Below are 461373 nucleotides of genomic sequence, written 5' to 3' on the forward strand. Positions count from 1 at the left end.
GGACATAACGCCACCAACAGCTTTAGCCAGGGCAGCGGACGGCGCAGACGGACCACGAGGTCCTCCGTCCAGACGTTGCGCAGCGTGCGCGCGCTCCAGCTGTGATGGTCATCTCGCCTGGCCCAGCGATTGACAAGCTGGCGGCGTGCTCGCCGCCAGGTCATGCGATAGAACCAGAAGCGTTCAATGGCCATGCCAAATACCAGCAGCGCCACCACGGCCAGCACGACCAGCACCACGCCGCCCGCATTCATCAGCCGCTCGACGGGCTCAAGCCAAAGGGGAACGGTCAACATATCAGCTCACCGACGCGTCTTGGGAAGGCTGCTGGGCTTCCAGATGGTCGGCCAGCGCGGCACTTGCCTGCCCTTCAATAACATGAGTGAGGTGGCGACTGCGGCTTGACAGGGCCGTCTGCGCAAACAGCAGCGGTACAGCGGTAATCAGGCCAAGAACGGTCGTCACCAGCGCCTGGCTGATACCACCCGCCATTAGCTGCGGGTCGCCGGTGCCAAACACCGTGATCGCCTGGAAGGTCACGATCATGCCGGTGACCGTCCCCAACAGCCCCAGCAGGGGCGCGATGGCCGCCAGCAGTTTGACAATCGGCTGCCCGCGTTCCAGACGGGGCAGCTCGGCGAGCACCGCCTCATCCAGGCGTGCTTCCAATGCTTCCGGCGTCTGATGCTTGTCCATGCCTTCAAAGCGCAGCAGGACGCGCCCAAGGGGATTATGACCCTTGAGCTGGTCGGGGCTTTTCAGCTGACGATTCACTCGCTGACTGGTAACCAGCAGATACAGGTATTGCAGCAAGGCAACCAACAAGCCAATGCCCCCCAGAGCAACGACCACATAGCCGACGTATCCGCCCTGATGGAAACGCTCCATCAGGGTGGGACGCTGCGCCAGGGCATCGAGCACGCTACCTCGGGTTGGATCCATCACCATCACGCGCGTCTCGCCCTGGTGATAAGCGGCCAGATAATCGGCTATTTCCGCTGGTGTCCGGGGCAGCACCGTCAAATGCCCTTCCTCGTCCTGGCGCAGTAAATCGGTGTTGGTAAATGCGGCGAAATCCCCCAGCCGCACGACGTTCTGAAGAGAAATTTCGCCACTGGCATCGGCCACCGGGCGTTCAAGCCACTCTGCATTGCCGGTGTTCCGCGTCAGCGTCGCCAGCCTGTCGACCACGTTTTCCAGCACTTCCCGCTCGAGCACGTTGACGTCACTCAGCCTTGGCGGCAACACGTTTTCATTCAAGGTCAGCCAGCTATCTTCACCCAGTGCGTTACGCACCTCGTTACTATGCTGGTTGAGGGCATCCAGCAGATTGCTTAGCGCTTCGCCCTGCTCTGACTGAAGCGCCGCCAGGCGCTCCGCCTCGATCGACTGCGCGGCATCCTGTGCCTGCAAGGCATCGTGACGCGTCTGGGCAGTTTGCTGGCGATCCCGCGCCTGCTCCAGTGCCTCTTCAAGCGCCGCCTGGTCGTCCAGCAGCTCGATCAGGCGCTGCTGGTCACGAATTTCAGCGGCTTCGCGGGCCTCACGCAGCGTGGTTATCTCCTGCGATTGCGCGTTCGCCAACGGGCTCAAGCTTGTCAGCCCCATCAGCAGCGCTACCATCACATAACGATGGCATTTTTTGAGATCGCGCATCATGGCTGCTCTCCCTGGTCGGCCGATACGGTAATGGATAGCGGCAGCGTCAGGATATCCGGCGCCCGCTGATCTTCCGCCATCCGCAGCCCGTCACGCACCGCCTGAACGTGCGCGGAATTCAGTGACTGCCATTCGCCGTCCTCGGCATTCCAAACGCCGCCCTGGCGCCCATCGGGCGTCAGGTAGTAGAAGCCGATACGCCCGATGCGCAGGAAGTCCACTTCCAACCGCTGATCATCGGCCAAGCTCAAACGCCCCCGCCAGGTATCCATTTCTCGGCCGTAATCCAGCTCCGTGCGCCAGATATCCAGCATGCTTTCAATCTGCTCGGCGGGCTCCGCGCCCTCGTCGTTTTGCAAGGTTTCGATCCGGGCCAGCCGCTGCTCTTTAAGAAACGGCAGATCGCGTTCGATCCATTGGGTAAGCTGAGCTTGCATGCTCTGCTCGATGTCCGGCAGCGCGGCGCGGGTGTCGGCCAGGGTGTCCAGCGCGGCGGTCAGTCGCGCCTGCCGCTCGGCTTCCTCGGCCAAACGGCCCGTCAGCGAAGCATTTTGCGATTCAAGCTGGCGCGTATCGCGCTCAAGCTCGCGCAGCTCTTGAAGCGCCGCCCGAGTCTGTTCATCGGCGCTATCTATCTGCTCTTGAAGTTCGGCTTGAAGCTGCTGGGCATCAATACCTTGACTGGCCTGCTCGAGCGTCTCGTCACTTGCCATTAGCGAACCGCTGGCCAGCATGCACGCCAACCAGCAGCTCCGCAGGGCAAAGAAAGGCTTGTTCAGCACATCGACTCTCCGTCACTGATCACTGGCAGTCACCCTGCCGCTATAGAGAACACATCAAATATAAGAACGAGTTGCGTTTCATATCGAGTGCCCATAGCCTACCATCTAAAAAATAAATGACAATATTTATCATTAGCGTTCAGTTAATTTTAGCCTGCTACACAACAAAACGGGAGCCGCCAGGGCTCCCGTATCACCGCCTACCTTGTTAATAGCCGGCGCGATATCAAACACGCCTGGTTAACTGATCACGACATACTCTTTTGTCAGCGGTGCTAATGGAAGCTGCCAGGCCTCTTCCCGAGTCACCCACCTCGCTTCGGCTATTTCAGCCGCCGCCTCGACCGGTACGTCAATCACTAAACTGAACAAATGCGCCTCCAGCATCACACCCGCCTCGTTAGCCGCAGGCGCGCTGTAAACACCCATCGGGATCAGTTGATCCTCATTGACGTGTAATCCCAGCTCTTCTTCCAGCTCACGGGATAGCGCCTCAAGCGCGGTCTCACCCGCATCGACCTTGCCGCCGGGCTGCATGAAGAAAGACGTATTGTGCTTTCGCACCAATAGCAAGCGACCCTCCGGGTCGCTCACCACGGCAGCGGCTATTTCCAATACGTTAGCTGGGTTGGCTGGCATGCGCCGCTCCTCTCGTCCTTACCCTTGATCAGCACCATCCGCGAATAGCGGTATTAAAACGCCCAATCATCGTCTTCGGTGGCCACTGCCTTGCCGATCACATAGGACGACCCTGAGCCGGAGAAGAAGTCGTGGTTCTCATCGGCATTGGGTGATAGCGCCGCCATGATCGTGGGGTCCACATCCGTTTCGCTGCTGGGGAAAAGCGGCTCGAAGCCGAGGTTCATCAGCGCCTTGTTGGCATTGTAGTGGAGGAATTTCTTGACGTCCTCGGTCAGGCCAACCTCGTCGTACAGCGACTCGGTATAGCGGACTTCGTTGTCGTAAAGCTCCAGCAGCAGCTCGTAGGCGTAGTCCTTGACCTCCTGCTGACGCTCCGGCGTTGCCTCGGCTAGGTCCTGCTGGAACTTGTAGCCGATGTAATAGCCGTGCACCGCCTCGTCGCGGATGATCAGGCGGATCAGGTCCGCCGTGTTGGTCAGTTTGGCGTGGCTTGACCAGTACATCGGCAGGTAGAAGCCGGAGTAGAACAGGAACGACTCCAGAAAGACGCTGGCGACCTTGCGCATCAGCGGGTCGTCTGAGCGATAGCGGCCCAGGATCAGCTCGGATTTGGCCTGCAGGGTGGGGTTTTCCTCGCTCCAGCGAAAGGCATCGTCGACATCGCGGGTGGTGCACAGCGTCGAGAAAATCGAGCTGTAGGAGCGCGCATGAACCGACTCCATAAAGGCGATATTGGTATACACCGCCTCTTCGTGGGGCGTGCGCGCGTCTTCCATGAGCACAGGCGCGCCGACGCTGCTCTGGATGGTATCCAGCAGCGTCAGGCCGGTGAACACGCGGATGGTCAGCTGTTTCTCTTTATCCGTCAGCGTATTCCACGACTGGATATCGTTGGACAGCGGGACTTTTTCCGGCAGCCAGAAGTTGCTGGTCAAACGGTTCCACACTTCGAGGTCTTTATCGTCTTGCAGACGGTTCCAGTTAATCGCATCGACCCGCGATAAACGTTGCATCATGTTCATATCGTCACTCTCTTGAAAGTCGTCGGGCGCTTAAAGCGTGCAGGATACGCAGCCTTCAACCTCTGTACCTTCCAGCGCGCTCTGGCGCAGACGGATGTAATAGAGGGTCTTGATGCCCTTCCGCCAGGCGTAAATCTGCGCCTTGTTGATATCCCGCGTGGTGGCGGTGTCCGGGAAGAACAGCGTCAGCGACAAGCCCTGATCGACGTGCTTGGATGCCTCGGCGTAGGTGTCGATAATCTTTTCAGGACCAATTTCATAGGCGTCCTGGAAGTAATCGAAATTGGCTTCGTTGAGGAACGGTGCCGGGTAGTAAACCCGCCCCAGCTTGCCTTCCTTGCGGATCTCGATCTTGGCCGCGACCGGGTGAATACTGGACGTCGAGTGATTGATGTAGGAAATCGACCCCGTCGGAGGAACGGCCTGCAGGTTGCGGTTATATAGCCCGTGCGCCATGACGCTGGCTTTCAGTTCCTGCCAGTCCTGCTGGGTGGGCAAGGCAATACCGCTGCGCTCAAACAGTCCACGCACTTTTTCGGTACGCGGTTCCCAGGCCTGGTCGGTGTACTGGTCGAAGAATTCACCCGACGCGTAGGTAGAGTCGGCAAAGCCCGCAAAGGTGTCACCGTGCTCGATAGCCAGCCGGTTTGACGCCCGCAGCGCGTGATAGGCGATGCAATAGAAATACAGATTGGTAAAGTCCAGGCCTTCATCGGAACCGTAATAGATATGCTCACGGGCCAGGAAACCGTGCAGGTTCATCTGCCCAAGACCGATCGCCCGGGACTTGGCATTACCTTCCGCAATGGAGGGCACGCTGCTCAGGTTGCTCATTTCCGATACCGCGGTCAGCCCGCGAATGGCCACGTCGACGCTGGTGCCAATGTCGCCCGAGTCCATCACCTTGGCGATGTTCATGGACCCCAGGTTGCAGGAGATATCCTGGCCGATATGCCGATAGCCCAGGTCTTCGTCGTAATCCGTCGGCGTGTTCACCTGAAGGATTTCCGAGCACAGGTTGCTCATGTTGATCCGGCCCGCGATGGGGTTGGCGCGGTTCACCGTATCTTCGAACATGATGTACGGATAGCCGGACTCGAACTGCAGCTCGGCCAGGGTCTGGAAGAAGGCACGCGCGTTGATTTTCTGCTTGCGGATACGCGCGTCTGCCACCATCTCATGGTACTTCTCGGTTACGCTGATATCGCCAAACGGTACGCCGTAGACCCGCTCGACGTCATAGGGCGAGAACAGGTACATGTCCTCGTTGCGCTTGGCGAGCTCGAAGGTGATATCGGGAATCGTCACCCCCAACGAGAGCGTTTTAATGCGGATTTTTTCATCGGCATTTTCGCGCTTGGTATCCAGGAAGCGCAGGATATCCGGATGGTGAGCGTTCAGGTAAACGGCACCGGCACCCTGGCGCGCGCCGAGCTGGTTAGCGTAGGAAAACGCATCCTCGAGCAGCTTCATGATCGGGATGATGCCCGACGACTGGTTCTCTATGCGCTTGATGGGCGCGCCCGACTCGCGAATATTGCTGAGCAGGAAGGCAACGCCGCCGCCCCGCTTGGACAGCTGGAGCGCTGAGTTGATCGAGCGGCCGATCGATTCCATGTTGTCTTCGATACGCAACAAAAAGCACGACACCAGTTCACCGCGCTGCTGCTTGCCGCAGTTCAGGAAGGTGGGGGTGGCCGGCTGGAAACGGCCGCTGATGATTTCATCGACCAGCGACTTGGCCAGGGTTTCATCGCCACGTGCCAGGGCAAGCGCCACCATGCAAACGCGGTCTTCGTAGCGTTCGAGGTAACGCTTGCCATCAAAGGTCTTGAGCGTGTAGCTGGTGTAATACTTGAAGGCGCCAAGAAAGCTCGGGAAGCGGAATTTGTAGGCATACGCCTGCTCGAACAGCGCCTTCACGAAAGAAAAGTCATACTGGGCCAGCGTGTCCGCTTCGTAGTACTGCTCCTCGACCAGGTAATCGAGCTTCTCTTCGAGGGAGTGGAAAAACACGGTGTTCTGATTGACGTGCTGCAGGAAGTACTGACGTGCGGCTTCGCGGTCTTTATCCAGCTGCAGCTCACCGTTGGCACCGTAAAGATTCAGCATGGCGTTCAGCGCATGGTAATCCATGGTGCGACCGTCGCTTGCCGCCGCAGGCCGTTGCGTTTCAGTGACATTTCTCGAGGCTAGGGTTGTCGTTTCCAAAACTCTTCTACTCCTTCACGGACCTTGGCGACGTCTTCGTCAGTGCCAAACAGTTCGAATCGATAAAGCAACGGCACCTGACATTTTTCCGCAATGATGCGGCCCGCCAGGCCATACGCGTCGCCAAAGTTGGTATTACCCGCGGCAATCACCCCACGTATCAGGTGGCGATTATGTTCGTCATTCAGAAACCGGATCACTTGGCCCGGCACCGCCCCCTTGGCCTGACCGCCACCGTAGGTGGGCGTTACCAGAATGTAAGGCTGATCCACCTGGGGGACCGGCGCTTGCCGACTGAGCGGCAAGCGCTGGGCAGCCAAACCTGTCTTTTCAATAAAACGGTGGGTATTGCCCGATTTGGTGGAAAAATACACCAGATTGCCGACCATGGAGGGCGTGCGTCCATCTGTCAGCATGGGTAACTTACGCCAGGGCTTGGATGCGGTCTGGACGGAAGCCTGACCAGTGGTCTTCACCGGCAACGACGACCGGCAACTGACGATAACCCAGCGCTTCGACTTCTTCCTGGGCACCCGATTCGGCGGTGATATCGATCACGGTATAAGGAAGCCCCTGCTTGTCCAGCGCGCGATAGGTAGCGGTGCATTGCACACAGGCTGGCTTGCTATAAATTTGAATTTCCATGGTCATTTCCCTTTTCATAGCGGCATTTTTCGGGTAGGGCATATCTTGTGCCCGCCCTCTCTAGAAGCTACAACGCATACTATATATAGACCATCTGAAAATCAATTCAAGCATATGTGGTATTTTTCATCCACAGGATATTGACAGCTATTGCCCAATACTATTCACGACAGCAAAAAAAACCGCCCCCGATTAAGGAGGCGGTTTTCAAGTAGACGCCATCAGATGGCGTCATACGTAGCGCGACTAGGTGTTAAGCGATGGCCGCTTGGTAACGACGCTCTACGTCTTCCCAGTTCACTACGTTGAAGAAAGCGGCGACATAGTCAGGACGCTTGTTCTGGTACTTGAGGTAGTACGCATGCTCCCAGACATCCAGACCCAGCACCGGCGTATTGCCGTGCATTAGAGGGCTACCCTGGTTCAGCGTGTTTTCAACGACCAGTTTTTTCTCGGGCGTCACGGATAGCCAGGCCCAGCCACTACCAAAGCGACCAAGTGCTGCTTTCTTGAACGCTTCCTGGAAGGCTTCAAAACCGCCCAGCTCAGCATCAATCGCCTTGGCTACGCTGCCTTGCGGCTGGCCACCACCATTGGGCGACATCATTTGCCAGAACATGGAGTGGTTGGCATGGCCGCCGCCGTTATTGATCACGGGCTGACGCTTGTCTTCCGGAACACGGTCCAAATTGGAGATCAGTTCTTCAACCGGCACGTCTTCGAGACCTGTGCCTTCCAGCGCGGCATTCAGGTTGGTGACATAGGTGTTGTGGTGACGAGAATGGTGGATCTCCATGGTCATCGCATCAATGTGCGGTTCTAGCGCATCGTACGCGTAGGGTAACTCTGGAAGTGTATGTGCCATATTGATCATCTCCTTTCAGTGGCTTTCTTTGCGTTCAGCAATATCCGGTTTCAATAACTAGGTGCGGTCACCTCATTGCTTTTTCAACCGCAAGGGGCTGATTTCGCTTTTGCCCCAGTATTTTAGTCAACTAACGGCAGTTTATCTAACCCAGCTCATATAAAAAAGCCGACTTCACACGAAGTCGGCTTTTAATCTCACGATTTCAACTGGTTACAGCTTACTTTCCAGCTCCGGGAGGATCTCGAACAGATCGCCCACAAGGCCATAATCGGCAACCTGAAAGATCGGCGCTTCGTCGTCCTTGTTGATCGCGACGATCACCTTGGAGTCCTTCATGCCGGCCAGGTGCTGTATGGCGCCGGAAATCCCCACCGCGATATACAGCTCCGGGGCCACGATCTTGCCGGTCTGGCCGACCTGCATATCGTTGGGCACGAAGCCTGCGTCTACCGCGGCGCGGGAAGCCCCAATCGCCGCCCCCAGCTTGTCGGCAATGCCGTCGAGCAGCTTGAAGTTTTCGCCGTTGCCCATGCCGCGGCCGCCGGAAATCACCACCTTGGCGCCGCCAAGCTCCGGGCGGTCCGACTCGGCAAGCTCCTGCTTGACGAAACTGGACTGGGCATTGTCGACCACGGTATCAACGGCTTCGATGGTGGCGCTGCCGCCATCACCCACGGCATCAAAGCCGGTGGTACGCACGGTGATGACTTTCAGCGCGTCGTCGCTCTTGACGGTCGCGATGGCGTTACCCGCGTAAATCGGGCGTTTGAAGGTGTCAGCGCTATCCACGGCAAGCACATCGGAAAGCTGGCTGACGTCTTTCAAGGCCGCCAGACGCGGTAGCACGTTTTTGCCGGTGGTGGAGGCGCTGGCCAGTACGTGGGTATAGCCATCGGCCAGTTCGACCAGCAGTGCGCCCATGGGCTCGGCGAGCTGGTGGGCGTAAACGGCGTTATCCGCAACGCGCACTTTACTCACGCCGTCAAGCTTGGCCGCCGCCTCGGCCGCGGCCTGAACGCCTTCACCGGCGACAAGAACGTCGATATCGCCACCAATGGCTTTAGCCGCCGCCACGACGTGGGCCGTGGCGCCCGCCAGCTGGCCTTCATGAAGGTCGGCAAGTACCAAAATGCTCATAAAATCAGCTCCTTTCAAAGCGCTTGTCTCGAAGAACTCGTCTCAAAGTACGGGTTGTAAAGAACCGACCTTAAAGAACCTTGGCTTCGTTTTTCAGTTTGTCGATCAGCTCGTCTACCGAGGCCACTTTGATACCGCCCTTGCGCTCCGCCGGGGATTCGACTTTCAAAAGGCTAACCTTGGACGCCACCTCGACACCCAGATCGGCGGGGGTCTTCACGTCCATGGGCTTTTTCTTGGCTTTCATGATATCCGGCAGCTTGGCGTAGCGCGGCTCGTTGAGGCGCAGGTCGGTGGTGACGATCGCCGGCAGCGTCAAGGCAACCGTCTGCAGGCCGCCATCGATTTCCCGGGTCACGTGAACCTTGTCGCCATCGACGGTCACCTCTGACGCAAAGGTGCCCTGGGGCAGGTTGGTCAAGGCGGCAAGCATCTGGCCGGTCTGGTTATTGTCGGTGTCGATGGCCTGCTTGCCGAGAATCACCATGCCCGGTTGCTCTTCATCGACCACCTTGGCCAGCAGCTTGGCCACAGCCAGTGATTCGGCGCGCTCGTCAGTTTCGATATGAATGGCGCGATCCGCCCCCAGCGCCAGCGCGGTGCGCAGCTGTTCCTGGGCGGCCTTGGGGCCCACCGTCACGGCGACCACTTCCGTCGCAACGCCCTTCTCTTTCAGACGCACGGCCTCTTCCACGGCAATTTCGCAGAAGGGGTTCATGGCCATTTTGACGTTGGTAAGGTCGACGTCAGAATGGTCCGCTTTGACACGAATTTTGACGTTGTAGTCGATGACGCGTTTCACCGCGACAAGTACTTTCATAGGTTCCTCGCTTGGCTTGTGGTGAAGCCGTTAACCCTGGATGGCACCCACCTGGCAGGCACCTTGAGAAGCTTCGGATATCACATTGCGGCCCGGAAAGGCTGGCCGCATCAAATTCATTCGAGCGTTTGATAGGCGTGCAAATAAAAAACCTTTTTAATTTGCCATAGCCTACCTGCCTGCAACAATAGGCGTTGCTTACGGCCTTGGTCGAATCCCCATCACTGAATGGGCCGCCCTTCATCGTCGCTAAATGTGAAATCGCCATTTAGCATCGTAGGCGTGACCTTACACAGGTATTATGCCTATTATGAAGGATAACCAGAAGCAAACGACCGTTTAAAATTAAGGCCATGTTTTTATAAGCTAGTTCCCAATCGCTAGTCATTGTAAACAATGGCCCTTATGAGAGTAAGGAGACACCAGGTGGATAACGTTGAACGCGATGTGATGGACTTTGACGTGGTCATCGTCGGGGCTGGCCCATCAGGACTGGCGGCGGCTTGCCGCCTGATGCAGCAGGCCAGCGACGCGGAGCAGGAACTGACCGTCTGCGTGGTTGAAAAAGGCTCGGAAGTCGGCGCGCATATTCTGTCCGGTGCCGTGTTTGAACCCCGCGCCCTCAATGAGCTGTTTCCCGACTGGCAAGAGCGCGGCGCGCCCCTCAACACGCCCGCCATCCGCGATGATGTTTACCTGCTGAAAGATGCTGACAAGGCGCAGAAACTGCCCAACGCGCTGGTGCCCAAGAGCATGCATAATACCGGCGGCGACCTTACCCGCTACGTGATCAGCGCGGGCAACCTGTGCCGCTGGCTGGCGGAACAGGCAGAGGCCCTGGGCGTGGAGATATTCCCGGGCTTTGCCGCCCAGGAAGCCATCGTTGAAGACGGTGCGGTACGCGGCATCCTCATCGGTGACATGGGCGTGGCCGCCGACGGCTCGCCAAAAGATAGCCACATGCCCGGCATGGAACTGCGGGCAAAATACACCCTGTTTGCCGAAGGCGCCCGCGGCCATATTGGCAAACGCTTGATCGAGGACTTTTCCCTCGACGCCGGACGCGACCCACAGCACTACGGTATCGGCCTGAAGGAGCTTTGGGACGTGCCTGCCGACAAGCATGAACCGGGCGTCGTCCTGCACGGCTCCGGCTGGCCGCTGGGCAACAATGCGCATGGTGGCTGGTTCCTCTACCACGCTGAAAATCAGCAGGTAGTGGTCGGGCTGATCATGGACCTGAGCTACCAGAACCCCTGGCTGTCACCGTTCGACGAATTCCAGCGCATGAAGCACCACCCGGTACTCAGCCAATACCTGGAAGGCGGCAAACGCGTTGCCTACGGCGCCCGGGCGATCACCAAAGGCGGCTTCAACTGTCTGCCTAAAATGACCTTCCCAGGTGGCCTGCTCATCGGCTGCGATGCGGGCACGCTCAACTTTGCCAAGATCAAGGGCCTGCACACCGCCATGAAATCGGGCATGGTGGCAGCCGAAAGCGTGTTTGAAGCGATCAAGAACGGCGACGAAGGCGCCCAGGAACTGACGAGCTTCACCGACAAATGGGAAGCCAGCTGGGCCTATCAAGAGCTGAAAGAAAGCGCCAGCTTTGGCCCGGCCATTCATAAATACGGCACTGTCGGCGGCGGCGCGTATAATTTTGCCAATCAACTACTGGGCAACAAGCTCCCCAACCTTCACGACACGACCACCGATCACGGGGCTCTGAAACCCGCCGACGAGTGCGAGAAGATCGACTACCCCAAGCCCGATGGCAAGCTATCCTTCGACAAGCCATCGTCGGTGTTCCTGTCCAACACCAACCACGAAGAAAACCAGCCTTGCCACCTGCGCCTGGACGATCCAGACCTACCGATTCGCGACAACCTGCCCAAGTATGCCGAACCCGCCCAGCGCTACTGCCCGGTAGGTGTCTATGAAGTCGTCGAGGATGACGAAGGGAAGCCACGCTTCCAGATCAACTTCCAGAACTGCATCCACTGCAAGACCTGCGACATCAAGGATCCGGCTCAGAATATTACCTGGGTAGCGCCAGAAGGCGGCGGCGGCCCCAACTACCCGAACATGTAGCGACTTCGCTGGCACACTACGCATGTCAATGAAGCTAAATGCCCCATCACTGGGGCATTTTCTTTATCAGGCCAGCCGTTCGATGGGAGCCCGGCTGGCGATCAGCCGTCGCCGACCCGCCTGATCGAAGCGCACATCGATCACCGGGTCGCTTGGATTACCCTCTACGGTGGCGACTTCGCCTTCGCCGAACACCGCATGGTGCAACCGCTGGCCAGGATAGAACGCGCTTGCGGTGTAGGCCGCCTGCGGGGCTTGAACCTCGGGCGCTGCCAACTCGATGTCATCACGCCCTAGCTGGCTCAGGTAACGCCCCACGAGCGATGGCGACGTGACCCTCAGCGTCTGCGACGGCGTGTTGTCGCCAGCCAGCCAGGCGGCGACCTGCATGCTGTCCTGCCAGGCGCTTTCGGTAATAAAACGACTGGGCCGATGCGCCCCGCCATCGTGAAGCACAAGCAGCCGTTCTTTCGAGCGCGTGATCGCGACATAAAACAGCCGCCGCTCCTCCTCCAGCCGGTCGTCAGTAAGCGGGTTGTCACGGCTGTAATAAGGAAAGTCTTCCTCGTTGACGCCTGCCACGGCGACGAAGGGCCACTCAAGCCCCTTGGCGCCGTGAACGGTGCTGATCAAAACCCCCGCTGCTTGATTCTCCACCGGGCGCTCCAACAGCTCGATAAACGCATCCGGGTCCGAAGCGCTTTGCGCCTGCTCGATCAAAACGTCCAGCAAGCGCACGTCTTCTTCGCCTTTATCGCGCCGGGCGGCAGCGCGTTTCAGGGTTTTCTCGGCCTCGATGGTATCCACGACGTGCTGCAGGAGCTTGGCGGGCGGCCATGCACTGAGCTGCGGCAGTTCGCACAGCAAGGTCCAGCGTTTTTTCAGCGTGCGCCGCTGGATGGGCTTTAAATCACTGATCACCGGGTCGTGATTTTCCGGCCATGCTTGACGGCTGGCGAGATTCTGAGCCAGCCGCTGCAGGCGCTCGCGGGCCACGAATGGCGTGGGCTGGGCCAGCAGCAAGGTGAGTTGTTCGGGGTCTTGCAGCAATGTCGGGCGACGGGAAAGTTTTAAATACCCGGCCAGCGCCTGAACCAGCGGCAGGCGAAACACAAAGCGGTCTTCGCGGGCCAGCCGAAAGGGGATGCCGGCCTGCAGAAGCGCCAGTTGAAACGGCACCGAAAGCGCCCAGCTGCGCACCAGGAGACTCACGTCGCTCAACACGCGGCCCTGCGCCTGCCAGTCGATCAACGCATCCAGCAGCTGCCGACCGCCCTGCCCCACGGACAAGCGGGTATCCGGATTGTGGGGCGCGGCCAAACATAGCTGGTCCGGCCGACGCTGGTTGGCGGCAATCGCATGGTTGGCCGCCAGCGCCAGGGCATGGCCGTGGCGAAACGTGGTCGAGAGAGGGTAATCGGTCGCTTCGCCAAAGGTGGCGGTAAAGTTTTCCAGCATGGTATCCGGCCGCGCGCCGCGCCATTCGTAGATACACTGATTGGCGTCGCCGACCGCCATCACGGATGCCCGCTTCCCCGCCAGAACCGCCAGCAGGCGCTGCTGGGCCGCATTGATATCCTGATACTCATCGATGATCACGTGATCGAGAAAGCCCTCTACCCGGCTGCGTAAGGCGCCATCGGCTTCGAGGGCTTGCAGCGGACGATAAAGCAGATCCGCATAGGTCATCACGCCTTCACTACGCAACAGGCGCTCGGCCTCGTTAAAGGCGGCGGGGAAATAGTCCGTATCGGGGTCGTAATTGAGACGTTCAAAGAGGGCTTCGGGGGGCAGCATTTCGGCTTTGACCAGACCGCAAAAATGGGCCAGCGTCTCGAGTCGATCGCCTTCCAGCGCCGCATCGCGGCGCTCAACGGCATCGCTGAGCACATTCAGGCTGGCCTGGCGAAGCAAACGCTCGAGCTGCCATTCCGCCGACAACAGGCGACGCGGCGCCAGGACGCCCCAGCGGCACAGACTTTGCGTCAGCCGGTGACCCAGCGAGTGGAAAGTACGAACGTCAGGTAGCGCCTGGCCGGATGGCGCCATACTGGCCAGGCGACGCTGAAAATCTTCCCGGGCGGAGCGGTTAAACATCAGCACCAGAATGCGCTTGGGCGGTACACCGCGACTGAGCAAGTAATGAACCCGCGCGGCCATGGTGGTGGTTTTACCGGCACCGGCCACCGCAGCAACACGGGCATGGCCCTCATCGTGGTGAATGACGGCTTGCTGTTCAGCGGTTAGCTTCACGACCCCTCGCTGGGTGATAACCCATCAAGCTCATGCCCTTCCAGGTAGCCGATGGGGTGCCAGTGGCCGGCGCTGTAGACACTCAGCGCCTGACGACCGGCCCCTTCATCGCGTAATTCGGCGGCCTCAGCAAGCTGATAGTAGACATGGCGATGCAACCTGGCTGCCAGCCCGAAACGTACGGCAATTTCCGGCACCTGATCTCCCTGGGGCGTCTCGCTCAACGTCAAGGGGTGCTCGGCATCAAGGCGCACGACGTCGTCAAACTGCGTGGTCAACCACCACGCATCGTCATGAAAATCGGCTTCCACGGCGACCAGCGGCCGATCATCCACCTTGATACGCCAGCGCTCGATAGGTGTTACCAGGCAATAGCCCTCGGCATCATGACGCAGCAAGGTCGACAGCAACCGCGCGACGCTGGCACGGGCAAAAGGCGCTCCTTCATGCCACCAGCCGCCCTGGGCATCGATGCGTATGTCCATATCGCCTGACAGGGCGGGCTGCCAGTCATCGAGTGGCGGTATGCTGGAAGCGCCCTGACGATAATCGAGCAATCGGTCTATATTCATCGTGTTACCTCGCCCTGGCTTGCCTGTTTAGCTCATCATTCAACCACTAGTCTTAGCCAATAGCCCCGCTTCTGCCAACGCTTGCCGAACCTGTTCGGGCGCGTCGGGGACGGCATCACGAAAGAGCTGATAGAAATTGGCCGTGGTCTGCATGGCGACTTCATCCACGCTGATACCCCGCGCTTCGGCAATGCACTCGGCCACTTCCACCACCCAGGCTGGCTCGTTGGGTTTACCGCGATACGGCACCGGCGCCAAGTAGGGGCTGTCGGTTTCAATCAGCAGTCGGTCAAGGGGCAACTGGACTGCCAGTTCGCGCAGCGACTCGGCACTGTTGAAGGTGACGATACCCGACAATGAAATATAGAACCCCAGGCGCACAGCTTCACGCGCCATCTCGATATCCTCGGTAAAGCAGTGGAGCACGCCGCCGACTCGCGGGTCGCTGTGCTCACGCAGCAAGGCCAGGGTATCTTCCTTGGCATCGCGGGTATGCACCACCACGGGCAGTTCGAGTTCACGCGCGGCGATCAGGTGGCGCTTGAAACGTTCGTGCTGCACCGCCACCGGCACGCGGTCCGCATAATGGTAGTCAAGGCCCGTCTCGCCGATGGCCACCGCACCGAACTGTTCGGCCGCTTCCTGGATGTCACTGACGCTGGGTTCGACCGGTGCGTCATGCAGGGGATGCTGCCCCGCCGATATGACGACATCCTCGTGCTCTCTGGCAATGTCGGCAAGCTTGGGCATGTCCTCAAGGGTCACGGCGATGGCAAGAAACTGATTGACGCCAACGCCGCGGGCGGCCTCGAGCGTTGCCGCAAGGCTACCGTTGTGCGTGGTGTCGGATAGGCGGTCCAGATGACAGTGGGAATCAACAAACATGTCGCTCTCGTGGTGGGCGTTAAAGAGTAAATGAGGGCGCCGCTTTGTCCAGCTGCCCCGCCAGAAGCGTTTCAATACGGTCTCGTACTCGGTAGTCCTGTGCGTTGAAGTGAATACCGATACCCGGCATGCGCCGACCGGTGACACCGTCGGGAGACACCCAGATCACCTCGCCGCTTAGCGAAAGGCGCTCGCTCTCCCCCGGCAGTGTCAGCAGTAAATAGACGGTCTGGCCCAGGTCATAGTAGCCGCGCGTGGGGATGAACATGCCACCGCGATCGAGAAACGGCATATAGGCCGATAATAACGTGGGCACATCGGGCACCGTGAGGGAGAGCGCTTTTTGCGTTGCCATAACACCTCGTCAGTCGGTCTAGGAGCGGAGCAATGCCGACCAGCGTACCAGCCACGCTTCCAGCACAAGCTGCGGATTGGGATTGGCACCAACAGCGAGCAGGCGGCGCTGTTCGCGGGCATAGTCCAGCAGTTTAAACCAGTCCCGTACCCGGGCATTTTTCACCGCTTGACGGTAAAGCGGAAGTAAATCGGGATTGCGCAGGGAGGAGGTGGAGCCGGACAGCCCCAGCCTGATCAGGTCTTCTAGCCAGGCGATACCGTACCATAAAATCGCATCTATCGCCTGACGGTCTAGCCGCGCGGCTTCAGACACCGGCTCCCCGCCCCGCACCAGCTGCTCGAAACAGTCATGCAACTGCTGTCGCAAGGCGCGGGCCTCGGGAGCGGCAAGCTCGACCGCGCGCAACGGTAGTCCACCTGACACCTGCCACCAGAAGCGCGCTTCGTCCTCACCTGCCAACTGTTCGGTCAACCAGCCCAGGCAATCGGCTAATGCAACGCTGGGTAGCGGCCACTGCTGGCAGCGCGAGCGAATGGTGGGCAGCACTCTGGAGGGCACGTCCGCCAAGAGGATAAACAATGTTTGATCGCCCGGCTCTTCCAGGCTTTTCAACAGCGCGTTTGACGCCGCCACGTTCATGGCTTCAGCCGGGGAGATAACGATGACCCTGTAGCCACCCTGCTGCGCCGTTTGCGAGACGAAGCGATTGACGTCACGAATGGTATCGATGCGAATCTGGCGCTTGCCTTCTTCCGGCGCAATGCGCAGCAAATCGGGATGGTAGCCAGAGGCCAGAAGTTGACAGCTGCGGCACTGGCCACAGGCCTGCTCGCCCGGGGCGGCACACATCGTCCGGGCAATCAGTGCCTCCGCCAGGCGCTGCTTGCCGACGCCATGCTCGCCGCTGAACAGCAACGCATGGGGCATTCGCCCGGTGTCCGCAAGACGGCATAGCTGGCGCCAGGTGGGTTCATGCCAGGGCAGTACACCGCTCAGTCCCATAACGCGACTCGCCGGGCCAGGGTGTCACAGATATCGGACTGGACCTCCGTCAGGGACTGGTGGGCGTTGATCACGGCAAACCGCTCCGGCGCTTGTTCGGCCCTCGCCAGGTAGGCATTACGGACGGCCTGAAAGAAGTCTGCCTGCTCCTTTTCAAACCGGTCTCGCTGGGTATGCTGGTCGCGCAGGCGTGATTCCAGGCGTTGCTTGGCAGCGTCGTGTGGCATATCCAGCAATAGCGTCAGATCAGGCGCCAGCCCCCTCTGCACAAACGCCTCAAGCGCTGCGATACGCTCTACCGGAATCCCACGGCCGCCACCCTGATAGGCATATGTCGCGTCGGTGAAGCGATCACAGACCACCCAGGCACCCCGCGCCAGCGCAGGCAGAATCTTTTCGGCCAGATGCTGGGCGCGGGCGGCAAACATGAGCAGCAGCTCAGCGTCAGTATGCAGCCATTCCTCGGGGGCAGGGTCCAACAGCAGTTGGCGAATCGCTTCCGCCCGAGGCGTTCCACCAGGCTCCCGCGTGGCCACCACTTCGATTCCCTGAGCTTCCAGCCAGGCCACCACGAACTGCATATTGGTGGACTTCCCTACACCTTCACCGCCTTCTAGGGTGATAAAGCGACCGTGCTTCGTCATCATGGCCTCTGGGTAATATTAGTCACGGTTGCGGATGTACCGGTTCACGGCGTTGTTATGCTCGCGCAGGGTGCGCGAAAACTTATGGGTGCCGTCGCCCCGCGAGACAAAATACAGCGTATCGCCCGGCAGAGGATTCACGGCGGCTTCCAGCGAGGCCCGCCCCGGCATCGCAATAGGCGTGGGCGGCAGCCCATCAATCACGTAGGTGTTGTAGGGCGTGGCCTCGCGCAAGTCGGCATGGGTAATCCGGCCCTCATAGCGCTCCCTCATGCCATAGATAACCGTCGGGTCCGTTTGCAGCCGCATGCCACTCTCCATTCGCCGCTTGAAAACACCCGCGATTTCACGCCGCTCTTCAGGCGCCCCGGTTTCGCGTTCGATCAACGATGCCATGATCAGCGCTTCATAGGGCGAGTCGATGGTCAGTTCGTCGGCACGTTCCGCCCATACTTCTTCCAGTATGCGCTCCATACGCTCAAGCGACTGACGCAGGATATCGACGTCGCTCATCCCCAGGTGATAACGATAGGTATCGGGGAAGAACCAGCCTTCCGGATAGGTACCCTCGCGACCAAGCAGCGCCATGACCTCCTCATCGCTCATATCCGCCGCGCGCTGTTCAAGTTTGGGAGCTGCTGCCAGTTGCTCACGCATCTGGGCAAAGGTCCATCCTTCGGGGAAGGTCAGCGGATAGGTCACGACATCGTGACTGTCGAACAGCGCCAGAAGCTCCATGCCGGTCATGCCAGGCTCGAGAAGATATTCCCCGGTGCGCAAATCCGGCAAATCCTGCGGCTGCAGTTTCGTCATCAGTTGGAAAGCCCAGGCATCTTCAATAATGCCTTGCGCCTCCAACTCACCGACAACGCGGTTAAGACCGGCACCCGAGGGCACTTGATACAGCGTGGGTTTATCAATCGTCAGCGGCGCATCAAGCCGCTGCTGCCAATAAGCATAACCACCGACGACACCGGCAACGCCCACCATTACCACCATGGCCAGTGCCACCACCAAGCGTTTCACTATAAGACCTCAATATTCAATACGTTAAGGCGTCGCTGGGTAACCGAGCAACGGGTGGGCCACCGCTTGCAGGGGATCATGCCTGGACACCCCCCAGTGACGCAGGAGTGCGCCTTGCGCCGTCCACAATGCATTGACCGGCCATACGCCCTGCACTGAGTTGGCCAGCCACAGCCGGTCAACCGACGCGACCTCATCAATCGGCAATTGGGCGAGGGTCACGAGCTGTGCGTCAATCAACGCGGCGCGCAGTGTACCTTCAACACCGCACTGATCCAGCGTCGGCGTCATGATGCGCCCGCCCTTTTCCCAAAACAGGTTCATGCTGGTCGCTTCCACGGCCAGGCCGTGATCATCGGCCAGCAAGCCTTCACGGTAGTCCGTTGTCTGCCATTCCTGGCGAGCCAGCACATTTTCAAGACGGTTGAGATGCTTGATACCCGCCAAGCGGGGTTGCCGGGCAAGGCGTAACGAACAGATACGCACGCTGACACCCTGTGCCCAGGCCGACGGATCTGGCTGAAAAGGCACACGACGGCTCACGAGACGGGGCACCGCCACGTCAGGCGTCGCGTAGCCGCGACCACCACTCCCCCGGGTGACGATAATCTTGAGCACTTCCCACCCGGCAGCGGGTGTTGCTTGCCAGGTACCCACCAAATCGGCTGGCGATGGCGGGTCGATTTTCAGGCGCTCACAGCCCGACTGAAGCCGCTCCAGATGCTGCTGCCAAAGCACCGGCTGACCATCGCGCAGCAGAACGGTTTCAAAGACGCCGTCGCCGTAGGCCAGCCCGCGGTCGTCAAAAGGTACCCAGGGCTGGCTCATACCGGCTTACACCTTTTTGAACAGCAATGACCCGTTGGTACCGCCAAAGCCAAAGGAGTTCGACAGCACAGCATCGATGCGCATGTCACGAGCCGTGTGCGGGACGTAATCCAGTCGGCAGCCTTCCTGCGGATTGTCGAGGTTAATCGTGGGCGGTGCGATCTGGTCACGGATAGCCAGCACGCTAAACACCGCCTCCACGGCCCCAGCCGCTCCCAACAGGTGGCCAATCATCGACTTGGTCGAACTGACGGCCACTTTTTCAGCCGCCTGGCCCATGACTTTCTCGACGGCCCGGCTTTCAGCCAGATCGCCTGATGCTGTCGAGGTACCATGAGCGTTGATATAGTCCACCTCGGCAGGATCGATCTGCGCGTCCTTGATGGCGTTACTCATCGACAACGCAGCACCACTGCCATCTTCGGGTGGCGATGTCATGTGGTAAGCGTCATCGCTCATGCCAAACCCGGCCAGTTCCGCATAGATGGCTGCGCCGCGGGCCTTGGCGTGTTCGAACTCTTCAAGCACCAGCACACCGGCCCCGTCAGACAACACAAAGCCGTCACGATCGGTATCCCAGGGACGGCTGGCCGCCTGGGGGTCATCATTACGAGTCGACAGCGCGCGGGCGGCTGCAAACCCACCCAGGCCAAGCGGTGTCGTGGCCATTTCCGCGCCACCGCAGACCATTACGTCGGCATCGCCATAGGCGATGGTGCGCGCACTATAGCCAATATTGTGCGTCCCCGTGGTACAGGCCGTGGTAATCGCAATATTGGGCCCTTTGAAGCCGTGCTGAATCGCCATATTGCCCGAGATCATGTTGATGATGGACCCTGGGACAAAAAAGGGCGAAATCCTGCGCGCTCCGCCTTTATTCAGCGCATCGTGATTGTGCTCGATCATGGGCAATCCGCCAATGCCGGACCCAATCGCCACACCGATGCGGTCAGCGTTGGCTTCGGTGCACTCAAGACCTGAATCCTGAATCGCCTGAGCGCCCGCGGCCATGCCGTACTGGATGAACAAATCCATCTTGCGGGCATCTTTGGGGTTCAGATACGGGCTGATGTCAAAATTTTTGACCGACCCGCCAAACCGCGTGTTGAAGCCGCTGGTATCGAAATGCTCAATCGGCGCGATACCGCTCTGCCCGGCCACAATATTGGCCCACGATTCCTGGACCGTATTTCCAACTGGGGTTACCAGACCTAGCCCGGTTACCACTACCCTTCTTCGCGCCATCAACCTTCCTCCAGGCATCCATGGTGACTCGACCCTTGTGAGTCATTATCAGTCGTCAAAGTTGCCGCTAGTATAACGGAGATTGAACGTTATATTCAGTGCGACCGCAAAGCAAAAAAGCCGTCCCCTGGAAGGACGGCTTTTTAATGCGGGTAGACATCAAGCCACCTACCCGGGTTCGATGCATCAACTAAGCCTTACTGATGGGCGTTAACGTAGTCGATGGCTTCTTGAACCGTGGTGATTTTCTCGGCTTCTTCGTCCGGAATCTCCGTATCGAACTCTTCTTCCAACGCCATGACGAGCTCAACTGTGTCAAGCGAGTCAGCCCCCAGGTCTTCAGTAAAAGAAGAGCTATTCTGGATATCTTCTTCTTTAACGTTCAGGCGCTCAGCCACTACTTTCTTTACGCGCTCTTCAATAGTACTCATCAACGTACTCCAGTCATTCACATTAGCCGTTTTGGATAACCAGCTATTTGGGAACCGCAAGCCAAAAGCTGCGGGGTAGTTTATAGACGCCCTTGAGCTGACGCAACCGCCAAACTCAAGGCCATCAACGCATATTCATGCCGCCGTTAACATGCAGCGTCTCGCCGGTGATGTATCCTGCCGCATCACTGGCCAGAAACCCCACAGCAGCGGCAATTTCATCCGACGAACCCAGGCGCGCCAACGGAATCTGCTTGAGCAGCATTTCGTGCTGCGCTTCAGGTAGCGCTTCGGTCATGTCAGTGGCGATAAACCCCGGGGCCACCGAGTTGACCGTAATGGCCCGCGAAGCGACCTCACGGGCCAACGCTCGGCTAAAGCCTTCCATGCCCGCCTTGGCCGCCGCGTAGTTAGTCTGGCCCAGGTTGCCCATGGTCGCCACCACCGAGCTGATCGACACAATACGCCCAAAACGCGCCTTGGTCATCCCTCGCAAACACGCTTTGCTGACGCGGTAAACGGATTTGAGATTGGTGTCCATCACCGAGTCCCACTCGTCTTCCTTCATGCGCATCAATAAATTGTCGCGGGTGATGCCGGCATTGTTGACCAGAATAGTCGGCGCAGCAAATCGCTCCGCAATGGTTTTCAACACGTCATCGATGCTCGCCTGATCGGTGACATCGAGGCATAAGCCAGCCCCTTCAATGCCCTGATCTGCGAAGTCGGCATCAATCTTGGCCGCCCCCGCATCGCTCGTCGCTGTACCAACGACAATACGTCCCTGGCGGCTCAGTTCGTAAGCGACCGCCCGGCCGATGCCACGACTGGCACCCGTAACAAGCGCTACTCTACGTTCTTGGGTCATAAGGTACTGCCTTTCACCATGTAAATAAGCAAGGATAGCGGAAAATCACCACTTATCATGCATCATCCGCCAACGCGTCGCGGGCCAACTCGAGTGCAGCATCCAAGCTATCGGGATCGTTGACCGCCAGGCTTTTACTGCCACGCACAATACGCTTATTCAAGCCGGTCAGCACTTTACCCGGGCCACACTCGATAAACACGTTAGCCCCCTGGGCAGCCATCGCCTCGACACAGTCGCTCCAGCGCACGGGTTGATAGAGCTGTTCGATCAGCCGTGTGCGCAGCGTGTCAACGTCAGCATGCGCCTCGGCGTCTACGTTTTGAATGACCGTGTAGCGCGGCGGACGCAGCTCGATTTCCTGCATCGCCGCCGCCAGGCGGTCCGCTGCCGGGCGCATGAGGCTGCAGTGGGAAGGCACGGAAACCGGTAGCGGCATCGCCCGCTTGGCGCCCGCTTCCTGACACGCCACAATCGCCCGCTCAACGGCTGCCTTGTCGCCCGCAATCACCACCTGGCCCGGGGCATTGTAGTTGACGGCTGACACGACGTCCCCTTGCGCTGCGCTGGCACAGGCGGCCTCCACAGACGCGTTATCGAGCCCCAGAATGGCGGCCATACCGCCTTCTCCCGCTGGCACTGCGTGCTGCATGGCCTCACCGCGAAGGCGAACCAGTTTAACGCCCTCGGCAAACCCCAGCACACCGGCACAGACCATGGCGCTGTATTCACCCAGGCTGTGCCCTGCCATGACCGTCGGGCGCGGCCCTTCCAGCTCTTGCCAGACACGCCATATCGCTATGCTGGCGGACAGCAACGCTGGCTGAGTGCATGCGGTAGCATTTAGCGAGGCTTCTGGCCCCTCTTGAACGACTTTCCATAAGTCGTAGCGTAACGCATCCGACGCTTCCTCAAAGGTCGTTCCCACCACGCTGTAACGCTCGGCAAGCTCGCGCAGCATTCCAAGCTGCTGAGAGCCCTGCCCGGGAAAAATGAGGGCAAGGGGTTGAGACATGTCGTTCACCTTTGCTCTTGTAGGCATTTGCTCAGTTGAGCGATAGACGCGGTCATGGGCACATCCTGCTGCTCACCATGACCCGCTAACCTGCGATGCAATGACACCATCACTGCACCATTAAAACAGTCGCTACTCATTGAAGGACCAGCGCTTGGCAAGCCGCTCGGGCAGGTTGTGCTCAACTTCCTGCATCGCGCGGCGAATGGCATAGTAAAAGCCATCTGCACGGGTACCTCCGTGGCTTTTCACCACGATACCCTGCAAGCCTAGTAAACTGGCACCGTTGTAGCGTACCGGATCCAGTTCTTGCTTTAAGTGCTTTAGCACGGGCTTGGCAATCCAGCTTGCCAGGCGCCCTCTCGGGCGCGACGCAAACGCCAGTTGCACCCGCTCGACCAGCATTCCGGCCAAACCCTCGCTGGCCTTGAGAACGGCATTGCCTGCAAAACCATCACAGACAATCACATCCAGTTCGCCCTGAAAGATATCGCCGCCCTCGGCATAACCCAGGTAGGCAAATGGCAAGCTGTCCGCCGATTCGCGAAGCAATCTGTCGGCTTCGCGCACGCTGGCACTGCCTTTGGTTGACTCGGCACCAACGTTGAGTAATGCCACGCCCGGGCGCGCGATACCGTCCACCTGCTCTGCCATTGCCGCACCAATCAGGGCAAACTCGACCAGACGGCTCGCCGGCGAGTCAACATTGGCGCCCAGATCCAGCAAATAACAGCGCCGCCCACCGCGCGCAGGAATGGCCGTACTGATAGCCGGTCGTGACATACCCGCCAGCATGCCCAGCTCGCGCCGGGCCAGCGCCACCAGGGCTGCCGTATTGCCAACGCTGACACCCGCCAGGGCATCGCCCTGGGCCAGGCAACGCAGCATTTGCGCCATACTGGTCGACTGCCCGCGGCGCAACGCCCAGGCAGCCGTCGCCGTCGCCGCCACGCTATGAGCCACATCACGGACCAATAAACGTGACGTTGCCGCAGCCAAAGGCCGCGGCAAACGCGAAAGCTCAGCACTGATCTGCTGATGCGGACCAAACAGAATAAGCTCGAGACCAGGGGTTTCGATAACGGCCCTGGCCGCCCCTTCAATCAGCGCGTGAGGACCTTGGTCGCCCCCCATCACATCAATTGCTAGGCGCACAAAGCACCCATTCGTTTAGTCTTATCGATCGGCAGAGACGCTTTACGCGTCAACCACCTTGCGACCGCGGTAGAAACCATCCGGCGAAACGTGGTGACGCAGGTGGGTGGTGCCGGTTTCTTTGTCTTGAGACAGCGTCGGGGCGGTCAGCGCATCGTGGCTACGACGCATACCGCGCTTGGAACGAGTTTTACGATTCTTTTGAACTGCCATGGGAGTACTCCAGGGTCTGTCGGATTATGGGTGCTTACTTCTTGCCTTTCAGCGTGCTAAGCACCGCGAAAGGATTGACGGGGGTTGTTTCCCGCTCCCCGCCTTCCGTCTTGCTGACCAGTTGCTCTGCCGAAACGTGGCACTCTGCTTCCTCGTGGTAAACCACTTGGGGCAGACTGAGGATCAGTTCATCTTCAACGACCGTCAGCAAGTCCAGCTGTTCATGTTCCACCAGCACCGGCTCATGACTGGCTGGCAGCTCTCCGGCCAAGCTTTCATCAGCGACCATCCCTAACAGGAAATCGCTGGTAACGTGCTGGCTGAGCGGCTCCAGACAACGGCGGCAAGGCAGCGCCAGTGTCGCTTGCATATGACCACGAATTTCACGTCGCCCCTGAGCATCGACACCAAATTCGAGCACGACGTGACAGTCGCCCGATTGGAGTCCGGCTTCTTCGGCGAGGCGTGGCAGCCTATCGAGCGCTACCAGGCCTTCGAGTCGTTCGCGGCGGGCTGCAAGCTTATAAGGCTCAACCCGGCTGGGGAGTTGTGAGGTCAACATAGGCGCGCAATGATAGGCACTCCCCATGCTGGTGTCAAAGCCAAGGACGCAATTCTTTGTGGTCGCGCGGTAGGATAAGCCCCAAGTTTGGGTAAACTGGGCAACCATCATACCGATTGACCGCAAACGACACTTACCTCTCGAAGGAAAACTGCATGCCTCATACAACGCCTGCGCTTGTCCTGGCCTCAAGTTCGCGTTCGCGCCGCACGCTGCTCGACCGCCTGCAGATACCCTATGAATGCTGCTCGCCCGATATCGATGAAACGCCCAGAGAGGCAGAAACACCGCACCAGCTGGTTCATCGACTGGCGTTAAGCAAAGCCAACGCCGTGGCCGAACGGTTTAACGACCATTTGATTATCGGCTCTGATCAGGTTGCCGTCTTCGAGGGCGACATCCTGGGCAAGCCCCACACCAGCGAGCGCGCCGAACATAATCTCAACCGCTTTTCCGGCCAACGGGTGACCTTCCTGACAGGTCTGGCACTACTCGATACCCGCCATCAGTCGCACCGCGTTCACGTAGAGCCCTTCGAGGTGGTCTTCCGGCAGCTAAGCCGAGAGGAAATAAGCGTTTACGTCGCTAAAGAACAGCCGCTCGATAGCGCAGGCAGCTTTCGCATGGAGGGCCTGGGCATCGCGCTGTTCGAACGCCTGGAGGGGCACGACCCCAACGCCCTGGTGGGCCTACCCTTGATCGCCCTTTGCAACATGCTGCGCCAAGCGGGCCTCGACCCGCTTGGCAGCAACCTTCTTCAGGGTGATTGAAAGCGCAGCGGCGAAGGGGATGTGTCGACCCCCAGAAGCTGGGCGGCCGTTCGAGTGAAGCGCCGGGTCAGCCGATCGAACGGGTCCAGGCTCGGCGTGTAGTTTTGCCACTCGACCTCATCGCCGTACTCACGGGCAACATCATCGATACTACCCAACTGGTCGATCAGCCCCAGCGCCTGGGCCTGCTCGCCGCTCCATACCAGGCCGCTGAACAAGGATTCATCATCACTCAAACGATCACCGCGCCCCGCTTTTACATCATCGATAAACTGCTGGTGAGTACTGTTCAACACGCTCTGCCAGAATTCTTCGTCTTCGTCGTCAAACGGCTGAAAGGGATCGAGAAAGGCCTTGTTGTCCCCGGCGGTCAACACGCGCCGCTCGACGCCCACCCGATCGATGGCTTCCTGCAGCCCGAAGCCGGAATAAATCACCCCGATGGAACCCACCAGACTCACCGGTGAGGCCACGATGTCGTCAGCAGCGGCGGCAATGTAGTAAGCGCCGCTGGCACCGATGTCTTCAATGACGGCCACGATGGGTTTATCCCCCGATTCGCGCAGCCGCATGATTTCCGCATAAACCCGCTGTGACTGCACAGGGCTGCCGCCCGGGCTGTTGATATGAAGCACCACGGCCTTGGCGCTATCGGCCTCCCAGGCGTTGCGCAGCCCTTCAATGATCCGCTCGGCATTGGCTGGTGCGTCCTCGGCGATCACGCCGTTAACGTCCACTCTGGCGAGGTGTGCAGCAGCGGGCGTCGCTTCCGACGGGGCATAGAACCGGTATATGCCCAGCCCCAGCGCCACCGCGAACAGGCTCAGCATCAACAGGCGAAAAAACAGCTTCCAACGACGCGAACGCCGCTGCTCTGCCAACACACCGCCAATCCAGTGATCCATCATCTCAATCTGCGCCAACCGCTGGCGCTCACGTAGCGTATCGGCGTCGTCATCGGGATACCCCGCTTCCTCATGCCGCTTTTTATTAGGCGGCACTTCGGGGCCCTGGGTCCAACGATCTTCCGTCTTCTGCTGCTCGGCCGATGGCGATGTATCGTTTTCCATGTCGCTGCGCGAATCATCGTCCTTCATCATTTATCCCTGTAACCATGTAAAAAGTTCATCAACACTGTGCACGATCTCGTGCGGCTGGCTGGCCGCCAGGCGCTCAGGGGAATGAACGCCATAACTGACGCCGACACGGGGCATGCCGAGTGAGCGCGCCATTTCCAGGTCATACTCGGTATCCCCTACCATGACCGCCCGTTCGGCAGGAATCGAGAGTTCGCCGAGCAATTCCTGCAGCATTTGCGGGTGAGGCTTGGAACGTGTCTCGTCGGCGGTGCGGCTGGCGTGAAACCAGTCAAGGCTCCCTGTCTCCTGGAAAATCCGGTCCAGCCCACGGCGGCTTTTACCCGTCGCGACCGCCAGTTTCTGCGCCCCATTTAACCGAAGCCGCGCCAGGTGATCTTCCACACCAGCGAAAAATCGCATGGGCGTGGTATCCACATGCACAAATTGATGCGCGTAGGCTTGGCGAAGGCGCTCGGCCTGCTCTGGCGATATACCCGGGCAAAGCGTTTCAATGGCTTCAGGCAACCCCAGCCCGATGATGTTCTCGATATCCGCCCTGGGAAGCGTCCCCAAACCCGCTTCGAGCCCCGCCGCCTGCATGCACGACACGATACGCGGCACCGAGTCCATCAGCGTACCGTCCCAATCAAAGATAACCAGTTCATAGCGCATGGGAGCTCCTTATCGACGCACGCGATCAAGCGCGTTTTCCAGCGCCTCGGGCAGCGGCGCCTTGACCGTGACGGGGCGTCCATTGGAAGGCTCGGGGAACGTCAGCGAGCGGGCATGCAAGAAAAGCCGGGCAAGCCCGAGCTGCTTGGTAAGCAGGCCGCTCTCTCGATTGGCATACTTGTCATCCCCGAGCAGCGCATGACCGGCATGCGCGGCATGCACACGGATCTGATGCGTCCGCCCGGTCACCGGCTCGGCTTCGATAAGGGTGGCTTTTGCAAACGTCTCGACAACCGCAAAATGGGTGCGTGACACCTTACCATTGGGGTCCACCCTGACACGCCGCTCGCCGTTGCCCGCATCATAGCGATCCAGACGGGCGCTTTCGTAGGTCTTGCGTGCTGGCCAGCGGCCTGCCACCAGTGCCAGATAGCGCTTGTCCATGCCGTGCTTTTTCAGCGACTCGTTCAGGGTGACAAGGGCATCCCGGGATTTGGCCAGCAGCAGGCAGCCCGAGGTATCGCGGTCCAGACGGTGAACCAGTTCCAAGAACGTCAGGTCGTCGCGCACCTGACGAAGCGCTTCGATCAGGCCGATTTTAACCCCGCTACCGCCATGAACCGCGAGCCCTGACGGTTTATTGAGCACCATCCAGTCCGGCCCCTCCATGATAACGCTGCCGACCAGCAGATCACGCAGATTGTCGCTGACTTCCTTGACTGCCTCACGGGGTGCCAAACGTAGCGGTGGAATGCGCACCAGATCGCCGGACTGGAGCCGGTAATCGACCTTGATGCGCTTTTTATTCACGCGCACCTCGCCCTTGCGCACGATCCGGTAAATCAACGCACGCGGCGCGCCTTTAAGGCGGGTCATCAAAAAATTATCAATTCGCTGGCCAGATTGTTCCTGGGCAATTTCCACCCACTGTACTTCACGCCCTTCGGCCATTGCCGCGCACTCCTGCTGATAGGCTAAAACGGCATTCTACCGTAGACCAAACACCAATGCGTCAATTGCTGGTCGTTTGCTTTACTGTTATATTCCAAAGCGCTTACCGGCCGATAGAGATCATTGATAGCATCGCGTTGTCATTAGCTAATTGATGGTATCCACATGATAATCGGCCAGCGCCTGCCCGACTAACACGCAGGCCGAAGCAAGAGGCGTGGCTCAGTGTACGCATTACCCACCCCTCGCCGTAAAAAAATGCAGTAACTCTGCCGCCCGTTTTCAATACGGCAGAGAAGATTGTGCCCAACCCTGAACGGTGGGCAATCGCTTAAAACGCCACGTCCTAAGTAGCCAGGCTGAAACGTCACAACGCGCTGCCTGCTTAAGACGACAAAGTTCAACACCGTGCCGATGACGGTGTTGGTGAATCGATGAATGCCAGGTGTTGGCGGTGTCAGCAGGGCCGGATGGACGTGACAGCCACCGAAACATGTCTTGCCTCCGCCACGTACTCAACGCCTAATTAGCCAGGTCGGCGGTCATGCCTTCCTGGTAAAATGCGTCAGCATCGCTATGCGCCGAGCACAAGCACGCAGCACCCAGCGGTTCGCCACATCACCCCAAGGTGGTTCGTCGGCACGCTACGCTATGCGAGACATTATGAAAAGAATGCTGATCAATGCGACCCAGCCTGAAGAGCTGCGCGTCGCTCTGGTTGATGGACAACGGTTGTATGACCTTGATATCGAGTCCGGCGCACGAGAACAGAAAAAAGCCAATATTTATCGCGGCAAGATCACCCGCGTTGAACCTTCACTGGAAGCAGCCTTCGTTGACTTCGGTGCCGAACGTCATGGGTTTCTGCCGCTAAAGGAAATCTCGCGGGAATATTTCGTCAAGGATGTTTCCGGCCGCCCGAGTATTAAAGAGGTGCTCAAAGAAGGCCAGGAAGTCATTGTCCAGGTCGACAAGGAGGAACGTGGCAACAAAGGCGCGGCGTTAACCACCTTTATAAGCCTGGCCGGACGCTTTCTGGTGCTGATGCCCAACAATCCCCGCGCCGGCGGTATCTCACGCCGCATTGAGGGCGATGAACGCAGCGACTTGAAAGAGGCCATGAGCCATCTTACCGTGCCCGACAAGATGGGCCTGATCGTGCGCACCGCCGGCATCGGCCGAAGCCCTGAAGAACTGCAGTGGGACCTGGACTACCTTGTTCAGGTATGGGAGTCGATCACGACCGAAGCGGGCAAACGCGCCGCGCCCTTCCTCATCTATCGCGAATCCAACGTGATCATCCGCGCGATGCGGGATTACCTGCGCCAGGATATTGGCGAAGTCTTGATCGACAGCCCCGAGATACACGCGGAAGCGCTCGCCTTCATTCGTCAGGTGATGCCGTCTTACCAGCAGAAGATCAAGCTGTACGCCGATGAAGTACCGCTGTTCTCGCGCTTTCAGATCGAATCGCAAATCGAAACGGCCTACCAGCGCGAAGTCAAGCTGCCTTCGGGCGGCTCGATCGTTATCGACCATACCGAAGCCCTGGTCTCCATCGATATCAACTCGGCTCGCGCCACCCGCGGCAGCGATATCGAAGAAACCGCGCTGCAGACCAACTCGGAAGCCGCCGATGAAATCGCCCGTCAGCTGCGTCTGCGCGACATTGGCGGCCTGGTGGTCATCGACTTTATCGACATGGGCCCCGCCCGCAACCAGCGTGAAGTCGAAAATCGCATGCGCGATGCCCTCAAGCTGGATCGGGCCCGGGTGCAAATCGGCCGCATCTCGCGCTTTGGCCTCATGGAAATGTCACGCCAGCGCCTGCGCCCTTCGCTGGGTGAAACCAGCGGCGTGGTCTGCCCGCGCTGCAACGGCCAGGGCACCATTCGCGATGTCCGCTCGCTCTCGCTATCCATCATGCGCCTGATCGAAGAAGAGGCCATGAAAGAGCGCAGCGCGCAGATCCGGGCCATCTTGCCTGTCCCTGTGGCGACGTACCTGCTCAACGAAAAACGTAGCGTGCTGGCCGATATCGAATCCCGCCAGGGCGTTCGCGTCGTTCTGCTGCCCAACCCGGACATGGATACCCCCCATTACGATGTGCAGCGTCTGCGCGATGATCACCTTGACGAAGACGACAGCCAGACGCTCTCAAGCTTTGAGCTATCCACGGATAGCGACATCGGCAAAGAACCGGCGCCAAGCTTTGTGCCTCCTGCCCAGCGCGCTGAAGCGGCGGTTAAAAGCGTTGCCCACAACGCGCCCGCGCCTGCCTCGTTGCAGCATGAGCCAAGCCCGGAAAGCCCGGCCCCCGCAAGCAACACCGACGGTGCCAGCATGCTGGGTCGCTTCATGCGCGGATTTGCCAAACTGCTCGGCAACGATGAGCAGCGCCCCGCGTCCACCGAGCAGACCAAGACCCCGTCAGAACCGGCTGCGCCGCGCAAAACCGAGCGTGGCTCTTCCTCTCGTCGTGAAGAGTCGCAATCCAACCGGCAGCGCAGCGATAGTGCAGCCAAGAGCAATACGGGCAATGCCCAGCGCAGCAGCAACGCCAGCAACGAAACCGACGAAAAGCGTAACGGCCCCAGCCGGACCCGCAACCGTCGCCGCCATCCCCAGCAGGATGAGGGCAACGTCACCCAGGGCAATGACAAAAAGCCAAACCGTCAGAAAGACACGGCACAGGCAAGTTCTGCCAAGGGCAGCGACAGCGAGACGGCAGGCAAAAGCGCCCCCCCCAAAGCCCGTCGCGAGCCGAACCGTGACACCTCGCGCAATGCCGGTGAGGCGAATGCCAGTGACGCTAAAAACGCTGCCAAGGCCAACACCGATACGCCGGCGGCCAAGCAGGATGACGGCAAGCCCAAGCGCACGCGCAATAACCCACGTCAGCGCACGCGTCAGCAGGCCATCAACCCGAAGGCCGAAGCCGAGCAGCTAAAGCTTCAGGAAGAAGCCGCCAAGGCGCCCAGCGAGTCGGATAATGCGTCAAACGACGCGGTGACAGGCAACGGCAACGAGCGCCAAGCAGATAACCACTCGACCGCCGAGACTGCATCCCAGGCAACTCAGCCAACGGACGCCGCGCCAGCGGAAACGGCCAAGCAATCGCCCGCTGAACAGGAAGCAACCTCTTCTTCAGCAGATAGCACCGCTGATTCCGTCGACGAGACGTCGACCACAACGGCTGAAAGCCCTGCCGATAATGCGGCCAAACCCCGCAAGTCGACGCAGCAACGGCGTCAGCCGAAGCGCGATTCGCGCTCGAAAGGCGGCGATACGGCATCGAATGAAGACACCGACGTGGTGCAGTCGCAGGACCAAGCGACTGTATCAGAGGAGGCTTCTACACATGCCGAGGCCGTTGAAGCGCCAACCACCCAGGCGCCAACAACGGAAGACTCGCCCAAGGCTGAACCCACTGCTGGTCAAGCGGACGCTAACACGTCCTCGACGACAGCAACGGAGCAGGCTGCCGCACCAGCGGCCGATGCAGACGCGCCTGAAGAGAACACCTCAGAAGCCGTCTCCAAGCCAGCCGCCAGCGATGAAACGGCTGACGTAAGCAAGCAGCAGGCAGCGCAGACGCCGCAGGATAGCGATGGCGAGCAAGCCGCGTCAGCGCCTGAGGCATCGGAGAAGGCACCTGAAGTAAGTGCTGAAGCCCCTGCTGAAGCGCAAGCCAAAGATGACACTGCTGAATCAGGCACTTCAGAGAAGGCCTCGCCTGAGCAGGCACCAGCCACTGAACCAGCGGCCGAAACGTCATCGCAGCCGGAGGCAACACCTGCCCAGCAGGCGGCGCCCAATAGCGAAGCAGGCGCTGAAGAAACCGCAAAACCGCGTCGTCGTCGCAGCCGGGCACATAACGACCCGCGCGAGAAACGCAAGCAGCGGGCAAACGACACGAACGCTGACTAACGACTGAGTCAGCCAAGTGGCATAAAACGAACGCCCCGCCGTTGTTAACGGCGGGGCGTTTTTTGTGTGCAACGGAAACGGATCAAGCGCTGATCAGGCGCGGCTCGGGCGTTAGCCTGACGGCAAAGCGTTCAGCGACTCGCTCAGCGACCGTATTGGCCAACGCCAGCAGGCCTTTGCGATTACCGCCGCCGAAATGAACCAGTACCAGCGCCTGGCGTTCATGGACCGCAAACGCCCCCTGACGAAATCCCTTTAAGCCACACTGGTCGATTAACCAGCCTGCTGCCAACTTCGTCTGCCCGTTACCCTGAGGAAAACACGGCATGTCAGGATAGCGCTGGCGTAGCGCCGCGGCCCGCTGATCGGTCACGAACGGATTTTTGAAAAAGCTGCCCGCATTGGCCAATTCTTCGGGGTCCGGTAGCTTTTCACGGCGGATAGCGCATACCGCCTTGGCCACTTCCAGGGGCGAAGGCGATTCAGGCACCCGGGTTGCCAGGTCCCCATAGCCAAGCGTCACCAAGGGCTCACGGGACAGTCGCAGCACCAGCCGGGTAATAATGACCGTTTCCGCCAGAGCGCCTTTGAAGATGCTATCGCGATAGCCAAACTGGCAGGCATCGCGGCTCAACCAGCGCACTTCGCCGGTCGCCCGGTCAAGCACCTGTACCGCGTGCAGCCTATCCGCCAGCTCAACGCCGTAGGCACCGATATTCTGCACCGGGGCTGCACCGCAATCGCCAGGGATCAGGGCGAGGTTTTCGGTACCCCATAACCCGGACGCTGCCAGCGACATGACCAGCCGGTGCCAGTTCACGCCCGCCCCCACATGCGCAAGCAGTTGATCGCCCTGCGTCTGTAGCCACCACTGATCAAGCAATGGTCGAATGACGATACCGCTGAGCCGTGCGGGCAAAAGCACATTACTGCCGCCGCCCAGCACGGTTGCCGACCACCCTTCTCGCCTGGATTGGTCAAGCACCTGCTGCAATTGAACCAGCGTTCGGGGCGCCGCGTACCGTTCGGCCACACACGGCAGACGCAGCGTGTTGGCACCTCTCAGATCGACTTCGCGCTGGACTGCCAGTGCGCTCATTGCTTGCCACGCTGGATATGAGCAACCAGACCTTCGGCAGCGGCCTCCAGGAGATTGAATACCCGCTCGAAGCCTTCATCACCCCCGTAATAAGGGTCCGGCACCTCGCTTTCCGCCAGGTCGGCAAAGTCCAGAAACAGCCCCACATGGGCATTGGCGTGAGCAGGCTTCATGGCCAACATGGCGCTAAGATTGTCGCGATCCATCCCCAGTACATAGTCGAATTCAGTGAAATCCTGCGCTTGCAATTGGCGAGCCCTTAAACCACTGATGTCGATACCTCGCTGTTCGGCCGCTGCCTGGGCGCGCGGGTCAGGTGCATTACCCAGGTGCCAACGCCCCACGCCACAGGAGTCGACGACCACGCGATCCTGCCACCCGGCGCGTTCCAGCGCGCGGCGAAATACCCCTTCTGCAGTGGGCGACCGACAGATATTACCTAAGCAGACAAGCAGCACTTTCACGGTTCACTCCTTCTGCTGTGTTGGCGCCAAAAGCGCGCGTACACGGGCTAAATCCTCAGCGGTATCGACCCCGGCCGGGTTCACGTCACAGGCCAGCGCGACCTGGATCGTATTGCCATACTGCAGTGCGCGCAGCTGTTCGAGCTGTTCGAGCTGCTCGAGGCTCGACGCGGGCCAGTCGCAGTAGGCATGCAGAAAGCTGACCCGATAGGCATAAAGGCCAATATGGCGTAGCCACGCATCCGTGCCGAGTACCGCGGGGGGCTGCGAAAATTGTTCACGGTCCCAGGGAATCGGTGCCCGGGAAAAGTACAGCGCCCGCCCCTGAAACGAACGCACCACCTTGACGACATTGGGGTTGAACAACGAATCGATATCCGTAATCGGTTCCGCCAGCGTCGCAATGGAAGCCTGATCGTCGTCCGCCAGGCGTTCGGCCACCTGGTTGATCAGCGCCGGGGGAATCAAGGGTTCGTCGCCCTGGACATTGACCACCAGCGCCGACTCGTCCAACGCCAACTGATCGGCCACCTCGGCCAGCCGGTCGGTCCCGGAAGCATGGTCCTCGCGCGTCATGACGACCTCGGCACCGTAAGGCGCCATGGCCGCCTTGATACGCGCATCGTCGGTGGCCACCACGACACGGCTGGCGCGACTCTGGCAGGCGCGTCGCCAGACATGGGCGATCATCGGCTCTCCCGCAATATCTAGCAGTGGCTTGCCCGGCAACCGGCTTGAGCCATAGCGGGCGGGAATCACCACGGTAAACGACAACGCCATTCACCCCTCTCCTGTGCGGCCTGGTGACGGCGTCAGTTTTTCATCGACATCCAGCGCACGGGCCGTCTCTGGCAACATCACCGGAATGCCGTCTTCGATCGGATAGGCGAGGCCATCGTAAACACAGTGTAGCTCCAGGGCCTCGCGGTCGAACTTCAACTTGCCTTGACACAGCGGGCAGACCAGCATGGCCAGCAGTTCCTTATCCATGAGCGTTTCTCCTGTCTCAGGTAAGCGCTGACAGTTTGTCTGTCAGCCAATGCTCAAAATCAGGTGGAAGCACGGCTTCCACATCGAGAACCCAACTATCCGGCGGGGCGAACGCCTGACATTTCACGGCATCCTTGGCGGTCATCACCAGTGGACGACCTCTCCACCGGTTCAGCAGCGCCTGGTTCAGCGGCTGGTGATCCGCCAGCGGATGCCACTCGCCCGTCACCCCCAGTGATATCAAGGTTGCAAAAAAGCGCTGGGGATTGCCGATGGCAGCCAGGCCGTTGACCGGGGCCTTGAACGGTAAAGGCGCCAGTGGAAACCGTTGGCCATCGCAAAGCCTGCGCCAGCCGCATGGCCTCAGGTGCATGGTGACGCCCTCTACCGGCAGCTCACAAGCGTTATCGCCATTCACGATCACCGCATCGACGCCCTTCAACCGATCTGGCGATTCACGCAGCGGCCCTGCTGGTAGGCAATGGCCATTCCCCAGTCCGCGTGCGCCATCGATCACTACCAGTTCAATATCGCGCGCAAGCGGAAGGTGCTGCAAACCATCATCGCTGATAATCAGGTCACAACCAGCCCGGACAAGGGCCTCCGCCGCCCGGGCACGCTGCGGGTCGACCATGACCGGAAGTCCTGTCTGCTGGGCCAGCATCAGCGGCTCATCGCCGCTCTCGTTTACCGGCGTCGTCGGCGTCACTCGCAGCGGGTAGCGTTCGGCACTGCCGCCGTAGCCGCGTGACACGATACCCGGCGACCAGCCCTGTGCTGCCAGCCGGTTTCCCAGCCATGCCACCAGCGGTGATTTACCCGTACCGCCGAGGGTGATATTACCCACAACGATGACCGGCACCGGTGCCCGCCATGCGCGTCGCCTGCCGGTATGAAACTGGCGCGCCCGACGCTGCATCAGCCTTTCATACAGCTTGCCCAAGGGCTGTAAAGGCCTCAGCCAGCGGCTGCCCTGGTAGGCACCCGCAAGCCAGCGGTCGGCAAGCTTCACTGGGGCTCCTGAAACTGCAGCTGGTGCAGCGCCGCGTAAGCACCGCCTGCCGCCAGCAGGGTTTGATGACTGCCCTGTTCAATAATGCGCCCCTGATCCATGACGATAATCCGATCGGCACGCTCAATGGTGGACAAACGGTGGGCAATCACCAGAGTAGTGCGCCCCTGGCAGACATCCTCGAGCGCCTTTTGGATATAACGCTCTGATTCGGTATCCAGGGCAGAGGTGGCCTCATCCAGAATCAGCAACGGGGCATCCTTGAAAATCGCCCGCGCAATGGCCAAACGCTGGCGTTGACCGCCTGACAGCATCACGCCGTTTTCCCCCACCACCGTATCGTAGCCCTGGGGAAGCTGGTCGATAAACTCATCGGCATAGGCGGCTTCAGCCGCCGCCTTGACCGCCGCAGGGTCCGGATTATTCACGCCGTAAGCGATGTTATCGGCAATCGAGGCATTAAACAGCGTGACCTGCTGGGAGACCAGCGCCATTTGCTGACGCAGGGGGCGTAGCGCATAGTCGTCCAGCGGCACATCATCAATGGTGATACGCCCTTCACTGACGTGATAAAAGCGCGGCAGCAAGCTCACCAGGGTCGACTTGCCGCTGCCGGAGCGTCCCACGATCGCGACCATCTCGCCGGCTGCCACCTCAAGATTGATGTCTTGAAGGACATAGGGCTGATCCTCGGCATAGCGGAAGCTGACGTTTTCAAGCTTGACGCGCCCCGTTAACCGTTCGACACGGTACGAACCGCTATCGCTTTCGGGGGCCACATCCAGCAAGCCGAAGAGTTCGGCGGCAGCGGCAATCCCTTTCTGGATTTCGCTGTTGATTTCCGTCAGCTGACGAACCGGCTTGATCATCAGGGCGGCAGCCGTAATAAAGGCGACAAACTCACCCGGCGTCATACTGGCCATCAATGCCGGCGCCATGGCCAGCCAGACCAGAATGGCCATCGAGATCGCCACCAGAATCAGGATGACCGGTGAGCTGATGGCGCGCGTCATCGCTTCCTTCATGCTTTGGCGGCGGTTTTCTTCACTGACGCGCTCGAAACGCTGCTTTTCATACATTTCTGCGCCGTGGGTGCGAACCACCCGATGACCGGAAAGCGCTTCAGAGGCCACATGGGTCACGTCGCCCATGGAGTGCTGAATGCGTTTGGAAAGCTTGCGAAAGCGCTTGCTGGCGTAGCTCACCACGCCTGCGATAATCGGTGTGACGCCTAAAAACAGCAACGTCAGCATCCAGTTGGTCCAGAACAGATAGCCCAGCAGACCAAGCACGAACAGCCCTTCACGTAGCAAGATGGTCAACGCTTTAGTCGCGGCCCCCGCGACCTGCTCCACATGGTAGGTGACCCGAGACACCAGATGACCGCTGGAATGGTGATCAAAAAACATGCCCGGCAGATGAAGCATATGGGCAAAGACATCGCAACGCAGCGTGTGGATTACGTAGCGCCCGACGTAAGCCATGAAGTAGGTACTTAGAAAGGTCCCGATACCCCGCGAAGAAAACATGATAATGACGAATAATGGAAGAAAGAGCCGGAAGGAGGCATCGGGATTCTGGATGCCGTCAATCAGGCGTTTCATCATTTCCGCCAGCGCCGTACTTGACGCGGCATAAATCACAAAGCCCAACAACGCCAGGCTAAAGGCACGCCAATGCGGTTTTACATAGGTTAATAAACGTTTATAGAGGACCCAGCCTGATTCAGTCACACGAGCTCCTAAGCAATAGCGTGCAGTGGAAGAATTCTACCTGATGGCGCTGCGCATCAACACCGCTGTCGAGGCGTCGACCCGCGCAGGGAATTTATTTCCAGCGGGGCATCAGGAGAGAGGCGTAACTGGACGGCGCCATCTTGGGCAGTATTCCATAAACAGCTCCCCTGCTCGCGAAAGCGCCGCACGACGTCATCATGGGGGTGACCAAAGGGATTATCGCGCCCGGCGCTAAAAATGACATGCCGGGCCTTGGCCGCCCTCACGAACTGCAGCCCCGAACTCGAGGCGCTACCATGGTGCCCCGCGACCAGGGCCGTGACGGGCGAACGGAGGTCGCCGATCAACCGCCGCTCGACCTGACGACCGGCATCACCAGTGATTAACACCTGCTGCTGGCCCATCTGAACCGACAGCACGCACGACCGGTCATTGGAGGAGGCGTCGCCGAGGCCCGCAATGGGCCACAATACGCGATAATGGACACCATCACGCAGCCACTCATCGCCCCTTTGACAGTCAAGACGTTGCACCGCAATGGGTTCCTGGGCAGGTGCACGCCATTCATCCACCTGGTGCTGGTCGCGGAGCGCCTGCACACCCCCTGCATGGTCACTATCGCTATGGCTGACCAACACTTGGTCGAAATGCTGCCCCGGCGGCCATAGGGTTTCAAGCGGCATGAATCCCGAACGATAGCGTGGCCCGGTGTCCACCAACATCCGCTGATGGGCACTACGCAGTTCTATCAATTGCCCCTGCCCCACATCATAAACGGTGATAAGCAAGTCATCGCCTGCGGGGCGTGACGATGCTGGCCCAAACGGCACCCACATGACAATGATAAGCGCTACTGGCTTCAGCCACCTTGCCGTGCCGGGCAGCCCCCAACATAACGCCACCACAAGAAGCCCCAATGCCCACGGCAGTTGCAGGTAGCGCGGCGGTTCCCATAACGGCCAATGCACCACCGCTACCTCCAGGGCACTGTAAAAGCCCCCCAACCCCTGCTCGAATAACCACCAGGCCGCCGTCGACGCGTAAGGCACTGGCGTCAGCAACCAGCCCAACAGCGCAAGCGGCACCATGAAAAGGCTCATGAAGGGAACGGCGACCAGATTAATCAGGGGAGCCGCTGGCGCTACCCGGCCAAACGCGATGAGTACCACCGCCGCCATTAGCGGGGCCAGCAGACATTGGGACCGCAGCACGGCCCAGCACCATCCTCGCAGGCCCTGCGGGCGTGGCCTGCCTTGCCAGATGATGATCAGCCAGGCAACGGCCACAAACGACAGCCATAACCCGGGTTGCCAAAGGGCAACGGGATCGCTCACCAGTACAGCGGCTAGCGCCAGCCACCAGCCTTGCCAGGGGCCCGGTGCGTGGCGACCACTCAACACCCAGAGACCCACAACGCTCATGATCATGGCGCGCATGGCCGGTGGCTCCATGCCCGCCAGTACCGCATAACCGAAGGCCGCCGAGCCCGCCAGCCACCAGGGCCACGCCCGCAGGCGCCAGCTGCCAGGCGTCAGCCAGCGCGCGGCTCCGCGGGCTAACAGCAAGACAAAAGAAGCGACCAGCCCCACATGCAAGCCGGAGATCACGACCAGGTGGGTCGTACCACTGGCGTTGAGCAGCTTCCAGTCATCCTGGGTAAGCTGGTCTCCCAGGCCGAGCGTCAGCGCCGCGAGCCAACGTCGGGTGCGCGGCGAAAGCGGTTGCTCTTCCAGCATGGCATGTGCGTGGTGGCGAAGCGAGAAAGGGGCAGCGGTTAAGCGCTGAGCAGAAGGCTCCTGGCGGACATAGCCTGTCGCACCGATACCCTCGCGCCATAGCCAGTGGGCATAGTCGAAAGCATCGGGGTTCATAAAGCCGTTGGGCGGACGCAGGCGAAGCGTCATCGCCCAGCGCTCGCCTGGTTTAGGCAATGGCGGCTCCGGGTCGTATGCGCTGACCCGCACCCTTTGCAGGCGCTCGCAGCTTGGCCGAAGGTCCGGGGCCTCACAGCGCTCCACTTCCACTAACAGGCGCAGGCCACTACTGGTCGGCTGGGTATGAGTAATACGCCCTTCAACCCGAACATCCACGCCGGAAAGGCCGGGTGGCAGTTGACGCGCCCACTGGGATTGGATGGCCACCACCCCCCAGCAGACGATCGCCAGCCAAAGACAATAGCGCAAACGTACTGTTGCCAGGACAAGCAGCAAGCTAGCCAGCGCAGCGGTCACTGGCAGCGTATTACCGGCTGGCCCCAGCCAACAGCCTAGAACAGCTCCCGCCAACACGGCCACTGCAACCGGTATCGCAACCCCGATGCGCATACTGCCCTCCCTGGCACCCTTATCAACGCCTTGGCGTAGCCGAGACCCTGTCCCTTATGGATAATGGGCGGCATTCATTGGCAAGAGTGTCCGACATGCCTCGCCGTTTCTTCCAACGCTATATGCCCAAGCCCGATACGCTGAGGCGTCAGCGGTCGCTGCGCTTCATGGCACCGCTGATTGGCGACCCGCGCTTGTGGCAACTGACGCGACGCAGCGTCGCCAATGCGTTCAGTGTGGGGCTTTTCTGCGCTATGCTGCCGATTCCTTGCCAAATGGTGATAGCGGCCATAGGTGCCCGTTTCAGCCGCTGCAACCTTGCCCTAGCGGTCGGCCTGGTGTGGATTACCAACCCACTGACCATGCCGCTATTTTTTTACGGTAACTACTGGATTGGTACCTTTTTTCTGGATACACCGGTGCGCGAAGCTCCCTCCCGCCTTTCGACACAATGGCTGGCCGAGCAAATGCACAACATCATGCCCGCTTTGCTGCTTGGCTCTCTGGTATCGGCCGTGGTCCTGGCCGTAATGGCCAATATTACCGTGCGTCTGATCTGGCGCTGGCACGTTTCCCACCACTGGAAGCGCCGCCGTCAAAAAAGACGGCAGCGGCGAGCCCGGATCGAAGCCGAATTCGACGATTAAGGCTGCTGAACGAGCTTTCCGCCATCCAGTTTCATCATCCGATCCTGATGCCCCGCCAGGCCAGTGTCGTGGGTGACAATCACGAAGGCACAGGCGCTTTCGCGCGCCAGCTCATCCATGAGCGCCAGAATTGTAGCGGCGGTGGTCTGGTCCAGATTGCCCGTAGGCTCATCCATTAATACCAGGCTGGGATCCGTGACCAGCGCGCGGGCAATGGCCACCCGCTGACGCTCCCCACCGGATAATTCACCTGGCTTGTGATCCGCCCTGTCCTGCATACCCACCCGCGACAAGATCTGCATGGCACGCTGCTCGGCCATTTTTTTCGCTTGCCCGCGAATGATCAAGGGCAGCGCGGCGTTTTCTACTGCCGTAAACTCGGCGAGCAGGTGGTGAAACTGGTAGACAAAGCCGATATAACGGTTGCGAAAACGCCCCAGCGCCGACTCGCTCAGCCCCCCCAGGGGCTGGTCCGCGATTACTACACTGCCTTCGGTGGGCCGGTCCAAACCGCCTAGCAAATTAAGCAGTGTCGTCTTGCCCGACCCTGAGCTACCCACAATGGCAACCCGCTCGCCTGCATGCACCTGAAGGTCAAGCGTATCGAGAACGGTTAAATCCTGCGGCCCTTCGCTGTAGGTGCGGGTCAAGCCTTCACATTTCAGCATTACAGGGGCTTTGTTCGATGTCGTCTCAGACATGTTGGCTTCCTTATTCATAGCGCAGCACATCGGCAGGCTGGACACGCGCAGCCCGCCAAGCCGGGTAAAGCGTGGATAGGAACGTCAACCCGAAGGCGGCCAGCACAATGTTTCGGACATCTTCAAAGTGTAAACGCGACGGCAGGTCACTGATGAAGTAGACCCCTGCGTCGAGGAATTTGATGTTCATGAAGCCCTCGACCCAGCCGATCAGATCGGAAATCGTCAGGGCAAGTAACACACCAACGGCGACGCCTACGGCAATCCCGATCAAGCCGATAGCCAACCCCTGCACGATAAAAATACCCATGATCGAGCGCGGCGTGGCACCAATGGTCCGCAATATGGCGATGTCAGCCCGCTTGTCGGTGACGACCATGACCAGAGTGGACACAATATTGAAAGCGGCGACGGCGATGATCACCGTCAACAAGAGTGCGATCATGCGTTTTTCCATCTGGATTGCCTGAAAAAGGTTGCCCTGTGAGTAGGTCCAGTCACTGCCTCGATAGCCGGGGCCCAGTTCATTGAGGATCTCTTGCGTTTCGCTACCGGCGACAAACAGATCGTCCAGCTCAAGACGCAGCCCGCCGATCGCATCACCAAGGCGGCCAAGCGTCTGCATGTCCTCAATATTCGCGTAGGCTAAGTTAGCATCAAGTTCGGCGCCAACGCTAAAGATACCGCTGACGGTGAAACGCTTGAGACGCGGAAATACGCCCGCCGGGGTAATCGAGGCTTCAGGCACCAGCAAGGTCACACGATCGCCCACGTCGACACCCAGGCGCCGGGCCAACATCGACCCCAGCACCACGTTCCACTCGCCCGGCACCAGGTCGCTCAGCTCACCGCGCTGCATGTGCTCGCCAATAATCGATACCTTATCTTCCCAGTCGGGGTGGATACCGTTGACCATGGCGCCTTCGTTACGTCCGCCAACCGAGAACATGCCCTGTTGTTCCACATAGGGGGCCACTCCCTCGACGCGGTCACGCTGCATAATCTTTTCGGCCAGCGACTGCCACTCCACCATGCCCTCACGGGCTTCAATCTTGGCATGCGGCACCATCCCCAACACACGGGTACGCAACTCGTGATCAAACCCGTTCATCACTGAAAGAACGAGAATCAGTACCGCCACGCCCAGCATCAATCCCAGCATGGAGGTCAGCGATATAAACGAAATAAAATGGTTTCGGCGTTTAGCGCGCACGTAGCGCAGCCCCACCAGAAAAGGCAAACGATCAAGCATGGCGTCATTCCTTATAAGTCAGCGCTCATGGTACGGTTTTTTTAGCATCGCTGCATATGTATAAGCGGGCTTTAGAGGCACATCCGCCGCCAGCGTTCCCTCACGATTCTCTATACTTGCAACTTTTCGCGCGAGCCCCTACATTGCGCCGATTCGACTGGCGCCCGACGCGCCCTCTTTTATCTTCGCTGCGAGCGGCTTTACGTTGACCACTTCGACCTATCGTTTATTACCTGAGTGGCATCCTCAGGATGGCATTCAACTCACCTGGCCACGCCCGGATGGCGACTGGCAGGCACTCCTGGGTGGCATTGAAGGCACACTCGAGCGTATTGCCGTCGCCGTGACCCGCCATCAGCGAGTGCTCATCAGCGTGCCTGACAACGCCACGCGCACACGTCTGGCAGCGACATTCGACGCCTATGGGGTACCCGAAGGTCAGTTACGGCTGTGTGTCGTGTCCAGCGACGACACCTGGGCACGGGATCATGGGCCGATTACCGTCGCCGATGAAACGGGGGCATTGCAACTGCTGGATTACACCTTCACCGGCTGGGGCGGTAAATTTCCTGCCGCTCGCGATAACCGGCTGACCCAGCGGCTTGCCGAGGCAGGCGTGTGGAACTGCCCGGTCAGCCCCCGGGAGCTCGTGCTGGAAGGCGGCGCGATTGAGACGGACGGCGACGGCACCTTGCTCACCACCGAGGCCTGTCTGCTCAATCCCAACCGCAATCCGCACATGACCCGGCGCCAGCTGGAACAACAGCTTGAGAAAGACCTGGGCGTCGATCGCGTGCTGTGGTTGGCCCATGGCCATCTGGAAGGCGACGACACCGATAGCCACATTGATACCCTGGCGCGTTTTTGCAACCCGACGACCATCGCCTATGTGCGCTGTGACGACCCGACGGACCCTCACTACCCAGCCCTGCAAGCGATGGAGCAGGAGCTCCAGGCGTTTCGGCAGCGTAATGGCGAGCCCTACCGGCTAATTCCGCTGCCCTGGCCTCAGGCCTGCTATGCACCCGACGATGGTCGCCGCTTGCCTGCCACTTACGCCAATTTTTTGATCATCAATGGGGCTGTACTGGTACCCACCTACGGGGACCCCGCCGACGTTATCGCGCTGAACGCTCTGGCGGTCGCCTTTCCCGAACATACGCTCATTCCCATCGAGTGCAGTCACGTCATTCGCCAACACGGCAGCCTGCATTGTTTAACCATGCAGCTCCCCCGAGGCACGCTCGCCACTGCTCATCAGACCGCGGAGGAATCATCATGAAAAGCCCTGTCACCGTCGGCATCGTGCAACAGCAAGCCTGGCCCGATAAGCCCCAAAGTCTGGCCGCCAGTGAAGCGGGCATTCGCGACGCCGTGCAGCAGGGTGCTCAGCTGGTATTGCTCCAGGAACTGCATGCCACGCACTATTTCTGCCAGTACGAAGACCCCGCGGTGTTCGACCTGGCCGAGCCGCTGGATGGGCCCACTGGCCAACGGCTCGCCGAGTTGGCCCGGGAGCTTGACATCGTACTCGTCGGCTCGCTGTTCGAGCGCCGCGCACCCGGGCTCTATCACAATACCGCGGTGGTATATGACCGTGCCGAGGGCCGCGTGGGCCAGTATCGCAAGATGCATATCCCCGACGACCCCGGCTTTTACGAGAAATTCTACTTCACCCCCGGCGATCACGACGCCGCCCGCGACGAGGGGTTTACCCCCATAGACACCTCTCTTGGACGTCTGGGCGTGCTGGTTTGCTGGGATCAGTGGTATCCCGAAGCCGCGCGCCTGATGGCCCTTGCCGGCGCCGAGCTGCTCCTCTACCCCACCGCCATCGGCTGGGACCCCAACGACGACGCTGCCGAGAAGGCCCGTCAGCAGGACGCCTGGACGCTCATCCAGCGCGCTCACGGCGTCGCCAATGGGTTACCCGTGGTCGTCGCCAACCGGGTTGGGTTTGAGGCCGACCCGTCTAGCGTGGGTGCAGGCATCCAGTTTTGGGGAGGCAGTTTTATCTGCGGGCCGCAGGGTGAACTGCTGGCAAGAGCCGGAGAGACGTCTGAGCAGTTGGTCGTGGAGGTCGATATGGCCCGCAGTGAGAACACGCGGCGTATTTGGCCCTACCTGCGCGACCGTCGCATCGATGCCTATGGCGAGCTGACCCGCCGCTTCAGGGACTAGCCGCCTGACGCTCTTCTGTTGTTAGGCAAAACGCCTGTCTGGTTAATCCCAGACAGGCGTTTTTGATGCCCTGCTTATTTCCAGAAATCGCGGATGGAGGCAATCCCCTGGGCGCCCACGGCGCGGGCGTGATTGGCATCAAAACGCGTCATGCCGCCCAACGCAAAGACCGGCATGCCCGCGCGCTCCACCCACTGCTGAAAATCGTGCCAGCCGATGGGAGCTACATCGGGGTGCGACGGCGTGGTGCGCAATGGCGACAGCGAGACGAAGTCACAGCCTAGCGCAGCCGCCTGCTCCAACTGCCTGGGGTCATGGGTCGACGCCGACAGCCATTTGTTTTCCGCAATCGGCCGACGCTCAAGCTGCATAAGCCGCTCGCTGGTCAGATGTATGCCGTCGGCATCCACCTGATCGAGCAGCGAGGGATCGCCATTGAGTAGCAACCGCGCCCCCACCTCGCGACACAGCGTCAGCGCGCGCTGCGCCCTTGCCACGTAAGCCTCGTGCGTTAGCTGCTTGGCGCGCAGTTGAACCAGCCGGATGTTATCCTCGTTTAGCGCCCGGGTCAGCAGTGCATCAAAACGGGCTTCATCGGCTTCTTCACCGGTGATCAGGTATTCGGTGGGTAGCATGACAGCCCGCAGGATGGGCAAATTTGCTGCCGGGAACGGATAGTTGACCAGTTCCTCCATGGGGACCCAGCGAACAGCCTGGCCTTCGCGGCCAAAGGGTTCACCTGCAAAGGCATGCACCTGCCAGACATCCAGCAGTATATGTTTGTCAGAATACTCATGATGCACCCGGATCAATGGTTGCGCATTGATAATTTCGACGCCCAGCTCTTCGTGCAATTCGCGTTTCAAGCCTTCTAACCCGGTTTCGTAGGGGGCCAGCTTGCCGCCGGGAAACTCCCATAGTCCGCCGTGATCAACGTTCGAAGGCCGCCTGGCAATCAACACCTGCTGCTTGTCAGCACTGATAATGGCAGCGGCTGCCACATGAACCCGTCGTTTAACCATGATATTCATTACGTCTCTATCCACTGTGTGCACACCCGCTGAGCGATAGCGGTATTATATCGCTGTTAAGATCTGTTGAGGTCGAAGCGGCGACGAGCGTTTGCCGCTTAGCTACGATAATCAGCGTTGATCGATACATAGTCATGGGAGAGATCCGACGTCCACACGGTGGCATTCTCGTCTCCCCGCCCCAGACAAATGCGGATGGTAATCTCATCGTTGGCCATCACCTGGCTACCGGCTTCTTCTGTATACCCCGCCGCACGACCGCCGTTTTCCACCAGGCGCACATCGCCAAGCTCGATGATGACCTTTTCAACGTCGAACGCATCGACTGGCGCCCGACCAACGGCGGCAAGAATACGCCCCCAGTTGGCATCAGACGCATAGAGTGCCGTCTTGACCAAGGGGGAGTGGGCAACGGTAAAGGCCACATCAAGCGCTTCCTGGCGGCTACGAGCCTGGTCGACCTGCAAGGTGACAAACTTGGTCGCACCTTCACCATCGCGAATTATGGCCTGCGCCAACTCCGTCATTACCCGCTGCAAACCGTTGCGAAAGATGTCGATATGCGCATCGTTTTCAATGCGCAACCCCGTGCCGGTGGCCGCCAACATGCAGGCGTCATTGGTCGAAGTATCGCTGTCAACGGTAATGCAGTTGAACGAGCGATCGACCGTTTCGCGCAGCAGGCGGTCCAGCAATGCCTGATCGATTCCCGCATCCGTCACTACAAAGCCCAGCATGGTGGCCATGTTGGGCTTGATCATGCCCGAGCCTTTGGCGATCCCGTTGATCACAACCTCGCGGTCACCGATCGCCAAGGTCACACTCGCCCCCTTGGGACGTGTATCGGTGGTCAAAATACCTTCAGCCGCGTGCTGCCAGGCCTGGCCATCACCTGCCAAATCGCCAAGCGCCACAGGAATGCCGTCAAGAAGACGCGCCATGGGCATTGGCTCGCCGATCACGCCCGTGGAAAACGGCAGCACGGCATAGGGGTTGGCACCCACCTGCTCGGCAACCGAGGTGCAGCTGTCCTGAGCGTCCTTAAGGCCTGCGTCACCGGTGCCTGCATTGGCATTGCCCGTATTGATCAACCAGTAGCGAGGAACTTGACCGTTTTCAGCGCTACGCTGAAGGTGCTCCCTTGCCACTTTCACCGGAGCGGCGCAGAAGGCATTACGGGTGAATACCCCTGACACCGTCGACGTTTCGGGCAACTCAATGACCACGACATCACGACGGTCTGGCTTTTTTATCCCGGCCATGGCCGAACCTAAGCGCACCCCGTCTAGAGTCGGCATCGGGGGGAAGGGTATTGATCCTACCGCCATGTAATTCTCCTTAAGCGTGGCGTTTGCACTTTAATCGAGCTTACCGCAACACTGCTTATACTTTTTGCCCGATCCGCACGGACAGGGGTCATTGCGCCCAACCTTGGGGCCTTCGCGACGAACGGGACGGCCATCGGCGCCAGGTGCCTCTTTTGGCGCGTCGGTTTCGTCGGCCGCGGCAGCGTCCGGGTCGTCATGGCGGCTGGCGGCAGTGGCTTTTTCACGCTCCAGCGCTTCACGACGCTTCTGCTCCAGGGCTTCCACTTCTTCCGGCTGGCGGACCTGTACATGGCTGAGAATCCGTGTCACGTCTGCCTTGATGTTCGTCAGCAACTGCTGAAAAAGCTCAAACGCTTCACGCTTGTATTCCTGCTTGGGGTTTTTCTGCGCATAGCCACGCAGGTGAATACCGCGACGCAGATGGTCCATGGATTGCAGGTGCTCTTTCCAGCGGGTATCGAGAACCTGCAGCATCACCTGCTTTTCAAACCGGCGAATAAGCGCTTCACCGGCGGCGTCGATTTTCGCGGCGTAGGCTTCCCGGTGCATGGTGTGCAGGCGTTCGCGCAGCTTCTCTTCGTTGAAGCGCTGATCCGCTTCTGCCCATTCGACCACCGGCGCATCCAGGTTGAATTCGGTTTTCAGGTGCGCTTCCAGGCCCGGCAGGTCCCACTGCTCGGCCAGGCTTTGCGGCGGAACAAAGTCGCTGATGGCCTCTTCCATGACTTCTTCATGGATGCCCGCAACAGCGTCTGCCACGTTATCAGCGGCCAGGATGTCGTTACGCTGCTGATAAATGACCCGGCGCTGGTCGTTGGCCACATCATCGTATTCAAGGAGCTGTTTACGAATGTCGAAGTTGCGCCCCTCGACTTTCTTCTGCGCTCGCTCCACGGCATTGGAGACCATCTTGTGCTCGATGGCTTCGCCACGCTCCAGGCCCATCGCCTGCATCAGACGCTTGACGCGGTCAGACCCGAACAGTCGCATCAGACTGTCTTCGAGGGACAGGAAGAAGCGGGTGGAGCCAGGGTCACCCTGGCGCCCGGCACGGCCGCGCAGCTGATTATCGATCCGCCGCGACTCGTGGCGCTCGGAGCCGATCACGTGCAAACCGCCGGCTTCCAGAACGGCGTCGTGACGCTCCTGCCATTCTGCTTTCAGGGCATCAATCTGCGCCTGGCTGGGCTGCTGGAGTTTGGCCACTTCAGCTTCCCAGTTACCCCCCAGCACGATATCGGTACCCCGGCCCGCCATGTTGGTGGCGATCGTTACCGCTCCAGGACGCCCCGCCTGGGCAATGATCTCGGCTTCACTTTGGTGTTGCTTGGCATTGAGAACGTTGAACGCGAGATTGGCCTCGCGCATCAGGTGCGCAATGTATTCGGAGGTTTCGATGGAGGCCGTACCCACCAGCACAGGGCGACCCGCTTCCGTCTGTACTTTGACGTCCTGGATAATGGCTTCGTATTTCTCTTCCGCGCTCAGGTAGACCAAATCATTGAGGTCTTTCCGCTTCAACGGCCGATTGGTGGGAATCACCACCACATCAAGCCCATAAATCTGGCGGAATTCGAAAGCCTCGGTATCGGCCGTCCCGGTCATACCGGCGAGCTTGTCGTAGAGGCGGAAGTAGTTCTGGAAGGTGGTCGAGGCCAGGGTCTGGCTCTCGCGCTGAACGGTGACGCCCTCTTTAGCTTCGACAGCCTGGTGCAGGCCCTCCGACCAGCGCCGCCCCGGCATGGAACGCCCGGTGTGTTCGTCGACGATCACTACCTGATCGTCGGAGACCATATAGTCCACATCGCGGTGGTAAAGATGACGGGCGCGCAACGCCGAGTGCATGTGTTGAAGCAGGTTGAGGTTCTGAGCCGCATACAAGGAGTCGTCTTCCCCCAGCAACCCCTCCTCACGCATGAGGGCTTCGACCTTGTTGTGGCCCTGCTCGGTCAGTTCAACCTGTTTTTGCTTTTCCTCTAGGACGAAATCCCCTGTGACTGGCGTCTCGTCATCCTCGGATTTCTCGCCTTTTTCCAACTGCTGCGACAGACGGTCAACCACCTTGTACAGATCGGTATTCTCGTCCACAGCACCTGAAATGATCAACGGCGTACGCGCTTCATCGATCAGGATCGAATCCACCTCATCGACAATCGCGTAGTGCAGCTCACGCTGGACTTTATCTTCAAGCGAAAAGGCCATGTTATCGCGCAGATAATCGAAGCCAAATTCGTTGTTAGTGCCGTAGGTAATATCGCAGTGATACGCATGACGCTTTTCGGCGCTGGTCTGACCGCTGAAGATGACCCCGACGGTGAGCCCCAAAAACTCATAAAGGGGACGCATCCATTCAGCGTCACGGCGGGCCAGGTAGTCGTTCACCGTCACCACGTGAACGCCTTTCGCCGGTAACGCATTCAAGTAAACGGCAAGTGTCGCCACCAGGGTCTTACCCTCACCGGTTTTCATTTCAGCAATACGGCCACGATGCAGGGTGATCCCGCCAACCATTTGCACATCAAAGTGCCGCATGCCCATGACGCGTTTACTGGCTTCACGGACCATCGCAAAGGCGTGCGGCATTAAGCTATCCAGCGACTCACCATCCTCCAGTCGCTGACGCAATGTTGCCGTGGTGGCCTGCAGTTCGGCATCGCTTAGTGCCTCGAACTCACTTTCCAGCGCATTAACGTGCTGCACGCTTTTGTGCATGCGTTTTACATCACGGTCATTTTTTGAACCGACGACCTTACGTAATAAATTATTGATCATGTAGTTTCCAACTAGCCACGAGTGCCCTTGCCAGGGTCACCCCGTTCTATAAATGAAGAAGGTTGACTGACTATCAGCCGTAAAACGGGGAAATCTGAGGGGGGCCACGACGACTGAACACATCATGTGCGGCCACTAGCACACTAACAAAACGCTTGAATGCGAAGGGTTTAGGCGACGCTAGGGGCTTCACCACGACCCAGAAGCGCCGCAGAGCACGACGCCGGGTTGCCATCAAGCGCGTCCGCGCACGCAATACAGCGGGCACCCAAATACACGCCACCACGCTGCGCTCACCACCCCGTAGCGCTTCTGCATAAGTCAGGTTAGTCGGCAATAAACAGCCGACCAACAGGCCTGCCAGCCACCACCGCGCCAGGCTATGGCGACGCTGACGCCGAGGCAATACCGAGGCAATGTTCAACGCTTGCGACATGCTGTGGACAAACTCCCGAGCGTGTTAGGCTTTAAGGGTCGGGCAACCTGACGTGAGCCCGGAACCACCTTTGCCAGAAAGCATCTACATAAGGCACCGATGTACAGGTAAAGTACCTATGCATGGGGCAATAAGCGATACCTTAGGAATCAAGCGTATGAGTATAAAGGTTAAGCGATCTCAGGCCCAGCCCATCAGCCGCCTGATGGGCAAGTCGGGCGATATCGGCAAGCTTATGCGCCTCTCAGCGCTTATTGATCAGGCACAACGTCATTTGCAGGCCCACCTGCCCGAGGCAATGCGTGAACATATTTATGTTGGCGGGTTTCGCGACGGTCGTTTGACGCTGATCAGCGGCCAGGCCCAATGGTTAACCTGGCTGCGCTACGAGCAAAATCGCTTGCTAGAGCTCATTCATCAGCTCCCGGGGTTCGAGGGTGTCACTGGGTTTACCTTCAAGGTGCGTCCTGTAAGGACCATCCAGCCACCTTTACGCAACACCCGCTCTCTGTCGAGTTCAGCGGGCAAAACACTCAACCAGTGTGCCGAAGACACCGACCACCCCGCGCTCAAGCGAGCTCTGGAAAGGTTAGCCTCACATGCGGCGCAGGACCATGAGAGCGGCAATGAGAACAACCATAAGTACTGAACCGGATAGCTCAACTCGACAGTTGAGAAAAGACACTCGGGTTCTTTATTCAGCCAAGTCATTTCGACCCTCGCCTTTTCGTTGGTTGCGATGTCGCTGGCGATAACCGTAAGTAGCATTTCTGACGGTTTCCTCGTCTTCCAACCCCACCCCTAGCGCGCCGACAAAAGTGGCCACCGAAGTCGTGAGCCAGGCGAGCACAATGTAATCCAAAAGCTCTATCGTGTGGCCAAGCTTGGTTTCCAGCATGTCGAACGGAACAAAGACAAGCGCTACGATGCAGAACAAAATCAGCAGAATCGCATAATAAAAGGCCACGCCAGCGCTCAATGTCAGCACGGTAACGGCATTATAGAGGCGCGCAAGATATGGCGACGAGGCCTTTCGGGGCGGTTCCCAAAGATTATGGGCAAGAATGATCCAGGCGATCATGGCCAGCATGGCAACCACCATCAGCAAGACGAGGCGGGGCCAACCATAGTGATCGCTGAGCTGCCAAAGGTTGGGAAATACAAGGCCATAGGTACCGGTTGCGAACGCGGCGGCAATAACCCCTTTGAAAGCGGGGAAGATGGTCCAGGGCCGATTGGCGCGCACCATGCCCGCCAGGATGCGCAAGTTTCCGTTGATCCAGGTCTCGGCAATGAAGCGCACGTCGATGGTATGCTCTTCGCTGGTCAGAGTGAGCCGACGTATCGGAAACAACTTCTCGTAAAGATGCGTTCCCAGCAGTTGCCAGGCTCCCTGCCCACGCAGACTCTCATGTACCTTTCGGGATCGCGACGTATGTCGCGACTGGCGAGTGCGGTCCTCGACCGAGCTTCCATGATGCATTTCGTTGGCCAGTTGCAGTATCGCCTCGCAAAGACGACGGCGTATGGTGGTAGCGCCAAAGGTTGGCAGTGAAATTAGCGCAACGCTATTTGCCTTGCTGGCCTCAGCGACCACGAAACGATTCCGCTTGCGGATAGGCAAATCGGTAATGCAGATGACATAGTCCCACTGCCGCTGCTGTTTATAATTGATCAGGTTCCCGACAATATACGTAGAATCCTCTGCAGCACCGATCAAAGGGTCAACGATCAGTTCCACTTCCCAGCTCAGCCGATCGTCGACATAGTCGGCCAAAAGCGGAGGTAGCCGGTCGATTATCCGTCGGGAAACTTCGGCGGGCATTTCTGGAGCAGGCACCAGACCAATTACCTTTCGATGTGCGTCCCCCTCCTGACTCCCACTTGGCTGTTGCCCCTGAGTTTGGCCAATACCCCAGGACATAAACACTCCTTAATCCCATGGTGAATGCATCAGAAAACGCTTTAAAAGGCGCAAGACCCGCGGCCGCGGGACAACATCAAAGCGAAGGTGCGTCCAATGCCGTTGAACGTAACGCCTGTATACCTCTCAATATCTGGGTCAGGCCATTGTATGCTGACAAAAAAGCGGGAAGCCTGGGCTTCCCGCTAAGTGAGTTACGGTGCCAGCTTAGCCTTGCACCTCGATGCGGCGCTGCCCGCCCTGCTCCTTCTTCTTGATGCGTAATTTCAGTACGCCTTTGTCGGCGCGGGCCTCCACATCTTCGTCACTGGCGGCTTCCGGCAAGGTGAATCGACGAACGAAAGCGCCATATGAGCGCTCCACATGACGGAAGCCGTTGCGTTCACTCTCATTCTCTTCCTGGCGTTGTCCACGAAGAGTCAACACGCCATTTTCAAGCGTTACTTCCAGATCCTTGGGATCGATACCCGGCACTTCGGCCTCGATCACATATTCCTCGGGCTCCTCACGGATATCCACTGCCGGACTCCACTGCCCTGAGAGAGAGGGAATGCCGGGTCGATCCTGATCGAAGAGCCGTTCTATCTCGCTGCTGAACTGACGCAGCAAGCTGCTTGGTTCATGATCACGAATGGAAGGTAAACGTGCCATTGAGCTTCACCTCCTTTGGCTTTCACTCTATCTGTACACCTACTCAGATAGAGGCGACAACGCCATTTTCAACCCCCTACGCGCCCTTGAATTCAAGCTTTTTTTAACCTATTTAATAAGGAGTTAAGTCTCGTCTTTCCAGGAAAACACTTGGAGGACACCATGAGTGATGGCAAGAATATCGCCGTGATCGGGCTCGACGATTTCCATCGCCAGCTTCTGGAAGACGTACGTGGTGCCGACAACTATTGTTTTCACGGCCTGATCCCCTACCACCATATCGTCAACCCCGATCGTTATCCCATTGAGGAGTTTCTGCACAGTGCCCAGCGGGAACTGTCGGAGATTGAAGGCGGCGTGGACGCGATAATTGGCCACTGGGATTTTCCCACCACCAGCCTGCTCCCCTTGCTACAGGCGCAATTGGGGCTGAACGGCCCATCGCTGGAATCGGTACTGCTATGCGAAAACAAATATGCCACTCGCCTGGTCGGGGAAGAAATCATTCCCGAACTGTTGCCGCCGTTTGCGCTGGTCGACCCCCGTGATGATGCCGTAGCAGACGATCCACCGTTACCCTATCCCTTCTGGCTGAAACCGGTTGTGGCATTCTCCAGCACCCTTGGGTTCCGGGTGGATGGACGCGAAGATCTCAAACACGCCTTGCAGCAGATTCGCGCCGGTATCGACAAGTTCGCAGCCCCCTTCAACACGCTGATGCAACGCGCCCATTTGGGCCAGCGCCGCGCCTTGCTGAACGGCAAGTTCTGCATCGCCGAAGGCATCATAAGCGGACGCGGCACGACGGTGGAAGGCTATGTGCTAGACGGTGAGCCGCAAACCTACGCGATTATCGACTCCCTGCGCGGGCCCAATCAGGTGAGCTTCGTCGGTTATCACTATCCGTCGGACCTGCCCGAAGAAGTAGGCCAGCGCATGGAAGAGGCCAGTTGCCGCATAGTAAGGCACCTGGGACTTCGTCATACACCCTTCAATATCGAGTTTTTATGGGACGAGGAACTCGACAAGCTACGTATTCTGGAGATCAACCCGCGCATTTCCAAGTCCCACTCCCCCCTGTTCGCGCTGGTAGATGGCGCCTCTCACCACGAAGTGGCCATCGATGTGGCACTGGGTCGTGAACCTCGCTTCCGGCGCGGCGCAGGCCGCTGGCGCTATGCTGCCAAGTTCATGCCCCGGGTCTATGCCCCAGCTAGGGTTACCCGGGCCCCCACCGACGATGACTTGGCAAGATTGCGTCAACGTTTCCCCGATGCGCTGTTTTTCAGCCATGTCCATGAAGGCATGGAGCTGTCCGACCTGCCCAACCAGGACAGTTACAGCTTCGAACTCGGCGACCTCTTCCTTGGAGGTAACAGCCGCGAGGAGTTGACCCGCCACTTTCATGAAGCCATGCAGATACTGGGCTTCAGGTTCTCACAACGCGTGGCTACCAACTATGAATGAGGTGATGATGGAAGCCAAACATCGTGTACGTCAGCTCGAGCATGTCTCGATTCCCATGAGAGACGGAGTGGAACTGGCCGCCCGTATTTGGTTACCAGCAGACGCCGAACAGCATCCCGTACCAGCGATCCTTGAGTACATCCCCTACCGCAAGCGTGATTTCACCCGAACACGGGATGCGACCATGCACCCCTGGTTTGCCGCCAACGGCTACGTCAGCGTACGGGTAGATCTTCGTGGCAGCGGCGATTCGAGCGGCGTGCTGAGTGACGAATACCTGCCACAAGAGCTTGACGACGGCGAGGCGGTGATCGACTGGCTAGCCTCACAACCCTGGTGCAATGGCCGTGTCGGCATGCTGGGCATCTCATGGGGCGGCTTCAATGGCCTGCAGATTGCTGCACGCCGTCCAAAGGCGCTTCAGGCGGTAGTGGCAGTGTCCGCCACCGACGACCGCTATGCGGACGATGTGCATTACATGGGCGGCTGCCTACTCGGCGACAATCTTTCCTGGGCATCGGTGATGTTCGCTTTCAACAGCCTGCCGCCGGATCCGCAGCTGGTCGGTTCTCAATGGCGAGACCTGTGGCATCAGCGCCTGGAAGGTAGCGGCCTATGGCTGGAGAAATGGTTGTCCCATCAGCAGCGCGACGCCTATTGGCAACACGGCTCCGTCTGCGAGAACTATGATGCTATCCGCTGTCCGGTCATGGCGGTCAGCGGGTGGGCGGACGGATATACCAACGCCGTCTTCCGGCTACTCGAGCATCTGAAGGTTCCCCGGCTCGGCCTGATCGGCCCCTGGAGCCACAAATATCCTCACCAGGGCGTGCCTGGTCCGGCCATCGCCTTTCAACAAGAACTACTACGCTGGTGGGATCGCTGGCTCAAGGATCGCGACACTGGCATCGACCGCGAACCCAAACTGCGCGCCTGGGTACAGGACAGCATGCAACCCAGCGCCCATTACCGGCATCGTCCTGGTCGCTGGGTGGCTGAGCACCACTGGCCGTCTAGCAATGTGGTAACCTGGTCTTTTCGACTGGCCCCCGGGCGGCTGATCCAAAAGCAGGAGGAACCTGAAGAAACCGCTGCGCTTACCGTGCAGTCACCTCTTAGCGTAGGTTTCTTTGCTGGCAAATGGTGCTCCTATGCCGCAGGCCCAGACTTACCCCATGACCAGCGCGAGGAAGACGGTGGTTCGCTGGTGTTCGACAGCCAGCCTTTGGAACAGGATCTAACGCTGCTGGGCGCCCCGGAGGTAGACCTTGTGCTTGCCTGCGATAAGCCGGTCGGCATGGTTGCAGTGCGACTTTCGGACGTAGCGCCTGATGGCAAGGCTACCCGCTGTACCTATGGTCTGTATAACCTCAACCACTGGGCCGGCCATGATCGCGCCCAGCCCCTGGTACCAGGCCAGCTCTACCGCATCCGGGTAAAACTCAACGATCTAGGTCAGGTATTCCCCGCCGGTCACAGCCTACGCTTGGCGGTATCCAGTTCCTATTGGCCCCTGGCTTGGCCATCACCAGAACCAAGCCAGTTAACCTTGCATACTCAGGAGTGTCGCCTGTGGCTGCCGACTCGCCAGCCGCAGCCAGAGGATGACGAAGTAGCCTTTGAAGCGCCGACCGCACCGACACCGCCGCCAGTAACCCAACTGGAACCTGGCGAACACCGCTGGCTGATTCACCGGGATCTACAAACCAATCACTCTACCCTTGAAGTCATCAAGGACGAGGGGCGCTATCACCTTGAGGATATCGATCTGGTGATTACTGATCGTACTCGGGAACTCTACTCACATGAAGGCGACGACTTCCAGTCGATACGCGGCGAGGTGGTGGCTGAGCGTCAACTACAGCGACAAGATTGGGATGTACGCACCCGGACGCGCACTTTGCTCACGTCGGACAGCGAACGTTTCCTGATAGATGCTGAGCTGGATGCTTACGAGAACAACCGGCGAGTGTTTTCACGCAACTTTTCAAAATCCATCCCAAGACGCTTTCTTTAAATCATTGCGGTCCATGAACGAAAAACGCACCGCCTGGGCGGTGCGTTTTTGGGAGATCCATCCAGCAAGGCTAGCACTACGCCATGGCAGGTGCCGAGTAGGAAATCGGTGCAACCGCTTTTTCTTCTTCAAAGGTGACAATTTCATAGGCATCGGGCTGAGCAAGTAACTCGCGACACAGTTGATTGTTCAATGCGTGGCCCGACTTAACACCACGGAACTCGCCAATCAGGCTATGCCCCAACTGGTACAGGTCACCAATGGCATCCAGCACCTTGTGCTTGACAAACTCGTCTTCGTAGCGCAACCCGCCCTCGTTGACGATTCGATAGTCATCGACAACGATCGCATTATCCAGGCTTCCGCCTAATGCCAGGTTGTTAGAGCGCAAGAATTCAAGGTCGCGCATAAACCCGAAGGTACGCGCCCGGGAGACTTCTTTAACGAAGGAGGTCGTCGAAAAGTCGATCAGTGCCGTTTGCTTTTGCTGGTCGAACACCGGGTGATCAAAGTCGATGGCAAAGGAAACCTTGAACCCCTGATGGGGCAGGAAAGTCGCCTCTTTATCGTCTTCTGTCACGCTGACCGGACGCTTGATGCGAATAAATTTCTTGGCTGCTTCCTGCTCCAGAATACCCGCCGATTGAATCAGGAAGACGAACGGGCTTGCACTGCCGTCCATGATAGGTACTTCTGGGGCGCTAACATCGACATACGCATTGTCGATGCCCAATCCAGCAAACGCCGACATCAAATGTTCGACAGTCGCCACTTTGACACCCTGATAGCTGAGTGCAGTACACAGCTTGGTATCTTCAACCAACGCTGCGCGGGCAGGCACCTGGGCCATTGGCTCCAGGTCCGTTCTGACAAACACAATCCCCGTATTAGCGGGCGCCGGACGCAAAGCCATATGAACTTTCTTACCCGAGTGTAAACCCACTCCGGTGGCACGAATGATATTTTGTAAGGTGCGTTGTCTGATCATGGGCAGTGGTCGAACTCTAATAACGGGGATAACCGCAAGGGATGAAAGTTATCAAACAGTGTTCACTTTAACAGCAAACGAGAATTTTGACCAATAAAACTCTCGTTTGTCGGTAGCATGAACCTGATAGCTTGTATCAATCCGCCTGGCGGCGCAGGAACGCGGGAATGTCAAGATAATCGTCAGCATCCGCAGCGCGACGCTTTTCAGGGCGTGCAGGCGTGCTTTCCGCAGCTTCGGCACGGCTGCTTGCCTGCTGGCGCATTACCGTGGGCTGCTGCAGCTTGCGGTAATCTGCCGAGGTTTCAGCCGCACGGCGAGCCGGTTCACGGGTTGCCGCTTTCGGCTGACCACCGTCCAAGCCTGCCGCCACGACTGTGACACGCAGCTCGTCGGACATTTCCATGTCGATGGAAGTTCCCACGACGATCGTCGCTTCCTGGGAGGCAAATTCCTGTACCGTGGCACCCACGTCGTTGAACTCACCAATCGAGAGGTCTGGACCGGCTGTGATGTTGACCAGGATGCCGCGCGCACCGTGCAGATCGATATCTTCCAGCAGCGGGCTGCGAATGGCCTTTTCGGCGGCTTCACGAGCACGGTTCTCACCAGTCGCACCGCCGGTGCCCATCATCGCCATGCCCATCTCGGACATCACCGTGCGCACGTCGGCAAAGTCGACGTTGATAATGCCCGGGCTGGTAATCAGCTCGGCAATGCCCTGGACAGCGCCCAGCAGCACATCGTTGGCTGCGCTGAAGGCGGTCAACAAGGTGGCGTTTTTGCCCAGCACAGAAAGCAGTTTCTCGTTGGGAATGGTGATCAGCGAATCCACATGCTCCGAGAGCTCTTTCATGCCCTCTTCTGCCGCGCGCATACGCTTGGGCCCTTCAAACGGGAAGGGGCGCGTCACGACCGCCACCGTCAGAATGCCCAATTCCTTGGCCACCTGCGCGACCACGGGTGCACCACCAGTGCCTGTACCACCGCCCATGCCAGCGGTGATGAAGACCATGTCAGCGCCGTTGAGAAGCTCAGCGATACGCTCACGATCTTCCATCGCTGCCTGACGGCCGACATCCGGGTTAGCGCCTGCTCCCAGGCCCTTGGTGATTTCCCCGCCAAGCTGCAGAACCGTCTTGGCGGATACCCGCTTTAACGCCTGAGCATCGGTATTGGCGCAGATGAACTCGACGCCTTCGATGTTGCTTTCGACCATGTGGTTGACAGCGTTGCCACCACCGCCGCCAACGCCAACCACTTTGATGACCGCACTGCTCGAGGGTGCGCTATCTACCAATTCGAACATAAGCCCCGTCTCCTGAACCGCGCTTGCGGCCCTGTCAGAAATTTCCTTTGAACCAGCCTTTGATTCTTGCCAGCGCTGCACTGCCATCCTTGACGTCACGCCGGGAGACGTCAGTACGCCCCTTGTGTACAGGGATGACTCCCCGTTGACTTTCTCGACCATGCCCATGGCGGGATTCCTGCAATGCATAATGCAGTAAACCCACACCCGTTGCATAGATAGGGTTGCGTACGACGTCTGACAACCCTTTGACATTTTGCGGGCACGCAATACGAACGGGCATATGAAAAATCTCTTCTGCCAGCTCGCCCACGCCTTCCATACGTGACGTACCGCCGGTCAGCACAATACCGGCAGCGACCATGTCCTCATAGCCGCTGCGACGCAGCTCGTCTCTGACCAGCGTAAAAAGCTCCTCATAGCGTGGCTCAACCACTTCGGCCAGGGCCTGCCGGGAAAGATCCCGAGCTGGCCTGTCACCAACGCTAGGTACCTTGATCATTTCATCGCTTGCCGCCAGTTGCGTCAGGGCGCAAGCATATTTCACCTTGATCTCTTCGGCGTGCTGTGTAGGCGTCCGCAACGCCATGGCAATATCGTTGGTGACCTGATCGCCCGCGATCGGAATCACCGCCGTATGACGAATGGCGCCTTCGGTGAATATCGCCATATCGGTCGTTCCACCGCCAATATCGACCATGCAAACACCCAGCTCGCGCTCGTCCTCGGTCAATACTGCCATGCTGGACGCCAACTGCTCGAGGATAATGGCATCCACATCCAAACCACAGCGACGCACACACTTTTCAATGTTCTGCACCGCATTGAGCGCCGCGGTTACCAGATGGACCTGGGCCTCAAGGCGGACTCCCGACATTCCCAGGGGTTCACGAATGCCGCCCTGAGCGTCGATCGAGAACTCCTGCGGCAGTACATGCAGAACCCGCTGCCCTTCTGAAACAGCCCGGGCACGGGCCGAGTCAATCACTCGCTCGATATCCGAGGGCGTCACTTCGCGTTCTTTGATGGCCACCACGCCATCGGAATTCATTGACTTGATATGGCTGCCAGCAACGCCGACATAGACAGAATGAATGTCGCAGCCCGCCATCAACTCGGCTTCTTCAACGGCGCGCTGAATCGACTGTACGGTCGATTCGATATTAATGACCACACCGCGTTTCATGCCCCGGGACGGGTGAGAGCCAATACCCGCAATTTCAATTCCACCATCGTCGGTTGGTTGACCGACGATCGCGACGACCTTGGACGTTCCAATGTCCAGCCCGACCACCATGTTGGATGCGTTGGGTGAGCCTGCCATGAGTCGGGAAATCTCCTTGTCGGCTTAAATAAAAAAACAATTAACGTTCAATTCTACATGGGCACTAGTTAATAAGAGTGCCAACTTGTGTCTTTGCAATGCTGATCAATGAGCCAACTTAACCGGCAATATTAACATTTATAATTGACGATTGGCTCATAGTATAGAAACAATTAGCGCATTACGACTAGTCAATCATCACAATAGTCGCCTTCAAAGCGAAATAAAACCCCATTCGCGCGGTTTTCATCGACAGCGACTGCTTACTTTACACCGCTAAACGCCCTTTCATCGACGTGTTACTCTTTTTGCACATCAAATTCACTTTCTCCATGCCAGGCCACCGCCACCCCATTGGGGTAGCGTAAATCGATATAACGGATGCGCTCGCTTAAACGGCTCAATTCCCGCTGCCAGGAAGCATTTAAACGCGCCAACCGAACTTGATGTTGACGACGCCCCAACATAACCCAGGTGCTATCATTTAACTGTAACCGCCAGGCGCCACGCGGCTCTAGGCGCAACTGCGTTAACCGTAAATCCAGCCCTGCGAAATGCGGAGTTAATTGGTGATAATAATCCAGCACTTCTTTACTGCTACCGGAGGGGCCAGCCATATCGGGCAACCCCTTGGGCGCTTCCATTGGGGCGAATGCAAAGGCCTCACCTTCTGCGTTAAGCAAAAAGTCGTCATTCCAGCGGGCCACCGGGGTTTGCTCAACCAACTCAAACACCAGCGCATTGGGCCATTCACGCGTTATGCGTACTTCATTCAACCAGCCAATGCGCAATGCCCGTTGCCTCAACGCCCCCAGATCAGCAGATAACCACTGACTGTCTTCAACGACAGGTGCCAACTGGGTCCGTAGATAATCCGCATCGACATAGTCCCAGTCGCCCCGGATGGAGACACGTTCAATGGGACGATCAAGCCACAGCCAGAGCGCCTGACCACCCGCCACCAACAGCAGACCCAACATCAAACCACCCAACCAGGCCTGGCGTCTTTTCATGAGGCGCTCTTTTGACCGGCCGTTTGCAGAATACGCATCACCAATTGATCAAAATCGATACCGGCATGGGCAGCCGACTGGGGTACAAGGCTGTGGTCGGTCATACCCGGCACGGTGTTGACTTCGAGTAACCAGAAGCGCCCCTCCCTGTCACGCATCACGTCAACGCGTCCCCACCCCTGCCCGCCCACGGCGGCAAATGCCTGTTGGCAGAGGGCCGCCAGCGCCGCCTCATCCTCTTGGGACAGGCCACACGGCAGGTGGTATTGCGTTGTATCGGTCAAGTATTTGGCTTCATAGTCGTAAAAACCACCCGGTACTTCAACGCGAATAGCGGGGAGCACTTGATCGTCTAACAGGCTCACCGTGTATTCATCGCCCTGGATGAATCGCTCCGCCATGACCCGCGCGTCGAAACGGGCGGCATCATGATAGGCGGCTTCCAGGGCCGCCTGATCGTCGACAATGCTGATGCCAAGGGTCGATCCCTCATGGACGGGTTTGACAATCAGCGGCAGACCAAGCTGCGCGACCACCCCGGGCCAGTCAGCATCCGCATGGAGCATGATGCTTTCCGGCGTTGGCAACGCCAGGGCATGCCATACCTGCTTGGTGCGCTGCTTATCCATCCCCAGTGCCGACGCCAGGACACCACTGCCCGTATAGGGAATGCCCAATAGCTCAAGCGCCCCCTGTAGGGTACCGTCTTCGCCGCCGCGACCATGCAGCGCAACAAAAACCGCTGTGGGGGCCAGTCTTTCCAGGCCGACCAAACCACCCTCGCGGGGGTCATAGCCCTGGACATTCACGCCCTGGCGTTCCAGCGCCGCGATAATCGCCGCACCGCTCTTCAAGGACACTTCACGCTCGGCAGACTGACCGCCGTAGATGACGACAACACGCTCAAGGAATAGGGGTTCAGAGTTGCGTCCGCTCACAGGTCTACCTCATTTAATGCCAACTGGGCTTGCGCCAGGCGCAGTGAGATACCGCCGACATCACCGGCGCCCTGGGTAATCAAAATATCGCCGGGGCGCAGCACGTGGCTTAACAGATTGGGCAATTCATGCTTGTGCTCGACAAACAGCGGATCAACCTCGCCTCGCTGACGAATCGAACCCGCCAGCGTGCGGCCTTCTGCCCCGGGAATCACCGCCTCGCCGGCGCTGTAAACGTCCAACAGCACAAGCGTATCCACCTGGGAAAGCACCCGGACAAAATCCTCGTATAAATCACGCGTGCGGCTGTAACGATGCGGCTGATAAAGCATCACCAGGCGCCGCTCAGGCCAACCTGCCCGAACCGCCTGGATGACCATATCCACTTCCCGGGGGTGGTGTCCATAATCATCCACCAGCATGACATCCCCCCCCGCCGGGCTGGGATAATGGCCATGCACCTGGAAGCGACGCCCCACGCCCGCAAAGTTCGCCAGGGCACGAGTGATCGCCGCATCACTGACACCGGCATCGGTGGCCACCACAATCGCCGCCATGGCGTTCAATGCATTGTGCCGTCCAGGCATGGCCAGCCGGATGGGTAGCGGGTCGGCATCACCGGGACGCAACGCGGTAAACGACACCTCGCCCCCTTGCTGCTCAAAATCGATGATTCGGTAGTCGGCATCCTCGTCGAACCCGTAGGTGACAAACTGGCGTTTCACCTGATCACAGAGCTCGCGCACATTGGCATCATCGATGCAGAGCACTGCAAGCCCGTAAAAGGGCAGATTATGAAGAAATTCGACAAACGTGCTTTTAAGGCGCGAGAAATCACCACCGTAGGTTGCCATGTGGTCAGCATCGATATTGGTGACGATGGACACCATCGGCTGCAGGTGCAGGAATGACGCGTCGGACTCATCGGCCTCGGCCACCAGATAATCACCCTCACCCAGCCTTGCATTGACACCCGCGCTGGTCAGCTTGCCGCCGATCACGAAGGTTGGGTCAAGGCCGCCCTCGCCCAGTATCGTTGCCGTCAAGCTGGTGGTTGTGGTCTTGCCATGGGTACCAGCCACCGCAATGCCATGGCGAAAGCGCATCAGCTCGGCGAGCATTTCAGCGCGGCGCACCACCGGTACGCGGTGATCGTGGGCCCAGCGAATTTCTGGATTCGTCGGATCAATGGCGCTCGATACAACCACGACATCCGCCCCAAACACGTTTGCCTCGGCGTGACCAATCGATATGCTGACACCGCACTGGCTCAAACGCTCGGTAACAGGCGAAGGTTTTAAATCACTGCCGCTGACAGCGTATCCCTGGTTGGCTAGCACCTCCGCGATGCCGCACATCCCGGCACCGCCGATGCCGACGAAATGAATGCGCCGGATGCGACGCATGCCGCGACCATTGGGGGGGGGCGTTGCTGATGCTGCCTTGGTTTCAGAATGGGTCACACAGTCTCTCCTTGCGGTATGACAGCCAGACACCCCTCGACCAAGTGCTGGGTTGCCTCCAGGTAGGCGGCCTGGCGGGCATTAGCGGCCATCGCCGCCAGGGTGTCAGGCGTTAATAAGTTTGCCAATTCATGGCTAAGGCGCTCGGCGGTCAATTCGGACTGAACGATGCAAAGCGCCGCTTTTGCCTCGACAAGCACCTGGGCATTGACGCGTTGGTGATCATCCACCGCGAATGGAAAAGGCACCAGCAAGGCTGGCTTGGCCGCGGCTGCCAGCTCTGCAACGGTCAATGCCCCGGCACGGCAAACCACCAGGTCGGCCCAGTCATAAGCCGCCGCCATATCATCAATAAAAGGTTCAACCCGAGCCTCGACGTCCTGCTCGGCATACCGAGCCGCGGTATCGGCATCCCGCGCCTTGCCGGCCTGATGCCATATGGCCGGCCGCTGTGCAGCCTCCAGGCTGGCGATGGCTTGGGGCAGTCGCTCATTGAGGGCCACAGCACCCAGTGAACCACCGACGACCAGCAGGCGCAGAGGACGGGCTGCCATGGTCGCCGAATCGCGCGGGTGATTGCCCAAGGTGGCAATATCGTCGCGGACCGGATTACCAATCACTTCCGCCCGTTGGCCAAAGGCCTGGGGAAAAGCCGCATAGGTGCGGGTCGCCAGGCGAGACAGGACCCTGTTGGTCAACCCCGCCACGGCGTTCTGCTCATGGATCACCAGTGGAATGCCCAATGTCCTAGCGGCCAGGCCACCAGGGCCACTGGCAAAGCCACCCAACCCCACCACAACCTGAGGGTTGAATTCTGCCATGACACGACGGGACTGACGCACCGCGCGGCCCAGGTTCAAGGGTGCCTTCAGCCAGCCTGCCAGGCCGTTACCGCGCAGACCTGAAATGGCAATGGTATGCAGGGTGATTCCCGCGTCGGGCACCAGCCGGTTTTCAATGCCTTTCGGACTACCCAGCCACTCAACTCCGACACCCTGAGCCATCAGGGCCCGCGCCAACGATAAAGCAGGCATCACGTGGCCCCCGGTTCCTCCTGCCATGATGAGCACTCGGCGCGCTGGCTGTGTCACAGGCAACTCCTTAAGCTTGATTATGAGAGGCGTGGTTCACGCCGCGGGCGATAGGGCGTCGAGGCACGCTTGGGCTGTTGGCGCGTTTCCACATCGGTGCGCAACAACAAACCTATCATGACGCCGGTCACCAGCAAGCTGGAACCGCCATAGCTCATCAGTGGTAGCGTCAACCCTTTGGTCGGCAGCAGCCCAGAGCTTACCGCCATGTTGATAAACGCCTGAGCCGCAATAATGAAACCAATACCATAGCTGACATAAGCGCCGAACAGATGCCCTGACAGCTCAGCTCGACGCCCCACCAACATGGCCCGGGCAATCAACAGCGTAAATAACACCACCACGGTGATGGCGCCCAACATCCCCAACTCTTCGGCGACCACTGCAAAAATGAAATCGGTATGCGCCTCGGGGAGGTAATGCAACTTCTGCACGCTGTTGCCAAGCCCGGTACCGGTGACATGACCACGACCAAAGGCAATCAGTGCCTGGGTCAACTGATACCCCGTCGCAAACTGATCGGCCCAAGGGTCCAGAAAACTGGTCCAGCGAGCCAGCCGATAGGGTTCCAGCGCCACCATCATCACCGCCCCCGTCGCCAACAGGCTGCCACTACCGATCAATAGGGTTAGCGACGCCCCCGCCATCATCAGCATGCCAATCACGCAGGCTGTAAACACCACCATGCCGCCAAAATCAGGCGCCAGAAACAATAGCCCGGCCGGCACGGTCAATACGGCCAGTGGCCGCCACATACTGAACGGCTTGCGCCTGAGGTCGTAAGTAAAGCGCGACATAAACGCCGCCATGTAGAGAATCAAGCCAATCTTGGCGAGCTCGGACACCTGCAGGCTCGGTAATGGACCGGGCAGCGCAATCCAGCGTTTGCTGCCGTTGATTTCCTGACCGATGAACAACACCAGTGTGAGAAGGAAAATATTGACAAGCAGAATCAAGCTGGCGTTTTGACGCCATACTTCCAATGGAAGACACAGCATCACCAGGCACGCGGCTATGCCAAGCAGCAAAAACACACCATGTTGCTGTGCATAGTGATAACTGTTGTCAACCAACCCGATAGAGGCAGAACTCACCATCACCCAACCCAACCCGGCCAGCGTCACTGCCACCACGACCAACCAGACATCACAGGGCGCCCCCTGAGTCGACAATTTTTGGCGCAGACCTTGTAGTCGCTTCATGAACTTGCCTCGCTGGCGAATTGTGCCTTTTGCTGTACCCAGTGACGAAAGGCATCGCCTCTTGCCTGGTAATTCACGAATTGGTCCAGACTCGCACAGGCCGGTGACAGCAGCACGCAGTCCCCGGGTTTCGCAAGTGCATACGCTTCTTGCATCGCATGCGCCAGATCCGCCACCAGACGTGTCTCGACGTGACCTGACAACGCCTCATCCAGACGTGAGGCATCCTGGCCGAACAGGATAACGCAGCGCGCGTTGGCGCTTAATGGCACCGTCAGGGGAGAAAAATCGGCCCCTTTGCCGACACCGCCTGCCAGCAATATCAACCGACCGTTCAAGTCGGCACCAATGCCCTCAATGGCCGCAAGGGTCGCTCCCACGTTGGTCCCCTTGCTGTCGTTCACCCATTTCACGCCGTCGAGTTCGGCGATCAGCTCGCTGCGGTGGGGCAGTCCTTTGAATGCCTTTAATGCCTCGCACATGGCCGCTCGATCAAACTCCAGTGCATCCCCCATGGCCAGAGCGGCCAACCCGTTAAGGTAATGATGCTGGCCTACCATCGCCAACTGATCGGCGGCAAGCCAAGACGCTTTACCCTTCATCAGGGTTAACCGCCCCTGCTCTAACGCTAACCCCAGATCACGACCGCTTGGCGGCTGACTGCCAAAGCGAGTCAGCTCGGCCACCGGCTCGTCGGGAAACGTCATCGGCTCCTCGGCATTGACGACAGCATGCTGCGCACCGCGGAAAATGGCTTGCTTGGCACGACGATAGCCTTGCATGTCGCCGTGTCGATCCAGGTGATCTTCCGATAAGTTTAAAAAGGCGGCCACCGCCGCTCCAAGGCGAGGGGTGGTTTCGAGCTGGAAACTGGAAAGTTCGAGGATGAACAGCTCAGCGTCAGGCTGTTGCTCCAATAGATCCAGTGCCGGGGTGCCGAGATTTCCGCCCACAGCGGCCTTGACCCCCGATGCCTGGGCCATCTGCCCGAGCAGGGTCGTCACGCTTGATTTGGCATTCGAGCCGGTAATCGCGGCAATGGGTGCGGACGCCGCACGCACAAACAGGGCCATTTCGCCGACCAGCCGGGGGTCGCCAGTACGAGGGTTCATCTGCGCCGCCAGCGGCGCTAACGTTGGATGATGGGGGTCGACACCCGGGCTCACCACGACCTCTTCCACCGCTTCAATATCCAGGGCCTCGAGGGGGCCGCAATGAACACTGACGTCAGGATGGGCATTGAAGAACGCAGCCATTTCGGGCGGTTCATCACGAGTATCCGCCACCATGAACGGCACGCCCTGTCGCGCCAGATGACGGCATATCGCTCGCCCCGAGAGTCCCAGCCCCACGACGAGCGTTATTCCTGGTGGAACGTGAACCATCCCGGCTCCCTCATACCGACCCATGTCGGGCCCGGCCACATTGAAAATGAAAAAACTTAACGAACTTTAAGCGTGGCCAGCCCCAGCAGCACCAGCACCACGGTAATGATCCAGAAGCGCACGATCACCCGAGGCTCTGGCCAGCCTTTCAGTTCATAGTGGTGATGCAACGGCGCCATACGAAAGATGCGCCGCCCTGTCAGCTTGTAAGAACCCACCTGCAAAATGACTGAGACGGTCTCCAGCACGAAAATACCGCCCATGATGAACAACACGATTTCCTGGCGGACAATAACAGCCACCACCCCAAGCGCAGCGCCCAGTGCAAGCGCTCCCACATCGCCCATAAAGACTTGCGCAGGGTAGGTGTTGAACCACAGGAAGCCCAGCCCGGCGCCCGCAATCGTGGCGCAGAAAACGGCCAGCTCACCGGTACCCAGGATAAACGGAATATGCAGATAGTCGGCGAAAAGCGCGTTGCCGCTGGCATAGGCAAAGACCGCAAGCCCCATCGCCACCAGCACCGTCGGCATGATGGCCAAGCCATCCAGGCCATCGGTCAGGTTGACGGCATTGGAGCTACCGACAATCACCAGATAGGTTAACAGGATATAAAAAATACCCAGAGGAATCGCGACGTCTTTCAGCGTCGGTATCAGCAAGCTGGTTTCCACTGCCGAGGCCGCTGTAAAGTAAAGAATCAGTGCCGCACTCAAGCCCACCACCGATTGCCAGAAATACTTCCAGCGGGCCGGCAGTCCCCGGGGGTTTTTCTCGACCACCTTGCGGTAATCATCTATCCAGCCAATCGCGCCAAAACCCAGTGTCACGCCCAGCACGACCCATACGTAGTGATTGGTCAGGTCCCCCCACATCAAGGTGCTGATCGCCATGGCCATCAGAATCATCGCCCCCCCCATGGTCGGCGTACCGGCCTTTGAAAGGTGTGATTGTGGACCGTCATCACGCACGGCCTGGCCAATTTGCCCTTCGACCAGTCGCCTTATCACCCAGGGCCCCAGCCACAGACACAGAAACAGCGCTGTCAGGGCGGCGAGGATCACCCGCAAGGTTAAGTAGTTGAAAACCTGGAAGGCAGATTGATACTGCGACAGAAAATTCGCCAAATGAAGTAACATGGACGGCGTTTACCTTATCTCATCCGTGCGCAGGGCGGTGACAATTTGTTCCATGCCTGCGCTGCGCGACCCTTTTACCAACAAGCTGGCATTGGGCGGCAACGTATTGTGAAGATGACGCACAAGCGTCGCGTGATCATTAAAATGCAACCCACCATCAAAGGCATCGCTGGCCGGCTTGGCGGCTTCCCCCAGGGTTAACAGCAGATCGACCCCCAACTGCGCCGCATATCGGCCGATATCCGCGTGCAAAGCGCTGGAATCACTACCCAGCTCCCCCATTGCCCCCAAGGCACACCAGCGCGGCCCCGGCAGGCTCATCAACGTCTCCAGCGCGGCTTTCACCGCGCCGGGGTTGGCGTTGTAGCTATCATCAAGCAGGCTTACACCGCGCAGCCCGGGTAGCACACCAAGCCGGTTGGGGAGTGCAGACAGGCGCGCCAGGCGCTCGATCACCTGCGCTGGCGACACCCCCAGAGAGAGCGCCGCCGCCGCTGCCGCGAGCGCATTACTCACATTATGCTTGCCCAGCAGCGGTAACTGTACCCGCCCAAGGGATCGCCCTTGATAGTTAAGCGTGAAAGCATAACGCCCTTGGGAGTCACAGGAAAGCGCTTCGGCCCAGATATCCGCCGGTGCCTTGATGCTGAAGCTGATCACATGACGCGGCGCAGCACAGGCTGCCCAGTAGGCAAAATAATGATCGTCGCGATTTAAAACCGCCACGCCATCGTCCGCCAAACCGCTCAGCACTTCCCCCTTGGCCTGGGCAATTTGCCCCATCCCGCCAAACTCGCCGACATGAGCACCGGTCACATTGGTAATCACGGCGACCTGGGGCCGAGCCAGACGTGTCGTCCAGGCAATTTCCCCCAGGTGATTGGCCCCCAACTCAACCACCGCCGCCTGATGGTCCGGCGTCAACGCCAGCAAGGTCATTGGCGCCCCAATGTCATTATTGAGGTTTCCCTGGGTGGAATGAACCGCGCCCAGCGGTGCCAGCAAGGCGGCCGTCATGTCTTTCACCGTGGTTTTGCCACTGTTGCCGGTCACCGCGACCAGCGGGCCCTGCCAGTCTTCGCGCACGGCGGCAGACATCAACCCCAATCCCAGACGGGTATCAGGACACACCACCTGTGGCAGCGGGCTATTCACAGGTGCCTCCACCAGCGCTGCCACCGCGCCCGCCTGCTGCGCCTCGGCCAATAGATCATGACCGTCAAACCGCGGCCCCTTGAGGGCGACAAACAGCCCTCCCGCCACCATCTTGCGCGTGTCGGTGACGACAGTGCTGATGGGCATGTCCGCCAAGGATGACGGCGCTTCAACGGCGAGCGCCGCCGCCACGCGACCGAGCGTCCAGTTCATCTAGAGCGCCTCCCGAGCGGCCAGCGCGGACTGCACGGCCTCACCATCATGGTAGGGGTGGCGCACCCCCTTGATTTCCTGATAGGGCTCGTGGCCCTTGCCCGCCACCAGAATGACATCGTCAGGGTTGGCGTGGCGGACCGCGTAGGCAATCGCCTCGCTTCGCTCGGCAATTTCAAGCGGCTGAGCCTTCTGACTGAAGCCTGCCAGAATATCGGCGCGTATGCTGTCGGCCGACTCCCCCCGGGGGTTATCGTCCGTCACGATCACGCCATCCGCATGCGCTTCTGCTACACGCGCCATTTCGGCGCGCTTGCCGGTATCACGTTCACCGCCACAGCCGAACACGCACCATAGTTTGCCCGCATGCCCATCAAGGGCGCGCAGTGCGTTATCGAGCGCATCCGGCGTATGAGCATAATCGATCACCACGCTGGGGGCGCCCGCCTGACGGTAGCATTCCATGCGCCCCGGCACCGGGTGAAGCGATTCTGCCGCTTTGAACAGCGAATCCAATGGTTCACCCAAGCCATATAGCGTTGCCATGGCCAGCAAGACGTTATCCAGGTTAAAGCGCCCCATCAGCGACAGCGACAGCGTTTTTTCACCATCGGGCGTAGCGATTAGTGCCTGCTGGCCTTCACTATGAGGATTCCAGCCAACCACGCGTAGCGTGACGGCCTCTTCGGTGCCTGTCGCCAGGACGCGCACATGGCTATCGCAGCCCGCCAACATCAGACGCACGAGCGGGTCATCACCGTTCATCACGGCAAGGGCAAGCTCAGTACGCCGGAATAACTTGGCCTTGGCGGCCGCATAGGCAGCCATGCTGCCATGATAATCCAGATGATCACGGCTCAAGTTGGTAAACACGGCGGTCGTGATATCAACGCTATCCAGCCGGGATTGATCAAGGGCATGGGATGACACTTCCAGCGCCACACGCTTGACACCCTGACGAGCCAGCCTACCCAGCGCGGCATGCATGGCAAGGGCGCCCGGCGTCGTAAGCCCGGTATCGCTCAGCGCGCCCAGGCGGCCTACGCCCAGGGTGCCGATGACCCCCGCCGGCGTCCCGAGTGCATCACTCAACGCGGCAATGTAGTGCGTCACCGAGCTTTTGCCATTGGTTCCCGTGACACCGATGACCTCGGGGCCTTCAGGCAGTTGAAACAGCACGCGCCCCAGCTCCCCGAGCCGTCGTGTCAGATAAGGTAGCTGCAGGACACGGCCATCGAGGGTGATATCACCATGGCTGGCATGGGCAAGCACCAGGCCCGCACCTGCCTCAAGGGCACTATCAATAAAGTCACGACCGTCTAGCTGGCCGCCTGGAATAGCCACAAAAATATCGCCAGGGGCGATCTGGCGAGAATCGCTGGTGATGTTGATATTGTCGGACAACGATGGCAACGTTTCAGGCAACCCACCGGCCGGCCACACTTTTGTGAGCGCTTGTACCACCTCATTCGGGCTAAGCGTCATGCAATCTCCTTCCCACTAGTCCACCTCTCGATCAGGAGGCACGTCCAATAACCTTAGCGCATTACCTGTCACACTTGAGAATACCGGTGCCGCCACGGCGCCTCCGTAGAACTCGCCTGCCTTGGGATGGTCGATCATGACCACCGTCACGATACGCGGATCCGAAATCGGGGCAATGCCAGCAAAGACACTGCGATAAGCATCTGTTGCATAACCACCACTCTGCCCCGACTTGCGCACTGTGCCGGTCTTGCCGCCCACGCGATAACCTTCTACCCGGGCACGGCGCCCTCCTGAGTAGGCACCCACCGAGGTTTCGAGAATATCCAGCAGATCATTGGCGACGCTGGGCGTCATGGCAGGAATTCCCTCGGGATTTGAGGACAAGCGTAATAATGATGGCGGTATACGAGTGCCGTTATTGGCAATGGCCGTGTAGGCACTGGCCAGCTGTACCGCCGAGACCGACAAGCCATAGCCATACGACAGTGCTGCACGCTCGCTGCGCGACCAACGTATCGGAGCGGGTAAGTGCCCGGTAGTTTCTCCTGGAAAACCTGTTTCGGCACTCTGACCAAAGCCTAGTCGATGGTATTTTTCCCAGATTGCATTGTCGTTAAGCTCTAAAGCGAGACGCGACATACCAATATTGGACGACTTCTCAAGGATCCCCGCTAGATCCAGCTCACCGTAATTGCGAAAATCACGTATCGTGTATTCATCGATTCGCATCCAGCCGGGAGAGGTGTCAACGACCGTATCACGATCAAATCCTTCGCTCTCCAGCACCGCCGACATCGCCAACGGCTTCATCACCGACCCTGGTTCGAAGACATCGACCAAGGCTTGATTACGCAACCCACGAGGGTCGAGTCCTGCGCGATTATTCGGGTTGTAGGAAGGTAGATTGGCCATGGCCAGCACTTCACCGCTACGGGCGTCCATCATGACCAGGACACCACCATCCGCCTCGTTTTCAACGACCGCTGACCGGAGCTCCCGGTAGGCCATGTACTGCAAACGCTGATCAATCGAGAGGGTCAAGTCGCCACCTGGCTGCGCTTCACGAATTACATCCAGCTCCCTGACCAGCCGGCCTCGACGATCCTTGATAATACGTCGCTGCCCGGGACGACCGGCCAGGTGAGGCTGGTAGGCAAGCTCGAGCCCTTCCTGTCCGACATCATCAACATTAGTCACGCCAAGCAGTTGTGCGGCGACTTCACCCGCAGGGTAATAACGCTTGTATTCCCGCTGGGGATAGACCCCGGGCGTGCGTAAATCGAGGATACGCTGGGCGGCTTCGGGCGTCATTTGGCGACGCAAGTACATGAACTCGTGTTCACTATAGCGCGCCACTCGGGCTTCAAACGACTCCAGCGACATACCCAGCGCCTGCGCCAGGACGATACGCTGAATCGCGTCGTCGGGTAGTTCCTGGGGGTTCGCCCAAAGTGTTACCACCGGCGTAGAGATCGCCAGCGGCTCGCCATTGCGGTCAGTAATCATCCCTCGGTGGGCGGGAATGACCTCATTGCGCAACGTACGCGCATCCCCCTGGCTTTGCAGAAAAGGACGGTCGATCACCTGCAGCAAGGTAATCCGCCCAATCAGGATCGCGGACACCAGGACAATAAGGAGCATGACAAAGAAAAACCGCCCCCCCGGTAGCGGGGGGGCGACAGGCGCTTGGCGTGAACTGACACCCCGGCGCTGAGTGCTCATGGCCGAATTACCTCAACGTCGTCAACATCGGGAATGCGCATTCCCAGGCGCTGTGTGGCAATTTGCTCAATACGCGCAGGGGTGGACCACGCGCCTTCTTCCAGCAGTAGCTGCCCCCACTCGGTGTTCAACTGACTCCGCTCTTGCTCTAGTTGCTGCAGCTCGGCGTACTGCCCCCGCGTCGCATGAGTGGTCGCGACGACGCCAAAAGCGGTTGCCAGGCAGGCTAAAAAAAGCAGGCTCAATGCCACCGGCCAGGGCCGCAGACGCAAAGAAAACGGCCATCCAGCCTGCAAAGAAGACCACCACCGATCAAGTTGCTCCAAGCTCATGCTGACATCCGTGATCACTATCGTTTACGTGCGGCACGCATGACCGCACTACGGGCTCGCGGGTTCTCGGCCACCTCGTCATCGCTTGGCCGTTTTCCTTTGCCCAGCGCCTCGAGACGACGGTTCAGCTGGTCATCACGAATCGGCACACCTTTGGGCAGATGCGTATCGCCCCGCACATGGTGACGGATAAACCGCTTGACCCGGCGATCCTCGAGGGAATGGAAGCTGATGACCACCAGATGGCCACCCGGCGCCAAGGCCTCGAGGGCAGCTTCCAGCGCCGCATCCAGTTGCTCCAACTCACCGTTTAAGTAGATTCGCAGACCCTGAAATGCCTTGGTAGCCGGATGACGGCCTTTTTCCCAGGCAGGATGGGCGGCTTTCAGCACGTCGGCCAAGTCCACCGTATGCGTAAAGGGGGCCTCGCCTCGTCGATTGACAACCGCTCGCGCAAGTCGTTTCCCAAAGCGTTCTTCGCCATAGGCTTTGAAGACGTGCGCGATGGTTGCTTCACTGGCGTGAGCAAGAAATTCTGCGGCGCTTTCCCCCTGGCTGGGATCCATGCGCATATCCAGCGGGCCATTGCGCATAAAGCTGAACCCCCGCTCAGGGTCATCAAGCTGTGGCGATGACACGCCAACATCGAGCAGGATCCCGGCAAGCTTGCCATGCACGCCCTGCTCACGGGCAACATCGGCCAGCCGGGCAAAGTCGCGCTGCACCATGGTGAATCGTGAATCGGCAATATCCGACGCCGCCGCCACGGCCTGTGGATCCCGGTCGAGGGCGATCAGGCGACCTGCCTCGTTCAAGCGCGACAGGATGACCCGGGAATGGCCGCCACGACCGAAGGTACCGTCAAGGTATACGCCATCAGGTTGATGCACGAGGACATCGACGGCGCCGTCCAGTAGTACACTGGTATGTTCGTATTGAGCGCTAGCCTGGTCAGGTGACGGCATGGTAAAGCTCGCAGATAGTACCGTTCAGAAACAGCACTCTCACAGACTGTACATTCACAGACAGTACACTCACAGACAGTACACTCACAGGATAACGGGGGGCATGCCTGGGCATACCCCGATGAATGGGGAGTCGGCCGATAAGCCGGGTTCTGTCGTGGACAGTCATTCCTCTAGGCGCTGCGTTACCACAGCGCTCAAGCAACCTACCCGGACCCAGCGCGGGCCACGCCATTGGGTCCCTATTTGGTCTTGCTCCGAGTGGGGTTTACCTTGCCACGCACTGTTGCCAGGCGCGCGGTGCGCTCTTACCGCACCCTTTCACCCTTACCGGCCCCGAAGGGCTTAGGCGGTCTACTCTCTGCTGCACTTTCCGTCGGCTCACGCCGCCCAGGCGTTACCTGGCACTCTGCCCTATGGAGCCCGGACTTTCCTCCCCCAATACCTTTTGAGGGGTATCAGCGGCGACTGTCTGACCAACTCCGGCGGCAAGCATACCAGCGCCCAACGTTCGCCTCAATGCTCACCTTTCATGCCTTGCAAGCGGGCATACCAGGTTTGCTTACGACCGCCGAACAGACGGGCGGCCACACTTGCCGCCTGCTTGACACCAACCCCTTCTCCAAGCAACGTCTCAAGCAGGGTGTCAGCGTCAATCGCCTGCTGCTCACTTTGCGCTACCGGCGGCGCACCTGCGACGATCACCACAAACTCACCACGCGCCTGATTGGGGTCACTGGACAACTGCGCCAGTAACGACGCTGGTGTTCCATGAAGAAAGGTCTCGAAGGTTTTGGTCAACTCGCGAGCCAGGACGACCTCGCGGCCCTCCAGCTGTTCATGCAAGGCTTCCAGGGTATGCACGATACGATGCGGGGATTCGTAAAATACCAGCGTCTCCTCGCGCACCTTCCAGGCCTCCAGTGCTTGCCGTCTCGCGCCGGGTTTGGCCGGTAGAAACCCACCAAATACAAACCGATCCGTCGGCAAGCCAGCCGCAGACAAGGCGGCAATCAGTGCGCAGGGGCCAGGTATCGGCACGACATGACGATTGCGAGCGCGCAGCTCGCGTACCAACAAGAACCCCGGGTCGCTGATCAACGGCGTTCCGGCATCGCTGATCAAGGCAATATCCTCCCCCGCTTCAAGATAGCGATCCAGGCTATCGATCCGTCCCGCTTCGTTGTGTTCGTGCAACGATATCATTGGCTTATTCAAGCCCAGATGCGACAGCAGGCGGGCACTGTGGCGGGTATCCTCAGCGGCAACGCGCGCCACTTCACCCAGCAGGCGCACGGCACGGGCAGAAAGATCATCCAAATTCCCAATCGGCGTGGCGACCACGTACAATGTACCCGGCGGTGTATGTGTCATCGTGACTCCCAATTCGTCAATGGCTTGCCCCTCGGTACGCTATGCTTGTGCAATAGTCGCCAAATCGTTGACAAGCAGCGACGGCGCAAATGGAAACTAAGGAAGGATACATGAAACAGTCATTACGTGGCTTTCTTGCCGCTACGCTCATGGCGCTTTTGGTTGCGGGTTGCGCGACGCAGCCCCCCGGCGTCGTTGATCGAGTACCCGACGAGGATCCCGGCCGCCTGCTTAGCCAGGCGCAAGAACAGGCCCCGGGAGAAGCCGCCAGAACGCGCCTCGAGGCGGCCAACATCTTTGCCCGCCAGGGCCAACGCGAAGACGCCTTTGAAGCGGCTGGCGCCATTGACGAGCAAGCGCTATCTGAATCGGACCGGGTGCGCTGGGCACTGCTCTTTTCCGAACTGGCCCGCGCAGTCAATGAACCTGACAGCGTTTTGCGCGCCGCCCAGGTGCTTGATGAAGAGCTGCCGATGCAGGCCGACCAGCAGCGTACCCTTGAAGACCGACAGCGCTGGGCTCGCGAAGCGCTCGACAGACCCGACCCCGAACGCTTTACACTGCCTGAACTGGAAGGCGAAACGATCAATCGTATCCTCGTGGCGCTTCCCGAATCCGGCGCGCTCAGCAGCGTCGCCGAGACCATCGCCTCCGCCATGCGTCGCCATCACGATATCAAGGGCGACAACGTGCAGCTGAGCTTCCTGGATGCTTCTCGGTACTCGCTCAACGAGCTTTATGACCGCGCCCAGCAGATGAACACACAGGTGATGATTGGACCGTTGGACAAGGAACAGGTCTCTCAGCTTGAACAGCGCGACAGCGTCCCCGTGCCGACATTGGCGCTCAACTACGGTAGCGGCGAGCGCAATCAAGCCAGGCGGCTTTTCCAATACGGTCTCTCGGCTGAAGACGAAGCGCGTCAAGCCGCACGCCGCGCCTGGCAGGATGGCCATCGCCAGATGGCGCTTATGGTACCCGATAACAACTGGGGGCAGCGTGTCGGTGAAGCCTTCTGGAACGAGTGGCATCGTCAGGGAGGCGAGATCAGCAACGCCGTGCGCTATAACCCAGACAACCCGGTGTCTGATGCGGTAAAGACGGCTTTGAACGTTCGCGGTGAGCGCGCCCAACTGAATGAAATTGATGCCCTTTTCCTGCTCGCGCTACCTGACTATGCGCGCCAGGTGCCGCCCACCATGGATTACTATTACGCGCCCGACCTTCCCCTCTATGCGACTTCCCACCTTCACGAAGGGCGGGGCCAGACGCGCCTAGATCAGGACCTCAATGACGTCATGTTCATGGACATCCCCTGGCAAATTCCCGATGCCGCCGTGGGTGGTGAAGAAGTGCTGCCTTTCTACGACAGCTACCAACGGCTAAGAGAAGAGCCCGACGCCTCGATGTTCCGCCTAATGGCCATGGGTGTCGATGCCTATGAGATTGCCACACGACTTTCTGATTTTTCTGCACTGGAGGGTTTCGATGGCAGCACAGGCAAGCTGTTTCTCACCGCCGACGGCAGGATTTATCGTGAGCTGCCCTGGGCCAAGTTCCAGAACGGAATCCCAGCGCCGATTTTAATTCCCGGTTTGATGAGCAGTGAAGAAGACAACAACGAACGCAATGACGACTAGCTCGAAGACGGCGCGAGCGCGCGGGCAAGCCATTGAACAGTTTGCGGCTCAATGGCTGGAGCAGCAGGGGTTGCGTTTAATCGCCAGCAATCACCATGTTAAAGGCGGCGAGCTTGACCTGATCATGCAAGATGCGGATATTCTGGTCTTCGTAGAGGTCAAACATCGCAAATCGAGCCGCTACGGGCATCCGCTCGAGTCCGTAACCGCTCAAAAGCAGCAGCGGCTTATCCGGGCCGCACGCCTTTATTTGGCCTCGAAACGCTGCCCATCAGCGTGTCGTTTTGATGTTATCGCCATGACCGGCACACCCCCTCAGATGGAAGTCGAGTGGGTAAAAGCCGCTTTTGACGCCTTTTGAATTGACAACCAGGAAGCCCTAATGGACTTTCAATCACGCATACTGGACCATTTCAACGCCAGCATTGATACCAAAACCTACGCCAGCGAAGTACTGCCGCCTTTTATCGAGGTCGCCAGTCAGATGATGGTGCAATGCCTGGTAAGCGAAGGCAAAATTCTCGCCTGCGGAAACGGCGGCAGCGCGGGGGATAGCCAGCATTTTTCGTCGGAGCTGCTTAACCGCTTTGAGCGCGAGCGGCCGAGCTTACCGGCGCTGGCGTTAACCACGGATACCTCCACGCTAACCTCGATCGCCAATGACTACACGTATAACGAGGTATTCTCCAAGCAAATCAGAGCGCTAGGCCAGCCAGGTGACATACTTCTGGCCATTTCAACCAGCGGCAACTCGGCTAATATTGTGCAGGCCATACAAGCCGCTCACGACCGGGACATGACGGTCGTGGCGTTAACCGGTCGAGATGGCGGTGACATGGCATCGCTACTGGGTCAGGACGACTGCGAAATCCGCGTACCTGCCACCTCCACGGCCCGCATTCAGGAAGTGCACTTGTTGGTCATCCACTGCCTTTGCGACTTGATCGATGAGCAACTCTTCGGCGGCTAAACCGGCCCTGTCGATAATGAAAAGGAACCTATCAATGACTCCAAAACTCTCAGCCTCGCGTTTTTCTCGCTTGCTAATGGCGGCCACCCTGGGGGCCAGCATGCTGCTGGCAGGCTGCGCGGCCAATACCGCTGTCGATGCTTCAAATTACGGCCAACGCGGCGAAGACGTGGCTGCCATTGATGAAACAATCGAACGAGAAGTCGGGCGTGCGCTGGATCGCGCTGATGGACGGCTGGGTGACGCTCGCATTCGCCCCCGTAGCTTTAATGGCGTCGTTCTGCTGGTGGGCCAAGTACCCAGCGAAGAACTCCGCGAGCTAGCCGAAAACGTCACTGCCAACCTGCGTGGCGTCAATGACGTCCACAACGAGCTGACGGTGTCAGCCCGCTTACCCAGCACCCAACGCTTGACGGACACCTGGTTAACCAGCAACGTTATCGCTCAGTTGGCGACCAATGACCGCATTGACTCTTCAAAACTCAAGGTCACGACCGAAAATGCCAGCGTTTACATCATGGGCATGGTATCGCGTGAAGAAGCGGATCGCATCGTCAACTCGGCCTCCAACGTGGCAGGTGTTCAACGGATTGTGAAGGTCTTCGAGTATATCGACTGAACCGACACCCAAAGCATTAAAAAGCCTCGCTGTTTTGAACAGCGAGGCTTTTTTTATCCAGGGACACTTCTTTATCCAGGGACACTTCTTTATTCAGGGATACTTCCGAAGAACACTACTGGGTTACTTCACCACCCGCAGCGATGGTTTTTTCTTGCTGGACTTGTCCTTTGGGTCGCTGTCTGCGTCCGATGTTTTCGTCGGCGCCTCCCCGGATGCCGAATCCGTTTCGCCGCTGGATTCCGTCGCAGCCAACGTTGGCTTGCTGGGCGAAGACGCTTCATCAGCCGCTTCTTCTTCACCCTCGAGCGGGGTTAATTCCGGCTCGTGGCCGAATACCATACCAGCGCCGTTTTCCCGGGCATAAATTGCGACGAGTGCCGGTGTTGGAATCATTACCTGCATGGGCTGCCCGCCAAAGCGCGCATTAAAACCAATGGCCTGGTTCTCCATAAACAGGTCACGAACGGCTGTAGGCGCAACATTGAGTACGATTTGGCCGTTTTGAACAAATTGACGCGGCACTTCTACACCGGGCTGCGTGGCATCCACGACCAGATGCGGCGTGAGTTCGTTGTCCAGCAACCACTCGTAAAGCGCTCGGGCAATATAAGGACGGCTCGATTTCATCTCGTCTCGCTCCTACCAGAGAGAAGGCCCCGCCAGGCGAGGCCTGAGTGGGTTCAGGCACGCATCTCTTTTTCGCGCTCATTCAACGCGGCTTTAAATGCGTCTCGCTCAAACACCCGCGACATATAGCTCAAGAGCGGCTTTACCTGTTTTTCCGGCAGCTCAATGTTCAGTGCCGGCAAACGCCATAGGATCGGCGCTAGACAGCAGTCCACCAAGGTGAACTCGTCACTCATGAAATACGGCATGTCTTCAAAAATAGGCGAAATACCGACCAGACTCTCGCGCAGTTCTTTTCGCGCTTTCTCCGCTTCTTTTTTCCCACCGCTGTTGATTTGCTCGACCAGCGGGCACCACTCGCGCTCGATGCGATGCATCCAGAGGCGGCTCTGCGCACGCGCCACAGGATAGACAGGCAAGAGTGGCGGATGCGGAAAACGCTCATCCAGATATTCCATCATGACCTTCGACTCGTAAAGCACCAGATCACGGTCCAGCAGCGTAGGCACACTGTTGTACGGATTCAAGTCGGCGAGCTCATCAGGGACATTCTCGTCGGAGACATCGACGACGTCGACAGCCACCCCCTTCTCAGCCAGTACAATGCGGACACGATGACTGAAATGATCATCATTACCTGAATAAAAAATCATCGACGACCGTTTGGCCACAACTCCCATGAAACCATCCTCGCAACGAATCAATCTTGAATAATAACACGTCCCCCCCACCCTTGGGGAAGGCAACGATGTTAAAGCTAACACGCAAAGGGCGCGCGACTCGGCCGCACGCCCTTAATTGCCCTGCATCAGCACCTTCAGTGAATATCGCGCCAGTACTCACGCTTGAGAAGATAGGCAATAACGCCAAAGACAAACAAAAAGAGGAGCACCTTCGGCGCTAACGCCTGGGCCTGAAGCTTCGAGGGCTCGCCCACATAGGCAAGAAAATTTGTGAGGTCATAAACTGCCTCTTCAAACGCCTCTGGCGAGAGCTCACCCTGGCGGGTAACTTCCAATCGATCACAGTCAGCCTCGCTGTCAGAGGCGCCCTCTGATGCCTCTGCCTCAGGGCATACCTTTTCCTGTACCCCCTGAAGCGGCTCCAGCACATTGGGCATGGCGACCAGCTCGAACACCGTATTATTGACCCCGGTGGGACGGCTGGGGTCTTGATAAAAACTGAGCAGGTAGGAGTACAGCCAATCAGTGCCGTGCAGCCTGGCTGACAGCGTCAGGTCAGGAGGCGGCGCACCAAACCAGGTCTCACCGTCTTCCTCGCTCATGGAGGTTTGCATTTGATCGTTGAACGCCATTTCGGAGGAAAAGATGACATTGTCCTCAATAATGTCCCGTGGGATATCCAAATCCTCGGCAGCGCGGGAAAAACGCTGATACTCAAGCGAGTGACAGCCCATACAATAGTTAACGTAAAGCTTCATGCCATTTTGCAACGACGCCTGATCCCGGAGATCAGGCTCCATGGAATGCGGGGCATCTGCGCCACCGGCAGCCATGGTGGTCATTGGCACCAGCATAGCGATTAGCGCGATCAGTTGTTTTTTCATTAGCCAGTCACCCTTTCCGGAACGGGTTTTGTTCTTTCCAACCGCGTATAGATCGGCATCAACAGGAAATAAGCGAAATAGATTGCCGTGCAGACCTGAGCCAATAGAGTTCGTCCCTCTGTTGAAGGCATCACACCCAGGACCCCCAGCGTCACAAAGCTAGCCGCAAACAGCGCTAACATCAGCTTGGATATCCAGCCTTTATAGCGGATCGAACGCACGGGGCTGCGATCCAGCCATGGCAGTACGAACATCACGGCAATGGCCGCCCCCATGCACATCACCCCCAGGAACTTCGCTTCCAGGCCGAAAATCGAGAAGGTAATGGCACGCAAAATCGCGTAAAACGGTGTGAAATACCATACGGGCGCAATATGATCGGGGGTTTGTAACGGATTGGCCGGCTCAAAGTTGGGCGTTTCGATAAAATACCCGCCCCCTTCCGGGAAGTAGAACACCACAATACAGAACACAAACAGGAAAACAGCTACCCCCACCAGATCCTTGACCGTGTAATAAGGATGAAAAGGGATACCGTCCCGCGGCTTACCGGCTTCATCCTTTTTCTGCTTGATATCGATACCGTCGGGATTGTTGGAGCCCACCTCGTGGAGCGCCACAATATGCAGCACCACCAACGCGAGAATCACAATCGGCAAGGCCACCACATGCAAGGCAAAAAAGCGATTCAGCGTGATGCCTGAAATCAGATAATCGCCCCGCACCCACTGCGCCAGATCCGGCCCAATAAAGGGAATGGCCGAGAACAGTGAAATAATCACCTGCGCGCCCCAGTAAGACATTTGCCCCCAGGGCAGCAGATACCCCATGAACGCCTCGGCCATCAGGGTCAAATAAATCGCCATGCCGAAAATCCAAACCAGCTCCCGGGGTGCTTTGTAAGAGCCATACAGCAATCCCCGAAACATATGCAGATAGATGACCACAAAGAAGGCTGATGCCCCTGTGGTGTGCATATAGCGGATCAGCCAGCCCCACTCCACATCGCGCATGATGTATTCAATGGAGTCAAAGGCGCCTTCCGCACTGGGGTTGAAGCTCATGGTGAGCCAGATGCCGGTCAGAATCTGATTGACGAGAACCAACAGCGCGAGGGAGCCGAAAAAATACCAGAAATTAAAATTCTTCGGCGCGTAGTAGTGCGACAGATGGTCCTGAAAGAGTTGCGTTGCCGGAAAGCGGGCATCAACCCAGCGCATCAGGCCACGGGGAGCCCTGGTTTTATTCGAGTTACCCATCAGGCCGTCTCCTCATCTTCACCGACAACAATGATGTTATCGTTCTCGAAACGATAGGGGGGCACTTCCAGATTGGTCGGCGCCGGCACATTGCTGAATACGCGTCCTGCCAAATCAAACCGTGAGCCATGGCAGGGACAGAAGAACCCGCCGGGCCAGTCGTCGACGCCAACGCCCGTTGCATCCGGCTCGGGACGGTAAACTGGCGAACACCCAAGGTGCGTGCAGATTCCGATCAGAACACCGATTTCCGGGCGGATGGAGCGCATTTGGCCGGTGCTATATGCAGGCTGAAGAGACGCTTGAGAGTCCGGATCGGCAAGACGGCCAGCAGTAAAGGATTCCGTGCGCTCGATCATCTCGGGCGTTCGGTTGATAATCCAGACGGGGCGTCCTCTCCATTCGACCGTCATACGCTGACCCGGCGCCAGCTTCGAAATATCGGCCTTGACAGGCGCCCCCGCCGCCCTGGCTCTTGCACTCGGCTGCCAAGCCGACACGAACGGGATTGCCACCCCAACCACTCCGACTGCGCCGACAACCGTCGTCGCGCCGACAAGGAAGCGCCGCCGCCCCTTGTTAACGCCGTTATTTGCCATATCCGGCCCCCACTTTTCCCTCACGCAGTGCTTACACCTCGCAAGGATGACTGTTGTTATTTAATGTCTATGTATAAAGTAGTTTACTCAGCACAGTTCGCCAGGCTCGCGTAATCAACGCGGGTGTTTGTTATAGCAAAAAAAAGCCCAGACCAATGAATGGTCTGGGCTTTTTCCACAGTGTTTGAGCGTCGGTTAACGCTTGGAGAACTGCGGACGACGACGTGCTTTACGCAGGCCGACCTTCTTACGCTCTACCTGACGTGCATCGCGCGTCACATAACCCGCGGCGCGCAGTGCAGGACGCAGGTCTTCGTTGTAATTCATCAGCGCACGGGTAATACCGTGGCGAATCGCGCCGGCTTGTGCTGAACCACCGCCGCCTTCAACCGTGACGTAGACGTCGAACTGGTTGAGGGTTTCGGTCAGTTCCAGCGGCTGGCGAACAACCATACGACCGGTTACACGACCGAAGTAGTTGTCGAGCTCACGGTTGTTGACGGTAATTTTGCCGGAACCCGGCTTCATAAAGACGCGGGCGGTGGAAGTCTTGCGGCGCCCGGTACCGTAATACTGCTGTGTCATGGCGGAGATTTCCTCAGATGTTCAGTTCAAGCGGCTGTTGGGCAGCATGCGGATGCTCGGCACCAGCGTACACTTTAAGCTTGGTGTACATGGCGCGGCCAAGCGGGCCTTTGGGCAGCATGCCTTTCACGGCAGACTCGATAACACGCTCGGGCGCATGGTCGATCATTTTATCGAACGTCATGGAGCGTAGACCGCCCGGGTAACCGGTATGGCGGTAATAGGTCTTGGCCTTTGCCTTGTTGCCGGTCACTTGGACTTTTTCAGCGTTGATCACCACGATGTAATCGCCGGTATCAACGTGAGGGGTAAATTCGGGCTTATGCTTACCGCGCAAGCGGCGCGCAATTTCGGTAGCCAGACGGCCTAGCGTCTTGTCCGTTGCGTCGACAACGTACCAATCGCGCTGGACGGACTGCGGCTTAGCACTGAACGTCTTCATGGATGAAATCACCAGTTAAAATGTGTTGGGTACGACACACCGCTATGCGGCGCTGCACCATCCCTATTTTTTTTGGTTGCAGGTTTTAAACCCACAACATGTAGCGAGGCGGCATTCTACAGCAAGCCATCCGCCAAGTTAAGCCTTTCTGAGTAATCACCGGCACTTTTCCGGATTTCTCTTTTTATGCGGTCGGGGTTTATACACCAGGCAGTATACGACCAAGTTTTATGCGGCTAGGGCTTATGCGGCAGTGCCAAATAATCATGGGACTGCATTTCCTGTAGCCGAGAGAGCGTTCGCTGGTATTCAAACGTCAGTTTGCCATCGCGATAGAGCGATTCCACCGGCACTTCTGCCGACATCAACACCTTGACGCCCCGGTCATAGAACTCATCCACCATGTTGATGAAGCGCCTTGCCTGATCGTCGTCAGCACCCCGCATGGCCGGGACATTAGAAACGATAATCGTGTGAAATTCCCGCGCCAGTTCAATATAGTCGTTTTGACTGCGCGGGCCATCGCAAAGCTCAGCAAATTCAAACCAGGCGATGTCGTCGTGAAGTCGGCGTGTCGTCAACACACGCTGATTAATCTCAAGCGGGGCACCTTCCTCTCCAGCATGCCCGGCGATTTCCCGGAAACTGCGCGCCAGCTCTCTTTCAGCGGCATCGTCCAGCGGCGAGTGAAAAATTTCTGCACGCTCCAGGGCGCGCAGACGATAATCGACACCCGAGTCGACATTCACCACCTGGCAGTGGCGATTGAGCAAATCGATAGCGGGCAGGAACCGCGCGCGCTGAAGACCATCTTTATACAGATCGTCAGGCACGATATTCGACGTTGCCACGAGGACGACACCTCTCTCGAAGAGGGCCTCGAGCAGATTCGCCAGTATCATGGCGTCGGTAATGTCCTTGACGAAGAACTCATCAAAGCAAATCACCCGCGCTTCACTGGCGAACTTGCTCGCCACCAATGTCAGCGGGTTCTTTTCCCCTTTGTAATGAGTAAGTTCGTTATGCACACGCTGCATGAAGCGATGGAAGTGGGTGCGCATTTTATCGGCAAACGGCAGCGATTCGTAGAAAGTATCTACCAGATACGTCTTGCCGCGACCCACACCTCCCCAGAAATAAAGCCCCTGGACGCTCGGCGTCACAGGCTCTTGTTGTGTAGACGATTTTTTGCCTACCAACCCCGCCATCCTGGCTTTCAGCCCCTTATTGGCCAGGACCGCTTTCGGCACCGTCGTCGGGGTTGACAGCAATGCATCGTACAAACGCTGCAGATGTGCCACTGCCGCTTCCTGGGCCGGGTCGTACTCAAACCCCTCTCGCTTAAGATCTGCACGATAACGCCCCATCGGCGTCGCCGCATTCGGCGTTGGCTCACCACCGTCCGACGTTGCCCTCATCGTTTACCTCTCCCGTTATTTCCGCCAGGGGTTACTGGAAACCACCACACAACATGAATAAAGGCAACAAGTATACGTGGTTAGGCTTACCAACGCATGAGCATTGACCCAACCATCATCAAGGCGCCTATAATAGCAATCGACTGTTTCATGCGCTGTGCCATCGGCAGCGAAGGTACCAAGGGAGATAAATGTGGAAAGCGAGCCATTAACCTATGCAGCCATAGGCCTTGTGATCGGCTTGATAATCGGCGCAGGATGCTACCGGTTACTGAGCAAAAGCCAGCGTCAGCTTGCTTCACTTCGCCAGACTCTATTGGAGCGTGAACACCAAGTTGCGTCACTCAAGAATGGCGTCAGCCATCAACTATCCAGTGTGCATGAGTCGCTTGCAACAATCCGGCAGGAAGCTGACGAACTGGAAAAGAAGCTGCAGGACGACGCTGGTCATTGGCAGCTAGACCAGCTAACCCATCGCCCTGCCGAGTTGACCGACCTTCGCCCGGTGACCGGGCCAACAGATACCTTGGGCGCCCCCGCAACGCCCCGCGACTATGCCGATGGTCAGAACGGCACGCTCTCCGAACATTTCGGCCTCAAAGATAAAGACGCTCGCGACGAAGCGGCAACACCGCCACGCTACTGAGCCTTCTTATCAGTGGAGGAGTTCGCTCTCGGCAGTATTGCCGAGGGCGAAAGGGATCAAGCAGGATTATCAATATCCACGAAGCGATGCATCACACCGTACTCATCGGCCAACCACTCCCCTAATGCCTGAACGCCGTACCGTTCGGTAGCATGATGCCCCGCCGCCAGGTAATGAATCCCCATCTCCCTGGCAAGATGCGTCGTTCGCTCTGAAATTTCTCCGGAAACAAACGCCTGCGCCCCCCCTTCAAAAGCGGCACTGATCATGTCCTGCGCCCCCCCCGTGCACCAGGCGATACGCTCTATGTCACCCACACCCGGCGCTTCAATCAGCAGTGGCTCTCGCTGCAGGGTCTGGCTTATTTGCTCGGCAAGCGCTGTCGCGCTCAATGGTTTGGCAACGCGCCCTGACCAAAGCAGCCCCTCACCCAGCTCGCCATCCAGACAACCTTCGACTTTCCATCCGAGCCGCCTGCCCAGTTCAGCGTTGTTGCCCATCTCGCTGTGCGCATCCAAGGGTAAATGATAGGCCAGCAGGTTTATCCCGTGGTTCAGCAGGGTCTTGATTCGCTTTTGCTTCATCCCCGTAATGGCAACCGGTTCGTTCTTCCAGAAATAGCCATGGTGAACAATCAGCATATCGGCTTGCCAGCGCACTGCTTCATCAAGCAGGGACTGGCAGGCCGTCACCCCGGTCATGACACGCGCTACTCGATCACGGCCTGCCACCTGAAGACCGTTAATCGTAAAGTCCTTAAACTGTGAAGCGCGAAGCTGATGGTCGCAGGCTGCTACTAAACTATCGCGTTGAATCACCGTTGCTCCTAAGTATCTGCTGGCATCAATGAGAGACACACCCATAAAATGTTATCCTATACGGGATAACGGCTAGTGTAAGACTGACGGCCCGTCAGCGCTAATATCCACTTCTCGACGATCGCCAAAGGACCCCTCGATGAAACGCTTTGTGCTGCCTTACATATGGCCCATCATTACAGGCTTCTTGCTGGCAGCTGTCATCATGTTTGCGTTTCCTGAGCGCTTCCCGCTGCCCTTTCAGGCGCCGCCATCCCAGGCCGAAGCCCCCCTTTCTCTGGTCTCCACGGCAGACCAGGAGACCGACCCGGACCGACCGGCACCTGAAGTTCGGCAAGCGCCCCCCCTGAACCGCAACCAGGGCCCTGCCAGCTACGCCAATGCAGTCAATCAGGCGGCGCCTGCTGTGGTCAACATCTACTCGTCACGCATCATCGAACGCGACGAACACCCACTGATGTCAGACCCCTTCTTCCAGCAGTTTTTTAACGGCGACGACGCCACGACCCATCAACGCATGCTGTCGAGTCTGGGCTCCGGCGTCATCGTAAGTGACGAAGGCTATGTGCTCACCAATCATCATGTCATCAACGGTGCCGACGAAATTCAGGTGGCACTGCGCGATGGCCGCGAAGTGCTCGCCGAGGTAATTGGGACTGACCCGGAAAGCGACCTCGCCGTGCTTAAGATCGGTCTGGGAAACCTGCCTGTCATTGAGCTGAGCAATTCAACGGATGTTGCCGTCGGCGATGTCGCCCTGGCTATCGGCAATCCCTTTGGCGTCGGCCAGACGGTGACGATGGGGATTATCAGCGCCACCGGTCGCAGCCACCTGGGCCTGAACGCCTACGAAGATTTCATTCAGACCGATGCGGCCATTAACCCCGGAAATTCTGGAGGGGCGTTAGTCAACCCGGAAGGCGCCCTGGTGGGCATTAATACGGCCATCTTTTCGCGTTCAGGGGGCTCTCAGGGTATCGGATTTGCCATTCCTGCCAACCTTGCCCATAGCATCCTGGACGAACTGGTGACCCAGGGCCGGGTCATCCGTGGCTGGCTGGGCATTGAGGCGCAGGCACTATCTCGCGAGCTTGCCGCCTCTTTCGGCCTGCGCACGCCTCAAGGGGTGATTGTCGCAGGCGTCGTGAACGGAGGGCCAGCAGAGAAGGCCGGCCTGTTGCCAGGCGATGTCCTGCTATCCGTCGATGGTCAACCTATCCTGGATGCGCGCGCCACCATGAGCGATATTGCCTCGATCAAGCCGGGCACTGCACTGCCGCTGACGATTGTCCGCGACGGCGAACGCATGGAAATGACGCTGGATGTGGGTGAACGCCCCATTCCCTCGACACTCCCACGGCCCGATGGAACACGCCGAAGTGGCAAAAATGGCCGTAATGAAGGCGACCCAAACCAGCCCTGATGAGCTGGCCCTGGGCCGCCGCCTTTCTTCGTCAACCTATCAGGCAGATTTGATACGATACTCAGCAGACCGTGCGTGGGCGGTCAACGATTCGCCCCGCGCCAGTACCGAGGCGACCTCTCCCAGCGCTGACGCGCCCTCGGCTGAACAGTGAATCAGCGACGAACGCTTTTGGAAATCGTAGACACCCAGCGGTGATGAGAAGCGCGCAGTGCCGGAAGTGGGAAGCACATGGTTCGGCCCTGCGCAGTAATCACCCAGCGCCTCTGCGGTATAACGCCCCATGAAGATGGCTCCCGCATGACGAATACCCGCCAGCCAGGTATCGGGCGTTGCCACTGAAAGCTCAAGGTGCTCGGGGGCCACCCGGTTGATCAGCGTGACGGCTTCCTGGGCATCGCGGCAGTGAACCAGCGCGCCGCGTCGACGCAATGACGCACGGACGATATCGGCCCGCTCCAGGGTCGGAAGCAGACGCTCTATCGCGGCTTCTACATCCGCCAGATGCTGAGCATCCCAGCTCACCAGGATAGCTTGAGCATCTTCATCGTGCTCCGCCTGGGAAAACAGGTCCATCGCCAGCCAATCAGGATCGGTCAATCCATCCGACACCACCATGATTTCAGAGGGGCCGGCAATCATGTCGATACCCACCTGACCAAACACGGCCCGCTTGGCCGTGGCCACATAGATATTGCCCGGTCCAACGATCTTATCCACCCTGGGGACGCTTTCCGTTCCATAGGCCAGGGCGCCAATGGCCTGGGCACCGCCGATGGTAAACACCTGGTTCACACCGGCCACGTGCGCTGCCGCCAGCACCAGATCGTTGAGCACGCCATCGGGAGTGGGGACCACCATGATGATCTCTTGCACCCCCGCCACATGGGCAGGAATCGCATTCATCAGCACCGATGAGGGATAGGCGGCCTTGCCGCCAGGCACGTAAATTCCCGCGCGGTCGATAGCCGTTACCTGCTGGCCAAGCACCGTGCCGTCAGGTTCTTCATATTGCCAGGAGGTCGGCTTCTGACGCTCGTGATAACACCGGATTCGCTCAGCTGCACTCGCCAGGGCATCGCGCTGCTGAGCAGGCAGCGACTCAAAGGCGTGGCGTAATTGCTCGGCCGTCAGGCGAAGCTCATCCATATGAGTAACCGAGACGCGATCAAAGCGATTGGTGGCTTCGATGACTGCCGCATCGCCATGACGCTTGACGTTGGTGAGAATCTCATTGACGCGCGTCTGAACGGCACTATCTGACACGCCTTCCCAGTCCAGCAACGCATCCAGTTGTCCGGCAAACGACTCATCGGCAGTATTGAGTCGTGCTATCGTCGCGGTAGCGTTATCGTTCATGGCAACCTCACTTAGTCGGCGGGCGATATCGTCTTACGGTCGGCAATGGCGCGCTCCAGGCGAGCCAGCAATGGCTTGATACGCGCGTGCTTCATCGTCATGGCGGCCTTGTTGGCCACTAGGCGCGTGCTGATCGGGGCAATCAGCTCACGCGGTTCCATGCCATTGGCGCGCAGGGTATTACCGGTGTCGACGATATCGACAATTTCGTCGGCCAGGTTCATCAACGGCGCCAGTTCCATGGCGCCATAAAGCTTGATCACCTCCGCCTGGATACCTTGTTCGGCGTAGTAACGCCGGGCGATATTGACGAACTTCGTTGCCACCCGGCGACGCGCCAGCTTCGGCGACTCACCGGTAACGCCAGCCGTCATCAGCTTGCAACGTGCAATATCGAGATCGAGCGGCTCATAAAGCCCTTCGGCACCGTGCTCTAAAAGAACATCCTTGCCGGCGACCCCCAGGTCGGCGGCCCCAAGCTGAACGTAAGTCGGTACGTCCACTGCTCTGATCACGACGAATTTGACGTCGGGCAGGTTAGTATCGAACAGCAGCTTACGGCTTTTATTTAAATCCTCAGTAGGCGTGATGCCCGCATCGGCTAGCAGCGGCAGCGTCTCTTCCAGAATACGGCCCTTTGAGAGGGCTAAAATCAGTTGCTTACTCATTTTGGATGCCAATGGTGTTGGAGGCCAGGCTCAGCCAGGGATACGGCGGATACGCGCACCCAGCAGCTGCAGTTTTTCCTCGATGCATTCATAGCCACGGTCGATATGATAAATGCGGTCGACCAGGGTTTCACCCTCCGCCATCATGGCGGCAATCACCAACGAGGCAGATGCGCGCAGGTCCGTCGCCATCACCGGCGCTCCCGAGAGCTTTTCAACACCGTTAATCAAGGCAGCATTGCCCTCCAGAACGATATCAGCGCCCATGCGGTTTAACTCCTGAACGTGCATGAAGCGATTTTCAAAAATCGTTTCAACCACTCTCGACGACCCTTCCGCCACAGCATTCATGGCGACAAACTGGGCTTGCATATCGGTGGGAAAGGCCGGGTACGGCGCAGTGCGGATATTGACCGCACGCGGGCGCTTACCGTGCATATCCAGGGCAATCCAGTCGTCGCCGGTAGAAATCTCGGCACCCGCCTCTTCGAGCTTGGCGAGCACTGCTTCAAGGATGTCTGCACGGGTGCGTTTGACCTTCACACGACCGCCGGTCATGGCGGCCGCCACCAGAAAGGTCCCTGTCTCGATGCGATCGGGCATGACATCGTGATGGCAGCCGCTGAGTGTCTCCACCCCTTCGATGGTAATGGTATCGCTGCCGTGACCGCTGATCCGCGCGCCCATCTTGATCAGGCATTCTGCCAGGTCGACGACTTCAGGCTCACGGGCGGCGTTTTCAAGCACGGTGACACCATCCGCCAGCGTGGCAGCCATCAACAGGTTCTCGGTACCGGTAACCGTCACGGTATCGAAATAAATCGTCGCCCCTTTCAGGCGACCCTCCACCCGCGCACGAATGTAACCCGCTTCGACGCGAATCTCGGCACCCATGGCTTCGAGCCCCCGAATGTGCAGATCCACCGGGCGCGAACCGATCGCGCACCCCCCAGGCAAGGACACATCAGCCTGGCCGAAATGTGCCAGCAAAGGCCCCAGCACCAGAACAGAGGCGCGCATTTTCTTTACCAGCTCATAGGGCGCATGGCAGTGGGTGACCTGAGAGCCGTCCAGCTGGATGGTGAGGTTATCCCCCATTACCGGCTCGACCCCCATACGGCCCAGCAGTTCCAGGGTGGTGGTGATGTCCTGCAGGTGGGGCAAATTACCGATCACCACAGGGCCTTTGGATAACAGGCTAGCGCAGAGGATGGGCAAGGCCGCGTTTTTGGCACCGCTGACCCAGACTTCGCCGTCGACCGACCCGTTACCGGTAATAATGAGCTTATCCATGCAATAACCGTTACTGCGCGTTTTCAGCGGCGGTTTGCCACTGCGCCGGGGTATAGGTTTTGATGCTGATCGCGTGCAGGGCTCCCGAAGCAATCTCGTCGCTCAAGGCGGAATACACCAACTGCTGGCGCTTCACGGGCGACAAACCTTCAAAGGCATCGCCCACTGCAATCACCTGAAAATTACAGCCTTCTCCCTGGATATGGAACTCACATCCATCGACACGCGATTCGAGCAGGGCTTTCACCTCTTGGGGTTGCATAGGTCAGAAACTCCTTAAAGGACATTGGTAAAGGGCTGGATGGACATCAAGAGGATGACATCATAAAGAAAAGCCGAGGCTTTGGCGACGCCCAGGGATCAGTCGGCAGACTGTTCGTCCGGCGCCTGGATCAGTGCGTCCAACTCGGCAAGCTCGGCAAGCCGCTGGAGCGGCGCTGAAAGGGCAATAGACGTCACCCTGATACGATATTCATGGCAGGTGCGCAGCCACTGGAGCAAGACACTCAAGGCGACGTTGCGCGGTGTTACCACCTTGCTGAAATCAAACGCGACTGTCTTGGGCTGCTGACTGGACAGCCAGCGCGAGCCCTCTGCGGCAAGCGCTGCCGCAGAGGCAATATCCACATCCCCCTGTACGCTCAGACCATCCCCCTGCTGGCGCAGCGATACATCGCGATCGGCAAAAATCACCGTCACGCATCGCCCCCTTCTTCAAGCTCATCGACGCCCACATCCGGCGACCAACCATTGATCACCGCATCGTAATCCCGGTTATTGTCACGCATTGCCTGGTCAAACTGGTTACGAAAAGTCAGCCCCAGATTGATACCGTTCACGATCACGTTGACGACCCGCCACTCACCGTCAGACAGCCGCAGACTGTAGTTGACGGGGTATACATCACCATTAGTAGCAATCACTTCCATGGCCACGCTGGCACGGTCTTCTTCACGCTGGGGGCGCTGGTCATCCAGAACGCGAATGTCATCGTAGTCAAAAGTCACCAGCCCGCGCGTATACGTATCGATAAGCGTTTGACGGAAAACGTCAACAAAACGGCTGCGCTGCTCCGGCGACGCATTGCGGAAGTAACTTCCCATCACGCTGGCACCGATGTAGCGAAAATCAGCCACTTGTTCCAGACTGTCCTCGACTTCCCGTTTCAGCTCATCGATATTTGCCTGGTAATACGCTTCCCGGCCTTCAAGCTGGGCCATGAATTCGTTGATGTTGTTGCGAATCATCTCTTCGGGCGGCTCGGGTTGAGCGCTTGCCGAGAGCGGCACCATCGCGGCAAGCAGTGCGACAGCAAAGGTGAACACCAACATTAGCGGCCATTTATTTACAGACATCCTGTTATCCTCCTGTTGACGGCGAATAGGCCTCCGTCACCTGTTTCAACGCAAGCGTTCGACGCTAGCGGGTCAAATAAAAACGGCAAACCGTACCGCATCACAATAATCAGTTGGTTGCCATATTGGATATAAATTGCTGAATAAGTTCTTCGAGCACCAGCGCCGATTGGGTATCGCGTATCGTATCGCCCTCCTCAAGCGTTTCTGGATCGCCCCCCATGCTCAGGCCAACGTACTGTTCGCCTAGCAGCCCCGAGGTCAGGATCGCGGCCGTGGCATCCCGGGAAATCTGGCCTTCCAACTCATTGGTCAGGCTCAGGGTTACCCGAGCGTCATACCATTCGGTATCCAGCTCGATCGACTCGACGCGCCCCACCGTGACCCCCGCCATGGACACCCGCGCACGAGGCTTCAGGCCGCCGATATTGGAAAAGTTAGCCTCCAGTTGATATGTATTCGACGCGCCCGAGAAGGTCAAACCACTCACTCGTAACCCCAGAAACACCAACCCCAAGATACCCACCAGGATAAACAGGCCGACGCCAAACTCCATGCTCCTGCTACGCTTCATGAAACTGCTCCAGCTAATCAGAGGCCGCCAAACATAACGGCGGTTAATACGAAATCAAGCCCCAGTACCGCAAGCGACGAATAGACGACGGTACGCGTTGTCGCACGGGAAATACCCTCGGAGGTAGGCAACAGATCATAGCCCTGAAAAACCGCAATCCAGGTGACCACCACGGCGAACACGATGCTTTTGACCATGCCGTTGCCAATGTCGTTGATAAACGCCACGCTGGCCTGCATGTTGCTCCAGTAGGAACCTTCGAAAACACCCAGCCACTCGACGCCAACCAGATAGCCGCCCCAAATGCCAACAACGCTGAACCCCACGGTGAGAATTGGCAGCGCCACGACACCTGCCCAGAAACGTGGCGCCACCACCCTCCTCAGTGGATCCACGCCAATCATCTCCATGCTGGTTAGCTGCTCGGTGGCTTTCATCAAGCCAATTTCAGCGGTCAGCGCCGAGCCAGCCCGACCGGCAAATAACAACGCCGCAACCACAGGGGCCAGTTCACGCAACAGCGAAAGCGCCACCATCTGCCCCAGGGCGTCCTCGGCGCCAAAATCAACCAGGATCGTGTAACCCTGAAGCGCCAGCACCATTCCGATGAACAGGCCGGAAACCAGCACAATGGCCAGTGACAAGACACCGACAAAATGCAACTGGCGAACCCACAGGCGAAAGCCTTCGGCTGATGGGATACCCACCGCCGACTGGGCAAGAAACACTCCGGCACGCCCCAATGATTCCACCAAGTCACAGCTGCGCCGCCCTAACCGGGTGATACGCATGGCGACCTGCCCTCCCTTCATCGACATCAGGCTCCTCCTCGGGTCGCCGTATCGCCCAGCATATCCTGGTAAAACTGAGCGGCTGGATAATGGAAAGGTACCGGGCCATCGGGCTCACCATGGATAAACTGCTTCACCCGCGCGTCCTGGTTGACGTCAAGATCTGCTGGCGTTCCATGCGCCACCACATGGCCCTCGGAAATAAAGTAAAGATAATCGGCAATCGTCAGGGTCTCCTTAATATCGTGAGAAACCACCACTGACGTCAGGTTCAGCGCCTGATTGAGGCGCTTGATCAGTTGCACAAGCACGCCCATGGAAATCGGGTCCTGCCCCACAAAAGGCTCGTCATAAAGGATCAGTTCTGGATCCAGCGCCACGGCCCGCGCCAGCGCAACGCGCCGGGCCATTCCACCGGAAAGCTCGGCTGGCGTGAGGTGCCGAGCGCCGCGCAGGCCCACTGCCTGAAGCTTGAGCAACACCAGGTCACGGATCATGGCATCGGGCAGGTCCGTATGAACCCGCAGCGGAAATGCCACGTTTTCGTAGACATCCAGATCGGAAAACAGCGCCCCGCTTTGAAACAGCATGCCCATGCGCTTGCGCAGCGTAAATAGTGCCTTGCGCGAAAGCCGATGCACGTCGTCCCCGTCAATCAGCACGCGGCCCTTATCGGGGGTCAGTTGCCCACCGATAAGCTTTAACAGGGTCGTTTTGCCTGTCCCGCTGGGCCCCATGATCGCCGTCACTTTACCGTGCGGAATGGTCATGTTCACCCCGCGAAAAATCTCGCTATCACCCCGCGAAAAATACAGGTTATCGACTTCAATAAAAGGCACATCGCTCATGGAACCATCAACTCTCGCGTTTACTTGCACATTCGCGCGTTTCACGCAGCAATCAGTAAATAGTGATAACAACTCACGTTTAAAAAACCACGTTTAAAAACCATTATCGAACAACGTATTCTAACCCTACCTGACGATGACAAGCGAGCATCGCTTATTCTTACAACAAAACGATGGGGCAAAGACCACTCGGTCAATGTTACGCTTACGCCTGATTGTCATTTTTAATGAGCCACCCATTGCCCATGCCAGCAACCACTGAAACCACCCCTTTTCGCCAAAGCGCATTGCGCACGCTAGACATTGAGCAAGCCGCCATCGCAGGCTTGGCCAGCAAGCTGGATGGGCATTTCGACCATGCCTGCGAGCTGGTCCTGGCCTGCCAGGGACGCGTGGTGGTTACCGGCATGGGCAAGTCAGGCCATATTGCCGGTAAAATCGCGGCGACACTGGCCAGTACCGGCTCGCCGGCGTTTTTCGTTCACCCTGGCGAAGCCAGTCATGGTGATCTGGGCATGATTACCCGCAGCGATGTTGTGATCGCACTGTCTAACTCAGGGGAGACCGCTGAGGTGACGGCTCTGCTGCCACTGCTGAAGCGTCTGGGTACACCACTGATCAGCATGACAGGGCGCCCGTCCTCGACACTTGCCCAGCATGCGGATGCTCACCTGGACAGCAGTGTCGATCGGGAAGCGTGCCCACTGGATCTTGCCCCGACAAGCTCCACGACAGCGGCATTAGCGCTGGGCGACGCTCTCGCGGTTGCCCTGCTTGAAGCCCGTGGCTTTACCGCCGAGGATTTCGCCCTTTCGCACCCCGGCGGCAGCCTGGGCCGACGCCTGCTGCTTCGCGTGCGCGACCTGATGCATCAGGGCGATCGCCTACCCCAGGTTGCCCTGGGCAGCCCCCTGCGCGATGCGTTACTGGAGATCACCCAGCAGGGACTGGGGTTCACCTGCGTGGTGGACCCTGATGGCCTGCTAGTCGGCGTATACACGGATGGCGATCTGCGCCGCACCCTGGATACTTTCCACGACCTGCGTGACGTCCGGGTAGATGACGTCATGACCCGACCGGGCAAACGCATACCCCCCGACCTTCTCGCGGCGGAAGCCGTTCGCATCATGGAAGACAATCGTATTACCGCGCTGGCAGTGGTGGACGAACACCAGCGCCCGATAGGCGCGCTGCATATGCATGACCTGCTTGCCAGCGGCGTTATTTAACTTCAATCGACCGGAGACCCAATGTCCCTTTCTGCTGACCTACTCGACCGACTACGTCGCATTCGCTTGTTTGCCCTTGATGTCGATGGTGTTCTCACCGACGGTCGGCTTTACTTTCAAGCCGACGGTGTCGAAATCAAAGCGTTTCACACTCAGGATGGCCATGGGCTCAAGCTGCTGAAACGCGCAGGCATCTCGGTCGCCTTGATCACCGGCCGCGACTCTCCCATGGTCAGCCAGCGCGCCGCCGCACTGGGCATTCCCCACGTCTATCAGGGCTGCGAGGACAAACTGGCTGCCCTTCGCGGCCTTTGCCAGCGCCTGGAACTTGATTTGTCTCAAGTCGCCTACTGCGGTGACGACCTGCCGGACCTTGCCAGCATCAAGCGTTCAGGGGTTGGCATCACGGTACCCAATGCCCCTGACTACATGCACACCCACGCTGACTGGGTGACTGAACGCCTGGGGGGACACGGTGCCGTCCGCGAAATATGTGATACGTTGCTCGATGCTCAGGGTCACTGGGGCGCGGTTGTCGATACTTACCTACACGGCTGAGGCACTATGCTAAAGACATGGCCCACGCGCCTGGGGCTGGCTCTCATCGTGCTGGCTCTGGGTGGCTTTCTGGTATGGCTGGACCCGGGCGGCCCGCAAACCGTCCCGACGGACCCGGACGCCCGTGCCGAGGAGCCAGGCCACGTTCTGCACAACGCCGAGCTGACGCTGTTTGATGAACAGGGGAATATTCAGCAGGGATTAATCACGCCTCGCCTGGTACATACTCCGCAATCCGCCTCGACACTCGCCGAGACGCCGCATGCCACACTTTATGACAGTGAGCGGCGCGTCTGGAACGCCACGTCGGAGGTAGGGACGCTTAATACCCGTTCTCAGGAGCTGACACTTTCGGGCAACGCAAGGTTGATCGCCCCCGAAGAGGGCTGGCAGCTTGACACGGACGTTCTGCACTATGAAGGGAAAACCGCCCGTGCGTGGAGTGACACTCATGTACTGCTCCAGCAACCGCCTCAGCGCATGACAGCACGGCGTATGGATGCATGGCTCAACGAGGAGGAAGTGCGGCTTGAAGGTGACGTTCAAGGCCACCACCCTCCAGAGACGCAACCCGGACAGGAATAAAACATGAAAGCGTTTATCTATACGGCGATGGCGGCTGCCTGCCTAGTACCTTTACACGCGACGGCGGATAACCACCAGCAGCCGGTTGAAGTCGTCGCCGACCAGCTCGACCTGGATCAGCGCGCCGGTACAGCGGTCTACACCGGCGACGTCGAAGTTCGCCAAGGCAACATGCTGATAAGAGGCGACGAGGTGCAAATCCAGCGTAACGAGGAAGGCGAGCTCTCGCGGGCCACGGCGCTGGGCGAACGGGCCTATTTGCGTCGCCAGCCCGAGGGCCAGGACGGCCCGATGGAAGGCTGGGGTCGGCGGGTGATCTATCATGTCGCCGAGCGCCGGGTCGAGTTGATTGATCAGGCGGAAATCATCCAGCAAGGCGACCGCTTCACCGGGGGGCGTCTGGAATATTTCATCGACCGCGAGGTCGTCAAGGCGCGTTCCGATGTCGACAATCAAGAGTCGCAGCGCATTCGCATGACACTCCAACCCGAAGGTTAAGGAGAGCCTGATGGCCGTTGCCGACAGCAGCGCAACACGAACGATACACGCCCGTCATTTGGCAAAAAGCTACAAACGCCGGCGCGTGGTAAAAGACATCAACCTGGATATTTCACAGGGCAGCATCGTCGGCCTGCTCGGTCCCAATGGCGCTGGCAAGACAACGTCTTTCTACATGATTGTCGGCCTGGTCAAGGCAGATGCGGGCAGCGTCGGGATTGATAGCCTCGACCTTTCCCGAGCGCCCATGCACGAGCGCGCCAAGGCAGGCATTGGCTATTTGCCTCAGGAGGCGTCGATCTTCCGCAAGCTTTCCGTCGCCGATAACATCATGGCCATTTTGCAAACCCGTAACGATCTGGACCGCGCCGGACGTGAAGCACGCCTGGAAACACTCATGGAAGAGTTTCATATCACCCATATCCGCGACAACATGGGCATGAGCCTTTCCGGGGGCGAACGGCGGCGCGTCGAGATCGCCCGCTCCCTCGCCACCGAACCTGCGTTCATACTGCTTGATGAGCCTTTCGCGGGTGTAGACCCCATTTCCGTGGGCGATATCAAGTCGATCATCCGTGCCTTGAAGGAGCGTGGCATTGGCGTCTTGATTACCGACCACAACGTGCGCGAAACGCTGGATATCTGCGATGTGGCCTATATCGTCGGCGACGGGCATATCATCGCCAGCGGTTCGCCGGACGCTATTCTCGACAACCAGAAGGTACGTGACGTCTACCTAGGTGCTGATTTCCGTCTCTAAAGCCCTTGATGGCATATTTATTGCCAATGGCATACTTATTGCACTTGCACCCGAACACAACTCGCACTAGGGTGAATGCTTTCCGATAAACGAGTGGTTCTCAGATGGTCATGAAAGCTTCTCTTCAACTGCGGATCGGCACCCAGCTCACCATGACACCTCAGTTGCAGCAGGCGATTGCCCTGCTGCAGCTATCAACGCTCGATTTACGCCAGGAAATTCAGCAAGCGCTCGATGCCAACCCTATGCTCGAGCAGGAAGACGAGTTCAGCGAAAGCGAACAAGCCGCCAGCGAGCCGGAAGAAGGCGAGTGGGCAGATAGCATTCCCAAGGAACTGTCCGTCGACAGCGACTGGTCAGATACCTATCAGGATACGGCTGGCAGCGGCAGCACAAGCAGCGAGGGGCCTGACTTCGAGCGCCAGGCGGCCGGGCAAAGCCTGCATGGCCACCTCCTCTGGCAACTTGCCATGACCGATTTGAGCCAACGCGAACAGCTGGTGGCCGAAAGCCTGATTGATGCGCTGGATGCTAACGGCTATCTCACCCAACCTCTAGCCGATATCCGCGAAGGGCTGCGAAATCAGGGCGTGGAAGGCCTCAGCCAGCGCGAGGTCGAAACCATTCTGCTGCGACTGCAACAGTTCGAGCCCACTGGCATCTTCGCCCGCGATCTTCGCGAATGCCTGATGCTTCAGCTCGCCGCCCTGCCCGACGACACCCCGCTGCTGATGCCTGCCCGGCGGCTGGTCCGCCAGTTTCTGGAAGCCCTCGGCAAGAACGACCAGCGCCTCCTCAAGCGGCGACTCGGTCTGGACGATGCGCAGCTCGATGACGTCATCCAACTGATCAGAAGCCTGGACCCGCGCCCCGGCAGCGTTTACAGCGCCACTGACGATAGCTACGTGATTCCCGACCTGGTGGTTCACCACGATAACGAAGGCTGGCACCTCGAACTCAACCCCGAGGCCTTGCCCAGACTCAGGATCCAACCCGACTACGCCAGCCTGATCAAGCGCGCCGACAAAAGCCAGGATAACCAATTTCTCAAGGATCACTTGCAGGAAGCCCGCTGGCTGATCAAAAGCCTCTCCAGCCGCAACGACACCCTGCTACGCGTTGGCCGGGAAATCATTACCCGCCAGATCGGCTTTCTCGAACACGGCGAAGAAGCCATGAAACCGCTTATCCTGGCCGATATTGCCGATGCGGTGGAGATGCACGAATCGACCATCTCTCGTGTCACCACCCAGAAGTTCATCCATACACCGCGGGGCATTTTCGAGCTTAAATACTTCTTCTCCAGCCAGATCAGTAGCCAGGACGGCGACAGCCACTCCAGCACGGCCATTCGCGCGCGTCTCAAAAAACTGATCCAGGAAGAACCCCCCGGCAAACCCTTGTCGGATAGCCGTCTGGTCACCCTGCTGGAGGAAGCCGGCATCCACGTGGCCCGACGCACGGTCGCCAAATATCGCGAAGGCATGGGGATCCCGTCTTCAAGCGAACGACGCCGTTTGCGGTAGAAAAACGGAAACTCACTACAAGGGCTTTGCTTAACGCCAAAAAGGGTTACAATCGAAGTACAGTCCGACGGATAAGGAGTACGTCAATGCAAGTCAATATCACCGGTCATCATGTAGATCTGACTGACGCCTTGCGTGACTATGTCAACGAAAAGCTGGAACGCGTTGAGCGCCATTACGACAACATCACCACCGTACAGGTCACGCTCTCGGTTGAAAAAGAACGTCAACAGGCCGCCTGCACGCTGCACGCTGCAGGCGCTGACTTGCATGCCGAAGCCCTCGATAATGACATGTACGCCGCCATCGACGCCCTGGCGGACAAGATCGATCGACAACTCGTTAAGCATAAGGAAAAAGCACAAGCCCGCGCCCAGGGCGCAGGTGTGCGTTAATTCAATGACGTTGGCCACCATTCTCCCCCCGGAACGCGTTCTCTACGATGTGCCCGGGGGCAGCAAAAAACGGGTGCTGGAATTTTTCAGCACCTTTATCGCCCAGAACATTCCCAGCCTCGACAGCCAGGAGGTGTTCAGCCGTCTGATTGGCCGTGAACGCCTCGGCAGTACGGGAATAGGCAACGGTGTGGCGATTCCTCATGCGCGAAGCCCGCATTGTGATTCGCCTATCGCCGGCTTTCTCAAACTCAATGAAGCAGTCGACTTCGACGCCATTGATGGCGAACCGGTTGATCTGGTGTTTGTTCTGCTTGTGCCTGAAGAAGCCGACGACACGCACCTGGCTCTGCTGGGCCAAGTTGCCTCCATCATGAACGATGCCGACACGCGCCAGCAGCTACGCAAGTCGGGTAGTCAACGTGAATTGCTGGACCTCATCTCCGCCAAGATACGCGAACAGGCTGCCAGCCTTTAAACCAGCCTTTAAATAGGTGTGGCGCTTAATGTTCCGTCCTAATCGCGAGTCGTTTATCCAAGTCGCTTGACCGCAAGCAAGAGAGCCATCATGCAACTCGTCATTATTAGCGGCCGATCGGGGTCAGGCAAGTCGATAGCCTTGCAGGCGCTGGAAGACCTGGGTTATTACGCTATTGATAACCTGCCCGCCATGCTGCTGGATTCACTGGTGGAGGAGTTGCGCGATCAGGGTGATCGCACCCACTTGGCTGTCAGCATTGACGCACGCAACCTGCCAGGCGCACTTGCCAAGCTTCCCGAGCTGCTCAAAGAGCTTCGGCAGCGGACCATCAAGTGCCAGATCGTGTATCTCACCACCGACGCACGCATTTTGCTGGAACGCTATTCAGCCACGCGCAGACGGCACCCGTTAACCCGCAACAGCAGCCTCACGCTGGAAGAAGCCATCGACAAGGAAGAGCAAACGCTGCACGAGATTCGCGACCTGGCCGATTTGACCATCGACACGACCCGGCTTTCGGTGCATGACCTTCGTCGCCGCATCACTGATCAGGTCGCCCATCAGCGGCGCGACCAGCTAACGCTGACTTTCGAGTCCTTCGGCTACAAGCGCGGCGTTCCGCTGGATGCGGATATTGTCTTTGATGTCCGCTGCCTGCCCAATCCCTACTGGGACCCTGCGTTACGAAGCTCTACTGGTCGGGACGCTGACATCATTGCGTTTTTGTCCAGTTACCCACTGGTCGACGACATGGCCGGCGATATTGAGACCTGGCTTGAACGCTGGCTGCCAGCCTATCAGCACAGCCAGCGCAGCTACATGACGGTGGCGATTGGCTGTACCGGCGGTCAGCATCGCTCGGTTTACATGGCTGAACAACTGGCGCAACGCATTGCCAATCTGCTGGGTGAAGTACAGTTACGCCACCGCGAGCTGGGCCTGCAATACACGGTCAACGCGCCGCTTTAGTTCGAGCCACGTTGACGACCACCATCTATCGCGAAGACCCTCATAGCCAAAAGGAACCAGGGTGCCAGAACGTAGACTTACCCTCACTAACCAACGCGGCCTTCACGCACGGGCCGCCACGAAGCTTGTGCAATGCAGTCAGCAATTTGACGCCAACGTCCGCGTTTGCAAACAGCAGCAGGAAGCCGATGCCGCCAATATCATGGCGCTGCTGATGCTCGCGGCCCCCTGTGGCACGGAGCTATGCATCAAGGCAGAAGGCGATGACGCCGAACAGGCGCTGGATGCCATTCAATCGCTGTTCGACGCCCGCTTTGACGAAGACAAGTAAAATTCAGTCTTCAGTCATCGGTTAGTTGCCGGCGATGGTCATGCCATCAATCAGCCAGCTTCCGGAATGGATACTGCCGCGGCGGTCGATATCATCCCCCACCCCCACCAGCGCACCGAACATACGCTCCAGGTTACCCGCGATGGTGAACTCTTCGATAGGGTATTGCACCACCCCGTTTTCGACCCAGAAACCGGCTGCACCGCGGGAATAGTCGCCCGTGACACCGTTAATGCCCTGCCCCATCAGCTCGGTCACCCAGACACCGGTGCCCATTTGCTCGAACAGGGCGGCCGGGTTGGATAACGGCGCGGTAATGCGCAGATTGCGTGCGCCCCCGGCGTTACCGGTCGTCTTCATGCCCAGACGCCGTGCGCTGTAGGACGACAGCATATAGCTCGCTATCTGGCCGTTTTCGATAAAGCGGTTGTTGCGCGTTTGAACCCCTTCCCCATCAAAGGGAGAGCTTGCCGTCGCACCAATCTCCATCGGTCGTTCTTCAAGGCTAAACCAATCGGGAAACAGCGGCGTATTGAGTCGGTCACACAGAAACGAAGCCTGGCGGTATAGCGCGCCGCCTGCCAGCGCGCCCATCAAATGGCCCACCAAGCCACTTGCCAGACTTGGATCGAACAGCACCGGATAAGTGCCCGTTGGCGGACGCCTGGCCCCCAGGCGGCGCAGGGTACGCCTGGCCGCCTCGCGCCCCACGGCGGCCGGGTCGGATAAATCGTCAGGGTTGCGCGCCGAGGTGTAGTCCATATCACGCTGCATGCCTTGTTCGTCTTCAGCAATCAACACGCAGGAAAGTGAATGTCGACTCCCTTTTTGGGTGCCGACGAAGCCATGGCTGTTGGCGTAAACGCGCACGCCTTCACCGCTCGATAGCGAAGCACCATCCGACTGAGTGATGCCTGTCACTTCGCGGCCCGCTTGCTCACAGCTCAGCGCCAGCTCGATGGCCCTGTCGGTGGTTAACGCCCAGGGATGATGGACTTTCAAATCCGGGATATCGGTCGCCATGAGCGCCGCATCGGCGAGACCTGCCGACGGGTCCTCACCCGTATAGCGGGCAATCGACAGAGCCTTTTCCACGGTTGCCAGAAGCGATGCCTCGCTGGCATCCGTGGACGACGCGCTACCCTTGCGCTGTCCTACATACACGGTGATGGCAATGCCCTGATCACGGGAAAGCTCGACGGTTTCCACTTCCCCCTGGCGGACACTGACGCCAATTCCCTGATCGACACTTGCCCCCACCTCAGCGGCATCTGCCCCCATCCGTTTAGCCATCGCCAGGGCACTTTCAGCACGCTGGATGAGCAGTGCCTGTTGGGCTGATGCGTCGAACGCTTGAGCCATACAATCTCCTTAACCACCGACATTGTCGGTAGATCAATATTGAGCATCGCGGCCTGATATAATAAGGCCACGAATTCTGTTGATGAGAACCTACGATGCCTAAACAACGCCCCGAGCCCCTAGACGACGACATGGCAGAGCGCCCCAGCAAGTCCCAGTTGAAGCGCGAAATGCATGCGCTTCAGGCATTGGGGGAAACACTGATTGCCATGCAGCCCGCCGAGCGGGCGCGTTTCCCGCTATCCGATGACATGCTGCGTGCCATCGACGAGACCGCTCGCATTCGCTCCCATGAAGGGCGTCGGCGGCATATGCAGTACGTCGGCAAATTAATTCGCAAGGAAGACCTTGCCGCCATTCAGGCCGTGTTCGACAACATCGAACAAGAAAAGCAGCAGCGCGACCATGCGTTTCATCGACTTGAAAAATGGCGTGACCGGCTAATCGATGAAGGCGACCCGGCCGTTGAGCAGTGGCTCAACGAGCACCCGGACACCGACCTTCAAACCCTTCGCCAGTTGATTCGCAACGCCAGGCGCGAGCGTGATCAGGACAAGCCGCCCACCAGCGCTCGCAAGCTTTTCAAGTTTTTACGCAATACCGCTGAGCTTTAATCTTTTCAAGACTGCGTGCCGCCGACGGTCAGCTCGTCGACCTTCAGGGTCGGCTGACCGACACCCACCGGCACGCCCTGGCCTTCTTTACCGCAGACGCCAATGCCGGTATCCAGCGCCATGTCATGGCCGATCATCGAGACACGGCTCATGGCGTCAGGGCCATTACCGATCAGCGTCGCACCCTTCACCGGCGCCGTCACGCGGCCATCTTCAATCAGATAGGCTTCGCTGGCGGAGAACACGAACTTGCCGGAGGTGATGTCGACCTGGCCACCGCCAAAACTCACGGCGTAAATACCCCGCTTGACGCTCTTGATGATGTCGTCTGGCTCATCCTGCCCTGCGAGCATGACGGTGTTGGTCATGCGCGGCATCGGCAAATGGGCAAACGACTCACGCCGGGCGTTGCCGGTGGGCGCCATGCCCATCAGGCGGGCATTGAGCTTGTCTTGCATATAGCCGGTCAGCACGCCGTCTTCAATCAACGAGGTGTACTGCCCTGGCGTGCCCTCATCATCGACGCTAAGCGAACCACGCCCATCGCGCAAGGTGGCATCATCCACCACGGTAACGCCTTTAGAGGCCACACGCTGACCCATCCGCCCGGCAAAGGCTGAACTTCCCTTGCGGTTGAAATCTCCCTCCAGGCCATGACCAACGGCTTCGTGAAGTAGAATACCCGGCCACCCGGCCCCCAGGACCACCGGCATTTGCCCGGCAGGGGCATCGACCGCCTCAAGATTGACCAGCGCCTGGCGCACCGCCTCTTTGGCGTAGCGCTCCGAGACCTGTTCATCGCGCAGCCGTGACATCGAATAACGCCCGCCGCCACCGGCACTGCCACGCTCGCGACGGCCGTTCTTGACGGCAATCACGCTGACATTGAAGCGCACCAAGGGGCGAATATCCGTGGCCAGCGTGCCGTCACTGGCCCGCACCAGTACCACCTCATAGGTACCGGAAAGCGACGCGCTCACCTGGGTGACGCTGGGGTCGGCCGCGCGGGCGATACGGTCAGCGTCTTTCAGCATGGCGACTTTTTCGTCGGCGCTCAGCCCGGCGAGCGGGTCGATGCCCGCATAGTAGGACGCTGCCGTCACCGGGTTGACGGCCTGTCCGGTCAGTTGCTTGCCACTGCGCACGATACCGGCTGCCGTTTTTCCGGTATCCATCAGTGCATCGGCGGTGATCTGGTTGGAGTAGGCAAAGCCGGTTTTCTCGCCGGCCAGGGCGCGTACGCCGACGCCGCCATCAATGTTGTAACTTGCCTCTTTAACCTCACCATCTTCCAGTATCCAGCCTTCTTCCCATGAGCGCTGAAAGTAAAGGTCAGCATAGTCGATACCGGCTCCCATGGCGTAACCCAGGCCGCTGTCCAGGGCGTCAAGGGTCAGCCCGCCCGGGGAGAGCAAAATCGAAACGGCGGTTTGTAAATCGTTAGTGTGTGCGGTCATCGAGAGCCTTCTAAAGTCACTTGCGGCGAGGCCCATGGCCCCTCCACACGGTAATAAATCGTGGTCACCTGATCCAAGGCATCGCCGAATAGTTGGTCGGCTAGAAACAGTGCGCCGCCCACCACGGGCGCTCCGATGGCGAGCGCTGCCATTGGCAGGCTTTGGCTTAACGGTAATGTGACGCCAAGGCGTTGATCAAGTTCGCGGTTCACCAAATCAACGTCGCCACTAAGTGATAAGGTGGCGGCGGGCGTCTGTATTTGCAATGGGCCTCGCAGCATGAGTTGGCCATTGGCGATATCGGCAGCCCCGTGGACACGATCGAATGCCGTGCCTTGACCTGTTACGTCGGAAAAATCCAGCCGCAGACGCCGCAGGATATTGTCAAAGTTTAGCAGCCCCACCAGGCGTGCCGGTGCCGATTCCAGGGTAAGAAAACGACCATCACGGATGTCGGTGGTCATCTCTCCCCCGGCCTTGGCGAGATCCAGCTGCCATGGGGCGCCGGGCCAGGCAAGCGTCGCATCCACTCGGGTAGTGCGGCTACGCATGGCCACCGGCTGGTCAAGGCGGTCAAGCGCGGTGGCGATATTGCCCCCCTTGATCGACACGTTCGCACGGGTTCGACTGGTGGCGCTCCCTCCTTCCCAATGCAACGCACCAGCGGCAGTGAGCTGCCCCAGCGTCAAGCCGACGGGGTCCAGCGAAAAGCCGTTACCATCGGCATGCCAGAACGCCGTTAAAGGGCCCATTCGCTTGCCGTCGAGCAACATCTCGGATAATCGCAAACGGCCATCGGGAATATCGACCAGCCACTCGGGCAACGCCATCGGGATCGATACGTCAGGCGTTGTTGTCTCGACTGACTCCATCCAGGAAGACGGCATAGGCGCTGTCGGCTGCTGCCGACGTTCCCCCGCCACCGCGTCCACAATGGGGTCCAGGGAGAGCTGGGTAAGCGCAATATCCAACGGCGTTGACTGTCCCGGGCGGTACTCAAGCTGCCCGCTCACCACATCGCTGTCGAGCATCAGCGACAGGCTGCTATCGCGCAGACTTCCTTCCGCGATGCCACCACCCAGGCAAGCCTCCTGGTACATCACGCAAGACGTGGTGACACTCAACGACAGCGGCGACAGTGGTGAGGCTGATGTATTACCGGCGTCTGTCGCGTCCCTGCCCTGGATAAAGGGGGATAACGCCCTCTGCCAAGCGGCGATATCCAGCCGTTCAAGTTCGGCCGCCAGCTGCCAGCCAGGCGCCTGCCGCCAGTTCGACGTAGGACGGGAAACACCGCCCAGACGTACGCTGCCGGCAAGCTCACCAGCCGCAGACTGGATATGTAAATCGGCAATATCGGCCAAGCGGCTCTGAATGCGTAACGGCTCCAGGTCAGCCGTCAGTGTCCATGGCCACGCCTGCTGGGCACTCTTGGCAAAGGGAGCGGGAAGCTTGGTGGCCATGCCTTGCCAGTTACTTTCCAACGCCAACTTGGGGGTAGGCGACAGGGTTAGCTGCCCCCGCCAGGACGACCGTCCCTCGGCAAGTGAGCTCGCCAGGTCAGGACTCAGCCCTGCCAGCCCCAGCAGCCCGCGGGCCGACGCATCACCCTGAAGCGCGACGCTGTCTTCCCGTGTATCAATCGCTGCTTGAATCGCGCCATTCAATAGCCGCCCGTTCAATTGGCCAACCAATACGCCTTGCTCGCCCTGTTGCTGCCAGGTAATCCGGCCCTGCACCGACTCGATCCGCTCAGCAAGCTCGCCATAGCCTATCTGCATGCCTCTGGGTTCGGCGTTGACTTCAAGCGTGAAGGCGTCTTCCTTGTCCAGCAAAATGGCAAGCGCCACGTCTCCATCAATATCGCCCTGGAGCGCCAATGCGTTAATCTCGGGTGTATCGATATCAGGTATCGCCGACAAGAACGCCAGCGCGTCTTGCCCGCTTGCCTGCCACTGCCCCGACAGGTTCAGCGCCTCATCCTGTAACCGAACCGCGCCATTGCTTAGCAGGATGCCTTGCGTTTGCCCGCGCTCAACCTCAGCCAGAAGACGCCCGTTCTGCCACTTCAGGCGACCGGCCAGATCCTCGACCTGAGGCCAGTCGGGCGCAATGGGCAGGTACCCATCACGCAATGTCAGCTCAAGGGTGGAGGTTAACGCATCGTCGCCAACATCATCGCCTAAAGACCGGCTGAGCTTTAACGCGCCTTGCCTAACATAACCACCCACTCCGCTACCCAGCCACTCCCGCAATGCCGGCGCTAGTGCCTTCATTGGCACCCATTGCGCGAGCGGGTACTCCAGGGCATCGACATCCTGGAAATCAATATCCAGGCCGAAGTGCCCACGCTTTGCGTCGGTGACCAACCCAAAGCCACCGGTGACGCTCGCCCCTTCCCAATCAAGCGCGATATCGCGCCCGCTGACCAGGGCACGTGGGCCATCGTAAACCCATTCCACCTGGCCCGAAGCATGCCGTAGCTGCATGGGGGCATCAAAGAGTTCTGGAAAATAAAGCGTACTTTCGCGACGGTTGGCAAATTGAACGCGTCCCCTTAGATCCCGCGCCTGCACCCAGGCATCCAATGGGCCTCCGCCGGGCGCCTGTTCCCAGGGCAGTACTTCAAGGTTGCTAATGGCCGCATCAACGCCCCACTCACCTTCCTTCTGACCGATCTGAAACCCTTCTACCTGCCCGCGTGGCGCGAGCGTTTGCAATACGCGGGTCACCGACTCAGGCATCAGCACATAGTCTCGCCATGCGGCGAGTGACGCCAGCTCAAAAGCGCTGGTGCGCAATTCCCAATTATCGGGCTGATGGGCCAGGTACCAATGCCTTGGCAACGCGGGGCCTTCAATGCCCCCCGAAGGCTGTGCCCACTCGACATTCTCCGCATCACCACTTACCCAGGCTTCTCCACCATTGCCGTCCCGCTGCCACTGGCCCAAGGCTTCTACATTTCGCAATATGGCCCGCTGTACATCGTGGCGCAGCGTCAACTGGGGTATATCGATCCCCATTCTCGCCCGGTCCAGCCGACCTTTGTACCACTGACCCCAAAGACGCGCGTCCCCTCCGGCCTGGCTAATTTGCGGTACATACTCGGGTCGAATGACGTCTCCCAGCAGCGCTAGGTGATCAAGCTGGACCTCGACGCTCAACGCCGCCGAAAAGTCTCGATAACCGTCTTCGCCCGGCGACACCTCCGCCTGCAGGAAGGCCATCGGCAACGGCCTTGAAGGCTCTACTTCCGTTTTATCGACAATATTGATGCTGCCTTCAAGCTGGGTGCGCTGTTCGTCGCCTCCCAGCAACAGGGTCGGCGCATGCAAATCAACCGTATTATCCTCACCGTGCAGCACTAGGCGAGTGTCTTCCACACTCAACCGTTGACGGAGCAAGATCCCCACCCAGCGATCGAGCGCAGTTAGGTTGATATCAGGCTGCTCTTCCACCACTGGCAGTTTGGCAGGCGCAGGCCACTCCCATCTATCACTGAAGAGACGATAAAGGTGGAATTCGGTGCCACGAATATCAGCGGCATTGAAAATAGGCGCGCGCGCTTTGAGGGACGCCCACACGTCCAGCCGAAGGGTGGCGTGGGCCAGCTTGAACAAGGGGTAGCCATTAGGCGTTTGTGCGCTGACACCACCCACCATGAGTTCGATGTCATTGCGCTGAAGGGCAAGCGTTAGCCGTTCAATGTGAACCGGCACGCCCACCCGGGATTCCAGGAATGCCTCTATGCGAGGCGTCAGCGCATCCGCCTGGCTCAACGCCAGGCGTAAAAACAGCAGCATGATCGCCAGCGCGCCGAGCCACCACGCGGCAATTCTCAATGCAGTGCGCACCACCGGGCGAATCGTCATGGATCACATCAACACAATATCGTACTGCTCTTGAGAATAGTGCTGTTCTACCTGAAAGCGTATCGTCTTGTTGATAAAGGTTTCCAGGTCTGCAACCGCAGCGGACTCTTCGTCCAATAATCGATCAACGACCGGCTGGGAAGCCAGCACCATGTATGTCTCGGCACTATAGGCCCGCTCTTCACGAAGAATCTCGCGAAAAATCTCGTAGCAGACGGTCTCGGGCGTTTTGAGGGTGCCTCTGCCGCTGCAGGTGGGACAGGCTTCGCACAGGGTTTGCTCGAGGCTTTCTCTGGTCCGCTTGCGGGTCAACTGTACCAGGCCCAGTTCAGTGACACCGGTGCATTTTGTCTTGGCATGGTCACGTTCCAGGGCCTTTTCCAGCACACGCAGTACCTGGCGCTGGTGTTCGGCATCCTCCATATCGATAAAGTCGATAATGATGATGCCGCCCAGGTTACGCAGGCGCAGTTGCCGGGCGATCGACGTTGCCGCCTCCAAGTTGGTCTTGAAGATGGTTTCTTCCAGATTGCGATGCCCCACATAGCCGCCGGTGTTGACGTCAATGGTGGTCATTGCCTCGGTGGGGTCGATCACCAGATAGCCACCCGACTTCAGTTGCACCTTGCGGCCCAGCGCTTTCTGGATCTCGTCTTCCACACTGTATAGATCAAAAATGGGCCGCTCGCCGGGATAATACTCGATACGGTCCACGGCGTCGGGCATGAACTCCTCGGCAAACTCAATCAGCCTGAGAAAGTTTTCCCGGGAGTCGATGCGGATCTTTTCGATATCGTCGCGCATGACATCCCGCAAGGTGCGCATGAACAGCGGCAGGTCATCGTATATGACCGTTGCGGGCGCCGCTGAAATTTTACGCTCACTGACCTTGCGCCATAGGCGCAGCAAAAAATGCATATCGCCGATGAGCTCTTCATCGCCCACCCCTTCAGCCGCGGTACGCACGATAAAGCCGCCGCTTACCTCCAGCGTCTGCTCGCCGATACTGTTATCCAGCAACGCCTTCAGCCGCTCACGCTCACGCTCGTCTTCAATACGCTGGGAAACGCCATGGTGAGGCGAATCGGGCATGTAGACCAGATAGCGAGAGGGAACAGAAAGATGCGTGGTCAACCGCGCACCTTTGCTACCAATCGGGTCCTTGGTGACCTGCACGACCAACGCCTGGCCTTCATGCAGCAGTTGACCAATGGTCTGCTGCTCGTCAACGGAGGTGCCGGGGGGCATCACTTCCTGGGCATGGATGAAGGCGGCACGTTCGAGGCCAATATCAACAAAGGCAGCCTGCATCCCAGGCAGTACACGTACGATCTTGCCTTTGTAGATATTGCCGACAATACCGCGCCGACGGGAACGCTCGATGAGCGCCTCTTGCAGCACGCCGTTTTCGACCAGCGCCACGCGGGTCTCCATCGGCGTCAGATTAATCAGAACCTCACCGCTCATGCAAAAATCCTTGTGGGTTTACGCGGGTAAATGTCCATTCCATAACGGTACCCCCTGACGACGCAGCAAGCACGCTGTTTCAAAAAGTGGCAGCCCCACCACTGCCGAGTGGCTGCCTTCAATGCCTGCCACGAATACCGACGCCATGCCCTGGATGGCATAACCGCCTGCCTTGTCGCATGGCTCAGCCGTTTTCCAGTAGGCCGCTATCTCTGCGTCGCTGATATCGCGCAGCGTCACGCGGGTTGTCACACAGCACGTCAGAATGCCCTTGGGCCCTGTCACCGCGACACCTGTCAATACGTCGTGCTGCCGTCCCGAGAGACGCAGCAGCATGCTCGCGGCGTGGGACTCATCGTCGGGTTTGCCTAAAATCTGCCCATCCACCACGACCGCCGTATCTGAGCCCAGTGTCGGTAGCGCGGTCAAGGGTATCGCCGCTTGGGCCTTGGCCTGAGCCAAACGGATGACATAACGCTCGGCGGATTCGCCGGGCAAGGGGCTTTCGTCAATGTCACAGGGTTCGACCTCGACTGAAACGCCAATCGATGCGAGCAACGCCTGACGGCGTGGCGAGGCAGATGCCAAACACAAGACTGGCTCTGGTTCCAACATATCGGCTCCACCTCGATGACTCAGAACGGCGCCATGCGGTGTTTAGCTACCGGCAGAGCGACGCTGCAGTGCGGCAAACATCGTCACGAACCAAGGCCACAGCACGGCGCTGACCAGCGACGAGGTCAAGAACTCCAGATGAATGGAAAAATTTCCCACCAGGCTGCGCAGCCATTGGTCGACCAGCTGTACAAGCCCAAGCAGCACTAGCACCAGCAACGCCTGCTGGAGCAGTGAGTAGGCACGAAAACGGGCATAGACAAGCGCGCACAAGAATGCCAGCAGGGAGAACATGAGGGCGTGATGACCCAGAGGGGTTCCCTCGATCAAGTCCAGCAGAATACCCAGCACAAAACCGTGGAAAACCCCCACTTGATCGGGCTCGCGCATACACCAATAGATCATCATCAATCCCAACCACTCGGGCCGGAATATCTGCCACTCATCGCCCAGCGGCATCACCTGCAGGCAGAGCGCCATCAGCAAGGTCAACCATACCACCACCAAAGGCGTTACCGGAACGCGGGGCATCAGGGCACCTCCTGGGTAGATGATTCACCGTCAGGGCTGGCCACCTGACGCGCACTGCGTAATGCATCTACCGAGACCCGCAGGGAGTCGTCCCAGTGCTGCTCATCATTCGGTTGTGGGGGCGGCGGAGAAAGCAGCAGAAAATGGCGTGAGCGTTTTAGCTGGGCCATCGGCTCCGCGGTGACCTGAGCAAACGGCTGCCCCGGATCATGCTCGACCCGGGTGACACGCGCAACAGGGTAACCAGGCGGAAACCGCCCTGCCAAGCCAGACGTTGTCAACAGATCGCCTTCGCGGATATCCGCCGTGTTCGGCACATGCAACACATTCACACGGTCGTAGCGTCCCGCCCCCTGGACGATGAAGCGTAAACCATTGCGATTGACCTGCACCGGCAGGGCATGGCTGGCATCGGCCACCAGCAGCACACGACTGGAGTAGGTCGAAACGGCCGTCACCTGACCGACCAGCCCCGTGGCATCGATTACCGGCTGCCCCACATAGGCACCGTGGCGATGCCCCCGATCCACCACCATCTGATGACTGAAGGGATCATTGTCGAGGGACAGCAGCTCCGCGGTCATAAAGGGAATATCGCGCTGCTGGGCAGCGCCAAGCAAACGCCGTAACTCAGCATTTTCCCTGGTCAGGCTCGCCATTCGCTGCCCGCGGTGTGACAGCGTCAGAATCTGTTCACGCAGGCGCTGATTCTCATCAACCAGCGCTTGCTGGTCTGAAAATGCCAACGATCCCCAATCCAGCACCCGGCTGGGAACGCCCACCACCCACTGGATGGGGGCTACCACCACTGACATCTGGGCACGCACGTTTTCCATGCGGGTGAAACGCTGGTCGACAAACATCAGCGCACTGGCAACCAGCACGCAGAAAAACAGCCGATATCCCGGTAAAGGACCATGCGAAAACAGCGGTTTAATAGGCAAATCCCCCGCAATTAACCGCTGCGATTAATCGCTCGACAGCAACTCGAAGGTGTGCTGATCGATCATTTCGAGAGCCTTGCCCCCACCTCGCGCCACACAGGTCAGCGGGTCTTCTGCCACGATCACGGGCAGCCCGGTTTCCTCAGCGATCAGCTTGTCGATATCACGCAGCAATGCGCCACCACCGGTCAGCACCAGTCCCCGTTCGGCAATATCAGACGCCAGTTCGGGAGGTGATTGCTCCAGCGCATTTTTGACCGCGGCGACAATCGAGCCCAGTGTTTCCTGAAGTGCTTCGAGAATTTCGTGGGAATTGAGCGTAAAGCTACGCGGAATCCCTTCAGCCAGGTTTCGCCCGCGAACATCGATCTCGCGCAGCTCGCCGCCAGGATAAGCACAACCAATTTCTTCCTTGATACGCTCAGCCGTAGCTTCACCAATCAGGCTGCCGTAATGACGACGCACGTAGGCGATAATCGCTTCGTCGAAGCGGTCGCCACCCACGCGAATGGATTCGGAATAGACAATACCGTTGAGCGAAATGATCGCAATTTCAGTGGTACCGCCGCCGATATCCACGACCATTGAGCCCTGGGCTTCTTCCACGGGTAGTCCGGCGCCAATCGCCGCCGCCATGGGCTCCTCGATCAGGTCCACTCGGCGTGCGCCAGCGCCTTCCGCGGACTCGCGAATCGCCCGGCGCTCCACCTGCGTCGCCATATAAGGGATGCAGACCAGCACGCGCGGGCTAGGGGTAATGAAAGTGCTTTGATGCACTTTGCGGATAAAGTGCTGAAGCATTTGCTCGGTGACGGTGAAGTCAGCGATGACGCCGTCTTTCATCGGGCGAATAGCCGTAATATTACCCGGCGTACGCCCCAGCATTCGCTTGGCGTCGGCACCAACTGCCGCGACGCTGCGCATATTACCGGATTGACGGATAGCAACGACGGATGGCTCATCAAGGACAATGCCACGACCGCGTACGTAAATCAGTGTGTTGGCCGTACCCAGGTCGATCGATAGATCGCTGGAAAACAGCCCCCTCAGACGTTTGAACATGGATGTTGATACCTAGTGCAGACTGGGAACCCTGTGCGGATGCAAACGGTATCACCGCAACCCCCTGGCAGCAAGCTCGAGTCGCGCCAGACACTGCCCGTTTGCGCCAAGATGTGGTACATTTTGCGGCTATTTTACACATCTGCGATACAAGACGTTATGACAATAACTGACTGTATACCGCGTAATGCGGGATATGTTCCATCACCTTCGCGAGGAATTTCCGATCATGGCGCTTGAAGACTCTCATGTGCGCCGGGCCGCTCATCTAGCCCGGATCGCCGTCAGCGATGACCAAGCCAGCGGTTTCGTAGAGGACCTGAGCCGGATTCTGGACATGGTCGACCAGCTGCAAGGCGTCAATACCGACGGCGTTGCGCCCCTGGCCCATCCGCTCGATGCCACCCAGCGCCTGCGCGCCGACGAAGTCACCGAAACCAACCAGCGCGACACTTTCCAGCGCTGCGCCCCAGCGGTTGAAAACGGTCTGTACCTGGTGCCCCGTGTGGTCGAATAACGCATCACCAAGGCATTAGCCGTCTTTTCATCCTTATCTTTTGCTTCGAACGGAGCTCTCAGGTCATGCACGACAAGACACTGACACAACTCGCCAAGGCGCTGGGCAGCGGTGAACTATCCAGCCGCGAGTTAACTGAACACTACCTGCAACGCATTCAGCAGAGTGGTGCCATCCTGAACAGTTTTATTACCGTCACCGCTGATCAGGCCCTGGAACGGGCCGACGCCGCCGACCAGGCGCGCGCCAAAGGCACGGCGAGTCTGTTGACGGGCGTGCCACTGGCACTGAAGGACATTTTTTGCACCCAGGGCATCAAAACCAGCTGCGGCTCCAGAATGCTGGATAATTTCGATGCGCCTTACGATGCCACCGTGGTGGAAAAGCTCAAGACAGCGGGCACGGTTACCCTAGGCAAGACCAACATGGATGAGTTTGCCATGGGCTCGTCCAACGAAAACAGCTACTACGGACCGGTCAAAAACCCCTGGGACCTCACCGCCGTGCCCGGTGGCAGCTCCGGTGGCAGCGCGGCAGCGGTGGCCGCAGGGCTCACGCCAGCAGCGCTGGGCACCGATACCGGCGGCTCGATTCGTCAGCCAGCGGCATTCTGCGGGATTACCGGCCTCAAACCGACCTACGGACGCGTTTCCCGCTATGGCATGATCGCCTACGCCTCAAGCCTCGACCAGGCGGGCCCCATGGCACGCAGTGCAGAAGACTGCGCGCACCTGTTGAACGTCATGGCGGGTCATGATGTGCGCGACTCCACCTGTGTCGCCCGCGGGGTGCCCGACTACGCGGAAACGCTGAATGCACCGCTTTCAGGACTGAAAATCGGCCTCCCTATAGAGTACTTCGGCGAAGGCCTCGACCCGGAGGTCGAAAAAGCCGTGCGTGAGGCCGTTAGCGTCTATGAATCGCTGGGCGCTACCGTGCGGGATGTCAGCCTGCCTCACACGCATTACGCCATCCCAGCGTATTACGTCATTGCACCTGCCGAAGCCTCCTCCAACCTGTCACGCTTTGACGGCGTGCGTTTCGGGTACCGCTGCGACGACCCAAGCGACCTGATCGACCTCTACAAGCGCTCGCGGGCCGAGGGCTTCGGCGACGAGGTACAGCGCCGTATCCTGATCGGTACTCACACGCTGTCTGAAGGCTTCTTTGACGCCTATTATACCAAGGCGCAGAAGGTTCGCCGCCTGATTCGCCAGGACTTCCTGGATGCCTTTGAAGATGTGGACGTCCTGATGGGGCCCGCCTCGCCGACACCGGCTTTTGATCTGGGCGCCAAGAAGGACCCGGTGTCCATGTACCTGCAGGACATTTATACGATTGCCGTCAACCTGGCGGGCATCCCGGGCATCAGTGTACCGGCCGGCTTCGCCGGTGGCCGTCCGATCGGCCTGCAGATACTGGGCACCCACTTTGCCGAAGCCCAGCTGTTGAACGTCGCCCACCAGTTCCAGCAAACGACCGATTGGCACTTGCAACGCCCTGATTTTGCCGAGGAGAGCGCCTAATGCAATGGGAAACCGTGATTGGGCTAGAAGTCCACGTTCAGCTCGCCACCCACTCAAAGATTTTCTCTGGCGCCTCGACAGCATTTGGCGCCGAGCCGAACAGCCAGGCTTGCGCGGTCGACCTCGGCCTGCCGGGTGTGCTGCCGGTACTCAACGAGCAGGCGGTGGCCATGGCGGTGCAGTTTGGCCTGGCCGTGCATGCCGATATCCCGGAAGTATCGGTGTTTGACCGTAAAAATTATTTCTACCCCGATTTGCCGAAAGGTTATCAGACCAGCCAGATGTATCACCCCATCGTGGGGCCCGGCGAGGTAGAGATTGCCCTGGATGATGACACCACCAAACGGATTCGTATTCACCACGCCCACCTGGAGGAAGACGCGGGCAAGTCCCTGCACGAAGACTTCCACGGCATGACGGGCATTGACCTGAACCGCGCCGGCACACCGCTGCTCGAGATCGTCTCCGAACCGGACATGCGCAGTGCCAAAGAGGCAGCCGCCTACCTCAAGGCGATCCACTCGATTGTTACCTATCTGGGCATTTCCGACGGCAACATGGCGGAAGGCTCGATGCGCTGCGACGTCAACGTCTCGGTGCGCCCCAAGGGGCAGGAAGCCTTCGGCACCCGGGCCGAGATCAAGAACGTCAACTCTTTCCGTTTTGTGGAAAAGGCCATTGCCTTTGAAGTCGAGCGGCAGATCGAACTGATCGAGGACGGCGGCAAGGTCGTCCAGGAGACCCGTCTGTTCGACCCTGAGCGCGACGAGACACGCAGCATGCGCACCAAGGAAGAAGCCAACGACTACCGCTACTTCCCCTGCCCCGACCTGCTGCCGGTGGTACTCGACCAGGCCTACCTGGACCATCTGCGCAGCCAGTTACCGGAGTTGCCTGCTGAAAAACGCGAGCGCTTTCAGCAGGCGCTGGGGCTGTCGGCCTACGATGCCTCCGTGCTTTCCGCCAGCCGCGACATGGCCGAATATTTCGAGGCCGTCCATCGCGTCTGTGGCGACGCCAAACAGGCCGCCAACTGGGTACAGGGTGAGCTGTCCGGCGCGCTCAACCGCGAAAACCTGAGCATCGCCAACAGCCCGGTCAGCGCCAACCAACTGGGTGAGCTGGTCCAGCGGGTACTTGACGACACCATTAACGGCAAAGCCGCCAAACAGGTTTTCCAGGCGCTGTGGCACGGCGAAGGCACAAGCGCCGATGCCATCATCGAGGCAAAGGGGTTGAAGCAGGTCACCGACACCGGCGCCATCGAAGCGATGATTGACCAGGTGATTGCCGACAGCCCCGCTCAGGTGGCGCAGTACTGCGACGCCGAACCCGAGAAACGCGGCAAGATGATTGGCTACTTTGTCGGCCAGGTCATGAAGGCCTCGCGGGGGACCGCCAATCCGCAGCAGGTCAATGGCCTGTTGAAAGAGAAGCTGGATGCGCTGCTCTAGGGCCACCCTTGCCAACTTAAAACGGCCGCGCTTGCGGCCGTTTTTTTCGCTACGTTAACTGTCCGGGATGCACAAAGCGTTGCAGCTGCGCGCAGCCTTTTGCCCATACCGGCGCGGTGAACTCGGCAAGGCCTGCGGTGGGAAATCCGACGCCGCGGGCTGAACGACCGTCGACCAGCGTCTCGGCAAGCTCCCCCACCAGCGGCATATGGCTGACAAGAATCAGTCGTTCATCGGTTTGCTCGACCAGCCAGTCGATGACCGCTTCGGGGGCGTCGTCCGGGGTGATCAGCGGCAGGGTTTCCACCGGCACCGACAGCGCCGCACTCAACCGGGAGGCCGTCTGCTGGGCGCGACGATAAGGACTTGCCAGTAGCCTCGGCGGCGACCCTGGCTGGGCGGCTATCTGCGCGGCCAGCCACGCCCCGACCTTGGCAACTTCCTGCTCGCCGTGCGGTGTCAACGTGCGCTGGTCATCGGGCCGACCGGGGCCCGCTTCGCCGTGGCGCATCAGCCAGAGTCGCTGCGCTTGATCAGTCATGCCACCCCCCTGTTTCCCGGTGAGCTTGCTGAACGTCTTCGCGGGGAAGGATGAACTCGACGTCACTGCTTTGCTCACCCATCATCAGCGTTTTTGCCATGTCCTGTGGCGGCACGCCGTCGAACAGCACGTGATAAAGCCCTTCGGCCAGCGGCATGTACACGCCAATCTCGGCCGCCTTGGTGCAGACCAGCCTGACGGTATTGACGCCTTCGGCCACCTGACCAAGGGCATCCACGGCTTCGTCCAGGGTGCGCCCCTCGCCGATGGCGTGCCCTACCCGGTAATTACGCGACAAGTTCGACGAGCAGGTGACGATTAAATCCCCCACCCCGGCAAGGCCCAAAAACGTCATGGGGTTGGCCCCCTGGGCAACGGCGAAACGGCTCATTTCGGCCAAAGCCCGGGTCATCAGCATGCTGCGGGTATTCTCACCCATGCCGAGTGCCGCGGCCATGCCCGCAGCAATGGCGTAGATATTTTTCAGCGCCCCGCCCAGTTCGACACCATGGCGGTCATTGCTGGCATAGACACGGAAGTAGCGGCAACCCAGCGCCTGCTGAACCCGGGTGCGGGTCAGGGCATCGGCGCTGGCGATCACCGTGGCGGTGAGCTGTTTATCGGCAATTTCCGAGGCGAGATTGGGACCCGCGATCACCCCGATATGGGTAAAGCCGGTTTCCTGCTCCAGCACCTGGCTCATCAATAAAAAGCCGGATTGCTCAATCCCCTTGGTGGTACTGACCAGGATCTGCTCGGGCCTTAGCCACGGCTTGGCCGCCTGAACGACGCTGCGAAAGGCCTGGGACGGAATCGCAATCAGCACCAGCTCAGCGTCGTGGAGCACCGTTTCAAGGTCGGTGGACGCCTGTACCGCGGGGTTAATGACATAATTCGGCAAATAGCGACTGTTGCGTCGCTCCCGATTGATCTGTTCCACCAGCGCTTCATCGCGCATCCATTGACGCACCTGCGCGCCGTTGTCAGCGGCAATGCTTGCCAGGGCAGTGCCAAAACTACCGCCGCCCAGTACGGCGACCTGAATCTGCTGCTCAGCCATGGGAATCCCGGATCGTTGGTAAGCGAAAGACGATAACCCTCGCTGAAGGGTACGACAAAAACAAACGGCCCGCTTGGGGTAACTCCCCAAGGGGCCGTTATACGCCGTCAAGTAAGCGTTATGCCGCCAGCACCCCGTTGAGGCGCTTCACGTAAGCGGCCGGATCATCCAGGTGGCCGCCTTCGGCGATAATCGCCTGGTCCAGCAGGATGTGGGCCAGGTCGGCAAACAGCCCGTCATCGGCGCTTTCCAGGCGTGCCACCAGTGAGTGGCTGGGATTCAGCTCCAGAATCGGCTTGACCTCGGGCAGCGGCTGCCCGGCGGCTTCCATGATGCGGCGCATCTGATAGCCCATTTCGTGCTCTGGCAGCACCACACAGGCCGGTGAGTCGGTGAGACGATGGGTGACCTTGACGTCCTGCACACCTTCGCCCAGGGCTTCCTTGACGCGCTTGACCAGAGATTCCTTGGCCTTGGCGGTTTCTTCCTGCTCTTTTTTCTCGGCTTCGTCTTCCACCTCACCAAGATCGAGTTCACCTTTACCCACGTCAGCAAAGGATTTGCCGTCAAACTCGGTTAAGTGACTCATCAGCCACTCGTCGATGCGGTCGGAAAGCAGCAGCACCTCGATGCCTTTCTTGCGGAAGATTTCCAGGTGGGGGCTGTGCTTGGCGGCATTGAAGCTGTCGGCCACCACATAGTAGATCTTCTGCTGGCCTTCTTTCATGCGCCCGACGTAGTCGGCAAGCGAATGCTCCTGGGCGGCCGTATCGGTGTGCGTCGAGGCGAAGCGCAGCAGGCCGGCGATTTTCTCGCGATTGGCGGCGTCTTCGCCCGGGCCTTCCTTGAGGACGTTACCGAAGGTGTTCCAGAAGGTTTGGTACTGCTCGCTATCCTTGGCGAGCTTCTTGAGCATATCCAGCGCGCGCTTGGTCAGGGCACCCTTGATCTTGTCGACCTTGGGATCCTGCTGCAGAAGCTCGCGGGAAACGTTCAGCGACAGGTCGCGGGTATCCAGCACGCCTTTGATGAAACGCAGGTAAAGCGGCAGGAACTGCTCGGCATCGTCCATGATGAAGACGCGTTGCACGTAGAGCTTCACACCCCGGGCACCGTCGCGGTCGAACATATCAAACGGCGCGCGACCGGGTACGTACAGCAGGCTGGTATATTCCAGCTTGCCTTCCACCTTGTTGTGGCTCCAGGTGAGCGGGTCACTGAAGTCGTGGGCCACGTGCTTGTAGAACGCCTTGTACTCGTCGTCGGAAATCTCGCTTTTGGGGCGCACCCAAAGCGCCGTGGCTTCGTTGACGGTTTCCCAGGTGGTCACCTCGCTGCCTTCGACCGGATTGCCATCATCGTCCTTGGCGGTTTCGGTCTTGGGCATGCGTACCGGCACTTCGATATGGTCCGAGTACTTGCGCACCAGGTTCTGCAGACGAAAGTCGTCAGCGAATTCCTTGGCGTCGTCTTTCAGGTGCAGGGTAATTTCGGTGCCGTGCTGTTCGAGATCGATGTCAGCGACGGTGAACTCGCCCTCGCCTTTCGAACGCCATTCCACGCCGGTGCTTGCGTCTTCGCCAGCTTTGCGTGTGCGAACCGTCACATCGTCGGCGACAATAAAGCTGGAATAGAAACCCACGCCGAACTGACCGATCAACTTGGCATCTTTCTGCTGTTCACCTGACAGCTGCTTGAGGAACTCTGACGTACCGCTGCGCGCAATGGTGCCCAGGTTGGCAATCACATCATCACGCGTCATGCCGATACCGTTGTCGCGCAGCGTTACCGTTCCGGCGTCGGCATCATGTTCGATTTCGACACGTAGCTCGCTGTCGCCTTCGTAGAGCCCGTCGTTGTCCAGGGCCGCATAGCGCAGCTTATCGCAGGCGTCGGCAGCGTTGGATATCAGCTCGCGCAGGAAAATTTCCCGATTCGAATACAGCGAGTGAATCATCAGATTCAAAAGCTGCTTAACTTCCGTTTGAAAGCCAAGAGTTTCTTCGTGGTTCGTATTGGACATTCGCTCAGCCCTCGTTGATCTCGGTACGTAAAGCGCCTCGCCAAGATGGCAAAGGCATAAAAGTCGGTGTGAACGAGATATGGGGCTGAGGGAATATTTTTCAAGCGGCCGTGTGCGGGGAATCAGTGGATTCACTCTCGGGATGTTTCCAGGCACGTTAGTAGGCTAACTGGTGGTCCATGCGATTGAATACCCAGGCACGGGGCTTGAGTCGACGCAGCCACCGGTTGGATAAATAGAGCCATCAGTATTGAATCCTCTAAGGCGCTCGGCTGTCTGACTCTTTTACGTTAGGATAGTTTAGTATCCTTGTGGCCACCCAACGCCGTGATTGAGGAAGCACCATGCCCTGCACTTCCCGCCTATTATCCATTGCATTCATTGCCTGTTTACCAAGCATGTCGTGGGGCGTCAGCGACAGTGCAATGCGCGATGCACTCGATGCCGCGCGCAACCAGCAGTGGGACCGCATTGATATGGCGGCCATTGAAGATCATCCGCTGAGCGGCTATGTCACCTATCATCGGTTGCGCAACCAGCTACCTGACCTGCCGCCGGAAACGGTCAACCGCTATATCGATACCCACAGCGACTCGCCGTTGAGCGAGTGGATGCGCGGTCAGGCCATCGACCAATACGGGGAGGCAGGCCAGTATGGCCATGTGCGGGCGGTCAGCAATGGTGAGCCCAACGGCGCTGCCCGGCAATGCCACTACCACACGGCTCATTTTGACATTGCCCCTCAACAAGCGGCGGAGGCAGGCCAGCGCCTATGGCTTGTGGGCCAATCCCAACCGAACGCCTGCGATCCGCTGTTTAACCGCTTGAGAGCTAACAGCACCATCGATGGCGAGTTGATCTGGAAGCGCCTGATGCTAGCCTGGCAGGCAGATAATCGCGGGCTCGCCGACTACCTGAGCAATCAATTAAGCGGACACTGGCAAACCGCCATTGATAACTACCAAGCGGTGGACAACGACCCGCAGCGCATACTCGATGCTCCCACCTGCCTGGGCCCTGAATGCAAGGCCACGGCCGCTTTTTATCAGGCGGCAATGCAGCACCTTACGCTGGATGACACACCGCAAGCCCTCTCCGTGTGGCGCTCCCTGGCCGAGCGTTTGAGCCTGTTGCCCAGCGATCAGCGGCTTGTCGAAGAAGAGCTGGCGTATTACGTACTGGTGCGTGAAGTGCCCAACTCGATGGCATGGGTGGACAGCGTCTTGCCACAGCTGGAGAGCGAGCGCGTCTTCGAGTTGCGGGTTCGCCGCGCTCTTCAAGCTCATCAATGGGAAGCGGTGCGCCACTGGATTACCCAGATGCCCGCCGAGCAGAAAGCGGATGCACGGTGGCAATACTGGCTCGCCCGGGCCAGCGAGCAGCTAGGCGATCAAACGGCGGCCACAACGCATTTCCAGCAAGCCGCATCACAGCGCAGCTTTTACGGCTTTGCCGCTGCTGAGCGCTTGGGGCAACCGTTGACATTGAACAATGAACGCTTCTATTTTGACGACGCATCACGTGAGCGTATCGCGCAACTCCCCATGGTGCAGCGAACCCAGGCATTGATGCGCATCGGCGAGGAGGGCTTGGCCAACAGTGAATGGTTGCATGCCGTTCAGCAGGCATCGACGGATGAGGCCCGGGCGCTGGCCGATTTCGCCGCCGAACAAGGCTGGCATGCGCGGCTGGTACAGACCACCATCGCGGCGGGCATGTGGGATGCTCTCGAGTGGCGCTTCCCGCAGGCCTATCACGACGATTTCATCCACTGGGGGCGTCTCAGCGGGGTTGATCCTTATCTGTTGATGGCCATCACCCGGCGGGAAAGCGCCTACAACCCCAACGCCCTGTCACCTGCCGGTGCCCGGGGGCTGATGCAGCTGATGCCCGGCACCGCTGCCCAGGTAAGTCGCCAACTGGGTCTCGACGATCCAGGCCCCTATGGCGTACTTGACCCGGCGCTGAACATTCGCCTGGGCAGCACTTACCTGCGCGACAAGCTGCAGCGCTACCAGGGCAATCGCTTAGCCGCGGCAGCGGCTTACAACGCGGGCCCCGGGCGGGTGGATCGCTGGCTGGGAGATTACAGCATCGAGGCCTTTGACCTCTTTGTGGAGCGCATTCCCTACCGTGAAACACGCCACTACGTACAGGCCGTGCTGAGTTATCGCGCCATTTTTGAAAGCCTCGCCAATGGCTCAAGCGACGGGGTGTCGCTGTTGAGCGACGGCGAAAAGCAGGTGCGTTACAACCGGGCGCTGGTGACTCGCGATTGATATGCGCAAGGCGGACAGCGGCCGCTTAAACCGGCCGCTGTGAAAATGCCAGCCGAATCCCTAGCATCACCAGTACAGCGCCGGTCATGGCGTTGAGCGTTTGCGCAAAACGTGCGCTGGCCAGCCATTTTCCGGCGCCGCCGACCATCAGCACCACGCTGATTTGCCACAGATTGGCAATCACGAAATGCACGCCAGCCAACCATAGCGATTTGACCAGCGCCGGATCGCTCGGGGCAATGAACTGCGGCAAAAAAGCCATGTAAAACACCACCGTCTTGGGGTTGAGCACATTGGATAAAAACCCTTCTTTCAGCGGTTGCCAAAACGGAACGGCCGTATCAGAGGTCATCACACCTTTTACCGGCAATGGCTGACCACGCCGTGCCGCCAGCAGACTGCTAATTCCCAACCAGATCAAATAGCCGGCTCCGATAAGTTTCAAAGCATGAAAGGCCCAGGCCGATTGCAGCAATATCAGCGAAATCCCCATTGCCGATATGGTGGCATGCACGAACAGTCCGCTGCAGATCGCCATGCTGGTAGCGACCCCGTCACGTAGCCCGCCCCTGGCCGTATTACGGATCACCAGCAGCGTATCAACCCCAGGGGTGACCGACAGCAACGTAATGGCAATGAGAAATGACACAAACTGCGCATCAATCAAGCTGGATGGCGTCATAAAAAGGCACCCACAGAGTAGAAGAGATTCATCGCATTGTGACTGGACGACCGGTTTTTTTGCATCTAGAGTGATTCAGGCGGGCTCGCAATAGCGCCCCGCTTGAACATCAAGCTCGTGAAGGAAATGCATAATGGCAACTGGCACTGTCAAGTGGTTCAACGATACCAAAGGCTACGGCTTCATCTCCCCGGATGACGGGGGTGACGATCTGTTTGCCCACTTCTCCGAAATTCAAGCTGAAGGCTTCAAAAGCCTGCAGGATGGTCAGAAAGTCAGCTTTGAAGTGACCCAAGGTAAAAAAGGCCTCCAGGCTTCCAACATTCGCGTTGCATAATACGCTATCGCGCCCAAGGCCCGCCTCTTGATGCGGGCCTTTTTATTTTCCCTGAAAGCCTCACCAGAGAAATCACTCCTCCAGTTCAAAACTCTCGGGGCGTTCTGCCTCGATTGATTCAAACTGTTCATTCAACCGCTGCTCGGCCTCTTCAAAACGCCGCTCGGTGTCTTCGATCAACTCATCGATATTGCTTCCGCGGGTGCGCTCTTCGTCGCGAGCCGACTCAGGCAGGCTGCTGTCAAACTCCCAGCGTTCTTCCATCTCCTCATCGCTGATAGGTTCAATAACCGGAGCCTGCTCCTCAACTTCCTGGAACTGTTCATCCAGACGCTGCTGCGCCTCCTCGAAGCGGCGTTCGGTCTCGGCAATCATCTCGTCTACATCCGACCGTGTTGCTTCACCGGGCATTGCGCCGCCCTCCTCCAGCACATCTTCGGGGTTGGCGGCCAGGGTATCTTCGCCCGCCTCGACGTCCTCGGTCTGTGGGGCAGCCTCCTCTGCTACCGTGTCACTCTCAAGCGCCTCAGCTCTCGCCAATTCCTCTTCCGCTTGGCGCGACTCGATAGTGTCGCTATCTTCCTCGCTGCCGTTGGCGTCGAGCTCAGCGGTGACCGGCTCTTCCTCTTCAGCACCAGCAGATCCTGCGGCTACATCATTTGATGATGAAGCGGGCTCTTCCTGTTGATTGGCGTCCGACGTTTCGTCGTTATCGCCACAGCCACTGACCACCAACATGACAGCTGCTAGCACGGGTAGCCAAACGCTTTTAATCATTTATGTTGTCTCCTCAATGTGTACACCTCATCGCCTCTAAAAAGTGGGCCTATGACAGGTTATCAATTTCAGGTCTCTACGACCGATGACAATAGTGGGCATTGATCGGGCAGCACCACCTGGATGGCCAACGGCACGACGTCAGCGCGAAAGCGTCGATAATGGCGTGCCTCACCATCCAGGGTTAACGGCCACGGGGGATCTTCATATAATGTCGACACGCTGAGCGCCCGCGCCGATACATAACGCACGAAGCGCCCCTGACTGGGGAAACTCTGCAATTCCCTGATCAAATCGGGCAGCGCTTTCGCGGTAAGAAAATCCTTGACCACGAGAATATCGAGATGTCCGTCGTCCAATTTTGCCCTGGGGGCCAGCACCTGCCCACCGCCTGACTGACGGCCGTTGCCAATTGCCAGCAGTAAAAGCGACGTCGACTCCTGCTGATCACCCCAATATAGGGTGCCACGATAGCTGCGATGTCGCCATGCCTTGACGGCTCCCATCAGTGAATAAGCTCCCCCACCCAGGATGCGCTTGAGCATTTTGGGGGTCGACGAGGTAATTTCAGCACCAAAGCCTGCCGTCATCATATTGACGTAATAGCTGGTGACCGACTCAGTATCGCTCTCGGCACATAGTTTAACGACGTCAATCGGGTAGTCAGAAAGCGTCAACGCCGCCGAAAGCGCCTCTGACGGCTCCAGCGGCAAGCCTACCGAGGTGGCAAAGTCATTGGCGCTACCCAAGGGGACAATCCCCAGAATCGGCCGCCGCTCTTTATCCAGGCACATCAGGCCGTTCATCACCTCGTTGACGGTACCATCCCCGCCACAGGCAATCACATGGGTCACTCCCATACCGACGGCGGACTCGGCAAAATGCTTGGCATCGCCTGCTTCCCAGGTTACCCGAACACTAATCGGCATCCCTGCCTTTCTCTGCTCAGCTACCGCTTCACGTAACGCCGCATTACCGGCTGATTTACCATTAACAATGAGTAAAAAACGCTTTGGTGTTGTCACTGAGATTCCCTTTCGTCGCCGCTCCCTCGTGATCATTACGCGAGCGCTTTTTCAACCACCTCGTATACATTGCTCGAGAGCGGTTCGCGTTGAATGCGTTCAAGCTCTGACCGCATCAGGTCCTGCCGCGTTTCATCGAACCGTTGCCAACGGGTCAGCGGCGTAATCAGACGTGCCGCTATTTCTGGGTTCAGCCTGTTGAGCTCTATCACCACATCCGCCAGCAGGGCATAACCCTGTCCATCCAGGCGGTGAAAGTTGACACGGTTCTGAGCAAAAGCACCAATTAGCGCACGCACGCGATTGGGATTTTTCAGCGAGAAGGCCGGATGGGCCATCAGGTACTTCACCCGGTCGAGCACGTCCGGCTGGGGACGCGACACCTGAACCGTGAACCACTGATCCATGACCAGCGGGTCATGGGCCCACTTTTCACCGAAGGTCTTAAGCGCTGGCGTGGCCAGGTCGTCGCGGTCACTGTGAACCAGCAGCGTCAAGGCATGGCGAACATCGGTCATGTTGTGGTTCGCCGCAAACTGACCTTCGCAAAGCGCCACGCCCTGCTCGTCTTCAATCGACATCAGGTAGCTGAGCGCCACGTTCTTCAAGCTGCGCTGGGCAATCTGCTCAGGGGTCGGCGCATAGGGTTCACTGGAACGATTGGCCTCAAAGGCCGCCATGAACTCATCACGCAGCGCCATCGCCAGTGACTGTCGGACAAACTCTCGGGCTGCATGAATGGCATCGACGTCGACAATCGGCTGTTGCTCGGCGATGTACGCTTCCGAAGGTAGCGTAAGCATTTCGGCCAACACCGCCTTGTCCGACGGTGTATTGCTCAATAGCGTTCGGAATGCCTCGACGACGCGGCTGTCCATTACCTTTTCAACACCATTGCGGTGAGCGGCAATCAAGTCATCAAGCGCCAGCATTGCCAGCCGCTGCCCGGCATCCCAGCGGTTAAATCCATCGCTGTCCTGGGTCAGCAGGAAGGCAAGATCTTCACGTGAATACGGAAAATGCAGCTTCACCGGGGCGGAGAAGTTACGTAGCAGCGAAGGCACCGGAGCCTCGGCCACGTCGGTAAATACGAAGGTCTGCTCGTCATCGCGCAGATGGATCACGGTCTCTTTGCCGAGCTTTTCGCCTTCCAGGGTAAGCGCCAGGTCCTGGCCTGACTTGGTACCCACCAGGCCCATGGCGATGGGGATATGCAACGGGTCTTTATCCACCTGGCCCGGCGTGGCGGGGGTCCGCTGACGCAGCGTCAAATGGTACTCGCCGTGGGCATAGTCATACTCGCCATGGGCATCGATTTCCGGGGTCCCCGCCTGGGAGTACCAGCGCATGAACTGACTGAGGTCGAGTCCCGAGGCCTCTGCCATGCAATCCACGAAGTCTTCGATGGTGACCGCCTGGCCGTCGAAGCGCGCAAAGTAACGATCCGCCCCTTGCCGAAAGGCGTCCCAGCCGACCAGATTGCACAACATGCGGACGATTTCAGCGCCCTTTTCATAAATGGTCAGGGTGTAGAAATTGGTGATCTCAATATAGTGATCAGGCCGTACCGGGTGGGCCGTTGGCCCCGCGTCTTCGGCAAACTGTGCCGTGCGGAAAAACGACACGTCCTGAATGCGCTTCACCGGCGCGGAGTTGGTCTCGGCCGAGAAGCACTGGTCGCGGAAGACCGTGAAGCCCTCTTTCAGGGACAGCTGAAACCAGTCGCGGCAGGTCACCCGGTTCCCCGACCAGTTGTGAAAGTATTCGTGGGCAACGATGCCCTCAACTGTCTGAAAGGCGCCATCGGTGGCCGTATCAGGATGGGCTAATACCGCCGCCGAATTAAAGATATTGAGGCCTTTGTTTTCCATGGCCCCCATGTTGAAGTCGTTGACCGCCACGATCATGAACAGATCCAGATCGTATTCGCGCCCGTAAGCCTGTTCATCCCACGCCATGGCGCGTTTGAGTGACCCCATGGCGTGATCGGTTTTCTGCAGGTTCTCCTCTTCCACCCAAAGCTGCAGCGTTACATCTCGCCCGGACTGGGTGGTGAAGTGGTCTTCCACCTTATGCAGATCCCCAGCGACCAGAGCAAACAGGTAGCAGGGCTTGGGGTGCGGATCTTCCCAGACGGCAAAGTGACGACCGTTTTCAAGATCGCCTTGCTCAATCGGGTTACCGTTGGCGAGCAGGACGGGTTCGCGCTCGCGATCGCCGATGACGGTCACTTTAAAGGTCGACATCACATCCGGACGATCAGGGTAAAAGGTGATACGGCGGAACCCCTCCGCCTCACACTGGGTGCAAAACATGCCGTTGGATTGGTAAAGGCCTTCCAGGGCGGTGTTGTCCTTGGGCGAGAGTTGCACCTCACTTTCCAGGGTAAAGCGCGCAGGCACCCGCTCGATACGGAGCCCCTTCTCGCTTAACTGATAATCGTTATCCGCCAGTGGGCTGCCATCAATCAGCAAGGCGTCAAGGGTCAGTTGCTCACCGTCAAGCTTGAGTGGTTCATCAGCATTGGCCGATGCTTGTCGCTCGATTTGCAGACGCGCTTTTACTCGGGTCGCGGCGGGGTCAAGATCAAACGTCAGCTCGGTATGGGTCACCCGATAGGCGGGAGGCTGGTAATCGCTTAAATAAACCGGCTGCGGATCAGACATGATGAGAAACTCCTTATGGTCAGTGCTGTTATTGGCGGCGTACAGAGACTATCAGGGCGCGGGGGTCAATCCCGGAAATTATCGAACTGAAGCGGTAGTTCCGGTCCTCCCTCACCGCGCAATAGCGACATGACGCTTTGCAGGTCGTCACGCTTTTTACCTGTGACACGCACCTTTTCACCCTGAATTTGTGCCTGGACTTTAAGCTTGCTGGCCTTGATACGCTTGACCACGTCTTTTGCCTCGCTTTGATCCAGCCCCTGCTTGAGCGCTACCTCCTGACGAGCTTTGACACCCGATAGCACAGGGTCTTTAATGTCCATGCAACGTGCATCGATACCCCGCGCAATCAAGCGGTTACGCAACACGTCCAGCATCTGCTTGAGCTGAAAATCGACCTCGGCTTCAAGCTGCACCGACTCCTTTTCAAGCGTAAAGGACGCATCTACCCCTTTGAAATCAAAGCGGGACTGAACTTCGCGGTTGGCCTGGTCGACGGCATTGGCCGCTTCGTGCTGATCAAACTCAGAGACAATATCAAATGAGGGCATAGACGGATTCCTGACAGGACATGACCCACTATTCTAGAGCAGCCAGCCCCCTACCGGCCAATTCTGTCGGTAGAAATCGCCGAAATACTGAATCCAGCCAACTTATCGTGGAATAAAAGGGGATACGCCTTGATGTTCAAGGCACGATGAATCGCTTAACCTAGGACGCCGCACCCCCTATTCTCGACCCTGAGGAAAGTCCATGTCTGACCGCAATACACGCCATAAAGCATCAATGGAAAAACTCAAGGCACGCGTCGATGAGAAGGTCGCGGATGCCACCGAGCAGCGTGGTCTAGTGCTCATCAACACCGGCAACGGCAAGGGCAAGACGACAGCGGCCTGGGGCACGGTGACCCGCGCCCTTGGCTACGGCTATAAAGTTGGCGTCGTTCAGTTTATCAAGGGGCTTTGGGAGTGCGGCGAGCGCAATCGACTGGAAGAAGACCCCAACCTGAGTGTTGCCATCATGGCCACCGGTTTCACCTGGGAAACGCAAAACCGTGAAGCGGATACCCAGGCATGCCAGGAGGTATGGCAAGACGCAGAGAAAATGCTGGCCGACCCCGACACCTACCTGGTGGTGCTGGACGAGATCACCTACATGCTCAAGTTTGGCTATCTGGATATTGCCACGGTCAAGGCCGCCATAGAAAAGCGGCCACGCGAACAGACCGTGATTATTACCGGTCGTAACGCCCACCGCGAACTCGTCACCATGGCCGATACGGTGACCGACATGCAGGAAGTCCGCCATGCCTTCAATAACGGCATCCAGGCGCGCCGGGGCATCGATTTTTAAGCGTTTGCATGAGACAGGCCTAAAAAAAGGGGCGAACACGTCGCCCCTTCCTATACGCCTCATCCTACAGGCTTTGCCCGCTATTCGGGAGGCTATTCATCGAACGGATTGCGCAGCACGATCGTTTCGATACGGTCCGGGCCGGTGGAAATAATATCGATACTGGTGCCGACTTTTTCTTCCAGGAAGCTGATGTAGGCCCGAGCATTGGCCGGCAGGTCTTCGACCTTTTTCACGCCCAGGGTCGACTCTTTCCAGCCAGGCAGATCCTCATAGACCGGTTCGAGAGCTTCGTAGCCTTCCGAATCCACTGGCGTATCGAGCACGTCACCGTCTTTGCTGCGGTAACCAACACAGACGCGGATATTTTCCAGCCCGTCGAGCACATCCAACTTGGTCAGACAGATACCCGACACCGAATTGATTTGCACCGCATGGCGAAGCGCGACGGCATCGAACCAGCCACAGCGCCGCGGACGGCCGGTGGTAGCGCCGAACTCATGGCCCTTCTCGGCCAGATGGCGGCCGTGGGCGTCAAACAGCTCGGTGGGAAACGGACCCGACCCGACGCGGGTGGTGTAGGCTTTGGTGATCCCCAGCACATAGTCCAGATACAGCGGACCAACGCCGGACCCCGTCGCCGTCCCGCCCGCGGTGGTATTGGAGCTGGTCACGAACGGATAGGTCCCGTGATCGATATCCAGCAGCGACCCCTGGGCACCTTCGAAGAGAATATTCTCTCCGGCTTTGCGCAGATCGTGAACCATGCTTACCGTATCACTCACCATTGGGCGCAGCTCTTCGGCCATCTGCATGGCGTTATCGAGCACCTTCTGGAAGTCCACCGCTGGCTCGCCGTGGTAATTGACCAGGACAAAGTTGTGGTAATCGAGCACTTCGCCCAGCTTGGAAGCAAAGCGTTCACGGTGAAGCATATCCCCCAGGCGCAACCCCCGGCGGGCAACCTTATCTTCATACGCGGGGCCAATACCCCGGCCTGTCGTGCCAATCTTGGCGATACCACGGGCCTTTTCCCGTGCCTGATCCAGGCATACGTGGTATGGCAGGATCAACGGGCAGGCAGGCGATAAGCGCAGCCGTTCACGCACTGGAACGCCTTTGGCTTCGAGCTCGCGAATTTCCTTGATCAGCGCTTCCGGCGAGAGCACCACGCCATTGCCGATGATGCAGGTCTTGCCAGGCCGCAGCACGCCGGAAGGGATCAGGTGAAGCACGGTTTTTTCACCGTCGATCACCAGCGTATGACCCGCGTTATGCCCCCCCTGAAACCGCACCACCGCCGACGCTGACTCGGTCAGCAAATCAACGATCTTGCCTTTGCCTTCATCGCCCCACTGGGTTCCCAGGACTACGACATTCTTACCCATTATGCACTCGTCTCTTGTGTCAGTGTCGTTGGCTGCCAACGACCATCGATAAACTCAAGACGGCGGTCACAACCGTGTTCCGCCGGTCCCGTACGCTGCCCTGGCAGCGCCTGAATCACCCGCTCGCCCTGCTCACGCAGCACGGCAATGGCAGCATCAAGCGATGCGGCCTGCTCGGCGGGCGCCCATATTGCGCCTTGCGCCGGCGAGGCCACGTCCAGTGAGGCCAGTTGCTTCAAGTCCATCGAAAAGCCGGTTGCCGGGCGCGCACGACCGAAGGCACGCCCCGTATCATCGTAGCGACCGCCTTTCGCCAGGGCATGGCCGTAGCCTGGCACATAAGCCGCAAACATCATGCCGGTGTGGTATTGATAGCCGCGCAACTCGGCAAGATCAAAATACAACGACACATCAAACTGTGCGAGCACACCTTGATAGAGGGCATCCAGCTGGTCCAGCGCCGCAACCACCGATGCGGGCGCACCCGCCAGGCGTTCGCGCGCTTGAAGCAAAATATCGGCATCCCCATGCAGTTCGCCCAGGGCTAATAGCATCTCGGCCAAGGCAGGATCTGTCACGCTGGCACTGACGTTTTCTGCCAGCAGGCCCGGTGACTTCAACGCCAGGGCGTCAAACAGCTGCGCTTCCTGCTCGGCGTTCAATTCCGCCGCCTCTACCAGGCTCCGATAGATACCGATATGCCCCAGCGCCAGGTGGACCTCCTGGGCACCTGCCGCCTGCAGACTGGACAACGCCAGGTGGATAATTTCCTTGTCGGCATCAAGCCCGGCGTGGCCAAACAGCTCGACTCCCACCTGGACGGGACTGCGTCCCCCCTGGTGCTGATCTGCCTTGGCACGCAATACGTTGGTGCAATAGCACAGGCGCACCGGCCCCTGGCGTTTAAGCGAATGGGCGTCCATTCGCGCCACCTGAGGCGTGACGTCCGCCGACGCACCCATCATCCGCCCCGTCAACTGGTCGGTCAACTTGAAGGTCTGGAGGTCCAGGTCGGTTCCCGTGCCGGTAAGCAGAGAGTCCAGAAACTCCACCGGCGGTGGCATGACTTGGTCATAGCCCCAGCCATGGTATAGATCCAGCAACGTCCGGCGTAGCTCTTCCATACGGCTTGCCTGAGGCGGCAGCACTTCGTCCATGCCGTCGGGCAATAGCCAGCGGTCAGCAATGGTCATGTGAACAATCCTGCGAGACGACAATAATGAAGGCCCAATGACATAGGGCCACAAAAAAACCGGGCAACGCCCGGTTGATAAAGTCTACCACGTTTTGTGACGCGTTGAACCCCGCCGATGTCCGACGGGGCCTGCGCCAATGGCTTAACTGCCTTCGTCAGGTATGGCGCTGCGTAGGTAGCGGAAGAAGTCGCTACTTGGCTCCAGCACCAGCAGATTGTCATCACCCGAGAAGCTCTCGCGATAGGCATTCAGACTGCGCCAGAAGGTGAAGAACTCCTGATCCTGACTATAGGCCTCAGAGAAGATGGCAGCCGCCTGGGCATCACCTTCACCACGCAGTGTTTCAGAGCGTTCATTGGCCTGAGCAAGCAGAACCTGACGGCGACGATCCGCGTTCGCACGGATGCGTTCGGCCTCTTCTTGGCCCTGAGCACGCCATTCACGGGCTTCACGCTCGCGTTCTGAACGCATCCGCTCAAATACCGCTGCCGATACGTCTTCAGGCAGGTCGATACGTTTGATACGAATGTCGCGAATCGCCACACCAAGCTCCTCGCGCATCAGCGAGTCAAGATCTTCGGTCGGGCCATCCATCAGGTCGTCACGCTGCTCGGCGATGATTTGCTGAAGGTTCAGTCGACCGAATTCGTTACGCAGACTCTCGTCGACACGCGGTTGAATCAGGCGAGTCGCCATCATCTCATCACCGGCCGTGGCCTCGTAATAGCGCGTGGGGTTGACCACTTGCCACTTAACGTAGGAATCGACAATGACCGCTTTCTGCTCGAGGGTCAGATAGCGGCTGGTATCGGTATCCAGCGTCAACAGGCGCGTATCGAAGGTGCGTACGGTCTGCGCAATCGGCATCTTGGCGTGCAGACCGGGCTGGATGTTTTCTTCGACGACTTCACCGAAGCGTAACTTTACGGCACGCTCGGTTTCATCGACGACATAAAGCGTATTACTGGCAAGCCATGCGACAGCGGCAATACCGCCAACGATTAGCAGGGATCGATTATTGATCATTTACCGGCCCTCCCTGCGGATAGAGCTGCTACTGGATGAAGGGTTACCACTCTGGCTATTACTGCTTTGCAAGCTTTCCAGCACTCGGGGGTCGACACCGTCAGTGTTGCTCTGCTGCGATGCGCCACTGGCGCGCTGGCCACGGTTCAACTGCTCAAGAGGCAGATACATCATCGGCGCGTTATCACTGACATCCAGCAGCACCTTGGGCGTTTCACCAAAGACTTCTTCAATGGCATCAAGGTACATGCGTTCACGCATGATATCCGGCGAATTCTGGTATTCAGCCAGCAAGGAGTTAAAGCGGTTGGCCTGACCCTGGGCTTCGGCAACCACGGACTCACGATAACCTTGCCCCTGCTCAACCACGCGCTGTGCCTGACCCTGGGCTTCAGGGATAATCGCGTTGGCATATGCCATGCCCTGGTTGATCAGGCGCTGGCGATCCTCGCGAGCACGGATAACATCATCGAACGCATCAATGACGGGCTGCGGTGCAGAGGTAGATTCGATGTTGATGGTTTGCAGTTGAATCCCCACCCCGTAGTTGTCCAGATAAGACTGCAGACGACTGGTGACCGAGCTGCCCAGAATCTCACGACCTGAGGTCAGGATGTCGATCATGTCAGTGCCGCCGACGACATGACGCAGGGCCGAGTCGAGAGCGTTGTCGATCGACAGTGCCGGATTGCGGACGTTGAGCACAAAGTCGCGCGGGTCGGCGACGCGGTACTGGGCAGAAATTTCCACCTCAACGATGTTTTCATCGCGGGTCAACATCGACTGAGTCTGCGTCAATGAGCGCACGCGCGTCACGTTGACCATCCGCACTTCATCGATCAACGGCGGATTCCACTGCAGGCCTGGCGTCACGATATCCTGATATTCACCAAAGCGGAGCACAACACCACGCTCAGACTGGTCTACCAGATAAAAGCCCATTGCGCCCCAGATCGCCAGTGCGACAATGATCAACAAGCCTGGTAGCGCAAAGACATTACGAGGCTTGCCGCCACCGCTGCCCTTGTTACCACCACCGCCGGATTTCTTGCCACCACCGAGCATGCTACTCAACTTGTCCTGAAACTTCTTCAGCGCTTCGTCGAGATCGGGGGGGCCTTGGTTGTTGCCTCCTTTGTTGCCGTTGTTGCCATCGTTATTGCCACCGCGGTTTCCACCGCCGTCGCTACCGCCTCGTCGGCCACCACCACTCCAAGGGTCATGCTGGTTGCCACCACCGGGCTCATTCCAGGCCATACTTCGTCTCCACTGAGGTATTCACTCACGCTTAGACCCCGACATTAACACGGGGCCACAGCGCAATTTAGTATTATGCAATCTGAAGCTTGTTCGGTCACTGACCGGGCGCTCGTACCCATCCGCTGCCAAAAGAGCTCACCATTCGCTCGTTTCGCGCAGATCGGCGGGCAAATAGGTATTGGCGCGTTCGCCAAGCTGCGCCATCAACTGGTTAAAGTCGCGGCGCGGTAAACGCACGTTCAACACCGAACGTCCCTGTTCATCGAATGCTTCCTCCTGCACGGCATTCAATTCGTGAAGACCCGCACGTAGCTTGCCCTGCTCGGGGGCTAACGTTAGCGAAAAGCCAATGACATCGCTTGCCAGGCGCTCCGTGAGCGCTTCGTGGAGTAACGCTAGCCCCTTGCCTTCCTGAGCTGAAAGCCACACGACATCCGGCCTTCCCTGCCCATCACGCTCAATGCGGGGCGCGCTGTCCAGCTTGTCAATTTTATTCATGACTTTCAGTACCGGGACATCCTCGGCACCAATTTCTTCCAGCACACGCTCGACCTGCTCGACGTTAAGGTCACGGTCAGGGTCAGCAGCATCGATGACATGCACCAGCAGGGTTGCGTCAGCCGCTTCCTGAAGCGTGGCCTGAAACGCTTCCACGAGCTTGTGGGGCAGGTGACGGATAAAACCGACGGTATCGGCCATCACGACAGGCCCTACATCTTCAATTTCCAGACGTCTCAATGTCGGGTCAAGCGTTGCAAACAACTGATCGGCAGCATACACGTGCGACTGCGTTAATGCATTGAAGAGGGTTGATTTTCCTGCGTTGGTATAGCCGACCAGCGAGACGCTGTGAATCTCAGCCCGCGCACGGGCTCGGCGGTTCTGTTCACGCTGGCTGCGTACTTTATCAAGTCGCTTGTTAATCGATTTGATACGGCCACGGAGGAGCCGCCGATCGGTTTCCAACTGTGTTTCACCCGGGCCGCGCAGACCAATACCGCCCTTCTGACGCTCCAGGTGAGTCCACCCGCGAATCAAGCGCGTGGATACGTATTCAAGCTGAGCAAGCTCAACCTGTAGCTTACCTTCATGGGTGCGTGCACGCTGTGCAAAAATATCCAGAATCAGGCCCGTCCGGTCCAGCACGCGACATTTGAGCTCACGCTCAAGGTTACGCTGCTGCGATGGGCCTAGACCATGGTTAAAGATGACCAGCTCAGCCTGGTGAGCTGCGAGCATTGCCCGCAGCTCTTCCAACTTGCCCGACCCGATAAAAGTGCGCGAATCAGGGCGGTGTCGGCTGGCCGTGAGCAACGTCGCAGCTTCTGCACCGGCAGAACGTACGAGCTCTAAAAACTCACCCGGGTCTTCGCGCGCTTGTTCATCCTGAAAATCAACGTGAACAAGCACTGCCGTTTCTCCGGCTTCAGGGCGTTCAAAAAACAATCAATACCTCATGGACTGTTTTGCGGATCCCACCGTGTTACTCATCTTCGTCCGGAGCGGCCGGATCCTGTGCAGGCAACCGCACATTTCGTGATGGTACGACGGTTGAAATCGCATGTTTATAAACCATCTGGCTGACGGTATTGCGCAGCAAGATGACAAACTGGTCAAACGATTCGATCTGGCCCTGCAGCTTGATGCCGTTGACCAGGAAAATAGAGACCGGAATGCGCTCCTTGCGCAAAATATTCAGGTACGGGTCTTGAAGGGACTGCCCTTTGGACATGTTGCTCTCCCTAAAACTGTCGTTGGGGGTTAATTATGGATGGCGTGCCCAACTGGTGCTACGCCGACATCTTATTGGCCAAAGGCCTGCTCGCTCGGCCACTCGAAATCATGACTTACGAACCTTCTATCTTACGCTAAGCACCGCTTCCGCGCACGATTTTCAGTACCTTGTCCAAGGCGTCGGGCTGCAGAGTATCGATCCAATGCAGTGACGGCCAACGCCTCAGCCAAGTAATTTGCCGCTTGGCGAGCTGTCGGGTAGCGATGATGCCGCGCTCGCGTAGCATTGCGCCATCATAACGGCCTTCCAGGTAATCCCAAACCTGTCGGTAACCAACGCTTTTAATGGCAGGCAAATTACCATGCAAGTCACTGCGTTGTTTGAGGGCGGCAACTTCATCTATCAAGCCCTCTGCCAGCATCATTTCAAACCGTTGGGCGATGCGCTGGTGCAATATCGCCCGGTCTGCGGGCAACAATCCTATCGACAACACCCGCCAGGGAAAGGTTTCCGGCTGCTGTTCCGCCCATAATGCGCTCATCGGACGACCACTGGCGTAGTACACCTCCAGAGCACGCATGAGACGCTGCGGGTCGTTGGGATGGATACGCTGCGCGGAAGGCGGATCCACTTCCGCCAATGTTCGGTGCAGGGCTGAAAGCCCTTCTGACTGCCATCTCGCCTCCAACTCTTTGCGGATGGAAGCGTCCGCCGAGGGCAGATTGGCGACACCTTCGATGAGATGCTTGTAGTAAAGCATGGTACCGCCTACCAGCAACGGCACCTGGCCCGCCGCGCTGATTTGTCGCATCTCATCGAGCGCATCACAGCGAAAATCGGCCGCCGAATACGGCTCGGCCGGGTCGCGGATATCGATCAATCGGTGAGGCGCGCGGGCAAGCTCATCGGCACTGGGCTTGGCACTACCGATATCCATACCGCGATACACCATCGCCGAATCGACACTGATCAACGGGCAACCCAAACGCTCATGCAGCGCTATGGCGGTATCGGTTTTCCCCGAGGCGGTCGGCCCCATTAAAAAAATTGCCCACGGGCGTGTATCAGCCATTCGCTGGTAAAACTCCGCTCACCATACCTAACCCCAACATAGCCGTTACTGGCCGCGCATGAATAGCCTATCCAGGGCTTTCATGTCCATTTGCGTCCAGGTCGGACGGCCATGATTGCACTGGTCGCTACGCTCGGTGCGTTCCATGTCGCGTAGCAGCGCATTCATTTCATCCAGCGTCAGTCGCCGATTGGCGCGTACGCTTCCGTGACATGCCATGGTCGATAACAGTTCGTGGATGCGCGCTTCGACCTGGTGTGTACGCCCGAAACGGGCCAGTTCTTCAAGCATTTCACGTACCAGCGCCTCGGGATCCGCCTGCGCTAGCATGGCCGGAAGCTGCCGCACCAGCAGGGTTTCGGGCCCCGCCACATCCAGTTCCACCCCCAGTTTGGCGATCGCATCGCGTTCACTTTCCACGGTGGCCACCTCGCTGCGGCTGGCGGCCAATGACACGGGCACCAGTAACGGCTGGGTGTCGATACCCTGTGACGCGGCCAACTGGTTTTTCATGCGCTCGTAGACGATGCGCTCGTGGGCGGCGTGCATATCCACCAGCACCAGGCCATGGACGTTCTGCGCCAATATATAGACCCCATGAAGCTGACCGAGGGCGAACCCCAGCGGCGGCGCACTGGTAGGATCAGCCTCCGGCATGGACAGCGGCATTTCGCGCACATCGCCCTGCGCCTTGCCGAGCGCGCCCTCATGGGCGGTCGACTGGGGCGTCAGCAACGTCTCTTCATGGTCAGGGTGCAACGCCTGATACCCTTGCATGAAACGGCGCACCCGTTCACCATCCGGGTGCCGGTCGGCTGAGGGAGACGCTGAGGGTGGCAGCGCCATGCCCTGCTGTTGCCAGCGGGCAGACTCGCCCGGCGTCTCTTCGGGGGTCGTTGCCTGCGCTGACGAAGCCGCGTTTGGGTCTTCGGCGTTGGGCCGGGCGTCTGCCAGGCTGTGGTGCAGGCTTGAATAAAGAAAATCGTGCACCATCCGCCCGTCGCGGAAACGCACCTCGTGCTTGGTAGGATGAACATTGACATCCACCACATCGGGGTCAAGCGTCAAGTAAAGGACAAAGACCGGATGGCGCCCGTTGTAGAGAACATCGCGGTACGCCTGTCGAACGGCATGGGCAACCAGCCGATCGCGCACCACACGACCGTTAACAAAAAAGTATTGTTGATCCGCCTGGGCGCGGGAGTGAGTGGGCAAGCCTACCCAACCGCTCAGGCGAAGCGCGCCGGCTTCGCGCTCGATGTAGCGTGCGTGCTCAATAAAGTTATTGCCGAGCAGCGAGGCAATACGCCGCTCACGGGCCGTTTCCGTATCGCCCGATGGCAGTTGATGGACCACTTTCTGATTATGCCGCAGGGTCCAGGCAATGTCGTAGCGCGACAGGGCCTGGCGGCGGAAAGCTTCCTCGACGTGGGCAAATTCGGTTTTTTCGGTACGTAGAAATTTACGTCGCGCGGGGGTATTAAAAAACAGGTCGCGAACCGACACGCTGGTGCCTCGAGGATGAGGCGCCGGCGTTACCCGCGTCTCCATGCCACGCCCCTCAGCCACCACTCGCCAACCCTGGCGCGGGTCGTCCAGCGCATTGGACACCAGCTCCAGGCGCGATACCGAGCTGATTGACGCCAGTGCTTCGCCGCGAAAACCCAGTGAGCTGACGCCTTCCAGGTCTTCCAGGCTATCGATTTTACTGGTGGCATGGCGGGCAAGTGCCAACGGCAGATCCTGCTCGCCAATGCCGACACCATCGTCGCGGATCTTGATGAGCCGCGCCCCGCCCGCTTCAATATCGACTTCAATGCGCTGGCTGCCTGCGTCAATGGCGTTTTCGATCAGTTCCTTGGTCACCGAGGCCGGTCGCTCGACCACTTCTCCCGCGGCAATCTGGTTCGCCAACCGCGGGTCCAGCACCTGTATACGCGGTATAGCGGACGTCGTTTCAGTCAATACAGCACCTCATGAACTGGGAATACGCAATACTTGCCCCACCCGGATAACATCCCCGTTGAGGTCGTTCGCCTGCTTTAACTGGTTTACCGGCACGCCATGGCGAACGGCGATCGCCGACAGCGTATCGCCGGACTGGATGCGATACTCATCGCCACCTGTACGGCGCTGATTGTCACGCTGCCAGGCCAGCAGACTGGCGGGCGGTGGATAGCGCTCAAAATGGCTCTGCAGGCCGCCAAAGATAGCCTCGGCAACCCCTTGCTGGTGCACAGGGTCGCGTAGGCGTCGCTCTTCTTCCGGGTTGGATATAAACCCCGTCTCAATCAGCAATGACGGTATATCGGGCGACTTGAGCACCATAAAGCCCGCCTGCTCGACCCGGGACTTATGCAACCGGTTCACCCGGCCTAGTTGGTCAAGCACCTGACTGCCAATCGACAGCGAGTCGTTGAGCGTCGCCGTCATGGTTAAATCCAGCAGCACACCCCGCAAAACCTGGTCTTTATCGCGCAGAGACAGGTTGCCATCCACTCCACCAATCAGGTCGGAGCGGTTTTCACTGTCGGCCAACCACTGCGCCGTTTCTGAGGTTGCGCCGCGCTGAGAAAGCGCGTACACAGAACTTCCCTGTGGACGCGGGCTGGTAAAGGCATCCGCATGAATCGAGACAAAAAAGTCGGCTTTCTGTTCACGGGCGAGCTGGGTTCGTTGACGCAGCCCAAGATAATAGTCGCCATCGCGAATCATTACCGCTTTGAAACCGTCGGCCGCATTGATGGTATCGGCCAGACGTTGGCTGATATCGAGTACGACGTCTTTTTCACGGGTACCCGACGGGCCGATTGCCCCTGGGTCTTCACCGCCATGACCGGCGTCCACGGCGATAATGATATCGCGCCTGGGATGCGGCTTGGCTTCTTCGGATGTCGACTGCTCACCCGGTGCCGATGAAGACGCTTGTTCACTATCGCCCACCTTGGCCTGGACGCTGGCGCGACGAGCTTGGATTTCCTGCTCGCGAATCATCGCTTCGATAGGGTCGATAGGGTTTTCCACCGCACTTTCACCAGGATACTCCAGATCGACCACAAGCCGGTGCCCGTACTGGTCGTTGGGTGCCAGTGTAAAATGGCGCGGCTCAACGTCACGATTGAGTTCGAGAACTACGCGTAACCCGTTACCTTCGCGGGTTCCGGTGCGCAGCGCGCTGATGGCGCTGTCTTCAAGCGACAGGCTATCAGGGTCGGCTTCAAGCTGGCTGTTTTCCAGGTCGATGACGAGCCGAGCGGGGTTATCCAGGGAAAATACGTCAGCCGATGTCGCGCCCGACAGGTCGAAAACCAAGCGCGCATGGTCGGGCGCCGCCCAGAGTCGCATGCCCTCAACGTTAGCCGCCTGAAGCGACGTCCAAAGACCCACCGATATGATCGCCACAACGCTCAGCGCCATCTGGCGAAATGACAACACCTTCATCACCTTTGCACTGTTCCCCATCGCGCTTATGACCATTGAAACACACCGTCCTGCCGGGGACAGCCAGACAAGCGGTCAGCTAACGTGGCCAGCACCTTTTCGCCGAAGTCGCTACCGGCACTTATCCGGGCTCTGCGTCCGGGCTCGTCCACCGTCAATTGCAGGCAGACATCCGCCGCGGGCAGCCAGCCCTCGCCCCGGCTTGCCCATTCAATCAAGCACAGCGCATCATCTGCCAATACCTCACGTCCGCCGATAAACTCGAGCTCTTCAGGGTCAGACAAGCGGTACAGGTCCAGATGGTAAAGCCGCTGGCCGGCCAGTTCATAAGGCTCCACCAGCGTATAAGTGGGGCTCTTGACCGCCCCCTGATAGCCATAGGCCCGCAATACACCGCGGGTCAGCGTCGTTTTCCCTGCCCCCAAGTCGCCTTCCAGATAAATACGCCCGCGTCCCTGCAATACGTTACCCAGGGCTTCACCGAAAGCGACCTGAGCTTGTTCATTATCCAGTTGCACCTGCATTTGGGCTGCCTTCACGGGTTAATTAATTCTCGCGCATAGAATGCCAGATCGCTCGCCAGCAAGCCACGCTCACCGAACGCTGCCGCCGCTCGATCTGCCGCCAACGCATGCACCAGGGTGCCTAGCCAGGCACTGGTTTCGATATCGCCCCGCTGGGCAATCAGCGCGCCCAGCATCCCGCTCAACGCATCCCCCATGCCGCCACTGGCCATCCCAGGGTTGCCATAGGGACATACCATCAAGCCGCCGGGGCCTGCCACCAGACTGCCCGCCCCCTTGAGTATCACCACGCCACCTCGCGCGCGCTGGAGCGCCTGAGCCGCGGCCGGTCGATCCGTCTGGATATCCTCCACCGAACAGCCCAGCAAATGGGCTGCCTCGCCTGGATGAGGCGTAAGCACCCAGTCATCACGGCGTAAATCAGGCCAGTGCCGTGCCAACAGCGTCAACCCATCGGCATCGACGACCAGCGGCACGCTCGCCTGGAGCGCACTCTGCAGCACCGCCTGCCCCCAGGCAGCCTGCCCAAGTCCCGGCCCGACTACCACCGCATCGGCCTGGTGCGGCAATTCACTGGCGTCCGCCCCGCCGCGAACCGCATGAGCCATGACTTCCGGGCAGCGCACCAGGCTGGCGGTAATGTGCTCGGCAGCGGTTGCCAGACTGACTTTGCCCGCCCCCAAGCGCGCCGCGGCCTGAGACGCCAGCAACGCCGCACCGCCGAAGCCTGGCGCGCCCCCCATGACCAGTACGTGCCCCATACGGCCCTTGTGGCTGGTCCGCGAGCGGGGTCTGAACGCCTCGCTGAGCATGTCTTCATCAAGACGCCAGGCGGTGGGCGGAATGTCAAAAAACGCCTGGGCCTTGACACTCAGCGGACGGAAGTCGATTTCGCCCGTGTAAGCGGGTGCTTCTCCGGTATGCAGACCAATCTTGTCGCCGATAAACGTCACCGTGCAGGCGGCTTCCACCGCCACGCCAAGTACCGCCCCCGTATCGGCCGCCAACCCTGACGGAATATCAATCGATAACACCGGCTGGGAAGCTGCATTGATCAGCTCAATAGCCCGCTGATATCGCCCCGACACCTCGCCATTCAGGCCGGTGCCCAGCAGTGCATCGACGATCATTTCACCCGACAACACCGTCGCGGGATGCCACTCCTCGCAGCTCACGCCAGCTTGACTGGCCAGTTGCGCGGCACGAAAAGCATCGCCCTTCAGTTCGTCCAGCGGCTTTAACGAAATACGCTGGACCTTGAGCCCCGACTGCATCGCCAGCGCCGCCAGCACATGGCCATCACCGCCGTTGTTGCCGCTGCCGCACAGCACCGTGACGCTACGCGCCTGGGGCCAGCGGGAGCGGAAACTGTGCCACGCACTCGATGCCGCGCGCTGCATCAAGGCAAAACCATCGATGCCCCCGGCAATCGTGCGCCGATCAAGCTCGCGCACTTGAGCGGCTTTATAAAGAGGGCGTAACCTAGACGTTGTTAAGCGAGACACGATCTCTCCTTCCACATGTTGTGACGGCCAGCAATGCGTTAGCATAGCGCGGCTGATGCCTAACCGTTGAGTATCAACGCCCAATTTTCTCTGGCTTTTCTTTTTTTGCGACGAAGCGGCGCGCCCCATGCTTTCAGACGACACCCTTGCAGGCCTTGCCGATCTCATTAAAACCTGGGGGCGTGAGCTTGGCTTTCAGCAGGTGGGCATTACCGACACCCAGCTGGAGGCCCATGAAGCGCACCTACACGCCTGGCTGGACAAAGGGTACCACGGTGAAATGGGCTTCATGGCCAAACACGGTACCAAGCGCACCCGCCCGGCCGAACTGGAACCCGGTACGCAGCGGGTGATCAGCGTGCGCATGGATTACCTCCCCGCCGAGGTGGAAAGCACCAAGGTGCTCGGCCAACCCAACCGCGCCTATGTGTCGCGCTATGCCCTTGGCCGGGACTATCACAAATTGATGCGCAAGCGCCTGGCACAGTTGGCGAAACAGATCGAGCACGAGGTCGGTGCGTTTGGCTACCGTGCCTTTGTCGATTCTGCACCGGTCATGGAACGGGCGCTGGCTCAGAAAGCCGGCCTTGGCTGGTTTGGCAAGAACGCCATGCTGCTCAATCCCAAGGCCGGCTCACTGTTTTTCCTGGGCGAGCTGTACACTGACCTGCCACTGCCCGTCGATGCCCCCTTTGAAGAAGAGCACTGCGGCAGTTGCAGCGCCTGCCGCACCGCCTGCCCCACCGGCGCCATCGTCGATGACAAGGTCATTGATTCACGCAAGTGCATTTCGTACCTGACGATCGAGCTGCACGGTAGCATTCCCGTTGAATATCGGCGTGCCATGGGTAACCGCATTTATGGCTGCGACGACTGCCAACTGGTATGCCCCTTCACCCGCTTTACACGCGCGACTCAGGAAGACGATTTCGCGCCGCGCCATGATCTTGACCGCGCCTCGCTGGTTCGCCTGTTTGCCTGGGGAGAAGAGGAATTCCTGGCCAAAACCGCAGGCAGCCCCATCCGCCGCATCGGCTACGAGCGCTGGCTGCGTAATATTGCTGTTGGCCTTGGCAATGCGCCCTGGAGCGAAGCCGTTGAAACGGCACTCTGGTCACGGCGCGCCTACCCCAGCGCCCTGGTACGCGAACACGTTGCCTGGGCGCTGGAAGAACAGCGCTTCAAGCGCGCAACATGCATTGCCACCGCCGCCTCCTAGCCGTCATTAGATACCTATTCCTCTTCGTCGCTCTGCATCTCGAGGCGCAAAAACGTGCTGCGATAATGGGAAAGCTCGGCAATCGACTCTTTGATATCGTCCATTGCCAAGTGGACGTTTTGCTTCTTGAACCCTGCCAGTGCGCCAGGGTTCCAGCGCTTGGCCAGTTCTTTCACGGTGGAGACATCCAGATTGCGGTAGTGAAAGAACGCCCACAACGCAGGCATTTCACGCTCCAGAAAACGCCGGTCCTGATGGATGCTGTTGCCGCACATGGGCGAGGAACCCGGCGTTACGTACTGGCGTAGAAAGTCGAGCGTCTGCTGTTCTGCTTCAGCCGTTTCCACCGCGCTGGCCTTCACTCGAGCCACCAACCCTGATTCACCGTGGGTCTTTTGATTCCAGTCATCCATCTGCGCCAGCAGGCTATCGGGCTGCTTGACCGCGATCACCGGCCCTTCCGCCACGACGTTCAAGTTCGCGTCGGTCACCAGGGTGGCCACTTCAATGATGCGCTCCTTGTCGGGGTCCAGCCCGGTCATCTCCAGGTCAATCCAGACCAGCCGGTCATCACGCGGTGCAACATGTTCGCTCATAGTGCTCTCCAACGGTAGTGGGTATATCAAGTTACCCAGCGGCAGTTAACAGGTACAATGATGCCATTGTACCGAGCATCGGGTGGTCATGAGCAAACGTAAATTAAGCCGTCAGCAACGCTGGCGGGTCGAGAAGGTCCAGGCAGAACGCGCCCAGCGCGCTGAAAAGCGCGATACACAGGATGCCGAGAAGCTTGCCGCCGGTGAATACGGTGCCGAGCAGCCGGGTCGCGTAATGGCGCATTTTGGCCGTACGCTGGAGGTACGCAATGCCGATGGCGTGCCTGTGCGCTGCCACCTGCGTGCCAACCTTGAGGGACTGGTAACCGGTGACCGGGTCATCTGGCGGGCAGGCCAGGAAGGCTCCGGGGTGGTGGTGGCCCGCGATGAACGTGCCAGCGTTCTCAAGCGCCCTGATGCGCGCGGCCTGCTCAAGCCAGTGGCCGCTAATATTGACCAGATACTCATCGTTTTTGCCGTCGAACCCGCGCCTCACCCCAATTTGATCGACCGTTACTTGGTGGCTGCCGAAGCCACTGGCATTGCACCGGTGCTGGTGCTCAATAAAACCGATCTGCTACCGGGCGATGGTGGCGAGTTGGGGCAGCTATTGGAGCGCTACCGCGATTTGGGTTATACCGTGGTGCGCACGACCACCGCGACAGATTCAGGGCTTGATGCGTTACGCCGCCAGCTCGAAGGACGCACGTCGGTATTTGTCGGCCAGAGCGGCGTGGGCAAGTCATCGCTCATCGATCTGCTGCTGCCCGATGAAAGCCTGCGCATCGGCGCGCTGTCCGAGGATTCACGCAAAGGCACCCATACAACGACAACGGCAAGGCTTTATGCCATGCGCACGGATGAGGTCGTCGACGGCGAATTGATCGATTCGCCCGGTATTCGTGAATTTGGCCTGATCCATCTTGATGAACAGGCGGTCACCGACGGTTTCATTGAGTTCCGGCCGTTTATCGGCCACTGTCGGTTCCGCGACTGCCGCCATCGCGCTGAGCCGGGTTGTGCTTTACTTGAAGCGGTCGAGGCAGGCAACATCCATCCAGAACGATTTGCCAGCTACAGGCGTATTGTTGATAGCCTGAACGCTGAACCCATAAGGAGTCGCCCATGAGCACCGAGCGCCATTCGTCTGAAACCAACGTGCTACCGCTGATTGTTGAGCCCGAGCAGCTTCAGGCGTGCCTGGGCGACCCTCAGCTACTCATCATCGATGTGCCGGTAAACGCCGACAGCTATCGCCAGGGCCATGTGCCCGGCGCGGTTTTCCTCGATTTTCGCCATTTGATGCGGGGCGAAGGGCCTGTGCCCAGCGACGTTCCCAGCGTTGAGGCGCTTTCGCGGCTGTTCAGCGCGCTGGGCCTTACCCGTGATACCCATGTCGTCGCCTACGACGACGAAGGCGGCGGCTGGGCGGCGCGGCTACTGTGGACGCTGGAACTTGTCGGCCATACCCGCTATTCCTACCTGAACGGCGGCATACACGCCTGGCGCGATGAAGGGCTTGAAGAAAGCACCGAACCCAAGGCGCCGACACCCAGCGATTATCACGCCGAAATCCTGAACCCCCAGGCGTTGATTACCTGCGACGAGATCAAACAGAAGCTCGACGATAAACAGTTTGCCATCTGGGATGCACGCTCAACCGCCGAATACGAGGGTGAGAAGGGTAACAACAAGCACCTGGGGCATATTCCGGGGGCGGTCAACATGGACTGGCTGAACGTCATGGATCGCCACCGTGCGCTGCGCATCCGCGATTATGCCGAACTGGTTACCGAGCTGGATGCGCTCGGCCTGACCCCTGAAATGGAAATCGCCACCCACTGCCAGAGCCACCACCGCAGCAGCTTTACCTGGCTGGTCGGCAAGGCACTGGGATTCAATATGCGCGGCTATGCGGGCTCCTGGGGTGAATGGGGCAACCGCGACGACACACCGATTGAGAAGTGAAAACACCACTGTGACTGTTTCCCAACACGCTTTTTCCCTGCTTCAGTACCCATTACCGCAGCATGCCCTGTCGCGGCTGACAGGGAAATTTGCCCAGTGCGACAATCCCTGGGTAAAAAACACCCTGATCAACGCCTTTATCAAGCGCTTCAACGTGGATATGAGCCAGGCCCTGGAGCCTGACCCGACGGCCTATGCCACCTTTAACGACTTTTTCACTCGCGCGCTAAAGGCCGATGCCCGTCCGATTCACGAAGGCATCATCAGCCCCGCCGACGGCACCCTTTCCCAGTATGGCCGCCTCCAGGCCGGCCAACTGGTGCAGGCCAAAGGGCATACCTACTCTGCGCAAACCCTGCTCGGCGGTGATACGGCACTGGCCGAGGAATTCCTCGGCGGCAGCTTTGCGACCGTGTATCTCTCGCCGAAGGACTACCACCGGGTACATATGCCGGTCACCGGCACCTTGCGGGAAATGGTCTATGTGCCCGGGCGGCTGTTCTCGGTCAACCAGGCCACGGCCAACTATGTGCCGGGGCTATTCGCCCGTAACGAGCGCCTGGTGTGCATCTTTGATACCGAGCAGGGTTCATTGGCCATGGTGCTGGTGGGCGCCATGATCGTCGCGGCGATCGAAACCGTCTGGTCGGGCCAGGTGACGCCTCTTTCCGGCCATCCTCAGCGCATGCAGTTTGGCCAACCGATCACCCTGGAAAAAGGCGCTGAAATGGGCCGCTTCAAGCTCGGCTCCACGGTGGTGATGTGCTTCGCCAAAGCGCTCAACTTCACAGAGTTGCCCCTCGCCTCGATGGTCAGCATGGGCGAGTCGCTCGGGAGTTATTGAGGGCTCATCCGGTGATGGCTAGCAATTAGGCGTCGAGAACGACAGCACGTCTTCCAGGCGTGCTTTGCCAAGCGCCAGTTGCACCAGACGGTCAATGCCCAGCGCCACCCCGGCCCCCTCCGGCATGCCGTGCTCTAAGGCGGCCAGTAGATGTTCGTCCATATCCACCTCGGGCAAACCCAGGCGGCGGCGCTCGGCGTTATCTTCCATAAAGCGGGCGCGCTGCTCAGCCGCATCGGTCAGTTCATCGTAACCGTTGGCCAATTCAATGCCGTTCAGATAAAGCTCAAAGCGTGAAGCGACCCACTCACCGTCAGCATCTTGATGGCGGCGTGCCAGCGCCGCCTGGCTTGCCGGGTAATCCACCACCACGCTCAGTTCATTACGCCCTAACTGCGGTTCGATCACCAGCCCCATCAGCAAATCAAGGCAGGTATCGCGGCCCTCCTCTGCCATGGCACGGGCCGGCATCTGACCGTACTCGACCGCGAGCCTCCGCAGTGTCTCCAGCGAACTGGTGAAGGGGTCGACCGCTAAATGGGTGTGGAACAGCTGTCGGTAGCGGTAGTGCGTTACCGGGCCGTGAAAGCGGGGCAGAATATTAGCGACCAGCGCCGTGGTTTCGTCGATCAGATCGGCCAAGGTAAATCCTGGGCGGTACCATTCCAGCATGGTGAATTCGAGATTGTGCCGGGCGCCCACTTCGCCATCACGAAAGCTTCTTGCCAGCTGAAAAATGGGTCCGCTACCCGCTGCCAACAGCCGCTTCATATGAAATTCGGGCGAGGTTTGCAGCCACAGCCGACGATGGCCTCTATCCGTACGTGCCATCGTTGACAGCGACACCAGGTGGACATCGGTACTTCCCCCCTGCCCCAGCACCGGCGTTTCCACCTCCAGGACATCGCGCGCAGCAAAAAAACGTCGCACGCTCGCCAGTAAACGGGCTCGCTCACGCAGCGTCTCGATGGAGGCCGTTGGTCGCCAACTTTCCGTCATTGGCCTTTCTCCCCAAAAACAAAGCCACGCCCCAGGGCGTGGCTGTCACTATATCGCGTTCCTGGCGCCTTTTTAGCAGCCTGTCGGGCTTGACCGATCGTCGCGAGAATCACGGATTTTGAGCCAAATTTATCGATCGATTGAGGCGAATAGCTCGCTATTTAACGAAATCGATCGAATAAAGTTGGCCAAAATACCGGGATTCGCAGTAGATCAGTGTTAAGTCCGACAGGCTGCTAGGCCCGCGATACGTATTCTCCGCTGCGCGTATCAATCTTCAGGACTTCCCCTTCATTGATGAACAGCGGCACACGCACCACGGCACCCGAAGACAAGGTGGCAGGCTTGGAACCGCCCTGGGCGGTATCGCCTTTCAAACCGGGGTCGGTTTCGACCACTTCCAGCTCAATGAAATTCGGCGGTGCTACGTGAATGGCGTTATCGTTCCACAAGGTAACGGTATAAGGCACCTGCTCCTTCAACCACTTTTCGGTCTCGCCGAGCGCCTTCTTTTCCACCGCATACTGCTCAAAGGAGCCGTCGGTTTTCATGAAGTACCACATTTCGCTATCGTTATAGAGGTACTCCATCTCAAGCTCCATGACGTCAGCCCCCTCTAACGAATCACCCGACTTGAAGGTCCGCTCTCCCACGCGGCCGGTCATCAGGTTACGTAGCTTGACGCGATTAAAGGCTTGCCCCTTGCCCGGCTTGACCAGCTCGTTCTCGATGATCGAGCAAGGATCGCCGTCGAGCATTACTTTCAAACCGCCCTTGAATTCGTTGGTAGAATAGTTCGCCATATTGCCTCTCAATGATGCATTTCAGTAACTGAAGCGAGGTGTCGCTTCGCCTCTGAGGATCGTTGTTGAATAAGTGCGCGCATGATAACCCGAAGGAGGTCTTTTTTGCAGGAGAACATCATTATTGCCGACGAGCGACTTATTACCCAAGCCCCTTCTTGGCAGCGGCAGCTGTCGCAAGCGATTCGCAACCCGGCGGCCCTGTGCCAGCAGCTTGCGTTGAGCGATGAATGGCTACCGGGTGCTCGCACGGGCCATCAACTGTTTGATATCTGCGTTCCCGACGCCTACTTGTCGCGCATTACCCCCGGCGACCCCCATGACCCGCTGCTGCGTCAGGTGCTGCCGCTCGACGACGAGGCCCTGACACCGCCAAACTATGTCACCGACCCCCTCGAAGAGGCGGATCATCAGCCTGCCAAAGGGTTGATTCACAAGTATGCGGGCCGCGTGCTGCTGATCGCCAGCCCTAACTGTGCCATCAACTGCCGCTACTGCTTTCGCCGCCATTTCCCCTACAGCGAGAACTCGCCCTCCAGGGCTCAGTGGCAGGAAGCCCTCGACTACCTGCGCGCCGACACCTCCATTCACGAAGCGATTCTCTCCGGGGGGGACCCGCTAGCCGCCAATGACCGCCAGCTGGCCTGGCTGGTCGAGCAGCTTGAAAGCATCCCGCATCTCAAACGGCTGCGCGTTCACACGCGTCTACCGGTGGTGATTCCCGACCGGGTTGATGACGCCCTGATCGGATGGCTATCTGCCACTCGCCTGCAAAAAGTCGTGGTGTTGCATATCAACCACGCCAATGAAATCGACCAGGCAGTGGTCGATGCCTGCGCGCGGCTTAAGCAGGCCGGAGTGACGCTACTCAACCAGAGTGTCCTGCTGCGGGGTGTTAACGATGGCGTAACAGCCCTCGCCACACTGTCGGAACGGCTATTTGAAGCAGGCATTCTGCCCTACTACCTGCACGCACTGGATCCGGTGCAGGGCGCTGCACATTTTGATGTCTCGGATGAAGAGGCCCGTGACTTGGTGGCTGCGCTGCGCGACCTGTTGCCGGGATTCTTGATGCCGCGGCTAGTGCGGGAAATTCCCGGCGAGGGCAGCAAGACACCGCTTTAATGCCCAGCCGTCCCAAATCAGTGCAGCAGCCAACACTTATGCACCATTAACGCACACACATCGAGGCGATGCTTATGGCGCTCTAGCGTCGTCTTCACTGTAATTATCTGAAAAGAAAAGATTTAGATTGGATCGGCCACGATTTTGCTGTGTATCTAGGCGTAACAAACGGGGTATTGGCGGCTAACGCTGCCCAACAATTGAGTTTCCAATAGATCGCTAGGGTTCCGACACCATCAACGTATGACCCCTGATGGCTGTGGCTGGTCCGAGAGCAATCGACCTACTGCTTGGGCAGTAGGTTACACGGCGGGACAAAAGCCCGGGAGGATAAGGTGCAGTGATGCGCCGATGCCCCCGAGTTTTCCCTTAGCCGCTGGAGGCTGCCATGACCCTTGCCAATCGTAACGCCCTAAAAAGTTTCTCCCTCGCCCCCTTGTCTGCCGCGCTACTCGCATCAACGCTTGCCATCACGCCCGCCCAGGCGCAGGAACGCGATGAATTCAGCGTCTGCTGGTCGATCTATGCCGGCTGGATGCCCTGGGCCTATGCCGACGTTGAAGGCGTGGTCGACAAATGGGCCGACGAGTACGGCATCAGCATCGATGTGGTGCAGGTGAACGACTACGTCGAGTCCATCAACCAGTATACATCGGGCAACGTCGATGGCTGCGCCATGACGAATATGGATGCCCTCACGCTTCCGGCTGCCAGCGGCGTCGACTCCACTGCGTTAATCGTCGGTGACTATTCCAATGGCAACGATGGCATTGTGCTGAAAGACAATGACGACCTCGCGGATATCGAGGGCCTCGACGTCAACCTTGTCCAGTTCAGCGTGTCGCATTACTTATTGGCTCGCGCATTGGAAAGCATCGGCTTGACAGAGCGTGACATCGAAACCGTCAACAGCTCGGATGCTGACATTGTCGGCCTATTTTCGAGCGAATCCACCGAAGCCGTCACCACCTGGAACCCTCAGCTCAGTGCAATTGCCGAGATGCCGGATGCCAACGTGGTGTACACCTCTGCCGAAATTCCCGGCGAAATTCTTGACCTCATGGTCGTGAATACGCAAACCCTTGCTGAAAACCCGGAATTAGGCCACGCGCTGGTAGGGGCCTGGTACGAAGTCATGGAGGTAATGGCCAACGGAGATGAAGACGCGCTAACACTCATGGCCGATGCAGCGGGCACTGATCTTGAAGGGTATCAGGAGCAATTAGCCGCAACATATCTCTATACCGACCCAGCCGAAGCCCTCGAATTGATTGAAAGCCCTGACCTGCTCGAGACCATGGAAAGGGTCGCCGAATTCAGCTTTGAACACGGTCTGCTCGGCGACATGGCACCCAATGCGGGCGTCGTCGGCATCGAAACCCCCAGCGGTGTGTTTGGCGATGAAAGCAATGTGCGGCTGCGCTTCGATCCAAGCTTCACTCAAGCTTATCTCGACGCTCAGTAATTCGCGCAATGGGAGCGGCGCTCGCCGCTCCCCCTGCTTGCATCTTCTGTGGACACCGCCATGAAGCGATTAATTAACTCAACGCCCTCCAGGGGCGGCCGCTGGCTCTTGGGTCTGCTGCCTTTTGTACTGCTGGGGATGCTCTATTTAAGCCTTTCTAATGCAAGGCTTGCGGAAAACCCCAACGACCCCCTACTGCCTACACCTGCCAAGATGGCGCAGTCATTTCACCACCTGGCCACCGCCGAGAATGCTCGCACCGGTGAAATTTTACTCTGGAGCGATACCCTCGCCAGCCTCGAGCGTATTGTCATTGGGGTAGGCATCAGCGCACTGATCGGCCTGATTGTGGGCATATTAAATGGCGGGCTTCCCCTCGTGCGCGCCAAGCTTTCCCCACTGGTTACCGTTGCTTCGCTGATTCCGCCCATGGCGCTATTGCCCATCCTGTTTATTGCCTTTGGCACTGGTGAAGCCGCCAAAATCGCGCTGATTGTGATTGGCGTCACGCCCTTTCTCATTCGCGACCTTCAGGGCCATGCATTACGTCTACCCGATGAACAACTGATTAAAGCCCAAACGCTGGGCGCCAGTTCTTGGCAAGTATTGCTGAGGGTGCTGCTGCCCCAGCTTACCCCTCGGCTATTAAACGCGACCCGCCTGGCAATGGGCACCGCCTGGCTGTTTTTAATCGCCGCCGAAGCGATTGCCGCCCAGGAAGGGCTTGGTTACCGCATTTTTCTAGTACGCCGCTACCTCTCCATGGACGTCATTTTACCCTATGTGGCCTGGATCACTCTGCTGGCGTTTCTGCTTGACCAGCTGCTGGCCTGGGTATCACGCCTGGCCTTCCCCTGGTACCACGCAAGTGAAGGAGACAACGCATGAGCCTGCTGGCCGCCAAACGGTTAGAAAAGCATTACGGCAACCATGTTGTCCTCGAGAATCTCAACTTCAGCGTTGAATCCGGCGAGTTTGTCACCCTTGTGGGCGCCTCGGGCTGCGGCAAAACCACCTTCCTAAAAATGCTGCTGGGGACCGAAGCCACCTCACGGGGTCGCTTGACGCTGGACGACCACCCCATTCCCAACGAGCCGGGCCCCGACCGTGGCGTGGTGTTTCAGAAATACTCGGTGTTCCCTCACCTGACGGTGCTGGGCAACGTGATGATGGCCGATGAGTTGCGCAGCTCTAAATTACTGGGCAAGAGTTTCGGTGCCGCCAGGCGTCGCGGGATTGAAAAAGCCCGCGAGCGTATTGAAGAAGTCGGCCTCGACCAGGCCCTGGATAAATACCCGCATGAACTTTCCGGCGGCATGCAGCAGCGCCTGGCCATTGCCCAGGCGCTGATGATGCGGCCACGTATTTTGCTGCTCGATGAGCCCTTCGGCGCGCTGGATCCGGGTATCCGCCAGGATATGCACGTGCTGATCAACCGCCTGTGGCAAGAGCAGCAGCTGACCATCTTCATGATCACCCACGATCTCAAAGAGGCGTTTGAGCTGGGCACCCGGCTCTGGGTCTTCGATAAAACCCGCCACGACCCCCAGGCACCGGAAGCCTATGGCGCCACGATCACCTACGACCTGCCCATCTCCCGAGACCGCCCGTCTGAAGCATTGAAGGAAACACTGCAGCAGGGCGGCCTGCAAACCCACACCCAGGAGACGTTGCTATGAAGCGCGAACCAGACTACACCACCCATTTACCCGGCGGTCATCACTGGTCGCTGCGCCTACGCCGTGGGGCCACCCTGACCCTGACCGCCCAACAAGCGGACAGCAACGTCGGGCTTTTGTGCTACAACCCGGAAAACCTGCTCGAGCGTTTAAACCTGCCCGACACGTTAAAGTGCCAGCACACCTTCAAGCTGACCCAGGGCCACTGTCTTTATTCGGACATGGGGCGAATCTTTGCCTCCATTACTCACGACGACCTGGGCTGGCACGAAAGCGTAGGCGGTAACCTGATGCCCCAGCATTTACTGACCAAGGGTTGGCAGCCGGTCAGCTATCAGCAGGGCCACAACGACTGGACGCGCACCGGCTTCGACGCCTTTCTGATCGAGCTTGCCAAATATGGCCTGGGCCGCCGGGATATGGCCGCCAACCTCAACCTGTTCGCCCGGGTCGAGAGCGACGACGAGGGCAAGTTGCGCTACGTGCCGGGCCACTGCCAGCCCGGCCAAAGCATCACGCTGCGTTTCGAGATGGACACCCTGGTACTGCTGCACACCTGCCCCCACCCGCTCGATCCCAGCGCGGACTACCCTCGCCGCGGCGTCGATATTGCCCTCGGCACCGCCGAGCCGCCCACGGAAGACGACCCCTGCTACCGCTCGCGTCCCGAAAACGCACGCGGCTTCGCCAATAACCGCCTCTACCACCTCGGCCTGTAAGGGGGAACGAATACCATGATCATTGAAAGCACCCTACGCCCCGAAAATGCCCTGAGCCGCACCACCGTTAACGCGGGCGATCATTACATCGGCACCGTAAAGCGCGGCCAAACCCTGCGTATTCTCGACTTAGAGGGCAATCAGGCCGCCGACACCCTGTTCTTCAGCGCCGACGATACCAGCGAGCGCTACAGCGCCATGGACACGGTGCGCGAACAGGGCGCTGTCTACCTCACCGCAGGCACCACGCTGATGTCCAGCGAAGGGCGCGCCATGCTGACCATCAGCGCCGACACCTGCGGCCGTCATGACACCCTGGGCGGCGCCTGCGCCAGCGAAAGCAACACCGTGCGCTACGACCTGGAAAAGCGCCATATGCATTCATGCCGCGATAACTGGATGCAGGCCATCGCCAATCATCCGGAGTTCGGCCTGACCAAGCGGGATATCACTCACAACATCAACTTCTTCATGAACGTGCCGGTCACCGCCGACGGTGGGCTGACCTTTGAAGACGGCATTTCCGCACCTGGCAAATACGTGGAAATGGTCGCCGAGATGGATGTGATCGTGCTGGTCTCCAACTGCCCCCAACTCAACAACCCCTGCAACGGCTACAACCCCACGCCCATCGAGCTGTTGGTTTGGGACAGTTGATATAGAGACTTAAGGCCTGGGGACGACCTCAAGCGACTGACTATCCAGCGGGACGACCCGCCCTTGTTTGCAGGCAGTGCCATGTCCATCAATAAAACGTTTAGCAAAGTTTTGATTGCCAATCGCGGCGCCATTGCCGCGCGCATTTTACGTACCCTGAAAATAATGGAGGTGGGCAGCGTGGTGGTTTACGCCGACGCCGACCGCGACGCCCCCTACGTCCACCAGGCCGATGAGGCTTATTCGCTCGGCGAGGGCAGCGCCAGCGAGACCTACCTTGATATCGACAAGCTCATCGCCATTGCCAAGCAAAGCGGTGCGCAAGCAGTACACCCCGGCTACGGTTTCCTGTCGGAAAACACCCGCTTTATCGACGCCTGCGACGCCGCCGGGCTGGTATTCTTGGGCCCCACCACCGAGCAGATAAAACGCTTTGGTTTAAAACACGAAGCCCGCAGTCTGGCCGAGCAAGCGGGTGTGCCGCTGGTACCGGGCTCAGCGCTCCTTGAAAACGTTGACGAAGCACTCAAAAGCGCCGAGCAGGTCGGCTACCCGGTGATGCTCAAGTCCACCGCCGGTGGCGGCGGTATTGGCATGCAGGTATGCCAAACCGCTGCCGAGCTCGAGCGCGCCTTTGACTCGGTCAAAGGCCTGGGTGAGCGCAACTTTGGCGATGGCGGCGTCTTTCTGGAAGCCTACATTGCCCGCGCCCGCCATATAGAGGTGCAGCTGTTTGGCGACGGCAATGGCAGTGTGGTGGCGCTCGGCGAACGGGACTGCTCCACCCAGCGCCGCCACCAAAAAGTGCTCGAGGAGTGCCCGGCGCCTAACCTGGCGGAACACGTTCGCCAGGCACTCCACGAAACCGCCGTTCAACTGGGCAGAGCGGTCAACTACCGCAGCGCTGGTACCGTCGAGTTTATTTACGATACCCAGCGCGAGGCGTTCTATTTCCTTGAAGTGAACACCCGGCTTCAGGTGGAGCATGGCGTCACCGAGATGGTGTACGGCATTGATATCGTCGAGTGGATGGTAAAACTCGGCGCAGGCAAACTGCCTGATCTTGAGACACTCACCAAAGACCTCGTCCCCAGCGGCCATGCGGTTCAGGCGCGCCTTTACGCAGAAGACCCTGCGCACGATTTTCGCCCCAGCGCAGGCCTGCTGACGGAGGTCGATTTCCCTCAAGGCGATGGCCTGCGTATCGACCATGCCATTGAAGCGGGGCTTGAAATCTCTGCCCTTTTCGACCCCATGCTGGCCAAGGTGATTGTCCACGCCGACGACCGTGGTACTGCTATCGAGCAGTTGGCGGACTCGCTGGATAACGCCAGCGTTTACGGCATTACCACCAACCGCACCTGGCTTGCCCATGTGCTGCGCGCCAAACGTTTTCAAGCTGCCGACCTGGATACCCACTGGCTGACAGCCCTGGATTGGGCACCGCCCGCCATGGAAGTGCTGGCCCCCGGCACCATGACAACGATTCAGGATTACCCCGGCCGCCAGGGCCACTGGGACGTTGGCGTACCGCCCTCAGGGCCGTTTGACGACTGGTCGTTTCGCCTGGGCAACCGCCTGCTCGACAACCCCAGCGATGCCGCCGGGCTGGAAATCACCCTCACCGGCCCGACGCTGCGCTTTCACCGCGCCACGCAAATCGTGCTGGCGGGTGCCGAGCTGCCTGCCACGCTGGATGGCGAAGCCGTCGCCTTCTGGCAGGTAGTGGATATACCTGCCGGTGCCACCCTGACCCTGGGCAAGGCCGACGCAGGCGCTCGCGCCTATCTATTGGTACGCGGCGGCATCGATTGCCCGCGCTATTTAGGCTCGCGCAGTACCTTTACCCTGGGCCAGTTTGGCGGGCATGGTGGCCGAGCGCTACGCAGCGGCGACATGCTCGACTTACCCGCGCTCGCGCCGACCCCGACGACGCAGCTTGATAAGGTACTGATCCCTAGCTTCGGCCATCGCGATGGCGGGAAGACCTGGCAGGTAGCCGTGCTGTACGGCCCCCACGGCGCGCCGGACTTCTTTACCGATGACGATATCGAGCAATTTTTTGCCCACGAGTGGGAGGTCCACTACAACTCCAGCCGCACCGGCGTGCGGCTGATTGGCCCCCGCCCGGCGTGGGCACGGGCCGACGGTGGCGAGGCGGGCCTGCACCCTTCCAATATCCACGATAACGCCTACGCCTTCGGCACCATCGACTTTACCGGCGATATGCCGGTCATCCTCGGCCCCGATGGCCCCTCGCTCGGCGGCTTTGTCTGCCCCGCCACCGTGGTGCGCGCCGAGCGCTGGAAGCTGGGTCAACTGGCGGCCGGTGACAGCATACGCTTTGTGCCGGTGAGTCTGGCCACCGCTCGCACCCTGGAAGTGCGCCAGCTCGAGCAGTTGAAAACCCTCACAGCGAATCCTGCTGAAGATAGTCAGCCTGAGCGCGGCACGCCCATTGTGCGCGATGTGCCCGCCGAGCAGGCCGGTGAGCGCATTGTCTACCGACGCGCCGGGGATGATTTCCTGCTCATCGAATTTGGTGCCATGGAGCTGGATATCGCGCTGCGCTTTCGAGTACACGCCTGGATGCTATGGCTGCGGGAGCATTCGCTGGCCGGCCTGGGCGAGTTAACCCCCGGCATCCGCTCGCTGCAGATTCACTACGAGCCCTTGGAACTGACCCTGGATGAACTGCTCGCCCACCTGCAAAACGCCGAGCAGGCCCTGGTCGACGTGGAGTCGCTGGAAGTCGAGTCGCGAGTAGTACACCTGCCGCTCTCCTGGGACGACCCCGCCTGCCAGGAAGCCATCGACAAATACCAGCGCAGCGTACGCCCGGATGCGCCCTGGTGCCCCAGCAACCTCGACTTTATTCGCCGTATAAACGCCCTGGAAAGCGAGCAGCAAGTGCGCGATATCGTCTTCGATGCCCGCTACCTGGTCATGGGCCTGGGGGATGTCTACCTGGGCGCCCCCGTTTCGACCCCGCTTGACCCGCGCCAGCGGCTGGTGACCACCAAGTACAACCCGGCTCGCACCTGGACCGCCGAAAACTCCGTGGGCATCGGCGGCGCCTATCTGTGCGTTTATGGCATGGAAGGCCCTGGCGGCTACCAGTTTGTCGGCCGCACGCTGCAGATGTGGAACCGTTACCGCACCACGCAGCACTTTGAAAACCCCTGGCTGCTGCGCTTTTTTGACCAGCTCCGCTTTTTCGAGGTCAGCCACGACGAGCTAACCCAGATTCGCCGCGACTTCCCCCATGGTCGGTATGACTTACCCATTGAAACGACGCGTTTTCGCCTGGCGGATTACCAGGCCGAAATCGACAGGAACGCCGAGGCGATCGAGACTTTCCGCGCCAAGCGCGAAGCCGCCTTCCAAGCGGAGATGGCCGCCTGGCGGGCCAATGGCCAGTTCACCTTCGAAGATCAGGCCCCGGAAAGCGCCGAAGTCACGGCGCTTGATGACAACGAAATTGGCATCGAAAGCCCCGTCACGGGCAGCCTGTGGAAGTTGCTGGTTGAAGAAGGTGGCCAGGTCACGGCTGGCCAGCCGGTGGCCCTGGTGGAGTCGATGAAAATGGAAGTCGAGATCACCGCCCACTGCGATGGTCGCGTTGTTCGCCTGCCGCTTGCCGAGGGAGCATCCATTGCCCCAGGGCAGCCGGTTGTGGTGCTCAAGAGTGAGGAAAAGACGTGATACTGACCCACGAACAGCGCTTTAGAGCATTCCGCCACGGTTTATAACGACAGGATTTTTCTTATGACACAGCGCCTAGCACTCGATATCCAAAACCTTCTTGCCGCTTACAAGCAGGGTGAGCTCACCCCTCCAACGTTAATCGACGCGCTGCTTGCGCAAGCCGACGCACACGGCAGCGAGCCTGCCTGGATTACTCGCTTGAGCCGTGAGCAGTTGGAACCCTATTTAAAGCGCCTGGAAGGCGAGTCACCGGAGACATTGCCGCTTTACGGCATTCCCTTTGCGATGAAGGACAACATCGACCTGGCGGGCATTCCCACCACGGCAGGCAGCCCGGCCTATGCTTACACGCCAACAGAAAACGCCTTTGTGGTGCAGCAGCTGATCGATGCGGGCGCGATCCCCATGGGTAAAACCAACCTGGACCAGTTCGCCACCGGCCTGGTGGGTGAGCGCGCCCTGAGTGACTACGGTGTACCGGCCAATGCCTTCAACCCCGACTATATTACCGGCGGTTCCAGCAGCGGCTCGGCGGTGGTCACCGCTGCGGGCATGGTGAGCTTTGCGCTGGGCACAGATACGGCGGGTTCCGGACGCGTCCCCGCCTGCTTTCATAATTTATACGGAGTTAAGCCCAGCTTAGGGCTACTCAGCACCCGCGGCGTGGTGCCTGCCTGCGCGACGCTCGACACGATCAGCCTGTTTACGCTTACCGCCGACGATGCGGCGAAAGTGCTCGACATCACCGCTGCCTATGACGACCAGTGTGCCTGGTCACGCCGCCACGACTTTGCAGTGCATGGTAAGCGCTACGGCAAGGCGCCTGCTGGGTTTCGCTTTGGGGTACCGCCGCAATCGCAGTGGCAAACCGATGGCGCTTACACCCAGGGCATGCACCAGGCGGTTGCCGAGCTTGAAGCGCTTGGCGGCGAGAAAGTCGAGCTGGACTGTTCGCCCCTTCTGGCCGCAGCGCGCCTGCTTTATGAAGGCCCTTGGGTAGCCGAGCGCTATCATGTAATTCGCGATTTGATGGAGAGCCACCCAGAGGCGGTGCATCCGGTTACTTTCCAGATTACTCAGGGTGGTGCCACGCCGCTGGCCGTGGACGCCTTTGATGCCCGTTATAAACTCGCCGAGTACAAGCGTCAGGCCGACGCATTAATCGGCCAGGTGGATGTAATGCTCTCCCCCACCACGGTGACCCACCCCACCAAGGCAGAGGTGGCGGCGGACCCCATCGGCGTGAATTCACGCCTGGGTACCTGGACCAACTTTATGAACCTCCTCGACTACAGCGCCCTGGCCGTGCCCATTGGCTTTACCGAACAAGACCTGCCGGTGGGCGTGACGCTATTCGGGCCGGTATTCGACGATTTGAAACTGCTCTCCCTGGGCCGCGCCCTCGAAGCCCGCTTAATGTTGCCGTTAGGTGCCACTGGCATTGCTCATCCGGCGCTCGCGACGCCACTGCCCCATGCCCAGGACGGTAGCATGGAGCTGGTCGTGTGCGGTGCCCACCTGCAGGGCTTGCCGCTTAACCATCAACTGACCGAACGCGGTGGTGTGCTGGTTAGCAGCACTCAGAGCGCGCCGCGCTACAAGCTGTTTGCCCTGGCAGGCGGGCCACCCAAACGCCCGGCGATGGTACGCGACGCCAACGGCCAGGCCATTGAAGTGGAAGTGTGGCGCTTGCCGGTTGAGATGCTGGGCAGCTTTTTAGCAGGCATTCCTGCTCCGCTGGGTCTAGGTCAGGTAGAGCTTGCCGACGGCAGTTGGAAATGCGGCTTTATCTGCACCGCAGGGGCACTCAATGAAGGGGGCGAAGCAGAGGATATCAGCGAATTTGGCGGCTGGCGCGAGTGGTTGAAAATCCAGACCGGCTAGACCAGCAACCTGCCTACCTGTTCTCAAAAGCCTCTAGGTCATAATGTCATTGGCAGTGATTCAAGGCCCACTAACGACGCACTTGCCGAAGTGATTGCGCCAAAAGTGGGTCTTTTAGCATCTTCAAAGTGGCCTACTAAGGTCGTAAAAGCATCGTTTTCTGCTAAAGTTATAGGGCTAATGATTTCCGACATTGACTTAGCCTCAATGTTGGCTACCTCAATCATCAGGAGGCCAACACGTTATGTCGTCACCCTTCTCTCCAAAATCGGGCGCTATTCTCCTTCTGATAGCCTCACTCGCCGGTCTTGCCGTCGCTCTGTATGCCTACTTCACCCCGCTGACCGGGGTCACGGGAACACTCGGCGCGCTGGTTGCCATCGTGGCCTGTATCGCGCTTGCAGTATTGGCCCTACTTCTTGCAACTGTAAAAGGGCGTGGCACTTCCATTGCCTTGCGGATACTCATTCTTATAGGCCTCGGCGGAACATTTTTCGCCGCCATGCTGCTCCATCAGTGGTGGATCGGCGTTGCGATGGCGGTGGGCCTGATCGGCCTGCTTCTTGACCTGTTTCGCCCGGCGCACCATTCACGCCTCACCCATTCTTAAGGAGCTGCTCATGACGACGTTTTTATCCGCCACAAGCACTCCGTTTAAATCTGCCAGGTCCAGATTAGCGGCGGTTACCACCCTGACACTTTGCCTTGCGCCTTTGACACTACTGGCCCAGGAGCAGTCAGAAGAGCAGGAGCAATCTACTGCTCAAGAGCAATCAGAAGAGCAAGCATCAGCACAGCAAGAACCTACGCCGGAAGAAGCGACTAGCACCGCCCCCACCCCCTTGGTACCTGGAGAGCCGATCTGGGACAGTTTCCACGGTCAGCTCAATGCCCAGAAATACAGCCCGCTTGATCAAATCAACGCCGACAACGTCGGCGAGCTGGAGAAGGTGTGGGAAGTCCATACCGGCGATGTCGCCGATGGTTCGGGCGATTTACCCGCGACGGTCTGGTCTGCCACGCCGGTGTTTGCCAACGACACGCTTTATATTGGCACACCGTTCTACCGGATCCTGGCGCTTGACCCAGCAAGCGGGGAAGAGAAATGGAGCTTCGATACCCAGTCCACCCTGGAAGCACTGACCCAGCCCGCCCTGAAGAACCGCGGCGTGGCTTATTGGGAAGCTGACGACCCGCAAGCAGGCGAACCCTGCCAGAAAATCGTCTATATGGGCACCATGGATGCTCAGCTCTTCGCAGTGGATGCCGATAGCGGCGAACGGTGCGCGAACTTTGCCGACAACGGCGTACTCGACGTCAATCAGTGGAATGACACCAATGACAAATGGCCGTTGTCGCTATTGCAGCCTCCGACCGTCGTAGGTGATCGCCTGATACTCGGTTGGGCCGGCATGGATTGGGCTTATGAAGAGACCCCGCCCGGCACCGTATTTGCCATCAATGCCCGCACCGGCGAGCGCGAATGGACCTTCCAGGCGCTGTCTGATGAGATGCGTGAGCAGAGCGGTACCGCCAACGTCTGGACGCACATGTCCGCCGATGAAGAGCTTGGTTTGGTGTATTTACCCGTTTCTTCGCCATCGCCGAACTACTGGGGCGGCAACCGCACCGAAGACGTACCTCTGGGCACATCGACCACCGCGGTGGATGTCGAGACTGGCGAAGTGGCCTGGTCGCGGCAGTGGGTTCACCACGACATCTGGGATTACGATATTAATGCCGCCCCAACGTTAATGGACATTACCGTCGATGGCGAGGAGATCCCGGCGCTGATTCAGGCAACCAAGATGGGCTTTCTTTTCGTCGTCAACCGCGAAACCGGCGAAGACATCTGGCCAATTGAAGAGCGCCCTGTGCCAGGCGGTGACGGCTTGGTCGAGGGCGAAGTGTACGCCCCGACACAGCCTTTCCCGACCAAACCAGCGCCACTGCTAGACCAGTCCGAGAAACCCGAGGTCTGGGCGCTGGCCGATGCGGTCAGCTTTGGAGAGTGCTCGGCGCTGTGGGACGACCTTCATTACGAAGGCATGTACACCCCGCCCACTACCCAAGGTGAAGGCACGCTTGGCTACCCCATCAGTGCAGGTGGTGTCCAGTGGGGCGGCGTCGCCTTTGACCCACAAAGCGAGACCGCCATCGTCAACACCTCGCATATTGTGCAGTACATAAAGCTTTATAATCGCGAAGACTATGAGGCAGCGAATAAAACATCCGGCAACGAGAGCGGCTTTGCCCCCCAGGAAGGCGCGCCCTACGGCATGCGCCTTGAGGTGGCGCTCAACCGGTTCGGCATGCCCTGCTGGGAGCCGCCTTTCGGTGAACTGGTCGCTCTCGATATGACGACCGGCGACGTGAAGTGGCGAACCCCGGTAGGTGCTTCACAGCAATATGGCTTCTTTATGCCCGAAAGCTGGGGCTCGCCCACCATCGGTGGCCCGGCGGTAACTGCTGGCAACGTTATCTTTATCGGCGCTTCCATGGATGCCAAGGTGCGTGCCTACTCCCTGGAAACCGGCGAGGAGCTGTGGTCGGATCAGACCGAAGCCCCCTCCGTCTCGAATCCGGCAGTCTATGAATACAACGGCCGCGAATACATTGCCTTTGTCTCAGGCGGTAACAGCATCTTGAAAGATCAGGTGGGCGATCAAATTACGGTCTACGCCCTGCCGGAATAACGCTTGCGGTTGATCAATAGAAAACCAACGGGGCGGCCTTAAGGCCGCCCCGTTGGTTATACAGTTAGACGTGGGTAAAGGAATTGGAATTAAGCCGCTATCCGTTATCACCTATACTTGTTTTATTGGCCCATCGTACTTAGCTACCAGCTCATCCGCAGTAAGCAGCAAAAATCCTTCGGCTTCGGCCTGGGCCACCAGAATCCGATCAAAAGGATCTTTGTGGATGCTTGGTAAATGAGCAACATTGAGAGTATGCAATGCACTGATGGGGAGTTCTAAATAACCATTATCAACCAGCCCTCTTCGTAACAAATGCGGGTCAACGTGAAAGTCAGGGCGCTGTAGGCCGTTCTTGATGACCACTTCCCAAATGCTGGCGGCGCTAAAATAGAGCCTGTTGTTATCATCGTTGATCAGCGATAGCGCATCAGCAGAGAGCTTCTCTGGTGACACCGCCGCCCACAGTAAAATATGCGTGTCCAGCAGCAGATTCACATCAGCCTCCAAACATCTCGGCTATTTCCTCCTGCCCCATACGATCAAAATCATCAGGTACGCTAAACTGCCCTGCCAAAAATCCCAGGCGCTTCTGCTGCCCAGAAGCGGGGCTGTCAATCGCCGTCACACGCGCCATCGGCTTACCCGCTTTGGCGATAATGAACCCCTCACCCTCTGCAGCCCGTGCGACTAGCTGCGATAAACGCGTTTTGGCTTCATGTATATTGATCGCTTCCATAATGCCCTCTACCAATACGGCTTAACCAACTAGACCTAGTTTAGTTTAGATAGAACGGTTTGCAATTAGCCTCTTTTTCATCCCGGCTCTTTTTCTGTTCTTGAGTACGCCTCGCTAACGCTTGGTTAGCTGTTCTAAAACAGAGTCGCATCAATGGCACCAGCAGCCACAGCAGCGGCGTCAACAGCCAGCGATAAGCCAGTCGCGCCACTATCAGTACTGGCAGTAGCACGACCAGCCAGACAAGAAACTGGCCCAACCATACCGGCCAGCCCAGCCAATTCGACAGGTTGGCACCCAGCGCGCTGACCAGACTTGGGTGGCGAGCCACCACATAGGCGGTACCTGCGACCGCGGTAACCTTGGCCATACGCGGCAGGGTCGCAAAACGCCCGCCTGAAGCAACAATTCCCTGGCGCAAACCCGCGCGAGCGCCCTGGGCTTCCACACTGCCCACCCGGGCAGCACGAGCGGCCCTGCCTGCCCGCAGCACCTTAGCGGTGCTGGCCATGACCAGTAGATCGACACCCGCCCAGCCTAGATCGGCGGCGCCAATGGCATCGCCCCGCCGCCACTGGCTTTCAAGCTCACGCAGCCCACTGGTAAAGAAATCGCCAACCCCCGAGACCAGCCGCTCGCCTTGCAGCCACTCAACGTTCCCCTCGTCATCTACCACAAACTGGTTAAGCAGTGCATGGCCATTGGTGTCCAGCAACGCAACCCCCATCTGGCCGCGGCGGTAAGGGGTGAACGCCGAATCCGCGTCACCCTCTTCATCGCTCCACCAATGACTAAGCTGCTGGAAGCGCTCTCCCATCCAGTGCCGAGCCCTAAGTGTCGCGACATCATGGTTACGAAAGTAGCTGATAGGCAGTACGGCGTCGGCGCCAAAGCGCACCAGCACCTGCTGAAACTGGGGCGATAAGCCGTACGCCACCAGCACATCGCTGGCCATGTCGCCGTGGCGTAAAATCGCCAAAGAAGCGCTCATCCACAGCGCCTGATCGTCAGCATAGTCAAGAAAAAGCGCGTTGAGCTCTGGCGACGCCTGCTCAAGCGATGCCTCTAGCGTGGGCAGCGCCCGCTGAGCTTCCAGGCGCACCAGCCTGGACTCGAACGGCTCATGGGAGGCTACGGTGGTTAGTATCCCCGCCACCAAAATGGCGATCGCTACCATTAACCATCCAGCCCTTATCGACCACCCAGTACGCATGTCTGTCTCCCGCTGCGGCGCTACTATCAGGCTATTTATACGCGTAAAGCTAACAATTGACAGCGGGTACTCTCGGCAATTTCCCCTCGATCCCAGGATAGGTGCCTAAATAAGCTATCGAACCTCTAACCACCCCAGCAACTCACGCTGCACCTCTGCCACCGGCAGATACTCCTGCTCCAAGCGCCCCTGGAGCTGCGTTTTAAGAAAATGGAAAAAAACCACTTCACGCTCTTTCAGGCCAGCGGTAGGCAACTCGGCGGGTACCGGCTCCGACACTGCGTTGTCTCGGCAAAATGCCGTGAAGTGGGTCTCGCTCATCATTAATGGTGTAATCGTGGGTAACGACTGCCTGGCCCTGGCCAGCATCACAAGTCCCCAGGTATCCATATCGCCCCAATAGCCGACCGCTTTGTGTTGCAGCGCCGCCCCTGCCAGCCACTGCAGATCCAGCCCTGCGCCAAGAATCGCCACAGTGTCAGGCATGGCCGGTAGCAAGTGCTCACACCGCTCATTTTCGACCACCACCACCCGCGAGCCTGGCAGGCAAGTGTCTGCCAGCTCCCTGGCTGTGATGCGCTGGCGCTGAAAAGGCAATAGACCCTTTTCCAACGGCACGACTAACAGCCAGTGGTCTTTATCGTCGGGGGCATTCAGAAAGCCGCTCAAGCCTAGCTGGCTGGCCATACCGTCGTAGCGCTCATCGAGCAGTCGTGTCAGTAACAGCGCATGGCGCTCGATAAACTTGGTGTCCACTCCGAGCCCTTTGAGCAGCCTTAATGGGCGGCCCTCGGCCATGCCAGGCTGCATTAAATCCGCTAAGCGGGCGGCGTCAATAAGTTCGTCAATCGCTTTGTTACGCCATAGACCGGGCTCGCGAACGAAAACTTCCCGGTAGCGCCGATTGACACCTGCCACCAGGGTTTCCAGGGCGGCAAACTCCTGTTGCACCTGGGCATCATCGGTAGCGGCCGCCCACTCCGAGGGCTGATGCAGCACCCATTGCACGGGGAGGGATACCGGCTCGGCGGCGGCGCGGAAACGCACCTTGTCCCACACGACCTCGCCCACCGCTACCTGCCGCCAGCGCTGCACATGAGCCTGCACTAATCCGGTCTGCTCGGCGAACTGGCGGCCGGTTGGCTTGCCGATGGTGAGCACCAGCGGCCAGCTATCAGCGGACAACAAGCGATCTACCCGCCAAAAGGGCTGCTGCCATTGCTTGGCCAGGCGGCCAGCGATATCAGAGGGGGTTTTCATCGGGTCGCTTGCGACGCTTTTCCCGCACCGCATCCAGCGCCTGCCAACTGATCGGCGTCAGGCTGGAGGCATTGCCACGCCGATGCACCACCACCGCCGAGCGGGTGTGTTTGCGCAGCAGGCGCATCTCTTTATTGGGGGTAATAAATAGCGCATGAAGGTGAAATTCATTGAGTGCGGCAATGATGCGACCAGCCACGGCATTCGAACTGCGCGCAAAGGCTTCATCCAGGACGATGGTGCCGAATAGCGGCCGCGGGCTGCCGTCTGGGCACAGCGCGTAACTGAGCGATGCGGTGAGTACATAGGAGGCAATAATCTCTTTTTCGCCGCCGCTGCCACCCTGGGAACCCGAACGGGTTTCAATCACGTGCCCATCGGCACGGTCAATCACGGCGACTTTAAATTCGAGGCGAAAACGCGGATCCAATAACGCTCTTGCTCCCAAAGTGCGCTGGCGTTCGCAGGCATCGCGCAGCAGGGCGATAATATTCTGCAGTGCTTTGTATTGGCTTTCGCCGCCATCCTCGACAAACCGCGACGAGGCGAGCGCCGTGTTGGCCCGGGTAAAGGTGCGCAGGCTTTCATGCACCACCTTGTTGGCCACCAACTGCAGGTAACGGCTGCGCTGGAAGTCCACCCGCCGTAGGGTGTTATTAAGATCTTCCAGCCGCTCTTCGATGCGCTCCACTTCCCCATCAATGGTGGCCAGCAGTTGTGAAACGCCCTGGTCGGAAGAGTCGGTCAGGTAGGCCTGAAAACGCTGCTGCTTCTCCGGCAGGGCCTCTTCGGTGAGCACCCTGAGCCGGGCCAGGTAGTCGGGCACATCCTCCAGCTCGCGCCCAACCTCGGATAGCGCCCCGCGGTCTTCTCGCTGAGCATCCGACATAGCTTTTACTAGTTCTTTTTCCACCCGGCTTTGGGTAGCCCGCAGGGTGGTCAGCTGCTGTTGCAACTCGGCGGCAGCTTGGCGCTCCAGCTCATCAACGTTAGCCAGCTGCTGTGGATTGAGAGGCGAAAAATAGGCGTCGGCAAGAGTACGCTCAGCTTCCTTCAACCCTGCTTCACTTTTGCGAAACGCTCGCTGCTGCTCTTTTTGGGCGGTCTCCAGCCGGTTGTTTAACTGGGCGCACTGCTTGATACATTGCGTTTTTTGCTGCTCCAGCGTGGCCAACTCATCGCGGGCTTGCTCCAGTTGGCGTTTGGCTGTCGCCGCATTGGAATCGGGTGCGGTCAAGGCGGCCAGTTTATCCCGTTGCTGCTGCCATTCACGCTCGGCGTGGGAAGCGTTGATATCCTCATAGTCCAACTCTGCCAGCTTTGTTAACAACACCACCTGCTGTTCAAGTGCAGCCAGTGAGGCCTTCGCCTGCTCCTCTGCCGCCTTGGCGCTCTGCAAGCGTGCTTCCGCTTCTCTGATTTGCGCGCTTAAGGCCGCCAGCCGGTCGCGGTTATCAAAGCCGGTTTGCCAGTCGTCACTGAGCCGCTTTTGATCCTGTTTGTCAAAAAAGCGCGCCTTGCCCGACATCAGCCCCTCCACCGTCATGGCATGGGGGGTCTCTCGCAACGCCTCCGGTGAGACAACGCAGTGCCTGTCCAGCCCGGCCAGCAGTTCTTTCACCGTTTCTCGGTAGGGGTGCTCCTTGTAATCGAGCTTGCGGGTAAAGCCATCCTCAAAAAAACGCGCTTGGCCTTGCGCAGGTTTCACTTCAAAGATGCGCACATGCAGGGCGTTGTGACGGCTATTGATCCAGTCTAGCGCTAGGCGGCTGGCCTCCGGCGGCACCAGAATACGCAGCCGGTGGCTGCCGATCGCCCGTTCAATCGCGCCGCGCCAGGCCTGCTCGCCCTCTTTCACCTGCACCAGCTCGGCCACAAAGGGCAGGTCATCTTCTGTAAGTTCCAAGGCGTCGGCCAGCAGAGCGCGGAATTGTTGGAAGCGACCGGGAATATTCGACCCGGGGCGTGCTTTGACCTCGGCCAGTTCATCCTGCAGCTCTTTGCCTTCGCGCTCGATCTGATAGCGTTGGCTGCCCTGCTCAAAGGCGGCCTGTCGGGCGGCTTCGAGGGCCTGCTGGGCGTGCTGTAACTGCTCGGCGGCCAGCATCTGGTTGGTCGCTACCGCCTCACGGTCTATGGCATCATCAAACGCCAGATAACGCGCCAACCGCTGGTACTCTGCCGCATGACGCTGGCAGCGCTCCAGGTTAGCTTGTTTTTCCTTAACCAGCGCCTCCAGGGTCTGAATATCCGAACCGCCCAGGCGCAGATAAGCCTCATTTAAGCGCTCACAGCTTTGCAGTTGATGATCGTACTGCTCTTCGGCTGCCGCTAACTCGACCTCGGCCTGCTGGGTTTGTTGCTGAAGTCGCTCGGCTTCGGCCTTCCACAGCCGGTGAGCCTGTTCGCCAAACCACACCGGTAGCACCCGGCTGAGCGTTTCCTGGTCATCCAACTGTGTCTGGTTGTGCTGGTACTTCTCCCAACCGGTGTTGATGGGTTCCAGGGAGCGCTGCTGGCGGCGGGCAATTTCGAGCTCTTCATGAATGGCGGTGAGATCATCGAAGCTGTCGGCGACTTCCCGGGCGCGCTGAAATTGGGCGTTATCGTCCAGCACCAGCTCGCGAAAAATCTCATCGATACTGTTGAGCTGTTTTAGCCCTGCCGCCCGGTTAAGCAGGTTGAAGGCGTTGTCGCGCACTTCAAAGAAGTCCCGCAGCCGGGCTAGAAAGCCTTTTTTGCTGGGGTACGTCCAGATCCCGGTATCGGTTTTATCCTGTTGCCGCAAGGCGCGCATACCGCCTTCCTGTTGCAGCGTCAGCCAGCGTTGCAAGGTATGCTCGGGGGCGGTACTGAACAGCCATAGCTTTTTCATATCCGACGGTGACATGCTGGTGCCGTCAAACCATAGCAGCGCACCAATACGCACCAGGCTTTCGCCGTTGCTGAGCGTTGCCACCAGGCCGGTCACGGTCTTGCCGGGTCGAGCGATATGCGACTGGCCCTCGCCACCATCCCCCGGGCCACTCACCCCGCGCACATAGGAGACCAGATCCCGGTCGCTTTCATGGCCACCGGTAGAGGCAAGATTGTATTTGGGGTTGGCCGTGAGCAACGTCATCAGCGCATCCACCAGGGTCGTCTTGCCACTGCCGGTAGGGCCAATAATCGCACTGCCCTGGGCGTCGATATCGGCTTTATGCATACCGCCAAAGCCGCCCCAGTTAAACAGCTCCAGAGTTTGCAAAATATAGGTTGGGGCCAGTTGCCAACCGCTCTCCTGGTTATCTTCGAGTAGCGAAGGTTGGGTAAGCGTGGGGGTGGTCATTACGCGCTCTCCCCTTGGTCACTGCTCTCCGCGGTTACCCGTGCCTTTAACTCATACAGCAAGGCGGTGAGGTTTTCCGGGTTGGCCAAGTGGGCGATCATCGGCCGGATAGCTACCCGTTCGTGGCTGTCCGGCGCCGATACCAGGCCGTGGCCTTTGAGTTGATCGAGCAGTTGCAGTACGCGGGTGCGCTCCCGGGCCTCGCTGCCACTTTCACCCAGGTACACCTGCATCTGTGGAATCAGCTCGTCAACCGCCACCATGGCGTCGTCAGCGCCGGTACCCGCTTCCTGTTCGTGGGCAATAAAGTACTGGCGTAAAATCGCCACCAGTAACGTCTGTTCCAGATTCAGCCGCTGCTTGCGCACCAGCGGGTGCGACCAGTCATCCTGGGGCTCATCGGCATCCCCATGGCGTACCGCCAGAAACACCAGCCCCCGAACCTCATCGGCGCGGGCGCATAAATCCAGCGGCTCAAGCGTGGCATTAAGCCGCTCCATGGCAACAAGGGCCGCACGGTAGTGATACGGCCGTTGGCGCTCTTCCAAGAGTCCCATGCGGAGCAGTTCCTGAGCCACTTCACGCAGCTTAACGTCGGTACGGGCGGAGGCATCATGGTTGACATGCTCCTCATGTTCCCACGTCGTTTCGCCAGCGGCGTCTATTGCCGAACCGGTATGTGCTTGATCAGTTGGTTCATCAAACTGATCAAGCACTTCTTTTTCGCGGGTCTCATCCGCTTCCTGCTGCCGGACAATTTGGTCAAACACGCCTGCCATGCTTAAAACTCCCACTCGATACCGTTTAGGGTCTGTTCACTCAAGGTGACCACAGGTACCCGGAACACCCAGTCGCAGTGTTCATCGTCGGTGATGACCAGTTCTTGAACGTCCTGCTCGGTTATCTCAATGCCCGCTTCCCGGGCCATACCCAGCCATAGCGCCAGGGTTTCCAGGTCGTGGCTGGGCGGCAGGCGCTCGGCCAGCTCCGCCAGGGTGAGGGGGCGCCCTTCCGCTGCCAGCAGCGCCAGCGTCTCCTGCACCAGGGCCTCGCGATCCAGACCATCCAGGGAGTCCCAGAATTCGGCCTCAATACCGCTCAAGTCATTCTCCTGCTGGGCAAGATCCAGCGCTTCATCCTGCTCGTTTTCCAGCGTTTTGAAACGCAGCCGCTCGACCACCGACAAGTTACCCAAGGCAAAGCCCAAGGGCGGCAACGACGCTACGTCTGACCGGCGCACCTTTTGACGCTGCCAGTCGAGATCCTGGGCGGTGTTGAGAATGTCATTGAGCAATTGGCCGACACGGTGGTGCTCGGCGGCCAGCCCGGTCTTGATAAACCCTTTGACATCCCTTTCGCTGCGCGCCCGGGCTTGTAATACGGACTGGCTTTCCAGTATCAGCCGCATACGCAGCAGTTTGAGATCCTGGCGCTGTAAACGGTTAAGGGCTTTTTCCGCGGCGGGATGAACGAGAATGGTGCGTAGCTGCTGGCGCATCATATCCAGCGCCGCGGTCTGGCGCAGCTGTTGGAGGAAACTATCGAACACGCGCCCTTCCGGCGTATCCAGCAGCGCTTCCTGACCATCCAGCAAACGGTCGACAATATCGCCACGGTGGTAGTGCTCGGACATAATCGACTGGCGCAACGCGCGATCAGCCTCCCGCCAGGAGTCTTCCACCCGGCGAAAATCGGCCCGCAGCCCGGTGGCGAGATTAAACACCTCGCGGATACGTTCAATGGCCTCCGCCTCGGAAAGCACCGGCACATGCCCAGCTTCCGCGTCGGCCAGCTCGCTCTCCAGCTGTTGGATCTTGCGCCGAATCGACGCTTTACGGCTCTCTGGATTGGGGTTGAGGCCCACTTCCAGGTTTTCGATTTCACGCTGCACCACCGACAGCCGCGAGGCGGTAGAGGTCATAATGCGATTATCCAGCGAGTCGATAAACTGAATCGCCGCTGACAAAGCGTCGGTGGCATACAAGCGCTGACCACGTTCGGTCACCAGTCCCCGCCGAATCCACTGGCGCAACTCACGCCCGGCCTGCAGGCGCGTATTGTCGGGGTCGATGGCGTACTCATCCTGCTCGGCATAACGCCCCAGCATCTGCGATAGCGCCTCCAACGCATCCGCCTCGGCAATACCGTCTTCGCTGAATTCAAACAGCGAGGTCAGGCAACCCAGTACCAAGGGGGCACGGGGGGATGCCAGCAACAGCCAGGCGGGGTGTTGCTTGCGGGCAGCGATATAGTGGCGCGTGCGTTGCTGGGGGTTGCTATCCATCGTCATACCTAGCCGGACTGACCGTCAGCACATCGTTCAAGCCAGTGTTTCCGCCGTCACATTCGCTGCCGGTTCCTGATTAGAGTAATGGCGATTGATGGCGCTCAATACACCTTTCATCGAGGCGCTTGTAATGCTTTCGTCATTGCCGACACCGAACACCGCCTTGCCGTCGATGCGGACTTCCACATAGGCAATGGCCTCTGCATCGGCACCCTGGCCGCGGGAGTGCTCATGGTAGTCGATGATTTCCACATCGTGCCCGGCAGCAGCCAGCGCTTTTACAAAGGCCGCGAGCGGTCCGTTACCCTCGCCGTTGAGCGTTTGACGCTCGCCATCCTGCTCGACCACGGCGTCCAGCGTTACCTTGGGGCTATCAGGCTCCGACGATAAACGGTGGTTGACCAGCGCAAAGGGCGAGCGTTGCTCCAGATATTCATCGGCAAAGGCCTGGTAAATCATCTGAGAGGTAATCTCTTTACCGGTGCGGTCGGCCACTTCCTGCACCACCTGGCTGAACTCGATGGAAAGCCGACGCGGCAGCTCGATACCGTGTTCCTGCTCCAGCAGGTACGACACCCCGCCTTTACCGGACTGACTGTTGACCCGAATCACCGCCTCGTAACTACGACCTACATCCAGCGGGTCGATAGGCAGATAGGGCACGTCCCAGAAAGCATCGGGGTTGGCGCGACGGTCCAGCATGCCTTTCTTGATCGCATCCTGGTGGGAACCGGAGAAAGCGGTAAACACCAGATCGCCCACGTAAGGATGGCGCGGGTGCACCGGCAGCTGGTTGCAGTACTCCACTTCGCGCATCACCGGGGTGATATTGGAGAAATCGAGCTGCGGATGAACCCCCTGGGTGTACATGTTCATGGCAAGGGTGACGATATCGACATTGCCGGTGCGCTCGCCATTGCCAAACAGCGTGCCTTCCACGCGATCAGCCCCCGCCATCAGCGTCAACTCGGCAGCCGCCACACCGGTACCCCGATCATTATGCGGGTGAACGCTGACAATCAAGTGGTCGCGATTTTTGACGTTGCGACAGAACCACTCGATCTGGTCGGCATAGTTATTCGGCGTGGCGACTTCTACCGTGGCCGGCAGGTTGACGATCATCCGGTTATCGGCGCTAGGCCCGAAGGTTTCCATGACCGCCTCGACGATCTCGACGGCAAAATCCATCTCTGTGGTCGTGAAAAGCTCAGGCGAGTACTGGAAGGTCCAGTTGGTTTCAGGCGCTGCCTTCATTTGGTCGCGAATTTGCGCCGTGGCCTCGGTGGCAATAGTCACGCATTCGGCTTTATCCACGTTGAACACCACGCGCCGGAACATCGGGTCGGTGGCGTTGTAAACGTGCACGATCGCGTTCTTGGCACCTTTCAAGGCTTCGAAGGTGCGCTCAATCAAGTGCGGACGCGCCTGGGTCAGCACTTGAATGGTCACATCTTCCGGGATCTTGTCTTGTTCGATCAGCGTGCGGACAAAGTCAAAATCGGTTTGCGAAGCAGAGGGAAAGCCGACTTCAATCTGTTTGAAGCCGACCTTCAGCAGCATGTCGAACAAACGCTGCTTGCGCTCATGATCCATCGGGTCAATCAATGACTGATTGCCATCCCGCAGGTCAACACTGCACCAGATCGGCGGCGTTTCAATCCGCTGGCTGGGCCATTGGCGGTCAGGCAGGTCCACCGCAACAAACTGGCGGTATTTTTTGGCGGGATCAGACAACATCATGACGGCTCTCCTGGGCAAATAGGGTGAAAATAGTCGATTGGATGGACGGCGGCGGGCGTGCCAACGAAAAACGCCCCATCGCCAATAAAGGCCATGGGGCGCAGATCATGAGAATTTGTCGGGCGCACAGTTATAACAGGGCGGCACCCTACAAATTGAATTGATTCAATAATTCCAGTGTTTGTAACCATGTCTACCTCGCCACTAATAAAACCAACGACAATGCCAACAGCACTGCCCGACCCTGAGTATTCAGAGACGGGCGCTTAGTAGTCGTAGGTCTAGCGCAAAGGTGTTCATGGATGTATTCATGCCCCCTAGAAAATCAGTCTTGACGGTGTTTGTCAACATGCGTGCGCGCATTGTCAGCCGACTGCCCTGATAGGGTCGCCTCCATACGGTCTAGCTGGCTGCGTATTTCGCTGACTTCGTAGCGTAGCTTCTGGGTTTCATCGACGTCTCCTTCGTTATTGAGTAGGTCGAGTGCAGCACTCTCTTTCTGCATGACGTCCAGCACAATACCAATCATCATATTGAGGAAAATAAACGCTGTCAGGAAAATAAACGTCAGGTAGTAAATCCAGCTCCAGGCGTAGACTTCCTGGGTGACGTAGAGAATGTCCGTCCAGTCTTCGAACGTTGCGATGCGGAACAGCGTCAGCATCGAGATGGAAATATTGCCCCACAAGAAACTGTCGATATCGGCAAACAAGAAGCTGCCAATCGCGGCGTATATGTAAAAGATGATAAACATCAACAGCACCACGTAACCCATACGCGGGATAGACTTCACCAGCGCCGACAACAGCATTTGCAGCTCAGGAATCATCGAGACCAGGCGCAACACGCGGAAGATACGCAACAGCCTTGCCAGCAGTACCATCTCGGAATCGTCCATGGGAATCAGGCTGGCGGTGACGATAACAAAGTCAAATACGTTCCAACCTCTCTTGAAAAAGCGCACCAGACTGCCTTCAGCCGCTATTCTGATGAGGATCTCTATCAGGAAGAAAACCGTGATGGCCAGATCAAGATAGAGAAGCCATTGTTCGAAACGCGAGGTCTCTTCTTCGTAGGTTTTTGCGCCGATCACCAGCGCCGAGACGACGATAATTGCGATCACAAAGGCTTCAAAGAACTTGTTCGAACGCAGGGTTTCGAAACGCTGCTGCCATGTGTCGAAAGGTTGATTCATAAGGTCAATAGGCTCGCATGGATGAACGGCGACACTTTATACTAAAAGTTCACAACGACACTACAAGTGATATCCTCCTGTTTCATTTGCGGCACCCCATGTCGGAGCCGACATCGTTGCCATGATGACAAGCGATTTTTAGTTCTTAAGTTGGATAGCTCCCATGACACTGTTTCGGATAACCATACGACTGTTATCAGGCACCTTGCTGACGGCCCTCAACGTCTTTCGCAGTCAGATGATTGGCTCATTGAAAACCACTCCGCCACCCACTTCGGTACATTTACGCACCTTCCTGGTTAATAGGCAGATGCGTCCATGGCACCTTGGGGAGATGCGACGTCCATTAAGGCTATCTGCATTATCCTTTGCATTGATAATGCTTGCGGGTTGTTCAGAACCCAGGATTGATACCAGTTCAATGCCCGCCGCTGTTGTATCCGTCGAAAAAGTGCGCGACTCACTGCCCCCTTACAAACGCGACGAATTTGACCAAGCGCTAACCATCATGGCGATGTCATCGTTCGACGGTATCGATATACTTAATCCAAGACCGATGAACGCCGCGGAAATCGCCGAATCGGCCAACGCTTACATGCATGGGCTGACGGGTGACGAAGCGATAGAGAAAGCCAATGAGCTGTTACGCAACCGCCGGGCACGGGAGCGAAGTCAGGCGCTGGGGATTCTCTACCGGCTTGAAGAAAAGCAGGCTAATGCAGAGCATGACCGCAAGCAACGGGCTCAGGTGACCCTCGACAGCGCCGATTTTTACATGAGCACAAGCCCCTACGGAGCGCTGGAGCCGATTATTGAACTGGACGTCACCAACGGCTCTGACCAGCGTATCTCGGAATTGTCACTCAGGGGCATTGTCAGCAGTCCCGGCCTCGAGACGCCCTGGGTCGATGAAACGTTTTACTATGTGATTCCCGGCGGTTTAGCCCCTGGCGAAAGCGCTCAATGGCGCCTGGCGCCCAACCGTTTTGGCCCCTGGGGTAATCGCGAGATTCCCGATGATGCCCAGTTCGATGTCACCATCGAGGGCTTGCACGACGCCGAAGGCAAGCCACTTTGGGACGCGACACCGCTAAGCGAGCGACAGCGAGAGAGGCTCGCCGAGCTGCGTGAAGAGTATGGCGACATGGCCGCTTCTTCCAGCAAGCTGTCAGGGCCCTAGCAAGGGCCCTAACAGCTATCAGTCGGTCAAATCGGCGTCTGGGTAACCGATGAGGTACAGCACCGCATCAATATCGAGGTGTGAAATGGCTTGGCGCGCCTGTGCCCGCACCATGGGTTTGGCGCGATAGGCAATACCCAAACCTGCGGTTGCGAGCATCTTGAGGTCATTGGCGCCATCGCCCACCGCAATCGTCTGCTCGAGTGTCCAGCCTTCACGCCGGGCAATGGTTTCCAGCAGCTCCGCTTTACGGTCCGCGTCGACAATCGGTTCGCGCACCTCGCCGGTGACCTTGCCGTTCTCGATGACCAGCTCGTTGGCATGAACCTCATCGAAGCCGAGCTTATGCTGCAAGTAGTCAGCGAAGTAGGTGAAACCTCCAGAGAGAATCGCGGTGCGATACCCCAGGCGTTTCAGGTTCGCCATCAGCCGCTCGACGCCTTCCATCAAGGGTAGCTCGGCGGCGATATCCGCCAACACAGACTCGTCCAAACCAGCCAGCTTGCTCATCCGCTCGCGAAAGCTTTGCTGAAAATCCAGCTCACCACGCATCGCCCGCTCGGTAACCTCGGCCACTTCATTGCCCACGCCATGACGATAGGCCAGCTCGTCAATCACTTCGGCCTTGATCAGCGTGGAATCCATATCGAAGCACACCAGCCGAGGCTGCACCTGCTTGCGCAGGTTCTGCTGAACCACAATATCCACGTTCAAGGTTTCGCTCAAAACCAGCGCTGCATGTCGCAGCGCCTCAAGATCCGCATCGGCACCACTCAGGCACAGTTCGAGGCAGTCGATGCGCGCGCCCTGCGCTGTATCCGACAACCGTCGGGCGCTCGTTTCCTGCAAGCCAAATTGCACCCTCAGGGCATCCACCTGGGACTGAATCTCCGCGGTTAGACGCGGAGCCAATACGGTTAAGATCAAATCGCCGCTTGCCATCACTCAATTCCTGCCATTGTTTAGTCCCCTGCCCCTATCCAGTCGACCTTTTGGAAACCGCGTGGCAGCTTGCTGCCCCGCCGACCCCGCTCGCCGCGATAATAGGCCAGGTCATCGGTTTTCAGCGTGAGCTTTCGCTTACCGGCATGCAGTTCCAGGGAATCGCTGTCTTTAATTACCGCGATGCTGCGCACGAATTCCTCACGGCGTGCGGCGCGTGGACCGGGAATATCCAGCATCTTGTTGCCTTTTCCCTTGGCCATTTCAGGCAATTGCTCCAGGGGAAACAGCAATAGTCGGCCTTCGTTGGAGACCGAGGCCACCCAGAGCTTGTCACCCTCGGGCACTTCAACCGGTGCCATCACACTGCAGCCTTTAGGCAGGCTAAGCACCGCCTTGCCTGCCTTGTTTTTACCGGTAAGCGCTTCCAGGCGGGCGATAAAGCCGTACCCGCCGTCGCTCGCCAATACAAAACGCCGCTCGGCAGGTGCCAGCATCAACCCGGCCATCCGCGCACCGGCCGACACATTCGCACGCCCGGTGACCGGCTCCCCCTGCCCCCGTGCACTGGGCAGGTTATGGGCACTGAGCGTATAGGCGCGTCCGGTATCATCCAGCAGCACCAAAGGCTGATTGGTTTTGCCTCGTGCAGCCAACTGGAAACGGTCGCCTGCTTTATAGGACAACCCCTCAGGGTCGATATCATGGCCCTTGGCGGAGCGAATCCAGCCCTTCTCAGACAGCACCACGGTGATCGGATCAGCCCCCAGCAGCTCGACTTCGGACAATGCCTTGGCGTCGGCCCTGGCGACCAGTGGCGAGCGGCGTTCATCGCCATGCTCTTTACCCGCCGCACGAATCTCTTTTTCGATCAGCGTGGTCAGCTTGGCTTCGCTGCCCAGCAGCCCCTGTAGATATTTGCGTTCTTTTTCCAGTTCATCCTGCTCGCCGCGGATTTTCATCTCTTCCAGCTTGGCAAGATGACGCAGGCGCAGCTCGAGGATCGCTTCCGCCTGTCGCTCTGAGAGACCAAAGGCCGCTACCAGGGCAGGCTTCGGTTCATCCTCCTCTCGAATAATGCGAATCACCTCATCGATATTCAGGTAGGCGGTGAGCAGACCTTCCAGAATATGCAGGCGATCTTCCACCTTGCCCAGACGGTGTTCCAGGCGGCGGCGCACCGTAGCACGCCGGAAGCGCAGCCATTCACCCAGCATCTCGGGCAGCGGCATCACCCGCGGGCGGCCATCCAGACCAATCACGTTCATGTTCACCCGCACGTTCTTTTCCAGATCCGTGGTGGCAAACAGGTGGTCCATCAAGGACTCAACGTCAATGCGGTTGGAGCGCGGCTCGATCACCAGACGGGTGGGCTCTTCGTGGGTGGATTCATCGCGCAGGTCGGCCACCATGGGCAGCTTTTTAGCCTGCATCTGGGCGGCGATCTGTTCCAGCACCTTGGCACCGCTGACCTGATACGGCAGCGCGGTGATCACGATATTGGCGCCTTCCCGCTCGTAGCGAGCGCGCAGCTTGACCGAACCACGACCGGATTCATAGAGCTTACGCAGGTCTTCCCGGGGGGTAATAATTTCCGCGTCGGTCGGGAAGTCCGGCGCGGGGATGAAGTCCATCAGGTCGGTCGTCGTGGCCTGCGGATTGCGTAACAGGTGACAGGTGGCGTCCACGACCTCAGACACATTGTGCGGCGGAATATCGGTGGCCATCCCCACGGCAATCCCGGTGCCGCCATTGAGCAGCACATGCGGCAAGCGTGCGGGCAGCACCAGCGGTTCCTGCATGGTGCCGTCAAAGTTGGGCACCCAGTCGACTGTCCCCTGGCCCAGCTCGCTGAGCAGCACTTCGGCAAACCTGGAGAGTTTGGCTTCGGTGTAGCGCATGGCGGCAAACGATTTGGGATCGTCAGGACTCCCCCAGTTGCCCTGACCGTCCACCAGCGGATAGCGATAGCTGAACGGCTGGGCCATCAGTACCATGGCTTCATAGCAGGCACTGTCGCCGTGGGGATGGAATTTACCCAGCACGTCGCCGACGGTGCGCGCCGACTTCTTGTACTTGGCGTTGGCATGCAGCGCCAGCTCGCGCATGGCATAGATAATCCGCCGCTGCACGGGTTTCATGCCATCGCCAATGTTGGGCAGGGCGCGGTCGAGAATCACGTACATCGAGTAGTCGAGATACGCTTTTTCAGTGTAATCGCGCAAGGACAAGCGTTCGACGTCGCCTTCCGCTACCTGAATATCCATAGGGTATTCATCCTTTCCTGACAAGCAAAGCCGCCCCAACGGGAGCGGCTATTCCTGCTACACATTGATACTCAATGCGTTAGTAGTTGCTTACGTCATGTCAATAACGTCACTGAGGCCCCGAAAGTGGTATCGCATCCGGGGAGCGTTGATTATCGCGCTGAAAATCATCAAGTAAACTCTTCAGGCGCTGGGCCTGAACAGAAAGTTCATTGGCCGCTCCTGATGCTTGGCTGACAAGCCCTGCATTCTGCTGGGTGACCGTATCCATTTGCGAAACAGCACGGTTGATTTCATCAATGCCGTGGGTCTGTTCGCCGGACGCTTGACTGATCTCCGCGATACGTTGGGCGATTTCCTCAATCGCCGACACAATTTCCTGCATGGCAGCTTCTGCATCACGTGCATAGCCGCTACCGGTTTCAATTTGTTGAGACGTGGTCTTGATCAAGTCGTTGATGTTGCGAGCCGATGTAGCACTCCGGGAAGCCAGTTCGCGAACTTCACTGGCGACGACGGCAAAACCTCGCCCGTGTTCCCCGGCTCGAGCCGCTTCGACAGATGCATTGAGTGCCAGGATATTCGTTTGAAATGCAATGTTTTCAATGACATCGACAATCGAGGAAACCTCTCCCGAGCTCTCATTGATCGCTTCCATCGACTGAGCCAGGCGTGCAACCTGCTCGCCACCCCGCCTGACCTTTTCCGTTGTTTCCGTGACGCGCTGATCGGCTTCGTTGGCATTATCAGCGTTGCGCTTAACGGTTGTCGCCATTTCTTCCATGGTGGAAGAGGTCTCCTGGAGCGATGCGGCCTGTTGTTCGGTCCGACTGGACAACTCGGCGTTTCCAGAGGCAATGTCCGTCGCTTCACTGGCAATCGCATCGGATACCTGACTGACGTCATCAAACAGGTGGCGTAGTTTTTCAGCATAACGATTCACCGCACTGCGTAACTCGCCAATTTCATCATTGCGATAAATCTTCAGTTCTCGACTTGAGCCGCCTTGGCCGAGCTGATCAATCTGCTCGGTGGTACTGTGGATTTGACGCAACAGTATACGTCCACCCCACCAGCCTAACACCAGCAACAGCGCCAACAGGGGGAGAATTACCACCATCAGATCGCGCGTCAACGTCCGCGCCAGCCCCGTCACTTCTTCCTGGGGCGTCATGAGCCCCAGTGTCCAGCCCGTATCCTGCATATCGAACAAACGAACCGAGGCAGGCTTATCCAGCACGCCAGCTGTTTCCACCTGGACATTCTGACGGCCTGATTCGACAGCCTCAACCACAGGCGAAAGCCAGGGCATCTCGCTGGTCAGATCGGCTAACCCCTGCATATTATCCGTCGCCAGATCAGCGCCAGGAAAATGGATGACCTTGCCTGCTCTATCAAGCACGAAGGCATAGCCGCCGGTTGTATCACCATTCTCGGTCAGAAATTCGGCGATTCCTTCCAATTGCATATCAATGGTCGCGACCCCGGCAAACTCGTCGTCAAGGTAGTAAGGGACGCTACAGGTCACCATCGCCACTCCGGTGGTGGCGTCGCGATACGCCGTTGACCAGATACACTGACCCGGGTCGGCATCGCGGGCATTCTGATACCAGGCCTCGTCGTGATAAGGCGCAATATCGTCAGCGTTATAATCATCCAGAAACTCGATCTCGCCGTCAGCATTTCTCGCCCAGAAGAAGCTGAACCGCTCGACCCCCTCCTCAAAGGCATCCGGCTCGGGCCAGATACCGCCCCCTGCTATGGCGGCGTTGCCACTGTCATCGACAAGCCGTGGGAAGGCTTGACGAAACAATGATTCCTCGCGGGGTAATGACTCTGCGAGCGATGCCAGACTCGCCGTATTGCCTTCCACGCGTGCCAGCTGTGCATTCATTGCGTTGACAATGGACTCACCTGCTCGATCGACAAGCGACTGGCTTGCCTCTATGACCTGCGGTTGACCACGCCAAGCCATAACGGCGTAAATGCTTGCGGCCATGAGTAGCATGAGAGCAAACGCTGCCAGCGTTAACTGCCTCGAAATGGTATTGAGCACGGACATTTTCCCCTTTAGCGATGTAAGTGATACTGACTGGCGCACTTTTTTGGGTACGCTCTTTATTCACTATCGGCTAATTTATGCCCAACCTTAGCCATTCAACACCAATGCAGCATTGACACTGTCGCTACACTTCGACGTCAGCAAGGTTGCCGTAATCTTCCAGCCATTTCTTGCGATCGCCGGCGCGCTTCTTGGCCAGCAGCATGTCCATCATTTCCAGCGTGCCGTCGCCTTCATTGAGGGTAAGCTGAACCAGACGGCGGGTTTCCACCGCCATGGTGGTTTCGCGCAGTTGCAGCGGGCTCATTTCGCCCAGGCCTTTAAAACGCTGAACGTTCGGGGTACCACGCTTTTGCGCCAGCTGCTTGAGGATCGCGGCTTTTTCGCTCTCATCCAGGGCGTAGTGAACCTCTTTGCCCAGGTCGATACGATAAAGCGGCGGCATGGCCACGTAGACATGCCCGGCGTCCACCAGGCTTGGAAAGTGCTTGACGAACAGCGCACACAGCAGCGTGGCGATATGCAGGCCGTCGGAGTCGGCGTCGGCGAGAATGCAGATCTTGTGGTAGCGCAATTTTTCCAGATCAGCGCTGCCCGGGTCGGCGCCAATCGCCACCGCGATATCGTGAACTTCCTGAGAGCCGAAGATATCGTGGGTATCGACTTCCCAGGTGTTAAGGATTTTGCCACGCAGCGGCATGATCGCCTGGGTCTCGCGGTGACGCGCCTGCTTGGCGCTGCCTCCGGCGGAGTCACCCTCGACCAGGAACAGCTCGCTTTGAGCGGGGTCCTGCCCCGAGCAGTCCGCCAGCTTGCCGGGCAGGGCCGGGCCCGAGGTCACCTTCTTGCGAGCCACCTTCTTGGCTTTTTTCTGGCGGCGCTGGGCGGCGCTGATCACCAGCTCGGCGAGGGCTTCGCCCTGGTCGACATGGTGGTTGAGCCATAGCGAAAAGGCGTCCTTGAGCACCCCCGACACAAAGCCCGCGATTGTTCGCGACGAAAGCCGTTCTTTGGTTTGCCCGGCAAACTGGGGATCCAGCATCTTCACCGATAATACGAAGGAGGCACGTTCCCACAAGTCATCGGCGGTAAGCTTGATGCCACGGGGCAGTAGACTACGGTACTCACAGAACTCGCGCAGCGCTTCCAGCAACCCGGAGCGAAACCCGTTGACGTGAGTCCCGCCCTGGGGAGTTGGGATCAGGTTGACGTAGCTTTCCAGCAACGCATCGCCGCCTTCGGGCAGCCATTGGATAGCCCAGTCCACACCGTTTTCATCGTCGTTGAAGTGACCGATAAAGGGTTCGGCTGGCACCACTTCATAACCATCGGTGGCTTCTGCCAGGTAGTCGCGCAGCCCGTCGGCGTAGGCCCACTCGGTTTTGGTGCCGTCAGGCTCGACGAGGGTGACCGAAAGCCCGGGGCAAAGCACCGCCTTGGCGCGCAACAGGTGTTTCAGTTTGGCGAGCGCGAGTTTGGGGCTATCGAAGTAGCTTTCATCCGGCCAGAAACGCACCAGGGTACCGCTGGCGCGCTTGGCCGCTTTGCCGATTTCGCGCAGCTCTTCGACCTTCTCGCCGAACTCGAACGCCATGGCATGACGCGCACCGTTGCGGGTCACTTCGACATCCAGGCGACGCGAAAGTGCGTTGACGACCGACACGCCCACACCGTGCAGACCACCGGAAAAGCGGTAGCTGTCCGACGAGAACTTGCCGCCCGAGTGCAGTTTGGTAAAGATCAGTTCGACGCCCGACACGCCGTGCTCTGGGTGCAGGTCGATGGGCATCCCGCGGCCGTTATCCTGCACCTCGATCGCGCCGTCGCTATGCAGCACGACGCTGATAGCCGAGGCGTGGCCCGCCAGCGCTTCATCGACGCTGTTATCGATGACTTCCTGGGCAAGGTGGTTGGGCCGCGAGGTGTCGGTATACATACCGGGACGCTTTCGTACCGGCTCGAGCCCCGAGAGGACTTCGATGGAACTCGCGCCGTACTGGGAGGCATCAAACTGGGTCATGTAACGTCGATTCCTGAAGGGTCATGCACGTATGAATGCTTTCAAAGGGATACAGGATAGCCGAAAAGCAAAATGCTGTATATCCAGCCATGTTTATCGATAGCGAAGCACGAAAGGGCTTCCCCGCGGATAGGTCGTAGAGGGGGCGCTGTAAACCCATCCCTGGGCGCTACATTTGCCATCCATGGCAAATAACCCCCTCTACGACCTATCCCCGGCGCCCTTTCTATGTGCCGACATATGCTAACGACACAATTGCCCACTCACTCCTGTTCAGCCGCCCAAAAGGCTTCAATCAAGCCTCGGCTGGAGGCATCCAGTCGCGCCAGGTCACCTTGATGGTCGATAATTTTCTGGGTATCGGTGGCAATCTGTTTGCCTAGCTCGACGCCCCACTGGTCAAACGGATTGATATCCCAGATGACCGCCTGGACAAACACCTTATGCTCATAGAGCGCAATCAGCGAACCCAGCGTTGCCGGGGTCAGCTTGTCCAGCAGCACCGTGGTAGACGGCTGATTGCCCCGGTAGCGTTTATGCGCCGGGCGCGGGCCATCGTCATCAATGGCATCGTCGCCGAGCATCAGCACCCGCGATTGGGCAAAGCAATTGGCCAACGCCAGCCGGTGCTGGGATTTCAGGTGGCGGCGGGTATCCGGATCCTCCACCTCATCATAACGCTTGAGCGGCGCGATAAAGTCGCAAACGACCGGCTGGGTACCCTGATGGAGCAGTTGATAGAACGCATGCTGGGCATTGGGTCCCAACTGCCCCCAAAGCACCGGGCAGGTGGAATAATTGACCGCCTGCCCCTGACCGGTCACCGACTTGCCGTTGGACTCCATTTCCAGCTGCTCAAGGTAGGCAGCAAAATACTCCAGGCGCCCGTCATAAGGCAAAATCGAGTGGGCACGAATATCCAGAAAATTGACATTCCAGATACCCGCCAGCCCAAGCAGCACCGGCAAATTTTCGGCCAAAGGCGCCTCCTGGAAGTGACGGTCCATGGCATGGGCACCGGCTAACAGCTCGCGGAAGTTCTCCATGCCCACCACCAGCGCAATCGGCAGACCAATGGTGCCCCAGAGCGAATAGCGTCCGCCGACCCATTCCCAGAACATGAGTTGGTGATCGGGCGTGATGCCCCATTCGCTCATTTTATCGGGGCTTGCCGATACCCCGATAAAGTGCTGACGAATGATCAGCTCTTCACTGACCGGGTTGGCGCTGGGTAGCTCACCGTGCTTCGACAGCCGACCTATCAGCCAATCGCGAGCGGTATTGGCGTTGGACAATGTATCGATGGTGGTGAACGACTTCGACGACAGCACAAACAGCGTGGTTTCGGGATTAAAGCGCGTCAGGTAATCGGCAAGCTGCGAGCCATCCATGGTCGAGGCAAAATGCACCTCCACTGGGTGAATATCGTCAGGACGGTAGTCAGCCAGCGCGTGAGTGACCATCTGTGGCCCAAGGTCCGACCCGCCGACCCCCAAATTCACCACATGGCGGATCGGCTTGCCGGTGGCACCGCGCCACTGGCCCGCATGCAGACGCGCTACCAAGCGCTCCATTTGCGTCAGGCTTTCATGTACCGCCGCCGCTATGTCGTCCCCTTCCACGTCCAGGCTCGCCCCCGGTGGCAGTCGCAGGGCCGTGTGCAAGGCCGGACGGTTTTCGCTGACGTTGACCCGCTTGCCACTGAGCAGCGCCTCGATCGCCCCTGGCACCCCGGCTTCATCCGCAAGCGCCAGCAGATGCTCAAGGGTGTCGTCGTCCCAGCGCTGCTTGGAGAGATCCAGGGTCAAGCCTGCCACCTGGCGGGTAAAGTGTGTCCAGCGCCCTGGGTCGTTGCCAAACAGGTTTTTCAGGTGGACATGCTTCAGCGCCTGGGCGTGCTGCTTTAGCGTTTGCCATGCGGGTAGCGAATCGGGGGGTGTGCGTGATGATGCAGCCATTTGCCCTCTCCTGTGGCATCGTTCCGTGCAGGGTCTATTCTGGTTTACCAAGGGCGCGTAAACTACGCAACCTCATTAATAATCCTGGCTTGACCATGAGTGATGCATCTTACCGCGACGCTATCTTTTCGACACCCTTGGATAAGGTGGCAAGGTTCTCCTTTGACGAACAGGTCGTCGCGTGCTTTCCCGACATGATCCGCCGTTCGGTGCCCGGCTACGGGCAGATACTCGGCATGCTGGGCCTGATCGCCCAGCGACACCTACGCCACGGCGCCCACGTCTACGACCTGGGCTGTTCGCTGGGCGCTTCAGGGCTGGCCCTTGCCGGTGCACTGCCCGCGGATGCGTTTCGCTACACGGGGGTCGATCTTTCCCCTGCCATGGTGACTCAAGCACGGCAAACCTTTGCCGACGAGTGTGCCGAATATGCCATGCAGGTGGAGGAAGCTGATATTCGTACGCTTGAGTATGCACCTTCGGGGATGATCATTCTCAACTTTACGCTGCAGTTTTTGCCGCCAGCCGACCGCGATGCCCTCTTGAAGCGCCTGTACGATGCGCTCGAGCCCGGAGGCGTGCTGATTTTATCGGAAAAAACCGTCGACGCCGACGAGCGGGACAACGCCTGGCGTGTCGAGCGCTACCATGACTTCAAGCGCGCCAATGGCTACAGCGATTTGGAAATCAGCCAAAAGCGTACCGCGCTCGAGAATGTGCTGGTGCCGGATACGCTCGAGGCCCTTCACGAACGCCTGAGGCAAGCCGGCTTTCCGCGCTCGATGACCTGGTTCCAATACCTCAACTTCGCCTCGCTGATCGCCTTCAAACCATGACTACCTGGGTGGTCCTGACCGCGGTCGCACTGGTGCTCTACGTCGCCACCCTTTGGTGGCACTCGCGCAAGCCCTTGCCATCCGGCCTTAACACCGAGGGCAAGTGGCGGGCACCTGTCGCGCCGCGGCTGCTGCTCGACGAGACCTTTGTCGGTGCCGACGGCCAACGCCACTGCCGACAGCAGATTTTCGACGAGATGTTGCGCTTGATTGGCCAGGCCGAAAAGCTGGTGGTACTGGATATGTTCCAGTTCAACGACCCCGCCGACGACCGCCACGACTGCCATCGCCAGATTTCGGTGGCACTGCGTGACGCCCTGCTGAACCGCAAGCACCAGCGCCCTGATATCGAGATAGTGGTGATCACCGATCCTATCAATGCCGTCTACGGCGGGCTCGAACTTAGCCACCACCAAGCCCTTGAAGCGGCTGGCGTCCGGGTCGCCACCACCGACCTGACGATCGGGCGTGACCCAAACCCGAGCTGGACCGCGCTTTGGCGGCTGAGCTTTCGCTGGCTGCCCCACTCGCCCCGGGGCGGCTGGCTACCCAACCCTATCGGTCCGGGCAGGGTCGGTCTTCGCAGCTATCTGACCCTGCTTAACCTCAATGCCAACCATCGTAAGACCCTGGTAGTGGACGAAGGCGATCGCTGGACCGCCGTCGTCAGCTCAGCCAACGCCGATGACGGCAGCAGCGACTACCGGGACGTGGCGCTGCGGGTCTCCGGCGATACCGCCCTCGACCTGCTCGCTTCCGAACGCGAAATTGCCGCCCACAGCGGCGTCCCCATCGCCCACGTCCAGCCGACGGCAGCCGCTGGCGACGCAAGTAGTGACACCCTGCGCCTGCGCCTGCTTAGCGAAGGCGCCATCAAAGGTGCCCTGCTGGCACTCATTGATGACGCTCGCGCCGATGAACGGCTCGATATCGAGATGCTCTACCTCTCTCACCGCGGCGTGATCGCTGCACTGGTCAGGGCCGCGGCAAAGGGCGTTGAGGTACGCGTGCTGCTCGACCCCAACCACCATGCCTTTGGCGTCTCCGGCAGCGGTATTCCCAATCGCCAGGCGGCCAACGACCTGATCAACGCCGGCATCCAGCTACGCTGGAGTGATACCCACGGCGAGCAGGCCCATAGCAAAGTAGTGCTGCGCCATGCTGGCAAGCGCCCCGCCCGCCTGCTGCTGGGCTCGGCCAACTACACCCGGCGCAGCCTTAACGACCTCAACTTCGAAGCCAATCTCGAGTGGGTCGCCGACAGTAATGATGTGATTATCCACGAGGCCCGCGCAGCCTTCGAACGCCACTGGCATAATACCGACACCGAGCATTACAGCACCGGCCCCGAGGCTTACCTGGACGCCTCTCGTTGGCGCTACTGGCAGTATCGACTGATGGAAGCCAGCGGCTGGTGCACTTTTTAAGACAGCGAGATACCCATGCCCCACCCCCACCGCGAGCTCTACCACGCCTTTATTGACCAGGGTCTGGACACCTGGCTGGCGCGCCTGCCCGAACAACTGGCGCGCGGCCTCGACCGCAACCGCCACGGCGACTTGCCCGCCTGGGAAAAAGCCGTGGCCAAACTGCCCGCGCTGCCAAGCGAGCGGCGCGTCGACCTGAACAGCGACACCGTGACGGTCGACATTGAGCTCACCGACAGCCAACAGCGCCAGTGTTTCAACCTGCTGAGAAAGCTTGCGCCCTGGCGTAAAGGCCCTTTTCAACTGGGTGGCATCCATATCGACACCGAATGGCGCTCCGACTGGAAATGGCAGCGCGTGGCCCCCCATCTGGCCCCGCTCGAGTACCGCAAAGTGCTCGATGTCGGCGGCGGCAGCGGTTACCACGCCTGGCGGATGGCCGGGGCAGGCGCTGCTTTCGTACTGGTCATTGACCCTTCACCGCGCTTTTACTGTCAGTTTCAGGCGGTACGCCATTTCGTGGGTGATGCGGACGGCGGCAGAACGCAGTTTTTACCGGTGGGCATCGAAGACGTGCCGGAGAACCTGGGCTTTTTCGATACGGTCTTTTCCATGGGCGTGCTCTACCACCGCCCCGCGCCGCTGGAACACCTTCAGCAGCTAAAGGCAGCCCTGGCGCCTGGCGGCGAGTTGGTGCTGGAGACTTTGGTAGTGGAAGGCGATGAACAGACGGTGTTTATGCCCGGCGAACGCTACGCCGCCATGCCCAACGTTTACTTCCTGCCCTCCTCCAAGGCGCTATGTCACTGGCTTGAGCGCTGCGGCTTCACCAATGTGCGCGTCGTGGATGAAGCGGTCACCACGCTCGACGAGCAGCGCTCCACCGAGTGGATGACCTACCAGTCGCTCGCGGATTTCCTGGATCCCGACGACCGCACCCGCACTATCGAAGGCTACCCTGCGCCGCGGCGGGCAGTGATATTGGCGAACAAACCGGGGTAACACCATTTACCTGCGCAAAATCACCAGCCAGCGGCCCAGGTTCATCACGCTGGCAAGCGACGCTGCCACGTAGGTGAAGGCGCAGGCCGTCAGCACATGCCGGGCGCCGTGCATATCTTTAGGGGGCACATATTCCTTCAGTAGCGGCAGGGCCCGGTTGAAGCTGGCATCAAACTCGACGGGCAAGGTGACCAGATGTACCAGTGCCGCGGTGCCGAAGCTGATCACGGCCATGACGATGACCAGTGCCAGCCCCCCAGGCAACCGGGTAAGAATGAACAAGAACGGAGCTGCCATCATCAATATCGCGCCCAGCTTTTCCGCCTTTTGGGCGACCTTGACTAACCGGCTGCGGGCCAGCAGGGGGGCGTAGCCTTCAAAGTGTTGAATGGCATGCCCCACTTCGTGGGCGGCAACGGTCACGGCGGTGAGGGAACGGCCGTCGAAGTGGTCAGGCGTAAGCCGCACGCAGCGGTCTTCAGGGTCATAGTGGTCGCCGTGTTCGGTGCGCTCTACTTTGACGCCTTTCACACCCAGACGGCGCAACAGGTGTTCGGCCAGCTCTGCTCCTGTGCCTGGGTAATCATCACGCCCCTGGGTGTGACGCTTGAGTACCCATTTGGCCCACAGGTTAGGCAGCACAAAAATCGCCAGGGCGAAGATAATCAGCACAACGAACATCATGGCTCCCAGACCTCCAAACGGATTGACAGGACCTATTAGACACCTTTTCTACAGGACGTGACGACCGGGAAGGATGAAAGTACCTATTTTATTCGCTGGCAGCCTCCTGGTAGCTTTTGTAAACGTCACGCTTGACCGCCTGAAGCCCTCGCGCCGAGATATAATCTTCCGCATGGGCGTGCTCGGCGATCAGCACGCTATCGGCGGCCAGTACCAGTTGGCAGTCGGTGTCGGCCAGTTCGTTGCGTAAATTCTGAATAGCCTCTTCTCGAGCGGGGTCTTGATCGACACGGCGAATATAAATGGCCTTGATACGCCCAGGGTAATCGCGGACCACCTCGCTATACACCTCGGGGTCATGCTGACCGCTATCGCCTATCAAAATACACGGCAAATCATCGAACAGGGCCAACATATGATCGATCAGATCCCGCTTGTGTGCCTCCGCTCGCCTCGGCCAGGGATGGCGCCACGAGATACCCCATTCCCTTAGAAACAGGATAGGGCCTACCGGAATTCGGTTGAGTTGAAAAAAGGCTTCCAGCATTTCATAGATGGCCCAGGGCCCCCGGGAAACATACAGAATGGGCCGTTCGGCTTTATCGCTGGCACCGCGATGCAGCGCCTGATAGAGGGAAGCAACGCCAGGAAATGCGGTACGGCGGTGCGGCTTACGCACAAACAGGCGGTACAGCATCTTGAGCTTTTCAGCCACGCCGGTGAACATCACGGTGTCATCAATATCGCTGATCACCACCAAGTCTGCCTCGGGTGGGGGGACGTAAATTTCTACCTGGGTATGAACCGGCCGCTGGCCTTCAGCCTGCACCCTGATGTCAGCGACATGCCACGACACATCGATGGGCAGCGGGTGACTGATCGGCAAGTGGACGTAGAAGTAGCCATCGCGGTCGGTGGAAACACACAGCTGATTGCCACCCAGAGTAAGCTCGACTGCCGCACCGGACAATCCGCGACGGAATATCCGCCGGGCGACGTCGGCTGTATCGCGAAGCATGCCGCGCCTGGGGATGGCGCGGCCCAGGGCGGCCTGACGGAACACCCTGCCCATGACGAAAATTTCGCGCTGAGACCCGTAGCCACGATAGGGGTGAACCATCATGCCGCCGCGGCCAAAATCGCGTTTCATGGGCTTGGCCATCACATGGGTAAGCCGCTTAACGAAGCTCGACCACTGGCGAAGCACCTTCATCAAGCGTATTGACCAGGGTGACACTCTTTCTGCGATTTTCCCGGATATCTGCCGTTCGGTGTTTGGCTCATCATGCTCTCCTTTTCGCGATGAGTAGACATTAACAGTATCTGATCAGTCTGGCACCTGCTGTATAATCGTCAAGCCAAATACCCAGTGCGTGCGGCGCTAGGCGTTGTACAGCACCTCCCCTATCTGACGAATATCATAGCCACCCAATGCCTCAGCACGCTGAACGAAGCGGGGTTGGCGACTAAAGGCCAACAGCGCCTGGACGCTTGGCTCGAAGTAGCTGCGGCGATGCATCATTAAATCGAACTGCTCGTCGTAAAGCGGGATAAAGTCAAGTTGCTGACGCCGCGCCGCTGCTTCAACGCCGAGCCCGACATCCGCCTCGCCTTGCAGCACGCTCAACGCCAGGTCGTCTTCGTTCAGGCTCGGGTGAGCCGCCCAATCAATCGCGGTGGGCGCGATACCCGCCTTGCCGAGCAGGTATGTTAACAACCGAGCGGCGCCAGCACCGGGTTGGCGGTGGGCAACGCGTGTCTTGGGGCGAGCCAGATCGGCAAGGCCGGTAATCCCCAAAGGATTACCAGCGGCAATCAATAACCCCTGGCGCCGGATTGCCCAGCGCAGCACGACCAAATCTTTTACGCCGCCCAACCCCAATAAATGCGGCTGGTTGTATTGACCGCTATCAGGATCGAGCAAATGCACGCCGGCAACCATGGCGCGGCCCTCCAGCAGGCGGCGAACGCCGTCGCCGCTGCCGTGAAACAAGCTGGCCAAGTCGGAGCGACTTTCGCGAATGGCCCATTCCAGTAACGGATCCTGGCTACCGGCCACCACCGCAGGCGGCGGCTGGCGTTGGGCCTGATCACCTTCAAGGTGGTTGAGTACCCATAAATCAACCTGTTGACGAGGAAAGAGCAATTTCCCCGTCACACGGCTACAAGGTATCTGACCCTGGCGCACCAGGTCGTAGACCTTGCGCTCCTTGAGCCGTAAATAGTCGGCCACCTCGCTGGTGGTTAAATAATTGACGCTCAACGACAGGCCCTCAGTGTTTTATGCTGCATATAGCTGCACTAATTTCAGCACAGGATGCATCTTTGCATATTAACGATCATGCTGCCTACCTACACCACATCACGCTGACTATTTGACCATGCCCGCTAGCGATAACCCCTTTTTAACCGCGCTGCAGCTTATTCTGCACATGGATAGCGACCTGTTCGCGATTGTGTCGTTGTCGTTGCAGGTATCGCTCGTGGCCGTTGCGCTCGCCGCGCTTGTGGGGTTACCGCTGGGTGCCGCCCTGGCGCTTTGGCGCTTTCCCGGTCGCAACGGTGTGATTATCGTGCTGAACGCCCTGATGGGCTTACCTCCCGTTGTCGCGGGGCTTTGTGTTTATCTGCTGCTCTCGCGCGCCGGGCCACTGGGCGAATGGGGGCTGCTGTTCAGCCCTACCGCCATGGTGGTGGCCCAATGGGTGTTGGTGTTGCCGATTATTGCCTCGCTGACGCGCCAGCAAGTCGAGGCATTACACGGCGAATACGCCGAACAGCTTCAATCCCTGGGCTTATCCACCGCCAGAATGATGCCCACCCTGCTTTGGGACGCGCGGGTCGGGCTAGTCACCGTCATGCTGGCGGGTTTTGGCCGTGCCAGCGCTGAAGTCGGTGCGGTGATGATTGTGGGCGGCAATATCGAGGGTGTGACGCGGGTCATGACCACCAGCATCGTGCTGGAAACCAGCAAGGGGAACCTGCCGCTGGCCCTTGGCCTGGGGATCATTTTGCTGGCGCTGGTAACCTTGATTAACGCCCTCGCTCACCTGATGGGCGAAACCGCCAAGAGGCGCCTGGGATGAATGCGCCCTTTCCTACACAGACCCCGATTGCCGACCTGCAGCTGGATAACGTCAGCTTCGAGCACCGCGGCCAGTCGCTGTTAGCCCACACTTCGCTGACGCTGTCGGGGTGCCGTCGTACGGTCATCATGGGGCCTAACGGGGCTGGCAAAAGCCTGCTGATGCGCCTTGCCCACGGCTTACTGCCCCCCACCAGCGGGCAGGTGCGCTGGCAGGGCAAAACGCCCGTACAGGCCATGGTGTTCCAGCGACCGGTACTGCTGCGCCGCTCGGCGCTCGACAACCTGACCTATGTGCTCGCCATTCACAACGTGCCCCGCGCAAGGCGCAAGGCAGACGCTCTGCAGGCGCTCGCCACCTTTGGGTTGACCAGCCTCGCCCACCGTCCGGCCCGTGTGCTGTCAGGCGGTGAACAGCAACGCCTTGCCCTGGCCCGCGCCTGGCTGCTCAACCCCGATGTGCTGTTTCTGGATGAAGCCACCTCGGCACTGGACCCGGCAGCGATCAAAGCCGTGGAAGATGCCGTCATGACCTTCCACGCAAGCGGCACCCGCATTGTGATGACCACTCATGACTTGCATCAGGCCCAACGCCTGGCCGACGACGTGGTGTTTTTACATAACGGTCAATTGAGGGAACACAGCCCCGCCGAGACATTTTTCTCCGCGCCTCGCTCGTCAGAGGGTCGCGCATTTATCCAGGGTGAGCTGGTTTGGTAACCCTGAGCATCTCGCAAAAAGAAGGAATCGTGACATGAAAAAGACCGCGATCATCACCAGCGCAAGCCTGCTAAGCCTGGCCTGGGGAGGTCTGGCGCTGGCCGATAACGACTACATAACGCTGGCCTCTACTACCTCGACGGAAAATTCGGGGTTATTTGATGCCATCATTCCAACGTTTACCGACAAAACCGACATCGATGTCAGGGTGGTTGCCGTAGGCACCGGCCAGGCGTTTGAAACCGCTCGGCGCGGCGATGCCGACAGCCTGCTGGTTCACGATACGGCAGGCGAGGAGCAGTTTGTCGCAGAGGGTTATGCCACCGAACGCCTGGATGTCATGTACAACGACTTCGTGATCGTCGGCCCCAGCGATGATCCCGCTGATATTCAAAGCAGCGAGACGGTGAGCGAGGCCATGCAACAGATCGCTGAAAGCGAGTCGGCCTTTGCCTCGCGGGGTGATGACAGCGGCACCAACCGTGCCGAGCTGCGTTTATGGGAGGACGCAGGCGTTAACCCGCAAGGCGAGTGGTACCGGGAGCTGGGCAGTGGGATGGGGCCGACGCTCAATACGGCAGCTGGCATGAACGCCTACACCCTCACCGACCGCGCCACCTGGGTGTCTTTTGAAAACCCGCAGGACTTGACCTTACTGTTTGAAGGCGATGAGGCGCTTTTCAATCAGTACGGTAGCCTGCTGATCTCGGAAGAGCGCCACCCTCACTTGAAGCATGACCTTGCCGCCCAGTGGCATGAATGGCTGGTCTCAGAAGAGGGCCAAGCCGCCATCGCTGATTACGAGGTCGATGGTCAGCAGCTGTTTTTCCCCAACGCGGAATAACCTACCGACAGGTCATCGATCAAAAAGCCCCTCAGGCATGCTGCAGGAGGGGCTTTTATCTCACCGCATTGCGAATCTTACCCAGTTGATGCCAGGTAAAAACCTACAGCAGCTGGCGAATATCCTTGGCTTCCCAATGCGGAAAGTGCTTACGCACCAGGGCGTTGAGATCGCGCTCAAACGCCGCCCAATCGGTTTTTGCCGGGCCACTCTCTGACGCATTCGCCACGCCACGGATCATGCCTGCGCCGACGGTCACATTGGTCAGCCGATCGATAATGATAAAGCTGCCGGTACCGGGGCTGCTGCGATAATTGTCAACCGGAATCGCCGCCGTTAACTCTACCTCGCAGCGGGCGATGGCATTCAAGCTCAGCGAATCCGCAGCGTGCTTCTCAAGGGTGTTCACGTCGATCTGGTAGTCAATCGCGCTGACTTGCCCTGAGAGATCCCGCGTGGCGAGCTTGAAGTCGTAAAGTTTACCCGGCGCCAGCGCATCTTCGTGCATCCAGACGATATCCGCTTCAAAGGCGTTTGACAGCGGCAATGCCTCGTCGGCGCTGACGAGCCAGTCGCCGCGGGAAATATCAATTTCATCGTCCAGCGTGACGGTGATCGCCTGCCCCGGGTACGCCGCCGTCAAGTCACCCTCAAAGGTCACGATCCGCTCGACGCGCGAGGTTTTACCCGACGGCAGAACCTTCACGGCTTGACCAGGGCGCAGTACGCCCGCCGCGAGCGTGCCGCAATAGCCACGAAAATCCAGGTTGGGCCGATTGACATACTGCACCGGCAAACGCAGATCGGTAAGGTTCTGGTCATACGTGACCTCGACGCTTTCCAGCAGCTCAATCAGCGTTTTGCCTTCGTAGCCCGCCGTGTAATACCAGGGGGTCTGCTCGCTGGGATTGACGACGTTATCGCCGTTGAGCGCCGACATCGGCACAAAGCGAATATCGGGGGCGTTCAGATTGGTTGCGAAAGCACGATACTCTTCGACGATCTCGTTAAAGCGCTGCTCGGAGAAGTCGACCAGGTCCATCTTGTTGACCGCGATAACCAGGTGCTGAATGCCCAGCAAGTCGGCGATAAAGCTGTGGCGGCGGGTTTGCGTCTGCACGCCGTAGCGCGCGTCTATCAGGATCACCGCCAGGCTGGCGGTAGACGCTCCCGTGGCCATGTTGCGGGTGTACTGCTCGTGCCCCGGGGTATCGGCGATAATGAACTTGCGCTTATCGGTGGAGAAAAAACGATACGCCACGTCGATAGTGATGCCCTGCTCGCGTTCCGACTGCAGGCCATCGACCAGCAGCGCCAGGTCAACGGTATCGCCGGTGGTACCGCTGGTTTTGGACGCCTGGGTGATCGCCGCCAATTGATCCTCAAAAATCATCTTGGAATCGTGCAGCATCCGGCCAATCAGCGTGGACTTGCCATCATCGACACTGCCGCAGGTGATAAAGCGCAGCAGGTCCTTGTTTTCGTGCTCGTGCAGGTATTGCTCGATATTGTCGGCAATCAAATTCGATTGGTGGGCCATGTCGAACTTCCTAGATAATGTTGTTTATCTTGATGTTGGGTGCCGCGGCTAGTTTTGGGTGGCAGGATCATTGCTGATCGCCCAATGAATTGGGCTCCTACAAAAACCTACATGCACCACAGTCCTTGTAGGAGCCCGACTTGTCGGGCGATCAGGCCGTCTACAAGCGATGAATGACGGCGGCTTGATCATTGCTAATCGCGCAATGAATTGCGCTCCTACAAAACCTTTTGGATGCTATTAGAAGTACCCCTCACGCTTTTTCTTTTCCATCGAGCCCGCCTGGTCGTGGTCGATGGCGCGGCCGCTGCGTTCGCTGGTCTTGGTCAGCAGCATTTCCTGGATGACTTCGGGCAAGCTGGCGGCTTTGGATTCCACCGCGCCGGTGAGTGGGTAGCAGCCCAGGGTTCTGAAACGCACCCACTTCTCTTCGGGCACTTCACCCGGTTCCAGCGGCATGCGGTCGTCGTCGACCATGATCTGCATGCCGTCGCGCTCGACCACGGGGCGCGGGGCTGACAGGTACAAGGGCACAATGGGGATCGATTCCAGATAGATGTACTGCCAGATATCCAGCTCGGTCCAGTTGGAAAGCGGGAACACGCGGATCGACTCGCCCTTGTCGACCTTGGCGTTGTAGATATTCCACAGCTCCGGGCGCTGTTTTTTCGGGTCCCAGCGGTGGTATTTATCGCGGAAGGAGTAGACACGCTCCTTGGCACGGGACGCTTCCTCGTCGCGTCGGGCACCGCCGAACGCGGCGTCAAAGCCATGTTTGTCCAGCGCCTGCTTGAGCGCCTGGGTCTTCATGATGTCGGTGTACTTGGCGCTGCCGTGATCGAACGGGTTGATATTCGCCGCCCGGCCTTCCTCGTTGGTATGAACGATAAGCTCCATGCCCGCCTCTGCCGCCATGCGGTTGCGGAATTCGATCATCTCGCGGAATTTCCAGGTGGTGTCGATATGCATCAGCGGGAACGGCGGCGTACCGGGGTAAAACGCCTTGCGCGCCAGGTGCAGCATCACCGAGGAGTCTTTACCAATGGAGTACATCATCACCGGGTTGGAAAACTCGGCGGCAACCTCGCGAATGATATGGATCGATTCCGCTTCGAGCTGCTTTAAGTGCGTCATGCGCGCAGCACTTGGCGCACCGGGCATTTCAGGCCGCGACGCGGCTGAAGGATTGGAAAACTGGGACATGGCCGACTACCTCACAAAAACAAACCTGTGGCACTGCGCAAAAGCTGAGCGCTAAGATGTGGGTAGGGTAACGTCTTGGCAATAATAACCCAAAAGAATTAATAACTATCTTTTTATTCTTTTACTGCCTATGAGTTCAACAAGCCGTCGTAGCGGCTAAACCGTGACGCGCTCGATCCAGGTTTCCCACTGCTGGTCGTGGAAATCAAGGATGCGATAACCGGGGCGCGATGCCTCATCGATCATGAAGTGCTCTGCCCCGGGCATGAATTGATCAGAAATCGCCGGGCAGCCATAAACGGCAACATCATGGGTGCTGGCTAGATGATGCTGGGCATAGGTCTGGTGGGCATGACCAAACAGAATGATCTTGACCTGGGGAAATGCGCTGATGACCTCCCAGAACGCCTCGCGGTCCTGCAACCCGATGGCATCCATCCAGGTCGCCCCCACGTCAACGGGAGGATGATGCATCGCGATCAAGGTCGGTCGGTGATCGCCCTCAAGCTTCGCCGACAGCCCCGCCAAGGCATCACGGCCCAGCTCACCGTAGGGCTCGCCCTCAACCGGGGTATGCAACAGCAGTAGGCGCCAGGGCGGCAGCGACACCTCATCGGCCAACGGATGCTCTGCTTGCATCAGCGCGGGTTGGTCGTGATTGCCCGCCATCCAGGCCCACGGACAGGGCAACTGCGACATCGTCTCAGCGGCCAGCTCATAAGAGGCTGCCGTTTCGTCCTGACTGACATCACCGGTCAACACCACAAAGTCGGGCCGCTCAGCGATAGCTGCCTGCAGCACCCGCTGCAGGTGGTGCCAGGGCACACCCGCGCGGGATCGCGCTTGTTTATCCGCGTACAGGTGGGCATCGGTGATTTGCACCAAACGCATCAGGGCAACTCCGGCACGTCAACAGTGTGTCCATGCGCCAGGGCATGGGCCAGCCATTCGCCGAGAAAGCGATTCAACTGCAGCTTTTCATCCGGCTGGTGCATGCGGGCATTAGGGTAGCGGTAGCGCCCTCTGAAATGGCGCTCGCGCTGAAAGTCGGTAACTTCCGCCATGCGAACGTCGTGGTAAAGATGCACACGCATCGTGGGACCTTCCCACAACGTATCCATGGGGCTGCTTTGGGACACTTCCAGCATGGTGGTGTAAGGGGCGTTTTGCAAAATCTTGAGTTGCAGATCACCGAAATCCTGGTCATCGCCGCGCAAGGCAATGTTGCGTTGCTGGTCGCCTTCCAGGTCACCCACCAGGCGAACCAGGCGCAAATAGTTGGCGCTGCACTCGGCTTGGAGCGTCTTCAAATCGGTGACATAAGCCATTTTCGCCATGATCACTCCTCGTCGGTTTCGCCCTGCGGGGGGATTGGGCGGGAAGCGGCGCGTAAAGACGCCCGCTGACCTGCCAGCCAATGCAGTGCTATCAAGCACATGGCGTTGTCGAGTCTTCCCTGGCCCATGAGTTCCCATACGGTGGGAAAAGACACCACATGAACGCGAATATCTTCATGCTCTTCAGCCAGGCCATGAACCCCGCCCAGCCCTTGCGTATTGATCAAGCCGCAGAACAGCGTCACGCGCTCGTTACAGGCACCCGGACTGGGATAGTAGGTATGCAGTTTGGTCAATTGGCCCACGTGACAACCAGCCTCTTCCAGGGCTTCACGGCGGGCAACCTCTTCCAGTGACTCGCCCTGCTCGACGAGACCCGCCACGAGTTCCAGCTTCCATGGGGTATGCGGGTCGTCGACGGCACCGGCACGAAACTGCTCAACCAGCACCAGGCTATCGCGCTCGGGGTCGTAAAGCAGCACCCCCACGGCATCAAAGCGATGGTGGACCTCGCGACGCATGACGTCGCTCCACCCGCCTTCAAACAGGCGATGGCGAAGCTCTAACGCTTCCAGGCGAAAAAAGCCCTGATGCAGCGTTTCGCGTTTGTGGAGTTCAACATCGTCGCGACCTAGCGGCGTATTGAGCAAAGACGTGCTGGCGCTGGATGCCATAAGGCGCTCCCGGTGATAACAATTGTCCTATTATCAATGCTTGCCACCGGGAATGCCAATTTGTGGAAGATGTTATAGCTCGCCGAGCAGCGCCTCAGCGTCACGGCGCAACGCTTCATCGGATTGTTGGCGACCCTCGCGGGCGGTGCCGTCCACGGCGCGCTGAGCATGCTCCCGAGCCGCCTGGATATTGCCTTCTTCCTGCAGGAAGGTCGCATAGTAATAGTTGACATCGATGCCGTCAGGGCGAATCTGCAAGGCACGCTGAAACATCTCGTCTGCCGTATCACTATCGCCAAAACCAATCAGCCCGCCGGGTACGCGGTCGTACAGTGCCCCCAAGGTCACATAAGCAGAGCCGTTATTGCCTTGCGGATCGATCTCGACGGCACGTTCGAGGGTATCCCGGGCGTCTTTGGCAACGCCCAACGCACCAAGGCCACCACGTTCACGGGCATAAGCGGCCAATACCACCCCTTTCCAGACCAGCACCTCGGCTTCGTCGCTATGCTGCTCGGCAAGCTGGGTCACTTCTTCAGCCAGGCCACTAAGCGCAGCCTCCCGCTCGCTTTCAGGCATCTCCGTTACCGTATACTCCCAGCGGTTCTTCAGCGAGAACAGCTCGCTTTCATAGGCCACCGCATTAAACGACGCGAGTGCCAGCGAACTGCTGAGGGCGGTCATTGCAAAATAGCGCATCAGGTTTGAGTGAGCCATTATCAACTCCTTAGCTTGTTGTTGTATCACTGTTTTGTTGTATCACTGTCATCAGGCAAAGTAAGCCACCCAGACAATGTAACGAACGTTTGAATTAATCGCCAGTCGCAAATCATTGGCGCGACTCTTCACCGTACCCCGGCAAATCGCGTTAAAGTGGGGATCGCCTAACCAGAAGGGAGTTGGCAATGAAAGGCCGCAACATGACACGTTGGCGCGACCCGGCAAAAGACCCGCGCCAGGAACCAAAAAGCAACCTGATTACCGCTGAGGGTGCAGCCCGCCTACGAGGCATCCTGGACCATCTCTCGCGGGTAAAACGCCCGCAAATTTCGGCGAAAGTGGGCGAAGCGGCCGCCCAGGGTGACCGCAGTGAAAACGCGGATTACACCTACAACAAAAAGGAACTCAATCGCGTCATCGCCCGCATTCGTTACCTCACCAAGCGCCTGGATGAGCTCCAGGTGGTGGACCGCCTGCCAGCCAACACGCAAAAAATATTCTTCGGGGCCTTTGTCAGCCTGGAAGACGAAGAAGGTGAAACGCTGTCTCTACGTATTGTTGGCCACGATGAAACCGATACGCAAAAACGCTGGATCAGTATCGATGCCCCCATGGCCAAGGCCTTGCTGGGCAAGGAAGTGGGCGAGGATATAACGGTGCTCACGCCCAACGGCGAGACGTTCTATACCGTGACGGCCATTGACTATGCCCCCAACAGTAATTAAGCGCGATAGACCCTGAACCGGCGATTATCCGCCAGGGTCTGGAACTGTTCAAACGCACTCTGGAGCAGGTCCGGATAAGGCAGGAACGCATTGGCAACCAGCATCAATTGACCCGCTGACGTCAAGTGGGCCGGCGCCTGGCGGATCAGGCGCTGACTGGGCCCATAGCTGACATCACGCTCCTGATGGAAGGGCGGATTGCTGACGATGAGATCAAAGCGTTCGCCCTGCAAAGCGCTGAATACATCACTTTGCAATACACGGCCTTCGAGCCCGTTAACCCTCAGCGTTCGCTGGGTCGACTCAACCGCAAAGGCGCTGACATCCACCGCGGTGACCTGATGCCCGCGATGGGCCAGCCAGGCGCTGATAATCCCGTCTCCGCAGCCCATATCCAGCACGCGCAGAGGGGTGCTGAGTGGTGTGCTGGGAAGTTCGCCATCCAGAACGTCCAGGAGCAGCCGGGTGCCTTCGTCGACCTTGCCATGGCCAAACACGCCGGGGTGGCTGATCAGTGTCAGACCCAGTGCGTCGAAGCGCGTCCACACATCGTCCCCGGAAGCGCGCTTTACAGTGCGAGTCGCAAATAGGGAACAGCGTCGGGCGTTATCCAGCTTGTCGCACTCCATGCCCCGTTCGGCGAGCACCTTGGGGACGCGCTTGATACCACCATTGTGTTCGCCGACGACCTCTATCGGCGTGTCGGCTGGCAAACCCTCACATAGCCACTCCAGCCACCAGATACCCAACTGATGGGCCTTGGGCCAGAACAGCACCACCTCGCCTGCCAGAGACTCAACGCTCTCCTCCTCAAACGGGCTAAACGCTGACTTATCCCGAGCGCGCCAAGCATCAAGCACGGCCAAGTCAGCACTGATAACCCCCGCTGACTGATCGATCAGCCAGGGGTCCAGCGGCGGACCGACCACCCAGAGTGGCCCATGGCGAACTGGCTGTCGTTCAAGCAATTGGCAGGCAGGCGTTTGGGCACTCATTCGCGGGTCTCCGGTTTGCTGAGGGTATAAAGCAGGTAGCGACCCAGACGCCAGTGGGGGTCCTGTCGGCAGTAGCGTTTTTCCAGCGCCAGCAACGTATCGCGCTCGTGCGGCGCTACCGCGGGCTGGCGTAAATAGTCCTGAAAGACCCGGATACCGGCCACCGACTCAACAACCAGGCCATTTTCCTCGCTCCACTGCACGACCTGGTCGTGGGCGATGGGCGAAATGGGCGTCAGTCGCTGCCCCCTGCCCTGCCCCTCTAGCTGGTCGCTTAAGGCTTTTTGCAAGTTGCCCTTGATGGCATTGGACAAGCGCAGCGCATCACGGTTAAACACCATGAGACTCAGTTGGCCGCCGGGAGCGAGCAAGTCCGCCAGCGACTGCATGGCCAAACGCGGCTCACCGAGCCACTCCAGCACCGCATGGCAGGCAATGAGTGGCCATGGGCCTGGAGCAAACTGCCCGACCGTTTGCAGAGGCGCTTGCAGGTAATCGATCGCATTGTCGGGCAGTTCATTGGCGACGCGATGCCAGTTCTTGGCATGGTCCAGCATCTCCCCAGAGGGCTCTGTCATCGTGACCCTATGCCCTCGCTTTGCGAACCACGCGGCTTGCTGGCCAAGGCCACCGCCGATATCCAATACCGTTTGCTGCTGTAAATTCAGCATCTGCGGCAATAGATAGTCGAGCATTGCCAGGCGCAACTCACCTCTCGGCGCCTGGTAAAGCGAGCGGGAGAACTTGTCGACCAGGCCGTCGAAGTAACGGTCGCCCGCTTGGGTCAATTCATAACGTGGGTGCATTCAATGGGCCGAGCGTTGTCTCAAAGCTGTGTAGTTTAACTTGCTTGAACGCGGAACGCTTGCCAGCCTTAACGGAATAGAACTCAACCCAACGGCAAACTTTAACGCTCGCTAACAAACATAAGAATAAATGCTATTGTTGCCATGGCTCGGCGATCAACAATATAAAGGAATAATTTACCATGTCTCATTCCACCTCTACCCCACCAGAAGTTCTCACCTTTGGCGAAGCCATGGCCATGTTTGTCGCGGATTCGCCGGGGGAGTTATCCGGCATTGAGGGATTCCAGCGCCGCTTGGCCGGTGCCGACAACAATGTTGCCATCGGCCTCTCAAGGTTAGGCTTTCACGTGGGCTGGCTAAGCCGGGTGGGTAGCGACAGCTTCGGCAAGTTTATTCAGGCGGCTTTAACAGCGGAAGGTATCGATGATCGCTATATACACGCCGATGCACAGCACCCTACCGGGCTGCTCTTTAAAGAGCAGGCCCAAAATGGCGCCGACCCGCGAGTCGAATATTTCAGACGTGGCAGTGCTGCCAGTCACCTGACTGTTGACGACGCCCGGAGTGTCGACTTTCAAGCACTTAACCACCTTCACGCGACGGGCATTACACCGGCGTTATCTGAAAGCGCCTGCCAGCTTAGCCATCATTTGATGGAACAGGCCCGCGCCCATGGCGCGAGCATTTCCTTCGACCCCAATTTGCGGCCGTCACTTTGGCCCAGCGAAAACGTTATGCGGTCGACCCTCAACGAACTCGCCGGCCGTGCCGACTGGGTACTCCCGGGGATTTCCGAAGGCCAGCTACTCACGGGGCAGAAGACGCCTTACGACATAGCAGGCTACTATCTGGACCAAGGCGCCTCCGCGGTGATTATCAAACTGGGCCCGGAAGGCAGCTATTACCGTGGCAACCTGGATGGGCAAGAGGAGAGCTTTACGGTAAACGGTTGCCCTGTCGCTGAAGTAGTGGATACCGTAGGCGCAGGCGATGGCTTTGCCGTTGGTGTGATTAGCGCTCTGCTTGACGGGGCTACGGCACGCCAAGCCGCCCGGCGGGGAAATCTAATCGGTGCTCAGGCCATTCAGGTGATTGGTGATATGGAGGGCCTGCCTAGTCGCGAGCGTTTACAGGCGCTTGAAGCAGAGCAGTCCTCTGATTAACTCGCCTCGCTTTTTTATAGCCGCCCAGGAGACAACAATGAAAAAACGCCTAGTGGTTCAAGGACGACTCAGCGATGCTCAGCGAGCAACGCTTGATGACTTGTTTAAAGTAGACGTGCTGCCGAAAACGACCGCCCTTGATGCCCCTGAGAACCGCACGCTGTTAGCTGACGCTCATGGCATTATCGGCTCCGGCTTGGCGATTACGCCCGAGTTGCTAGAAGCGGCACCTAAGCTGGAGGTCATATCCACCATATCGGTCGGCTACGACAACATCCCCGTCGATGAACTGACCGAACGCGGCATTATGCTGTGCAACACGCCGGATGTGCTTACCGAAACCACTGCTGATACAGGCTTTACGCTGATCATGGCCACTGCGCGCCGGGTGGTGGAACTAGCCGAGTGGGTGAAAGCGGGCCAATGGCAAGCCAGCATTGGCCCGGCGCTGTTTGGTAGCGATGTGCATGGCAAAACCCTGGGCATGGTGGGCTTTGGCCGCATTGGGCAGGCCGTCGCCCGACGCGGCGCCCTTGGCTTTGGCATGCCGGTGCTCTACTCCAACGCTTCCCCCAAACCCGCCTTGGAACATGAGTTTGGCGCCCAGCGGCGCGAGCTTACCGAACTGTTGGCCGAGGCCGACTTTGTGTGCGTCACAGTTCCCCTCAATGCAGAGACCGAACACCTGATCGGCGCCAAAGAGTTCGCGCAAATGAAGCCAACCGGCATTTTCATCAATATCGCCCGCGGCAAAGTCGTCGATGAAGCAGCCTTGATACACGCCCTGGAGAACGGTGTTATTCAAGCAGCCGGGCTGGATGTCTTCGAGCAGGAGCCGCTCGCCGCTTCATCACCGCTACCGAAGATGTCCAATGTGGTCGCTTTGCCCCATATCGGCTCCGCCACCCATGAAACCCGCGACGCCATGGCCCAGCGGGCGGTGGATAATATTCGCCTGGCGCTTCAGGGCGAGCGGCCAATTAGCCTGGTCAATCAGGAAGCCTATCAATGAATTCTTCGCCGAACACGACCACACCGCTCTGCCTGCTGTTTGACTGCGATGGCACCCTGGTGGATAGCGAGATACTGCTTGCCGAGGTGATGGGCGAGATTCTTCCCGAATTCGGCTTACCCTTTTCAGCCCGGCAGTATATGGATGAGTTTCGCGGGGTACGTTTCAAGACCATCGTTCAAACCCTGGAAAAGCGTTTTCAGGCGCTGGAAGAAGGCGCCTTCTCCCAGCTTGAAGCAGGCATGCGGGCACGCATGGAAGCCCGGATGCGTGCCGAACTGGTAGCGATCGCTGGCATACCCGCCGTGTTAGAACAGTTAAGCAACCACCCCATGGCCGTGGTCTCCAATGGCCCCGAGCGAAAAATTCGCTGCGCGTTGGAAAGCACCGCGCTCGGCCATCATTTTGAAGGCAGGCTGTTCAGCGCCTACACCCTTAATGTGTGGAAACCCGACCCCGAGCTGTATCGCAAGGCGGCGGCCGCCTTGGGCTATACTCCCCAGCAGTGTGTGGTGATCGATGATGCGGCGGTGGGTGTCGAGGCGGGTCTGGCGGCGGGCATGCACGTGATTCATCTCAACCACTTTCCTGAGGAAGAAACCACCCCCGACGGTGCGATCGGCATTCTGCATGCCAGTGAATTACCCGCCGCTATTGAAAACCTATCCACCAATGTCACTGCTGACGTTTAGTGCCTGGAAGTTGGCACTTATTGGTGTAGTGCAGCGCAAGAGGATTCTATGAGGTTATTTTCATTGCAAGACCAAGTGGCGATGGTCACCGGCTGCAACAAAGGCTTGGGCCAGGGCATGGCCGTGGCGCTGGCCGAAGCGGGTGCTGATATTGTCGGTGTCAGCCGCCGCCCTGCCGAGAAAACCCGCCAGCAGGTTGAAGCACTGGGAAAGCGCTTTTACGCTGTTGAAGCAGAGTTAGGCAATGATTCGCCTAGCGATATTGTTCATCAAGCGGTCACTCAGGCGGGCAAGCTGGATATCTTGGTCAATAATGCGGGCACGATTCGCCGGGCACCGGCTATCGAGTTCACCGAAGACGACTGGGACACGGTGATCGACATCAACCTAAAGGCAGCGTTTTTTCTCTCCCAGCAGGTGGCCAAACACCTCATTGAACGTGAAGCCCCGGGCAAGATCGTCAATATTGCCTCCCTGCTGTCGTTCCAAGGCGGTATTCGCGTTCCCTCCTACACCGCCAGCAAAAGCGGGATCCTCGGCCTGACCCGCCTGATGGCCAACGAATGGGCGGCCCATGATATAAACGTCAATGCCATCGCCCCGGGGTACATGGCGACCGATAATACCCAGGCACTGCGCGACGACCCCAAGCGCCACGATGAAATACTCGGACGCATTCCAGCGGGCCGGTGGGGCACGCCCGAAGATCTGGCGGGTGCCGTGATCTTTTTATGCTCCGACGCTGCCCGCTACGTTCATGGTCAGACGCTGGCGGTAGATGGCGGCTGGCTAGCCCGCTAAACAATATCAAGCGGTGAACTGTTGTGACTAGCCAGCCGTCGACTGCTGCACCACGAACTCCACGCCACGCAATTCAGCCAAGCCGCGCATGCGCCCGTATAGTGGGTAGCCCGGTGCCGTATGGCGCTGTTGATCATCGAGCAGTTGGTGACCGTGATCCGGGCGCATTGGTAAGCGCCCCCCGCCCTCGCGTTCACGGCGTCGCTCTTCTTTCACCAGCGCATGAATAACACCCACCATGTCCACATCACCGGCTAGGTGCGACGCCTCGTGAAAAGAGAGGTTATCCGCTTCGCGCTGGGTGGCACGCAGATGGATAAAATGAATATGTGGGGCAAAGTGGCGAGTCATGGCCACCAAATCATTATCTTCACGAACGCCGTAAGAGCCTGTGCAAAACGTCAAACCATTGGCGGGGCTGGGCACGCGGTCGATAATCCACTGAGCATCCTCGCGCGTCGATACCACCCGTGGCAGCCCCAGCAGTGACCTGGGCGGGTCATCCGGGTGGATGGCCATACGAATGCCCACCTCTTCCGCCACTGGAATAACCGCCTGCAGAAAGTAACCCAGGTTTTCTCGCAGCCGGGCTGCGTCGACATTGGCATACTCTTCCAACACAGCACGAAACTGCTCAAGGGTGTAATGCTCTTCGGCGCCGGGCAGCCCGGCGATCAGCGTATTGACTAATTTTTCACGGCCAGCGCTATCCAAGCCTTCCAGATAACGACTTGCCTGAGCTTTATCATCAGCGCTGTAGTCTTTCTCAGCCCCTGGCCGCTGCAGCAGGTATAGATCGAAGGCCGCAAAAGCCACCTGATCAAAACGCAGCGCCAAGGCACCATCAGCTAATTCATAGGTCAGATCAGTGCGTGTCCAATCGAGTACCGGCATGAAGTTATAGCAAACGGTGTCGATACCGCAGGCCGCCAGGTTACGCAGTGTCTGGCAATACGTTTCGATCAGCGCGTCACGTTCTGGCAGCCCTTTCTTGATCGACTCATGTACCGGGACGCTCTCCACCACCGACCATGTCAGGCCAGCAGCTTCGATCATCTGCTGACGCTCACGGATCGCCTCAACCGGCCATACCTGATCATTAGGCACCCCATGCAGGGCGGTAACGATACCGGTTGCGCCTGTCTGACGGATTTCTTCCAGACGGATGGCATCCTGCGGGCCAAACCAGCGCCATGTATGTTCCATCTCCCCTCCTTTATAAACTGTGCTCAAGCGATGCGAGGGCTTCATCCAGACCGCTTTGGATTAACGTCTGATACGCGGTCAGTGCGGACTGGGCAAACGGCTTATCTGATGCCAGTTCCTGATACCCCATCATCCATGGCCAAAAAGGCGGCTACTGAACAAAGCCGGCCGCTCACAAAGCCTTGACTCAACTCAAAGGCTCATATAAACGTGTAGTATACTGGCATGACAGCTATACCATCACACCAAGAATAGCCCTGAGCTCGACGGTATGCGAACTGCCTGTCGCGATTTGGAGAACACGATGGAACTTATCAATGATTACCCGATGGTGATCAGCCTGGACCCTGATGACAATGTGGGCGTTGCCACCCGTAATATCGCCGAAGGGCTTTCGCTCAGTCAGGCATTAGGGGCTGCACGAGAAAACATCATGGCTGGCCACAAGGTGGCGTTGGTCGATATCGAGGCGAACACCCCCGTCGTCAAATATGGGCAGACGATAGGCCTGGCCAGCCAGCCGATCCGTGCGGGTGACCATGTCCACACACATAATCTGGCCATGCTGGAGCGTGATACCTCGCTTGAAAACTTCACGCCCGCCGTACCGACCCCCGTCATGGAGAGTGACCTGACCTTCAATGGCTTTCACCGCCGTGATGGCCGCGTCGGTACCCGTAACTACATTGGCATCGTGGCTACAGTCAATTGCTCAGCGACCGTGGTCAAGGCCACCGCGGATCAACTTAACGCGTCGGCAGGGCTTGAGAAACTCGGCTTCGATGGTGTGGTTCCCGTCACGCATGGGTCAGGCTGCGCCATGAACACCGAGTCGGAGGGATTTGCCTTTCTGGAAAGAGTCGTCACCGGCTATGCGGTGAACCCGAATTTCGCGTTTGTGATCGTGATCGGCCTGGGCTGCGAGAGCAACCAGGTCAAGGCGCTGGTCGACAAGTACGGAATGACGGATAGCCAACGGATCGACTACTTCAACATTCAGGGAGCGGGGGGAACACGTGCCAGTATTAAACTGGCCAGCGACAAGGTACTCGCCATGGCCAATACACATGCGCATACCCCGCGCCAACCAGCGCCACTCAAACACCTTACCGTTGCCCTGCAGTGTGGCGGTTCCGATGGCTATTCGGGCATTACCGCCAACCCGGCCCTGGGTTATGCGGCCGACCTCATTGTTCAGCATGGAGGCAGTGTCATTCTGGCCGAGACCCCAGAGATCTACGGTGCCGAACACCTGCTGCTCAACCGGGCCGTCGATGTGAACGTTGCTCGCAAGCTACTTGAGCATATCGCCTGGTGGAAGCACTACACCTGGATCAATGGCGCTGAGCTGAACAACAACCCCTCGCCGGGTAATAAAGCCGGTGGCCTGTCCACGATACTCGAAAAGTCACTGGGTGCCATTTCCAAGAGCGGTTCCTCGAGCCTCAGTGATGTACTCGAGTATGCCGAACCCATCAAAAAGCCCGGTTTCAACTTCATGGACAGCCCTGGCTACGACCCGGTCTCCGTGACGGGACAGATTGCCTCCGGGTCGACGATCGTGTGCTTTACCACCGGCCGGGGCTCGGTGTCGGGCTTCAAGCCTGCCCCTTGCATCAAGCTTGCCACCAACACCGCCATGTTTGATGCCATGTCGGAGGATATGGATATCAATTGTGGCGGCATCATCGACGGTGATGACACCGTCAAGAGCTGTGGCGAAGCGATATTCCAAAAGATCATTGCCATCGCCTCCGGTGAAGAAACGGCCAGCGAAACGCTGGGCTATGGCAGTAACGAGTTCGTCCCCTGGATGGTGGGCGCCGTCACCTGATCAACAGAAGCCATCAGCGACATCTATCAGCTGCAGGAGTCCATTTGGCAAAGGCAGTTGATTGGGCCATACTCAAACGCAGATATCGTACTGTCATCCTGTCATACAGATTATTCATCATAAAACAACAACAGGCCAATAGGTCTCAACAAACACGATCACGGAACCTGCCATGCGATTGAATAACAAGACGGCCCTGATCACCGCAGCGGGCCAGGGTATCGGTCGAGCCACTGCCCTGCGATTCGCTGCTGAAGGCGCAAAGGTCATCGCCACGGATATCAATGACGCTACCCTGGCCGAGTTGGCCGCTACGCCAGGCATCGAGACTCGCCAACTGGACGTACTCGATGCAGACGCCATCAAGGCCCTGGCTGATGAACTCGGCCCTGTCGACATTCTTTTCAATTGCGCAGGCTATGTGGCCAACGGCTCGTTGCTGGAAGGTACCGACGATGATTGGGAGCTGTCGTTCTCGCTCAACGTCATGGCCATGATGCGCATGATCCGCGCCATGCTGCCCGCCATGCTCGACAACGGTGGTGGCAGCATCATCAACATGGCCTCGGTGGCCTCGAGCCTCAAGGGCGTACCCAACCGCTGCGCCTACGGTACCACCAAGGCCGCGGTTCTGGGGCTGACCAAATCGGTAGCCGCCGACTACATCGGCCAGGGCATCCGCTGCAACGCCATTTGTCCAGGCACCGTGGACTCACCGTCGCTGCGCCAGCGCATTCACGCCCAGGCCGAAAAGCAGGGCCGCGATGAGGATGACGTCTACGCCGAATTCAACGCCCGACAGCCCTTGGGCCGACTGGGGCGCGCCGACGAGATCGCGGCACTTGCCACCTATTTGGCTGCCGACGAATCCGCCTATACCACCGGCACCACTCAGATCATCGATGGCGGCTGGTTAAACTGATAATGCCATGTCAGATGATGGCTAATGCACGGCATCAATGCCCACATTCATAAGGAGCACACATGAAATTATTGCGCTTCGGCCCTCCGGGCCACGAAAAGCCCGGCCTGTTGGATACCCAAGGGGTTATTCGCGACCTGTCGGCCCATCTGCCCGATCTCGATGGCCCTCACCTTAGCCGTGACCACCTGGCGGTTTTGGCTGAGCTGGACACCGACAAACTGCCGGAAGTGCCTCAAGACACCCGCCTCGGCCCCTGCGTCAGCGGTGTTGGCAAGTTCTTGTGCATCGGCCTCAACTACTCCGACCATGCCGCCGAAACCGGTGCCCAGGTGCCCCCTGAGCCAGTGGTGTTCAACAAATGGACAAGCGCCATCTGCGGCCCCGATGACAACGTCATCATCCCACGTGATTCGCAGAAAACCGATTGGGAAGTCGAACTGGGCGTGGTGATCGGTGAAGGCGGCAAGTACATCGCCGAAGCCGATGCCATGAAACACGTGGCGGGTTATTGTGTGATCAACGATGTGTCCGAACGCGAGTTCCAGCTCGAGCGCAGCGGCACCTGGGACAAAGGCAAGGGCTGCGACACTTTCGGCCCGATGGGGCCCTGGCTGGTCACGCCCGACGAGGTGGCCGACCCGCACGAGCTGGACATGTGGCTCGAGGTGGATGGCAAGCGCTACCAGGACGGCAGCACGCGCACCATGGTGTACCAGATTCCTTTCCTGATCAGCTACCTGAGCCGTTTCATGAGCCTGCAGCCGGGGGATGTGATATCGACCGGTACCCCGCCAGGCGTCGGCATGGGTCAGAAGCCGCCAGTCTACCTTCGCCCTGGCCAGCGCATGCGCTTGGGTATCGAGGGGCTGGGCGAACAGAACCAGCAAGTGGTTGCCGATGAACCGAGCTGAAACGAAAGCATCACAACCCACCTCACCGTGAACTGGGAAAGCCCGCTATCTGAACTGCCCCCCAATCGCCTGTTCGTGCTCAGTTTGACGCTGACAGGCGTTTCTTGAGCTGCATGTAGGTACCATAGTGGCGGTCCAGGTGGCGGCGCATGGCTGCCTCGGCGGCATCGGGGTCCCGCGATTCGATGGCCTCGATGATTTCGGTATGCGCTGCTGTCGCGGCTTTGTCCTCGTCTTTTTGCTGCAGCACTTGTGCACGACGGTCATCAAGCCACTCGGAGAGCGCCACATGAATGGCATCGAAAATCGGATTACGCCCGATACTGGCCAGCACCCCATGAAATTCGTTATCTGAACGCTTGAAACGCGCCTCGTCGCCGATGGCATCGCGATTGTCCTGCAGGGCATCGCGCAGGCGCTGAAGGTCTTCTTCACTGGCATTGACGGCGGCGTAACGGGCCAGCGATATCTCGAACATGGCGCGGGCCTCCTGGAAGTACTGCTGCCCGTCAGGCTTGGATAGCAGTTGCCGGGTCACCCCTGAAAGGCGTGACATCACCGCCTCGGCCGTAGGCCGAATAACCCGCGCACGCGTCCCGCTATTGATGGCGATCAAGCCCAGCCGCTGCAGGTAGAACAACGCTTCGCGCACCGCCGGGCGACCTACCCCAAACTGCTCCATCAGTTCTCGCTCTGAAGGCAATTGCGCATTTTCGCTCAAACGTCCCTCGAGTATCTCGGCCTCCAGTTGCTCGGCTACCTGCTCGGATAGTGTCTTACGCTCTACCTGATATCGACTCATGCACGCCTTCTCCTGACTGTCCTCGATAAAGAAAACACACCTTTCTTTATCCTTATGGCCATATTTTACCGCATTTCGCCGTCATTTCGGGGCAGGAAAGGCGTCTTTTTCAGCGCACAGGCGTCAGCGGCTCAACATCGAACTGCTCGGCCAGCGCGGCATAAGCGGCCTGATTCGCCCTGTCCAGAGGAATGCCCTTAGCATCCCGCATGCCGAGGCATCGCCACTCCCGGTCCCCAGGTGCCAGGACTTCAGCCCCCTCGTTGGCGGGCTGAGCACGCAGGTCTTCGAGGTATTCGCGCAGACAGGTTTCAAAGGAGGCATTGCCATTAAAGGCATCAGGGTTCATTGCCAGAAAAAAGTGCCCTACTCCCCGTGGCGTCGCCATATCAGGACCGCCCATCGGCAAAAGACGGAAACCGTTAAGCATGCCCGAAAGCGTCGAACTCAATATTTCGACCATGCCGCCAAGCCCGGCCCCCTTGAAGCCGAAATCACTTCCGCCCAGCGGTAACAACGCTGACACCTCGGCTGGCGTGCGGGTCACGCGACCCGCGGCATCCGCCGCTACCTGATCCGGAAGTTCACGACCGATGGCACCGTACTGCTGGACGCGATTCCAGGGCACCGAACTGGTCGCCATATCCAACAGGTAAGGGGCTTGCCCATTGACCGGTGCCGCAAAGGCAATCGGATTGGTGCCATGAAACGGCGACCGCCCCTCGTGCAGCAAGACGAAAGGGTCAGAGTTGCAGAAGGCCATACCGATCAACCCGCGTTCAGCGGCCGCAAGAGCATAGCAACCTGCCGCGCCAAAGTGGGATGAGTTACCCACCGCCACCGCGCCCAGCCCCACTTTTTCGGCCATGTCAGCGGCATGCGCCATGGCCGTGTAGCCCGCCAAATGCCCTAGGCCATCATCGGCATCCAGATACCCGGTGGCTGGCAGGCGTTGGCTAAACTGCATCTTGGGCCGACCATTGATACGCCCGCCTTGCAATGCCTGGATATAGTGCGGCAGTAGCCGCAATCCGTGGCTGTCCGTCCCCATACGCGAGGCCGTGACCAGTGCGCGGGTCACAGCCTGGGCGGAGGCCGCATCTGCTCCCGCACGATGCAGGATACGCGCAATAAATCCTTCCAGGTCGGCCACGGCAACGCGAAAATCCGGCGAATCGATTGTCATCGACAGTCAGCTCCTTAAGTCAAACTCAACGGTAGACCAGGGTTGGCAGCCACAGCGAAATCGCCGGAATGAAGGTCACCAGCAGCAGCGAAATCACCAATGGAATCAGGAATGGCAGCGTGCCGCGCATGCAGCTCTCGAAGGAAATATTCGAGACGCGTGACAGAACATAAAGCACCATACCCACCGGCGGCGTCAGCAGGCCAATCATCAGGTTGAGCACCATGATCACGCCAAAGTGCACCGGGTCGACACCGGCAGAGACCGCTACCGGCAGCAGCACGGGCACCAGGATGGTGATGGCCGCGATGGTCTCCATGAAGCAGCCGACCAGGATCAGCACCAGATTGATGATGATCAGCAGCGCGATGGGATTATCGGCAAAGGGGCCCAAAAGTCCCATGACATGCTGCGTTACCTGGTTGCTGCTCATGATCCAGGCAAAGATCGAAGCACCCGCGACAATCAGCAGAATGACAGCTGTCGTCTCGATGGTTTCCATGCTGACCTTCATCAGGCGACGCCAGGTAAGGATTCGATACACCACCCCGCCCAGGAAAAGCGCATAGGCCACCGCCGCAATGGCGGCCTCGGTGGGGGTAAAGACACCGGAGATGATGCCACCGACGATGATCACCGGTGTCAAAAGGGACAGGAAAGCACGGCGGAACGTCGTCCATAGGTACGCAATCGAGAATGCCGAATCCCGGGGATAGCCGCGGCGTTTGGCCATGATCGTGATCATCACCATCAGTGCCACGCCCATCAGCAGACCTGGAATAAGCCCGGCGGCGAACAGCTGACCCACGGAGACCGACGCCATGACGCCGTAGATGACCATGGGCAAGCTGGGAGGGATAATCGGCCCGATCGTCGAGGAGGCGGCCGTGATGCCCACCGAGAACTCCTTATCGTAGCCTGCATCGCGCATGGCCTTGATCTCGATAGTGCCTAGGCCACCGGCATCAGCCACCGCCGCACCGGACATGCCGGAAAAGACGATGCTGGCGCCGACATTGACATGGCCCAAACCGCCACGCATCCACCCCATCAAGGCCTTGGCAAAATCGAAAATGCGTTTGGTGATACCTCCATTGTTCATCAGGTTACCCGCCAGGATGAAGAACGGGATCGCCAATAACGGAAAGCTGTCGATACCGTTGACCATCCGATGCACGACCACCACATCAGGCACGCGCCCGGTGAGATAGACATACAGCAGACAGGAACCCGCCAGGCTAATGGCAATCGGCACACCCAGCAGCAACATGGTGAACAGCGCGGCAAACAGGAACAGTAGATACTCGCCGAAGAAGGCCAGGGTCAGACAACCCGATACCGCAAGCGCGGCAATCAAGGGTGAAACCAACGCCCCCCGAGGGCGCACAGCCAGGAAATGGGACATGGGGAAAACTCCGGCCAAAGTGGTCGTTATGGAACGTCAGGATGCGAAGGGCTGCGGTTGCGCCAGCGAAGTACCGCCATCTGGATCGCCCGGCCCAACATCAAGAGGAAACCCAATAGCACCAGGTAGTAGAGAAAACTCTTGGGGATGTCGACAGACGCCATCAACGCCGTGGTCCGGTCGGCGAGTTTCCAGGTGATCCAGGCACCTATGGCGAAGAAGCCGATGCTGACGATATCCACCAGGGTCATGAGCAGCCGACTCATCCAGCCGGGCATATAGCGATAGAAGAATTCGACGGAAATATGCGTACCCGTGCGGACGGCCATGGAGCCTCCCATGAACCCCACGGTCACTAACAGGTAGCGAGCCATCTCTTCCGTCCAGGCAATCGAGTTTCCCAGCACATAGCGGCTGAAGAACTGCATGAACACATCCAGCGCCAGCAGCCAGAACACCACCAGGGTGGCGTAATCCTCGACCCCATAGTCGCGCCATTCAAAGGTATCGTCTTCCTCCATCTGGAAGTCGGATGTCTCGGCAGGCCATTTATCGATTGTCATTTGCAGGCTCCACAGATGACGCCACCCCCTTAAGGGGATGGCGTGTCGGCTATGAGGAGAGGCTTACTGACCGATCGCCTGAAGGCGGTCGTAGGTTTCCTGGTCCCAGGTTGCATCTTCACCGGTATGGTACGGCACGGTTGCTTCGCGGAAGGGCGTGATGTCGACTTCATTGACGGTCACCCCTTGATCCTCGAACCAGGCAACGAGGTCTTCTTCGGACTGGAGGATGTCTTCGGTGATTTTTTCACCCGCTTCCATGTAGACCTCGCGGAAAATCTCGCGGTCTTCTTCGGAAAGGCGGTTCCACAAGGGCCCACCGGCTATGGTGATCAGCGAGTCGGTGATGTGCCCGGTCAGGTTGATGTAGTCCTGCACCTCGTAGAAGGCCTTGGCGCGAATGGTCGGCAGTGGGTTCTCCTGGGCATCCACGACCCCTTGTTGAAGCGCGAGATAGACCTCAGCGAAGGCAATAGGCGTCGGATTGGCACCCACGGCCTCAGGGAACATCATGTACATTGGCGCATTAGGCGTGCGTATCTTGAGGCCTTCCATATCCGCCGGCTCGTTAATGGGTTCATTGGAAGTCACATGACGACGCCCGTAGTAGTTCATCGCCAGCGGCACGTTGCCGGTCTCATCCTGATAGCCCTGGGCGATCTCGTTGAAAAGATCGCTGTCGGCATAGGCACGCCAGTGATCGAAATCGCGGAACATGTAGGGCGCTCCCGCGATACCGATGGGTCCGTAAAAACGCCCGGCAAACTGGTTGCCGGTGTAGATCAGATCCACGGTACCCAGTTGCAGGCCCTCGTTGATATCGGCCTCTTTACCTAGCGACGAGGCGGGATGAACCTCGATTTCGTAGCGGCCGTCGGTACGCTCCTCGATCTCATCGGCTGCCCAAAGCGCCCACTCATGGTAGGGCTCGGATGTCTCGTAGACGTGGGCGAAATTGAGCGTTTCAGCGAAGGCATAGCCGCTTGCCGTCATACCCGCCAGCAGGAGGGTGCCGGAGGCGAGGCGATGGAAGGTCTTGAGTCGGAAGTTGGCGTTACCCATTTTATTGTGCTCCATAACGTGATGATTGGGGAGTTAGGATTGTTGGGTGGTTTGAAAGTGTAGGTGATGGACTTTTTGTATACGTGTCATACCATCATAATCCAATCTAGTCGCCAATTCTGGGCAATGCAACCTCTGGGTGGGCGTTCATTCCAGAGACCGGAGCAAGCGCACCAGCAACGCCTCATCGCCGAAGCCGCCTGCCTTGGTCAGCAAGGGCCACTTCCGGTTGCCCTGCGGATAGCCCAGTACCATTCCTGGTTCCCACTCGCCCACCACCTCGATATAGCGGACCGCCAGCCTTTTCATCAGCGCACTGGCACAATCACCACCGGTCATCAGGTAGAGGCGCTGTTTGGCCGCTACCATGCCCACGGCAAGAGCGTCGGCAAGCGTTGCTGCTACCTCGTTGGCATCCCGCGGCGGCGCTTCTGGATCAGGCTTCAGCAACAGGCAAGGCGACTCGACCGTCACATCAGCGATATCCGTCACCACCGGTAAATCAGGGGTGTCACGACGCAGCGCGGCCACCTGCTGCGCGGCTCGCTCGCTGCGTGACCCCACAGCCATCCAGAGCCCGCTAAAAGGCACATGAACACATGACACCGCCTCACCGAACATGACCTGAGCCAGGGCGCGACTCAGCCCCGCCGTGCCTACCAACAGCCACTTACCCGGCTCATCGCCGACCTCGCTGGCCAGGGCCTCGAGATCGGCGTCTGTCTCGGCATCCGCCACGCTGTCCGCCATCGGCAATCGCTGCCCTGGAACATGGCGTGCCATGGGTAATCCGGCGTCGGCGAACAGGGCATCCAGCCCACCACTGGGGGGTCGGGAACGTGCGTCACGGGCAAAGTCGGTCGCCCCGAGGGGGTGACCGTGCACGAGAATACGGGCATCGCAGGTCGTGCGGCCCTGAGAAGGAACGGCGGGAGCGAGCAAAAGTCGTCGACAACAAGCCCGGTGCATCGCCAGGCTCTCAGCCACTACCTGGCCGCGCAGTGTCGAGTCGATTTTTTTGAACCACACAGCAGGAGCCAGACGAGCGAGTATCCGGGTCGCCTGCGCCACACGCTCTGCCGCCGCCGATGCCGTCAGGTGGCGTGATTCGGTCGTCACCGCGATCACGTCAGGGGGCGCCCCTTGCCACTCGCCCAAGGAGACTTCCAGGTTCTCCAATGCCACGACCACGCGTGTCGTCGCACCGCGCTGGGCGAAAGGTGCCGCGGCGTCCAACGCACCTGTCAGGTCGTCAGCAACAATGGCGACTCGGCACTCACTCACGCTCATTGGCGCCAGCTCTCATTCCGGCCACCAACCGATGCGCGTACGCAATCGCCGCGCCCATGTTGGTCGCATCCGCCCTGCCCTGCCAGGCAATGTCGAAGGCGGTACCATGATCCACAGACGTACGCCGGATCGGCAAACCAAGACTGACGTTCACCGTGGTGTCGAAGGCAATCAGCTTGACCGGGATATGCCCCTGGTCGTGATACTGGGCCACCACCAGGTCGAACTCGCCCTTTGAGGCACGATAAAAGACGGTATCAGCGGAGATCGGACCACTCACGTCAAATCCACGCGCCTTGAGGGTCTCGACGGCCGGTGCAATACAGCGGGTGTCTTCGTCGCCGAAAATACCGCCCTCACCGCAGTGCGGATTAAGTCCGGCCACCGCGATGCGCGGATTGGCCATTCCCAGCGACCTGAGATGCGCGTCACCGGCCTCGACGGTGGCAATGATCCGCTCGGGCGTTACCCGATCGATGGCCTCACGTAACGATACATGGGTCGACACATGCAGGGTCGACAAGTGCTCGGAGGCCAGCAGCATGAACGACGAGGGCGCACCGGTTAGCGCCGCCAGCATGCCGGTGTGGCCATCGTAATAATGACCGGCCGCATGCAGTGCCGCCTTGTTCAATGGCGCCGTGACGATCACCCCGGCCCGACCGCTCTGCACCAGCTCCACGGCCCTGGCAATACAGCGAAAAGCCATGTCACCGGCACCGGCACTGATCTCGCCGTCGGGAATGTCGGCACCGGCGGGCGCCTCCACCACGGCGACGGCCACACAATCTGCGTGGCCGTCGGCCATATCCAAAGGCGCGAAATCCAGGTCGCTACCGATGGTTTGCGCGGCACGTCGAAAGATCGCAGGATCGCCGACCAGCAGCGTGCCCGTCCGCGCCGAAGGCGACATGTCAGCGACGGCCCGGCAGATGATCTCGGGGCCGATACCCGCCGGGTCCCCCATGGTAATGGCGATGTCGTACTGCATATTGCGGCTCATGGCATCAACTGCCCGCCGTTGACTTCAATAATCTGCCCGGTGATGTAGCCGCTGAGGGCGTCCGTCGCCAGGAACAGATAGGCGCCAACACAATCCTCGGCGCTGCCGAGACGACCTTGTGGGATCGTGGCTCGCGCGGCTTCCATCTGGGCATCGTTGGAGTGGCGCGCGTGGAAATCCGTGGTGATCACGCCAGGGGCCACGGCATTGACACGAATATTGTCGCCGGCGAGTTCCTTGGCCATGTTGCGGGTCAAGGTAGTGACGAAGCCCTTGGCCGAGGCGTAGAGACCCGCGCCAGTACCACCGCCATTGCGTGCTGCGATCGAGCCGGTATGGATGATATTGCCAGCCCCGGCTTGGCGCAGATAAGGCAGCGCCGCCCGACTGGCCATGACGACCGAGCGCGCGTTGAGGTCCATGACGCGGTCGTAATAGTCATCATCCATCTCGTCCAGGCTGACGCGTCCCTGCATATCGCCAGCATTGTTGATCAACAGGTCGAGTCCACCCAGTTGCTCCGCCGCCTGATCGACGATCGCGGTGGCTTCTTTCGTGCGGCTGATATCCCCTTGAATCAGAAAGGCCTCACCGCCCGCTTGGCGGATATCGTCGCAGACCGCCTGGGCCGGTCCTTCACTACGGTGATAATGCACCGCCACGCGCGCCCCCAGTCCGCCGAGCCGCCTGGCAACTGCCGCGCCGATCCCCCGGCTCGAACCGGTCACCAATATTCGCTTGCCTTTCATTTCATCGAACATGCTGTACTCCTGATTGGATATCGTGTGGCAATCGCCATTAGGTTGCGTTAGGGTTTATGGCATACCTTTCATACATCATGACATTGCTTGCATCATAGGTGAAAGTTGGCCAGATGCCAGTTCACCTTCTTAGCCATTCGCATTACCCACCAACGCCAACGACCATGAGGACGCCACCATGACCACCATTTCTCGCGTTGAGGTCCAGGACATACGCTTTCCGACTTCCCGTTCGCTGGACGGCTCAGACGCCATGAACGCCGCACCTGATTACTCGGCCACCTATGTGATCCTGCACACCGATGACGAAAGCGGCCCCCAGGGCCATGGCCTGACCTTTACCATCGGCCGCGGCAACGAGATCGTGGTCACCGCCGTTCGCTCACTCACTCCACTCCTTGAGGGCCGTTCGCTGGAGACGATCACCGCCGATATGGGTGCCTTCTGGCGCGAAATCACCGGCGACAGCCAACTGCGCTGGATCGGCCCCGACAAGGGCGCGATCCATCTGGCCACCGCCGCCATGGTCAACGCCGTCTGGGACCTGTGGGCCAAGCGCGAAGGCAAGCCGGTGTGGAAGCTGCTCGCCGACATGAGCCCTGAAGAGCTGGTGCGCTGCCTCGACTTCCGCTTCGTGACTGATGCCTTGACGCCGGAAGAGGCCATCGCCCTGCTGCGCAAGCAGGCACCCGGCAAGGCCGAGCGGGAAGCCGAAATGCGGCGTGACGGCTTTCCCGGCTATACCACCTCGGCAGGCTGGCTTGGCTACACCGACGACAAGGTCCGCCAACTGGCTCGCGAGGCCCTGGCCGAGGGCTGGACGCACTTCAAGCAGAAGATCGGCGGCGATCTCGACGAAGATGCCCGGCGCGCCGCCTTGTTGCGCGAGGAAATCGGCTGGGACAACGTGCTGATGATGGATGCCAACCAGGTGTGGGAAGTCGATGAGACAGTGGCCAAGATGCGCCGCCTGGCGGAGTTCGACCCGCTGTGGATCGAAGAACCCACCAGCCCGGATGACATCCTCGGCCATGCCGAGATACGTCACCGTGTCGCGCCGATTGGCGTGGCCACCGGCGAGCATTGCCATAACAAGGTGATGTTCAAGCAGTTCCTGCAAGCCGACGCCATCGACTATTGCCAGATCGATGCTGCGCGACTGGGCGGGCTCAACGAGGTCATCCTGGTGGTGCTGATGGCCGCCAAGTTCGGCGTGCCGATCTGCCCACACGCTGGCGGCGTTGGGCTGTGCGAATACGTCCAGCACATCTCGATGTTCGACTATATCGCCGTGTCGGGTAGCCTCGAAGGTCGGGTACTGGAGTACGTCGACCATCTGCACGAGCACTTCGTCGACCCCGTGGTCATTCGCCAAGGCCGCTACCAGGTGCCTACTGCCGCCGGTTATAGCATCACCATGCATGCCGACTCGCTGGCCAGGCACCGTTTCCCGGACGGCGCCGCCTGGCAGGAGGAAAGCTGAGTGGTCCGGGGCCGTTTTTGTAGATCAACCTAAAGCCCGACCAGTCTTTCACAAGGCGGGCGACAACACGCACATGTGTTTTAGGCAGGTTGTGCACACTGAATGACGCTTATCGACAACTAATTTTTACCTATCGCGACACACTGGTCAGCGAATAAACCGCTGATTAGAGAGCGCGCCATGAATCGCAATGTCATCCTCACCTGCGCCGTTACCGGCGCAGGTGATACCACCGCTAAAAACCCCAACGTACCCGTCACGCCCAAGGCTATCGCCGCCTCCTGCATTGGCGCGGCCCGCGCCGGAGCCAGCATCGCGCATATCCACGTGCGTGATCCGGAAACTGGTGGCATCAGCCATTCCACCGAGCAATTCCGTGAGGTGATGGAGCGTGTTCGCGAGGCGGACGCCGATATCGTCATGAACATCACCGCCGGCGGCGGCGGTGACTGGATACCGGACGTAAGCGACCCCACCCGCGGCGGCCCCGGCACCGATATTCAAACGCCCGCGGAACGTCACGCACCGGTGGGTGAGCTGCTCCCCGAGCTGTGCACCCTGGACTGCGGCAGCCTCAACTTTGGCGACATGGTCTACGTGAACCCCGCCGACTGGCTGCGCGAACATGCTCGCCTGGTGCAAGCGGCAGGCGTCAAGCCAGAGCTTGAGTGCTTTGATCTAGGTCATGTCTGGTTTGCCCGCCAGCTTCAGCAAGAAGGCTTGATCGACGACGACCCGCTGTATCAACTCTGCCTGGGCATCCCCTGGGGCGCCGAAGCGGATACCGAAACCATGCTCGCCATGCGCAATAAGTTGCCGGATAACGCCAATTGGGCCGCCTTCGGCATTGGTCGCCATCAAATGCCCATGGTGGCCCAGGCGGTACTGCTGGGTGGCCATGCCCGGGTTGGGTTGGAAGACAACCTGTTTTTAGAGAAAGGCGTGCTGGCTAACAACGGCCAACTGGTCGAGAAAGCCTCGACCATTATCGAGAACCTGGGCGCCCGGGTGATGACGCCTGCAGAAACCCGCGCGCACCTCAAACTACGCGACCCAATGACCGGAAATGTCATGGGCACCCCATCAGGAGGTGATGCATGAGCCGTTTAGCTGCGATTGGCACCGGCGTAATTGGCAACGGCTGGATTGCCCGTGCCCTCGCCCAGGGCTGGGACGTCGTCGCTTTTGATCCAGACCCCAAAGCTCCGGAACGTACCCGTTCATTTATCGACAACGCCTGGCCGTCGTTAACCCAGCTCGGCCTGGCACCTGATGCCAAACCTGAGCGGCTGACATTTGTGGCAACGATTGAGGAGGCCATAAGCGGCGCTGACCTGATTCAGGAGAACGTGCCCGAACGTCTACCGCTAAAGCAAGAAATTCTGGCCGCCATTGACGCTGCGGCCGCACCGGACACCATCATCGGCTCGTCCACCTCCGGCTTCAAGCCCACCGATCTGCAGCAGCAGTGCCAACAGGCACCCGGTCGCGTGATCGTCGCCCACCCCTTCAACCCGGTATATTTACTGCCGCTCGTGGAACTTGTGGGGGGTGAGGCCACCCAGCCCGAGCAGATGGCCGCCGCCCAGGAACGTTATCAGTCGCTCGCCATGCGCCCGCTGGTGGTTCGCCGAGAAATAGAAGGCCATATCGCCGACCGCTTGATGGAAGCGCTGTGGCGGGAAGCCTTGCACCTGGTCAATGATGGCGTGGCGACCACCGAAGAAATCGATGCGGCCGTGGTTTACGGCTGTGGGCTTCGCTGGCCGTTGATGGGCACCTTTTTAACCTTTCATCTTGCGGGCGGCGAATCAGGCATGCGCCATATGCTGGAACAGTTCGGCCCGGCGTTAAAACTGCCCTGGACCAAACTGGAAGCCCCGGAACTTACCGACGAATTGATTGATAAAGTGGTAGAAGGCTGTGAACATCAGGCCGCGGGGCGCTCGGTGGCGACACTGGACAAGCGTCGCGATGACTTTCTGGTCGAGCTGCTTGAGGTCGTCCACAAGTACTGGCCGGAAGCCGAGGGCTTAAAAGGACGCATTTAATGATCATCCATGAAACCCAAGTCGCCCCTGAGTGGGTCGACTACAATGGGCATATGAACGACGCGGCATACGCCCGCGTCTTCTCCCAGGCCTGTGAAGCGCTGATCGACCAGATAGGGCTCGACGAAGCGGGCCGGGCGCATTACGGCTATACGATCTACACGCTGGAAACCCACCTCTGCTATCGCCGCGAGGCACACCAAGACCAACCGTTAAGCGTCGACCTGACGCTACTGGATAGCGATGCCAAACGCCTGCACGTGTTTTTCGCCATGTTCGATGATGAAGACAACCTGCTGGCGAGCAGCGAACAGATGCTGATGGGCATGGAACAGGGATCAGGGCGACCCAGCGCGTTTCCTGAGCCGGTAGCGAGCTCCGTGGCGAAGCTTCCTCAAGCCAACAAAGACCTGTGGCCGGAGCTTGCAGGACGCACTATCGGCATACGACGCTAGGCTATACAAAACAGGTTATCCACGACAGGTGATGCGAAAAGGCAAACGCCATGCACATTGATGCCTTTATTCAACGCTTCAGTGCACAACTGGCGGAAATGGAAAAAATGCCATTCCCCCAGGCGCGGCGCGCCTATGACAGTCTTTGCCGAACCTTCGCCCCTTCTGATCCGACCGGTATGCAGATTAAAAACGGCACTATGGAAGGTGTCGATGTACGCCATTTTATCCCCGCGCAACGCCGAACGGGATGTGTGCTATTCATACACGGTGGCGGCTTTACCATCGGCTCGACCGAAAGCCACCATGGCCCCGCCGCCAGCCTGGCCCATGCGCTGGGTCGTGAAGTGGTAAGCGTCAACTACCGGCTTGCGCCCGAGGTCGCTTACCCCGATATGCTGGCAGACTGTCAAACGGTGTTGGAAGCGATACAGCCCATTGCGCTGGTAGGTGACAGCGCAGGCGGGCGGCTGGCGATCGATCTTGCCCACCCTTTGATCGAGGCACCGCCGCTCGGGTTGATCTATCCAACGGTTGGCGAGCTATCACCTGGGTGTCTCGGGGAGGATGCTCCACTGCTCTCACGCGACGATATACTGGGCGTTCGCCAACGCTGCCCAGAGATCAGCGCCGCCCAGCGCGATCTTGCGCCACCTGCGACGGGCATCGAAATACTGACGGTGGAGCACGACCCGCTTACTCGGCCCATCGAAACCGCAGTCGCTAACTGGCAGGAAGCGGGCGCCTCAGTGGGCTATCGTTGCGCGCCGCAGATGGTGCACGGTGTGCTACACGCTCATGCGCTGCTGCCTTCAATGAAAAGCGCCTGGCAGGATTTCTGCCAGGCGCTTCATAGACGGCTTATCGACCAAGTCAACAGGCCCTAAGCGAGCTAGAGTTTATTGATAGACTGCTCGCACCTGCTCAATAGCGGATTCACCATCGCGGGTCTCAACGCCTTCCAGCCACTCGGCTACAGTATCCAGATTGTTGCCGATCCACTCATGCGCGACCTCATCCGCCGGGCGCTCTTCGTAGCTGTACTCATGCACCCATTCGTTCTGGTCTTCGATATCGATCACGTACTGCGAGAGGAAACGGTGGACCTCCGGTGCTTCGTCCGCCAGGCTGGCAGGCGTAATAGTCCATACGGTGCTTTCAATAGCCGCCACACCCGCGTCGTCGCTATCTGCCAAGTAGGCCAAATCGAAGCTCACGTTCATCCAGTGAGGCTCCCAGCCAACAAAGGTCACCCACTCTTCATCGGCCATTTTTTGCTCAGCCTGGGCCAGCATGGCCGACGTCGAGCTTTCGCGGAGCTGCCAATCGCCCAACCCGGCAAGGTCGTTATCAATGGCGTTGAGAATCGCCTCGTTGATGCCAGTTCCGGCTTCAATGCCCTGGATTTCACCGTCGAACCGGTCGTGATGCTCTGCCAGCTCAGCAACCGTCGTCACGCCAGCGTCGTAAACGTACTGGGGAACCACCAGCCCGGAATTGGCACCGCTGATGTTCGAAACCACTTTCTCGACTTTGCCGTCCGCCACCAACGGCTCGACCATATCGGTCTGCACGGGGTACCAGCCGCCTAAATAGACTTCAAGATCGTTATTCGACAAGCCTTCAAGAATGACACTCACGGCTAGATCCTGCTGCCGCGTCTGGTAACCCATGGTTTCGAGCAGTTGGGCCGCCACTTCGGATTTCACGGTGACACCTGGCCACGGCGGCACCCCAAAGCGCAGCTCGTCGAGCTCTGCCATCGCTGGTGTAGCGGTCAACGCAGTAAGTAAAAAACCCGCTTTTAACGACATTGATTTGATAGTGGTCGGCATCTGGCTAAACCCTCTTGTTGATTAGGTCCTGCCAGTATGCGCGGCTTCCATTCCACTACTAACCACTAGGCGACATTTATCACCCATTAAGCGACCACCAGGATACAAATGGCTTATTCCGCTGATGTATAGCGTATCTGCCGTGGCGATACGCCGTAATAGGCGCGAAACGCACGTGCAAAGCTCGACGACGAACTAAACCCGCAGGCCACGGCCACTGCCAAGATCGCCAGATCGGTTTCGGCAAGCAGTCGCCGGGCGCGTTTAATGCGCAACTGCAAGTACCATTGACGTGGGGTGGCGTTCAATTCCTGTTCAAAAAGCCGCTGTAGCTGCCGCACCGACACCTCTACCCGGCTCGCCACTTCTTCAAGCGTGAGCGGCTCTTCAAGGTTCTGCTCCATGAGCGCCACAGCCTCGACCACACGCCGGTTGTGGGTGCCCAGGCGTTTTACCAGGGCCATGCGCTGCTGGTCGCTGCGGGTGCGGATACGATCATGGATGAGCTGCTCGGAAACATCGATGGCCAGCTTCGCGCCATGGCGCCGCGCAATCACCTCCAACGCCATATCCATCGCGGCGGCTCCTCCAGCGCAGGAAAAACGCCGCTCGCCCAACTCATAAAGTTCATCGGTGGTATCGATACCCGGAAAGCGTTCGCGAAAAGCAGGCAGACTTTCCCAGTGCAGCGCCACCCGTTCACGTTTTAACAGCCCGGTGGCGGCGAGCAGAAACGCGCCGGTATCAATGCCGCCCAAACAGCAGCCCGCCTGGTCCAACTGGTGAAGCCACGCCATTAACGGCCGAGTGAGATGCGCCTCTGGGGTAAAGCCACTGCATACTGCCAAGGATGGCAAGTGATGCACCTCCCGGGTGGCTTGATCTGCCATGAGCGTCATGCCGTTGGACGCCGTTACCGGCCCGCCATCGGCACTAATCAAGGTCCAATCAAACAACGGGCGGCTGGCAATGCGATTGGCGATACGCAGCGGCTCAACGGCCGCAAAAAAAGCCATCATGGAAAACTGCGGCAACAATAAAAACCCGACCATTTCTGGTGACGGACCCTGGTAACTAAGACGCATAAAAGTGCTCACTTTCAGTACATTTAAACGCTGGAGAAAAACAGCTTATCAGCCATTTGAAGCGTCTTCGCAGCAATTAGCAAACTATTGAGTAGCCCCGGCATACTGGCTTTCGCGCATATCCGATCATCGGCTATTGGCGTATACTTTATGTACTAAGGACAATAGCTCTTTAAAATAATCACAGGAATTTCAATTGACTCAACAGCGCCTGTACGTGCGCCTCTTGATGGCCGTAACCTTACCGTTGATTCTGGTCACAGCTACGCTATGGCCGGTACTTCATGTGCACCTGGAAACCCGCCAGGAAAGCATCCGTGCAGAAACTCGCGCCATCATGCAGGTGGGCAAAGATACCCTATTGCGCGATATCAAGGAGACGCTCAGTTACGCGCTCGCGGTGGCCGAAATGCCGATCATCAAGGCCCACATGATCGGCGAGAATGGCGAAGGCGTCGATAGCTCGACGTCGGCACAGTTGACCGGTTTTTTAGCGACGCTGATCGAACACTACCCGCGCTACACCAAGCTTATACTGATCGATAATCAGGGTAGCGAAGTCCTGCGTGCCCCGGTCGGGATTACCTCTGACCCTCGCTTTGATGATTATAGTCATGCCAGTACCGATTATTTCAAAGCCGCCAGCCAGCTGTCTGCCCGTGATCTCTACATTTCCCCACCCGGTCGCAACCTTCAATACGAGCTATTCAGTGGTGAAGTGGTCCCGGTCGTCAATGTCGCCACACCTATTTTTGAGCAAGGCGAACGCCAGGGGATGGTCCTGTTGAGCCTTAACTGGCAGCATCTGACCGAGGCCGTCCAACAGGCCATGCTCATTGACCCCGACGCAGGCGTTCTATTGGCTGATGCCCAGGGCGGTTGGCTTCTCACGGAAGGTAGCCAACGACTGCCGATGATCAGGTTTGGTGACAATTACGCCCGACTGGCTGCCGAACCATGGCAACCCGTGACCGAGCAAGATGAAGGGGCGTTCACGCTTGGCAACCATTTATTACGTTTCCAACGTTTGGATATACGCAGTGAAGCCTACGAGGGGCTAACAGGACGCATTTTCAGCCAGGACGACACCCTCCCCTGGGTATTAGGGGTTAGCCTACCCACCCCCACCTGGAAGTCGCTGCTACAAGATGAAGCCATCGTTGTCTGGTTCTTGTTGCTCACCTACTCCACGGCTGTGGCGCTGGGCATCTATTGGTCAATTAGCCGCCACCAACAGCGCAAGCTGCGTCGAGAGGCACAGCAGCAAGCCACCGAAGTCAGCAACCTGTATGAAAACGCTCCATGTGGTTACCATTCACTGAATGCCGATGGCGTGATCCTTAAAATGAACCAGACCGAACTTGACTGGCTAGGCTTAACCCGCAACGTTGTCGGAAAACGCAGTTATCGGGATTTTATTTCACCGGATTCACTGCCCGATTTTGATGCCGCCTTTCAGGACGTACAAGCAGGCCGACAGGGCGAGGCAGAATGCACACTGATAGCCACCGATGGTCACGAGCGACAGGTGGTCATTCAGGGTGTCGGATATCTGGAAAATGATCGCTTTAAGTACTCGAACGCCACCGTCTTTGACATTACCGAGCGCAAGCAACTGGAAGAAAAGCTGCGCGCCCAGGCCATGACGGATCCGTTAACCGGCGTCTACAATCGGCGCTATTTGCAATCGCAAGCCAGCGTCGAGATGTCACGTGCCTCAAGGCACCAAACGCCTATCTCTCTCATTGCTATCGACATTGATCATTTCAAGCACATCAACGATGAATACGGCCACGACGCCGGCGATGAAGTGCTTAAACGCTTTACCAGCGTGATTCAAGGGTTGCTGCGTCAGGAGGATCTTCTGTGCCGTGTCGGCGGCGAAGAGTTCGCTATCTTGCTGCCCGACACACCACTGGATAAAGCATGGCAAGTGGCAGAACGCATTCGAGTTGCCGTAGAACAGACCCAGGTGCCCATTGAACACGACGACGTACCGGTTACCATTGCCATCACCGCTTCCTTCGGGGTGACGCACATCGCCAACGGCGAAAAGACCTTAAAAGCCGCTATCAAGCGGGCCGACAGCGGTCTCTACGAAGCTAAAGACGCGGGTCGGAATCGTATTGTCCTTCAAGAGACTTAACGACTGTATCTTGAGGTTTGCCCTCCTGTCAGCGATCCATTCTTCCCAATGACGTTCTGCCGATGCTAGCAAAAGCTTAATGGCTTTCTCGATAGATCAACTTGCATGCAGGACGGGGGAATTCTTCGGTCAGCAAAGTGGTCCCAGCGTCTTGTACACTTTGTCTTACACACTTTCTGTCACCAGAAGCAGCGCATCGAGTGCTGGGCTTCTACATGGAAACCTTCGATGAATCAGCCGCTGCAAAGCCTTGAACAGCTACTAGACCGAGTTAGTCAATTGACCTATAACAACCATCAGGTCTCTGTCGGGATGGTCGTCGAGTCGATTGGCCGTCGTTCTTTTGGGCCGCTGCTGATGATGATTGGCATCACGCTGTTTTCGCCGCTAAGCGGTTTACCCGGCATGTCCGTCTTCATGGGGTCGTTCGTCTTGCTGATCGCCGTACAGATACTCATCGGCCGAAAACAGTTCTGGTTGCCACGCTATATCCTCAACCGTTCCATCGAGCGCGGCAAGCTTCAAAAGGCACTCCATTGGCTCAACAAGCCAGCAAGGAGCATCGATCGATTTCTCAAACCGAGGCTAACATTTCTTGTTCGTAACGGCGGTAGCTATGGAATTGCCTCGCTATGCATCATCATCGGATTTTGCATGCCCTTCATGGAGCTGGTGCCATTTTCATCTTCAGCGGCTGGTCTGGCGTTATTAGCGCTAGGACTGGCACTCGTCGTGCATGACGGCTTGCTGGTGCTGCTGGCACTAGGGTCATTCAGTGCGACCTTCATACTTATCGTTGCCAATTTTCTGTGACGGCTATCCGCCGGGAACAGAGTGTCACGAAAGTCAAAGCCGCCTTACTAATTCAATTGGCGTCCCAGGCAGGATTCGAACCTGCGACCTGCCGCTTAGGAGGCGGCTGCTCTATCCTGCTGAGCTACAGGGACTTATAGGGGCAGAAGTATAACGTCTCGGCCTACCCAGGCCAAGGCATGCGCTATATCCAGCCAAGCAGACGCAACGCAAAAACCCCAACGGTCACCGTCACGCTGGCCATCAGCGTGGTAATGGCAATGATATTGGCTGCCAAGGCGACATTACCACCAATCGCTTTGACCATGACGAAGCTGGCGGCCGCAGTAGGGCTGGCAAAGAACAGGAAAAGCAAACCCAGCGACTGCCCAGAAAAACCCATCAGCCTAGCAGCCCCGGTCGCCAAAACGGGGAGAATGACCATTTTCATGACGCTGGCGCTTAACGCAACCTGCTGACTATCTCGCAGACTGCTCACCGACAGGGTGGCCCCGATACAAATCAACGCCAGTGGCAACGTAAGAGAGGCAAAATAATCACCCGAAGTCATCAACCAACGGGGCAATGCAACTGACCAGGCGGTAAATGGCAATGCGGCGACTACGGCGATAATCAGCGGGTTGGTAACGATCTTCCAGAGCAGACTTCGCCAGTCGGTGGCCTGACCAGGCTGGTACATCGCCAACACTACGACCGAAAGAACGTTGTAGGTAACGATGACAACACCCAGTAATAAACTCCCTGCCGAAAGGCCATCGTTGCCGTACATGCCCGCCGCCAAGGCAAGCCCCACCACGCCACAATTACCGCGAAACGCGCCTTGCACATAGACCCCGCGTTCCTCACGCGGGATCCGGAAGCTCGCCCACACCCAACTGAGTGCACATTGGCAAAGCGTCGCCAGCGCGAAAAATACCAATAGCGGTATATCCAGTGCCACGGCCAGGTCGGCTTTAATCAAGCTCAGGAAGATCAGCGTCGGCAAGGTCGCCTTGAAGACCAGTGCAGAGGCAGTGGATACAAACGCCCTGTCAATCCAGCCAAGTCGCTTTAAGCCCAAACCAATAAATACCATGGCAAAGACCGGCAGGGTGACGTCAAGGGTCCGGGCAAAAAGTTCAAATAAGCTCACAGGCAACCATCTCTTTTCCTGAGTACAGATAGCAAGAACAGCACCTGCTTATATTCTACGGTTGGCGGAGATTTGTCGAACGATTAGGGGATGTTGGAAGACCTAGAGGCTGGGCACTACTCAAAGAGATGGACAGCGTCAGTGTCTGTTTCGTCATGCAGATTGATCACAACACCATTGCGACCGTTGTCTTTCGCCGCGTAGCTTCCGGCGTCGGCACGCGCCACTGCGTCATCAGTACTACCATCATCCTCATGGAAGGTGGTGACACCAATACTGAGCGTTACGCTATATTCCTTGCCTTCGTGAACGACCGAAATTTCTCCAACTGACTGGCACAGGGATTCAGCTATCTTTCGTGCCTGACTCAAGGTGCAACTGGGCAGCAGAACACCGAATTCATCACCACCTTGACGGGCAACATGGTCGCTGCGGCGCACCTCCCAGGCCACCACTTGGGCAATGCGCCTAAGCATTTCATCGCCCAGTGCATGACCGCCTTCATCGTTAATCGGCTTGAAATGGTCAAGGTCGAACAATAATAGCGCGGAGGGCGTGCTGGTCTTTTGAAAATCAGCAAAGGCATCATCAAGACGCCTTTCGAAACCTCGCCGATTAAGCAAGCCGGTCAGCGGATCATGTTCGGCTTCCCAGCGTTGAATGGCCTCTTGTTCGCGACGCTCAGTAATATCTTTGACCACTCCCACCAAGCCCAGCGAGTGCCCACCTTGGGAAAGCATGACCACACGAGCGTGGATATCCAGCCACAGCGTTTCTTTATCATTGCGAATAAAACGTAACTGCCGAACGAAATCGCTCCCGCTTTTCAAGCTATGTTGCCACATATCCTTGGCGCCACTCAGGTCATCGGCATGAATTTGGCGCAGCCAAGCGTTCATCGGCGTATTCGGCTGAATATCGAGCATACCCAGCAATGCGGGGTTCATGTAGGTAATCTCACCGTCAAAATTGGCGACAAACATGCCTTGGGGGGTGGCATTCAGCACGGAGTCAAGAAAGGCTTCCCGCTCTTGAAGGTTGCTCATTAATACCTGGCGTTCGTCTTCCACGCGATTGAAGGTCCCCGCCACGTGCTGTAATTCATGCATTCTGGTGCCGAGTTCCACTCGCTTACGCTCACCCCGCCCCACTTGGCCAATCTGCTTGGCTAAATGTTTTAACGGCGACAGCATACGACGCAGTATCAACCAAAGCACCGGCAACATCAGCAATGTCAGCGCTATCCCAAGCCACCATAGCCGCTGTAAAAAGCCATTGAGCGGTGCTAGAGCTTGGTCACTGGGCAAATACAGACCAACCACCCAGTTTGCAGGCCACACCTGGCCGTAGGATTGAAAACCCAGCTGGCCGTTAAGCAGAGTGCCAATGGACTCCCCTTCCCAGCCGTCCAATGCCAAATTAAGCCAAGGATTGAACGCCTCATCCGGCACATGGCTCATGATCAGGTCTCGGTTGGGGTGATAAAGAATCTTGCCCGATGCCGTCGCCACCCCGGCGTATCCCTCGTCACCAAGCCGAATTCGTGACAATCGATCAAATAGGCCGCCGGAATCCAGACTGACGACACCGCCCACGAAGCCATTAAACGCACCATGTTCATCAAAGCGCGGCACGCTGATCAGGACCATAGGCATACTGCTGGCGCGGCCCACAAAGGGCTCACTGACATAAGGCCTTTGTGTGCCACGCAGCATCTTAAAATATTCCAACTGAGAAGTGTCCAAACCTTCACGACCTTCTATGACAGGCCAGTCAGCCACCACTCGCCCTTCTTTATCGGCTATTACGACACCTTCAAACCACGCCATCAGGGCTTCATTACTTTTCAAGGTGGCGCTCATGTCGTCAGGGTTGGCATCACTTTCAACCTGACCGTCGAGAAGGCTTAGTGAATCGATGCGGGCTTCTACTTGCTCGGTCACTTCATCGGCCAGCAACGTCGATTCATAGCGCAGGTGCGCCATATTGGTGGCTTTTACCATGGTATTACCCAGCTGCCAGGCCATCCCCAGCACCAGTATCACGACCAGAAGCCAAGTAATTGCCAGTCCCACAAGCATTCGGTTCTGAAGCGAGCCGATGCAAGTTTTGCGTTTTAACCAGCGAACCAAACCCGCGCACCTCGCTTACTTTGCCGAATATTTGACGTTTCACATTGGCTTATTTTTTTACGTATCGGCCCATAGTACCGTTGTATGAGTGTCCACTACAAAATTATTGCGTTAACGTCAGCTGCTCGACTGCCTAAAGAAGCGTCATCCCGAGCATTTTCATCGGCAGCGTGTTTTCCGCCATACCTGTTGATACAAGGCAATATTGAAAACCCTATTTTGCTTGGCGCTCTTCACGGAGTTGAATGAAGTGCTCGCGCAGCCGAGCCACGTCGCTATCGCTCCAGCCTTCTGGCTCCGTGAGAGCAACCCAGGCGTCAACGTAGTGCTCTGCAGCTATCTCATGGCCATAGCCGGCTGGTGCTTGGCCAGCCGCAAGGTCAGCCAGCAATTGCAACATGGTGACCACTGGGTACCAGCGCAGATCTGACGAGACATCTGGACCACGCGGCTCACGCATCCAATCGGGTTCACGCCAGAAGGCAGCGGGATCGAAAAAGGTAATGGGGTCACTCGCGTACTGGAGAAAGGCAATCCTGAAGTCCCCCCATTCGCTTTCAGCGGCGTCCAGGCCTTGATACTGATTCATGAAACGCACCACCGAGCCGCCGCGAAAAGTCGGTAACCAGGCAGGAGTTCCAATATCTCGATCAGCGGTTACGGAGCGCCATGTTTCGCTGCGATAAGGCGGACCGCTCCATAACGCACCATGGAAGGGATCTTCAATGATATCGTAGAGATCAAAAGAAAGGTCCGAATTCAACGCACCAAGGCTCAGGCCGAAGAGATAGAGCCGAGGGCGTTCATCGTTTGGTAAGCTTGCCCAATACTCATAAACAGTGGAAAACAGCGCGCGCGCATTTTCAACCCCGTACTCACCCTCGGCAATCAAAGACAGGTGGCTGGGTAAATAGGAATATTGCGCGGCAATGGTCGCAATATCACCACGGTGAAGATACTCCACCGTATCTTGTGCGGCCGGGTCGATCCAGCCACGCCCGGTAGGGGTCGCTATTAAGAGCACTGAACGCTCAAAACCGCCGACGCGCTTAAGCTCTTCAAGTGCAAGCCGGGCACGCGCCTGGGGTGTTTCAGCCGCATTCAAGCCTATGTAGACGCGAAGTGGGTCAGGCGCTTCCTCGCCGGTAAAATCACCGATTTCCTCGCCCGCTGGCCCCTGAGTGACGAAGCGACGCCCACGACTTCCTAGAGCTTCCCAGCTCACCAGCGATTCGGCACTACCAGGCGTCATCGGGTCACTTGGAGGAGAAAGGTCGTCCTGAATCAATTCGTCCACTTGTTGATAGGAGCGGTCGGCCACTTTAAGAGCGAGCGAGAAGATAACCCCTTCGATCACCAACCAGAATAATGCAATGGCAGCCATAGTGCCGAGCAAAGAAGAAACGCGGCGGGTTAGGAAACGCGCCATTTTGCGCGATAGGAGCCGAAAGGTAAGCTTGAAAAGATGGGCGATCAACATCGCAAAGCTAAAAACAGCCAGTGCGATAAGGGCAATGGAAAATGGTCGCGTATCGTTTGCCGGCGCCATTTCCATCAAGGTGCGGATGCTATTTTGCCATTCAGAGGCTTGCCACAAGAAAAACCAGGCGACGATAAAGCAGACAGAAGCGACCACCCACTTAATGTGACGTTCTAGGCGTGGGCTGGGCTCGGGTATATGCAGATAGGCCCACAACCAATGGCTGGTCACCCCCAAGGCATAGCCAACGGTAAAACTAAGCCCTGAGACAATCCCCTGAGCTACCAGCGGGCGTGGTAACAGACTGGGCGTCAGTGAAAAGGCAAACAGCAACGTACCCAGTACAAGCCCGATGTCTGATAAGTGGCTAAAAAGGTATCTGACCCACTCCCTCGCTCTACTCATCACCATTCTTCATCCTCTTCAGAAGAGATCCACCACACGATCGACGCGGCACGCAAAAAAAAGCCGACCCCTAAGGGCCGGCTCTATTGTCGTTTCCGACGTGTCTAGCTAATCAACTGCTTAAGACGATAAATATTAGAAGTCGTAGCGAACACCAAGAGTAGTCAGGGTGTCATCATTCAACTCGTTAATTTGTTGATCGCCACTGAAGTCAGCATCGAATTCTGCAACTTCAGCAAAGACGTACATCGGCTCGCTGAAGCGATAGCTGGCGCCCACAACCCACTGGTTACGGCTATCAACCTCAGAACCGACGGTGCTGACGCGGTAATAATCACCGTAGATGTCACCCATGCCGTAATCGAAGGTAGCACCGAGGCCAGCAATGCTTTCAATGGCACTACTGTTGCTGCCTAAGTCACTGTTAACGTCTGTGACTTCTTCATACTTGGCGCGAACCAAGAATTCCGGCGTGAAGTTATAACTTGCGAAGATACCCATTAGATCTTCACCAGCGGGCAATGCGCCCTGACCATTGTCATAAGCTGCACCGCGATCTGACACGTCTTTAGCCTGGTTATAGGCAACAGAGACGTACAGATCTTGCCATGTATAATCGACAGCAGCGGACATGGTTACGGTAGAAGAGTTGTCTTGACCACGGTCAAATTCTGAGCCGTCGTTGTAAAGAGCGACGTCTACAAGGTTACCATTAACATCCCTGATCTCTTGCTCGGTTGCATTACCGCTCAGATGCTTAGCCTGAAGATGGGCGCGGAAGCCTTCCAGATTCGGTGTGGAGTAAGCAATGGAGTCACCGTGGCTGCCGATGTTACCAAAACCACCCAGTAAAGCTGCACCAGAAGCTTCCGGTACGTCGAACATTACGCCGCCAGACTGGTAGTAAACGTTGTCGAAGTTACCGACCGTGACTTTACCGAAGGAGTTGCTGTCAACACCTACGTAAGTATTGCGAACGGTATCGAAGCCATCGTTATTGCGTGCGTCACCAGCACCACGGAGTTCCATGCGAGCGAAGACGCTCAGGTCACGGGTAACTTGGTGGTCAGCGATGAAACCGAAACGAGATCCCAGGTCGTTGAATTCAGAACCGTCGTCCTTGTAGCCAGTTTCTTGAGTACCACCAGTGTTGCCAGTCTGCACGGCATAAGCAAGGCGGCCGTAAATGTTTAGGCTAGTACCGTCTTGGTCATAAACGGTTGCGGCTTGTGCTGCAGCAGAAGCACCGAGTGCGCCGATGACAGCAGTCGCTAAAAGTGTCTTTTTCATGGTGTAGGTTCCTTAACTAGCTTACTGTTTTGATCGTTTCTGTTCGACCTGAGGTCGACAGTCGGGCTGTTGGGTGTGCTCTTTTATCACTGCAGGGAGCTTTCCCAATTCAATGCGGCACTTCCTCAACAACGCCTTGTTATATTCCAATGCTCGCAAGGCAAACTCTATACCGGGAATCAGAGGAACGCAATAGAAAAAAACACTGTTTTTTTATTATTTGTGATTTTTTTTGGAACCAAGCCCACTGGAGCGGGGTCCTAGCGTCCTTGGAATTTCTGCTGCAAGCCCAAGAGCTTATCTTCCAGGCTGAGTTGTTTTTGAGGCGCATCAACGTCAGTGGGCGTCTTTTCTGCCTTTTCCCCCGCCTCTGTGGGTGCTTTTTTCTTGGGTTTGGGCGCTTTAGCGCGAGACTTATCTTCTCGGGCCGCCGGGGAACGCTCCTTCGGGGTGGCAGGTGCCTTCTGGGCACGCTTTTCTGCCGCATGACGCGCAGCTTCCGCGTCAACCACGCCTGCTTCGTTGCCTTCCAGATCAATCCGCGTAGCCCCTTCGCGCACCGACTTTATATAACGCGGCAGATTAACGTAATTTGCCAACGCACGGCGAATAAGCTTACCCGACCATGGCTCGCGCTCAGCCAGGTCGTGATGTATGCCCACTTTCAGCGGCTGGGTATGTCCCTTGAAAAACGCCTTTGGGTAGCGCGTGTACCATTGCGCCAGCAGTGCATGAGGCGATGGGGGCTCGGGGTTGGTTTCTTCTGAAGGAGGTGGCTGGGGTGCCCCCGCTGACTCACGCTCGGGCTTGGCTTGCTCTTTTGGCTCAACGAACTCAAAAGATGACTGCTGCGCATCAGATGCTTCAGCTTCCGGCGGCGTCGACCCGCGAGCCTCTGCCAACTGCTGCTTTAGCCTGGCGTTTTCTTCACGCAACTGAGTCAGCTCTGCCTGCGTGAGCATCAAATGCCGCTCCAGATCGTCCAATAACGTCATAGGGCTTGATCCAGCGCTTACCGATTTAGTGCTAACCGACATCCTGGGCTCTCCTTCGCGGTGCTTTTAGACACAGCTTGAACACAGCTAGGCGTCTGCCACGATGCGCTCGTAAGTAACAAACGCATAATCAGGCTGCTGTTCGTTAGGCTGACCGGCCACGCGTTGCGTTTCGCGCCATTCGCTGGGGTCTAACAAGGGGAAGTACGCATCACCTTCTACCTCGATGTCAACTTCTGTGACATAAAGCCGGGTCGCGTACGGCAAGGCTTGACGATATATCTCTCCACCACCCATCACCATGATCTCTTCGGCCGCTTCGATGGTGGCCTGCTGATCAGCCAGCTCAAGCGCCGCGGGCAGGTCATGACAGACCCGAACCCCCTCGTGAGTGAACGCTTCCTGACGGGTCACCACTATGTTTAACCGATTAGGTAACGGCTTGCCAATCGAGGCAAAGGTCTTGCGCCCCATTACCAGCGGCTTGGCCTGGGTCATGCGCTTGAAAAACTTCAGATCTTCGGGCAAATACCAGGGTAGCTGCCCTTCCACCCCGATGACGCGATTTTTCGCCATTGCCACAATCATGGCCACGGGCACCAGCGGTTCGAACTGGCTCATACCGCCACCTCGGCTTTGATATGAGGGTGCGGCTGATAGTCGACTATCTCAATGTCGTCGAACTGGAAATCAAAGAGATCGTTGACCTCAGGGTTCAGGTTCAGCCGCGGCGGTGCATTGGGCGTGCGCCCAAGCTGCTGCTCCGCCTGCGCCAGGTGATTACTGTAAAGGTGGGCATCGCCCAGGGTATGCACAAACTCACCAGGCTTTAACCCGGTCACCTGGGCCACCATGCTCAGCAGCAAGGCATAGCTTGCGATATTGAACGGCACGCCCAGGAAAATATCGGCGCTGCGCTGGTAGAGCTGGCAGGAAAGCCGCCCGTTCGACACGTAAAACTGGAACAGGCAGTGGCATGGCGGCAGCTGCATATCGTCCACTTGGGCCGGATTCCAAGCTGATACGATCAGGCGGCGCGACTGGGGCGACGTGCGAATCTGCTCCAATACATTGGCAATTTGATCAACGCTGCCGCCTTTGGGGTCGGGCCAGCTACGCCACTGATAACCATAAACCGGCCCCAGGTCGCCGTTTTCATCCGCCCAGTCATCCCAGATACGCACACCATTGTCTTTCAGGTAGGCGATATTGGTATCGCCTTTTAAAAACCACAGCAGCTCATGAATAATCGAGCGCAAATGCAGCTTTTTGGTGGTCAACAGCGGAAACCCACGCGACAAGTCAAAGCGCATTTGGTGGCCAAACACCGAGCGGGTACCCACTCCGGTGCGGTCATGGCGATCGGTCCCTTGATTCAATACCAGTCGCATTAAATCCAGATAGGGCTGTTCGAGAGCCTCTTTCATCGGCGTCGTTGCAGTCACGGTAATCCCAGATCAAGTCATCAATTAACGTCTATTCTATACATGTGGGCCGTCAGCGAACAGTGAACCACTGACGACTCCCTATTCACTACTCATCGCACTGCATCTACCGGCTGTTGGCGCGACCACGCTATCAACACGATGCCCAGTGCGATCATGGGTAGCGTCAGCAACATGCCCATGGTCACCCAGCCAAAGGCGATAAAACCGATGTGGGCATCGGGCATGCGGAAAAATTCGACCAGGAAGCGGAAAATACCGTAGCAAAGCAAGAACAGGCCTGAGATAAAGCCGCGTGCCTTTGGCTTGGCCGATGCAAACCACAAAATACAAAACAGCACGAGACCTTCTAGTATGGCTTCGTATAGGGCCGATGGATGACGAGGTTCAGGCCCCATGCCAGGAAATGGCATTCCCCAGGGCAGCGAGGTGACACGTCCGGGCAATTCATGATTTATAAAATTACCGACGCGACCAGCGCCAAGCCCAATGGGCACCAGCGGGGCAATAAAGTCGGTTAACGTGAACATGGCCAATTGCTTGCGCCGTGCAAAAAACCAGGCCGCCAGAAGCACCCCTATAAGCCCGCCATGGAAGCTCATGCCACCATCCCAGACTTTAAATACCCATAGCGGGTCGTCCGCCCACTGGCCCAAGCCATAGAAGAACGCGTAGCCTAAGCGCCCTCCGGCGACCACCCCGATGGCACAGTAAAACAGCAAATCGCCGATATCGTCTCGGCTCAAGCCAATTCGCACTGCTCGCCGACAACCCAACCACCAGGCGGCTACAAATCCCACGACGTACATCAGCCCATACCAATGAACTTGCAGCGGCCCTATGGCGATGGCAACCGGGTCGATTGTTGGATAATTAATCATCTAGGCTCTCTAATCAGGGGTCTATTGATGTGTCTGAATGGATGAACGCGATTGGTTCAACGACCGTCTAGTTTAACGATGCCTCTATTAGCAATACCTTGCTCAACAATACCTTATTCAACAATGGCTAGCTCAATAAAAACTTGAGCGCCACCACGGTGAGCAGGGCCGCAAACGCCCAGCGCAAGACGTGGCTAGGCAGTCGATGTGCCAATCGAACGCCCACCCGGGCGAAAGGGATACTTGTCATGACGATGATGATAAAGGCAGGCCACATGACATAACCCGTGGCCCAGGAAGGTAACTGGGAATTGCCCCAGCCCATCCATATGAAAGTGACGGTGCCCAATAGCGCGATAGGCACACCACAAGCGGCTGATGTCGCCACCGCCTGGGTCACACTCGCCCCGCAGCGTGACAGCCAGGGAACCGCCAAGGTGCCACCGCCGATGCCAAACAACGCCGACACGCCACCAATCACACTCCCAGCCAGCACCATCGCATAGCGCGGGGGTTGGGCAGCCTGGCGTGGTGAAGGCGTGAACCCCAGCGCCATTTTAACGGCAACCGACAGGACAAACAGACCAAATAGCGTGCCCAGCAGCGGCCCGTCCAATTGCCCGGCAACCAGCACTCCCAGAATGGCACCGGCCATTAACCCCGGCAGCAAGGCGAGAAACCAGGACAGATGGATACTCCCCCGTCGCCAGTGGCCCAAGGTCGATGACATGCCTGTCACCACGATGGTCGCCAGCGAGGTGCCGATGGCAAGATGCATCACCACATCAGGCGACAGTCCTTGCAGAGTGAAGGCCGCGGCTAGAGCGGGCACAATGATCAACCCGCCCCCAACGCCAAAAAGGCCCGCCATTGTGCCGGCGACAGCGCCAAGCAGCCAGTAGCCGAGTAACGTCGTCGCCAGGGTACTCATTCGCCAGACGATATCCGTTGATTATCGGGAAACCACTTGGCAATGATACCCAGCAAGGTGTCGGGCTGATAGGGTTTGGTCAGCAGGTCGTCGAGCCCTGCAGACAAGCATTCGTCCTGCCCCATATTGTCTGCGTTCGCCGTCAGGGCGACGAGAACACTTTTGCGCCCACCCTGGGTTGCCTCAACCTTCCGCCAGCGGCGGGCCGCTTCCAACCCACTGAGTGTGGGCATGAAAATATCCATGAAAACAAGATCAAAATAGCTTTGCTGTTGACGCTCGAGCGCCTGTTCTGCGCTGCTCACACCCTCGACATGCAGGCCGTGATTTTCGAGCATTTGTCGCGCCAGCATGAGATTAACGGGGCCATCATCGACCACCAGTACGCGTAACGACGTTGCCATGGGTGCTGTATCGTAAGCCTCGTTCTGGCCGTCAGTATCTTGCACCAGATTCATTAGCAAGGCCCGAATATCGGCGATTCGCTCGCGCACCTCGAGCATGTTGGCCCGACAATCTTCGCTGACTTCACTATTTAGTTGCTCACTTAAACGTGCAAACAGTGCATCAGTCTCGCGCTGTAGCAAGCCCAGGTACTCGGACTTGAGCCGGGACTCCTCTCGCGCACGGTCGCGCCCGGCAAGCAAGCGTTTTACCTGCTGCTGCTGGTCATGCAGGTCATCGCGTAGCACCTGGGCATCTTCGTCAGCGCTGGGCGATTCCTCCTGTGGCGATGACGAACAATCAGTCATTGATGTCGACAAGCTCGCCAACACACGGCTAACGTTCGCAATGCGTGCGAACGGAGGAGTCATAGGTAACTCGTCCAGCGCTGGCGCCTGTGGAGTGGACGCTGCCGACGTTTGCTGAGTAATGGCTCGCGTATGCCGCTCAAGCTCAGCCAAATGCTGCATCAGACGCGCTTCTTTGTGCTTGGCACGCGATTTCACCAGCATCAAAAACGCTGCCACGTTCAAGCTGCTGCCGATCAGAAGCGCTAACATCAACCATAGCGAAATGCTCCATGAGGCGTAGCCAGGCGAAACCCAACCCACCAACCACACCACCAGCACACAAAGCACCACCAGCGTGGCCTGCACGACCAGTAACGGCCAGAGCACTGGCCATATCAAGGTGTTCCAGAAATGCTCCTGCTGACTAGGTTGCATAAAAAAGCGCCTTCCTCTCTGGCAAAACGACACAAGCGGATACGTCATCCCGGTGACCTACACATTTGTAAAGCCATTTGCGTTAGTGTAGGAAACGACTGGCAGCAAGTGTACGTCGAGACGCATGGAGTGTCATGTACACACTGTCTGAAGCACTAATCTGACCTGACCAACACTGACCTGACAAATGGGCCCTCCATGTGTTTAATCGCTTTCCGCTGGCATCCTGGATCTGCAACGCCTTTGCAACTGATCGGCAACCGCGATGAATTCCACGCGCGCCCCACAGCCCCTCTCGCACCCTGGCAGGACGCTCCCAATCTCGTCGGCGGGCGCGACCTGGAGGCAGGTGGAAGCTGGCTTGCAGCCAACCGTCAGGGCACGGTCGCGGCGATTACCAATGTTCGTGATCCTGCCCTGATCTCAGCGGCTGGCGCGCCGAGCCGCGGGCACCTGGTCAAACAGGCCTTGGAATGCGACAGCACGATGGACTGGTTAAACAGCCTTGCTGAAGGCGGGGCAGCAGAGTATGCGGGGTTCAACTTGCTGGTTACCACCCCCACTCGGCTCTGGTGCTTGCATCGCGGCCGTGAGCAGGTGTCGCTCCAAGAGGTCTCGCCAGGCGTTCACGGCCTGTCTAACGCGGCGCTCAACAGCCCCTGGCCGAAACTGCTATCGGCCAGGACCGCGCTTGAACAGGTTGATCCCAGCCACTTCCCGGGGAAGGCGCTGACCGCCTTCCAGAACCCCCACCAAGCGCCTATATCGACGCTACCGGACACCGGCGTGGGCACCGAGCTTGAACAACAGCTATCAGCGGCGTTTATCGTCGGCGAACGCTACGGCACCCGCGCCACCAGCTGGTTGACGCTGGCCGACAATGGCGATGTAGCTCTGACCGAGCAACGCTTTGGGCCGTGGGGGGCATTTGAAGGGGAAACGACGCTCAGCGTCCCCTGCGAGCGCTGAGCAAGGTATTCAGTCACGCGGGGGAAGCAAATGCGAAAGCTGCCAGTCATCCATTCGTTTATCCAGGTGCATATGTACCTGGGCAGGTGTATCCAGCAGCATGACTTCCGACAGCAACTGCTGGGCATCCTTCAGAGAGACACGGCGGATCGCCGCGCGCACCTTGGGCAGGCTGGGGGCGTTCATGGACAGACTGGTGAATCCCATCGCCATCAGCAACAGCGCCCCCGCCGGATCACCAGCCAGCTCACCGCATAACGAAATGGGCTTTTTGAGTCGCAGTGCATCCTGCGACAACTCCTGCAGCGCCCCCAGCAATGCCGGATGCAGTGCATCATAGAGACTGGAAACGCGCGGGTTGTTACGGTCTACCGCGAGAAGGTATTGGGTCAGGTCATTACTGCCCACCGAGAAGAAATCCACCCGCTTGGCCAATGCATCCATTTGATAGATAGTGGCCGGCACCTCGATCATGACCCCTACCTTGGGGCGCTCTACGTCGATGCCCTCCTCGCCCAGCTCCAGGATGGCACGGTCCAGCAATCGCAAAGCCTCATCCACTTCTTCGACGTTGGTAATCATCGGGAAAAGCACGTAGAGGTTATCGAGCTCTTTGGACGCTTTAAGCATCGCCCGCAGCTGAACCATCAAGACTTCCGGGTGGTCCAGGGTCACGCGCATACCGCGCCAGCCCAGGAAGGGGTTGGCTTCCTCGATCGGGAAATACGGCAGGTCTTTGTCGCCGCCGATATCCAGCGTACGCATGACCACCGGTAACGGCGAGAAGCTTTCCAACTGATCACGGTAGAGTCGCGTCTGTTCTTTCTCGCCGGGAAAGCGCTCGGTAATCATGAACGGCACTTCGGTACGGTAGAGCCCTACGCCGCTGATGCGACTTTTAAGCAAGGCGGCGGCATCGACCGCAAGCCCCGTATTCACCATCAGCGGCATGTCATGGCCGTCGGGTGTTTCGCTGGGCAGGTCCTGTTCGTGCGACAACAGCTCGCTTAAGGCTTCTTCTTCGGCAATCAGGCTTTCATAGCGGGCTTTCAGCTCAGGAGCGGGCCTGACGAATAACCGCCCCCTGTGGCCGTCAAGCACGACTGGCGCTCCCGACAAGCGTGGCAGCGGTAGATCCACCATACCAAGCACCGTGGGAATGCCCATGGCGCGGGCGACGATCGCCACGTGAGAGGTGCTGGAACCGCGCACCGAAACCAGCCCTTTCAATTTATCGCGGGGCACCTCACCCAGCATCGCCACGCTGATTTCATCCCCGACCAGAATGGCATTGTCGGGATAAGTCTCGGGAGTCGAGGGGGAATCTTCCTGCAGGTGGGCCAGTACGCGACGCCCCAGGTCGCGAATATCCGCCGCCCGCTCGCGCAGGTAATTATCATCCACGCGCTCGAGATATTGCACATGGCGACGCACCACATCGGCCAGGGCACCAGGTGCCCACTGCCCTTCACGAATACGTTTCTCGACTTCCTCCGATAGCGCCGCCTCACCCAGCATTTGTTGATAAACGTCGAACAGCGCCAACTCCTGAGTCGAAATACGGTTGACCAGTCGCTCGGCCGCCGCCCGGATTTCAGCGCGCGTTTTGCCAATGGCTTCCTTCAGCCGCGCGACTTCGAAATCCTCATCACTGGGGACCAGGTCAGGCACGCTGTTGAGATCCGACGGCGGCGTGATCACCACGGCCTCTCCCATCGCCATCCCCGGCGACGCGGCCACGCCCTTGAACATGGTCTGCCCACTGGGCAAGGCACGGCGGTTCAGATTGCCCGTGGCCAACGCGTGTGCCAGCACACCCGCGAGCTGTGCCGCCATGGTCACCAGGAAGGCTTCGTCCTCATCATCGTACTGGCGCTGCTCGGCCTGTTGCACGACCAGCACGCCCAGCATGAGACGCTGGTGGATAATGGGCACACCGAGGAAGCTCGAATAACGCTCCTCGCCGGTCGCCTCAAAATAGCGAAAGTGGGGATGGGATTGGGCATCTTCCAAATTAAGCGGCTCACTGCGCTTGGCGACGAGCCCCACCAGACCTTCGCCTAAAGGAAGTACCACCTGCCCGACGGCCTGGGTGCGTAAGCCGATGGTTTCCATGAGCACCAGTGATTCAAGCTCTTTATCGTAAAGATAAAAAGAGCACACATCGGTTTGCATCGCTTTGCGAATGCGTCGCACCATGGTGGCCAATGCAGCATCCAGGTTGCGCGCGCCATTCACTTCCTGAATAACGCGGCGCAGAACCTCAAGCATGGACGTTTTACTTTTCACTGTTATTTGCCTCGCTGAGGAATTTCTTGGCCATCAACCGCTGCCCGGTTGCAGGGCGACGGTTCACCCGTCTATTAATGCCAAGCGTTGAACGCGGGGCGATAGCTCGCGGAGTGCACGTCGATACACTTCACGCTTGAACGGCACGACCTGACCAAGAGGGTACCAGTAACTTACCCATCTCCACCCGTCAAATTCAGGCTTGGGCGTCGCCGTCATGCAGATACGGCTGTCCTCGCAGCGGATCTGGAGTAAAAACCACTTCTGCTTCTGGCCAATACAAACTGGCCGCGAATGTGTGCGAATCATGCGTCGTGGCAGACGATAGCGCAGCCAGCCCCGGGTGCAGGCGACAATATCAACGTCATTGGCGGTCAGGCCAATTTCTTCGTGAAGTTCACGAAAAAGAGCTTCTTGCGGCGTCTCGCTTGATTTGATGCCTCCCTGGGGAAACTGCCACGCATTCTGTCCTACACGACGCGCCCATAGCAGCTGCCCCTGGCGGTTGGCGATAATAATGCCAACATTGGGGCGAAAGCCGTCAGCGTCGATCACGGACATCACCTTATAAATTTTGAACTGTGTCCATTTTTCCACAAGGACAACAAGCGTATCAATACAATATAGCGTCAAGTTGCCAACGCAGCCTGATGTGTCGGTGTCAAAGCGACAGCGACTCTGCGATAATCCGGCGCTTTACGTCTGGCTGTAAACGACCATCATCAAGCATAAGGGGAGCGCCGTGAGTCTGGCCATTTTCGATTTGGATAATACCTTGCTATCCATCGATAGCGATCATGCCTGGGGAGAGTTCCTGCTTGAACAGGGGGCGGTAGACCCCGTTGCCTACCGGGAAGCCAATGACCGTTTTATGGCCGACTACCAAGCGGGCACACTCGACATGGTCGACTTTCTAGCCGTCGCGCTGAAGCCGCTTGCCGACAACACGCCAGAGCAGCTGGCCGCTTGGCATCAGCAGTTCATGGCCAGCAAAATCGAGCCCCATATCCTGCCGAAAGCTGAAGAGTTGCTGGCCCGCCACCGCACCATGGGCGATACCCTGCTGATCATTACCGCCACCAACCGGTTTATTACCGGGCCGATTGCCAAGCGCCTGGGCGTAGAACATCTGATTGCCGTTGAGCCCGAATGCGTCGACGGTCACTACACCGGCCGCGTGCAGGGTGTGCCCAGCTACCGCGAAGGCAAAGTCACCCGCCTGGAGCAATGGCTGGAAGAACAGCAAATGACCATGGAAGGCGCATGGTTCTACAGCGACTCCCACAATGATCTGCCGCTACTGGAGAAAGTCGAAAACCCGGTGGCTGTCGATCCTGACGACACCCTGCGCCAGGTCGCCGAAGAGCGCCAATGGCGGATCATGAGTTTGCGGGACTGGTAACCAAAGCTGGAAGCTTGAAGAGCGGCGCTTCGCGTCTGGAAGAAGGAAGAAGGAAGAAGGAAGAAAGAAGTCAGGGTAACTAAAGATATCAAACAAGAAAACCCCGCAGGCCACACACCCTGCGGGGTTTTCTTACCTCTTACTTCTAATCCCTTGCTTTTCTCCGATCAGCCGAGCAGGTGCTCGACGGCAGCACGCTCTTCGCGCAGCTCTTTTTCGGTAGCCTTCATCTTCTCTTGGCTGAATTCGTCAATGTCGAAGCCCTGAACGATTTCATACTTGCCGCCCTGGCAACGTACCGGGTAGGAGTAGATGATGCCTTCTTCGATGCCGTAGCTGCCGTCAGAGGGAATCGCCATGCTGACGATGCCTTTGGAGCCCAGCGCCCAATCGTGCATATGGTCGATGGCCGAAGAGGCAGCAGAGGCGGCAGAAGAGGCGCCACGTGCTTTGATGATCGCCGCGCCGCGCTGCTGCACGGTGGGGATAAAGTCGTTTTCGTACCAGTCGCGGTCAACCAGATCGAACGCCGCTTTGCCGTCGACTTTGCACTGGGCCAGATCCGGGTACTGCGTCGCACTGTGGTTGCCCCAGATGATCAGGTCTTCAACATCAGTGACGTGCTTGCCGGTTTTCTGTGCCAGTTGCGTCAGGGCGCGATTGTGGTCCAGGCGCGTCATTGCGGTGAACTGACCCATGTCCAGATCCGGCGCGTTGCAGGAAGCAATCAGCGCGTTGGTGTTGGCCGGGTTACCGACGACCAGCACTTTCACATCACGGCTGGCGTGGTCGTTCAGCGCCTTGCCTTGAACGGAGAAGATCGCCGCGTTGGCTTCCAGCAGATCCTTACGCTCCATGCCCGGGCCACGCGGACGTGCGCCAACCAGCAGCGCAAAGTCTGCATCTTTGAACGCAACATTGGGATCATCGGTGGCGACAATATCTTGAACGAGCGGGAAGGCACAGTCGTTGACTTCCATCACCACGCCCGTCAGCGCGTCCATTGCCTGGGGAATTTCCAGCAGCTGGAGAATGACAGGCTGATCCGGCCCCAGCATGTCGCCAGCGGCGATGCGGAAAATAAGAGAGTAGCTAATCTGACCGGCACCGCCGGTAATCGCAATACGTACTGGATCTTTCATCATTGCTCCTTGGTTGGTTCGCCTGAGGGTGGGTCGACAGAACTCAAGACGCAAAGATGGTATGCCCAGTTGGGCAAAAACTCAATCAGACATGCGACTAGTCCCCATCTGGCATGCCGGCCATCCACCCAGCCGCCTGCGACTCGCCGAACCGGTTCAGTTGCGCTATGGTGTCAACGTTTTACTGATGCCTTTCTCGTGTTGCCAAGGACATGGACGCCCCATGCGAAGAATCCCGTTCTCTTATGCCCTCGCCAGCCTGCTTGTGCTGGCACTGGTGATATGGCTCGCCTTGGGTAACTTCCAGGGCTTTCAAAACGCGCCCCCGGATGCCCCTGACCGCCAGGAAGAAGGCCCAAGGGTCGAGGTGGTTGAGCAACACAGCATCGCCTTCATCCCCGAACAGGTTATCCAAGGCCAACTGACGGCTCAGCGCGAAACCACCCTGCGTGCCAATATAGCGGGCTTTGTGACCGACAAGCCGATGGCCCAGGGAAGCCGCGTTGCGGCTGGCGATACACTGTTAGTGCTGGATAACGACGCCTTGCCCGAGCAACTGCAGCAGGCCCGTGATGAGCTGGCCGTTGCCGAGGCGGAATATGCCGGCGCCCGCAACCTGCGTGAGCGGGAGTTGATTTCCCAGCCCGAACTATTACGTTTGCAGAGCGCGCTTAGCGCCAGCGCCGCCTCGGTGGCGCAGCTACAGAAGCAGTTGGATGACAGCCGCCCCACCGCCCCTTTTGACGGCGTGCTTAACCGCGTAGAGGTGGAACTGGGTGACTTGCTCCAACCCGGCGAAGAGTGGGGCCAACTGGTTGATGATCGCCGCTTGAAAGGCGCTGCCTGGGTCTCTCAACAGCAGGTGGGCGATTTGAGCGTGGGTCTGCCGGTCACCGCCCGGCTGCTGAACGGCGACCATCTCGAGGGCGAACTGACTTTTATCAGCCATCGCGCCGAAGAGGCCACACGCAGTTTCTATGTCGAAGCCACGCTGGATAACCCGGCCGGTAAGCGCCTGGCAGGCGCCAGCGCCGAGTTGACTATCACCCTGCCACCCCGTCAGGTGCATACCCTCTCCCCCGCGCTGTTGAGCTTGAATAGCGAAGGCCAACTGGCGGTCAAGCACCTGGATGACAACGACCAGGTACAGCAGACCACCGTGGAACTGGTCAGTGCTGACACCCGGCGCGCCTACGTGACCGGCCTGCCCGACCCGCTACGCTTGATTACGCTTGGCGCGGGCATGGTCGACGTTGGCGAAACGGTCACCCCGGTAGCAACGGAAGAAGCCACTATTTCACGACCATCCACTGGCCAGGATAGCGTTCATGCGCCAGTTGATTGATGCCGCGCTGGCCCACAGCCGTACAACGCTTCTGCTGTTAGTGAGCTTGCTACTGGCAGGTATTACGGCCTGGCAGGTGATCCCCAAGGAAGCCAACCCCGACGTCACCATTCCGATGATTTACGTCTCGCTGTCGCTGGAGGGCGTAAGCCCCGAGGACGGCGAGCGGCTGCTGATTCGCCCCATGGAGCAGGAACTGCGCGGCATCGAGGGACTGCGCAAGTTCACCGCCCAATCCAGTGAAGGCCATGGCTCGATTACGCTGGAGTTCGACCCCGGCTTTGACCCCGACACCGCGCTGACCGACGTCCGTGACCGGGTGGATATTGCCCGTAGCGAGCTGCCCGACGAGGCCGATGAGCCTCGGGTAATGGAAGTCAATGTATCGGAGTTCCCGGTATTGACCATCGGCCTCTCAGGCCAGTTGGACACCCGCGAACGCATGACCGTCGCCCGACGTTTGCAGGAAGAGATCGAGGGCATTGCCGATGTGCTGGAAGTCGATATTGCCGGTGAGCGGGAAGACCTGCTGGAGATTGTGGTCGATCCACTGGTGCTGGAGAGCTACGGGGTCGATTTTGATACGCTGTTCAATCAGGTATCGCGTAATAACCGCCTGGTAGCAGCAGGCAGCCTGGATACCGGCGCGGGGCGCCTGGCATTGAAAGTCCCGGGTATTATTCAGTCCCTTGACGATGTCATGAATATGCCGGTCAAGGTCGATGAGGACCGTGTGGTCACCTTTGGCGATGTGGCGTGGATCAACCCGACCTACAAAGACCCGGAAGGCTTTGCCCGCATTGACGGCCAACCTGCCGTGGTGCTGGAAATTTCCAAGCGCGCCGGGGCCAATATTATCGCCACCATTGGCGCGGTGCGTGACAGATTAGCCGAAGCCGATGACCTGCTCCCCGACCAGCTGCGCTTCACCACCATTCTGGATGAGTCGACCACCGTCGAAAACATGCTCTCCGAGCTTTTGAACAACGTGCTCACCGCCGTGGTGCTGGTATTGATTGTGGTGGTGGCAGCGATGGGGTGGCGTATGGCCTTGCTGGTCGGTCTTACCATACCCGGCGCTTTTTTGACCGGTATCCTGCTGGTGTGGGCATTCGGCTTTACGCTCAATATCGTGGTGCTGTTCGCGCTGATTCTGGTGGCGGGCATGCTGGTGGACGGCGCCATCGTCGTCAGCGAGCTGGCCGATCGCCACCTGCGCGATGGCCAAGCGCCCCACCAGGCATGGCTTAACGCCGCTTCGCGGATGAGCTGGCCGGTTATCGCCTCCACGGCCACCACCCTCGCGGTGTTTATTCCCCTGCTGTTTTGGCCCGGGGTGGTCGGCCAGTTTATGAAGTACCTGCCTGCCACGGTGATCTTGTGCCTTTTGGCGTCGCTGGCCATGGCGCTGGTGTTCTTGCCGACACTGGGTCGTTTGTTTACTCGTACCGCGGCAGCTTCTAGCAGGGCTCTCCCTGAAGAGGCGACGACATCCTTTGGTCGCGGCTATCGCCACCTGCTGGCCAGGCTGCTCAAGCATCCCGCCTGGGTGCTGTTGATCGCCCTGTTGTTGATGGCGCTGCTGTATACCGGCTACGCCCGCTTCAACCACGGCGTCGACTTCTTCCCCAATGTGGAGCCCGACAGTGCCCAGGTGCTGGTACGCGCCCGGGGCGATTTTTCGGCGCAGGAAACCGACGCCATCGTGCAGCGGGTAGAAGCCAGACTATCCGGCATGAGCGAAGTAAGGGCGCTTTACGCGCGCTCCTTTGCCGTGCCCAACGAGCAGATGGGTAACGACGTCATCGGCATGCTGCAGTTCCAGTTTATCGACTGGCATGAGCGCCGCCCTGCACAGACCATTTTGGACGATATGGCCGAGCGCGCAGGGGATATTCCCGGCATCACGCTGGAGTTTAGGGAGCAGGAGATGGGCCCCGGTGGCGGTAAACCGATTGTACTGGAGGTCAGCGCCAGCGATCCTGACGTCGCCGATGCCGGGGTTAACCAACTGACCCAGTTGATGCGCGAACTGGGCGGCTTTACCGATATTCAGGATAACCGCAGCCTGCCCGGTGTGGAGTGGCGGGTGAACGTGGATCGGGAAGCTGCGGCGCGCATGGGCACCGATGTGACGACCATTGGTAGCGCGGTTCAGCTGCTCACCACCGGCCTTCAGGTCGCAAGTTACCGCCCGCCCGAGGTGAACGATGAAGTGGATATCCGCGTGCGGCTGCCGCAGAACTGGCGCTCGCTGGATCAGCTCGAGCGCTTGACCATCAATACCCAGCGGGGCCAGGTACCTATCTCGCACTTCGTGACCCTGGAACCGGCCCCTAAAGTCGGCACGCTGAACCGCATCGATGGGCGCCGGGCCATCACCATCGATGCCGACCTAGCCTCCGGTTATCTCGCCGATGAACGTCTGGGCGCTCTGCTAGAAGCAGGCAGTGACAGCCTACCCGACGGGTTGATGGTGAATGTCGCCGGTGAGCAGGAGGATCAGCAGGAATCCATGCAGTTTCTGACCAGTGCCTTCCTGATTGCTATTGGTTTGATGGCGCTGATTCTGGTCACCCAGTTCAATAGTTTCTATCAGGCAGGCCTGGTGCTGTCGGCGATTGTCTTCTCCACCGCAGGGGTGTTGATGGGTTTGCTGATTACCGGGCAGGCGTTCGGCATTGTCATGGTAGGGATGGGGGTGATTGCCCTGGCAGGTATCGTGGTCAATAACAATATCGTCTTGATCGATACCTACAACGAGCTGCGTGGCCAGGGCATGACGCCGGTCGAAGCCGCCCTGGAAGCGGGCTGCTTGCGCTTGCGCCCGGTGCTGTTAACGGCGATCACCACGGTGCTGGGGCTGATGCCCATGGTACTGGGGATCAATGTGGACCTATTTACCCCGGCACTGGGCTTTAATGCCCCTTCCGCCCAGTGGTGGACGCAAATGTCCAGCGCCATTGCCGGCGGACTTACCTTCGCCACGGCGCTAACGCTGCTGCTGACGCCCTGCATGCTGGTGATTGGCGGCAGATGGCGCTGACGCCCAGCCATCAAGCTCGGCGCCTTGATGGTTCCTGATCGCGCAATGAATTGCGCTCCTACAAACCTAACACGGGCACATAGCCCCGTAGGAGCCCGACTTGTCGGGCGATCAGGCTCTAAAAGCGTTCATCTTCGGCGGCACGATCGCTGCTGATCGCGCAATGAATTGCGCTCCTACAAACCCAACACGGGCACATAGCCCCGCAGGAGCCCGACTTGTCGGGCGATCAGGCTCTAAAAGCGTTCATCTTCGGCGGCACGATCGCTGCTGATCGCGCAATGAATTGCGCTCCTACAAACCCAATACGGGCACATAGCCCCGTGGGAGCCCGACTTGTCGGGCGATCAGACTATCTACAAGCGTTAAACTGCGGTGGCACGAAACACTTACTTCAGGCGGGGGCGTTGGACGTTGCGGGGCTGTGCACGGCGTGTAGCCGGGCAATAAGCTGGTCTTCGAGGGCAAAGCGTTCGGTCAAGCCTCGGGCCAGTCGGTCAATCCAGGCTGGCAGACGGGCGATGTTCTGTTCGCAACTGGCGGTGGAAGCAAAGTCGGTGTCAAACGACAGCACCATTTCTGTCGACATTTCCAACCGCTCGAGCAATTTTTCCGCGATGTTCAGCGCGCCCTCATCATTAAAAGCCCGCGCTTCCTCGGCCAACTGTGGGTAAATCTCGAAATGCCCTGCGCTGATATAATCCATCAGCGATTCACTGAAATGATCAATGCGCGCCTTGCTGACGCTTTCGAGTTCTGTGTCGCAAGCCTCTTTCAGCTCGATAAAACTAATCAGTAGATTGCGGCGCTGCTGCAGCCAACGATCAATCAGGCTGTGCACACCGCCCCAGCGCTCCTGGGCATCTTTACAATCTTCGAGCATGAGGCTCTCCTTGCTTTTCGCCGCCGTTAACAAGGCTAGACTCGCTTTTCCACTCGGCGCTGTCAATCTTCATCGGGATGGTTTCCCTCATACCTGATTAAGCCTACTAACTGAAAAGCATGGCACGCTGACGTGCCAGTACAATCATACGCAATGGTATGAGCAACAGCACGGCAAAACCGATCAGAGTCCAGGCCGGCAGCGATAGCCCCAATAAGGTAAAATCGATTTCAGCGCATTCGCCAGAGCCCGTCAGAACCATGGCGACCACCTCCTGCATGGGCAGAATATCAATCATGTAATCAAGGCCTGGGCCACAGGTAGGCACTTCATCCGAGGGCAATGACTGAAGCCAGACGTGACGCCCGGCAATGAAGGCCCCTGCCCCCGCCGTCAACAGACCCAGGACGCCGTAGATCACCTTGCCGCCGCGGCTCGCCGGGTCGTGGATCGCGGCTATCAGCAACACCACGCCGGTTGCGATCACCGCGACGCGCTGAAACACGCATAGCGGGCAGGGCTCATACCCCCCGATATGCTCAAGCCCCAGCGCAACCGCCATCATGAAAATACAAAAAACGACGCCCAATAGCGCCGCTGAACGTATGGACGGCGTCTTCATCATTTCTTCTCCGCTGTCAGTGAAGATAGCGCGCGAGATTCCCGTGCATGGGCAAAATAGTCACGCAGAAAATCGTCGAAGCTTACCTGATCATCGGCCTCAATATCGTGCTGTTGCTGGTGAGAAGTGTCAATTAGCTGGGCCAAGAGCGCCTCACGTGAGCGCAGCATGGGTTTGGCTTTCAACTCAGCGGCCTGGGCTTTGGCAAGACTTAATAACGTATCGCTGAGCGACTCGTTGCCTGCTTGCAATTGCCCCAGAAGCTGAGCAGATGGCGTCAACGAAGGATCCTTGAGGCGCGGCGCCAGCGCCTCTAATGCCTTCGCATGCGGCGTGCTCTCTTCTACCGCATCCAATAGCCGCGCCACTTCCGCCATTTCGGCAAAGATCTGCTCTCCCCATGCTGCAACCGTGGTCGATTCGCCATCCCGAATCAGTGTCAGTGCTGGATCACGCCCACGCTCCACCACAAAACGACGATTGTCATCGAGCCTGTCGCATTCTTCGTCCGAAATCCATGGGCTGTCACTTAGCAAACACCACATCAAGAAAGTATCAATAAAGCGTATTTGCGTTTCATCAATGCCCAGCGGATCAAAGGGGTTTAAATCCAGACAGCGTACTTCGATGTACTCGACACCGCGAGCTTCAAGCGCCTGGCTGGGCGTTTCATTATGCTTGGCGACCCGCTTGGGGCGAATATCGCTGTAGTACTCGTTTTCGATCTGCAGAATGTTGGCATTGAGCTGCTGCCAGTCATCGCCCACCTTTACCCCCATTTTTTGATAATCGGGCCAGGGCGAGGAAATCGCGTGCCGCAGGGTATTGACATAATTGGACAGCGAGTTGAAGCAGATTTTCAACTGCGACTGCACCTTGTTCTGATAGCCAAGATCGGACATGCGCAGCGTGGTTGCATAAGGCGCGTAATAGGTATCGTCACCCAAGGGTTTTAACTTGTCTGGCACCTTGCCGTCGGGTAGGAAGCTTTTGTCCACGGCAGGCGAAGCGCCAAAGAGGTACAGTAGCAGCCAGCTATGGCGTCGGAAATGCCGGATCATGCTGAAATAGCGGGTTGAGCGATAATCATTGAAAGGCACATTGGTGGCTTGTTCCAGCTCACGCAGCGCCTGCCACATATCGTCAGGCAGAGACACGTTGTAATGCACCCCGGCGATCGCCTGCATGATCCGCCCATAACGTACATCGAGTCCCCTGCGATAGACGTGCTTCATGGTGCCGACATTGGAGTGGCCGTAGTCGGCGATCGGCACACTGTCATTACCCGACAGGCGCGATGGCATACTGCCTGGCCAGATCCACTCATCCGACAGATGCTGATAGGTAAAGGTATGCAGGTCGGAAAGGAACGCCAGCGCTTCTCCGGGTTCGGAATACACCGGCGTGATGTACTCGAGCAACGACTCGGAGTAGTCAGTAGTGATGTGCGGATGAGTCAGTTTCGAGCCCAATGCATAAGGATGCGGCGTTTGCGCAATGTGCCCCTGCGCATCGACCCGCAGGCCTTCTTTTTCGAGCCCGCGGCGCAGGCGACCGAGCCGACCCAGTCGGGCGCTGGGTATCAGGCGGTCAACCGTCGCCGTTAGTGAAAATGGCACATTGAGTGGTTCAGGCAAGGTGAACACTCCTTGTCAGTAAGACCCGTGCACGCACGGGCCTTTATGGAATCAGGTGGCATTGCCGACGTCTACCCATCGAGAATAGACAGCAGGATATGGCGGCAGCCGTTCAACTTTCAAGCCACGCGACTATTTGTCCTGCCTGGCTTTCAGCAAGGCCGCTCCCAAGGCGCCTACCGCTGCGGGCGTTTCGTTGGCCTTTTTCGTCGGCCGCTGGCTGCGCGATGGTTTGCGCGGCTCCTTATCCCTGGAAGGGCCAGCGTCATTTGGCTCGCGTTCTGGCTCATCGTCCAGACGCATGGAGAGCCCTACCCGCTTGCGAGGGATATCCACACTCATGACTTTGACAGTGACGATATCACCGGCCTTGACCACACTGCGCGGATCGTCGATGAAGCGGTGGGATAGCGCAGAGATATGCACCAGGCCATCCTGATGAACGCCGATATCCACAAAGGCACCGAAATGGGTCACGTTGGTGACCGTGCCTTCCAGTACCATTCCCTGGGATAAGTCGTTGAGGGTTTCGACCCCCTCGCGGAACTCGGCGGCCTTGAATTCGGGCCTGGGGTCGCGACCGGGCTTATCCAGCTCCGCAAGAATATCGCTCACTGTGGGCACGCCAAAGCGTTCGTCGGCAAAGTCGGCGGGATTTAATGACTTGAGGGTGGCGCTATCGCCAATCAGCCCTTTGACATCGCGGCCGCTTTGCTTCGCCATGCGCTCCACCACCACGTAGGCCTCCGGGTGAACGGCACTGGCATCCAGCGGGTTGTCGGCGTTACTGATACGCAAGAAACCGGCGCACTGCTCAAACGTCTTGGGGCCAAGACGACTGACCTCGAGGAGCGCCTGACGGCTTTTGAAGGCCCCCTTAACATTGCGCTGGGCAACCACATTCTCGGCGATGGCAGCGCTCAACCCGGCCACTCGCGACAGCAGCGCGCTCGATGCGGTATTCAAATCCACGCCCACCGCATTCACACAATCCTCAATGACCGCCTCCAGGCTACGGGACAGCTGCATTTGCGAGACATCGTGCTGATACTGACCAACCCCAATCGACTTGGGCTCGATCTTGACCAGCTCGGCCAGCGGGTCCTGCAAACGGCGGGCGATCGACACCGCGCCGCGCACCGTCACGTCCAGGTCCGGCAACTCTCTGGATGCGTATTCCGAGGCGGAGTAAACCGAAGCGCCCGCCTCGCTGACCATGACCTTGCTGAGCCGATGGTCAGGCGCCAGCGCCTTGAGCAGCTCTCCTGCCAGCTTGTCGGTTTCACGGCTGGCAGTGCCGTTACCCACGGCAATCAATTGAACGCCGTGCTGCTTGACCAGCTTCGCCAGCACGCCAAGCGCATCATCCCAGCGCTTCTGCGGCGCATGGGGGTAAATCGTTGCCTGGTCGACAAACTGGCCGGTGGCATCGACGACGGCTACTTTGCAGCCGGTTCGCAGGCCAGGGTCAATCGCCAGGGTGACTTTCGGCCCCGCCGGTGCGGCCAGCAGCAGGTCCTTGAGGTTGGCCGCAAAGACGTCAATCGCGGTTTGTTCTGCTGTCTCACGCAGGCGACCCAGCAGTTCGGTTTCCAGCGCCGTATAGAGTTTGACGCGCCACGTCCAGCGCACTACTTCCACCAGCCATTTATCGGCGGCACGGCCCTGGTCGCTGATGCCAAGGTGTTTGGCAATCGCCACCTGGGCAGGGTGAACCGGCGCTTCGTCTTCGCCCGGAAGGCGAATGGCGAGGCTCAACACGCCCTCGTTGCGGCCACGGAACATGGCCAGCGCGCGGTGCGATGGCACTTTGGCAAGCTTTTCGTCGTGCTCGAAATAATCGGCGAACTTGGCACCCTCCTGCTGCTTACCGTCGAGCACCCGGGCACTTAATTCACCTTCCTGCCAGAGCCGCTCGCGAAGCTGGCCGATCAGATCGGGGTCTTCGGCAAAACGTTCCATCAAAATCTGCTTGGCCCCGTCGAGGGCTGCCTTGGCGTCTTCAATCGCCGGAATATCGCCCTCTGCCGGGCGCAGATAATCGGCCGCCTCGCTTTCAGGGTCGAGCGTTGGATCGCCAAGCAGCGCATCCGCCAGCGGCTCTAAACCGGCTTCACGGGCAATTTGCGCTTTGGTACGGCGTTTTTTCTTGAACGGCAGGTATAAGTCTTCCAGACGCTGCTTGGTCTGGGCATCATCAATCGCTGCTTTGAGCGTCGCGTCCAACTTACCTTGCTCATCAATAGCCGCCAGAATCGCGCTGCGGCGCTCTTCCAACTCGCGCAGGTAACGTAGGCGTTCATCCAGTTGGCGTAATTGACTGTCGTCCAGCGCGCCGGTGACTTCCTTGCGATAACGGGCGATAAACGGCACGGTAGCGCCACCATCAATAAGCTCTACCGTGGCCGCCACTTGTTCGGGGCGAACGCTCAACTCGTCGGCCAAGCGGGCAATAATTCGCTGATTAACATCCATAAATGGCAACTAACTCATGCAGCACTTTTTAGTGCCTACAAGGTACCACAATCCCGCTCTGACTGGCATGAATCGAGACATCAACGACGCCACCCGCGGTCGTCCCAGAACGGACGACGGGATTCGCGCCTAACAGCCTCACGACTCAGTCCAATATCTTTCAGCATGTCGTCACTTAAATAACGTAACGTATTGCGCTCGTGGCGCAGCTGGCGCCAGCGGTATAGCCTTTCCCGCCAGGTTACCCTGCAAGAACGCTTCTTCCCCTGTTGGCACTGTTCAAGCGGCTTGGCTTCATCGGCCTGATGGCTCTGTACGGCTTGGCGGCATGATAGCGAGCATTCCATTTCAATCACTCCTTTCCGGTTAGATCACCCATACGCTCGGCAGGGCGATTTAAGTGTTGAAAGAAGTATTGAACGGCGCCTAAAATCAATCCAACGAATAGTGCTTATGCACAACATCAAGAAGATTGATACCCATGGCAACACTACCCACCATCGATCACGAGCTGCTGCGCACCTTTGTTGCCATTGTGGATCAGGGCGGCTTTACCCGCGCCGCCGCGGCCGTCAACCGCACGCAATCGGCCGTGAGCATGCAAATCAAGCGGCTGGAGGAAGACGTGATTCAGCGCCCGCTGTTTGTGCGCCAGAACCGCCAGCTACTGCTGACCAGCGAGGGCAACACCCTGCTCGGCTATGCACGGAAGATTTTATCGCTGCAGAGCGAGGCGCTGACGCTGCTTCGCCAACCCGATATGGTGGGGCGCGTCAGGCTGGGCGTCCCCGACGACTATGTGATGCGTTTTCTACCGGGCATTCTCAAGACGTTTTCCCAGGCGTGGCCGCTGGTGGATGTGGACGTACACTGTGCGCCCTCCTCCGTACTTTCCCAGCAGCCGCAGGGGAGCCTGGACCTGATCATCATGACCCGGGAAATAGGCGACGAGATTGGCACAATACTAAGAAGAGAGCCTACCGTATGGGTCGCGGCCGAAAGTCACAGCACCCATTTACAGACACCCGTACCGCTTGCGCTCTTTGAAGCGCCCTGCTTTTGTCGCCGCCATGCCTGCAATGCGCTGGACCGTGCAGGCCGTGCCTATCGCGTCGCCTACAGCAGCCCGAGCCTGGCGACACTGCAGGCGGTTGTGGGAGCGGGGTTGGCAGTCTCTGCCTGGATGCGCAGCCTGGTAACCGCCGAGATGCAGATACTGGGTAAAGAGGAAGGGTTTCCCGAGTTGCCAGAATCATCCATCGTTTTGCTGCACACTTCCTCCACTCAGTCACCGATTATCGATAGCCTGGCCGAGCATATTGGTGAAGGTTTCAGGCTTTAGAGGCTGCCAGCGCTACGCGGCCACGAACCTTAACGCCACGCCGTTATTGCACCAGCGTAGCCCCGTCGGGTCGGGGCCATCCTCGAACACGTGACCTTGGTGGCCACCGCAACGGGCACAGTGGTATTCAGTACGCGGCCAGACCATTTTGAAATCAAGTTCAGTCAGCAGATGGCCCTCAACATGCTCAAAGAAACTCGGCCAGCCGGTGCCGGAGTCGAACTTCATGGCGCTGGTAAACAGCAACAGATCACAGCCCGCACAGCGATACTCGCCTTCCCGCCACTCATCATCCAGCGGGCTTGAGAAGGCGGGTTCAGTGCCATGATCGCGCAGTACGTCAAAAGCTTTATCGGAAAGCCGTTCACGCCACTCCGCTTCGCTGAGTTCAAGCGGTTCGATATCCGGCGCTGCTTCGAGATCGAGCCTTGGAAAGCCAAACGAGACACCGGGGATGGCCCCGGCCAGTCCCGTAAAACCGGCAAGGCCTAAAAAGTGGCGACGTTTCATGCGTCTGCTCCCATAGCGATTTAAAGACAGGCGAACCGAAAAGGGGTAACGCCGTGGCGTTACCCCTTAAGACACTTTAGCAGCGCTTGGGTTCTAAACCCTTCAGGCTGAGCATCAAGCTCAGGTCAACTGCGGACCTGCCTGCACAATCGCCTGGTTAACGCCTTCAAATTTCTTGAAGTTATCGACAAACTTGGTAACCAACTCTTGCAGATGACGGTCATAAGCCGTGCGGTCTTCCCAGGTATCGCGCGGATCAAGCAGGCTTGAATCCACGCCCGGCACCGCGACGGGGACGTCCAGGTTCAACCCATCGATGTGCTTGGTTTGCACATCGCGCAGCACACCAGACTGGATCGCGCTGATAATGGCGCGAGTGGTTGGAATTGAAAAGCGTGCACCGCCCTCACCAAAGGCCCCGCCTGTCCAGCCGGTATTCACCAGGTACACCTGGGCGCCTTGCTTATCCACACGTTTGATCAGCAGGTCGGCGTATTCCCGCGCCGGGCGCGGGAAAAAGGGAGCGCCGAAACAGGTAGAGAACGTCGCCGCCAGCCCTTCAGAAGAGCCCATTTCCGTCGAACCCACCTTGGCGGTGTAGCCCGACAGGAAGTGATACGCCGCCGCTTCCTTGGAAAGTACCGATACTGGCGGCAGCACGCCGGACATGTCGCAGGTCAAGAACACAATGGCGTTGGGTTCACCCGCAAGGTTTTCCGGCACGCGCTTTTCAACGTGCTCCAGCGGGTAGGCGGCACGCGAGTTCTGGGTCAGGCTATCGTCGACGTAATCCGGCTCGCGACGGTCGTCCAGCACTACGTTTTCCAGCACGGTGCCGAACTTGATGGCATTCCAGATTACCGGCTCGTTCTTTTCAGACAGGTCGATGCACTTCGCGTAGCAGCCGCCTTCCATGTTGAACACGATACCGTCGCCCCAGGCATGCTCGTCGTCACCGATCAGGTAGCGCGCCGGATCGGCGGAAAGGGTGGTTTTGCCGGTACCGGAAAGGCCGAAGAACAGGCAGGTTTCACCATCTTCACCCACGTTGGCTGAGCAGTGCATGGGCAGCACATCGGCGTCAGGCAACAGGAAGTTTTGCACCGAGAACATGGCTTTCTTCATTTCACCGGCGTAGCGCATACCGGCGATAAGCACCTTTTTCTCGGCGAAGTTAATGATGACACACCCTTCGGAGGATGTGCCGTCGCGGCTGGGGTCACAGGCAAAATCGGCGGCGTTGAGAATGGTCCACTCATCTTTTACGGCCGGGTTAAACACCTGAGGCCGCACAAACATTGTACGCCCGAACAGATTTTGCCAGGCGGTTTCCGTTTGAACCCGCACCGGCAGGTAATGAACGTCGTCGCTACCTACATGCAACTCGGAAACAAAGTGCTCACGCGCGCCCAGATAATCTTCAACCCGCGACCATAGCGCCGAGAACTTGTCCGCATCAAAAGGCCGGTTGACGCTGCCCCAGTCAATGCTGTCGCGAGTAGAGGGTTCATCAACGATAAAGCGGTCTTTCGGTGAACGCCCGGTGCGAATGCCCGTGTTCACTACCAGAGCACCGTTTGCCGACAGGCGGCCTTCGCCACGCGCAACGGCGCGCTCGATCAATTCGGCGCTACAGAGGTTAACGTGGGCTTGATGAGCGGCTTGAGTCGTGGTCATGTCGATTCCTGGATTTTCTCGATTACCGGGCGCCACCGACGCCTTAAAGTTCATCCCGGCACGTGGCTGGGCGCTTAAGTCCGGCGCATTATGGCAAAAAGAAAGCCCCCGGAAAACGGGGGCTGGAAGCAAATATGTTGTAGTTAAACTACAACATTGACACTATATTTTGTGTTGCGGCGCAGTATTTTTTCAAACACCTGTTTGACCAATTCGCCCAAGTGACTGGTATGGCTCGCGCCCGTCAGTGGCGTTTTAAACATGGGCCTTGACCGGCATGACTACAAAATCAATGGATCGTGGGTGACGGCGCGTCAGGGTTGTCCAATAAACTTTCAATATCCGCGGCCGTGTAGTGATATTTCGTGTGGCAAAAGTGGCACTGGGTATTGATTTCACCCTGTTCGCGCAAAATATCCCGCAGCTCGGCACCCCCCAGTGTCAGCAATCCACTACTCATACGCTCGCGAGAGCAGGTACAGCCAAAGCGCAGCGCTTTCGGCTCGAAGACGCGCACAGTTTCCTCATGATAGAGCCGGTACAGCACTTCACGCTGCTCAAGACCCAGCAACTCTTCAGGCTTGATGGTATCGGCCAGGTGCACGCTGCGCTCCCAGGCGTCCACGTCCTGGTTCTGGGAGGCGTCCGGCAGGCGCTGCAGCAGCAAGCCTCCTGCCCGCTCACCGTCCGCGGCCAGCCATAGCCGTGTGGGCAGTTGCTCCGACTGGCTGAAATAGGCCTCCAGACAGCCACTCAAGGTATCGTGGTCAAGTGCAACCACCCCCTGATAGCGATTGCCCCCGCGGGGATCGAGGGTAATCACGATCTGCCCGTCACCGACCAGGTCACGAAAGCTGGCGTGCTCACTGGGTAAAGCGCCGCCATCGGCAATCCGGGCAATGGCCCGCAACTCGCCACCCGGGTTGGATTCCGCCATCAACAGCGACAGTTCGCCCTGACCACGAACTTCTATGCTGAGGGTCCCGTCCAGCTTCACGGTATCCGTCAACAATGCAACGGCGGCCAGTAATTCGCCCAGCAGCTGGTTGACTGCAGGTGGGTAGGCGTGACGGTCCAGCACTTCATGGTAGGCGTTGGATAGCGTCACGATTTCGCCGCGCACATTGGTTTGGTCAAACAGGAAACGTTGGATTTGGTCAGACATAAGACAACCGTTGGGGGAAGAAAAAAGGAACCGACGAGCGGGGAGCTCAGCCCCCTTGCTCGCGTTGGAAACGCTGGATATCGCGGCGCTGTTTTTTGTCAGGCCGCTTGATCGGATGCTGCATGACTTCGTTGTTCAATCGCCGTGCCTCGGCCTCACGGGCGCGGCGCTCAACGCTTTCCGGGGTTTCGGCGTACAGTTTGCGGGCGTCTGGAGCGCCCCTGCGCTGATCTGACAGTGCAGTCACTTCCACCTCATACACGTCCCAGCCCTGGGGCACCTTGATCAACGCGCCAAGCTCAACATTCTTGCTGGTCTTGGCCCGGCCACCGTCGTAGTGAACCTTGCCACCTTCGATGGCTTTTTTCGCCAGGGCGCGGGTCTTAAAAAAACGCGCAGCCCACAACCATTTATCCAGGCGAACTCCATCACTCATTAACGCTCTCCTCGCTGCTCAAGCATGCGGCAGCAGTTGGGCAAATCGGTCCAGGGCGACAAACTCCTCGAGCGCCTTTTCTGGACGCTGGCTATCCGGCTGTTTAATTCCCAGCAAGTACTGGATGCCGAAGGTACGGGCGCTGGCAAGAACCTGAGGGTTGTCGTCAATGAACAAGGTGCGCGCGGGATCAAACGGCTCAAGTCGCTGTAGCGCGGACCAAAACGCCTGCTCCTCTTTCGCCGCACCCACGTCTTCCGAGGAAATGATGGCATCCAGGTAGTTTTCCAACCCCGTGAGCGGCAGTTTGAGGGCCAGGCTGGCCCGGTCAGCATTGGTTGCCAGTATCACACGCGGGTGGGCCTGCTTGAGCCAGGTCAGAAAATCCAGGGCGTCGCCACGCAGGCCGATCAGGTGCTGCACCTCGCGCTTGAGTGCCACGATATCGACGCCCAGCTCGCGGCTCCAATAGGCTAAACTGTACCAGTTAAGCGTACCCTGCTCGCCGATAATACGGGCACGAATCGTGTCCTGGGAGGCTTCATCCAACTGATGAAGTTCCACGTACCGACGTGGTAAATGCTCTAGCCAGAAGTGGCTGTCAAAGTGCAGGTCCAGCAGCGTACCGTCCATGTCCAATAGCACGGTATCAATTTCACTCCACTCGATCATTGCCACTCCCATCGTGAAAGTTATAAGCGTGCTATTGTAGCCCAACTGCCGTTTACCAGCCATGGAGGCTCGATGTCCCAACACGACTCAACCGCCGATCACACCTCGCCCGGCTATCTGAAAAGACCGCAGATCACGGCGCGCAATACCGTGGCACAAAGTCGCTTGTTTCAGATTGAAGCGCTGGACTTGTGCTTCTCCAACGGCGAGGAGCGTCAGTTTGAGCGCTTGACCGGTGCCGATAGAGGCGCGGTAATGATCGTCGCCATGCCCGACCCGGAACACGTGTTGTTGATCCGCGAATACGCAGCGGGCTTCGAAGATTACGTGCTGACATTACCCAAAGGTTTGGTGGACCCAGGTGAAGACATCGTCACCGCGGCTAACCGGGAATTAATGGAAGAATGCGGCTTCGGTGCGCATCACCTTGAGCCACTCGCCGAACTCTCCCTGGCGCCCAACTATATGCGCCACCGGATGCAGGTATTGCTGGCGACTGACCTTTACCCCAAGCGTCTTCCGGGCGACGAGCCCGAGCCCTTGATCGTTGAAACCCACGCACTGGAGGAACTTCCCGCCTTGTTAATGCGTGAGGATTTTCATGAAGCACGGGCAATCGCTGCGCTGTACATTGCCCGGGATAAACTGCGTGAAGATAAACGCAATAGCGCGACGAATCTGCTTTGACACAGGACGACCGGCCGGTCGTCCCAGTCTTGCACCGTGCTTAGAGGTGATTTTTCAGCGAGATCCAGCGCCGTTGGCGATGGCTGTCAAGGCCGGCTTCCAGAAGTGACATGCTGCGCAGCGCATCGTCAATACTTACCGGCATTGGCGCTTCATCGAGGAGCGCACTGGCGATACCCTGATAATACGCCAGGTAATCGCCATTTTGGGTGGGGTATTCGTGGCTTACCAATGAAGCGCTTTCTCCCTCGCCTTCCCGCAGCGTCAGCGTACCGTGCTGGCTATCTTCGCCCCACTGGGAGGTAGGCGACTCACCGGCTTTCAAGCGATCTTCCTGAGGGTCCAGGCCGTACTTGACGAAACTTCCCTGAGTGCCATGAATCCGGAAGCGCGGCGTGGGTTCAGCCACCAGGGTGCCCGCCGCAAGCGTGACGCGAAACCCCTCATACTCAAGCAGGGCCAGGAAGTCATCATCGGCCTTGGCCCCATCACGCAACGCGTCCAGTTCCAGCAAAATGGCGTTGGGCATGCCAAACAGTTCGCAGGCTTGATCCAGAAGATGCGGGCCCAGGTCATACCAGATACCGCCACCGGGAGTAGCCTTTTCCCGCCAGCGATCGCGCACTTCAGGCCGGAAACGGTCAAAATGCGACTCAAACCCGGTCACTCGCCCAAGCGTACCCGCCTCAAGCAGTGCCTTGATGGTGAGGAAGTCGCTGTCCCAACGCCGGTTATGGAACACCGACACCCTCCGCTCCTTGTCCGTCGCTAATGCTTTTAGCTGCTTGGCTTCAGACAGCGTAACGGTAAAGGGTTTATCGACCACCACATGCTTGCCTGCCGTCAGTGCCGCCTTGGCAAGCGGAAAGTGGGTGTCATTGGGTGTAGGAATCACGATCAGGTCGATATCCTTGCGCTCGCATATCGCCAGCGCTTTGCTTTCAACCTCGACATCGGGCAGGTCGGCATGCACTTTTGCGGCATCGCTCGAGGAGACAGCAACCAGATCCAGACCTTCGGTCGCCTGAATCAGCGGGGCATGAAACGTTTTGCTGGCAAAACCGTAGCCGACAAGGCCTACATTAATACTCGACTTCATTGCATTCCTTACTGGTCAATACAGGCGTTAACCGATTGTGGCACGCACACACCGCGCAAACCAGATGCTTAAACGATATCATAAGGCTACGATGTCTCTTGCCCCCTGAGCGAGCCATACCGTGAGTATCAATGCGCGTGAATTTTATCGTAACGGACCGATCCACCGCCAAGCGCACGCCAGTAGCTTTGCGCTGATTCGTCGCCAGTTTGATTTTCGTTCTATCGAGATTGGCCGTTGGGTGACCAACGCCGAACGCGACCGTGCAGCGGAACTTTTCCACGATGCGCTATGCGATTTGATGTTGATTCTGCGGGGACCTGAAGCATTGATTTCGCTACGCGGCTCGCTCGCCTTGCAGTACGGTAGCGGCGGAAGGCCGGGCGTGTCCGCCCATTACGACCCCTGCCAGCGCAGCTTTTCACTGGCCAAAAACGCGGGCCCCGGAAGTATCGCTCACGAGTGGTTTCACGCGTTCGATCACTACATTGTCACCAAGTGCTTTCGCGGCGCGCCCAGCGGCCTGTTTGCCTCCACCGCCTGGCTTGCGGATGCCAAACCGGTTCCTCACCCGCTTAATGACCGATTGATGCACTGTTTTCAGGCCATTTTACTACAGCCGGAAGGCGATCGGCCGAGCGAGCTTTTCAGGCATTCTGCACGGATGGATAAACAACTTGGCCAGCTGTACTACAGCCGACCCGAAGAACTCTGCGCCCGCGCTTTCGAAGCCTTCGTACAGGACGCCACCATCACCAACCACTTTCTGGTCAAGGGCAGCAAGGCCTCGCCGGAAGCCGCAAAGGGGCTCTATCCCCAAGGCGAGCAGCGCGAACGCATCAATCGGCTATTTGACGACTATTTCTCGACATTAGGCACCGCGCTGCGCCAAGAGCATTGAGCCTCTGCCCTCTGAGGCGTTTAAAGCCCCTGCGCGCCGCGCCGTAACCAGTTATGCACAAAGGCCAGCTTGTGACGCGCGTGCTCCGAGAGCACAAACGGATAAAGATCCGATAACCCCATGGAACGATTGATGTGGTTGACACCAACGGTCAGTGAGGCGGCAATGTGAATCAACTGGCCTGCGTCAGGCTCCGAATACGGGTCCCAACCGGCGCTGGGTATTTGCGGCGACGACAGGCCTGTGGCGACAAAACTGTCGGCAATATCGGTCAGATGAAGCAGGTGCGCCGCCGTTTCGGCCCAGTCTTCGTGGGGATGCGCTGAAGCGTAGCTCGTCAGATAATGCTGCTTCCACTCCGGCGGTGGGCCATTTTCATAGTGGTAACGCAACGCGGCTGGATAATCGATCCGCTCGTCGCCGAACATGGCGCGGAAGGCATCCAGAAAATCCTCGCGCAGGCTCAACCGCCACCACAGCATGTGGGCAATTTCATGGCGCATATGGCCAATCATGGTCCGGTAAGGCTCTTCCAGGGCTTCTCGGCGCGTGGTGAGCAACACCGGGTCCATTTCCGCAACGCTGATGGTCACCACACCTTGCGCATGCCCCATGGGGACTGGGGTGGGGCCTTCAGCCAGCAGGTGAAACACAGGCCGCGCCCCCGGATCTTCGGGCCGGAACCAGTGCCAGCGTCCCAGGTTATCCAACACCCAGCGCTTGGCCGCTTCGGTCTGCGCCCAGTTCGGGATGGCATCGGGGATGGAAGGATCAGGCGCCAGTGCCGTCATGGCGCAGGACCGGCAAAACGCCCCCTCATCGGGCGCTATCCAGTTGCAGCCGATTCTTTCCCGGTTGGCGCAAAAGGGAGGCATCGGCACGAACGCCCGCGCCTGGGGATCATAGCCGACAGGGGTGCCATCTGCGGTGCTGAGATTGTCGAACCAGAGATTCCCCGTGCCGACGGGGTTGGCAAAAACACGCATAGGATGACGACTCCGAAATGAACATTGACGACCATCTTGCGCGCCCAGGCCGCTCCCCTACAAGAGGCTGAGTATAAATAGCGGTTTCTCTGCCTATGCGTCGCCAATTTATCCCCTGTCCCCGGCAAGCGTACTCGGTGAGTCTGTCAGGTCATTCCAGCCGAGTGACCGGCTGGCGGCCTGGGTCGATATACCATGGCAGGCCCAGACGAGTATTACGTTCCAGTTCGGCGATCACCTGAGCACCCAGCAATAAGATGATCGCGCCAATTTCAAGGCTGAGCAGCACAATCACCAGTGTCGCCAAGGAGCCATAGACGGCGTTGACCAAAGAAAGATGGGTAAAATAATAGACCAGCAACAGCCGTACACCTTCCCATAAAAGCGCAGCAACAAAACCGCCCACTACCGCTCGCCTCAAGGCGATACGCACAACCGGCAGCACCTTGTAGATGGCGCTGAATAACAGGAAAACGCCGACAAAGCTGATCAGATTAAGCATCGGCTCGGAAAATTGCGCCAGCGGCAGCTCACGCTCGAAAATTGCCAGCACCATCGTATTGAGCGAGCTCGCCAGGGTCACGACCAGCGTTAACGCCATCAGTCCTGCCCCAAGCACCAGCATGAAAGCATAGGGCAGCATCACGGACACCCAGGCACTGCGCCTGATATGTGGCGTCTCTGGCGCATGGAAGATAATCGCCAGCGCATCCTCGAGCATCCGAAAAGCGAACGAGCTGAAAAGCAGCATGATCGGAAAGCTGAAAATGCCGATCACATCCCGGGAATCCAGTATCCCTCTTACGGCTTCCAGCAAAACCTCGGCATTGGCAGGCGTTAAATGACGCGCCTGTAACGCCAACACATTGAGAAGATGCTGCTCGTCCACGACTTGCGCTAACAGCACAACCAGCAAAGCAAACAGCGGCACGATGGACAACAGGACGTTGTACCCCACCCCTCCCGCCAGCAGAATGCCCCGGTTCTTCAGAAAATTACACAAGACTCGCCAGGCAAAGTGCATCAATCTGGGGAGCAGAAGAACGACAGCACTGAGTAATGTGCGATTTTGAGCCATTGGTTGCCATTCTCCTTGTACGCTAAGACCATGATACGCCTATGGCGCTACCTGCGTGCAAGGAGGGCAGAAAATAGGGGGTAGCGTATTTAATGAAGACAACTGTCTGAAGATAAACTTAAGTGCAGACAACAAAAAAGCCCGCTGAAAGTAGTTCAGCGAGCTTTTTTAATAATCTTGGCGGAGGAGGAGTCCGCATACATACTCTCCAGGGAAGTCCATGGAATTACATTAATTAGCTGTTTTTATAGATAATAATACCATTCTTCGTCCAATCCTCTCCAATTAGATCCAACTTACCCCAGAACAAAAGTGTGGGTCAAAGTGTGGGTTAGATTATGGTAGAATCAGCAGCAATCAGGAGGCTCTACCAGAGAGAGGCATTGTCATGGGTAAGCTCACTAGCAAGACAGTTCAGAAGCTTGCGAAAGAGGGAAAGAAAGGATCGACGGGTGATGGGCAGGGCCTGTACCTGCAAATTACCGTTGGCGGGTCGGTTAGCTGGATATACCGCTTTAAGCTGAAAGGCAAACAGCGCTATATGGGTCTAGGGACATATCCTGGTGTCAGCCTCTCCGAAGCCCGCGAGCTCGCAGCGGATAACCGCAAAATGGTCAAGCAAGGGATTGACCCTCTGGAAGCGCGCTTGGAAGAAGAAAAAGAAGCTCAGAAGGAAGCTGTTACATTCACAAGCTGTGCAGCTCGATTTATCAAGGCCCACCGCCGTAGTTGGCGAAATGGCAAGCATGCCCGTCAGTGGGTCAGCACTCTCAAAACCTATGTGCGTCCAAAAATGGGCAAAAAGCCCATAGAAGATATTTCGACCCAGGACGTGCTTGAAGTCCTAAAACCCATCTGGGCAAATAAAAACGAAACGGCCAAACGCGTGCAGGGACGCGTTGAGAATATCTTGGATTATGCAGCTGCACACGGCTATCGCGATCCGGTCAATCCCGCCCGCTGGCGCGGTCACCTGGATAAACTACTAGCCAAACCTTCGCGTATCCAGAAGGTTAATCACCATCCTGCCATGCCCTATGATGACGTTGCTGATTTCATGGCGTCGGTTCAACAATACAGCAGCATGTCTTCTAAAGCGCTGCTGTTTTTGATTTTGACCGCAACGCGCACCTCCGAGGTGCTGAATGCCGAATGGAACGAGATTGACCTCGCTAATGCCACTTGGGCGATCCCAGCTGATCGAATGAAAACCAACCGCGAACATCGAGTACCGCTTTCCAAGCAAGCTCTATCGTTACTCTCGAATCTACCCCGCTTAAAAGGTAGTAAGTATGTATTTCCCGGCATGAAGCACGCCCGCCCGCTTTCCAACATGGCCTTACTTCAATTTATGCGCGGAATGGGATATGGTCCAAACGGCGAGAAAGGTAACTACGTTCCACACGGTTTTCGCTCTAGTTTTCGTGACTGGACAGGCGAAGTCACTAGCTATCCCCGGGATGTTGCCGAGATGGCACTGGCTCACGCAATCGAAAACAAAGTGGAGGCAGCCTATCGGCGTGGTGATCTTTTTGAAAAGCGCAGAGCAATGATGCAGGAGTGGGCAGATTACGTCATGTGAATATGAATCGCTTCATTTATAGGCGCTGTGTTAAACAGCGCCTTTGCATTCAATTAAAATGAATAAAATTGCGTCTTACATACCATTCCAGGCTCACCAACACCAGGAAGGGCTTTTGCTGATCCACGGCTAGGCAGCTCAACCTGATTTCCATCGTCAGTAACGGCAATTATACTAGTAGCTTCACGCATACGTTCCCACGCATAAAGAAAATTATCAGCGTGGACTCTTGAATTCGTAAAATGTGGGCTTTCTACCTCATAGCCATCCAGAATAAGGTTAAATTCGCCTTGCTGGTCATTTCCGTATGTAACATTATTGATAGTTAGGTTCATACTCACCGGATCGTATTCACTGCATGCAATATAAAGCTCTGCTGCCCCGTCAGCACTAACCGCCGAATATTCTGAAACACCTTGCCCCCATCCGCTAGACCACGTACCGGGCTCACCAAAATAGGCCGAGGCTGTGATTGGTAGAGCTAATAGACCTATGGTACATGGTATTGCCAAAGCAGTTGCCAGCTTCATAAATTTTCCCTTATTTAGCTTTTTTGAATCCTGCAATGATAACTATCGGCAGTAATGCAATTAAATTTAGGTATTTTGGGTAAGCGGATTAAATGGTTGATCTTACCTTTGCATGAGAGTGAGACAGACCGGCATCTCATCGGATTATCTGGTTGATGCTTCACCTACTGCTGGTGCATGTTTCCTTCGCTAATTCCAGCAAGAACCCCACACGCCTCAACTTCCCGGTCATCGTTGCAACTCGCTCTCAGTGAAACGAGTTGTTTCTCAAGCGCTTGCAGAGCGGTTATCTGCGACCGCACATGAGAGATGTGATCATCGAGCAAGGCGTTGACGGCGGTACAAGGCTGATGAGGGTCGTCCTGATAGCTCTGTAGTTCGTGAATCTCAGCCAGTGACAGGCCCAGGATTCTGCAGCGACGGATGAAGGCCAGCCCCTCACCATGCTTCTCGGTATAGACACGGTAACCGTTGTCCTGCCGATCAGGCGGCGGCAACAAGCCCTGCTGTTCATAGAAGCGGATCGTCTGTGTTTCGACCCCTACCAACTGCGCCAACTGACCAATGCGCATCAGCCTCCTCCCCAACGGATTCTTTACTCTATTGACCTTATAGTAGCTTTATAGTTTTAAATGGTACCACAACATTGTTCAAGTGGAGTCGTATCATGAGCAAATCCTGTGGTGGCGCCTGTGGCGGTGATGCAACGTCCGCAGCGGATACCGATATACAGGCCTCCTCCGAGGCGCCAGGGAGATGGGTCAGTGTTTATGCCGTGCCGAAGATGGACTGTCCATCAGAAGAACGAATGATTCGCCTAGCCCTGAACGGCTTTGAGGAGATTCGGGCGCTGTCCTTCGACTTGTCGAACCGCCGGCTGAAGGTCGTGCATGACGGCGAGGTCGAGCCCGTCACCTCGAAACTGAAGACCTTGGGGCTAGGCGCCTCGCTTCAGGAAACCGTCGCTGCAAATCCGGAGACCATCAAGGCCGCCGAGTTTTCGGCAGCTTCTGCTAAGCAAGAATCCGGGACCCTGCGCTGGTTGCTCGGCATCAATGCACTTCTGTTCGTGGTGGAAATGACTGCCGGTCTGATCGCCCAGTCCACCGGCCTGATTGGAGAATCCCTGGACAATTTTGCCGATGCGGCGGTGTACGGGCTTGCCCTTTATGCGGTTGGACATAGCGTGAAAATGCAGGTACGTGCCGCGCATCTTGCTGGTGTACTGCAACTGATCTTGGCTGTGGGCGTGCTCGTAGAGGTGGTGAGACGCTTTGTATTCGGTAGTGAGCCTGAATCGCTGGTGATGATGGCTATCGCATTCGTCGCATTGATTGCCAATACCAGTTGTCTGCTGCTCATATCCAAACATCGGGAAGGCGGGGCGCACATGAAGGCAAGCTGGATATTCTCGGCCAACGACGTGGTGATCAACCTGGGGGTCATCACCGCCGGCGCCCTGGTCGCGTGGACCGGTTCCAATTATCCGGATCTGATTATCGGCACCATCGCGGGGGGCATTGTACTTAACGGTGCCAGACGCATTTTGGCGTTGAAGGGTTAAATAATGCTCATTATTGGCAAAAAGCTCTCGCCGTATGCCCTATTGTCCATATCGGGCCTGCTGGCAGCGTCTGATCAGGCTGTAAAGTGGCTGGTGCAGCAATCAATGGCCTATGGCGAGTATGTTTCGGTGACCCCGTTCTTTAACTGGGTGCACCTATGGAACACCGGTGCCGCATTCAGTCTTTTTGCGAATGGTGGAGGCTGGCAGCGCTACTTTTTTATCGGAATCGCGGTAGTGGTCTCGATTTTTCTGATCAAGCTGATCCTTGAAAATCGTCATAAAGGAGAAGCCATCGCTTACAGTCTTATCCTCGGTGGCGCCATGGGCAACCTGATTGACCGGGTCTTTCGCGGCTATGTTGTGGATTCCTTTGATTTCTATTGGCGAGACTGGCATTGGCCGGCCTTCAACCTGGCTGATATTGCAATTGTCCTCGGTGCCTTACTTTTCGTTTCCAGCAGCTTGTTGGGTAAAAAAGCAAACACCAATGCCGAGCCGGATGGATCTGACTGACACCTACGCCTATACAACACCATGACCGAACTTCCCGACAACATCCTTCACCTGCCGCAATACCAAGTACTGGGCTGCAAATCAACCGACGACGAAATGCACTTCCAGGTGGACGTGCCCGATCCCATCGCCTGCGAGGAATGCGGCGTGCAGGGTGAGTTCGTACGGTTCGGCAAGCGTGACGTTCCCTATCGTGATCTGCCCATCCACGGCAAGCGGGTCACTCTCTGGGTGGTCCGCCGCCGATACACCTGCCGGGCCTGCAAGACAACATTCAGGCCCCAGCTACCGGAGATGGTGGACGGATTCCGTATGACACTGCGGCTGCATGAGTACGTGGAGAAGGAATCCTTCAACCACCCCTACACCTTTGTGGCGGCACAGACCGGCCTGGACGAGAAGACGGTGCGCGACATCTTCAACGCCCGCGCCGAGTTCCTGGGGCGCTGGCACCGCTTCGAGACGCCCCGCATCCTGGGCATTGACGAGCTATACCTGAACAAGCGCTACCGCTGCATTCTGACCAACATTGAGGAGCGAACCCTGCTCGACCTGCTGGCCACCCGCCGCCAGGACGTGGTGACCAACTACCTGATGAAGCTGAAAGACCGGCAGAAGGTCGAGATCGTCAGCATGGACATGTGGAACCCCTACCGGGCAGCGGTCAAGGCTGTGCTGCCCCAGGCCCGTATCGTGGTCGATAAGTTCCATGTGGTGCGCATGGCCAACGATGCCCTAGAGAGAGTGCGCAAGGGCCTCAGAAAGGAGCTGAAACCGTCCCAGAGCCGGACTCTCAAGGGAGACCGGAAAATCCTGCTGAAACGCGCTCACGAAGTCTCAGACCGGGAGCGCCTCATCATGGAGACCTGGACAGGCGCGTTCCCGCAACTGCTGGCCGCCTACGAGCACAAGGAGCGCTTCTACGGCATCTGGGACGCCACCACACGGCTCCAGGCAGAAGCCGCCCTGGACGAGTGGATAGCCACCATCCCGAAGGGCCAAAAGGAAGTCTGGAGCGATCTGGTCAGGGCAGTGGGAAACTGGCGCGAAGAGACCATGACCTACTTCGAGACGGACATGCCCGTCACCAACGCTTACACGGAGTCCATCAACCGACTGGCCAAGGACAAGAACCGTGAAGGGCGCGGTTACTCCTTCGAGGTGATGCGGGCACGAATGCTCTACACCACGAAGCACAAGAAGAAGGCACCGACTGCGAAGGTCTCTCCTTTCTACAAGAAAACCATCGGTTACGGACTGCCGGACTTCGCAGAGGAACTCAACTACGGAGTCGATCTATCAACCATCTGAGGGTGGTATCAGATTGATGGGGTGAAGGTGCCCCATCAACCATTAAATCCGTATACCCGAATTTCGGACTCCCCACTGCCTGCGCCGCCGGTAAAAAGCGGCGAGCCGTTAAGGATGATGCCAATGCGTGAGCCGCCATCCTGGCGAGTGCGCATCTTGGCGACCAGGTGCATCAAAAACAGCAGCGAGCCATCGGAGACGCGCGGCAGGCCAGGGCCAAAGCGGCCATCGTAGCCGCGATGTTTGTGCTCATCGGTGACCTGTTTCTGCACCTTCTTCCACTCGACGCCAAACGGCGGATTGGAAAGCATGTAATCAAAGCGTTCGCCTGCCAGCTGGTCGCCTGAAAGCGTGTTACCCAGTTTGATCTGCTCGACCGCCTGCCCCTTCACCAGCATATCGCCCTTACAGATGGCGTAGGACTCAGGGTTGAGCTCCTGCCCGTGCAGCGAGACGGTGACCTTCTCGCTGACCTGCTGAATATACTCGTCGCTCTCGGAAAGAAAGCCGCCGGTACCCGCTGTCGGGTCATAGACGGTAACGATGCTGTTGGGCTTTAGCTTTTCTACCTGACCGGTAAGCACCAGAGACGTCGTTAGATGGACGATATCGCGTGGCGTGAAGTGCTCCCCGGCGGTTTCGTTGGAGCTTTCGGCAAACTTGCGGATTAATTCTTCAAAGATACCGCCCATGCCGTGATTGCTCACCCGCGCGGGGCTAAGGTCTATCGCCGCGAACTGCTGCACGGCTTTATAGAGCAGGTTATTGGCGCTGAGTTGCTGAACGAAGCTCTCGAACTCGAAGTGCTCGAAAATCTCCCTAGCGCTCTGGCTGAACGACTGTACGTAGCTCATCAGGTCGTCGCTGGTTTGGGTATCGGAAAGACTACCCAAGCTTAGCGGTGAAGCATTGAAGAATGGTTGATCAGCCGCGCGCAGCAGTAGCTTTTCACGCACTGCCTCGGACTTATTCTGATGATCGTCAGCAGCTTTCAGCACGTCAGCCTTTGTAGGTGCCAATACGCACTCTAAGCGGCGCAGAAGCGTGAACGGCAGGATAATACGGCCATACTGTGACTGCTTGAAATCGCCGCGTAGAAGGTCAGCGACCGACCAGATAAACGCAGCAAGCTGAGAGTGACTTCCCGTGTTCACGGATGCTTCCCCATGTTCGATGAAAATAAGTGAACACCATCATACACATCTGTGCAGTAATCAGAGTACCTTGCAGGATAGGAAGGCATCATTTCCTAGCTCTTAACTGGCCTTGGATCCAATGTTCAATTTCTACTTCATCCCAAGCAACGGCTCTTGCTCCTAGCTTTGCTTGCTTGGGGAATGTCGAATCATAACCAGCTGATTTACAATCGATTTTGTTATATATCGTTGATCTGGATAAGCCGGTACGACTTATAACTTCCGATATTTTCAGCATCCTTGTAGGACGACCAACCTTCTGCTGATCAAAATGAGCCAGTTCCATACCTGATTCAACCGAAGATGCAATATTGTCTTGATGAGTCATACGGTAACCTCATGCCATTAGTTGACTGATATAGCCTATGTGTACATAGGCGATGACGGTTACCATTTTGTTTGTAGCCGCTACCGAAACACACCGGCTATCCTAAACCAAGAACTGATTTAGGTCTTGATATTGACAAGCCATCAAAAATAGTATCTAAAAATTTATCGAGAGGCTAAGCCATGAAACAAGATGAATCCCTTGCACAAGAATTACATGATGCAAAAGAGGACGCTCAGTATTTGGAAGACCTACTTTCTATAATCGATGTAAATGCAACAGATTTAGCTAATCAAGCCCTTCACGAACAGCCGAAGGCTGAGAAAGATGCTATTGATCATGATAAACAGTGGCATCAGGCGATTGTACAAGCCGCCGAAAATGATCCTGATTTCTCAAAGGATTGGGAAATCCCAATTTCCCTGGTGCAGCATAGGGACAAGGCGAAGCTGCAAAAGCAAATTAACGTCCATTTGGAAGTTGCTCTTCGTCAGATAGCCCTAGTCAGCTTCACCCGTAAGGAGAGAATTCCTAAAATTCGTCTTTATTTTGAGGAAGTTAACCGTCGCAAAGCAATGCTGAGGCGTGAGCAAGAAACAATTACTAAAGCATTAACCTGCGCACACCAGCATGTTACTGCTTGGCGAATGCTAAAGGATTTGCGCGATAACTCACCTGAAGCACGCCAAGAAAAAGCAAAGCAGGCAAAACAAGAACTGAAAGATGAGAAAGAGGTCATGTTAAGAGCGCTCATCAGAGGAGCCCTAAGTAAACACCGACCTTCAGGCGGTTGGGAACGTTACGAGTTGGCAGCTCCAGTCATTGCTAAGATTATACATCCTGTAATTGAAGAATACTCGCTGCCTTTGACAAATAACATCGATCTACTCAGTGAGAGTATCCAGAAACTGATTTTTACAGAGCCACGCCTTAGAAAGACTTTTAACGAGAATGGCAAGCAGCCTGTGCCCGAGCCGCATAAAAGCCGAAACATGACGATTAATTTCTATTAGCAGCAGGTCTATAATCGGGCTAAGGCTAGGGCTATGGGATAGCCCTAATAATTCACTGTAATTACCGTGTATCATACAGTAATTACGTTTATAACTTATACACGTCCACAGGTTAAAAGTCGCTTTTTTTCTAAGCTTTATCCCCTACTACCATCAAAGCAATTGACCCCTTGACCTATAGGTTTGGAATGCTCTTTGCAAAGATAGCTTGCAGCCCCAAACACCTGTTCAAAAGTGAATTGATCTTCACTGTGAAAAAACCATGTAGCCAGTTCGTTGGTAACTGGTTTTCGAGGTACTTGCACAAGACCTTCCATACACTCCTGTGGGTGATTGATAGCCCGAGCCCATGATCTGACGATACGATGGAAAAGGTTTTCATATCCGTAATCACTGCTTTGAGTTCTACCTATGTAACCTAGGCCGTTGTAGGCATCACCGTTTAGTAACAGCAAAAGGTGGTAATGAGGATTGATGCTGGTATCTTGCTCACAACACCACACACAGCGAAATTTGTGCGGATACTTGATGCCTGCTCGGTCTAGCTCACGTTGGAAAAAAGTTTTAAAGGCACTCAAAGCAGAATTTTTATAATCGAGTAGGCCTGCATACATACCGTTTGGAAAGCGTAGATCAATGCGAATAGCGAGGATCCGATTGCAGTCCTGACGAGATCTATTCATTACATCGAACAATTTCGCTAGGTAATTTTCGATCAGCGGTCCTTTCTGCGTTTGTACCCACATACTTTGGTAGTACCCTTCCCACCACAGTTTCAGGTCGGGATTGTCAGGATGGCATTTACGTAAATGTTGGCCAACGTTGTACGTAAAGGTATTCACTATATAACTCCTAATCGTACACCCACGAGAATGCCCATGGCTTGAATGCCATGCTTATGCACGTAGCTTGAACGTAGTGATGATAAGATAAGCGGATAATGTCGATTTATTGCCCGTCACTTAGCGCGACCTACCTTACTCACAAGGAGTAGCCTAACGGACAGAGCGCATGTATGGTTTAGTTTAATGGCAAAAACACGTTGTACTACTGACGCTTCTTCTACTGGTAAGGTATCAAGTTAACAGCTTTCAGGGCTCACCCAACCGATATCATTTTTATTGTTAAGTGAAAGCATACTAATATTACCGTCATTTAAATCTCGTTAGAACCAACTAGCATATGACAATGAATATCATAACCATCGCGTTTTAAAAGAAAATAAAATACATTCAACTATCAATGTCACCTGAAAAATAAACCTAATTTTTCAATAAGATCATCAAGAGCCACATGGGCTCGTCATATTCTCATATAGTTATATATAGTTAGTAATTTTTAACCGCTATTCGTAACCAGCCCTTCAGCCTTCAAATGCAATGGGTGCCGTTGCTGTCACCAAGGCACTTCTGACTGCATGGTGATGGGAAATCGCTTTATATCAGAGAGTTAGCACCATGGATTATTATTTTTTGTCCAACTAAGTACAAAGAAGTTTAATTTAAAAAATACGCTTGATTCACTCTATCATGCTGCTAATCTTGCTAGCGTTAGCAACATTAGCAGAGAAGATGGAGGTATAAAGGTGGAAAATGACAAGCTTAGCTCAGGATGCTCGTATACAAGAGACTCCGGCCTTCGGAACCATGAATGGCCAATTCTCGATGAGAATTCAGTATTTGAAGGCGCTGTTGTAGAGATATCACGGTCTCTTGAAATTTCGTATGAAATGGCTTTATTGACAGCATTATCTTCTATGTCATCCGCCTGCCAAGGTATCGCCGATGTAGAGTTGCCGACAGGATATCGTGTTCCCTTATCACTTTATATCCTGATAATTGCTTTAAGCGGTGAACGTAAAACTGCTGTCGAGAATGCATTTTTCCATGAAATTAAAAAAATTGAACGTGAGCTTTTAGATAAACATCAGAAAGACCTTGAAGACTACAAACGGCGAAATCATAACTGGACTTTGCTTGAAAGAGAGCTTGGAAAGCTTCTCGCTAGAGCGGCTAGCAAATGCGAGGAAACTGAAAGTATTGAGGCACGTCAGATTGACTTGTATGATAAGAAGCCTATATCTCCACCTACACCAAGGTTTATATATAAAGATATAACGCCCAGTGCTTTAGCACATAGCCTTTATAAAAACATTTCGTTAGCTTGCTTGGTTTCTAGTGAGTCTGGGGATATATTTAATGGCAAAGCTATGCAAGAGCTTGGCATTTACAATGAAATATGGAGCGGTTCAAGCGTAACGGTAGACCGTAAATCAAGTGATGATTTTTCGATTACCAACCCAAGATTAACATTAGCCTTAATGATTCAACCAGACATTCTGAATCGTTTCTTAAAGAAGCGCGGTAGCGAAGCTATAGAAGGTGGTTTTCTTTCAAGGTTTTTAGTTATCAACCCAAACTCATATATTGGCTTAAGAATAGGTAAAAACTCTCCGCCAAACAAAGAAATTATCAATAATTTCCACGGAAGAATACGGCAGATGATGCAACAATCAATTGACGTCGAAATAAATAATAACAACCAAAAACTGTTGCAATTCACTCCAAATGCAAAAGAGAAATGGAGAAATATAGCTCTGTCTATTGAAAAAAACATGGAACAGCATGGATTTTATCATCATGCCAATGGTCATGGATCTAAATTGATGGATAATATTAGTCGCCTTGCAGGCATTATTCATACTTTTGAAGGGCTTGAAGGTGATATCAGTTCATATACCTTGGATTATGCATATTCACTATGCATCCGTTGCTCTGAGCACTACATGAAGTTTATAGCAGGCACGCCTGAGATCGTGACCTTGACAAATCAGCTTGTAATAGATATTCGAAAAATCGTTGTGCCTTCTGCTTCTACTTATAGATTTTGTGATTCGAAAATTCAGCAACGCTGTCACAATTCACTTCGCGAAAAACAAAAAAGGTTTTCAGCATACCAACTTTTAGAACAATTAGGTCACTTAAAAAAAATAGATGCTGTGAATTTTGAGTTCAAGGAAACCATTCTGACAAGAACTGATCCTCAATTAAAAAATGGCAAGCATTACAATGTTTCGGAGCTTCCGTTATTTTCGGAACAAAGAATTGACCCCAACTACACAGCCTATGGCTTTCAGCTCATTAATAATGTTCATAGTTGACTATCTGTATACAGTGCCTTCCTTTTCTGTCCAGGCGATCTGGTGATACGACTGGACCTCCCTGAGAGAGCTTGTACGTTGTCCCACATCACGCTTATTTAACAACTAAAAGCTCATTCCACTGCGTTGTGTAACGCGGCGTGCGGCGCTCGCTTCGCAGCGCCCAGGCATTACCTTTACGGGGCAGGCCCATCTGTATGGTGCCCCGACCAAACTCCCGATTGAGCTTATCAACCGTGGTCATCAGGCGTTCGCTGCGCTCGGCGTCTGCTTCGGTCTGCGGGGTCTCTGCAAGGGTGAGCTGGCGGTTGGCCTTGGGGGAAAGGTCTAGCAACATCAGGCCGGCTTTTTGGTAGGCGTAGCCCTTACGCCACAGACGCCGCAAGCCCTGTACTGCGGCGGCCGTGATTTCTCGGTTGTCGTCGGTGGGGCGTTCCAGTGAGATGACGACGCGATTGCTGTATTGCGGTAAATCATTGCGGAAGGGATTGGTACGGATGAATACCATGACGGCACTGGTCACGCTGCCTTGCTTGCGAAGCTTCTCACCGGACCTGGCGGCATGCTGTCTCAGCGCCTCGCGTAGATCATGCGGATTACCGGTCAGTCGTCCGAACGAACGCGATACCATGATCTGTTGTTTGGGTTCGCTCATGTCGTCCAGCTGTATCACCGGTTGGCCCCTCAGCTCCCACACGATGCGTTCCTGCACCACGCTAAAATGCCGTCGTATGTGCTTGGGATCCGCTTCGCGTAGATCCCACGCCGTTTCAATGCCCATGACCCGCAGGCGCTCACCGGTGCGGCGGGCCACGCCCCATAGCTCCATGACGGGCAACTGTTTCAACAACGCCTGAGTGGCTTTGCTATCAGCCATCAACTTGCACACGCCCTGCTCCCGGTAGGCGGGATGTTTCTTGGCGGCATGGTTGGCGACCTTGGCCAGGACGCGCGATGGTGCAAAACCCACCGATACCGGAATGCCGGTCCATTGTTTAACGGTCTCTCGCAATGTTTGCCCGTACTGCTCCAGCGCGTCGGGATCAAAACCCTGGAACCCCACGAAGCTCTCGTCAATCGAGTACACCTCGACGTGGGGAGAAAACTCGCCAAGCACTTCCGTGACGCGCCGGGACATGTCGCCGTACAAGGCGTAATTACTCGACAGCAGCACGGCTTGTCGACGGATCTGGGGCGACAGCAGGTGCATCGCCGCCCCCATCTCGACACCGAGGGCTTTCAGTTCGTTGGAACGGGCCACCACGCATCCGTCGTTATTGGAGAGTACGCCCACTGGACGACCTTCCAGTGTCGGATTAAAGACCCTCTCGCAGGAAACGTAGAAATTGTTGCAGTCGATCAGGGCCATCATTGCAGCGGTGCTCCGGGCAGGCTGTGCAACACATGGGTGACGACGCCCCAGACGTGGGACTCACGACCATCAATCGGAATCGGTGGATAAGCGGGGTTGCTTGCCTTGAGGTAGGTGCGCTGGCCAACCCTTTCCAGCCGTTTCACGGTCAGTTCGCCGTCCACGCAGATCACCACAATCCGGCCTGGCACCGCATCAAGGCTTCGGTCCACCACCAGCAAGTCACCGTGATGGATGCCGTCACCCGTCATGGAATCCCCCTCGGAACGCACGAAGTAGGTCGCTGCCGGACGCTTCACTACGTACTGGTGAAGGTCCAGGTCGGTATCCAGGTGATCATCGGCGGGAGACGGAAAGCCCGCACGCACCGCACTCGAATAGAGCGGTAACGGGCACGACGGGGCATAAGCGTCTGCTCGGCCCAGCAGGGAAACGGGCAATAACATGGTAAGGTGCCTCTCAATTACTGTATATATAGCCAGTATCAAGAAAGACGCCGGTTGACGCAACACCACCACGATCAACGCCACTTATTTTGAGACCTATATCACTCCCATGAACCCACCACAGGGATCGCTTCCCTGACCATAGGAGTGCCGCTTATGCCACCACCCTGCTTTAACTGTGCTGAAACGCGCATGCTCAACCTTGATACTGCCCAGCGGATCGGCACCACGGGGAGTTGCCTGATTGGCGGGGCGATCGGTGCCTGGCGATCAGCCGCCGTCACGAGGCCTTTGTCGATAGCCACCTCGCGCTTTCCACTCGCCAAACTGCCCGTCGCGATGATGGGCGCCTTTGCCGGAGGCCAGTCGGGGGCGCGGGTAGCCGCCCTGTTCTTCTCGCAATGGCTGCCGCCCGGTGAAGGCACCCCGTGGCTCTGCCTGTCGTGCGGGCATATCTTTCGTCACCCCTTTCCGCCCCTGGCACCCGCACGCTGATACACCGCTTTACGGCGATACACCTTACTCACCACCACCCATGCGCTGGCAGCTGTGTCAGCGATTTTTTTATGTCTGGAGAATGACCCATGGCACATCTCGTTGAACAAATGGCTTACGTAGGCGCTACCCCCTGGCATGGCCTGGGACAGCAACTGACCCGTCATCAACCGCTGGAAGTCTGGCAACAACAGGCCGGTATGAACTGGCACATCGAAGAAGCGCCGGTGCGCTTTATTGCCGAAGGCGCAAGTCACCTGGGCAGCATTCATTCCTTCCCCGAACAAAAGGTGCTCTACCGTTCGGACAACAAGGCACCGCTCTCCGTGGTATCGCAGCGCTACAAGGTGGTGCAGCCGGAAGAGATCCTGGAGTTTTACCGAGACCTGACCGAGTACGCGGGGTATGAGCTGGAAACCGCCGGGGTGCTCAAGGGTGGTCGCAAGTTCTGGGCCCTGGCGCGCAGTGGCTTGAGCACATCGCTGCAAGGCCAGGATGAGGTGAACGACTATCTGCTGCTGGCCACCTCGTGTGATGGCACCTTGGCGACCATGGCGACACCCACCACGGTACGGGTGGTGTGTAACAACACATTGCAGATCGCCGTTGATGGTACATCGCAGGCGGTGAAGGTGCCCCACCGGTCGGAATTCGACCCGCGGGCCGTCAAGCGACAGCTGGGGATTTCCGTATCCCAGTGGAATGACTTCATGTACCGCATGAAGGCCCTGTCGGAACGCAAGATCGACCGCCGTGAAGCCCGGCAGTACCTGCAGTCGGTGATTTGCGGGGCCGAAAAGCCTCTGGATGATCCTTCCAAGCTGCCGAACTACCGGGCACTGAATAAAGTGCAGAAGCTTTATACCGGCGAAGGTCGGGGCTCGCACCTGGTCACCGCCAAGGACACGGCCTGGGGCCTGCTCAATGCGGTCACCGAGTATGTCGATCACGAGAAACGGGCACGTAGCAACGATACCCGCATGGACTCGGCGTGGTTCGGCCAGGGCGCGCAGTTGAAGCAGGAAGCGCTCGATGCAGCACTTGCACTGGTGGCGTAATCAGCACCGCAACGTCGCTTCATCGATTTCCCTCCTCTCCCGACTTCAAGCACTTCCCTATCCAATGACATTTACCACCTCCACGGCATAAGCGCCCGGCCCCATCAAGGCCGGGCGTTTTGCTGTGGGACTTACCTCACGAGGATCTGCCATGACATTTGTTTCCCACACCGTCGAAACCGGGCTGGCCCACCTGACCGAAGCCCTGCTGGCCAACCAAAAACATCACGCCGAGACCGTCGTCTGCGCCCAGGGGAAGTTCTACAAAGCGGAAGTTCGCCTGGAGCCCCTGGACGCCGAGGCGCTGGCCGATCACTTGGACGGCTAACCCTACTCGCCATATCGCTTCCAACCAGCCCATCAACGCTTGGGCGTTGGAATGATCCTGTATTGATTATAGAAACCCGGAGGTGCCCCATGGCACAACGCACCCATGTCATCAATTCCAATCAACCCGACACATCGTCATCAGCTATTCAGCCAGACGCTGCCTCGACAAACACACCGGCCTCCTTGGAGGCCCATCCCACCGCCGACAGCACCGCGATCATTCAGGTGATCGAGCGTGCCGCGCTGAACCCGGATGTCGACATCGACAAGATGGAGCGTTTGCTGCAGATGCAGGAGCGGGTGATGGATCGCCAGGCCATGATGGCCTATAGCGCGGCCATGGCAGCGATGCAGACCGAACTGCCTAGCATCGAGGAGCGAGGACAAACCAATAACGGCTTCTATGCCACCCTGGAGGATATCGTCGATACCGTGCGCCCGATAATGCAGAAGCATGGCTTTGCGGTGAGCTTTCGTATTCAGACGCAGGAACGTGGCATTCAGATCACCGGCGTCCTGATGCACAAGGACGGCCACCGTGAAGAAACCAGTATGCTGCTGCCCGCTGATATCAGCGGTAACAAGAATGCGGTACAGGCGTTTGGCTCCTCCACCAGCTACGGCAAGCGATACGTGCTGTGCGCGCTGCTTAATATCACCACCCGCGGCCAGGACGATAACGGCAACGCCAGCACCAAGGTGGGCATCAAGACAGTCACCGCTTTCCAGGCGGGACAGATCCAGCGGCTGATCAGCCAGTGCCCAGCGACGACCCAGGAGTGGTTCAGCGGCAAGTACGGGTCTGCCGTGCAGGTGCCCTATAGCGACTTCGACAAGCTGCGGGCGTCCCTCACCAAACGGGCCAATAAGTAACCGGCATTTCCCCCTATCTAACCCAAGGAGGCGACCATGCAGATTCTCAACATGGCGCAAGGCTCTCCCGAGTGGCTGGCGGCGCGCCTGGGGCGCGTCACCATGTCGGAGCTCAAGACCTTGCTGGTCAACGGCAAGGGCCCTGGTGGATTCGGTGCCGGGGCCATTACCTACATGCATCAATTGATGGGCGAACGGATGACCGGTGAATTGGCCGAGCCATTTCAAGGCAATGCCCATACCCGGCGTGGTCATGAACTGGAAGGGGTGGCCCGTTCACTCTACGTCAATGCATCCGGCGAGCCGAGCCCGCAGGAAGTGGGCATCATCCTCAACCATGACGTGGGCTATTCGCCCGACAGCCTGGTCGGTGCTAACGGCCTGCTGGAGATCAAAACCAAACTGCCCAAGTTCCAGATCGATGTGCTGCTTAGCGGGGAGATTCCGGCAGAGCACGTTGCACAGTGCCAGGGCGGCTTATGGGTCAGCGAGCGGGAATGGATCGACTTTGTAAGCTATTGGCCGGGCATGCCGCTGTTTATCAAGCGTGCCTACCGCGACGACATCATGATCCGCACCATTGCCGAGCGCGTCGAGGCCTTCCATGAAGAAATGGAGAAGCGTATCAGCCAAGTGATGGTGGCATGAGCCAATCTCATCATCGACGAACCATATATCACATAACGACATAGACGCCGGGGCCACCACCTCGGCGTTTTCTTTTTTGGAGACAACCATGACGAAAAGTAAACTCAAGGCCGGTGAAGTGGCAGGCACTTACCAAGTCGTAGAACCGGTTACCGAAGCTGACATCATCAACCTCGCCAAAGGCTTTGCACGTCGCAAACTTGCCAGAGGCTGCAAGATCACTCAGCCATCGCAAGCATTTGAGCACTTGCGGCTACTGCTCCAGGACTACGAGCACGAGGTATTCAGCGTTCTGTTTCTCGACACACATCACCGCGTCATACGTTTTGAAGAGATGTTTCGGGGCACCATCGATACATCCAGCGTCTATCCCCGCGAAGTGCTCAAAGCCGCCCTCACCTACAATGCCGCGGCGGTCATCCTCGTACATAACCATCCAAGCGGTGACCCCGAACCAAGCGATTCGGATAGGCGAATCACCCAGCAACTCAAGGAAGCCCTGGGGCTGATGGACATTCGGGTGATTGATCATGTGGTGGTAGGAAGCGAGGGGTGTAAGTCGTTTGCAGAAATGGGATATTTGTAGCGGAAATGGAGAGCAACTTGGATCCGCCCGCCTGGGCGGGTCCAAGTTGGGATGTTTTCTTTCTTTTTTATATCAGCTATCGGGCGAGGCTGTGTGAAAACAAAAAAACCAGTTGGGGATTACAGTATACAACCGCAATTGCGCCATTAACGGTCAGCTAGATAGGTTCACAACGTCCTCAATAATTAAACCAACATCTACGTTGATCGATATAAAAGTCTAAGAAGCCTCTACTAAAGAGCCTTACCAGATTCTACAAGCGCAGTAGCGCCAAGCTCAGCAACTCTATGGTTGCATTGCTTGGATCACCCCCCAGTACCGAGAATATTCATGAGGCGTTTCATGTTGTAAGCAAGCACCTGAAGGCTCATTTCCGTGCTGACGTTCTTAAGGCTCTTGGACATGAAGTGCGTTATTCCCATGCACGCTTTCAACTTGCCAAAGGGGTGCTCGACATTCTGACGACGGAGGCGCATCATGTTCGGCGTCCGGTCCAGTAGAGATTTTACCACCTCCAGTTTATCCTAGTGTTCCCAGCTTTTGATACGCCTATAGGTGCCCGTGGTGCATTGCGTTTTCATTGAGCAACACTGATAGGCCGAGCACCAATAGCAATGTAGCTTGTTAGGCGAGGTTCTTGGCTTAGGGAAATAAGACGTTAAACCGGCATCGTGGCAAGCAAGAATTTTCCGTCTCTTAAAGTAACCGCGATCAGCTACGCCATGGAGGTCGCTAAAGCAACTAGCATCACGTGACTACTTGGACACCCGGTAAAGTTCCCCCGATCACTGCCTACATTAGTTACTTATGTGATACCCGTTTGTGACATAGCATATGACATATCCACAGAGCTCATGGAATCTAGATTTATTGTCAACGTGTTTTGTCACATCAAGCCTCTACATTTTGTAGGTATTCCCGCCCTTTAAAATGTCAAAGGGGACTAAATAACATCCGAGACGGCTGCCCGTTTCCAGCCTCATCCAGCCATGGTCAGTACCTGGAGCGTGAAGTACTGGAGAACGCTCCTGACCTCTTCGAAGCCAAACAGAAGTCCACCAAACAGTCCGACGAGCCTAATACCGATGAGCTCTATCACGGATTGGTCAACTGATGGAGAAGCGTATTTTTATGTCGCGCAAACTTGTTCAGTAAACCGTTAGAGTAAGTTTTTAACCGATACTTTCGCCACTTTAACCAGAGATGGAAAAAACAACCGCATCAGAACTTGGCAACAATAATCAAGCCATAAAAATGACCGGACCCACCTAAAACACCAATGGTCTATTCAGCTAATACTTACCGAAGAGCACTGATTTTTCGGTGTACAACCCATAAAAGCTTGATGCCATTGCTAATTCATTTTGAATATCCAGTCGAGAGACACTGAGCGCACGAACTGCTTTAGATAACATTCTTGAGGAAGCGGTTCCTGGCAATAAAATCTTATAAGTGGTGAATTTGCCTTTTTAGATTGACGACCGATATTACGCGCTGAGGGTCACATCAATTTCCGATAGTGATTGGCAAAACACCGGGGAGACCAGGGTAAAAAAATTAACCTCATTTAATAGTTCTTTTAAGGTTCTGTTCAGGTTTATGACATATGGTTTCCTGCATCTTCAGATTAGGAAATTGTATGAAATACAAAATGTATGTTGTTAACAGCTTGGCGGTATCGTCTTTCCATCGCCCAATCCCTTACCTACCGCCGTCCCTTGGGTGTTGTCATCTCCAACGCAAGTATCAGCGGGGTTAATTTGGATGGCTATTAACGACTCACAGAAATATTACGGCTCGGTTAGCCGCCTGCTACATTGGATAACCGCGCTGCTGGTGACATTACAGCTCGCTAGTGCTTATATGAACAACTGGCAGCCGGGTAATGCATTCAGCCAATTATTTCAGCCTTGGCATGCCACTGTGGGCTTTATGATTTTAGCGCTTGTTGGGCTGCGAATTGTTTGGCTGCTTTTTCAAATACGCAATCGCCCTCCGCATCAAGGTAAGGCGGTGCTGATAGGCCATCTATCTATTTATGCCTTATTGGTTGCGGCCCCAGTGAGTGGTTTACTACAAGGTTTTGGAATTCGGTTATTTGATCATTTGGTTTCCAAGGGAATTGGCACACCCTTTGCAGAAGCCTCGCAAGCAATACATGGCCCCATTGCTTATTTGCTGACCGTACTCATTGCAGGACATGTGTTCATGGCTTTATTCCACCACTGGGTTCATCGCGATGGCACGTTGTACCGCATGGTAGGGCAGGCAAAGAGTTAATCCATGATGTTGTGCTATTAGGCCGCGAGCAGGTACCGCCTGCTCGCGTCATTAAGGCTCAAGTGTCATGAATGGCTCATCTTCCTGATCGGTAAAGCTATAAACCTCGTAGGGCTCCTGCTGTGGCCCAGGCATGCCCGGCGTACCAATCGGCATACCGGCCAAGCCAATGCCTGTCAGGCTGGTCTTCAAATAGCTTGGTGATGGCTTCCATCGGTACGTGGCCCTCAATCCAGTACTCGCCAATACCAATGGTATGACATGAACCCAGTCCGTGTGGTACCCCGGCCCGCTGCTTGATCTCGCCAAGCTCAGCATCGTCCACAATGGTGACATCTACGCCCTGCTCTTCCAGGTGGCGAGCGTATTCATTGCAGCAGCCGGATTGAGGGTTTTTGTACATCGTTGCTTCATCAGGCAGTCCTGCCTGGGCGGCTGTTGCTCCCAGCAATAGCGAGCCTGACACCAATAGTGAAGTGGTTTTTAGGTTTATAAGCGTATCCTCTATTAATGAAAGAACTAATTGGCGCGGCTGAACAGGTATTTGATGAGTGAGGCAATGCTCAATCCTACGAGTAACAGAAGCATGAAGGGCATTAACCAGGCTAACCAGCCCATTGAGGCCATTACTGCAAAACAGTCTGCGTTCATCATGGTGGCCTCCTGACAATAGCGTGATGTTTAAAACCACTGAAAGCTTACGACCTATGGGGTTACCCCCTGGGTCAAGCCATGCCACCCTGCGGAAAAAGAAAGTTTGCTACAGATCATTTTTTTCTGGGCGAGTTCAGGCTCGTTTAAGGTTGGCGACGTATAAAGAACGAGTCACACTCACCTTGGAGGCAAATGACTATGCGCAAGACCCATCTTACATCCAGCTTATTAGCTCTTTCACTGAGTATACTTGCCGGCGCTGCCTGGGCGGGACCTGGACACGGCGGCGGCGAAAGCGACCTTAGCGATGCTGATGCTGAGCGCACGATTAGCATCGACGCAGGCGATATGTGGTTCGACCCTGATGAGCTGGAAATGGCCGCCGGAGAGATCGTGAAATTTGAAATTACCAACACTGGCAGTATTGAGCATGAGTTCGTGATCGGCAGCAAGGAAGCCCAAGAAGCACATCGTAAAATGATGCAAGAAATGGCAGGTGGCGAAGGCCATAATATGTCCAACATGTCAGAAGGCGAAGGTCACGATATGTCTGATGGTAGTAGCATGGCAGCCGTTACTATTGCCGCCGGTGAAACCGAATCTCTACTATGGCGAGTTCCCGATAATGCTGACGAGTTAGAGTACGCCTGCAACATCCCCGGCCACTATGAATCCGGCATGTACGGTAATTTTTCTTTCTAAGCAGACCTTTTACCAATGAAACTGTTGCTATTAGAAGACGATGACTTGCTGGCCGAAAGCTTGGCAGAGAGTCTAAAAGACAACGGTTACCTGGTCGACGTGGCCCCCACTGTTAAGGCGGCCACGTCGTTCATGGCCACCGAAGAATACGCGCTTGCCATTCTCGATATTGGGCTGCCCGATGGCTCGGGGCTTGAGCTGCTCGCCCATTGGCGTAAGCAGAAACGTGCCACTCCTATTTTGATACTCACCGCGCGCGACACCTGGGAAGACAAGGTGGTTGGCTTGGAAACTGGCGCCGATGATTACCTGACCAAACCCTTCCACGAAGCCGAGCTGATGGCTCGCCTAAAGGCACTGCTGCGTAGGCAGTCTGGCCAGTTATCCCAAGTCATCACACTGAACGGGGTGTCTCTGGACGAAGCCGGTCAGCGCGTTTGCCGTGAAGACACCCCATGGCGTTCGCTGACTGCCACCGAGTTTCGGCTGCTGCGCTACCTGATGCACCACCCGGACCGCATTCACTCCAAGGAGCGCTTGCTGGAACAGCTTTACGCGTTGGAGCAAGACGCCCCCGCACCCAATCTGGTTGAGGTATACGTGGCTCGCCTGCGCCGGTATCTTGGCAAGCCAATCATCCAGACGCGCCGCGGCCAGGGATACGTTTTTGTTTCACGTTAATAAACGCAGCTTACAGTTTCGCCTGCTCGCCTGGCTGGGCGGTGTCGCGCTGCTGGTAGTCGGCCTGACCTGGCTACTGCACGGCGTATTCCTGCAAAATCTTGCCAAGGACTTTCTGGGCGAGCGCCTCAAGCGTGAAGCCGACCACGCGGTCGCACAGCTCGAACAAGACCGCCTGGCGGTTCCCACATCGCTAGCCTCGACAAGCGAAGCCTACCAGGTCTTTCATCACCTTTACGTGCTGCGCCTCAACGGAGAGATCAGCGCCTCAGACCCAGTCTGGCAACGACAACTTGCCCCACTACTTAACGGAAAAGGGGATGCACTGATCGAGGTAACGCGCGGCGAGCGACACTTATTGGTGTATCGCCAGCATTTCGAATGGCAAGGCGCCAACGGCGTGTTGCTGATTGGTGAGGATTTTTCCCAAGTCGAAGCAGGCCTAGCTACTTTGCACTGGTGGGTGGGCGGCATCGCTGCGGGCATGCTCGCGGTGCTGGTCACGCTCAATATGCTGGCCGTCAATCGCGGATTAAGGCCGCTTTGGCAACTGCGTTATCAATTGGAAGCATTGCAAGCGGGCGACCGCCAGCGCCTCTCGCTAAAAGCGCCCGACGAACTCGACGCGCTTGTTGCCCAGCTTAACCGCTTTATGGACGACATTGACCTGCGCCTTAAACGCTCACGTGAGTCGGTCGCTAACCTTTCCCACGCGCTGAAAACCCCGTTGGCCGCCGTTACCCAAGTACTAAGCGGCAACCGACCGATTGATGAAAACCGCCGACGGAAATTGCTGATGCGCATCGAGGACATCAACGCCCAGCTGGATGCTGAGCTGCGCCGTGCACGCATCGCAGGTCCTCATGCGGGTCGCATGACCCACCTGACCCGTGACAGTCAACGTCTGATGGAGATGTTTCGTAGCCTCTACTCTGAACAGTTGTTCGAGCTGACGCAGGCGATTGACGCGCGCGACCAAGTGCCGATCGATGCCCACGATTACGCCGAAATACTGGGCATCGTGCTGGATAACGCTGGCAAATGGGCCACCAGCGAGATTCGCTGCCACATTAGCACCTCATCAGACGCACTGACTTTAACGATTGACGATGACGGCCCCGGCGTTGCCGAAAGCGATATGGTGCGCCTCGGCGAGCGTGGCACCCGACTGGATGAGCACCACCCTGGCTATGGCCTGGGACTAGCTATTCTCTCACAGCTGGTAGCGCGTTATCACGGTCGCTGCCAGTTTGAGCACAGCCCGTTGGGTGGCCTTCGGGTCATCACCACATTGCCAATGACAGGCGTCACCTCCGCTTAACTGCTTTTTCAGCGTTGATTCAGCTTTCTCCCCCAAGATGATGTCATTCATCAGCGATGGGAGTTTTACATGACGCGTTCGGACATCATCACCCACCCACTTTCACGCCGCCAGGTGTTGAAAGGTAGCGCGGCACTTGGATTGGGTTCCGCCGCAGCGATGGGCTTAAGCCCCGCCTGGGCTAACCCTTGGGGACGCACAAATGTCTATTCAAAGGGCGTGGAAGAGGGGCCTAATGTGTCGCTGGCTATCCGACGCGAATCCATCCCGATTAATGGAAAAGAGGCTCGCCCGATTAGCCTCAACGGTACCAGTCCCGGCCCGCTGATACGCCTTAAGGAAGGTCAGGACGCTGTATTACGTGTCACCAACCTGCTCGACGAACCCACCTCAATCCACTGGCATGGCTTGATTCTACCGCCGGGCATGGACGGTGTACCGGGCGTCAGTTTTGCCGGTATTGAGCCAGGCCAAACCTTTACTTATCGTTTTCCTGTCCGTCAGAACGGCACTTATTGGTACCACAGCCATTCCGGCCTGCAGGAACAGCTTGGTCATGCCGGGCCGTTAATTATCGACGCCGCCGAGCGTGAACCCTTTCGCTACGACCGCGAGCACGTGCTGTTGCTGACCGACTGGACCTTTGAAGAGCCCATGTCGGTGTTTCGCAATCTCAAAACCATGGAAGGTTATTACAACTTTCAGGAACGCACGATTGCCGACTTCTTCGCCGACATACGCCAAAACGGCTTCGCCCAAACGGCCGAAATGCGCAGCATGTGGGCCAAGATGCGCATGAGCTCGCGGGATATCGCCGACGTAACCGGCAGCACCTACACCTACCTGCTCAACGGCCATTCTCCCGAGGAAAACTGGAACGCGCTGTTCAAGCCAGGCGAGCGTGTGCGCTTGCGGGTGATTAACGGCTCGGCAATGTCCTACTTCGATGTGCGCATCCCTGGCCTCAAGATGACCGTGGTGGCCGCCGACGGCCAGCCGGTGCAGCCCGTTCCCGTCGATGAGTTCCGCATCGGCGTTGCCGAAACCTACGATGTGGTGGTCGCACCCGAAGATGATCAGGCCTACACCATCTTCGCTGAGTCGATGGACCGCAGCGGCTACGCCCGCGCCACGCTGGCGCCGCGCGAAGGCATGCAGGCGGAGATCCCCAAGCGCCGTCAGATTGCCGACCGCGGCATGGAAGCCATGGGCGCTCACGGCATGGGGGGGATGGGCGGCATGGATCATTCCGGCATGTCGAATATGCAGGGGATGGATAACGCTAATATGGAGGAAATGGATCACTCGAGCATGTCAAACATGGGTGGGATGGATCATTCCAGCATGGAAGGCATGGACCATTCGGGCATGGGAGGTATGGCCAGCGAGCAGCGCAAAACACGCGAAAACGGCATGCTGGCGGCTGGTGAAGTACAGCCAGGCTCCCGCTACGGCCAGGCAGGTATTGGTATTGATCCCAACGAGCGCCGTGTGCTGGTTTATCGCGATCTGAAATCTTTCACTCCCTGGCCCGACCGTCGCGAACCCGGCCGTGAGCTTGAATTGCACCTTACCGGCAACATGGAGCGCTACATGTGGTCGTTCGACGGCCAGAAGTTCAGCGAGGTTTCCGGCCCTATTCACTTCGAAAAAGACGAACGCCTGCGCCTGATCCTGATCAACGACACCATGATGGAACATCCTATCCACCTCCACGGCATGTGGATGGAGCTGGAAAACGGCCAGGGTGAATTGATACCGCGCAAACACACCCTAAATGTGAAGCCCGGCGAGCGCGTGTCTGCGCTGATCACTGCGGACGCCGAGGGCAGTTGGGCGTTCCACTGCCACCTCCTCTACCACATGGATGCTGGCATGTTCCGCGTTGTTCAGGTTTCTTAAGGAGACAGTATGAAAATTAAGCGCTACGTAACCCTCGCCAGTGCCGCCCTTGGCATGACCGTCGCAACGGGCTCCCAAGCCGAAGACGGCTATGCGGCACCAGACAGTTGGCCCGCGCCCACTAAGGAACATAATATGGGCATGGCACTGTTTGACCGGCTTGAATACACCGTTCCCGACAAAGGTCAAGACGCCGTGGTATGGGACTTTCAAGGCTGGTACGGCGGTGACATTAACCGCGTTTACCTTAAATCGGAAGGCGAAAACGTTCAGGGTGACGGCGAAGATGCTGAGTTTGAGTCCCTAGAACTCCTCTATAGTCGCTTAGTGGCTGATTTTTGGGAGTTACAGGGGGGGATTGGTTACCAAGGCGGTGTCTTCTCCGATGATCACGCCGAACGTACTTATGGGGTGTTGGGCCTACAGGGAGTGATACCTTATGGCATCGAAACCGATGTTGCCATGCAAGTGAGTGAAGATGGTGATGTCGCCGCCAGTTTTGAAGGCGAATACGATCTGCGCCTAACACAGCGACTCTACCTACAGCCGCGCACCGAAATTGCCGTAGCCGCCAGCGAAGTTGAAGAATTTGGCGTGGGTGAAGGGCTTAACTCGGTGCGCGCTGGCCTGCGACTAGGCTATGAAGTGACTCGTCGTTTCGCCCCCTACATTGGTGCTTATTGGGAGAAAGAGTATGGCGATACAGCCGACCTTTCACGGGCCAGTGGCGACAATACGGAAGATACTGGGGTGGTTGCCGGTGTTAAACTGATGTTTTAGCGAACTCTGAACATAGATATTTTTTTAACGTCACCCAGTGGTGGCGTTTTTTTTATTTTTTATTTTTAAATTCAGCTTCATTTCAAAAAAGCCATCTAATATAACCATGTCATCAACCAGAGGAGTAACCACCATGAAAGTTAAATCAATTATCTTTGGGTCGCTTGTAGCCAGCATCCTTTCAACACCTGCATTGGCTAACTATGGGACAAACAACCAGGATCTACCTCTACTTGAAAGAGGCGTCTCTTCTACACAATTACTTGCCCAAGGCCAATCAAAAAGTTTCAGTATTAACATTCAAGAAGCGACTACGCTGAAGGTAGCAAGCGAGCACTTCCCAGGCGCAACCAGCGCTGGCAACCGTATCTCTGCTGTGCTTTATAATGCAGCAGGACAGCAGGTAGCAGAAGCATCCAGCCCACGTGGTCACTTTGAATTGGTCCGCCAACTGCAGCCAGGCAATTATCAACTTGAAGTGACAGGCAATGCACTAGGAGGCACTAAAGAAAGTGACAATAATCGCTATGAATTACATGTTGACTATTAATATATAGTCACTAACTTAAGATATGGGCCATTCTTTATGATGGCCCTTTTTATTTAACATATATTTCTCTCGCTGAAAAAAAAATTTTAACCATAGCTAGAATTATCAAAATAAAGGAGTAGCTATACTTGCCTGAGTGCTGCACAAAGGTTCTATGATTTTTTTAAATACCATGTTCTTAGCGAAGGAAAATCAATGCCAATATCAACACCCACTGCCTCAGCACGGGTTTACCGGATGAAAACCGCCGAGCATATGTGCCCGTTCGGTTTGAAGACAGTTGATCTTCTCAAGCGCAAGGGCTTTAAGGTTGACGACCATACCTTAACGTCTCGTGATGAAATCGATGCTTTCAAAGAACAGGAAAACGTCGATACGACGCCCCAAGTGTATATCGGTGATCAACGCATAGGTGGGTACGAAGAGCTACGCAAACATCTGGGAATGAGCGTTCCTAATGCAAAAAAAACCACTTATAGGCCAGTAATTGCTATTTTTGCTACTGCGCTGCTGATTGGCTTGGCGATTAGCTGGGCTACTCAGGGCACGCTGTTTACTGCGCGCATGCCGGAGTATGCCGTGGCCACGGCGATGGTGCTGCTCGGCCTGCAGAAGCTACAGGATGTCGAAAGTTTCAGTAGTATGTTTTTGAATTACGACCTATTGGCCCAGCGCTATGTCCCCTATAGCTATCTTTACCCCTATGCCGAGACAGTTGCAGGCATTTTAATGCTGGCCGGAACATTGGTGTGGCTGGCAGCGCCACTGGCGCTATTTGTTGGCACGGTGGGGGCAATCTCCGTCTTTAAAGCCGTCTATATCGACAAGCGTGAGCTTAAGTGTGCTTGCGTCGGCGGTAACAGCAATGTGCCGCTGGGCTTTGTATCGTTAACCGAGAATCTGGTAATGATCGCCATGGGACTGTGGATGCCATTACGTATGCTGGTAGGTTAAGCCCGCCACTTTCTTACGCCAAAGCATGCTCTGGGTCAGATAATTAACTGGCATATATTCAGGTTGTGTTCAGCTAATTCAACCAGACTTGTTTAGCACTTATCCGACGCTTGCCTGAGGCGAAAAACCTGAACGCTTTGGGCTTCATTCCTAGGAGTGTTTGTATGGCTGACCAGGATAGAAAGCCAAAGTACGAAGAAGGGAGCCTCTCTCTCATCGGTGCCGTAGCGCTAGGCACGGGGGTCATGATCGGGGCGGGTATTTTTGCCTTAACTGGACAGATGGCAGAAATGACCGGCCCTCTATTTCCCCTAGCTTTTTTAGCCGCCGCGATGATTGTTTCTTGTAGCGCTTACTCTTATGTCAAAATGTCCAATACCTACCCATCCGCCGGGGGGATTGGCATGTATCTGCAAAAAGCGTATGGGTCAACGCTCCCTACCGCTTTCCATGCGCTATTGATGTATTTTTCCATGGTCATTGCGCAGAGCTTTTTAGCGAGAACGTTCGGTTCTTACACTCTGGAGCTATTTGAGCTAGGCGATCGCACTCTGTTTGTTCCACTGCTTGGTGTGGGCTTGTTGCTAGCGGCTTTTTTGATCAATTTATCTGCCAATAAGTTGATCGAGACAGTCGCCTCAGTGCTGGGTTTCATAAAAATTGGTGGCATCATCGTGTTTGGTGTTGTCGGTGTTTTTATTGCCGATTCTATCGACATGGGGACTGGTGGGGATGCGCCCCCCCCCACTCTCTCAGGTTTCTTGGGCGCGACGGCATTGGGTATTTTGGCTTTCAAAGGTTTCACGACCATTACCAATAGCGGTTCGGAGCTGAAAAATCCAAAGCGCAACCTGGGCAAGGCCATCATGATCTCAATCGCGCTGTGCGTGGTGATATATGCGCTTGTAGGCTTTGCCGTTGCCAGTAACCTATCGCTATCCGAGATTATCGAAACTCAAGATTACTCCCTGGCGGCTGCCGCCCGCCCCGCGCTGGGTGAAGCCGCGGTTGGCTTTACCGTCATCCTCGCCATGCTGGCCACTGCGGGCGGGATTATTGCCAGCGTCTTTGCCGTTTCTCGCATGCTCGCCATGCTTACAGAAATGAAACTGGTACCGCATCGCCATTTCCACATGCCCGGTAGCCTGCAAAAACATACGTTGGTCTACACGATCGTGCTCGGCTTGGTGCTGACCGCCTTCTTTGACCTTAGCCGAATCGCGGCGCTCGGCATTATTTTTTACCTGATCATGGATATCGCCATCCATTGGGGAGTTTTGCGCCATCTCAGGAAAAGCGTGGGCGCTAACGCGATTATTCCGACCATTGCCATCCTGTTAGATGTCCTTGTACTGGGTGGTTTTGTTTGGGTAAAAGCTATTGCCGACCCACTGGTACTTATCGTTGCCGTTACAGTGATGGCCGCGCTGCTAATCGGCGAGTGGCTATTTCTTGCTAACAGCAACAGCTCAACCGACAGCCACCACACGCACTCTCATTAATCACAGCGGCACAAGGAGCAAATGAATGGAGATTAAAACGTTTGGCGATCTAATCGATTGGACACGACAATTACATGCCCATCTTGCCGAGTGTTTGGCTCACTGCGCGAATCAGCACGAGGAAGAACGCGCGCAAATGCTGCTTAACTATCTGTCTCTTCATGAGGCAGAGATGCAGCGTGTAATTGCTAGCTTTGAAGGGACCGCAAGCGTTAACGTGCTTCATACTTATGTCTACGATTACCTCTCTCATCAGCCTATTCGCAGCCACCGAACCTGCGATGCGCCCTATTCCACGCTAGGAGCTGATGCTATCTGCAAAGAAGTACTGGATTTCCATGATCAAGCCATCAGTTTATATCGCAGCCTGATCGGCAGAGCCGAAATCCGAGAAGCCAAGGAACTGCTGGAAACACTTCTCGATTTAGAGGAGCACGAGGCTATGCGTCTATCTCGGCAAACTGAAAGAATGCACGATATCTAATAGAATAGTACATCTAAAAAAATGCCCCACTGCCTAGCTGCACAGTGGGGCATTAGTTATTAACGGCTTACATCATACGTTTAAGCTCGCCGTAATCACCTTTAATACGCAGCTTAACGGTTACCTCCTGTTCATTTCGGTTACGGAAGAACCAGCCATGGTTCCCCGTAAAGGCAGCTTCCAATTCCCCCTCATCCTCAGGAACGCCACGTCCTTTTTCGTAGCTGATGGAATTACCACCGCCATCACCGTGGGTGTCAAAATTGACTGGCCCGCCTTCAGATGACCAAGCAAAGGTCGCAATAGAGCCTTCATCCATCGTCAACTTGTACTCGGTGCCCTCTCCGGGAGCAAGCGAGAAGCTTACTTCTTCACGCCACGCTGCCTCAGACGATATCTCGCCTTCGGTGAGTGTCGTATCAGATGTGACATTGGCCACATCATCACTCGCTTCGAGCTGAGCCTCGTGCGACGTCTCATCAGCGGAAGGTGCCGATGCCACCTGTTCCTCAGCCGGTTCAGGGCTTTCATTTACCTCTTCGACAATGCGTATTTCAGCGGGCTGGTTGGTTTGCTCGAGGCCTTGTGCCGAGTTGGCGTTGGCTTGGTCCTGAATTCAAGCAATAAGAGCAGCACCTGCGGTATCCAAGGCTCCTGAGTACTCCCCAGGAACACCTGTGCCGGTGTCCGATATCCTAGTCGTTTTCGGGGGCGATCATTCAGGTTCTTGACCACCCTGCGTAACTCGACATCGGTGACCTGTTGAAAGTCCGTTCCCTTGGGGAAGTACTGCCGTATCAGGCCATTGGTGTTTTCATTGGTCCCACGCTGACCGGAACAGTGGGGGGCGCAGAAGTAAATCGCTGCCGTTACCGCCTGGGCTACGGTATCGTGATCAGCGAACTCCGAGCCGTTGTCCATGGTGATGGTGCTGGACAGCACCCCGGCGAGGCTTAAGCAGCCGGATCATGGCTTTTTGCGTCAGCTCCGCTGAGAGCTTGGGCAATCGTGCTGCCAGCAGATAGCCGCTACGTCGATCGACCAGCGTCACCAGGCCAGATTGTTTGTGCCCCTGGACCACGGTGTCCCCCTCCCAGTGCCCAATAAAGCGCCTGTCATCGACCTCAGCGGGACGATGCTCGATACCCATACGGTTGGGAATCTTGCCGAGCCCTGCGCTCTTTGCCTGGGCACGGTGCTTGCTGCGTCGCTTGGGCTGGCGGAGATGCTGCCAGAGATCGCCACCACGAGCCTTATCATCCCAGATCAAGGCGTAGATCCACTGGTGACTGACGCCTACGCCATACAAGGGCACCATGAAACCGCTGATCTGCTCCGGGCTCCATTCCTCCCGCAGCCGGTCGGCGACGGCGGCGATCATGCTGGGTAAGCGCTTCGTCCACTTCCAGGCAGTGCGTCGCCGATGATCACTGCGGACTCGCCTGCTCTGGATCGTAGCCGCTGGTGGTAGCGTTGCGGCGCAGTTCACGGCTGATCGTACTGTTGTGGATACCAAGCTCTCTGGCGATCTGACGTCGGCTCATGCCCAGGTCATGACGGGCATATATTTGGTATCGTTGGGTCTGGGTTATATCCCATGCTCTGCTTCACTTTGGTCGGTGAGCCGAGAAGGGTACCGGCGCTGACCCTCCCGCCTCTACCTCGTGGTCCAAAGTGGTGCAGTTATTCTATGAATCCAGGCTGAAGGCTTTCATCAAAGAAGCTTCGCAAGGGAGGTTTTCCTTATTAGGGTTAGGGCGCTTGAACGTATGGGCCTCCCTGGATAGTGACCAGCTGATTTTTGGATGAGACATGCCCAATCATCGTGTCAATTTAAGGTTTAGAAGGACGGCATCATAGCTGAGTGAGACGGAACGCCTAATCTAAAAAGTGCACCTTATGAAAAGCACAAGTTGAAATGAGTCTCCCCATCTCATTGACAGGGGACTGCTTTTCTCAACCTACATATCAGCGCTCAATGGGCCTCTTGTGTGAATGTCACGACCGCTGAGATAAGGGCAAAACCAACTCTTTATAAATGTCTTCGATACTCCCCTCTTCTATGCCGCTACTTTGTGGTTCCTGCTCTTGCTTCGGATTGAGAGGTGTTATAAGCCCGCTGGACGATGCCAGTACGGTGCTGAGCTGCTCATAATCGATGGTTATATTATCGACATTGTATTGGTTGAGACGTGTCATGGTGTCTGACAGTGCGGCCATGCTGTGCTCTTCTTCTCCAAGCGGCGGAAATGCTTGAATCAGCGTCTGTCCGTCTTCCCAACCGATTTTAATAGGCTGATTGATGATGTTGACTTGGGTGCCGGGAGGAATGCGGTCAAATATAGATTCGATGTCTTTGGGTAACATGCGAATACAGCCTCGGCTTGCGCGCATGCCAATCCCGTCTGGCTGATTGGTACCATGAATCAAATAGCCATCGAAGCCTAGGATGATGGCATGGTCTCCTAACGGATTATCGGGGCCGGGCGGCACAACGCTTGGCGCGGTTTCGCCGCGTGCTTCCGCTTCGCGTTTTACCGACTCAGGCGGGTACCAGGCAGGATTTTTAATATTCATTGTGGTCTCGGTCACACCGAGAGGAGTATCAAAGCCTTCGCGACCAATGCCAATAGGATAGGTCTCAACGCGCGGTGTCTCACCGTTTTTGACATCTGGGTAGTAGTAAAGCCGCAGCTCGGCGATATTGATGACGATCCCAGTACGCTCGACATTCGGCAGAATGAAACGTCCTGGAATAGTTACTTCCGTGCCCACCCCTGGTACCCAGATGCTGACCTCTGGATTTGCCCGGGTCATCTCCAAATAGCCAAGGTTGTGACGCCTGGCAATATCTATCAAGGTATCGTCGTAATCCTTCACGACGAAGGTGTCAGCCTCGCCGATAATATTGCCTTCCTCAGGTAGCGGGTAGTGCCCATTGGGCCATTCCGTCTCCTGGGTAGTGGCGGGTTGTGCCGCGATGGCGACAGGGAGCCATGCCAAAGATGAAACCATCACACTCATGATGAAGCCCATCTGCATTGGCGATCGGAGGAGTCTCTTAAGTATTGCTGCGTTATTTACCGAGAGCATCGCTAGGTTCCTTTTTCATCTAATGCGTCGTTTTTTGATCGAGATAAGTTAAGTGGTAATCCGAGCAGCGTCAGCAAGGCAGCGAGTATCCAAGCGGGCCCGCTACCGGTGCGTGCGAAAGGAGTTAGGCCCTGCATCGGGGTCACCTCGCCAGTTAAACTGGCCTGTTCAAACTGTGGGGCACGGGCTGTGACGTGACCTTGTGAATCGATGATGGCCGTCACGCCATTACTGGTAGCTCGAAGTAGGTGACGACCATTTTCAAGGGCACGTAGACGCGCCATTTGAAGATGTTGGTGTGGGCCAATGGAGCGCCCAAACCACGTATCGTTGGAAACCGTTAATAGCAGCTCGGCATTACGCGCCTGTTGGGCGACATGGTCGGCAAAAATGATCTCGTAACAGATGGCAGTGCCAATGGTAGTTCCAGCCACGTGTAACGGAGCCTGTACGTCTGACCCAGGGGTCAGGCGGGGTGCTGGCAAGTCGAAAAAAGCAAGGGTGTCAGCGAGGAGGCTTTGGAATGGCAAATACTCGCCAAAGGGTACTAAGTGCGCTTTCTGGTATTCGCCTTGCACATCATTTAGCCCTATGACGCTGTTATAAGAGCGCCCTTCACCATCGCGTTGCAAAATGCCAGTTAACAAGGCGGTGTCAGGCCCCAGGTCTGACGCTACTTGCTCAAGTATTCGCTGTGCTTCCTGCTCAAGCATGGGAAGGGCTGCCTCGGGCCAAACGATGAGATCGATATCCTTTGCTTGCTCCCGTGTCATCGCCGTGTAGATACTGATCGCCTCGCGCTGCCCTTGTGCAGTCCACTTAATGCGCTGATCAAGATTCCCTTGCAGCAATGCCACCTGGATGGGCTTGCCAGCCGGGGTTGTCCATTGGGCGGGCAATAGGAATGGAACGATCCACAGGCCAGCCATTGGGACGAGAAAAACCCAGCGGCGACGCAGTACCTCTACCCCTAACGTGCCTGTCAGCGCGGTAATGAGTGACAGCAAGTACACACCACCAACGGGCGCCCATGGGGCTAATGGAGAATCTATCTGAGAGGTGCCTAACAATAACCAGGGGAAGCCGGTGAACAACCAGGTGCGTAGCCATTCGCTCATCACCCACATACCGGCAAAGCTAAGAAAGGCTAACCGTGGCCCCGCGATGCGTCGATAGAGCCCAAAGGGGATTGCAAAGAAGAGCGCCAGAGCGCTGACAAAAAGAGTGGTGAGGAGCATCGCCACCAAGGCCCCGGTGCCACCGAAATCGTGAATAGCAACGAAGACCCACGATGTGCCAGAACCGAACAGGCCTACCCCATAGCACCACCCACGCAGGGTGGCCATGGCGGGCGTTAGCGACTGTATCTTCCAATAGACCAGTGCCACGGCCACTGGGCCAAGCCACCATAGGGAAAAGGGGGCGGCACTCAAGGTGGTCAATACCCCAGCGGCGAGCGCTACAACGCAATCGACTATTGGTGAAAGTCGCCCAGCAAAAAGCGTATATTTTTTTTCTTGATCGAGCGAATCCATATCGTTACTCAGTGCGCTTAAAAGCAGGACGCTCACGCCATAACGCCACTGCGTATATCATTACACCTATCAATAACGCGATATCGGCCATGTTAAAGGCGGGCCAATGCCATTCGCCCCAGTAAACGTCCAGATAGTCGACGACGTACCCACGCGCTAAGCGATCAACGGTATTACCGAGTGCGCCGCCAAGAATCAAACTGTACGCACAGGCCTCCAAGCGCGGCAGGGGTTTGCATAGCTGCACGAGCAATACGACGATGACCACCAACGCTAAACCAAGAAAGAGGTAGCGCTGCCAACCACCTGCCTCCGCGAGAAAGCTAAAAGCGGCTCCTGTATTACCGGTGTATACCCAGTTAAAAAACGGCGTTAGCGGGATGACTTGGCCAAACGACATCTGGGCATGCACGATTTCTTTGACAAGTTGATCGGCTAGAGCCATCACGCAAGCGAGTGTGAACCATGGCCAACGACGTGAAGGACTATCGTTTGGCGCTGTTCTCATGACGTTGTTTTTCCTTGAGACAGGCCTGTCAACGCGGTATTGGGCGAAAAGCGGTAACCCAGCAGTCGCATGGCGTTCAACGTCACCAGAACGGTAGCACCGGTATCGGCCATCACCGCAATCCACATACCGGTAATACCCAGAGCCGTCGTGACTAGGAAAATGGCTTTTAAGCCAAGGGCGAGAACAACGTTGGTTTTCACATTGCGCAGCGTGGCACGAGAGAGGTCTATCAGCTCAGCGATGCCGGTAACGCGGTTCTTGAGCAAGGCTGCATCGGCGGTTTCCAACGCCACATCCGTGCCGCCCCCCATGGCGATACCGACATCGGCTGCCGCGAGCGCCGGTGCATCGTTGATGCCATCACCTACTTTACCGATGGGGCCACGGCCTGCCGCTTGCCAGTCTCGAACATAGGCTGCCTTGTCTTCAGGCATCAGTTCGCCGTACGCTTCAATGCCTAAGCGACCCCCAGTGGCAGCGACGGTGCGGGCATTATCACCGCTGAGCATGACCGCCTGTACGCCTAAACGCGATAGCGCCGCTAGGCCTTCAAGGGCATCTTCGCGTGGCTCATCGCGAACAGCGATCAAGCCCAACAAACGCTCGCCTTCGACGAGGAGAGCGAGGCTCTTGCCGGCTTCTTCTAACGCGACAATCCGAGCACTGAGACTTTCATCAAGGATGACCTGCTCGTGAAGGTGACGAGGCGTTATTAAGCTCAGCTCGCGACCCTCCACCTGGCCTGAGATACCGCGCCCCGCCAGAGCGCGGCTGCCGGTGGCGGTGGGGAGGTTTAGGCCCGACTGTCGGGCATGCTCAACGATAGCCGTGGCGATAGGGTGACTGGAATCTCGCTCTATCGCGGCGGCAAGCCGTAATACATCGTCATCGTTTCCCTCGGTGATCCAAGATTCCACATCCGTGACTCTTGGGGTACCCGCAGTCAGGGTGCCCGTCTTGTCTAATGCCACCAAACGAAGCTTACCTAACTGTTCAAGAACGGCTCCCCCTTTGATCAGTAGGCCGCGCCGAGCGCCCGCCGAGAGACCTGCGGCGATGGCGGCTGGGGTAGAAATGACCAACGCGCAGGGGCATGCGATTAACAGCAATGCTAACGCACGGTAAATCGACTCCGACCATGCCATGGTCGATACCAGCGGTGGCACTATCGCCATCAGGAGGGCGAGTAAGACGACGGCGGGCATATAGTAATACGCAAAACGATCAATGAAGCGTGCTATCGGTGCCTTGGCGGCCTGTGCTTCTTCAACTAGGCGAATAACGCGTGCGATCGTATTGTCATCAGCGCCTCGTGTTACCTCCACTTCCAGGGCGGCATCAAGATTCACTGTGCCAGCAAAAATGTCATCACCAGGCGCTCGCGAACGGGGGATGGACTCGCCGTTTACCGGCGACTCGTCAAGGTCGGACGTGCCCACCAGGATGCGTCCATCGCAAGGAACGCGATCACCGGGCCGCACCAGCACACGCTGACCGGGTTTAAGTGACTCCGCCGAGACGTCACGCAGATGGCCATTGTCCATCAGCCTCGCCGTTGAGGGTGTTAAATTTGCCAAGGCTGAGATACTGCGGCGCGCCCGTGAAGCAGCTACCCCTTCGAGTAGCTCACCTACGGCGAACAAGAACACGACCATCGCAGCTTCAGCGGCAGCATCGATGGCCAATGCGCCAAGCGCAGCGATGCACATCAGCATCTCGATGGTAAAGGGATTGCGCATCTTGAGAGCGCCCCAGGCACTCTGCGCAATGGGCATTAAGCCGACCAGCGTGGCCAAAATGAAAGGCATATTACCCAGCGCAGGCCATGCCAAACGAAGCGCGAAGGCCACTATCAGCAGATTGCCTGTGATAATGACCAAGCGCCCTTTAGCGGTTTGCCACCAAGAGGGTGAAGCACCAGATGCGCGTGTTTGGCCATCATGGGAAGCCACTTGATAGCCTAGTTCGTTCAGGATGCCATCAATGGTTTTTCGCGAGGGGGCCCCGTGATCGTGGTGGTGAATCTTCACCGATCCCGTGACCGAGCTTGCCGTGACTTCCTCAATGCCTTCCAGCCGCTCTAGCGCCGACACAACCTTGCGCTCACAACCGCCGCAGTCCATGCCTTCAACACGCAGCGTCAAGGTGGTAGGCGCTGTTGTCGGCGTTGATGTTTTCATGGTGCCTCTCCTCCCAATGGGCTATGGTTTTGAAGTGTAAACCTTGTAGCAACTACAGCTTCAAGCCCTGCATAAGGAGTTTTACCATGTCAATGATGGGGCAAAGTATCAGCATTGGTGAGTTAGCACGACGAGCCGATTGCAAACCTGAAACGGTTCGTTATTACGAGCGTATTGGGCTGCTGCGCGATGCGACACGAACCGGCGGGGGGCAACGCCGCTATGGAGAAGACGCAGTACGGCGTTTGACCTTCATTCGCCATGCCCGAGACTTTGGCTTTTCGGTGGAGTCAGTGCGAGAGCTTTTGGCCATGTCAGATCAACCTGATATGTCTTGCCAAGAAGTCGATGCCATCGCCACGCATCACCTAAAGAAAGTGGAGTCCCGCCTTCGACGTCTGTCCGCACTGCGTGAGGAGCTTCAACGGATGGTCACGCAGTGTGCCGGTGGCAAAGTGGAAAGCTGCCGAATTATTGAGGTCATCAGTGATCATCAGCTCTGTGTCACTGAAAACTCGCATGGAGGGGCTCACGACTTGGGTTAGAATCAACGTGACTCTCCCCTCCCAATGGGTTAGCCCAGCGAGACATCCAAAAACAGCATGAGTACCAATCCGATGGAAAGGCCCAGCGTGGCCTTTTTTTGGTGCCCGCTCCGATGAGTTTCGGGAATAATCTCATGACTGATCACATACAACATCGCTCCCGCCGCAAAGGCCAATCCCCAGGGAAGTAGCGCTTGTGACATGCTGACGACCCCAGCGCCTAATAAGCCACCCAGCGGTTCAACAAGCCCCGTGAGGGCGGCAATCGTCCATGACCGCCAACGTGAATAACCGACGCTTAGCAGTGATACTGCTACGGCCAGTCCTTCTGGGGCATTCTGAAGTCCAATGCCAATCGCCAGCGGCATGCCTCCTTCGCTTCCCCCTGCGCCGAAGGCCACGCCAACGGCCAGCCCTTCTGGCAGGTTGTGTATCGTAATGGCAATAATAAATAACCAGATACGACGTAATGAGGCAGCCTCCGGCCCTTCTCGTCCCTGCTCGAAGTGCTCATGAGGTAAGAGCTCGTTCAGTAGTGCGACCGTTCCAATCCCTAGCAAGATGGCTGCGCAGGCAATGGCAGCAGGCACAACGCTACCTCCATAACGCAGCTCCGAGGCTTCTAAGGAGGGTATGATCAGCGAGAAGAATGAGGCCGCTAGCATGACGCCAGCGGCGAACCCCAACGCTAAATCGCGAACACCACGATTCGGAGTTTTGGTAAACAAGACGGGAAGCGCACCGATAGCCGTCATCAAGCCCGCCGCAAGGCTTGCCAATACCCCCATGGTGACGAGAGAAACCTCTTCCATATATTACCTATGTAGTGATAGCTGAGTGATCAAATGGCTCGGGTTCCATAAAGAGGCAAGCACACGTTCACGTTGCTAACGATCTATGCAAAGCTGTTAAGCATGGGTCGTTATGGCTCGTTAAACGAGATCAAGTCATAAATGGACGCCGTGCCGATAGCATGTTCCAAGCGATCTCTTGCCTCGTAAAGTGACGCTTGATATTCACTCTGAGTCGGCTGTTCGCCCAACATGATGCGCTGACCTTGATCAAGGGGGTCAACAGGCTGGTTATTGACTCTCACTTCGTAATGCAGGTTGGGGCCCGTGGCGACCCCGGACGAACCTACCTCTCCGAGCGACTCCCCCGCGTTGACTAAATCCCCAACCACTAACTGTGGGGAAAATCGGCTAAGGTGTGTGTAGCGACTCATTGCTCCTGTGTCGTGCTCCACCTCGATCACCTGCCCATATCCCCCTTGGCGACCCATAAAGGATACGCGCCCAGGTGCGGTGGCGATTACCGGTGTTCCCGTCGGTGCAGCTAAGTCAATCCCATTATGAGGACGAACTCCTCCATACACAGGATGTCGCCGATTCCCAAAGCGAGACGTTAAGCGAGCACTAAGCACGGGCAACCGCAACGTGCCTAGAAGGGTATTGCTTTTGAAAAGAGCAACGTCACCCTTTGGAGTGACCGGCCATATAACCTCTAGGGGCTCTGCCTGATCAGGCAGAGCGGCATAACTGAGGCGTGGTGGCCCAACTCGAGTGCCGTCTTGGCGTCGATCTTCTTCCCACACTAACTGGATACGTTCACTGCCTGAAAACGCCAGCGGAGATTCGATAAATTCGCTGAGCAGTGTTTCCAATTTAGTGGCGAAACGCGTAGGGACACCTTTTGCTGCCAAGGCCTCGTAGAGGGTGGTATCAATGATGACATCACGCCCAAAGGTCAGGGTATCAACGCTTGCGAGCGGCGAGGTGCCTTCTTGCTCGCTAGCCGCCTGTAACCTGGCGGGGGTTGGTTCAGACGGCGGCAACGAAAGATGCGTTTGCCAATTGGCTTCGGCTAGCAAGGGGTAAAAGCCCACCAAGCCTAGTAACCACCAGCGCTGCATCACTGACCATCCTCTTCCTCAGAGATCTCTTCTACTTCACTCTCAACGGCATCAATCAACTCTTGCATACCAAAGGGGTCTAAAGGTTCGCCATTGACAAAAAATGTTGGTGTTTGGCGAATCTGATTGGCTCTGACATCCGCCATGTCTTGGTCAATCACCGCCTGCACCTCAGTAGAAGTCAGTTGTTCTTCGGCAAGCGCTCGATCAAGGCCCCCTTGGCTAGCGATATCGAGGATAGCGGATTCATCAAAACTGCCATGCGAGGCCCATTGATCCTGGCGAGCCAGCAGCCTCTCCAGTACCGGTTCAAAGACGCCCTGACGACGGGCGGCTTCTAATACCCGAATGGCCTTGTCAGATACGTCGCCGTGGAAAGGAGTGTAGCGCATAATGAGCCGCACTTTTTCTGGGTAGGTCTCCATAATACTTTTTGTCAGGGGGTAGAAAGCACGGCAGGCTTCGCAAGCCGGATCGAAGAATTCCACAATCGTCACCGGCGCGTCTTCTCGCCCCAAGATGGGGGAGTGTGAGCGCACCAAGGAGTCCTCTGCCTGGACACCGCTCTCCTTTGCTGCCTGAGCTTGCATGTCCAGGAGGGCAGGTTTCGATACGGCGACGATCGCAGCGGTCAGCATTAACGTACCGGCCAATATAAAAGACGCTTTTTTGAACATGTTTCTCTCTCTGTTTCAACGATGGGGTGGAAAAGTCGGGTTGAAAAATAAGCCTATCGCTATTGGAGGAAGCCCCCGCTACCAACCTGAGCCGGGAGCCGGCCTCGGTCTGTCACTCATGCCCATATAGATTGGCATTTTGATGCGCGTGGACACTGTGCTCAAACTCTAGGCTGGAATGAGCAATATTGAAGCGCGTTTTTAGCTGCTCCTTGATCTCTGTTTTGACTGATTCAAGCTGCTGCCAGCCGGTTTCTGTCAGAACCACGTGGCAGTCAAGGGCTGCCATGTTTTCCTGCATCTGCCATAGATGCACATGGTGAATATCCTGGACTCCCTCGATATCTCGTACGGTCTCAACGACTGCCTGCCCGTCGATGTCCGGGGGAGATCCCAGCATTAGCGTACGGATAGGGCCACCAATTTCAGAGAAGGCAAGGTAAAGAATATATAGCGCAATCCCTATCGTGATCGCGGGGTCTACCCAGCGCATGTCGTACAGTAAAATAAGCGAGCCACCGATAATCACGGCGATGGAGGCAAACGCATCCGATAAGTTATGCAGAAAAAGGGCGCGGATATTGACACTCTCTTTTTGCATTGACCAAGTGAGCACGGCGGTAAGGGTATCGACGACAAGCGCGACGCCACCAATAATAACGATCGTCCATCCCTCTATCTCAGGGGGATCGATCATCCGCATAGCGCCTTCGTAAATCAGGTAGACGCCGACAATAATTAGGGTGGTGTAGTTGATGAGTGCTGCCACTATCTCGATGCGGCCATAGCCAAAGGTCATGTGCGCATCGGCGGGCCGTCTGGCGATTTTACGAGCGGCAAAGGCAATGACTAACGCAGCCATGTCAGAAAAGTTATGTAACGCATCAGCGATCAGCGATAGGCTTCCCGCCATAATGCCACCGACGATTTGAGCGATGGTTAAGAGCCCATTGGCCCAAATGGAAATACTGACGCGCCGGTCGCCAGAGGCAGGATCAATGTGGGGATGATCATGATGATGTCCCATCTGTTACCTTCTCTCGAATTATCTGTTCTTGGCACTATAAAACCTCTAGCAACTAAAGCTTCAACCCTTGAGCATTGTCTATTTGCATCGCTGGATTGGGAAGAGCGTCCCTTGCTCCCAAGCAAGTCATGGCGTGCTGGGCCGAAGTGATCATGTTTTAGGTACGGAGCTCAATCCACTTCAACCGGTAACGTCCAATCCACCATGAGTAGATTCATTTATTTTGTCGAGGCGCACCTTGTCTGGTTTGTGATGGTCGTCGCGGGGGTAGGCTTACTCTTTCCAGCCAGCGGAATAATGCTTGAGTTCTCGATTGGGCCCTTACTGGCATTACTGATGTTGATCATCAGCCTCACGTTCGACGCGTATGCAGTTCGCATCGTATTCCGTAAGCCATCGCGGCAGTTGTTGGCACTGGGTCTGGTCTATGGGCCGATGTCGATTGCCGTGTGGCTAACTGGCCGCCTATTTTTTGGAAGCGGCCCGCTGGCTGCTGGCCAAACCTTACTCGGCACTCTGCCGACGGATGCGTCCTCTCCTCTTTTGGTACTGATGGCGAAAGGCAATGTGGCGCTTGCCGCTGTTTTCAACGCAGTCAACACCGCGTTATGCCAATTTATTGTGCCCTGCCTGTTTTTATGGCTCACCGGTCTCTAGCTAGACGTACCGCTTGGCTCAATTATTCTTGAATTAACACTAATCGTGCTTGTTCCTACCGTGATTGGGGTCAGCTTGCGGACAAAGTTTTCGGCTTTCTTTGCACGGCATGATTCAGCGTATGCAGGGATAGGGTCAATTCTGTATCTGCTGATCCTACTCGCCGTGGTCGGGCCGAATGCCTCCACGATCATTGGCTATGGTTGGTATGCGTTTGTGATTGCGGGGGCGGCCCTGTGCCTCAATTTGATTGGGTACCTGGTAGGTATGTCCTCACGGTTACTCACTTCCGATCGCAAAGAGGTGATTACCTATCTTTTCACGGTCAGTAAAAAGGAATTCAGCATCGCCGCAGCGTTTGTCGCTGCTTCCGGTTTGCCATCAGAAATCGCGATTCCAGCCGCTTTTTTTGCCGTGATTCAAATGATCACTTCGCCCATCGCAGCGAAGATCCTCGCCCGCCACTAAAGGGATGGCAGTATCGGCTCTCCGTCTGAAAAGGAGACTATTGATAGGCTTCTGCTTAATGATCAGAGTTCCGTCTCGGGATGTACATAAAATTCGTGAAGCCAAGATTATCGACGAGTTCGTCGGACTGCTTTCGGTGAGACCAGAGGCAAAATCGGTTGTGGACTATCTCTTGCCAGGCCGCTGCATGACAGTTCTAGACGCAATTACTTGGGCAAAATGTAGAGCGGAGGGTGCTAGCCAGCTTCTCGAGCTTGGCTCATAAGCTCTTACTATGTTCACAGTTTTCAACTGTTTGAGTAGGTCAACACTTCTCAGAACTTTATCGAATGGCTAGGCTACCCCAGTGTCGCCAGGGAAGGAAAAAGGTCGACCATGATACTGGAAAGCCGCGTCATGCTACCTGAGACAATGGCGATACCCATCAGAATCACAACCGTGCCCGCGGCGGGGCGAGCATAGGTGCTCCACCTTCCTAGGCTTTTCCGATGCAGAGCGAATCGGTTAATCAGTAAAGTGCTGGCAAGAAAAGGCAGCGCTAGGCCCGCCGAGTAGGCACTGAGATAAATCATTCCAGACTGGGCACTAGCAGCGTTAGACGTGGCCATCAGAATAGCGCCCAGTATAGGACCGATACACGGTGTCCAACCGATGGCGAAAGATACCCCGAATACCGTCGCCGACAAAGGGGAGCCACCCTGGACACTGGGAGTGAACTGAAGGGTACGCTGGAAAAGCGGCAACCGAAACACCCCGGTCATGAAGAGGCCCAGCACGATCACCGCCGAGCCGGCAACCCAGTTGAATTCTTGGCGATACCCTCGCATCAGTTGCCCGATACTACTGGCGCCGAGCCCGAGTAGGATGAACACGATGCTGAAGCCGAAGACGAAGAAGGCACTGAGGGTCAATGCCTCTAAACGCCTGTCGGCTTTACCGGCACTACCGCCTGTGACCACCGACAGGTAGGCCGGTAACAGGGGCAGCGTGCAAGGCGAAAAGAAGGAGACCAATCCGCCGATAAAGGCGCCGACCAAGCCGATGGAAGAGAGAGATTCCAATGTGTTATCGCAACTTAAGTTATGGAGACAGCCAACAAGGGTATTGATACCAATCCCATGGTACTACCTCATCTCATGTCCATTTAAGCGCCGTAAGAATTTTACGGCTTACAGTTGCTTTAAGGTCAACCTTTATTGGCAAATTATTTGTCTCCTACCGAACTGCAAATATTACACATCACGCTTGACCTTAAAGTTGACTTCAAAGTTATGGTGGCTACTCAATGAATGACATGAGGACATTTCCATGGCGCTACAACTGGGCGAGACAGCACCGAACTTCACGATCGAATCTACACAAGGTACGGTCAACTTTCACCAATGGCTTGACGACAGCTGGGCGGTGCTGTTCTCGCACCCCGCTGATTTTACGCCAGTATGCACCACTGAACTGGGCGCGTTTGCCAAGCGAAAGCTCGAATTCACCCAACGGGGAGCCAAACTGGTTGGGGTTTCGGTGGATCCACTTAGCTCTCACCACGACTGGGCGAGGGATATTGAACAGACTCAGGGCGCAGCTCTGAACTACCCCTTGCTGGCTGACGAAGATCAGGTGGTGGCGAAGCTGTATGGAATGATTCACCCGAAAGCCGACCCTAAACTGACGGTGCGTACGGTCTTCATCATCGATTCTGACAAGAAAATTCGTCTCACTTTGACGTATCCGCCCAGCACTGGACGTAATGTCGACGAGATACTGCGGGTTCTTGATTCGCTGCAGTTAACCGACAAACACAAAGTGGCCACGCCCGTTGACTGGCATAACGGTGACGATGTCATCATCTCGCCATCGCTATCAAATGATGACGCCAAGCAACACTTTCCCGAAGGTTGGAACGCTAAGACGCCCTACCTTAGGGTCGTGCGCCAACCGTAGCAATAGGAGTCTCGGCCAGTGTATGAGGCATCTCAACTGAGTCAGGTTATTGGACGTTCAGACTAGCAATGTCGTGAGGTAACGTCATGCAAACACTAAGTATCGGCGAGCTTGCCGAACGAAGTGGAGTCGCTAGCCAGGCGATTCGATTCTACGAAAAAGAGAAACTTATGCCTCCTCCGAGGAGGACCGGTGCCAACTATCGGCGTTACCCATTAGAAGCCGTGGATCGGTTGCAGTTTATCGTTCATGCCAAGCAGTGGGGCTTCACGCTACAAGAGATTCGGGAGCTGTTAATGCTTCAGGATGCTAATGGCGACCGGGCACAAGCTAAACGCATCGCCGGCGAGAAGCTGCACAAGGTTCGCGAGCAGATCAAACACCTCACGCGGATTGAAGCCGTATTATCGAAAACATTGAGTGAGTGTGCAGGCGAAGGGCCTATGCAGGAAGGCTGCCCGATTGTTGAAGCTATCGCTGAGCAGACTGAATGATTGGGCATTTTCTCGACAGCGAATACGGGAATCAAGTTTGCCTATCGGGTCGTCGATAAATTAACAGGGAGATCGTCATTATGACGCAACACGTCGACATCGAGATTCGTGGTATGTCCTGTGCTTCCTGTGTTGGGCGTGTGGAGCGTGCACTCAGCCAGCAGCCAGGCGTGATCAACGCTCAAGTAAACCTCGCCACACAGAAGGCGGCTATCCAGGTCGAAGCAGGTACCGCAACCACTAACCTACTCAATGCCATTGAAACGGCGGGCTATCAACCGGTGGTAGAAAGCCTCGACATACCCGTCACCGGCATGAGTTGCGGATCTTGTGTCTCTCGGATAGAGCGAACGCTAACGAAGTTGCCCGGCATAGTGGAGGTGAGTGTTAACCTCGCCACCCAGAAAGCCTTCGTTCGTTTCCTGCCGGGAGTCGTTTCGCTACCGCGTATTCAGCATGCCATCCGCGAGGCAGGCTATGAACCACAGGATACCGATACGCCGCCACCGACGGACAGCGAGGACCGGGAGAGAGCTGAGCTTCGCCGCCGAGTCGTGCTCGCGGCAATATTCACGATTCCGGTGGTCATCATCGCCATGGGGAAAGTGATTCCCGCTTTTGACACGCTTTTAACAAGTCTAATGCCGCATCGCGGCTGGATGGGCGTTGAGTGGTTGTTGACCACACCGGTGCAGTTCTATGCCGGGGCACGCTTCTATCGTACTGGCTTCGCCGAACTCCGGCATTTTAATCCAGGCATGAACAGCCTCGTTATGATCGGCTCGAGCGCTGCCTACTTCTATTCGGTCGCCGCCCTGCTGATGCCCGCGCTCTTCCCCGTCGGAACCGCCGTGAGCTATTTCGAAGCGGCAGCGGTCATCGTGACGCTAATTCTGCTCGGTCGCTATTTTGAACACATTGCCAAAGGTCGTACTTCCGAGGCGATCAAGAAGCTTCTGCAATTACAGGCGAAAACTGCCCGCGTCATCCGCGAGGATGAAACCGTCGAGCTGCCTATCGACGCCGTCGTCACGGGCGATCGTATTTTGGTTCGCCCAGGGGAGAGTGTTCCAGTCGATGGCATCGTTGAGGAGGGTCACGCCTATATTGATGAGTCGATGATCAGCGGTGAGCCAGTGCCGGTCGTCAAACAGCAGGATTCCGAAGTCGTCGGTGGCACTATCAACAAGAACGGTGCACTTACCTTTCGGGCCACGCGAGTTGGTGCCGACACCGTTTTGTCGCAGATCGTCAAGATGGTGGAAACGGCCCAAGCGGAGAAGCCCCCCATCCAGCAATTAGCCGACAAGGTTGCTGGTGTGTTTGTTCCTGTGGTCATCGTTATCGCCGCGATTACCTTTGTACTCTGGTTCGCTTTCGGACCGGCGCCGTCCTTGTCCTTTGCCTTCGTCACTACCGTTAGCGTACTGCTAATTGCCTGCCCCTGTGCGATGGGCCTGGCCACCCCAACGGCCATCATGGTCAGTACCGGGAAAGGGGCCGAGATGGGAGTGCTATTTCGTAAAGGGGCGGCGCTTGAGACGCTGGCCAAGATGAATACGGTGGTACTGGACAAGACCGGCACTTTGACCCAAGGGCGCCCCGAACTGACCGACTTCGAAGCTATTAACGGTCATGAAAACGACGTACTGCGACTGGTCGCGGCGGTGGAAGCTCAAAGCGAGCACCCCATCGCCGAGGCTATTGTACAGGGCGCCAAGGCCCGTGGGCTGGAATTACCCCCGGTCAGTCGCTTTAGTGCCGAGCCTGGCTACGGCATTGAAGCCGAGGTCGAGGGCCACTTGGTGCAAATAGGAGCTGATCGTTACATACGTCGGCTGGAAATCAACCTCGGCCAAGCAGAAACACGCGCCAAGGTGTTGGCCGAGAACGCCAAGAGCCCACTCTATGCCGCGGTAGACGGTCAGCTTGCTGCAGTCATCGCAGTGGCGGATCCCCTTAAAGAAGGCTCTGCCGAGGCTATCGCAGCACTCAAAGCCCAAGGGCTGGACGTGGCCATGCTCACCGGCGATAACCGTGCCACTGCCGATGCTATCGCACGGCAGGTTGGCATCCAGCAGGTTCTCGCCGAGGTGCTGCCCGACCAGAAAGCGGCAGAGATCCGGCGTCTCCAGGCGGAGGGCAAGCGTGTCGCTTTTGTGGGAGATGGAATCAATGATGCCCCCGCGTTAGCGCAGGCCGACGTAGGCATTGCGATCGGCACTGGTACCGATATCGCCATCGAGTCCGGCGATGTGGTGCTGATGAGTGGCGATTTGCGAGGCATCGTCAATGCCACGGCACTCTCCAAGCGTACCCACCGGACCATTATCGGCAATTTCGTTTGGGCCTATGGCTACAACGTAGCGCTAATCCCCGTGGCTGCGGGCCTGCTCTATCCGTTCATCGGCATATTGCTCAGCCCCATGCTGGCGGCGGCGGCCATGAGCGTTTCCAGTGTTTTTGTGCTGACTAACTCGTTGCGGCTACGCCGTTTCACGTCGGATACCGGCAATGCCATACCACGTCCAAACGATGCTGTTCAGCGGGCCTAAACCAAACACCGTTATGTTAACGAGGAATTCAAAATGATGGGAAGTGAAAGCTGCATGTGGGGTATGGCGGGAATGGGCCTAATAGCGATCTTGTTGATTATTGCGCTGGGGCTTGGTGTTGCTGCACTTATCAAGCACCTGTTTTTTAATAAAAAGCGATAAGACAAGCAAGTAAATGTGATCGACCTACTCCCTTGGAAAACAGTAATTGATAAAGAGAGCATCCATGAGGCATACCTTCAATGTCACTTATTACCTTGCAGTTGCAGGGCTGTTAGCTCTTATTACGTTGCCTGCGTTGGCGCAGGAAGCAACAACCAATACCAATGAGAGTCATCAGGCCAGCAGTGCCACGAATACTGAGTCTCCCTTGCCCAAGTCGATTACCGCATTGGTGGATCAAGGGTTCACCTTCCATGGCAGCTTCGAAGCGCCTGACGGTCTCCAAGGTTATGCCTTGTCTTATGATAATGAGCCTATGGCAGCTTATATCTCCTCCTCTTCCGACTACGCCGTCATTGGTACGTTAATCGACTCGCAGGGCAATGCCATTATGGAAAGCCAGCTTCAGGCCCTGGTGCTGGACCCCATGCTGGAAGCTACCTGGAGTGCGTTTGAAAACACTCGTTTTATCTCGGAGGGGAATGATGATGCATCGCATATTGTGTACACGCTAACAGACCCCAACTGCCCCTACTGCAACGCCCTCTGGAAAAATTCGCGCCCGCTCATTGAGCAAGGCGTGTTACAGCTTCGCCACGTGCTGGTCGGCGTGCTATCAGAGGACAGTCTTCGCAAAGCTGCTGCAATCCTTGAATCCGACAATCCGTCCAGCGCTCTCGAAACTCATGAACTGGAATTTCGCAATGGCGGCATAAGGCCGGTGGAGCCGTCGGTGGAGAGTCAAGCGCTTCTTAGAAATCACGCCCAGATCATGCGTGAGGCCGGTGCTACGGGAACGCCGACCAGCTACTACCGTGATGAAGCCGGGAAAGTGCAGCGTATCAATGGCGCAGTGTCGACCGACCAGTTTCGCGAAATATTGGGCGTTGAATGATACACCATAACGGTACAGGGCTGAGATGCGAGTCTTCCCAATCACAACCACTGAGATGCACATGGCAACCAAGCTTAGCGTAAAGCAAACGCTCTTTTTGGGACTCACTCTATTGATGTGCTTGGCGGCCCTTTATTGGATTCTGATGGAGACCGGCGCCTTGTCGGTCTTGACCGACAAGCAAGCCTTGCGTGAGTGGGTTGATAGGCTAGGCGTCTGGGGGCCATTGGCCATCATCTTTATGATGATGACGGCCATTGTCATGAGCCCGATTCCCAGTGGGCCGATTGCGATGGTGGCTGGTGCGCTTTACGGCCCAGTTTGGGGGACGGCCTATGTCGTTATCGGTGCCGAAGCCGGTGCTCTGCTCGCTTTCTGTATTGCCCGTTTGCTCGGCTATGAAGTGATGCAACGCTGGCCGCGTACGCGGCCCATCCTCAACTGGCTGGGAAAGGAGCGCTCGCAGACCGGCTTGATGCTCATCGTTTTTGCATCCCGATTGGTGCCCTTCCTTTCGTTTGATGCCGTCAGCTATGCGGCAGGTATCACCCCCCTGTCCTTCTGGCGCTTTTTGATCGCCACACTGGCCGGCGTGATCCCCACGGCGTATCTGATCGTCATGTTCGGAGAAGTGCTGATTACCGCCGACTCCCGTGGCCTCACGATCGCGCTGATTCTCATCAGTGGTATCACACTACTGCCGCTGCTGGCGAAACGCCTATGGTCTAGACGCACTTGACTGATAGCACATCAATGCTGCTCTGGGGCGGTTATTGCAGGTATTGGCAATGCGCAGCGGAAACTTACTTCCTACCACTTATGAGGGGCAGACGTGAAATCGCGAATATTGCTGTTTTTACCCCTATTGGGTTTTTTGGGCTTGAGCTTTTTCTTTTATCAGGGCTTATCAATGGATCCTAGCGCTCGTGATTCCCCCCTACTGGCTCAGCCGTTTCCGACCTTCAACCTGACGACGCTGGAAAACCCTTCGCGGCGCGTTAATGAATCCCTTTTTGAAGGTCAGGTGACATTGGTCAACGTATGGGGAGAGTGGTGCCCGACCTGCAAGCATGAAATGCCGCAGTTATTGGACCTGGTCACGCGAGGCGTCCGCTTGGTTGGCATCAATTACAAAGATACCCAGGCAAAGGGACTCGAGTTTCTTGAAGAGTTTGGGAACCCTTTTGAAGTCAATATCTTCGATCCAGAGGGTAACCTAGGTTTTGAGCTGGGTGTTTATGGCGCGCCGGAAAGCTTCGTGGTCGATACCGAAGGTACTATCCGTTACAAACACACGGGTTACATCACTCCCGAGGATGTTGAGCGAGTCATACAAGAAATCGAGAAGTGGCAACGATAAACAGCCTAGCAAGATGCATTTTTGCTGAAGACACATCAACTGTTATGACCATTTAAGGAAGACTATGCTGCAATATCCTCAAATCGATCCGATTGCCATCGCCATAGGCCCTCTTCAGATCCACTGGTATGGCTTGATGTATGTCATCGGGCTAGTTGCCGCCTGGTGGTTGGGTCGGCGTCGCGCCCACCGACTCGGCCTAAGCCATGATGATATGGGCGACCTGATCTTCTATGGGGCTATCGGCATCATCGTTGGCGGCCGCCTGGGCTATGCGCTGTTTTACGGGCTCGAACAGCTGCAGGCCAACCCCCTTTGGTTATTAAAAATCTGGGAAGGAGGCATGAGTTTTCATGGCGGCCTTACCGGTGTATTAGTGGCTGCCTGGCTGTTTGCTCGCAAACATCAACTGGCTTTTATACAACTGACCGACTTTATTGCTCCGTTAGTCCCCATCGGCCTGGGGGCGGGTCGCCTCGGAAACTTCATCAATCACGAGTTACCGGGGCGTATCAGCGACGTTCCGTGGGCCATGGTATTCCCTCCCATGATGGGGCTCGGCTCAGAGCCACGCCATCCCTCGGCGCTTTACGAGTTCGCTCTTGAAGGCATCGTGTTGTTTGCCGTGCTGTGGTGGCTATCGCGCCGGCCGCGCCATAGGGGGCTGATTTCGGGGCTTTTCCTGCTTCTGTACGGAGCCTTCCGCTTTACGGTGGAGTTCGCACGCCTCCCGGACCCACAGCTGGGGTTCATTGCCTTTGGCTGGTTGACCATGGGGCAGCTATTGACACTACCGATGCTCATCGCAGGCTTTGCCCTGGTCGCCTGGTCCAGACGCCAGCCAGTAGATAAGCCAAAGGCTGCGTTAAACTCATGAACCCAATTGTCGCTTTTCTAACGATGGCACTCTTTATCGTCACACCGGTAGCCGCACGTGAAGACATGTCTTTGGTGGGTGACAACAGCTCACCCTTTAGCAGTACGACCCAACGTGACTACCTACCGGCTAAAGAAGCCTTTCGAACCACTGCCTGGCGGGACGATGACCGGATTTATATCGGCTTCACTGTCGCCGAAAATTATTACCTTCATCGGCATCAGTTCGCGCTTGAGAGCCTTTCTCCCGGTGTCAGTTTCGGTGAGCTGGCGTTGCCTCCTGGTGTACTCATGATGCACGCCTCGCTAGGTGAAATTTATGTTTTTTACGACCAAGTAGTGGTCAGCGCGCCCATTGAGAGCAACGCCGCCGACAATGTGTTATTGGCAATTGAGATGACGTTTCAAGGCTGTTCTGATCAGGGGCTTTGCTATCCACCTGAAAGAGTTGAGCTAAACGCACAACACGGCTCGACACCCGCAATATTTGCTCCCACCTCACCAGAAACACCATAAGGGGACGCAAATGGACCCTATTGATTATAGTTAAGATATCTAATCATCAGTCCCCAGCGATTGGATCAACTCCTTCAAGCTGGGGCTTTCTGTCATTGTGTCTTGATTCATGCTGTCCAGCCATTGCGCTATTATATGGAACTCTTGAGCCCGCAAGTGAAGTCGTTGCCGCTGAGAGGTCAGTGGTACTGGCTCAATAAACTCTACAGTGTCTTGATCCGCCCAAGATAATATTTGCTTGATCTCTGGAAGGCTCACACCCAGTGAACGCAGACAGTCGATGAAACGTAAGCGACCTAGGGATTCCGTTTCGAAAAGTTGGTAGCCATTGTGCGGATTACGGCGCGGTTGTAGCAGCCCCTCTCTTGTGTAGTGACGAACTGTTTCTGCCGTTACGCCGCCAGCCCGAGCCAGCTCGATGACTCGCATAATCTTGTCCTCTCTTGATCACTTTGTTTCAGCCTACAACCGTAAGGTTGCCCATAGGTCAAGAAAGCAATTTCGCCGCTGAATGGGGCATATCAGCTTCAGATGCGCTGAAATTTAAAATAAGGGCTTGACCTTAAAGCCAACTTTAAAGCTATCGTCAAAGAGCAATTTTTCATTTGTTAAAAATTGCGTCCAACCTTGTCACTTACCGACGTGGCAGAGTGATTCACATTGATAGGAGAGTGTCATGCGTAAACGTAATACTGCGATCCTGTTTACCGCCGTTATCGTTGCCAGTAGCTTCGGAGCTGGCTCGCTTCTTGCCCAAGAAGATAATCAGCAGGAGGTGATGGAAGGCAATGACATGCATAGCAAAATGATGCAAGAAGGCGGCATGCACGACATGATGGGCGATATGAGCGCCATGATGGAAAAATGTAACGCCATGATGGAAAACATGCAGCAAGGACATGAGAAAGACGACGCTTAAAGCGACTCGCAAGGGTTGCTTGTTCGCAAGCAATCTTTTTCTTGTGCAGGTAGCGTCAACCAGACCTCCTACCCTGTTAACTAACCGGATACTCAAAATATGAAACTTTGGAAAGCGCTAGCCATTACGTCTTTACTGGCTTTTCCCGTATCGGGATTGGCGGCTGATATATCAGCGACCCTCTACAAAAATCCTAATTGCGGGTGTTGTGCCGAATATGCCAAGTATTTGGAACAAAATGGCTTCAACGTGGAGACGGTCGACACCCATGACCTTGTTGAAATGAAAGCCGAGTATAATGTCCCTGAAGAACTGCATGGTTGCCATACCACTGTCGTAGGAGACTATCTCTTCGAAGGACATGTACCTGTTGAGAGCGTGACCCAAGTGCTTGATGACCAGCCCTCTATCATTGGGTTGAGCGTGCCGGGGATGCCGCTTGGCTCACCGGGCATGTCGGGAGAAAAACGCGGCCCGCTGGAGGTCTATGCCATAGCCTCGCAACCGACCGATAGCCCCGACATTTACGCGACTCACTAAGGGATAGTGTGGCGATGAAACTACCCATCCTGGCAGGACATCTCGTAGCCGTATTTCTGACGACTGCCACACCCCTTGCCATGGCCGCCCCGTCAGAAAGCTCAGGGCCACAAGGGTTTCTTATTTGGGCCCAGCCCAAAGAGGTTTCAGAAATACATTTCGAGGATAGCGACGGCGCCCCTTTAACGTTGGCTGAGTTTGAAGGAAAACTGATTCTACTCAACATCTGGGCAACGTGGTGTGGGCCTTGTCGAGAGGAAATGCCCACTTTAGATGCCCTCCAGGCTGAGCTTGTCAGCGATAATTTTGAAGTGGTCGCCTTATCGATCGACCGTAAGGGGATCGAGATTGTTAATGAATTTTATCAAGAGATCGGCATTGAGCATCTGGCTCCCTATATAGATAAAACCGGGATGGCTAGTGCAGATCTTGGGGCTATCGGTATTCCTACAACGCTTCTACTTGACCGCCAAGGCAAAGAAATTGGGCGCCTCGTGGGGGAAGCCGAGTGGAACACTCAAGACATGATCAACTTTCTTACTGAAATGATTGCAACCAGATAATGAGGTAGCACCATGAGTTGTTGTGACGACAAAACCCAACAGAGCAAACAAAAATCGGGGTTACAAGGCCTGTTGACAGGTCCACGTGGCCTGATGTTGTTGGGTGGTGTGGCAGTGGCTGGCGGCCTTGCTTTTGGCTGGGATAACCTGGTCATGCTCGGCATCGCGCCTATTCTATTGAGCCTATTGCCATGTCTTATTATGTGCGGATTAGGCCTATGCATGATGAAGTGTAAAGACAAAAAAGGTGAAGCTACCGAACAAAGCGACGCTACCAATGTTCAGGCCCGGTTAGAAGACGCTTCTGAAGTGAATGCCGGCACAGCGCCCAACACTCGCCAGATAGTAGATCAAAGCGAGTCAATCAAGCAGTCCTCATCAAAACTCCAAGCCTAGCCATGGGTAAAGGATAATGCTTGAAGTAGCCAATATAGGACTGGTCACTGCCTTTCTGGCAGGCCTGATCTCGTTCATTTCGCCCTGTGTTTTGCCACTTGTGCCCGGCTATCTTTCTTTCATGACCGGCCGCTCGCTCGGGCAGTTACAGGAGGCGGATAGACGAGAGCGTCTCCGGGTGCTAACTCAGTCGATATGGTTCGTGCTCGGTTTTTCAACCGTTTTTTTGATGCTGGGAGCCAGTGCCACCGCCATTGGTCGTCTACTGTTGGTGTATCGCCAAGAGGCAAACCTGATCGGTGGCGTTATCGTTATCCTGTTTGGCGCCTTCATGACCGGGCTCATGCCATGGCGCTGGTTTCAGCAAGAATGTCGGTTTATGGGCCGACTGAAAGACGTCGGCGGGAGCCGCAGTGCGGCTTACCTACTTGGTTTAGCGTTTGCATTTGGCTGGACTCCCTGCATTGGCCCGATCCTGGGTGCCATTCTTACTGTCAGCGCGTCCACGGCCAACGTCTGGAGCGGCATGGTGTTGCTCGGTGTTTATTCTCTGGGTTTAGGCGTGCCCTTCATGCTGAGTGCTATTTCGCTTGATCGCTTCATAAAGCACCAGAAATTCCTGCGCCGCTGGGGGCGTTTTATACATATAGCGGCTGGGTTGATCATGATCCTAATGGGAAGCTTAATGATCACAGGCAAACTATCCGAGCTGTCATATTGGTTATTGCGCACCTTCCCTGCCCTAGGCGTTATCGGCTAATTATTCTTTAAGGAAATATTGAAATGCGCAACTTCGTAAGGCGTTTCTTGCATGTCTGTTTACGGGCAGGCTTGGCTGCAGTCAGCTTTGGCTTCGCCAGTACGGCCTTGGCAACCGAAGAAGGGTTACTTTCACTGCATTATGACGTAGCTGGCAAACGACTGCTTAAGATTGAGGCCAACCAGCTATTCCAGCGTACCGATGAAGGTATGGCTTGGAATGCGATTCCCCTGCCCGAAGACATGGACGAAGGCCAGTTGCTAGCGGTATCGGTACCCTCCACTGACCCGCAAACGCTCTATATTGCAGGCACCTCAATTGGGGTGCAGCGTAGCACCGATGATGGTGACACCTGGCAAGAGCTCAGCGCTAACCTACCTAACCGTGAGGTAACTGCGCTAACTGCGCATCGCCGCCAGGGCGAAACACTTTATGCGGTAGTCGCAAACGAAGGCATCTACCAAAGCGAAGATGCCGGCAGCGCCTGGAAGAAAATGGACAGCGGCCCTTCACAAAAGGTTAACCGACTCGTCCACTCCGACATGGACGGCAGCATGCAGACCGGCTGGCTCTACGCGGTATCGAGCGATGCGGTGCGTCTATCGATGGACTGCTTTTGCGGCTGGAGACCGACCGGAGAACTTGATGCGGGCGTAAGCGTTCATTCCAGGACGTAGTTGACTTACTTCACGTTGCGGAGAGGCCTTAACAACTCCGGCGAGACCTTGTATTGTTTGGTGCCGTCCTCGGCTAACACGATCACGCTCTTGCGGTTGATCTTGGTGACGATCCCCAGTAACGGTCCTTCCCGGCCCTCGAAGGTCACTTTCAGGCCCACTCGCAACTGGCTCAGCGCCTGCAGATTTTCCTGGTCCCGCAGCTCATCGATTCGTTGGCAGATGACTCTGTTCAGTTCCAGCAACTGGTCGATGCTCATGTCGTCAATGCGCATGAACGGTGGCCTCCAGTGGTGTGTTCTGTCGGTCAGGATGACGTGGGTCGATCAGTGCCCGTAACGGGTTCTCGGCGAACCGGGTTTTCCAGAGCCGCGGCGTCAGATTCGCCGCCTCACTGGCCGGGTGTTGACTGATGCGTTGCAACACGTCCACCAGGTAGGTATATGGATTCAGGTCGTGCAGTTTGCAGGTGCTGATCAGGCTCTGGATGATACCCAGGTGCTCCGCCCCCAGTTCGGTCCAGCAGAACATCCAGTTTTTCTTGCCCATTGGGATGGGGCGTAGCGCCCGTTCCAGGTGGTTGGTGTCTGGCTGCACCTCGGGATCTTCCAGGAACACGGTCAGGCTGGCTTCGCGGCTGAGCACGTAGTTAAGGGCTTTGGTCAGTGGATCGCTGGGCACCAGGCCGCCTTGCTCCAGGTGATCCCGGCACCACTGGAAGAAGTCGCTAACGACTGGCTTCGAGTGAGCCAACCGGTACTGCCGTTTCTTCTCGCCACTCAGGTTCTGGGCGCGGATATTATCTTCGTTCCGGTACAGGTTGGCGATTTGTTGTAAGGCCTCGGTGACCTGCTCCGGGTGATCCTTCTGGGCGTCGATAAAGTAACGCCGGGCGTGCACCCAGCACTGGGCATGGGTGACGTTTTCCTGGGCGGCAGCGTAGCGGGCATAGGCCGCATAGCCGTCACTGATCAGGGTGCCGCTGAACGACTCGCTTAGGACCTGTTCGATGTGGGCACGCCCACGGCTGTTCGAGTAGGTGAACACCACCTCGTCCGCATCGCCGTATAGCGGCCAGAACCAGCCGGATTTCATCTTGCCTTTTTGTGGGCCCGCCCGACCTTGGTGACCGGCCTTGATGGGCGTTTCATCCATGGCCAGTACCCGGCTGCGCAGCACGTTGTCGGTCTGCGCATCCACAATCGGCCGAAGCAGGTCGATGGCGCGCTTGACCAGATGGGTCAGGGTGCTGCGACTGACGGTGACACCGGCCTGCTGGATGCGCTGATGTTGGCGATACAACGGCAGGTGGAACTGGAACTTATCCACCAACAGCCCGGCTAGCAGGCTGACATCGGCTAGGCTGTTGTCCAGTACGTTGAACGGCGCCCTCGTCGTCACCGGCTTCCCGGTTCCTTTGCGTCGGAACACCGGGCGCTCGCACTTGAGCACCACATAACTGGCGGCCCGCTGGGCCAGGCGGTAGGTGATCTTGGTGCCGATGATGTCATACTGATCGGCATCAGGACCGGTCAGCTCCGGCGGTAGATGCTCGATGACTTCTACGGGCACATCCGCGGTGAAGCGCAGGCCGGTGTCGTTCAGGCAGTCGTCGTCCCGCTGTTTCTTGGCGGTACCGCGTTGATAAGCCCGAACCGGACGTGGTTCATCGTCGGCAGGCTTCTTCGGTAACGGGGCATCCTCTGACGGGAACAGGCAGTCCTGTTCCGGAATATCATAAACCAGCTTCTCGGATTTGGGGCCGAACAGCTGTTTCTTGAACCAGTCCAGTTGATGCGTCAGCTGACGAATGGCCTCCGCCTGGGCACCCAACTGCTCCCGCAACACGGCATTCTCCTCGGCTAGAGCCGAGGAGGAAGGCGCGTTAGAAGAAGGAGTGAAGGCCGTTGAATTCATGGCCAATATTATACCGGAAGCTGACCGTCTATACCCCTCGAAAACGCTTGAACTGGCGGTATTTTTGCACTTCGATGCCATCGATCAGCAGTTGCAGATCCGTCAGGGTAAGGGCTCGCTGACCGGAGGCGGACAACGGCACCCGGAACTGCCCCTGCTCCAGGCGTTTGGCCCACAGGCAATAACCGGTGGCGGTAAAATACAGCATCTTCATCTGGGTCTTGCGGCGATTGACGAAGACGAAATACTGACCGCTGAGTGGATCGTGTTGGAGCTGATTCCGGACCAGGGCACTCAAACCCCGGAACGATTTGCGCATGTCGGTGGGCTCGGTGCACAGCCAGATGCGCGCCTGGCTATCGAGCCCGATCATCCGTTCTGGCTCAGCCGCAGTTCGACGCCGTTGCCGAGGCTAAGCACAATGTTCCAGCCTGGGCCAGAGGTTTGCGACGTCCCCATCAGCGATGACAAATCCAGAAAGCTGGCGTCACCGGATCCTGCCGACTCCTTGGCCGAGGGGCCGGACAAACGCTTGCGCCAGTGGCAGAAGCTGGCATAGCCAATGCTCTCTTGTTTACAAAATTGCGGAGCTGACAAGCCGCTGGCGTGCTGCTGATCAACCAGGGCCTGCCACTGTTCCGGCGTACGGTGCTTTTTCATGGGGGTAACCTCGTGTTGGAAAATATGAGGTTACTGTAGGGCGATTTTCAGCGGGGTGGCAGGACGTCCTGGAATGAACGCTTACATGCGGGCAGCATCTATGATGTGGCTTATAAACTTGACGGCCCAGAGCGAGTCTATGTGTCTACGCAGCAGGGCCTATGGCGTAGCGAAAATGGGGGTCAAGAGTGGCAACAAGTAGATAGTGACGGCACCGTGTTGGTGACGCTTACTCTTTCACCCCAAGGCATTCTCTACGGCTTAAATCAGAAAGGGGAGCTTTTGCACAGTGAAGATGAAGGCCAATCCTGGACTGATCCTGGTGCATAAACACTGTTTTTTCATTGCCTCATTGCTGGCGTTAAATGTTCTAGGGCACGCCATGGCTGAGGACAGTCCTTCTTCAGGCGATACGCCTAAGTTGGAAGAAGGTAAAAGAGTTTACCGGCAATACTGTGCCAGTTGTCATGGTATACAAGGCGAAGGCATGTCCAATTGGGAAGAGCAAAATGCACTAGGGGAATTGCCAGCTCCACCACATGGTCCAGAGGGGCATACTTGGAAACATTCTGATGGCATGCTCTACCGAATTATTGCCGAGGGTTGGCGCGACCCCTGGAATAAGACCGATAGGCTAACGATGCCTGCATACCAAGATGTTTTGGCTCCCAGCGAGATACGCGATGTTGTGAATTATCTCAAGACATTATGGACGCAAGAGCAACGGCACCACCAAGCAGACGAAAGTGTTGATAACCCCTTTCCAATACAATCTGAGATAACCCTAGAATGATAGGCACTAGGCACTATAACGAGACTGAGTGGTTAAAAGTTGGTAAATTAGTTTGGTACATAAATATCCCAGATTCCAAAAGGGCCTCCTACGTCAACCCATTCCTGAATTCAACCAATAAGTGCAGCATCAGCAATGAAGTTCAAGGAAAACATTTTCGACGTTGCTGCAGCCCCAGGATGTCGAACGCATGCAGGCCATCTATGACGCGACTCTGGACGGCCAGTCAAACTGTGTGGAGCTACAGATAAAGCATCGAGAAGGGCATCTGAAGTCTCTGGAGTTGACGACCATGCCGATCATTGTTTATGGCGAAACGCTGGGTGTTTTTGGCATTGCAAAAGATATCACTCACCAACATTAGCAAGTTGACCTACCAGGCTTCACACGACCTTCTGACCGGGCTGCCTAACCATACCGCTTTTGATGACTGCCTGAATGAAGCCTTCTCGGATGCACAACAGAACGGTAAATTGCTGGTTGTCATGCATCTTGACCTGGATGGATTTAAAACGGTCAATGACGGGTTAGGATCGGACTCTAAAGTATAGCGCTACTCAATCTGGGGGTGACGTCGTCTCCTGAATATATCCCTTGTCGCCTTCGGCGACCGCATGGGCCAGGACATCCCCACTGGTGCTCAACAGCACCAACAATAACGTTATGACAGGCAGGTAACATCGCCGTGCCTTTCCAGACACATCGAACGTCCCACCTTGTATAGATGGCAACATATAGCCTCCAAGTATTTTTTAATCCATCAGGGCTACCCGGCGGGCAACCGACGCTATACCGCGATGGATCAACGTGGAGGGCGTTCCAGGCGGAACATGCGGCGCAACGGGGAGCCACCCCGCTCGCCCAATCGAAGGGAGCTTGCCAGTATCGGCTCGGGCAAGGGGCTCATCGCCAGTCGATCAGCCGATTCGTGAAAGTGACTGCCGCCATCTACATGCAGCGGGCTGTATTCTGCTGCCTGCTCGCGCCCCTCTGCATGGTGGCTGCTGGGTTGGTGACTAACAGCACCATGCGAATGGCCTGTGTCAGCAGCGGTTTCCGGCCCGTGGACCAGGGCTTCTCCCACGCCAGACACAACCAGCCCCTGCATGACCAACAGCAGTAATATTAGGCAACCAAGGCGGTGTCGTACGTAAAGGAGCATAAAAACTACCCACATTTAATCGGTAACCGGCGTGCATTCTCAGCCATTGAACCGCTACTGCTGGCAATCACACGGCGAATAGCCTAACATCCCCTCCAGGGGGATGGGAACAAATAAGAGGAAAATATGACAACGTCTAACCACCAAACGACGCACCAGACGCACCAGACGCACCCAGATATCATCAAGCGCCTGAACCGCGCACGCGGACATCTGCAAAGCGTGACTCAGATGATAGAGGACAGCCGCGCCTGCCTGGACATTGCTCAGCAGCTGCACGCCGTCGAAAAGGCCATTCAACAGGCCAAAAAAACCTTGGTGCAAGACCATATCGACCACTGCATGGAGGAGGCGATAGGTCCCTTAACGGCGACTCAGCGTGAGCACGTCAGGGATTTTAAGGCCATCGCCCGCTACCTGTGAATGCATCTAAGCCCTCTCATTGAGGAGCGATCTATGATCGGTGTACTCGCCCATCGCGTCTATCGCCATCTCTTTTTCGCTCAGGTCATTGCACTGATTGGCACCGGTCTGAGCACCGTTGCCCTAGCGTTACTGGCTCATGATCTTGCTGGAGGGCAGGCGGGTGTCGTATTAGGCACAGCGCTGGCAATTAAGATGGTCGCCTACGTGGGCATTGCGCCACTGGTGGGTGCTTACGCCTCACGCCTGCCACGACGCATGTTGTTGGTTAGCCTCGACTTGCTGCGTGCAGCCGTGGTTTGCGCACTGCCTTTAGTTACAGAAGTATGGCAAATCTATTTGCTAATCTTTCTACTCAATGCTTGCTCTGCAACCTTCACGCCCGTTTTCCAGGCGAGACAATACCGGACATCCTAGAAGACGAAGATCAGTACACGCGAGCATCATCCCTGTCACGTCTTGCCTACGATTTAGAGAATCTGCTTAGCCCGATGGTGGCAGCCGCATTGCTGATGGTGATGAGTTTTGATGTCCTGTTTGTACTCAACGCCCTGGCGTTCGTGATCTCAGCTTCCTTGGCTATATCTGTGATGTTGCCTGAGTCACAACCACTAGAAGAAATTCCCGGCGTTTGGCGTCGCGTTTCTCACGGCTTACGGATTTATCTAAAAACACCTCGTCTGAGGGGGCTGTTGGCATTGAACTTGGCGGTCTCAGCCGCCGGAGCGATGCAGATCGTCAATACGGTCGTGCTTGTGCGCTCTATGTTGGGACTTGGCGAGAAAGAAGTAGCTTTGGCCTTTTCTGCCGCAGGCGGGGGCTCCATGCTGGTGGCCTTACTGCTACCCAAGATACTGGACCGAGTGACAGAAAGACCAGTCATGCTGCTAGGTGGCGTTATGATGGCACTCAGTCTCTACCTGGGCTGGCTGGGACCATCGTTTGCGGGGCTTGTCGGGCTATGGTTACTGCTGGGCGCAGGGGCCTCATTGGTCATGACGCCCACCGGTCGCTTGCTTAAGCGCTCATGCCAGCCGGAGGATCGTCCTGCGCTGTTTGCTGCCCAGTTTTCGTTGTCACACAGCTGTTGGCTGCTCACTTATCCGTTGGCTGGCTGGCTGGGGGTGAACCTGGGACTGACGGAAACGTTCGTTTTGCTCGGGACATTGGCTTTAACCGCGACAGGGCTTGCGATGCTTGCTTGGCCTCGTCGTGACCCAAGAGAGATTGCGCATGAGCACTCGCCTATAGGTCATAGCCATCTTCACTATCACGATGAACACCATAAACACGATCATGAAGGGTGGGAGGGGCCGGAACCTCATCGCCATTCCCACCATCATTCTCGAGGCTCGCATAGACACGTTTTTGTTATTGATGACCACCATGCACACTGGCCATCACAGCACAAGCTTAGGTGAAATGTTCCATTCTTCGATCTCCACCCGATGGAGGACCTTGCCATGAACGTTTCGACTCAACCCCCCTTTACTCCTGGGAATAAAGGCAAGTTGGTTGGGCAGAAGACACCTCTACGCCTCAGAGATATCTGGGCCATCCGTGTTCGGCTACAACTTGCGAAAAAGACGAGAGACCTTGCCCTCTTCAATTTAGCCATCGATAGCAAATTAAGGGGCTGCGACCTCGTCAATTTATGAGTACGCGATATAGCCCATGGTGCACGCATATCCCCACGAGCCATCGTGATGCAGCAAAAAACGCATCGACCTGTCCAGTTCGAAATAACCGAGCAAACCCGTATCGCTATTATGGACTGGATACAGCTTGCTCAACTCAGAAACGAAGACTTCTTGCTCCCTAGCCGAATCAATAGCGCAAAGCATCTCTCCACGCGCTAATATGCCCGTATCGTGAAAGTCTGGGTCACCGAAATAGGTTTAGATGCGTCAATCTATGGCACGCACACGATGCGCCGCACCAAAGCGTCGCTGATATACCGTCGCACGAAAAACTTAAGGGCAGTGCAGCTGCTCCTGGGTCACACGAAGCTGGAAAGCACTGTCAGGTATCTAGGGATAGAGGTAAATGACGCGTTGGAAATGGCTGAACAGACAGAAGTTTGATGAGGATCAACGACGGCCTATTTCGGGCCGTCGTTGTCCGGCCAAAAGCGGTCTTTTAGCGAAGGCTGGTATAATTTCAGAAGCAAATTCCATATAGAGCAACGAAGAATGCGACCACTTGCTCCAATTGGCTTCAGTCATCCATTTATTCCTAGGCCACATACAGGAAAGCTCACCAATCAAAAAATCCATCGGCTGCAATGACATATTGGCATGCTATATCGGTAATCCAGATGGACAAATGTGATCAAAAGCACGCGTTTACTGTTTTCTTATCCAGCTTTTTCTGCATGGTGACCTAGATGTCAATTTCCGTCAGCATCCCGAACCGTGATCGGTTAGCGCCTGACGCTGTCTTTTGTCCACGGCCTCAAGATCGGTATTTGCGATAGCGCGATTGATCCTACACGACGCTGTTATCTCCCGATATTCATAGTTTATTGGAAAGATAAGATACGTCCGCACGTAGCCCTGCGCCACTAAGCAAATGCCCTGACCAGGAAAAACTGAGCAGCGAAGCCGATGATAAGCGTAGCCGCAAGCGCCGTTATCACTGCGATTCCGTGCCATGGGTCCGTTGCCGCGGACGTCGACTCCCCAGCCCGGTACATCGGCACGATGACGCGGAGATATACCGCGAGAGACAGCACGCTGTTAATGATTGCCACCACAGCCAGCCAGGTAAACTGGACATCGATGGCTGCAGCAAAAAGCATAAACTTACCGACGAAGCCGGCCAGTGGCGGAATGCCGACCAGCGACAACAGGAAAATCACCATTGCGATTCCCATCAGCGGTCGCGTGCGCCCCAACCCGTCAAAATCACTCAGAGTGCGCCCGGTGGTGGCAGTAACTGAGAATGCGCCCAGGTTCATGGCCACATACGCGGCAGCGAACAGTATGATTGATGGTAAGGCAAGCTCACTGGAGCCCACCGCCAGGATGCCCAGAAGGAAATAGCCGGACTGGGCAATCGATGAATAGGCCAGCAGCCGGATAACGTTGTCCTGCACCAGCGCCGCAAGATAGCCATAGGTCATGCTCAGCACGGCCAGGCCCGCCATGACTACCGTCCAGCCAGTTTCCAGGGGCAGCTCACGAACCACCTGCGCCAGCGCAAACAGGGCACCAATTTTGGGCACTACCGACAGATAGGCGGCAATTGACAGGGGTGCACCTTCATAGGCGTCGGGTGCCCAGAAGTGGAACGGAACCAGTGATGCCTTATAGCCCAGACCCACAACCACAGCCACGAACCCAAGAATCACAGCCAGCGGCATCGTATCCATGCCCGGCAGATCGACGAGTAGCGTAGAGCCAGAGGCACCGAACCAGTAGCTCAGGCCGAAAATCATGATCGATGTGGTGACCGAAGCGAACACGAAGAATTTCATGGCGGCTTCGGTCGCCGGGTCGGTGTCCGGGTAGGCAACCAGGGCAAAAGTCGCCAGGCCGGTCAGCAGTGTGCCCAGCACCAGGAACATGGTGTCCCCTGCTCCCGCCAGCACCAGGGCACCCAGGGTGGAAAAAATCAGCAGGCTGTAGACCGTACCCTCGCGGGCGCTACCCCGGACATCAACTCTCGCCAGCAGCATCGAAAGCACTGTAGTTGGCAGCAGAATGAGCTTGGCCCAGATACTTAACGTATCGATACGGAAGCTGCCGCCAAATATCGTGGTGTCTGTGCCGAGTAGTCGCAGGGTCAGCCCCGTGGCGACGACCAGTCCAATGACGGCAACGACCAGTGAAATTCGTGGCCGGCGCAGCATCTCCGCGATCAGCGCACCGACAGCCGTCAACAGAACGGCAATTTCCGGAATTAATAGTGCGAGATCATGACCCATTACAGCACCAGTGCTGATGTGGTGCGGTGAATGACGTCCAGCACCCAGGATGGCGCCACGCCAGTGGCAACGGTGAGCACCAGCAAGGGCGCCACCGCGAGAATTTCGCGTGGGCTCAGGTCCGGCATTCTATTCCAGCGATCCCGGGGCTCACCCAGAAATATTTCACGCAGAGCCTTGAGAAAGGTTCCGGCGATAATGGCAATGCCCAAAATCACGATAACCGCAATGGGAGCAGTGCCGAGAGTCGCGAGGAATATCTGGAACTCGGCCGGGAAGTGCGCCAAGCCCGGAAGACCCAGCGACGCGAAGGCCGCCAGCACAAAGAACCAGCCAAGTAACGGTACCGTTTTGAGCAGGCCGCCAAACTCCCCCATTTCGCGGGTATGGGTGCGCTCCTGAATCATGCCCACCAGCAGGAACAAGGCACCGGTGACCAGGCCGTGACTGAACATCTGCAGCACGGCGCCATCCAGAGCGGTGGCGCGGATCGCTGGATCCAGCGTCAACGCGGCCGCAGCGACGCCGACAATGACGTAGCCCATGTGGTTGACTGAGGTATAGGCCACCAGGCGCTTGAGATCGGTCTGTGCCAGGGCGGCAAAGGCACCGTAAATTGCGCTAACTACGCCGAAGAATAGAACAACGATTCCGGCCTCGCGGAAAGCGTCAGGGGTCATTTGCAGGGCGAAGCGCACCAGCCCGTAAGTACCGAACTTCAGCATGATGCCCGCCAGGATGACACTGCCGACTGTCGGTGCCTGAACGTGGGCCGCAGGTAACCAGGTATGCAAAGGTATCGCAGGAATCTTGACCGCAAAGGTAATCAGCATGGCAATCAGTGCCCACATGGCCACCGCTCCCTCCAGGGGAGGATTGGCAATCCAGGCCCGCATATCGAAGGTAGGATCAGGGCTGCCGAGGTAAAGCCCCAGAATCGCGAGCAATAATGGCAAGCTGCCCAGCAGGGTGTAGATAAAGAACATCAGCGCGGCACGCTGCCTGTCCTCGTGCCCCCAGCCGGCAATCATGAAGTACATCGACACCAGGGAAACTTCGAAGAAGACATAGAAAAGAATGCCGTCCAGGGCGGTAAAGGTGCCGATTGCCGTGGTCTCAAGAAGCAGGATCAGAGCCACATAGGCACGCGGGCGATCGCGAAGCGACGACGCATAGATGAGAGAAACCAGGAAAAGCACGGCACTCAGCAGCACCAGCGGCAGGCTGATGCCATCCACCCCGACCCGGTAGGCGGCGCCGATGACCGGCATCCACTCCAGCTCTTCGACCTGGGAAAAGCCGTCACCACTTACCCCCTGCAGCCACATGGCCAGAGCGCCAACCAGCGTCAGGGCGGCACTGACGATCGCGATGCCATGCACCGTGCGCGCCGTCGGTTTCGGCAGACACAGAATCAGCACGGCGCCGACGAGAGGCAGAAAGAGGGTCAGGGATACGAGTGGTAACATGAGTACAGGGTTCCTTTAGAAACTCAGTGAAGCTGAAAACAGGATGACAACAAAAAGCACAGCGATGGCTACCGCGCTGATCGCCAGACTGTGGTGGATCATGCCGCTTTGCAGGGATCTTGCCCGGGCGCCCAGGGCCTGCACAGCGGCCACCAGCGCGAAGATCAGACCGTCGATTCCGCGCTCATCACCGCCCCGAACCCAGCGACCCACCGCCAGATTTGCTCGGCCGACGCCAAGCACGTCCTGATACAGGCGCTTTTCCAGGCGCTCGCCCCCACGGGCGATGCTGAGAGCAGCATCGCCAATGCCAAGTGCGGCCGCGTACAGATGGTTTTCCAGACGGTTACATCCCCCGGCAACCGCCATCGCGGGCCGACCTACCCAGGCAGTAAGCCCGCCTGCCACCACCAGCCCCGACTCTGCCCATTGATGGGCAGGGCCAAGCAGGCGTTGGGCCGGCACCAACCAACCCAAGGCCAGCCCACCCAACGCGGCGACCAGCCCAAGCACTATGACGACGATGCCCGCAGTTTCCGGAGCCGCCAGATCAAGCATTTTTTCGAGGGGACCAAAGGCCAGACCCAGGACAGCGGCAGGGATCGCCAGGCCCCAGATGCCAGCGCGCATCCAGCCAGTACCTTCGACCGGCCGGGTATCGCCCGAGCCCTGCCATAGCACCCGTAGAGCCCGGGCCATGTAGGCGCCGGTCAGCAGAGTGCCGACCAGGGCCAGAGCGCCGAGCAAGACGGCGCCCGGCGCAGACAGAGCGGCGGCGATCACCGCATCCTTGGAGAAGAACCCACTCAGTGGTGGGATGCCCGCCAGTGCCATCGCTGCCAGTGCAAAGCCGCCAAAGGACCAGGGCCTGGCGCGGCCAACGCCCTTCAACTGATCGAAACCGGTACCCTCGCGAGCATGTTGAAAGTCACCGGCGGCAAGAAACAGGGTGCTTTTAATAGCGGCATGGGCGAGCAGATGCAACAGCGCGGCCAGTGGAACCCCCGCGCCCACTGCGATGAGCATCAGGCCGTATTGGCTGGCCGTGGAAGCCGCCAGCACACGTTTGAGATCACGTTCAGCCAGCGCAATCACCCCGGCAGCCACCGTGGTGATACCACCGACAATACCGACAGCGAACAGTGCCTCAGGCGTCAGCAGTGGCGCCGAGCGGATCAGCAGAATGGCGCCCGCCGCCACCAGTGTGGCCGAGTGCAGCAACGCCGAGACCGGTGTCGGGCCCGCCATGGCGCGCATAAGCCAGTCCTGCAGGGGAACCTGGGCCGACTTGCCCATGGCGGCCAGCAGCAACAGAAGCCCGGCAATGGTGGGCGCTCCAGCGTCAGCTTCCAGGGAAGCGGCAATCTCACTGGTACCTGCTGACCCTATGAGTATGAATATCGCAACGTAAAGCCCGAGATCCGCGCTGCGGGTATATAGGAAAGCGCGTGTGGCTGCGTTCGCGGCTTCGGGGCGTTGGAACCAGAAGCCGATCAGCAGGTAGCTGCACAGACTGATCAGTTCCCAGCTCGCCAGCAGCAGAATCCAGTCGCCCGCCAGCACCAGTGCCTGCATGGCCGCCAGGAACAGCGACATCACGGCATAGAAGCGCGCTTGGCCGGACTCCCGCTTCATATAACCGACGGCATAAATCAGAACGAATGTAGCCACCGTGGCCACTGCCACGGTCAATAGCGAGGTCATCGGCCCGGCGACCAGGCGCAGTGGCATGTCCGGCAGCCCAGGCAGAAGTAGGGTTTCGGTCTGAACGTCAACCACCCGGGCTATCAGCCAGAGACTGCCTGCCAGGTTGAGCGTCGCACCAGCCAGGGCCAACACAGCACTCCCACGGCGCAGTAACAACACAGCCAGGGCGGCGATCAGCGGCGGTAGTATTGGCAGGAGCACTGCATTCATCCTTTCAGGTCCTCCGCTTCTTCCATCTCAACCGAGCCCTTAACCCGGAAGCGCGCAATGGCGACGCCAAATCCGACGGCCATCTCCAGTGCCATAACCGTCATCACCACCAGCACGAACATCTGGCCGGAATAAGCTTCGGGATGTAGAAAGCGCCAGAAAGCCACCAGATTCACCATGGCCCCCGCCAGCATCAGCTCCACGCCCATCATGATCATCACCAGATTGGTCTGGGACAGTGCGCCATAGACGCCGATACCGAAAAGGATGGCGCCGGTCACAAGCGCTACTATCAGAACTGCGGTCATTCCGATGCCTCCTTGGCTCTTTTACTCGCCAGGTTCTGCACCGGAATCGCCACCGCGGTGGCCGCAATCATTGCGGTCAGGATGGTGATACCAGCGGTTTCAAAGATCATCATCGAGCGCCCGAGCAGCTCCATGCCCAACGCCCGTGTCTGCGCTTCCGCATCCACCACCTGCTTTGCTGCGGGGCCCCAGTCGGACAGCAGCGCAACGGCGATAGCAACAACGGCCGCACTCACCCCAGCACCGATAGAGAAACGCTTCTGGTGACTCATGTCCATACCGCCAAGCCCACCGGGATCCATCATGAACATCACCATGAAGATGGCCATGATACTCATCTCCGTGGCCATCATCATGATTTGCAGTACGCCCAGAAATTCGGTCTGCATCGCCAGAAACATGCAGCCGACGGCGGTCTGCGAAAACAACAGAGCCAGCGCAGAACGGACCATGGACGATGTGCGAAACACCACCACGCCAAAGCCGATGGCAGCCAACCCGAAAACGGCAACGAAAAAAGCCTGTGCGTACATTAGGGAACCACCAGAATCAGTAAGCCGACGACAATGATATTCACCAGTGCAAGGGGGATGCCTAGAATCCAGCACCACCGCATCAGATCCGCCTCGCGAATGCGTGGCAGATAGTGACCGACCAGCAACATCGACACGGCCACGGCCAGGGTCTTCACCAGACTCCAGGCCCAAGGTGGCAGTAGCGGCCCATGCCAGCCGCCGAGGTAGAAGACCGTGGTTGCGGAAGCCAGGGTAACCACCAGAGTCAGTCGGGCCAGGCGAAGCACTGCCAGGCGCACCCCGGTGTATTCGGCGTCCACGCCCCCGCCAAGCTCTCCCTCTGCGGTTGGCAGATCAAACGGGGCCCGGAACGCCAGTGCCATGGCCGCAATGAAAAACAGCACGAAGCCCAGGGGCTGGTAGACGATGTTCCACAGCCCCGCCTGGGAGCCAACGATCGCGGTATTCAACAGGGATTCGGCGCGCATGGCCACGGCCGTGATCGGCATGACAATAAGCATGGAATAGGCAATAAGCTGGCCCAGAAAGCGCCAGCCACCGATCATCGCGTAGGCGCCGTCCGGTCCCCAGCCCGCCATGATCACCGCGACCAGCACATAGGCCAGGGCCGCGTTGATGAACAGCGCACCAGTACCAAGGTCCGCAATGATCAGGTCCGGCGCCAGCGGCAGGACCGCCATACCAAGTACCCCCACAACCAGGAGAAGCACCGGCGCTGCCTCGAAAAACACCCGGTCTGGCGAGCGCGGGAGAATGGATTCACGACCGAGGTGCGCCAGCCCGCTAAAAAGTGGCGCCGCCGGACTCAGGCGGCCAGTGGTCATCCAGCCCTCGATCACGGCCAGCAGCCAAGTGCTGCCAAGCAATGCGAGAAGAACGCTAGCGACGGTCACGAGATCACCTCCCAGGGCGAAAGATCCAGTGAGCCGACTGCCAGCAGCGCATCGCCCAACTCCTGGCCCTCAACAAGCTTCGGGACCAGGTCGATATGGTGACTGCAGGGGGTGTCCAGCTTGTAGGATTTCACCTTTCCACGCTCCAGTTTCAGACTTAACCGGGCTTCGCCGCGGGGCGTATCAACGGTTACCTCACCGGTTCCTGATAAATCGCCAATGTCGCGCAGGGATGGCAGCGCCGGTTCGCTGCTCGCCTTTATAAGGTCGAGACTGGCGGTTATTTCGGCCAGACGTTGCCACAGGCGAGCCCAGGCGTCTCCGCCTTCGCTGGCAGCACGTGCTAAGGGGCCGCGCAGATCAGAAAATTCTGATGAGAGTTCGCCGATATCCTTCAGCCGCGATTTGAGCAAAGGCGTCCGTCCAAGACGGGTTCCTAATGTGCGCAACGCTGGTTCCAGCTCAGCAAGCCTGTACCGGTTAGCCTCTCTGACTTGCAGTTGCAGAGTCGAAGCCCGCTGCGTCAGCCAAGCGAATCCGAGCTGGCGCCCCAGTTGCGCCAGCCAACCAAGATGACTGGCGATGCGCTCACGCTCAAGTCCGCCGTTCCGGGCCTGAGTGGTCGCCTGATCGTCATTCAGCCCAGCCGCTTGCTCGATCGCAAGACAGGCCAGCAGACGATAGCTCACCGGCGCCAGCGGCATTGCCGTGGCCAGATGGTCGATGAAGGTCTCGACATCTATCTCTTCGCTTTCTTCACCCTCTTCAACTTCGATGGTCATACCCGCCAGGGAGGTCGCCTGCCCTTCTGTCACCCCGTCACCATCAAGGGTCAACGTCAATTTCAGTCCGCCTGGTAAGCCCGGAAAGACTGGGCCGAACGGCACCTCAAGCCAATCCATCTGCAGGCCATCGGCGCTGCGTGGCAGATCTTTGGTGACTTCAATCATGGACATGAATCCCGAGGCGCCGTGATCGTGCCCTCCATGCTTATGCCCACCATGATCGTGTTCTCCATGATCATGGCCTGAATGTTCATGTTCTGAGTGGTGGTCAGATTCGCTATGTTGATGATTGTGGCCGTGCCCGGAGCCCTCTTCTGAGGCGCCCTCATCTTCCGCGTCCTCACGGGCTACCAGATCCATACCGCACTTGGGGCAGCTTCCAGGCTCGTCCCGAACGATTTCCGGGTGCATTGGGCAGGTATATTCGGCCGCTGCATTTTCGTGCGCGTGTTCCTGTTGGTGCTCGTTACTGTGCTCGTGATCATGGCCATGATGATGTTCATGGTGGCCCTTATGATCTTGATCATGGCAATGCTCGTGCTCGTGCTCATGGTCATGCTTGTGGCCATGGTGCTGGTGTTCATGATCGTGGTCGGGCGTGGACTCCCCTGCCTCTCGGGCTACCAGGTCCATGCCGCATTTGGGGCAGCTACCCGGCTCATCCTCGACAATTTCTGGATGCATGGGGCAGACATACTCAATCTTGGCGTGCAGGACATCGGCGTCGAACGCCTCCGGCGAGGCTACAAAGGCACCGTCAGCGAATGCACGTTGTAGTCGAACTACGGCTTCGGTCAGTCCCTTTTGCGAGAGACCTGCAGAAATATCGGCACCAGGTAAAGTTGACGGTGTCTGCCCGCCTACGATGAGAATGGCACGCGGCCGGGGCATCTGCGCGTAGAGCACGGCCACGGCGTCGCCCATTTTCTCCGACAGCTCTCCAACAATCATGAGCACGCTTGCATCGCGAGGCGTAGTACTGGTTCGCATGCCTGCCGCGGTCACGTCCAGACCATGCGCCAGGGCAATCTCAGGCCCGGGAACGATCAGACAGCCCAGATTACGCGCCAGGGCCCGAGAAACCAGCTTCTGCAGCACTGAGGGCCGTTTCTGTCGTGCGCCCGTTATGTTTATTGCTGAATCAAAACTCATTGCCGCCTGAAAGCCCCCTGGCTCCATCCGTAAAGCAGGCCAAGAAAGAGAATCGCCAGAAACACGCCCATATCAAGCAAGGCAACCAGCCCTACTTCCTTGTAAACCACTGCCCACGGGTACATGAACGCCATCTCCATATCAAAGGCCAGAAACAGCAACCCATATCCGTAGTAGCGGGCGTGATAGCGCCCCCATACCGGATCCCGCGACAGAGCTCCGGAACTCGCCGGCACATCCTTGCCCGGCTCCTGACGTGTCAGGCCTATCGCGCGGGCAAGCGAATACAGACAGAAAACGCTGCCTACGACGCCAATCGCCAGTGCCAGCAGTAATCTGTATTGCTCCAAAAGAGTCATCATCTGACCTCCTGATTAATCAACCAAGCATGTCCCGCACCTAAGTCGATGACCACCGAGAGTCGAAAAATAGTAGAGCACCCGCAAGCTATGCGCCGTGCCTGGGAGAATAGCCCGCCCCCACTGATAGCATTATAGAGGGTTTATGTCCCTGATCCGTAAACGCGAATACCTAGTAAGGCTCGTCTTGCGGCCTCGGTGTACACGGTGTATCAATCGCAATACCGGCTAAACCAGTACCGTCGATATCCGGTTTTTGGTCAAACAGTGCCATCACAGCTTCCATCGGCACATGGCATCACTCCTAATTCACAAAGTGGTACTCACCAAGGCTTATTGCTGGCCATGGTGGCTTGGCATGTTTCCCTTCATCTGTTGTCGCTGCTCGTCGGTCAACAGGTCCTGCATCTGATTATGCATGCTCACTTTATCGGCCATCATGTCGCCATGTAGGTTAGCCATTTGACCGTGCAGCGCTTTTACTTCCTCCGGATCAGGCCGCTCGGCCTGCATGATTATCATCATGTCATCACTCAGTTTCATCATTTCTCCCATCCGCTCCAATTGAGTAGAGCGATGTTCCTGGCGCATCTCGCGCATCGAGCTCATTTGTTCGTCGTCGAGTATGCCGGACATCGGACCCATACCACCCATCATGGGGCAAGGCATCATGCCACCTTGGCCTCCCATCATCATGCCAGGACCCATGCCGCTTTGGCCGCCCATCATTCCGCCCTGACCTTGGGCGCCTTGGTTCATGCCTTGAGCGAAGGTGGCGCTGCTTGTGGCACCAAGGCTTGCAGCCAACGCAATGGCAACGATCTTCTTATACTTAGCCATATCAATTTCCTCTCATCGTGTTGCGGGTCGAGAAGTCGCCTTACTCCAATAAAAATGGAAGAAGACAGAGTTAACTTCCGTTATAAGCCTACAACCTATAGGTAGCCCGCAGGTCAAAGAGAAACCAAACCCGATACCTCAATATTGTCACAAGTCAATTTTTGTCGACCGTTTTGAAATCTGTTTCAGGTTGATATGTTATAAAAAACTAGGCGACTTCAGATAACTACGGCGTGTAATTTCAGTTTAAATTCAGATTAACGGGCTATTTTTGGGGTAACGTGGGCATATAACCATCGACAAACAACCGTTACCTCTTTACCCCCGGAAGTGCTATAGGAGTGCCTATGAGTCAAAAAACTAGCCGTCTGCTGATGATGTGGATACCGCTTGCCGGGTTTGTCATTTTGGTGGGTTACTTGATGGGAACAGATCACCGCTTTCACCTCTTTCAGGCCTTACCTTTACTTTTTTTGGCAGCCTGTCCATTGATGCATTTTTTTATGCATCGACATCACGGTGGGCACGGCGATAAAGCAGATAAGGAGTGAAACACCCTTTAAATCATGCGGGGGATCATTATGAAACCGAAACATCAAGAGCATCGCTTAGGCGTTTCCGAAAACACATTAGTGACTCGGAATTTAAAAATCCAACGCCATGAGCGTGAGCGCATCGACGACGCAATAGCGGATATCGATCAGCTTTACGGGATAGATAAGGTAGTCTACGACGAAAAACACAGGCATATCTGTCTCGCTTACGATGCGCTGCGGCTATGCATTGATGATGTCGAAAAGATCCTTATACGCCATGGGATCGAGGTCAGCGCTGACCGATGGAACCGCTTCAAGGAAGAGTATTACCGCTTCGTCGACCAGAACGTTAAAGACAACGCCAAGAAAGAGCCTTGGAGTTGTCATTAAAACGCAGTCTTTCGTTAATCGGTACTGTAGTAGGTACTAGAAAAAAGGGGCAACGTGGTAACCATCGCCGTCGGTGGTAAGGCTCTGTGTCAGGTGGCCGTGGCTGATACCCTCAAGCAGGAGTTGGTAGCAGCCATTCGCGTCATGCATGACCTCGGGCCTCCACGTCGTGATGATGATCGCCGGCACCAACAAACCCGCCGCCATCAGCCTGTTGCACCCCATAATTGGTGTTATCGACATGACCACCAGCTCGCTGTCGGTGATCAGCAACTCTTTGCTGTTGAAGCGACGCAATGCACGCGAGCAACCCGAACGACCCAGCTACAAACTCAATGTCATATCTCATGACATGATGCTCGTCGCGTGAAAGAGGAATTCGGCCAGAGCAAGCAGCTCAATGGGGCTCGACGCATTCAGGCTACACTGGCGACCGATGGTCACCCATATGATGTCAAAAAGATAGGTGCCATTATGCGGCGCCAGTCGTAGGTGCCAAAGGCTGCCCGCAAGTTCGTCGTCACCACAGACAGCGACCATAGCTTGCCTGTGTCGCCCAACTTATTGGAGCAGAACTTTGTGGCAACCGCCCCGAACCAGAAGTGGGCCGGTGACATCACGTACCTGATGAGCTCTGAAGGTTGGCTGTATCTAGCCGTCATCATTGACCTGTATTCGCGCTCTGTCGTCGGCTGGTCCATGAATACCAAGATGACGGCAGACCTACCTGGTCTGCGATGCGCTGGAAATGGCGCTGTGGCGACGTAATTTCCGCATCGGGGTGATCTGTCACAGTGACCATGGAAGCCAGTACTGTTCACGCGCCTACCTGGATCGGCTGCGAACGCAGCAGTTGCGTCAAAGTATGAGCCTTAAAGGCAACTGCTGGGAAAACGCCTGCGTGGAAAGCTTCATCCATTCAATGAAAGTGGAAACAATCCACTACGAGCCGATAAATTTGCGATGTCTAAAAAGGAGAATCGTTCAAAGGCGTTCACTGTGATTCTGTAGAAGCCAATACGAAAGTGTGGGCCAAGGTGTGGGTCAGCTATAAGCAGGAAACAAAAAAGCCGCTGAAATCAGCGGCTTAATCTATGTTTTTGGCGGAGGAGGAGGGATTCGAACCCTCGAAGCCTTTCGACTTACACACTTTCCAGGCGTGCTCCTTCGACCACTCGGACACTCCTCCGCGTTGTTTGCTCTTTTGAGACCAGCGGTGCTTTTCCCAACAGAACGGCGCGTATTCTATGGGCTAAGCTGCCAAATAGCAAGCCGTTTTCGGATCAAGCCTCAGGAAGAACCACGTAGCTACCGGTCGCTTCCAGGCACAGCGTGTTACCGCAATAGAGCTTTTGGTCCAGCGTAATCCGCCCTCTACCGCGTTCATGAAGCCTGTCGGCGAGTTTTATCGGGCCCTGGGAGTCTTGCGGGCTGCACATCATGTGGTAATCGCTCGTCACCGGCGCATGAAAGCGCTGGCTGGCGTCGGCGACGACCACATCTTGTGCTCTGCCCTGCGCGCGCAGCCATAGCGTTACCCAGCACCAGCCCAGCAGCGTCGCTTGGGCGGTGAGCGCACCGCCAAAACCGGTACCTTTGTCATTCAGGCTGGGCGCCAGCGCCAGCTGCCAGGTAAGCGTGTCACCCTGGCGATCCATCCGTGTGATGCCCAGTGCCCCCACCATGGGAATCGCCTCGCTTAACCACTGCTGAAAGGCAGCGAGGTCATCAGGCCCTTCGGTTAACGCTAAGCGCGGATAGGGCACGCCTGCTTGACGACTGGCGGCCATGGCTAACTCCAGCGTTCGACAAAGTCATCGGCGCGATGCTCAGGAAGCGGTTTGTGGCGACCTGCGGGCGTGCCCAGATAAATAAACGCAACGACCTCGTCGTCGTCTTCCAGGCCCAACCCCTTGCGCACCACAGGGTCGAAGGCGTACTTGCCGCTGCGCCACATGGCACCCAAACCGAGCGCATGAGCCGCCAGCAGAATACCGTGGGCCGCGCAGCCGGCGGAGATTACCTGCTCCATCTTGGGCACCTTGGCGATGTCCGGCGTCACCTTGGCGATCACGGCAATGATCATCGGCGCACGCAGCGGTTTTTTGCGCGCCGAGTCAAGCACGGAATCTCCGGCATGCGGGTCTTCCTGAAACTCGGCCTCGGCGAACAGCTCACCCAGGCGTTCGCGCCCTTCGCCGCTGAATTCGATAAACCGCCAGGGGCGCAGCTCTTTATGGTCGGGGGCACGCAGCGCAGCCTGGTAGATAGCGCCAAGCTGCTCGGCGTTGGGCGCTGGCTCGTTCAGCTTGCCCATGGAGCTACGTTCGTGCAGCAGCGTAAGTGCGTCCATGATGACTCCATCGATTCAATGAGATGAGCGCTACTTTAGCGCAATCATTTATTGTCTTGCCAGACGCAACGGGCTGGGCGGCGCCAGTCCCGGTGTCGCACGCCAGGGGCTGATATCCAACCCGCCGCGACGTACATAGCGCGCCAGCACCAATAATTCACTGGGTTTGGCGCGCCGCATCAGGTCGGTAAAAATATGCTCGACGCAATGCTCGTGAAAGTCCTGATGCTGGCGATAGCCGATCAAATAGCGCAATAGCCCCTCGCGCTCGATCTTCGGCCCTGTGTAGCGAATCATCACGCTGCCCCAATCCGGCTGACCGGTCACCGGGCAGTTGGATTTCAAGAGGTGCGAGTACAGTGTCTCTTCCACCACCTGCTCCCCTGTCGTCAGATGGTCAGCGCTGGGTGTGTAATCGCTTACCTCGATATCAAGGGCATCCAGGCACTCGCCCGGCAATTGTTGAGGTGCCAGGGCGTCAGCGTCCACATCAAACAGCTCGACGCTGACCGGTGCTGTCGCGGCACCTGCTAAATCCTGAGTTAGCCTCGCGATCACATCGTCGCGGTGGGCAAAGCGGGTCTGGTTGAAGCTGTTGAGGTATAGCTTCCAGGATTTCGACTCGATCAGATTGGGTGAATCGGCGGGCAAACGAAAGCGTGCGACGGCCACTACCGGTTTGCCGCGCCCGTTCAGCCAGGAAACCTCAAACGCATGCCACTCGTCCTCGCCTACAAACGGCAGACGGCCTTCATCAATATCCAAGGCGGCTCGGTTCGCCGCCCGGGGAATCGGGTACAGAAGGTCTGGGTCATACGCTTCCGGATAGGCGGACTCGCGCCCCAATGGCGCCTCCATCAGCGTTTCGGGTCGATGCGGCATGACTTAACTCCGGATTCCTTTGCCGCGCTCCAACATGCGAAGCGCGACGATAAACAGCACGACAATGAAGCCCAGCACGGCTGCCAAGGCCCAGCCAACCGGGATATCCGATACCCCCAGAAAGCCATAGCGGAAAACATTCACCATGTACAGAATCGGATTGAGCATCGACACGCCCTGCCAGAAGTCGGGCAGCATGGAAATCGAGTAAAACACCCCACCGAGGTAGGTCAGCGGCGTGAGGATAAAGGTCGGTACGATGGAAATGTCGTCAAATTTATTGGCCAGCAGCGCGTTGATAAAACCACCGATGGAGAATAGCGCCGACGTCAGCACCACCACCAGCACGGTCAAAAACGGATGCTCGACGGTAAGGCGAGTGAAAAACAGCGACACGATGGTCACGATCAGCCCGACGCCAAGACCACGGGCCATACCGCCAAAGATGAAACCGGATAAAATGACCCAGTTAGGCATCGGCGAGACCATCATCTCCTCGATCGAACGCTGGAACTTGTTAGAGAAGAAGCTGGAGGCCACGTTGGAATAGCTGTTGGTGATCACCGACATCATGATCAGGCCGGGAACAATAAAATCCATGTAGGTGAAGCCGTCCATCGCCCCAATACGCGAGCCGATCAGATTGCCAAAGATAATGAAGTACATGGCCATGGTGATAGAGGGCGGCAACAGGGTTTGCGGCCATATCCGCGTGAAGCGCTTGATCTCCTTGAGCACCAGCGTCCACAAGGCGATGAGCGTTTGGCTGGCGTTCATACCTGCGCCTCCCGTGTTTGAGGCTGCTCTGCCCGTTGGTCGATCGCGTTCTGACTGCCTTCCACCATCGACACGAACATCTCCTCAAGACGGTTGGCACGGTTGCGCATGGAGACGACCTGCAAGCCCTGCTCGGTTAATGCACCAAACACATCGTTAAGTCGCTGGCCGCGATGAATCACCAAGGATAGCTGCGAGGCTTCCACCCGCTGTATGTCAAAGCCCTCCACCACGGGGGGCTCGCTGACAGGGCCAGCAAGGTCCAGAAGAAAGGTCTCCCGACTCAGTTCGGTGAGCAACTCCCGCACACTGGTATTACGGACGATTTCGCCGTGGTTAATGATCGCGATATTACGGCACAGGCTCTCGGCCTCTTCCAGGTAATGCGTCGTCAAAATGATCGTGGTGCCTTCGTCACGATTGATGCGGCGCATGTACTCCCACATGCTCCGGCGTAGCTCGATATCCACGCCCGCGGTCGGCTCGTCGAGGATCAGCAATTTAGGCCGGTGCATCAAGGCGCGCGCAATCATCAGGCGGCGCTTCATGCCGCCGGACAGCATGCGTGCGCTCCCATTGCGCTTGTCCCACAGCCCCAGATCGGTCAACAGCTGCTCGGCGCGAGGCAGCGCCTCACGACGCGTCATGCCGTAGTAGCCCGCCTGCGCCAGCACGATATCGAGCACTTTTTCGAACTGGTTAAAGTTAAACTCTTGGGGTACCACGCCAATCTGATATTTCGCCTTGGAGAAGTCTTTATCGATATCGATACCAAAGACCGACACCTGCCCCTGGGTCTTCTGCACCAGCGAACAGACCACGCCAAGGGTGGTGGACTTGCCTGCGCCATTGGGGCCCAGGAGCGCAAAAAAATCCCCCTGCTGGACGTCGAGATCAATACCTTTTAACGCTTGAAAGCCGTTACCGTACTCCTTGGTAAGGCCACGTATCGACAATGCCGGTTCGGCCATAAATATGTCCTGTCAGCAAAAATAAGGAAGTCATCACATGCGTAGACGTTAGATATTAGGGCGCAAACTATTTTTTCAAACAGTTCTGTCCCGGAAGGCGATAAACAAACAACGGGAGAAGAGAAAGATAGAGGTGGGTGCGCTTGGAGCGGAAAAGAGAGTTCGACCGGGCTGGCGCACCAGCTCCCGACCCTCGGGCCTATCCATCACTGCAAATCACAATATTGGAGCGGGAAAGGAGATTCGAACTCCCGACCCTCGCCTTGGCAAGGCGATGCTCTACCACTGAGCTATTCCCGCAACGCAAAAGACAAGTACGAGATGGCGTCCCATAGGGGGTTCGAACCCCTGTTACCGCCGTGAAAGGGCGGTGTCCTGGACCACTAGACGAATGGGACACAGATGTAAGCGTAATGTTGTTTGGAGCGGTAAAGGAGATTTGACCGGGCTGGCGCACCAGCTCCCGACCCTCGGGCCTATCCACCACTGCAAATCACGCTATTGGAGCGGGAAAGGAGATTCGAACTCCCGACCCTCGCCTTGGCAAGGCGATGCTCTACCACTGAGCTATTCCCGCACTCCGACACCGCAACGAACCAGTTGGCGTCCCATAGGGGGTTCGAACCCCTGTTACCGCCGTGAAAGGGCGGTGTCCTGGACCACTAGACGAATGGGACGTCGCAATGCCTCGTCGAGGTGGCGCGTATGTTACTCAGCCCTTATTCAACTGTCAAGCATTCCCGGCCCAACCACTCTTGTCTAACCGGCAACGTCATTTCCATCAACGTCGGCACATAACCGCCTCAAGGTGGTGCGCAAAGCGTAACCGGCGCGCCATCCGAGTGCACAGACCGCCACGGCTACGGTAAGCGACAGCCGATAAACGCTGTAAAAATCTTTTATTTAAAATAAAATCGATTTTATGGCATGGCGATTGCTAACACCTTGGTGGAACAAATTTTATTTCTCGACCGCCAAGAGGTGACCCATGACCTTTACACGCCGCAAGTTTCTTACCACTGCCGCTGTCTCTTCCACTGCCGGGTTGGTATTGGGAGCCCCCAGCATTGCGCGAGCACAGTCGTCCGAGACCTTCAACTGGCGCATGACCAATGCCTACGGGCCAGGTTCTCCGTTTTATGTCGAAGGCCCCGGCAGCCCCACCGATGTCATCGACAAAATCAACACCATGTCGGGCGGCCGCCTCAATATTCAACACTTTGCGGCGGGTGAGCTGATCCCGGCGCTCGAGGGGTTTGAAGCGGTGCAGAGCGGCACTATCCAAATGAACGCGGCCAATAGCTATTTCTGGTCGGGCACGACCTTTGCCGCCCAGTATTTCACCACCGTGCCGTTCGGCATGAGCTTTATGGGCCATATGGCATGGCTTTACCACGGCGGCGGTCTCGAGCTTTGGCACGAGCTTTACGAGCCGTATGGCATGGTCGCCTTCCCGCTGAACAATACCGGCGTACAAATGACCGGCTGGTTCCGCGAACCGATTGAAGACATCAGCCAGCTTGACGGCCTGCGCATGCGCGTTCCCGGCCTGGCCGGAAAGGTCTACTCATCCCTTGGCGTCGATGCCCGCGTGCTGCCGGGCGGTGAGATTTTCCCGGCACTGGAACGCGGCGTGATAGACGCCGCCGAATTCGTCGGCCCATTCCAGGACCGCCGCATGGGACTTCAGGACGCTGCGAAATACTATTACACCACCGGCTGGCACGAACCCTCCACCACCGGTGAGCTGCTGATTTCCAAATCCCACTGGGACAGCCTGCCAGCAGACCTGCAAATGATTGTTCGTTCGGCGTGCATGGCCGCCTGTCTGGAAAGCCTGACCTGGTCGGAAGCCGTCAACGGCGAAGCCATGACCGACCTGGTCGATAATCACGGCGTTATCGCCAACCAACTGCCTGAACCGATCGTCAATGCACTGCGCGAAGCCACGCTGGATACCCTCCAAACCGAGGCCAACGCTGACCCAGCGGTGCGCAAAATCCACGACAGCTACATGGCCTTCAAGGCTCAACACGACCGCTGGGCAGGCGCCAGCGAACGCGCCTGGTTAAGCGATATCATCGGAGTGTGATATGCGAGCGGTAGAAAATTTCGTTAAGGGTATCGAAGCGCTGGTCCGGCTATTTGGCCGGATCGCCGCCTGGACCTGTGTGCTGCTGGTAGCGTTGGTTTCCGGTGACGTAATACTGCGTTACCTGTTCAACTTCGGTGCCCTGTGGCTGCAAGAGCTGCAGTGGCACTTGATATCGCCCATTGCCCTGTTCGGCATGGCATATCTGCTGCTTAACGACGAACAGGTTCGGGTCGACGTCTTTTACGAACACTTTCCAGTGCTCGTAAAGCGTACCATCGAAGTGTTTGGCGGGCTCGCCCTGCTGATCATGGGCGCATACATCGCCTGGCTGACGCTTCCCTGGGTCGCGCAATCCTTTGGCCGCGGGGAAGGATCACCCAACCCCGGCGGCCTACCCTACCGCTGGGTTTTGAAAGCGATCCTTCCCTTTGGCTTCACCCTGCTTGCGCTGCAAGGGCTCGCTCATGCGTTGCGCAATGCGTTCGCACTCCCCGCACAAGGTGACTGACCTATGTCTTTAAATGAATGGCTGGCGATCGGCATGATCGGAGCCTTTTTCATCATGCTGCTGATCGGTATCCCAGTGGCAATCAGCATCGCGACAACCGCCTTTGTGTTTGGTTTTATCGGCTTTGGGCCGATGCTGTTCAACCTGCTGCCGTCCCGCATCTACGGCGTGGTGACCAATTACACCTTCATGGCCATCCCGCTTTTCGTGTTCATGGGGGTAATGCTCGAAAAGTCGAAACTCGCCGCCGAACTGATCGACGTGGTCGGTCACCTATTCGGTAACATATCGGGCGGCATGGGGGTGGCGATCATCTTCGTCGGCGTGCTGCTCGGCGCGGCCACGGGCATCGTCGGGGCCACTATCGTGACGCTTGGCCTGCTCACGCTTCCCACCCTGCTGCGCCGTGGCTATCCCAAAGCGCTTGCCAGCGGGATGATATGCGCCTCGGGTACGCTGGGACAGATTATTCCGCCCAGCCTGGTACTCATTCTACTGGCAGAAATCCTGGGTGAGTCGGTGGGCACCATGTTCGCCGCCGCCATGATGCCAGGCTTGACCCTTGCTGCGGTGTACATTATTGCCATTCTGGCACTCGCTGCCTGGAAACCCCACCTAATGCCACCTATCCCTGCCGAAGAGCGGGCCCAAATGGGCAAGGCACAATTGTTACGCAAGGTCATACTGGTGGTAGGTCCGCCGGTCGGCCTGGTCGTTGCCGTGCTTGGCTCGATCATCGGCGGCATTGCCGCACCCACCGAAGCGGCCGCCATGGGTGCCCTGGGCGCCCTGGTATTTGTTGCCAGCTCCGGGCGGCTTAATATTAACCTTCTGACCGAAGTCGCCAAGGCAACGCTGATCATCTCATCCATGGTGTTCTTTATCCTGATCAGCGCGCAGGTATTCGGCCTCGCGTTTCGCGGTCTCGGCGGCGAGCATCTGGTGGGACGTATGTTCGAATGGGTACCAGGCGGTGAGATAGGCGCGCTGCTGTTCATGCTGCTGCTGATGTTTGTGCTCGGCTTCTTTCTCGAGTGGATCGAAATCAGCTATATCGCCCTGCCGTTGTTCTTGCCATTTTTTATCCAGATGGGCGTCGACATGGTGTGGCTGGGCATTCTTGTGGGGCTGGTACTGCAAACCTCGTTTCTGACGCCGCCCTTCGGCTGGTCACTGTTTTTCCTTAAAGGGGTCGCCCCGGAGGGCGTTACAACGCTGGATATCTACCTCGGCGTGCTACCCTTTATCGCTTTGCAGTTTCTCGCCATTGCCATGGTGATACTATTTCCAGGCATCGCCACCTGGCTACCCGCCGCCATTGGCTGGTAAGCCCCAGGCTCAATAACAAAAGGACAGCTTATGCTCCATACCCAACGTAGCTTCAGCGGTAGCTGTGTCGCGCCGCACCACCTCGCCGCCAGCGCCGGGCGGGATATACTCAAGCAGGGCGGCAACGCCATAGAAGCCATGGTCGCGGCCGCTGCCACTATCGCCGTGGTCTATCCGCACATGAACGCCCTTGGCGGTGATGGCTTCTGGTTAATCCATGAGCCTGGCAAAGCGCCAGTGGCCATTGATGCCTGCGGCCCAGCCGCGGGTCTGGCCAACGCGGATTTCTATGCCGGTGGCACACAGATTCCCGAGCGCGGCCCCAAAGCGGCCCTCACCATGGGCGGGACGGTAAGCGGCTGGCAGGAAGCGCTCACGGTTGCCGCCGACTGGGGCAAGTCTCTACCGCTGACAACCCTGCTGGCCGATGCCATTGGTCATGCACAAAAAGGCGTCGCGGTTTCCAAGAGCCAGGAAACGCTGACCGCCAAGCACCTCGAGCGCCTATCGCAAAGCCCCGGGTTCAGCGAGGCGCTTCTGGTCGATGGCCAAGTGCCCCGTGAAGGCGACCGGCTGCGCCAGCCACGTTTAGCCGCAACGCTGGAACGACTCGCCACGGCAGGGCTGGATGATTTTTATCGCGGCGAGTTGGCCCAGAGTATGGCAGCCGACCTGGAAGCGTTGGGCAGCCCCCTGAGACTGAAAGACTTTCAGGACTATCGTGCTCAACGCGTGACGCCTCTGGAAGTCAGCCTCGCCGATGCCACCCTGTACAATCTGCCCGCTCCCACTCAAGGAGTGGCGTCGCTGATGATCCTTGCCATTTACGAGCGTATTCAAGCCGCCGAGCCCAATGGTTTCGATCACCTGCATGGCCTGATTGAAGCCACCAAGCGCGCTTTCATGCTGCGTGACCAATACGTGACCGACCCGGCACGGGTTCCCAGCTCGCTTCAAGGATTACTCAGCGACGAACGCATTGCCGCTGAGGCTGCCCAGATCGACGCATCCAAAGCGCTCCCCTGGCCCCACGAACCGGCACCAGGCGATACCATCTGGATGGGCACGGTGGATAGCGAAGGTCGCGCGGTCAGCTTCATCCAAAGCATCTATTGGGAGTTCGGCAGTGGCGTGGTGCTGCCGGAAAGCGGCGTGCTGTGGCAGAACCGCGGCATCAGCTTCTCGCTTGACCCCGAAGCGCTGCGGGGACTGGCCCCGGGGCGCAAGCCTTTCCATACGCTTAACCCGGCGCTGGCCCGATTTAACGATGGCCGCACCATGGTCTACGGCACCATGGGCGGTGAGGGTCAGCCGCAAACACAAGCCGCGGTCTTTTCACGCTACGCGTTTCATCACATGCCGTTGCAGCAGGCGGTTACCGCACCCCGCTGGCTCCTGGGCCGCACCTGGGGCGAAGCGAGCATGAATTTAAAACTCGAGGATCGTTTTGACGCCAAACTGGTGGCAGCGCTCAAGGCGGCTGGGCACGACGTCGAAATGCTCGACGAACCGTTTAGCGACACCATGGGCCATGCGGGGGGTATCGTTCATCACCCAGGCGGGCTGATTGAAAGCGCTCACGACCCGCGTAGTAACGGAGGGGCAGCCAGCGTTTGATGGTATGGCTGGCGATTTTGCGGGATATTGCGCATCCTGAACTCAGGCAGGCAACGTACTGTCATTCAAGTAGTGATACGCTAGCCTGAGTCAGGAAGCGGGAGAGGAGACCCCCATGGCAAAAATCGAAAAATCCCCGGATCAATGGCAAGAGCAACTCACGCCGGAACAGTACCGTGTTACCCGCGAAAAAGGCACCGAGCGGCCGTTTACCGGGGACTACCAGGTCAGAGAAGTGCAGGGTATCTACCATTGCGTTTGCTGCCATGCCCCTCTGTTCGAGAACGAACACAAGTTTGATGCGGGCTGTGGCTGGCCAAGCTTTGACCGCCCGCTTGGCAACCGCTGCGTCGAAGAGCATCAGGACGCGTCACATGGCATGGTGCGCACCGAAGTGGTGTGTTCCCACTGCGATGCCCACCTGGGTCATGTTTTCCCTGACGGCCCTCCCCAAAGCACCGGGTTGCGTTACTGCATCAACTCGGTAGCGCTTGAGTTCCACCCCGACGAATGAGCTAAACCCATTGCGCCCGCCAAGTGGCGGGCGCAATTATCTGGACGCATCCCAGCGTTAAAACTCATCCCACTGATCAGCGGTGTCACTTTCCGCCTCGCGCCCTTTTGTCGTGGCAGAGTGGTTGGGCAGTGACTTGGTGGTTTTTGCCGTCGCTTGATTCATTCTTTCCAGGTGCGCGCGCGCTATTTTAGTGCTCTCTTCCTGAGCCCCTTCCAGGCGGAACGCATCCACCACGTTAGCCAATTCGAAAGCTTCCAGAGACAGGTTATCCGCCGATGCGGCGATCGACTGAACCTTGGTGGCATTTTGTTGCGTCACATCGTCCATCTCAGCAATCGCCGAGTTGATCTGGCCGATGCCGCTACTCTGCTCACTGGACGCCGTGCTGATCGACTCCATCAGTTCGCTTACTTTGCTGGCCTGGCGCATGACCGAATCAATGGCCTTCTCCGCCACCTCGACAGCACTGCGACCACCGGTGACTTCCTGGGTGGTGCTGTCGATCATGCGGCGAATTTCCTGAGCCGCCTCGGCACTGCGGCCGGCCAGATTGCGCACTTCGCTGGCCACCACCGCGAATCCGCGGCCGTGCTCCCCCGCCCGGGCTGCCTCAACCGAGGCGTTAAGGGCAAGGATATTGGTCTGGAAGGCAATGCCGTCGATCACACTGATCATCTCGGTCATTTTTTCAGCGCTTTGGGCGATCCGCTGCATGCGCTCCACCAGTTGCTGCATCTGCTCGCCGGTTTCCTGGGTGCTCTTCGCGTTCTGAACCGCCAGCTCGCTCGCCTGACGGGCGTTATCGGTGTTCTGCTGCACGGTCGAGGTCATCTCTTCCATGCTGGAAGCCGTCTCCTGCAGCGACGATGCCTGCTGCTCGGTACGCGAGGCCAGTTCCTCGTTTTCGGCGGCGATCTGCTGAATGGCCGGGGTAACCACCGAGACACGGTTTTCAACGTCGCCCACGATACCCGACAGGCTGAAACGCATCGTGTCGAGGGAGTACAGTAGCTCGCCCAGCTCATCACCGGTTTGGCGACGCTCCCTGGCCGCCAGGTTACCGGCAGCAATCTGGAAGGTCACATAACGTGCGCCGGCCAGGCTGCGCATGATCGATTTCAGGATCAGTACGCTCAAGCCGATCATGATCAGCGCGCCCAAGCCCACTAGCACCAGTTGGGCAACCAGCATCTGTTGGCGGCCTTGCTCCGCTTCTGCCAACATGTCCGCAGCGGTTGTGCGCTCATTTTCCACCAACTGGCTGGCCTGCTCGCGCAGGGTGCGCGCGTTTGGAAGCACAACATCGTTCAACGCCTCATAAGCGCCGAAGCCGTTGCCATCGACAAGCGCCGTTGTCGCCTGCTCCACGCCGCCGCTCCAGTTGTCCAGCGCGCTGCCAAAGGACGCCAGTGCTTGGCTGGCATCTTCATGAGCCTGATAATCTTCCCAGCGGGCCTGCAAGTTATCCAGTCGAACCGCCAGGGCCTCGGACAGCTCGTCGGCCTCGACGCTGCGCGGATTGCGTACGGCAGGCTCCAACTGCTCAAGCACCTGACCCACGGTTTGTTCGATATGCTGCAAACTGGCCACGTTGTCCAGTCCAGAGCGGCTAAGCGTCGTCAGACGCTCGCCGGACGCCATCAACCCGTAGATACCTAACCCGCCCGCAACCCCAAGCAGCAGCACGGCGGCCAACACCATACCAATCAATTTTGCGCGCAGGCTCGTAAACTTGAAACGCGAGATGATGCCCGTCAGCCCCTTGCGTCGAATCGCACCGCGTACCAGGGTGTAATGCCTGGATTTGCCCTTCTCACGCATCTCGGCGTAGACCTTTTCCGCCTTGGCCACGGCCTTGGGACTGGCTTTTCGGCGTACCGAGGTGTAGCCCACGATACGGTCACCGTCGCGCAGCGGGGCAAGCGTGGCATGCACCCAGTAATGATCACCATTTTTACGGCGGTTCTTGACCAGCCCCTGCCAGGTAGTGCCTGACTTCAGGGTTTTCCATAAATCCGCAAAGGCCGCTTCGGGCATATCCGGGTGTCGGATTAGATTATGCGGCGCGCCAATCAACTCATCGCGGGAGTAACCGCTCACTTCAACAAACGTCGGGTTCGCATAGGTCACGTTGCCTTTCAAATCCGAGCGCGATATCAGCACGGTCTCTTCGGTTAATGGGTATTCTTGCTGCGTGACGGGTTGGTTGTTGCGCATAGTGATCCCTGTGAAGAATGTATTTTTTTTGAAAAGCTTTTACTGATATCGACCTTGAGCGTAAAAACTAAATAGTGATCTACAAAGAAAAAAACGCTACCCGAAGGGATAGCGTTTAAAAGGTTATACAAGGCTAAACGTTAATTGCCAGAGAGACTAATTTAACGATGATTATCGATAGCCGTATCATCAATTAAGCAAGTCAATTATGCATTCGCTTAATTAGCTATTTGAACACGACCTTGGCCACGTCACGATACCGATTGGCAAAATGCACCGTCATGCCTTCTCTGAGGTAATCGGGCAGCTCTTCATAATCACGCCGGTTTGCTTCTGGCAGGATGACTTCAAAGATGTCACTGCGGCGCGCCGCAATCACTTTTTCGCGAATCCCGCCCACGGGCAGCACCTGGCCGGTGAGTGTCAATTCCCCCGTCATGGCCAGCGGCCGGTCTATGGCCTGATGCCTCGCCAGTGACAGCAGCGCCGTCGTCATGCTGACCCCCGCCGAGGGGCCATCCTTGGGCGTGGCGCCCTCCGGCACATGCAAGTGCACAAAGGCAGAGTCGAAAAAGTCGCTATCGGCACCGTATTCCTGCAGATGGCCAAGCGTATAGCTGTAGGCGATATTGGCCGACTCCTGCATGACATCGCCAAGTTTGCCGGTAAGCTTGAAGCCGCGATCCAGTGAATGAACCTTGCCCGCCTCAATGGGCAAGGTGGCGCCGCCCATCGCTGTCCAGGCAAGCCCGGTCACCACGCCCTCGCCTTTCAGGACTTTTTCCTTGCGGAAGATGGGCGCGCCCAGGAATTCTTCAAGGTTCTTCACCGACACCTTGACGGTCTCAATGTCGTCTTCCAGCAGCTTGACAGCCGCCTTACGCACGATGCGGTGCAGCTGTTTCTCCAACTGACGCACCCCTGCTTCCCGGGCGTAGCCCTCAATCACTTGCTTGAGCGCGGCGTCACTGAGCTGAATACGCTTCTTGGGCAGGTTGTCGCGCTTGAGCAGCTTGGGCCATAGATGGTGCTTGGCAATGGCCAGCTTTTCCTCGGCGATGTAGCCCGACAGGCGAATTTGCTCCATGCGGTCCAAAAGCGCACTGGGTATGGAATCCAGGGTGTTGGCCGTACACACAAACAACACCTTGGAGAGGTCCATGCGGACATCCAGATAGTGGTCGAGGAAATCGACGTTCTGCTCCGGGTCGAGCACCTCGAGCAGTGCCGATGCCGGATCCCCCTGGAAGGACTGACCCAGCTTGTCGATTTCATCCAGCATGATCACCGGATTCTCGACTTCGACTTCCTTGAACGCCTGAATCAGCTTGCCAGGCATCGCGCCGACATAGGTACGCCGGTGCCCCTTGATCTCGGCTTCATCGCGCATGCCGCCGACAGAAAAGCGATAGAACTGACGCCCCAGCGCCTCGGCAATCGAACGGCCGACAGAGGTTTTACCCACGCCGGGCGGGCCTACCAGCAGCAGGATCGAGCCGCCAACATCACCCTTGAAGGACCCTTCGGCGAGAAATTCGACAATCCGTTCCTTGACGTCTTTCAAGCCGTCGTGATCACGGTCCAGGACTTGCCGGGCATGATTCAGATCCAATTGATCCGGGCTGGTCACGCCCCAAGGCAGCGACGTCAGCCAGTCCAGATAATTGCGCGTGGTGCCGTACTCAGGCGAACCGGTTTCCAGTACGCTGAGCTTGTCCAGCTCATCGTCAATCCGCGACTGGACCCGCTCGGGCACCACCAGTGACTCCAGGCGGGCGCGGAAGGTATCCACATCGTTTTCGCGGTCGTCCTTGGAAATGCCCAGCTCGCGCTGAATGACCTTCAACTGCTCGCGCAGGAAGAACTCACGCTGGCGCTCCTGCATCTGCGCGTTGACCTGCTCGCTGATTTCGCTTTGCAGCTGGGCAACGTCGATTTCCTTGCGCAGCAGCGGCAGTACCTTCTGCATCCGCTCGGCAACATCCAGCGTCGACAGCACATCCTGAAGCTCCGGTCCCTTGGCCGACGTGATCGCCGCGGCAAAATCAGTCAGCGGGCCTGGCTGGTGCGGACTGAAGCGGTTCAGGTAGTGTTTGAGCTCTTCACCGTAGAGTGGATTAATGGGCAGTAATTCCTTGATCCCATTAATAATCGCCATCGCATAGGCGCGGGTTTCTTCATTTTCTGCATCCACCGGCTCTTTCGGGTAGCTCACCTCAACCAGGTAAGGCGGTGTGCTGGAAAGCCACCGCTGGATCTTGAAGCGCTGCACCCCTCGGGCAATAAACTGGATCTGCTGATCCTCACCCTTCATCTTGTGGACTTTGACCGCCGTGCCAATGGTCGGAAAGCCTTCGCTATCCAGGTCGTCGATCCCCTGCTCGCCCACATAGGCAACCCCCACGGTCTGGTGCGGGGTATTGCCCACCCGGCGCATGGTTTCTTCCCAGCGCTCACGGTTGATGACCAACGGCTGCACCTGGGCGGGAAAGAAGGGCCGATTATGGATCGGTAACAGGTAGATACGTTCGGGTAGCATGTCACTGGCGGGCACCATTGAGCTGACACGCTCACCATCTGATCGGAATTGGTCTTCCTCACCCTGCGAAGTCGGGTCGCTGTCGTCCTGCACGTAAAATTGGTCGTCTCGGTCGAATTCCTGGTCGCTCATGCACCCTCCAATCAACACCTGCCAGTGGCGATTGCCGCTCGGCTTTGTGAAGGAAATGCGGGCACATCAGACAAACTTCAACCGTTGACGGTCAGGGCCATAGATCAGGCATGGGACGACCATTGACGCGCCACTGGCCACGCACCACGTCGAAGGCCAGCTCCTGGGTACCCAACGGCAGCCCCAGCCAGAGGGCTGCGACGGTCGGCGCATCGTGCCAGGTAAAGTCCCCGTCGATACGTTCCCGCCAGCGCGCCTGCTCTTCAGGCTCACCCAGCTTGGTGATGTCCAGTTCATCGAGTTGACGGTTATCAAAGAACAGGGCGCCATCGGCATCCAGCCGAATTCCCAGCAGCGGGCTGTCGGCAGCGATGGTCGCGACATCCAGCCGCGGTGAATCGCTTAACAGCTGACGCAAATCGGGCTGCAGACGTGTCAGGGTTCCCTCCGCCAAGGGTAAGCGGGCATCTCCCCAGGCGGCCTCCTGGCGCAGTTGGCGAATGGTATCGCGTACCGCATCGGCATTGATCCGCGAAAGCTCCATCACCGTATGGGCGTTTTGCAGTAACGGCGTGTCCGGCGCTTCGGAAGGCACACGGACCTCACCGATGCGCAGTTCGCCTTTCAGGCGCAACTCCTGCTCGTCAAGCATCATCCGGCTGCTGAGGTCAATCGGCGCCATATGTACATCAAAGGCGGCGGGGTAAGTCAGCGCCACGTTATCGATATGCAGGGAATCGGACTGGGTAAAGTGATAGGCATCCTCGGTGTAGGTGTAACGGCTCTCCAACGCCGAAGGCCCGATACGCAGCTCCGCCGGGCCATCGGTAATCGTCAGTTGATCCATCATCGCCCGCAGTCGCCAATCGCCGTAAACCCCCTCTAAGCGCAGCCGGCCACCGCGCACCGTTAACTCTCTGCCGTTTTGCTGGATAACGAAGGGAGCAAGCGCCAGACGCAGCTCGCTGTGCCCGCTCAAGGTGTGGTAGGTGCCCTGCCAACGCGGCACGGAAGGCGCAGAGACTTCACCCAGCGCTTGCTGGAGGACGGTATCGAGGCGGGGTAAAAGCGTACCTTCCACGTCGGTGCTTAAAATACCGTGGCGGGCGGTATAGTTAAGCTCCAGACGCCAGGGCCGCCCGAGCAACGGCGAAAGAATCAACCGACCCTGCGAACTTAACCAACCCTGTTCGCTTTCGGTACGCGTCACCCGCCACTCGCCCCGGGCGGCCAGGTCATCCAGCGCCTGACGCAGACTGCGCTCGAACAACACGCTGGAAAGCAGCTGTGCCGCTACCCACAGCACGGCTATGATCGCCAGAACGGGGACAATCAAACGTTCCTTGCGCATGGCATCTCCCTTGAGCCAAACGCGCCAACGGGCAGCGCTATTAAACGGTCAATGCAACCAAAACCACAGATGCATTATGCTCCAGGCGTAGATCCCTGCCATCACATCATCGATCATGATGCCAAACCCGCCGGCCACCCGTCGGTCCGCCCAGCGGATGGGCCAAGGTTTGAACACATCGAAAATGCGGAACACCACAAAGCCCCACAGTGCGGACTCCCATGAAAACGGCACCGCCGCCATGGTGATCCAGTAGCCGACAAATTCATCCCAAACGATCCCGGAGTGATCATGCACGCCCAAATCGTGGGACGTTCTATCACATAGCCATACGCCAACCACAAAGGCGACAAAAACGATACTTGCGTACCAGCCTAGCGATAAATCGGCCATTAACCAATAAAAAGGAATCGCCGCCAGCGTGCCAAACGTACCCGGCGCAAAGGGCACGGCACCGCTGCCAAGCCCGAAGGCAAAAAAATGCGTGGGCCGACGCCAAACGCTCCCAGGGGCATGATTCATGGCGTCTCTCCCTTGAAATGCTGCCAGCCGTGATAGCGCTGGACGGAAAGTCCATGCACGCCTGGGATGTCGCTGCACTCACCAATCACGTGGAGCGGAACGCCTGACATTGCCAGCTGCTGGCGCGCTTTTTCGACATGAGCCGAAGGCAACGTCACCAATAGCTCATAGTCGTCGCCGCCGGTCAATGTGGCCTGGCGAGCCGCTTCTGGACCCAGGGCCTGTTCCAGGCCTTCAGCCAGGGGCAATGCCTCCAGCGATAACCTTGCCCCTACGCCAGACGCCTCGCGCAGATGGCCCAGGTCAGCTAACAGTCCGTCTGAAATATCGATCGCCGCAGTCGCCCACTCGCGCAGCGCTTCGCCTGCGGCCAAGCGCGGCGTGGGCCATAAATAGCGCTCAAGCAGCGGGTGTGCGCTGTCGCGTTCCCCCTGTTGCCACAGCGCCAAACCGCCAGCTCCCCCACCCAGGGCGCCGGTCACCGCAATCACATCGCCAGGTCGGGCACCGCTACGCGTCAGCGCCGTGGCATTGGGCACGTCCCCCATGACGGTCACGGCGATAGAAAGCAGGCCCGACGTGACGTCGCCACCCACCAGCGTTGTGGCGTGCCGACCGGCCAGTGTGGCAAACCCCCGCGCATAGCCCGAGAGCCAGGCATCGGCAGCGTTATCGTCAGCAAATTGCGACTGATCAAGTGTCAGCGCCATCACGCACCAGCGTGACGTCGCCCCCATGGCGGCCAGGTCACTCAGGGCCACGGCCAGCGCACGGTGCCCGATGGCCTCAGCGGGCGCGTCGCCGGGGAAGTGAACGTCCACCACCGACGTATCCACGCTCACCACAAGCTGGCGGCCTGGTTGCGGGTTAAGCAAGGCAGCGTCATCGCCGATCCCAAGCGCCACACCCTGCTGGTGGACGTCATGGGTCGGCAACGTGAAATAACGTCGAATCAGATCAAATTCGGCAAGCACAAAGGCCCCTTGAACGCAGCGTCAGCAAGAACGCGCCGTTACCCGGTCCATGGGGCCGGTTAGCGACGACGCGCACTGACTTCAGCACTCCGCAAGCGAATAGCTAACTTGTCGAGAATACCGTTCACGTATTTATGGCCGTCGGTGGCACCAAACGACTTGGCCAACTCAACGCCTTCGTTAATGACCACGCGATAAGGCACTTCCATACGCCGCGACAATTCGTAGGCCCCCAGGCGAAGGATGGCCAGCTCGACGGCATCCAGGTCTTCCAGACGACGGTCAAGCAACGGTGCTATCTCACGGTCCAACTCTGCCTTGAAACGGGACGTATTGATCAGCAGCTCGTGAAACAGCGCCTTATCGGCAATTTCCATCACCTTGGCCCAATTCTCATAATCTTCCATGTCGGCATCGGGCAGATGGCTGCGGAACTCGGCTTCAATGGTGTTGATCGGTTTACCGGTCATGTGCCACTGATACAGCCCCTGCACCGCCAGCTCACGCGCCGCCTGTCGGCCTTGCTGGGCAGCCGAGGGTTTGCGCTCGCGACGTTCACTCATGAGCATCACCCGAGGCAATAGCGCGCAACAGCGACACCATTTCCATGGCCGCCATGGCCGCTTCGGTCCCTTTGTTACCGGCTTTGGTCCCGGCACGCTCGATAGCCTGCTCGATCGACTCCACGGTCAGCACGCCGTTGGCGATTGGCGTATCGAACTCGAGCTGTAGCTGGTTGAGGGCGGTATTGCAGCCGCCCGCCACATACTCAAAGTGCGGTGTACCACCCCGGATCACCGCCCCCAGGGCGATGACCGCGTCAGGTTTCACCACCTTGAGGACACGCTTGACGGCCAGCGGCAGTTCCCAGGCGCCGGGGACATGCACAATGTCGATGTGCTCCATATCAACGCCATGGCGAACCAGGCTGTCGACGGCGCCCTCCACCAGACTATCGACGACGTGGTGATTGAAACGGCCAACCACGATGACATAACGGCCATCAACGTCGACAAAGGTACCTTCAACTTGAGAAAGGGATTGCATCAATTTATACCTGCTAAAGTGTATACCGGCTAGAAGAGGTGGACTCATCGGACGTATCGTTCGGCCCCAGCCGCTCGACGACTTCCAGGTCAAAGCCGGAAAGTGCCGAGAACTTCCAGGGCGAACTGAGCAGACGCATTTTACCCACACCAAGATGGCGCAGTATTTGCGAGCCGGTGCCGATCGTTAAGTAATTACCTGCGCCGTCAGAATCGCTGGTGCGGGGCTGGCGCACGCGCTCCAGGAAGATATCCAACTGGTCTTTAAGGTCTTGATTCGGGCGCCCGTCATCAATCAGCACCAGTACGCCCGCGGGGGCCTCGGCTATTTCGACAAGCGCTCGCTGGGCATCCCAGCGACATTGTTCGCCTTTGGTCAGCCCCAGCACATCGCGCAACGTGTCGGCCAGGTGGACCCGCACCGTCGTAGGCTGCGCGGGTGTTGGCTGGCCGTTGACCAGGGCCAAGTGATGCGCGCCCTGGATACGGTCGCGAAACACATGCAGCATCATCTCGCCCTGGGTGGTCATGATCGGCGAGGCTTCAATAGGGTCGACTGTCTGCTCATTGACGATGCGGTAGTGGATCAAATCGGCAATGGTGCCCATCTTGATGCCGTGCTCTTCAGCAAATGCTTCAAGCTCGGGACGGCGCGCCATGCTGCCATCGTCGTTCATGACTTCGCAAATTACACCGCTCGGATCACAGCCCGCCAGGGCCGCCAGGTCGCAGGCGGCCTCGGTATGGCCGGCACGACGCAACACACCGCCGGGTTCGGCCATCAGCGGAAAGATATGCCCCGGCTGGACGATATCCGTGGGCTTGGCATGCGGGGCGACAGCGGCCTGGACGGTCCGCGCCCGGTCGGCGGCGGAAATCCCGGTGGTCACGCCTTCGGTCGCTTCGATCGACAGGGTGAACTTGGTGCCAAACCCCGAACCGTTGTCACGGACCATCAGCGGTAGATTCAGCTGCTCGCAGCGCGCCCGTGTCATCGGCAAACAGATCAGGCCACGGGCAAAACGCGCCATGAAGTTGATATGCTCCGCCTGGACTTTTTCAGCGGCCATGATGATATCGCCTTCATTTTCGCGATCCTCGTCGTCCATGAGAATCACCATTTTGCCCTGGCGAATATCGTCGACAAGTTCAGCAATGGGGGCTAATCCCCCAGAGGAAGCGTGCGCCATGGAATCTCCAATCAAAATTGTCGCAATGGGTGCGATTTCGCGCGTCAGGGTACCTTGGTATCGTCGCTCGTGCCAGTCACCACCGGCGAAGCGATAATCCGCCAATCCTGTCCAACGGCCCGCATATCGTGAATAGTGAGGCGCTGCTGGTCAGCCATCTGGGTGAGCCCTGACAGGGTAAACAAGGGTCTGGCATCGCCACCCAGCAGCGTCGGCGCAACAAACAGCTGCATTTCATCGATCAATCCCGCGCTGAGCATGGCACCGGCGAGCGTGGCGCCGGTCTCGACCAGCAGTTCATTGACATCCTCATTGGCCGCCAGCCACTCAAGCAGAACAGACAGATCCACCCGGCCCTGGGCATCAGCGGATAACACCTGTACCTCTGCCCCTGCGTCAATCAGTCGCTCGTGCTTTTCAGCCTCCCGGGAAGTGGTAACGACCAGGGTGCGTCCGGGGGCTCGTAAACAGGCGGCTGCCAGCGGCAGCCGCAACCGGCTGTCGACAATCACCCGCAACGGCTGGCGGCTGGCGATATCAGCGGCATTATCCAAACCAAGCTGCTCGGCGCGAACCGTCAGACGCGAATCATCCATGATGACGGACTCCACGCCACTCAGGATCGCACTGGAACGAGCGCGTAACCGCTGGACCTGGGCGCGCGCCTCGGGGCCGGTAATCCATTGGGATTCCCCCGACCCCATGGCGGTGCGGCCATCGAGGCTCATCGCCATCTTCATGCGCACAAAAGGACGTTGGGTTGCCATGCGGGCGATAAAGCCCGGGTTGAGCGCGCGAGCGTCTACCTCCAGCAACCCAACTGACACCTCGATCCCCGCTTCTTCCAACAGGCGAATTCCCCGGCCGCTGACCTGCGGATTGGGGTCGACCATGGCGACCACCACTCGCGCCACCCGGGCTTCTTGCAGCGCCAACGCACATGGCCCGGTGCGCCCCGTATGCGAACACGGCTCCAAGGTGACATAGGCGGTCGCCCCACGGGCACTGCCGCCCGCGGCAGTCAAGGCGTTGATTTCCGCATGCGCCTCACCCGCATGGCGGTGATAGCCCTCGCCCACCACCTCGCCGTCGCGAACCAGCACGCAGCCGACACGAGGGTTGGGGTCGGTGGTATACAGACCGTGCGCGGCCAGCACCAGCGCGCGGGCCATATAACGATGGTCATTGGCACTGAACTGATCATCGACGCTAGACAAGGTGGCACTCACGATGAGGGCCTGCCGTCGGCAGGCTCCTGGGACAGGCGATCAATCTCAGCCCGGAATTCATCCAGATCCTGAAATTTGCGATACACCGAGGCAAAGCGAATGTAAGCCACCTGATCGAGGGTTTTCAACGCCTGCATGACCGCCTCACCAATGTCGCGGGCATCAATTTCCCGGTCTCCCCGTGCGCGTAATGTCTGGCGTATCCGCTCGACGGACGCTTCAATATCTTCCGCGCTGACCGGCCGCTTTTCGAGTGCCCGGAGCATGCCAGCACGCAGCTTGGTTTCGTTGAAACTTTCGCGTGAACCGTCAGACTTGATGACGCGGGGCATGATCAGCTCGGCGGTTTCGTAGGTGGTAAAACGCTCCTGGCAGCTTGCACACTGACGACGGCGACGCACCTGGTCACCGTCGGCTACCAACCGCGAATCGGTCACGCGAGTATCGTTAGCACCACAAAAAGGGCAATGCATGGCGTTCAACCTGTTGTCGGCCCGTGCAAAGGCGCTGCACGAGAAAGCAAAATACGACCTGTTAATGCGCTATTAACCGATCATTGTAACGTTTTGGCACACAAGCTGCACCGTTTGTAGAAGCCTGTTGACTGGGACACCCTCATGACCACCTTCGACGATACCGTTCACGCTTATCTGGAGCACCTTTATGGCCCCCGCGCCGCGGAGGTTCAGCGCCGCCTCAACCAACGCCTGGCGCATTTTCGCGCCGCAGCAGGCCCACAGGCCTTCACCGAGCAGCAGGGACAGCCTGCACCATCGTGGAGCGAGAAAGACCAGTGGTTGATCACCTATGGTGACTCTATCGTCGATGACGAGACGCCTCCCCTGGCTGTGCTTGACGACTTTTTGCAGGCGCGTCTCGGTGAACGTATCAGCGGCGTCCACGTACTGCCCTTTTTCCCGTGGAGCAGCGACGACGGCTTTTCAGTGATCCACTATAGGGAAGTGAACCCCGACCTGGGTGACTGGCAACATATTCAAACCCTTGCCCGCCACTACGACCTGATGGCGGACCTGGTGCTCAACCATGTGTCCCGGGAGTCGCTATGGTTTGTCGATTACCTGAGCGGCAGCCTGCCGGGGCGCGATTATTTTATCGAAGTCGATCCCGACACCGATGTGTCAGCGGTGGTTCGCCCGCGCAGCAGCCCGCTGCTGGTGCCAATATCCACCCGCCGGGGGACACGCTATCTGTGGGCGACGTTCTCCGAGGATCAGCTTGACCTCAACTTCGAAAACCCCGATGTGCTGCTGGAATTTGTCGGCATCCTGCTGTTTTACCTCGAGCAGGGCACCCGTATCGTGCGCCTGGATGCCGTTGCCTTTTTGTGGAAACGACTGGGAACCAACTGTATCCACCTGCCGGAAACCCACACCGTGGTTCGGCTGCTGCGTGCCATTGTCGACCACGTTGCCCCCGGCACCCTGCTGATCACCGAAACTAACGTACCGCACCACGAAAACATCAGCTACTTCGGGCTTGACCGCCTGGCGGAAGGCCCGCCCGACGAAGCCCACATGATCTACCAATTCACCTTGCCACCGCTGCTGCTGCACACCCTGACGCGGGGCGAAACGCATACCCTGCAAGCCTGGCTGGCCAGCCTGCCGCCGCTGCCCGACCAGTGCACCTATCTAAACTTCACCGCCAGTCACGACGGTATCGGCGTACGCCCCCTGGAAGGCCTGCTACCCGATCACGAACGCGATGCGCTGCTCGAACTGATGCACCGATTCGGCGGCTTTGTCAGCATGCGCAGTAACCCCGACGGCAGCGACACGCCCTACGAAATCAACATCACCTGGTTTGAAGCCATGCAAGGCACGCGCAAAGGCCCCGACCCGTGGCAAATTGCGCGCTTCCTGTGCAGCCAGGCGATCATGCTCAGCCTGCAGGGCATTCCGGCCCTGTATATCCATACCCTGACCGGTACCCTCAACGACGTGGAAGGCGTTGAGCGCAGCGGTCGCTTGCGCTCGATCAATCGCCGCCGCTGGCAGCGCCGTGAACTCGATTTACTCCTCGACAGCACTGCCACGCCCACCCACGACGTTTTCAATGCGCTGAGCCGATTGTTGGGCTACCGACGCCAAGAGCCCTGTTTTCACCCCAACGCTGCCCAACGCGTGCTTGCCTCGGACCCATCGCTGCTGGCCATCGAACGTGGCCCGCTGGCCGACGGTCGCCGCCTGTTGGCGCTTTACAATGTCACCGAGGTGCCACTGTCGTTCGATCAGCTCGGTGATGACGTCCAGCACGCATTATCATCGGTGTCATGGCAGGACCTGAATACCCCATCCTCTGGACAACCCAGCGACCCGCTGCCGCCCTACGCCGTGCGCTGGCTGGTGCATAGCCCCTGATAATCCATCAATAGCATGGAATAGCCGGAAAAAGATGCCGATTCAGGCACTGCGCGTTACGCTATCCCCTCGATTCTGCAACCACCGAGGAAGATTATGCGCGACAGGTTCTCCCTGCCTCAAACGGTATCACGCCATCTTGCCGGACTGGGCGGCACCATGCTCGGTATGCTCATGATGCCAATCGCCCAGGCCGACTCACTCCCCGCCCCCATCCAGGCACTGGCGGACCAAGGTTTGCAGATTCACGGCGAATTTGACGCCCCTGGCGGCATGCGCGGTTTTGGTGCCAGCCGTCAGGGCCAGGAAGTGACCATCTACCTGACCCCTGACGGCGAGCACGCCGTCACCGGCTCGCTGACCGACCAGGATGGCGACAACCAGCTCGAGGAAGCCGCGCTGGATAAGCACGTGCGGGCACCGCTCGAAGCACAAACCTGGCAGCTCCTCGAAGACAGCTATTGGATTCAGGACGGCCAGCGCGACGCGCCACGGGTGGTGTACACCTTTACCGACCCCAACTGCCCCTACTGCCAGGCTTTTTGGGAGGCCGCACGGCCCTGGGTTGAAGCAGGCGAGGTGCAACTGCGCCATATCGTCGTCGGCATTCTGGCCGCCGACAGCCCCGCCAAAGCGGCCACGCTACTCGCTGCCGACGACCCCGCCGCTGCTCTTGCCCGCCATAAGCAAGGCGACCGCATCAGCGCCAGCGCCCAACCCCGAGAAATCGAAGAACAGGTATACAGCAACAATCAGCTGTTCGACGGCCTGGGCCTCTACGCCACCCCCACCAGCGCCTTCAAACGCCAAACCGATGACGGCGTCACCCGTCTGGACCGCGTCGAAGGCATGCCGGATGAAGAGCGCCTGGAGGAAATGATGGGCGGCCCGGCGCCTGATTAAGCGATAGCGTCGTCAGGCGATGCGCCTGGCGATCACCCAGCCCAGCACCATGGTCGCCAGCATCGCCACTAACGGTACCGAAGCACCGCCCAGCGACGCGATGGCGGGGCCCGGACAGTAACCTGAAAGCCCCCACCCAACGCCGAACAACGCCGCCCCAGTCAACAGCCTGGCATCCAGCCCCTGCTTGCCGGGCAGCTGAAAGCGCTTGGCCAGCAGAGGGGTCGGCTGCTTAAGCACGAAACGGTAGCCAACAAAGGTAGTAATGACCGCCCCGCCGAGTACGAACATGAGCGTCGGATCCCAGTTGCCGGCAACGTCCAGGAACCCCACGACCCTGGCCGGATCGGTCATGCCCGAGACCGTCAGTCCCAGACTGAACAACAGGCCGGCGACATAGCTCGCCGCCATCGTCAGGTGTTGCTTGTTCATGCCCCACCTCCCAGGACGTGACGCACGACATAGACGGTCACCAGGGCAGTGCCCAAAAACGTGACCGTCGCCGCCAAAGACCGCTTGGAGAGACGCGCCAGCCCGCACACCCCATGACCGCTGGTACAGCCGCTACCCAGACCGGTGCCCAGACCGACCAGCAGGCCTGCCACCAGCATTAGCGGTACGCCGCCCAGCGGCTGTCCGATGACCTCGCCAGGATAATTGACGACGTTGCCCCATCCGGCGCCAAGCCCCATCAATAGCAATGGCCCGCTGACCAGGCCGACTAGAAACGCCGCCCGCCAGGCGCTATCGCCCTTAGGCCGCTGGGCGATCAAGTTACCGACAATACCGCTGATACCGGCGATTCGCCCCAGGCTTGCCATCAACCAAACCGCCGATATGCCAATTAAAACGCCACCTATCAACCCCTGCAGGCTTGATGTCAATTCCACGTAACCTCCTGTTCGTCTATGGCCCTGTTCGTCTATGGCCCTGTTCGTCTATGGCCCTGTTCGTCTATGACGGTCAGCTGCCTATTTGATTTCAATACAATTATATATTTATACCATAATAGCATATAAGGCCAGCTAACTTTGACGACAACCCTTTTGCTCAACACCTTCTGTTAAGATGCACCGCATTAGCAATTTGCAGGAGAAACCCATGCTCGGCTGGTTCCCCGGACATATGAACAAGGCCCGCCGCCAGATCCAGGAGGCGTTGCCGGAAATCGACGTGGTCATCGAAGTGCTCGATGCGCGGCTACCCTACTCCAGCGCCAACCCTATGCTTGCCGAGCTGACTCGCCACAAGCCGGTGCTCAAGATTCTCTCCCGTGCGGACCTGGCCGACCCGGAACGCACCGCCGAGTGGGTCGCGTTTTTTGACGCCCAGGACGACACGCGCGCGCTGGCAGTCACCACCACCCATACCCGTGAGCTGAAAAAAATTCCCAAGCTCTGCCACGAACTGGCCGGGGCCGTGCGCGCCGACCGCGATGTCCGCGTCATGGTGATGGGCATTCCCAACGTGGGTAAGTCGACCCTGATCAACGGTCTGGCAAAGCGCAAGATCGCCAAAACCGGCAACGAGCCAGCGGTGACCAAACGCCAGCAGAAGGTCCGCATCGACGGCCGCGTGGCGCTCGTCGACACCCCCGGGGTGCTATGGCCCAAGATTGAAGACCAGGCCAGCGCCTATCGACTGGCGGCAAGCGGTGCCATTCGCGATACCGCGATTGAATACACCGACGTGGCGATCATCACCAGCGCGGAACTGGCCAGACGCTACCCGGATGCGCTGATCGCCCGCTACAAGCTCAAGGCATTACCTCCCTATACGCCATCCAGCACCCATGAGGTCGACGCTGACGGTCCGCAAAAGCCTGATTTCTTGGCAATCGCAGGCTTTGACGGCCAGGCCATCCTCAAGGAAATAGCGGGCAAGCGCGGCGGGTTACGCCCCGGCGGTGCGGTTGACCTGCATCGGGGCGCTGAAGTCTTGCTGCACGAACTGCGTGACGGCAAGCTGGGAAGGCTGACATTGGAAACCCCCGACGATATTCCACCGCCACCGGTGCACGAGGACGAAGACAGCACCTCCCATTCCGACGCATAATGACGCATCGACCGGCAATGCCGCGCGGCCACTGGACACTTTTGGAAATAACGGCTCATGGACACCCCCCAACCTCACGAATCGCCCACGCTTAAAAAATCCCACAAGCTGAGTAACGTCTGCTACGACATTCGCGGCCCGGTGCTCGACCACGCCAAACGCCTGGAAGAAGAAGGCCAGCGAATCCTCAAGCTCAATATCGGCAATCCTGCGCCCTTTGGCTTTGAGGCTCCCGAAGAAATTCTTCAGGACGTGATGCGCAACCTGCCCACCGCCCAGGGTTACTGCGACTCCAAGGGGCTCTACTCGGCGCGCAAGGCGATCATGCAGGAATGCCAACGCAAACAGATTCCCGGCGTCGGCATCGAGGATATCTACATTGGTAATGGCGTTTCCGAGTTGATCGTCATGGCCATGCAGGCACTCCTCAACGACGGCGACGAACTGCTGATCCCCGCCCCTGATTACCCGCTGTGGACCGCCGCGGCGCACCTTTCCGGTGGCCATGGGGTGCATTACATGTGCGACGAGCAGGCGGACTGGGCCCCGGACATGGCCGATATCCGCGCCAAGATCACCAGCCGCACCCGCGCGATTGTGCTGATCAACCCCAACAACCCCACCGGAGCGGTCTACCCGCCCGCCGTGGTTCGCGAGGTACTGGACATCGCCAAGCAGCACAACCTGGTGGTGTTCTCCGATGAGATCTACGACAAGATTCTCTACGACGGTGTGGAACACACCGCCACCGGCGCGTTGGCGGATGACGATCAACTGGTCATCACCATGAACGGGCTCTCGAAAAGCTACCGCTGCGCCGGGTTTCGCTCGGGCTGGATGACCATTTCAGGCACCCTGGCCAAGCTCCACGCCCAGGATTTCATTCAGGGACTGACCATGCTGGCCTCGATGCGCCTATGCGCCAACGTGCCTGCCCAACACGCTATTCAAACGGCGCTGGGCGGCTACCAGTCGATCAATGATCTCATCCTGCCTGGCGGACGTTTGCTGGCCCAGCGCGATATCACCGTGGAAAAGCTCAATGCCATCCCAGGGGTGTCCTGCGTAACACCCAAAGGCGCGCTGTATGCGTTCCCGCGTCTCGATCCCAAGGTGTTCAACATCAAGGACGACCAGCAGATGGTGCTTGATCTGCTGTTACAAGAGAAAATCCTGCTGGTGCAGGGCACAGCGTTCAACTGGCCAGAGCCTGACCACGTCCGCATTGTCACGCTGCCATGGGCTGACCAGTTGGGCGATGCGCTGGACCGCTTTGCGAACTTCCTCGCCCGCTATCGACAGTAAAAGACACGATATTTGGGTCGAACACTTGAAACCCGGGCACACTGAACGTATCTAATCAAACCAGCACAGCCCGACAGTCATCGTCTATCGTTATACTCAACGTCGCCACACTAAGACGCTTATATCCTAAGGAGAATCCGCCACATGATGCGCATTTTGCTGTTTTTAGGCACCAACATAGCGGTGTTGTTGGTCGCCAGCCTGACATTACGACTGCTTGGGGTGGAAAGCTACCTCAACGCCCAGGGCATCAACTTCACCGGCTTGCTGATTTTCTGCTTTATCTTCGGCATGGCGGGGTCAATGATCTCGCTGTTCATCTCAAAGTGGATGGCCAAACGCAGTACCGGCACGGTGATCATTGAAAACCCGTCGAACGACACCGAAAGGTGGCTGGTCGACACCGTCGCCGAACTGGCCCGCGAGGCCGGCATCAAGACGCCCGAAGTGGGTATCTTCCCGGCACAACAATCCAATGCCTTTGCGACGGGCTGGAACAAAGACGATGCCCTGGTGGCGGTTTCCGCCGGACTTTTAAACCGCATGCGTCCGGATGAAGTCCGTGCCGTGCTGGCCCACGAGATCGGTCACGTGGCCAACGGCGACATGGTCACCCTGGCCCTGATTCAGGGGGTCGTGAATACCTTTGTGATGTTCTTTGCTCGTGTCGTGGCCCACCTGATCGACGGCTTCCTGAAAAGCCGCAGCGATGGTGAGGGCGGCCTGGGCTTTATGGGCTATTTCGCTGTCGTGATGGTCGCTGAAATCATCTTCGGTATCGCGGCCTCGGCCATCGTGGCGTGGTTCTCCCGCTTTCGCGAATACCGCGCCGACGAAGCAGGCGCACGCCTCGCGGGGACCAACGCCATGGTCAATGCCCTGGCCCGCCTGAAAGGCGAAACCGAAATGCCCGACCAGATGCCCGATACCCTGCGCGCCATGGCCATTACCAAAGGCCAGACGCGCTCGCTGGTCGAGAAACTGTTTGCCAGCCACCCGCCGCTGGATGACCGTATTCGCGCGCTGAAAGAGGCCGCTTATCGTCAGTAAATCTCGACCTCAGGCTGCTAAACAGCCAGCACAGAAAAGCATATTAAACCAAAAACCCCAACGTCACGGCGCGCTGGGGTTTTTGTCATTTCGGTATAAGTTAAAGGCAGAGGGCCTGCTATTGCTTTTTACGCACCTTTATAAAAACAGTCGCCAGGGCGACAATCCCGCCAAGGCCCAACGTAGAGGCTGTTACTTCTTGCCCATTAAGCCCAAGCACTAGCGTGGTGACGATAAATCCTGCGCACAAGCTGTAAGCCATCCATTGACCACGCTTGATCTCGCTTATGTTGGCATCTTGAGCGCGTATGTTTGACTCAGCGATACGCAAATTGGCGTCATTCTCTTTGCTTTCTTGTTCGTGACGATGGCGCTGCTGTTGCTCAGCCATGACGAGAATTCGATCAGCCGCCCCCGGCGTGATCGCCTCGTACCGCTGCATTTCGGAAGACGGCGGCAACGGACCAGAGTATGTGAGGCTTTGTGCCTCTAGTGCATGAATCCCCTGCTCTGATTTCAGGCTTTGATTGGGTTCATTGCCGGTAGGGCTGGAGGTTTCGTCCATATTGCTCAATTGCCTTTTGCATATCCTTTCCGACCTGGATAAAGTCGCCGCGCATGGCAGCTTCATCGCTTTCATGTGACACAAAGCCGACTGGCTTTATCTCTCTGCGCTTCTGCGGAAAGATGCTGGTGACACTAGCAATGCGGGAGGAGGTTATGTATTTCATTGCGACTCCCCTTGATTGAGTTCTTTTAACATAGCAAATATCGCCATCATTTAGATAGGGAATAGCGAGAAAGGTTTAGGGCCTATCTATCAAGCACTGCTTTTGACTACGCAACACTTACCCGAAACCCCGCCGCGCTGAGTGGCTCAATCAGCACGCTGGCAGCGCCCTTCAACTGCACTTCGAGGGTGGCAAACTCGCGGCGCAATGGGTAGTTGGCGCGGCAATGGTCAAAGCCTTTTGCCATCCCCGACTGGCGCACCTGGCGATGAAGAGTGTCGTGGTCACGGCGCACGTCATACACTGCCCGGGCGCAGAGTCTGAGCGCATCCTCCACCGGCAGCGCCTGCTCGAGCGTCAGGCGCTTAAGCGCAGGCGGCGGGCAGAGTTCGTCAAACCCCAACGAGCTCGGCTGACCCAGATGGGCCGCCAACGCCTGGTGGATCATCCAACTGCCACGCAGCTTGCCGTCCAGGCTATGGCCCGCGATGTGGGGCGTCGCCAGAGTCGCCAGATCGTGCAGATTAGCGTCGATGGCAGGTTCCTGTTCCCATACATCGAGCACGGCGGTGATATCGCCCTGGCCCGCCAGCCGACTGCGCAGTGCCAGGCCGTCCACGCAGTCACCCCGCCCGGCGTTCAGCAGCACGCTGCCCGGCGTCAGCTCGTTGATTCGCTGTGCGTTGAGCAGATGCTGGGTGGCATGAGCACCGGACGCCACCAACGGCGTATGCAGACACAGCACATCGCAACGGGCGATGAGTTCATCGAGGTCAGTAAAGCCATGAGCGCCTTCCTGTTCGGCCCTGGGTGGATCACAGGCCAGCACCGATATGCCCAATGCTTTCAACCGTGAGAGCAGTCGGCTGCCCACATTGCCCACCCCCAACACGCCAACGCTGCGCTCACGCAGTGCCCACCCCTCGCGCTCGGCAAGCGTCAGCAAGCTGCTTAGCACGTAATCGACGACCGCCCCGGCGTTGCAGCCCGGGGCGCTGGCAAAGCCGATACCCTGCTCCTCAAGGAAGGTCTGGTCGACGTGGTCGGTGCCAATGGTACAGGTACCGACAAAGCCCACGCGGCTATTGGCAAGTAACGCCTGATTCACCTGGGTCACCGAGCGGACAATCAACGCATCGGCATCAGCCACCTCAGCGGCGCCAATCTCGCGACCGGGCACGCGCTCAAGCGTGCCGAAGGCTCCAAAGCAGGCGTCGGCGGCTGGAATATGGGCGTCGATAACAACTTTCATAGGCGTTTGCTTATCCGGGCTTTACAATACGCCCGCAACGCTTTTGCTGCAGGCAGGTTTAAGGAGGCGTTACAGAGAATGCCAAGGAGACTGTTTTGATCGTACGCTGGGAAACCGACCATGACTACGTGCTGGTGCATATTCACCAGGACATGCTGGGTGACTGGATCTTCAGCCGCGCCTGGGGACAGATCGGCACTCAGTTTGGCGGCCTGAAACACCAACTGGCCGACACCCTGGCCCAGGCCCATATGTGGCTGGAAGATGAAACCACCATTCAGGCCTCACGGGGATTTCGCAAGGTGCTCGAAGTGGCTGACAACACGCCCGAAGGCCAGGAAGCCATGCGCCAGCTTTCGCTGCTGGATACGGTCTAAAACCGATCAACTTGACGCCTCTTACCCCAGAAAACGCCGCCCGTTGCGCTGATATCCCCCTTTCGGCGCAGTGACCTCGGCGGGTGACATTAAATCGCTGAGAGCCGCTTCATCCAGCCAGCCCCGCGCTCGCAGCCAGTCGCACAGGGACTCGAGCGCGTATCCACCTTCCAGTTCGTTTCCTGCGTCGTCCGCCAACACGGGAATGCGCTCGCCGTAGCGTGCCAGCAGCGTTTCATCGTCGGCCACCTCAACCCGTTGCCACGCAATGGGCTGCCGGGTTAACGCCGCCACCCGCGCCTCCAGTTCAGCGCAAAGGTGGCAGCCTTGGGTGGTGTAGAGCGTTAGCCGAATCATGTTGCAGACCTAAATAATATTACCCGCGGTGGCGTAACAGAAACACCTGGTGTGCATTGCTGCGCCGCTGAAAATCCGGGTCAAAGCTGCGCGCAGTCATATCCTCGACCACGAAGCGCTCGCCAAGCGACTCATCCAGCTTGAAGCGCCGCTGGTTATTGGAAAAGACCAGCGTGCCGCCCGGTGCCAGCCGCGCCATGGCCAATTCCACCAAGCGCGGATGATCGCGCTGAACATCCAGCGTATCGCGCATTTTCTTGGAATTGGAGAACGTCGGCGGGTCCATGAAAATCAGATCGAACTCGGCGTTGGCGGTTTCCAGCCAGCGGAAGCAGTCGTCGCGCACCACCCGATGCAGCCTGGGGTCGAGCTTGTTGAGCGTGAAGTTATCCCGCGCCCACTCCAGGTAGGTATTGGACATATCCACGCTCACGCTGTCGCTGGCACCGCCCAGGGCGGCCTGTACCGTGGCGGTGGCGGTATAGCAGAACAGGTTCAGGAAGCGCTTGCCGCTGGCCATCTCGCCCAGCATGCGCCGCACGGGCCGGTGGTCAAGAAACAGTCCGGTGTCCAGATAATCACGCAGGTTGACCCATAGCCGGGCATCGCCCTCGCGCACCTCGAAGCGTTCGCCGCTGGCATCGCGTTTTTGATACTGGGCGTTGCCGGTTTGCCGCTCACGGCGTTTAACATGGATCCTGCTGGGGTCGACACCCAGTGCGTCGGGCATGACCTCCAGCGCATCGAAGAGGCGCTTTTGTGCCTGGGAGGGGTCCACCGAACGCGGCGCGGCATACTCCTGGACGTGCACATGGTCGCCGTAGCGATCGACCGCCAGGGCGTACTCGGGCATATCCGCATCGTATAGCCGGTAGCAGCTTTCGCCGCTTTGCTTGAGCCACTTTTTCAGGCGCTTCTGGTTCTTTGCCAGCCGGTTGGCAAACATCTGCGCGTTCTCGGACCCTTTGGGTGCGGCCTGCACGGTCGCCGAGGGTTCGCTGTCGTCCTCTCCCCCGCGACTGGCCCGGTGCTCAATGGTCATCAATAACAGCTTGGCGTCCAGGGCACCGTTTTTCAGCGCGTACTGCTTGTGGGCGCGCAACCCAAGCCGATGCCCCAGGTCCGGATTGCCGGTAAATACAGCAAGGGTCCAGCCCGGAAACAGCGCCTTGGCTTTTTCACCCAATTGAGCATACAGCTGAACCAGCTCGGGCAGCTCGCCCAAACGTTCGCCGTAGGGCGGGTTGGTAATCATTAGCCCCTGCTCGGCGGTCAGCTCGGCAGGCCGCGTCAGTTGTGAAAGGCGTTGGCCGTGCAGATGAATCAGCGCGGGAATGCCCGCGCGCATGGCGTTGGCCTTGGCGGCCGACAGCGCTGCCGGGCTTTCATCGAAGCCGGTCAGTAACGTTTTACAACGCTTGCGACCAATCGACGCACGTGCGTCAGCTTCTCGCTTGAGCTCTCGCCACTCGGCCTCATCATGACCCGCCCAGCCGTGAAATCCGAAACGTTCGCGGTGCAGGTTGGGCGCCTGGTCGGCCGCCATCAGGCCGGCCTCAATCAACAGCGTCCCCGCGCCGCAAAGGGGATCAATCAGCGGTTCACCCGCTTTAGCGCGCTCCGGCCAACCGGCGCGCACCAGCAGGGCGGCGGCCAGGTTTTCTTTCAAGGGCGCGTGGCCCACATCGCGGCGATAGCCACGCCGGTGCAGGCTTTCCCCGGACAGGTCGATACCCAGGGTCGCATTGGCCCGGTGCAGGTGGGCGTATAAGCGCAGGTGCGGCGTCTTGGTATCCACGGTGGGGCGCGCCTGCCCTGCCAACTGCAAGGCGTCAACCACTCCATCCTTGACCGTCTGCGCGCCAAAGCGGGTGTGGCGAATGTGGTCGCTGCGGCCGTGGAAGTCCACTGCCATCGTCCGCCCAGGGGCCAAGTGCCGCGTCCAGTCGATGCCCGCCACCACAGTGCGTAACTGGTCGGCGGTTTCGACCATCGGCTCGCGGGCCAGGATCAGGATGATACGGTTGGCAAGCCGCGACCACAGGCAAACCCGATAGGCCGTGGCCAGATCGGCAGCGAAATACACGCCTGCCACGGTGGTTTTACCTGGGGAAGCACCCAAGGCGGTCAGTTCGTCGGCAAGCAGGCTTTCGATACCCTTGGGGCACGTTGCCAGCAGCTCTAGGGGGGCAATTTGGCTCGACTCGGTCATGGTAATGGCTGCGCGTAACCGCGCGATATTCCTATATATTGCAAATGAGTGTACGTCTTATGACAATTTGATGGTCGACAAGTGACCCCATCATGGTCTAACAATAAGAGAGTAGCTACTGAAAACGCATGCGTTGCTGCCAGGGTCTTGAAGAACGTCTCAACGACCTGTGGCGTCTACGAGCGAGCCGCCCGGTGGGTTCAGCACGTGAGTGCTAGACCACGGTGCCGGAATGGCAGTTCACTCTTGAAGTTAGCTCTCGGAATGACGGAGCGGGTCTTAGAGCGGTGTCGGCTATCTTGCAACCCGTCATTTCACCTCAAAGGCTTTCATAAAAAGAGGTTAGCCAATGAAACGACAAAAACGTGATCGCTTCCAGCGGGCTTATGTACATGGCTACAAAGCGGGCGTTACGGGTCGCTCCCGTGATGATTGCCCCAGTCAAGAGGTTAATTTACGCGAATACTGGATGAGCGGTTGGCGTGAAGGTCGCGGCGACCAGTGGGATGGCATGACCGGTGTCTCCGGCATCCATAAAAACCCCACGGTAATGACCTAACCTTTTCGATCCTAATCACCAAACATCGTTTTACTGAATATCCCATAAGCCCGCTCCATCAAGCGGGCTTTTTAGCGCTTCTTTAACGCCTCGGCACACTCGCTGACAAGCGTTGGCCCACGATAAATCAGTCCGGAATACAGTTGCACCAGATCCGCGCCAGCATCGCACTTAGCCCTGGCGGAGTCGCCGCTGTCGATACCGCCCACGCCGATAATCGGCAAATCCGGCAAGCGGGCCCGCAGCAGACGAATGATACGGTTCGACGCTTCAAACACCGGCTTGCCCGAGAGTCCCCCCGCTTCGTCGGCCTGAGGGTCACCCGCCACCGCTTCCCGTGAGATGGTGGTATTGGTGGCGATCACTCCGTCAAGGGCGTTGCGCTCGATGCTGCTCGCCACTAACGCCACTTCTTCATCAGTCATATCCGGGGCGATTTTCACCAGCAAGGGGACACGGCGGTCGGTTTGCTCATCCAGTGCCAGGCTGCGAGACCGGATGGGCCCCAGTAGATCATCCAACTGAGCACCGAACTGCAGCGTGCGCAGCCCAGGGGTATTGGGTGACGAAATATTCACGGTCACATAATCGGCGACCCCATGAACCGCTTCCAGGCAGGCCAGGTAATCGCCCAACGCATCGTCAACCGACGTGGTCAGGTTTTTGCCGATATTAATGCCCACGACACCGCGATAGTGACGCCGCTTTACCCGCGCGACCAGATGTGCCACACCCTGGTTATTAAACCCGAAACGGTTAATGATGGCCTCGTGTCCAGCAAGACGAAACAGGCGTGGCTTCGGATTACCCGGCTGGGCCACTGGCGTGACGGTGCCCACCTCAATAAACCCGAAGCCAAGCTCACCCAGGGCGTCGAGATGATCGGCATCCTTGTCCAAGCCTGCCGCCAGCCCCACCCGGTTGGGAAAGCGCAGCCCCATCAGCTCGACCGGGTCATCAACGGGTTTGCCCACCATGCGCTTAACACCGCCAACCCGATGCAACGCGTCCAGAGCCCGAAGCGCCATGCCGTGGGAAGCTTCAGGGTCGATACGGAATAACAGCGAGCGGGCAAGGGTGTACATGGCGAGTCTCTTGAAGCAGGAAGGCAAAAATCGGGCGCCAGTATAACCTAAAAAGCGCGCCCGAGTGGGCGCGCTTGATACATCCGTGAAAGCGTCAGAACTAGCTTTCGCTATCACTTTCCGCCAGGTCAACCAGTTCACGGATAGCCACCGCAAACAGCGCAAAACCGCCTTCGCTACCGCCGCGCACTTCGTCGATCAGGCGGCACCAGCGGCGATGCAGGTCCGCATGCTGTTCCAGCCACTGGGCAACCCGCTCCTGGGTATCGCGGCTGCCCACTTCCAGCTTGAGTACGCTGGTGGTCAACGCCAGCTGCTGGCGGTCGATGTCGTCGCGGAAGGTTTCCCGCGCCTGGGCCTGCCAGGCATCTCGCACATCAAGCTGAGTAACCTGCTGAATCATCCAGGGAAGCTCCAGACAGCTACCAATCTCGTAGTACACCTCGGCGACCCGCTGAGGTTTCTCGTTGGTGGCCCGCGCCGCCTGGATAATGCCCAGCCCCGCATACAGGCTGGGAGCCGCTGCGACGGTCGAGGCCAGCGCGGCCGGCACGCCCGCCGACTGCAGCTCTGCATAGCGTTGCTGCCATGCCGCCTGCTCCTCACCGCTCAACAGTTCGCCAATGCCTTCCTGAAGCTGCGTCAGGCGCGGCCGGAAGTACTCGATGGTATCCTGGGTCGAAAGCCCCATGTGCTGGCGCAGGAACCAGCGCGTCGCGCGGCGGACCATGCGCATCACATCCAGCATCATCGCGTACTGGACGTGGTTGGGCACCTGATTATCCAGTGCTTCCAGCTGGGCCCATAGGGAATGCAGGTTGAAGCTATCCCGGGCAACCACGTAAGCCCGCGCGATGTCCGCCCGACCAGCGCCGGTCGAATCCATCAGTCGCCGCACGAACACAATGCCCATGTGATCGACAAGGTCGTTGGCCACCTGGGTGGCGACGATTTCACGTTTCAGACGGTGATCATACATTTCCGTCCGGTAGCGCTCGGTCAGCACCGCCGGGAACAGCCGCTCGAGATGTTGGTGGATATAGGGGTCATCAGGCACCTCTGAGGTGATCAGGTCGCCTTTCAGCGTGCTCTTGGCATAAGAAATCAACACCGAGAGCTCCGGCAGGCGCATTCCCTGCTGCTGACTTGAACGCTCTTTCAGTACGTCGTCGGTGGGCAGGAATTCAAGCTCCCGATCAATCTGCCCCGCCGACTCCAGCTCGCTGATAAAGCGCCGGTAAGGCCCCATCCCCTGCTGGGAAAGAATCGCCGAGAGGTCCAGCGCCTGGGTCTGACGGTAGTTATCCAGAATGACCAGGTCAGAGACTTCATCGGTCATCTCGGCCAGCAACTGGTTGCGCTGCTTGTCGGTCATGTCACCGCGTTTGACCACTTCATCGACCAGTATCTTGATATTCACTTCATGGTCGGAGCAGTTAACGCCCCCGGCATTGTCGATAAAGTCCGTATATACCCGCACGCCTTTGGCGGCGGCTTCCATGCGGCCCAGTTGCGTCAGACCCAGGTTACCACCCTCGCCGACCACACGGCAGTTGAGGTCGTTGCCGTTGATGCGCAGTGAATCGTTGGCTTTATCACCCACCTCCGCGTCGGTTTCTTCCGAGCCTTTCACGTAGGTACCGATCCCGCCATTCCAGATCAAGTCGACCTTGGCGACCAGCATGGCGCGGATCAATTCGTTGGGAGACAGCCGCGTCTCTTCAATGCCAAACACCGCCTGCATTTCAGGGGTAATGACGATCGATTTCGCGCTGCGGCTGAAAATACCGCCGCCCTGGGAGATCAATGTCTGATCGTAATCCTCCCAGCTGGAACGCGGCAGTTTGAACAAGCGCTGGCGTTCGGCAAAGGTAGCGGCCGGGTCTGGTGTAGGATCGACAAAGATATGCAGGTGGTTGAAAGCCCCCACCAATTTGATCGTCTCGGACAACAGCATGCCGTTGCCAAACACATCGCCTGCCATGTCACCGATGCCGATCACACTGAACTCATCACGCTGGGTATCGATATCCAGGTTCTTAAAGTGACGCTTGACCGACTCCCAGGCCCCGCGGGCGGTGATCCCCATCTTCTTGTGGTCATAGCCGTTGGCCCCCCCGGACGCGAAGGCATCCCCGAGCCAGTGACCGTATTCCAGCGAGATTTCGTTGGCAATATCCGAGAAGGTCGCGGTGCCCTTGTCGGCGGCAACCACCAGATAGGCATCATCTTCGTCGTGGCGTACCACCTGCTGTGGCGGCACGACATCGCCCATCACAAGGTTATCGGTGACATCCAGCAACGCCCGGATAAACAGCTGATAGCAGGCAATGCCTTCTTTCTGCTGGGTCTCGCGGTCGGCATTCTCCGGCATGCGCTTGCAGACGAAGCCGCCTTTCGCGCCCACCGGCACGATCACGGCGTTTTTGACCTGCTGTGCTTTCACAAGCCCCAGCACTTCCGTGCGGAAATCTTCGTGACGGTCGGACCAGCGCAGTCCACCCCGGGCCACCTTGCCGCCGCGCAGGTGCACGCCTTCGACCCGGGGCGAGCAAACGAAAATCTCGAACATCGGGCGCGGCTTGGGCATCCCGGTGACCTTGGAAGGCTCAAGCTTGTAGGCGATGTAGTCCTTGGCGCGGCCATTCTCGGCTTGCTGATAATAATTGGTCCGCAACGTCGCCTGGATAAGCTCCATGAAACGGCGCAGCAGTTGATCGTCGTTAAGACTGGCCACCGCTTCAAGGTGCTCATTGATGCGCGCTACGCAGTCGCTGGTGTCGTGGTCGTCCAGGCCGGGGTCGAAACGCTGCTGGAAAAGCTCGACCAGCGCCTGGGTAATCACCGGGTAGTTAGCCAGGGTGGTGGCGATATAATCCTGGGACATGCCAAAACGAATCTGCTTCAGGTAGCGGGCATAGCCCCGCAGCATGGCCACTTCCCGCCAGTCCAGGCCTGCACCGATGATCAAGCGGTTGAAAGCGTCGTTATCGGCTTCACCCACCCAGATGCGCTTGAACGCTTCGCTGAACGTGTCGCGCATTTCCGACAGGCTCATCTCGGCGCCGCTGTGCTCCAGCTCAAAATCATGGATCCAGTAGCGCTGCTGAGGGCTGTTGATATCGTAGGGACGCTCGCCAATGACCCGCAGGCCAAGGTTTTCCATCATCGGCAGTACATCCGAAAGCGGGATCTGCGACGCCCGATGGAACAGCTTGAGGTTCACGCCACCGCCCTGTTCTTCCAGCGGCCGGTAGAGTGACAGCGCCAGGTCGTTTTCGCTATCCAGGGTCAGCAGGTGCTGGACGTCGAAGACTGCCGTACGAGCGGTAAAGTCTTCGCGGTAGCTGGCAGAAAACGCCTCCTGGAATTGCTCCATGAGGTTGTTGGCCTGCTCTTCGCCGAACCCTTCGATCATCGCTGCCTGCAAATCATCGCGCCAGCTGCGCGCCAGGCGCGCAACTTTATTTTCCAGGCGTTTCAGATCGTATTGGCTGGGTTCATCGCCGTTGAAGCGCAAGATCAGCTGGATACGCGCCAGTACCGACTCCGACAGGTAGGTATTGAAGTCCCCGAAGCGGGCGTCCAGCTCCTCGCAGAGCAGGTGTTGAATGCGTTGACGCAAGTCAGTGGAAAACACGTCCCGCGGCACGAAAACCAGGCACGAATAAAACTTGCCGCTGACATCGGCACGAATGAACAGCCGCACCTGACGGCGTTCGCGAATATCCAGAATACCCAGCGCCGTGCTGGCCAGCGCCTCGGTGTTCATCTGGAAGAGGTCATCGCGCGGATACACTTCCAGTACCTGGAGCAACTGCTTGCCGTTATGCCCCTGGGGGTTGAACCCGGCGATATCCATCACCGCCTTGAGCTTGCGGCGCAGCAGGGGAATATTGCGCGGCGACTCGTTATACACCGTGGCCGTGAACAGGCCGAAGAAGCGCCGCTCGCCAATGACGTTGCCGTCGTCATCGTAGCGGTCGACGGTAATGTAATCGGGATAGGTGGGACGATGGACCCGGGAATGATGGGCGCTCTTGGCAAACGACAGCAACTGCGGCACCAGCACATAGTTATCGTCGTCACCAATACCCTCTTCGGTACGGATGCGCTCGCAGTAGCGCGGCTGATCCAGACGGAAGACACCCAGCACACTGTCCGGGTCGCGGGTCAGCTCACCATCTTCAAGCAGGTATTCGTCGTAGCCAAGGAAGGTGAAGTTATCCTTGAGCAGCCATTCCAGAAAGGCAATCGCCTCTTCGTGGTCGTCAGGGTCGATTTGCGGCGGGCAGTTTTTCTCGATCTCCTGAATCGAACTGCGAATTTGCTCGCACATGGCATCAAAATCACCCACGGCGGTTCGCACATCGCGCAGGACCTCGTGAAGGTTGTGCTCGATTGTGCTCAGCAATTCAGCATCGGTGTGGCGATCGACTTCGATCACCACCAGGGATTCACGGGCCTCGGGTGGGTTGGCATCGCGGGGGGAACCGAGCGTTTGCAACTGGTGCTGGGCATCGCGGCTAACCGCCAACACCGCATTCTGAATGGCATGCACCGTTAAACCGCGACGGTTGAGCTCGATCCGCACCGAATCGACCAGAAACGGCATATCCTCGTGAAGCACCGCCACGAAGGTATGGGTCGACTGCCAGCCATGCTCTTCGAAATCGGGGTTGAACACACGCACTTTGGGGCTTTGAGGGTCGTGGTGCTGCAGGAATTGCCAAATCGACAGCGTCGCCCCGTAAAGGTCATCCAGGCGGCGGTCAATCAGGTCTTCAACGGGCACCGTCGCGTAGAAGTGCCGCGCGAAGGCATCAATGGCCTCGGCGCGGGTCGGCTCCAAGCGATCGTGCAGACGTTCCTGTAGCTGCTTCAACAAATCTTGCCGACTTTCTTCAATCGCAACGTAATGCATCCATCACCTCTACTGCCGGGGCCATCACCTGGCCAAAAAAACGAAGGACAATAGGCCTTTAGGCCATCACTCTGGTTAGCTTACGCTACCCGCTGGCATCGCCCTAGCCACCTGCCTGGTTACTCATAGCGCATACCACTTATGCATCACCCTGCCGGGCATCATCATGGTGATGCGCGCCTTTTAAGCCATACCCCACATTCACAATGATCGGTAAATGGAAACTGGTCAAACAGCGCAAAGCGCTCAATCTTGTGGGTTTGCGTCAGTTGCGCCAGGTTCTCGGCAAGTGTTGCCGGGTTGCATGAAATATAGACGATTTGGGCGTACTCGCTGATCTGCTGGCAACTTTGCTCATCAAGCCCGGCCCGTGGCGGGTCCACCAACACCGTCGAAAAGTCATATGTCTCAAGCGCCATGTCCGCTACACGGCGGCCGCTTTTGTCCCCTTTCAGTGCCAGGGCGAAATCCTCAGCTGACATCCGCGCCACCTGGGCATTGGTCACGCCATTGGCGGCCAGGTTGACGTTGGCACTGGCAACCGAAGTCCGCGAGATTTCCGTGGCCAACACGCGGCGGAAGTTATTCGCCAGGGCAATGGTGAAGTTACCGTTACCGCAATATAGCTCGACCAAATCCTCTTGCTGACGTCCCGCTGTCACGTCACAGGCCCAGCCAAGCATCGCCTGGCAGATATGCGCATTGGGCTGGGTAAAGCTGTTCTCGACCTGCTGGTAATGCAGCGTACGGCCCTTCACGTCCAGGCGCTCCCAGACGTGATCCCGGGTAAGCACCAGGCGCTGCTTGCGCGAACGACCAATGATCATGATACCCAGTTCTGCCTCTAGCGCGCGTGCCTCGGCTTCCCAGTCATCGCCCAGCGGACGGTGATAGATCAGCGTCACTAGCGCCTCGCCGGAGAGCGTGGTTAAAAACTCGACCTGGAACAGTCGACGGCGCAGCTCATCGCTGGCCAGAAAGGCGTCGCGTAAGCGTGGCATCAGCCGGTTGATCGCCTCGCTGGCCACCGGAAACTGATCGAGCCGGATAACGCGCTTGCTCTTGGGATTCCCCGGAGTGACCTCGAACATGGCGTAGAAAAGATCGTCGCCCTCATGCCAGATACGAAACTCACAGCGCTGGCGATAGTGGCTGGGCGGCGAGGCAAACACCTCCAGGGTCGGCGGCTCGAAGGGCGCAAAAAGGTGTTCGACATAGGCCTGCTTGTCGGCGAGTTGTTCGGCATAGCGTTCGGGGTCAACGACAGGAATAGCCAAAACGGCTCCTTTTTATATTCGTAAACAATATTCGTAAATATCAAGGCGCAAGGGTTAAGGGCTGCGCGGGGTAAAAACCATAGCGTGACAGACCCTCCGTTAAGTGCGGGGCCGGTGCCGTGGTAAAGCAACGTCCGTCCGCCGCACTCGTTAACAGCGCCCCCGCCACCTGGCCGACGCGCCGGGCGATGGCATCGCCGGAATCGACCCAGTTGAGGGGCACGGGGGCAAGCTCGACCAGCCAGGGTTTCAACAGAGGGAAATGCGTGCAGCCCAGCACAATCGTATCCAGCGCGGGGGCATGCGGCCCAGACGTAGCCGGGGCGGGCGCGGTGAGCTCTGGCTGAGCAGCCTGCCAGAGCGGCGCCATCGCTGCCTGGAGGCGCGCTTCATCGGGGGGATGACCTGCCAGCCAAGCTTCGGCTTCGCTCACCAGAGCATCTGCTGCGACCCGGGTCACCACGCAGTCGCTGGCAAAGCGGTCGATCAATGCCTGGGTGTAGGGACGACCAACGGTGGCCCTGGTGGCCAGCAGCGCGATATGGCGGGTCTGGCTGAGCGCCGCCGCCGGCTTTATCGCCGGTACAGTGCCCACGACGGGAATCGTCAAATGCCAGCGCAGCCTTTCAAGGGCCAGGGTGCTGGCGGTATTGCAGGCGACGACCAGTACGCTGGGCCGGCAGGCCGCCACGGCCGCCAGGCAAACGGCCACAATGCGCTCGGCAAGCGTGGCGTCGTCACGCAGGCCATAGGGCAGCCATGCATTGTCGCAGACATAGCAAAAACCGGCGTGGGGGTAATGCTGTCGTAGCGCTTCTGCTACCGAAAGCCCGCCCACGCCGGAATCAAATATAAGAACAGGCCCCTGGCTCATCCTTTCACGCTACAGCCGTTGCGTATGCCCACTATCGCCCCTGCCTATTGACCCAGTCTGCGTTTCATCAAGGCGGCTAGTTTAACACGCAAGCGCTAGCTGATAAGCCATCTTAAGCCCGGTCAATTGACCAACTTAGACGTTGGGCACATCGGCACCGCGCAGCTCAGCGTAAAGCTCGGGGTACGCCAACTGCAACCGCTCGAGGGATTGTTGAGCCTCAGCCGGCAGCGACTGGCGCAACGCTTCCATGTCATCTTCGCTGAAATGCTTGTCGATTAACGGGAACAGCTCCTCACGCTCGTGGCGCAAGTAGGCCCGATGAGCCTCCAGATAGGCTTTCAAATCGTCGGCAAACCTATCCATCGGCAGGACGTTATCCATCAGTATCATATCGATATCATTGGATAGCTGCTGCAGACGCGGTGTCAGTTGACGATAATCCTCGGCCATTTTTTCGGTAAGCGAGGAGTATTCCGGGGCCACCTTACCCAGGCGTTCGACGCAGATCCGCTCCAGCGGCACGGCAAAGCCGTCCATATAGGACAGGATATAATCCACAACCTCGCGCATGAGTTGAAAGTTGGGACGTTCGCCCTGGGCCAGCGTCTTTTGCTTGAGCTGCAGGACGTGCAGCATCCTTGCCATGTTGGCATGATCCGAACGCAGTTGGTTTAACATTGGGCCATCTCCTTTATCGTCTTACGCCAAAGGTAGTCTGAGCAGACATGCTTTACCATACACCTTAAGATGACAAACCCAACAGATGGGTCAGCGATCAACGGAGCTTCCATGGATCTTTTCAGCCGCTCAAACCCAGCCGACGATGCCCCCTTAGCCTATCGGATGCGGCCGCGCCAGCTTAAGGACTTTATCGGCCAGCAAGCCCTCGTTGGCCCGGATAAACCGCTTCGCCGCATGGCGGAGTCGGGGGTTGTCCGCTCAATGATCCTGTGGGGGCCACCGGGCGTCGGGAAAACCACGCTGGCAGAACTGCTCGCGCATGCGTCAAACGCCCATCTGGAGCAGCTCAGCGCCGTCATGGCAGGGGTGAAGGATATTCGTCTGGTGGTCGACCGCGCACAACAAATCAACGCCTCGACCATATTATTTTTAGATGAAATTCATCGATTGAACAAGAGCCAGCAGGATGCCCTGCTTCCCCACGTGGAGTCTGGGCTTTTGACCCTGATTGGTGCGACGACCGAGAACCCGTCCTTTGAAGTCAACTCGGCACTGCTCTCCCGGGCAAGGGTATACGTCTTGAAATCACTTACCCAAGACGAGTTGGTCAGCGTGATGCGCCAGGCGCTGGATGACCCCGAACGCGGGCTGGGCAAGCGCGCCATAGAAGCGGACCCGCCGGTGCTGAGCGCCCTGGCCCATGCCAGCGCAGGCGATGCCCGTCGGGCATTGGGGCTACTGGAAACCGCCTGCGACTTCACCCTACAGGAGGCAGGCCGCGAAAGGCTGACGGAGAGGGTACTCGACGATGTGATTGGTCATCAGGCCAGCGCCTTCGACAAGCAGGGGGACGCCTATTACGACCTGCTTTCGGCGATCCACAAATCGGTACGCTCATCGCGGCCCGACGCTGCCCTGCTGTACATGGCGCGTTTTATTCAGGGCGGCGGCGACCCGCTTGATGTGGTGCGAAGGCTCAGCGCCATAGCCTCCGAGGACGTAGGCAACGCCGACCCTCGCGCGCTGCCACTGGTCATCGCCGCCTGGGATGCCTATTTACGCCTGGGCGACCACGAAGGCCAGCGGGCGATCGCCCACGCGGCCATACACCTCGCGGTGGCGCCCAAAAGCAATCGCATTGACCAGGCCTGGAACAAAGCCCAGCAGTTCGTCCGCCAACAGCCCCAGGTGGAAGTGCCGACCTACCTGCGCAACGCCCCCACCAAGCTGATGGAGCAGCTCGGCCATGGCGAAGGCTACCGCTACGCGCATAACGAACCCGACGGCTACCCGGCTGGCAGTGCTCACGACTGCTGGCCGGACGAGTTGCCTAAACAGGCGTTTTACCAACCCAGCGGGTTCGGCCAGGAAAAGCGTTTTGCCGAGATCATGGCCTGGCGCAACGCCCAAGACAAAGAGGCCGATCAGGGATCGGACGCCTGATCGGCCTCTGTTCAGGTGGTAAGGGGGAGGCTAGCGCCGGTCTTCGCGGATCACGTCCGTGCCATCGGGGATGTCGAACTCGAAGCGCGCGTCGTCGATGTCACCATTGCGTTCGGCGTTGCTGAAGGTAATCGCCGTGCGCTGGCCAGTGCTGTCGGTCATCCACAGTTCGGTGAGCATATTGCCATCGAAAATCAGCTGTAGCTGCTCAAACAAGGTGTCTGCCGACGTAGGCACCAGGGTAAAGACGTCATCGCCGCTGTCCTGCTCATATTCGACATCGTAGCTCTCCGTCAGCTCACTGACCTGACCTGAAAGCAACAGGGCAGGCGTGTGGGTAACGCGCTCATCCAATGCCTGAATGGTCACTTGTTCCAGATCCGGGTCATAGAGATAAACATCGTTACCGTCGGATACCACGGTTTGCGTATAAGGGGCTTCGACCTCCCAGCGCAACAGGCCGGGGCGAGACAGCCACATTTCGCCCCGCGCGTCCTGTAGCCGCTCGCCGCTGCCATCAAGAATCTGTTGCTCGAACGATGCATGATAGCTTTCCAGCGGGTCGAGGCGTTCGGTCAATCGTTCAGCTGCCTCATTGGCCATGGCGAGTGGCGCCATAAGCGTTAACCCCAGCGCGCTGGCTGCCAGCGCCAACGATGAAGGACGTCGAGTTTGCGTATCGCGCATGCGATCTCCCTAGGCAACCTTGCCAGATAAACATAACAGTGGATCAGTCGAACCACTCGGTCAGCCATTAAGACGCTTGTTTGATGACCAAGTTTCATCAATAGCCGGACTTTCACGCTTGTTGCACGTTTGACCGAACGGCCTACTGGCCGACCGGTGGCGGTGCCAGCACTTCACGGGCACCGTTGGTCCCCATTGAGGACACCACGCCCGCGCCTTCCATGGCTTCCACCAGGCGGGCCGCGCGGTTATAGCCAATTTTAAAGCGCCGCTGCACGGCGGAAATCGACGCTTTGCGCGTTTGCGTCACGAACTGTACGGCTTCATCGTAAAGCGCATCCTGCTCGGCATCGTCGCTGTCGCCACCCTCGGCTTCCAGCCCGGTCAAGGCATCTGCCGATACGCCGCCCGACAGGATCTCTTCGATATACTCCGGCTCGCCGCGGCGCTTCCAGTCTTCCACTATGCGGTGCACTTCGTCGTCGTCGACAAAGGCCCCGTGAATGCGATTGGGTGGGCCTGAACCGGCAGGCAGGTAGAGCATATCGCCATGCCCCAGCAGACTCTCCGCGCCGCCCTGATCAAGGATGGTGCGCGAATCAATCCGCGACGAGACCTGGAAGGCCATCCGTGAAGGAATATTGGCCTTGATCAAGCCCGTCACCACATCAACCGACGGGCGCTGAGTGGCGAGTATCAGATGGATGCCCGCCGCGCGGGCTTTCTGCGCCAGGCGGGCGATGAGCTCTTCCACCTTTTTGCCCACGATCATGAACATGTCGGCAAATTCGTCGATCACTACCACGATGTAGGGCAGTTTTTCGAGTATCGGCGGCGTCTGGTGCATCTCCCAGGGTTGCGGCTCCCAAAGCGGATCCGCAACCTGGGCACCGGCGCGCTCGGCCTCGTCCAGGCGGGCATTGAAGCCCGCGATATTTCGCACGCCCATGGCTGCCATCAGCTTATAGCGGCGTTCCATTTCGGCGACGCACCAGCGCAGACTGTTGGCCGCTTCTTTCATGTCGGTGACCACCGGCGCCAGCAAGTGCGGAATGCCATCGTAGACCGACAGCTCCAGCATCTTGGGGTCGACCATGATCAATTTCAGCTCGTCCGGCGTGGCCTTGAGCAGCATCGAAATCAGCATCGCGTTGACGCCCACCGACTTGCCCGACCCGGTGGTACCGGCCACCAGCAAATGCGGCATCTTGCCGAGGTTGGCCACCACGGGGCCACCGCCGATATCCTGGCCCAGGGCCATGGTCAGCGGTGATTTTTCCTGTTGATAGCGTTCGGAGTCGATCACCTCGCGCAGCCGGATCATCGCCCGGTGAGGGTTGGGAATCTCGATACCCACCGTCGGGCGTCCGGGAATCACCTCCACCACGCGCACGCTCTTGACCATCAGCGAGCGCGCCAAATCCTTGGCCAGATTGCTGATCTTGGAAACCTTCACACCGGCGGCAGGCTTGATTTCAAAGCGTGTAATCACCGGCCCCGGCCAGGTATCGACCACCTCGGCCTTCACGCCATACTCACGCAGGCGTACTTCCAGAAGCTCGGCCATATCCGCCAGCTGCTGGTCGGTGTAGTTGGGCTGATGAGGCTCCGCCGGGGTCAGCAAGCGCAAGCTCGGCACATCACCTTCAGGGTCAGGGATATGATCGAAGCTGGGACGCTGGTTCTGCAGGTGCTCAACGGTCCACAGCGTCGGCCCGCTATCGGACGCTTCCGCCTCGTCCGCGTCATCCGGGTTGAAGGTCGGCTCATGGCGCGCAGGCGCTGGTGTCGATGCCATAGGCTGTGACGCAAGCTCTTCATCCTCATCGTCCCAAACCGGCTCGGGCACGACTTCAGGCACGCGCTCTTGGGAACGATCGGCTGTCAGCGGCTGAGGCTGTTCGGTTCCTGAGGCGTCCGGCGCAGCGGGTTCGTCATCGGCAGTGGACAGCGGCGAGGTCGATGACGGCTCGACCTCAGCTTCCCGGCGTGAGGCGTGCAACGGAAACGGCTCGCTGGGCCCTTCTTCGCTGGTCGCTTCTTCACTGGCCTCTTTCTCGCTGGACAAGGGCGTCAACGGCGCGTCCCGATGGCTCGTCTGGCGATCAGCCGAAGACTCAGCGGTCGGCGTCTCATTCAGCGAGGCCGCCTTCGAGGTGTCAGGGGGCTCAGGTGTGCGTGTAGCGCTTTCCGCTGTGCTCTCCTCAGGGGCTGAGCGTGACTGAGGTTCTGCCTTGAAGGCCGTGGCCGACGGCGCTCGCGCAGCGGCCGTCCAGGGAATCGACGTATCCGTCGCATTATCCTGTGCTGTCGCATCGTTTTCCGGTGAAGGCGCGGATACGGCGGGCTCACGGCGCTTCTTCCCGACGCTGCTCCCGGCATCCTGCTCAGGCAATGGCGAACGCTTAACGGGTTCTGGAGCAGGCTGCGCCGCTGCACGCTGCTTGGCGCGCACACGCCGGGCCTCTTGACGCGCCTCACGGCGCGCTGACCACCAGCTTCCCAGGCGGCAGAGACGCCGCCCCACTTCGTCGGCAACCTGTAGCCACGACATCCCGCTGAACAGCGGAAAGCCACTCAGGATAAGCGCGGCGGCAATCAGCCCCACGCCGCCACTGCTGACCAGCGGACGCAGCGCGCCCACCAGGCCTTCACCGAGAATACCGCCCGAGGCGTAGGGCAGCGGGCTTTCGGGATTATAAAAATGCAGCGCGCCGAGCATGGTAGTGCCGAACATCAGCAGCATCATGCCACCGGCGCGTACCGCCACGGCCACTGGGTCAAGCTCGAAGCGCACCTGACGGGAACGCACCAACCACCAGGCCAGATAGCCCACCATGCCAGGCCACCACAGCGCACTGGCACCCAGCAGCGAATAGAGCACATCGGCAAGCCATGCGCCTACCGGGCCCATCCAGTTGCTGACGGCGGTTTCCGGGCCCTGAGACGACCAGCCGGGATCCGATGACGAGTAACTAAACAGTGCTAATAACAAAAACGTACATACCGCCAGCAGTGCTACGACCACGCCATCCCGCGCAGCCCCCTGCAGGCGTAACCCAAACCGACGCGCTTTGTCCTTGGCGGCGTTGACCCGCCCAGAAGACCCACTTTGGCGCGTGTTACGCTGTGTTCGCTTGTCGACCGCTTTATTCACTTTCAAGCGACTCTCCCTTTTGCACCTTCGGCGCCGTTAATCCACTTGCGAGTTTGTATCATACCGAGCATCCTGCTGCCGTCACAGGGCTTATCGATGCGGACTTGTGACCGTCGTTACCGATCGGAGCACGCAATGTTACCTTGGTTATCTTCGCCAATGCCTCACTTCCCTGCCGTCACCTCGGCACTGGACTCGCCTAACGGCCTGCTCGCGGCAGGCGGCGAATTAACCCCCGGGTGGCTGGTGGAGGCGTATCGGCGCGGCATCTTCCCCTGGTTCAGCGACAACGACCCCATCCTGTGGTGGAGTCCCGATCCCCGCATGATACTCCTACCGGAACATTTTAAGCAGCGCCGCAGCTTAACAAAAAAGCTGCGCAATGCGGGCTTCGAGATTACCGTTGATCAACATTTCGAGCAGGTGATCGACGCCTGCGCCGCCCCCAGGGACGACGAACCAGGCACCTGGATCACCCATGACATGGTTCATGCCTACTGTCAGCTTCAGGCGCATGGCATCGCCCACAGCATTGAAGTGCACCAGCATCAACGCTTGGTAGGGGGCCTTTACGGTATTGCCATGGGCCCGATGTTTTTCGGCGAGTCCATGTTTTCCCGGGTTCCGGACGCCTCCAAGGTGGCCCTGGCCCACCTTGCCAGTGCCATGCGCGAACATGGCGGCAAGCTCATCGACTGTCAGATGCATACGCCCCACCTGGCAAGCCTGGGCGCGACAACAGTCGCCCGGGCGGCATTCATCAGCTATCTTGAGAAGTGGTTGCCAGCGACTGATTTCAGCTTTTCAGCCTTACCGGAGACGGCACCCGTCGTGCCGCCCTCTCCGTGGCTGGATGCCATTGGCCGCTAGTTTTCCAGCCATGTTGACAGGCTAACGGCAATAACGTTGACCCCATCAGGAGGCAAATTGTGAGCAGCAACGCTCCCCGTCGGCTCGTACGCGACCTGCGCTTCTTTCTGACAGTGCCGCATGCCTGTAGCTATCTGCCCGACCAGGAAGCCACCACGCTGTTCCTGGATCCTCAGGAATCGCCCATTCCCGGCGTTTACGACTCGCTTTCCCTGCTCGGGTTTCGGCGTAGCGGCCGCCATTTATACCGCCCGCACTGCGAAGGCTGTAACGCCTGCCGCTCCGTGCGCGTGCCGGTGGAACGTTTTGCACCGAATCGTACCCAGCGACGAATCAGCCGGCGCAATGAGGACATCACCACGCGGATTACCCCGGCGTACTTTGATGCACGCCACTACGCGCTCTACGCCGACTATATCAAGCACCGCCACGCCGATGGCGACATGTATCCCCCCAGTCACGAACAGTACCGGACATTTTTGACCCTGGACGAACCCTATGCGCAATTGATGGAGCTTTACCTGGGGGACAGGCTAATTGGTGTGGCGGCCTTCGATGAGCTTGAGCACGGCCTCTCGGCCATCTATACCTTCTTTAGCGTCGATGAAAGCCTCGACAAGCGCTCGCTGGGCACCCTGGCCATTTTACGGCTTATCGAACTGACCCATGACAAGGGGCTCCCCCACCTCTACCTCGGTTACTGGATAGAAGCGTGCCGAAAAATGCGTTACAAGCAGAATTTTACGCCGCTTGAGGTACTTGACGGTCGCCAATGGCGAGAATTAATTCGGTAATTAGCCGCGCTTTTTTGCCTTGACGCCAGGCTTGCGGCACAATGTAGCGCTATTCGAAGTGGTGGCTAAAAACACCACCCGATGCCCAGTTGTTTTGAGCATACCCAGTACGTTAAACCTGTACTTTAAATTGAGTGAGGAATTGCCTATATGGCACGCGAAGATCATATTGAAATGGATGGCGTTATTGTCGACACCTTGCCCAACACCATGTTCCGTGTGGAACTGGAAAACGGTCACGTCGTCACCGCGCACATCTCCGGCAAAATGCGTAAAAACTACATCCGCATCCTGACCGGCGACAAAGTCAAGGTTGAGCTGACGCCTTACGATCTGTCCAAAGGCCGCATCGTTTACCGTTCGCGCTAAGGCGCCCAGCAGGCGTTACGGATCCTGCACTACCCCCAGCGCTTCGATGCCCGCTCGACCCAAACAGCTCGACCCAAACAACAACGCCCCGTCAATGACAGGGCGCTGCGTTGTTTGTCTCAACCTGCGCGCCCGTTAGGGCGCATCGGCCATTTCCGACTCGGTGGATAAGCGCAGCTCGCCTTCTTCCAGGCTGACGTGCACGATACCGCCTTGATCGGCAAGTTCGCCAAACAGGATCATCTCTGCCAGCGGCTTTTTGAGTTTCTCCTGAATCAGCCGCGCCATAGGGCGTGCGCCCATGTCCGGGTCATACCCCAGTTCCGCCAGCCAATCCCGGGCCGTATCATCGACTTCCAACTGAACGCGCTTCTCATCCAGCTGCGCTTGCAGTTCGATCAGGAACTTGTCGACCACGTTGCGCACAACGGAGGTTGGCAGCGAATGGAACTGGATGATGCCGTCCAGACGGTTGCGGAACTCCGGCGAGAAGGTACGGCGAATGACTTCCATCGCATCGGTCGAGTGATCCTGGCTTTGGAAGCCGATGGAGCGCCGTGCGGCCTGCTCTGCCCCGGCGTTGGAGGTCATGATCAGGATAACGTGGCGGAAGTCGGCTTCGCGGCCGTTGTTATCGGTCAGGCGACCGTGGTCCATCACCTGCAGCAGCAGGTTGAAGACTTCCGGGTGCGCTTTCTCGATTTCATCCAGCAGCAGTACGCAGTGTGGCTGTTTCGTCACCGCTTCGGTCAGCAGACCGCCCTGGTCGTAGCCCACATAACCCGGAGGTGCCCCGATCAGCCGGGAAACGGTATGCCGTTCCATGTACTCCGACATATCGAAGCGCACAAGCTCGATACCCATGATATGCGAGAGCTGCTTGGCCACCTCGGTTTTACCCACACCGGTCGGGCCGGCGAACAGGAAGCTGCCGACCGGCTTGTCAGGCGACTTCAGTCCGGCGCGAGACAGCTTGATGGCGGCGGACAGCGTATCGATGGCCTCGTCCTGTCCAAACACCAGCATTTTCAGGTCGCGGTCGAGCTTCTCAAGCAGCTTGCGATCCGAGCTGGACACGCTCTTCGGCGGAATCCGGGCAATCGATGCGACCACCGCCTCGACCTGTTCCACATCAATGGTGTCGACACGCACTTCTTCCGGCAGTAGACGCTGATGCGCCCCGGCTTCATCGATCACGTCGATGGCCTTGTCCGGAAGGTAGCGGTCGTTGATATAGCGGTCTGCCAGGCGGGCCGCGCTTTCCAGCGCCCCGTCGGTATACTTGAGAGCGTGGTGCTCCTCGAACCGTGACCGCAGCCCCTGCAGAATCTTGATGGTGTCTTCCACCGACGGCGCCATGACGTCGACTTTCTGGAAGCGGCGCGCCAGGGCACGATCCTTCTCGAAGATACCCCGGTATTCCTGGAAAGTGGTCGACCCAATGCAGCGCAACTCCCCCGAGGAAAGCAGCGGTTTGAGCAGGTTGGACGCATCCATCACACCACCCGACGCAGCCCCCGCACCGATCACGGTGTGAATCTCGTCGATAAACAGCACGGCATTGGGCTGCTTGCGCAACTCGGCCAGCAGGCTCTTCAGACGTTTCTCGAAGTCGCCGCGGTATTTGGTGCCCGCTAGCAGCGCGCCCATATCCAGCGAATACACCACGGCATCGGCAATCACTTCCGGGACATCTTCTTCGACGATACGCTTGGCCAAACCTTCGGCAACCGCCGTTTTACCCACACCGGCTTCACCCACCAGGAGCGGATTATTCTTGCGGCGACGGGCCAGAATCTGCACCACGCGCTCGAGTTCGTGGTCGCGGCCGATCAAGGGATCGATCTTGCCCAGCCGGGCCTGCTCGTTGAGGTTGGTGGCGTAGCCAGTGAGCGGATGAGCCGCGCCTTCGGCGCTGCCTTCCTCGGCTTCTTCACCTTCCTGCTGGGAAGGTGATGGCGATGGGCCGTGACCCGACACTTTGGAGATGCCATGCGCGATGTAGTTAACCGCATCGACCCGGGCAACATTCTGCTGCTTGAGGAAGTAAACGGCCTGACTTTCCTGCTCGGAAAAGATTGCCACCAGCACGTTGGCACCGGTCACTTCGCTCTTCCCGGAGGACTGCACGTGGAACACGGCGCGCTGCAGTACTCGCTGAAAGCCCAGCGTAGGCTGGGTTTCGCGGTCGCCCTGGCTTTCAGGAATCAGCGGCGTGGTCGAATTGATGAAGTCCTGCAAATCGGACCGCAGCTTGTCGAGGTTTGCCCCACAGGCTTTCAACACATCCATTGCTGAAGCGTTGTCCAGCAGCGCCAGCAAAAGGTGCTCGACGGTCATGAACTCGTGGCGCTTGGATCGCGCCACGGTGAAGGCCGTGTTCAGGGTCAGTTCAAGTTCTTTGCTCAGCATGGCAGTCCCCTTTTCGCTACACCCTAGGGCATATTGCCAACTAGGCTTGCGTCGGATCAGTTTAATCGACCAGCACCTTCAACATCGGGTACAAATCGTACAGTTGCAAGCCCACCTACCGATTTTTTTCAACGTTCTCAATCGGCGGCTTCGATATCACTCATTAGAGGATGCTCGCACTCTTGGGCGTACTCATTCACTTGGTAACTTTTGGTTTCAGCAATGTCACGGGTGAACACACCACAGGTCGCCTTGCCCTGGGTATGTACCGCCAACATTACCTGGACGGCTTTTTCACTGTCCATGTTAAAGAAGCCTTGCAGCACTTCGATGACGAACTCCATCGGCGTGAAGTCATCGTTATGCAGCACCACCTTGAAAAGCGGCGGCTGAGCCAGTTCAGGCTCGGCAGACTGCACCGTCAGGTCGTCGTCGTAATCAGGCATGTCGGGGCGCGTCATGCCCGCTTCAAGCGAAGACGTGGCCGGGTATGAACTGTCAGTGTTGGACATAAGCAGCAAGGTTTATCATCTCTCGGCTGACGGACAACATCTTGAATACATGGTGTGCTAAGTATAAGACGTGCGCAATCAGCAAGGGTTCATGGAAATATCAAAATTATCACACTGGGCCGGACAAAAAACCCCCGCCCGACGAGCGGACGAGGGCTTTACACAACGCTGGTCTGATGCGTCAGTCGGCGGCGACCATCGCCAGGGCGTTGTTCAGCGTCTTGCTTGGGCGCATGGCCTGGCTTGCCAGCTCACCGCTGGGACGGAAATAGCCGTCGATGGTCACCGGTTGGCCCTGAACGCTATTGAGCTCGTCCACGATAGTGGCTTCGTTGGCTTTCAGCGTTTCCGCCAGACGCGCAAACAGCTTTTTCATCTCGGCGTCGTCGTCTTGCGCGGCCAGTGCCTCAGCCCAGTATAGCGCCAAATAGAAGTGGCTGCCGCGGTTATCCAGCTCGCCCACCTTACGCGACGGCGACTTGTTGCTGTCGAGGAACTTGCCATTGGCCTCGTCCAGCGCATTGGCCAGCAGCTTGGCGCGGGCATTGCCAAAGGTGCTGCCCAGGTGCTCAAGCGACGCCGCCAGGGCCAGAAACTCGCCCAGCGAATCCCAGCGCAAGTGGTTCTCTTCGAGGAACTGCTGAACGTGTTTGGGCGCCGAGCCACCCGCGCCGGTTTCGAACAGCCCGCCGCCGTTCATCAGCGGCACGATGGACAGCATCTTGGCGCTGGTGCCCAGTTCCATGATCGGGAACAGGTCGGTCAGGTAGTCGCGCAGTACGTTACCGGTGACCGAGATGGTGTCCTCGCCCTTGCGGATACGCTCAAGGGATACTTTCATCGCCTCGACCGGCGGCAGGATGCGAATATCCAGGCCGCTGGTGTCGTGATCCTTGAGGTAGGTTTCGACCTTCTCGATCAGTTGAGCATCGTGGGCGCGGTTGGCATCGAGCCAGAAAATCGCCGGTGCACCGCTCTCCCGGGCACGGGTGACCGCCAGCTTGACCCAATCCTGGATCGGCGCGTCCTTGGTCTGGCACATGCGCCAGATATCGCCCGCCTCGACCTCGTGGCTGAACAGCGTATGGCCGTTTTCGTCAGTGACCACCACGGTACCATCGGCGGGTATCTGGAAGGTCTTGTCGTGAGAGCCATACTCTTCGGCTTTCTGGGCCATCAGGCCGACGTTGGGCACGCTGCCCATGGTGGTCGGATCGAAGGCACCATTTTTCTTGCAGTCTTCAATCACCGCCTGATAGATGGTCGCGTAGCAACGGTCCGGAATCACCGCCTTGGCATCCTGAAGCTCGTCGTTGGCGTTCCACATCTTGCCCGAATCACGAATCATGGCAGGCATGGAGGCGTCGATGATCACGTCGCTGGGCACGTGGAGGTTAGTGATGCCTTTGTGCGAATTGACCATCGCCATCGGCGGACGCTCTTTGTAAAGCGCCTCGATATCGGCCTTGATGGTTGCCTGCTGTTCGCCCGGCAGCTTTTCGATCGAGCTGTAAAGATCGCCGATACCGCTATTGGGATTGAAACCCGAAAGCTTGAGGGCCTCGGCGTGCTTTTCAAGCACGTCTTTATAGAACTCCTCGACAACCATGCCGAACATGATCGGGTCGGAAACCTTCATCATGGTGGCTTTTAAATGCAGCGAGAACAGCACGTCGTTTTTCTTGGCGTCCTTGATCTGGCTGTCGATAAAGTTGCGCAGGCGGCGGCTGCTCATGCAGGCCGCGTCGATCACCTCGCCTTCCTGCACGGCCAGGTCTTCTTTCAATACGGTGTGGGTGCCGTCTTTCTGAGCCAGGTCAATCTTGAGCTTGGTGGCCTGCTTGATCACCGTGGACTGTTCACTTCCGTAGAAGTCGCCTTCGCTCATGTGGGCCACGTGGGACTTGGAGTCGGCGCTCCACTCCCCCATGCGATGCGGGTACTTGCGTGCGTAGCTCTTGACGGACTTGGGGGCGCGACGGTCGGAGTTGCCCTCGCGCAGTACCGGGTTGACCGCACTGCCCTTGGCCTTGTCGTAACGCGCCTTGATAGACGCTTCTTCATCGTTTTTCGGCTCGTCCGGGTAGTCCGGCAGCGGGTAACCCTGACCTTGAAGCTCTTTGATGGTGGCCTTCAACTGCGGGCCTGACGCACTGATATTGGGCAGCTTGATGATATTGGCTTCAGGCGTGGTCGCCAGCTGGCCAAGCTCGGCAAGGTCGTCACTGACGCGTTGTTCGTCGTTCAACAGATCTGGGAACTGGGCCAATATGCGCGCGGCAAGCGAGATATCCCGCGTTTCAACGATAATGCCCGCCGAATCGGTAAAGGCATCAATAATCGGTAACAACGAATAGGTCGCAAGCGCAGGCGCCTCGTCGGTGAGCGTATAAATGATCTTCGGCGTATCGGACATTTTTGCGTTAACCTCTTTTATGTGTCGCTGTGATTATAAATTCGTAAGCTAAGCGGTTCATTAAGCAAGCAACCCTACCGCGAAGCGTGCGGAGCTTTTTTAAGTGGCTCCTTTTCACAAGGTGATTGATCGGTGGTGGTGACGACGACCCCAGCGGCCACGCAGAAGTATACCAGCGCTGCACTTAAACCGCATGAGCGATTGTCGACAAAACGAAGGGCAGCCCAGACGAGACGATGAGCAACCTCTACCTATTGCATAAACCCTACCGCATGCTCTCCCAGTTCACCGACCCCCAGGGCCGCGCCACCCTGGCGGATGTGATTGACGTACCCGGCGTTTACGCGGCCGGGCGGCTCGACTACGACTCCGAAGGCCTGCTACTGCTCAGCGATGACGGCAGCCTGATCCATCGCATTGCCCACCCGCGCCATAAACAACCCAAAACCTACTGGGTACAGGTCGAAGGGCACATAGACGATGCCGCGCTAACGGCCCTGAAAAACGGCGTGACCTTAAAGGATGGGCCTACGCTGCCCGCCAAGGCGCGGCGTATGGAAGCACCCGACCTCGCGCCGCGGAACCCGGCCATTGACCCCAAACGTCACCCGACAACCAGCTGGCTGGAGTTGACCCTCAGCGAGGGCCGCAACCGCCAGGTAAGACGCATGACCGCCCATGTCGGCTTCCCCACGCTGCGTCTCATTCGTGCCGCCATCGGCGCTTGGCGGCTTGGCGAACTGGCGCCCGGTGAGTGGCGCCGGGAAACCCTTCATGCGCCCCGAGGCACAACCAGGACCAGGCACTCCAGCCAGCGCAAAGGCCCCGCGACAGGACGCAAGCGACCATGACGCAAACGCTTCACAGCACCTGTGCCTGCGTCGTCCAGCGGGGCGAACGTTTCCTGATCGTCGAGGAGGAGCGCGGCGGCCCTGCCACGGTCTTCAATCAACCGGCCGGACATATCGAGCCCGGCGAAGGGCCCATGGCGGCCATTTTACGCGAGGTCGCCGAAGAAACCGCCTGGCAGGTCACGCTGACCGGCTACCTGGGGCTCTATATATTCCATACCCCCCAGGGCAAAACCTTTCACAGTCATGGGTTCATCGCCACCCCCACGACGTTTCTCGCCACACCGCTGGACACCGACATCACCGCGACCCACTGGCTGACGCTTGCCGAAATCCAGGCGCTCGATAGCGCGGGCCGACTGCGCAGCCCCCTGGTGCTCACCCGCATTGAAGATGCTCTGAAAGGCAACGGCTACCCCTTGGGCGTCATCCGCGAGTGAAGCACTCGAAGCAGCATGGCTGCATCGTGTATAATAAGCGCCCAATTGCTCACTCAACCGAGGATGGCGATGACATCCATCACTGGCACCACGATGCCTCAAAGTACGCCCGCTACGCCTGCCACCGGCAAGGTGATTGTCGGCATGTCCGGCGGCGTTGACTCCTCCGTCTCGGCCCTGCTGCTACTGCAACAGGGCTATGAGGTCGAAGGCCTGTTCATGAAGAACTGGGATGAAGACGACGGCACGGAGTACTGCACGGCGAAGGAAGACCTCGCCGACGCCGAGGCGGTGTGCGCCAAACTGGGCATCAAGCTGCACACGGCCAATTTTGCCGCCGAATACTGGGACAACGTTTTCGAGCATTTCCTGGCGGAGTACAAGGCAGGCCGCACGCCCAACCCGGATATCCTCTGCAACCGGGAAATCAAGTTCAAGGTGTTTCTCGAGTACGCAGAGATGCTTGGCGCGGACAAAATCGCTACCGGTCATTACGTCCGTCAAGGAACCCGGGAAGGTCGCCCGCGCCTGCTGAAAGGCCTGGACGCCAACAAGGACCAAAGCTACTTCCTGCACGCTGTGCCTGAAGCCGCCATTGCCCGCACGCTGTTCCCGGTCGGCGAGCTCGAGAAGCCCGCGGTGCGCGCGCTGGCCGAGCAGCACGACCTGGTGACCGCCAAGAAGAAAGACTCCACCGGTATCTGCTTTATCGGCGAACGGCGCTTCAGTGATTTTCTCAAGCAGTACCTGCCCGCCCAGCCCGGCATCATCGAAACCCCCGACGGCGACGTCATTGGCGAGCACATGGGGCTGATGTACTACACCCTTGGCCAACGCCAGGGGCTGGGTATCGGCGGCCTGGCCAACTACTCTGAAGACCCGTGGTACGTCGCCGAGAAAGACCTGGATCGCAACGTGCTGGTGGCCGTGCAAGGCAAGCACCATTCGCTGCTTTACAGCGATGCCCTGATCACCGAGCCAATGGACTGGGTGGCCGGTGAACCGCCGGTCGCCAGGGGACGCTTCACCGCCAAAGTCCGCTACCGCCAGAGCGACCGCGGCTGCGAGATCGCCACCCGGCCCGACGGCAGTGTCGAGGTGCATTTCGATGAGCCTCAGCGTGCCGTTACCCCAGGCCAGTCGCTGGTTCTTTACGACGGCGATATCTGCCTGGGCGGCGGCGTGATTCACTCCACATGGAAGGCAACCGAGGCAGCCGCATGAACCCAACGCCGATACACCGCGCGCCGGAAAACCCGACCGCGCGCCAAGCCCTTGCGCTCGCAGGGGTCTTTCAGGCCGCCAGCCTCGTGGACGAACTGGCCCGCACTGGCCAGGTAGAGCCGCGCGCCTGGGAAACGCTGATCGAAGCCACCAGCAACCCCAACCCGGAGAGCTTTGAAGCGATCTACGGCGGCCACCCCAACAACCTGCGCCAGGGGCTCGATACCCTCGAGATGCTGGTCGGCCGTGAACAGGCCAACCCGGTGGTGTTGCGCTATGGCTTCTCGCTGTTGCTGCTCATGAACAAGCTGCGCAACAACCGCAAAATGATGGATACCCTGGGGCAGAAAATGAGCCACATCCAGGACCAGGCGGAGCACTTCGGCGCTACCCATGAAAACGTGGTTGCAAGCCTGGGCGAAGCCTATCAGGAAACCATCTCGACGTTTAAAACCCGAATTGTGGTGCAGGGCGACCCATCGCTGCTTCAGACCCGCATGATGCCCGAGCGCGTACGTGCCTGCTTGATGGCCGGCATTCGCTTTGCGCTGCTGTGGCACCAGCAAGGCGGGCGCCGCTGGAAACTGATGTTCCAACGCAAAGCCCTGCGCCGCGCGCTGGATGACTTGAAATAACGCCTTTTACGCTCAACCGCTCTTACCTCTGGGAACCAAGCCATGCAACTCTCTGCCTTGACTGCTCTATCCCCCGTTGACGGCCGCTACGCCAGCAAAGCCGCCGCCCTGCGCGAACATTTCAGCGAATTCGGTCTGATTCGCGCCCGTGTCATTGTGGAAGTCCGCTGGCTGCAGCGCCTCGCCGAGCACAACCAGATCGTCGAAGTACCGCCGCTTTCCGCCCAGGCAACGGCGTTTCTTGAAGAGCTGATCCGCGACTTTTCCGTGGCCGACGCCGAGCGCATCAAGGACATCGAGCGCACTACCAACCATGACGTCAAGGCGGTAGAGTACTTCCTCAAGGAAAAAATCGCCGACAACAGCGAGCTGCATGCGGTCACCGAGTTCATTCACTTTGCCTGCACCTCGGAAGATATCAACAACCTTTCCTACGGCGTGATGCTGGCCGATGGTCTTCAGGCATTGCTGCCTGTCATGCACAACGTGGCCGACGACATTGCCGCGCTGGCCATTGCCCATGCCGGGCAACCGATGCTCTCGCGCACCCACGGGCAAACGGCCAGCCCCACGACGCTTGGCAAGGAAATGGCCAACGTGGCCTACCGCCTCAAGCGCCAGCTCAAGCAGATCGCAGGCGTCGAGATCCTGGGCAAGATCAACGGCGCGGTGGGCAACTACAACGCCCACCTGGCGACCTACCCCGAGATCGACTGGGAAGCCAACGCACGCACCTTCGTGGAAGGCCTGGGGCTGAGCTTCAACCCCTACACCACCCAGATCGAGCCCCACGACTACATCGCCGAGCTGTTCGATGCCGTATGCCGTTTCAATACCATCCTGATCGACTTTGACCGCGATGTCTGGGGCTATATTTCGCTGGGCTACTTCAAGCAGCGCACCGTGGAAGGCGAAATTGGCTCGTCGACCATGCCCCACAAGGTCAACCCCATCGACTTCGAAAACTCCGAGGGCAACCTTGGTCTGGCCAATGCGGTACTTGGTCACCTGGCGCAGAAGCTGCCGATCTCCCGCTGGCAGCGCGACCTGACCGACTCCACCGTATTGCGCAACCTGGGTGTCGGCTTGGCCTACGGCCTGATTGGCTACCATGCCAGCCTCAAGGGCATCAGCAAGCTGGAAGCCAACCCGGCGCGTTTGGCTCAGGACCTGGACAACAGCTGGGAAGTGCTCGCCGAGCCGATTCAAACCGTCATGCGTCGCTACGGTATTGAAAAGCCCTACGAAAAACTCAAGGAACTGACCCGGGGCAAGCGCATCGACCAGGCAGGCTTTGCCGCCTTCATCGACACCCTGGCGCTGCCCGACGACGCCAAGGCCGAGCTGAAAGCGATGTCACCGGCCAACTACATCGGCGATGCAAAAGCCCAGGCCGAAGCCATTCACCAGCGACTTGATGCACTATAATTACGATCTACTAAAGTTACGATTTACTAAAGTTATGATCTAGTTCAATCAAGGTCTACGCTAGTTAAGGTCTACTCTGGTTTGATTAGACCCACGGCTTTAAATGCCACGTTCGTTTAGGATACCACCATGCAACCTTCTGATAAGCCACTGACACTGCTCGGCGATTTGACCCCGGCGGAATTTCTGGCGAGCTATTGGCAACAAAAGCCGCTCCTGATTCGCGGGGCAATACCCGACTACATCAGCCCCATCGAACCCGATGAGCTGGCCGGGCTTGCCTGCGAACCCGGTATCGAAGCCCGCCTGGTAGAAGAAGACGGCCCCGACGGCGCGTGGCAGGTGTCCCACGGACCTTTTGACGAAGCCACTTTCGAGCGACTGCCGGAGCGCAACTGGAGCCTGCTGGTGCAGGCCGTGGATCACTACCTGCCCTCGGTGGCCGCCCTGCTCGAGGAATTCGACTTTCTGCCCCGCTGGCGGCTGGACGATATCATGGTCAGCTACGCACCGCCTGGAGGCAGCGTGGGTCCCCACGTCGACCAGTACGACGTTTTCCTGTTTCAAGCCAGCGGTCAGCGGCGTTGGCAACTGGGCGGCCAGACCCGTGATGACGCGCCGATCATCCAGGGTATCGACCTGCGCATTCTGGAAACCTTCGAAGTCGAAGAAGACTCCGACTGGGTGCTGGAGCCCGGCGACATGCTCTATCTGCCACCCGGCTGGGCGCATCACGGGGTTAGTCAGACCGACGACTGCATCACCATGTCAGTGGGCTTCCGGGCACCATCGGCGGATGAAGCGGTCACCTCCTACGCCGATTACCGTGGCGAACAGCTACCCGCCTCACTGCGTTACAGCGACGCCGGTCGGGCCCCTGCGGCTGACAGCGGCGAGCTGGACGATGTCTCGGTAGAACGCATGCGCCAGTTGATCCTGTCGACGCTGGATAACCCCCAGCAAATCGCCCAATGGTTCGGCCGCGCGATGACCCAGCCCAAGTACGTCGACCAGGTGGTCCCGCTGGATACGCCGATGAATGAAGCAAGTCTTGTCGCTCAGCTACAGGAAGATGGCCCGCTCTATCAGATGCCCGGCTCGCGCTTTGCCTGGCGCACCGAGAATGGCGCCACCACGCTATTTGTCGACGGCGAAGGCTACACCTGCACAGAAGCGCTCGCCCAGCGGCTGGCATCTCCAACACCGCTGCATGAAGACGTGCTGGAGCTACCGGGTGCCAAAGCGCTCATCACCCAGCTTGTTAACGCGGGCAGCCTGAGTTGGCTACAGGACGACGATGACGACGAGGAATAACATGCCCAGCGACAGCCTGCCGGTCATCCTTCAGGAAGGCGACTGGCAGGCGCTAGGCGACATCGCCAGCCATATCCGTCGCGTGGTGTTCATTGACGAGCAACAGGTGCCACAGGACGAGGAATGGGACGGCCAGGATCCCGCCTGCCATCATTTCCTGGCCTATCTGGACGGCAACCCGGTGGGCACTGCACGACTCCTGCCCGATGGCCATATTGGCCGCGTGGCGGTACTCGCCGAGGCGCGCGGAACCGGTATTGGCGGCCAGTTGATGGCCGCCGCCATCGCCACCGCCCAACGCGTCGGCCACCCCAAGGTGGCCCTTAGCTCACAGCTCCATGCCCTGCCCTTCTACGAACGGCTCGGCTTCGTCGCCCATGGCGAAGTCTTCATGGACGCCGGCATCCCCCACCGCGAAATGACGCTGACCTTCAGCTGATCGCTTTCCCGCTGATCACGAAATTCCACTACACAACTCACCCGCGTTGTCGCCTGGCTGTAGTCAAGCTACAACGCTGCCTGCCCCCAAGTGTCAATTGTTGCCCTCCTTCCCTTCAGGGATAGTGTCTTTACTGCAGTGCCGCAAGGACTGCCCTGAAAACCCGCTTACGACGTTCTATTAAGAGACTTATTTCTTAAAGACACGCCAAGCGAATTGAACGATGCTGAAAGCGACTTCGCAGGTGCAGCATAAGACACTGCTTACATGCGCATCGCCATTATAACCCCGGAGGGATTAGCTCATGACTGGACTGCTCGAAGATATCAAGGCACTGGCCCAACTACGTGAAGCGCAAGGCGGCAAGTGGGATAACATCAAACCCGAATACGCCGCGCGTATGCGTGCCCAGAACCGCTTCCACACCGGTCTGGATATCGCCCGCTACACCGCCAAGATCATGCGCGACGACATGGCCGCTTACGATGCCGACACCAGCAAGTACACCCAGTCACTGGGGTGCTGGCACGGCTTTATCGGCCAGCAGAAGATGCTTTCCATCAAGAAGCACTTCGGCACCACCAAGCGCAGCTACCTCTACCTGTCAGGCTGGATGGTCGCCGCCCTGCGTTCCGAGTTCGGCCCGCTGCCTGACCAGTCCATGCACGAGAAGACCTCGGTCGCCAACCTGATCGAAGAGCTCTACACCTTCCTCAAGCAGGCCGATGCGTGGGAGCTTAACCACCTGTTCCGCGCCCTGGACGACGCCAAAGAGGCAGGCGACAAGGCCAAGGAGCAGGAACTGATCAGCCAGATCGACAACCACGAAACCCACGTGGTGCCGATCATCGCCGACATCGACGCTGGTTTTGGTAACGCTGAAGCCACTTACCTGCTGGCCAAGAAATTCATCGAAGCGGGTGCCTGCTGTATCCAGCTTGAAAACCAGGTATCCGACGAGAAGCAGTGTGGCCACCAGGACGGTAAGGTCACCGTGCCCCAAGAGGACTTTATCGCCAAGATCAACGCCGTTCGCTACGCCTTCCTGGAGCTGGGCGTTGAAGATGGCGTCATCGTGGCGCGTACCGACTCACTGGGCGCGGGCCTGACCCAGAAGATTGCTGTCACCAACGAGCCGGGCGACCTGGGCGACCAGTACAACAGCTTCCTCGACGGCGACGAGATCACCTCGGCCACCGACATCAACAACGGCGACGTGGTCATCAAGCAGAACGGCAAGCTGGTCAAGCCCAAGCGCCTCGCCTCCGGCCTCTACCAGTTCAAGCCCGGTACCGGTGAAGACCGCGTGGTGCTCGACTGCATCACCAGCCTGCAAAACGGCGCTGACCTGCTGTGGATCGAGACCGAAAAGCCCCACGTCGGCCAGATCGCCGCCATGGTCAACCGTATCCGCGAAGTCTGCCCGGATGCCAAGCTGGTTTACAACAACTCACCGTCGTTCAACTGGACGCTCAACTTCCGCCAGCAAGTATTCGATGCCTGGGAAAAAGAAGGCAAGGACGTCTCGGCCTACGACCGCGACAAGCTGATGGGTATCGAGTACGACAACACCGAACTTGGCCAACTGGCCGACGAGTGGACGCGCAACTTCCAGCGCGACGGCGCACGCGAGGCGGGTATCTTCCATCACCTGATCACCCTGCCCACTTACCACACGGCGGCGCTGTCCACCGACAACCTGGCCAAGGGCTACTTCGGCGACGACGGCATGCTGGCCTATGTCAAGAAAGTCCAGCGCGAGGAAATCCGCCAGGGCATCGCTACCGTCAAGCACCAGGACATGGCAGGCTCGAACATCGGCGATGACCACAAGGAGTTCTTCCAGGGTGAGGCGGCCCTGAAAGCAGGCGGCAAGGACAACACCATGAACCAGTTTGGCTGATACTCGACGCCAAACGGCAGCCTAAGGCTCTAACGCCCGGAAGTTGGTCTTCCGGGCGTTTTTTGCTAACGGCTGCGCGATGTTTCACCTAAGCTTGCACACTCTTTTCTTAATCAAAAAATAGACTGTTTTACATGCTAATTTTGCACGATTAGCTTGCATCGCTGTCTTATATAGCTAGGTTACATAGTCAGTACTTCAAACGACCGCTGTTCAACGTCAGCATTCTCAGGTATCTTGTTAACGAACACTGTTCTAAAATTTAGTCGTGATGTTCCGTAAGCGGGATGGCTGAATCAATCACCTGGAGGTTTCCATGAAGCGTTTACTCCCTATCGCCGCACTCAGCGTTCTTACGCTTGCTGGCTGTGCCAACACGGCGGGCTACTCAGGCGACGTATATAGCGGTAACCAGGCCAAGACTACCCAAAATGTCAGAATCGGCACCGTTGCCGCGGTGCGCCCGGTACAGATTCAGGCGGATAGCCGCACTGGCGGCCTGCTCGGCGGCGGCGGCGGCGCCATTATCGGCGGTTTGTTGGGTAACCAGGTCGGCGGCGGCTCCGGGCGTCAACTGGCGACTGTTGCGGGCGCCTTGGGTGGCGCCGTTGCCGGCACCGCTGTTGAAGACCGCGCCAACCGCATTAATGCCCTGGAGATGGAAATCCGCCTGGACGACGGCAGTGATGTGGTGGTTGTTCAGCGCGCCGACCGCCAGTTCCAGCCCGGACAGCGTGTACGTCTTATTGGCAATGGTGCCAACGCGAGCGTCGCCCCCTACTGATTGTTAGACAATCACTACTTTCGGCAGACAAAACGCCCCGCCAGCATCTGCTGACGGGGCGTTTTTCGTTGTGTTGATGTTTGGGAGCGCTTAATGAGGCGCTTTACTGGACGCCCAACCAATCAGCTTGTAAATCACAACACCAATAATGCCCAAAAGAATAACCACCAGGAGGATATCCACCGGGCGAACCAGGGTGGTCGCACCTAGCACCGCAAGCGCCCCCACCCAAAGCCAGCGGTTGTCGCCGTGGGTCTTCAACGCCTCGGGCAACATCTTATCCAACCCGGCACTCACGGTTTGCCAGCGTTGATTAACAAAGTAGCCAATCAGCACAAGGGCGATCAACCAGATGATAAATATGGTCATGTCAGGCTCCGAAAAAGGTGCGGCGAGAAAAGTGTCCAGCTAGGGTAGCCCTGCACAATGCCGGGCGCAATACCGCAAAAAGCCAAGACATCGGAAAATCCGCCTCTACCCCCTGACAATCCAGTATTCACGCGTTACCATATTAGGGACATGCACTCACCGAAAGGTCATTTAATGCAAATTGCGCAAAACTCGGTTGTCGCGTTCCACTACACCTTAACCAATAATGAAGGTGAAGTGCTAGACAGTTCCGAAGGCCGCGAGCCCCTTACCTACCTCCACGGTTCAGGCAACATCATTCCTGGCCTGGAAAAAGAGCTGGAAGGACACGCTGCTGGCGAAAAGCTGAACGTCCAGGTTGCCCCGGAAGAGGGTTACGGCGAGATTCAGGAACAGCTGATGCAGGAAGTTCCGCGCGATGCGTTCCAGGGCGTTGAAAGCGTTGAGCCGGGCATGCAGTTCCAGGCCCAGACTCAAGGCGGCCCGCTGATGGTCACCGTGAAGAAAGTCGAAGGCGACACCGTCGTCGTTGATGGCAACCATCCGCTAGCCGGTCAGCACCTCAACTTTGACGTTGAAATCGCCGAAGTACGCGAAGCCAGCGAAGAAGAAGTTGAACACGGCCATGTACACGGCGAAGGTGACGAAGAGCAGCACTAAGCTCTTCTCCCTGGCTGTTTTTCAGCCACGTGTGATATGCGAAAAGGCGACCCAAGGGGTCGCCTTTTTTATGCTCATTCCTCAGGAATCAGCACCAAGCGACCGTGGCGGACGCTGCGCGACGAGGTGACTTCGGCGGCGAACCGCTTCAACTGGTCGCTTTGGCCCTTGAGCAGCGCGACTTCCATGCAGCTTTGCTCGTTCAGGTGGACATGCAGCGTCGAAAGGGTGAGGTCGTGGTGGGCGTGGGAATGGCGTGTCAGCCGTTTGGAGAGCTCCCTGGCCGCATGGTCGTAAACATACACCAGCGCGCCCATACATGGCGCCTGGGGTGCCGCTTCCTCGTGAACCTGTTGGAGCCCGCTGCGGGTCAAGTCGCGGATTGCCTCGGAACGGTTCTGATAACCACGCTCCCGCATCAGTTCATCCACGTCCGCCAGCAGTTCCTCATCAAGCGTGACCGTTACTCGCTGCATCGACTCCCCCTTTCAAAAATTGACCCCTGGCTGCCAGTATGATGATATTAAAAAAACATCATACCCGTCCCCCACAGGAAACGGCCATGGCGCTCGACTCAAGAACGATTCTACTCGGCTTGGCGCTCAGTTGCGTCACGCTTGCCAATGCCGCCGAAGCCAAAGACCAACTCGTGATGGCCATCGGCGGTGAGCCGGAACAGGGTTTCGACCCGCTACTCGGCTGGGGGCAATACGGCAATCCGTTATTTCAGTCGACGCTGCTTTCACGGGGTACCGACCTTGCCCCTCAGCCGCAGGTCGCCACCGACTGGTCACTCTCCGACGACCGCCTCACCTGGACACTGACGCTACGCGACGATGTCCGCTTTGCGGATGGCACCCGGCTCACCGCTGACGATGTCGCCTTTACCTTCAATGCCGCCGCCGAGGCAGGCGGGAGAGCCGACCTGAGCGTGCTTGACAATGCCGAGGCCATTGACCCGTACACCGTCACTCTCACCCTGCGCGAGCCGCGCATCACCTTTATCGACCAGCTGATGACCTTGGGGATTGTCCCCAGCGCCGCGCGTAAGAACGGCTACGACGACCACTACGGCCGTGCCCCACTGGGTTCCGGCCCCTATCGACTGGTGGAATGGCAGGAAGGCGAGCAATTGATCGTCGAGCGTAACCCGCACTTTTACGGCCCCACCCCGCCGTTTGAGCGGCTGGTGTTCTTGTTCACCGGTGAGGATACCACCCTTAACGCCGTACGCGCAGGTGACGTCGACCTGGCCGCCCTGCCCCCGGCGCTTGCCAGTGAGATCCCGTCAGACATGCAGCGCATTACGATGGAAAGCGTCGACAACCGCGGCATTCTGTTTCCCATGCCGCCGGATGAAGGCAAAACCGCCGACAATGGCGCGCCCATTGGCAACGATGTCACCGCCGATATCGCTATCCGCCAGGCAATCAACCTGGCACTCGATCGCGACACCCTGGTGGATGTGGCGCTTGAGAGCTACGGCCGCCCGGCGTTCGGCCCCGCCGACGGCCTGCCGTGGAGCGACCCCGACGAAACCCTGACGGCGCCTGACCTTGAGGGCGCCATTCAGCGCCTGGAAGACGCCGGCTGGCAGCAGCGCGACGATGGCCTGCGCGAAAAACACGGTCAAACGGCCCGCTTCCGGCTGACCTACCCCGCAGGCGACACCACCCGGCAACGGCTGGCCGAGGTCAGCGCACAAATGGTCCGTCCGCTGGGCATCGACATGCAGCCCACCGCCCGCCACTGGGATGAGATACAGCGCGAAGCCCTCCATCAGGATGCCGTCGTGATGGGTTTTGGCAGCCACAGCCCCCAGGAGATCTATTACCTGTTCCATAGCGCGCATAGCGGCAACGGCTTCTACAACAGCGGTTTTTACACCAATCCTGCCGTGGACGATCACCTCGACAACGCCCAGCGGGCCGCCAGCGCCGAACAGGCCAATCGCCATTGGCGCAATGCCCAATGGGACGGTGAGACCGGCTATGGCGTACGCGGCGACGCGACCTGGGCATGGATGGTCAACCTGGAGCACATCTATGCCGCCGACAGCTGCCTGGACCTGGGCACCCTCGGCGTTGCCCCCCATGGCCATGGCTGGCCGATTACCGCCAACCTGCTGGACTGGCGCTGGACGTGCAACTGATCGCGACCTTCGCCGTTCGGCTGCTGCGCCTTGCGCTGGTAATGGTGTGCGTTGCGGCCGTGTCGTTTGGTTTGATGATGCTGTCGCCCATCGACCCGATTGACGCCTACCTGGGGCCGCAAATGGCCCAGGTAAGCCCGGAGCAGCGGGACCTGATCGCCGAGCGCTGGGGGTTCAACGAACCGCCGGTGGTCCAGTTTGGCCACTGGCTTGGCCAGCTCATTCAGGGCGACCTGGGGGTTAGTCATGTATACAACCAGCCGGTGAGCGAGGTCATCGGCCAGCGTTTCAAGCGCTCCATCGTATTGCTGGGCAGCGCATGGCTGCTCACCACGCTGGTTGGCTTTGCCCTCGGGGTGGTTGCCGGGGCAAGAGAAGGCAGCCTGCTGGATAGCATCATCAGTACCTACGCCTACCTGACAGCCTCGACGCCCGCTTTCTGGCTGGCCATGCTCCTGCTGCTGTTATTTTCGGTGTACCTGGGCTGGACACCGGTATGTTGCGCAGGCCCCACCGGCACCCTAAGCCAGGATGTCGGCCTGGCCACCCGGCTGCATCATCTGATACTGCCCGTCATGACGCTCGCGCTGGTGGGCATCGCCACTATTACCCTGCACACCCGCACACGCATGATCGCGCTGATGAACTCCAACATCGCCACCCACGCCTTTGCACAAGGCGCCAGCCGTTGGGATATCGCCTGGCGGCACGGTATCCGCCATGCCAGCCTGCCCGCCCTGACGCTCTCGCTGGCCTCGCTGGGAGAGCTGTTTGGGGGCTCGGTGCTCGTCGAGCAGGTATTTGCCTACCCAGGTCTTGGTGAGGCAACGGTTGCGGCCGGGTTGCGCAGCGATGTGCCCCTGCTGTTGGGCATCGCGCTGTTTACCGCGCTATTCGTGAGCGTGGGCAATTTACTCGCCGATACCCTCTACGCGCTGATTGACCCCCGCATGCAGAAGGTGACGCCATGAGCCGCGCGCAGCCCAGGCGCGATGCGTTATGGATGGGTGCCGCCATCGCCGTACTGCTCGTCGCGCTACTCAGTAGCCGCTGGTGGCTCGGCGACACGCCAGGCCAGATGCACTTTGACGCCCGCCTCGCCGCCCCAAGCCTGGACCACTGGCTCGGCACCGATGCGCTGGGCCGCGACCTATGGGCGCGCACCCTGGCAGGGCTGAGCTTGAGCATCGGCGTCGGCAGCCTGGCCGCGCTGATCGGCACCTTCATCGCGCTGGGCATGGCGCTGCTGGCCATGCTGGGGCCACGCTTTGACGCGCTGGTCGCCCTGGTGATCGATACGCTGCTCAGCGTGCCGCATCTGATCCTGTTACTGCTGATTGCCTTTGCGCTCGGCGGCGGCACCCAGGCGGTGATTATCGCCGTGGCGGTCACCCACTGGCCCCGCCTGGCAAGATTACTGCGCGCCGAACTCCTCCAGCTTCGCCATGCCCCCTATATCGCCATGTCCAGAGCGCTCGGCAAGTCCCAATGCTTTGTGATGGTCTACCACTACCTGCCCCAGGTGCTGCCCCAATGCGTGGTCGGCGCCTTGCTGCTGTTTCCCCACGCCATATTGCACGAAGCCGCGCTGACCTTTCTGGGCGTCGGGCTGGACCCCAGCCAACCCGCCATTGGCCTGCTGCTGGCCGACGCCATGCGCTACTTGAGCAGCGGCGTCTGGTGGCTCGGCCTATTCCCCGGGCTGGGGCTGTTGCTGGTGGTACTCAGTCTCGAACGGCTGGCCAGTCACTGGCGTCATGCGCTTTAGGCCCTGCAAGGAGAAATGACATGCTGACCATTGAACACCTGACCCTGCAGCTGCCGTATTACGCCCCCTGGTGGCGGCGCCGCTGGGCCGAGGTATTGAGCGACGTATCACTCGAGCTTCACCCCGGCGAGGTGCATGCCGTGGTGGGCGCGTCGGGCGCGGGCAAGAGCCTGCTTGCCCATGCGCTGCTGGGCCTTCTGCCCGAGCCCAAGCGCCAGACCGGCCGACTGACCTTCCACCGCCAGGTGCTGACAGCCGCGCGCCAGCGTCAGCTTCGCGGCCGTGAACTGGCCTTGATTCCCCAGTCTCTCGATGCGCTCGATCCCCTGGTCCGCAGCCAGCGCCAGGTCAGTTGGGCGGCGAACCGCGCCGGGGATGCCAGAGCCAACGCCTGGCAGGCAGCCGGGCAAGCGCTCACTCACTACCAGTTGGATGAACGCAGCAAACAGGCCTTTCCCCATGAACTGTCCGGCGGTATGGCGCGGCGGGTACTCGTCGCCATGGCCCACGTGAGCCACGCGCAGTTGATCATCGCCGACGAACCCAGCGTCGGCCTCGACCCACAGCAGCGCGACCGGGTGCTTGACGCCCTGGCGGCGCTGGCCCGCCAAGGTAAAGCGGTGCTGCTGATCACCCACGACCTGCGCCATGCTTTGCCCATTGCCCAGCGTGTCACCCTCATGCGCCAGGGGCGATGTGTCGAAACCGCCTTCGCCAGCGCCTTCCAGGGCGACGGCGACACCTTGGCCACCGACTACGCTCAGGCGCTCTGGCAGGCGCTGCCGGACAATCATTTTGGCGTAACACCTACCGCACAGGCCCAGAACGTTGCTTAACGCCTATCGCCTACATCATGCTTTTGCCGATCAGACGGCCGTGCTGGATAACGTGTCCCTGTCGCTGGAGGCGGGCGAATGGCTGGGACTTAGCGGTCATTCCGGGGCGGGCAAGTCGACCCTCGGCCAACTGCTGGCGGGGCATCTTGCGCCCCAGGCGGGAACGATAGAAGTGGACGGCGAAGCGCTGCCGCGCAGCGGCTTGCAGCCCGTGCAATGGCTGCCCCAGGCGCCGGAGCTTTCGGTCAACCCGCGCTGGCGGGTCAAGCGTATACTGGAAGAAGCCTGGACGCCCCCGGCGGAGTTGCGTGAAGCCTTCGGGATCGAACCCGGCTGGTTGAACCGCTACCCCGGCGCGCTTTCCGGCGGCGAACTGCAGCGGGTATGCGTGCTACGCGCCCTGGCCCCCGGGGTGCGCTGCCTGGTGGCCGATGAAATCTCCAGCATGCTCGACCCCCTCACCCAGCTTGCCCTGTGGCAAGCGCTGCGCGAGGTAGTCGATGAGCGAAGGCTCGGCGTGCTGGTCATCAGCCACGATGCGGCCCTGCTTGAACGCCTCTGCCCCAGGCAATTGACGCTCAGCGAGGGGCGTCTGAGCCCGTCTGTACGGCACGGCGCTCAAAGCGCCTGAGACCCAGCGCCACAACCAGCGTCACGCCAAGCAGCAGCCACGACCCCAGTGCCACGCCCTGCCAGCCCGCCCATTGCCAGAACGGCTCCAGCCAGAAACCGCCAAGGCTGGCCCCCAGGTAGTAGAACACCAGATACAGCGCTGACGCGCTGCCCCGCGCACCCTGGGCATGGCGCCCCACCCAGCTTGAGGCCAGCGAATGGGCCAGGAAAAAGCCAAAGGCGTTGACGGTCAAGCCAAGAATAATCAGCCAAAGGGAATTCGCCAGCGTGATCGCCGTGCCCAGCATCAGGATCGCCACGCCCAGGCTCATGCAGGTCGCCGGTGAGAAGCGCTGGGCCAGCCGCCCAGACAGCGTTGAGCCGACGGTACCGCCCAGATAGGTCAGAAATACCAGCCCCAGGCTGCTCGCCGCCAATTGATAGGGCGCCCCGGCCAGGCGGAAGGTAATGTAGCTGAACTGGTTGATGAAGATCAGGAAGTTGATGCCGCCCAGTGCGTAGGCAGCAAGAAGAATAGGATTGCGCAAGTGCCCGGCAAGATCGCCCAAGGCGACACGCAGTTGAAAGCGCTGCGGCCGAAACGCCTGACTGTTGGGCAGCAGCCGCCAGAACACCGCGCAGCCCACCAGCGTCAGCACGCCAACGGTTAAAAACGCCGCCGTGGGCCCGCCGATATCCGCCGCCGCGCCACCCACCACACGCCCGCTGATGCCGCCCAGCGAGTTGGCCCCGATGTACAGCCCCACCGCGCTGAGCAGCGCCGGTTTATCGAACTCGTCACCCATCCAGGCGATCGCCACCGCCGGCAAACCACCCAACACAAAGCCTTGCACCAGCCGCAGCGCCAGCAGGGTTTCAAAAGTGGGCGCAAAGGCCAGCGCCAACGAACAGCCCCCCGCCAGCAGCAAGGTGGTGCGCATGATGCCTTCGCGGCCAATGGCATCGGAAAGCGGCCCGAATACCAGCAGCGCCAATGCCAACGACAGCGTGGCCACCGACATCAGCAGGCTCACGCCCAGGGTCGACACGCCATAGGTCTCTTTAAGCCCCGGGAGCAGCGGCTGAGGGGCATAAAGATTGATGAACACCAGAAAGGAGCCCAGGCACAGGGCAAAGGTCGCACGCCACCAGGCGCGGGTGTTGGCTTTGATCATGTGACGCTCAACGGTCGGGAGCGGCCGCTACATTGACCGTGAGGCGTTGAACGGCGACGTATCCTTGAGCTTGGCCATGTGTGAAGAAGCCAGCGGCCGCCGCGATTGCCAGTAGTAGCGATTCCAGTAGACATTGTCCAGGCTGGAGATAATCACTCCTTCGGAGGTAGACGCGTGCAGAAAATGTCCGTCGCCGACATAAATGCCCACATGGTTATAGGCCCCCGGCGGGCGGAAGAACACCAGATCGCCCGCCTGTAATTCCTGGCGATCGATCGGGCGTCCCTCATGGACTTGACCACGGGTGGAGCGCGGAAGCTCCAACTCAAAGGTATCGCGGAAGATGTTACGTACCAGGGCCGAACAGTCGATACCACGCTGGTTGGTGCCGCCAAGTCGATATGGTGTGCCGACCCACTGCTCATGCTGGGCCAGCAGGGCCTCGCGCACCTGCTCGGTCGGCGAGGCCTGCCAGTTGCCGAAGTCGTCGTATTGCCCATCGAAGGGCGACATCTGCGTCTTCCAGTCGTCGGGCAGCCCCGGCATCGAGCGGGCAAAATAATCATCGGGCGTATCATCCCGCGGCGCACTGGTAGCACAGCCGCTCAGCACAACGACCATGCAGCCAGCCATCGCCAGAGGCGCATGGCGTTCACGTAAGCGAACAGAATAAAGATTGATAAAACGAGCAGCGGTGACAGCAATAGTTGGCAACGCAACCATGCGCGATCCCTCGTCAATAATTGAATAAAATTACCAGATGCCAGACCTATGCTTGGCTGAGCTAATACTGGACAACCATGACTATAAGCCAAAATACCTACGTTAAGCGAGTCTCAATGCAAGGTACGTTGATCGCCGGGCAGCGTATCGATGTGCAGCGGCGCAAAATGACGCGGCTTGTTGCCGGGAAAATCCAGGCTCGCCCAGGGCCCTGCCAGTATCGGTGCTGCGCACAGCCAGGCGACCAGAGCCTGCCGAAAACTGGCCAGAAAGCTCTCCCGCTCGGGGGTTTCCCCCATGAAGAACGAGAAACCCGCGTACATGCCAGCCGCGTAATCCTGCCAGCCCGAATAGTGATCCGCCGCCAGTTGGTAGGCACGCCCCAGCACATCGGCAAAGGCCGTGGATGACAGCCAGCCCAACTGTCGACCGGCAATGGCCAGATCGACAAGCTGGGCAATATCCCAGGCCGCCATGTCGATCTCGTTGCAACCATCCTCGTTATCGCGCACGCGGCGCAGCCTCAGCAGATGATGGCGATCCTCCTCCGCACAATCACCTGACTCCAGAATGGCAATCTCGGCTTCCAGGCGCTGAGTATTGAGCGTGTAGGGCTCGTAATTGATCTGATATTCCTGGCGGTCACCCGCCTCCAACATGGACGTCAAAAAGGTCTGCATATCGTCGGCGCTGGCCAGGTGGTAATGGCTTTCCACCCATTCACGAATCTCCGCGCACTCGCGGGGACTTTCCTGCTGGGGCTCGCTCCAGACCGCACTGTTCAACGGTCCCACCAGTGACATCGCAGTAAACTGGCTGAGCGTCGGCCGCTCGCTGGGTTCGCGCCACGCATCAGCACGCCAGTCCAGCCAATGGAACAGACTGCCCGGGTCTTCCAGGTGCCAGGCAATTTCATTGCTCAGCGAGGCATGCTCGCTCTCCGGCAAGCAATGCTCCCAGGCAAGCCAGGCTTCCAGCATGCGTTTGGCGTTGGGATAAAAGCGGCACAAACAGCTGCGCAGCGAGCGCGCGTAATCCAGCAGCGCCTCCGTCTCGAGGAGTTCGCTGTTGAGGGCCATATGCAGGTAGAAGGCAAACTTCTCGGCCATGTGGATCGTGGCAGCATGACGACTGACGCCTTTCAACGCCTGGCGTTGGGCGTTAACCGGAAAATCCGGCTGACCAAACAGCGTCGCGGAAGGCGGCATGACCCCGTGGGCCGCATCGGCGGCGAGCTGATTCAGGTGATGCGCCTGAGCAGGCAGCCAGTAGCGCGCCATGGCCGCCGCTCCCTCGTCGGCATGCAACCCCAGGGAGCCATCCAGATACTCCCCCGCCTCGACGCGTTGCGCTTCGCTCAGCGGGGCCTCGGGATTGGCCAGCCGTAGCATGGCATCCGGCTCACGCACCCCTGCCATGGCCAGCAACCAGCGGTGTGGCGAGTTGCGCCACTGGCTGAGCATGTCGCGCGAGGCCGCCTGGGTCTCGGCGTCCAGCAGGTCGTCAACGGCGACCTGCCAGGGGCTGAACGAGCCGCTCAGCAGCAGCGTCTCGCGTTCGGGCGGCGTCATGTCGCGACGGTCAATACCGTCAAACAGGCTCTGCCCCCGCCGGTAGGCAACAATCACCGCCCGCCAGTCATGGTAGCGGCGCTGCATCAGCTCGGCGGCGTGCGCCGCAAAGGCATCCGCCTCGGCCTGGGTCAGCCAGCCGCTGCAGGCCCCCGCCCAGGCCAGTTCGACCAGCCGCAGCCAGTCCCAGGCGGCCCACTCAAGGGGCTCTCCCTGGTTGACAAAGCGGCATAGCACGCTGGCGTGGTGCGAATCAGGCTGGGCATTGCGCTGCCACTCCTGGCGCTGGGCCGCGTCCATGGCAAGCAGATCGCGTGCCTCAACGTCCCAGCGCTGGCGCTCCCCCTGGGCACCCAGCCATAACAGCCCGGTCAGCAGCTCGTCGCGACTGTCAATATCCCAGGCGGTACCCAACCAATTGACTGCATCCGGCCAATCCGCCTGGCTTGCCGGGTAATTGAGCAGCGGACGAAACAGCGCACACAGCCGCCAGGGCCGAGCGCCAGGCGATGTGGGCCACAAGGCGACGTCACCGTGATCGCGCAGCGCCGCCTCGAACATCTCCCAGGTGATCCCCGCGCCCTCGGCTTCCGAGTCCGCCAGCACCTGACAGGCATCGATAAAACGGTCATCGGCCCCGGTAGCCCAGCCACGCACGCCCAGCGAGCGGCGCACATCGCCCAGCCAACTGCGTAGATCGCGGTAGTCGTGGTGAATACGCTGCATCACGCAGCAGGCCCAGTCGCTGGCCTGCTCGGCGCTTATCCACCCCGCCGCACCGGCCAACGCCGCCCATTCCAGCGCCGCCAGCAGTTGATCCGCCTCGCCTGCCGGGGCATGCAGCGCAAGCCACCATTGCTCGGCCAGCTCACCCCGATGGGCAATCCCCTGGCCCAGCAAACGCTGTTCCGCCGCCCCCGCATCCACCGATAGGGGATGCGGCGTAAAATGCCAATCGCACAGCACCAACTGCTGCGCCCACCAAGCATGTAACGCGTCGCCCAAGAGACACCTCGACAAAAAACCACCCACTGCCCGCAGGCAAGTTCAAAGCCGCTTAGTGTAACGGAAACAGCCCCAAAGGCCGATAGATGTCGAGTACAGGTTTTCGTCAGAGTGCCATTCATTGCGCGATCAGCAGTGATCGAACCACCGAAGATTATCGCCTGTAGCAAGCCTGATCGCCCGACGAAGTCGGTCTCCTACAAGGGCTGAGAGGCACCACTAAAGCATGTGCCGGTGGGGTTCGTAGGAGCTTCATTGCGCGATCAGCAGTGATCCTGCCGCCGAAAATCATCGCTTGCATGAATGTAGTCGAAAAACTACACTTAACAGGTGCTTGAAATCAAACAAACAGATACGTACCGAAAGTGGGAACGCAAACGCCGCGATCAGCGTGCTAAAGCATTGATTGCCGCCCATATCTTTCGGCTGGCGAATGGCTTACCAGGGGACGTAAAACCTGTTGGGAACAGCGTTAGCGAATTACGTATTCACCACGGCCCTGGTTATCGCATTTATTTCAAGCAGCGTGGCAACGAGATCATCATCCTGTTATGCGGTGGCGATAAAAGTACCCAGCAAAGCGATATCGAAACAGCACATCGCTTAGCAGCACAGTGGGAGTCGTTATGAACGATAAAATCTATGATTACGACCCAGCAGCAGCCTTAGAGAGCGAGGAGCCAATTGCCGTGTTTCTTGCGGATGCACTAGAAACTGGCGATTCAGCGTATATCGCAAAAGCGATGGGCGTGATTGCGCGTGCCAAGGGCATGACTGAACTAGCCCGGGAAACAGGCCTGTCCCGCGAGCAGCTTTACCGCTCATTCAGTGAACAAGGCAACCCAACCTTGAAAACCATGCTCGCCGTAACGCGCGCACTTGGCGTTGACCTAACAGCACGCCCACACGAAAAACCGGCCGCATAACCAATACCGGCCTGTAAGAGCGCAATTCATTGCGCGATCAGCAATGATCCCGCCACTGAAGGCCATCGCCTGTAGAAGGTCTTATCGGCCGACATCGTCGGGCTTCTACAGGGGCTGGGAGGCACCAAAAAAGCATGTGCCGGTGGGGTTCGTAAGAGCGCAATTCATTGCGCGATCAGCAATGATCCCGCCGCTGAAGGCCATGGCCTGTAGAAGGCCTTATCGCCCGACATCGTCGGGCTGCTACAGCGGCTAGGAGGCACCACTAAAGCATGTGCCAGCGGGTGCGAAGCTTTCCGTTTACTCGGCACCGACCGCTAAGTTCGCTTCTCCAGAACGCCTATCACCTCCGGCACGGCCGCTGTTGTGTCGTCGATAGACGTATAAAGGGCATGAACAGCCTCGGCGACGCCACGCTCCACCCCCAATTCGTTGGTCATGGTGTGATAGTAACCAAGGTCTTTAGTGGCATTGGCAACGGTGAATTTGAAACCGGAGGGGTCATGGTCAACGATATAAGGACGCAGTCGCTCCAGTACAACGCCACCTCCGCCACCCGCTCCCAGCACTTCTAATAGTGCGCTATCGCTGATACCCGCCTTGCGAGACGCAGCGGTGGCCTCGGCCAGCACGGCCGAAAAGCCCAACGACACAAAGTTATGCAGTAGCTTTAGCGTATGCCCGGCGCCTACGTCCCCAGCATGGGCAATGTTTTCGGCAAACCCTTGCAGTAGTGGCAGGGTTTCATCGAATAACGCCGTCGGAGCGCCGACAATCAGATTAAGCCGCCCCTCTTCCGCTTCTTTAGGGGTGCGCGTCATCGCCGCATCCATAAAGCGGCCACCTGCCGCCACCACCCTGGCCGCCACAGTTTCTGTCGAACTGGGTAGTGCGGTAGAACAGTCGACGACGACACTACCGGCCTTTAAGCCTTCCAGAACGCCGTTGGGTTCAAAGAGCACCGCTTCTACTTGCGGCGATCCGGTGACGCACAAAATCACCACCTCTGCATTCTGTGCCACTTCCCGGCCCGAACTCAGCGGGGTGGCGCCGGCTGCCATGAGATCATCCACAGGCTGATTACCAGAATGTTCAAGAAAGCTGACCTCATGGCCTGCACGCAGCAGGCTATTGGCAATACCATGGCCCATCAGGCCCACACCGACAATGCCTACCTTTCGAGATGTTGTCATTGTTATCGCTCCATTTATATTGCTGACATCCTAGCTGTGCTTGATCGCGACGGTCTTGATCCGAGTATAGCTGCGCAAGCCTTCAAAGCCCTTTTCCCGGCCATGGCCAGAGCGGCCAACGCCGCCGAACGGCAGTTCTATGCCACCGGCTGCACCGTAGTTATTGACGAACACCTGGCCGCTACGAATGCCTTTTGCCAAGCGTAGCTGGCGGCCACCATCGCGCGTCCATATCCCAGCGCGAAGGCCAAAATCCGTGGCGTTGGCCAATTCGAGGGCTTCTGCTTCATCTTCAAACACCTGCACTACCAGCACGGGGCCGAACAACTCCTCGTGCAGCACTGCATGCCCTTTGGGAATGTCCGTAAGCAGCTGAGGAACGGCGAAATGACCGCCAGTGGGTGCATTGGGCGCTAGCTGCCCCTTTGCCGCCACGCGAATACCATCCGCTTCGGCGGCAGCCAGACGCGCGTCCAACTTGGCTTTCTGACGCGCATTGATCAGCGGGCCACAGTCGGCATCCGTCTCACCTGCATCACAGCGCAGGGCCGCGAAACGCTCACAAAGTTTCGCGACGACACTATCGGCGATTTCGCGCTGAACCAATAGGCGGCTGCCTGCTGAACACGTCTGCCCAGCATTTTGAATAATCCCTTTTATGACGGCGGGAAGCGCAGCGTCGAGATCCGCATCCGCGAACACCAATTGGGGTGATTTGCCGCCTAATTCCAATGTGACCGGAACGTGATGCTGCGCGGCCGCTTGGGCGACGTAAGTCCCCGTTTCAGGCGAGCCCGTAAAAGAGAGATGATCAATACCAGGGTGTGACGCCAACGCCGCACCCGCCTCAGAGCCAAGCCCTGGCACCACATTAAGCGCACCGGCGGGTAAACCATGATCCACAGCCAGCTCCGCCAAGCGCAGTACACTCAAACAGGCGTCTTCCGCCGGTTTGAGCACCACCGTGTTGCCTGCCGCCAACGCCGCTGCCACACAGCGCCCAAAAATCTGTGACGGGTAGTTCCAGGGAATAATCTGCGCACATACACCGTAAGGTTCGCGCAGCGTCATCACGGCGAAATCGGTTTCAAAAGGAATGGTTTCACCATGGAGCTTGTCAGCCGCACCACCATAAAAGCGAAAATAGCGGGCACAGGCCCCTATATCACCCTTGGCCTGGGTCATGGGCTTGCCGGTGTCGGCACACTCAAGCCGCGCCAGCTGTTCCTGATGGGCTTCGATAGTATCGGCAAAACGAAGTAACCATTCACTGCGCCTGCGGGCAGACCAACTGGCCCATTCACCCGACTGGTCGGAAAAAGCTTGCTTCGCTGCCTTTACCGCGGCGTCTATATGGTCGGATTGGCAGCGCGCAATACGTGCCAAGGGTTCGCCCGTGGCAGGTGCTTCTACCTCCAGCGTGGTGGCAGAGTTCACCCAACCACCACCAATGAGGGCCTGTTGGGGCGGTAAATCCGTCGTCTTCAACATGAAATACTCCTGTTATTGTCCTTGTTCGATTCGCTTCAAAGCCGCTCACCTAACCATAAAGAAAATCCACCAACCCAAGTGAAATCCACGGCATATAGGTAATCGCCATCAAACACGCCAATATCACCAGTACAAAACGAATCAACCAGGGCAGCATCTGATCGATCGATATCTTGGCCACCGCACAAGCCGCGAAGAGGTTCACGCCCAAGGGCGGTGTAATCATCCCAAGGGCCAGGTTAACCACCATCACAAGACCGAAATGAACGGGATGAATACCGAACTGCATCGCGATCGGGGTCAAAATGGGGGCCAGCACCAGAATGGCGGCGGACGTTTCAATAAACATACCGACGACTAACAGCAATCCATTGACCACCAGCAGGAACATCATGGGGTCACTGATCGTATTGGTGACCAGGGTGGCGATTTGCGCAGGGAGTCCCGTGCGGCTGAGAAGAAAACTGAATAGTGAGGCCGCCGCAATAATCAGCATGACGGCGGCGGTAGAAATCACGCTTTGGCGAAAAATCGGCCATAGATCGTCTATTTTCAATTCACGGTAGTAAAAGCCACCGACAATGAGGGCAAAGAATACGGCCACGGCGGATGCTTCGGTAGGCGTGAAAATACCACCGTAAATCCCACCGATGACGACCACCGGCATGAGCATGGCGACCCACGCACGCTTGACCGAGACCATAAAGCCGGTGCTGTCTTTATAGTCTTCTTTACCGAAGCCCCGCACCTTACAGAACAGATAAAGAAAGATGATAAGCGCGCTGCCAATCAATACGCCCGGCCCCACGCCTGCAAGAAACAGCTGCCCAATAGACGTATCGGTACTCACACCATACAAAATCAACGGAATGGAGGGCGGAATAAGCACCCCCAGCTCTGCCGATGTCGCTTGAATGGAAGCCGCCAACGGCTTGGGGTAACCATGTTTCACCATCGCTGGGATCAAGATGGCCCCGATCGCAAAGGTCGTGGCCACACTCGACCCCGAGACCGCTGCAAACATCATGCATGTCAGCACGCAGGACATCGCCAGCCCGCCCTGGACACGCCCCACGATGGACTTGGCCAGATCCACCAGACGTTGGGATATCCCCCCTGCCGCCATCAAGTTACCGGCAAGAATAAAGAAAGGAATGGCCATTAATGGAAATTTATCAATGCCAATAAACATCTGCTGAGGCACCAGCAGCAATGGCAGACGCGTGAAGAATTCAATGCCGATAATCGATGCCAGAAGGATTGAAATGGCAATCGGCACACCGACCGTAAACAGGATAATCAAGGACAGACCAATCACCATGTTCATGGCTGCGACCCTCCCTTGGGCAATTCACCCTCTTGGGGCAGTTCTGCCTCCGGTAGCGTCTCGCTATTTTCCGGCCCCACCTTTTCTCGATCACTCAACTGCGCTAACAGCCTTGCAATAGCCGCCACAATGGCAAAACTTGACCCGATGGGGATCGCCGCATACGCCCATGACATCGATATATTCATGCCTGACATCGTCTGGTTACTGACACGCATGGTCATCTGAATCCCGTAATGAATCAGCACGCCAAGCACCAACAGGCAACACACCACAATGACGACTTCCAGCAGCTTCATAAAACGCGGTGGTACGAGTTTATAAATGACCTCGACCGCCATCATGTAACCACCACGAAAGGTAGCCGCCGCGGCCATGAACACACACCAGATCATCGCCGTACGCGAGGCAACTTCAGACCAGGTAGAAGGCGCATTAAAAATGAAGCGAGTGAGGACCTGGTAAAAACTTAGCGTCACTGATATGGCTAGCATCACCACCGCAATGAGCAGGGCCAAGCGTGTTAACTGGCTTTCCAGACGAAGAAATACCGCTAGCATAGATGGTCACCGTGCAGAAACGGCCTCCAGAAGACCGGAGGCCGAAGTGGAGGAAGTGCTCAGCAGTTGCTGGCTTTTTCCTGAACGCGCTCAAGCATTTCGTTGCCGTACTCCGAGGTAAATATCTCGTAAGCTGGCTTTACCGCTTCCTGGAAAGGCGCAACGTCAATATCCGTTTTGACCGTCATGCCATTCTCTTCCAAGAGCGCTACCCCCTCGCGCTCCAAGCGAGAAACTTCCTCACGCGTGGCTTCCGCTGATGCCGCGGCGGCTTGCATGAACCAGCCCCGCTCCTCCTCGCTTAAACCATCCATGAGAATGGGCGAACCCAGCACGATGGCAGGCGAATAAACATGGCCTGTTAGCGACAGATAATCCTGCACTTCCCAGAAGTTCGTCGCCACGATGACGGTAATAGGGTTCTCTTGACCATCGACGGTACCCTGCTGAAGCGCGGTGAAAAGCTCAGGGAAAGCCATGGGTGTTGGCCGGGCACCCATTTGGCGGAAAGCCTCCTGGTGAACCCTGTTTTCCATGGTGCGAACGCGCAAACCTTCAGCGTCTGCGGGCGTGGCGATCTCCCGTTGGCTGTTGGTCATGTGTCGGAAACCATTTTCCGACCAGGCAAGCCCGACCAGGTCGTGGTCACTCATTTTTGCCAGCAGTTCATCACCGAGATCACTGTCCAGTACGCAGCGCGCTTGCTCGTAATCTTCAAATAGAAACGGCAAGTCAAGCACGTAGGTTTCCGGCACGAAGTTACCTAACGGCCCCGTTGACGTGATCACAAAATCGACCGTGCCGATTTGTAAGCCTTCAATCATTTCCCTTTCACCGCCCAGGGACCCCGACGGATGTTCGTTAACGGTATAGGCCCCGTCGGATAGCTCCTCCAGCGTCTCCTTGAAGGCGTCTGCACCTACCGAGTAATGCGACGAGGAAGACAGGGTGTGACCCAGATTGACTTCCGTTGCCGCATGAGCCTGCAGGGCAACGCCAGTGGTAGCAATGGCAGCGATAGCGGCCACGAGTGAGTGGCGAGCAAAGGTCTTAGTCATCATAAATCCCTCTTTTGTTATTTTGAGGGTGGGTTTTTTGGGCAAATCGCCAGATGTGCGAACTTGGCCCAGGCAATTACCTACGGCGGTTAGCCGCGTAGGAACTCAAGCGCGTTCTGTCACGAACGCATCAATAATCTGTTTGAAGTTTTCATCGCCCACAAAGCCAAGCCGTGTGGCTTTTGCCGTGTTAAAGCGCGCAGGCCAGCTCGCGACAATGGATTCGATCTGTGGGTCGGGCTCATGGCGTACTAATGAAAAGGCTTTCTCTCCCGCTGCGTCACGCAGCGCCTCCAGCATCTCGGCCACCGTGATGGTGATGCCCGGCAACATGAACGCCCGAAAAGCACCTAGCGCCTCACCCGGCACCTCTGCGCCGTGGACAAGCGCATCGACGACCTTACCCGGCGACATCACGAACATGGGCAGTTCCACCGGCACTGGGCAGATCGCTTCTTCGCCATTCAGCGGTTCGCGTAAAATACTGGAAGCAAAGCTGGACGCAGCGGCATTCGGCCGCCCGGGTCGAATGACAATCGTCGGCAAACGCAGCACAAGACCGTCGACCAAACCTCGGCGGCTGTAATCGTTGACCAACAGCTCCGACATGGCTTTCTGAGCGCCGTAAGAGTTTTGCGGGTGAAGCGCCGTCATATCATCCAGCACCTCGGGCAAGTCTCCGCCATAGGCCGCCACCGAACTGGCCATGATCAAGCGGGTGTCACTCAACTCCCGCTTGCGACAAGCTTCCAACAGCGCACGTGTCGCATCGAAATTGACCCTTAGCCCCAGGTCAAAATCCGCTTCTGCCGCCGAGCTCACAACGGCTGCCAGGTGGTAGATAACCTCCGGGCGTTGTTCAAAAACGCTATCCAGCGCGCCCGGCTGGGTAATATCCATCGCCATGGATGTCACCGCGATATTGCCGGCTTCGGGCTGCGGCGCTTCCACCTGATCAATCAGCGTTAATCGTGTAATGGGGTGCTGGCGAAGCTCACCACGCGCAAGCAGTTGCTTTACTAAACGCTGGCCGAGAAAACCGGCCGCACCGGTAATGGCGATATGCATCTTTATGCTCCTGATAGACGGCTATTTTTGTTCATGTATGTTGAAACCTGTCAGTGACTGGTCAGCCCCCACGGTTCGCCCCAGCCCAAACCCGTGTGCGTTTCGGCGCGTGGTCGATATTCGCAGCCAATCCAGCCGCGATAGCCCAATGCCCTCAAGCGGTCAAAAATAGCGGGATAGTGGACTTCACCCACATCCGGCTCGTGGCGCTCGGGCACGCCTGCGACTTGAATATGGCCAATGGCACTGAACTGGCGTTCAAGGTGGCGGATCAAGTCGCCATCCATGATCTGGCAGTGATAAAGATCAAACTGGAGCTTTAAATTTTCCGCGCCTACCTCTTTTATGACGGCCATGGCCTGGGCTTGGCGGGATAGAAAGAAGCCTGGCATATCGCGGGTGTTGATCGGCTCGATGAGAATCTCTCGCCCCACTTTGGCCGCCTCCCCCGCCGCAAAGCGAAGGTTGCGAACGTAGGTGGCATGATGCTCAGCCTGGGTGGCGTCATCAGCGCCCGCCGGAAGCAAACCGGCCATGGCATGGACGCGTGGGCAGTTGAGGGCTTCCGCGTAACGTAATGCCTCAACCACCGAGTAACGAAACTCCGACTCGCGGCCGGGCAGACTGGCCAGCCCACGCTCTCCGGCCTCCCAATCGCCTGGTGGAAGATTGAATAGCACCTGCTCCAGCTGGCATTCTTGCAATGCTTGGCGCAACGCTTCAGGAGAAAACGCGTAGGGAAACAAGTACTCCACGCCTTTGAACCCCGCATTCGCAGCGGCGGCGAAGCGATCTAGAAATCCGTACTCGTTAAACAGCATGCTGAGGTTGGCAGCCAGTCGAATCATGATGGAACTCTTGTTATTTACTGTTTATTACCCGCAAGATCGTTATTAATCTCGCGGAAACTTGGCTTCAAGCTCAGCCACCTGCTCCGGCGTTAGCCCCCGGGGGTTCTGGCCGCGTAACAGCAGGTAGAGCTTGGCCGTCTCTTCCAGCTCCTCGGTGGCATACACAGCAGCATCAAGGTTTTTCCCCGCCACCACCGGCCCATGGTTGGCCAGAAGCACCGCGCTGTGCTTACCCGCCAGGCCACGAACCGCGTCGCCAAGCTTGGGGTCCCCCGGCATGTGATAAGGAACGAGCGGCAGCTTGCCGACCCGCATCACGTAATAAGCCGTGAGCGGTGGAATACAGTCGCACTGATCTATTTCAGGCAGGCACGAAACGGCGACCGAGTGGGTGGAGTGCAGATGCACAATCGCGCCTGACTGTGGCCTCTCGGCATACATCGCCATGTGGAGGAACTGCTCTTTGGTGGGCTTATCGCCACCCAGCAACTGGCCTTTCCCATCCAGATGAGAAATGCGCGCTGGATCCAGTCGACCCAAGCAGGCGTTCGTGGGTGTCATCAGCCAGCCGCCATCATCCAGGCGGACGCTGATGTTGCCGCTGGATCCCATCGTCAGGCCGCGATCAAACAATGATTTGCCCAGGATGCTGATCTGCTCCCGCAGGCTGTTCTGGTCGTGAATGCTCATGCCAGCACCTCGAACGCTCTTGTGAAGAAATCGACACCGCCAAAATTCCCGGACTTCAGCGCCATGGAAAGCGGTGCTTCGCGCCCGGATAGCGGGGCCTGGGTCCAGGGCACGCCGGGGTCGATCTGCTCACCAATATGCAAGGCGGTAATCCCCAATGCCGACACCACGGCACCTGAGGTTTCGCCCCCGGCCACCAGCAACCGGCCCACACCCTCCTTGACCAGTGTGACCGCCAATTGGCTGAGCGCCTCTTCTACCAGGGCGCCAGCACGCGCAACGCCAAGCGCTTGCTGCGCTGCATTCACCTTTTCAGGCACCGCCGAGGCGTAGATCAGTAGAGGGGCCTGCTGAGACAGCCGCTGCCGAGCAAAGGCCAACGCCTTTTCCTGCTGCCCGCCTTCAGCCAACGCCAACGGATCAAGCGCAAAGCCACCATCGGGGTGTTTGGCCAGAAAATCCTCAACCTGGGCAAGCGTCGCACGGGAACAACTGCCGGAAAGCACCAACGCACTTCCCGTGGCGGGAGATAAACGCCCTGGCTCATTGATGGTATCCAGCCAGCCATGGGCCCGGTACTGGGCAGGCAGCGCCTGCCCCAGACCAGAGCCGCCCGTGACCAAGGGCATCAGAACGGTCGCTTCAGCGAGGACGTCCAGATCCTTTTCATCAAGGGAATCGCAAATGACGTGACGTACCTTCTTGTCGGCAAGTGCCGATAAATGCCGACGCGTTGCGTCAGCGCCCTGGGCGAGTAACGCATGGTTGGCCAACCCCACTTTGTGCGGTGTTTGCCGGGAGAGCACCCGCACCAGGTCCGCATCCCGCATGGGGTTCAAGGGATGGTCCTGCATGCCACTGTCGTTGAGCAAACGGTCGCCCACAAACAGATGGCCTTGATAAACCGTACGGCCATTAACCGGGAAGGCGGGCACCATCACGGTTTGAGAAGCGCCTAACGCATCAAGCAGTGCATCAGCGACCGGGCCGATATTGCCCTGATCAGTGGAATCAAAGGTGGAGCAGTACTTGAAGAACACCTGACGGGCCCCCTGCCGACGGAGCCAGTCCAGCGCCGCGAGGGAATCGGCCACGGCCTCATCCACCGGACAGGAACGGGACTTCAGCGCCACCACCACCGCATCGATATGCGTCAGGTCAATATCTTCCCGGGGCACACCGATGACCTGCAGGCAGCGCATGCCACCACGCACCAGGTTGTTGGCAAGATCGGTCGCCCCAGTGAAGTCATCGGCAATGGCGCCCAGTACGATGCGTGATCCCATCCCCATGGTTCAGGCTCCCTGGTGGTCGTTGGCGGCTTCGGGCAACTCGATACCTGATAGGCGCTGATAAACTTTAATCACCGACGAATCATCGTCGCGCCCAAAACCGGCACCGCTGGCGGCGGTAAACTGCTGCAGCGCACTGGCCGCTACCGGCGTTGATAGCGATAGCTCGCGCCCGGTTTGGTGGACGATATTGAGGTCTTTAACGAAGATATCCACGGCCGAAAGCGGCGTGTAGTCGCCACTCAGAATATGCGGCACCCGGTTTTCGAACATCCAGGAATTGCCTGCCGAGTGGGTAATCACCTCGTAGATAACGTCGGGGTCGAGCCCCATACGAATCCCCAGCGCCATGGCTTCAGCGGCGGTGGCAATATGCACGCCGGCCAAGAGTTGATTGACCAGCTTCATGCTGGAACCGACCCCAGGGGCATCGCCAAGGCGGTAGACCTTGGCGGCCATGGCGTCGAGCACTGGCTGGCCGTATGTAAAAGCGTCCTCAGCGCCGGACGCCATCACCGATAGTTCGCCGCTTTTGGCTTTCGCCGCACCGCCGCTGATCGGCGCATCGAGGAACATCACCCCCACGGCGGACAAACGTTCACCCAGCTGTTTTGCCTGGCTGGGCGCCACCGTCGCACACTGGATGATCAGGCTACCCGGCGCCAGATGGCTTACCACCCCCTGTTCACCGAACAGCACCTGTTCAGCCTGGGCCCCGTTAACGACAACCACCAACACGATATGGCAGTGAGCAAGTTCAGCAGGGGTTGCCACGCTTTTTCCCCCGGCTGCCGCAAAGGCATCACGCGCCTCGGCAGAAATATCACACCCGGTCACGTCAAAGCCCTGCTGATGCAGGGTCGACGCGGTTCCCATCCCCATGGCACCCAGGCCAATAACGCCTACTTGAAGTGATTGTTGATTGTCTTGACTCACTGGCTGCCACCTCACTTTTGTTGTGTTGGTTGCGATCGTTACGGATCCTTTCTCGTATTTATCTAAAGCTACTAGGCAAATGGTAGCGCTGTCATGATAGCGCTACCATACGTTTTAGATTATTGTTCGCGAGTCGACAAGCTGAATATCAAGGACGTTGGACCAATGTCTAAAGACACGCCCCCCACAGTTCCAACCCACACGACCAAGCAGCGCCGAAGCTCCGACCAAGTCACGCTGAGCCAGGTGGCAAAGGCCGCCGGGGTCTCCCCCATCACGGCCTCGCGGGCGTTGAATCATCCCGATAAAGTCAGTGACAGCGCCCGGGATAGTGTTCTGGCGGCCGTAGAAAAACTTGGTTACGTACCCAATCTATTGGCAGGCAGCCTTGCCTCATCCCGCTCACAACTGATTGCGGTGATCGTACCCTCTCTGATCAACACCGTGTTTGTGGAGGTTATTCAAGGTCTGCAAGAAACGTTAGAGGCCGAGGGGTACCAGATACTACTGGGTAACACCGACTACGACCTGGACCGCGAATATCAGTTAGTGCGCACCTTTCTGGGCTGGTCGTGTTCGGCACTGGTGACTGCCGGGCTGCGCCATAACAAAGCTTGCCATACGCTGTTGACCAACTGTGGCCACCCCATAATGGAAGTGATGGAACTGGGCGAGGGAATGGACTTGAATGTCGGCCTGGATCACGTGGCCGCTGGCCGCTGTATGGCCAACCACCTGATCGATAAAGGCTACCGCCATATCGTCTACGTGGGGGCTAGATTGTCCCAGGACTACCGCGCCAGCATGCGTTTTGAAGGTCATGAAGCCGTGCTGAAGGGTGCGGGGCTCGATGCCCCGCTAGTGGAGCTGGACACATTGGGTAGCCTGCAGGCAGGCGCAGAAGGACTGGCCCAGGTGCTAACCCAATACCCCGATACGCAGGCCATTCATTTCGCCAATGACGACCTGGCAGCAGGCGCCTTGCTTGCCGCCCAACGTCAAGGCCTTAACATACCGAATGATATCGCTATTGCCGGGTTTAACGGCCTGCCCCTTGGGCAACACTTGACGCCCCAGCTCACCACGATTCTCTCACCCCGAAAAGAGATGGGCCGCTTGGCGGCCAAAGAACTGATCCGGCGACTGAGCGGTAAAAACGTTTACCGCCGCCAGCATGATGTCGGTTTCAAGCTCCAACTGGGTGAAAGCACATAGCACAGCCATTAACTCCCACACTCGCCCATGGAAAAATCTGACAACACCGGAAAGTTCTCTGCTACGCATTATGGTAAAATTGTCAAGTGGCCAGGACTGGCTTTATGCGGCTAGGATTTCCGGTCAAGCTGCGCCATCATTTCGCAGTAAGTCGATTGGACGTGATGCAATGGTCTTCTTATCGATAACCTGATGGTTTGCTGAATAACGCGAAACAGGCAAGATTGATGAAGCCATTCGATATTAATTCAAGCTAAACGGGTGCCCGTCAGTAAATGATGCTATCAGTGTGTTTTTGGCAGAGAGGTTCACCATGAACCTTTCCTCCGAACTGCGTTTGCAGGCGATTATCGATGGCACAAGAGCTGGCACCTGGGAATGGAATGTCAAAACCGGGGAGGTGATTTTCAATGAACGCTGGGCCACCATGCTTGGCTACACATTGGAAGAAATTCAGCCGCTTTCCATCGAAACCTGGAATCGCGCCTGCCATCCCGACGACTTGAAGCGCTCCTACACGCTGATCAGGCAACATCTGGATAACGAGATCCCGTTCTATGAATGCCTGTGTCGAGTTCGTCGCAAAGACGGCGGCTGGTGCTGGATTCAAGACCGCGGCATGCTGGTCAGGGAACCGGATGGCACGCCCACCGACTGGATGATGGGCACACACATAGACGTTTCCATCGAGCAGGAATCCCGACAGCATCTTGACCACCTGGCCGCCTCCGTACCAGGCATACTCTTCTCCTTCGAGATGGTTTCTCCGGTGGCTTTGCGCTTCACCTACGTCAGCGAACGTTCTTACAGCTACTTTGGCCTTGATTGTAAAGCCATTGAAAAAGACCCTTGCTTATTTTTCGATGCCATTCATCCGCTTGATTCCGCAGCCGTCCAAGCCGCCGTCAGAGGTTGTTACACGTCCTTATCAGAGGGTGCCTGTCAATTTCGTATGTTCGTCAATGGCACAGAACGTTGGTTCCGGGCAGTCGCGTGCCCTATTCAAGACCCGCTCGGAAAACTCGTTTGGCATGGTATGCTGACCGATATCGATGACCAAAAACAACTGGAAAATACACTGGCCTACCTGTCCATTACCGACGAACTGACGGGACTGTTTAACCGGCGCTATCTGACTCAATCACTTAACGACGCCATGGCACTTTATCAGCGATACCAGACACCTTTTTCGCTGATCAGCCTGGATATCGACCATTTCAAGCAAATCAATGACTCACATGGCCATTTGGTGGGTGACCGGGTGCTGACCAAAATCAGCGAGCTGATGAAGCATCGCTTACGAGCGACCGACATCGTTGGTCGTATGGGCGGTGAGGAGTTTTTGGTCTTGTTACCCAACACCCTTGGGGAAGAAGCCGGGCAAGTGGCAGAAAACCTGCGTCTGGCGATCAATCAAAGCGAGTATTTAGCAGAAGACAACTCGCCCTTTGCGGTCTCCGTCAGTGGCGGCGTTCTGGAAATGACAGAAGCGATCACCTCCGTCGAAGACTTGCTCAGGCGCTCTGACCGACTGCTCTATGAAGCCAAAGAGGGTGGCCGAAACAGGGTTCTTGACGAGCAGACTACTTCAGCAAATCAAGGCCTGCCGACGTCCCTGGAATAGCCCAGACGTATGCTAGAGCCCCAGTTTCCAGCAACCGCACGGTAACGCCACTCCTCTAAGGTGCTTTAAAAATGTTACATCCGCCAGACTACAATGACCTCTTTACTGATCTACTGGAGGCACTAGAGACGGTCTGCGATGCCGTTTGTGCGGCGGTCATAGTTAAGGACGAAAATACGCCAAGCCATCGCATCGGTGACCCCGGCGCTGCACAGCTGCTTATGAACCTCGACAGTGTCCAGGCGACGCTGGCTGACGGCATTCCTCGATCGGAAATACCACCGCCTGACGCCTCGCTGAACGGCGCGGCTTTCATCGCAGTTGAAGCCCTGAGCACTCCCCATCAGGACACACAATCGACGGTGATTGTGTTTGCCGGTAAACATGCAGAGGATATCGAACGGGCCGTCCCACTCGTGCATGCCCTGACCACGGAAACCGCCAACGAGCTCATGTTCCTTCGGCAGACACCTCTTTTATCGGCGGCTTTTGCGGAAGTCGAATGCGGCGTGACGATTGCCGATCCCAACCTTTTCGACACACCGATCATCTATGCCAACGCCGCTTATGAGCGCATGACAGGATATCCCAGAGCCGAAATATTAGGCCGCAACTGTCGCTTCCTCCAGGGAGAGCATCGCGACCAACCTGGCCTCCAGATAATGCGCAACGCTCTAGCGCGGGGGACCGACTGCACCGCCACCGTGACCAATGTTCGCCGCAATGGCGAGCTGTTTGAAAATCAAGTCAAACTCCGCACCGTCCGGGCGGACGATGGCAGCATTTCCTACATTATTGGCATTCAGGTTGATGTCACCAAAGAGCAGTCGGCCCTAAATGCACTGGCCCAACAAAAGCGGCGCTTCAGAAGCCTGATTCAAACCCAGGCTGGCTACATCTGGCTGATGGATGCCGAGGGTGAGCTTATAGAAGCCCCCGAGCAATGGTTGGAAATAGCCGGTCTGTCATCTAGCGGCTCCCTCGATATGGCGACGATTCACAGTGCGATAGCGCCGGAAGCCGTGGAGGCCTTTCGCGACGGCTGGAGCGAGGCCCTCAGAAACAAGACCTCGTTTGAGGTGGTCTACCAGTTACCGGCTCAAAGCCCCTCACCTCGGTGGTTCATGGATCGCATCTCGCCGGTGCTGGATGAGGATCACCAGCTCGTCGAGTGGATTGGCACCTCTCAGGAAATCACCCAGCTAAAACGCGCTGAAAAAGACGTTGAAAATGCCGCTTATAAAGATCGACTGACCGGCCTTCTATCTCTGGAAGGCTTTGCCAGGCGCCTGGACGTTCAGCTAAGACAGAAAACGCTACACCCCGCCAGCCCAGTACTGGTGATCGACATCAAGGCGCTTAGAGAAATCAATAATACCCAGGGCCACGACGTCGGGGACGAGGTGCTGCAGGAGGTCGCCCAGCGCTTGACGGCAGAGATTGGTGAAAATGGTTTGATCGCGCGTACTGGCGGTGGTGAATTCACGGTTCTGGCGACGCACGAGCATCAGCGCACTCGACGCCAATTGCGCGAAAGCATGGCAGCCGTCTTTGATGTGCCGTTTGAAATCAGGGGATTCGCCTTTCACGTCGAGGCGTCGTTCGGCTATACACGTATCCGGACCACAGCCGACGATGCCAGAAAGCTGATGAACGACGCTACACTGGCCATGCATATCAGCCAGCATAATCCAACCTTGACCTGGACCCAGTACACCAAAACCCTCGAAGAGCAAACCCGCAAGAACGTGGACATCACCATGAAACTGCGCCACGCCCTTGCAGCCGACCAACTGACACTTTACTACCAACCCCAGGTTGACCTGGCGAGCGGCCGCATTGTCTCGACAGAAGCCTTGCTACGCTGGCAGCATCCCGAGATTGGCTTTATTCCGCCGGATCAGTTCATCCCCCTGGCAGAACAAAGCCAGCTGATTGGCCCAATCGGCGATTGGGTGATACGTCAGGCCTGCCGCGATATCAGGCGCTGGCATGACGCTGGGATCCCTGTCACCCCAGTATCCATCAATCTGTCGCTGATCCAGTTCCAGCTCGGCTCTGTGCCGGATACCGTTCAAAAGGCGCTATCCGACTACAACATCGCGCCGGAATGGCTGACGCTGGAAATTACGGAGAGTGTCTTCGAGCAACACTGCCAGGCATTGCAGCTTGACCTGAAAGCCTTGACCGCGATGGGCGTTCGCCTGTCGCTGGACGACTTCGGCACAGGCTATTCGTCGCTTGGGCATTTAAAGGACTACTTCTTCGACGAAATCAAAATCGACAAAAGCTTTATCCGTCAACTAGACGACAACCCTTACCGCCAGGCCATCGTCAAGGCCGTGATCATCATCGCTCAAGCGATTGGCGCTGATGTTGTCGCCGAAGGGCTGGAGTCAACAAGTCAGATAGCGATAGTCCGACAGCTTGGATGCAGCAAAGGCCAGGGGTATTACTACAGCCGCCCGGTACCCGAGCCTCGCTGGCGCCAATTACTGATCGAGCAAATGCCCCTCGGTGCAAATCATCAGTGATAAGGAGCACCCGCCCGTTATGACGGGTGCACCAGCATCGACCTCACTCGTAAGACATTTCTTCCAGCTCCTTGCCTTTGGTTTCCTTGACAACCTTTATCACGAAGAAGATCGATACCACCGCAAAGAAGGCGTAGATACTGTAGGCACCCGCTAAACCAATGGCAGCCAACATGATCGGGAAGCTCATTGTAATGGCAAAGTTTGAGACCCACTGGAACAGGCCCGAGATGGCAAGCCCTGAACCACGCATCTGGTTCGGGAACATCTCCCCGAGCATCACCCACATGATCGGCCCCCAGGACACATTGAAGAAAAGAACATAGGCATTAGCCGCCAAAAGTGCGATCACGCCCATGTTGTCAGATAGTCTCAAGGATCCATCGACCATGCTGGCAGTAGAAAAGGCATAGGCCATGGCAATCAAGGTCACGGCCATACCGGTTGAACCGATCCATAGAAGAGGTTTGCGTCCGATACGATCGACCAAGGCAATCGCAATGACCAAAGCCCCCAGGCTTACGGCGCCTGAAATAACGTTGATCAGCAATGCATCGTTTTCAGAAAACCCAACGGATTGCCACAACACGGCCCCGTAGTAGAAGACCACATTAATCCCGACAAGCTGCTGGAACACCGCCAGCCCGATGCCAACCCAGACGATGCCATGCACCTTGCCCGTCTGCCTGTTGATGACGTCACGCAGGCTCGGTTGATGATCCTCCGCCAGGGAGTCCTTAATCTCGGATACCTTGGTGTTAACCTCGTCATCCGAGAGCAGCTTGCTTAAAACTCGCCGAGCCTTGTCTTCCTTGCCTGCCGTCATCAGGAAACGAGGGCTTTCAGGAATAAACATAAGCGCGATAAGAAAGATAGCGGCTGGAAAAAGCTCGATCCAGAACATCCAGCGCCACGTCGCAAACCCCAGCCACAGCTCCGCGACCGATGAACCCGCCATATTGGCCAGGAGATAATTGCTCAGGAAAGCCACGAATAGCCCCAGGATGATGGCCACCTGCTGAATAGTGGCCAAGCGTCCACGATAGGCAGAAGGTGCCACCTCACTGATATAGGCAGGTGCCATCACGCTGGCGGCACCAACGGCCATCCCGCCCAAAATGCGATAAATCACAAACTCCAGGGAACTCCCGGCAATACCGGAGCCCCAGGCACTGATCAAAAAGAAGACAGCCGCGACAATCAACAGCGAACGGCGGCCAAAGTGATCCGCCAGCCGACCGGCAAAAAACGCACCTACGGCACAACCCAGCAGCATCGAGGCAACATTAAAGCCGGTACCCACACTTTCAGAGTTGAAGGCATTTTGAAGTCCATCGACAGTGCCGTTGATTACCCCACTGTCGAAACCGAATAAAAAACCACCGATGGCGGCAACACAGGAAATAGCAAACACATACAGGCTTCGCCTGCGAGTCATATCATTCGTCATGGTTGAATCCCAATTAAGTTGTATTTGTCTTGTGGAATTGTCATCTCAAGATGACGATTTACAGCCAGCCAGCATCGACCCAGTAATTGTGTGCGGTGCAAGCGGCAGCTGCGTCGGAAGCCAGGAACGTCACCATATTGGCAACGTGATGCGGATGAATGCGGACCTTGAGTTTCTGCTCATCGACGATCTTCTGTTCGTCGGCAGGGCTGTACCAACGCGACTGGCGGGGCGTCTTGACGTTGCCAGGAATGACACAATTGACGCGAATGTTGTCGCTGCCCAACTCCTGAGCCATGGCTCGGGTCATGCCCTCGATGCCAGCCTTCGCCGTTTCGTAGATCGCCAAATGCTCCTGACCGAGATGCCAACTGATCGACCCCATGTTGATCACCGCGCCCCCACCACGCTCTTTCATGCCCGGTGCCACCGCTTGCATGGCGAACATCACATGACGCAGGTTGACGGCGATCCGCTCATCCCAGTATCTGGGCGTTATCTCGCCTAGAGTATGGCGGTCATCATTGGCGGCATTGTTGACCAGTACATCAACAGCGCCGATGCGTTTGAACGTCGCCTCCAGCGCGTCGAGATCGGTAAGGTCGCAATGATAAAAGGCCACCTGACTGCCCAGTCGGTCGACCAGGGTTCGTGACTCCTCTGCGCAGATATCCAGGAAATGTACGTCGGCCTTTTGCTCGGCAAAAGCCTCGACCAAGGCGGCACCGATACCAGATCCCCCACCTGTGATTACGACACGCTTGCCTTCAAGCCCGGGATAGATTGCTGTTCCCATAAGAAAGGTCCATGGTCAGTAAAAATAAAAGCACGGCCCTGCATCCCCCTCTGATCTCTCTGAGTCAAGGGCCATCACAGCGGCCACTTTGTACGAACTACTTAGTATGTAGATCTTACTAAGTAGTCAGTATCGATCTCTCGAATCCGCATATCTATACGACATAGGTGTAACGACATAGGTTTAACGACATAGGTGTAACGCCACTACGTGCAACCCACCTCCAAAACCAGCCCGCAATCAGGCCAACTTAAAGGGAGAAACGACGCGCTTTTACTCAACGCCAGCAGGCACAGCACAGAAATTCCCGGCGAAACCAGATAAAATTACCGTTTAGCACCGGACAAGGTCGAAGAGGCTTCATTTTATTCATGTCAACCAGTTACCAGCATCAGAAAGCAGGCGACCTCAACTTCCTCAAGCACTTGAACCGCAGCGCGATTCTGGAAATGGTTCGCCGAGTCCCCGGGCTGACCCGCGCTGATATCGCCACCCAGGCACAACTGACCAAGGCCACCGTAGGCTCAGGGGTTCAATCGTTGCTGCAACAGGGATGGCTGAAAGAGGGTGATCTGCAGAAAAGCAGTGGCGGCCGACCAGGAAGAGCGCTACACCTCAACGATGACCGCCATTACCTGCTGGGTGCTGAAGTAGGGGTCCACCGGCTAAGACTTGTCGCTTGCGCCCCGTCAGGCAGGGTGCTCGCATCTCATCACGAACCCTATACCCCCTCGACACCCGAAGCCACGGCCGCACTCCTGGGCGGGGCATTACAGCAACTGATAAGTAGCCCTGAGGTCTCCAACCGTGAAAACCTGGGCCTGGGTGTTGCGCTACCCGGCCCCGTCGCCACTGGCGAGGCCATTCTCCGGCGAGCCCCCAACCTGGGCTGGCGCGATGTGCATTTCCTGGAATTGCTGCACCCCCACCTCCCTGAGCTGAAGGGTGTATGGCTGATGGACAATGAAGCCAAATCAGCAGCTTTCGGTGAGCTTTATTTACGCACCGGCAAGACGCCCGAATCGCTGCTGTACGTCAGCGCAGGAACCGGGATAGGCAGCGGTATGGCCGAAGGCAGTCATTCACCGTTGCTCACTCGCGGTGTACAGGGATTGGCCGGCGAAATTGGTCATACCATCCTGCAACCAGGCGGGCTCTACTGCCATTGCGGCAACCGGGGTTGCGCGGAAACCCTTGTCAGCGGCTGGTCTATCCGCGCCAGCTTGGGTATTGATGAGAAAAATGATCTTATTCAGGCGCTGGCGCCACGTTTGCAGGAGCCAGACGTCACACGCACATTACGCCGAGCCGGTGAAGCACTGGGCATGCTCCTGCTGAACCTTCACCACACCCAGAACCCTGCCGAAATTGTATTGGGAGGCTCACTTACTCAGCTTGGCAGCACATTCCTTGAGCCCGCATTGACATATTTTGAAACCCATCAGCAACGTTTATTGGGGACAACGCAGCGAGTGCCGTTGCGCGTTGTTGAGGACAGCACTTTCGTGGCCGCACGCGGTGCCGCCGCACAAGTCCTGGCCAGAGCGATTCATGGCCCATCGTCGCAGACGGCCCATCAATCTCCAATCCCCTGACACTGCTGGGCAGAACGGACCAGGCATCATGGCCGCTTCGGCAATGACTCACCAATACGAAAACCCCAAGCCCGACGAAAATTGGCGCCCACCACTAAGTCACCCCACCACTAAGTAAATAGCTCGAACATAGTATTCTGGTCTTTCAGTGTAGATACCCCATGTCCCCGGACTTACCCCGCGGATTCTCTATCAATGTTGACGCTGCTTTCTACCACAACATATATTCTAGAAAAGATAATCGATTTTTTAGAAGAAAAGATAACACCATCACCAGAATCAATTTTAGTGTTGAAACTCGACTGCCGACGCCAAAAGCAAGGAACCCATAATGCAATTCGATGCGCGTTATTACCCAAGTCCCTCCCGCCGTATGGCAACCTTTGGTCGTCGTGGCATGGTCGCCACCTCGCAGCCTCTGGGTGCCGAAGCCGGTATGCAGATCCTGCGTCAGGGTGGTAATGCCGTGGATGCGGCAATCGCCACCGCTGCCGCCCTCACCGTAGTGGAGCCGACGTCCAACGGCCTGGGGAGTGATGCGTTCGCCATCGTATGGATGAACGGCGAACTCCACGGCCTGAATGCCAGCGGCCCCGCGCCACAGTCGGCCACGATCGAGGCCGTCAAAGGAATGGGTCACGACGCCATGCCCGAGCACGGCCTCATTCCCGTGACGGTCCCCGGCGCTCCCGCTGCCTGGGCCTCGCTGTCCGAACGTTTTGGTCGCCTGCCGTTTGCAGACCTTCTGGCACCGGCCATTAGCCTGGCCGAAGAAGGCTTCCCGGTATCCCCCTTGGTCAGCCAGCTATGGGAAGACGGTTATCAGGCCTTCAGCTACCACGACGAAGCCGCTTTCAAGCCTTGGTTCGACACCTTCGCGCCCAAGGGGCACGCGCCCCGCCCAGGCGAGATGTGGGCGTCGCCTGATCATGCACAAAGCCTGCGCTTGATTGCAGACACCCACGCCCGGGCTTTCTATGAAGGCGAACTGGCCGACCGTATCGACGCCTTCTTCCGTGAGCACGGGGGACTGCTGCGCAAAGAGGACCTCGCGGCCTTTGCACCGGAGTGGGTAACCCCCATCAGTACGCGCTATCGCGATCACGAAATCTGGGAAATCCCGCCCAATGGCTGCGGCATGATTGCGCTTCAGGCACTCGGCATGCTCGAGCACCTTGGTGAGGAAGGAAGAGACCCCGTCGAGACACTGCATCGCCGCATCGAGGCCACCAAGCTCGCCTACGTGGACGGGCTGCATCACATCACGGACCCCGAGGCAATGAAGCCCAGCGTCGCTCAGATGCTGGATACTGACTACCTGAAGAACCGTGCTGCCACCATCGGTGAGAAAGCAATGGATCCCGTGCACGGCAATCCCATCACCGGGGGCACGGTCTATCTCGCCACAGCGGACGCCGAGGGCAACATGGTTTCCTTCATCCAGAGCAACTTCAAAGGCTTCGGCTCAGGCATCGTCGTCCCGGGCACGGGCATCAGCCTCCAGAACCGCGGCTGGTCCTTCAAGCTGGATGAGGGTCACACCAACGCTCTGGCACCTGGCAAACGCACCTACCACACCATCATTCCCGGGTTTATCACCCGTAACGGCCAGGCAGTGGGACCGTTTGGGGTCATGGGCGGCTTCATGCAACCCCAGGGCCATGTCCAGGTCATCACGGGGATGCTGGATGATGCCCTGAACCCACAGGCAGCGCTGGACACACCACGCTGGCAGTGGACGGGAGGGCGCACTGTCGAAGTCGAACCCCACTTTCCTGACCACCTTGCACAGGCTCTCGCGCGCCGAGGCCATCACATCGTCAAGAAAGCAGATTCCGTGAGTTTCGGTCGTGGGCAGATCATTCTGCGCGACGCGGAAACCGGGGTGCTCTGCGGCGGCACTGAGCCCCGCACCGACGCCGCGGTACTGCCCTGGTAACCGCCCGGGCATGAAGCCGAGCGGAACGGTGTTGCGGTCGGCAATGCAATCAAAAAGACAAGGAGATACACCATGCAAGCTGGACATTCTAAAGCCAATGACACCGCCTCACCCTGGTCGCGCCGCGTTCTTACCGCCGTGGCCAGTTCCGTCCTTGCCGTTGGCTGTGCCTCGGCGAGCGCACAGGAAGCCACCTACCCTGAAGACCCCGTCGAGTTCATCGTACCCTGGGGCCCGGGTGGCGGTAGCGACATTCTGATGCGTCTGGTATCCAACCACATTGAAGATCATCTGGGCCAACCGCTGCCGGTGATCAACATGCCTGGCGTCAGTGGTACCGTCGGCCTTGCTGACCTGGCAGAACGTCCCAACGACGGATACACGGTCGGCCAGGTCCATGATGGCTTTCTGGTTTCACACCATACCGGGCTGACACCGCTCAACTGGGATGATTTCGACCCCATTGGCTCGATCACCGCCTCACCGCAGTACCTCACTGTCAATCCGGATAATGGCTGGGAGACGATGCAAGACTTCGTCGACTATGCCAGCGAGAATCCCGGCGAGATTCGTTTCGGTGTGACCCTTGGCGGTGTTCCCCATCTCCACGCCGCGATGATCGCTGAAGCCGAGGACCTCGAGTTCCGTTTCGTCGGCTTTGAAGGCACCGGCGAGCGCATCCGCGCCCTGGTAGGCGGGCACATTGATGCCGCCATGGGTGATATCGCTTCCAGTAACCAGTTTGTCGAAAACGGTGACCTGTCGTTCCTGGCGGTGGGTCACACCGAACGCATGGCCCAGACGCCCGATGTGCCGACCATGATGGAACTGGGTTACGAAGACCTTCAGCTGTCAATCCTCAGAGGGCTTATCGCGCCGAAGGGTACCCCGGAAGATCGCATCGATGTACTGGCAGCAGCGCTGGAAGCCACCTCTAACGATGAGGACTTTGTCCGCGCCGTTAACAACTCGGGGGCTGAAGTTCAGTTCATGGGGCCCGACGAGTACCGTGCCCACCTGGAGCGACTCAATGCCACGGTTGAACGCCTAGCAGGGCAGCTGCAGCAATGAGTGGTACCAACCGCAACGCCCGGTCATTGGATGACCGGGCATCTATCGACGCCAAGCGAGCCAAGGCGTGGGGGCATATCCTTTTCAATGCCATCCTTGCCCTGCTGTTCGCGTTCATGTTTGTGCGCGCAGGCGAGCTTCCCTCTTCAATGTGGGAGCCCATGGGGGCAGGGACTTTCCCAAGGATTGTGCTTGCCCTACTGGTCGCTTTTAACGTGATGATCATCGTCAAGGAACTACCCAAGCTCAGACAGACATCACCACTCTCACCGGGAGCGGTTCGCACCTGGTTGACTGAGCACCGGCTCGCCTTTGGGGTACTGGTCCTGTTCGGACTGATGACCGCAGCCGTTCCTGTTCTTGGCTTTCGCTGGGCTAGCCTTCCGTTCCTGATCGGCTGCCAATATCTGCTGGGCGCACGCAGCACCAAGGCATTGGTCATCGCGACGGTGGTTGCACTGGCGTTGTCATTTGGCCTGGACAGCCTGTTCCGCCATGTTTTCACCATTTCGCTGCCGCGCGGCATGTGGTGACGAGCACCGTTATCGGTACATCGTTACAAGGAACCTCTCATGCTAGAAGCCATCTTTTTAGGGGCTGATCAGCTCTTTACCTTCACGACCATGCTCACCATGCTGGTGGGGGTAACGGTGGGCGTCATCGCCGCCGCCATTCCAGGCTTCACCATCACCATGGCGATTGTCCTGACCTTGCCGCTGACCTTCACCATGCCTCCGCTGCAAGGCGTGGCGACCATGCTGGCCGTGTACATCGGCGGCTACACCGGCGGCATGATCAGTGCCGCATTGCTTGGCATCCCCGGCACACCCTCTGCGGTGGCCACCACCTTTGATGCCTACCCCATGTCACGCAACGGCGAACCAGGGCGAGCCTTGGCCCTGGGCATCTGGGCCTCTTTCTTCGGCACCCTGGTCAGCACCCTGGTTCTCATTGTCGCGGCACCGCCGTTGGCGCTCATTGCCGTGAAGCTGGGCGCATGGGAGTACTTCTCACTCGTCATATTTGCCCTGACCATCGTGGCGAGTCTGGTAGGGCGCTCGATGATACGAGGCCTGCTGGCCGGTCTGTTGGGCCTGCTGATTGCCACCGTCGGCGCAGACCCGCTGATGGGCGTTACCCGGTTTACCTTTGACCTGCGCGTGCTCTCGGCAGGCATTCCCTTCCTGGTCGTGCTGATCGGCATCTATGCCGTGAGTCAACTGCTGAAGGAAGTGGAAAGCCCCGACCAGGTGCAACAGGGGCGCCAACTGATTACCGGGCGGATCGAATTTCACCCCTTTGCGGCCCTGCGCGAAGTCCTGATGAACCCCATCAACCTGCTACGCTCGTCCATGGTCGGGGTATTCATCGGTGCCGTACCGGGGGCGGGGGGCAGCATCGCCAACCTGCTCGCCTATGACCAGGCCAAGCGAGGCTCCCGTCGCCCTGAAGACTTCGGCAAGGGCAGCAGCGAAGGCGTCATTGCCTCAGAGTCCGGCAACTCGGCCACCTCCGGTGGCGGCCTGATTCCCATGATCGCCCTGGGGATTCCCGGCAGTGCCGTGGATGCCGTGCTGATGGCAGCCTTGATGGTACACGGCATCGGGGTCGGTCCTCGTCTTATCATGGACCACGCCGATACGGTCTATGGCATGTTCATGGCCATGTTCGTCGCCGGTGCCATGATGCTGGTCATCTGCCTTTGCAGCATGCGTTTGTTCCTCAAGGTCACCAGCATTCCAAAATCAATCATCGTCCCGGTGGTGCTGACCTGCTGCCTGGTGGGCGCCTTTACCCTGAATAACCGCGTCACTGACATCTACCTGCTGCTGGGCATCGGCGTGGTCGGCTACATCATGACCAAGCTCGATTATCCACTGGCACCACTGGTGCTTGGGGTGATTCTGGGTCCCATCGCCGAGACCAACCTGCGCCGCGCGTTGATGACCAATGAAGACTGGACGCTGTTCTTTACACGGCCGATCTCTGCGGTGCTCCTCGGGCTCGCGGTCATTTCTATCGTGCTGGCCATTCGCTACCACTTACGAGAGAACCGCCAAAAGCCGCAAGATGCTTAGCCTCAGACGCCATCTAAAAGGCCTGAACTCCTTGTGATAAGAGTTCAGGCCTTGGGATACCGCAAGCTGTTGACCACGACGTTATTCACCTGACATTCATTTATCACCGGGAAGATATTTAGAAGCCCTTCAGGCGGCCATGGTCATCTTCTGTTTCAATGATAGACACTGAAATAGTGCTGAACTATTCCTCATCGCCAGCAGCCAACCATTCATCAATCAAGTCACGATTTTCATCGATCCAGGTCTGGGCACCTTCCACCGGGTCGCCGGTTTGCTCGATTTCGGCCATCAAGCCACCCAATGAATCGTCGTCCATGTGCCAGTCATTGAGCACAGACGTTAGCCAGGGGTCATCGTCACCGAAATCTTTACGCGACATCCAATGAATATCATCACTTTCGCCGTAAACGCCTTTAGGATCTTCCAAATATTTGAGGTCGTACTCAGCAAAAGCCCAATGCGGGCTCCACAGTGTCACGACGATCGGCTCTTCGCGCTGATAGGCATCATCAAGCGCCGCCATCATCGCCGGTCCAGAGCTGTTAATTTGATTGAATGGCAATTCGTAGACGTCTATCGCATCGTCGGTAGAGCCTGCAATTGCCGAACCTGAATCAATGCCAAGAATCGTTGGACGCCCCTGGTACTCATAAGCGTCGGCGTTTTCGCCAATCTCGGGGATGGTGTCAATGTCGACGTAGCTCGGCACCACCAGGCCCAACCCAGTGCCTTCGTACCAGACATCGTGCACGTCGATCTCATCCTTGTGGGGCTCAAGGAAAGAAGCATCAGTGGTGGGTAGCCAGATCTCCATGGAAAGATCGATATCTTCGTTGGCCAGACCACTGTAAAGCACGCTCTTGCTGACGTCGGAGAGTTCGATGTCATACCCATGCTCTTCTTCCAGAATGATCTTCCACATGTTGGCGACGGCAATGTTCTCGGCCCAGTTGTTGGTGCCGATCACCAATGACTTGTGATCGTCTGCCTGAACGCCAGTTACCGCTGCCAAAAGCCCTACCATCAAGACCGATGATGACATTTTATTCATACCAAGTTCCTTCCTTTTGTTTTAGCCATTCTAAAAAGTCAATCGTAGCAGGTTATTATCGAATGACGATCGACATTACCGAATAGCTATCATGAGAAAAAAGAATGCAGTGCCGTTTCACTAGGTGTATCCCAGCAGCCTGGAATCGAAGGGGTAATCGGACAGTAGCTCCACTTTTCCGTCGTCGCGTACGTAGAGCTGTTCTTCAAGCTTGACGCCTTCACCACCCTCTTCGTGGCCGATAAAACTCTCCACGCAAAGCGTCATTCCGGGCTCTATAATTCCGTCGTAGCCCTTGTCGTCGATATCCTCACGATGAACGATGTAGGGATACTCGCCATTCATGCCAACGCCATGCGCCAGAGCGAAGTAACGGCGCGCCTTGTAGGCTTCTGGCAGTCGCCAGGCACGCTCGGCGTATTCCTTGAAACTGATGCCGGGCCGGATGTTTTCCATATTGGTACGGATCTGTTCATACGCCATGGCGTAGAGGTCCTTCTGGGCCTGGCTTGCCTGGCCATCGCCACACAGGAAAGTGCGAGAGAAATCAGCATAATAGCCGTAGCGCCCTACCACGTCGGTATCGAGCGCCACCAGCTCGCCATCCTGAATGATTCGGTCTGAGCACTCCTGGAACCATGGGTTGGTGCGCGGTCCCGAGTTCATCAATCGCGTCTCGACAAAGTCAGCGTCGGTTTCGATGATGTGCTGATGCAGCCGTGACCAGACGGCGTTCTCGCTAACACCCGGTTGAATGGCTGTTTCAAGCTTACGAACCCCATCTTCTACCGCACGCAGCGACGAACGAACCATCTTGATCTCATTGGGTACCTTGATGGCACGCGCCAATTCCAGTGGCGCCTGTGCATCCAATACCTCGAAGCCACTCGCCTGCAGCATGAAGGCCGCTTCCGGCGTGGCGCTTTCGATGCCGATACGCTTACCGCCCCCGCATTGCCGAACAAGGTCGATGATCTCGTCCGCCCAGGCGCGTGTGACCGCCTCTGTGTTTTTCTCATTGAAGTAATAAGAAATCGCTTTCGCTGGGCGAATCTCATCCACCGTTGGCAGATGCTTGGCCAGGTGCTCGCAGCCGGAAAACTCGAACAACACCACAGGCCCCTCGGCGGGCACGAACGCATAGCGTGCCGGGTTGCGCGAGCTGTAGACCTGCATGTTGCGCGACCCTGTCGCATAACGTACGTGTGCCGGATCGAAGAGCACGACCGCGGCCATGTCGCGTTTGACGAGTTCACGTCGAACCCGGCCAAGGCGGTCAAGTAATACCTGTTCAATCTCGGCTGGCGTCGGCTCGCAATCGCTGGGCTCATGGGTCGGCGGAAGAATGCCGAGGGTATCGAGATCCATCTTCATGGTCTCTCCTCTTCATTGAAAATATAGGGAGACGTGCTTAGTCGATCAGCCCGTCAGTACGCTCGGCATAGCGGGCTTCTGCCTGGATATGCTGCTCAGCGACACGCCCGTACAGTTGGCGTGTGCGTTCCAGCTTGCCGACCACGCCGGGCTGCTGCGAATAGGCGAAAATGGCCGTCAGTCTTGGCGTATCACCTTGCACCTCTGAGACGCGGTGCAGACTGAAGCGCCCCTTGAAAAGCTGGAGGTCCCCCGGACGCAGATCCAAACGCTTGACAGGTGTTGAGTCATCCTCACGAATCACCGCGCTGACACCGGTATAGTTTTCGTCCTGCGGTGTACGAATACCCGGGCAATACTCGAAAACGCCACCCGCTTCGGGCTGCTGCGTCATCATGGTGACGATGAATTCGTTGGTGTCGTAGTGCCACGGCTGCTGAGTACCATCGGGCAATACGTTGAGCACGAGGCCAGCAAAGGGGTCGGCATACTCGTAAATCTGCTCTTCGCCAAGACAGCGGGCCACCAGCGACTTCATGGCCCTGGAAACATAGAGCCGATGAATCAGGCTATCTGCCGTGATCATGTCCCGTGTAACAAAACCACTGGTACGCGTCATGAATATCCGGCGCGGATCATCATCCGGCAGCGAGGGGTCATCAGCCGTAAAGTAGGCGTTGACCTGACGCGTGTTGAAGAAGCTCTTCTCGGCCATGCGCGAGCTCTCCTCCCGCGCCTGCTCAAGTACGCTCGGGTGCAGAAAACCTCGCAGCACCGCACAGCCCTCACGGTCAAGATCACGCCGGGCAGACTCAATGACCTCAACCAGCGCCGGACTATCAGGGTCATCGAGTGGATAGCGCTCGGTATTGACGAAGGCAGATAGATCCAGGCGCTCGGCATCCGCCAACTGATCAGCGTTCAGCATTGCATTATCCTCCAGAAGCAAACAGGAACCGGGCTTGGCACCCGGGCTTATCTGGAGGCATAGTGGATAAACCTGCTCTATTGAGGAAACAATTCCTTGTGATGGATTCCATCGACTTTACCGATAGCTCGTCCCGCACGCCGTCACTCGACAATGAGCTGCTGAGTGCTTTCGTTGCCGTGGTGGACAACAATGGCTTTACTGCTGCCGCCAACCAGCTGCATAAGACGCAGTCGACAATCAGCCTGCGCATCCGCACCCTGGAAGAACGGCTCGGCACGCGTCTATTGCAGCGTACAAGCCGCCAACTGGCACTCACTCAAGATGGGGAAACGTTCCTGGTCTACGCCCGTCGCCTGTTGCAATTGCAACGTGAAGCGTTGAGCGTGCTTGGTCACGGCGACCACGACGGCATCATTCGTTTCGGTCTACCAGAAAATTATGCCGAAGCCTGGCTACCGGCACTATTGGGCCGCTTTGCCGAACGCCATCCTCGCATTCGGCCGCATATTCATTGCCGCATGTCGAGTGAGCTCATCGAGTCATTGGAAGCGGGAGAACTGGATCTCGTGCTGACCATTCAACACAAGAGCCAACGGCATGGGGTATCAATGGGCCACGAGGAAGTGGTCTGGGCAGCGCATCGAGATTATCGTGTCGACCCCAATACGCCGCTCGCACTGGCACTCTTCCCCGACCACTGCCCTTATCGAGAACGCGCCCTGGAAGCCCTTGCTCGCCTGGGCAGGCAATGGTCGCTGGAATATACCACCCAAAGCCCCACCGGGTTGCGTGTTGCCGTCAACCAGGGCAAGGCCGTCACGGTCACTGATCGACGCGCCATGCCTGAGAACTGGCGCATCCTTGATGAAGCGGACGGGTTCCCGGCGCTGCCACCTGCCGAGCTGACGGTTCGACAATCGCCGAGTTTTCAACATCCCGCGGGGGATACGCTCGTCGACTTACTGCGGGAACAACTTCTCTCTGATAGCAGCCTCCACGACGACGCCCAGCCCTTTGACGGTCTTCCGCAAATGGACATTTAACCAAGACGGCTATAGACCGGTGGGGGGATCTTCGATCTCTTGCGCCAGCCATTGGCGGAAAAGCTTGAGGTTGGCCGACTCCACCTGGTGCGGCCGGGTTGCCAACCAGTAGGAACGATGCCCGGTAACCTCGACATCAAGCCAAGATACAAGCTCCCCTCTATCCAGCTCACGGGCAACCATGTGCCGGTCAGCGATCGTCACCCCGACGGCGTTGACGGCGGCATGAATCGCCAATTCCAACAGATCAAACGCGATACCCCCGCTGGTCTTCACGCCTTCGATACCGGCCGCTGACAACCAGTGATCCCAGGTATGAAAGCGATCCTCACCCCACAGGACATGGAGCAGCACCTGGTGATTGAGGTCGAGCGCATCACGACGCATAGACCCCCTGAGCTTGGGTGCGCAGACGGCAATATGACTTTCTTGCATCAAGTGAACTATCTCGGCATCCGACCACTCACCGGTTCCAAAACGAATCGCTGCGTCCAGGTTTTCGTCGCCCACAAGGTCGTCATCGGCGCGCGTTGTCAGGGACAGTTCCAGATCCGGATGTAATGATTTCAAACGCCCCAGCCGCGGGATCAACCATCGGTTGGCAAAGGTCGGTGGCGCATTCAGGCGCAGGTGGGGAACAGCATCAGGCTCTTGCAAGCCTCTTACGGTCCAGGCAATGCGATCAAAGGACTGACGCAACACTGGTTGCAACCGGCGCCCCGCGTCGGTCAGTCGAAGGTGACCCGAACCACGTTGGAAAAGCGACACTCCCAGTTGCTCCTCCAGCAACTTGACTTGACGGCTGACCGCGCTCTGAGTCACGCAGAGCCGCTGTGCCGCCAGGGTAAAACTCGCACACTCGGCGGCGGCCTCGAAGGCCTTGAGAGAGTTGAGTGGGGGTAACGTGCGTGACATGCGCCGAAGCCTCATTGGGTGATTTTTTCGCAGTAACTTACCCGATAATGTCAGTAAACACCTGCCCAATACCAGCCTTGCATGAGTTATAGGAATACCCGGGGTTCGCTTTCGTCGTTTGTGGGGCCACAGCTGAGCGCCTAGCATCACGACGACATGCCAACTCACCGCCGAGGTTATTAAATGACGGACCGTTCCCACGCCGACTGGCAGAAACGTGCAAGCACGCTCCCGCTACCGCAACTGGCCTATATCGACGGCCAATTCGTCCACGCTCTCAGCGGCGCCACCTTTTCTGCAGAGAACCCGGCCACCGGTCAGGTACTTACGGATGTAGCAGCTTGCGACAACGCCGACGTCGACCTCGCCGTCGCCACTGCACGCCGCAGCTTCGAGAGTGGTGAATGGCGAGACCTGCCGCCCACCGAGCGCAAATCGCGCATGCTCGCCTGGGCGGATGCCATTGAGGCACAGCTTGACGACATTGCGTTGCTCGAGACCCTGGAAACCGGCAAGCCGATCGGCCAGACCACAACCGTGGATGTGCCCGGCCTGGTCGGAGGGCTGCGCTGGTATGCCGAGTCACTCGACAAGCTTTACGGTGAGACGGCACCTAACGGCTCAACGAGCGTCTGCCTGATAGACCGTGAGCCAATGGGCGTGGTGGCCGCCGTGGTGCCATGGAACTACCCCTTGATTATCGCCAGTTGGAAGATCGGCCCGGCACTCGGCGCTGGCAACTCGGTGATCCTTAAGCCCGCCGAGCAGTCTAGCCTGGCAACGCTCAAGGTGGCCGAGCTCGCCCAGGGTGCTGGCATTCCCGCGGGCGCCTTCCAGGTGGTCACAGGGCTTGGCCACATCGCTGGCAAGGCATTGGGCCTGCATGACGGCGTCGATGCTGTCGGTTTCACCGGCTCCACTGAGGTCGGGAAGGCTTTCCTTGAGTATTCCGCGCACTCCAACATGAAGCGCATCGGTCTGGAGTGCGGCGGCAAGAGCCCACACATCGTCACGCGCGATGTGGAAGATTTGGACACCATCGCCATGTCGGTCGCCTATGGCGTCTGGTACAACCAGGGCGAGACCTGCCACGCGGGTACCCGCCTGATCGTCGATCGAACGGTCAAGGAACCCCTTCTTGCCAAACTCCGCGGTTGGGCCGAGGCACTACAGCCCGGTGACCCGCTCGACCCATCGGTACAGATGGGGGCGATGATTGAACAGGCGCATATGGAAAAGGTGCAGGGGTATCTCGAGCAGGGCCAGCGCGAAGGGGCGCAACTGCTGTTTGGCGGCGAGCAGGTACGCAGCGAGAGCGGCGGGTACTACCTGACCCCGGCAGTACTCGACGATGTCACCAACGATATGCAGGTGGCCCGCGAAGAGATTTTCGGCCCTGTTCTGGTGGTGATTACCGTGGACGACCTGGATGAGGCGCTGGCCATCGCCAATGACACCGACTATGGCCTCGGAGCGGCGATCTGGACCGACCGGCTACGCGACGGCCACCGCGCCGCCCGCGCCCTGCGTGCAGGCACCGTTTGGGTCAACTGTTACGACCACACATCGATCAATGCGCCCTTTGGTGGCTACAAGCAATCCGGCCAGGGCCGCGACAAATCGCTCCATGCCTTTGATAAATACACAGAACTCAAGACCACCTGGATCGAGATTTGAGCCCTATGCCCCTGAACCATTTTCACACCGGACGTCAGACACCGATCATCGCAGGACCTGGCAGTCTTGAGCAGCTACCCGAGCTTCGCCGCCGCCTGGGCGCCAGCCGTTACATGATCATTAGTGACCAGGGCCTTGCCGCGACCGGCCTGGTCGATGCCCTGGTCGACGACCTGACGGCTGATGCCGAGGTAGATACCTTCCTGGCACCGACGGGCGAACCCAGCGTCGCTACCGCCGATGAGGCAGCCGCGGCGGTTCGCGCCCTGCCCGGCCGCCCTCTGGTGATAGGGCTGGGCGGCGGCACCGCGTTAGACATCGCCAAGCTGGTCGCCGCACTCGCAGAAAGCCAGGGTGACATGGAAAATTACCTGCTGGCCAGGACCCCCTGGGCAGGGCGCGTACCCGCCGTAATGGTGCCAACGACCTCGGGTACCGGCTCCGAGGTCACACGCACGTCGATCCTCACCGACGTTGAGGGACGCAAGCTTTGGGCCTGGGGCGACGAACTGCTACCCGACGCGGTCCTGCTTGACCCGGTGCTAACCCGTGGTCTGCCCGCCCCGCTCACCGCCACCACCGGCCTGGATGCCTTCGTCCACGCGCTGGAGGCCACTACCGGCCAAGGGCGACACACTTTCATTGAGGCCCCAGCGCTGCAGGCCATCCGCCAGGTAGGCCAGGCGCTGCCCACGGCGGTGACCACCCCGAATGACCTGGTGGCCCGCCAACGCATGCAGGAGGCCGCTTGCCTGGCGGGCCAGGCCATTGATAATGGCGGTACCGGCATCGCCCACAACATCGGCCATGCCCTGGGTAGCTGTTTTCATTTACCCCACGGTGTTGCCGTAACGCTGGCCCTGGAAGCGTCACTGGCGTGGTCGGTGGCAGACAATGAGGCATGTTTTGCGCCAGCGGCCCATGCCCTGAAAGCCGGGAGCAAGGCACAAGAGCTACCCAGGCTATTCCGCGAACTTGCTGATCAGACCCGCTTCAACCAGGCCCTTGCCCCCTTCGCCACGCTGACACTAGACACTGAGACGCTCGCCTTGACCATGCAAAAAGAGGAAAACGCGCCCATGGCCCGCAACGCGGCCCGCCGCCCAACGGGCGAGGACTGGCAATGGCTCGCTGACGCCACTGTGACTGTGTTCGATCGCCGTGTTGCCGAGCTTGCCACCCAGAACCGGGAGATCAGCGCATGAACGTGATCGAGCGCATCGAGATCAGCCAGCACCAGTGCGAGCTCGACCCACCCTTCCCGGCAGCCTGGGATAGCCAACCCAGGCACAAGTTTCCGGCTGCCATCGTTCGCGTGATCGACAGCGAAGGCCGTGAAGGCATCGGCTCGGGCGATGCCATGTATGGCTTCGACGACTTCCGGTCGCTATTCATTGGGCAAGACCCGTTAGCCATCGAACGCCACAGTACCGTGATAGACAACATCGGCTTTCATGCCGGGCGTTGCTGGCCACTGGAAGTCGCTCTATGGGACTTGATCGGCAAGATCAAGGCACAACCGTTATGGCAATTGTTGGGCGGCACCTCGTCGCGCCTGAAGGCGTACGCCTCCAGCGGTACTCATCGCCCTACGGAGCAGGTCGTTGCCCTCGCCGAGCAGATTCGCGACGCGGGCATCCCCGCCATGAAACTACGCTTTGGCCGTCACCGTCTCGACGATGATCTAGCGGTGCTCGCGGCGGTACGTAATGCCGTGGGAAAAGAGCTGGACCTGATGGTCGACTGCAACCAGGGTTGGCGGATGCCCTGGGATACCCAAGCCCCCTGGGACCTGGCCAAGGCAAGCGAGGTGGCTGAGGAGTTAATTCACCATCATGTGCTTTGGATGGAGGAGCCGCTCTATCGCGGCGATTATCCTGGGATGCGCGCCCTCAACGACCTGACCGGCGAACGGCTTAAAATCGCCGGTGGCGAGATGACCCGCGAACCCTACGAATTCCGCGAAATGCTGCGCCAGCAGTGTCTTGACGTCTACCAACCGGACGCCGTCTGCTCAATCGGGCTTCTCGGCTTATCCAGACTGGCGAAAGAGGTCACCACAGCAGGCAAGTGGTTCACCCCGCACACCTGGGGGAACGGCATCGGCCTTGCCGCCAATCTGCATCTCACCGCCGGAGCGGTTGGCCCGGCTGGCTGCCCTTATCTGGAGTACCCCTTCGACCCACCGGAATGGACACCCAAGGTTCGCGACTTTCCGCTGACCACCGCTATCAAGCCCGATGCCCAAGGCTGGCTGACACTCTCTGACGAACCTGGCCTCGGCATCACACTTGATGAAGCACGCCTCGCGGCCACTCGTGCGGACCAGGCAACTTGGCAATAGCGGCTGTCAATAAAGGCTTTTTGCGGCAATACGCGCCAAGCTCTGTTTCTGGTATTGCGGAGGTTTCAATGGCCACGGCGAGCTTGGCGTCAGACGAGTACTCGTTAGACAATAGTCGAAATTACTAGGTGGCCATTTGACAGGATGTCATTCGTTAATTATTAGTTATGCAAACGTTTTAAATTTTGCGGGAAGAAATACTTCTTTCATGTAGAAAAATAATATCTGTATCTATGCAAACGTTTGCAAAGATGGCGGTGCTGTTTGGAGACGCACATGACCGAAAGAATAAATATAAGTAATCTGTCCAAGCGTTATGGAGCCACTGTCGCCCTGAGCGGAGTCGATATGGGCATTTGGCCTGGCGAGGTGCATGCCGTCCTTGGTGAAAATGGTGCGGGCAAGTCCACTCTGGTTAAGATTTTATCGGGGGTCGTTAGCTCAAATGCCGGGAGCATATCGCTTGATGAAGAAATCATCCGGCCAAGCTCGATCATAGAGGCGAGACGCTGGGGAATTGCAACTGCATTCCAAGAGCTTAGCTTAATCCCCAACATGACTGTTGCTGAAAATCTTCTTTTGCCCCGGGCATCTTCGGGTCGCTTTTGGCCAGAATCCAAGGCTAGTATTTTCGAACGCGCCAATGAGGTGTTAATCGAATGGGAAATCGATGACATTTCCTCCCAGTCGATTGTTGCTGACCTGACCCTAGCCCAGCGACAGCGTATTGAACTCGTTCGTGCGCTCAGCCATGCGCATTGCCTATTAATTCTCGATGAGCCTACCGCCGCACTGCCTGATACCAGCTGGCTATTTCGTCAAATACGTCACGTCACGTCGCAAGGCGTGAGTGTTCTGTACATTTCCCACCGTCTCAATGAAGTAAGAGAAATATGTCAAAGGGCGACTATCCTGCGCAATGGCGCGACGATGGGAACAGTTGATCTGGAAGGTGTCGATGACGAAGACATTTTTTCAATGATGGTAGGACATGAATCGAGCCACAAGAACAAAGCGTCCCAGGAGAACGCTACCAACAAAGAGGTATTGCTCGAAACAGATCAACTAGCATCGAAAATGCTGAAAGGGATCAACCTTAAACTTCATGCTGGAGAGATACTCGGTGTTGCCGGGTTGGAAGGTCAGGGCCAGCAGGAACTCTTTCGTATATTTGGCGGATTGCATAAACCGAAATCAGGAGAAATAAAGGTCGGTAATAAGGTCACCTCGCTAAACTCACCTCGACAAGCCCTCCGGGTTAACCCTGGAATCGCTTTCGTGCCCGAAGAGCGGAAGACTGAAGGTATATTTCCCAGCTTAAGTGCAGCAGCGAATATTTCCATACCCAATTTTGCTACAACAGGTTGGGCGAAAATCGTCAATGGCCGTCTCGAACGTCATCTGGCCGCAGAGGCTGCAAGCCAGGTAGGCCTTTCAACACGCTATCTCGATTTCGAAGTTGGCAACCTCTCTGGGGGCAATCAACAGAAGGTATTATTGGCTCGTGCCCTTATGACAGGCGCTAAGATTCTGGTGCTATTTGATCCAACCAGAGGGGTGGATGTCGGCACCAAGCAATCCATCTACGCAATGATGCGCCATTTCGTGGATCAAGGGGGCGCTATTATTTTCTATTCTTCCGAGCTCTCCGAACTGGTGCAGCTCAGTTCGCGTTGCCTGGTTGTTTATGACGGCCTCATAACAGATGACGTTGCAGCAAATGAAATTTCCGAGGAACGGTTACTGGCTTCTGCACACGGCCCAGTAAATGCCAGGAAGGAAAGCATTCAGGAGGCCGTGTGAACCTTCAAACAATGCCAAAAAAAACACAGGGGCTACAGCATGACCATTAAGAAAATGGCCGATAGCGGCCTAATGATCATGGTGATTTATTTAATTATTTTTGCCATATACGCTGCCGTACAGCCTTCTGCACTCTCGGCTTATTCAATTCAAGGGTTGTTCAACAACTCCTTACCATTGATGTTAGCGGCTGCAGGCGCCACCTTTGTCATATTACAGGGAGGCTTCGACCTTTCTGTTGCCGGTACTATTTCGCTAGTGAATTCTATTGTAGCGGTATTGCAGTTCGATGGTGCTATCGGCGCTGTCGGCATTTTAGGGATCGCGCTGACTGTTGGCATATTAGTGGGTGCCATCAACGGATTTGTCGTGGCTTATTTGAAGATCCAGGCTATTGCGGCAACTCTAGCGACCATGATCATTTGCCAAGGTATAGCGCTGCTAATTCTTAGAGCACCAGGTGGCTATGTATCAGACTTCATGGCCTATGAACTTACTGGCAGTGTCTTGGAAGTTCCCGTCTCCATCATCGTCGCCTTTCTGGTGGCAATGCTGTGGTTTGTGTTCCGCAGGACTAATGCAGGTCGTAACCTGCTGGCTATTGGTCAAGATGCCAAAGCGTCTGAGCTTTCGGGTATTGATGTAGCGAGAACGAAGTTCTTCTCTTTCATATGGGCCGGCGCTTTTTATGCATTAGCGGCTTACTTCCTGGCGGCCCAGACATCAACGGGCAGCCCTTCGGCTGGAGAGCCCTTCCTATTGCTTACTTTTGCAGCCGTCGCTTTAGGGGGAACAGCCTTTGGCGGTGGTCGAGGTGGTGTTACAGCCTCACTCTTGGGCGCTGCGACCCTCGTGCTGATGCAGAAGTTTCTTTTCTCTATTGGCGTGTCCTCTTTTTACACCGGAATGGTTCAAGGCCTGATCATGATCTTGGCAGTTCTATTCTCAGGCGCTGTCCAGTTCGTCGTCGACAAGAGGAATATCACATGAATCCTTTCTATAGCGTAACCGACAAACAGGACACGCGTCAGGCTCAACGGCTCAATAGCACAACCATTGCGGTACTGACTATATACGGCTTGGTTGTACTCATGATCTTTGGTTCGCGTCTCGTTAGCCCATCGCTTGGTGGTATATCCCAGCTGATGAACGTCCTGTACCTCAGCAGCTTTCTGGTCATATGTGCCTTTGGCCAGGGGCTGGTGATATTGGTTCGTGGTTTGGACCTTTCTGTCGCATCGATGATTACTCTAGGTGGAGTACTGTCAACCACATTTATGCAGGGAACTAATGAGGGTCTCTACTTTATAATCCCTGGAATTCTGCTCATTAGTGCCTTGGTGGGTGTGATTAGCGGGCTTGGGGTAACGCACCTATCCATTCCTCCTTTTATCATGACCATGGCGATGGGATTGATTGTATATAGCGTGTGCCTGGGTTTCACCGAAGGTACTCCACGAGGATTTCCGGCGCCCATGCTAAATGCTTTCATGCAAAATAAAGTACTCGGTGTGGCATTACCGATACTACTCATGCTGGTATTTATTCTTATTTTCACCATCCTACAGTCCTATTCTGCGTTTGGCCGAAAATTGAATGCCGTGGGTAATAATCCTGATGCTGCTAATATCGCAGGCATTGCAGTAAAAAGAATGACCATCTCTGCGTATGCCATCTCAGCGGCCTGCAGTGCACTCGCCGGAGTGCTTCTGGCTGCATATGCCAACGGAGCAACCCTAAGAATGGGTGATGATTATTTACTACCATCTATTGCTGCCGTTGTTGTGGGTGGATCTTCCATACTCGGTGGCCGCGGCAGTTTTCTCGGGACAGTCGGTGGAGCATTATTGCTTACCACATTGAGCTCAATGCTTAGTGCATTGGGAGTTGGTCAAGGATGGAAAACAATTCTCGAAGGCATCGTCATTTTAGTCGCGTTAATAATGTTGCGTGAGCAAATATTTACTGGACTTCAGTCGATGCTTAAAAAACCCAATTAATGCCATGAGGCAGGAGGTTTTATAGACTTAAAAAATATCATAAAAAATGCAAACGTTTTAAATTTAATACAAAGCTCTAGCTATAATCTCAAGACAACTGACCCGGGGGTCAACATGTCATTAATTACAAAGAAAAAGCACATCACGCTAGCTACTGCTCTAGGCGTCTCCATGCTAGCCGCAGGAATGCAGCCCGCTGAAGCCAAGACCGAAGACGGGAAATGGTTGATTTACCTTTCCCTCAGCTACTCAGGTAACTCCTGGCAAAGTGAAGCGGCTAATATTGTCAAGGCACTCGCCAAGACCCCACCGTACGACGAGACCGTGGAACTCGTTGAGGTCATTTCTGGCACAGATCCACAATCGCAGATCTCCGACTACGAGAGCATGATCGCTAACGGGGCAGACGGCATCGTCAGCTTTCCCATATCCTCCAACGCACTGAATAGAACAGTTAGGCATGGCTGTGAACAAGGCGTGCTGTTCTTTATGTATGACGCGACAGTCACTGAACAGTGCGCCTATAACGTTAGCTATATCACCTCCGGATTTGGCGAGAATACGGCTCAGGCGTTGGTCAACGAACTGGGGGGTGAAGGAAAGATCTTCCTATCACGAGGAGTTCCGGGCAACTCGGTCGATGAGCGCCATACCAATGGGGCCATGCATATCTTCAATCAATACCCCGGAATTGAGATCGCTGCCGAGTACTACAGTAACTGGGATGACCGAACTACGCAGCAAGAAACCTCCAAAGCACTTGCAGCGCACCCAGATGTTGACGGCATCTGGGCACAGGCAGGTGAATACGGGGCCATTCAAGCGCTTCTACAGGCAGACGAGAACCGCCTGGTCCCCATGACGGGCGAAAATTCTAACGGCTTCCGCCTGGCGCTGGCCAATGAAGAATACCAGGCAAAAGGTCTCTCTGGCGTATCCGCCGGTTCCCCTCCTGCCCAATCCGGCCTTGCTTTTAAGCTGATGATGGAGATGCTGGAAGGCGAGCGTGATGAGCTTCCGGAAGATCAGCGAAATATACAATACCCACTCCCATGGGTTACAGCTGATGACGTCAAGCTTTGTGAAGGGGATACCTTCGAGGACGGCTGTAACACTTTCCCTGGAGACAAAGTCCCAAGCTCTTTCGTGACCGAAGTTTTCAATCCTGAACTGCTTCCTGAACTGTCACTGGCTTCAGCGCTAGAGGGAACACCCACTCCTGGCGCGACCATCCAGCCGCTACCAGCAGGTGTGATTGAAAACGCGCCTAATGAACCCGGCATCAACTGCCGAAACTGTGATGCTCCTGAGAACCTCTATGAATTAACCACTGTGGAACCAACTGTTTCACCTTAAGGCTATAAGCCATTGTCGCTTAGGCGACAATGGCTCTTAATCTAATTAAAACTGATAGACACATTTAAACTTTTGAGAGATAAACAATATGCCTATCGAATACTTAAAGCATGGTAAGGCTGAATCTGAAATTAGTGAGGACGACACAAAGATCCGCACAATTGTTGAGTCGACACTAAGTGAAATTGAATCACGCGGAGACGAAGCAGTGCGTGAGTTATCAGAAAAATTCGATAACTACACGCCACCCAGTTTCAAACTTACCCAAGATGAAATTAATAACTTGATCGATGAGTTATCACCTCAGGAACTGTCTGACATCAAGTTTGCCCAGGCGCAAGTCAAGCAATTTGCCCAGGCACAACGGGATACGATGCTCGACCTCGAAGTTGAGCCTTTACCAGGCGTTATTCTTGGCCACAAAAATATTCCGGTTCAGTCTGTAGGTTGTTACGTACCTGGAGGCAAGTTCCCCATGGTGGCCAGTGCGCATATGTCTGTGGCTACAGCATCTGTCGCCGGGGTACCCCGCATAGTCGCCTGTACGCCCCCATTTAAAGGCCGCCCTAATGCTGCGGTCATAGCCGCTATGCATTTTGGGGGCGCGCACGAAATTTATGTATTAGGTGGTATCCAGGCAGTCGGTGCCATGGCCCTCGGTACTGAAACATTGTCGCCGGTACACATGTTGGTAGGGCCAGGTAATGCCTTCGTGGCCGAAGCAAAGCGCCAGCTATTCGGTCGTGTAGGAATTGATCTGTTTGCCGGGCCGACTGAAACCATGGTAATCGCCGATGAAACCGTAGATGCCGAACTTTGTGCCACGGACCTCCTTGGGCAAGCAGAGCATGGGTATAACAGCCCAGCCGTTCTTGTGACCAACTCCCGTCAGTTGGCCGAGGCAACGTTGCTTGAAGTCGAACGGATTCTAAGCATTTTGCCCACCGCTGAAACAGCAGCAAAAAGCTGGGAAGATTACGGGGCAGTCGTCCTTTGTGATACGTACGAAGAAATGCTTGAAGTGGCCAACGATATAGCAAGTGAACACGTTCAGGTCATGACGGATAGAGATGACTGGTTCCTGGAGAACATGACCGCTTATGGCGCTCTGTTTCTTGGCGCTCGCACCAACGTCGCCAATGGTGACAAGGTTATCGGTACCAATCATACCCTGCCAACAAAGAAAGCAGGACGCTACACGGGAGGACTCTGGGTCGGCAAATTCCTCAAGACGCATAGTTACCAAAAGATTCTCACCGACGAAGCGGCCACTATGGTGGGTGAATACGGCTCCCGGCTTTGTATGCTGGAAGGTTTCGTGGGCCATGCAGAACAGTGCAATATTCGTGTGCGCCGTTATGGTGGCGTTGACGTGCCTTATGGCACCGCTGCCCCCGTTGTACACAAGTAACATCAACAGAACCTAAGGAAACGAGACATGGTAGACGCCGAACAAAAGAGCATTAAGCAATCCGATATCAGCCGTATTACGGTTAAAGATATCGCAGTTGAGGCAGGCGTCTCCGTCTCTACCGTTTCCCGAGCGCTTGCCAATGACCCTGTAATCGCGAAGGAAACCAGAGAGCGCGTCATGAGGAAAGCAAAGGAAATGGGCTATCGACCCAATTTCTTCGCTCGAGGCTTAATTCGTCAGCGCAGTGGTGTTGTGGCTCTGTTCGTAAACAATATTACCAACCCTTTCTACCCCGAGGTGCTCGTTAAGCTTTCACGTCGTTTGCAAAAGATGAAACTGCATACAATGATTTTCACTTCAGACGATGGAGTAGAAGATTCGGTACCTGCATTGCAGGAAATCAACCCGGATGTAGCAATCCTGCTTGCTGCCACTATGAAAGCAGATTATCTACAAGAATTTAATGACAGCAACACACCGGTCATCCTCTTCAATCGCTATGTTGCAGGAGCCAGCGCAAGTGCTATCTGCTGTGACAACACCGCCGGTGGCAGGCTGGTTGCCGAGCGTCTTGCCCAGTCCGGTTACCGGCATCTGGCTTTCATTGAGGGGCTGGCAACGGCAAGCACGAATGTGGACCGCTTAGCAGGTTATCTGGAGGGCATTGCTGCCTCTGGCCTACCTGATCCTGTTATCTATTCCGGGGGTGACTTCTCCTATGAAAACGGCTATGCCGGGATGCGGCAGCTTTATGCCAGGGATCAACGCATTGACGCAGTTTTCTGCGCCAACGATATCATTGCTGTCGGGGCCAGTGATTGTATCAGGCGTGAACTGGGACTCAGGGTCCCAGAGGACATTGCGATCGTAGGATTCGATGATATTGCGTTAGCGTCATGGCCTTCGCACGACTTAACCACTGTTCGTCAACCGATGGACGACATGATCGATTGTGTCATAACCGAAATACTGCGCTTTCAACAAAACCGTTCTGCGACGCCAAAGCAATACTTTATGCCGGGAGAGCTGATCATTCGTGGCTCGGCAAATCTAGCTGATGGGAGGGTTAATGAATAATACCAATATACATGCAGCGCAGTGTGATATCTGGGAAATCCAGGATAGTACCGACTCTTTAAATACGGTACCGCCGCCAGGTTATTCCCCCGAAACAGCGCATTACCTCACTGGCATAAGACCTGTCTATGACTCGCTAGGGCGCGTGATGGCGCAACTATCGGGAATCTTTCTATTGTACTTGTCGAGCCAGCAGCGAGAGTTGCCGTTGGATCACAGCATGTTCAATTTGGCAAAGAAGCAGCTTGACGACTGCGCAGAGCAACTACGCGCTATTCAGGTCCCTCATAAAGCGGTGCGTCACCACGGGGCGCTTTATGAGATGTGCCAACACCTCCAACAAGTCAGCAAAAGTATCGACCGCATCGGCACTCATCAACGCAACATATTCGACGATATAGACACCCGTCATGTAATGCGTCAATTAAACAAATCACAACAATGCTTTATCGCCACATCAGAACCTGGTGCAAACCTTAGTCCGGTTGATTTTAGCCACGCTTGCTGTAGCTGTGGCGTATCAAAGGGTGCTTAGCCCTGCCAAAACTCTATAAGGAGAACAACATGGCAAATTATTCAATTCACGTTCTGGAGTATAGCTACGTTGCCAATTACCACAAAAGTGGCGTGCTCTACGGCGCACATAACGAAGGCTATGTAAAACTACCTTATTGCTACGTGCTGATACGCAGCAATGATCACGTAGCGCTTGTCGATGTGGGTTATAACCATAAAGATTATGGTCAACATCTTGCCGAGAAGTTTGGTGTCGAAAACTGGCGCTCACCAAAAGTAGTTTTGTCAGAAATGGGGCTTACACCCGAGGATGTCGATACCATCTTTATCACGCATGCTCACTTTGACCATTTTGGAAGTGTCGAGGATTTCCCAAATGCCACCTTCTATATCCAGCGAGAAGAAATAGAAAAGTGGGTATGGGCGTTATCGTTGCCAGATCGGCTGCGCTGGCTGCTGATCGCGGTAGATCCCAGCGATATTCTGCGTGGGGTTAACCTTGCTGCCCAAGGAAAACTACGTACGGTTGATGGGTCAGTCGAAGATGTTCTCCCCGGCATCGACCTTCATTTGGCCAAGGACAGTCACACTTTTGGTTCCATGTGGGTCACGGTACGCAATGACGGCAAGCCGGACTCTAAGGACACATGGGTACTAGCCGGAGACCTTGTCTATCAATTCAGTAATATTAAAAACGATGGCTCTGTGGTCGGGGTGGATACCATGTATACGCCTGTGGGCCTGGCAACTGGCAGTCAAATGAACCTGTTATTGGCTACCGAAGAGATGATGAAACAAGCAGATTACGATGACACACGTGTCATTCCAATTCACGAAGAGGGCCTTGCTGACCGCTTCCCCTCACGTATCACAAAAGAGAACCTGCGCATCAGTGAGATTTGTCTGGCCGATAATATGTCGTCGGTGGTGTCATGAGCCAACATACTCAAACCGGGGGTATGACCATTGCCATAATAGGCACTGGTCTAGTGGGCCTGGGGTGGGCGATTGTATTCGCACGGGCAGGCTTGCCCGTGCGTCTTCATGACAAGAACCCTGAGCAACTTAAGGATGCGCCAATCCGGATGCAGCAGTCACTCAGGGATCTTGCTGAATATGGCCTGATCCAAGAATCTCCAGAGGAAGTGCTGGCGCGCTGCAGTTACCACAATGACCTTGCAGAAGCGCTAAAAGGCATTGATTACGTACAAGAGTCCGTACTTGAGCGTGTTGACGTCAAACAGGACATCTATAAAGCGATGGAACGCTGCCTTGCGCCGCATACTATAGTGGGCTCGTCATCGTCGGGTATCCCAGCTTCAGCCTTCACCCAAGATATCTCATTCCGCGCTCGTTGCCTGATTGCCCACCCCGTCAACCCCCCTTACCTCGCTCCCATTGTGGAGCTGGTCCCGGCCAGCTGGACAAGCACTGATACGGTGGAGGCTGTCCATCAGCTCATGAACCGCGTAGGGCAACATCCGATCCGAGTACATCGTGAGCTGGAAGGGTTCGTACTAAACCGCTTACAAGGGGTTCTCCTGCGTGAAGCATGGGCTCTATACGACGAAGGTTACTGCTCCCTTGAAGACATCGATGCAACCATTTCGAAGGGGCTAGGGTTGCGCTGGTCGTTCATGGGCCCTTTCGAAACGATTGATCTTAATGCACCCGGTGGCATTAGCGACTATGCCCAACGGCTGGGTGATCTCTACCTATCCATCGACAAGGA

General features: G+C 57.7%; 437 protein-coding genes, 6 tRNA genes, 1 other RNA gene, 3 pseudogenes and 1 riboswitch (2 of these 448 running past the window's edge). Of the genes and pseudogenes, 181 read left to right on the forward strand and 266 right to left on the reverse strand.

Annotation, left to right across the window (positions count from 1 at the left end):
- The 11 genes from BMX75_RS03115 to BMX75_RS03165 all read right to left on the reverse strand — a co-directional run.
- Positions 1–296, reverse strand: partial view of a MotA/TolQ/ExbB proton channel family protein gene (locus BMX75_RS03115; RefSeq protein WP_092825198.1) — the 5' portion only. It extends 247 nt beyond the left edge of the window; 296 of the gene's 543 nt are visible here — the first part of the coding sequence; it begins with the start codon at positions 294–296; its stop codon lies off the left edge, out of view.
- A gap of 1 nt (position 297) precedes the next feature.
- The gene (locus BMX75_RS03120) at positions 298–1659 is read right to left on the reverse strand and encodes a MotA/TolQ/ExbB proton channel family protein (RefSeq protein WP_092825200.1); all 1362 of its coding nucleotides are present in this window, start codon (positions 1657–1659) and stop codon (positions 298–300) included.
- Entirely contained in the window at positions 1656–2441 is a 786-nt protein-coding gene (locus BMX75_RS03125; RefSeq protein WP_092825202.1) for a DUF3450 domain-containing protein, read from the reverse strand. The genes BMX75_RS03120 and BMX75_RS03125 overlap by 4 nt, the downstream gene beginning before the upstream one ends.
- Positions 2442–2681: 240 nt before the next feature.
- Entirely contained in the window at positions 2682–3080 is a 399-nt protein-coding gene (locus tag BMX75_RS03130; protein ID WP_092825204.1) for an NUDIX hydrolase, read from the reverse strand.
- A gap of 53 nt (positions 3081–3133) precedes the next feature.
- On the reverse strand, positions 3134–4105 hold the full coding sequence (gene nrdF / locus BMX75_RS03135) for a class 1b ribonucleoside-diphosphate reductase subunit beta (RefSeq protein WP_085918803.1): 972 nt from the start codon (positions 4103–4105) through the stop codon (positions 3134–3136).
- A gap of 30 nt (positions 4106–4135) precedes the next feature.
- Complete coding sequence (nrdE, locus tag BMX75_RS03140; RefSeq protein ID WP_479715019.1) at positions 4136–6316, reverse strand: class 1b ribonucleoside-diphosphate reductase subunit alpha; 2181 nt, start codon at positions 6314–6316, stop codon at positions 4136–4138.
- A complete protein-coding gene (nrdI, locus tag BMX75_RS03145; protein WP_082926089.1) occupies positions 6298–6732 on the reverse strand; it encodes a class Ib ribonucleoside-diphosphate reductase assembly flavoprotein NrdI in 435 nt (144 codons plus the stop codon). Before nrdI ends, nrdE begins: the two co-directional genes overlap by 19 nt.
- A 7-nt stretch (positions 6733–6739) precedes the next feature.
- Positions 6740–6961, reverse strand: coding sequence for a glutaredoxin-like protein NrdH (gene nrdH, locus BMX75_RS03150; RefSeq protein ID WP_066320999.1), 222 nt, complete (start codon positions 6959–6961; stop codon positions 6740–6742).
- A gap of 253 nt (positions 6962–7214) precedes the next feature.
- Positions 7215–7826, reverse strand: coding sequence for a superoxide dismutase (locus tag BMX75_RS03155; protein ID WP_092825206.1), 612 nt, complete (start codon positions 7824–7826; stop codon positions 7215–7217).
- Positions 7827–8039: 213 nt separating this feature from the next.
- On the reverse strand, positions 8040–8966 hold the full coding sequence (locus BMX75_RS03160) for an electron transfer flavoprotein subunit alpha/FixB family protein (protein ID WP_092825208.1): 927 nt from the start codon (positions 8964–8966) through the stop codon (positions 8040–8042).
- A gap of 70 nt (positions 8967–9036) precedes the next feature.
- Positions 9037–9786, reverse strand: coding sequence for an electron transfer flavoprotein subunit beta/FixA family protein (locus BMX75_RS03165; protein WP_066321003.1), 750 nt, complete (start codon positions 9784–9786; stop codon positions 9037–9039).
- A 426-nt stretch (positions 9787–10212) separates the two neighbouring features.
- Here BMX75_RS03165 and BMX75_RS03170 point away from each other — a divergent pair, with 426 nt between their 5' ends.
- Positions 10213–11877, forward strand: coding sequence for an electron transfer flavoprotein-ubiquinone oxidoreductase (locus BMX75_RS03170; protein ID WP_092825210.1), 1665 nt, complete (start codon positions 10213–10215; stop codon positions 11875–11877).
- Between the two features lie 66 nt (positions 11878–11943).
- Here BMX75_RS03170 and BMX75_RS03175 read toward each other — a convergent pair whose 3' ends face one another.
- From BMX75_RS03175 to BMX75_RS03245, 15 genes are all read right to left on the reverse strand, one after another.
- Entirely contained in the window at positions 11944–14130 is a 2187-nt protein-coding gene (locus BMX75_RS03175; RefSeq protein ID WP_092825212.1) for an ATP-dependent helicase, read from the reverse strand.
- Positions 14127–14702, reverse strand: a complete 576-nt coding sequence (locus BMX75_RS03180; RefSeq protein WP_092825214.1) for a DUF1285 domain-containing protein — start codon at positions 14700–14702, stop codon at positions 14127–14129. Before BMX75_RS03180 ends, BMX75_RS03175 begins: the two co-directional genes overlap by 4 nt.
- Positions 14703–14741: 39 nt before the next feature.
- The gene (locus BMX75_RS03185) at positions 14742–15587 is read right to left on the reverse strand and encodes a TatD family hydrolase (RefSeq protein WP_092825216.1); all 846 of its coding nucleotides are present in this window, start codon (positions 15585–15587) and stop codon (positions 14742–14744) included.
- Between the two features lie 19 nt (positions 15588–15606).
- Positions 15607–15942, reverse strand: a complete 336-nt coding sequence (locus BMX75_RS03190) for a PilZ domain-containing protein (protein ID WP_066321010.1) — start codon at positions 15940–15942, stop codon at positions 15607–15609.
- Positions 15943–15960: 18 nt separating this feature from the next.
- Positions 15961–16947, reverse strand: coding sequence for a DNA polymerase III subunit delta' (locus BMX75_RS03195; RefSeq protein ID WP_066321011.1), 987 nt, complete (start codon positions 16945–16947; stop codon positions 15961–15963).
- Positions 16938–17591 carry a dTMP kinase gene (tmk, locus tag BMX75_RS03200; protein ID WP_175474687.1) on the reverse strand — a complete coding sequence of 218 codons (654 nt, stop codon included), beginning with the start codon at positions 17589–17591 and terminating at the stop codon, positions 16938–16940. The genes BMX75_RS03195 and tmk overlap by 10 nt, the downstream gene beginning before the upstream one ends.
- A gap of 18 nt (positions 17592–17609) precedes the next feature.
- Positions 17610–18620 (reverse strand): endolytic transglycosylase MltG, encoded by a 1011-nt coding sequence (mltG, locus tag BMX75_RS03205; RefSeq protein ID WP_092825220.1) that lies wholly within the window; start codon positions 18618–18620, stop codon positions 17610–17612.
- A 21-nt stretch (positions 18621–18641) separates the two neighbouring features.
- Positions 18642–19445, reverse strand: coding sequence for an aminodeoxychorismate lyase (gene pabC / locus BMX75_RS03210; protein WP_092825222.1), 804 nt, complete (start codon positions 19443–19445; stop codon positions 18642–18644).
- Between the two features lie 6 nt (positions 19446–19451).
- On the reverse strand, positions 19452–20690 hold the full coding sequence (gene fabF, locus BMX75_RS03215; RefSeq protein ID WP_092825224.1) for a beta-ketoacyl-ACP synthase II: 1239 nt from the start codon (positions 20688–20690) through the stop codon (positions 19452–19454).
- Between the two features lie 197 nt (positions 20691–20887).
- Positions 20888–21121, reverse strand: a complete 234-nt coding sequence (acpP, locus tag BMX75_RS03220; RefSeq protein WP_008956801.1) for an acyl carrier protein — start codon at positions 21119–21121, stop codon at positions 20888–20890.
- Positions 21122–21245: 124 nt separating this feature from the next.
- Positions 21246–21989, reverse strand: a complete 744-nt coding sequence (fabG, locus tag BMX75_RS03225; RefSeq protein WP_092825226.1) for a 3-oxoacyl-ACP reductase FabG — start codon at positions 21987–21989, stop codon at positions 21246–21248.
- Positions 21990–22044: 55 nt separating this feature from the next.
- A complete protein-coding gene (gene fabD / locus BMX75_RS03230; RefSeq protein ID WP_092825228.1) occupies positions 22045–23004 on the reverse strand; it encodes an ACP S-malonyltransferase in 960 nt (319 codons plus the stop codon).
- A 132-nt stretch (positions 23005–23136) separates the two neighbouring features.
- The gene (gene plsX, locus BMX75_RS03235) at positions 23137–24159 is read right to left on the reverse strand and encodes a phosphate acyltransferase PlsX (RefSeq protein ID WP_092825230.1); all 1023 of its coding nucleotides are present in this window, start codon (positions 24157–24159) and stop codon (positions 23137–23139) included.
- A gap of 42 nt (positions 24160–24201) precedes the next feature.
- Positions 24202–24372 carry a 50S ribosomal protein L32 gene (gene rpmF, locus BMX75_RS03240; RefSeq protein WP_027335444.1) on the reverse strand — a complete coding sequence of 57 codons (171 nt, stop codon included), beginning with the start codon at positions 24370–24372 and terminating at the stop codon, positions 24202–24204.
- Positions 24373–24406: 34 nt separating this feature from the next.
- Positions 24407–24934 carry a YceD family protein gene (locus BMX75_RS03245; protein WP_092825232.1) on the reverse strand — a complete coding sequence of 176 codons (528 nt, stop codon included), beginning with the start codon at positions 24932–24934 and terminating at the stop codon, positions 24407–24409.
- Positions 24935–25089: 155 nt separating this feature from the next.
- Between BMX75_RS03245 and BMX75_RS03250 the strand changes: the two genes are divergently transcribed.
- Entirely contained in the window at positions 25090–25704 is a 615-nt protein-coding gene (locus BMX75_RS03250) for a Maf family protein (protein ID WP_092825234.1), read from the forward strand.
- On the opposite strand, the gene sppA is transcribed toward BMX75_RS03250, so the two are convergent.
- The 3 genes from sppA to BMX75_RS03265 are packed head-to-tail and all read right to left on the reverse strand — an operon-like array spanning position 25692 to position 28406.
- Complete coding sequence (gene sppA, locus BMX75_RS03255) at positions 25692–26801, reverse strand: signal peptide peptidase SppA (protein ID WP_092825236.1); 1110 nt, start codon at positions 26799–26801, stop codon at positions 25692–25694. The two genes, BMX75_RS03250 and sppA, sit on opposite strands and share 13 nt — an antisense overlap.
- Positions 26802–26804: 3 nt before the next feature.
- Complete coding sequence (locus BMX75_RS03260; RefSeq protein ID WP_092825238.1) at positions 26805–27455, reverse strand: HAD family hydrolase; 651 nt, start codon at positions 27453–27455, stop codon at positions 26805–26807.
- 9 nt (positions 27456–27464) lie between these two features.
- The gene (locus tag BMX75_RS03265) at positions 27465–28406 is read right to left on the reverse strand and encodes an RluA family pseudouridine synthase (RefSeq protein WP_066321025.1); all 942 of its coding nucleotides are present in this window, start codon (positions 28404–28406) and stop codon (positions 27465–27467) included.
- 663 nt (positions 28407–29069) lie between these two features.
- Here BMX75_RS03265 and rne point away from each other — a divergent pair.
- Complete coding sequence (gene rne / locus BMX75_RS03270; protein ID WP_092825240.1) at positions 29070–32336, forward strand: ribonuclease E; 3267 nt, start codon at positions 29070–29072, stop codon at positions 32334–32336.
- 82 nt (positions 32337–32418) lie between these two features.
- On the opposite strand, the gene murB is transcribed toward rne, so the two are convergent.
- Genes murB through BMX75_RS03305 form a run of 7 tightly spaced genes read right to left on the reverse strand, consistent with a single transcriptional unit; the run spans position 32419 to position 39961 of the window.
- The gene (gene murB / locus BMX75_RS03275) at positions 32419–33435 is read right to left on the reverse strand and encodes a UDP-N-acetylmuramate dehydrogenase (protein ID WP_092825242.1); all 1017 of its coding nucleotides are present in this window, start codon (positions 33433–33435) and stop codon (positions 32419–32421) included.
- Positions 33432–33899 (reverse strand): low molecular weight protein-tyrosine-phosphatase, encoded by a 468-nt coding sequence (locus tag BMX75_RS03280; RefSeq protein WP_092825244.1) that lies wholly within the window; start codon positions 33897–33899, stop codon positions 33432–33434. Before BMX75_RS03280 ends, murB begins: the two co-directional genes overlap by 4 nt.
- 3 nt (positions 33900–33902) lie before the next feature.
- A complete protein-coding gene (gene kdsB / locus BMX75_RS03285; protein WP_092825246.1) occupies positions 33903–34679 on the reverse strand; it encodes a 3-deoxy-manno-octulosonate cytidylyltransferase in 777 nt (258 codons plus the stop codon).
- Positions 34680–34889 carry a Trm112 family protein gene (locus tag BMX75_RS03290; RefSeq protein WP_092825248.1) on the reverse strand — a complete coding sequence of 70 codons (210 nt, stop codon included), beginning with the start codon at positions 34887–34889 and terminating at the stop codon, positions 34680–34682.
- Between the two features lie 16 nt (positions 34890–34905).
- Complete coding sequence (gene lpxK, locus BMX75_RS03295; protein ID WP_092825250.1) at positions 34906–35901, reverse strand: tetraacyldisaccharide 4'-kinase; 996 nt, start codon at positions 35899–35901, stop codon at positions 34906–34908.
- Positions 35898–37634, reverse strand: coding sequence for a lipid A export permease/ATP-binding protein MsbA (msbA, locus tag BMX75_RS03300; RefSeq protein ID WP_092825252.1), 1737 nt, complete (start codon positions 37632–37634; stop codon positions 35898–35900). Before msbA ends, lpxK begins: the two co-directional genes overlap by 4 nt.
- A gap of 56 nt (positions 37635–37690) precedes the next feature.
- Positions 37691–39961 carry a DNA internalization-related competence protein ComEC/Rec2 gene (locus BMX75_RS03305; protein ID WP_092825254.1) on the reverse strand — a complete coding sequence of 757 codons (2271 nt, stop codon included), beginning with the start codon at positions 39959–39961 and terminating at the stop codon, positions 37691–37693.
- A 95-nt stretch (positions 39962–40056) separates the two neighbouring features.
- Between BMX75_RS03305 and BMX75_RS03310 the strand changes: the two genes are divergently transcribed.
- Positions 40057–40608: a DUF2062 domain-containing protein gene (locus BMX75_RS03310; protein WP_092825256.1), complete on the forward strand. Its 552-nt coding sequence runs from the start codon at positions 40057–40059 to the stop codon at positions 40606–40608.
- Here BMX75_RS03310 and BMX75_RS03315 read toward each other — a convergent pair.
- Together BMX75_RS03315 and BMX75_RS03320 are read right to left on the reverse strand one after the other, a co-directional pair.
- The gene (locus BMX75_RS03315; RefSeq protein WP_092825258.1) at positions 40605–41309 is read right to left on the reverse strand and encodes an ABC transporter ATP-binding protein; all 705 of its coding nucleotides are present in this window, start codon (positions 41307–41309) and stop codon (positions 40605–40607) included. The two genes, BMX75_RS03310 and BMX75_RS03315, sit on opposite strands and share 4 nt — an antisense overlap.
- A gap of 10 nt (positions 41310–41319) precedes the next feature.
- A complete protein-coding gene (locus BMX75_RS03320; protein WP_092825260.1) occupies positions 41320–42561 on the reverse strand; it encodes a lipoprotein-releasing ABC transporter permease subunit in 1242 nt (413 codons plus the stop codon).
- 205 nt (positions 42562–42766) lie between these two features.
- On the opposite strand from BMX75_RS03320, the gene BMX75_RS03325 reads away from it, so the two are divergent.
- Together BMX75_RS03325 and BMX75_RS03330 are read left to right on the forward strand one after the other, a co-directional pair.
- Complete coding sequence (locus BMX75_RS03325) at positions 42767–43843, forward strand: agmatine deiminase family protein (RefSeq protein WP_092825262.1); 1077 nt, start codon at positions 42767–42769, stop codon at positions 43841–43843.
- The gene (locus BMX75_RS03330; protein WP_092825264.1) at positions 43840–44742 is read left to right on the forward strand and encodes a carbon-nitrogen hydrolase; all 903 of its coding nucleotides are present in this window, start codon (positions 43840–43842) and stop codon (positions 44740–44742) included. Before BMX75_RS03325 ends, BMX75_RS03330 begins: the two co-directional genes overlap by 4 nt.
- A 74-nt stretch (positions 44743–44816) precedes the next feature.
- Here BMX75_RS03330 and BMX75_RS03335 read toward each other — a convergent pair whose 3' ends face one another.
- From BMX75_RS03335 to BMX75_RS03350, 4 genes are all read right to left on the reverse strand, one after another.
- On the reverse strand, positions 44817–45773 hold the full coding sequence (locus BMX75_RS03335) for a Nudix family hydrolase (RefSeq protein WP_245748331.1): 957 nt from the start codon (positions 45771–45773) through the stop codon (positions 44817–44819).
- Positions 45774–45871: 98 nt separating this feature from the next.
- Positions 45872–47101 carry a bifunctional glutamate N-acetyltransferase/amino-acid acetyltransferase ArgJ gene (gene argJ / locus BMX75_RS03340; protein ID WP_092825266.1) on the reverse strand — a complete coding sequence of 410 codons (1230 nt, stop codon included), beginning with the start codon at positions 47099–47101 and terminating at the stop codon, positions 45872–45874.
- Between the two features lie 30 nt (positions 47102–47131).
- Positions 47132–49873: a preprotein translocase subunit SecA gene (gene secA, locus BMX75_RS03345; RefSeq protein WP_092825268.1), complete on the reverse strand. Its 2742-nt coding sequence runs from the start codon at positions 49871–49873 to the stop codon at positions 47132–47134.
- A 73-nt stretch (positions 49874–49946) separates the two neighbouring features.
- Positions 49947–50309: a hypothetical protein gene (locus BMX75_RS03350; protein ID WP_092825270.1), complete on the reverse strand. Its 363-nt coding sequence runs from the start codon at positions 50307–50309 to the stop codon at positions 49947–49949.
- Between the two features lie 157 nt (positions 50310–50466).
- Here BMX75_RS03350 and BMX75_RS03355 point away from each other — a divergent pair, with 157 nt between their 5' ends.
- Entirely contained in the window at positions 50467–50958 is a 492-nt protein-coding gene (locus tag BMX75_RS03355) for a DUF721 domain-containing protein (protein ID WP_092825271.1), read from the forward strand.
- Between the two features lie 45 nt (positions 50959–51003).
- Here BMX75_RS03355 and BMX75_RS03360 read toward each other — a convergent pair whose 3' ends face one another.
- Positions 51004–52233, reverse strand: a complete 1230-nt coding sequence (locus BMX75_RS03360) for a hypothetical protein (RefSeq protein ID WP_092825273.1) — start codon at positions 52231–52233, stop codon at positions 51004–51006.
- Between the two features lie 207 nt (positions 52234–52440).
- Entirely contained in the window at positions 52441–52884 is a 444-nt protein-coding gene (locus BMX75_RS03365) for an Hsp20/alpha crystallin family protein (protein WP_092825275.1), read from the reverse strand.
- A gap of 162 nt (positions 52885–53046) precedes the next feature.
- On the opposite strand from BMX75_RS03365, the gene BMX75_RS03370 reads away from it, so the two are divergent.
- Together BMX75_RS03370 and BMX75_RS03375 are read left to right on the forward strand one after the other, a co-directional pair.
- Positions 53047–54351 (forward strand): ATP-grasp domain-containing protein, encoded by a 1305-nt coding sequence (locus BMX75_RS03370; protein ID WP_092825278.1) that lies wholly within the window; start codon positions 53047–53049, stop codon positions 54349–54351.
- A 7-nt stretch (positions 54352–54358) separates the two neighbouring features.
- Positions 54359–56368 carry a CocE/NonD family hydrolase gene (locus BMX75_RS03375; RefSeq protein ID WP_245748332.1) on the forward strand — a complete coding sequence of 670 codons (2010 nt, stop codon included), beginning with the start codon at positions 54359–54361 and terminating at the stop codon, positions 56366–56368.
- Positions 56369–56444: 76 nt separating this feature from the next.
- Here the strand turns inward: BMX75_RS03375 and lpxC are convergent, their stop codons facing one another.
- From lpxC to rsmI, 17 genes are all read right to left on the reverse strand, one after another.
- Positions 56445–57356, reverse strand: a complete 912-nt coding sequence (gene lpxC, locus BMX75_RS03380; protein ID WP_092825282.1) for a UDP-3-O-acyl-N-acetylglucosamine deacetylase — start codon at positions 57354–57356, stop codon at positions 56445–56447.
- Between the two features lie 136 nt (positions 57357–57492).
- Complete coding sequence (gene ftsZ, locus BMX75_RS03385) at positions 57493–58665, reverse strand: cell division protein FtsZ (RefSeq protein WP_092825284.1); 1173 nt, start codon at positions 58663–58665, stop codon at positions 57493–57495.
- 34 nt (positions 58666–58699) lie between these two features.
- Positions 58700–59989 (reverse strand): cell division protein FtsA, encoded by a 1290-nt coding sequence (gene ftsA / locus BMX75_RS03390; RefSeq protein WP_066321059.1) that lies wholly within the window; start codon positions 59987–59989, stop codon positions 58700–58702.
- A gap of 299 nt (positions 59990–60288) precedes the next feature.
- Positions 60289–61002, reverse strand: coding sequence for a cell division protein FtsQ/DivIB (locus BMX75_RS03395; protein WP_092825286.1), 714 nt, complete (start codon positions 61000–61002; stop codon positions 60289–60291).
- Positions 60999–61940 carry a D-alanine--D-alanine ligase gene (locus BMX75_RS03400; RefSeq protein ID WP_092825288.1) on the reverse strand — a complete coding sequence of 314 codons (942 nt, stop codon included), beginning with the start codon at positions 61938–61940 and terminating at the stop codon, positions 60999–61001. The genes BMX75_RS03395 and BMX75_RS03400 overlap by 4 nt, the downstream gene beginning before the upstream one ends.
- Positions 61937–63346, reverse strand: a complete 1410-nt coding sequence (murC, locus tag BMX75_RS03405) for a UDP-N-acetylmuramate--L-alanine ligase (protein WP_092825948.1) — start codon at positions 63344–63346, stop codon at positions 61937–61939. Before murC ends, BMX75_RS03400 begins: the two co-directional genes overlap by 4 nt.
- Positions 63347–63399: 53 nt before the next feature.
- Positions 63400–64494: an undecaprenyldiphospho-muramoylpentapeptide beta-N-acetylglucosaminyltransferase gene (murG, locus tag BMX75_RS03410; protein ID WP_217639855.1), complete on the reverse strand. Its 1095-nt coding sequence runs from the start codon at positions 64492–64494 to the stop codon at positions 63400–63402.
- Between the two features lie 20 nt (positions 64495–64514).
- Positions 64515–65696: a putative lipid II flippase FtsW gene (gene ftsW / locus BMX75_RS03415; protein ID WP_092825290.1), complete on the reverse strand. Its 1182-nt coding sequence runs from the start codon at positions 65694–65696 to the stop codon at positions 64515–64517.
- A complete protein-coding gene (murD, locus tag BMX75_RS03420) occupies positions 65693–67081 on the reverse strand; it encodes a UDP-N-acetylmuramoyl-L-alanine--D-glutamate ligase (protein ID WP_092825292.1) in 1389 nt (462 codons plus the stop codon). Before murD ends, ftsW begins: the two co-directional genes overlap by 4 nt.
- 56 nt (positions 67082–67137) lie before the next feature.
- Positions 67138–68220 (reverse strand): phospho-N-acetylmuramoyl-pentapeptide-transferase, encoded by a 1083-nt coding sequence (gene mraY / locus BMX75_RS03425; RefSeq protein WP_092825294.1) that lies wholly within the window; start codon positions 68218–68220, stop codon positions 67138–67140.
- Positions 68221–68229: 9 nt separating this feature from the next.
- Positions 68230–69588: a UDP-N-acetylmuramoyl-tripeptide--D-alanyl-D-alanine ligase gene (locus tag BMX75_RS03430; RefSeq protein WP_092825296.1), complete on the reverse strand. Its 1359-nt coding sequence runs from the start codon at positions 69586–69588 to the stop codon at positions 68230–68232.
- The gene (locus BMX75_RS03435) at positions 69589–71073 is read right to left on the reverse strand and encodes a UDP-N-acetylmuramoyl-L-alanyl-D-glutamate--2,6-diaminopimelate ligase (protein ID WP_092825298.1); all 1485 of its coding nucleotides are present in this window, start codon (positions 71071–71073) and stop codon (positions 69589–69591) included.
- 15 nt (positions 71074–71088) lie between these two features.
- Positions 71089–72798, reverse strand: a complete 1710-nt coding sequence (locus tag BMX75_RS03440) for a peptidoglycan D,D-transpeptidase FtsI family protein (protein WP_092825300.1) — start codon at positions 72796–72798, stop codon at positions 71089–71091.
- A complete protein-coding gene (gene ftsL, locus BMX75_RS03445; protein ID WP_092825302.1) occupies positions 72795–73130 on the reverse strand; it encodes a cell division protein FtsL in 336 nt (111 codons plus the stop codon). Before ftsL ends, BMX75_RS03440 begins: the two co-directional genes overlap by 4 nt.
- A gap of 17 nt (positions 73131–73147) precedes the next feature.
- On the reverse strand, positions 73148–74095 hold the full coding sequence (gene rsmH / locus BMX75_RS03450) for a 16S rRNA (cytosine(1402)-N(4))-methyltransferase RsmH (protein ID WP_092825304.1): 948 nt from the start codon (positions 74093–74095) through the stop codon (positions 73148–73150).
- 125 nt (positions 74096–74220) lie between these two features.
- Positions 74221–74579: RNase P RNA component class A (rnpB, locus tag BMX75_RS03455), an RNA gene on the reverse strand.
- Positions 74580–74611: 32 nt separating this feature from the next.
- A complete protein-coding gene (gene rsmI, locus BMX75_RS03460) occupies positions 74612–75469 on the reverse strand; it encodes a 16S rRNA (cytidine(1402)-2'-O)-methyltransferase (protein ID WP_092825306.1) in 858 nt (285 codons plus the stop codon).
- A 110-nt stretch (positions 75470–75579) separates the two neighbouring features.
- Between rsmI and BMX75_RS03465 the strand changes: the two genes are divergently transcribed.
- Genes BMX75_RS03465 through BMX75_RS03480 form a run of 4 tightly spaced genes read left to right on the forward strand, consistent with a single transcriptional unit; the run spans position 75580 to position 78698 of the window.
- Positions 75580–77109, forward strand: coding sequence for a penicillin-binding protein activator (locus BMX75_RS03465; RefSeq protein ID WP_092825308.1), 1530 nt, complete (start codon positions 75580–75582; stop codon positions 77107–77109).
- Complete coding sequence (locus BMX75_RS03470) at positions 77099–77470, forward strand: YraN family protein (protein WP_092825310.1); 372 nt, start codon at positions 77099–77101, stop codon at positions 77468–77470. Before BMX75_RS03465 ends, BMX75_RS03470 begins: the two co-directional genes overlap by 11 nt.
- A gap of 21 nt (positions 77471–77491) precedes the next feature.
- Positions 77492–78079, forward strand: coding sequence for a phosphoheptose isomerase (locus BMX75_RS03475; RefSeq protein WP_092825312.1), 588 nt, complete (start codon positions 77492–77494; stop codon positions 78077–78079).
- Positions 78080–78113: 34 nt separating this feature from the next.
- Positions 78114–78698 (forward strand): BON domain-containing protein, encoded by a 585-nt coding sequence (locus BMX75_RS03480; RefSeq protein WP_245748333.1) that lies wholly within the window; start codon positions 78114–78116, stop codon positions 78696–78698.
- Between the two features lie 123 nt (positions 78699–78821).
- Here BMX75_RS03480 and BMX75_RS03485 read toward each other — a convergent pair whose 3' ends face one another.
- The 8 genes from BMX75_RS03485 to zapE form a co-directional block, all read right to left on the reverse strand.
- Complete coding sequence (locus BMX75_RS03485; protein WP_092825314.1) at positions 78822–79328, reverse strand: ClpXP protease specificity-enhancing factor; 507 nt, start codon at positions 79326–79328, stop codon at positions 78822–78824.
- A 53-nt stretch (positions 79329–79381) separates the two neighbouring features.
- Positions 79382–80008 (reverse strand): stringent starvation protein SspA, encoded by a 627-nt coding sequence (gene sspA / locus BMX75_RS03490; protein ID WP_092825316.1) that lies wholly within the window; start codon positions 80006–80008, stop codon positions 79382–79384.
- Positions 80009–80145: 137 nt separating this feature from the next.
- A complete protein-coding gene (locus BMX75_RS03495; protein WP_092825318.1) occupies positions 80146–80895 on the reverse strand; it encodes a cytochrome c1 in 750 nt (249 codons plus the stop codon).
- On the reverse strand, positions 80895–82154 hold the full coding sequence (locus BMX75_RS03500; protein ID WP_092825320.1) for a cytochrome b: 1260 nt from the start codon (positions 82152–82154) through the stop codon (positions 80895–80897). The genes BMX75_RS03495 and BMX75_RS03500 overlap by 1 nt, the downstream gene beginning before the upstream one ends.
- Positions 82154–82753 carry a ubiquinol-cytochrome c reductase iron-sulfur subunit gene (petA, locus tag BMX75_RS03505; RefSeq protein WP_092825322.1) on the reverse strand — a complete coding sequence of 200 codons (600 nt, stop codon included), beginning with the start codon at positions 82751–82753 and terminating at the stop codon, positions 82154–82156. Before petA ends, BMX75_RS03500 begins: the two co-directional genes overlap by 1 nt.
- 195 nt (positions 82754–82948) lie before the next feature.
- Complete coding sequence (gene rpsI, locus BMX75_RS03510) at positions 82949–83338, reverse strand: 30S ribosomal protein S9 (RefSeq protein WP_066321105.1); 390 nt, start codon at positions 83336–83338, stop codon at positions 82949–82951.
- A 13-nt stretch (positions 83339–83351) separates the two neighbouring features.
- On the reverse strand, positions 83352–83780 hold the full coding sequence (gene rplM, locus BMX75_RS03515; protein ID WP_066321107.1) for a 50S ribosomal protein L13: 429 nt from the start codon (positions 83778–83780) through the stop codon (positions 83352–83354).
- Positions 83781–84016: 236 nt separating this feature from the next.
- Complete coding sequence (gene zapE, locus BMX75_RS03520) at positions 84017–85198, reverse strand: cell division protein ZapE (RefSeq protein ID WP_092825324.1); 1182 nt, start codon at positions 85196–85198, stop codon at positions 84017–84019.
- A 193-nt stretch (positions 85199–85391) separates the two neighbouring features.
- Here zapE and BMX75_RS03525 point away from each other — a divergent pair, with 193 nt between their 5' ends.
- Positions 85392–85844: a Z-ring associated ZapG family protein gene (locus BMX75_RS03525; RefSeq protein ID WP_175474689.1), complete on the forward strand. Its 453-nt coding sequence runs from the start codon at positions 85392–85394 to the stop codon at positions 85842–85844.
- Positions 85845–85900: 56 nt separating this feature from the next.
- On the opposite strand, the gene BMX75_RS03530 is transcribed toward BMX75_RS03525, so the two are convergent.
- Complete coding sequence (locus BMX75_RS03530; RefSeq protein WP_092825328.1) at positions 85901–86662, reverse strand: Nif3-like dinuclear metal center hexameric protein; 762 nt, start codon at positions 86660–86662, stop codon at positions 85901–85903.
- Between the two features lie 139 nt (positions 86663–86801).
- Between BMX75_RS03530 and BMX75_RS03535 the strand changes: the two genes are divergently transcribed.
- Complete coding sequence (locus BMX75_RS03535) at positions 86802–88085, forward strand: Do family serine endopeptidase (RefSeq protein WP_092825330.1); 1284 nt, start codon at positions 86802–86804, stop codon at positions 88083–88085.
- Positions 88086–88124: 39 nt separating this feature from the next.
- On the opposite strand, the gene hisD (BMX75_RS03540) is transcribed toward BMX75_RS03535, so the two are convergent.
- The 9 genes from hisD (BMX75_RS03540) to BMX75_RS03580 form a co-directional block, all read right to left on the reverse strand.
- Complete coding sequence (gene hisD, locus BMX75_RS03540) at positions 88125–89444, reverse strand: histidinol dehydrogenase (protein WP_092825332.1); 1320 nt, start codon at positions 89442–89444, stop codon at positions 88125–88127.
- Positions 89445–89455: 11 nt separating this feature from the next.
- Positions 89456–90112, reverse strand: a complete 657-nt coding sequence (gene hisG / locus BMX75_RS03545; RefSeq protein ID WP_092825334.1) for an ATP phosphoribosyltransferase — start codon at positions 90110–90112, stop codon at positions 89456–89458.
- 30 nt (positions 90113–90142) lie between these two features.
- Complete coding sequence (gene murA / locus BMX75_RS03550; protein ID WP_092825336.1) at positions 90143–91405, reverse strand: UDP-N-acetylglucosamine 1-carboxyvinyltransferase; 1263 nt, start codon at positions 91403–91405, stop codon at positions 90143–90145.
- Positions 91406–91415: 10 nt separating this feature from the next.
- Complete coding sequence (locus BMX75_RS03555) at positions 91416–91667, reverse strand: BolA family protein (RefSeq protein WP_066321120.1); 252 nt, start codon at positions 91665–91667, stop codon at positions 91416–91418.
- A gap of 98 nt (positions 91668–91765) precedes the next feature.
- A complete protein-coding gene (locus BMX75_RS03560; protein WP_092825338.1) occupies positions 91766–92104 on the reverse strand; it encodes an STAS domain-containing protein in 339 nt (112 codons plus the stop codon).
- Positions 92101–92736 carry an MlaC/ttg2D family ABC transporter substrate-binding protein gene (locus tag BMX75_RS03565; RefSeq protein WP_422822054.1) on the reverse strand — a complete coding sequence of 212 codons (636 nt, stop codon included), beginning with the start codon at positions 92734–92736 and terminating at the stop codon, positions 92101–92103. Before BMX75_RS03565 ends, BMX75_RS03560 begins: the two co-directional genes overlap by 4 nt.
- A 133-nt stretch (positions 92737–92869) precedes the next feature.
- On the reverse strand, positions 92870–93334 hold the full coding sequence (gene mlaD / locus BMX75_RS03570) for an outer membrane lipid asymmetry maintenance protein MlaD (RefSeq protein ID WP_092825342.1): 465 nt from the start codon (positions 93332–93334) through the stop codon (positions 92870–92872).
- A 17-nt stretch (positions 93335–93351) separates the two neighbouring features.
- The gene (mlaE, locus tag BMX75_RS03575; protein WP_092825954.1) at positions 93352–94146 is read right to left on the reverse strand and encodes a lipid asymmetry maintenance ABC transporter permease subunit MlaE; all 795 of its coding nucleotides are present in this window, start codon (positions 94144–94146) and stop codon (positions 93352–93354) included.
- A 5-nt stretch (positions 94147–94151) separates the two neighbouring features.
- Complete coding sequence (locus BMX75_RS03580) at positions 94152–94973, reverse strand: ABC transporter ATP-binding protein (RefSeq protein ID WP_092825344.1); 822 nt, start codon at positions 94971–94973, stop codon at positions 94152–94154.
- A gap of 227 nt (positions 94974–95200) precedes the next feature.
- On the opposite strand from BMX75_RS03580, the gene BMX75_RS03585 reads away from it, so the two are divergent.
- The 10 genes from BMX75_RS03585 to BMX75_RS03630 all read left to right on the forward strand — a co-directional run bounded on the left by BMX75_RS03585 (position 95201) and on the right by BMX75_RS03630 (position 102305).
- A complete protein-coding gene (locus BMX75_RS03585) occupies positions 95201–96202 on the forward strand; it encodes a KpsF/GutQ family sugar-phosphate isomerase (protein WP_422822049.1) in 1002 nt (333 codons plus the stop codon).
- Between the two features lie 21 nt (positions 96203–96223).
- Positions 96224–96760, forward strand: coding sequence for a KdsC family phosphatase (locus tag BMX75_RS03590; RefSeq protein ID WP_066321130.1), 537 nt, complete (start codon positions 96224–96226; stop codon positions 96758–96760).
- A gap of 6 nt (positions 96761–96766) precedes the next feature.
- Positions 96767–97345 carry an LPS export ABC transporter periplasmic protein LptC gene (gene lptC / locus BMX75_RS03595; RefSeq protein WP_092825348.1) on the forward strand — a complete coding sequence of 193 codons (579 nt, stop codon included), beginning with the start codon at positions 96767–96769 and terminating at the stop codon, positions 97343–97345.
- A 3-nt stretch (positions 97346–97348) separates the two neighbouring features.
- Positions 97349–97843 (forward strand): lipopolysaccharide transport periplasmic protein LptA, encoded by a 495-nt coding sequence (lptA, locus tag BMX75_RS03600; RefSeq protein WP_092825350.1) that lies wholly within the window; start codon positions 97349–97351, stop codon positions 97841–97843.
- Between the two features lie 10 nt (positions 97844–97853).
- Positions 97854–98603 carry an LPS export ABC transporter ATP-binding protein gene (lptB, locus tag BMX75_RS03605; RefSeq protein ID WP_092825352.1) on the forward strand — a complete coding sequence of 250 codons (750 nt, stop codon included), beginning with the start codon at positions 97854–97856 and terminating at the stop codon, positions 98601–98603.
- A gap of 104 nt (positions 98604–98707) precedes the next feature.
- Entirely contained in the window at positions 98708–100129 is a 1422-nt protein-coding gene (locus BMX75_RS03610; RefSeq protein WP_092825354.1) for an RNA polymerase factor sigma-54, read from the forward strand.
- 86 nt (positions 100130–100215) lie between these two features.
- The gene (gene hpf / locus BMX75_RS03615) at positions 100216–100524 is read left to right on the forward strand and encodes a ribosome hibernation-promoting factor, HPF/YfiA family (protein WP_009721972.1); all 309 of its coding nucleotides are present in this window, start codon (positions 100216–100218) and stop codon (positions 100522–100524) included.
- Between the two features lie 4 nt (positions 100525–100528).
- Positions 100529–101002 (forward strand): PTS sugar transporter subunit IIA, encoded by a 474-nt coding sequence (locus BMX75_RS03620; protein WP_092825356.1) that lies wholly within the window; start codon positions 100529–100531, stop codon positions 101000–101002.
- 90 nt (positions 101003–101092) lie between these two features.
- Entirely contained in the window at positions 101093–101974 is an 882-nt protein-coding gene (gene rapZ / locus BMX75_RS03625; protein WP_092825358.1) for an RNase adapter RapZ, read from the forward strand.
- A gap of 61 nt (positions 101975–102035) precedes the next feature.
- The gene (locus tag BMX75_RS03630; RefSeq protein ID WP_092825360.1) at positions 102036–102305 is read left to right on the forward strand and encodes an HPr family phosphocarrier protein; all 270 of its coding nucleotides are present in this window, start codon (positions 102036–102038) and stop codon (positions 102303–102305) included.
- 21 nt (positions 102306–102326) lie between these two features.
- On the opposite strand, the gene pmbA is transcribed toward BMX75_RS03630, so the two are convergent.
- A complete protein-coding gene (gene pmbA, locus BMX75_RS03635; RefSeq protein WP_092825362.1) occupies positions 102327–103667 on the reverse strand; it encodes a metalloprotease PmbA in 1341 nt (446 codons plus the stop codon).
- 95 nt (positions 103668–103762) lie between these two features.
- Between pmbA and yjgA the strand changes: the two genes are divergently transcribed.
- Positions 103763–104281 (forward strand): ribosome biogenesis factor YjgA, encoded by a 519-nt coding sequence (gene yjgA, locus BMX75_RS03640; protein ID WP_066321144.1) that lies wholly within the window; start codon positions 103763–103765, stop codon positions 104279–104281.
- Between the two features lie 5 nt (positions 104282–104286).
- On the opposite strand, the gene tldD is transcribed toward yjgA, so the two are convergent.
- From tldD to BMX75_RS03675, 7 genes are read right to left on the reverse strand one after another with little or no spacing between them, the layout of a single operon-like run.
- Entirely contained in the window at positions 104287–105738 is a 1452-nt protein-coding gene (tldD, locus tag BMX75_RS03645; RefSeq protein WP_092825363.1) for a metalloprotease TldD, read from the reverse strand.
- On the reverse strand, positions 105735–109610 hold the full coding sequence (locus BMX75_RS03650) for a YhdP family phospholipid transporter (RefSeq protein WP_092825365.1): 3876 nt from the start codon (positions 109608–109610) through the stop codon (positions 105735–105737). The genes tldD and BMX75_RS03650 overlap by 4 nt, the downstream gene beginning before the upstream one ends.
- Positions 109611–109613: 3 nt before the next feature.
- The gene (gene rng, locus BMX75_RS03655; protein WP_092825367.1) at positions 109614–111077 is read right to left on the reverse strand and encodes a ribonuclease G; all 1464 of its coding nucleotides are present in this window, start codon (positions 111075–111077) and stop codon (positions 109614–109616) included.
- An 18-nt stretch (positions 111078–111095) separates the two neighbouring features.
- Positions 111096–111692, reverse strand: a complete 597-nt coding sequence (locus BMX75_RS03660; RefSeq protein ID WP_092825369.1) for a Maf family protein — start codon at positions 111690–111692, stop codon at positions 111096–111098.
- Positions 111693–111734: 42 nt separating this feature from the next.
- The gene (gene mreD / locus BMX75_RS03665) at positions 111735–112223 is read right to left on the reverse strand and encodes a rod shape-determining protein MreD (RefSeq protein ID WP_092825371.1); all 489 of its coding nucleotides are present in this window, start codon (positions 112221–112223) and stop codon (positions 111735–111737) included.
- The gene (gene mreC, locus BMX75_RS03670) at positions 112223–113167 is read right to left on the reverse strand and encodes a rod shape-determining protein MreC (RefSeq protein ID WP_092825373.1); all 945 of its coding nucleotides are present in this window, start codon (positions 113165–113167) and stop codon (positions 112223–112225) included. The genes mreD and mreC overlap by 1 nt, the downstream gene beginning before the upstream one ends.
- A 24-nt stretch (positions 113168–113191) precedes the next feature.
- A complete protein-coding gene (locus tag BMX75_RS03675) occupies positions 113192–114229 on the reverse strand; it encodes a rod shape-determining protein (RefSeq protein ID WP_066321157.1) in 1038 nt (345 codons plus the stop codon).
- Positions 114230–114458: 229 nt separating this feature from the next.
- Here BMX75_RS03675 and gatC point away from each other — a divergent pair, with 229 nt between their 5' ends.
- The 3 genes from gatC (at position 114459) to gatB (ending at position 117726) form a co-directional block, all read left to right on the forward strand.
- Positions 114459–114746, forward strand: a complete 288-nt coding sequence (gene gatC / locus BMX75_RS03680) for an Asp-tRNA(Asn)/Glu-tRNA(Gln) amidotransferase subunit GatC (protein ID WP_066321240.1) — start codon at positions 114459–114461, stop codon at positions 114744–114746.
- A gap of 65 nt (positions 114747–114811) precedes the next feature.
- Positions 114812–116272, forward strand: coding sequence for an Asp-tRNA(Asn)/Glu-tRNA(Gln) amidotransferase subunit GatA (gene gatA, locus BMX75_RS03685; protein ID WP_092825375.1), 1461 nt, complete (start codon positions 114812–114814; stop codon positions 116270–116272).
- Positions 116272–117726: an Asp-tRNA(Asn)/Glu-tRNA(Gln) amidotransferase subunit GatB gene (gene gatB, locus BMX75_RS03690; protein WP_092825377.1), complete on the forward strand. Its 1455-nt coding sequence runs from the start codon at positions 116272–116274 to the stop codon at positions 117724–117726. Before gatA ends, gatB begins: the two co-directional genes overlap by 1 nt.
- 49 nt (positions 117727–117775) lie before the next feature.
- Here gatB and sixA read toward each other — a convergent pair whose 3' ends face one another.
- From sixA to htpG, 3 genes are all read right to left on the reverse strand, one after another.
- Positions 117776–118267: a phosphohistidine phosphatase SixA gene (sixA, locus tag BMX75_RS03695; RefSeq protein ID WP_092825379.1), complete on the reverse strand. Its 492-nt coding sequence runs from the start codon at positions 118265–118267 to the stop codon at positions 117776–117778.
- The gene (locus BMX75_RS03700; protein ID WP_092825381.1) at positions 118260–119327 is read right to left on the reverse strand and encodes an NAD(P)H-dependent glycerol-3-phosphate dehydrogenase; all 1068 of its coding nucleotides are present in this window, start codon (positions 119325–119327) and stop codon (positions 118260–118262) included. Before BMX75_RS03700 ends, sixA begins: the two co-directional genes overlap by 8 nt.
- A 118-nt stretch (positions 119328–119445) precedes the next feature.
- The gene (gene htpG / locus BMX75_RS03705) at positions 119446–121350 is read right to left on the reverse strand and encodes a molecular chaperone HtpG (RefSeq protein WP_092825383.1); all 1905 of its coding nucleotides are present in this window, start codon (positions 121348–121350) and stop codon (positions 119446–119448) included.
- 344 nt (positions 121351–121694) lie between these two features.
- On the opposite strand from htpG, the gene BMX75_RS03710 reads away from it, so the two are divergent.
- Positions 121695–123629: a transglycosylase SLT domain-containing protein gene (locus tag BMX75_RS03710; protein WP_092825385.1), complete on the forward strand. Its 1935-nt coding sequence runs from the start codon at positions 121695–121697 to the stop codon at positions 123627–123629.
- A gap of 25 nt (positions 123630–123654) precedes the next feature.
- Here BMX75_RS03710 and BMX75_RS03715 read toward each other — a convergent pair whose 3' ends face one another.
- Positions 123655–124311: a LysE family translocator gene (locus BMX75_RS03715; protein WP_092825387.1), complete on the reverse strand. Its 657-nt coding sequence runs from the start codon at positions 124309–124311 to the stop codon at positions 123655–123657.
- Positions 124312–124444: 133 nt separating this feature from the next.
- Between BMX75_RS03715 and BMX75_RS03720 the strand changes: the two genes are divergently transcribed.
- Positions 124445–124648 carry a cold-shock protein gene (locus BMX75_RS03720; RefSeq protein ID WP_066321172.1) on the forward strand — a complete coding sequence of 68 codons (204 nt, stop codon included), beginning with the start codon at positions 124445–124447 and terminating at the stop codon, positions 124646–124648.
- A 72-nt stretch (positions 124649–124720) separates the two neighbouring features.
- Here BMX75_RS03720 and BMX75_RS03725 read toward each other — a convergent pair whose 3' ends face one another.
- From BMX75_RS03725 to BMX75_RS03740, 4 genes are all read right to left on the reverse strand, one after another.
- Positions 124721–125425, reverse strand: a complete 705-nt coding sequence (locus BMX75_RS03725; protein ID WP_092825389.1) for a hypothetical protein — start codon at positions 125423–125425, stop codon at positions 124721–124723.
- 68 nt (positions 125426–125493) lie between these two features.
- Positions 125494–126450, reverse strand: coding sequence for a lipid kinase YegS (gene yegS / locus BMX75_RS03730; protein WP_245748334.1), 957 nt, complete (start codon positions 126448–126450; stop codon positions 125494–125496).
- Between the two features lie 35 nt (positions 126451–126485).
- Positions 126486–129116, reverse strand: a complete 2631-nt coding sequence (gene pepN, locus BMX75_RS03735; protein ID WP_092825393.1) for an aminopeptidase N — start codon at positions 129114–129116, stop codon at positions 126486–126488.
- A 65-nt stretch (positions 129117–129181) separates the two neighbouring features.
- Positions 129182–129667 (reverse strand): YajQ family cyclic di-GMP-binding protein, encoded by a 486-nt coding sequence (locus tag BMX75_RS03740; RefSeq protein WP_092825395.1) that lies wholly within the window; start codon positions 129665–129667, stop codon positions 129182–129184.
- 202 nt (positions 129668–129869) lie between these two features.
- Here BMX75_RS03740 and cobO point away from each other — a divergent pair, with 202 nt between their 5' ends.
- Positions 129870–130469 carry a cob(I)yrinic acid a,c-diamide adenosyltransferase gene (cobO, locus tag BMX75_RS03745; protein WP_092825397.1) on the forward strand — a complete coding sequence of 200 codons (600 nt, stop codon included), beginning with the start codon at positions 129870–129872 and terminating at the stop codon, positions 130467–130469.
- Positions 130470–130561: 92 nt separating this feature from the next.
- On the opposite strand, the gene BMX75_RS03750 is transcribed toward cobO, so the two are convergent.
- From BMX75_RS03750 to BMX75_RS03800, 11 genes are all read right to left on the reverse strand, one after another.
- Positions 130562–131857, reverse strand: a complete 1296-nt coding sequence (locus BMX75_RS03750; RefSeq protein ID WP_092825399.1) for an adenylosuccinate synthase — start codon at positions 131855–131857, stop codon at positions 130562–130564.
- Positions 131857–133050 (reverse strand): ATP phosphoribosyltransferase regulatory subunit, encoded by a 1194-nt coding sequence (locus tag BMX75_RS03755; protein ID WP_092825401.1) that lies wholly within the window; start codon positions 133048–133050, stop codon positions 131857–131859. Before BMX75_RS03755 ends, BMX75_RS03750 begins: the two co-directional genes overlap by 1 nt.
- Positions 133051–133194: 144 nt before the next feature.
- A complete protein-coding gene (gene hflC / locus BMX75_RS03760; protein WP_092825403.1) occupies positions 133195–134079 on the reverse strand; it encodes a protease modulator HflC in 885 nt (294 codons plus the stop codon).
- The gene (hflK, locus tag BMX75_RS03765) at positions 134080–135336 is read right to left on the reverse strand and encodes an FtsH protease activity modulator HflK (protein ID WP_092825405.1); all 1257 of its coding nucleotides are present in this window, start codon (positions 135334–135336) and stop codon (positions 134080–134082) included.
- Positions 135337–135474: 138 nt separating this feature from the next.
- Positions 135475–136785 (reverse strand): ribosome rescue GTPase HflX, encoded by a 1311-nt coding sequence (gene hflX / locus BMX75_RS03770; RefSeq protein ID WP_092825407.1) that lies wholly within the window; start codon positions 136783–136785, stop codon positions 135475–135477.
- A 37-nt stretch (positions 136786–136822) separates the two neighbouring features.
- On the reverse strand, positions 136823–137071 hold the full coding sequence (hfq, locus tag BMX75_RS03775) for an RNA chaperone Hfq (RefSeq protein ID WP_066321194.1): 249 nt from the start codon (positions 137069–137071) through the stop codon (positions 136823–136825).
- Between the two features lie 136 nt (positions 137072–137207).
- Positions 137208–138146, reverse strand: a complete 939-nt coding sequence (gene miaA, locus BMX75_RS03780; protein ID WP_092825409.1) for a tRNA (adenosine(37)-N6)-dimethylallyltransferase MiaA — start codon at positions 138144–138146, stop codon at positions 137208–137210.
- A 45-nt stretch (positions 138147–138191) separates the two neighbouring features.
- A complete protein-coding gene (mutL, locus tag BMX75_RS03785) occupies positions 138192–140111 on the reverse strand; it encodes a DNA mismatch repair endonuclease MutL (RefSeq protein ID WP_092825411.1) in 1920 nt (639 codons plus the stop codon).
- 9 nt (positions 140112–140120) lie between these two features.
- Positions 140121–141563, reverse strand: coding sequence for an N-acetylmuramoyl-L-alanine amidase (locus BMX75_RS03790; RefSeq protein ID WP_245748356.1), 1443 nt, complete (start codon positions 141561–141563; stop codon positions 140121–140123).
- Between the two features lie 50 nt (positions 141564–141613).
- Positions 141614–142111 carry a tRNA (adenosine(37)-N6)-threonylcarbamoyltransferase complex ATPase subunit type 1 TsaE gene (gene tsaE, locus BMX75_RS03795; RefSeq protein WP_092825413.1) on the reverse strand — a complete coding sequence of 166 codons (498 nt, stop codon included), beginning with the start codon at positions 142109–142111 and terminating at the stop codon, positions 141614–141616.
- 11 nt (positions 142112–142122) lie between these two features.
- Positions 142123–143616: an NAD(P)H-hydrate dehydratase gene (locus BMX75_RS03800; protein WP_092825415.1), complete on the reverse strand. Its 1494-nt coding sequence runs from the start codon at positions 143614–143616 to the stop codon at positions 142123–142125.
- Positions 143617–143743: 127 nt separating this feature from the next.
- Here BMX75_RS03800 and queG point away from each other — a divergent pair, with 127 nt between their 5' ends.
- Positions 143744–144835 carry a tRNA epoxyqueuosine(34) reductase QueG gene (gene queG / locus BMX75_RS03805; protein ID WP_092825417.1) on the forward strand — a complete coding sequence of 364 codons (1092 nt, stop codon included), beginning with the start codon at positions 143744–143746 and terminating at the stop codon, positions 144833–144835.
- Positions 144836–144849: 14 nt separating this feature from the next.
- Here the strand turns inward: queG and orn are convergent, their stop codons facing one another.
- Complete coding sequence (gene orn / locus BMX75_RS03810; protein WP_092825419.1) at positions 144850–145431, reverse strand: oligoribonuclease; 582 nt, start codon at positions 145429–145431, stop codon at positions 144850–144852.
- Between the two features lie 88 nt (positions 145432–145519).
- Here orn and rsgA point away from each other — a divergent pair, with 88 nt between their 5' ends.
- The 3 genes from rsgA to asd are packed head-to-tail and all read left to right on the forward strand — an operon-like array spanning position 145520 to position 148243.
- Positions 145520–146560: a small ribosomal subunit biogenesis GTPase RsgA gene (gene rsgA / locus BMX75_RS03815; protein ID WP_092825421.1), complete on the forward strand. Its 1041-nt coding sequence runs from the start codon at positions 145520–145522 to the stop codon at positions 146558–146560.
- Complete coding sequence (locus tag BMX75_RS03820; RefSeq protein ID WP_092825423.1) at positions 146557–147399, forward strand: sulfurtransferase; 843 nt, start codon at positions 146557–146559, stop codon at positions 147397–147399. The genes rsgA and BMX75_RS03820 overlap by 4 nt, the downstream gene beginning before the upstream one ends.
- Before the next feature lie 10 nt (positions 147400–147409).
- Positions 147410–148243, forward strand: coding sequence for an archaetidylserine decarboxylase (gene asd, locus BMX75_RS03825; RefSeq protein WP_092825425.1), 834 nt, complete (start codon positions 147410–147412; stop codon positions 148241–148243).
- An 18-nt stretch (positions 148244–148261) separates the two neighbouring features.
- Here asd and epmA read toward each other — a convergent pair whose 3' ends face one another.
- Complete coding sequence (gene epmA / locus BMX75_RS03830; RefSeq protein ID WP_092825427.1) at positions 148262–149242, reverse strand: EF-P lysine aminoacylase EpmA; 981 nt, start codon at positions 149240–149242, stop codon at positions 148262–148264.
- 236 nt (positions 149243–149478) lie between these two features.
- Positions 149479–150045 (reverse strand): elongation factor P, encoded by a 567-nt coding sequence (efp, locus tag BMX75_RS03835; RefSeq protein ID WP_066321208.1) that lies wholly within the window; start codon positions 150043–150045, stop codon positions 149479–149481.
- 105 nt (positions 150046–150150) lie between these two features.
- Between efp and epmB the strand changes: the two genes are divergently transcribed.
- The 10 genes from epmB to BMX75_RS03885 all read left to right on the forward strand — a co-directional run bounded on the left by epmB (position 150151) and on the right by BMX75_RS03885 (position 163978).
- Entirely contained in the window at positions 150151–151170 is a 1020-nt protein-coding gene (gene epmB, locus BMX75_RS03840) for an EF-P beta-lysylation protein EpmB (RefSeq protein ID WP_245748335.1), read from the forward strand.
- A gap of 208 nt (positions 151171–151378) precedes the next feature.
- Positions 151379–151501, forward strand: a riboswitch (guanidine-I (ykkC/yxkD leader).
- A gap of 57 nt (positions 151502–151558) precedes the next feature.
- Positions 151559–152635 (forward strand): putative urea ABC transporter substrate-binding protein, encoded by a 1077-nt coding sequence (locus BMX75_RS03845; RefSeq protein WP_092825431.1) that lies wholly within the window; start codon positions 151559–151561, stop codon positions 152633–152635.
- 60 nt (positions 152636–152695) lie between these two features.
- Entirely contained in the window at positions 152696–153523 is an 828-nt protein-coding gene (locus BMX75_RS03850; RefSeq protein WP_092825433.1) for an ABC transporter permease, read from the forward strand.
- The gene (locus BMX75_RS03855; RefSeq protein ID WP_092825435.1) at positions 153520–154314 is read left to right on the forward strand and encodes an ABC transporter ATP-binding protein; all 795 of its coding nucleotides are present in this window, start codon (positions 153520–153522) and stop codon (positions 154312–154314) included. The genes BMX75_RS03850 and BMX75_RS03855 overlap by 4 nt, the downstream gene beginning before the upstream one ends.
- A complete protein-coding gene (locus BMX75_RS03860) occupies positions 154311–155033 on the forward strand; it encodes an urea amidolyase associated protein UAAP1 (RefSeq protein ID WP_092825437.1) in 723 nt (240 codons plus the stop codon). The genes BMX75_RS03855 and BMX75_RS03860 overlap by 4 nt, the downstream gene beginning before the upstream one ends.
- Positions 155034–155048: 15 nt before the next feature.
- Positions 155049–155690: an urea amidolyase associated protein UAAP2 gene (locus tag BMX75_RS03865; RefSeq protein WP_066320772.1), complete on the forward strand. Its 642-nt coding sequence runs from the start codon at positions 155049–155051 to the stop codon at positions 155688–155690.
- An 81-nt stretch (positions 155691–155771) separates the two neighbouring features.
- The gene (gene uca, locus BMX75_RS03870) at positions 155772–159395 is read left to right on the forward strand and encodes an urea carboxylase (protein WP_092825439.1); all 3624 of its coding nucleotides are present in this window, start codon (positions 155772–155774) and stop codon (positions 159393–159395) included.
- Positions 159396–159458: 63 nt separating this feature from the next.
- Positions 159459–161282: an allophanate hydrolase gene (gene atzF / locus BMX75_RS03875; RefSeq protein WP_092825441.1), complete on the forward strand. Its 1824-nt coding sequence runs from the start codon at positions 159459–159461 to the stop codon at positions 161280–161282.
- A 244-nt stretch (positions 161283–161526) separates the two neighbouring features.
- Positions 161527–161892, forward strand: coding sequence for a hypothetical protein (locus tag BMX75_RS03880; protein ID WP_092825443.1), 366 nt, complete (start codon positions 161527–161529; stop codon positions 161890–161892).
- A 10-nt stretch (positions 161893–161902) separates the two neighbouring features.
- Entirely contained in the window at positions 161903–163978 is a 2076-nt protein-coding gene (locus BMX75_RS03885) for a pyrroloquinoline quinone-dependent dehydrogenase (RefSeq protein WP_092825445.1), read from the forward strand.
- A 111-nt stretch (positions 163979–164089) separates the two neighbouring features.
- Here the strand turns inward: BMX75_RS03885 and BMX75_RS03890 are convergent, their stop codons facing one another.
- From BMX75_RS03890 to BMX75_RS03930, 9 genes are all read right to left on the reverse strand, one after another.
- Positions 164090–164476: a type II toxin-antitoxin system VapC family toxin gene (locus BMX75_RS03890; RefSeq protein WP_092825447.1), complete on the reverse strand. Its 387-nt coding sequence runs from the start codon at positions 164474–164476 to the stop codon at positions 164090–164092.
- A gap of 1 nt (position 164477) precedes the next feature.
- Entirely contained in the window at positions 164478–164717 is a 240-nt protein-coding gene (locus tag BMX75_RS03895; protein ID WP_092825449.1) for a type II toxin-antitoxin system Phd/YefM family antitoxin, read from the reverse strand.
- A gap of 40 nt (positions 164718–164757) precedes the next feature.
- A complete protein-coding gene (locus BMX75_RS03900) occupies positions 164758–165894 on the reverse strand; it encodes a hypothetical protein (protein WP_245748336.1) in 1137 nt (378 codons plus the stop codon).
- A gap of 150 nt (positions 165895–166044) precedes the next feature.
- Entirely contained in the window at positions 166045–167190 is a 1146-nt protein-coding gene (locus BMX75_RS03905; RefSeq protein ID WP_092825451.1) for a Wadjet anti-phage system protein JetD domain-containing protein, read from the reverse strand.
- Entirely contained in the window at positions 167174–170518 is a 3345-nt protein-coding gene (locus BMX75_RS03910) for an ATP-binding protein (RefSeq protein WP_092825453.1), read from the reverse strand. The genes BMX75_RS03905 and BMX75_RS03910 overlap by 17 nt, the downstream gene beginning before the upstream one ends.
- Positions 170518–171297 (reverse strand): DUF4194 domain-containing protein, encoded by a 780-nt coding sequence (locus tag BMX75_RS03915; protein ID WP_092825455.1) that lies wholly within the window; start codon positions 171295–171297, stop codon positions 170518–170520. The genes BMX75_RS03910 and BMX75_RS03915 overlap by 1 nt, the downstream gene beginning before the upstream one ends.
- Before the next feature lie 2 nt (positions 171298–171299).
- Positions 171300–172802, reverse strand: a complete 1503-nt coding sequence (locus tag BMX75_RS03920) for a DUF3375 domain-containing protein (protein WP_092825457.1) — start codon at positions 172800–172802, stop codon at positions 171300–171302.
- A gap of 36 nt (positions 172803–172838) precedes the next feature.
- Positions 172839–174545 carry a 2-isopropylmalate synthase gene (gene leuA / locus BMX75_RS03925; protein ID WP_092825459.1) on the reverse strand — a complete coding sequence of 569 codons (1707 nt, stop codon included), beginning with the start codon at positions 174543–174545 and terminating at the stop codon, positions 172839–172841.
- Between the two features lie 325 nt (positions 174546–174870).
- Entirely contained in the window at positions 174871–175740 is an 870-nt protein-coding gene (locus tag BMX75_RS03930) for an ion transporter (protein WP_092825461.1), read from the reverse strand.
- Between the two features lie 379 nt (positions 175741–176119).
- Between BMX75_RS03930 and BMX75_RS03935 the strand changes: the two genes are divergently transcribed.
- Complete coding sequence (locus tag BMX75_RS03935) at positions 176120–176920, forward strand: DUF6694 family lipoprotein (protein ID WP_340148039.1); 801 nt, start codon at positions 176120–176122, stop codon at positions 176918–176920.
- An 18-nt stretch (positions 176921–176938) separates the two neighbouring features.
- Here the strand turns inward: BMX75_RS03935 and serB are convergent, their stop codons facing one another.
- The 5 genes from serB to pgi all read right to left on the reverse strand — a co-directional run bounded on the left by serB (position 176939) and on the right by pgi (position 186169).
- Positions 176939–177862, reverse strand: a complete 924-nt coding sequence (gene serB, locus BMX75_RS03940; protein WP_092825465.1) for a phosphoserine phosphatase SerB — start codon at positions 177860–177862, stop codon at positions 176939–176941.
- Between the two features lie 20 nt (positions 177863–177882).
- Entirely contained in the window at positions 177883–180129 is a 2247-nt protein-coding gene (gene parC, locus BMX75_RS03945) for a DNA topoisomerase IV subunit A (protein ID WP_066317691.1), read from the reverse strand.
- Between the two features lie 109 nt (positions 180130–180238).
- Positions 180239–182191, reverse strand: coding sequence for a methyl-accepting chemotaxis protein (locus BMX75_RS03950; RefSeq protein ID WP_245748337.1), 1953 nt, complete (start codon positions 182189–182191; stop codon positions 180239–180241).
- Between the two features lie 124 nt (positions 182192–182315).
- Positions 182316–184211 (reverse strand): DNA topoisomerase IV subunit B, encoded by a 1896-nt coding sequence (parE, locus tag BMX75_RS03955; protein ID WP_092825467.1) that lies wholly within the window; start codon positions 184209–184211, stop codon positions 182316–182318.
- A gap of 263 nt (positions 184212–184474) precedes the next feature.
- Positions 184475–186169, reverse strand: coding sequence for a glucose-6-phosphate isomerase (gene pgi / locus BMX75_RS03960; protein ID WP_092825469.1), 1695 nt, complete (start codon positions 186167–186169; stop codon positions 184475–184477).
- Positions 186170–186264: 95 nt separating this feature from the next.
- Here pgi and cmoA point away from each other — a divergent pair, with 95 nt between their 5' ends.
- From cmoA to cmoB, 3 genes are read left to right on the forward strand one after another with little or no spacing between them, the layout of a single operon-like run.
- A complete protein-coding gene (gene cmoA, locus BMX75_RS03965) occupies positions 186265–187005 on the forward strand; it encodes a carboxy-S-adenosyl-L-methionine synthase CmoA (RefSeq protein ID WP_092825471.1) in 741 nt (246 codons plus the stop codon).
- Positions 187002–188432 (forward strand): phospholipase D-like domain-containing protein, encoded by a 1431-nt coding sequence (locus tag BMX75_RS03970; protein WP_092825472.1) that lies wholly within the window; start codon positions 187002–187004, stop codon positions 188430–188432. The genes cmoA and BMX75_RS03970 overlap by 4 nt, the downstream gene beginning before the upstream one ends.
- A gap of 15 nt (positions 188433–188447) precedes the next feature.
- The gene (cmoB, locus tag BMX75_RS03975) at positions 188448–189434 is read left to right on the forward strand and encodes a tRNA 5-methoxyuridine(34)/uridine 5-oxyacetic acid(34) synthase CmoB (protein ID WP_422822051.1); all 987 of its coding nucleotides are present in this window, start codon (positions 188448–188450) and stop codon (positions 189432–189434) included.
- 6 nt (positions 189435–189440) lie between these two features.
- Here cmoB and BMX75_RS03980 read toward each other — a convergent pair whose 3' ends face one another.
- The 3 genes from BMX75_RS03980 to BMX75_RS03990 all read right to left on the reverse strand — a co-directional run bounded on the left by BMX75_RS03980 (position 189441) and on the right by BMX75_RS03990 (position 192381).
- Entirely contained in the window at positions 189441–190115 is a 675-nt protein-coding gene (locus BMX75_RS03980) for a zinc metallopeptidase (RefSeq protein ID WP_092825962.1), read from the reverse strand.
- Between the two features lie 91 nt (positions 190116–190206).
- The gene (locus BMX75_RS03985; RefSeq protein WP_245748357.1) at positions 190207–191280 is read right to left on the reverse strand and encodes an App1 family protein; all 1074 of its coding nucleotides are present in this window, start codon (positions 191278–191280) and stop codon (positions 190207–190209) included.
- 219 nt (positions 191281–191499) lie between these two features.
- Positions 191500–192381 (reverse strand): helix-turn-helix transcriptional regulator, encoded by an 882-nt coding sequence (locus tag BMX75_RS03990; protein WP_092825477.1) that lies wholly within the window; start codon positions 192379–192381, stop codon positions 191500–191502.
- 118 nt (positions 192382–192499) lie between these two features.
- Between BMX75_RS03990 and BMX75_RS03995 the strand changes: the two genes are divergently transcribed.
- From BMX75_RS03995 to BMX75_RS04005, 3 genes are read left to right on the forward strand one after another with little or no spacing between them, the layout of a single operon-like run.
- Positions 192500–193204, forward strand: coding sequence for an ABC transporter permease (locus BMX75_RS03995; RefSeq protein WP_092825479.1), 705 nt, complete (start codon positions 192500–192502; stop codon positions 193202–193204).
- A complete protein-coding gene (locus BMX75_RS04000; RefSeq protein WP_092825481.1) occupies positions 193201–193923 on the forward strand; it encodes an ATP-binding cassette domain-containing protein in 723 nt (240 codons plus the stop codon). Before BMX75_RS03995 ends, BMX75_RS04000 begins: the two co-directional genes overlap by 4 nt.
- Positions 193924–193957: 34 nt before the next feature.
- The gene (locus tag BMX75_RS04005) at positions 193958–194767 is read left to right on the forward strand and encodes an ABC transporter substrate-binding protein (protein ID WP_092825483.1); all 810 of its coding nucleotides are present in this window, start codon (positions 193958–193960) and stop codon (positions 194765–194767) included.
- 103 nt (positions 194768–194870) lie between these two features.
- On the opposite strand, the gene cysN is transcribed toward BMX75_RS04005, so the two are convergent.
- From cysN to BMX75_RS04035, 6 genes are all read right to left on the reverse strand, one after another.
- The gene (gene cysN, locus BMX75_RS04010; RefSeq protein WP_092825485.1) at positions 194871–196307 is read right to left on the reverse strand and encodes a sulfate adenylyltransferase subunit CysN; all 1437 of its coding nucleotides are present in this window, start codon (positions 196305–196307) and stop codon (positions 194871–194873) included.
- A gap of 240 nt (positions 196308–196547) precedes the next feature.
- Positions 196548–197510 carry a sulfate adenylyltransferase subunit CysD gene (gene cysD, locus BMX75_RS04015; RefSeq protein ID WP_422822052.1) on the reverse strand — a complete coding sequence of 321 codons (963 nt, stop codon included), beginning with the start codon at positions 197508–197510 and terminating at the stop codon, positions 196548–196550.
- A 156-nt stretch (positions 197511–197666) separates the two neighbouring features.
- Positions 197667–198401, reverse strand: a complete 735-nt coding sequence (locus BMX75_RS04020; protein ID WP_092825487.1) for a metallophosphoesterase — start codon at positions 198399–198401, stop codon at positions 197667–197669.
- Entirely contained in the window at positions 198401–198847 is a 447-nt protein-coding gene (locus tag BMX75_RS04025) for a DUF1249 domain-containing protein (protein ID WP_066317733.1), read from the reverse strand. The genes BMX75_RS04020 and BMX75_RS04025 overlap by 1 nt, the downstream gene beginning before the upstream one ends.
- Before the next feature lie 2 nt (positions 198848–198849).
- Positions 198850–199521: an NUDIX domain-containing protein gene (locus tag BMX75_RS04030; protein WP_066317736.1), complete on the reverse strand. Its 672-nt coding sequence runs from the start codon at positions 199519–199521 to the stop codon at positions 198850–198852.
- 72 nt (positions 199522–199593) lie between these two features.
- Entirely contained in the window at positions 199594–200220 is a 627-nt protein-coding gene (locus BMX75_RS04035; protein ID WP_422822055.1) for a tetratricopeptide repeat protein, read from the reverse strand.
- Positions 200221–200426: 206 nt separating this feature from the next.
- On the opposite strand from BMX75_RS04035, the gene greB reads away from it, so the two are divergent.
- Positions 200427–200966: a transcription elongation factor GreB gene (gene greB, locus BMX75_RS04040; protein ID WP_092825491.1), complete on the forward strand. Its 540-nt coding sequence runs from the start codon at positions 200427–200429 to the stop codon at positions 200964–200966.
- On the opposite strand, the gene BMX75_RS04045 is transcribed toward greB, so the two are convergent.
- Complete coding sequence (locus tag BMX75_RS04045) at positions 200963–201961, reverse strand: methyltransferase (RefSeq protein WP_092825495.1); 999 nt, start codon at positions 201959–201961, stop codon at positions 200963–200965. The genes greB and BMX75_RS04045 overlap by 4 nt on opposite strands.
- Positions 201958–202767, reverse strand: a complete 810-nt coding sequence (locus BMX75_RS04050) for a methyltransferase domain-containing protein (protein WP_092825497.1) — start codon at positions 202765–202767, stop codon at positions 201958–201960. Before BMX75_RS04050 ends, BMX75_RS04045 begins: the two co-directional genes overlap by 4 nt.
- Before the next feature lie 182 nt (positions 202768–202949).
- Between BMX75_RS04050 and BMX75_RS04055 the strand changes: the two genes are divergently transcribed.
- The 4 genes from BMX75_RS04055 to kduD are packed head-to-tail and all read left to right on the forward strand — an operon-like array spanning position 202950 to position 206438.
- The gene (locus BMX75_RS04055) at positions 202950–203933 is read left to right on the forward strand and encodes a sugar kinase (protein WP_092825499.1); all 984 of its coding nucleotides are present in this window, start codon (positions 202950–202952) and stop codon (positions 203931–203933) included.
- Between the two features lie 37 nt (positions 203934–203970).
- Entirely contained in the window at positions 203971–204945 is a 975-nt protein-coding gene (locus BMX75_RS04060) for a 2-hydroxyacid dehydrogenase (protein WP_092825501.1), read from the forward strand.
- The gene (locus BMX75_RS04065) at positions 204942–205637 is read left to right on the forward strand and encodes an HAD family hydrolase (RefSeq protein ID WP_092825503.1); all 696 of its coding nucleotides are present in this window, start codon (positions 204942–204944) and stop codon (positions 205635–205637) included. The genes BMX75_RS04060 and BMX75_RS04065 overlap by 4 nt, the downstream gene beginning before the upstream one ends.
- A 48-nt stretch (positions 205638–205685) precedes the next feature.
- Positions 205686–206438: a 2-dehydro-3-deoxy-D-gluconate 5-dehydrogenase KduD gene (gene kduD, locus BMX75_RS04070; protein WP_092825505.1), complete on the forward strand. Its 753-nt coding sequence runs from the start codon at positions 205686–205688 to the stop codon at positions 206436–206438.
- A gap of 27 nt (positions 206439–206465) precedes the next feature.
- Here the strand turns inward: kduD and uxuA are convergent, their stop codons facing one another.
- Complete coding sequence (gene uxuA, locus BMX75_RS04075) at positions 206466–207644, reverse strand: mannonate dehydratase (protein ID WP_092825507.1); 1179 nt, start codon at positions 207642–207644, stop codon at positions 206466–206468.
- A gap of 304 nt (positions 207645–207948) precedes the next feature.
- Here uxuA and BMX75_RS04080 point away from each other — a divergent pair, with 304 nt between their 5' ends.
- From BMX75_RS04080 to BMX75_RS04090, 3 genes are all read left to right on the forward strand, one after another.
- Positions 207949–209478, forward strand: a complete 1530-nt coding sequence (locus tag BMX75_RS04080) for a UxaA family hydrolase (protein WP_092825509.1) — start codon at positions 207949–207951, stop codon at positions 209476–209478.
- A 172-nt stretch (positions 209479–209650) separates the two neighbouring features.
- Positions 209651–210400 (forward strand): SDR family oxidoreductase, encoded by a 750-nt coding sequence (locus BMX75_RS04085; protein WP_092825511.1) that lies wholly within the window; start codon positions 209651–209653, stop codon positions 210398–210400.
- 62 nt (positions 210401–210462) lie between these two features.
- Positions 210463–211314, forward strand: a complete 852-nt coding sequence (locus tag BMX75_RS04090) for a fumarylacetoacetate hydrolase family protein (RefSeq protein WP_092825513.1) — start codon at positions 210463–210465, stop codon at positions 211312–211314.
- A 79-nt stretch (positions 211315–211393) separates the two neighbouring features.
- On the opposite strand, the gene nanR is transcribed toward BMX75_RS04090, so the two are convergent.
- The 8 genes from nanR to BMX75_RS04130 all read right to left on the reverse strand — a co-directional run bounded on the left by nanR (position 211394) and on the right by BMX75_RS04130 (position 219386).
- Positions 211394–212116 carry a transcriptional regulator NanR gene (nanR, locus tag BMX75_RS04095; protein WP_092825515.1) on the reverse strand — a complete coding sequence of 241 codons (723 nt, stop codon included), beginning with the start codon at positions 212114–212116 and terminating at the stop codon, positions 211394–211396.
- 109 nt (positions 212117–212225) lie between these two features.
- Entirely contained in the window at positions 212226–213302 is a 1077-nt protein-coding gene (locus BMX75_RS04100; RefSeq protein WP_092825517.1) for an Ldh family oxidoreductase, read from the reverse strand.
- A 25-nt stretch (positions 213303–213327) separates the two neighbouring features.
- Entirely contained in the window at positions 213328–214707 is a 1380-nt protein-coding gene (locus tag BMX75_RS04105; protein WP_092825519.1) for a TRAP transporter large permease, read from the reverse strand.
- A 26-nt stretch (positions 214708–214733) separates the two neighbouring features.
- The gene (locus tag BMX75_RS04110; RefSeq protein WP_092825521.1) at positions 214734–215270 is read right to left on the reverse strand and encodes a TRAP transporter small permease; all 537 of its coding nucleotides are present in this window, start codon (positions 215268–215270) and stop codon (positions 214734–214736) included.
- 63 nt (positions 215271–215333) lie between these two features.
- Complete coding sequence (locus BMX75_RS04115) at positions 215334–216332, reverse strand: sialic acid TRAP transporter substrate-binding protein SiaP (RefSeq protein WP_092825523.1); 999 nt, start codon at positions 216330–216332, stop codon at positions 215334–215336.
- Positions 216333–216479: 147 nt separating this feature from the next.
- On the reverse strand, positions 216480–217622 hold the full coding sequence (locus BMX75_RS04120) for a four-carbon acid sugar kinase family protein (protein ID WP_092825525.1): 1143 nt from the start codon (positions 217620–217622) through the stop codon (positions 216480–216482).
- Positions 217609–218625: a 4-hydroxythreonine-4-phosphate dehydrogenase PdxA gene (gene pdxA, locus BMX75_RS04125; RefSeq protein WP_092825527.1), complete on the reverse strand. Its 1017-nt coding sequence runs from the start codon at positions 218623–218625 to the stop codon at positions 217609–217611. Before pdxA ends, BMX75_RS04120 begins: the two co-directional genes overlap by 14 nt.
- A complete protein-coding gene (locus tag BMX75_RS04130; protein WP_092825529.1) occupies positions 218622–219386 on the reverse strand; it encodes an SDR family NAD(P)-dependent oxidoreductase in 765 nt (254 codons plus the stop codon). The genes pdxA and BMX75_RS04130 overlap by 4 nt, the downstream gene beginning before the upstream one ends.
- A 178-nt stretch (positions 219387–219564) precedes the next feature.
- Between BMX75_RS04130 and BMX75_RS04135 the strand changes: the two genes are divergently transcribed.
- From BMX75_RS04135 to BMX75_RS04155, 5 genes are all read left to right on the forward strand, one after another.
- Entirely contained in the window at positions 219565–220869 is a 1305-nt protein-coding gene (locus BMX75_RS04135; protein WP_092825531.1) for an L-fuconate dehydratase, read from the forward strand.
- A 180-nt stretch (positions 220870–221049) separates the two neighbouring features.
- A complete protein-coding gene (locus BMX75_RS04140) occupies positions 221050–221970 on the forward strand; it encodes a beta-keto acid cleavage family enzyme (RefSeq protein WP_092825533.1) in 921 nt (306 codons plus the stop codon).
- On the forward strand, positions 221967–222920 hold the full coding sequence (locus BMX75_RS04145) for an L-carnitine dehydrogenase (protein ID WP_092825535.1): 954 nt from the start codon (positions 221967–221969) through the stop codon (positions 222918–222920). Before BMX75_RS04140 ends, BMX75_RS04145 begins: the two co-directional genes overlap by 4 nt.
- Positions 222920–223375 carry a thioesterase family protein gene (locus BMX75_RS04150; protein WP_092825537.1) on the forward strand — a complete coding sequence of 152 codons (456 nt, stop codon included), beginning with the start codon at positions 222920–222922 and terminating at the stop codon, positions 223373–223375. The genes BMX75_RS04145 and BMX75_RS04150 overlap by 1 nt, the downstream gene beginning before the upstream one ends.
- Before the next feature lie 50 nt (positions 223376–223425).
- Positions 223426–224262 (forward strand): alpha/beta hydrolase, encoded by an 837-nt coding sequence (locus BMX75_RS04155; RefSeq protein ID WP_092825539.1) that lies wholly within the window; start codon positions 223426–223428, stop codon positions 224260–224262.
- A 12-nt stretch (positions 224263–224274) separates the two neighbouring features.
- Here BMX75_RS04155 and BMX75_RS04160 read toward each other — a convergent pair whose 3' ends face one another.
- Together BMX75_RS04160 and BMX75_RS04165 are read right to left on the reverse strand one after the other, a co-directional pair.
- Complete coding sequence (locus BMX75_RS04160) at positions 224275–225210, reverse strand: ABC transporter substrate-binding protein (RefSeq protein ID WP_092825541.1); 936 nt, start codon at positions 225208–225210, stop codon at positions 224275–224277.
- A gap of 113 nt (positions 225211–225323) precedes the next feature.
- A complete protein-coding gene (locus BMX75_RS04165; protein WP_092825543.1) occupies positions 225324–226295 on the reverse strand; it encodes a GlxA family transcriptional regulator in 972 nt (323 codons plus the stop codon).
- Between the two features lie 196 nt (positions 226296–226491).
- On the opposite strand from BMX75_RS04165, the gene BMX75_RS04170 reads away from it, so the two are divergent.
- Complete coding sequence (locus BMX75_RS04170; RefSeq protein WP_092825545.1) at positions 226492–228441, forward strand: diguanylate cyclase; 1950 nt, start codon at positions 226492–226494, stop codon at positions 228439–228441.
- Between the two features lie 228 nt (positions 228442–228669).
- Entirely contained in the window at positions 228670–229254 is a 585-nt protein-coding gene (locus tag BMX75_RS04175) for an exopolysaccharide biosynthesis protein (protein ID WP_092825547.1), read from the forward strand.
- A gap of 57 nt (positions 229255–229311) precedes the next feature.
- Here the strand turns inward: BMX75_RS04175 and BMX75_RS04180 are convergent.
- The 11 genes from BMX75_RS04180 to BMX75_RS04230 all read right to left on the reverse strand — a co-directional run bounded on the left by BMX75_RS04180 (position 229312) and on the right by BMX75_RS04230 (position 241114).
- Positions 229312–229388: transfer RNA gene (locus BMX75_RS04180), tRNA-Arg, on the reverse strand.
- A 50-nt stretch (positions 229389–229438) separates the two neighbouring features.
- A complete protein-coding gene (locus BMX75_RS04185; protein WP_092825549.1) occupies positions 229439–230386 on the reverse strand; it encodes an AEC family transporter in 948 nt (315 codons plus the stop codon).
- Between the two features lie 116 nt (positions 230387–230502).
- A complete protein-coding gene (locus BMX75_RS04190; RefSeq protein ID WP_245748339.1) occupies positions 230503–232467 on the reverse strand; it encodes a sensor domain-containing diguanylate cyclase in 1965 nt (654 codons plus the stop codon).
- 265 nt (positions 232468–232732) lie between these two features.
- Positions 232733–234331: an alpha/beta hydrolase gene (locus BMX75_RS04195; RefSeq protein ID WP_245748340.1), complete on the reverse strand. Its 1599-nt coding sequence runs from the start codon at positions 234329–234331 to the stop codon at positions 232733–232735.
- Positions 234332–234538: 207 nt separating this feature from the next.
- Complete coding sequence (locus tag BMX75_RS04200) at positions 234539–235693, reverse strand: porin (RefSeq protein ID WP_092825553.1); 1155 nt, start codon at positions 235691–235693, stop codon at positions 234539–234541.
- A gap of 260 nt (positions 235694–235953) precedes the next feature.
- Entirely contained in the window at positions 235954–236688 is a 735-nt protein-coding gene (locus BMX75_RS04205; protein ID WP_245748341.1) for a ProQ/FINO family protein, read from the reverse strand.
- An 87-nt stretch (positions 236689–236775) separates the two neighbouring features.
- Positions 236776–237309, reverse strand: coding sequence for a dihydrofolate reductase (locus BMX75_RS04210; RefSeq protein ID WP_092825557.1), 534 nt, complete (start codon positions 237307–237309; stop codon positions 236776–236778).
- Complete coding sequence (locus tag BMX75_RS04215; protein ID WP_092825559.1) at positions 237306–238133, reverse strand: thymidylate synthase; 828 nt, start codon at positions 238131–238133, stop codon at positions 237306–237308. Before BMX75_RS04215 ends, BMX75_RS04210 begins: the two co-directional genes overlap by 4 nt.
- A 92-nt stretch (positions 238134–238225) precedes the next feature.
- The gene (gene lgt / locus BMX75_RS04220; RefSeq protein WP_092825561.1) at positions 238226–239014 is read right to left on the reverse strand and encodes a prolipoprotein diacylglyceryl transferase; all 789 of its coding nucleotides are present in this window, start codon (positions 239012–239014) and stop codon (positions 238226–238228) included.
- Between the two features lie 127 nt (positions 239015–239141).
- Complete coding sequence (locus BMX75_RS04225; RefSeq protein ID WP_092825563.1) at positions 239142–239945, reverse strand: sulfite exporter TauE/SafE family protein; 804 nt, start codon at positions 239943–239945, stop codon at positions 239142–239144.
- Positions 239942–241114 (reverse strand): response regulator, encoded by a 1173-nt coding sequence (locus tag BMX75_RS04230; RefSeq protein ID WP_092825565.1) that lies wholly within the window; start codon positions 241112–241114, stop codon positions 239942–239944. The genes BMX75_RS04225 and BMX75_RS04230 overlap by 4 nt, the downstream gene beginning before the upstream one ends.
- Positions 241115–241312: 198 nt before the next feature.
- On the opposite strand from BMX75_RS04230, the gene BMX75_RS04235 reads away from it, so the two are divergent.
- On the forward strand, positions 241313–242083 hold the full coding sequence (locus tag BMX75_RS04235) for an NRDE family protein (protein ID WP_092825567.1): 771 nt from the start codon (positions 241313–241315) through the stop codon (positions 242081–242083).
- Between the two features lie 9 nt (positions 242084–242092).
- On the opposite strand, the gene ptsP is transcribed toward BMX75_RS04235, so the two are convergent.
- Positions 242093–244354 (reverse strand): phosphoenolpyruvate--protein phosphotransferase, encoded by a 2262-nt coding sequence (gene ptsP, locus BMX75_RS04240; RefSeq protein ID WP_092825569.1) that lies wholly within the window; start codon positions 244352–244354, stop codon positions 242093–242095.
- 81 nt (positions 244355–244435) lie between these two features.
- On the reverse strand, positions 244436–244927 hold the full coding sequence (locus BMX75_RS04245) for an RNA pyrophosphohydrolase (protein WP_066317867.1): 492 nt from the start codon (positions 244925–244927) through the stop codon (positions 244436–244438).
- A gap of 187 nt (positions 244928–245114) precedes the next feature.
- Between BMX75_RS04245 and BMX75_RS04250 the strand changes: the two genes are divergently transcribed.
- Positions 245115–245774, forward strand: coding sequence for a histidinol-phosphatase (locus BMX75_RS04250; protein WP_092825571.1), 660 nt, complete (start codon positions 245115–245117; stop codon positions 245772–245774).
- 167 nt (positions 245775–245941) lie between these two features.
- Here the strand turns inward: BMX75_RS04250 and BMX75_RS04255 are convergent, their stop codons facing one another.
- Positions 245942–246916 carry a malate dehydrogenase gene (locus tag BMX75_RS04255; RefSeq protein WP_092825573.1) on the reverse strand — a complete coding sequence of 325 codons (975 nt, stop codon included), beginning with the start codon at positions 246914–246916 and terminating at the stop codon, positions 245942–245944.
- A 223-nt stretch (positions 246917–247139) separates the two neighbouring features.
- On the opposite strand from BMX75_RS04255, the gene BMX75_RS04260 reads away from it, so the two are divergent.
- A complete protein-coding gene (locus tag BMX75_RS04260) occupies positions 247140–248261 on the forward strand; it encodes an efflux RND transporter periplasmic adaptor subunit (protein ID WP_092825575.1) in 1122 nt (373 codons plus the stop codon).
- Positions 248245–251307, forward strand: coding sequence for an efflux RND transporter permease subunit (locus BMX75_RS04265; RefSeq protein ID WP_092825577.1), 3063 nt, complete (start codon positions 248245–248247; stop codon positions 251305–251307). Before BMX75_RS04260 ends, BMX75_RS04265 begins: the two co-directional genes overlap by 17 nt.
- 394 nt (positions 251308–251701) lie before the next feature.
- On the opposite strand, the gene rsd is transcribed toward BMX75_RS04265, so the two are convergent.
- From rsd to BMX75_RS04290, 5 genes are all read right to left on the reverse strand, one after another.
- Positions 251702–252190, reverse strand: a complete 489-nt coding sequence (gene rsd, locus BMX75_RS04270) for a sigma D regulator (protein WP_092825579.1) — start codon at positions 252188–252190, stop codon at positions 251702–251704.
- Positions 252191–252296: 106 nt separating this feature from the next.
- Positions 252297–252812 (reverse strand): disulfide bond formation protein B, encoded by a 516-nt coding sequence (locus BMX75_RS04275; RefSeq protein WP_092825968.1) that lies wholly within the window; start codon positions 252810–252812, stop codon positions 252297–252299.
- Positions 252812–254449 carry a glutamate--cysteine ligase gene (gene gshA / locus BMX75_RS04280; protein ID WP_092825581.1) on the reverse strand — a complete coding sequence of 546 codons (1638 nt, stop codon included), beginning with the start codon at positions 254447–254449 and terminating at the stop codon, positions 252812–252814. Before gshA ends, BMX75_RS04275 begins: the two co-directional genes overlap by 1 nt.
- 132 nt (positions 254450–254581) lie before the next feature.
- Positions 254582–256924: a Tex family protein gene (locus BMX75_RS04285; protein ID WP_092825583.1), complete on the reverse strand. Its 2343-nt coding sequence runs from the start codon at positions 256922–256924 to the stop codon at positions 254582–254584.
- Between the two features lie 80 nt (positions 256925–257004).
- A complete protein-coding gene (locus BMX75_RS04290; RefSeq protein WP_092825585.1) occupies positions 257005–257271 on the reverse strand; it encodes a DUF1127 domain-containing protein in 267 nt (88 codons plus the stop codon).
- 134 nt (positions 257272–257405) lie between these two features.
- Here BMX75_RS04290 and BMX75_RS04295 point away from each other — a divergent pair, with 134 nt between their 5' ends.
- The gene (locus BMX75_RS04295) at positions 257406–258266 is read left to right on the forward strand and encodes a LysR substrate-binding domain-containing protein (RefSeq protein ID WP_092825587.1); all 861 of its coding nucleotides are present in this window, start codon (positions 257406–257408) and stop codon (positions 258264–258266) included.
- Between the two features lie 12 nt (positions 258267–258278).
- Here the strand turns inward: BMX75_RS04295 and msrB (BMX75_RS04300) are convergent, their stop codons facing one another.
- From msrB (BMX75_RS04300) to yrfG, 5 genes are all read right to left on the reverse strand, one after another.
- Positions 258279–258776, reverse strand: a complete 498-nt coding sequence (gene msrB, locus BMX75_RS04300; protein WP_092825589.1) for a peptide-methionine (R)-S-oxide reductase MsrB — start codon at positions 258774–258776, stop codon at positions 258279–258281.
- A gap of 120 nt (positions 258777–258896) precedes the next feature.
- Entirely contained in the window at positions 258897–260453 is a 1557-nt protein-coding gene (locus BMX75_RS04305; RefSeq protein ID WP_092825591.1) for a phosphoenolpyruvate carboxykinase, read from the reverse strand.
- 289 nt (positions 260454–260742) lie between these two features.
- On the reverse strand, positions 260743–261618 hold the full coding sequence (gene hslO, locus BMX75_RS04310; protein WP_066317900.1) for an Hsp33 family molecular chaperone HslO: 876 nt from the start codon (positions 261616–261618) through the stop codon (positions 260743–260745).
- A 46-nt stretch (positions 261619–261664) separates the two neighbouring features.
- Positions 261665–262054, reverse strand: a complete 390-nt coding sequence (gene hslR, locus BMX75_RS04315; protein WP_092825593.1) for a ribosome-associated heat shock protein Hsp15 — start codon at positions 262052–262054, stop codon at positions 261665–261667.
- Between the two features lie 18 nt (positions 262055–262072).
- Positions 262073–262726 (reverse strand): GMP/IMP nucleotidase, encoded by a 654-nt coding sequence (gene yrfG / locus BMX75_RS04320; protein WP_092825595.1) that lies wholly within the window; start codon positions 262724–262726, stop codon positions 262073–262075.
- 72 nt (positions 262727–262798) lie between these two features.
- On the opposite strand from yrfG, the gene nudE reads away from it, so the two are divergent.
- Positions 262799–263413, forward strand: a complete 615-nt coding sequence (gene nudE / locus BMX75_RS04325) for an ADP compounds hydrolase NudE (protein WP_092825597.1) — start codon at positions 262799–262801, stop codon at positions 263411–263413.
- A gap of 40 nt (positions 263414–263453) precedes the next feature.
- Here the strand turns inward: nudE and BMX75_RS04330 are convergent, their stop codons facing one another.
- Complete coding sequence (locus BMX75_RS04330; protein ID WP_092825599.1) at positions 263454–264512, reverse strand: oxidoreductase; 1059 nt, start codon at positions 264510–264512, stop codon at positions 263454–263456.
- A gap of 121 nt (positions 264513–264633) precedes the next feature.
- Here BMX75_RS04330 and BMX75_RS04335 point away from each other — a divergent pair, with 121 nt between their 5' ends.
- Positions 264634–265413, forward strand: a complete 780-nt coding sequence (locus BMX75_RS04335) for a CLCA_X family protein (RefSeq protein WP_092825601.1) — start codon at positions 264634–264636, stop codon at positions 265411–265413.
- A gap of 20 nt (positions 265414–265433) precedes the next feature.
- On the opposite strand, the gene BMX75_RS04340 is transcribed toward BMX75_RS04335, so the two are convergent.
- Positions 265434–266399 (reverse strand): zinc-binding metallopeptidase family protein, encoded by a 966-nt coding sequence (locus BMX75_RS04340; protein WP_092825603.1) that lies wholly within the window; start codon positions 266397–266399, stop codon positions 265434–265436.
- A gap of 151 nt (positions 266400–266550) precedes the next feature.
- On the reverse strand, positions 266551–267477 hold the full coding sequence (locus BMX75_RS04345; RefSeq protein ID WP_092825605.1) for a YihY/virulence factor BrkB family protein: 927 nt from the start codon (positions 267475–267477) through the stop codon (positions 266551–266553).
- 388 nt (positions 267478–267865) lie between these two features.
- On the opposite strand from BMX75_RS04345, the gene BMX75_RS04350 reads away from it, so the two are divergent.
- Positions 267866–269059, forward strand: coding sequence for a tyrosine-type recombinase/integrase (locus BMX75_RS04350; protein WP_092825607.1), 1194 nt, complete (start codon positions 267866–267868; stop codon positions 269057–269059).
- Between the two features lie 53 nt (positions 269060–269112).
- On the opposite strand, the gene BMX75_RS17930 is transcribed toward BMX75_RS04350, so the two are convergent.
- Both BMX75_RS17930 and cadR read right to left on the reverse strand, forming a co-directional pair.
- On the reverse strand, positions 269113–269589 hold the full coding sequence (locus BMX75_RS17930; protein WP_139197143.1) for a hypothetical protein: 477 nt from the start codon (positions 269587–269589) through the stop codon (positions 269113–269115).
- A gap of 164 nt (positions 269590–269753) precedes the next feature.
- The gene (gene cadR, locus BMX75_RS04355) at positions 269754–270161 is read right to left on the reverse strand and encodes a Cd(II)/Pb(II)-responsive transcriptional regulator (RefSeq protein WP_004364961.1); all 408 of its coding nucleotides are present in this window, start codon (positions 270159–270161) and stop codon (positions 269754–269756) included.
- Between the two features lie 95 nt (positions 270162–270256).
- Between cadR and BMX75_RS04360 the strand changes: the two genes are divergently transcribed.
- The 3 genes from BMX75_RS04360 to BMX75_RS04370 are packed head-to-tail and all read left to right on the forward strand — an operon-like array spanning position 270257 to position 272980.
- Complete coding sequence (locus BMX75_RS04360) at positions 270257–271153, forward strand: cation efflux transmembrane domain-containing protein (protein ID WP_004574643.1); 897 nt, start codon at positions 270257–270259, stop codon at positions 271151–271153.
- Positions 271154–271156: 3 nt separating this feature from the next.
- Complete coding sequence (gene lspA / locus BMX75_RS04365; protein WP_004863699.1) at positions 271157–271669, forward strand: signal peptidase II; 513 nt, start codon at positions 271157–271159, stop codon at positions 271667–271669.
- A 21-nt stretch (positions 271670–271690) separates the two neighbouring features.
- Positions 271691–272980, forward strand: coding sequence for an ISL3-like element ISPpu12 family transposase (locus tag BMX75_RS04370; RefSeq protein WP_004574636.1), 1290 nt, complete (start codon positions 271691–271693; stop codon positions 272978–272980).
- A gap of 35 nt (positions 272981–273015) precedes the next feature.
- On the opposite strand, the gene BMX75_RS04380 is transcribed toward BMX75_RS04370, so the two are convergent.
- Together BMX75_RS04380 and BMX75_RS04385 are read right to left on the reverse strand one after the other, a co-directional pair.
- Positions 273016–274134, reverse strand: coding sequence for a type I restriction-modification system subunit M (locus BMX75_RS04380; RefSeq protein WP_233337233.1), 1119 nt, complete (start codon positions 274132–274134; stop codon positions 273016–273018).
- A gap of 88 nt (positions 274135–274222) precedes the next feature.
- Entirely contained in the window at positions 274223–274504 is a 282-nt protein-coding gene (locus tag BMX75_RS04385; protein ID WP_233337234.1) for a helix-turn-helix transcriptional regulator, read from the reverse strand.
- Positions 274505–274686: 182 nt separating this feature from the next.
- Between BMX75_RS04385 and BMX75_RS04390 the strand changes: the two genes are divergently transcribed.
- Positions 274687–275517 (forward strand): hypothetical protein, encoded by an 831-nt coding sequence (locus tag BMX75_RS04390; protein WP_092825609.1) that lies wholly within the window; start codon positions 274687–274689, stop codon positions 275515–275517.
- Between the two features lie 137 nt (positions 275518–275654).
- Here BMX75_RS04390 and BMX75_RS04395 read toward each other — a convergent pair whose 3' ends face one another.
- Positions 275655–276359 (reverse strand): YagK/YfjJ domain-containing protein, encoded by a 705-nt coding sequence (locus BMX75_RS04395; protein ID WP_092825611.1) that lies wholly within the window; start codon positions 276357–276359, stop codon positions 275655–275657.
- Between the two features lie 743 nt (positions 276360–277102).
- Here BMX75_RS04395 and BMX75_RS04400 point away from each other — a divergent pair.
- Entirely contained in the window at positions 277103–278677 is a 1575-nt protein-coding gene (locus BMX75_RS04400) for a YfjI family protein (RefSeq protein ID WP_092825613.1), read from the forward strand.
- 94 nt (positions 278678–278771) lie between these two features.
- Here BMX75_RS04400 and BMX75_RS04405 read toward each other — a convergent pair whose 3' ends face one another.
- Both BMX75_RS04405 and BMX75_RS04410 read right to left on the reverse strand, forming a co-directional pair.
- A complete protein-coding gene (locus tag BMX75_RS04405; RefSeq protein ID WP_092825615.1) occupies positions 278772–280049 on the reverse strand; it encodes a Y-family DNA polymerase in 1278 nt (425 codons plus the stop codon).
- Positions 280046–280495 (reverse strand): LexA family protein, encoded by a 450-nt coding sequence (locus BMX75_RS04410; protein ID WP_092825617.1) that lies wholly within the window; start codon positions 280493–280495, stop codon positions 280046–280048. The genes BMX75_RS04405 and BMX75_RS04410 overlap by 4 nt, the downstream gene beginning before the upstream one ends.
- A gap of 156 nt (positions 280496–280651) precedes the next feature.
- Here BMX75_RS04410 and BMX75_RS04415 point away from each other — a divergent pair, with 156 nt between their 5' ends.
- From BMX75_RS04415 to radC, 6 genes are all read left to right on the forward strand, one after another.
- Positions 280652–280990, forward strand: coding sequence for a hypothetical protein (locus tag BMX75_RS04415; RefSeq protein ID WP_092825619.1), 339 nt, complete (start codon positions 280652–280654; stop codon positions 280988–280990).
- A gap of 89 nt (positions 280991–281079) precedes the next feature.
- A complete protein-coding gene (locus tag BMX75_RS04420; protein ID WP_092825621.1) occupies positions 281080–282048 on the forward strand; it encodes a DUF932 domain-containing protein in 969 nt (322 codons plus the stop codon).
- A gap of 151 nt (positions 282049–282199) precedes the next feature.
- Positions 282200–282376: a hypothetical protein gene (locus BMX75_RS18030; protein WP_175474692.1), complete on the forward strand. Its 177-nt coding sequence runs from the start codon at positions 282200–282202 to the stop codon at positions 282374–282376.
- An 89-nt stretch (positions 282377–282465) separates the two neighbouring features.
- Positions 282466–283251 (forward strand): ERF family protein, encoded by a 786-nt coding sequence (locus tag BMX75_RS04425; RefSeq protein ID WP_092825623.1) that lies wholly within the window; start codon positions 282466–282468, stop codon positions 283249–283251.
- Between the two features lie 36 nt (positions 283252–283287).
- Positions 283288–283899 (forward strand): lambda exonuclease family protein, encoded by a 612-nt coding sequence (locus BMX75_RS04430; RefSeq protein WP_092825625.1) that lies wholly within the window; start codon positions 283288–283290, stop codon positions 283897–283899.
- An 88-nt stretch (positions 283900–283987) separates the two neighbouring features.
- Positions 283988–284485: a RadC family protein gene (radC, locus tag BMX75_RS04435; RefSeq protein WP_092825627.1), complete on the forward strand. Its 498-nt coding sequence runs from the start codon at positions 283988–283990 to the stop codon at positions 284483–284485.
- Positions 284486–284790: 305 nt separating this feature from the next.
- On the opposite strand, the pseudogene BMX75_RS18375 reads toward radC, so the two are convergent.
- Positions 284791–284952: pseudogene (locus tag BMX75_RS18375) on the reverse strand (transposase); the annotation flags it as partial.
- A gap of 1297 nt (positions 284953–286249) precedes the next feature.
- On the opposite strand from BMX75_RS18375, the gene BMX75_RS04445 reads away from it, so the two are divergent.
- On the forward strand, positions 286250–286765 hold the full coding sequence (locus BMX75_RS04445; protein WP_085920393.1) for a cytochrome b: 516 nt from the start codon (positions 286250–286252) through the stop codon (positions 286763–286765).
- A gap of 97 nt (positions 286766–286862) precedes the next feature.
- On the opposite strand, the gene BMX75_RS04450 is transcribed toward BMX75_RS04445, so the two are convergent.
- Complete coding sequence (locus tag BMX75_RS04450) at positions 286863–287216, reverse strand: DUF411 domain-containing protein (RefSeq protein ID WP_245748342.1); 354 nt, start codon at positions 287214–287216, stop codon at positions 286863–286865.
- Positions 287217–287284: 68 nt separating this feature from the next.
- Positions 287285–287419, reverse strand: coding sequence for a hypothetical protein (locus tag BMX75_RS18295; RefSeq protein ID WP_254902990.1), 135 nt, complete (start codon positions 287417–287419; stop codon positions 287285–287287).
- A 198-nt stretch (positions 287420–287617) separates the two neighbouring features.
- Here BMX75_RS18295 and BMX75_RS04455 point away from each other — a divergent pair, with 198 nt between their 5' ends.
- The 9 genes from BMX75_RS04455 (at position 287618) to BMX75_RS04490 (ending at position 296295) form a co-directional block, all read left to right on the forward strand.
- A complete protein-coding gene (locus BMX75_RS04455) occupies positions 287618–288121 on the forward strand; it encodes a cupredoxin domain-containing protein (RefSeq protein WP_092825631.1) in 504 nt (167 codons plus the stop codon).
- A gap of 15 nt (positions 288122–288136) precedes the next feature.
- On the forward strand, positions 288137–288802 hold the full coding sequence (locus BMX75_RS04460; RefSeq protein WP_085920390.1) for a response regulator transcription factor: 666 nt from the start codon (positions 288137–288139) through the stop codon (positions 288800–288802).
- A complete protein-coding gene (locus tag BMX75_RS04465; RefSeq protein ID WP_085920389.1) occupies positions 288789–290123 on the forward strand; it encodes an ATP-binding protein in 1335 nt (444 codons plus the stop codon). The genes BMX75_RS04460 and BMX75_RS04465 overlap by 14 nt, the downstream gene beginning before the upstream one ends.
- A 69-nt stretch (positions 290124–290192) precedes the next feature.
- Positions 290193–292025, forward strand: a complete 1833-nt coding sequence (locus BMX75_RS04470; protein ID WP_085920388.1) for a copper resistance system multicopper oxidase — start codon at positions 290193–290195, stop codon at positions 292023–292025.
- 9 nt (positions 292026–292034) lie between these two features.
- Entirely contained in the window at positions 292035–292805 is a 771-nt protein-coding gene (locus BMX75_RS04475) for a copper resistance protein B (RefSeq protein ID WP_085920387.1), read from the forward strand.
- A gap of 133 nt (positions 292806–292938) precedes the next feature.
- Entirely contained in the window at positions 292939–293355 is a 417-nt protein-coding gene (locus tag BMX75_RS17935; protein WP_085920386.1) for a hypothetical protein, read from the forward strand.
- Positions 293356–293550: 195 nt separating this feature from the next.
- Positions 293551–294309, forward strand: a complete 759-nt coding sequence (locus BMX75_RS04480; RefSeq protein WP_085920385.1) for a glutaredoxin family protein — start codon at positions 293551–293553, stop codon at positions 294307–294309.
- 164 nt (positions 294310–294473) lie between these two features.
- The gene (locus BMX75_RS04485) at positions 294474–295811 is read left to right on the forward strand and encodes an APC family permease (protein ID WP_085920384.1); all 1338 of its coding nucleotides are present in this window, start codon (positions 294474–294476) and stop codon (positions 295809–295811) included.
- A gap of 25 nt (positions 295812–295836) precedes the next feature.
- A complete protein-coding gene (locus tag BMX75_RS04490; protein WP_085920383.1) occupies positions 295837–296295 on the forward strand; it encodes an ATPase in 459 nt (152 codons plus the stop codon).
- A 67-nt stretch (positions 296296–296362) separates the two neighbouring features.
- Here BMX75_RS04490 and BMX75_RS04495 read toward each other — a convergent pair whose 3' ends face one another.
- From BMX75_RS04495 to BMX75_RS04520, 6 genes and pseudogenes are all read right to left on the reverse strand, one after another.
- Positions 296363–296797: a hypothetical protein gene (locus tag BMX75_RS04495; protein ID WP_245748343.1), complete on the reverse strand. Its 435-nt coding sequence runs from the start codon at positions 296795–296797 to the stop codon at positions 296363–296365.
- A gap of 114 nt (positions 296798–296911) precedes the next feature.
- Positions 296912–297887, reverse strand: a pseudogene (locus BMX75_RS18380) (IS30 family transposase).
- A gap of 406 nt (positions 297888–298293) precedes the next feature.
- Positions 298294–299337, reverse strand: coding sequence for a L,D-transpeptidase family protein (locus tag BMX75_RS04505; RefSeq protein ID WP_085920377.1), 1044 nt, complete (start codon positions 299335–299337; stop codon positions 298294–298296).
- Positions 299338–299390: 53 nt separating this feature from the next.
- Positions 299391–300923: an apolipoprotein N-acyltransferase gene (lnt, locus tag BMX75_RS04510; protein WP_085920376.1), complete on the reverse strand. Its 1533-nt coding sequence runs from the start codon at positions 300921–300923 to the stop codon at positions 299391–299393.
- A 4-nt stretch (positions 300924–300927) separates the two neighbouring features.
- The gene (gene lspA / locus BMX75_RS04515; RefSeq protein ID WP_085920375.1) at positions 300928–301431 is read right to left on the reverse strand and encodes a signal peptidase II; all 504 of its coding nucleotides are present in this window, start codon (positions 301429–301431) and stop codon (positions 300928–300930) included.
- A complete protein-coding gene (locus tag BMX75_RS04520) occupies positions 301428–303614 on the reverse strand; it encodes a heavy metal translocating P-type ATPase (protein ID WP_092825633.1) in 2187 nt (728 codons plus the stop codon). Before BMX75_RS04520 ends, lspA (BMX75_RS04515) begins: the two co-directional genes overlap by 4 nt.
- An 86-nt stretch (positions 303615–303700) precedes the next feature.
- Between BMX75_RS04520 and BMX75_RS04525 the strand changes: the two genes are divergently transcribed.
- Positions 303701–304159, forward strand: coding sequence for a MerR family transcriptional regulator (locus BMX75_RS04525; RefSeq protein ID WP_092825635.1), 459 nt, complete (start codon positions 303701–303703; stop codon positions 304157–304159).
- Between the two features lie 29 nt (positions 304160–304188).
- Here the strand turns inward: BMX75_RS04525 and BMX75_RS04530 are convergent, their stop codons facing one another.
- From BMX75_RS04530 to BMX75_RS04545, 4 genes are all read right to left on the reverse strand, one after another.
- Positions 304189–304971, reverse strand: coding sequence for a ZIP family metal transporter (locus BMX75_RS04530; protein WP_092825637.1), 783 nt, complete (start codon positions 304969–304971; stop codon positions 304189–304191).
- 110 nt (positions 304972–305081) lie between these two features.
- Positions 305082–306071, reverse strand: coding sequence for a M23 family metallopeptidase (locus BMX75_RS04535; protein WP_092825639.1), 990 nt, complete (start codon positions 306069–306071; stop codon positions 305082–305084).
- Positions 306071–306748 (reverse strand): DsbA family protein, encoded by a 678-nt coding sequence (locus BMX75_RS04540; RefSeq protein WP_092825641.1) that lies wholly within the window; start codon positions 306746–306748, stop codon positions 306071–306073. Before BMX75_RS04540 ends, BMX75_RS04535 begins: the two co-directional genes overlap by 1 nt.
- A 112-nt stretch (positions 306749–306860) precedes the next feature.
- Positions 306861–307775 (reverse strand): cation diffusion facilitator family transporter, encoded by a 915-nt coding sequence (locus BMX75_RS04545; RefSeq protein WP_092825643.1) that lies wholly within the window; start codon positions 307773–307775, stop codon positions 306861–306863.
- A gap of 336 nt (positions 307776–308111) precedes the next feature.
- Between BMX75_RS04545 and BMX75_RS18195 the strand changes: the two genes are divergently transcribed.
- Both BMX75_RS18195 and BMX75_RS18200 read left to right on the forward strand, forming a co-directional pair.
- Positions 308112–308432 carry a hypothetical protein gene (locus BMX75_RS18195; protein ID WP_245748345.1) on the forward strand — a complete coding sequence of 107 codons (321 nt, stop codon included), beginning with the start codon at positions 308112–308114 and terminating at the stop codon, positions 308430–308432.
- A 21-nt stretch (positions 308433–308453) separates the two neighbouring features.
- Positions 308454–308900: a bile acid:sodium symporter gene (locus BMX75_RS18200; protein ID WP_422822056.1), complete on the forward strand. Its 447-nt coding sequence runs from the start codon at positions 308454–308456 to the stop codon at positions 308898–308900.
- Between the two features lie 338 nt (positions 308901–309238).
- Here the strand turns inward: BMX75_RS18200 and BMX75_RS04560 are convergent, their stop codons facing one another.
- Positions 309239–309961 carry a cytochrome c biogenesis CcdA family protein gene (locus tag BMX75_RS04560; protein ID WP_092825647.1) on the reverse strand — a complete coding sequence of 241 codons (723 nt, stop codon included), beginning with the start codon at positions 309959–309961 and terminating at the stop codon, positions 309239–309241.
- Between the two features lie 247 nt (positions 309962–310208).
- On the opposite strand from BMX75_RS04560, the gene BMX75_RS04565 reads away from it, so the two are divergent.
- From BMX75_RS04565 to BMX75_RS04600, 9 genes are all read left to right on the forward strand, one after another.
- Positions 310209–310838, forward strand: coding sequence for a peroxiredoxin (locus BMX75_RS04565; protein WP_085917817.1), 630 nt, complete (start codon positions 310209–310211; stop codon positions 310836–310838).
- A gap of 86 nt (positions 310839–310924) precedes the next feature.
- Entirely contained in the window at positions 310925–311332 is a 408-nt protein-coding gene (locus tag BMX75_RS04570; RefSeq protein WP_085917816.1) for a heavy metal-responsive transcriptional regulator, read from the forward strand.
- An 80-nt stretch (positions 311333–311412) separates the two neighbouring features.
- Positions 311413–313887, forward strand: a complete 2475-nt coding sequence (locus BMX75_RS04575) for a heavy metal translocating P-type ATPase (RefSeq protein WP_092825649.1) — start codon at positions 311413–311415, stop codon at positions 313885–313887.
- A gap of 33 nt (positions 313888–313920) precedes the next feature.
- Positions 313921–314049 (forward strand): hypothetical protein, encoded by a 129-nt coding sequence (locus tag BMX75_RS18300; protein WP_281244503.1) that lies wholly within the window; start codon positions 313921–313923, stop codon positions 314047–314049.
- Between the two features lie 64 nt (positions 314050–314113).
- The gene (gene dsbG, locus BMX75_RS04580) at positions 314114–314944 is read left to right on the forward strand and encodes a thiol:disulfide interchange protein DsbG (protein ID WP_092825651.1); all 831 of its coding nucleotides are present in this window, start codon (positions 314114–314116) and stop codon (positions 314942–314944) included.
- Between the two features lie 61 nt (positions 314945–315005).
- A complete protein-coding gene (locus BMX75_RS04585) occupies positions 315006–315683 on the forward strand; it encodes a TVP38/TMEM64 family protein (RefSeq protein WP_092825653.1) in 678 nt (225 codons plus the stop codon).
- Between the two features lie 93 nt (positions 315684–315776).
- The gene (locus tag BMX75_RS04590; RefSeq protein ID WP_092825655.1) at positions 315777–316304 is read left to right on the forward strand and encodes a DsbE family thiol:disulfide interchange protein; all 528 of its coding nucleotides are present in this window, start codon (positions 315777–315779) and stop codon (positions 316302–316304) included.
- A 64-nt stretch (positions 316305–316368) separates the two neighbouring features.
- A complete protein-coding gene (lgt, locus tag BMX75_RS04595) occupies positions 316369–317181 on the forward strand; it encodes a prolipoprotein diacylglyceryl transferase (RefSeq protein WP_092825657.1) in 813 nt (270 codons plus the stop codon).
- Positions 317178–317696 carry a protein-disulfide reductase DsbD domain-containing protein gene (locus BMX75_RS04600; RefSeq protein ID WP_092825659.1) on the forward strand — a complete coding sequence of 173 codons (519 nt, stop codon included), beginning with the start codon at positions 317178–317180 and terminating at the stop codon, positions 317694–317696. The genes lgt (BMX75_RS04595) and BMX75_RS04600 overlap by 4 nt, the downstream gene beginning before the upstream one ends.
- 39 nt (positions 317697–317735) lie before the next feature.
- Here BMX75_RS04600 and BMX75_RS04605 read toward each other — a convergent pair whose 3' ends face one another.
- Positions 317736–318125, reverse strand: a complete 390-nt coding sequence (locus BMX75_RS04605) for a MerR family transcriptional regulator (protein ID WP_092825661.1) — start codon at positions 318123–318125, stop codon at positions 317736–317738.
- A 247-nt stretch (positions 318126–318372) separates the two neighbouring features.
- On the opposite strand from BMX75_RS04605, the gene BMX75_RS04610 reads away from it, so the two are divergent.
- From BMX75_RS04610 to BMX75_RS04635, 6 genes are all read left to right on the forward strand, one after another.
- Complete coding sequence (locus tag BMX75_RS04610) at positions 318373–318615, forward strand: hypothetical protein (RefSeq protein WP_092825663.1); 243 nt, start codon at positions 318373–318375, stop codon at positions 318613–318615.
- A 99-nt stretch (positions 318616–318714) separates the two neighbouring features.
- The gene (locus BMX75_RS04615; protein ID WP_092825665.1) at positions 318715–319155 is read left to right on the forward strand and encodes a DUF411 domain-containing protein; all 441 of its coding nucleotides are present in this window, start codon (positions 318715–318717) and stop codon (positions 319153–319155) included.
- Positions 319156–319169: 14 nt separating this feature from the next.
- Positions 319170–319718 (forward strand): TlpA family protein disulfide reductase, encoded by a 549-nt coding sequence (locus tag BMX75_RS04620; protein WP_092825667.1) that lies wholly within the window; start codon positions 319170–319172, stop codon positions 319716–319718.
- A gap of 12 nt (positions 319719–319730) precedes the next feature.
- Positions 319731–320114 (forward strand): hypothetical protein, encoded by a 384-nt coding sequence (locus BMX75_RS04625; RefSeq protein ID WP_092825669.1) that lies wholly within the window; start codon positions 319731–319733, stop codon positions 320112–320114.
- A gap of 16 nt (positions 320115–320130) precedes the next feature.
- Positions 320131–320874 (forward strand): cytochrome c biogenesis CcdA family protein, encoded by a 744-nt coding sequence (locus BMX75_RS04630; protein WP_092825671.1) that lies wholly within the window; start codon positions 320131–320133, stop codon positions 320872–320874.
- 23 nt (positions 320875–320897) lie between these two features.
- Positions 320898–321551 (forward strand): WD40/YVTN/BNR-like repeat-containing protein, encoded by a 654-nt coding sequence (locus BMX75_RS04635; RefSeq protein WP_245748347.1) that lies wholly within the window; start codon positions 320898–320900, stop codon positions 321549–321551.
- 5 nt (positions 321552–321556) lie between these two features.
- Here BMX75_RS04635 and BMX75_RS04640 read toward each other — a convergent pair whose 3' ends face one another.
- The 4 genes from BMX75_RS04640 to tnpA are packed head-to-tail and all read right to left on the reverse strand — an operon-like array spanning position 321557 to position 324128.
- Positions 321557–321826, reverse strand: a complete 270-nt coding sequence (locus BMX75_RS04640; RefSeq protein ID WP_085919999.1) for a hypothetical protein — start codon at positions 321824–321826, stop codon at positions 321557–321559.
- On the reverse strand, positions 321816–323468 hold the full coding sequence (gene tnpC / locus BMX75_RS04645; RefSeq protein ID WP_175474693.1) for an IS66 family transposase: 1653 nt from the start codon (positions 323466–323468) through the stop codon (positions 321816–321818). Before tnpC ends, BMX75_RS04640 begins: the two co-directional genes overlap by 11 nt.
- Positions 323469–323496: 28 nt before the next feature.
- Positions 323497–323841, reverse strand: coding sequence for an IS66 family insertion sequence element accessory protein TnpB (tnpB, locus tag BMX75_RS04650; RefSeq protein WP_085918257.1), 345 nt, complete (start codon positions 323839–323841; stop codon positions 323497–323499).
- Positions 323838–324128: an IS66 family insertion sequence element accessory protein TnpA gene (gene tnpA, locus BMX75_RS04655; RefSeq protein WP_085918256.1), complete on the reverse strand. Its 291-nt coding sequence runs from the start codon at positions 324126–324128 to the stop codon at positions 323838–323840. Before tnpA ends, tnpB begins: the two co-directional genes overlap by 4 nt.
- A 105-nt stretch (positions 324129–324233) precedes the next feature.
- On the opposite strand from tnpA, the gene BMX75_RS18455 reads away from it, so the two are divergent.
- From BMX75_RS18455 to BMX75_RS04675, 4 genes are all read left to right on the forward strand, one after another.
- Complete coding sequence (locus BMX75_RS18455) at positions 324234–324458, forward strand: WD40/YVTN/BNR-like repeat-containing protein (protein ID WP_479715020.1); 225 nt, start codon at positions 324234–324236, stop codon at positions 324456–324458.
- Positions 324424–324921, forward strand: a complete 498-nt coding sequence (locus tag BMX75_RS04665) for a c-type cytochrome (RefSeq protein WP_245748358.1) — start codon at positions 324424–324426, stop codon at positions 324919–324921. The genes BMX75_RS18455 and BMX75_RS04665 overlap by 35 nt, the downstream gene beginning before the upstream one ends.
- A gap of 190 nt (positions 324922–325111) precedes the next feature.
- Complete coding sequence (locus BMX75_RS18385) at positions 325112–325285, forward strand: PAS domain-containing protein (RefSeq protein WP_139197144.1); 174 nt, start codon at positions 325112–325114, stop codon at positions 325283–325285.
- Positions 325230–325472, forward strand: a complete 243-nt coding sequence (locus BMX75_RS04675; protein ID WP_092825677.1) for a diguanylate cyclase domain-containing protein — start codon at positions 325230–325232, stop codon at positions 325470–325472. The genes BMX75_RS18385 and BMX75_RS04675 overlap by 56 nt, the downstream gene beginning before the upstream one ends.
- Positions 325473–325723: 251 nt before the next feature.
- Here the strand turns inward: BMX75_RS04675 and BMX75_RS17940 are convergent, their stop codons facing one another.
- Positions 325724–326014, reverse strand: coding sequence for a hypothetical protein (locus BMX75_RS17940; RefSeq protein ID WP_139197145.1), 291 nt, complete (start codon positions 326012–326014; stop codon positions 325724–325726).
- A gap of 195 nt (positions 326015–326209) precedes the next feature.
- On the opposite strand from BMX75_RS17940, the gene BMX75_RS04690 reads away from it, so the two are divergent.
- The 4 genes from BMX75_RS04690 (at position 326210) to BMX75_RS18465 (ending at position 328590) form a co-directional block, all read left to right on the forward strand.
- Positions 326210–326506, forward strand: a complete 297-nt coding sequence (locus BMX75_RS04690) for a metal-sensing transcriptional repressor (RefSeq protein WP_092825681.1) — start codon at positions 326210–326212, stop codon at positions 326504–326506.
- Between the two features lie 33 nt (positions 326507–326539).
- Positions 326540–326923 carry an MFS transporter gene (locus BMX75_RS18460; protein ID WP_245748348.1) on the forward strand — a complete coding sequence of 128 codons (384 nt, stop codon included), beginning with the start codon at positions 326540–326542 and terminating at the stop codon, positions 326921–326923.
- Positions 326833–327927, forward strand: a complete 1095-nt coding sequence (locus BMX75_RS18305) for an MFS transporter (protein WP_479715021.1) — start codon at positions 326833–326835, stop codon at positions 327925–327927. The genes BMX75_RS18460 and BMX75_RS18305 overlap by 91 nt, the downstream gene beginning before the upstream one ends.
- A 450-nt stretch (positions 327928–328377) precedes the next feature.
- The gene (locus BMX75_RS18465) at positions 328378–328590 is read left to right on the forward strand and encodes a tyrosine-type recombinase/integrase (protein WP_442786520.1); all 213 of its coding nucleotides are present in this window, start codon (positions 328378–328380) and stop codon (positions 328588–328590) included.
- A 479-nt stretch (positions 328591–329069) separates the two neighbouring features.
- On the opposite strand, the gene BMX75_RS04705 is transcribed toward BMX75_RS18465, so the two are convergent.
- The 9 genes from BMX75_RS04705 to BMX75_RS04750 all read right to left on the reverse strand — a co-directional run bounded on the left by BMX75_RS04705 (position 329070) and on the right by BMX75_RS04750 (position 338693).
- The gene (locus BMX75_RS04705; RefSeq protein ID WP_092825683.1) at positions 329070–330434 is read right to left on the reverse strand and encodes an NADH-quinone oxidoreductase subunit N; all 1365 of its coding nucleotides are present in this window, start codon (positions 330432–330434) and stop codon (positions 329070–329072) included.
- Positions 330434–331903, reverse strand: coding sequence for a complex I subunit 4 family protein (locus BMX75_RS04710; RefSeq protein WP_092825685.1), 1470 nt, complete (start codon positions 331901–331903; stop codon positions 330434–330436). Before BMX75_RS04710 ends, BMX75_RS04705 begins: the two co-directional genes overlap by 1 nt.
- 15 nt (positions 331904–331918) lie before the next feature.
- A complete protein-coding gene (locus tag BMX75_RS04715; RefSeq protein ID WP_092825687.1) occupies positions 331919–333820 on the reverse strand; it encodes an NADH-quinone oxidoreductase subunit 5 family protein in 1902 nt (633 codons plus the stop codon).
- Positions 333817–334128, reverse strand: coding sequence for an NADH-quinone oxidoreductase subunit NuoK (gene nuoK, locus BMX75_RS04720; protein ID WP_092825689.1), 312 nt, complete (start codon positions 334126–334128; stop codon positions 333817–333819). The genes BMX75_RS04715 and nuoK overlap by 4 nt, the downstream gene beginning before the upstream one ends.
- Positions 334125–334661: an NADH-quinone oxidoreductase subunit J family protein gene (locus BMX75_RS04725; RefSeq protein WP_092825691.1), complete on the reverse strand. Its 537-nt coding sequence runs from the start codon at positions 334659–334661 to the stop codon at positions 334125–334127. The genes nuoK and BMX75_RS04725 overlap by 4 nt, the downstream gene beginning before the upstream one ends.
- Complete coding sequence (locus BMX75_RS04730) at positions 334661–335557, reverse strand: complex I subunit 1/NuoH family protein (protein WP_092825693.1); 897 nt, start codon at positions 335555–335557, stop codon at positions 334661–334663. The genes BMX75_RS04725 and BMX75_RS04730 overlap by 1 nt, the downstream gene beginning before the upstream one ends.
- Positions 335554–337440 (reverse strand): heavy metal-binding domain-containing protein, encoded by a 1887-nt coding sequence (locus BMX75_RS18390; RefSeq protein ID WP_245748349.1) that lies wholly within the window; start codon positions 337438–337440, stop codon positions 335554–335556. Before BMX75_RS18390 ends, BMX75_RS04730 begins: the two co-directional genes overlap by 4 nt.
- Before the next feature lie 50 nt (positions 337441–337490).
- On the reverse strand, positions 337491–337856 hold the full coding sequence (locus BMX75_RS04745) for an NADH-quinone oxidoreductase subunit A (protein WP_233337241.1): 366 nt from the start codon (positions 337854–337856) through the stop codon (positions 337491–337493).
- A gap of 330 nt (positions 337857–338186) precedes the next feature.
- Positions 338187–338693 (reverse strand): Spy/CpxP family protein refolding chaperone, encoded by a 507-nt coding sequence (locus BMX75_RS04750; RefSeq protein WP_092825699.1) that lies wholly within the window; start codon positions 338691–338693, stop codon positions 338187–338189.
- A 347-nt stretch (positions 338694–339040) separates the two neighbouring features.
- Here BMX75_RS04750 and BMX75_RS04755 point away from each other — a divergent pair, with 347 nt between their 5' ends.
- The 4 genes and pseudogenes from BMX75_RS04755 to BMX75_RS18225 all read left to right on the forward strand — a co-directional run.
- Positions 339041–339244, forward strand: a complete 204-nt coding sequence (locus tag BMX75_RS04755; RefSeq protein WP_092825701.1) for a DUF2933 domain-containing protein — start codon at positions 339041–339043, stop codon at positions 339242–339244.
- 30 nt (positions 339245–339274) lie between these two features.
- The gene (locus BMX75_RS04760) at positions 339275–339619 is read left to right on the forward strand and encodes a hypothetical protein (RefSeq protein ID WP_092825976.1); all 345 of its coding nucleotides are present in this window, start codon (positions 339275–339277) and stop codon (positions 339617–339619) included.
- A 169-nt stretch (positions 339620–339788) separates the two neighbouring features.
- Positions 339789–339989 (forward strand): hypothetical protein, encoded by a 201-nt coding sequence (locus BMX75_RS04765; RefSeq protein ID WP_139197146.1) that lies wholly within the window; start codon positions 339789–339791, stop codon positions 339987–339989.
- A pseudogene (locus tag BMX75_RS18225) lies at positions 339983–340583 on the forward strand (IS3 family transposase); the annotation flags it as partial. The gene BMX75_RS04765 and the pseudogene BMX75_RS18225, both read left to right, overlap by 7 nt.
- 137 nt (positions 340584–340720) lie before the next feature.
- On the opposite strand, the gene BMX75_RS04780 reads toward BMX75_RS18225, so the two are convergent.
- The 10 genes from BMX75_RS04780 to BMX75_RS04825 all read right to left on the reverse strand — a co-directional run bounded on the left by BMX75_RS04780 (position 340721) and on the right by BMX75_RS04825 (position 345279).
- A tRNA-Ser gene (locus BMX75_RS04780) sits at positions 340721–340808 on the reverse strand.
- A 94-nt stretch (positions 340809–340902) separates the two neighbouring features.
- On the reverse strand, positions 340903–341409 hold the full coding sequence (locus BMX75_RS04785) for a YiiD C-terminal domain-containing protein (RefSeq protein ID WP_092825709.1): 507 nt from the start codon (positions 341407–341409) through the stop codon (positions 340903–340905).
- A 2-nt stretch (positions 341410–341411) separates the two neighbouring features.
- Positions 341412–341972 (reverse strand): nitroreductase family protein, encoded by a 561-nt coding sequence (locus BMX75_RS04790; protein WP_092825711.1) that lies wholly within the window; start codon positions 341970–341972, stop codon positions 341412–341414.
- A gap of 48 nt (positions 341973–342020) precedes the next feature.
- The gene (queF, locus tag BMX75_RS04795; protein WP_092825713.1) at positions 342021–342854 is read right to left on the reverse strand and encodes an NADPH-dependent 7-cyano-7-deazaguanine reductase QueF; all 834 of its coding nucleotides are present in this window, start codon (positions 342852–342854) and stop codon (positions 342021–342023) included.
- 3 nt (positions 342855–342857) lie between these two features.
- Positions 342858–343631 (reverse strand): ABC transporter permease, encoded by a 774-nt coding sequence (locus BMX75_RS04800; protein WP_066317928.1) that lies wholly within the window; start codon positions 343629–343631, stop codon positions 342858–342860.
- Positions 343628–344602, reverse strand: a complete 975-nt coding sequence (locus BMX75_RS04805) for an ABC transporter ATP-binding protein (RefSeq protein ID WP_092825715.1) — start codon at positions 344600–344602, stop codon at positions 343628–343630. Before BMX75_RS04805 ends, BMX75_RS04800 begins: the two co-directional genes overlap by 4 nt.
- 225 nt (positions 344603–344827) lie before the next feature.
- Positions 344828–344902, reverse strand: a tRNA-Gly gene (locus BMX75_RS04810).
- A gap of 22 nt (positions 344903–344924) precedes the next feature.
- A tRNA-Glu gene (locus tag BMX75_RS04815) sits at positions 344925–345000 on the reverse strand.
- 104 nt (positions 345001–345104) lie between these two features.
- Positions 345105–345179: transfer RNA gene (locus BMX75_RS04820), tRNA-Gly, on the reverse strand.
- A 24-nt stretch (positions 345180–345203) separates the two neighbouring features.
- Positions 345204–345279, reverse strand: a tRNA-Glu gene (locus tag BMX75_RS04825).
- A 311-nt stretch (positions 345280–345590) separates the two neighbouring features.
- Here BMX75_RS04825 and BMX75_RS04830 point away from each other — a divergent pair.
- The 5 genes from BMX75_RS04830 to msrB (BMX75_RS04850) all read left to right on the forward strand — a co-directional run bounded on the left by BMX75_RS04830 (position 345591) and on the right by msrB (BMX75_RS04850) (position 350665).
- Complete coding sequence (locus BMX75_RS04830; protein WP_092825717.1) at positions 345591–346694, forward strand: TRAP transporter substrate-binding protein; 1104 nt, start codon at positions 345591–345593, stop codon at positions 346692–346694.
- 1 nt (position 346695) lies between these two features.
- Positions 346696–347205, forward strand: a complete 510-nt coding sequence (locus tag BMX75_RS04835) for a TRAP transporter small permease subunit (protein WP_092825719.1) — start codon at positions 346696–346698, stop codon at positions 347203–347205.
- A 3-nt stretch (positions 347206–347208) separates the two neighbouring features.
- Positions 347209–348534, forward strand: coding sequence for a TRAP transporter large permease (locus BMX75_RS04840; protein ID WP_092825721.1), 1326 nt, complete (start codon positions 347209–347211; stop codon positions 348532–348534).
- 30 nt (positions 348535–348564) lie between these two features.
- Positions 348565–350151, forward strand: a complete 1587-nt coding sequence (locus tag BMX75_RS04845; RefSeq protein WP_092825723.1) for a gamma-glutamyltransferase family protein — start codon at positions 348565–348567, stop codon at positions 350149–350151.
- Between the two features lie 115 nt (positions 350152–350266).
- On the forward strand, positions 350267–350665 hold the full coding sequence (gene msrB, locus BMX75_RS04850) for a peptide-methionine (R)-S-oxide reductase MsrB (RefSeq protein ID WP_066317941.1): 399 nt from the start codon (positions 350267–350269) through the stop codon (positions 350663–350665).
- A gap of 57 nt (positions 350666–350722) precedes the next feature.
- Here the strand turns inward: msrB (BMX75_RS04850) and BMX75_RS04855 are convergent, their stop codons facing one another.
- The 10 genes from BMX75_RS04855 to nrdR form a co-directional block, all read right to left on the reverse strand.
- Positions 350723–352885, reverse strand: coding sequence for a methyl-accepting chemotaxis protein (locus BMX75_RS04855; RefSeq protein ID WP_092825725.1), 2163 nt, complete (start codon positions 352883–352885; stop codon positions 350723–350725).
- Between the two features lie 226 nt (positions 352886–353111).
- Entirely contained in the window at positions 353112–355556 is a 2445-nt protein-coding gene (lon, locus tag BMX75_RS04860) for an endopeptidase La (RefSeq protein WP_092825727.1), read from the reverse strand.
- A 91-nt stretch (positions 355557–355647) separates the two neighbouring features.
- Positions 355648–356907 carry a DUF945 family protein gene (locus BMX75_RS04865; protein WP_092825729.1) on the reverse strand — a complete coding sequence of 420 codons (1260 nt, stop codon included), beginning with the start codon at positions 356905–356907 and terminating at the stop codon, positions 355648–355650.
- Positions 356908–356955: 48 nt separating this feature from the next.
- Positions 356956–357429, reverse strand: coding sequence for a phosphatidylglycerophosphatase A family protein (locus BMX75_RS04870; protein WP_066317950.1), 474 nt, complete (start codon positions 357427–357429; stop codon positions 356956–356958).
- Positions 357426–358403 (reverse strand): thiamine-phosphate kinase, encoded by a 978-nt coding sequence (thiL, locus tag BMX75_RS04875; RefSeq protein ID WP_092825731.1) that lies wholly within the window; start codon positions 358401–358403, stop codon positions 357426–357428. Before thiL ends, BMX75_RS04870 begins: the two co-directional genes overlap by 4 nt.
- 59 nt (positions 358404–358462) lie before the next feature.
- Entirely contained in the window at positions 358463–358966 is a 504-nt protein-coding gene (gene nusB / locus BMX75_RS04880; RefSeq protein WP_066317961.1) for a transcription antitermination factor NusB, read from the reverse strand.
- Entirely contained in the window at positions 358959–359450 is a 492-nt protein-coding gene (gene ribH / locus BMX75_RS04885; RefSeq protein ID WP_066317967.1) for a 6,7-dimethyl-8-ribityllumazine synthase, read from the reverse strand. The genes nusB and ribH overlap by 8 nt, the downstream gene beginning before the upstream one ends.
- 13 nt (positions 359451–359463) lie before the next feature.
- A complete protein-coding gene (ribBA, locus tag BMX75_RS04890) occupies positions 359464–360639 on the reverse strand; it encodes a bifunctional 3,4-dihydroxy-2-butanone-4-phosphate synthase/GTP cyclohydrolase II (RefSeq protein WP_092825733.1) in 1176 nt (391 codons plus the stop codon).
- 44 nt (positions 360640–360683) lie between these two features.
- Positions 360684–361868: a bifunctional diaminohydroxyphosphoribosylaminopyrimidine deaminase/5-amino-6-(5-phosphoribosylamino)uracil reductase RibD gene (ribD, locus tag BMX75_RS04895; protein ID WP_281244504.1), complete on the reverse strand. Its 1185-nt coding sequence runs from the start codon at positions 361866–361868 to the stop codon at positions 360684–360686.
- The gene (gene nrdR, locus BMX75_RS04900) at positions 361865–362341 is read right to left on the reverse strand and encodes a transcriptional regulator NrdR (protein WP_066317975.1); all 477 of its coding nucleotides are present in this window, start codon (positions 362339–362341) and stop codon (positions 361865–361867) included. The genes ribD and nrdR overlap by 4 nt, the downstream gene beginning before the upstream one ends.
- 144 nt (positions 362342–362485) lie before the next feature.
- Here nrdR and BMX75_RS04905 point away from each other — a divergent pair, with 144 nt between their 5' ends.
- Both BMX75_RS04905 and dsbG (BMX75_RS04910) read left to right on the forward strand, forming a co-directional pair.
- A complete protein-coding gene (locus BMX75_RS04905; protein ID WP_092825735.1) occupies positions 362486–364249 on the forward strand; it encodes a sugar phosphorylase in 1764 nt (587 codons plus the stop codon).
- A 159-nt stretch (positions 364250–364408) separates the two neighbouring features.
- On the forward strand, positions 364409–365152 hold the full coding sequence (dsbG, locus tag BMX75_RS04910) for a thiol:disulfide interchange protein DsbG (protein WP_092825980.1): 744 nt from the start codon (positions 364409–364411) through the stop codon (positions 365150–365152).
- 12 nt (positions 365153–365164) lie between these two features.
- Here dsbG (BMX75_RS04910) and BMX75_RS04915 read toward each other — a convergent pair whose 3' ends face one another.
- Together BMX75_RS04915 and BMX75_RS04920 are read right to left on the reverse strand one after the other, a co-directional pair.
- Positions 365165–365584, reverse strand: a complete 420-nt coding sequence (locus tag BMX75_RS04915; protein ID WP_092825737.1) for a DUF6691 family protein — start codon at positions 365582–365584, stop codon at positions 365165–365167.
- A complete protein-coding gene (locus BMX75_RS04920; RefSeq protein ID WP_422822057.1) occupies positions 365581–365973 on the reverse strand; it encodes a YeeE/YedE family protein in 393 nt (130 codons plus the stop codon). The genes BMX75_RS04915 and BMX75_RS04920 overlap by 4 nt, the downstream gene beginning before the upstream one ends.
- Before the next feature lie 280 nt (positions 365974–366253).
- On the opposite strand from BMX75_RS04920, the gene ylqF reads away from it, so the two are divergent.
- From ylqF to htpX, 3 genes are all read left to right on the forward strand, one after another.
- Positions 366254–367207: a ribosome biogenesis GTPase YlqF gene (gene ylqF, locus BMX75_RS04925; RefSeq protein ID WP_092825741.1), complete on the forward strand. Its 954-nt coding sequence runs from the start codon at positions 366254–366256 to the stop codon at positions 367205–367207.
- A 57-nt stretch (positions 367208–367264) separates the two neighbouring features.
- Positions 367265–368512, forward strand: a complete 1248-nt coding sequence (locus BMX75_RS04930; RefSeq protein WP_066317978.1) for a pyridoxal phosphate-dependent aminotransferase — start codon at positions 367265–367267, stop codon at positions 368510–368512.
- A gap of 144 nt (positions 368513–368656) precedes the next feature.
- Positions 368657–369562 (forward strand): protease HtpX, encoded by a 906-nt coding sequence (gene htpX, locus BMX75_RS04935; protein ID WP_092825743.1) that lies wholly within the window; start codon positions 368657–368659, stop codon positions 369560–369562.
- A gap of 118 nt (positions 369563–369680) precedes the next feature.
- Here htpX and BMX75_RS04940 read toward each other — a convergent pair whose 3' ends face one another.
- The 3 genes from BMX75_RS04940 to pdxB all read right to left on the reverse strand — a co-directional run bounded on the left by BMX75_RS04940 (position 369681) and on the right by pdxB (position 371545).
- A complete protein-coding gene (locus BMX75_RS04940; protein ID WP_092825745.1) occupies positions 369681–370127 on the reverse strand; it encodes a DUF2335 domain-containing protein in 447 nt (148 codons plus the stop codon).
- Positions 370096–370293: a hypothetical protein gene (locus tag BMX75_RS18035; RefSeq protein ID WP_092825747.1), complete on the reverse strand. Its 198-nt coding sequence runs from the start codon at positions 370291–370293 to the stop codon at positions 370096–370098. Before BMX75_RS18035 ends, BMX75_RS04940 begins: the two co-directional genes overlap by 32 nt.
- A gap of 106 nt (positions 370294–370399) precedes the next feature.
- The gene (gene pdxB, locus BMX75_RS04950) at positions 370400–371545 is read right to left on the reverse strand and encodes a 4-phosphoerythronate dehydrogenase PdxB (protein ID WP_092825749.1); all 1146 of its coding nucleotides are present in this window, start codon (positions 371543–371545) and stop codon (positions 370400–370402) included.
- A 95-nt stretch (positions 371546–371640) separates the two neighbouring features.
- On the opposite strand from pdxB, the gene BMX75_RS04955 reads away from it, so the two are divergent.
- Positions 371641–371922, forward strand: a complete 282-nt coding sequence (locus BMX75_RS04955; RefSeq protein ID WP_066317989.1) for a hypothetical protein — start codon at positions 371641–371643, stop codon at positions 371920–371922.
- Between the two features lie 21 nt (positions 371923–371943).
- On the opposite strand, the gene BMX75_RS04960 is transcribed toward BMX75_RS04955, so the two are convergent.
- Both BMX75_RS04960 and rlmKL read right to left on the reverse strand, forming a co-directional pair.
- Positions 371944–372279: a glutaredoxin family protein gene (locus tag BMX75_RS04960; protein ID WP_092825751.1), complete on the reverse strand. Its 336-nt coding sequence runs from the start codon at positions 372277–372279 to the stop codon at positions 371944–371946.
- A gap of 19 nt (positions 372280–372298) precedes the next feature.
- Positions 372299–374491 (reverse strand): bifunctional 23S rRNA (guanine(2069)-N(7))-methyltransferase RlmK/23S rRNA (guanine(2445)-N(2))-methyltransferase RlmL, encoded by a 2193-nt coding sequence (rlmKL, locus tag BMX75_RS04965; protein WP_092825753.1) that lies wholly within the window; start codon positions 374489–374491, stop codon positions 372299–372301.
- Positions 374492–374840: 349 nt separating this feature from the next.
- On the opposite strand from rlmKL, the gene rmf reads away from it, so the two are divergent.
- Positions 374841–375050 carry a ribosome modulation factor gene (rmf, locus tag BMX75_RS04970; RefSeq protein ID WP_066317995.1) on the forward strand — a complete coding sequence of 70 codons (210 nt, stop codon included), beginning with the start codon at positions 374841–374843 and terminating at the stop codon, positions 375048–375050.
- A 71-nt stretch (positions 375051–375121) separates the two neighbouring features.
- Here rmf and BMX75_RS04975 read toward each other — a convergent pair whose 3' ends face one another.
- The 5 genes from BMX75_RS04975 to BMX75_RS04995 all read right to left on the reverse strand — a co-directional run bounded on the left by BMX75_RS04975 (position 375122) and on the right by BMX75_RS04995 (position 383891).
- Complete coding sequence (locus BMX75_RS04975; RefSeq protein WP_092825755.1) at positions 375122–376135, reverse strand: quinone-dependent dihydroorotate dehydrogenase; 1014 nt, start codon at positions 376133–376135, stop codon at positions 375122–375124.
- Between the two features lie 100 nt (positions 376136–376235).
- Complete coding sequence (locus BMX75_RS04980; protein WP_092825757.1) at positions 376236–381059, reverse strand: NAD-glutamate dehydrogenase; 4824 nt, start codon at positions 381057–381059, stop codon at positions 376236–376238.
- 164 nt (positions 381060–381223) lie between these two features.
- Entirely contained in the window at positions 381224–382336 is a 1113-nt protein-coding gene (gene trmA / locus BMX75_RS04985; RefSeq protein WP_092825759.1) for a tRNA (uridine(54)-C5)-methyltransferase TrmA, read from the reverse strand.
- A 40-nt stretch (positions 382337–382376) separates the two neighbouring features.
- The gene (locus tag BMX75_RS04990; protein WP_092825761.1) at positions 382377–383210 is read right to left on the reverse strand and encodes a glutamate racemase; all 834 of its coding nucleotides are present in this window, start codon (positions 383208–383210) and stop codon (positions 382377–382379) included.
- A 135-nt stretch (positions 383211–383345) separates the two neighbouring features.
- Complete coding sequence (locus tag BMX75_RS04995) at positions 383346–383891, reverse strand: hemerythrin domain-containing protein (protein WP_092825763.1); 546 nt, start codon at positions 383889–383891, stop codon at positions 383346–383348.
- Positions 383892–384002: 111 nt separating this feature from the next.
- On the opposite strand from BMX75_RS04995, the gene BMX75_RS05000 reads away from it, so the two are divergent.
- Positions 384003–385337 (forward strand): replication-associated recombination protein A, encoded by a 1335-nt coding sequence (locus tag BMX75_RS05000; protein ID WP_092825765.1) that lies wholly within the window; start codon positions 384003–384005, stop codon positions 385335–385337.
- A gap of 30 nt (positions 385338–385367) precedes the next feature.
- Here the strand turns inward: BMX75_RS05000 and lolA are convergent, their stop codons facing one another.
- Positions 385368–386024 carry an outer membrane lipoprotein periplasmic chaperone LolA gene (gene lolA / locus BMX75_RS05005; protein WP_092825767.1) on the reverse strand — a complete coding sequence of 219 codons (657 nt, stop codon included), beginning with the start codon at positions 386022–386024 and terminating at the stop codon, positions 385368–385370.
- Positions 386025–386166: 142 nt separating this feature from the next.
- Entirely contained in the window at positions 386167–389187 is a 3021-nt protein-coding gene (locus tag BMX75_RS05010) for a DNA translocase FtsK (RefSeq protein WP_092825769.1), read from the reverse strand.
- A 129-nt stretch (positions 389188–389316) separates the two neighbouring features.
- On the opposite strand from BMX75_RS05010, the gene aat reads away from it, so the two are divergent.
- The 3 genes from aat (at position 389317) to infA (ending at position 391214) form a co-directional block, all read left to right on the forward strand.
- Positions 389317–390051 carry a leucyl/phenylalanyl-tRNA--protein transferase gene (gene aat / locus BMX75_RS05015; protein ID WP_092825771.1) on the forward strand — a complete coding sequence of 245 codons (735 nt, stop codon included), beginning with the start codon at positions 389317–389319 and terminating at the stop codon, positions 390049–390051.
- Between the two features lie 59 nt (positions 390052–390110).
- Positions 390111–390845: an arginyltransferase gene (locus BMX75_RS05020; protein ID WP_092825773.1), complete on the forward strand. Its 735-nt coding sequence runs from the start codon at positions 390111–390113 to the stop codon at positions 390843–390845.
- A gap of 150 nt (positions 390846–390995) precedes the next feature.
- Positions 390996–391214: a translation initiation factor IF-1 gene (infA, locus tag BMX75_RS05025; protein ID WP_066318014.1), complete on the forward strand. Its 219-nt coding sequence runs from the start codon at positions 390996–390998 to the stop codon at positions 391212–391214.
- Positions 391215–391349: 135 nt separating this feature from the next.
- Here the strand turns inward: infA and clpA are convergent, their stop codons facing one another.
- From clpA to BMX75_RS05040, 3 genes are all read right to left on the reverse strand, one after another.
- On the reverse strand, positions 391350–393626 hold the full coding sequence (gene clpA, locus BMX75_RS05030) for an ATP-dependent Clp protease ATP-binding subunit ClpA (protein WP_092825775.1): 2277 nt from the start codon (positions 393624–393626) through the stop codon (positions 391350–391352).
- 137 nt (positions 393627–393763) lie between these two features.
- Positions 393764–394072 (reverse strand): ATP-dependent Clp protease adapter ClpS, encoded by a 309-nt coding sequence (gene clpS / locus BMX75_RS05035; protein WP_085917897.1) that lies wholly within the window; start codon positions 394070–394072, stop codon positions 393764–393766.
- A gap of 247 nt (positions 394073–394319) precedes the next feature.
- A complete protein-coding gene (locus tag BMX75_RS05040; RefSeq protein ID WP_092825777.1) occupies positions 394320–396554 on the reverse strand; it encodes an NADP-dependent isocitrate dehydrogenase in 2235 nt (744 codons plus the stop codon).
- 236 nt (positions 396555–396790) lie between these two features.
- Here BMX75_RS05040 and BMX75_RS05045 point away from each other — a divergent pair, with 236 nt between their 5' ends.
- The 9 genes from BMX75_RS05045 (at position 396791) to BMX75_RS05085 (ending at position 405572) form a co-directional block, all read left to right on the forward strand.
- Positions 396791–397405, forward strand: a complete 615-nt coding sequence (locus BMX75_RS05045; protein WP_092825779.1) for a pseudouridine synthase — start codon at positions 396791–396793, stop codon at positions 397403–397405.
- Positions 397402–397845, forward strand: coding sequence for an NUDIX domain-containing protein (locus tag BMX75_RS05050; protein ID WP_092825781.1), 444 nt, complete (start codon positions 397402–397404; stop codon positions 397843–397845). Before BMX75_RS05045 ends, BMX75_RS05050 begins: the two co-directional genes overlap by 4 nt.
- Positions 397846–397914: 69 nt before the next feature.
- Positions 397915–399069: a tRNA 2-thiouridine(34) synthase MnmA gene (mnmA, locus tag BMX75_RS05055; RefSeq protein WP_092825783.1), complete on the forward strand. Its 1155-nt coding sequence runs from the start codon at positions 397915–397917 to the stop codon at positions 399067–399069.
- Positions 399066–399704: a high frequency lysogenization protein HflD gene (gene hflD / locus BMX75_RS05060; RefSeq protein ID WP_092825785.1), complete on the forward strand. Its 639-nt coding sequence runs from the start codon at positions 399066–399068 to the stop codon at positions 399702–399704. Before mnmA ends, hflD begins: the two co-directional genes overlap by 4 nt.
- A 42-nt stretch (positions 399705–399746) precedes the next feature.
- Positions 399747–401132: an adenylosuccinate lyase gene (gene purB, locus BMX75_RS05065; RefSeq protein ID WP_092825787.1), complete on the forward strand. Its 1386-nt coding sequence runs from the start codon at positions 399747–399749 to the stop codon at positions 401130–401132.
- Positions 401133–401261: 129 nt separating this feature from the next.
- A complete protein-coding gene (locus BMX75_RS05070; protein WP_092825789.1) occupies positions 401262–402446 on the forward strand; it encodes a cupin domain-containing protein in 1185 nt (394 codons plus the stop codon).
- Between the two features lies 1 nt (position 402447).
- On the forward strand, positions 402448–402885 hold the full coding sequence (locus tag BMX75_RS05075) for a GNAT family N-acetyltransferase (RefSeq protein WP_092825791.1): 438 nt from the start codon (positions 402448–402450) through the stop codon (positions 402883–402885).
- A gap of 304 nt (positions 402886–403189) precedes the next feature.
- Positions 403190–404788 (forward strand): isocitrate lyase, encoded by a 1599-nt coding sequence (locus BMX75_RS05080; protein ID WP_092825793.1) that lies wholly within the window; start codon positions 403190–403192, stop codon positions 404786–404788.
- 316 nt (positions 404789–405104) lie between these two features.
- The gene (locus BMX75_RS05085; protein WP_092825795.1) at positions 405105–405572 is read left to right on the forward strand and encodes an outer membrane lipoprotein; all 468 of its coding nucleotides are present in this window, start codon (positions 405105–405107) and stop codon (positions 405570–405572) included.
- A 90-nt stretch (positions 405573–405662) separates the two neighbouring features.
- Here BMX75_RS05085 and BMX75_RS05090 read toward each other — a convergent pair whose 3' ends face one another.
- The gene (locus BMX75_RS05090) at positions 405663–405941 is read right to left on the reverse strand and encodes a hypothetical protein (RefSeq protein WP_092825797.1); all 279 of its coding nucleotides are present in this window, start codon (positions 405939–405941) and stop codon (positions 405663–405665) included.
- Positions 405942–406115: 174 nt separating this feature from the next.
- Between BMX75_RS05090 and BMX75_RS05095 the strand changes: the two genes are divergently transcribed.
- Entirely contained in the window at positions 406116–406601 is a 486-nt protein-coding gene (locus BMX75_RS05095) for an FKBP-type peptidyl-prolyl cis-trans isomerase (RefSeq protein WP_066318050.1), read from the forward strand.
- 74 nt (positions 406602–406675) lie between these two features.
- Here the strand turns inward: BMX75_RS05095 and nikR are convergent, their stop codons facing one another.
- Entirely contained in the window at positions 406676–407077 is a 402-nt protein-coding gene (gene nikR / locus BMX75_RS05100; protein ID WP_092825799.1) for a nickel-responsive transcriptional regulator NikR, read from the reverse strand.
- 86 nt (positions 407078–407163) lie between these two features.
- Between nikR and BMX75_RS18135 the strand changes: the two genes are divergently transcribed.
- The 5 genes from BMX75_RS18135 to BMX75_RS05125 are packed head-to-tail and all read left to right on the forward strand — an operon-like array spanning position 407164 to position 411988.
- On the forward strand, positions 407164–408753 hold the full coding sequence (locus BMX75_RS18135; RefSeq protein ID WP_092825801.1) for an ABC transporter substrate-binding protein: 1590 nt from the start codon (positions 407164–407166) through the stop codon (positions 408751–408753).
- The gene (locus tag BMX75_RS05110) at positions 408744–409724 is read left to right on the forward strand and encodes an ABC transporter permease (protein ID WP_217639858.1); all 981 of its coding nucleotides are present in this window, start codon (positions 408744–408746) and stop codon (positions 409722–409724) included. The genes BMX75_RS18135 and BMX75_RS05110 overlap by 10 nt, the downstream gene beginning before the upstream one ends.
- Positions 409721–410521 carry an ABC transporter permease gene (locus BMX75_RS05115; RefSeq protein WP_092825803.1) on the forward strand — a complete coding sequence of 267 codons (801 nt, stop codon included), beginning with the start codon at positions 409721–409723 and terminating at the stop codon, positions 410519–410521. Before BMX75_RS05110 ends, BMX75_RS05115 begins: the two co-directional genes overlap by 4 nt.
- A gap of 20 nt (positions 410522–410541) precedes the next feature.
- Complete coding sequence (locus tag BMX75_RS05120) at positions 410542–411357, forward strand: ATP-binding cassette domain-containing protein (RefSeq protein WP_092825806.1); 816 nt, start codon at positions 410542–410544, stop codon at positions 411355–411357.
- Positions 411350–411988: an ABC transporter ATP-binding protein gene (locus BMX75_RS05125; protein ID WP_092825808.1), complete on the forward strand. Its 639-nt coding sequence runs from the start codon at positions 411350–411352 to the stop codon at positions 411986–411988. Before BMX75_RS05120 ends, BMX75_RS05125 begins: the two co-directional genes overlap by 8 nt.
- On the opposite strand, the gene BMX75_RS05130 is transcribed toward BMX75_RS05125, so the two are convergent.
- The 3 genes from BMX75_RS05130 to BMX75_RS05140 all read right to left on the reverse strand — a co-directional run bounded on the left by BMX75_RS05130 (position 411936) and on the right by BMX75_RS05140 (position 416443).
- Positions 411936–413144, reverse strand: coding sequence for an MFS transporter (locus tag BMX75_RS05130; RefSeq protein WP_092825810.1), 1209 nt, complete (start codon positions 413142–413144; stop codon positions 411936–411938). The two genes, BMX75_RS05125 and BMX75_RS05130, sit on opposite strands and share 53 nt — an antisense overlap.
- Positions 413145–413171: 27 nt before the next feature.
- On the reverse strand, positions 413172–413867 hold the full coding sequence (locus BMX75_RS05135; RefSeq protein WP_092825812.1) for a C40 family peptidase: 696 nt from the start codon (positions 413865–413867) through the stop codon (positions 413172–413174).
- A 113-nt stretch (positions 413868–413980) separates the two neighbouring features.
- Complete coding sequence (locus tag BMX75_RS05140) at positions 413981–416443, reverse strand: DUF1266 domain-containing protein (RefSeq protein WP_092825814.1); 2463 nt, start codon at positions 416441–416443, stop codon at positions 413981–413983.
- Between the two features lie 330 nt (positions 416444–416773).
- Here BMX75_RS05140 and BMX75_RS05145 point away from each other — a divergent pair, with 330 nt between their 5' ends.
- Both BMX75_RS05145 and BMX75_RS05150 read left to right on the forward strand, forming a co-directional pair.
- The gene (locus BMX75_RS05145) at positions 416774–417073 is read left to right on the forward strand and encodes a type II toxin-antitoxin system RelE/ParE family toxin (protein ID WP_092825816.1); all 300 of its coding nucleotides are present in this window, start codon (positions 416774–416776) and stop codon (positions 417071–417073) included.
- Positions 417070–417369, forward strand: coding sequence for an addiction module antidote protein (locus tag BMX75_RS05150; protein WP_092825818.1), 300 nt, complete (start codon positions 417070–417072; stop codon positions 417367–417369). Before BMX75_RS05145 ends, BMX75_RS05150 begins: the two co-directional genes overlap by 4 nt.
- A gap of 317 nt (positions 417370–417686) precedes the next feature.
- Here the strand turns inward: BMX75_RS05150 and BMX75_RS05155 are convergent, their stop codons facing one another.
- The 10 genes from BMX75_RS05155 to ltnD all read right to left on the reverse strand — a co-directional run bounded on the left by BMX75_RS05155 (position 417687) and on the right by ltnD (position 427850).
- A complete protein-coding gene (locus tag BMX75_RS05155) occupies positions 417687–418562 on the reverse strand; it encodes an NAD(P)-dependent oxidoreductase (RefSeq protein WP_092825820.1) in 876 nt (291 codons plus the stop codon).
- Between the two features lie 30 nt (positions 418563–418592).
- Positions 418593–420053 (reverse strand): aldehyde dehydrogenase family protein, encoded by a 1461-nt coding sequence (locus BMX75_RS05160; RefSeq protein WP_092825822.1) that lies wholly within the window; start codon positions 420051–420053, stop codon positions 418593–418595.
- 49 nt (positions 420054–420102) lie between these two features.
- Positions 420103–421380 carry a TRAP transporter large permease gene (locus BMX75_RS05165; RefSeq protein WP_092825824.1) on the reverse strand — a complete coding sequence of 426 codons (1278 nt, stop codon included), beginning with the start codon at positions 421378–421380 and terminating at the stop codon, positions 420103–420105.
- Positions 421377–421940 (reverse strand): TRAP transporter small permease, encoded by a 564-nt coding sequence (locus BMX75_RS05170; RefSeq protein ID WP_092825826.1) that lies wholly within the window; start codon positions 421938–421940, stop codon positions 421377–421379. Before BMX75_RS05170 ends, BMX75_RS05165 begins: the two co-directional genes overlap by 4 nt.
- Positions 421941–421999: 59 nt before the next feature.
- Entirely contained in the window at positions 422000–422998 is a 999-nt protein-coding gene (locus tag BMX75_RS05175; protein WP_092825984.1) for a TRAP transporter substrate-binding protein, read from the reverse strand.
- A 105-nt stretch (positions 422999–423103) separates the two neighbouring features.
- A complete protein-coding gene (gene denD, locus BMX75_RS05180) occupies positions 423104–424066 on the reverse strand; it encodes a D-erythronate dehydrogenase (RefSeq protein WP_092825828.1) in 963 nt (320 codons plus the stop codon).
- A gap of 50 nt (positions 424067–424116) precedes the next feature.
- Positions 424117–424914 (reverse strand): 2-oxo-tetronate isomerase, encoded by a 798-nt coding sequence (gene otnI, locus BMX75_RS05185; protein WP_092825830.1) that lies wholly within the window; start codon positions 424912–424914, stop codon positions 424117–424119.
- A 45-nt stretch (positions 424915–424959) separates the two neighbouring features.
- Positions 424960–425607, reverse strand: coding sequence for a 3-oxo-tetronate 4-phosphate decarboxylase (otnC, locus tag BMX75_RS05190; protein WP_092825832.1), 648 nt, complete (start codon positions 425605–425607; stop codon positions 424960–424962).
- Positions 425604–426899 (reverse strand): 3-oxo-tetronate kinase, encoded by a 1296-nt coding sequence (gene otnK, locus BMX75_RS05195; protein WP_092825834.1) that lies wholly within the window; start codon positions 426897–426899, stop codon positions 425604–425606. Before otnK ends, otnC begins: the two co-directional genes overlap by 4 nt.
- Positions 426900–426902: 3 nt before the next feature.
- Positions 426903–427850: an L-threonate dehydrogenase gene (ltnD, locus tag BMX75_RS05200; RefSeq protein WP_281244506.1), complete on the reverse strand. Its 948-nt coding sequence runs from the start codon at positions 427848–427850 to the stop codon at positions 426903–426905.
- 150 nt (positions 427851–428000) lie between these two features.
- On the opposite strand from ltnD, the gene BMX75_RS05205 reads away from it, so the two are divergent.
- From BMX75_RS05205 to BMX75_RS05215, 3 genes are all read left to right on the forward strand, one after another.
- A complete protein-coding gene (locus BMX75_RS05205; protein WP_245748350.1) occupies positions 428001–429050 on the forward strand; it encodes a LacI family DNA-binding transcriptional regulator in 1050 nt (349 codons plus the stop codon).
- 313 nt (positions 429051–429363) lie between these two features.
- Complete coding sequence (locus BMX75_RS05210; RefSeq protein ID WP_092825840.1) at positions 429364–430674, forward strand: GGDEF domain-containing protein; 1311 nt, start codon at positions 429364–429366, stop codon at positions 430672–430674.
- Positions 430675–430745: 71 nt separating this feature from the next.
- Positions 430746–433208 (forward strand): EAL domain-containing protein, encoded by a 2463-nt coding sequence (locus BMX75_RS05215; RefSeq protein ID WP_092825842.1) that lies wholly within the window; start codon positions 430746–430748, stop codon positions 433206–433208.
- A 43-nt stretch (positions 433209–433251) separates the two neighbouring features.
- Here BMX75_RS05215 and BMX75_RS05220 read toward each other — a convergent pair whose 3' ends face one another.
- On the reverse strand, positions 433252–434658 hold the full coding sequence (locus BMX75_RS05220; protein ID WP_217639859.1) for a sugar porter family MFS transporter: 1407 nt from the start codon (positions 434656–434658) through the stop codon (positions 433252–433254).
- Positions 434659–434716: 58 nt separating this feature from the next.
- A complete protein-coding gene (gene xylB / locus BMX75_RS05225; protein WP_092825844.1) occupies positions 434717–435454 on the reverse strand; it encodes a D-xylose 1-dehydrogenase in 738 nt (245 codons plus the stop codon).
- 371 nt (positions 435455–435825) lie between these two features.
- On the opposite strand from xylB, the gene BMX75_RS05230 reads away from it, so the two are divergent.
- The 5 genes from BMX75_RS05230 to BMX75_RS05250 all read left to right on the forward strand — a co-directional run bounded on the left by BMX75_RS05230 (position 435826) and on the right by BMX75_RS05250 (position 442137).
- A complete protein-coding gene (locus BMX75_RS05230) occupies positions 435826–437049 on the forward strand; it encodes an ROK family protein (RefSeq protein WP_092825846.1) in 1224 nt (407 codons plus the stop codon).
- Between the two features lie 331 nt (positions 437050–437380).
- Positions 437381–438988 (forward strand): gamma-glutamyltransferase family protein, encoded by a 1608-nt coding sequence (locus BMX75_RS05235; protein ID WP_092825848.1) that lies wholly within the window; start codon positions 437381–437383, stop codon positions 438986–438988.
- 72 nt (positions 438989–439060) lie between these two features.
- Complete coding sequence (locus BMX75_RS05240; protein ID WP_092825850.1) at positions 439061–440059, forward strand: Bug family tripartite tricarboxylate transporter substrate binding protein; 999 nt, start codon at positions 439061–439063, stop codon at positions 440057–440059.
- Entirely contained in the window at positions 440056–440592 is a 537-nt protein-coding gene (locus BMX75_RS05245) for a tripartite tricarboxylate transporter TctB family protein (protein ID WP_092825852.1), read from the forward strand. The genes BMX75_RS05240 and BMX75_RS05245 overlap by 4 nt, the downstream gene beginning before the upstream one ends.
- Positions 440593–440631: 39 nt before the next feature.
- Positions 440632–442137, forward strand: a complete 1506-nt coding sequence (locus BMX75_RS05250; protein ID WP_092825854.1) for a tripartite tricarboxylate transporter permease — start codon at positions 440632–440634, stop codon at positions 442135–442137.
- A 184-nt stretch (positions 442138–442321) separates the two neighbouring features.
- Here the strand turns inward: BMX75_RS05250 and BMX75_RS05255 are convergent, their stop codons facing one another.
- The 3 genes from BMX75_RS05255 to BMX75_RS05265 all read right to left on the reverse strand — a co-directional run bounded on the left by BMX75_RS05255 (position 442322) and on the right by BMX75_RS05265 (position 445493).
- Complete coding sequence (locus BMX75_RS05255; RefSeq protein WP_092825856.1) at positions 442322–443191, reverse strand: glycine betaine ABC transporter substrate-binding protein; 870 nt, start codon at positions 443189–443191, stop codon at positions 442322–442324.
- A gap of 120 nt (positions 443192–443311) precedes the next feature.
- Positions 443312–444565 (reverse strand): M24 family metallopeptidase, encoded by a 1254-nt coding sequence (locus BMX75_RS05260; RefSeq protein WP_092825858.1) that lies wholly within the window; start codon positions 444563–444565, stop codon positions 443312–443314.
- Between the two features lie 37 nt (positions 444566–444602).
- The gene (locus tag BMX75_RS05265) at positions 444603–445493 is read right to left on the reverse strand and encodes a HalD/BesD family halogenase (RefSeq protein ID WP_092825860.1); all 891 of its coding nucleotides are present in this window, start codon (positions 445491–445493) and stop codon (positions 444603–444605) included.
- Positions 445494–445594: 101 nt separating this feature from the next.
- Here BMX75_RS05265 and BMX75_RS05270 point away from each other — a divergent pair, with 101 nt between their 5' ends.
- Positions 445595–446539: a LysR substrate-binding domain-containing protein gene (locus BMX75_RS05270; protein ID WP_092825862.1), complete on the forward strand. Its 945-nt coding sequence runs from the start codon at positions 445595–445597 to the stop codon at positions 446537–446539.
- Positions 446540–446548: 9 nt separating this feature from the next.
- Here BMX75_RS05270 and BMX75_RS05275 read toward each other — a convergent pair whose 3' ends face one another.
- Complete coding sequence (locus BMX75_RS05275) at positions 446549–447454, reverse strand: LysR substrate-binding domain-containing protein (RefSeq protein ID WP_092825864.1); 906 nt, start codon at positions 447452–447454, stop codon at positions 446549–446551.
- A gap of 183 nt (positions 447455–447637) precedes the next feature.
- On the opposite strand from BMX75_RS05275, the gene BMX75_RS05280 reads away from it, so the two are divergent.
- The 12 genes from BMX75_RS05280 to BMX75_RS05330 form a co-directional block, all read left to right on the forward strand.
- Positions 447638–449131: an aldehyde dehydrogenase gene (locus tag BMX75_RS05280; protein ID WP_092825866.1), complete on the forward strand. Its 1494-nt coding sequence runs from the start codon at positions 447638–447640 to the stop codon at positions 449129–449131.
- Between the two features lie 5 nt (positions 449132–449136).
- The gene (locus tag BMX75_RS05285; RefSeq protein ID WP_092825868.1) at positions 449137–450336 is read left to right on the forward strand and encodes an iron-containing alcohol dehydrogenase; all 1200 of its coding nucleotides are present in this window, start codon (positions 449137–449139) and stop codon (positions 450334–450336) included.
- Complete coding sequence (locus tag BMX75_RS05290; protein WP_092825870.1) at positions 450333–451475, forward strand: mandelate racemase/muconate lactonizing enzyme family protein; 1143 nt, start codon at positions 450333–450335, stop codon at positions 451473–451475. The genes BMX75_RS05285 and BMX75_RS05290 overlap by 4 nt, the downstream gene beginning before the upstream one ends.
- A 276-nt stretch (positions 451476–451751) precedes the next feature.
- Complete coding sequence (locus BMX75_RS05295) at positions 451752–453278, forward strand: sugar ABC transporter ATP-binding protein (protein WP_092825872.1); 1527 nt, start codon at positions 451752–451754, stop codon at positions 453276–453278.
- Between the two features lie 39 nt (positions 453279–453317).
- Positions 453318–454268 (forward strand): ABC transporter permease, encoded by a 951-nt coding sequence (locus BMX75_RS05300; RefSeq protein WP_092825874.1) that lies wholly within the window; start codon positions 453318–453320, stop codon positions 454266–454268.
- The gene (locus tag BMX75_RS05305; protein ID WP_092825876.1) at positions 454265–455278 is read left to right on the forward strand and encodes an ABC transporter permease; all 1014 of its coding nucleotides are present in this window, start codon (positions 454265–454267) and stop codon (positions 455276–455278) included. The genes BMX75_RS05300 and BMX75_RS05305 overlap by 4 nt, the downstream gene beginning before the upstream one ends.
- A 114-nt stretch (positions 455279–455392) precedes the next feature.
- A complete protein-coding gene (locus BMX75_RS05310) occupies positions 455393–456634 on the forward strand; it encodes a sugar ABC transporter substrate-binding protein (protein ID WP_092825878.1) in 1242 nt (413 codons plus the stop codon).
- Between the two features lie 88 nt (positions 456635–456722).
- Positions 456723–458045, forward strand: coding sequence for a histidinol dehydrogenase (gene hisD / locus BMX75_RS05315; protein WP_092825880.1), 1323 nt, complete (start codon positions 456723–456725; stop codon positions 458043–458045).
- Between the two features lie 27 nt (positions 458046–458072).
- Positions 458073–459125: a LacI family DNA-binding transcriptional regulator gene (locus BMX75_RS05320; protein WP_092825882.1), complete on the forward strand. Its 1053-nt coding sequence runs from the start codon at positions 458073–458075 to the stop codon at positions 459123–459125.
- Positions 459118–459660 (forward strand): hypothetical protein, encoded by a 543-nt coding sequence (locus BMX75_RS17945; RefSeq protein ID WP_139197148.1) that lies wholly within the window; start codon positions 459118–459120, stop codon positions 459658–459660. The genes BMX75_RS05320 and BMX75_RS17945 overlap by 8 nt, the downstream gene beginning before the upstream one ends.
- A 29-nt stretch (positions 459661–459689) precedes the next feature.
- On the forward strand, positions 459690–460577 hold the full coding sequence (locus BMX75_RS05325) for an N-acyl homoserine lactonase family protein (RefSeq protein ID WP_092825884.1): 888 nt from the start codon (positions 459690–459692) through the stop codon (positions 460575–460577).
- Positions 460574–461373 carry the 5' portion of a 3-hydroxyacyl-CoA dehydrogenase gene (locus BMX75_RS05330; RefSeq protein WP_245748351.1) on the forward strand. It continues 160 nt past the right edge of the window, so 800 of the gene's 960 nt are visible here — the first part of the coding sequence; its start codon is at positions 460574–460576; its stop codon lies beyond the right edge, outside the window. The genes BMX75_RS05325 and BMX75_RS05330 overlap by 4 nt, the downstream gene beginning before the upstream one ends.

Origin of the sequence: Vreelandella subterranea, from assembly GCF_900111305.1 — a bacterium.
In the GTDB taxonomy this organism is placed as follows: Bacteria; Pseudomonadota; Gammaproteobacteria; order Pseudomonadales; family Halomonadaceae; genus Vreelandella; species Vreelandella subterranea.

Bases quoted from the DNA above. Each gene is read 5' to 3' on its own strand.
- mraY (WP_092825294.1), bottom strand. From the start codon at position 68,220: ATGTTACTTCATTTGGCGAATTTTCTGTCGCAGTATCAATCTGCCTTC.
- rplM (WP_066321107.1), bottom strand. From the start codon at position 83,780: ATGAAGACGTTCAGTGCTAAGCCGCAGTCCGTCCAGCGCGATTGGTAC.
- BMX75_RS04230 (WP_092825565.1), bottom strand. From the start codon at position 241,114: ATGCAACCTAGTCAGCAGGAGCATTTCTGGAACACCTTGATATGGCCA.
- BMX75_RS04360 (WP_004574643.1), top strand. From the start codon at position 270,257: ATGAGCAAATCCTGTGGTGGCGCCTGTGGCGGTGATGCAACGTCCGCA.
- BMX75_RS04725 (WP_092825691.1), bottom strand. From the start codon at position 334,661: ATGTACGCACAGGCTTTTTTCGTTGCCGTTTTCGGGTTGGCTGCCATC.
- BMX75_RS05135 (WP_092825812.1), bottom strand. From the start codon at position 413,867: ATGGTTGCGTTGCCAACTATTGCTGTCACCGCTGCTCGTTTTATCAAT.
- BMX75_RS04905 (WP_092825735.1), top strand. From the start codon at position 362,486: ATGACCACCTTCGACGATACCGTTCACGCTTATCTGGAGCACCTTTAT.
- rsgA (WP_092825421.1), top strand. From the start codon at position 145,520: ATGAGCAAACGTAAATTAAGCCGTCAGCAACGCTGGCGGGTCGAGAAG.
- BMX75_RS04990 (WP_092825761.1), bottom strand. From the start codon at position 383,210: ATGAGCCAGGGGCCTGTTCTTATATTTGATTCCGGCGTGGGCGGGCTT.
- BMX75_RS05165 (WP_092825824.1), bottom strand. From the start codon at position 421,380: ATGAACATGGTGATTGGTCTGTCCTTGATTATCCTGTTTACGGTCGGT.
- BMX75_RS04225 (WP_092825563.1), bottom strand. From the start codon at position 239,945: ATGAGTACCCTGGCGACGACGTTACTCGGCTACTGGCTGCTTGGCGCT.
- BMX75_RS04865 (WP_092825729.1), bottom strand. From the start codon at position 356,907: ATGCGCAAGGAACGTTTGATTGTCCCCGTTCTGGCGATCATAGCCGTG.
- BMX75_RS05150 (WP_092825818.1), top strand. From the start codon at position 417,070: ATGAACGATAAAATCTATGATTACGACCCAGCAGCAGCCTTAGAGAGC.
- kdsB (WP_092825246.1), bottom strand. From the start codon at position 34,679: ATGGCGTTGTCGTTTACCGTGGTGATTCCCGCCCGCTATGGCTCAAGC.
- BMX75_RS05260 (WP_092825858.1), bottom strand. From the start codon at position 444,565: ATGAAGATGGATCTCGATACCCTCGGCATTCTTCCGCCGACCCATGAG.
- BMX75_RS04870 (WP_066317950.1), bottom strand. From the start codon at position 357,429: ATGAATCATGCCCCTGGGAGCGTTTGGCGTCGGCCCACGCATTTTTTT.
- BMX75_RS04840 (WP_092825721.1), top strand. From the start codon at position 347,209: ATGTCTTTAAATGAATGGCTGGCGATCGGCATGATCGGAGCCTTTTTC.
- BMX75_RS03980 (WP_092825962.1), bottom strand. From the start codon at position 190,115: ATGTTCGTTGTGCTGATTATCTTCGCCCTGGCGATTTTTGTGCTGCCT.
- sixA (WP_092825379.1), bottom strand. From the start codon at position 118,267: ATGACTGATCAAGCGCAGCGACTCTGGCTGATGCGCCACGGCGAAGCG.
- BMX75_RS04165 (WP_092825543.1), bottom strand. From the start codon at position 226,295: ATGCGTCTTAGTTACCAGGGTCCGTCACCAGAAATGGTCGGGTTTTTA.
- BMX75_RS04855 (WP_092825725.1), bottom strand. From the start codon at position 352,885: ATGCGCAACAACCAACCCGTCACGCAGCAAGAATACCCATTAACCGAA.
- rpmF (WP_027335444.1), bottom strand. From the start codon at position 24,372: ATGGCAGTTCAAAAGAATCGTAAAACTCGTTCCAAGCGCGGTATGCGT.
- BMX75_RS04330 (WP_092825599.1), bottom strand. From the start codon at position 264,512: ATGAAGTCGAGTATTAATGTAGGCCTTGTCGGCTACGGTTTTGCCAGC.
- BMX75_RS04715 (WP_092825687.1), bottom strand. From the start codon at position 333,820: ATGAATGCAGTGCTCCTGCCAATACTACCGCCGCTGATCGCCGCCCTG.
- BMX75_RS03265 (WP_066321025.1), bottom strand. From the start codon at position 28,406: ATGGCCGAAGGGCGTGAAGTACAGTGGGTGGAAATTGCCCAGGAACAA.
- ptsP (WP_092825569.1), bottom strand. From the start codon at position 244,354: ATGCTTGAGGTTCTGCGCCGCGTTATTCAGGAAGTGAATGGCGCGCGC.
- BMX75_RS05270 (WP_092825862.1), top strand. From the start codon at position 445,595: ATGGATTCCATCGACTTTACCGATAGCTCGTCCCGCACGCCGTCACTC.
- BMX75_RS03555 (WP_066321120.1), bottom strand. From the start codon at position 91,667: ATGCAACCCCAAGAGGTGAAAGCCCTGCTCGAATCGCGTGTCGATGGA.
- BMX75_RS03465 (WP_092825308.1), top strand. From the start codon at position 75,580: ATGAAACAGTCATTACGTGGCTTTCTTGCCGCTACGCTCATGGCGCTT.
- BMX75_RS04025 (WP_066317733.1), bottom strand. From the start codon at position 198,847: ATGGCGAAAATGGCTTATGTCACCGATTTGAAGACGCTCCAAGCCGAG.
- atzF (WP_092825441.1), top strand. From the start codon at position 159,459: ATGACACAGCGCCTAGCACTCGATATCCAAAACCTTCTTGCCGCTTAC.
- BMX75_RS03315 (WP_092825258.1), bottom strand. From the start codon at position 41,309: ATGTCTGAGACGACATCGAACAAAGCCCCTGTAATGCTGAAATGTGAA.
- msrB (WP_066317941.1), top strand. From the start codon at position 350,267: ATGGCAAAAATCGAAAAATCCCCGGATCAATGGCAAGAGCAACTCACG.
- htpX (WP_092825743.1), top strand. From the start codon at position 368,657: ATGATGCGCATTTTGCTGTTTTTAGGCACCAACATAGCGGTGTTGTTG.
- BMX75_RS04340 (WP_092825603.1), bottom strand. From the start codon at position 266,399: ATGCGTGTTTTTGCCAACCCCGTCGGCACGGGGAATCTCTGGTTCGAC.
- BMX75_RS05155 (WP_092825820.1), bottom strand. From the start codon at position 418,562: ATGACAACATCTCGAAAGGTAGGCATTGTCGGTGTGGGCCTGATGGGC.
- infA (WP_066318014.1), top strand. From the start codon at position 390,996: ATGGCACGCGAAGATCATATTGAAATGGATGGCGTTATTGTCGACACC.
- zapE (WP_092825324.1), bottom strand. From the start codon at position 85,198: ATGAGGGCAACGTCGGACGGTGGTGAGCCAACGCCGAATGCGGCGACG.
- lptB (WP_092825352.1), top strand. From the start codon at position 97,854: ATGGCCGTTGCCGACAGCAGCGCAACACGAACGATACACGCCCGTCAT.
- BMX75_RS04575 (WP_092825649.1), top strand. From the start codon at position 311,413: ATGACGCAACACGTCGACATCGAGATTCGTGGTATGTCCTGTGCTTCC.
- BMX75_RS04940 (WP_092825745.1), bottom strand. From the start codon at position 370,127: ATGGACGAAACCTCCAGCCCTACCGGCAATGAACCCAATCAAAGCCTG.
- BMX75_RS04540 (WP_092825641.1), bottom strand. From the start codon at position 306,748: ATGTTCAAAAAAGCGTCTTTTATATTGGCCGGTACGTTAATGCTGACC.
- BMX75_RS03155 (WP_092825206.1), bottom strand. From the start codon at position 7,826: ATGGCACATACACTTCCAGAGTTACCCTACGCGTACGATGCGCTAGAA.
- BMX75_RS04370 (WP_004574636.1), top strand. From the start codon at position 271,691: ATGACCGAACTTCCCGACAACATCCTTCACCTGCCGCAATACCAAGTA.
- BMX75_RS04705 (WP_092825683.1), bottom strand. From the start codon at position 330,434: ATGGGTCATGATCTCGCACTATTAATTCCGGAAATTGCCGTTCTGTTG.
- BMX75_RS04150 (WP_092825537.1), top strand. From the start codon at position 222,920: ATGATCATCCATGAAACCCAAGTCGCCCCTGAGTGGGTCGACTACAAT.
- BMX75_RS04665 (WP_245748358.1), top strand. From the start codon at position 324,424: ATGAAGGCCAATCCTGGACTGATCCTGGTGCATAAACACTGTTTTTTC.
- BMX75_RS05040 (WP_092825777.1), bottom strand. From the start codon at position 396,554: ATGTCCGATACGCCGAAGATCATTTATACGCTCACCGACGAGGCGCCT.
- BMX75_RS04785 (WP_092825709.1), bottom strand. From the start codon at position 341,409: ATGGCCGCCAGTCGTCAAGCAGGCGTGCCCTATCCGCGCTTAGCGTTA.
- BMX75_RS04610 (WP_092825663.1), top strand. From the start codon at position 318,373: ATGCGTAAACGTAATACTGCGATCCTGTTTACCGCCGTTATCGTTGCC.
- efp (WP_066321208.1), bottom strand. From the start codon at position 150,045: ATGGCGAACTATTCTACCAACGAATTCAAGGGCGGTTTGAAAGTAATG.
- BMX75_RS17935 (WP_085920386.1), top strand. From the start codon at position 292,939: ATGAAAGTTAAATCAATTATCTTTGGGTCGCTTGTAGCCAGCATCCTT.
- gatA (WP_092825375.1), top strand. From the start codon at position 114,812: ATGCACGACAAGACACTGACACAACTCGCCAAGGCGCTGGGCAGCGGT.
- BMX75_RS04305 (WP_092825591.1), bottom strand. From the start codon at position 260,453: ATGACCACGACTCAAGCCGCTCATCAAGCCCACGTTAACCTCTGTAGC.
- leuA (WP_092825459.1), bottom strand. From the start codon at position 174,545: ATGATGTTGTCTGATCCCGCCAAAAAATACCGCCAGTTTGTTGCGGTG.
- rapZ (WP_092825358.1), top strand. From the start codon at position 101,093: ATGCAACTCGTCATTATTAGCGGCCGATCGGGGTCAGGCAAGTCGATA.
- acpP (WP_008956801.1), bottom strand. From the start codon at position 21,121: ATGAGTACTATTGAAGAGCGCGTAAAGAAAGTAGTGGCTGAGCGCCTG.
- BMX75_RS04800 (WP_066317928.1), bottom strand. From the start codon at position 343,631: ATGAACGCCAGCCAAACGCTCATCGCCTTGTGGACGCTGGTGCTCAAG.
- BMX75_RS03485 (WP_092825314.1), bottom strand. From the start codon at position 79,328: ATGAAATCGAGCCGTCCTTATATTGCCCGAGCGCTTTACGAGTGGTTG.
- BMX75_RS05080 (WP_092825793.1), top strand. From the start codon at position 403,190: ATGACTGGACTGCTCGAAGATATCAAGGCACTGGCCCAACTACGTGAA.
- BMX75_RS05095 (WP_066318050.1), top strand. From the start codon at position 406,116: ATGCAAATTGCGCAAAACTCGGTTGTCGCGTTCCACTACACCTTAACC.
- BMX75_RS05310 (WP_092825878.1), top strand. From the start codon at position 455,393: ATGTCATTAATTACAAAGAAAAAGCACATCACGCTAGCTACTGCTCTA.
- gatB (WP_092825377.1), top strand. From the start codon at position 116,272: ATGCAATGGGAAACCGTGATTGGGCTAGAAGTCCACGTTCAGCTCGCC.
- BMX75_RS04090 (WP_092825513.1), top strand. From the start codon at position 210,463: ATGAAATTATTGCGCTTCGGCCCTCCGGGCCACGAAAAGCCCGGCCTG.
- BMX75_RS03375 (WP_245748332.1), top strand. From the start codon at position 54,359: ATGGAAGCCAAACATCGTGTACGTCAGCTCGAGCATGTCTCGATTCCC.
- BMX75_RS05120 (WP_092825806.1), top strand. From the start codon at position 410,542: ATGCTGACCATTGAACACCTGACCCTGCAGCTGCCGTATTACGCCCCC.
- BMX75_RS03725 (WP_092825389.1), bottom strand. From the start codon at position 125,425: ATGATTAAAAGCGTTTGGCTACCCGTGCTAGCAGCTGTCATGTTGGTG.
- BMX75_RS04460 (WP_085920390.1), top strand. From the start codon at position 288,137: ATGAAACTGTTGCTATTAGAAGACGATGACTTGCTGGCCGAAAGCTTG.
- BMX75_RS03710 (WP_092825385.1), top strand. From the start codon at position 121,695: ATGCCCTGCACTTCCCGCCTATTATCCATTGCATTCATTGCCTGTTTA.
- BMX75_RS18385 (WP_139197144.1), top strand. From the start codon at position 325,112: ATGCAGGCCATCTATGACGCGACTCTGGACGGCCAGTCAAACTGTGTG.
- BMX75_RS04490 (WP_085920383.1), top strand. From the start codon at position 295,837: ATGGAGATTAAAACGTTTGGCGATCTAATCGATTGGACACGACAATTA.
- BMX75_RS05070 (WP_092825789.1), top strand. From the start codon at position 401,262: ATGCAACCTTCTGATAAGCCACTGACACTGCTCGGCGATTTGACCCCG.
- BMX75_RS05045 (WP_092825779.1), top strand. From the start codon at position 396,791: ATGAGCAACCTCTACCTATTGCATAAACCCTACCGCATGCTCTCCCAG.
- nuoK (WP_092825689.1), bottom strand. From the start codon at position 334,128: ATGACCGCAGTTCTGATAGTAGCGCTTGTGACCGGCGCCATCCTTTTC.
- BMX75_RS03700 (WP_092825381.1), bottom strand. From the start codon at position 119,327: ATGGCTGAGCAGCAGATTCAGGTCGCCGTACTGGGCGGCGGTAGTTTT.
- BMX75_RS04570 (WP_085917816.1), top strand. From the start codon at position 310,925: ATGCAAACACTAAGTATCGGCGAGCTTGCCGAACGAAGTGGAGTCGCT.
- mlaD (WP_092825342.1), bottom strand. From the start codon at position 93,334: ATGAAGCGTAGCAGGAGCATGGAGTTTGGCGTCGGCCTGTTTATCCTG.
- BMX75_RS03370 (WP_092825278.1), top strand. From the start codon at position 53,047: ATGAGTGATGGCAAGAATATCGCCGTGATCGGGCTCGACGATTTCCAT.
- sppA (WP_092825236.1), bottom strand. From the start codon at position 26,801: ATGAAGGACGATGATTCGCGCAGCGACATGGAAAACGATACATCGCCA.
- BMX75_RS05320 (WP_092825882.1), top strand. From the start codon at position 458,073: ATGGTAGACGCCGAACAAAAGAGCATTAAGCAATCCGATATCAGCCGT.
- BMX75_RS04105 (WP_092825519.1), bottom strand. From the start codon at position 214,707: ATGTCCCATTTCCTGGCTGTGCGCCCTCGGGGGGCGTTGGTTTCACCC.
- BMX75_RS04975 (WP_092825755.1), bottom strand. From the start codon at position 376,135: ATGTACACCCTTGCCCGCTCGCTGTTATTCCGTATCGACCCTGAAGCT.
- BMX75_RS03350 (WP_092825270.1), bottom strand. From the start codon at position 50,309: ATGTCGCAAGCGTTGAACATTGCCTCGGTATTGCCTCGGCGTCAGCGT.
- hpf (WP_009721972.1), top strand. From the start codon at position 100,216: ATGCAAGTCAATATCACCGGTCATCATGTAGATCTGACTGACGCCTTG.
- BMX75_RS05160 (WP_092825822.1), bottom strand. From the start codon at position 420,053: ATGTTGAAGACGACGGATTTACCGCCCCAACAGGCCCTCATTGGTGGT.
- BMX75_RS04275 (WP_092825968.1), bottom strand. From the start codon at position 252,812: ATGAAGACGCCGTCCATACGTTCAGCGGCGCTATTGGGCGTCGTTTTT.
- cmoA (WP_092825471.1), top strand. From the start codon at position 186,265: ATGAGTGATGCATCTTACCGCGACGCTATCTTTTCGACACCCTTGGAT.
- BMX75_RS03950 (WP_245748337.1), bottom strand. From the start codon at position 182,191: ATGTCCGTGCTCAATACCATTTCGAGGCAGTTAACGCTGGCAGCGTTT.
- BMX75_RS03580 (WP_092825344.1), bottom strand. From the start codon at position 94,973: ATGAGCGATGTGCCTTTTATTGAAGTCGATAACCTGTATTTTTCGCGG.
- BMX75_RS04265 (WP_092825577.1), top strand. From the start codon at position 248,245: ATGCGCCAGTTGATTGATGCCGCGCTGGCCCACAGCCGTACAACGCTT.
- BMX75_RS03195 (WP_066321011.1), bottom strand. From the start codon at position 16,947: ATGGGACTGAGCGGTGTACTGCCCTGGCATGAACCCACCTGGCGCCAG.
- hisD (WP_092825880.1), top strand. From the start codon at position 456,723: ATGCCTATCGAATACTTAAAGCATGGTAAGGCTGAATCTGAAATTAGT.
- uxuA (WP_092825507.1), bottom strand. From the start codon at position 207,644: ATGGAACATACATGGCGCTGGTTTGGCCCGCAGGATGCCATCCGTCTG.
- BMX75_RS03740 (WP_092825395.1), bottom strand. From the start codon at position 129,667: ATGCCCTCATTTGATATTGTCTCTGAGTTTGATCAGCACGAAGCGGCC.
- cadR (WP_004364961.1), bottom strand. From the start codon at position 270,161: ATGCGCATTGGTCAGTTGGCGCAGTTGGTAGGGGTCGAAACACAGACG.
- lptA (WP_092825350.1), top strand. From the start codon at position 97,349: ATGAAAGCGTTTATCTATACGGCGATGGCGGCTGCCTGCCTAGTACCT.
- BMX75_RS04200 (WP_092825553.1), bottom strand. From the start codon at position 235,693: ATGAAAAAGACACTTTTAGCGACTGCTGTCATCGGCGCACTCGGTGCT.
- purB (WP_092825787.1), top strand. From the start codon at position 399,747: ATGCAACTCTCTGCCTTGACTGCTCTATCCCCCGTTGACGGCCGCTAC.
- BMX75_RS05265 (WP_092825860.1), bottom strand. From the start codon at position 445,493: ATGCTGAACGCTGATCAGTTGGCGGATGCCGAGCGCCTGGATCTATCT.
- BMX75_RS03970 (WP_092825472.1), top strand. From the start codon at position 187,002: ATGACTACCTGGGTGGTCCTGACCGCGGTCGCACTGGTGCTCTACGTC.
- rmf (WP_066317995.1), top strand. From the start codon at position 374,841: ATGAAACGACAAAAACGTGATCGCTTCCAGCGGGCTTATGTACATGGC.
- BMX75_RS04120 (WP_092825525.1), bottom strand. From the start codon at position 217,622: ATGAGCGTGAGTGAGTGCCGAGTCGCCATTGTTGCTGACGACCTGACA.
- dsbG (WP_092825980.1), top strand. From the start codon at position 364,409: ATGCTCGGTATGCTCATGATGCCAATCGCCCAGGCCGACTCACTCCCC.
- pepN (WP_092825393.1), bottom strand. From the start codon at position 129,116: ATGTCTGATCCGCAGCCGGTTTATTTAAGCGATTACCAGCCTCCCGCC.
- rsmI (WP_092825306.1), bottom strand. From the start codon at position 75,469: ATGACACATACACCGCCGGGTACATTGTACGTGGTCGCCACGCCGATT.
- BMX75_RS04600 (WP_092825659.1), top strand. From the start codon at position 317,178: ATGAACCCAATTGTCGCTTTTCTAACGATGGCACTCTTTATCGTCACA.
- BMX75_RS04995 (WP_092825763.1), bottom strand. From the start codon at position 383,891: ATGTTAAACCAACTGCGTTCGGATCATGCCAACATGGCAAGGATGCTG.
- BMX75_RS04065 (WP_092825503.1), top strand. From the start codon at position 204,942: ATGAATTCTTCGCCGAACACGACCACACCGCTCTGCCTGCTGTTTGAC.
- BMX75_RS04210 (WP_092825557.1), bottom strand. From the start codon at position 237,309: ATGAGCCAGTTCGAACCGCTGGTGCCCGTGGCCATGATTGTGGCAATG.
- msrB (WP_092825589.1), bottom strand. From the start codon at position 258,776: ATGAAACGTCGCCACTTTTTAGGCCTTGCCGGTTTTACGGGACTGGCC.
- BMX75_RS04485 (WP_085920384.1), top strand. From the start codon at position 294,474: ATGGCTGACCAGGATAGAAAGCCAAAGTACGAAGAAGGGAGCCTCTCT.
- BMX75_RS04190 (WP_245748339.1), bottom strand. From the start codon at position 232,467: ATGCTTGTGGGACTGGCAATTACTTGGCTTCTGGTCGTGATACTGGTG.
- BMX75_RS03850 (WP_092825433.1), top strand. From the start codon at position 152,696: ATGAAGCGATTAATTAACTCAACGCCCTCCAGGGGCGGCCGCTGGCTC.
- rpsI (WP_066321105.1), bottom strand. From the start codon at position 83,338: ATGACACAGCAGTATTACGGTACCGGGCGCCGCAAGACTTCCACCGCC.
- lolA (WP_092825767.1), bottom strand. From the start codon at position 386,024: ATGCGCGATACGCAAACTCGACGTCCTTCATCGTTGGCGCTGGCAGCC.
- BMX75_RS03260 (WP_092825238.1), bottom strand. From the start codon at position 27,455: ATGCGCTATGAACTGGTTATCTTTGATTGGGACGGTACGCTGATGGAC.
- pgi (WP_092825469.1), bottom strand. From the start codon at position 186,169: ATGGCTGCATCATCACGCACACCCCCCGATTCGCTACCCGCATGGCAA.
- BMX75_RS04565 (WP_085917817.1), top strand. From the start codon at position 310,209: ATGGCGCTACAACTGGGCGAGACAGCACCGAACTTCACGATCGAATCT.
- BMX75_RS05280 (WP_092825866.1), top strand. From the start codon at position 447,638: ATGACGGACCGTTCCCACGCCGACTGGCAGAAACGTGCAAGCACGCTC.
- BMX75_RS04635 (WP_245748347.1), top strand. From the start codon at position 320,898: ATGCGCAACTTCGTAAGGCGTTTCTTGCATGTCTGTTTACGGGCAGGC.
- BMX75_RS03320 (WP_092825260.1), bottom strand. From the start codon at position 42,561: ATGCTTGATCGTTTGCCTTTTCTGGTGGGGCTGCGCTACGTGCGCGCT.
- fabD (WP_092825228.1), bottom strand. From the start codon at position 23,004: ATGTCTCAACCCCTTGCCCTCATTTTTCCCGGGCAGGGCTCTCAGCAG.
- BMX75_RS04000 (WP_092825481.1), top strand. From the start codon at position 193,201: ATGAATGCGCCCTTTCCTACACAGACCCCGATTGCCGACCTGCAGCTG.
- BMX75_RS03845 (WP_092825431.1), top strand. From the start codon at position 151,559: ATGACCCTTGCCAATCGTAACGCCCTAAAAAGTTTCTCCCTCGCCCCC.
- murA (WP_092825336.1), bottom strand. From the start codon at position 91,405: ATGGATAAGCTCATTATTACCGGTAACGGGTCGGTCGACGGCGAAGTC.
- BMX75_RS04790 (WP_092825711.1), bottom strand. From the start codon at position 341,972: ATGGACGCACTTACGCTGCTGCACGAACGTAGCTCCATGGGCAAGCTG.
- cysD (WP_422822052.1), bottom strand. From the start codon at position 197,510: ATGTCCCAGTTTTCCAATCCTTCAGCCGCGTCGCGGCCTGAAATGCCC.
- BMX75_RS05000 (WP_092825765.1), top strand. From the start codon at position 384,003: ATGGATCTTTTCAGCCGCTCAAACCCAGCCGACGATGCCCCCTTAGCC.
- fabF (WP_092825224.1), bottom strand. From the start codon at position 20,690: ATGGCGCGAAGAAGGGTAGTGGTAACCGGGCTAGGTCTGGTAACCCCA.
- BMX75_RS03985 (WP_245748357.1), bottom strand. From the start codon at position 191,280: ATGGCCAAGCCCATGAAACGCGATTTTGGCCGCGGCGGCATGATGGTT.
- lspA (WP_085920375.1), bottom strand. From the start codon at position 301,431: ATGAGAACAGCGCCAAACGATAGTCCTTCACGTCGTTGGCCATGGTTC.
- nrdR (WP_066317975.1), bottom strand. From the start codon at position 362,341: ATGCATTGCCCTTTTTGTGGTGCTAACGATACTCGCGTGACCGATTCG.
- BMX75_RS03755 (WP_092825401.1), bottom strand. From the start codon at position 133,050: ATGACCATTGCTGACCGCTGGCTATTGCCCGACGGCATGGACGAAGTG.
- mnmA (WP_092825783.1), top strand. From the start codon at position 397,915: ATGACATCCATCACTGGCACCACGATGCCTCAAAGTACGCCCGCTACG.
- nrdF (WP_085918803.1), bottom strand. From the start codon at position 4,105: ATGAACATGATGCAACGTTTATCGCGGGTCGATGCGATTAACTGGAAC.
- yjgA (WP_066321144.1), top strand. From the start codon at position 103,763: ATGCCTAAACAACGCCCCGAGCCCCTAGACGACGACATGGCAGAGCGC.
- ylqF (WP_092825741.1), top strand. From the start codon at position 366,254: ATGCTCGGCTGGTTCCCCGGACATATGAACAAGGCCCGCCGCCAGATC.
- BMX75_RS05220 (WP_217639859.1), bottom strand. From the start codon at position 434,658: ATGACGAATGATATGACTCGCAGGCGAAGCCTGTATGTGTTTGCTATT.
- BMX75_RS05175 (WP_092825984.1), bottom strand. From the start codon at position 422,998: ATGACTAAGACCTTTGCTCGCCACTCACTCGTGGCCGCTATCGCTGCC.
- BMX75_RS05245 (WP_092825852.1), top strand. From the start codon at position 440,056: ATGAGTGGTACCAACCGCAACGCCCGGTCATTGGATGACCGGGCATCT.
- denD (WP_092825828.1), bottom strand. From the start codon at position 424,066: ATGCATATCGCCATTACCGGTGCGGCCGGTTTTCTCGGCCAGCGTTTA.
- tmk (WP_175474687.1), bottom strand. From the start codon at position 17,591: ATGACGAAGCACGGTCGCTTTATCACCCTAGAAGGCGGTGAAGGTGTA.
- BMX75_RS04350 (WP_092825607.1), top strand. From the start codon at position 267,866: ATGGGTAAGCTCACTAGCAAGACAGTTCAGAAGCTTGCGAAAGAGGGA.
- BMX75_RS03475 (WP_092825312.1), top strand. From the start codon at position 77,492: ATGGACTTTCAATCACGCATACTGGACCATTTCAACGCCAGCATTGAT.
- htpG (WP_092825383.1), bottom strand. From the start codon at position 121,350: ATGTCCAATACGAACCACGAAGAAACTCTTGGCTTTCAAACGGAAGTT.
- BMX75_RS04425 (WP_092825623.1), top strand. From the start codon at position 282,466: ATGGCACAACGCACCCATGTCATCAATTCCAATCAACCCGACACATCG.
- BMX75_RS04030 (WP_066317736.1), bottom strand. From the start codon at position 199,521: ATGGCATCCAGCGCCAGCACGTCTTTGCTCAATACGCCGCTAGGTCGC.
- BMX75_RS03330 (WP_092825264.1), top strand. From the start codon at position 43,840: ATGAAAAGCCCTGTCACCGTCGGCATCGTGCAACAGCAAGCCTGGCCC.
- nrdH (WP_066320999.1), bottom strand. From the start codon at position 6,961: ATGGAAATTCAAATTTATAGCAAGCCAGCCTGTGTGCAATGCACCGCT.
- BMX75_RS04710 (WP_092825685.1), bottom strand. From the start codon at position 331,903: ATGTTACCACTCGTATCCCTGACCCTCTTTCTGCCTCTCGTCGGCGCC.
- BMX75_RS18135 (WP_092825801.1), top strand. From the start codon at position 407,164: ATGGCGCTCGACTCAAGAACGATTCTACTCGGCTTGGCGCTCAGTTGC.
- BMX75_RS05085 (WP_092825795.1), top strand. From the start codon at position 405,105: ATGAAGCGTTTACTCCCTATCGCCGCACTCAGCGTTCTTACGCTTGCT.
- BMX75_RS03660 (WP_092825369.1), bottom strand. From the start codon at position 111,692: ATGTTGGAACCAGAGCCAGTCTTGTGTTTGGCATCTGCCTCGCCACGC.
- BMX75_RS03190 (WP_066321010.1), bottom strand. From the start codon at position 15,942: ATGGCAACGCAAAAAGCGCTCTCCCTCACGGTGCCCGATGTGCCCACG.
- BMX75_RS04175 (WP_092825547.1), top strand. From the start codon at position 228,670: ATGAATCAGCCGCTGCAAAGCCTTGAACAGCTACTAGACCGAGTTAGT.
- clpS (WP_085917897.1), bottom strand. From the start codon at position 394,072: ATGCCTGATTACGACGACGACCTGACGGTGCAGTCTGCCGAGCCTGAA.
- BMX75_RS04505 (WP_085920377.1), bottom strand. From the start codon at position 299,337: ATGCAGATGGGCTTCATCATGAGTGTGATGGTTTCATCTTTGGCATGG.
- BMX75_RS04155 (WP_092825539.1), top strand. From the start codon at position 223,426: ATGCACATTGATGCCTTTATTCAACGCTTCAGTGCACAACTGGCGGAA.
- BMX75_RS04430 (WP_092825625.1), top strand. From the start codon at position 283,288: ATGCAGATTCTCAACATGGCGCAAGGCTCTCCCGAGTGGCTGGCGGCG.
- murD (WP_092825292.1), bottom strand. From the start codon at position 67,081: ATGGTTCACGTTCCACCAGGAATAACGCTCGTCGTGGGGCTGGGACTC.
- hflK (WP_092825405.1), bottom strand. From the start codon at position 135,336: ATGGCCTGGAATGAGCCCGGTGGTGGCAACCAGCATGACCCTTGGAGT.
- BMX75_RS04045 (WP_092825495.1), bottom strand. From the start codon at position 201,961: ATGAGTGCCCAAACGCCTGCCTGCCAATTGCTTGAACGACAGCCAGTT.
- BMX75_RS04145 (WP_092825535.1), top strand. From the start codon at position 221,967: ATGAGCCGTTTAGCTGCGATTGGCACCGGCGTAATTGGCAACGGCTGG.
- lgt (WP_092825657.1), top strand. From the start codon at position 316,369: ATGCTGCAATATCCTCAAATCGATCCGATTGCCATCGCCATAGGCCCT.
- epmA (WP_092825427.1), bottom strand. From the start codon at position 149,242: ATGACGGAAAGTTGGCGACCAACGGCCTCCATCGAGACGCTGCGTGAG.
- BMX75_RS05090 (WP_092825797.1), bottom strand. From the start codon at position 405,941: ATGACCATATTTATCATCTGGTTGATCGCCCTTGTGCTGATTGGCTAC.
- BMX75_RS03500 (WP_092825320.1), bottom strand. From the start codon at position 82,154: ATGGGTAACTCGAATAAAACCAGGGCTCCCCGTGGCCTGATGCGCTGG.
- BMX75_RS18030 (WP_175474692.1), top strand. From the start codon at position 282,200: ATGACATTTGTTTCCCACACCGTCGAAACCGGGCTGGCCCACCTGACC.
- parC (WP_066317691.1), bottom strand. From the start codon at position 180,129: ATGGATATTCAGGTAGCGGAAGGCGACGTCGAACGCTTGTCCTTGCGC.
- BMX75_RS05255 (WP_092825856.1), bottom strand. From the start codon at position 443,191: ATGAATAAAATGTCATCATCGGTCTTGATGGTAGGGCTTTTGGCAGCG.
- BMX75_RS04260 (WP_092825575.1), top strand. From the start codon at position 247,140: ATGCGAAGAATCCCGTTCTCTTATGCCCTCGCCAGCCTGCTTGTGCTG.
- cysN (WP_092825485.1), bottom strand. From the start codon at position 196,307: ATGGCCCACCAATCGAATTTGATTGCCGACAATATCGAGCAATACCTG.
- BMX75_RS03865 (WP_066320772.1), top strand. From the start codon at position 155,049: ATGATCATTGAAAGCACCCTACGCCCCGAAAATGCCCTGAGCCGCACC.
- BMX75_RS03440 (WP_092825300.1), bottom strand. From the start codon at position 72,798: ATGAGCACTCAGCGCCGGGGTGTCAGTTCACGCCAAGCGCCTGTCGCC.
- BMX75_RS03305 (WP_092825254.1), bottom strand. From the start codon at position 39,961: ATGCGCATCGGGGTTGCGATACCGGTTGCAGTGGCCGTGTTGGCGGGA.
- argJ (WP_092825266.1), bottom strand. From the start codon at position 47,101: ATGGCGGTAGGATCAATACCCTTCCCCCCGATGCCGACTCTAGACGGG.
- BMX75_RS04745 (WP_233337241.1), bottom strand. From the start codon at position 337,856: ATGATGACTCTTTTGGAGCAATACAGATTACTGCTGGCACTGGCGATT.
- fabG (WP_092825226.1), bottom strand. From the start codon at position 21,989: ATGACCCAAGAACGTAGAGTAGCGCTTGTTACGGGTGCCAGTCGTGGC.
- BMX75_RS05205 (WP_245748350.1), top strand. From the start codon at position 428,001: ATGTCTAAAGACACGCCCCCCACAGTTCCAACCCACACGACCAAGCAG.
- BMX75_RS05050 (WP_092825781.1), top strand. From the start codon at position 397,402: ATGACGCAAACGCTTCACAGCACCTGTGCCTGCGTCGTCCAGCGGGGC.
- BMX75_RS04420 (WP_092825621.1), top strand. From the start codon at position 281,080: ATGGCACATCTCGTTGAACAAATGGCTTACGTAGGCGCTACCCCCTGG.
- BMX75_RS03860 (WP_092825437.1), top strand. From the start codon at position 154,311: ATGAAGCGCGAACCAGACTACACCACCCATTTACCCGGCGGTCATCAC.
- tnpA (WP_085918256.1), bottom strand. From the start codon at position 324,128: ATGAAAAAGCACCGTACGCCGGAACAGTGGCAGGCCCTGGTTGATCAG.
- BMX75_RS04385 (WP_233337234.1), bottom strand. From the start codon at position 274,504: ATGACTCATCAAGACAATATTGCATCTTCGGTTGAATCAGGTATGGAA.
- BMX75_RS04920 (WP_422822057.1), bottom strand. From the start codon at position 365,973: ATGGCAAGCCTGGGGCGAATCGCCGGTATCAGCGGTATTGTCGGTAAC.
- BMX75_RS04455 (WP_092825631.1), top strand. From the start codon at position 287,618: ATGCGCAAGACCCATCTTACATCCAGCTTATTAGCTCTTTCACTGAGT.
- cmoB (WP_422822051.1), top strand. From the start codon at position 188,448: ATGCCCCACCCCCACCGCGAGCTCTACCACGCCTTTATTGACCAGGGT.
- BMX75_RS05240 (WP_092825850.1), top strand. From the start codon at position 439,061: ATGCAAGCTGGACATTCTAAAGCCAATGACACCGCCTCACCCTGGTCG.
- BMX75_RS04845 (WP_092825723.1), top strand. From the start codon at position 348,565: ATGCTCCATACCCAACGTAGCTTCAGCGGTAGCTGTGTCGCGCCGCAC.
- BMX75_RS17945 (WP_139197148.1), top strand. From the start codon at position 459,118: ATGAATAATACCAATATACATGCAGCGCAGTGTGATATCTGGGAAATC.
- BMX75_RS03290 (WP_092825248.1), bottom strand. From the start codon at position 34,889: ATGGATAAGGAACTGCTGGCCATGCTGGTCTGCCCGCTGTGTCAAGGC.
- BMX75_RS03610 (WP_092825354.1), top strand. From the start codon at position 98,708: ATGGTCATGAAAGCTTCTCTTCAACTGCGGATCGGCACCCAGCTCACC.
- BMX75_RS03930 (WP_092825461.1), bottom strand. From the start codon at position 175,740: ATGAATCAACCTTTCGACACATGGCAGCAGCGTTTCGAAACCCTGCGT.
- BMX75_RS04345 (WP_092825605.1), bottom strand. From the start codon at position 267,477: ATGGCTCAAAATCGCACATTACTCAGTGCTGTCGTTCTTCTGCTCCCC.
- BMX75_RS05325 (WP_092825884.1), top strand. From the start codon at position 459,690: ATGGCAAATTATTCAATTCACGTTCTGGAGTATAGCTACGTTGCCAAT.
- pdxB (WP_092825749.1), bottom strand. From the start codon at position 371,545: ATGAAAGTTGTTATCGACGCCCATATTCCAGCCGCCGACGCCTGCTTT.
- BMX75_RS03165 (WP_066321003.1), bottom strand. From the start codon at position 9,786: ATGAAAGTACTTGTCGCGGTGAAACGCGTCATCGACTACAACGTCAAA.
- BMX75_RS04415 (WP_092825619.1), top strand. From the start codon at position 280,652: ATGCCACCACCCTGCTTTAACTGTGCTGAAACGCGCATGCTCAACCTT.
- ribBA (WP_092825733.1), bottom strand. From the start codon at position 360,639: ATGGCGCACGCTTCCTCTGGGGGATTAGCCCCCATTGCTGAACTTGTC.
- BMX75_RS04960 (WP_092825751.1), bottom strand. From the start codon at position 372,279: ATGATTCGGCTAACGCTCTACACCACCCAAGGCTGCCACCTTTGCGCT.
- mlaE (WP_092825954.1), bottom strand. From the start codon at position 94,146: ATGAAGGGAGGGCAGGTCGCCATGCGTATCACCCGGTTAGGGCGGCGC.
- BMX75_RS03185 (WP_092825216.1), bottom strand. From the start codon at position 15,587: ATGTTTGTTGATTCCCACTGTCATCTGGACCGCCTATCCGACACCACG.
- lpxC (WP_092825282.1), bottom strand. From the start codon at position 57,356: ATGATCAGACAACGCACCTTACAAAATATCATTCGTGCCACCGGAGTG.
- BMX75_RS04755 (WP_092825701.1), top strand. From the start codon at position 339,041: ATGAGTCAAAAAACTAGCCGTCTGCTGATGATGTGGATACCGCTTGCC.
- BMX75_RS03910 (WP_092825453.1), bottom strand. From the start codon at position 170,518: ATGACCACCCCCACGCTTACCCAACCTTCGCTACTCGAAGATAACCAG.
- miaA (WP_092825409.1), bottom strand. From the start codon at position 138,146: ATGGCTGATACACGCCCGTGGGCAATTTTTTTAATGGGGCCGACCGCC.
- greB (WP_092825491.1), top strand. From the start codon at position 200,427: ATGAAAGGCCGCAACATGACACGTTGGCGCGACCCGGCAAAAGACCCG.
- nanR (WP_092825515.1), bottom strand. From the start codon at position 212,116: ATGAGTCGATATCAGGTAGAGCGTAAGACACTATCCGAGCAGGTAGCC.
- lgt (WP_092825561.1), bottom strand. From the start codon at position 239,014: ATGATTAATTATCCAACAATCGACCCGGTTGCCATCGCCATAGGGCCG.
- BMX75_RS04690 (WP_092825681.1), top strand. From the start codon at position 326,210: ATGACAACGTCTAACCACCAAACGACGCACCAGACGCACCAGACGCAC.
- BMX75_RS05170 (WP_092825826.1), bottom strand. From the start codon at position 421,940: ATGCTAGCGGTATTTCTTCGTCTGGAAAGCCAGTTAACACGCTTGGCC.
- rsd (WP_092825579.1), bottom strand. From the start codon at position 252,190: ATGCTCGAAGATTGTAAAGATGCCCAGGAGCGCTGGGGCGGTGTGCAC.
- tsaE (WP_092825413.1), bottom strand. From the start codon at position 142,111: ATGCAGGTGCAACTGGATAATGAACAAGCTCAGGTCGCTTTCGGTGAA.
- BMX75_RS04020 (WP_092825487.1), bottom strand. From the start codon at position 198,401: ATGCGTTTGGTGCAAATCACCGATGCCCACCTGTACGCGGATAAACAA.
- BMX75_RS04835 (WP_092825719.1), top strand. From the start codon at position 346,696: ATGCGAGCGGTAGAAAATTTCGTTAAGGGTATCGAAGCGCTGGTCCGG.
- BMX75_RS04640 (WP_085919999.1), bottom strand. From the start codon at position 321,826: ATGCGCATTGACGACATGAGCATCGACCAGTTGCTGGAACTGAACAGA.
- BMX75_RS03895 (WP_092825449.1), bottom strand. From the start codon at position 164,717: ATGGAAGCGATCAATATACATGAAGCCAAAACGCGTTTATCGCAGCTA.
- BMX75_RS04295 (WP_092825587.1), top strand. From the start codon at position 257,406: ATGGCAACACTACCCACCATCGATCACGAGCTGCTGCGCACCTTTGTT.
- BMX75_RS18460 (WP_245748348.1), top strand. From the start codon at position 326,540: ATGATCGGTGTACTCGCCCATCGCGTCTATCGCCATCTCTTTTTCGCT.
- BMX75_RS04930 (WP_066317978.1), top strand. From the start codon at position 367,265: ATGGACACCCCCCAACCTCACGAATCGCCCACGCTTAAAAAATCCCAC.
- nikR (WP_092825799.1), bottom strand. From the start codon at position 407,077: ATGCAGCGAGTAACGGTCACGCTTGATGAGGAACTGCTGGCGGACGTG.
- nusB (WP_066317961.1), bottom strand. From the start codon at position 358,966: ATGAGTGAACGTCGCGAGCGCAAACCCTCGGCTGCCCAGCAAGGCCGA.
- BMX75_RS04620 (WP_092825667.1), top strand. From the start codon at position 319,170: ATGAAACTACCCATCCTGGCAGGACATCTCGTAGCCGTATTTCTGACG.
- murB (WP_092825242.1), bottom strand. From the start codon at position 33,435: ATGAGCGCACTGGCAGTCCAGCGCGAAGTCGATCTGAGAGGTGCCAAC.
- BMX75_RS03365 (WP_092825275.1), bottom strand. From the start codon at position 52,884: ATGGCACGTTTACCTTCCATTCGTGATCATGAACCAAGCAGCTTGCTG.
- BMX75_RS03715 (WP_092825387.1), bottom strand. From the start codon at position 124,311: ATGACGCCATCCAGCTTGATTGATGCGCAGTTTGTGTCATTTCTCATT.
- nudE (WP_092825597.1), top strand. From the start codon at position 262,799: ATGTCCCAACACGACTCAACCGCCGATCACACCTCGCCCGGCTATCTG.
- parE (WP_092825467.1), bottom strand. From the start codon at position 184,211: ATGACCCAGTTTGATGCCTCCCAGTACGGCGCGAGTTCCATCGAAGTC.
- BMX75_RS03535 (WP_092825330.1), top strand. From the start codon at position 86,802: ATGAAACGCTTTGTGCTGCCTTACATATGGCCCATCATTACAGGCTTC.
- lon (WP_092825727.1), bottom strand. From the start codon at position 355,556: ATGAGCGACCAGGAATTCGACCGAGACGACCAATTTTACGTGCAGGAC.
- gatC (WP_066321240.1), top strand. From the start codon at position 114,459: ATGGCGCTTGAAGACTCTCATGTGCGCCGGGCCGCTCATCTAGCCCGG.
- hflC (WP_092825403.1), bottom strand. From the start codon at position 134,079: ATGATCAATAATCGATCCCTGCTAATCGTTGGCGGTATTGCCGCTGTC.
- petA (WP_092825322.1), bottom strand. From the start codon at position 82,753: ATGGCAAATAACGGCGTTAACAAGGGGCGGCGGCGCTTCCTTGTCGGC.
- BMX75_RS04525 (WP_092825635.1), top strand. From the start codon at position 303,701: ATGTCAATGATGGGGCAAAGTATCAGCATTGGTGAGTTAGCACGACGA.
- BMX75_RS04080 (WP_092825509.1), top strand. From the start codon at position 207,949: ATGGAACTTATCAATGATTACCCGATGGTGATCAGCCTGGACCCTGAT.
- BMX75_RS04235 (WP_092825567.1), top strand. From the start codon at position 241,313: ATGTGTTTAATCGCTTTCCGCTGGCATCCTGGATCTGCAACGCCTTTG.
- BMX75_RS03470 (WP_092825310.1), top strand. From the start codon at position 77,099: ATGACGACTAGCTCGAAGACGGCGCGAGCGCGCGGGCAAGCCATTGAA.
- mreD (WP_092825371.1), bottom strand. From the start codon at position 112,223: ATGCCCCGCGTTCCGGTAACGCCTTTGGTGGTGGTATGGTTGACCTTG.
- BMX75_RS18035 (WP_092825747.1), bottom strand. From the start codon at position 370,293: ATGAAATACATAACCTCCTCCCGCATTGCTAGTGTCACCAGCATCTTT.
- BMX75_RS04445 (WP_085920393.1), top strand. From the start codon at position 286,250: ATGGCTATTAACGACTCACAGAAATATTACGGCTCGGTTAGCCGCCTG.
- serB (WP_092825465.1), bottom strand. From the start codon at position 177,862: ATGGCAAGCGGCGATTTGATCTTAACCGTATTGGCTCCGCGTCTAACC.
- orn (WP_092825419.1), bottom strand. From the start codon at position 145,431: ATGAGCGAACATGTTGCACCGCGTGATGACCGGCTGGTCTGGATTGAC.
- BMX75_RS04750 (WP_092825699.1), bottom strand. From the start codon at position 338,693: ATGGCTAAGTATAAGAAGATCGTTGCCATTGCGTTGGCTGCAAGCCTT.
- BMX75_RS04205 (WP_245748341.1), bottom strand. From the start codon at position 236,688: ATGACGTTATTGGACGATCTGGAGCGGCATTTGATGCTCACGCAGGCA.
- BMX75_RS04005 (WP_092825483.1), top strand. From the start codon at position 193,958: ATGAAAAAGACCGCGATCATCACCAGCGCAAGCCTGCTAAGCCTGGCC.
- BMX75_RS03250 (WP_092825234.1), top strand. From the start codon at position 25,090: ATGCCTCATACAACGCCTGCGCTTGTCCTGGCCTCAAGTTCGCGTTCG.
- hisD (WP_092825332.1), bottom strand. From the start codon at position 89,444: ATGAACGATAACGCTACCGCGACGATAGCACGACTCAATACTGCCGAT.
- BMX75_RS04035 (WP_422822055.1), bottom strand. From the start codon at position 200,220: ATGCGCTATTTTGCAATGACCGCCCTCAGCAGTTCGCTGGCACTCGCG.
- BMX75_RS04050 (WP_092825497.1), bottom strand. From the start codon at position 202,767: ATGCACCCACGTTATGAATTGACCCAAGCGGGCGACCGTTACTTCGAC.
- BMX75_RS03855 (WP_092825435.1), top strand. From the start codon at position 153,520: ATGAGCCTGCTGGCCGCCAAACGGTTAGAAAAGCATTACGGCAACCAT.
- rne (WP_092825240.1), top strand. From the start codon at position 29,070: ATGAAAAGAATGCTGATCAATGCGACCCAGCCTGAAGAGCTGCGCGTC.
- BMX75_RS04605 (WP_092825661.1), bottom strand. From the start codon at position 318,125: ATGCGAGTCATCGAGCTGGCTCGGGCTGGCGGCGTAACGGCAGAAACA.
- BMX75_RS03920 (WP_092825457.1), bottom strand. From the start codon at position 172,802: ATGGATAGCAACCCCCAGCAACGCACGCGCCACTATATCGCTGCCCGC.
- radC (WP_092825627.1), top strand. From the start codon at position 283,988: ATGACGAAAAGTAAACTCAAGGCCGGTGAAGTGGCAGGCACTTACCAA.
- BMX75_RS03395 (WP_092825286.1), bottom strand. From the start codon at position 61,002: ATGAAAAGACGCCAGGCCTGGTTGGGTGGTTTGATGTTGGGTCTGCTG.
- tnpB (WP_085918257.1), bottom strand. From the start codon at position 323,841: ATGATCGGGCTCGATAGCCAGGCGCGCATCTGGCTGTGCACCGAGCCC.
- BMX75_RS05290 (WP_092825870.1), top strand. From the start codon at position 450,333: ATGAACGTGATCGAGCGCATCGAGATCAGCCAGCACCAGTGCGAGCTC.
- aat (WP_092825771.1), top strand. From the start codon at position 389,317: ATGTTACCTTGGTTATCTTCGCCAATGCCTCACTTCCCTGCCGTCACC.
- pabC (WP_092825222.1), bottom strand. From the start codon at position 19,445: ATGAGCCAGCCCTGGGTACCTTTTGACGACCGCGGGCTGGCCTACGGC.
- otnK (WP_092825834.1), bottom strand. From the start codon at position 426,899: ATGGGGATGGGATCACGCATCGTACTGGGCGCCATTGCCGATGACTTC.
- hfq (WP_066321194.1), bottom strand. From the start codon at position 137,071: ATGTCCAAAGGGCAGTCCCTTCAAGACCCGTACCTGAATATTTTGCGC.
- murC (WP_092825948.1), bottom strand. From the start codon at position 63,346: ATGCGTCGCATCCGGCGCATTCATTTCGTCGGCATCGGCGGTGCCGGG.
- tldD (WP_092825363.1), bottom strand. From the start codon at position 105,738: ATGACCGCACACACTAACGATTTACAAACCGCCGTTTCGATTTTGCTC.
- BMX75_RS05115 (WP_092825803.1), top strand. From the start codon at position 409,721: ATGAGCCGCGCGCAGCCCAGGCGCGATGCGTTATGGATGGGTGCCGCC.
- BMX75_RS03120 (WP_092825200.1), bottom strand. From the start codon at position 1,659: ATGATGCGCGATCTCAAAAAATGCCATCGTTATGTGATGGTAGCGCTG.
- BMX75_RS04615 (WP_092825665.1), top strand. From the start codon at position 318,715: ATGAAACTTTGGAAAGCGCTAGCCATTACGTCTTTACTGGCTTTTCCC.
- BMX75_RS04115 (WP_092825523.1), bottom strand. From the start codon at position 216,332: ATGGGTAACGCCAACTTCCGACTCAAGACCTTCCATCGCCTCGCCTCC.
- BMX75_RS04630 (WP_092825671.1), top strand. From the start codon at position 320,131: ATGCTTGAAGTAGCCAATATAGGACTGGTCACTGCCTTTCTGGCAGGC.
- BMX75_RS03905 (WP_092825451.1), bottom strand. From the start codon at position 167,190: ATGAAAACCCCCTCTGATATCGCTGGCCGCCTGGCCAAGCAATGGCAG.
- ftsZ (WP_092825284.1), bottom strand. From the start codon at position 58,665: ATGTTCGAATTGGTAGATAGCGCACCCTCGAGCAGTGCGGTCATCAAA.
- BMX75_RS03130 (WP_092825204.1), bottom strand. From the start codon at position 3,080: ATGCCAGCCAACCCAGCTAACGTATTGGAAATAGCCGCTGCCGTGGTG.
- BMX75_RS05275 (WP_092825864.1), bottom strand. From the start codon at position 447,454: ATGTCACGCACGTTACCCCCACTCAACTCTCTCAAGGCCTTCGAGGCC.
- secA (WP_092825268.1), bottom strand. From the start codon at position 49,873: ATGATCAATAATTTATTACGTAAGGTCGTCGGTTCAAAAAATGACCGT.
- BMX75_RS04830 (WP_092825717.1), top strand. From the start codon at position 345,591: ATGACCTTTACACGCCGCAAGTTTCTTACCACTGCCGCTGTCTCTTCC.
- BMX75_RS05295 (WP_092825872.1), top strand. From the start codon at position 451,752: ATGACCGAAAGAATAAATATAAGTAATCTGTCCAAGCGTTATGGAGCC.
- xylB (WP_092825844.1), bottom strand. From the start codon at position 435,454: ATGGGAACAGCAATCTATCCCGGGCTTGAAGGCAAGCGTGTCGTAATC.
- lnt (WP_085920376.1), bottom strand. From the start codon at position 300,923: ATGGATTCGCTCGATCAAGAAAAAAAATATACGCTTTTTGCTGGGCGA.
- BMX75_RS03650 (WP_092825365.1), bottom strand. From the start codon at position 109,610: ATGACGATTCGCCCGGTGGTGCGCACTGCATTGAGAATTGCCGCGTGG.
- BMX75_RS04255 (WP_092825573.1), bottom strand. From the start codon at position 246,916: ATGAAAGATCCAGTACGTATTGCGATTACCGGCGGTGCCGGTCAGATT.
- BMX75_RS04520 (WP_092825633.1), bottom strand. From the start codon at position 303,614: ATGAAAACATCAACGCCGACAACAGCGCCTACCACCTTGACGCTGCGT.
- hslO (WP_066317900.1), bottom strand. From the start codon at position 261,618: ATGTCTGACCAAATCCAACGTTTCCTGTTTGACCAAACCAATGTGCGC.
- BMX75_RS03915 (WP_092825455.1), bottom strand. From the start codon at position 171,297: ATGGCAGGCGTGTTTGACCAAATTGTCCGGCAGCAGGAAGCGGATGAG.
- BMX75_RS04055 (WP_092825499.1), top strand. From the start codon at position 202,950: ATGTCTCATTCCACCTCTACCCCACCAGAAGTTCTCACCTTTGGCGAA.
- dsbG (WP_092825651.1), top strand. From the start codon at position 314,114: ATGAGGCATACCTTCAATGTCACTTATTACCTTGCAGTTGCAGGGCTG.
- BMX75_RS03720 (WP_066321172.1), top strand. From the start codon at position 124,445: ATGGCAACTGGCACTGTCAAGTGGTTCAACGATACCAAAGGCTACGGC.
- BMX75_RS04135 (WP_092825531.1), top strand. From the start codon at position 219,565: ATGACCACCATTTCTCGCGTTGAGGTCCAGGACATACGCTTTCCGACT.
- BMX75_RS04915 (WP_092825737.1), bottom strand. From the start codon at position 365,584: ATGAACAAGCAACACCTGACGATGGCGGCGAGCTATGTCGCCGGCCTG.
- BMX75_RS04545 (WP_092825643.1), bottom strand. From the start codon at position 307,775: ATGGGACATCATCATGATCATCCCCACATTGATCCTGCCTCTGGCGAC.
- BMX75_RS04805 (WP_092825715.1), bottom strand. From the start codon at position 344,602: ATGGCCGAACCGGCATTGTCGATACGTGGCCTTACCAAGGAGTACGGT.
- BMX75_RS03480 (WP_245748333.1), top strand. From the start codon at position 78,114: ATGACTCCAAAACTCTCAGCCTCGCGTTTTTCTCGCTTGCTAATGGCG.
- BMX75_RS03590 (WP_066321130.1), top strand. From the start codon at position 96,224: ATGTCCCTTTCTGCTGACCTACTCGACCGACTACGTCGCATTCGCTTG.
- BMX75_RS04470 (WP_085920388.1), top strand. From the start codon at position 290,193: ATGACGCGTTCGGACATCATCACCCACCCACTTTCACGCCGCCAGGTG.
- BMX75_RS03935 (WP_340148039.1), top strand. From the start codon at position 176,120: ATGCTTGCGGGTTGTTCAGAACCCAGGATTGATACCAGTTCAATGCCC.
- BMX75_RS18300 (WP_281244503.1), top strand. From the start codon at position 313,921: ATGATGGGAAGTGAAAGCTGCATGTGGGGTATGGCGGGAATGGGCCTA.
- BMX75_RS04290 (WP_092825585.1), bottom strand. From the start codon at position 257,271: ATGGAATGCTCGCTATCATGCCGCCAAGCCGTACAGAGCCATCAGGCC.
- BMX75_RS04130 (WP_092825529.1), bottom strand. From the start codon at position 219,386: ATGTTCGATGAAATGAAAGGCAAGCGAATATTGGTGACCGGTTCGAGC.
- clpA (WP_092825775.1), bottom strand. From the start codon at position 393,626: ATGCTGAGCAAAGAACTTGAACTGACCCTGAACACGGCCTTCACCGTG.
- cobO (WP_092825397.1), top strand. From the start codon at position 129,870: ATGTCTGACCGCAATACACGCCATAAAGCATCAATGGAAAAACTCAAG.
- BMX75_RS03790 (WP_245748356.1), bottom strand. From the start codon at position 141,563: ATGGCGCTGAGCGTTGTGGCGATCATATCGGTGGGTCTTTGGACGTCG.
- BMX75_RS03160 (WP_092825208.1), bottom strand. From the start codon at position 8,966: ATGAGCATTTTGGTACTTGCCGACCTTCATGAAGGCCAGCTGGCGGGC.
- BMX75_RS03245 (WP_092825232.1), bottom strand. From the start codon at position 24,934: ATGTTGACCTCACAACTCCCCAGCCGGGTTGAGCCTTATAAGCTTGCA.
- ftsA (WP_066321059.1), bottom strand. From the start codon at position 59,989: ATGGCAGGCTCACCCAACGCATCCAACATGGTGGTCGGGCTGGACATT.
- BMX75_RS03585 (WP_422822049.1), top strand. From the start codon at position 95,201: ATGAGCCACCCATTGCCCATGCCAGCAACCACTGAAACCACCCCTTTT.
- BMX75_RS05250 (WP_092825854.1), top strand. From the start codon at position 440,632: ATGCTAGAAGCCATCTTTTTAGGGGCTGATCAGCTCTTTACCTTCACG.
- BMX75_RS03310 (WP_092825256.1), top strand. From the start codon at position 40,057: ATGCCTCGCCGTTTCTTCCAACGCTATATGCCCAAGCCCGATACGCTG.
- queF (WP_092825713.1), bottom strand. From the start codon at position 342,854: ATGCCGCATCGACCCGAAACGCTGATGGAGGCGCCATTGGGGCGCGAG.
- BMX75_RS04140 (WP_092825533.1), top strand. From the start codon at position 221,050: ATGAATCGCAATGTCATCCTCACCTGCGCCGTTACCGGCGCAGGTGAT.
- otnC (WP_092825832.1), bottom strand. From the start codon at position 425,607: ATGAGCATTCACGACCAGAACAGCCTGCGGGAGCAGATCAGCATCCTG.
- BMX75_RS04285 (WP_092825583.1), bottom strand. From the start codon at position 256,924: ATGGATGTTAATCAGCGAATTATTGCCCGCTTGGCCGACGAGTTGAGC.
- BMX75_RS18195 (WP_245748345.1), top strand. From the start codon at position 308,112: ATGTTGATCATCAGCCTCACGTTCGACGCGTATGCAGTTCGCATCGTA.
- hslR (WP_092825593.1), bottom strand. From the start codon at position 262,054: ATGAGTGATGGAGTTCGCCTGGATAAATGGTTGTGGGCTGCGCGTTTT.
- BMX75_RS03750 (WP_092825399.1), bottom strand. From the start codon at position 131,857: ATGGGTAAGAATGTCGTAGTCCTGGGAACCCAGTGGGGCGATGAAGGC.
- BMX75_RS05285 (WP_092825868.1), top strand. From the start codon at position 449,137: ATGCCCCTGAACCATTTTCACACCGGACGTCAGACACCGATCATCGCA.
- BMX75_RS05215 (WP_092825842.1), top strand. From the start codon at position 430,746: ATGTTACATCCGCCAGACTACAATGACCTCTTTACTGATCTACTGGAG.
- hflD (WP_092825785.1), top strand. From the start codon at position 399,066: ATGAACCCAACGCCGATACACCGCGCGCCGGAAAACCCGACCGCGCGC.
- BMX75_RS05230 (WP_092825846.1), top strand. From the start codon at position 435,826: ATGTCAACCAGTTACCAGCATCAGAAAGCAGGCGACCTCAACTTCCTC.
- BMX75_RS04100 (WP_092825517.1), bottom strand. From the start codon at position 213,302: ATGACAATCGATTCGCCGGATTTTCGCGTTGCCGTGGCCGACCTGGAA.
- BMX75_RS04585 (WP_092825653.1), top strand. From the start codon at position 315,006: ATGGCAACCAAGCTTAGCGTAAAGCAAACGCTCTTTTTGGGACTCACT.
- BMX75_RS04160 (WP_092825541.1), bottom strand. From the start codon at position 225,210: ATGCCGACCACTATCAAATCAATGTCGTTAAAAGCGGGTTTTTTACTT.
- BMX75_RS03335 (WP_245748331.1), bottom strand. From the start codon at position 45,773: ATGAATATCATGGTTAAACGACGGGTTCATGTGGCAGCCGCTGCCATT.
- BMX75_RS03995 (WP_092825479.1), top strand. From the start codon at position 192,500: ATGCCCGCTAGCGATAACCCCTTTTTAACCGCGCTGCAGCTTATTCTG.
- ribH (WP_066317967.1), bottom strand. From the start codon at position 359,450: ATGCAATCCCTTTCTCAAGTTGAAGGTACCTTTGTCGACGTTGATGGC.
- BMX75_RS03180 (WP_092825214.1), bottom strand. From the start codon at position 14,702: ATGAATATAGACCGATTGCTCGATTATCGTCAGGGCGCTTCCAGCATA.
- BMX75_RS04625 (WP_092825669.1), top strand. From the start codon at position 319,731: ATGAGTTGTTGTGACGACAAAACCCAACAGAGCAAACAAAAATCGGGG.
- BMX75_RS04475 (WP_085920387.1), top strand. From the start codon at position 292,035: ATGAAAATTAAGCGCTACGTAACCCTCGCCAGTGCCGCCCTTGGCATG.
- BMX75_RS04530 (WP_092825637.1), bottom strand. From the start codon at position 304,971: ATGGAAGAGGTTTCTCTCGTCACCATGGGGGTATTGGCAAGCCTTGCG.
- BMX75_RS18305 (WP_479715021.1), top strand. From the start codon at position 326,833: ATGGCAAATCTATTTGCTAATCTTTCTACTCAATGCTTGCTCTGCAAC.
- yrfG (WP_092825595.1), bottom strand. From the start codon at position 262,726: ATGATCGAGTGGAGTGAAATTGATACCGTGCTATTGGACATGGACGGT.
- tnpC (WP_175474693.1), bottom strand. From the start codon at position 323,468: ATGAATTCAACGGCCTTCACTCCTTCTTCTAACGCGCCTTCCTCCTCG.
- BMX75_RS03435 (WP_092825298.1), bottom strand. From the start codon at position 71,073: ATGACGCTTAGCCCGAATGAGGTGGTACAAGCGCTCACAAAAGTGTGG.
- rsmH (WP_092825304.1), bottom strand. From the start codon at position 74,095: ATGCCGTCACCTGACCAGGCTAGCGCTCAATACGAACATACCAGTGTA.
- uca (WP_092825439.1), top strand. From the start codon at position 155,772: ATGTCCATCAATAAAACGTTTAGCAAAGTTTTGATTGCCAATCGCGGC.
- sspA (WP_092825316.1), bottom strand. From the start codon at position 80,008: ATGGGAGTTGTGGCCAAACGGTCGTCGATGATTTTTTATTCAGGTAAT.
- rlmKL (WP_092825753.1), bottom strand. From the start codon at position 374,491: ATGACCGAGTCGAGCCAAATTGCCCCCCTAGAGCTGCTGGCAACGTGC.
- BMX75_RS03430 (WP_092825296.1), bottom strand. From the start codon at position 69,588: ATGAACTGGACGCTCGGTCGCGTGGCGGCGGCGCTCGCCGTTGAAGCG.
- BMX75_RS17930 (WP_139197143.1), bottom strand. From the start codon at position 269,589: ATGAAGCTGGCAACTGCTTTGGCAATACCATGTACCATAGGTCTATTA.
- BMX75_RS04060 (WP_092825501.1), top strand. From the start codon at position 203,971: ATGAAAAAACGCCTAGTGGTTCAAGGACGACTCAGCGATGCTCAGCGA.
- BMX75_RS03495 (WP_092825318.1), bottom strand. From the start codon at position 80,895: ATGAAAAAACAACTGATCGCGCTAATCGCTATGCTGGTGCCAATGACC.
- ftsW (WP_092825290.1), bottom strand. From the start codon at position 65,696: ATGAAGCGACTACAAGGTCTGCGCCAAAAATTGTCGACTCAGGGGGCG.
- BMX75_RS05130 (WP_092825810.1), bottom strand. From the start codon at position 413,144: ATGATCAAAGCCAACACCCGCGCCTGGTGGCGTGCGACCTTTGCCCTG.
- BMX75_RS03820 (WP_092825423.1), top strand. From the start codon at position 146,557: ATGAGCACCGAGCGCCATTCGTCTGAAACCAACGTGCTACCGCTGATT.
- BMX75_RS04760 (WP_092825976.1), top strand. From the start codon at position 339,275: ATGAAACCGAAACATCAAGAGCATCGCTTAGGCGTTTCCGAAAACACA.
- BMX75_RS18295 (WP_254902990.1), bottom strand. From the start codon at position 287,419: ATGATGAACGCAGACTGTTTTGCAGTAATGGCCTCAATGGGCTGGTTA.
- BMX75_RS04410 (WP_092825617.1), bottom strand. From the start codon at position 280,495: ATGTTATTGCCCGTTTCCCTGCTGGGCCGAGCAGACGCTTATGCCCCG.
- pmbA (WP_092825362.1), bottom strand. From the start codon at position 103,667: ATGGCTCAAGCGTTCGACGCATCAGCCCAACAGGCACTGCTCATCCAG.
- rng (WP_092825367.1), bottom strand. From the start codon at position 111,077: ATGAGCGGTGAGGTTCTGATTAATCTGACGCCGATGGAGACCCGCGTG.
- BMX75_RS03885 (WP_092825445.1), top strand. From the start codon at position 161,903: ATGACGACGTTTTTATCCGCCACAAGCACTCCGTTTAAATCTGCCAGG.
- BMX75_RS04110 (WP_092825521.1), bottom strand. From the start codon at position 215,270: ATGACAATCGATAAATGGCCTGCCGAGACATCCGACTTCCAGATGGAG.
- BMX75_RS03360 (WP_092825273.1), bottom strand. From the start codon at position 52,233: ATGTCCTGGGGTATTGGCCAAACTCAGGGGCAACAGCCAAGTGGGAGT.
- BMX75_RS03355 (WP_092825271.1), top strand. From the start codon at position 50,467: ATGAGTATAAAGGTTAAGCGATCTCAGGCCCAGCCCATCAGCCGCCTG.
- otnI (WP_092825830.1), bottom strand. From the start codon at position 424,914: ATGATTCGACTGGCTGCCAACCTCAGCATGCTGTTTAACGAGTACGGA.
- BMX75_RS04405 (WP_092825615.1), bottom strand. From the start codon at position 280,049: ATGATGGCCCTGATCGACTGCAACAATTTCTACGTTTCCTGCGAGAGG.
- BMX75_RS03675 (WP_066321157.1), bottom strand. From the start codon at position 114,229: ATGTTCAAACGTCTGAGGGGGCTGTTTTCCAGCGATCTATCGATCGAC.
- BMX75_RS04085 (WP_092825511.1), top strand. From the start codon at position 209,651: ATGCGATTGAATAACAAGACGGCCCTGATCACCGCAGCGGGCCAGGGT.
- hisG (WP_092825334.1), bottom strand. From the start codon at position 90,112: ATGAGTAAGCAACTGATTTTAGCCCTCTCAAAGGGCCGTATTCTGGAA.
- BMX75_RS04390 (WP_092825609.1), top strand. From the start codon at position 274,687: ATGAAACAAGATGAATCCCTTGCACAAGAATTACATGATGCAAAAGAG.
- BMX75_RS05210 (WP_092825840.1), top strand. From the start codon at position 429,364: ATGAACCTTTCCTCCGAACTGCGTTTGCAGGCGATTATCGATGGCACA.
- BMX75_RS04535 (WP_092825639.1), bottom strand. From the start codon at position 306,071: ATGCAGCGCTGGTGGTTACTAGGCTTGGTGGGCTTTTACCCCTTGCTA.
- pdxA (WP_092825527.1), bottom strand. From the start codon at position 218,625: ATGAGCCGCAATATGCAGTACGACATCGCCATTACCATGGGGGACCCG.
- BMX75_RS05305 (WP_092825876.1), top strand. From the start codon at position 454,265: ATGAATCCTTTCTATAGCGTAACCGACAAACAGGACACGCGTCAGGCT.
- BMX75_RS05300 (WP_092825874.1), top strand. From the start codon at position 453,318: ATGACCATTAAGAAAATGGCCGATAGCGGCCTAATGATCATGGTGATT.
- BMX75_RS03620 (WP_092825356.1), top strand. From the start codon at position 100,529: ATGACGTTGGCCACCATTCTCCCCCCGGAACGCGTTCTCTACGATGTG.
- BMX75_RS04980 (WP_092825757.1), bottom strand. From the start codon at position 381,059: ATGCATTACGTTGCGATTGAAGAAAGTCGGCAAGATTTGTTGAAGCAG.
- queG (WP_092825417.1), top strand. From the start codon at position 143,744: ATGCTTTCAGACGACACCCTTGCAGGCCTTGCCGATCTCATTAAAACC.
- kduD (WP_092825505.1), top strand. From the start codon at position 205,686: ATGAGGTTATTTTCATTGCAAGACCAAGTGGCGATGGTCACCGGCTGC.
- nrdI (WP_082926089.1), bottom strand. From the start codon at position 6,732: ATGCTGACAGATGGACGCACGCCCTCCATGGTCGGCAATCTGGTGTAT.
- BMX75_RS03565 (WP_422822054.1), bottom strand. From the start codon at position 92,736: ATGTTGGTGTTCACCTTTGCTGTCGCACTGCTTGCCGCGATGGTGCCG.
- BMX75_RS05075 (WP_092825791.1), top strand. From the start codon at position 402,448: ATGCCCAGCGACAGCCTGCCGGTCATCCTTCAGGAAGGCGACTGGCAG.
- BMX75_RS03880 (WP_092825443.1), top strand. From the start codon at position 161,527: ATGTCGTCACCCTTCTCTCCAAAATCGGGCGCTATTCTCCTTCTGATA.
- lspA (WP_004863699.1), top strand. From the start codon at position 271,157: ATGCTCATTATTGGCAAAAAGCTCTCGCCGTATGCCCTATTGTCCATA.
- lptC (WP_092825348.1), top strand. From the start codon at position 96,767: ATGCTAAAGACATGGCCCACGCGCCTGGGGCTGGCTCTCATCGTGCTG.
- BMX75_RS03900 (WP_245748336.1), bottom strand. From the start codon at position 165,894: ATGGTAGCGATCGCCATTTTGGTGGCGGGGATACTAACCACCGTAGCC.
- BMX75_RS05235 (WP_092825848.1), top strand. From the start codon at position 437,381: ATGCAATTCGATGCGCGTTATTACCCAAGTCCCTCCCGCCGTATGGCA.
- ftsL (WP_092825302.1), bottom strand. From the start codon at position 73,130: ATGAGCTTGGAGCAACTTGATCGGTGGTGGTCTTCTTTGCAGGCTGGA.
- BMX75_RS04480 (WP_085920385.1), top strand. From the start codon at position 293,551: ATGCCAATATCAACACCCACTGCCTCAGCACGGGTTTACCGGATGAAA.
- BMX75_RS04675 (WP_092825677.1), top strand. From the start codon at position 325,230: ATGGCGAAACGCTGGGTGTTTTTGGCATTGCAAAAGATATCACTCACC.